This window comes from Methylophilus sp. VKM B-3414, assembly GCF_032248435.1.
GTDB lineage: Bacteria > Pseudomonadota > Gammaproteobacteria > Burkholderiales > Methylophilaceae > Methylophilus > Methylophilus glucosoxydans.
The window spans coordinates 49,451-510,823 of sequence record NZ_JAVTLI010000001.1; the positions used below are offsets into that span (position 1 = coordinate 49,451).

The window sequence follows — 461,373 nt, forward strand, 5'->3', positions numbered from 1 at the left end:
GACTGCAACAACACATCAAACTCATTCTTGAGAGATTAGGAGATCGTATGAAAAACAATTCAACACGTGCCATTGTTGGCGCTTTGGTTGGAGGCTTGTTTGCCAGCGTTTCTGGTCTGGCATTTGCGGATGCTGACCTGGACAAGGCATTGAACACCCCAGGGGCTTGGCCTGTTGCAACCGGTGGCTATTATAGCCAGCACAACAGCCCGCTGGCACAAATTAACAAATCCAACGTTAAAAATGTGAAAGCAGCCTGGTCATTCTCTACCGGTGTGCTCAATGGTCACGAAGGTGCGCCATTGGTCATCGGTGACATGATGTATATTCACTCCGCTTTCCCAAACAACACTTATGCTTTGAATCTGAACGATCCAGGCAAAATTGTTTGGCAACACAAACCTAAGCAAGATGCTTCTACCAAAGCCGTGATGTGCTGTGACGTGGTAGACCGTGGTCTGGCTTACGGCGCGGGTCAAATCGTGAAGAAACAAGCCAATGGCCATGTACTGGCATTGGATGCCAAAACCGGTAAGGTGAACTGGGAAGTGGAAATGTGTGATCCGAAAGTCGGTCAGACATTGACACAGGCACCGTTTGTCGCCAAAGACACGGTCTTGATCGGTTGTTCTGGCGCTGAGCTGGGTGTGCGTGGTGCGGTTAACGCACTGGACCTGAAAACAGGTGAACTGAAATGGCGTGCGTTCGCAACCGGTTCTGACGAGTCCATCCGTTTGGCAAAAGACTTCAACAAAGAAAACCCACACTACGGTCAATTTGGCCTGGGCCTCAAAACCTGGGAAGGCGATGCCTGGAAAATCGGTGGCGGTACTAACTGGGGTTGGTATGCTTACGATCCTAAGTTGAACCTGTTCTACTACGGTTCCGGCAACCCGGCACCATGGAACGAAACCATGCGTCCTGGCGACAACAAGTGGACCATGACTATCTGGGGTCGTGACCTCGACACCGGGATGGCGAAATGGGGTTACCAAAAGACACCTCATGACGAGTGGGACTTTGCTGGTGTGAACCAGATGGTACTGACTGACCAACCTGTTGACGGCAAGATGACACCGCTGCTCAGCCACATTGACCGTAACGGTATCTTGTACACGCTGAACCGTGAAAACGGCAAGCTGATCGTGGCTGAAAAAGTCGACCCAGCCGTGAACGTGTTCAAGAAAGTGGACCTGAAATCAGGCACACCAGTGCGTGATCCAGAGTTTGCAACCCGTATGGACCACAAAGGCACCAACATTTGTCCATCTGCGATGGGCTTCCACAACCAGGGTGTTGACTCTTACGACCCAGAAAGCCGTACCTTGTACGCAGGTCTGAACCACATTTGTATGGACTGGGAGCCGTTCATGCTGCCATACCGTGCCGGTCAGTTCTTCGTCGGTGCAACTCTGGCGATGTACCCTGGCCCGAATGGCCCAACCAAGAAAGAAATGGGTCAGATCCGTGCATTTGACTTGACCACTGGTAAAGCCAAATGGACCAAGTGGGAGAAATTTGCAGCTTGGGGCGGTACTTTGTACACCAAAGGCGGCCTGGTTTGGTACGCAACACTGGATGGTTACCTGAAAGCGTTGGATAACAAAGACGGTAAAGAGCTGTGGAACTTCAAGATGCCATCTGGTGGTATCGGGTCTCCAATGACTTACTCCTTCAAGGGTAAACAATACGTCGGCAGCATGTACGGTGTCGGTGGCTGGCCAGGCGTTGGTCTGGTGTTTGACCTGACAGACCCAAGTGCTGGTTTGGGTGCGGTTGGTGCGTTCAAAGAACTGCAAAACCACACACAAATGGGCGGTGGCCTGATGGTGTTCAGCCTGTAATTCAAGTCCTGAACCTGTTGATGTAGTGTGCAGGGTGGCCGTCGGTCACAAGACGGGCCGGTCACCCTGTTCTCAGCCCTAGAGTGAAGAGAGCAAATATGTTTCCTGATGTAAAAAGAGTCCGTGCTGGCTGGGTTAGCGCCTGCCTCACGTTGGCATTCAGTCTGTTGGCGTTGCCTGCCGTGGCTGCAAATGCGCTCAATGTCTGTGCTGGTAAGTCTGAGCTGCCTTTTTCAAATGACAAGCAAGAGGGCTTTGAAAACAAGATTGCAAATGTGATTGGCAAGGCCATGAATCTGCCAATCAACTATTTCTGGTGGACCAATCCACTCACCCTGCAAAAAGACATGGAAGCAGGTAAATGTGATGTGTTGATTGGCACCGATCCGAATGATCCGCGTGTGCTGACGACCAAACCTTACTACCGTTCAGCTTATGTATTTATCACACGCAAAGACCGTGAAATTGATGTGACCTCCTGGGATCATCCCTACCTCAAAGAGAAAAATTTCCGTATCGGTGTCATGCCGGATAGCCCCGGTAAGAATATGTTGCTGCAAATCAACCGTTTTGACGACATGTTTGACTACTTTACTGAAATCCAGAATTTTCAGTCCACCCGCAACCGTTACATCCACGTCGAGCCGTCACGGCTGGTGAATGATGTGGCCAATATGCACTTGCATATGGCGATGTTGTGGGCGCCAGAAGCTGCGCGTTATGTGCGTGCTTCCGAAGTGCCGTTGAATATGGTGATCGTCGAAGATACCGCCAAAAAAACCAACGGTGAAAAAATCCCCATGCACTACAACGTGGTCATGGGCGTCAACAAGCAGCACCCCGAGCTGGTGGATGCTTTGAATCGTGTCATTGATGCGCATGGCGCAGAGATTACTGCCATCCTCAAGGATGAAGGCATTCCTCTGTTGAGTCTGCATTAAGTCACTGTATTTTGTTAATCAAGTTTTGGAGTTTGAATTGAAAGAATCTCAACAACCGCATTTACGCCGCCTGCGTCAACCGCTGACCATGGCTTTGGGTCTGACGGGTTTGGTCATGGCTGCTTTTCTGACGGTGGCCTGCGCCAAAGATGAATCTGCTGCGAGCTCATCTGCCGCAAGTGAGGCTCAGCCTGCTGTGAAGGTTGCATTGAAAGAGGGGCCTGCCCTGGAGTTCCGTGGCACGATTTCAGGCGATGTGCTGGATGTCGCGCCCATGGAAGGTGAGACCTTTACGCCGGAAGCCAAACACTTCCTGGCCACAGGTGAAAATCCATATCGTAATAATGAGGAAGCCATCAAGAAGGGCTATACGCTCTTTTCCACTGCCTGCTCAGGCTGCCATGGTCACCTGGCCGAGGGCAAGTTAGGTCCAGCATTGGCAGATGAATATTGGACCTATCCAAAAAATGAAACCGACAAAGGGATTTTTGAAACCATTTATGGGGGAGCGGCCGGCATGATGGGTCCGCAACAGGGTCGCCTGCAAGTGGATGAGATTATTCACATCATTGCCTGGATTCGTCACCAGGCGGAAGAAAACCTTAAAAACGGTGGTGCAGCAACGCCTCACGGTTAAACGACTTACCAGAGGGTTAGGCTGGTGGGCCCTCTGATAATTGAAAAAAATACACCAGCTAATTTGTGATTAAGGAGAAATGTGATGAAACACGTAATGACATTACTGGCCGTGGCTGGTGTGTTGGCAGTGTCCAATCAGGCTCTGGCTTACGATGGTCAAAATTGTAAAGAGCCAGGTAACTGCTGGGAAGCCAAACCCGGCTATCCGGAAAAAATTGCGGGTTCCAAATACGACCCAAAACATGATCCGGTGGAACTCAACAAACAAGAGGAAGCCATCAAAGCCATGGATGCACGTAATGCAAAACGCATTGCAAACGCCAAATCCAGCGGCAACTTCGTATTTGACGTGAAGTAATCTTAAATTCCCCCCAGGAGACTGACATCGTTTCCGGTGTCAGTTTCGTCCCCCGTTTGCATGTGACATACCGGTGTCGATTGTGCGCAGTCGATAGTGGCCTGTTTCATTCTGAATCATGGATGGTGTATGGAAAAACAAATGGATTTGGCCGCATGGCGTGAAGGTGCGCTGGCGTTCGAGCAAGCATTAAACAGTGTGGTCGTTGGCATGCCTGAGCAAGTCAGGGCACTCACGATTGCAATTTTTTCACGCGGCCATGTGCTGCTGGAAGGCGACGTTGGCGTGGGTAAAACCACGCTGTTGCGCGCGGCAGCGCAATTGCTGGGCGGCGGCTATCAGCGCATTGAGGGCGCGATTGACCTCATGCCGAGTGACTTTTTGTACCATGCCTATATCAATGAGCAGGGGCAGGCTGCGGTCAAGCCGGGGCCACTGTTGCAACATGAAGACGCGCTCTCGGTGTTCTTCTTCAACGAAATCAACCGTGCCCGACCACAGGCCCACGCCTTGTTTCTGCGCCTGATGGCTGAGCGCTCGGTCAATGCCTTTAACCGCGAATATCATTTTCCGCACCTGACCGTGTTCGCCGATCGAAATCGTCTGGAGCGTGAAGAGACGTTTGAGATCCCTGCGGCGGCACGTGACCGTTTCCTGATGGAAATTTCGGTGAAGGCGCCGGATGCACGTGAGCTGCAACGGGCACTGATGTTTGATACCCGCTTTTATGATGTCGATGCACTGGTCGGCCAATTGCCATCAGGCCTCACACCCTACGATCAACTGAATGCGCTGGCTGCGCAGGTGCAAAGCACCGTGCGTGCAGAGTTGGCCTTGCAGGAGTATGCGGTAGAGCTTTGGCGCGTGCTCAAGGATCCGCTGGCCGCAGGCATCAGCCTGCCCGAGGTGGATATGAGCCGCTTGCTGGCCGGTGGTGCCAGCCCACGCGGCATGGCCATGTTGATGCGCAGTGCGCGTACGCGTGCCTGGCTCGAAGGCCGCGATTATCTGACCCCGGATGATATCCGTACCGTCTGGCCGTATGTGGTGACGCACCGCGTGTTTTTGAGCGGCGCCTATGCCTTGCAGCATGAGCGGATTGCCCCGCAATTGCTGCAAGCCGTGCTGGATAAAGTCTCTGCGCCCTAAGTGGTGCTGCAGGTTCAAGTCATGATGCAGACCGATGTGTGTGTATGGATGTGAGTGAAGCATGGTAGCTGCAAGCAACGCAATGGCGCAAGAGACCGGGCGGCCTATGCAGCCGCTCTCGGCGGCGTCCGTACAAGCCGCCTTCGAGCCGCACCAGTTTTTTTATCCGGTGCCATGGCGGGCACACAGCTATCACGCGGGCGCGACGCTCACCAAGCATCATGGCAACGGCACTGACTTCGCTGGCTATGCTTCTTTACTGGCTTGTCCGGATCCCAAACGGATTGATATTCGGGCCAGTGTACGCACGCAGCCACAGCAATGGCTGGTCAGGACCTATCTTGAACGTGCTGCCATTCATGTCTACGCCATTGTGGATGTTTCCAGCTCCTTATTTTTTCAGGGTCCTTCTGCCCAAGACTTGCAGCAGCGCCTAACCCGTTTTGTCGCGTCGCTCGCGTGGTCGGTGACGCGCCAGGGCGATGGCTTCGGCATGCACGCTGCCAGCGACCATTTACCAGGCAGTTTGCAACGCCTGCCCAGTTTTCAGCCTGGCACAGCGCAGCAAGTACATGGGCTGCTCAATGACTATTGGCAGCAGGCGCGTAGTTCGGGTGCTGATCACGGCCACACGGCCAGCGCCCTTCCTGCTGCGATAGAGGCCATCGGTCCACGGCGTGCGCTGGTATTTCTCATCTCTGATTTTTTCTGGCCCGAGGCATTATTGCAAGCCACCATGCGTGCCGCACAGCCGCATGATGTAGTGCCTGTGGTATTGCGCGATGCCTCGGCGTTTGAGGCATTGCCGGCGTTCGGCTGGGCGCGATTACGCGATATGGAAACCGGGCAGGAGCGCAGCTGGCTATTGCGGCGCAAGTTGCGCACACAGATCGCCGCGGATGCCGCGCAGCAAAAGCAATCGCTCAATCTTGCCTTGGTCAAGGCGGGTGCCAGATCCCCTTTGTGGCTAGCCCCGGATTGGCGTGCGGAAGACGTGAGCCGGCACTTGATGGAGACGATGGCATGAGTATCACAAGCAACCGGTTTGCGGGCACGATGCAGTTTACGCGCTGGCTGGCGACATTTTTTGCAGGGTATCTGCTGTCGGCCAATACGCTGGCGTATGCCGCCAGCACCACAGCAAGCACGCACCCCACAACGCACGCCAGCATACGCGTAGAAAGCGCCACGCGTGAGGCAGATTACACGTTGGGCAGCATTGCAACACAGCATCTCAAGATTCATGTCCCGCCCGGTTTTGTGCTGGATCCGGCCAGTTTGCCTGCCCCGGCACAAAATGAGGCCATTGAGCTGCGCGATGCCCATTGGCAACATGAGGACCTGGCGAATGAGCGCGTGATTAACCTGCAGATAGACTGGCAAATTTTTGTTGCCGGCGACACGGTTAAAATCCTGCCCTTAAAAAAACTGCATCTTGAATTCACCTGCGATCAATCCAGCTGCGCTCAACAACGGTTGACCGTTGATGTGCCACCAGACAAGGTCATTGTGTCGAGTTTGCTGCCTGCGCGGATTGATGCCGAGCACGTCAAGCTTTACCCGGATGCGCCCATGCCTAGCTGGCCGCTCGCACCACAACTGTGGTCACTGGCAGGTTGGGGCAGTGCGCTTGTACTGGCATTGCTTTACCTGGCCTGGGTGGCCGGCTGGATTACCTTGCCACAAGAAAAACACATGCCCTTCCGTCAGGCCTGGCGCCAGATACGCAAACTCAGGGGCGAGGCGGCCTCGGATAGTTTGCAGGCCATGCGCTTGCTGGTGCGGGCCATGGATCAATTTGCCGGGCAGGCAGTGACCGCTGAAAATCTGCCACAGTTAATGCAGCGGCAACCCAGGCTACAGGCCTATGCGCCTGCACTGGAGGCCTTTTATGCGGATGTGCAGCAGGCGTTTTTTGCTGGCCGATCTGTGACGTCTTCGATCGCTTTGCTGACACAATTAGCCAAAGATTTGAGTCAACTGGAGGTCGCTTAAGCATGTGGCAGGCCTGGGGGCAATCCGTCATCACATGGAGCGGCTTGGGGGAGTCATGGGGGCTGACACAGGTGTGGCCCTTGCTGTTATTGCCATTGGCCGTATTGCCCTGGTGCATGCGAGGTCAACGGCAGTTCAAGCATCCGGCCTTGCAAGGGTTGCCCGAAGACCCGCTCTCTGTCTGGCTGGAGCGTGCCTGGAAAATCAGTTTAAGTACTTTGCTGCTGGCGCTGGCCATTGCGCTGAGTGGCCCGTTTCTTAAATCGCAATCCATCGAAAAAATTGGGCGCGGTGCGCATGTGATGATTGTGCTGGACCGCAGTGCCAGCATGAATGAGCCGTTTGTGAACAAGGGCGATGCTCAGGCGCGGCAACCGAAAATGCAGGCCGCGCGTGAGGTGTTGAAGTCATTGGTCAAGCAAGGCCATGAAGACCTGATGGGCATGGTGACCTTTAGTACCTCACCGATTCTGGCGGCGCCTTTGGGGAATGACCGTGCGTTTGTGCAAGCCGCGCTGGAAGCGACCGAAGCCGGTGGCATGGGCTTCACGGCGGTCGCGCGCGGACTCGGCATGGCGCTCGATTATTTTGCTGACCAGCCGGTGACCGGGGCGCGTGCGATTGTGCTGGTGTCTGATGGCGGTGCACACCTGGATGGCAAAACCCAGGACATGTTGCGTGCCATGTTTATGCGGCAACAGGCCTCTTTGTACTGGATTTATCTGCGCTCTGAAAACGGCGTCACCATCAAGCAAAGCCTGGCCGAAGGCGAGAATATTGACGCCTATCCAGAGGTGGCCTTGCATGACTATTTCCAGACGCTCAATGTGCCTTATCACGTGTATGAGGCAGAAAATCCGCAGGCGGTCATGGCGGCCGTGCGCGATATCGCCAAGCTTAAAAACAAACCAACCCGTTACCTGGAACCGATTGCACGACAAGACTTGAGTCAATACGCCTATGGTCTGGCCTGGCTGGCAGCCTTGCTATTAATCGCGATGGTACAACTGGAGTTAACACGGTGGCAAACATGAGTCATCCCAACATAAGAAGGCAATGGATCAATCATTTACGCCGCGGTGGGCTGTGGGCTGCGCTGCTGGTGGTGCTATCACTGGTGATGCTGGCGCGTCAGGGCGTGGAGCTCTATCAGTCTGCAGTGTACAGACACAGCCTGGCGCCGCATGTGCTGATCCGTTCTACCTTGCTGGGGGCTGACCAGACACCGCAGGCCTTGTTTGCCAATGCAGTGTTTTATGACGATCAACTCAAATCTGATCAGGCGCTGGCGCACTATGCCGCCGTGATTGCCCGCACCACCGATAGCCAACCCTTGCGCAAGCAGGCCTATTTCAACTCGGGCAATGTCTATTTGCGCACGGCAATCCGCTTGCTCGAACAGCGTGGCCTGCCTGCCTGGGACGAGGCGGGGCCACTGGTCGCCCTGGCCAAAGAGAGTTACCAGAAAGCCTTGCGTATCGAGCCTGACTGGTCAGAGGTGAAGTACAACTACCATCTCGCCCTGAGGCTGGCGCCGACCACGCATGGCATGAATGGCCCGCAACAGTACGAAGATGAGCAGATTAAAGCAGAAGAGCAACCCAGTGGCTGGCCTGCCATGCCTGGCAATCCGAGAGGCATGCCCTGATGATGGCTTGGTTTAAACAACTCAGGGCTTTGCTCGTTGGAAGCCCTGAAAACGCGCTGGTGACGCCCGGACTTGTCTGGCGCAAGCGATGCTTGTGGCTGATTGCGCTGTTGCTCACGCTCACGCTCTTTCATCCGCAATTGAGCTTACCCAACCGTGTGTATGACTGGTACTTTGTGGTGGATATCACACAAAGCATGAATGTGCCCGACTATCAGCTTAATGGGAAAAGCATCAGCCGTCTGGAGATGGCCAAGCAAAGTATCCGCAAAACCCTGTCTGTGTTGCCCTGTGGCTCACGCGTGGCGCTGGGCATGTTTACCGAGCGCAATACGGTCAATGTGGTGAAGCCGGTGGAGGTTTGCAGCCATTTTGCCGCGCTGGATCATACCGTGGCCAGCATGGATTGGCGCATGGCCTGGGCCGCAGATTCGTTTATCGCCCATGGCCTCTATCACGCGCTGGAACAAGCGCCGTTGTTGGGCAAACAGGTGCGCGTGCTGTTTTTTACCGATGGCCAGCAAGCGCCGCCGGCCAATCCGCAATACATGCCCAAATTTGCAGGCAAACCTGGTGAGGTGCAAGGCTACCTGGTGGGCATGGGTAAACCCACACCGAGCAAGATCCCCAAACTGGACGAGAAAAATGCCGTAGCCGGCTATTGGGAGCAGGAAGAGGTTCAACGGTTTGGCAACTTTGGCATGGCCGAAACGCTGTCAGTGCTGGCCATGGAGCAGGGGCAGCATGACCGCAATTCCGGACATGGGCCAGGGAACGAACTGTTAAGTAATGCCCATTTATCTGCGCTGGATGAAAAAAACTTGCAGCGTCTGTCGGTAGAGACCGGTTTGCATTACGCCAGGCTGGAGCATGTGGCACAAAGTGGTGACTGGGCGACCGGCTTGGGCATGACGGCCTGGCGCTGGGCCAAGACGGATTTGCGGCCCTGGCTGGCAGTGCCTGCCTGCCTATTGTGGCTCATGTTTATGGGGCTGACGTTTGCCGATAGCCCCTGGCTGCTTGGCATGCGGCAAATGTTTAAACGATTTTTCAAGAAGGAGTAGTGTTTTATGAAGTGGTCTTTATGCGGAATGATGATGTTGTTAAGTGTGCAAGCTTGGGCACACGGGCCTACGCCGCAAAAAACGGATGAATCCATTCAGGTCAACGCATCGGCTGACGCGGTATGGAAACGTGTCAGCAGCCCATGCAGTCTGGCGCAATGGCATCCGCAAGTCACGGCTTGCGAGCCAGTGAACGATACCCAGCAAAAACTGACGCTGAAAAATGGCAAGCAGTTGTTGCAGGAAATCGATGAAGTGTCTGCGGCGGATATGACCGTGTCTTATCGCTTATCTGGTGACATTGACCTGGAAGCACTGCCTGTGAGCTCTTTGAATGGCAAAATCAAAGTCGCTGCCGATGGCAGCAATGCCAAAGTGAGCTGGACAGCGCGTTACTATCGCGCCTTTACCGGCAATGAGCCCCCTGCAGGCCAGGATGATGAATCCGCCAAAAATGCGGTAGACGCCTTTGTCAAAGCCGGTTTGCAAGGCTTGAAAGAAGGCCGCCAGAATGCTGCGGCAAACAGCCAGGGTTGGCGCCAAAAACTCTGCGCCAGTTTGCGCCCTTTGTTTAAACGCATGGGTTCCAGCCTGTGTGCATAAATTGAGCCACGGCGTGTTGATTGTGTGGATTCAGCGAGGCATGTCATGGTGAGTAAACACTTAGGGTTATCCCGGCAGTCTGGATGGCTGTGTATCTCTTCAGTGGTCAGTCTCCTGGCCCAGTGGGCAACGATGATGTTGCCAGCCGTAGCTTGTGTTTTGGTCACAGCCAGTCTGCCCGCCAGGGCGGAAGAGGGCGTCGCCAGCAATGAGGCTACATGGGTGATACTCGAAGAGACGGATGACTCGTTATGCCTGGCGCATGGCGGCAAACTGATCACGCTGGCCCTGACTGACAGCGGCCAGCGCGCTGCCCCGGCCGGACTGGAGGTGTGGGTGGACCGCTGGTTTATGCAGGTGCAGACCGCAGACCATACCCGCCATCAACTCACTACCGAACACCCCAGCCAAGAGTTGGGGTGCTCACAAAGCATCGCTGGCCCGCAACACTGGACACTCAGTACCATTAAACGCCTGCCCGAGCAGGCGCATCCTTAGGAATCACCTATGCAAACAACCAACCCTTCAGATCCGCAATCCAATCTGGCATCTACTCAAGCCGCTGCCGTGGTGCAGACACTGGCAAGCCAGGCGCAATTCAATGCGTGGGTGCAGGCGCATCCGCTCGCCGTGGTATTGTTCACGGCCGAATGGTGTGAGCCTTGCCAGACCTTTGCCCCCGTCCTGGCAGCGGTTGCCGCCCAGCATCCACAAGTCGCGTTTGCGGTAGCCGATGTTGATGTCGCCACCGATCTGGTCGCCAATTTCCAAGTGACACAAGTGCCTGCACTCATGGCGGTGCGTGATCGCGTCATCATTGATATGGTCAGGGGCGCCATGCAGGCGCATGAGCTGCAGCACCACCTGCAAATGTGGCAAGCGCTGGATATGCGCGCCATCAACGCACATTTCTCCCAACAGAGCGCCTCTGCTATTGCATGAAAAATTCCTGACCCTTTGCGGGAACAGGTCTCAATCCTTACGGCTCACATCGCGCTATCGTAACGCTTGTATGAGGACGATTGATGTGAGCGCGTGCTGGCGCCTGCGCTTGAATGCGTTGTCGGTTACGCTCAGTCTTTGTTTTACGCTGGGCGCATCCGCGGCAGAGTTCGCCTATATCACCAATCAGGGAGAGCACACGGTTTCGGTCGTAGACCTGCGTCAACTGCAGGTGATCAAAACCATCCCGGTCGGCCAGTCGCCGGTCGGCGTCGCTATTCATCCTCAACAGAAAAAAGTGTACGTGAGCAATGTCGATGGCCGCTCAATCTCGGTGATAGACATCACGCGGCAGCAAGTGGTGCAGACCCTCGCGCTGCCGATTGCCCCGGTCGGACTGGCCGTGAATCAGGCCGGTAACCGTTTATATGTGGCTGACTGGTATCACCATACTTTGCTGGTGGTTGAGCCCGTGCACGGGCAAGTGCTGGCGACCATAGAAGTGGGGCAGGCACCAGGCGGCTTGCAGTTAAGTCGCGATGGTCAGACGCTCTACGTGGCGAATCGCGACAGTAATGATGTGAGCGTGGTGGACACGCGCGCGAACAAAGAACTGCGCAGAATTAAAGTGGGCGAGCACCCGTTCGGTTTGGGGCTGAGCCCCGATGGCAAGCAGCTGTATGTGGTGAATGTCTACTCAAACTCAGTGAGTGTGATAGACACGCATGACCAGCGCGTAGTGGCCACGCTTAGCGTGGGGCGGCACCCTTACTGTGTGACCACAGACCCGCAAGGGCAGCGCTTGTTCGTCACCAACACCGGCGAAGATAGCGTCAGCGTGATTGACCTGGCCAGCCAGCGGCCGCTGGCTAAAATTCGCGTCCCCGGCACGCCCGAAGGCATTGCTTTTGACCGCCAGCAACAGCAGCTCGTGGTCACCAGTTGGATGGACAACGTCGTGGCCATTATTGATGGGCAGCGCCTGGACTCGCCGCGACAGGTCAAGGTTGGGGCACAGCCGCGCGCCTTCGGTGGATTTGTGTTTGAGGCTGGCGAATGAGTATAGCGTCGGGAGTTTATCCCGGTTAAATCGGGAAGCATGACGCTATTGCCAAGGATTTTAAGTGCTTAATATGCAATGGTCATTTAAATTTCAAATTTAATTGATTTGCATAAAGTATATCTCCATGTTCTGGCCAGTTGTTGCAGCAACTGGCCGACTTTTTTTAAGGATGCTCTATGCAATACGCTCGATTGTTGACCCTCACTGCAGGCCTGCTAGCCAGCCTCACTCTCAGCGCCCAGCCGCTCGCTTATGTCCCCAACGAAAAAGACGGCACGGTCTCGGTGATTGACACCAGCACCGACGAAGTCATCAACACCCTGCCGAACAAAGGCAAGCTCGGCAAAAAAGTGCAGGCTGCCGCCATCCACCCCAGCAACCAAAAACTCTACGTCGTTGTGCGCGATAAAAATGCCGTCTCGGTGGTAGACACCCAGCTCGGCAAACAAACTGCCCTGATCAAAGTCGGCGACGAACCAGAAGGCATTGATATTTCACCCGACGGCAAATTGCTGGCCGCCTGCCTGGAAGAAGAAAACGCGGTCTCGCTGGTAGACCTGCAAACCAACAAGCTCAAACACACCATCAAAACCCAGGGCAAAAACCCCGAGCATTGCGTGTTTTCACCCGACCAGCAATGGCTGCTTGCCAGCAATGAAGAAAGCAACAATGTCGATGTGATTAACCTCAACATGCTCAAGTCAGAACACCTGATCGCATCCACCAAACACCCGCGCGGCGTCGGTTTTAGCCCCGATGGCAAATGGGCTTATGTCGCAAATGAAGCCGCCAGCCTGCTAGAGATTGTCTCCACCGCCGACTGGAAAGTGCAAGCCAATATCAAGGTCGGCCTGCGCTCCAACGGCGTTAAGGTCAATGCCGATGGCAGCCGTATTTATGTCAGCAATGGCGGCGACCACAACCTCAGCGTGATCGATACCGCCACCCGCGAAGTCATCGCCACCATCCCTGTCGGCCAACGCCCTTGGAATATGGCTCTCACGCCGGACGGCAAAAAACTCTATGTCGCCAACGGTCGCAGTAATAATGTCTCTGTGATTGATACCCAGACCAATGCCAAGCTTAAGGATATTGCAGTGGGGAATTTGCCTTGGGGGGTGGTGATTCATTAGGGTTGATAGATTAATGTTGCTTCTCAGTGCCCATTAACATTCTGTAGGGTGGGCAACTCGTTGCCCACGCGTAAAATCGTTATCCGTCACCAAACGCTCCTTCTACAAAATCTGGCCCAACACCTCTATGCTCATCATAAACGCCCGCTTTAACATGTCGGTGATATATCAAATCGAGTCTGACCCCATTGATGGCTTTAAAAAGTAAGTAGCTCCAGCAGTATTAGCGCGACGATAACGTGACATGGTGGAATTTTGCGTGAGTTTTACCGCGTGGGCAACGAGTTGCCCACCCTACCAGGCTTTGATTTGATTGCTGTCAGCGTTGCGGGCGTGGTTGGAAAATAAGCAGCCGCCACCCAAGAGAGTCCATCCTTGCGACACAAAACATCCTTCAATCCATCTGGGCCGCCCAAAGGGTGCTGCGGGTCTACTGCTTCAAACCCTTCAAGGTGTAGTAGCGCTGCCACGAGCCGTTCAGCTTGCGTTTGTCCGTAGCGCCAATCGCGGAGTGCAGATTCTGTTGTCATGATGTGATTCGTGTAATCAGCATTTATGACGCCCAACGCCCAACGCCCAAGTTCACCGGCGGCCATGCGAAGCATGGACGTCCGTGTGCAACGCCAAGTTAGACCCTTGCGGCGCAAGAACAACAAGCTTGCCATCGCCACCAACAGAAACTGCAACCTGCTCAACCTCGCTTGGCCTCTCAGGCAGGAACAACAGAACGGCGTCCTTTACTCCACCTATCAGCATGTATGTCTGAACTTGAGCCATGGCAGCGACGACCATTTGTTTTACTAAACGCCTCTTGAGTTCAACGACGACCACTTCCCCATTGCGAGAAACGAGTAGGTCTGCGCGGAAGCTCTTTTCTGGATCTAGTCGCGCCTCAGTCTTCACCTCAAGGTCTGGCGCTGCTGACGCCAAAAAGCCATGCAATGCACCAATAACTTGAGACTCGGTTTGTTTGGAAGATGACGTTGGTGGTTGCATGTGGATCGCGCAGAACTGTGACAGCAGTTGAGCAAGATAGACCAGCAAGGTCGAATTTGCGGTTGGTGCCAAGTTCTGGGCTAGGGCATCCTTTTGCGCGTCGGCCTCCGCCTGTGACCGAGCAAAGGCTAAGCGCTCTGCAATTTGATCAAGCAGTAGGCATGCAAAGGCTGACACCGACACGATTGCGAGGAACGCCTCGCTCTCGTCGAAGTCAAGCTTGTAGTCGTGTGCCGAGGGGTTGCGCCATTCAGTTCGGTACGTTGTAAGTTGACTAAGCACGCGGCTACGGAAGATGTTGTTTTGTTCCAGGTAGCTTTCTATGTCGTACGGGCGCTTTTTCGCGGGATCTTGCCCGGCAAGAACGCGGTACGCCTCTTTAATACTTCCTTCGAATGCTTGATTGGTTCGATAGATTGCATCGGTGAAAGCAGTCTCTTCGTCTGCTTCTTGACCCCGTGAGAGATGTCTAAATGCAGTTTCAATGTGCAGTAAAACTGCTTTCAATCCTGGGACGTACTCACCGTCGTCAAGGACATCAATTTTCTTCCTGAGTGTGTCGACTAAGTCCATGATTTGTGTGGGTCTAACGTAAAGTAAGCATCCTAAATTACGCAAAACTTTCCGGCATTGATGCTTTTTTGATTGAAGGTTTAAGGGTTTTATTTAACATTTTCAAGCTGTTGTTAATTTTTAGACCATCCTAAAATACAACCTTAACTGCGTCAACTTCTATCAGCTCTACGCAACAAACCATACCTTTTAATGGCATTTTCATCAAAAGCCGAGTCTGCCGAGAACAGTTCCAGGCCTTCTAGTTTGGCTTGAGCAAAAAGCAATCCGTCCAATAGGTCTTTGTTGTGAGCTGGCAAGTTTTTTGTTAGGCGCTACAATCGACCATGTGGCCGCACGCCTTGATAATTTCTTGCTGTATGAATGAATAGGGAAAAATTCCCGAATGTTTTTGGTGAATACTCTTTAAAATCCCCCTAGCATGATGAAATCTCTCAGCCTTCAATTCAAACTCAATCTGATTATTACCCTGTTGTTGCTTGGGTTGCTGCTGACGTGGGCGGTGTCGGTGGTTAAAAACGCGCGCGAGGATGTGCTGGCGGAGGTGCAGTCGACGAGTAATCTGGTGATGCATTTGCTGGATGCAGAGATTGCCCATTACATGACGGACTTTGGCTGGTTGCAGCATAACCAGCAAGAAGGGGTGCAGATTTTCCGGCTGGATGAGTTGAAGAATATCCGCCATTTGAAGGTGGATTTTTACGATAACAATGGCCGGTTGCGCGAATCTAACCGAAGTACGCGCATGGCGCATAGCGGGGAAGATCCCCCAAAATGGTTTGTGAAGTTGCTGGATATTTCGAGTGTGCTGAATGAGCCCAAGCGCAAAAATATCATTTTGAATGGACGCTTTATTGGCGAGTTGGTGATTACGCCGGACCCTAGTTTTGAGTTGCGCGAGATTTGGGATGATACGTCTGGCTTGCTCGCGATTGTGAGTTTGTTTGGCTTGAGTGTGCTGCTGTTTGTGTATTGGACGGTGCGGGCGACGTTTAAGCCGGTTAAGCAGATTATTCATGGCTTGAATCAGATTGAGCGCGGTGAATACCAGAGCCGCTTGCCGGGTTTTGAGCAGGTGGAGTTGAGCGAGATTAGCGACAAGTTCAACAGTATGGCGAGCACGCTTGAACAAAGCATCCGCAATAACCACCGCTTGACCCAGCAGATTATTCATTTGCAGGAAGAAGAGCGAAAAAAACTTGCGCGCGATTTGCATGATGAGATTGGTCAGTATTTGACTGCGGTGCATGTGGATGCGAGTGCGCTGGTGGCGGCTAAAAAGCTCAGCTCGGCGCGGGAGAGTGCGCAGGCGATTGCGCAGATTACGCGGCAAATGATGGTGACGATACAGGATATTTTGTCGCGCTTGCGTCCGCGTGTGTTGGATGAATTGGGGTTGAGCCTGGCGCTGGCGGAGTTGATTCATCACTGGCGCGACCGCAATCGCGGCATTATGGTGGTGAATCAGATATCTAACCATTTGTCGCAGCCGGATGAAGCGCTGTCGGTGACGGTGTACCGCATTTTGCAGGAGTGTTTGACCAATATCAGCAAGCACGCCGCCGCGACACGGGTGACGATTGAGGTGAAGGAGACGGACAACGGCCTTTACCTGATGGTGGAGGATGACGGACGGGGCTTTGATCCGCAGTTGCAAACGCGCGGGTACGGCTTGGCCGGGATGCAAGAGCGGGTAGAGGGCTTGATGGGGCGCATGCATATTCATACGGCGCCTGGTCAGGGGACGCGCATAGAAATCCATTTTCAGATGACAGAAGCATTTCAGGAAGCAGCGGTATGACAGTCAAGGTGGTGTTGGTAGATGATCACACAGTGGTGCGATCAGGGTTAAGGCGCCTGCTTGAAAGCCACAAGTCGATAGAAATTATCGCTGAGGCGGATACGGGCGAACAGGCTTATCAGGTGTATGGTGAGGTCATGCCTGATGTGATGCTCATGGATATCTCCATGCCAGGCATGGGCGGGCTAGAAGCCGCCAAGCGTATTTTGCAGCGCTACCCGCAAGCCAGGATCGTCATTTTCTCTATGCATGAGGCCGTTTCGTTTGCCGCGCAGGCGCTCAAAACCGGCGTCAAAGGCTATGTGACTAAAACTGGCGTGGCTGAAGACCTGGTACAAGCCGTGCTGGATGTGTCCAAAGGGCGCACGTTTTTAAGTCAGGATGTGGCGCAGAAAGTCGCGTTACAAACCCTGGTGGGCGACAGTAATCCGCTCCAACAGCTGACGTCACGAGAGTTTGAGGTGTTTCGGCTGCTGGCCGAGGGCAAACGGGCGGATGAGGTGGCAGACATGCTGAAAATCAGCCAAAAAACCGTGGCCAATTACTACACCCTGATCAAGCAGAAGCTCTCTGTGAACAGCCCGGTAGAAATGGTCAGGCTGGCCATGAAACATGGGCTGATTGATGCGAGCTAACAAGCTGATAAGCTCAGCTTTTATTTGTTAAGCCTTTACTCTCAATCCACACACAGCAGGTCTTTCCAATTGGTCGTATAACTCGGGCTCTTGCGCGTTTGCTTCATTTGCCAGGGCTGTTGCCTGCCTTCACTTGCGAGTCGCAGCGTGGCTCTGCCCATTTTGCGGTTAATGGCATCCATCGCCAACATCAGCCGCGAAGATTTGTCTGCTTGCGTGCTTTGGTGAAACAAGTCTTGCTGTATCGCCTTCGCTGGCACCAGTTCGCCCAGTGACACCCCTGCTTTGGCATACTCATGTCCCGGCTGGTAAATCCGCCTCAGTGCCCACAAGGCCGCTTTCACCAGTTGCCGCGTATCGTGTGTGGCCACCGGCAACGGCACGGTCAGGGCATTGCTGTAAAAGGCACGGTCTTCGCGGAAGGGACTGGTACGGATATACACATAGACACTGCCAGCAAACAATTGCTTTCTGCGTAACTTTTCGGCAGCGCGGGTTGTGTACAACGTCAGCGCTTCAGACAGGCCTTCGATTTCTCTGACCGGCTGGCCAAAGCTGCGTGTGCTCAAAATTTGTTGCTGCGGCCCGCGCATTTCTTCGAGTTCCAGGCACACGGTGCCATTCAGTTCACGGATGGTTTTTTCCATCACCACGCTAAAGCGCCTGCGCATGGTTTCGGCATCACTGTATTTGAGGTCATAGGCGGTGTGAATCGCTAGTGGACGTGCATGCAGCGTGGCGGCCAGGCGGCGGCCGATTCCCCAGACTTCATCCACCTGTATTTCGGCGAGACGGGCATCTACCGCGGTTGGCGTCAGGGCGTTGAAATTGCACACGCCTTGCATGGCAGGGGTATGCTTGGCGCAGTGATTGGCGAGTTTAGCCAGCGTTTTGCTGGCGCCTATGCCGACACACACCGGTAAACCGGTACCGCGCAAGATGGTTTGTCGCAAGGTTTGTGCATACTCGGTCAAATCGCGCTGCGTAAACCCGGTCAGCTCCAGAAAGCATTCGTCAATGGAGTAAATCTCCTGTGCCGGACTGAACTGACGCAAGATGGACATGACGCGGTTGCTCATGTCTGCATACAAGGCATAGTTAGAGGAGAAGGCAATGACGCCAGCGCGTTCTGCCTGCTTGCGAATCTGGAACCAGGGCGCACCCATGGCGATGCCCAGCGCTTTGGCTTCGGCGCTGCGCGAGACCACGCAGCCATCATTATTGCTCAATACCACCACGGGCCGTTGACGCAATGTCGGTTTAAACACGCGCTCACAGCTCACGTAAAAGTTATTCACATCAATCAGTGCAATGGTGCGTGCATGCATGCTTGGGCAGTCTGTCGCGGTCATTGGCATGAGGTGTGTTTCATGAAATTCCCTAATCCTTGTTCATGATCGGCAATAGCAGGATTTTCGCTCACCGGGTCGATAATACTTTCACACGGGCAAGACATGGGGTCGGCCCGGGACAACAACAAGGAGATCAATCATGTGGACTAAACCAGCTGCAACTGAAATGCGTTTCGGTTTTGAAGTAACCATGTACGTCATGAACAAATAATTGTTCTGAGTGACGGACAAGAGACCCGGTCGCCTAGTACCGGGTTTTTTGTGCGCGACGCATTGCTCTCTTGCCGGTTTGCAACGCGCTGTTTTTGATGTTGCCTCAATGTCTCACCCATCAGCATGGCGGCCGTCAGCATAGAAGACGTCTGCCTGATACGACATTCAGCTGGATGCGCTGGCATGCGCATGCAGACCAGACACCTAGCCGAGACTCCCCTTGTTAGCAAGCCTGACCGCGGCTTTGCACGTCGCGCTTGATTAATAGGCGTAGGCTGCGCGCATGGAGAACATGCCCGGTGTCGCCTGCAGGCGCGGTTTGGCGGCGGTTTTTGGTTTGAGGAAGGCATGAATCGCTGCCGCCAAACGGGCGGGTTCATCGTATGGCAGCCCGTGCCCTGCATCCTGAATGACCTTGTATTGCAGATCAGGATTGATGCGGTGCAAGGCGCGTGCCGTTTCCGCCGAGACCACGCCCTCGCTGCCAAGCAGCATTAAGGTGGGCACATAAATATTGCGGATCAGCTCATCAAACTCTGGATTCGGTGGAATCAGCACATCAAACGCTTGCAGGCTGGTTTGCAGTTTGGCTTCTATCAGGTGCTCGATAATGGCCGAGGCGCGAAAACGGTGTTTCGCCTTGTCTGCTTTAAATAACGCTTCCTTGCTGGAAGTCAGCATCTGTTGATGTTGCTCAACCAGCTGGCGGTGATAGACCTCATGCGGCCACTCTGCACTCAGAAAGGTCGGGTCTGCCAAAATCACGCCATTGATCGCCAGGCCGAGTCTGCTGGCGACCATGGCCGCAGTCATGCCCCCCATGGAGTGGCCGAGCAGGTAAGGCGATTTGATGCCCAGCGTGCGGATCAGCTCAATCACATCATTGGCGTGGTCTTGATAGGTGTAGCCATGCAGGGGCGCGCTGGATTGGCCGTGGCCGCGCGCATCCGGCATGATGATGTCATAGTGTTGCTCCAGCGCACGGGCAATGGGTGACCAGCATACGCTGTTGCCGGCCAGGCCGTGCAAGGCAATGATGGTCGGTTTGTTGCCGCCAGTGCGCAGGTAGTGAATATTGATACCGTTTGCTCTGCAAACGCCATCTGTCCAGTGAGAAGCAGGGGTATTTTGACGTGCCATGATTAAAACTTTCTAAAAGAACCAGTCACCACGCCCCAGATTTCAAACTGCATGTGTTGCGAGATCAGGATAGGGGCGTATCTTCCTGATGAATTAGCGGGTAATAACTTGGGCATACCATCTTTTTGTTTGGCCAGGGTTTTGACCGTAAATTCGCCATCAATCATTGCTAGCACAATATCGCCCACAGCGGGCACCTTGTCTTTTTCAATCACGGCTTTATCGCCAGGCATGAGGCCCACCTCAATCATGGATTCGCCTTGTATCGTGACAAAGAAGGTTTTGTCGGCCTTGTTGATCAGATAGGCATTCGGGTCCATGCGTGCATCGACATGGTCGTCAGCAGGGGACGGTAATCCGGCGGGCACTTTGGACTCAAACAGCGGCAAACTGACCTGGTCAAGCTCAGCCGATAACTGTGTAAATTCTTCAATGCGATCAAGATGGTCTTTCAGCTGCGCCAACCGCTGTTTTTTCGCGTAGGCCTCCAGAAAGTCGCTGATGACCGGCTTTTGGCTGTTAGGCACGCGCATGACCGAGGTTTCTTCCCGGTAGGTGCCTGTGCCTGACTTGCGCCCGGCGCCCGCTCTTTTGCCGCCGTGTGTATTGTCTTCATCGTTCATGGAAATTATTGTAACAGCAATCAAGTGTTGTTGTAACAATAATCAAGATTTTTTTAAGTGTGATGAAAAAACGAGTGCACCCTGGCTAGGGGGTCACAGCAAACAGTTGTCGGTGGGCACAGTGTGCCCGGATGTGTGACTAATCAGGAATGGGTTTTTTGACGGATCTGCAGGTACTTATCTGAAGCGCCTGAATGAGCCAATGACGACGCCCCAGATTTCAAACTGCATGTCGTCTTCGATCAGAATCGGGCGGTACTTGCCTGAGGCATTGGCAGGTAACAGTTGTGGTTTGCCATTTTTTTGCCTGGACAGGGTTTTGATGGTGAATTCGCCATCAATCATCGCCAGCACAATATCGCCCATCACCGCCTGTTTGTTTTTATCCACCACGGCTTTATCGCCAGGCATGAGGCCCACCTCAATCATGGATTCGCCTTGTATGGTGACAAAAAATGTAGTGTCTGCCTGATCGATCAGGTATTCGTTGGGGTCCAGCCGTTGTTCGATATGATCATCCGCAGGCGAAGGAAAGCCTGCCGCCACTTTGGACTGAAATAAAGGTAAGGCAATGCCTGACGTATCGCGCGCCGGTTGCGCAAAAGATTGCGGGCTATCCAGGCTGTCCGGTGATGGTTGCCGCTGTTTGCGGCCATAGCTGGCCAGCAGTTGGCGAATGGCGGCCTGTTGGCTGGCAGGCATCCGCATGCCCGTTGTCGCTTCCTGATATAAGCCAGAGCCCGGTTTGCGACCGGCACCGGGGCGCTTGCCTCCTGTTTTTTGATCAACCATCTCGTTCATTTGATTATTGTAACAAAAATTAGTGCGTGGACAGTTAAACAAAACAGGAGGGATGCAAAAGAAAAAATAATCTCAGAAGGTATACTGTGCGGCCTGATCATTCAAAAAACTGCTATGGACTGGTTAACCGTTTTTTTTGAACAATATGCTGTGTTTTGCCTGATGGGCGTGATTGTCGGTGTCTTGTCTGGCTTGCTCGGGATTGGTGGCGGCATTGTGCTGGTACCCATGCTGCATGCCATTTTGGTCGCCAAAGGCTTTGCAGCCGACACGGCGTTTCATATGGCGCTGGCGACCTCGATGGCTTGCATCGTGTTTACCTCGCTTTCCAGCATTTTGGCGCATCATAAAAACCAGAATATTGTCTGGCCCTATGTGTGGGCCATGGTGCCAATGGCGTTTGTGGGGTCGTTGCTGGCGACGTTGGTGGTGATTCATCTGGATGCCAGGTATTTGACGCTGTTTTTTGCCACCTTTACTTTTTTTGCGGCGGTGCAATTATTTCTGGATCGCAAACCGACCCAGCATAAAGTGCCAGGCAAGGTTGAGATTGGCCTGGTGTCATTGCTGATAGGCGGTGTGTCTGCGCTGGTGTCGATTGGCGGCGGAACCTTGACGGTGCCTTATTTAGCCATGCGCAATGTGTCGGTGAAGCAGGCGATTGGGACCTCGGCGGTATTGGGGTTTCCGATTGCACTGGCCAGCACTGCCAGTTATTTGCAAGATGCCTGGCGGCAAACCGCACATGCGCCAGAAACGTTTGGCCTGCTGTATTTACCCGCGGTGATACTGTTGACGCCTTTTAGCATGCTCTTTGCACCAATGGGTGTCGCCCTAACGAGACGACTTCCGGTCAAGGTCTTGAAGCGCATTTTCGCCGTTTTTCTGATCGGTGTGAGTCTGAATCTGGTGTGGTCACAACTGTCCTGAAACATCTTTTGCCTCGCGAGATCCACCATTCAGTTTGCAGCCGTCCGTGGTTATCCGTACCGTTTTGGCCGCTATAATGTTGGTCAGCAGGCTAGCCAGCGCTCAACATTCAATCATCATTATCAGGGAGAATACATGCAGGTCGATGAACTGGAGTATGTTGGTTTTTGGGCGCGTGTCGGGGCTTCGCTCATTGATACGGTCTTGTTGGGTGTGATTATCTGGCCAATCCTGACCGCCTTATATGGCGAGTCCTATTGGTCCAGTCAAAAGATGCTGCAAGGCCCGATGGATTTCATCATGTCGTGGTTGTTTCCTGCCGTGGCGGTGATCATTTTCTGGCTCACAAAGCAGGCGACACCGGGAAAAATGGCTATTTCAGCAAAAGTAGTCGATGCAAGAACTGGACAGAGTTTAACCACAGGGCAATCCATCGGCCGTTATCTGTCCTATTTTCTTGCGGGTCTTCCGCTGGGACTGGGGATTCTGTGGGTGGCTTTCGACCGTCGAAAGCAAGGATGGCATGACAAACTTGCGGGAACCGTTGTGGTGCGTCAGAAAAACAGGCATCCGGAACCGGTCACCTTTGAGCGCTAGCATATTGTTTTTCGGGTGAAAGACCGTGGATATCTGCGAACTTACCCGTCATAAAAAAACCGCCGGACTCCGGCGGTTTTTTGTTCAGCTCACTTGTGATTAAGACAAGCGCTGATTATTTGTTCATGACGTACATTGTTACTTCAAAGCCAAAACGCATTTCAGTTGCAGCTGGTTTAGTCCACATAATCGTCTCCTTAAGTGTTTGTTTAAATGCATCATGATTGATGTATTTGTATGACTCTCACTATACGCGGGTGTTTCAATCCAGGCCTGAAGCGAATCCGTAAAAACGGCTCATGATTTTACGTAGTTTTTATAATCAGGTCGCTCGCTCGGCGTAGAATAAGGCTGTCTGGTCTATGCAGGATTCGAGGTCTATATGATGCAGCGATTGCCACGCTGGGTAGAGTGGGGCGGGTTTTTAATGGCATTGAATGCCGGCTTTATTAACGCGGTGGGGGTGTTGGGCTTCAGACATCAGGCGGTGTCGCATCTCACCGGCATTTCGACTTTTTTCTCCATTGAAATCATGCAGGGCGACGGGTTGCAGGCCTTGCACCTGCTCTGCGTGATGCTGTTTTTTTTGCTGGGCGCCATGCTCAGTGGTGTCATCATCGGGCATGAGGCACTCAAGCTCGGGCACCAGTATCATTGGGCGTTATGGCTGGAGGCCGGCTTGTTGGCCGCTGCTATCCTGCTATTGAATACGGGCTGGCACAGCGGACAGTGGCTGGCCTCGGCGGCTTGCGGCTTGCAAAATGCCATGACCAGCACCTATAGTGGCGCCGTGGTGCGCACCACGCATGTCTCGGGCCTGTTTACCGATATCGGCATTGCACTGGGCTTGCGCTTGCGCGGCCAGGCCGTGGATAAGCGCCGGCTCACACTGTATTTGTTGCTGATAGGCGGGTTTGTTTGTGGCGGGGTATTGGGCGCCTGCAGCTTTATGCGCTGGCATTTTAATGCCTTGTGGTTGCCGGTGGGCCATGTGGCCGCGTTGTCGCTGCTGTATTTTAGTCTGCGTCATCGTGCAGCCTGAATCATGCGTAGAAATCCCGCCGCACACAAAACTGCCATCAATTTGTAATACAATCAAGCTTAGATTTTTTTACATTTCACGAAGCCCATATCATGTCGATTCAAACTGTCGCTACACAAGCTTTTTCTGATCAAAAACCCGGGACCTCTGGCTTGCGCAAAAAGGTGCGCGTGTTTCAACAGCCACACTACCTGCAAAACTTTGTGCAAAGTATTTTTGATACGCTGGAGATTCCTGCCAATGCGACCTTGACGCTGGGCGGGGATGGCCGCTACTTTAATAAAGAAGCCATTCAGGTCATTATCAAAATGGCGGCTGCCAACGGCTTTGGTAAAGTGCTGGTCGGCCAACACGGTATTCTGTCTACACCGGCGGCTTCTCACCTGATCCGCAAATACCAAACTTTTGGTGGCATTATTCTTTCTGCCAGTCATAATCCAGGCGGACCGGATGACGATTTTGGCATCAAATACAACACCAGCAACGGCGGTCCGGCACCGGAAAAAATCACCGATGCCATTTTTGCCAACAGCAAACAAATCAGCCAATACAAACTGGCCGACTTGCCAGAGGTGGATCTCTCCAGCATTGGTGTCACCACCCTGGATGGCTTCGTGGTTGAAGTGATAGATGCGGTCAGTGACTATGCCGACCTGATGGAAAGCATGTTTGATTTTGCTGCCATCAAGCGCTGGCTGGCCGCGGGGCATCGGCTGACGTTTGATGCCATGCATGCCGTGACCGGGCCATATGCCAAGGAGATTTTAGGTAACCGCCTGGGCGCGTCTGCAGACAGCCTCATGAATTGCGAAGTCTCCGAAAACTTTGGGGGCGGCCATCCGGACCCTAACCTGACCTATGCCGAAGACCTGGTCAAAGTGGCGTATGGCGCACAGGCCCCGGATTTTGCAGCGGCGTCTGATGGCGATGGTGATCGCAACATGATTCTGGGCAATCACTTTTTTGTCACGCCGTCTGACAGTCTGGCCCTGATTGCCGCCAATGCCAAGTTGATCCCTGCTTATGCCAAAGGCTTGTCTGGCGTCGCCCGTTCGATGCCAACCAGTGGTGCCGTAGACCGCGTGGCCGCCAAATTAGGCATCGCTTGTTACGAAACGCCCACCGGCTGGAAGTTTTTTGGCAACCTGATGGATGCTGGCCGCGTGACCTTGTGTGGTGAAGAAAGCTTTGGTACCGGCAGTGACCATGTCCGCGAAAAGGATGGCTTGTGGGCGGTGTTGTGCTGGTTGAATCTGCTGGCCGCCACGGGTGAGAGCGTTGAGTCACTGGTGCGCAAACATTGGCAAACCTATGGCCGCAATGTGTATTCTCGCCATGACTACGAAGGCGTGCCCACCGAGCAGGCCAATGCTGTGATGGCACATATCAAGGCCCAGTTTGCCAGCTTGCCTGGTCAAGTGTTTGGCAGCTACACCGTGAACACCGTGGATGACTTCAGTTATACCGACCCCGTCGATGGCTCTGTCAGCACTGGCCAGGGCTTGCGCATTTTGTTTGCCTGCGGCTCACGGGTGGTGATCCGTTTATCCGGCACCGGCACTGAAGGCGCCACCATTCGCGTTTATCTGGAGGCCTTTACGCAAGACCCGGCTCAGCAACAGCTCGATGCTCAGGAAGCATTGGCAGAACTGATTACGGTCTCGCATCAGATTTCGCAGTTGCCAAAGCTGACTGGTAGACAGCAACCTACGGTGATTACTTAAGCAAAGGCTGCACAGGGAACCGTGGCGTGATCATGATCAAAAAAAGCATTCTTTGTCCTCTGGTATTGTCTGCAGGCCTGCTGGCTTGCGGGGTGAATCCGGTAACCAAAGAGCGGGAGTTTCAGTTTGTCTCGCAAGACAAGGAAATCCAGATTGGCCAGCAAAATTATAGCCCGGCGCGTCAATCGCAAGGCGGCGACTACACGCTGGACCCTGAGCTGACACGCTATGTGCAGCAAGTCGGCCAGCGGTTAGCCGCGGTGTCTGACCGCCCGGATTTGCCCTATGAGTTTGTGGTGCTCAATGACTCAGTGCCCAATGCCTGGGCCATGCCGGGTGGCAAAATTGCGTTTAACCGGGGCCTGTTATACGAATTGCACAGCGAAGCTGAACTGGCGGCTGTGTTGGGCCATGAAATTGTGCACGCGGCGGCCAGGCATGGTGCCAAAGGCATGGAGCGTGGCATCTTTATGCAAGGGGCCATGCTGGCGGTGGGCCTGGCCACGCGTGACTCCAATTATGCCAATCTGGTGGTCGGTGGCGCGCAATTGGGCGGGCAACTGATCACGAGCAAATATGGCCGTGAGGCTGAGTCCGAGGCAGATCACTATGGCATGAAGTATATGAAGCTTGCCGGTTATGACCCTGCTGCGGCGGTGACGCTGCAAGAGACCTTTGTCCGGCTCAGTCAGGGCAAACGGCAGGATTTTCTGTCCGGCTTGTTTGCCAGCCACCCGCCTTCGCAAGAGCGTGTCGATCTCAACGAAAAAACCTTGGCTGAGCTGGGCACTGGCGGTGAGATGGGGAAAGAGATTTATGCACAAAAAGTCGCCAAACTGATGGCGACGCGCGAAGCTTATAAAGCCTACGATGAAGGCAAAGAGGCCTTGCAAAAAGGCGATACCGAAAAAGCAAAAACTTTGGCGAAAAAAGCCATCAGCATTGAGCCGCGCGAAGCGCGTTTCGAGGAGCTGCTGGGGGATATTGCCCTCACCAAGAAAAATACTACCGAAGCGCTGGCGTTTTACGACAAAGCCATCCAGATGCAACCGGACTACTTCAAGCCCTATGTGCAAAGTGGCATTGCCCTGTTTAATGCCGGTAAAAAAGAGCAGGCGGAATCCTTTTTGAAAAAAGCCAACGCCTTGTTACCAACGGCGCCAGGCTATGCCTTGCTTGGGCAGATTGCTGAAGGGCGTGGCGAAACCGCCCTGGCGTTGCAGCATTATCAACTGGCGGCAAGTTCAGATTCCGAAATCGGCAAAGAGGCTGCGGCAAGAGCCATGCGACTCGATTTGCCACGCAACCCTGGCCGCTATTTGCCTGCTGGTCCGCTGGCTGATGATACCGGCATGGTTTACGCTGCCGTGCAAAATAACAGCAATGTGCCGGTGGGGCGCGTGCAAGTACGCATGCTGCAATACGACAGCCGTGGCCGCATGGTCAACCAGACGCGTTCGATGTTGATTACGGGCGGCATTGCCCCCGGTCGGCGCGGTTCAGTGGCCACCGGTGTCCGCATCATCGACCAGGCCGATTTGCAGTTTTTCCGGGTCGTGGTTGAAGGCGCCGAACTCGCCAATTAATCACGCGATTATTCAATCATTTGGTTTCATCCTATGGCCACTACCGATTCCTGTGTCTCCGTCTCTCCCTACTTTGAAATCCAGCCTGGCCAGGCTTCTGCCTTTCGGGCGATTTGCGAAAAATATGTGAGCTGGTCATCCCGTGAGCCTGGTTGCCTGTATTACGGCTTTAGCTTTCACGGTGACTTGGCCCATTGCCGCGAAGGGTTCACCAATGCAGAAGCGCTGTTGGCGCACATCGAAAACCTGCGGCCGATTTTGCACGAGATGGGGGAAGTGTCTAAGTTGGTGCGGATTGAAGTGCATGGGACAGAAGCCGAATTGGCCAAGCTGAGGGAGCCGTTGGCAGGGATGCATCCGCAGTGGTTTGTGCTCGAATTCGGCTACAGAAAATAGCTTGAAATTTAATAGCAGCCTTATTCTGCGTTCTGAATGGTCATGGTGCCTTGGTATAAGCGCACATCCATTCTGCCTAAAAAGCTCATGCCGAGCAGGGCATCGCCTTCCAGTCCAGGCGAAATCGTCGCGGCGACATCATGGGCGACGACGCCACCCAGTTGCACGGTTTTAAGCCTGACCAAATAAGCGACCGCCGTGCCGTTAGCGGTGTGGGTGCTAATCGCGTCATGGCTGACCAGACCCAAACGGTCTGCCACATTTTGTGAGATGGCGACGCCGGTGGCTCCGGTATCCACCAGAACGCGTACCCGTTCGCCATTAATGAGGGCTTCGGCACTGTAATGGCCGTCGGTGCCGCGCTTGAGCGTCACCACTTTTTGCTGGCCGAGTTGTTCCAGGGTGTTGGGGTGTTGTACGCGGTCTACCAGAAACCAGATCAGTGCAGCTAGCCCCAGCCAGAGCAGGGTGTAAAGCAGGCTGCGCCCGCGGAGATGGTTTTTTTGAGTGGCATGTCGCATGCTCATTCAATGGAGGCTCAAAAAGGGATTTTCAAGTCTGGGTGAGCGCTGAGTAGCAGTTGTTTGAATGTCTGTTGAATGCGGGTTAAGGCCGCATTGTCATCGGCCTCAAAGCGCAAGGTCAACACGGGTGTGGTGTTTGAGGCGCGAATCAAACCAAAGCCATCGGCATACTCAACGCGCAAGCCATCGATGGTGATCACTTCTACTGCGCCCGGAAATTGCGCGGCTTGTTGCAGTTGCGCAATAAAGGCATGTGGCTCGCCTTCTTGCATGGCGATTTGCAGTTCTGGCGTGTTGAGGCTGTCTGGCAGGGCTTCTAGCACGGCGTTGGCATCGGGGCTGCGGCTCACCAGTTCGAGCAGGCGTGCCGCGCTATACAGGCCATCATCAAAGCCAAACCAGCGCGGGGTACCCGCGACACAGTCATTAAAAAACAAATGACCCGAGAGCTCACCACCGATGGCGGCACCCGTTTCCTTGATTTTGGCTTTCATCAGCGAGTGGCCGGTTTTCCAGATCACCGGTTTACCCCCATGTTGGCGTATCCAGGGCGCGAGATGGCGGCTGGATTTGACATCAAACACCACTTGGCTGCCTGGTTGCTGGCTGAGTATATCCTCTACAAACAACATGAGCTGGCGGTCGCTACGGATGATTTGCCCGGATCGGGTGACCACGCCCAGACGGTCGCCATCGCCATCAAACGCGATCCCGATTTCGGCGGTGCCGCCTTGCAAGGCGTCGATGACGTCCTGCAAGTTTTTGGCTTCCACCGGGTCTGGGTGGTGGTTGGGGAAGTGACCATCGACCTCACAAAACAGTGGCTCGACCTCGCAGCCTAATGCCTGGAAGATGGCGGGCGCGTAGGCTCCGGCGACACCGTTGCCGCAGTCGATGACCACTCGCATGGGGCGTGCGAGCTGGATATCCGACACAATGGCTGCCTGATAGGCTGGATAAATATCGTAGCTGGTTTGATTGCCAGCTTGGTCGGGCTGGTAAAACTGCTGCTGCATGATGCTGTGCTTGAGGGCCTGGATGGCTTCGCTACTGAGCGTCTCGCCCGCAATCACCATTTTGAGGCCATTGTATTGCGGTGGGTTATGGCTGCCGGTGATCATGACGCCACTGTGCGTTTGGGCAAGGTAATGCGTTGCAAAATACAGCATGGGCGTAGTGATCATGCCCAGATTCAGCACATTGACGCCCGTTTGCATCAGCCCTGCACTCAAGGCAGTGGCCAGTGCCGGGCTGGATAAGCGGCCATCATAGCCCACGCAGACACTCTGCTCGCCGCGTGCCTGTGCCAAAGAGCCCAGCGCCAGGCCAATCTGCTGCACAATCTCTTCTGTCAATGTGTCGCCGACAATGCCACGGATGTCGTAGGCTTTGAAAATCGACGCTGGCAGCAATGGAATCATTTATTCGGCTTCTTCTATCCAGGCCAGTTGAATCGCCTCCAGGATTTTTTCGCCGCAGCGGGAGGGCTCATCATCAAAGTCTTCCAAATCCATCACCCATTGCATGAGGTCGGTAAAGCGGATGGTTTTGGGGTCAATCTCGGGGAATTGATCATACAGCTCTTCAGCGATACGCTGGCTGTCAGTCCATTTCATGGTGGTGGGCTCCTGTCGATGTGAGTGATATTGGCTCATTATAACTGACAGTAGCTGCCGGATTTGCCAGAATCCACCTACAGCGCTGTCAGACGTGGGGCACTGGTCAGCCTGAGCTGCACGCGGCATGATAACGGGTTATGAGTGATATTGATAAAACACCCCGCGCTCCCCTGTTTGCACGCTGGCTGGGGGGCATGCTACTTGTGCTTGTTTTTGTGGTCATGGTCTGCGAAATGCTGGGCTGGCCTTTTTTGCGCCAACCCCTGCAAACCGCATTGCAAAATCAGTTACAACGGGCCGTGATCATAGACCGTCCTTTCCATTTGCAATTGCTGGGTGGCATCCGGTTGCAAGTAGGCGGATTGAGAATTGCCGCGCCCGCAGGCTTTGACGCGCCTTATTTTGTTGAAGCGCATGGCTTGTCGCTGGCGTTGCGCTACCGCGACCTGTGGTCACTCAAAGCACGCGATCCTTATCGCATTGCGTCGATTCGCGCGGACCGTTTAAATGCTTACATGATCCGCCATGCCAACCAAGAGGCCAGTTGGGATTTTGAGCTGGATGACGGCAGCCCGCCCCGTCCGTTTCCCATCATTGAGCAACTGGCCGTTAATGAGGGGCAAGCCAAGGTTGCCGATGCCGTTACGGATGCGCAACTGAACGTCAAGTTTTATACCGAAGAGGGCGCCCATCTTAAAACGCCGGAATCGCAAATCAAAGTGGATGGTCAGTTCCGTCGTTTGCCCTTGCAAGCCGCATTGGTGACGCAAGGCTTTTTACCAATTGCCACTCAGGGGCAGGACTCACCGCCGGTTAACTCGCAAGGATGGTTAACGTATGGTGCCGTGCATGCCACGTTCCGCGGTGCCGTATATGATGTGTTGGGTGTCCAGCGTGTCAAGGGGCAGGTAGAGGTAAAAGGTTCATCGCTGGCCGATGTCGGGGACTTGCTGAGCCTGACATTCCCTAGGACGCCGCATTTCAAAATCAAGGCGGCGGTTGAAAAAAACGCGACGCAGTGGGCTGTGAATGTCGCGTCTGCACACATTGGCAACAGTCAGCTGGCGGGACAGTTTGTATATGATCTTGCCCCAGAAACGCCGATGTTGACTGGCAAACTGCAAGGGTCTTTATTGATGTTGGCGGATTTGGCGCCCGCCTTTGGCGCTGCAGCGACTTCATCGACAAGCAACCCGCATCCAGGCAAATTGTTTCCAAATACCTCGCTGGATTTTACCACCTATGGCCGCATGAATGCAGATATCGATGTGCATATTGATGCGGTCGATTTAGGATCGGCCTTCAGGCAGCGTATTGCACCGCTTAAATTGCGCTTGCGCTTGCAAAAACACAAGTTAAGTCTGGCAGAGCTGGAGGCCAGTACGGCTCAAGGCTCGCTCTCAGGCGAGCTATCGATTGATGCACATGATGCACAAAACGCCGACTTGTCGCCACCCGCCGCCCCGGATTGGGAGATTGCGCTGGCGGTGCATGATATCCGTTTGGAACAGTGGCTAAAAGTCTCGCCAAAGGCGGATAAAAAATCGACCAGTGACGCAGCCAAGGAAACCAGCCAACAGCCGGCGCCAGCTTATGTGAGCGGTAAATTGAATGGGCGTGCCAAGCTACAGGGGCATGGCCGCTCAACCGCCGAATTATTGCGCTCGCTGGATGGTCAGCTCGCCCTGATGGTGCGTCAGGGGGAAATGTCTCACTTGTTGATTGAGGCGGCTGGATTAGATATTGCCCAAGCGGTTGGTGTCATGATCAAGGGCGATCAGCCCTTGCCCATGCATTGCGCCGCGATGGGCTGGCGGGCCAAAGAGGGTGTTTTGACACCAGAGGCAGCCGTGATTGATACGCCTGTGACGACCGTTACGGTCAATGGTGCCGTCGATTTGGGTCAGGAGCAGCTCAACCTTAAACTCCAGGCCAGTCCTAAAAACTTTTCGCCGTTAACCGTGCGCTCGCCTATTCTGGTGACAGGGCCTTTTGTAGACCCCCAGGTTTCGATCAGCCCGGGGCCGATTGCCGCACGGGTCGCTGGCGGCATATTACTGGCATTGATCAATCCGTTTGCCGCCATCCTGCCATTTCTTGATCCGGGCGATCAAAGTGCAACCACGGATATAGGCTGCCAGCAGACCTTGCAACAATTAAAAATGCGTCAACATTAAAAATATGCTTTTGAATTAAAAAAGTTCACACATCTCTTAAAAAATAAATCGTATACTTTGCTCTTGTTTTAATTTCTTAAAACAAATTCGCAATTTAGTTAACTTAATAAATAACAGAGAAGTGAGAGCTTGTAATGAATAAAAAGAAGGCTAACAAATTCTGTCTCATCGGCAGTCTTTTATTTTGTTTTTCTGTCAGTTCGACAGCATCGGCAGCGTTGATTGAGGTAAGCAGCTTTCATGTGAACAGTAATGTCGTTCAAATGGAATACTCTGATGCATACAACTCAATTGTTTATAAAAATACGGCAAGTGCTGCTGGCGTCATTAATTTGACATCAGGGATACAGTCCCCCAAGCATTTTTCAAATTATCGATTTACAGATCTGTCTTTATCTCCTGATGGCCGATATGCATTTGTCTCCGATTACGGTGGTGAGAATATCGGCTATGGGTCGCCTTTGAATCAAAGTTATGTTCACCGGCTGGATTTAAGTACTGGTACATGGCAGGTAAAGACTTCGGCGATTGCAGGCAATATAGAAGCGATTTCATCCGATCGATTTGCTTTGAAGTCCAATGATCAGTGGGTAAGTTTTTCATTGAATGATTGGGGAAGTGATGCATCCGCTACACAGGTGGTTTCTAATACTTACCCTTCCGCGTACGGAGGCAATTTTGTCTATGACTCTGTCGGTAACCGGCTGGTCCATGGTAATGCGGGCTCATCCTCACAGGAATTGCAGGCCTTCAAACTGACAAATAATAATTCCGGCTTAACACAGCAGGAAGGCTCTGGAACCTATGGGTCTGCTTATGGTTACGGGGGTACACTGGTCCTCGCGACGGATCACTCGACTATTTATTACGGCGCATTACAAGTAGATGCCTTGGATGTTACCGATAATCAAAATGTTTTCCCTGAGTTGATTTATGGCGCAACAGGTGACATAGCATTTGGTGCAGGCAATTATTATGATGCACACACGAAGCAGCTGCTTGGAAGCCTGGGCTTTACGACGACTACTTATACGTTTAGCGATGATGGCAAGCAAGTGTGGGCGTTTGATCCTGCCACCAATAATATTCATCATTTCACTTTTGGCGCGGTGACTACAGTCCCTGAAGCTAGCACTTATAGCATGCTTGTTTTCGGATTTTTATTGATTTCTTTGATCAGACGTAAATCAGCTGATCGGTGAATGGCAGTATTAGATTTCACTGACGTGGTTGTCTAAACATAGGCCCTGAGATTCAGACTTCAGGGCCGAATTTTTTAGTTTTGTCGAATCTTTTAAAGTCGAAAAAAAAGAACCCAACCGAAGTTGGGTTTAGGGAGCGATTTTGGAGATATACGCTTACGGATCTTACTAAGCATAAGCTGTGCCAGATTTAAAAAGATAATTTAAATCAATTGCTTAAGTATTTAATTATGTTTTTTAGTGCATGTTGTTTCAATCAGGCTGGTGATGTTTGCACTGTATTGGTGCACTTTGTGTCTGGATTACACCACGACTTAAAGTGATAGGCGCTCAATGAGCGCATCGCTAAAGATGGATGCTGCGGTCGCCTCATGCTAAAATCGCGCTTTAATTTTGTGATACGGAAACTTGATCGTCATGTTTAGCTTTTCAAGAAACTTAAGCGTTGCAGACCCGGCCTTGGCCCAAATGATTTCTTCCGAAGTGGAGCGTCAGCATCAGCATATCGAGTTGATTGCTTCAGAAAACTACACCAGTCCAGCGGTGATGGAAGCCCAAGGCTCGCAATTGACGAACAAGTATGCTGAAGGGTATCCAGGCAAACGCTTTTACGGTGGCTGTGAGTTTGTTGACCAGGTTGAACAGCTGGCGATTGACCGACTGAAAGCCTTGTATGGTGCAGAATATGCTAACGTGCAGCCACATTCTGGCTCACAGGCGAATCAGGCCGTGTATTTCTCCATCCTGAAACCAGGCGATACCGTGATGGGCATGAATCTGGGTCACGGCGGGCACCTCACACATGGTTCTCCGGCTAACCTGTCCGGCAAGTTGTTTAATATCGTGCCTTACGGTTTAAACGATAAAGAAGAGATAGACTACGATGAGATGGAGCGTATTGCGGTGGAGTGCAAACCAAAGTTGTTGATTGGGGGTGCTTCTGCGTATGCCTTGCGTTTTGACTGGGCGCGTATGGCCGAAATCGCCAAAAAAGTCGGTGCTTATTTCATGGTCGATATGGCGCACTATTCTGGTTTGATTGCAGCGGGTGTGTATCCTAATCCGGTGCCCCATGCTGACTTTGTGACTTCAACCACGCACAAGACCTTACGTGGTCCACGTGGCGGTATCATCATGGCCAAGGCCGAGTTTGAAAAATCACTAAACTCCAACGTGTTCCCAAGCTTGCAAGGCGGTCCGTTGATGCACGTCATTGCCGGTAAGGCGACGGCTTTCCTCGAAGCGGCACAGCCAGACTTCAAAGCGTATCAGGAACAGGTATTGAAGAACGCCAGCATCATGGCCAGCACGTTGGCTGCGCGTGGTTTGCGTATTATCTCCGGCCGTACCGAGTCTCATGTGTTCCTGGTAGACCTGCGTCCTAAAGGCTTGACCGGTAAGGCGGCAGATGCTTATCTGGGCCAAGCGCACATTACGGTCAACAAGAATGCGATTCCTAACGACCCCGAGAGCCCGTTTGTGACTTCCGGTATTCGTATCGGTTCGCCTGCGATCACAACGCGTGGCTTTAAAGAAGCCGAAGCCGAGCAAGTGGCTAATCTGATTGCCGATGTGCTGGATAATCCGGAAAGCGCTGAAGTGATTGCGGCCACCAAGGTTAAGGTGCATGCCTTGACCGATCAATTCCCGGTGTACGGTAAATAATTTTTCCGGCTATCCACAGCCATGAAATGTCCGTTTTGCGGTGCTGATGATACGCAAGTGGTGGATTCCCGCCTCAATGAGGAAGGGAACTCCATCCGCAGGCGCCGTCGCTGTCAGGTGTGTGACAAGCGCTTTACCACCTATGAAACCGCAGAATTGCATTTGCCACAGGTGGTGAAGCAAAACGGGACGCGCGAAGAGTTCAAGCGCGAAAAATTGCGCCTCTCATTTACACGCGCCCTGCACAAACGTCCAGTGCCTACTGAATATGTCGATAAAGCACTGGACCGCATTGTTCAAAAAGTGCTCGGTTTGGGCGCGCGCGAAGTGCCTGCGCGGTTGCTGGGTGAAACCGTCATGCAAGAGTTAAAACAAATGGATCAGGTGGCGTATATCCGCTTTGCTTCGGTGTATCGAAGCTTTTCAGATGTGGATGACTTTCATAACGCCATCCGCGATCTGGATAACTGACAACAACCATTGCCGGATGCACCCTCTGTGCGCTGGTGTATGTGTTCCGTGTGCCTTGCTTCACCCTGTGCACGGTCTATCAATGTTGCATGTGAAGGCGGGGGCGTATGAAACTGATCAAGCTGTCTGCAGTGGTATTAGCGGTATTCACCGTGATTCTCACCATCGTGTTTTTTACCTGGTGGGCATTTAAAGATGAGGCTGTGTTTGGTCGAGACAAATTTGACCAGACCCGCTGGATGCAGTTGTCCAACACCGTGCAAAAGGAGTGCAGACGCGGTGACATGGCATACGATCTCAAAAATCACATCCTGATTCGAGGCGCCAAAAAAGAGGCCGTCATGGCCTTGCTTGGGCGGCCTAGCCTTGAGGACGCCAATGCACTTGAGTATGATCTGGGTAAGTGCATGCATGTCTATCATGCCTTACGCATATACTTTGACCAGGACGGACGTCTCACCCATAGTCAAATCTCCTCTCATTAGCTTTCTTTAATACGCGCTTTATTCAGGCCGTGGTCTTATTATTCACTGGCCGTTCAAAGGTGTCCGCCATACAAAACCACCGCAAGGCGGGCTTTTTTTGTATGATGCTAGTCTATGTTACACAGTACTCAAGATATTCAATGGATGACCCATGCCTTGCGCCTGGCGGTGCATGGACTGTATTCGACCACGCCTAATCCGCGTGTCGGTTGTGTCATCGTCAAACAAGGTCAAGTGGTTGGAGAAGGCGCTCACCTCAAGGCGGGGGAGCCCCATGCTGAAGTACACGCCTTGCGCGCCGCTGGCGAGCAGGCGCGGGGGGCTACTGCATATGTGACTCTGGAACCTTGCAGTCATTTTGGCCGGACACCTCCCTGTGCCGATGCACTGGTGAGTGCCGGTGTGAGCCGGGTCGTGGTTGCCATGCAGGATCCGAATCCTTTGGTTGCGGGCAACGGCATTGCACGTTTGCAGGCACAGGGTATCGCTGTCACGGTTGGGGTTTGCGAAGCGCAGGCCAAGGCGCTGAATCCCGGGTTTATTCTGCGCATGACGCAACAACGCCCTTATGTCCGCCTCAAGGTCGCTGCCAGTCTGGATGGCCGCACAGCGTTGGCGAATGGCGTCAGTCAATGGATCACGTCGCCGGAGGCAAGGCAAGATGTCCATCACTGGCGTGCGCAAAGCTGTGCGGTGATCACGGGTATCTCTACCATTCTGCAGGATAATGCCTCGCTCACCGTGCGTGAGGTGAAGACGCCACGCCAACCCTTACGCGTCATTCTCGATAGTCAGTTACGCATTCCGATAGACGCCAAGGTGTTGCAGGATGGCCATGCGCTGGTGGCATATGCGCAAGGGGAGGCCGCCAAGCTGGAGATATTGCAAGTGATGGGAGTACGTACCCTGCATGCACCGAATGCGCAGGGGCAGGTGGATATTGCTGCGGTCATGCAGGCACTAACGGCCTGGCCTTGTAATGAGGTGCTGGTGGAGGCGGGGGCAACGCTGAATGGGGCCTTTTTGCAAAGCGGGTTTGTGGATGAGTTATTGCTGTATTACGCACCCAAGCTAATGGGAGACGCGGCACGCGGCATGTTTGCCCTGCCAGCATGGACGCAGATGGCAGACATACACACGCTGGACATTATGGATCTGCGACAGGTCGGGCAGGATATCCGTCTTCAGGCCAGGCTTAAGGCCTGATTCTTATGCTGATCGACACCCACTGTCATCTGGATGCCCGTGAGTTTGATACCGACCGTGAACTGGTCTGGCAGGCGGCTTTGGCGCAGGGCGTTCGTGCGGTGGTCATCCCGGCCGTGACGCAGGCGACATTTGAGCCGATTATGGCCTGGTGTGCACGGCATCCACAAGCTGGATTCGCTCTTGGCTGGCATCCCATGTATGTGTCTGAGGCACCTGAGGATGCGCTGGCGCAGCTCGAGCAAACCGTCGCCAGGGTGCTGGAGGGCCCTCAGGCGCATCAATTGCTGGCGATTGGAGAGATCGGTCTCGACTTTTACCTGACGCGCGAACATGAGGCCAGACAGCTAGAGCTATATGAAGGACAGTTGCGCATTGCCAGGCAGTTTCATTTGCCTGTGATTTTGCATGTGCGAGGTGCGATAGACACCATCCTCAAATATTTGCGCAAGCATGCATTAACGGGGGGCATTGCCCATGCCTTTAACGGCAGCAAGCAACAAGCGGAGATGTTTGCCAGTTTGGGATTCAAATTAGGGTTTGGTGGTGCCATGACCTGGCCGCGCGCATTGAAACTGCGTCAGCTTGCTGCAGAATTGCCTGTGGAAACACTGGTTCTGGAGACCGATGCGCCGGATATTCCGCCGGTTTGGCTGGGGCATCAAGGAAGAAATGCGCCGGATCAATTAAAAAAGATCGCAGAAGAGATGGCCCTGATGCGTGGCTTGGAAGCTTCGCAACTCATTGAAATGACTGGTAAAAATTCTGTAGAAGTTTTGCCAAAAATAGCCCATTTATGCACATGACTTAAAGTGACACTTTAAGAATGTGTCGAAAGTGACTATATTATAGTGGTGCTTTGTAAGTGTTTGATTTTATTGAATAAAAAAATAGATTAAAAAATGAACTTTTGGAAAAAGTCCTTATAAATTGGTAAGTTACGGAATTAAGACACAGCAATCCACAAAGTTATCCACAGATTTTGTGGATAGCAAAATACGGTGTTTGTCCTACAAGAAAAGCAAGTGGTTTTACAAACTTTACAATTACTAATCGGTGCTTGGCCAGGCCTCTCATATGCGCATTCAATCCCAACATTTCCGTAGCATTTGGCAACAAGCCAACGCTGTTTATATTATTGACCAGACGCGATTGCCGTTTGATTTTGTAACGGTGGAATTAACGTCTTTGGCGCAAATATGTCATGCCATCCGCCACATGCAGGTCCGTGGTGCACCCCTCATTGGAGCTGCGGCAGCCTATGGTGTGGCGTTAGGCATTCAGCAGGATGCCAGCGATGAACACTTGCAGGCGGTGGTAAAGCAGCTGATCGCCACACGACCGACTGCCGTCAATCTGGCCTGGGCGGCACAGCGCATGCAACAGACGTTGATGCCGCTGGCTGTGGCGCAACGCGCAGCTGCTGCTTGGCTGGCGGCACAAGCGATTGCAGATGAGGATGTAGCGCAGAATCTGGCGATTGGCCAGCACGGTAAAGCCTTGATCGCTGAAAAGGCCACGGTGGATGCCAATCAGGCTGTGAATATTTTGACCCATTGCAATGCCGGCTGGTTGGCCACGGTGGATGGCGGGACGGCCTTGGCGCCGATTTATGCCGCGCATGATGCAGGTCTGAAAGTACATGTCTGGGTAGATGAAACGCGGCCACGCAACCAGGGTGCCAGCCTGACCGCCTGGGAGCTGGCGCAACACGGGGTTCCGCATACGGTGATTGTCGATAATGCTGGCGGCCATCTGATGCAGCATGGTCAGGTAGATCTGGTCATCGTCGGTGCAGATCGTGTCACCAGTCAAGGTGATGTCTGCAACAAGATAGGCACTTATTTAAAAGCGCTGGCAGCATTTGATCAGCAAATCCCGTTTTATGCTGCGGTACCGACGCCGACCATAGACTGGCAGATCGCACGCGGCGCAGAGATCGAGATTGAAATGCGTGATGCGGATGAGGTGGCTTATATGCAAGGGCAGACGGCAACAGGAGACATAAAGACGGTCCGGGTAATTCCGCATGAAAGCCCGGCATTGAATCCGGCGTTTGATGTGACGCCAGCCAGGCTGGTGACGGGAGTGATTACCGAACATGGGGTGTTTGCCCCAGACAAGTTGCATGCGTTGAAAACGCATAGTCTGGGCAATTAACATGAGCAAGCGCTCGCCTGCGCAACAGTTGTTATACACGGCCCAGCAAATGGCAGTGACAGGCCTGAATAAAGGCACCTCTGGCAACGCCAGTATCCGGCTAGAAACGGGTTTTCTGGTGACGCCTTCTGGCGTACCGGCAGACCAGCTGCATGCTGACAGCATGGTGCATATGGATTGGCAAGGCCGGGCTGAAGCCGGGAAAACCCCCTCCAGCGAATGGCGTTTTCATCTGGATATTTTACAGGCGCGGCCTGAAGTCAATGCGGTTGTGCATTGCCACAGCATGTTTGCGACCACGGTAGCCTGCATGGGGCACGACGTGCCGCCGTTTCATTACATGATTGCCAGCGTGGGTGGAGATAATATCCGTTGCGCGCCCTACGCCTTGTTTGGCACCCAGGCGCTGTCTGAGGTTGCGCTTGCTGCATTGCATGAGCGCAAGGCCTGTTTGCTGGCACATCATGGCATGATTGCGCTGGGCAAGGATTTATCCCACGCACTGGCCGTGGCGGTAGAAGTGGAAAACCTGTGTGAGCAGTACTGGCGACTGTTACAAGTTGGGCAGCTCCGCTTGCTGACGCCTGCGCAAATGCTTGAAGTCCATGCCCAATTTAAAGGCTATGGGCAATGGCGTGATCCGGTTTAATTACACCGGATGGATTTAGAGTTTTGGAAATAGCGCCAGGGTGGTCATGCGCAATAGAGCGCCAGGGTCACAAATGTAGGTGTTCTGTTTCATCTCGCTAGCGGATGGAGGTACTGCGAGGATGGCTTCTGCGGGAGCAAAGCATTTGAGCAGAACGCCACCGGATTCTACGGCGTTGAGTCCTTTGGCATAGCTGGTGGCCAGCGCCTCCGAGGGCGTCCAGCAAAAGCCAATCTGGTCTTGATCAAACAAAAACCAGCTTTCGCCACGATACAGGGTCAGGCCCTGCAGCGGTCGATGCTGCGTGTCGGCCAAGCATTTTTTCAGCACGCGCAGCACCAGCGCGTCATTTTTAATCAAGGCGCGCAAATCGCCGCCATATTGTCGCCACAATGCGGCAATGTTTGATTGGTCAAAGCCGGATTCATCCTGAATTCGAGCGATGTATTCGAAGGTTTGCCGCCATAAAGCAGCATCCACGGTATTCACGTACTGACCATGACAAAACTGCCTGGCCAGCGACTGTACGGAGACACTTTGCATACGTATTGAATCAGGCGTCTTCATCGCTGGCTCCGCTGGGTTACCGCACCCATATGCCCTCAATCAGTTTTTCCTGCGGCTGGAACTGCTGCTTGTAAGCCATTTTCTGGCTGTCTGCAATCCAGTAGCCCAGGTACAAATAGTCTAGGCCGAGTTGCTTGGCCCACTCGATTTGCCAGAGGATGCTATAGGTGCCATAACTCGCTTTGTCATGCGTATCATAAAACGTGTACACCGCAGACAGACCATCCATGACAATATCAATCACGCTGACCATCTTGAGCTGCTGCTGTGCATCTCTGAACTCGACCATTACGCTATCTACATTGCTTTGACACAAAAACTGCTGGTATTGCGTCGCTTCGTCTTCTTGCGGCATGGCTGACTCCAGACTGCTGGGATGACGCTGTTGCTGGTAGGTCAGGTACAGGGCGAAGTGTTCTGCATCATAACTGGCTTCACGGATGGTGGCCTGTAAAGGTGCATGCTTCTTAAATGCCCGTTGCTGGCTACGCGTGGCTTCAAACGCATGTACCGGCAAACGGACCGAAATGCAGGCATTGCAATGTTCGCAATGCGGCCGGTATGCAAACTTGCCACTGCGGCGAAAGCCCTGCTGTATCAGTCCGCTATACACGCGGCCATCTACCAGTGTCTGCGGCGTGGCAATCAGGCTTTGCGCCAGCTTTTTAGGCAGATAGCCACAGGTGTAAGCGGTGGTCACATAAAACTGTAATTTTTGCAGAGGTGCGTCGTTAGGTAGGGTCATATTGCACTAAATGCGTTAATTCTTCGATAAACCGGTCTCTGGGAATTTCATAAGCACCAAAACTGGCAAGTAACGGTGTATGCATCTGACAATCAATCATACCGACTTGTTGCGTGATTAACCATTGCACCAGATGCGCAAATGCCACTTTGGACGCATTGCTGACATGGTGAAACATGCTTTCACCATAAAACATGCGGCCAATCTTGACCCCATAACAACCGCCAACCAATTGCCCATCTTGCCAGGCTTCCATACTATGCGCGTAGCCCATGGCATGCAACTCGCTGTATGCCGCAATCATTTCATTGGTGATCCATGAGCCGGATTGACCTGGGCGCGGGGTGGAAGCACACGCTTGCATCACGGCGGTAAACTGCGTATTCATGCGTAACTCAAACGGCTGTTGCTGGATGACCTTGCGCAAGGAGCGGGTGATTTTCAGCGCTGGTGGAAACAGCACCATGCGTGGGTCCGGACTCCACCAGAGGATAGGCTCGCCCGGACTAAACCATGGAAAAATCCCTTGTTTGTAGGCGCTCAACAGGCGTCGTGGCGTCAGGCTACCGCCGATGGCGATCAGGCCGTTGGGCTCTGTCAACGCCTGCTGTAAGTTCGGGAATGGGGTCTCTGCTGCGAGAATGCGCACCGGCCCGCCCGGGAGAGGATAGTAATTGTCATGCATAAACAGTCATTGCGGTGGTGTAGGGACGCAAGTTAATCGCATTACGGTTTAGTCGGCTCTCCGTGATTGCCAGATACTGATGAGTCTGGTGATCACATAGCTATCCTTTAACGCACATGAGTAAAGTCAGCCTGATATTCAATACGTCATTACGCACGCTTTATTCGGGCCTGATACAGGCCCTTACCCGCACGCGTTTGCATTCGGTACTAGAACTTAAACGGATTGTGCTTGCTCGTCCATTCTATAACCTTATGGCCGGGGATGCCACGCGAGATGCCAAACCCTTGGGCATAGTCGCAGCCCAGTTCGGCCAGAATCTGCGCCTGCTCGGCTTTTTCGACGCCTTCAGCCACCACCTTGCGGCCGAAGTCGCGGCAGAGCGTAATCACGCCACGGATCACCGCCATGTCTTCCTGGTCACTTAACATGTTATGGATAAAGGACTGATCAATTTTAATGATGTTGACTGGCAGGCGGCGCAAGTAAATCAGCGAGGAGTAGCCTGAGCCAAAATCATCAATCGAGAATGCAACGCCCAGCGCCTGGCATTGCTGGATGACGCGGTTGACGCGGGCAAAATCGCTGATGGCAGCACTTTCGGTGATCTCGATATGCAGCTGTTGCGGCTTGATCATGGCATACTTTTTAAACAAGTCAGCCAATCGTTCCGGAAACTGTTTATGCATTAAATGCTGGGCGGCGATGTTGACGGAGACTTGTGTGTCCAAGCCCTGGCTTTGCCACTCGCTCAATTGGCGCAAGCTTTCTTCTATCACCCAGTTACCAATATCCACAATCAGATTGGTATGTTCGACCGCGGTCAGGAAGTCGTTAGGGTAGAGCAGTCCGCGCACCGGATGCTGCCAGCGCAGCAAAGCCTCAAAACAGAAAATTTCACCAGACTGCATACAGACTTGCGGTTGGTAAACCAGGCGAATATGGTTGTTTTGGATGCCATGCAGCAAGTCCTTGAGCAACGCTTGCTGTTGCTGGGATTGCTGTGCAGACGCCAGGTCAAACAAATGGCATTGATGCCCACCATGCGTTTTGGCATGGTACATGGCATGGTCAGCATGCCGTAGCAAGGTGTCTGGCGGATTGCGGTCTATCGGGTATAGCGTATAGCCAATGCTGGCTGAAATGGAAAACTTGAATTTATCTACCTTGAACGGTTTTTCAATCGCCGTCAGCAACTTTTTGAGCAGTCGTGCATATTCGTTGGCCGTCCGTAGCCCGCACAATAACATGGCAAATTCATCGCCTCCGAGCCTGGCCAGGGTATCTTGCGGTTTGAGCAGGCCATTCAGTCGGGCTGCCAGTTGCATGAGCAAACGGTCACCGTATTCGTGGCCGTATTGGTCATTGACGATTTTGAAGTCATCCAGGTCAATATAACAAATGGCCACCAGCGTCGACTGGCTTTCTGCTTCGTGTAGCGCTTGTTGCAATCGGCTCGAAAACAACACGCGGTTAGGCAGTTGCGTCAGCACATCATGATAAGCCAGATGCTCAAGCATGTTTTGTTGCTCTTTGGCGCGCGTAATGTCTGAAAAGAGGCCGACATAATGCTGAAATTCGCCCGCCTGGTTGAGCACTGGCGACAATTCGAGTTCTACCAGATACTCATGACCTTGTTGATGACGGTTCCAGACCTCGCCCTGCCACTCCTGAAAGCCATGCTGGCTGTCATATAGGGACTGGAACAGGTCTGGTTGCTGATAGGCGATGCCCAGTTGTTGCGGAGTTTTACCCATGACTTCAGGTTGTGCATAGCCTGTAATCACGCTGAAGGAGGGGTTGCACTGAATGATATGCCCCTGGGTGTCGGTAATGAAAATTGCATCATGGGCATGGTCAAACACGCTGGAAGAGACCTTTAGCCGGCTGGCATTGGCCTGCAGCTGGCTCACCATTTCACGCAGGCGTCTGCGCATTTTAAGCATGTTGGCGATCAGGCTGTCTGGGGCTGCCGTGGTTTGGTCTTCGGCAAAGTCGCCGCTTTCAATCCGCATCAATAAATGCTTGGCTGTCTCGGGATCACCGCCCAAGGGGTTCAACACAAACCGCTGCAAGCCGCTGACAATGGCAATCAGCACGACCAATGTCAGGATAAAGGTAATGATCATCAAAGGCGACAGCGCGCCCAGTGCAGACCAGTAAGCCTCACTGGTCGGGTACACAATATTGATCTGAAAATCCCATTCTGGCACCTGCCGCGTGACCTTGGTCCAGCGGTGCTGGCTATCTTTGAGGGCGGTTTCTGCCTCCAGGCGTGTCAGTCCATTGGTCAGAAAGCGGATATTGCCGTGTCCGTCGGTGATGGCCACAAAGCCTTTTTTCAAAAATCCCCATTGCCGGATCGCCTGGTCAATGGCGTTAAAATCAAGCTTGTAACCGACGTACCAGGCCCCAATCAGGTTACCGTGATTATCCTGCATGGGCTCATAGCGGGAGAGATACGATTCCCCAAGGATATCTACCACGCCAAAATAAGCCTGATTTTTTTGCAGTGCGACAATCGCCTTGCCAAACGGATCCAGCTCTGTGCCAAACGCATTGGTGCCATCCGCTTTTTTGACATTGGTAGAAATACGCAGAAACTGCCCGCCACGTTTGACAAAAATGGTGGCGGTACCGCTACCTATGCGTGTCACTGAATCGACCAGTAGTGTGCTGCCGGTTTGAGGGGTATCCCCAAATTGCAAGTTTGGGACGTCCATTCCCAGTATCTGGGTCGTGCCGTTAATATTGGGCGGGCCTTCAAGCGAGCCATATTGTTTGAGCAAGGCCATACTTGAGAATACATGTTCGCTGACCAGGGTTTTCGCCGTGATCAACAGGTTGGACAGTTTTTGTGTTTCTTCCTGAGCCTGGGTTTCGATATTGTTTAAATGCGCGTTAAAAATAAATGCAAAAGAAACTAGACCGATCAGCAACCCCAAGCTGGTCAGTGGTAAAAGGATTTTTTTAAAAAGAGTGTAGTGCTTCATTGTAAGTTTATGTAATTATTTTATAAGTAATTTCCCCGTCCTGCATTTTGTTTATACATGGCTTTACAACTGACTGCAATCATTTATAAGACCGGGCCCCTGTGCGAGCCCAATTTTAAATAAATGCCGTCTTATTTATTACACAAATATTTGGGAATAGTTTGTTGTGGTGAATGATTGTGATTGATTTGGCCAGGTGAGGTGGCACTCACCTGAATGTTGTGAAAAAAATCTTTCAAATCAATCAATTAATGCGTAAAATGCGCAACTCTCAAGCATTAGCTGGTTACCCGCGTGGAAATCTATACTTCCCTCACTGCCAAACCCATTCAAAGTTACCGTCCTTATTGGGCGAAACGCTTTGGCACCGCCCCCGTGCTGCCCATGAGTCGCGCCGAAATGGATGCATTGGGCTGGGATAGCTGCGATATTATTCTGGTCAGCGGCGATGCCTACATTGACCATCCCAGTTTTGGCGTCGCCCTGATTGGCCGCTTGCTTGAGGCACAAGGTTTTCGCGTGGGCATTATTGCGCAACCAGACTGGCAGTCGGCAGAACCGTTCAAAGTGCTGGGTAAACCCAATCTGTATTTTGGCGTCACGGCCGGAAATATGGATAGCATGGTCAACCGCTATACCGCGGACCGCAAGATACGCTCGGATGATGCCTATACGCCGAATGCCGAGGCCAATAAGCGCCCTGATCGCGCGGTACTGGTTTACTCTCAACGTTGTAAAGAAGCCTATGCGGATGTGCCGCTGGTGATTGGTAGTATTGAAGCCAGCCTGCGCCGGATAGCGCACTATGATTACTGGTCAGATAAAGTCCGCCGTTCTATCTTGATGGATGCCAAGGCGGACTTGCTCGTGTTCGGAAACGCCGAGCGTGCCATTGTAGAACTGTCGCACCGTATTGCCCGTGGAGAAGCGATCCATGAGATTGAGGATATTCGCGGCACCGCGTTTATCCGCAAGCAAGTGCCAGATGAATTTGTGGAGGTGCCCTCTACCCGTCTCGACCGGCCAGGGGTGGTGGATAAGCACGAAGACCCCTATGCGATGAAAATGGGCAAAGCCGATGCCAGTTGCGCAACGGATGATCAGGCGAAAGACGCCAATGCCGCGGCGATCAGCTTGCCTTTGCCGCTGAAAGCTGCCAAAGTGCCGCGCGAACGTCAGGTGATCCGCATGCCTTCTTATGAAGAGGTGGTGAGTGATCCTGTCATGTATGCGCATGCTTCACGCGTGTTGCATCTGGAGTCTAACCCGGGTAATGCACGGGCACTGGTACAAAAGCATGGCAACCGGGAGGTCTGGCTCAATCCGCCGCCGATTCCCCTCACGACCAAAGAGATGGATTATGTGTATGACTTGCCTTATGCCCGCAAGCCCCATCCGGCCTATGGCGATGCCAAAATCCCGGCCTGGGAAATGATCCGCTTCTCGGTCAACATCATGCGTGGCTGCTTTGGCGGCTGTACTTTTTGTTCGATTACCGAGCATGAAGGCCGCATTATCCAAAGCCGTTCAGAAGACTCGATTTTGCGTGAAATTGAAGAAATCCGCGACAAGGTGGATGGCTTCACTGGCGTGATCTCGGATTTGGGTGGGCCGACCGCCAATATGTATCGCCTCTCTTGCAAGTCTGAGGAAATCGAAAAGAATTGCCGCAAGTTGTCCTGTGTCTATCCGGGCGTATGTGAAAACCTCAATACCGATCACTCTGCGCTGATTCAGTTGTATCGCAAGGCGCGCAACCTGCGCGGTGTCAAAAAGATTTTAATCGGCTCTGGCTTACGCTATGACTTGGCCGTGAAGTCGCCCGAGTATGTGAAAGAGCTGGTGCAGCATCATGTGGGCGGCTATCTCAAGATTGCGCCTGAACATTCTGAAGAGAATGTGCTAAGCAAAATGATGAAGCCTGGCATGGGCGCCTATGATGAGTTCAAGCGCATGTTTGAGCGCTTCAGTGCCGAGGCGGGTAAAAAGCAGTATTTGATCCCGTATTTTATTGCCTCGCATCCAGGCACCACCGATGAAGACATGCTTAATCTGGCCTTATGGCTCAAGCGCAATGATTTTAGATTGGATCAGGTGCAGACGTTCACCCCAACGCCTATGGCCATGGCCACTGCCATGTATCACAGCGGTAAAAATCCGCTGCGTAAAGTGACGGCGGATTCTGAAACCGTGCCCGTCCCTAAAGCAGGCAATATCCGCAAATTGCATAAAGCGTTTCTCCGCTACCACGATCCACAAAACTGGCCGATGCTGCGTGAAGCCTTGAAGAAAATGGGCAGAGCGGATTTGATTGGCAATGGTAAAAAGCACCTGGTGCCCGCGTACCAGCCTGCCGTGTTGCCACAAATCGTGCAATCGGACGGCAGCCGCTTCCAGGCCAAGCCATTAGCTAAAGGCTTTAACCAGACCAAAAGCTTTGCCAGCCCGAAAAAGCACGCGCCGCGTAGCAAAAAACATTGATGGATTAGCGTGCCGCTTGCGTCGGCGCTATGCCGGCATTGAGCAGCGTAGGCGGGCGATAATCGGCTTGTGCCAGCCATTTTTCTGCTACCGAACTATCCAGCGTCACGTTAACCGCCGTCACCGGCGGGGCTTGCAGCGCACTGGCTACATCAGGGGAGGGCGTGACCGGGTTGCCACGATAAGGCCGGTAAAATCTACCATCGCCTTTGCTAAACAAGCCCTTGAAAAAAGCATACAGGCCATAAGCAAACGCTTTGTATGCATCTCTGGGGCTGGATAAGCAGGCATTAGGGGCCACTGAAAACGGTTTTAGTTTAAGGCCTGCGGCACGGGCTTTGTCCAGCATCCATCCCAGTGCAATGGTGGCCAGCGGGTCATGGCCATAACCGCCGCCGACATTGGCGTGCGCGCCGATAAACCAGCGCTGCTCCACCGCAATGTTCTCAGGTTTTTGCTGGCCACCCGCATTGGTCCACATCGCTACTTTATAAGCTTCACGGTGTTCGTCTATTGCCATCGCATGGTAGGCATAAGAAACAATTTTTGACAGCTCGGTATCATGCCAGGCATAAAATCCCTGCTCTGAAATCATGGTGCCGGGGATGCCGAGCGCGCCGACGGTATCCCAAACTCCCAGAAAATGGACACGGACTTCCTGGCTGTAGGTCTGCCTGAACGCCAGGCACTGGGGGCTCTCCGGTGCAGCGGATTTGTCGCGGTAGAGCGCTTCAGCGCGTGCGAGCAAATCTGGTGTGCTGGTGTTGAGTAACCCGCATTTTCGGATCAAGCCGACCAGGCTTCTGGCCGTATACGCGCCACGGCTAAAGCCAAACACCCAAATTTCATCGCCTGCCTGATAGCGCCTGACCAGCCAGTCATAGCCTTTAAGCAGGTTTTTGCTCAAGCCATACCCAAATAAACCCCCGCGTAACTTTTCGCCGGTGCCGGTCCCCACGCCAGGTTCATAGAAAAAACGCTGTTCAATGTCGCCATCCTTGGCTTCGATTAAGGTCGAGAGTTGGTAGACGTTGGTCAGGTCTTGCGGGTCGTTCCAGGTGCCATCAAATAAAACAATCAAACGTTTGTTGCTTTTCATCTGGCTGTCTCCGGGGTTGAGGGGGAAGTGTCGCTGTATCCTTGAGTGCTTGATCATGGAGCTACCTGCCTATGGTAGTCCTCGGCGTGGGGGCTGGCAATGACGGCCTGATGCCTTGCAATCATGGCAGCGGATATTTATTTGTGAGACGATGTCACAATGCCGGTTGCTGAGGGTTTGCAACTGTTTAGCTAATCACAAAAAGTGAGGAATTTGATGCGAAGTGTCCGTTTGTTCGCCCTGTGTTTATTGATGGTAACCCCACTGCTGCAAGCGGCTGAGAAAGGCCTGTTCTGGCAGCTGGAGGCGCCCAATGGCCAGGTCAGTTACCTGTTTGGCACTATGCATACCGACGATAACCGGGTCACCAACTTTTCAGCGCCGGTGATTCAGGCGCTTAAAAATGTGAATATGTTTATGCTGGAGGTAGCAGAGGCGCCGCCAGTGAGTCTTTTGCAAATGCCAGACAGCAATTTGAAACAGTTACTCTCTGAAGCAGAATTGCAGCAGGTCGCTGCGCTGGCAGACATGCACGTGATCCCGATGGATGCGGTGGTCAAAATGAAACCCTGGTTGCTGGCAGTCATGTTTGATTTGCCCAAGCCACAAACGCCGTTTGCGCAAGATCTGTTGCTTAAAGCTAAAGCAGAGGAGTTCGACAAACGTATTGTGGGATTAGAAAGTGCGCAAGCGCATTTTGGTGTCATGGATAGTTTGTCCATGGATGAGCAGTTGCTCATGTTGCGTGCGGTGCTCAAACGCAGCCAAAAGCAAAAGGAGCAAGACTTTGAACGGTTGATGAAGGCTTATCTGGCGGGGGATGCCGATCAGGTCGCGAATATGGATGATGCCATGACGCGTGGCATTTTGCCGGCCGCTTTGTGGCAACGCATGCGCGTCAAGTTGCTGGACGAACGCAATGTGATGATGGCCGAGCGTAGTCTGGAGCAGGCGCGACAAGGCCGTGTGTTTATTGCCGTTGGTGCGGCGCATTTGGCCGGTAAAAATGGCTTGTTACAGGCCTTCAGGCAGGCGGGCTTTAAAGTCACCGCCATCAAAAAATAGCGGTTGAGGGGTGGTTGGATAGCGTCATCAGCTGTGGGTCTAGCGCGTCTGCGCAGAGGCGACTTCATGTGCAATCTGGCTAATGTGGGCCACAAAATCAGCATCTTCGCCGACCAGCAGTCGTGGCAGGTGCTGGCGGAAATCTTCACGCTGGCACCATTCACGCATGTAATCCTCCCACGACATCCAGCGGCGCAAGCGTTTGCCACGCATGTCGGGATCGTAAGCCAGCAAATAGGCGCGCTCAAACAGTGAAATGAGGATTTCAAACAACACCAGTTTGCGCTCCTCCTGTTCGGCGCTGAGCGCCAGGGATTCGCGGTTGGAGCGCAATTGCAGGTCGGGGTGAGCCATCACCAGCTTGAGAAAATCCGTGTAGTTATCTGCAAGTAACTGGTAGACCTCTTCATCTTCATTTTCGCGCTCTTTGCGCTGTTCAAGCACAAACGTCACAATGGCCAGCGGCAAGCCGACCACGGTGACCACATAGCTCAGTAATTCCCAGGTTTCTAAAGACATCAAAGCACCGCAGTGTTTCAGGCCGGGTCGGGCCAGGGTTAAGAAAGGTAGTTAGTTGATCTGGCTGGCACGCTGTTGAATGATGTCTATGCACTCATCAAACTGCAAGGACTTGTCAAAAAAATACTCTACGCCCATATTTTGCGCCAGATTACGATAGTAACTGTTGCCATGATTGGTCAACATGACAATGTCAGGCGTTTTGTAAGGGTAGCTCTGCTGGCGGGTATGCCTGACCACATCAAAGCCCGTGCCTTTGGCCAGCTCAATGTCGAGCACGACCATGTCGTACTCATGGGCATTGAGCAGGTTGATCGCTTCATCACTGGTGGTGGCGACATCCTGGATATCAAGCTGCTGACAGTCTTGCAGCATTTCCACAATGACATCACGGATCAACGCAGAATCTTCAACTAACAATAATCTATACATAACAATCTCACCAATGACTCCCTGGGTGATCTAATTTAAGCAAGTTGAATGCTGACATGACAAAAGGGCGCCTTGTTAGTGATTTTTCTTTAGTTAAGTAGCCCATATTTAATGGCATAGTATGTCAGGTCAGCATTTGATTTCATGGCCATTTTTTCCAGAATGCGACTGCGATAAGTGCTCACGGTCTTGATACTGATGAAGAGCTCCTCTGCAATGGCCGTTGGGGTCTGCCCCGCAGCCAGCTTGACGAATACTTGAAACTCGCGGTCGGACAGGGTTTCATGTAACTGCTTTTCCGAAGGATGACTCAGTTCATTGGTCATCAGCTCTGCCAGTTCGGCCGAAATATAGCGTTTGCCGCTGGCAATGGTACGGATGGCCTGAATGATTTCATCTGAATCCGCATTTTTCGATAAATAGCCCTTGCAGCCGTTACGCATCAGGTTCAATGCATACTGGTCTTCAGAATAGCCGCTCAGCACCAGCACCGGCAAGGTCGGGGCGACGTGCTTAAGCTCATGCAGCGTATCGACCCCATTTTTATCCGGCATGGATATATCCAGTACCATGGCATCAAACTCGTTTTTGCGTACCAGCTGGATGGCTTCTGAGCCTGAGCTTGCTTCTCCGGTGACCTGCAGGTCAGACTCAAGCTCAATCAGGTTACGTAAACCATCACGAACAATACTGTGATCATCTACCAAAAGAATTCTTTTCATGTGGTTCTCTTATTGTTTTGGGGTGTCAGAAGCCGGTTTTTCAGTATGAGCTGCTTCGCCACCCTCATCTTCAGGTGTTGCCGGTGGCGGTGGCGCAATCTCGTTGCGGAATACCTGCCAGTCATGACTGATCATTGACAGCGAATCTGCAAACAAGGGTTTTTTATACCACTGTGCACGCACTGCCAAAAACACAATCAGTCCGATGGCGGCAGGAACCAGCATCACCAGCCCCAGAATCAAGGTGCGATGTGGATTCTCCCACAAGATGGAAAACAGCCACATCAACCCGAGCAAGCCGGTAAAAATAAACATGCTGAAGACCACCAGCAGGCCGACAATGCTGGTAGCCATGCGTTGGGTTTCCTCCAGAAAATCCTGCTTCATGTGTTGCGCTCTGTCTTCGGTATAGTCAGCCACATGATGGCGCAAATTGATGAAATTATCCTTCAATGCCGAGACTTTACGGTCTAGAAACAGTACAGCCACAAATTTCAGGAGGTTTAACCACATAGATTTCCTTAATTATTCGCGACGCTTGGCGCCCAACAGGTATCCTATCAGCAAACCGACGCCAGCGGCTACCAGTACCGTACCCAGTGGATGCTCTTGCACCGTGTCAGCGGTTTTGTCCTTGATGGTGTGATAGGTATCGCTGACTTCACGCTGTACCTGATCCTTCACACGGCCTGCTTTCGCTGACAGGTTAGAAGCCAATGCCGCTGCATTTTCTTCGCTGGTCAAACGGTCGATATTTGCTTTCAGGGTGTGAATCAAGGCCTTGGCCTTGTCTTGTGTCGTGTCAGCCGTGTCATTGACTGCGTCCAGCAAATCATTGGCGGTGGATTTGACTTGCGCTGCAATTTCTTCAATGGCTTGGTCAGATTTTTTAGCTAAATCATCCGTTGTATTTTCAACATGGTCTTTGGAAAAATTAAACATTTTGTAACTCCTTTAAAAAGTCATACAGCATGGTTGAAATCGATCTTGATGTTCTATGAGCATTAAGATGCGTTTTCAATATGGTGCCATCTTAACTGCCCGGCCTGCGAGAACCTATCGGCTCACTACCGATTACACGGTCAGAATTCTCTGACAATACTTATTTGGCTTGATCACGCATGTTTACATTGCCCATCCTCATCAAGCCCGTTATGATGATAATGTATTGTTCACAATGCACATTAAAATACGCTGGATTGACCCTTCTTTCAATCTTTATCCTTGTAAACCGCATGCAAAAAATCAGAACCCAATTGATGGCCTTGCTGGACAGGCTGGAAGTCATCAGTGATACCTTTGGCGGTAATACGGTGGCTTTACTGACGGTGAGTTTATTGCTCGCTGCGGCCATGCTGGTGGTGAACGATCGCTTGATCGTCAATACGCGTGAAAAAACAGACCTGCTGACCAAACTGGACCAGCTCCTGATGGAGGAGTGGAAAACACAAGCCAGTCTTTCGGTGGCTGAAAGCGCGCAGCGCGGCTACTTGCTCACCCGTTCGGAAAACTATTTCGCGCCTTATGACGAGGCGACGCAGGAGATCAGCGAACATCTGCAAAACATCAATACGCTGTTGAACCATACCAATCTGGTCAAGCACATCACGATACAAAACATCATGAACCAGCTGGTCAACAGCATTGCCAAAAAGTCTGCCGAAATGAGTGTGACCATTGATTTTGCCAAGAAGCACCAGTTCGACAAGGCGTTGGCCGTGGTCAAGCTGGACTCTGGCATTAAAGAAAGTGCGAACGTGCAAATGCTCTCGCGCCAGTTTGAGAAGGAAATCACCGATTACCGTCACGAACTGGCCGAGGCGAGAAATAATATGCGGCGCATGATGCGCTGGTTTGTCATGGCGTGCCCGTTGATCTTTGTGTCACTGGTGGTACTGGTGATTCGCCGTTTATTGCGTGAGCTGGCAGAAAAAGCCAATTTGCACGAACGCTTGACGGATGAGAACGCTGAATACGAGCGCAATATCCAGACCCTAACCGTCAGCCTGCAACGCCAGGCGCTGCAGGCACAGACTAACATTGAGCGTGAGCGATACCAGCTCTCGCGCGAATTGCATGATGAGCTGGGCTCGTTGTTGACAGCCATTAAAATGGATATTTCCTGGGCGATCAAATACTTAAAAGACAGCTCGCCGCAAATCACCGACAAGCTGAAAAAGACCAACCAATACCTGGACCGCAGTATCAACTTCAAACGCGAGATTGTGCAAAACCTGCATCCCTCCATGATCAAGAGTTTTGGTCTGATCGCCTCGTTGCAAAACCTGGTTGATGAGGCCGCTGCCCGTAACCATTGGCAAATGGATATCATCATGCCCGAGCAAGAGCTCATGATGAACGAGACCTTGAGTTTGATTATTTATCGCCTGGTGCAAGAGAGCCTGAACAACTGCAGCAAGTATGCACAAGCCAGTGGCGTTTCGGTGCATCTGATGCACGACGACCAGCATATCAAGCTTGAAATTGCCGATAATGGTATCGGCTTTGATATGAATAGTCTGACCAGTAGTAACACCGGCATTAGCGGCATGCGCAACCGGGTAGAGTCTATTGGCGGCCATTATGAAGTCACCAGTACGCCTGGCCAGGGCACCAGTACGCGGGTGATGTTACCTTTCCTTGCTGCCGAACCGGCAAACAACTAAGCCTCCTTAATACAGCGTTTTGCACGCTGTAGTCATATTCTGACAAGGGATTCAGTCGGTGGACGACTGACCCCTGTGCTCCCAGCCGGTAACATGGCTACACATCGCATCAACTACTTTGCGATGTGCGTAAATAAGGAGACGCAAATGTCAATGTCAAAATATAAACAAGCAATCATCTTTGGCAGCCTGTTGGCAACAACAATCACTGTGAATGCCTTTGCGTTCGATTTGGACGAAGTGCAAAACGGCGTACAGCCCTATCAGGAAGAGTTTAAGGCCTTGGACAAGAATAGCAACAGTACCTTGACCTGGGCAGAAATACAGCAAGACAAAAACGTAAAGAAAAAAGATTTCAAAGCGTTTGACCACGACAATGATGGCACTTTGAGCTATGAAGAATTTGCAGAGCTTAAGACACAGACCAGCCAGAAAGCCATTAAAGGCGCCATGTCTGACAGCTGGATCACCACCAAAGTCAAAGCCAAACTGCTCGAGGAAGAATCCTTGAAGTCACTCAAGATCAGCGTGGAAACTCATAAAGGCGAAGTATTGCTGAGTGGGTTTGTCGGAGATGCTTCTCTCAAAGCCAAGGCTGAAGAGTTGGTGACTGGCGTAGAGGGCGTTAAATCTGTGAAAAACGCTATTGTGGTGAAAGGTTAACTCACACCCCCTCGCAAGCTACATATCCTCTCCCAATGATGTAGCTTGCTTTTTTTGTTTGGCGGGTTGTCCTACAAGTAGTTGTTAGATTCATCCTCTTTGCAGCTTGGACAACTCGCCCTCTTAATCACGTGTACAAATGAAAGGAAACATCATGAAAATGAACCGTTATCTGACTATGAGTGCTTTAGTAACTTTAATGGGTCTTGCCAGCACCCATGCGCTGGCACAAGGCGAACCGATGTATAAATTTTTGCCTAGCGAAACGGTGGTCGACAATGTGAAAACCCTGTTGCAGAGCCATGGCGTAGATGCTTCAGCAATTGAAGTGAATTCTGACACCCATGGTGTGGTTCAACTGAGCGGTCAGGTTGCTTCCAAAGAGCAGGTTGAAACGGTGACTAATCTGGCCAAACAGGCTGAAGGCGTGTATGCCGTTCTGGGCGAGTTGCGCTATACCACAGGTGAAGTGGTGCCAGCCCCTGCGCCCGCAGGCATGGATACAGTGATGGATACCCCACCTGCACCTGGCAGCGCTGTTGAGCAGATGGATGCCCAATGAACTGATGGACAAGGCCATGCGGTGGTATCAGAGATGTCCCGGCAGGAGTTATTGATGCTGGGGCATCACATGTCTACCGGATTCGTACTCGGCCTGGTTGGCTTGTCGGATGAACAGTAACTGATCGGTGGCAAAACCCAATTCTTTGGCTTTGGCCATCAAATGTTGTTTGATCGGGTAGGGGAGTTGTGGTGTGCGCGAGAGTATCCATAAGTAGTCTCTGCCACTGCTAACCAAGGCATAGTTGTAATAAGGCTTATCGATTTCGAGGATGGTGTAATCACCATAAAAAGGGCCGAAGAATGACACCTTGAGTTTGCCGGTACGGCTGCCGTCAGGATTGGCCGGATCGACAAATTTGGCCTTGCCGGTAGCGACACTCCAGTCGTTTTTCTGGGGATCGAAGCCACGGTTCACTACCTTGAGCGTGCCATCCGCTTCGATGGTGTAATTGGCCGTGACTTGCTCCAAGCCTTTTTCAAATCGGTTGTCCAGTCTGGCAATTTCATACCAGGTTCCGGTGTATTGGTTAGGGTCAAAGCTGCGGACAATGGATTGCTCGGCCTGGCTGGGCATCGGCGCTGAGCAGCTGATGAGACAAGTTGACACGATGCAAATGCAAAAGAGGCTGAGACGGCTATTTAACATAACAATATAGTCAATAAACAATATATGGTTTTTCAAAGACCATTTAAAATAGCATAAATTCAAACAAGGGATACAACATGAAAAAATTGATTTGGGGTGTGTTGTTCATATGCGCAACACCAGTCATGGCAGATAATCTGGAAACAGGTCTTGGCGGCGGCCTGGGCGCTGCAGCCGGGACTGCAGTAGGTAGCGTGTTAGGCGGCTCTACCGGTGAGGTCATCGGTGGCGCTGTCGGCGGTGGTCTGGGAGGCGCGGCGACCACAGGCCGTGCGGGACGGACCGGTGCCATTTTGGGTGGGGCTGCGGGCGGTGCCACCGGGGCAATGGTTGGGCGTAAAGTGAGCGGTACTACCACAGGCGCTGTGGTCGGCGCCGGTGTTGGCGGTGCAGGCGGTGCAGTGGTCGGTAAAGTGATAGACGAGCCGGATCCCTATGCAGGGCGTGGCTATGGCAAACGACACAAAGGTCCGCGCCATCACCACAAGCACAGACACCATGATCACGATTAAGACTGCTGATTAAGCGCGCGTGTCGTACAAGTGTCTATTTGATCCTCTTCCCTTTTTCATTGAATGGAGCATGACATGAAAACATGGATGATTGCTGTCAGTTTGCTGATTTCCAGCAACCCCAGTTGGGCGCAAAGCTGTAATAGCAAAAATGTCGGTGCCAGTGGCGTCGGTGGCTTGGCTGGTTCAGCCATTGGTGCCGTGATGCTGGGGCCCGCGGGTGAAGTGCTCGGGGGCGCCGTAGGTGGTGCCGTGGGGAGTGTGGTCGCCAATGGCGGCAAAGCACAGCCTGCGACGATGTTGGGGGGTGCCGTGGGCGGGGCCGGCGGTGCAATCCTGGGGCGTGGTTTGGGTGGTGGCAGGTTGCTCGCGGTGATTGGTGCCGGTTTAGGCAGTGCAGGCGGCGCTTGCGTGGCTCAGCAAAGTGGAGCCACAAAAACACATCACGTCTCACACACGAAAAAACAGACTGCCAATAACGCCACTGCCAAAGCACAAAAATTGCTCGGTAGTTAAATCCAGGCTTGGGGGCAGCTTGAGTTTCAAGTTGCCCGGCTTTCACACAACAGGATTTAAAATTGCCAGTTTGCTAATGCCAGTGCTTGCTGGCAGTTAATGCGCCGCCAGCTTGAGGCCGATAATGCCGGCCATAATCATGCACAAGCTGAAGATGCGCAATGGAGATACCGGTTCATTAAATAGCCAGATGCCGCCGATCACAGTACCGACAGCCCCAATGCCAACCCAGACGGCATAAGCCGTGCCGACAGGCAGCTGCTTGACACAGACGCCCAAAAGCCAGACGCTGATGACCATGGTCACGATGGTCCAGAACGAGGGCCAAAACTTGGTGAATCCCTCGGTATACTTCAAACCGATAGCCCAGGCGGTCTCAAACAATCCCGCAATTATCAGCACTAACCAGATCATGAAGGTCCTTTGTTGATCGTTCAGGATTGAACGGCAATTAAATCCTCGTCGGTGAGCCAGCGCCATTCCCCCACTGCCAGAGTCTCTGGTAGCGCCAGTTGGCCAATTTTAATGCGTTTCAAGGCTTCTACGCGGTTGCCGATGGCGGCGATCATGCGCTTGACCTGATGGTATTTGCCTTCTGCCAGCGTGAGGTGTATCACGGTCTCTGTGATCTGTGTGGCGGCCAAGGCAGCAATCGTTTCGTCTTCATCAATCAGTTGCACGCCTGCCAACAGGTGCTGCATATCGGCAGTGCTCAAAGCGTGTTTGCAAGTCACCTCGTATACCTTGGGTACATGGTGTTTGGGCGAACTGACTTTGTGTATAAACTGACCATCGTCTGACAGCAAAATCAGGCCGGTGGTATCTTCATCTAGCCGTCCGATACACTGAACGCCGCGTTCAACCAGTGGGCTGGGCAGCAGCGTATAGATGGTCGGGTGAAATTGGGTTTTATGCGTACATTCATAATGCGCCGGTTTGTGCATCATCAGGTAACTATGCTCGCGGTATTGCCAGGGCTCACCTTCCACCGTGAAGTGCAGGCTGTTGTCGAGCGCAAACTTGGCGTCCGGGTCATCACAGGGTTCACCATTGACGGTGACTGCATCGTTAACAATTAAAATGCGGCACATTTTGCGTGTGCCAAAGCCCTGCCGGTGCAAGATACGTTCTAAATCAAGTGTTTTTGCCATGCAGGAATTATACGTGAATGGTGCGCAGCTTTGGGCTGGGCGCGTATTTGTGGATGGATTCCAGGCAAAAATCAGCCAGCCGCGCAATTCACGTATAATTCCTGCATGGCTTTTAAACATATTACCTCCCGCGATAACCCTGTCTTCAAGCAATTGCGCAAGCTGGCCGACCAGTCGCGTGAGCGCAAAAAAACGGCGTCTACCCTGTTGGAGGGCGTGCATTTGATTGAAGCCTACCATCAGGTCTATGGTGAACCCAGGCTGCTGATTATCCCTGAAGGGCATAGTAATGACGAGGCGACGGCCTTGATACAGCAGTTGACGGATGTGGATACGATGCTGTTGCCTACGTTGATGTTTGCCGAGTTGGCGCCAGTGGCATCCAGTAGTGGTGTGATGGCCTTGGTGGATATTCCTGCTGCGACGCTGCCCGCGCACTGTGATTTTGCACTGGTGATAGAAGATATCCAGGATCCGGGTAATTTGGGCAGCATCTTGCGGACGGCCGCGGCCGCAGGCGTGCAGGCCGCCTATCTGACTAAAGGTTGTACCGATGCCTGGTCGCCCAAAGCGCTCAGAGGCGGGCAGGGGGCACAGTTTATTTTACCGCTGATGGAAAGCGTGGATGCGCTCGAGGTGATTGCGGGCTTTTCCGGCAAAACCCTTGCTTTGACCATGCAGGGCGCCAGCTTGTATCAGCAAGGGCTGCAAGAGCCCGTCTTGTTTGTGGTGGGCAACGAAGGGGCTGGGATTTCTGCTGTGCTGCAAGCCGCGGTTGAGACCTGTGTCACCATTCCTATGGCACATCAGGGCACACTGGCCCTGGAGTCTTTGAATGCGGCCGCAGCCACCGCGATTGCGTTATTTGAATGCCAGCGCCAACGCGGACTGGGCACATAGCCGCAGATTAGTGTTTGATGCCAGGCGAGTTGTCTGCCTCAAACAAGGCGAGCGCTTCTTCTTCATCAACCACATAGTGTTTGTGGCAAAAGTCACATTGAATCTCAATGCTGCCTTGCTCCTGCAAAATGCTTTGCACTTCTTCCAGACCCAGCATTTGCAGCATATTGCTGACATTGGCTTGCGAGCAACTACAAAACGCCTGCACTTCGCGCCCGCTAAATAACCGTACATCTTCTTCCACAAACAACCGCTGCAAGAGGGTGACCGCTTCCAGATCCAACAGCTCCGGGGCCGTGACAGTACCCGCCAGATGTTGCACACGGTTCCAGCAGTCCAGATCACTTTCTTGCTGCTGCGGCAATTTTTGCAACAGCAGGCCAGCCGCGCGGTTTCCCTCCGCGGTCAGCCATAGGCGGGTGTCAATCTGTTGAGAGCGCAGCATGTAGTTTTCAAGCATGCTGGCTATGCTGTCACCTTCTAGCGGCACAATGCCCTGATAAGGCTCGCCCGTTTCAGGCATCAGGGTAATCACCAGCTGGCCTTGTGCGAGCCAGTCTATTAAATGTGGGCCATTGAGTTCGCCACTGATCTTGGCTGTCGCGCGGATATTTAAAGCAGAAGTGCATTCAACCACCAATAACTGCAAGGCGCCTTTACTTTGCAATTGCAAAATCAGTTTCCCTTGCATTTTGAGGGTAGAGGTCAGCAACACACTGGCTGCCGCAAACTCACCAATCACGCTTTTGAGCGCATCAGGCAGGCTCTGATGCTCAAGCGCAGTGAACAGGCTTTGATTGAGCTGAACAAAATTACCGCGCACGGCGGACTGTTCAAAAATAAAAGGGTGCAGTTGGTCTGGACGTTGTGCATTTTTCATGTGCGCTATTTTAACATTGAAGCTTGGCGTCGCTGACACCCGCAATAAAAAAGCCCGCACAGTGGCGGGCTAAAATCACATGCATGCTAGATCAGAAATGATAGTTCAAGGTCGCACGGGCGTTTAAAGGCGCACCGGGCGTAATGTTATTGTTGTTGTGCGCAAACAGGGCATAGTCTTTGTTAGTCAGGTTCTCGATATTGATTTGCGCATCCCACTGCGGGCTTAACTTGGCAAAAATCGCTGCATCAAAACGCGTGTAACCAGGCAGCAGCGTGCTTTGGCTAGCCGTTGGGGTGGCCGCATACATTTCTGAGCGGCTGACCATGCCCAACGCGACGGCCCACATGTCATTGATCTGGTATTTATTCCACAATGAGAAGGTGCGGGTGGGTGTCATTGCCAGATTGCTGCCAGCCAGGATCGCACTGTTGCCTGCGCCTTGCTGTTTGGTGATTTCGCCTTCTTGCAACGTGAATGCGCCCATGACCTGCCATTGGTCAGTCACCTTGCCGCTCAGGCCAACTTCCAGACCTTTGGTTTCCTGGCCGTCAAGCAGAATAGAGTTACCTGTATTTGTAGGGTCTGCGGCCAAAACATTTTCTCTTTCAAGTTGAAAAATGGCGGCAGTCAATGCCAGATTGGGGTTGATATCCCATTTTGCGCCGACTTCTTTATTAATGAATTTTTCAGGCTTGAAGCTTTGAGTGCTCACGGTAAGACCAATCAACTGATCCCCAGCGCGCGGCACATATGAGGTGCTGTAGCTTGCATATAGCGAGCTATCCGTCGTAGGTTTGTAAATCAGCCCGGCTCGCGGTGAAAGCAGATTATTTGTGACATTGATATTAGCAAAGTTACCTGTTCGCAAGTCGGTGTAATTTGTTTCCAAATGATCATGTCTTAAGCCCAGGACTGCCTGCCATTTGGGGTTGAAAACGATTTGATCCTGCAAGTATATGGCGGCAACGGTAAAGTCACTTTTCTGATTGCGGCTGGTTGCATTAAAGGCTACATTGGAAACTGTAGGGTTATCGGCCGAGACGCTGCCAGTTAAGTTTTCACTCGTTCCCTGAGTGAGTCGCTTATTTGTCGTATCTTGTGCAGCAAGCTCTGTCCCAGCCAGCAACTTATGTTCTACATTTCCAGTTTTGGCTGTATAGGTAATATCAGTTTGGTTAATCAGGTTCTCACGTTTTGTCTCATCTCGATAAGCGCCTAATTGCAGGGTATTGGCGGTTGTCACACTGCTATTTGCATAAACGTTTTGATAATACTTATCGTAGTAGGCCAAACGGGTACTGTTTTTGACCTGCACGCCGTTATCAAAGGCATGGCTGATGGCAGCATTAAAGGCGACAGTTTCTGTTTCGGTCGGGCTTAATTTTGCGTTACCAAAAAACTTGTCATAATCCTTGATGCGATAAGGACGATTATTCAGGTTGCTGTTGTCCCCACCGATAAAAGACGGTATGCCTCTATCCGCAGTGCGTTCGTCTTTAAAGTATTCGGCACTTAAAACAATCTCGGTTTTATCCCCCGGCTTGATCGTAAAGGTCGGCGTCATGCCATACCGTTTTAATTCCACGCCATCACGGTAAGAGTTGGAGTTTTCATACACCGCATTGAGTCTGAATGCCAACTCTTCTGACAACCCCTGACCATAATCCGCGGTGATCCGGCGGTGATCGAAACTGCCGTAGCTCACGCTGAGGTCTCTGACTGGATCCCAGCCGGCTTTTTTGCTGACGCGGTTCACGACACCGCCTGCGCCGCCGCGGCCAAAAATCATGCCGTTAGGGCCTTTAAGCACCTCGATACGGTCAGTGTTATATAAGTCGCGGTAAGTCTGAATGTCATCACGCAGGCCGTCTACAAACAAGTCACCCGTAGTCTGGTTGCCACGTAATACAAGCTGGTCACGGTTACCTTCACCTTGTGCCGCTTGCACACCAGGCACATAGCGCACGGCATCAGCGATGCTTTGCATGGACTGGTCTTGCATAAAGTCGCGCGTAATCACGGTAATGGCTTGCGGTACGTTGACCAGCTCGGTATCGGTTCTGGTCGCGGAGGTGGAGCGCTTTGCGTTGTAACCCTTGACCGGTTTGGTGTCACTCTGTTTCTCTGCCTTGACCTCGACCTCTTGTAACTCGACGGTTTCGCGCTCACTGGCGCCTAACGCGGTCATGGATAACAGTGCGCTACTAAAAAACAGCCCGATCGAGAGCAGCGTTGGACGAGGTCTGAACGGATTTTTCTGGGTATTTTTAATTGTCATAAAATTAATATCCTCTCAATGATTGCCGCGAATATTAACTTAATTGATAATGGTTATCAATAAATTTTGTAAGTTTTGTCAGCAAATCACGGGATAAGCGTGAGTACTAGTCGCTAGCAAGCTGGCCGAGTTGCCAATGGGCCATTGCCCATTGCCACAGCGCAGGCAAGTTTGAAAAAGTGGGAACCGGTTGCGGTAAATAGGGTAGAAAGTTGAAGGCGGCAACGAGCGTGGCCAGGATATTGTCGAGCGGCAAAGCGGTTGCCAGGGTTTGTTTGCTGAGTTTTTGCCCTTGGTCGTTCAATACCAGCGGCATATGGGCATACGCTGGGGTGGCATAGCCCAAGCACTGTTGCAGATAGATCTGCCGCGTTGTGGACTGCAGCAGGTCTGCACCGCGCACCACGTGGGTCACGCCTTGCAAGGCATCATCAACGACCACGGCTAACTGGTAGCTGAACAGACCATCGGCACGCTTGATCACGAAGTCTCCGATGTCTCTGGCCATGGCATGTTGCTGCCAGCCGACAATTCTGTCCGCAAAGCCGATATTGATAGCAGGCGTTTTCAAGCGCCAGGCAGCTGGTGTGTCTGGTTTAATGGGATGTTGCAGGCAAGTGCCAGGATAAATGGCACCTTCAATGCCCAGTTGTGTTGAGCTGTCGGCAATCTCCTTGCGCGAGCAGGTGCAAGGGTATGCCAGGCCCCAGTTGCGTAACTGCGCCAGGGCGTGCTCATAGTGCTCGGTGCGTTCACTTTGGTAGACGATTTCCTCATCCCAAACAAAGCCATAATGCTGCAGGGTGCGAATGATGTCTGCGCTGGCGCCGGCGACGCGGCGGGTGGTGTCTACATCTTCTATACGCAGCAGCCAGCGGCCGCCCTGGCTTTTAGCATCGCAGTAACTGGCGACGGCGGCGACCAGTGAGCCAAAATGCAAGGGGCCGGTAGGCGAAGGGGCAAAGCGGCCAACCACCATGGCGTTTTACTGGGTGACGTAAGGCGGAATATGCCAGGCCACCAATTGGCCGCCCCGCAATTGCAGATGACAGGCCATGCGCTCAATGCCCTGGCTAGAGACGTCAAAGGTATACGTGCGCTGTAACTGCATGCGTCCATTGCCGTCCCTGGCAAAACCGACGCGGGCGCAAGCCACGGTTTCATCCAGAAACTGCAAATGGCAGCGCTCAGCCAACTGGCGGCCAATCTTGAGCGCGATCTCACGTTTCGAAATCGTATCCATCCAATACCATGCGCCCGCCATCAAAATGGCTAATAAGGCCCATTCAGCCATCGTTGTTCTCCTTTAAGACGATTATCTTTTTCAGTGTATGATGACCAATAATCCGTTTCATATTCATTTCATTCTTATTTAGTGTTGTTAACGATGAATTCAAGCCGCGAAGCAGATGCGATTCAAGCTTATTATAATTTATTGCACAGCAAGGGCGCTGATGCTGCCATCATGGCACAGCGCGACGCGGTGCTGGCTGAGTTAACGCCGCTATTAAAAGACCAAGAGTGCAGCAGCACGGTCTACCGGCAAGCGGTGGACGATTGTCTGGCCGACAAAGAAGCCCAGCGCTGGCCAGAAATCCTGACCATTATCCGCGAGTTTTATCCTTTTTGGCGCGGCGATGTGAAAGCCGTCATGCAATATGCCGATACTGTCGGCTTTGAATTACATCCTATTGGTTGGCAGCCGGCGGTGATTGATTTGCAGTCCGTTTGGCCGGCGTTGCAGTCCGAGAAGTTTGAAACAGCAGAATTATGGCCGCTTAACGGCTACGTCAAAGCGCTCAAATCCATGGAGCACAAGCAGGAGATGGATATTGAACTGCGTACGCGCATGGCAAAGCTCATGTTGTTGCGCTTGCGTGAAGCACCACTCACAGAAAAAAACGCCTACCGCATCACCGCTGACGCAACCCTGCCGCTATTTAATCTCAAAAATACCCGTCACCTATTTTTAAACGCGGTGCGTGAATTTTACTATTTCTGGTCTGCGCATCCTGATGCGGTCGAAATGCTCAAGCAATTGCAACCGGTCGAGATCATATAAGTCTGTCCCTCCTCCGTATTGGCATACGACGATACGGTTATCCACCGCTTTATCCGTGTTTTGTTGACGCAAACTCTCGATGAGTTCGCATGGCATGCCTCATTCATCAGCATTTGAGCATCTTTAAGTACTTTTGTTTAAATATGCCCTAATTTGCACCAATAATGTGCAATGCACTTTTGATTGAGTTATTTTGGGGCGTTTTTGCCGGTGCCCAAACTCCACTCCTTTTAAAATCAATCACTTAAAAATGGCCTGATATTTGCTTGAAACCTGCGCATTTTAAAAAGGCGTGTCTTTCAAACAAAACGCCAATCAATAATTATTGAATTCGGAGAGCGAAATGGAATCATTAGTGACAGCTAATGACGTCCTGTTTGTATTGCTGGGGGCCATCATGGTCTTGGCAATGCATGCCGGTTTTGCCTTTTTGGAGGTCGGCACAGTACGTCAAAAAAATCAGGTGAATGCCCTGGTTAAAATTATGGTGGATTTTTGTGTGTCTACTATTGCCTATTTTTTTATTGGCTATGGTATTGCTTATGGCATCCACTTTTTCAATGGTGCCGAAACACTGACCGTGCAAAACGGTTACGGTCTGGTCAAGTTCTTCTTCTTGCTCACCTTTGCCGCCGCCATTCCTGCCATTATTTCTGGCGGCATTGCTGAGCGCGCCAAATTCAACCCGCAACTGGCCGCAACATTTTTGCTGGTTGGCTTTGTTTATCCGTTTTTTGAAGGCATTGCCTGGAACGCTCATTTTGGGTTTCAGGACTGGCTGAAGGTCAGTTATGGTGCAAACTTTCACGACTTTGCCGGTTCGGTGGTCGTGCATGCCATGGGCGGCTGGATTGCCTTGCCTGCGGTGATACTGCTGGGCGCACGTAATGGTCGCTATACCAAAGATGGCCGTTTGCATGCGTATCCACCTTCCAATATTCCATTCCTCGCTTTGGGTGCATGGATACTCACTGTAGGCTGGTTCGGTTTTAACGTCATGTCCGCCCAATCCATACAAGGCATTTCCGGCCTGGTAGCGGTCAATTCACTGATGGCGCTGGTGGGTGGCACGCTGGCCGCATTGCTGCTGGGTAAAAATGACCCGGGCTTTGTGCATAATGGACCGTTGGCTGGTCTGGTGGCTGTCTGTGCCGGCTCGGATGTCATGCACCCACTGGGCGCACTGGTCACTGGCGCAGTCGCTGGCACCTTGTTTGTCTGGGCATTCACCCTCACGCAAACACGCTTCAAAATCGATGATGTGCTTGGTGTCTGGCCGTTGCACGGCTTGTGTGGTGCCTGGGGCGGTATCGCGGCAGGTATTTTCGGTGCGACCAGTCTTGGTGGCATGGGCGACGTCAGCCTGATGAGCCAGCTGGCAGGTACTGCATTGGGTGTAGTGATCGCGCTAGTGGGCGGAACCATCGTTTACGGCGCATTAAAGAAAATCGTAGGTATCCGCCTGGATGCCGAGTCAGAGTTTGATGGCGCGGATTTGAGCATCCATAAAATCCCGTCGGTGTCTGGGGATTAAGGCCTATCACTTTAGAAATATGTTGATGCTGTTTTAGTGCAGTCATCAACGCTGAGAGGGATGGTGCCGCAGGCAACTCTGCGACGCAGTGTTGACCAAGATGGGCTGTCCCAACCAAACAGATAGGGTACTGGCGTCAAAGCCAGTCATGCGCTGACCGTCAACCTCGATGAGTGGCCGCCGGATCAGCAGTGGTTCGGCGCGCAGCATGGCCAATGCGTGTCGGCATCCAGGGTGGCCGGATCTATCTCGCCATCCCTGATTTTGGGGGCGGCCGGATTAAACCAGGCGTGCACCGGCAATGAGCCAAAAAATTGCAGCAGGCGCTCACGTGTCCAAGGCTCGGTGAGCAGATTTTTGGCAATCACCGTGTGTCCGGCCGCAGCCAGTTGGGCTTTTTGCCGACTGTTGTTGCTGCAACCGGGTTTTTCATAAAACAAGATGGTGCTCATCTAGACCTCCTTGCAAGAGTGCGGGCACTTGTTGTTCGATTTCCTGACGGATGGTGAGTGGCAGGGCATGCAGCCAGCGTTCAGGAATGGCCTGACTGCCATAGCGGGCACCCGCCAGCATGCCAACAATGGCGCCGGTAGTGTCGGCATCTTCACCCTGGTTCACGGTGCCAATCAGGCAGTCTTCAAAATTGTCAGTGTTGAGAAAAAAATGCAGCACGGTTTGCATCGTGTCAACAATATAGCCGCTGGCCCGGCCCGGATAGGGGTCGAATTTGAATGCCGGGTACTGTTTGACCAGTGCTGCCGCCAGCAAGCGGCAGGCCGCACCACCCTGGCCATTGAACAGTGCATGCACCATGCTGCCCAGCGTCAGGCAGGCGGCATCGGACAATGGGTGGTGATGGGTGAGGTGCGCTTGTGCCAGCGTGATTTTTTCAAACTGGTCTGGTAGGTGATAGGTGGCGATGGCAATGGGTGCCATGCGCATGGCCGCACCATTGCCGCCATCAGCTTCGGAAGGCGGGCCTTGTACGCTGCCTTCCAGCAAATAGCGGCGGATGCCGCGTCGGCAGGTATTGCCCACATCAATCGGCTGGTTTTTCAGCCAGTCAACAAACATGCGTGCGGCCGTTTCGGCATGCCAGCCATTGTGGCTTAGCCAGGCGCGGCCCAGACACAGCGACATTTCGGTGTCGTCGGTAATCTGACCGGGTTTGAGCTTGAGCCAGCCACCGCCTGTCATGTCGCGATGCTGGCCTCGGCTGGCGATTTCTCTGGCAGTCATAAACTCTACTGGTGCTCCAAGCGCATCGCCAACGGCCATGCCCAGATAAGCGCCCAGCGCACGTTGCATGAGGTCAGGCATAGCGGGCCATGACCTCGTATTCGCCACCCAGCGCGATGACTTCTTCCTCGCCGCCCAGTGGGCTGTGTTGCAGCAAGCCGGGAAACAGTAACAGTTTGACCAGCGGCACTTCCACTTGCAATATCCAGTCACCAAACTCGTCGGCGCGCTCGCGGTTGCGGGTAAATGACACCAGATTGTTAAGCCGCAGCCTGCACAGCCCGGCACGCAGCCCATGTTGCCCCAGGGTCGGTTCTTCGTTGAGGTTCACGCCGCGCCACAGGGTCAGTGTGGGGTGCGAGGTCGGCAAGCCAAAACGCGCAATCACAAACTGACAATACTCGTATAACAAATCAAGCTGCATATGGATGCTGTAGTTATGAAAGCGGCTGCAAAACTTCTCTTCCAGATAGGTGACCCAGGCCGGGGAGGGGAAATGCCTCAGCGGTGCGCGGTGAAAGCTGGGCGCGAGGCCAAAGCGACTCTCCACCCAGCCCTTGAGCACCGCCCCCTGCGGGCTGTTGGCATCAAAGCCCCAGCCCTCCAGCAATTTGAGGTAGCTGGGTCTGAAACGGCGTGGGCCTTGTGCTGTGGCTGGCCGCTGCAAATCAAAGGCGATGGCCATATAGTGGGCAAACCTGTCGGCGGCTTCTTCGGCGTTGTGGCTGGCGTGCAGCAAACGAAACAGCCCGCCGTGGGTCTCGCGTGCTCCGGCAATATGCAGGGGCTGCGGGTGACGGTTAAACGCGACCGAGCCCAGCAATCCGGCCGGAAGACCGACCAGGTTGGTGCTGTACCAGTCTTGCGGGCTTTCTTCCGCCTGCATGCCAGCGAGATGCAGCCTTAAACCGGACGGTTTTCATTCGGGTTGCGTACTGGCCCCATCAATTGCAGGCCTTCTTCATAGGTGATTTCCGGATAGTTGGCGCTAAAACTCATGGCCTTGGCAATCACCGCATCCAGTTTGCCCGCAGTATCCAGTTTTTTCAGATCATTCTTTTCCAGGTGCAACAGTTCCAGCAACTCGTTATAAACCGTGGCCTCATCAATTGGCAGGATGTAAAAAGTGCTGCCGTTCATCTTGACCGTGTATTTTTTCAAGAGGTCGATATTGTTGCAAAACAGGATGTATTTTCCTTCAGGCAGCAGGGCATCTTTCAATGCTTCAACCAGCATTTCCAGATAGCCGAAAGACAGCAGATAGCCAGTAAAAAATGGCATGCCATTTTCGCCTTCCTGCGCGTAGGCCATGACTTGGTCACAGGTAATTTCAGGTGGACGCGCTTCATCAGCCACTTGCGGAGCAAATTTAATCGCCAGTTCGCCGCGAAACCCAAAGCGCCCTGGCACTTTGGTGGCATCTTTAAACACTGGGTTTTGCAAACGGTGCTCTGAATTGAGTTTGCCGAAAATGGTGCTTTCCATGGTGGTCATTACAATGTTCTCCTAAAGAAATGAAGCCAGGGGTTACGCTGGCTGGTTACGAATAAAGTCTGCGGTTTTTAAAAAAGCCTGATCCAACTGTGCCCTTAACGTGGCATCTGCCACCACCTCCAGCACGGCACGTCGCATGCATAACATCCAGGCATCCCTTTCTGCCTCGCCGATGCCAAACATGGCATGTCGCTGGCGCAAGCGCGGATGTCCGCGTGTGTTGCTATACACCTTGGGGCCACCCAGCCATTCGATCAGAAACTGCACCAGCACCACCTTGGTTTCAGACAGGTCTGCCGCATGCATGGCGCGGATCGCTGCAGCTTCTGGTGCCGTATTCATATGAAAATAAAAGCGCTCGACCAGATGGGTAATGGCAGCTTCTCCACCGATTTGTGCAAAGTGCGGATTGCCTTGAATTTGCGCGATTGGCTTGTGTCGGCTGGTATCCAAAGCCGGATTAATGGGGGGTAATGGCTGGTGCATCATGACCTCGCTGGGAACTGACAGATGGTCCTGATTCAGCAAGTGTTGTACCAACAGCTATGCCATTCAGTCTGCAGAAAGTAAATATCCAGTCTGGATGCGGCCTGGCGGCCAATTGGTTAAGGGAATAGCCCATTTGAAAGCTGCTGACCGCGAGCAGGAAGGTTTGTTTCATACCGCACGCTGTGCACCGCTTTTGTCGTGTTTGCGACAGAAGGTATTTAAGGAAGCTTCGTCTGCGTTTTTGTGAAAATATAAATATAAATCAAATACTTAACTTTTATTTTTTCTGTTGGCACGCTCCTTGCCATACACAGGCTACATGGCCGACACCCTCCATCGCCTGATAAGAAAAGTGATTAGGTTGCGATTCGGAATCGGAAGATGGCTGCGTAAAGCGACGAATTTTTCATTTAAACCTAAGGAGCTTCATTATGGCTGCATTACGTCAAATTGCATTTTATGGCAAAGGTGGCATCGGCAAGTCCACCACTTCTCAAAACACGCTGGCTGCGTTGGCCGAAATGGGTCAGAAAATCCTCATCGTCGGTTGCGACCCTAAAGCCGACTCTACTCGCCTGATTCTGCACGCAAAAGCACAGGACACCGTGTTATCTCTGGCTGCCGAAGCCGGTTCTGTCGAGGATCTGGAAATCGAAGATGTGATGAAAATCGGTTACCGCGACATCCGTTGCGTGGAATCCGGTGGTCCAGAACCTGGCGTGGGTTGCGCAGGTCGCGGTGTGATTACTTCGATCAACTTCCTCGAGGAAAACGGCGCCTATGACGGCGTGGATTATGTCTCCTACGACGTATTGGGTGACGTGGTGTGTGGTGGTTTCGCTATGCCGATTCGTGAAAACAAGGCACAGGAAATCTACATCGTCATGTCCGGCGAAATGATGGCGATGTATGCCGCCAACAACATTTCCAAAGGCATCCTGAAATACGCCAACTCCGGCGGCGTACGTTTGGGTGGACTGGTATGTAACGAGCGCCAGACTGACAAGGAACTGGAACTGGCTGAAGCACTGGCTGGCAAACTGGGTACCAAACTGATCCACTTTGTACCACGTGACAACGTGGTGCAGCACGCCGAGTTGCGTCGTATGACCGTGCTGGAATACGCCCCGGACTCCAAGCAGGCTGAGGAATATCGTCAACTGGCGCAGAAAGTTCACGCCAACGCCGGTAACGGTACCATCCCGACCCCGATCACCATGGATGAGCTGGAAGACCTGTTGATGGACTTCGGCATCATGAAGAAAGAGGATGAAACACTGATTGGTAAAGCGGCGACTGCAGCTTAATGAGTCTTTGGCAGGGGGCTTTGCCCCTTGCCAACCCCTCCAGAGACGGTTTCAAAAGTTGAGGAGGTTACTTCCGGGCAATTTCAACAATTTTTGAAAAGTTTCTTTTTATCACTGGTTTTTAGTCGAACATAGGAGACAACGATGAGTGCGACTGCTGAAACAAAAGTCAACGGCGCCGAGCTGATTCAGGAGGTGTTAAAAGCCTATCCTGAAAAGTCCGCCAAAAAACGTGCAAAACATTTGAATGTGTATGAAGAAGGCAAATCCGAGTGTGATGTGAAATCCAACATCAAATCGCTGCCAGGGGTAATGACCATCCGTGGTTGTGCCTACGCCGGTTCCAAAGGCGTGGTATGGGGCCCGATTAAAGACATGGTGCATATCTCGCACGGCCCGGTCGGTTGCGGCCAGTATTCCTGGGCGTCACGCCGTAACTACTACATCGGTACCACCGGTATCGACACCTTCGGCACCATGCAGTTTACCTCCGACTTCCAGGAAAAAGACATCGTGTTTGGCGGTGACAAAAAACTGGAAAAAATCATCGACGAGATTCAGGTACTGTTCCCGCTCAACAAGGGCATTACCGTGCAGTCCGAGTGTCCAATTGGTCTGATCGGCGACGACATCGAAGCCGTGTCCAAGAAAAAAGCCAAAGAGTACGAAGGCAAGGTGATTGTGCCTGTACGTTGCGAAGGCTTCCGTGGCGTGTCGCAATCGCTGGGTCACCACATTGCCAACGACGCCGTGCGCGACTTTGTGTTTGACAAAACCGACCCTGACAAAAACAAATTCGAGTCCAGCCCGTATGACGTGGCCATTATTGGTGACTACAACATCGGTGGCGATGCCTGGTCCAGCCGCATCCTGCTCGAAGAAATGGGCCTGCGCGTGATCGCCCAATGGTCCGGTGACGGCTCGATTGCCGAGCTGGAAAACACCCCCAAGGCCAAGCTCAATATCCTGCACTGCTACCGCTCGATGAACTACATCAGCCGCCACATGGAAGAGAAGTATGGGATCCCATGGGTAGAGTACAACTTCTTTGGCCCATCCAAAATCGAAGAATCCCTACGCAAGATTGCCAGCTTCTTTGATGACAGTATCAAGGAGAAAACAGAGCAGGTGATTGCCAAATACAAAGCGCTGACCGATGCCGTGATTGCCAAATACAAACCACGCCTGCAAGGCAAAAAAGTCATGCTGTTTGTCGGTGGCCTGCGTCCCCGTCACGTGATTGGTGCCTATGAGGATTTGGGCATGGAAGTGGTGGGTACCGGCTACGAGTTTGGCCACAACGATGACTATCAGCGTACCACTCACTATGTTAAGGACGGCACCCTGATCTATGACGATGTGACCGGCTACGAGTTTGAGAAGTTTGTGGAAGCCGTGCAACCAGATCTGGTCGGTTCCGGCATCAAGGAAAAATACGTGTTCCAGAAAATGGGCGTGCCTTTCCGTCAAATGCACAGCTGGGATTATTCCGGCCCTTACCACGGCTATGACGGCTTTGCGATTTTTGCCCGTGACATGGACATGGCGATTAACAACCCGGTATGGGGCTTGACCAAAGCGCCATGGCAACAAGCGGCTTAAGAGGAGAACTGAACATGAGCCAGAATGCTGATAAGGTTTTAGACCATTTTGAACTGTTTCGCGAACCCGAATATACGGAAATGTTCGCCAACAAGAAAAAGAATTTTGAATTTGCCGTGCCTGCCGATGAAGTGAAAAAGCAGGTCGAATACGCCAAAACGCAAGAGTACAAAGAGAAAAACTTTGCCCGCGAAGCGTTGACCGTGAACCCGGCAAAAGCATGCCAGCCACTCGGGGCCGTATTTGCTGCGAATGGTTTTGAAGGGACATTGCCCTTTGTGCACGGCTCACAAGGCTGCGTGGCATACTACCGCTCGCACTTCAGCCGTCACTTTAAAGAGCCGACTTCCTGCGTGTCCTCTTCCATGACGGAAGATGCAGCCGTGTTTGGTGGCTTGAACAACATGATTGATGGTTTGGCCAACTCGTATAGTTTGTACAAACCAAAAATGATTGCGGTTTCTACCACCTGCATGGCCGAGGTGATTGGCGATGACCTTAACGCCTTTATCAAGACCTCACGCGAAAAAGGCTCCATCCCGGCCGACTATGATGTGCCGTTTGCCCACACGCCAGCGTTTGTCGGCAGCCATATCACTGGCTACGACAACGCGCTCAAAGGCATTCTCAACTACTTCTGGGATGGCAAGGCCGGTACCGTGCCTGCGCTGGAGCGCAAGCCCAACGACAGCATCAACTTTATCGGCGGGTTTGACGGCTACGTGGTCGGCAACAACCGTGAAGTGAAACGCATGTTCAACGAGTTTGGCATCACCCCAACCATGCTGTGCGACCCGTCCGACGCCTGGGATACACCGACTGATGGCGAGTTCCGTATGTATGACGGCGGCACTACCCTGGAAGACACCGCCAACGCGATTCATGCCAAAGGCACCATCGTCATGCAGTCCATCTGCGCCGAAAAAACGGCCGACTATATCCAGAGCAAAGGCCAGGAAGTGGTCAAGCTGCATCACCCGGTAGGCGTGAAAGGCACGGATGAGTTTCTGATGGCTATTTCCAAACTGTCAGGTAAGCCTATTCCTGCCAGCCTGACCAAAGAGCGTGGCCGTCTGGTGGATGCCATTGCCGACTCGAGTGCCCATATCCACGGCAAGAAATTTGCCCTGTATGGTGACCCTGACCTCATGCTTGGCCTGACCGGATTCCTGCTGGAACTCGGTGCAGAACCTACCACCGTGCTTTCCACCAACGGTGACGATGCCTGGGCCGCCAAAGTACAAGCGCTGTTTGATGCCAGCCCGTTTGGCAAAAACTGCAAGGTCTATCCGAAGAAAGACCTGTGGCACATGCGCTCCCTGTTATTTACCGAGCCTGTCGATTTCCTCATCGGCAACACCTACGGTAAATATCTGGACCGCGACACCGGCATCCCGCTGATCCGGTTGGGTTTCCCGATTTTTGATCGCCACCATAAACACCGCTATCCGGTGTGGGGCTATCAAGGTGCCCTCAACGTGCTGGTCACTATCCTGGACAAAATCTTTGACCAGATGGACATCAGCACCAATGGCATCGCTACCACCGATTACAGCTTCGATATTATCCGCTAGCCTGTGATTGAAAGCCTACCGGGTAGGGCGGTTCGATGTCTGGCCCGGTAGCAATGTAGTCCTGTCTCTTCCCCCACTTTACAATGATCGATTGTTGAGTGTTTAAGCCTCCCGGATGGGAGGCTTTTTTTATTCGGAGGCACTGACCATCGGTGTGCATGCCGGTTCCATATCAGTCGATGGACTGGCACCCAGACATTCACGACATAACCCATCCGTTTGTCGCAAACCTTACAATCAAAATAGTCAGTAAATATATTGTTAACTCATTGTTTTTAAATGGATATAAAAGCTATACATAGCTTGGCACAGCCTGTGCTATCTCTAGGGTAATACATGCGGAGATGTCACGATGCGACAAAGCAAGCCAGTCATCAACGATACCACCTTGCGTGATGGGGAGCAGACAGCTGGGGTAGCGTTTAGCCGTGCCGAGAAATTACAGATTGCGATGGCTTTGGCCGAATTGGGTGTACCAGAGCTGGAGGTCGGCATCCCGGCCATGGGCGAGGCGGAAATTGCCGATATACGCGCAATTGCGGCGTTGCAATTGCCTACCCGGCTGATGGTCTGGGGGCGCATGACCGAGGGCGATTTGCTGGCATGTTTGCGCACCGGGGTGCGTCATGTGAATTTGTCCTTGCCGGTGTCGGATTTGCATATTGAGCGCAAATTGCGGCGTGACCGGGCGTGGGTGTTGCAGCAGGTGGCGCAGCTGGTCTCGCAGGCTTGCCAAGAGGGCTTGCAGGTGTCAGTGGGCGGTGAAGATGCTTCCCGCGCCGACCCGCAGTTTTTGCAGCAGGTGGTGGCGGTGGCCGAGACGGCGGGCGCTTGCCGCTTTCGTTATGCCGATACCCTGGGCGTCCTTGATCCGTTTACCACGTATGAGCGCATTGCGGCTTTGCGTGCGGTCACTTCGCTGGACATCGAAATGCATGCGCATGACGACCTCGGCCTGGCCACTGCCAATGCATTGGCGGCAATTCGTGCCGGGGCCAGCCATGTCAACACCACGGTCAATGGCCTGGGTGAGCGTGCGGGCAATACGCCGCTGGAAGAAGTGGTGACCGCTCTGTGGCGCATCCACGGGCTGGATGTGGGGCTGGACATGCATGCCTTTCCAGAGATTTCGCAGCTGGTGGCGCAGGCGTCGGGGCGGGCCGTGGCGCTCAATAAAAGCATCGTCGGTGCGGCGGTGTTTACCCATGAGTCCGGCATGCATGTCGATGGCCTGCTCAAAGACCCGGCTACCTACGAAGGCTTTGACCCGGCTGCAGTCGGGCGAGAACGGCATCTGGTGCTGGGCAAGCATTCCGGTAGCCACAGTGTGCGCCATGTCTATGCGCAGCTGGGTATACGCGTGCAACATCACGAAACCGAATGGCTGCTGCAACGCATACGCCAGTTTGCAGTAAACACCAAGCGCAGCCCGGCCAGTGATGAGCTCAAACTGTTTTATCTCGAAGGCCAGACCACACCGGGGAGACTGTCATGCATGTAAATTCGCCAGTGCAGTCTGGCTTGCTAGCCCTGTTGCGCGAAGACCTCGCCTGCGTGTTTGAGCGTGATCCGGCTGCACGCAACCGGCTGGAAGTGTTGCTGACCTATCCCGGCTTGCACGCTACCTTGCTGCACCGTATCTCGCATGGCTTGTGGCGGCATGGCTGGCGGTTTGCTGCGCGCTGGCTGAGTTATGTCACGCGCATGCTGACACAGATTGATATCCACCCTGGCGCCAGCATCGGCCGCCGCTTTTTTATCGACCATGGCTGTGGTGTTGTTATCGGCGAAACCGCGGTGGTCGGCAACGATGTCACCCTGTATCACGGCGTGACGCTGGGCGGTGTGTCGTGGAATCCGGGCAAGCGGCATCCTACCCTGTGCGATGGTGTCATGGTCGGCGCAGGTGCCAAAATTCTTGGGCCGGTGGTGGTGGGCGCACGGGCCAGGGTAGGCGCCAACTCGGTGGTCATCCATGATATTCCGGCCAGGATGACGGTGGTCGGTATCCCCGGTCGCGTGGTGCTGCCTGACAACGCCAGACGCCAGCCACAGCAGGGCATAGACCTCGACCACCATCTGATGCCGGACCCGGTGGGCAAAGCGGTCACAGCTTTGCTAGACCGTATTGATCAACTGGAGCATACCCTGGCGGCGATGCGTGACAACCAGCAAGCCGCTTCCGAAGCCTTGATACAGCACAGCGTCGCCGAGGCGCGTGCACGCAAACGTTTCGATTCCTGAGCCTGCATTTCCTTTTTATGTTTGGAGAACCCTGATGAGTGCCTTGTTATCACAGATGCAATCTTTTTCTGCTGCCGAAGAGTTTTTCGCGTTTCTCGGTGTCGCCTATGACCCGCAGGTGGTACATGTCAATCGCCTGCATATCCTCAAACGCTTTCAGCAATATCTGGTGCGTGACCCTGTGAGCCAGACCTTGCCCGAGAACGAGCAGCGCAATGCCTATCAGCGCTTGTTGCATGCGGCTTATGACGACTTTGTACGCTCCAATGCCGCTACTGAAAAAGTGTTCAAGGTGTTTCAGGAAGCCGATGGCAGCAAGACTTTTAATCTCAACAGTCTGAAACAAACATTGCCTTCACAACGTGCCTGATTTGTCGGGTTTGCGACAAATAATTTTAATGTGAGTTTTGCTTATAACTAACTGATTTTTATATATAAAAATAATTTTTTTAGCATGGCATGGTTGTTGCAATACTGAAATAAAAGGCCGGGTGTTTCTGGTCTGTCATCCAGGTAAAGTCAGGCAAAAGGAAGGATTCGATATGCATATTGTGGTTTGTATCAAGCAGGTGCCAGACAGTGCACAAATTCGGGTGCACCCGGTGACCAACACCATTATGCGTCAGGGGGTGCCGACCATTGTGAACCCGTATGATTTGTTTGCGCTGGAAGAAGCCTTGCGCCTGAAAGATGAATATGGCGCGCGCGTGACCGTGCTCACCATGGGGCCACCGATGGCCGAGGCGGCCTTGCGCAAGGCGATTTCTTATGGCGCAGATGACGCCGTACTGGTGACCGACCGTATTTTTGCCGGGTCTGACACCTTGGCCACCAGCTATGCGCTGGCTGCGGCCATCCAGCAGATCAGCAAAGATATTCCTGTTGATTTGGTGTTTACCGGCAAGCAGACCATTGATGGCGATACTGCGCAAGTCGGCCCCGGCGTCGCAAAACGGCTGGAGATGCAGTTGCTCACCTATGTTTCAAAAATCCGTTCGCTGGATACTGACAGACAGGAAATCGTGGTCGAGCGCCGTTCTGAGGGCGGCGTGCAGGTGCTCAAAACCAAAATCCCCAGCCTGATTACTGTGCTCGAAGGCAATAACGAAATGCGTTTTGCCACCATGGCCAATATGTTCCGTGCTGCCCGTTATCCGGTCAAAATCTGGAACAAAGATGCCGCCGGGATTGAAGATCCGACCAAAACCGGCCTGAAAGGCTCGCCTACCGTGGTTTCCAAAGTGTTTGCACCGACACCACGCGCGACCAAGGCCGAGATCATTCAATGCGAAAGCAACGAGCCCAAAGACCTGAGCGTGACCTTGCTCGCCAAAATGTTTACCAAGTTTCCCAACATCGAGAAAGAGCTGCTGAAGCGGTCGGCTTGAACAGATCCAGGGAGTATGAAGTAAAGGAATCCATATGAGTGAAGAAACCAAAAAACCGGCACCGGCAGGCAAGAAGAAATTTGAGCTTGATGAGCGTCTGAAAGCGTATAAAGGCGTCTGGGTGTTTATTGAACATGAGCGCGGCGCCATACATCCCGTTTCGCTGGAATTATTGGGCGAAGGCCGCAAACTGGCCGATATGCTGGGTGTGGAATTGGCCGGCGTGGTGATGGGTCCCCCCGGAGAGACCACCCGCAGTTTTTGCCAGGAGGCCTTTTACCATGGCGCAGACCTGTGCTACCTGATTGAAGACCCGCTGCTGCAAGATTATCGTAACGAGCCTTATACCAAAGGGCTGACCGATCTGGTCAACAAATACCAGCCTGAAATCTTGTTCCTTGGTGCAACCACATTGGGCCGCGATTTGGCAGGCAGTGTCGCCACCACGCTCAAAACCGGCCTCACTGCTGACTGTACCGAGCTCAATATCGACCTCGACGTGCGCAGCCTGCTGGCGAGTCGCCCAACCTTTGGCGGCTCCTTGCTGTGTACCATTCAGACCCTGAATTATCGGCCGCAAATGGCCACGGTGCGGCCACGTGTGATGGCAATGCCAGAGCGCGACGCGACGCGCAATGGCCGCATCATTGAAGACACCCTGGGCATGATAGAAAGCAGCATCATTACCAAAGTGCTGGAGTTTATCCCGGACGAGATGCAAGACAAACCGCAACTGCCATTTGCCGACATTATCGTCGCCGGTGGTCGCGGCATGAAAAAGCCGGAAAACTTCAAACTGATCTGGGAACTGGCGCAAGTGCTGGGTGCCGAAGTCGGGGCTACGCGCCCCGTGGTGCAGGCCGGTTGGGTGGAACTGGACCGTCAGGTCGGGCAATCTGGCAAAACCGTGCGCCCCAAACTCTATATCGCGGTGGGCATTTCTGGCGCCATCCAGCACAGGGTCGGCATGGATGCCTCGGATGTGATTATCGCCATCAACAACGACCCCAATGCGCCGATTTTTGACTTTGCTCACTATGGCATTGTCGGCAATGCCATGACCATATTACCGGCGCTGACCGAGGCATTTAAGGCACACCTGGCAACCGCAAGAAAGGCAGGCTAAGCATGAGTGAAAAATTTGATGTGATCATTGTGGGCGCGGGCCCGTCTGGCAACGCCGCCGCCTTGCGTCTGGCACAGGCGGGGCTCAGCGTGCTGCAATTGGAACGTGGTGAAAGCTCAGGCTCGAAAAACGTACAAGGTGCGATTTTGTATTCGGATGCATTGGAAAAACTGATTCCTGACTTCAGGGACGATGCGCCACTGGAGCGGCATATCATCGAACAGCGCATGTGGGTGCTGGATGACGACTCCTACATGGGTTCGCACTACCGCTCGGACAGCTTTAATAAGCCGCCATATAACCGCTACACCATGATACGTTCGCAGTTTGACAAGTGGTTTTCCGAGCGCGTGCAAAAGGCCGGGGCGCTGGTCATATGCGAAACCACGGTGACCGAACTGCTGCTGGATGGCCAGCGTGTCATCGGTGTACGCACGGACCGTCAGGGCGGTGAGATTTATGCCGATGCGGTGATACTGGCCGATGGGGTCAACTCCTATCTGGCGAAAAAAGCCGGCTTTCACCCCGAGCTGCATCCCAAGGATGTGGCGCTGGCGGTCAAGGAAATCCACTTTATGCCAACCGAGCTTATCGAGCAGCGCTTTAACGTCAAGGGCGAAGAGGGCGTGGTCATCGAGATGGCGGGCAAAATCACCAAGGGCATGATGGGGACGGGTTTTCTCTATACCAACCGCGAGTCGGTGACCATCGGCGTCGGTTGTATGCTGTCCGACTTCAAAGCCCAGCAAATCACCCCTTATGCCTTGCTGGAGCAAATGAAAGCGCATCCGGCCATCCAGCCGCTGATTGAAGGCGGCGAGATGAAAGAATATACCGCGCACCTGATTCCAGAAGGCGGCTACAACGCCATGCCGGATTTGTTTGGCGATGGCTGGCTCATCGTTGGCGACGCTGGCATGTTTGTTAACGCCGTGCACCGCGAAGGTTCCAATCTGGCCATGACCACCGGCATGGTGGCGGCGGATACCTTGATTGCCTTGCGTGCCGAGGGCCTGCCCTTCAGCAAGGCCAACCTCAAGCGCTACAAGGCCACGCTCAACGACAGCTTTGTCATGAAAGACCTGAAAAAATACAAGGACATGCCGGCAATCTTCCACAAAAATCCGCAGTTCTTTAATGACTATCCCGAGTTGTTGTCCAAAGCCGCCCACACCATGCTGACTGTGGATGGGGTGGATAAAAAATCTAAAGAAAAGCAGATACGCCACAGCTTCCGTCAACGCCGCTCACTGATGGGCCTGATGGGAGATGCGTTCAAGTTATGGAGGGCTTTTGAATGAGTATTGTCGTCAAGGTTGAAGAGAAACTGTTCCAGAACCGCTACAAGGTGGACAGCGGCAAGCCGCATATCGAGATCAAGGATGCTGACGTCTGCCGCCATTGTGACAGCCATGCCTGTACCGTGTGTTGCCCCGCTGGCTGCTGGACCATGGAAGGTAACGGCAATGTCACCGTGATCAGTGATGGCTGCCTGGAATGTGGCACCTGCCGCATTATCTGTAACGAGCACCGCAATGTGGCCTGGGAATACCCGCGTGGTGGCTACGGCATCCTGTTCAAGTTCGGCTAATCCCCTTTTTTGTATTGCATTGTTGGAGACATCCCCATGAGTAAACCCGCAAGACAAGTCTTTGTATGTAACCAGGCCAGGCCACCGGGCCACCCGCGCGGCTCGTGCCAGGGACGGGGCAGCAATGATATTTTGCAGGCGTTCTGGCAACAGGTGCAGTCGCGCAACCTGTGGGAGCAGTTTTCAGTGACGTTTAGCGGCTGCCAGGGCCCCTGTGACAGTGGCCCGCATGTGCTGGTCTACCCGGAAAGCGTGATGTACGGTGGTGTGAGCAAAGACGACGTGACCGAAATCATAGACAAGCACCTGCTGGCAGGCGAAGTGGTCGAGCGCCTGAAAGTGCCGGACAGCGTCTGGTAAGCGAGGCGATAGATGCACGTTCGGCCTATGTCAGCCCCGCAATCGTCGGGGCATATTCTGAGCGCAACACGACCGAGCGGTATTGTCGCCCACGAGGATTTGCCGTCACCGATAGCCGGATATCTGGCTGCCGCCGCGGCTACCCGTGACTGGCGCGAGTCTGAATCATTGTTGCTACGAGCCCAACAGGCCTCGCCCGACTGCCTGCATGTGTATTACACACTGTACAAGCTGTATGCCGTACACAATCGTCTCAGTGATGCCGAGCGGGCCGTGCATATGGCGCTGGACACGGCAGCCAGGCTGGCGCAGATCGACAGCCACTGGCAATCACTCACCGCGCAAAGCTGCGACTGGACACAGGTCGATTCGCCGCAACATTTTTTCCTGTTTAGTCTCAAGGCGTTTGCCTATATCCGGCTGCGTCAGCAACGCCTGTCAGAGGCACGGCAAATACTTAGCAAGTTGCAGGAGATCGATCCACAAGACACGGTTGGCGCCTCAGTCATACAAGCTTATGCCGATGGAGTCCCGCTATGAGCCTGGCTAGCGCCACCATGCTTAATATTATGCTGCAATCCTGCGAGGCAGTGCTGACCCTCACCGAGGATGTCGCTCCAGAGGGTTTTTTCAGCAGCCAACTCACCCAGGCTGAAACCCTGCGCCACCTGCGTATTATTGCCGAAAATGTAGACCGGCTGCCTATGGAAAACAAAACGGCCATGTCGGAAATCGACTGGGCAGGCTGGAATGTCCTGCTGTCACAAGTCCGTTTGTCGGGCGGCTTCGAGCGCGATGCCATCTGGTTTGCCATCTGCTCCATGGTGCCTGCCACCCTGATGTGGTTGCGCGTGTTCAGGCAGCAACAACCGGCACTATTCAGTATGACTGTATAAGCGAATGATGATGCTACCTGCCACCAACCTACTGCCGCAACGTGTGATTGCCTGTCATTTTGATAATTACAGCACTGCACTGCTGTTCGTGCGCTGGCCCCATGGCGGGTTGTTGGCACCGGCTGCCTTGCCTGCCAGTGCCAGCGTATTAGCAGAGCCTGACCAGCCGTTGCGCCAGCCCCTCACGGCAGCACAAGGGGTAGAAATCGTCAAAACCCTGAATGTGCCTGCTGACACACTGCAATACCAGCATGATTTTACGGCCTGGGTCACCACTGATGAAGGTCCATTACGCATTCATCTTTGTCGTTACATGACACCGGATGCGCCCAAGTCCGAAATCGCCTTATTTGGCGGTGAGTTCAGGCATATGAGTGCCTTGCGTAGCGCTGACAGGCAGGAGTTATTGTTATTGCGACAGGTGTTTGACTGGTTTATGCGAGGTGAGGGGCAGTAACTGGCAGTTTTTCAGGTGTCTATCATGGCAGCTGGCACAAAAACTGCATAGTCTTGCCTATCGCTATATAATCTACCTTATAGCGTAGCAAATGTGACAAACATGACAAAGGCAGACAGAAAGATGACAACGCAGATGACGCAGACCATGCAGGTAAGTGGCTCACTGGTACTGGGCCCCGAAGGCAGTGATGGCCAGGCTGGCTTGCTGACAGACCGTCGCCTGGCACTGCTGGAGCATATCGGTAGCTGCGGCTCTATCTCGCAGGCCGCCAAACTGGCAGGACTCAGTTACAAGGGAGCCTGGGATGCGGTGGATGCCATGAACAGTTTGTTTGGCGACGCACTGGTGCAGACTACCACAGGTGGCAAGGGTGGGGGCGGGGCGCAATTGACTGAAGCCGGCATCCGTGTCGTAGATGCCAGTCGCGTGTTAAGGCGTGAGCACCAGAAATTTTTACAGGCGGCCAGTGATGGCATCGCTGATTTTGACAACATTTATACATGGATGCGGAGGCTGACAGTGAAAACCAGTGCGAGAAACCAGTTTTTTGGCAAGGTGGTGGCAATCAAGCAGGCGCAGGTCAATGTTGAAGTGACCCTGCAATTGACTGGCGGCGACCAGATACACGCTGTCATTACCCATGATGGCTTGAATGAGCTGGGCTTGCAGGTGGGCAGCGAGGCCTGGGCACTGGTCAAGGCCAGTTGGGTGATCCTCGCCAGTCCTGAAGCCGCGACTGGTCTGAGTGCACGCAACAAACTGGGCGGCGAGGTGACTCGAGTCCACCAGGGCGGTGTCAACGCCGAAGTCAGTCTGCGCAGCACCGGAGGCAATGTGATCACCGCGACCGTGACCAATGACAGTGTGGCCGAACTGCAACTGGCCGCTGGTAAAACGATGGTAGCCATCTTTAAAGCCAGCAGTGTGATTTTAGGGGTGAGCGAGTAGTTTTTTCTCTATCGCTATATATCTTACTTTATATCGATTCTTTGAATACATCAGGGAGCGCTTTACATGAAAAAAGTATCCATACTGGTCAGTCTGGCCTGGCTGGGGATGCCAACCAGCCAGGCGTGGGCAGATGCTGAAACCGATGCCCGCATCGCGCAATTGCAGCACATGCTGGAAGTACAACAAACACAAATGCAACAGATGGCAGATGCATTGAAGTTGCTCCAGGCACGGTTAGAAAAACCGGCGGAAACCAGAGGGGTAGCGAGCGATGACAAACAGGTCTTGCGTGATCAGCAGTGGAAGATGGATGCGATGGCCGATGAAATCAAGGCATTGCAATCGGCCCGTGGCAAATCGAGTGGCCAGCCAGTGTACGCCAACTTTAAAAATGGCCTGAGTTTTGAAGATGGTAGTGGTGCCTGGAAACTGGGCCTCAATGGACGCGTGCAAGCCGACTACCGCAGTTTCTCTCCAGATATTGCGGCAGCAGATACCTTCAATATTCGTCGCGCCCGGCTGGGTGCCAATGTGGCGATGAAGGATTTTGCGGCAAGACTGGAAGCCGAATATAGCGGTACGGCCAATAATGGCAGTGTCGGCCTGACCTATGCGCACGTCGACTACCTGCACTTTAACGGATTCAAATTACGCGCAGGTCAGTTCAAGCCATTTTATGGACTTGAGCGTGCCATGAATGCCAACTTTACAGATTTTCAGGAACGGGCAGGCACGGACTATCTGCTGGGCGCCACTTTTGACCGCGGCGTGATGGTGTTTGGCGAACCTGTGCCAGGGTTGTTCTACAACGCTTCATGGACTGATGGCAAAGGCGTTAACACGGCCACTGCGAATGGTGATGAAACCGATGCCAAATATGACAACAAGGATGCGCTGGTACGTGTGGTCGGCAATATTGCCCAGTTTGCCGACTGGAAAGACAGTGTCCTGCATGTCGGCAGCTTTTATGCCAGGGGCCAACAGGAACCTGGCAGCGTGCCCACACTGAATGTACTGACCGAAGGCCGCGGATACACCGTATTTTCTACCAGTGAAGGTTTTACGCGCGCAGTTGACCGTACGCGTGAGGGTTATGAACTTGGGCTGGCACATGGTCCGGTCAAGCTACAGGCAGAACATATACGCGAAAGTTTTGATGGCACCGGGTTTGATCGTGACCTGACCGCATGGTATGCCAGCCTCAACTGGCTGGTGAGCGGTGAAACCTTTGCCAGCACCTATAAAGATGGCATGTTTGGCCGCTTGCGTCCAAAACAGGATTTTGTCTGGGGGGGCGATGGCTGGGGTGCGTTGCAATTGGGTGCCCGTTACAGCGAGTTTGATGGCAGTGATTTTGTTACCACTAATGCTACCGGAACTGGCAAGTTGGCAAGTGGCCGTAGCAACGCGTTTGATGCCTGGACGATAGGCGCCAACTGGGTGCTGACGCCCTATGTGCGTGTGATTGCCAACTATGTGCACACCCATTTTGATACCCCGGTGACCACCTCGGCCACCGTCTCAGGTAGCAGTAAAACGTATACGCTGGATCATGAAGACGCCGTCACCATGCGTGCCCAATTCGATTTCTAACTTTTATTCAGACAAGGAGATCCCATGCGATCACTCAAACAACTGCTGATAGCCAGTGTGCTGGCAGTTTCCATGCAGGTCCAGGCTGCCGAGCCCTTTACTGTGGCCATTGCGGCTAACCTCAAATACGTGTTCGATGACCTGGCCGCCGAGTTTAAACAGGAAACCGGAATCGAGGCACAAAGCGTGCTCAACGCTTCTGGCAAAATTGCCACCCAGGTACGCCAGGGCGCGCCCTTTGATGTATTCATGTCTGCCGATATGGAGTTTCCCGAGGGCTTGTATAAAGAAGGCTTTGCCGTGACCGCGCCCAAACCCTACGCCTACGGGTTGCTGGTGCTATGGTCACAAACCGGGGCCGATTTAAGCAAGGGCGTGGCCGGGCTGACGGATGCGGCTATTGGCAAAGTGGCCATTGCCAATCCAAAGTTGGCACCGTTTGGCAAACAGGCACTCAAGGCCATGGAGTTCTACAAGGTGAAGGTGGCGCTGGAACCCAAACTGGTCTATGGCGAGAGCATTACCCAGGTAAGCCAGTACGTGGATAGCAAAGCGGTAGATGTTGGCTTCAGTGCCAAGTCGATTGTCGTTGCACCGGAGACTACAGGCAAGGGTAAATGGGTGGCTGTGCCAGAAGAGAGTTATGAGCCGATTGCGCAGGGCGTGGTCATCCTCAAGCATGGCATAGATAACAATGCGGATGCCGCCCGCAAGTTTTACGGGTTCGTGCAGTCGGAAAAGGCGCGTGCCATCTTTGCCAAAAACGGTTATAAATTGCCCTGAGGCATCACACAGGAAACATCATGTTAAGCATCGAGGATATACAGACCATTTGGCTGACCATCAAGCTGGCCAGTCTGGTCACCCTGCTATTGCTCATCATAGGCACGCCCGTCGCCTGGTGGCTGGTACGCAGCCGCGTCTGGTGGAAAGGGCTGGTGGCCTCGGTCGTGGCCTTGCCGCTGGTGCTGCCACCTTCAGTGTTAGGGTTCTACCTGTTGCTGGCGATGGGACCACAAGGCCCGCTGGGTAAGCTGACACAGGCCACTGGTCTGGGCAGTTTACCGTTTACTTTCTGGGGGCTGGTACTGGCCTCGGTGTTATATTCCCTGCCGTTTACGGTGCAGCCCTTGCACACCGCGTTTGAGGCTATCGGTGAGCGGCCGCTGGAGGTAGCAGCAACCTTGCGTGCTTCGCCACTGGATACGTTTTTCAGTGTGGTGGTGCCGATGTCCTGGCCGGGATTTCTGACGGCAGCTATGCTCACCTTTGCCCACACGGTAGGCGAGTTTGGGGTGGTACTCATGATAGGGGGCAATGTGCCGGGACAAACCCGCGTCGCTTCGGTACAGATTTATGATCATGTGGAAGCCCTGGAATATAGTCAGGCGCATACACTGGCCGCGGTCATGCTGCTGTTTTCGTTTTTGGTGTTGCTGGCGCTGCATGTGTGGCGCACGCAACCAAACAGGGGTTACTGACATGGGCATGGGCGAGATACAGGCACGTTTTCATCTGGCCAGGCCAAGCTTTACTCTGGATGTAGACCTCACCCTGCCCGGGCGCGGCATCACCGTCCTGTTTGGCCCTTCCGGTTCAGGCAAAACCACGCTGTTGCGCTGTATTGCCGGGCTGGAGCAACCCAGGGAGGGCTATCTGCGCTTTCACGGCGAGCGCTGGCAGGAGGGGTCGTATTGCCTGCCTACACATCACCGTCCCATCGGCTATGTGTTTCAAGAGGCCAGCCTGTTTCCACACCTGACGGTGCTGGAAAACCTGCGTTTTGGCCTCAGGCGCAATACGCAGGCGCGGCCAGCAGATCTGGAGGCGGCCATCGCCTTGCTGGAATTGACGCCGCTACTGGGTAGAAACCCGGCACATTTGTCCGGGGGGGAGCGACAACGGGTGGCCATGGCGCGGGCCTTAGCAGTAAGGCCGCGGCTCCTATTGATGGATGAGCCGCTGGCAGCCCTGGATTATGCGCGCAAACAGGAAATCTTGCCCTATCTGGAGCGCCTGCATGACAATCTGGACATTCCATTGCTGTATGTCAGCCATGCTCATGACGAAGTAGCACGCCTGGCTGACCATATCGTCATGCTGCAAGCCGGCAGAGTGTTGGCTCAAGGACCATTGCTGGAGACGCTGGCGCAACTGGATACTCCGATCCGCCTGGGGGAGGACAGCGGCGTGGTCCTGCCGGCGCAGGTCAGCGAACTTGACCAGGAATGGCATCTGATGCGGCTGGCATTTGACGGTGGCAGCGTCTGGACCAGGCAGCGAGACCTGCCGCTGGGGCGTCAGCTGCGGGTACATATTCAGGCCCGTGATGTCAGTGTGGCCATCCGGCCACAAACCGATAGCAGTATCCAGAACCAGTTGCAGGGTGTGGTCGATGCCATGGCCATAGACACGCATCCCGGTGTCATGCTGATCCGTGTCAAGGTGGGAGCTTCGGTGCTGATTGCCAGACTCACTAAACGCTCGGCGTCGACCCTGGGCATCACTGTCGGTCAGTCAGTCTGGCTACAGGTCAAATCGGTGGCACTGATGGAGTAGGCGCGTTTCGCGCCATGCACGACGCATCCGCATCTTGAATGCGCAAGAAAGGAGTCCACTCATGATAGAACAACTCTATGCCAATTTGTCTGTGGCTGAACAACAGCGAGTGATTCGCGCCGAGCGTTTTGAAAGGCACGATGAACCCTCACTGCAAGCTACCAAGATCCATGGCTACGCCGCCGACGGGGGTAAGTGTTTTTATTACCACAGTTTTGTCTTGTCGGAAGAGGGCTTTGATATCGATGAGTTTCCGCTACGCATCGATGTCTATTACGAACGGGTGATGGCCTGGCGTCTGAAAGACGGTGGCTGGTTAAAAACTACCACCATCTCTGATCAACTGGATGCTTGCCAGCCACGCTTTCATACCCGGCCAGCGGAATGGGTGGCCAGCCTCTGAGGGTAAACGCCTAGCTGGCAACTGCCAGTATCACCGCAGAGGCTTTGAATACCACGCTGGCACTGGCGCCCTGACTGAGTCCAAGTTCACGTGCGGCTTCATGGGTAATGCTCGCAAACACGGTATTGCCGCCCGGCAAATCGAGTTTGACTTCGGCACTGACCGGCCCGCTGATCACCTCTGCCACCACGCCGCGCAGCACATTACGTGCGCTCAGGGCATAGCCCTCGCTCTCTGTCATCACCATCATGGAAGAGGCTTTGACCAGGGCCAGCACCGATTTGCCACTGGTCAGCCCCAGACTGTGTGCACTGCTGTGGGTGACCATGGCCACCAGCGTGTCGCCATTGCCGAGGGCAATTTCGATTTCGGTATGTACGCTGCCAGGGTGTACGGCAGTGATGTTTCCCTGGAACTGGTTACGTGCGCTGATTTTCATGACGATATTTTCCTGATCGGGTTGAGATACCATTAGTGTATGCAAGCGCGCTGTAAAACATCAACCGCAGCGTCGGGCCTGCGGCTGTCAACGCTGCTATATTACGCAGCGTGAGCCAGCTTTTCCGGCAGCGCCTGCACCAGTGGTGCCAATGCTTCATAGCCGCCATCCACGCTGTAGACTTCCTTGTAGCGGAAGTCGTCAAACATCTGCGCAAACACCTTGCTGGCATTGCCGTGATAGCAATAAATCATCACCGGGATATTGCGCGGTAGGCTGCGCAAGACCTGTTCCAGCTTGTACTCGGACAGCTGGTCGGCCCCTGGCAGATGGCCACTCTGGTAACTGTGCATATCTCGGGTATCAAACAGCGCGATTTCCGCAAAGCGTTCCGGGTTACTCAACATTTCGGCGGCTTGTGCCGCAGCAATGGTTTGCCAACTCATAGCTCACTCCTCTGGTCCAAAACATAATTCATAATCCACACAGACACCGCAACTGGGCGATTTGCATATCAATACGTTTTCCTGCTCGCACAGCTGCCGGTAAAAAAACTTTTTCCACTTCATGTCGCTGCTGTTTTTGGCCACCAGCGCCGGGAAATAGTCGCGCATCAGTTGCGACAGTTCGGCGCGGCTGGACAGTTTGAGGTCTTGCCACAAATGGTTGGCGCCGCTGCAGCAGGTGCCTGCAATCAATCTTGCCAGGGCATAGGTGTTCACGTGTTGATCCAGCGCATGTGCCATCAATAATGCAATCAAATCCTCAAACTCGTCCCAGCCATGGCCAGATGAGGCTAGGGAACTTGCTACAACAGCACTGGGCGGGGAGAGGCTCTGTTGCATACGCGTTACCCTCAGGCCGGGGCGTGGGTATAGCACTTTTTCGGACAAATTTTGGCGCAGGCCTCGCAGCCCACGCAGTTTTCCGGATGGGCGATGGTCATGACTTTCTTTTCATACTCATCATCCTCATCGTCGCCCAGCGTCATGGCGATGCGGTCACCGTCTTCAGTAATGCCCACCAGCTCCAGCACATCACGGCCACAGACACGAAAGCAGCGGCCACAGCCTATGCACTTTTCCTCTGCGATCTGCTCGGCAAATTGCGGCGTCCACGCCACGCCGCTGGGTAAGGTTACGCTAAATGCCATGGCAAGCTCCTAGCCACCGGCTGCCACCAATTTCTGGCGGGCAGCAGTGAGTTGTTGATAGGCCTTGAAGGTTTTCTCGGCCACCTCCGGAATTTTTTCCCAGCCAGTCGGCAAGTCTTCGGACAAATCATGCAAGTCCATTTTGAGCTGGGTGGCCTGGGCATTGAGTTTTTTCACCTCGGCCTTGATGGTGTCTACGTCACTTGTTTCTATGTCACTCATGGCGCACTCCTAACCGTAATTCACCACTTCGGGAAACTTTTGTATCATTTCCACTGCGGCCTGTACCAGCTTCTGGCCTTCGGCGGCCAGCTTGTCCATGGTCTCGAAACCAAAGCGGTGCACATCACGAAGATGCTTGTTCACTACCACCAGGCGGCCTGCAGTCAGCAACATCTTGCCAAAGCCCTCGTGATGCATTTTCATCATGGGCGAGACCATGACGCCGGTTTCCCGTTCTACCGCCAGGCCCACCGCGTTATAAAACAACTCCAGACGCCACAAGGTTTCCGGGTCAGGGTCGCCGATAATTGGCATCTCGCGGCGCTGTTCCTTGCTGATGATGTACGGCGCCAGCAAGGTCGAATTATCCTTGCCCTCCCATGCGCCATGGGTGTCTTGCGCCCGCCATTGCTTAATCAGTTCGATCACAAATGGCGAGGTCCAGGGATCACTGGCTACTGGCGCTTCGGCGACTGCTGTCATGTTTTTCTCCTATAAATAAATATTGCTTACCGCATTAACACTCAAACGCCTTCGGTTTTCTCTGAGCACTCCGTGTCCTTGGGGCTCAAAATGAATTTAAAAGCTTTAATTAGCCACAGAGAGCACAGAGGTCACAGAGAAATTCTTAGTTTGCTGAGTGCACTTGCTGCTTTTGTGTTTTATTGGCGAATCATTGCGTTTACGAAATCATTTTTTAATCACAGCACAGGCCAAACATTTATCCGGTACTACCTCTGTGCGCTCTGTGTCCTCTGTGGCTCAAAAAGCCTTTAAAACCTTTATTAGCCATAGAGCGCACAGAAGTCACAGAGAAATTCTTAGTTTGCTGAATGCACTTGCTGCTCTTGTTCTCGGTGTCTCTGTGGTAAATAGCCTTTAAAACCTATACCGTTTCTTCTTCCTCATCAAAGTCCAGCGCGGCTGCCTGGTCTTTGAGCAGGGCTTTGCGTAACCATGGGGGTGGGGTGCCTTTGAGCACGTCCTGCAATTTGCCCAGAATCTCTTCTATCGGTTCATCGGCGGTGACTTTGACCGGGTGTATCTTGTGCGCCACCACACGGGCAGCGGCGGAGCCACCGATGGCCGCCACATACAGCAGCGCACAGTCCTTGATAACTTCCAGCTTGGGTGCCAGCTTGTCTTCGTTGCCATCTTCTTTTAAATCGCCATCAAACGGCACCGAGTGTAAAAACGTCCAGCTTTCTGGCGTCAGCTCATAAATAGCCAGGTGCTTGGCCCAGCCAAAGTGGGCATCAACCCGTTTTAAATCCTGTGTGGCAAACGCGACTTTCATAGTGGGTTCCTTTACGGGGTTAACTGAAATGCACAGTGCTTTCTAAATGCATGTCGCTTGCGCTGTGGCAACTGCCAGCAGGCGTACAACTGTTGCAGCCGGTGGCGGCACCAGCCTCGCTTGCTGGTGCGGGATACCAGTGATCAGGGGCTGGTTCATGGCTCTGTGCCAGAAAGGTGTTGGCCAGTTCAAATGCCAGATCACGCGTGCCCCGGTAGCCCACGCTAACTTTGTGTGCGGCGCCGATACGGTCAAAAGTCGGGATGCCGATACGGATAAAAGGCAGATGCAGGCGCTCGGCCAGTTGCCTGCCGTGCGAGTGGGTGAGCAGCAGGTCACAGTCTTGTGCCAGCACTTCCAGATCTTCCAGATCACCGATTTGAACCTGTTCTATAGGCAGTTGCGCCAATAACGGCGAGTGGGTGGTGGTCACCGCGCGCAAGTCACAGCCCATCTCTAGCAAAAACTGGCCGTAGCTCCACAACATGTCGGGTTCGGCACCAATGGCGACGGTTTTGCCGCCGGTATAAAAATGCGCATCCAGCATGGCGTCCTGACACTGGCTGCGCTGGCGGCGCAGTTTCATCGGCACGGGAGTGCCGGTGAGTTCGGACAGGCATTGCACAAAGTCATCACTGGCGGCCAATCCGGTCAGCCGCTCAAACAGACGGTAGGGGACGCCACATTGGGCTTCCAGCGCCTGCGCTGCCGGGCGCATCTGCTCGCCGATAGCGAGCGTATAGCGTGCCGCGCCCAGGGTCTGTAACTGCTCCAGAGTGGTGCCGCCCAGTGTAGTCGGTGTAAAGTCGTCCGGGATATGGCCATCCAGCGAGCCGGAAATGTCGGGCACTATCACCGCCTCCAGCCCGAACAGTTCGACAATATCGCGAATTTCCTGCAAGTCACCCGGTGTTAAATGGCTGGCAGCCAGCACATTGACGCGGCGTGCATGGCGCACGCTCACAGGCTGTGCAAAGTGCTGCACTATTTTCAGCACCGCCTTGCTCCAGCCATCCTGAAACGCGCCCACGTAGTCAGGTGTCGATACATACAGGATATGCATGTCGGCCAGCTCGGGGTGTTTTTGCGCAATCAGTTTGAGATAGGCATCCACATCATCGCCCTTGGTTTCGGTCAGCCCCGTAGAGGCGATGCCGAGGATGGACGGCTGGTTGCGTTTCCAGATATTGACGATGGTCTGCTCGATATTGTCCATGCCACCAAGGATGGTGGTGACCTCGCTCATGGCCGTGGTTTGCATGGGGATCATTTCGCGGAAATGCCGCACAAACAATACCAGCCCGAATGAAGTACAGCCCTGCGAACCATGCAGGGTAGGCAGGCAGTGCTGCAAGCCCATAAAGGCCAGCGCCGCCCCGATGGGTGCGCTCATCTTGAGCGGGTTGACGCTACAGGCTTTACCGGGGTTGAGTACTTGTGCCATGGTCTTGCTCCCTTCAGGCCGCGATGTCGCCGCTGGTCAGTGGCGGCTCATCGCTGCTGACCGCCGTTTCCCACGGCGCTGGTTGCCGCACCTGTTGCCACACCGGGTGATACAGCGATTGCGTGATGTTTTTGACCAGTTCCACCATGCCCACATAGCCCGCATACGCATGGTGACGTTCCTGGTTAATATCCAGCCACGGCATTTTGGCCTTGAGCGCCACAAACTGGCTGCGCCCACCCGAGAGCATGATGTCGGCCTTTGCTTCCTTGAGCATGGCATACATGTCGCGTGGACGCATGTCGTCTATCATGTGCGCATCCTCGCCCATGATTTCCTTGATCTTTTCCTTATCTTCCTCGGTGGATTTTTTCACACTGGTGCCCACCACCTCCATGCCAGCCTCCTGCAAGGCTGAGACTACCGACCAGGACTTCACCCCGCCAGTAATCAGCAAGACGCGCTTTCCGGCCAGGCGCAGCTTGTAATCGGCAATTGCCTCCCAGGCGCGAGCTTCCTCACGCGCAATCACTGCTTCGGTGCGCGTCATCAACTCGGCATCCGCCCCTTGCTGTATCAGCAGGCGGGCAATCTGGCGCAAGCTGTCGCTCATGTCACCAATGCCATAAAACGAGCCTTCAAAAAACGGAATGCCATAACGCTCTTCCATCTTGCGCGCCACATTAATCATGGCCTTGGAACACACCATCATAGCCGCCTTGGCGCGGTGTGATTGCGCCACCTCAAGATATTTGGCATCGCCGGAAATACAGGCCAGCACGCGGATGCCCAGCTCGTCCAGCAGCGGTTTGACCTGCCACAACTCACCGGCCAGGTTATATTCACCGATGATATTAATGTCGTACGGCGTGGTGTAGTCAGGCTCCTGCGTGCCAATCACATGCGCCAGCAATGCTTCACCCGCCAGCTTGTTGCCCAGATTTTTTGGTCCGGCAAAGCCTGGTGAATTCACTGGGATCACCGGCTTGCCAAATTTCTCACTGGCTTTCTTGCACACCGCCTCGATGTCATCGCCGGTCAGCGCAGGCACACAGGTCTGGTAAACAAATACCGCAGGCGGGTCATATTTGCTGATAATTTCCTTGATGGCCTTGAACAGGCGCTTCTCGCCACCATAAATCACATCCAGTTCGTTCATGTCGGTGGTAAAGCCAGTTCTATAGAGACTGGAATCAGAGGACTTGGCGCCACGGTTATCCCAGGAGTTCCCCTCACAGGCAATCGGCCCATGTACCAGATGCGCGACATCGGTAATCGGCTGCAAGGCAATCTTGGCACCATCAAAGGCGCAGCCACCGGCGGCGGCACCAGGCGTCAATTGCTTGGTACAACCTTTCTTGCGTGCTTTTTCATCCTTGGCCTGATTTTTATCGCAGCCCGGCTCGTTAAACACATCCTGAATTGTTTCGTTCAATGCTGCCATGACAAGACACCTGTGGAGTTCTTGTTATGGATATTGCAAGGAGTGTGCCATGCGATAGATATGTTTTAACTTTATGATTCTAAAAGATATTATTTTAATTCATGGAATGTCGGAAAGAAGACAAATGCGACAATCGGTGTGGGAATGGATGGCATGTTGTAGGGTGGGCATGGATGCCCACGCGGGGGATTGCTTGTTGTTTGTGATGTTCTTTTTCGCCTCTAGGTTAGTGGTCTTTTTATAGGTTTCTTTTCGCCCATCGGCGAGTTACTTTTCTTTGCTTGCACAAAGATAAAGTAACCAAAAGAAAGTGCACCCCAGCTTCCGCTTGTTTCCTGCGTTGCTCGCCAAAATAAGCGCTCGCGAAACTCATCCTAGCGGGCTGCACACACCGCAGCCCACCGCGGGATTCGGACAGCCGCTCGCTTGATCTTATTTTGCCTGCGCTACTCGGCGCGGCAGATGGGGACCCCGAAAACCAGATTGGCGCAACGGTCCGTGGATTGAATAAAGGAATTGCTGTTTTTCAACGGTTCAAACTTCAACGATGCGAGTTTGGTGAGATAAATCCCATTCCATCGCGCTGAGTAGCGGAAACAAAGTAAGGAAGAAGGGAGCGACTGTCTGAGTCCCGCAGCAGCTCACGTTTTATGTGAGCTGCCAGGTCGAGTTTCGTGACCGCTTACTTTGTTGAGCAACGCAAGGGAGCCGAAGGCCGTGATGGCTGGGTGTCGTCCTCTTTGGTTACTTTCTGGGGGACAAGCACCAGAAAGTAACTCGCCTAGAGGCGAAAAATAACATCCCAAACAGCAATCAATCGTCCGCGTGGGCATTTATGCCCACCCTACGATAATCAATTAAACAGTCAGCAGAATAACGTTTTTACACCGTCATCCAGCTTAAACAGCAAAAGTCCTCAATCCATCTCTCTGGCATGGTTCAAACTATATTTCGGCAAAGCAATCGTCAACGCTTCACTGCCTATCTTCACCTGGCACGCCAGTCTGGATTGCGGCGTTAATCCCCAGGCTTTATCCAACTGGTCTTCTTCCTCATCAGTGGCAGCCGTCAGGCTGGCATTGCCTTGCTGGATAATCACATGACAGGTGCTACAGGCACACACGCCGTCGCAGGCGTGTTCCAGTGCAATGCCCGCGTGTAGCAAGGTGTCGCACAGCACTTTGCCGGGCTTGGCTTCAATCTGCATACCTTGGGGGCAGAGTTCGGGGTGGGGCAGGATGGTGAGTTGGGTCATACGGTCAGGCTTTCCAGATGCTGGCCTGTGAGTGCCTGCTGTATGCTTTGGTCCATGCGGCGTGCGGCAAAGCTGGCGGAGGCGGTGTTGAGGGCTTCGGTGGCATGGCGTAGGTCTTCGACTTTGTTGCTGTCACCCATGATCAGGGTTTCCGCCAGCGCGTAAATATGTTGCCAGATATGGTCCCATTCGGCTTTGCTGAGCAGGTTGTGGCCGTCTTCGGCCATGGCGGTTTCGGTGGCGTCCAGCAAGCGTCTGGCTTCCACCTGGGCTTCGCGCAAGGCGCGCATGCGCTTGTCGTGTTCGGCGTGTTCGACACCCGCACGTAGCAGGCGGGTGATCTCGTCTTCGCTCAGGCCGTAGGAGGGCTTGATGCTGATTTGCGCAGCGACGCTACTGGTTTGCTCGATGGCGGAGACTGACAGCAGGCCATCGGCATCGACCTGGAAAGTGACACGGATACGGGCGGCACCGGCCACCATGGGCGGGATGCCACGCAGTTCAAAGCGGGCCAGCGAGCGGCATTCGGCCACCAGTTCGCGCTCGCCTTGTACCACATGAAAGCTCATGGCGGTTTGGCCGTCTTTAAAGGTGGTGAAGTCTTGCGCGCGGGCAGTGGGCAGGGTGGCGTTGCGCGGGATGATTTTTTCGCTGAGGCCGCCCATGGTTTCCATGCCCAGCGACAGCGGGATGACATCCAGCAGCAGCCATTCCTGGTCTGAGCGGTTGCCTGCCAGCGCATTGGCTTGCATGGCGGCACCGAGCGCCACCACCTGGTCGGGGTCGAGGTTGGTGAGCGGTGGCTGTTTGAAAAAATCGGCCACGGCTTGCCGCAGTTGCGGCATGCGGGTGGCGCCACCGACCAGCACCACACCCTGAATGTCGTTTGTTTGCAAGCCTGCATCACGCAGTGCACGGCGCACCGGACTAAAGGTTTTGGCCAGCAGAGGCTGGCTCAGCTCAAAAAACAGTTCGCGGCTGAGGATGGCGTGGATGTCGCCGTGGCTGGACAGGCTGCAACGGAGTTCGGTGCTGCTCTGGCTGGTCAGGCGTTCTTTGGCCTGACGGCACTCGTTGAGCAGGCTGCGCATGTCGGCGGCATCCAGGGTGTGCAATTGCAAGGTGCCGCATAGCCACTGGTAGATGGCGAGGTCAAAATCATCACCGCCCAGGGCTGAATCACCACTGGTGGCCAGCACCTCAAACACGCCACGGTGCAAGCGCAGGATGGAAAAATCAAAGGTGCCGCCCCCCAGATCATAGATGCAATACACGCCTTCCGCGGCGTTATCCAGCCCGTAGGCAATGGCAGCGGCAGTGGGCTCGTTAAGCAGGCGCAAGACATTGATACCGGCCAGTGTGGCGGCGTCCTTGGTGGCCTGACGCTGGGCATCGTCAAAATAGGCAGGGACAGTAATCACGGCGCCGGTGAGTTCACCGCCCAGGCTGTGTTCGGCGCGTGCACGCAACACTTTGAGGATGTCGGCAGAAATTTCGACCGGGCTGCGCACCCCGGCCACGGTCTCCAGTTTGACCATGCCCGGGCTGTCCACCAGGCGATAAGGCAACTGCCCCAGGTGTTGTATGTCTTGCAGGCCGCGTCCCATCAGGCGCTTGACCGAGACGATGGTGTTGCGCGGGTCACTGGCGGCGGCAAACTTGGCCTCCCAGCCCACGGTGGTCTCAGCCACCTGATAGCGCACCACCGAAGGCAGCAGGTGGCGACCATGGTCATCGGCCAGTGCCACACATTCGCCACTGCGCACGGTGGCCACCAGCGAGTTGGTGGTGCCGAGGTCTATGCCGACGGCCAGTCTGTGCTGGTGGGGCGCCGCACTTTGCCCCGGTTCTGCAATTTGCAACAGTGCCATAGTCACTCCTCAGAATACGCTGCGCGGGCATGCCCCGCTGTGAAACTTAAACGCTGAAACTCTCGCCGCAGCCACAGTTGGCCTTGGCATTGGGGTTGCTAAACTTAAAGCCTTCGTTGAGGCCTTCTTTGGTGTAGTCCAGTTCGGTGCCATCGAGATAGACCAGGCTTGTTGGGTCTACCAGCACCTTAATGCCATGGCTTTCAAAAATCTGGTCTTCTTCACGCGCTTCATCCACAAATTCCAGCGTGTAGGCCATGCCGGAGCAGCCCGAAGTTTTAACACCGACGCGCAGGCCCAGGCCCTTGCCGCGGCTTTCCAGGAATTTTTGTACACGCCCGGCGGCGCTGGGGGTAAGGGTAACAGTCATGTTCGACTCCAGTGGTTTATACCGAGAACGAGCTGCCACACCCACAGGTGGAGGTGGCGTTAGGGTTGGTAATGACAAAGCGCGCGCCTTCCAGGCCTTCCTGATAGTCTATGGTGGCGCCCATCATGTATTGAAAACTCATGGCATCTACCAGCAGTGACACCCCGGCTTTTTCTACCACCATGTCGTCTTCGGCGACCTGGTCATCAAAGGCAAAGCTGTACTGAAAACCGGAACAGCCGCCACCGGTCACGTACACGCGCAGCTTGAGGCTGGGGTCACCTTCTTCGGCCAGCATTTCGCTCACCTTGCCGGCGGCATTGTCGGTAAAAATAATCGGGGTCGATAAAATGTCGTCACTCAAAACGGCTTCTGTCATGGCGGGCTCCTAGGCTTGGGGCTGGCAGGCGTCGTACTCGCCCTGTTCCAGCCCGTTTTTGTTGCGATAATCGGAAATGGCGGCGCGGATGGCGTCTTCGGCTAGTACCGAGCAATGGATTTTCACTGGTGGCAAGGCCAGTTCATCGGCAATATGGCTGTTCTTGATGTCCATGGCCTGATCCAGGGTTTTTCCCTTGAGCATCTCGGTCACCAGCGAGGACGAGGCAATCGCCGAGCCACAGCCATAGGTTTTGAATTTGGCATCCTCAATCACGCCCTCGGCATTGACCTTGATTTGCAGCTTCATGACGTCGCCGCAGGCTGGTGCGCCCACCATGCCAGTGCCCACATCCTCGGCATTCTGGTCAAAACTGCCCACATTGCGCGGGTTTTCATAATGGTCGAGGACCTTGTCGCTATAAGCCATATGTGTCTCCTTAAACAGCCGCCGCGCTGGGTTCGCGGTGCGATTCGGTGCCGTGCACCCAGCTCACGGAAGATAAATCAATGCCGGACTTCACCATCTCCCACAACGGCGAGAGTTCTCGCAGTTTGCCGATCTTGGCGCCGATGAGCGCAATGGCAAAGTCCACGTCCTGCTCGGTGGTATACCGGCCAATCGAAAAGCGGATAGAGCTATGGGCCAGTTCGTCTTCACGGCCAATGGCGCGCAACACATACGAAGGCTCCAGGCTGGCCGAGGTACATGCGGAGCCGCTAGACACAGCCAGTTCCTTGATCGCCATCATCAGCGATTCGCCCTCGACATAGTTAAAGCTGACATTGAGGTTATGCGGCACGCGCTGCTGTAAATCACCATTGAGGTAAGATTCTTCAATCTGCGACAGGCCAGCCCACAAGCGGTCGCGCAACTGTAAGATGCGGGCATTTTCTTCCGCCATTTCCGCCTTGGCAATGCGAAAGGCTTCGCCCATGCCAACAATCTGGTGTACCGGCAAGGTGCCGGAACGGAAACCGCGCTCATGACCACCGCCATGCATTTGTGCCTCGAGGCGGATACGCGGTTTGCGGCTGACAAACAGTGCGCCTATGCCTTTGGGGCCATAGGTTTTATGCGCGGAAAAACTCATCAAATCGACAGGCAGCGCTTTCAGGTCGATCTCCACCTTGCCGGTCGCCTGGGCTGCATCTACATGAAAAATAATGTTTTGCGCGCGGCAAATTGCGCCCAGCGTGGCAATATCCTGTATTACGCCGATTTCATTATTGACCAGCATGACCGAGGCCAGCACGGTATCTGGCCGGATCGCTGCCTTGAAGGCTTCCAGATCGACCAGGCCGTTTTCCAGTGGTGATAAGTAGGTGGCGCTAAAGCCCTGGCGTTCCAGTTCGCGCACGGTATCCAGCACCGCCTTGTGTTCGGTGGTCATGGTGATGATGTGCTTGCCCTTGCCGCTGGCATAAAACTGCGCTGCGCCCTTGATGGCGAGGTTGTTGGATTCGGTGGCGCCAGAAGTCCAGACGATCTCTCGTGGATCGGCATTGACCAGTGCGGCCACCTGCTCCCGTGCTTCTTCCACAGCGGCTTCAGCTTCCCAGCCATAAGGATGGCTGCGCGACGCCGGATTACCAAACAGCTCGGTGAGGTAGGGAATCATTTTTTCCGCCACGCGTGGATCGACGGGTGTCGTAGCAGAGTAATCAAGGTATATCGGTTTCATACAATCAACCTGACAAAAGGTGGGTTCAGGCTAGCTTGAGCAAGCTCTGTGCCATGCCGGGCTGGGTTGATTTAACCTTTTGATTTATATGTTAATTTATTGAATTCATGACCAGGCTAACAATGGAGGCTTGTCGTGTTTGTCGTGAATGCGACAAACAAAGCAGAGATATTGTTGTAAGGGTTGTTGCATTGTGCAGGTAGGCAGCTCACCTGCAACAGGTTGTAACAGTGGCTGAGACTATTTGATTGTGTAAAACCTCTTGGTCAAATAGCCGTGAACCCCGTTTTTATCCGGGTTTTGCACCATTCGTATATATCAGCTTCAATGATCATGCACCCCGGCATGAAAATTGCTGAATTCAGCCTAACTCTTCATTTTTCAGGTGGGTATGATGGCGAACTTGTCGGATTCCAGCCACGTGGCACTGGTCACAATTTATGAGATAGGCAAGATACTCAGCTCCTCGCTAGACCTGCAGAAAACGCTAAGACAAGTGGTGAATCTGGTTGCCAATCACTTGGGCATGCAGCGTGGCATGGTCTATGTACGCGACGATGGCGACAGTTTGCAGGTACTCGCCTCAGTAGGCTTTAGTAAAGAGGAGGTGGCGCGGGCGCGTTTCAAGGTAGGAGAGGGCGTGACCGGCAGAATCTGCCAGATGGGGATGCCTGCGGTGATTCCTGACCTGGTGCAAGAGCCATTATTTTTGAATCGAACTGGTGCGCACCGCTCGGTGGAAGGCATGACCGTCGCCTATCTCGGTGTGCCGATTAAAACCGGGCGTGAAACCATAGGTGTGCTCAGTTTTGAGCGCTTTGCAGAAGACAAGCATGGCCTGTTTGAAGAAGACTTGCAGTTGTTGACCATGGTCGCCAATCTGATCGGACAGACGATTCTGTTAAACCAGCAGGTGACCAGTGATCGCGAACAATTGATGCAGGAGCGTCAGCGTTTGCAGAAAGAGTTAGCAGGCAAATACAGCATAGGCAATGTCATCGGCCAATCCAAACGCATGCGCGAGGTGTTTGCCGATGTGCATATGGCCGCGCCCGGTAACAGTACGATCTTGCTGCGCGGCGAGTCAGGGACCGGCAAGGAGGTCATCGCGCGCTCCATCCATTTTTTGTCTTCACGCAAGGACAAACCGTTTATCAAGGTCAACTGCGCGGCCCTCTCCGAGAGCCTGCTCGAATCCGAACTATTCGGCCATGAAAAGGGTGCTTTTACCGGCGCCATGCAAGAGCGTAAAGGCCGCTTTGAACAAGCGCATGGCGGCACGCTGTTTCTGGATGAAATTGGCGACACCTCGGCGGCTTTTCAGGTCAAGTTGTTACGCGTATTACAGGAGCGCGAACTGGAACGCGTTGGCGGCAACAAAACTATCAAGGTTGATGTACGGCTCATTTGCGCCACCAACCGTAACCTGGAAGAAGCAGTCAACAAAGGCGAGTTTCGATCCGACCTCTACTTCCGCATCAATGTCATTTCCATCTCGCTGCCAGCCCTGCGCGAGCGACGCGATGATATCCCCTTGCTGGTAGAAAACTTCCTGGGCAAATTCAACAAAGAAAACAGCGCCCGCGTCAGCATCACCCCAGAAGCCATGAACGTACTCAGCAACTGTCACTGGCCCGGTAATGTGCGCGAACTCGAAAACTGCGTTGAACGCTTTGCCACCATGGCGCGTAGCAATCTGATACGCGAAGTGGATATCCCCTGCCAGACCAATCACTGCCTGTCCTCCACGCTGTGGAAGTACCAGGCCCAGGGCACCGTGATTCCCATTGCGCCAGTCAATGTCAGCCCGGCCAGCCCACCGCCCCCAGTCGAGTTACCGCCGCAAGAGGTAGCTGAAGAAATGCCACTCACTGAGCGTGAACAACTGGTACAAGCCATGGAAAAAAGTGGCTGGGTACAAGCCAAAGCTGCACGGTTGCTTAACCTGACGCCTCGGCAAATGGGTTATGCGCTGAAGAAATACAATATTGAGGTGAAGCGGTTTTGAGTGAGTCCTGCGTAAGCTAGCCATAGGTTTGGCTGCCTGTTACGCATGTGCTGGAAAAACTTTATGATGCGCGGGTCTGCCATCGCATATATCGCTCGTGCAATGCATGAGTCATTTGGCCCATGCACATTAGTTGATAGTCCAGTTCTCCACCTTTAAGCCGGTGACCTGGCTAAAGGCCTGATCATTAGTCACCAGAATTGCATCCAGATGCAAGGCATGCGCGGCAATTAGCAAGTCTAGTGGTGAAAGTACCACGCCTTTGAGTGTTAGCTCGGCTCTAATCCTGCCGTAGGTGGTGGTGACTTCGGTATCCCATGCCCGTGAGACGATGTGACGAAGAAAGTTGTCTACGAGTAACTTTAGCTGTGTCGCCTCAGGTCTCTTAGCCAGACCAAAACGAAGCTCGCCTTCGGTAATGGCTGAAATACACACACTGGACATCGGCGTTGAAGTGATCCGCCTGGTGACAGACGGATGCCGCTTCAAAAAATAACTCACCGTGTTGGTATCCAACAAGTATGTCGTCATGACGAGACACCGTCTAGCGGGTCACGGTCATGCAAGGCTTGCGCACGTTCATTGCTATCGAGAAAGTCGGCTGGCACATTGCTTGCGGCAAGCAACTCAAGAAAGTCGCTCCAGTCCGCGGGTTTGCTGGAAAGGATGACATCGCCAGTCGCTTCATCCTTACGGATAAACACTTCTTTGGTATCAAACCGATATTCCGCTGGCAAGCGTACCGCCTGGCTACGGCCATTGATAAATATTTTTGCAGTCTGACTCATCATCACACTCCAAGTTTTGACATGGTAGATACCAAAGTATATACCATCGGTTGGCAGCCAAGCAATTGGCGGATATGCTAGGTCAGAATAGTTGTAGGTAGAGCTTAACCGTTATGTTGGGCTACAGATGGTTATTTTGAGTTAACAAAAAACTCCAGCGTCTCGCAATCGACTTTTGAGTTCATCTATACATTCTGGCAAACCAATTGCAAATTGAGCTCCAGTAATCGTTTCGAGTTCGGTGCTCTCAACCCAAGTGCCATCGGTTTGCTTTGCGATTAGCTGTTTCATTGCCTCTCGGTGTTGACCAGGAAAAAGACCAAATACAAGCATGACACGTTCAGCTGTGTGATGAACGGTATACGTTGTTGCCAAACCTCCCATGTGTGGGGCTTGGAGTACATTTTCAATTTTTTCTTTTATGTTGTCATTCATGGGGTAACTCTTTAAAGTTAAACAAATACTTTAGGTATGGGTAGCCGGTGAAAATACCTATCGTTTGACATAAGGAGTGTGCTTTAGCGCCTCCTAATCTTGTCGTTTAAAAGAGGCATGGATTTTGTCTTTCTGGGCCTTGAGCATTCGTTTTGCTTCTTTTCTAGCAGACTCAAGACTTTTTTGTAACCCATCAATAGCGTAGTCAATTTCAGAGTCAGTAGCGAGAGTAGCTGAAATGATGATACCCTCTTCATATGTAACGTACTCATTGAGAACGATACTTACTGTCGGGTCGCCTGGTAGATCACCTTTTTTCCACTTGTGGAATGGATTTAAGACTCCGAATTTTCCAGACATATAAACTCCAATGACTAATGTTTGAACTCACCGGTCTGCGGGTTTTTTCGCGCCGGGCCGTTAGAATAATGAGTTGGGTATCATCGTTTTACCTTGAATGATTCAATAGCGCTGATACTTCCATTACGTTCTCTTTCTCGCAATATATTACGTAGAGCGACTAGCGAACGTGAATCTCCACCAACAATCATGCGCATTAATTGCCCGTCATCCGACGCCCAAGCGACGATATTCTTTAAAGTATCTCTTTCATTCAACGGTAGGCTGAGATCTGAAAAACCAGCTCTCCCCTGATCATTTCGAACTTGGAAAGAAATAAATAAAAGATGTTCTGGCTCATTGGGAAATAAAAAATCGCCAGACACGTAATGACGAGTTGGTGGGGCCGGATATATGGTTTCAAGAGACTTCTTAATGTGAAGCCCCGAGGATTCTAGTGTCTGTAGGACACTTACCAGATAAGCCTCAGGGACAGGAAGCAACTTGTCTTCAACAGCCCAGCTGGAGCCATGTTTTGCCACATATTCGCCATCAGCGTAACCGGATCTGTGAACGAACAAATGTCTGCGGTCGTGAATTTCTTCAATTGTCCCAAAAGTTACTGGTTCACTTGTGAGGTCTATTCCTAGGTTCTTCTGATAAAACTTCCGAAGTTCCTTCAGACCACCACTAGTCAAACGTCGGAGTGTCTTCTTGACAATGTGGTGGTATACACCTTCCTGAGCATCTATGGATAGCAACTGCTCCTGCGAAAAGTCGACTCGACCGTCGGTGAGAAATGGCTCTCGCGACCTAGTGGAAACTTCTTCGATACAATCTACTAAAAATGCCTCGTATGCAGCGACAATACGCACTAGAAGAGTTGAACGCAAGAGTTCAGGATAAACGTCACGAGCGTGGTACGTGACTACTTTTAGCTGGCGTTTCACAACATCTGACCCGAGGTGGAACTCAACCTTCTCGTCCTTCCGGCTTGAGTCTCGCATAGTTTCCCGCCCGCTTTCATAAAGCACTCCGTACGAGTGCATGGTTGCCTCATACAAGAGCCGAATGCGTTGTAGTGTCTTGTGAAAGTCCCGGTATGCGGAAATTCTCATCGTGATGCCCAAGGTTTGACATAATGGGTTTGCTTTAGCGCATCCCACTTTATAAATGGGGTGAGCAGGTTCATGAGATTCGGACCATTTCAGTAACGCGCCATACAATAAAAAAGACGGCACCAGCAACAAGTAAGCGGAACTGCCAAATGCCATAAAACTGTGCTTTATTGACGTTTTTTTCTAATGCACTTTCTACGCCTTGAATAGCTGCCAAGACAAATTGTGGATGTGGTGGTTGATCTGGATGTGAGCCTTGGTGCAATTGAAGCAGGTTAAAATTTGCCATTAGTGACGTTTGTACCCAAATTACATTTTTACAACCGAAGTGAAAACTAATACCCCAACAGATGATAGCTAAGGCAACAGGAAGTAACCACCACGACAGTGTTAGCCCTTCGGTTTTTTGTACGGCGAAACCGATTGCAGCTCCAGCAGCGGCTAGCAAAAAGTAAGTGTATTTCTCTTGACCAGCTTGATGAGCCTTGTAGAGATTTGAAATTGTGTCGTCGAGTGACATGGCTCATTCCCAACGCTTGAAATAAAGGGCTGATGAGGATGGTGGTAAAGAAGAAGTTAAGAATGTTGTATGCATCGAAGAATGTTTTCGCCAGTCCCGGTTGATGGATGGGTTAGCGCAATTAGTCATCTTTAGCCATATTGCGCTCATAATGATACCAAGACTCTATATCCATTTCTGGATCGCAATAGCGAGAATGAATTAATGACAAAAATGCTTCACGAGCTTTTTCCGAGGCTAGCATTAATGTGTCATCGGTATGGTTGCCCTTGATAAACCACTTTGTGTTATCAGGGGATACTTTGCAGTCATACATTCCAAACTCTTCGACATTTAGAACTGCCATATAGAGTGCGTAAACCTCTTCATAGTCATCTGGATCAGCCGCATCTAACCAGCCCTCAAAATCTGTAATTGTTGCCATATTTTTCCTTTGCTCTAACGCTAAACATAAGTTGAGATAATGCCATATGTGTTAAAAAGTCGGCAATAGTTGCCTGCGAGAGCTACTATCTTATGGTTTGATCCTTGCTGCTGTTAGCAATCCGACAATCAACTTCCCCCTTTTGTCATATAGCTGACAATCCGAAATCCATAGAATTAACTATTTAATCCATTGATTTTTAATGGATTATTTTCAATCTTTCAGATGGCATGCGAATTGCAATACTCCTTGTAAATTCATATTGAGGAGCATGCAATGGCAATTTCTGCAGAAAGCCCAGCGAGCACAAGTCGCTTGCGTCCCTTACCCGGCATTAAGGTGGAAGTGGCTGGTCAGGTGGCTTCCGGTTGTAGTACAACTGGTGGCGAAGGTAAAGCCAGTTGCGGTTCCTCCGATGGTCAGGGAGATATGCCTGCGGAAATCTGGGACAAGGTTAAAAATCACCCGTGCTATTCCGAGGAAGCCCATCACCATTATGCGCGCATGCATGTGGCGGTGGCGCCGGCTTGCAATATCCAGTGCAATTATTGCAACCGCAAGTATGACTGTTCTAACGAATCCCGCCCCGGTGTGGTTTCGCAAAAGCTGACGCCGGACCAGGCAGTGAAAAAAGTGCTGGCAGTGGCGAGCGAGATTCCGCAGATGACGGTGCTGGGCATTGCCGGGCCAGGGGATGCTTTGGCGAACCCGGCCAAGACCTTTGAGACCTTCCGCCAGTTGCAGGAACAGGCGCCTGATATCAAGTTATGTCTCTCAACCAATGGGTTGGCGTTGCCGGATTATGTGGATGAGATTGCCAAATACAACGTGGACCACGTCACCATCACCATCAATATGGTAGACCCGGACGTGGGTGCCCAGATTTATCCCTGGATTTTTTACAACCACAAACGCATTTATGGCCGCGAGGCTGCCGAGATTTTGACCGAGCGGCAAATGCTGGGCCTGGAGATGCTGACTGCGCGTGGCATTCTCACCAAAATCAACTCGGTGCTGATTCCCGGCATCAACGACGAGCACTTGTATGAAGTGAACCGTGCGGTGAAAGCGCGTGGTGCTTTCTTGCATAACATCATGCCGCTGATCTCAGAGGCTGAGCATGGCACTTACTTTGGCCTCAATGGTCAGCGCGGGCCAACTGCGCAGGAGCTCAAGGATGTGCAGGATGCCTGCATGGGCGGTGCCAACCTGATGCGGCATTGCCGTCAGTGCCGTGCCGATGCGGTGGGCCTGCTGGGTGAAGACCGTAGCGATGAGTTTACCTTGGACCAGATCGAGCAGATGGATGTGGTGTACGACATCGAGAAACGCCGCGCTTACCAGGAACAAGTCGAAGCCGAGCGACAGGCCCAGCATGCGGCTAAGCAATCGGCACTGGCCGAGCAGGGTGCCGACGATGGTATGAAAGTGCTGGTGGCGGTGGCGACCACCGGTGGCGGCAAGGTCAATCAGCATTTTGGCCATGCTGACGAGTTCCAGATTTACGAACTCACTGCCAGCTCGACCACGTTTGTCGGTCACCGCCGGGTGGATTTGTATTGCCAGGGCGGCTATGGCGAGGATGAGCAATTGCCTTCTATCGTCAATGCGATTAATGACTGCCATGCCGTGCTGGTGTCGAAAATCGGTGCTTGCCCCCGCGATGAATTGTTGGCGGCAGGCATAGAGCCGGTGGAGGAATACGCCCATGAGTTTATTGAAAAAGCCGCTTTGGGCTGGTTTGCCGGTTACCGTGCCCGCGTTGCCAGCGGCGAAATTACCCATATTCCACGCGGCGATGCTGCGATTCGACAAGGCGCATTTAAAGCAGCCTGAGCCATACAGTAAAGGAGACCTCACATGGCATACAAAATTGTAACTTCCCAATGCACAGGCTGTTCAGCCTGCGAGCCGGAGTGCCCTAACCAGGCCATTTATGAAAAAAATGGCGTGTTCATGATCAAGCCGGAAAAATGTACCGAGTGTATCGGCCATTTTGACGAAGCGCAGTGTGTGGCGGCGTGCCCGGTAGATAACACCTGCATTATCGATAATGCCTATCCGCGTTATCAGGCATAAACGGAGAACCGACATGGAACTGACGATCACCCCCAAGGCAGAAAAGTTTATCAGCCGCATGATTCGTTTTAATGGCGGCACCGACCAGCACGGTTTTCGGCTGGTGGTTAGCCCTGGTGGCTGTTCTGGCCTGAGCTCGGAGTTTAGCGTCGAGGCCGCACCTTTTGCCGGGGATGCCATTATTGAGGCCAGCGGCGTACGCCTGTTTTTACCGGCTGAATCGCGCATGTTACTGGATGGTGCCGTGGTGGACTTTATGGATAGCCCGATGGAGTCCGGCCTGACCTTTTTGACGCCTAACAGCGGTAGCTGCGGTTGTGGCAGCAGTGGCGGTGGTCATGGCGACCATGCCAGCCATGGTGGCCCGGCGACAGTCAGTATCTCCAGTATCCAGCGGAAATCCTGAGGATTGTCAGCGGGTAGGGTGCGGCCATGGATGCTGACTTTAAACCGGAAGTGCTGGAAAACAGCTGGTTTGCCGAGCGCTACCGCGCCTTGCCTGCTGTGGCTAGCGAGCAACTCCGATTGGCCAGTATTCACTACGCCGACAGCAGCCGGGCCGAAACGCATCTGGTCATGGCGCGCATGATGGCGCCCCACAATCCTGCCGTCAAGGTAGCCGAATACCGTTTTTATTTCTATCAGGCCCGGTTGCAGGAGGCGCTGCGGGTGGCCGAGCAATGTATGGGAATGACGGCGTTGGAGCTCGGTTTTCCGCTCAGTTGGCGGCTTGTCAGTCCGCAACATGGTCAGTTTGAAAGTGATGAACCCGCCCACCGCTTTTATCTATTTTGTCTCAAGGCTTATGCCTATTTGCTGATGCGGCTACAGCGGTTGCAGGCTGGACGGGAGGCGGCAGAAAAACTGATGCAGCTGGATCCGGCCAACAAAGTGGGCGGTCAGTTGCTGCTGGATGTGCTGGATCGTGCAGACCGGGAGGCTGAGGATGATTGAGCCCGGATCTATGGATCGCTTGCAGGCAGAAAGACACTGGATGGACAGTGATTTGCCTGCGGTTGACTGGCAGGGTAACGCCTTGTCATGTTCCTCCTGTGAGCATGCGGAATTAAATGCGCAGGGGCTATGCCAGTTGATGCGCAATTGTGTGCATGACCGTTATGCCAAGCGCATAGACCGTTTTTTTAGCCAGCATCCGGCATTGGCCGTGCGCTATATTGACCACCCCTATTTTGAAGTGCGGGCAGTGGCGGCCAAGTTTCTGGATGTTTTTCACCTGAACCGCCTGGTCAGTGATGTGGATGAGACCGTACGTGCCAGCGTTGCTTTGCGCTTGCCGTCACATTTGTTGCACAAACTCATCTATGACCCTGACCGTGAAGTTCGCATCCGGGTGGCTTTGCGCTTACCCGAATCTGAATTGGGCAGTCTGTTGTATGACAGCGATTATTACGTGCGTGTGATCGTGGCGCGCCGCATTGCCCCCACACAGCTGTTTTATCTGATGCACGATGCCGATGCCTCGGTACGCCGCGAAGTGGCGGAACGTATCGGCATGGACTGGCTGCCTTTACTGGCAAATGATAGTGCGCAGGAAGTCTGTTTGACGGTCATTCGCCGCTTGCCGGTCGCGATGTTGCCTGCATTCCGGCTAGATGCCGACTGGCGTATTCGTTTTGAAGTGGTGTTGCGCATTGCGCCCGAGTTTTTAGCAGATATGAGCCGCGATAGCGACGAGGCGGTGGCGATGGCGGCTGTCGCCAGGTTACATCCGAATCTGCAATCCTCTGTCCTGACCCACCCGAATGAACATAAGGAGAGCGTCCATGGCGACCAATATCGTACGTGACAGTGATGTCGTCGAACTGGTGAATCCGCCCCGGTTTGACTATGGGCAAAAGGTGCGCTCAAAAAAATATGTGCGCAACGATGGCACTTTCCCCGGCAAGGAAGTGGGCGAGATTCTGGTGAAAAAAGGGGATGTCGGCTATGTCACCAGCATAGGCACGTTTTTGCAGCAGTTTTATATCTATGGTGTGGATTTTTACGAGCTGGGTTACCGCGTCGGCATGCGTGGCAAGGAGCTGGAAGCGGATGCGCCAGAAGATGACGATGAAGACCTGCTGGCCGATGAGGCCGCGCAACAGACAGAGGAGGCATCAACATGACTGAAGTCGTAAACGCAGGCGCCAGTCTGGCCGGGTTTAATCTCAGGGAGCCGCGTACGCCGCGCTTTCAGTGGGGGCAGCCGGTGGTGACCCTGGTGGACTTGCTCAATGATGGCAGTTATCCCGACCTCGCCGAAGCCGCCTTGCTGGCCGAGGCCGGGGCGCGCGGCGAGGTGGTCAATGTTGGCATGGTCGAAGACAGTGGCATCCCGGTCTATTTGGTGGAGTTTGCCGATGGTAAGGTCATTGGCGTGCTCGAAGAGGAGCTGGCCCCGGTGTAAGGGGCCTGCACACAGTGATGGCAATGCCGGTCACCTCTCTGTGTCCACACCCCAACGCGGTGGACCGTCTGCGTATCGAAAAACTGCTCGCTGGGCGCAGCCGCTACAAATACGTGGCGGCCACGGTCACGCCCTGTACCGACGGTTATCTGGTGCGCAGTCCGTGCTGTTCGCGCACAGTAGACCCGCAGGGCGGCGAGATTGATATTGCCCGCATTGAATACCAGTCCGGTGATTTCTGGCGCCTGTATCGCAAGGATGATGTCAGGCAATGCTGGCGCGCGCATGCGGAGTTTCATAGTTTGTCCAGCTTGCTGGATGTGCTGATTGCAGATGTGAATCGGGAGTTCTGGCGATGAAATGGCTATATCTGGACCATAACGCAACCACGCAGCCGCTACCGCAAGTGGTGGAGGCCATGCTGCCCTGGCTGAGTACGCACTATGGCAACCCGTCCAGCAGTCATCCGCTGGGGCGCCAGGCGCGCGAGGCACTGGTCAATGCGCGCGCCAGCGTGGCGGCTTTCTTGCAGGTCACCCCGGCTGAGGTGGTGTTTACCAGTGGCGCCACCGAGTCTAACCATCTGGCCATCCTGGCGGCTTTGGCCGCCCGGCCTGAGCGGCGGCAGATTGTCACCAGTGCGGTAGAGCACACCTCGACCCGTTTGCTGCTGGCACAGTTGGCAAAACAAGGCTTCGAGGTGATTGAAATCGGTGTGGATAGCCAAGGGCAATTGTCCATGGCTGACTTGCTGGCAGCGGTGGGGCCACAGACTGCACTGGTCAGCCTCATGCATGCCAATCATGAAACCGGGGTGATTTTCTCGGTGGCTGAAGCGGCCGAGATCGCCCACCGCCATGGCGCGCTCATGCATGTCGATGCGGCGCAAAGTGCGGGCAAACTGCCACTCAATATGGCGGCGCTGGGCTGTGATTTGCTCGGGTTTTCTGCGCACAAACTGTATGCCGCCAAAGGCACTGGCGTGCTCTATGTGAAAAAAGGCCTGAGCCTGCAACCCATGCTATGGGGCAACCAGGAACGTCACCGCCGCGGTGGCACCGAAAACCTGCCCGGCATTGTCGGGCTGGCCACCGCCTGCGATGTGCTGGGCGGAGACCTTGCCACCCATGCCAGCCGCATGGCGGCCTTGCGTGACCAGTTTGAACAGGCCGTGCTGCAGGCACTGCCCGCCGTCGAGGTCAATGGCGGCGGCCCCAGGGTGGCCAATACCAGCCATCTGTGTTTTGCCGGTTTAAGTGCGGACTCGGGTACAGACCTCAATGGCGAGGCCTTGCTGCTGCGCCTGGAGAAACAGGGGGTGCTTGCCTCGCGTGGCAGTGCCTGTAGCGCAGGCGGCAATCAGCCTTCGCATGTGCTGCTGGCCATGGGCCGCAGCGAGCAGCAAGCCTTGTGCTCATTGCGTTTTTCGCTGGGCATACACCATACCGCCGCAGACATGCAGCAGTTACTGGCGGCTGTGGTCACCAGCGTCAGACAGTTGCAACTGCAACAGGCCGCCTAACCCCATTTGAAAGGAAACACGATGAAAGTGATGATACGCCGTACCGAACAGGGCTTGTCGCTCTATGTCCCGAAAAAGGACCTGGAAGAGCCGATTGTCGAACAGGAAAAGCCTGAGTTGTGGGGCGGTAGCGTCAAGCTGGCCAATGGCTGGCTGCTGAGTTTGCCGGAAATGGCCGCCGATACCCGCCTGCCGGTAACGGTAGAAGCGAAACGCATCGGTGAGTAAAGGAGAACAGGATGTGTATTGCTGAAAAAACCCTGAACGAGATTGTGACGGCGCTGGGCGATTTTCGTACTGTGACCAGCAACCCGTTGACCATGTTGCGCGAGTGCTATCCGGACATCAGCTTTCTGCGCATGGCCGAGCGCGATATGGATGAAGCGCCATACTGTCGCCTGAGTGATTTCAACCTGTATTTGCTGGATACCCGCGAGCACTGTGTCAAACTGACCCGTCAGCTCGAGCATGCCACCGGCATCGTACTCACCCAGCGGGATGCCTGACATGGCCGACCAGGATTATGCGGGCAGTGCCATCACCTTGAGCAGCGCCGATTATGGCGAAGCCGAGGCTGCTGCGTTGGCCATGGTCTTGCAGCGCAATGCACAAAGTACAGGTCCGCTTGTCCCGGCGTTTGAACAGGCTTTTGCCAGCTGGCTGGGGCGCAAGCATGCCATTGCCGTTAGCAGCAGCACCATTGCCTGCCTGCTGGTGCTACGGGCGGCCGGCATAGGCAGTGGCGACAGCGTGATTGCGCCCTCGTATAGCTGGCGTCATCTGGCGCATGCCATCCACTGGAGCGGGGCGCAACCGGTGTTGAGCGAGATCGATTACTGGTCGCAAACCCTGGCAGCAGACAAGATTGAAGCTGCCTTGCAGCGGGCACCACAGGCCAGGGTCAAGGCACTGCTGGTGAATAATACCAATGGTCATCCGGCAGACTGGCAGGCTTTGCGCACCCTGGCACGTGCCCAGCAATGGTTGCTGATAGAAGATGCCAGCGAATCTATCGGTTCACGCTATCAGGGACAGCTCACCGGCAGCTTTGGCGATGCGGCGGTGTTTGATTTCAGCCAGCCGTCTGCCCTGTGTTGCGGCAAGGCCGCCATGATCGTCACCGATGATGACACGCTGGCGCTCAAGCTCAGGCATTATCGTCAGCATGGCCATGATGACCAGGCCTCGCTCAGCGCCAGCCTGCGGCCACCGCTGGATGCTGGCATCAGCGAGCTCACGGCTGCATTGGGGCTGATTCAGCTGCAACGCCTGCCGGAGATACTGGCCAAACGCAAACTGGTCGAAGCCTGGTATCAGGCACAGATCTCCAGTTTTGAAGGCATCAAGCCGCCTTATATCGCCCCCGGCGTCGATGAGGTGCACTGGATGCTTTACTGCGTGCATCTGGGCACCCGTTTTTCAGCCAGTAGCCGTGATGCCATGGTCGAAGACATGTCCACCGAACTGGTGGAGGCCGCAGCCTACTGCAGACCCCTGCATTTACAACGTGCCTATGTCGAGCACTACGGCATGCGCAAGGGGCATTTGCTGGTCACCGAAAAAGTGGCAGACCGCGCCATTGCACTGCCTTTTCATGGCGGGCTCAGCGAAGACCAGATTGCCTTTATCGTCAAAACCGCCAAGGACGCCTCCATCAATGTCGGCGCCGGTGCGGCCATTTATCTCTAATCCCGCAACACTTTGTCATCACAAGGAATACAACATGTCCACGCAAGCATTGCCAGAAAGTGAACTGCAAGCCATCCGTCAAAGCCTGAGCGCAGGCAGTGTGATTCCCTATCTTGGGCCTGCCGTGCTGGAACTTGCGCCGACCACCTGCCAGGTGCCCGCCACGCCGGAAGCGCTGGTGGCCATGCTCACCACCAAGGTCAGCGTGCCACACAAAATCCGCAACAATCTGACCGCCGCTGCTCAGTTTATCGAGAACTTCAAGCACCGAAAAACACTGGTCAACCTGATGACGGAGGCCTATGCCGCCGGGGCCAGCCCCAATGCCTTGCACCGGTTTCTGGCCGCTTTGCCCAAGAAGCCGCTGCTGGTGGTGGATAGCTGGTATAGCAATGCCATGGCACAGGCGCTGGCCGGGCAGCACAACTGGGGCATGATACAGGGCGTGTCACAATCTGAGCACCTCGGGCAATGGGTGCACTATGTCGAGCCCGATGGCAACAGCATAGAAGCCAGCGAAGCCGATGCCTGGACCACCGTGCTTTATCAGCCGCTGGGCAGCAACCAGCCCGCACAAAACTATATTATTTCCGATTCTGACTATGTCGAGGTCCTGACCGAAATCGACATCCAGACCCCGATTCCGCCTCGCGTACAGGAGTTGCGCCATGGCGCGCACTTTCTGTTTATGGGATGCCGCTTTAACCACCAACTCACCCGCACCTATGCCAGACAGATTATGAAACGCTCTTCGGCGCAGCACTGGGCGGTGATTGCCGGGCCGCTGACTCGCATGGAAGAAAAATTTCTGGCCGAACAGCAGATACGCCGTATCGACCTGCCGCTGGCTGATTTTGTGCACTGGCTGCAAACCGCCGAGCTGGCGCAACCGCTGGTCGCTGCCTGAGGAGCCCGCCATGCCCTTGTACGATTTTCAGTGTAGCCAATGTGGCAAAACTCAAGAGCTGTTGCTCAAACTCAATGCCAGTGCGCCCGCCTGCCCGCATTGCGGTGGTACGCTGCAAAAACAAGTGTCCAGACTGGCTGAACCCGGCAAAACCGCTGGCATCATCGCCAGCGCCAGGGCGCAAGCCAAGCGCGAAGGGCACTTCAGCAACTACGCTGCTGCCGAAAGAAAAAAGCTGTGATGCGCCATGCCTAGGGTAAACCTGACCGACGCTCTATATTAAGCTTCGCAAAGGGCGCGCGCGTTAACAGTTTTTCTACCTTCACAGAATGACGTCAGTCCTCCATGAGCGGGATCCTGACGCATGCTTGTCGCTTTATCCCCCCTTTTTTTCCATCTGATCAATGATTAAGCGTGTAGAACTCGGTCGGTAATTTTGTGCAAGCGCAAGGTGTGACATTTATTGAGATAACGACTCAAGCGTTTGCAATAGGCAGGAGAGGGAGGTGTAGTCTTGATTTAATAATACTATCGTTTAAATGAGGCTTAGGATTCATATTTAAACTCTACATTTCATTTCTGACAACCAAGCCACTGTTACATTTAATTTGGAGAGTAGAAATGAAAGTCTGTCATCGTATAGGCCTGATGTTAGCGGGTGTTTTCATGCAAAACCTCGCTTTTGCCCAAGGCGTGTCAAGTTTCGGGATTGCTGTTTTGCCCGATACGCAATTTTATTCACGCTATGCCACACCTGCAGAAGGTAATCAATTTATGGAAAGATATGGCTCTGAGCCATATACATCGCAAACAAGCTGGTTAGTGCAAAACTCAAAAAAATACAATATTCCTTTTGTGGTTCACGTAGGGGACGTCGTGGATCAGCAGAGTAAGATTCCCCAGTGGGAAGTTGCAAGTAAGGCAATGAAAATACTTGAGGATGGTGGTGTGAATTACTCCATTCTGGCAGGTAATCATGACGTCACTTACGGATGTAGCTACTGGGGGTCGCAAACAGATTGTACAGATGAGCAAAGAACGAGTAATGACAACTATTTAAAGTACTTTCCTACTTCCAGAGCCCAAAAACAAGGCACTTTTGGTGGGCGTAGTCCCAATGGCTGGCATGAATATCACATTTTTACGGCTGAAGGTCAGCAGTATTTGGTCCTTGCTCTTTCGTGGCGTGCATCGAATTCTGCCATTGCATGGGCTCGTCAGGTGATCAAGGATCATCCTACGCTCCCTGTGATTTTAACGAGTCATGAGTTTTTGGCGATACAAAGTGACGGTGTCAATGTTGTAGAAACAGACTACAGTAACTTTTTATGGGATCAGCTGATCAAGGATAATGATCAAATATTCATGGTGGTTTGTGGTCATAATCACGGCGCTGGGCACAAGGCAAGAATCAACAGTTATGGCCACCCGGTTTGGGAGATGGTGGTTGACTATCAAATGGCTTACCAAGGTGGTAATGCACAAATGCAGGTATATGAATTTGACCTGACCAACAACAAAATTAATGGCTTGTCATTCTCGCCTTGGGTACCAGAAAAGCCTGAGTCTACTGTGACACAGTTTGACCGTGCACTCTTAAGCGGGAATGGCAATGATTTTTCTGTGGATATGGATTTTGCAGAAAGGTTTAAGGGATTTAATTCCACATTCATTGCGGGCTCAACAAACTACCACACATCTATTGTCGAAGAGTTGCGTAATGATATTGCTGAAAGCTTCACCGAGCCGTCAGAGCCTGTCATTCTCACACCGCTAGATCGGGATGATTACGCACATAGCGGTAACACCCTGGCACATTGGAAATTTGATACCGGCACAGTGGGCACTCCTGTCGTCAATGGGTCTGATAAGTATGCCGTGCCTGATCAAACCGGAAAGAATCCATTGCACTTTGAGGGTAAGTCTGGCGATATTATGTGGTCAGCCGATCATCATGCCTATTCCGCCTCTAATGGTAGCGTTTGTTTTATGACAAACGACAAAACCAAACCCAATCCTGCTTTCTTTTTTACCGATGGTAACGGGGCTTTAAGTAATGAGCAATTTAAAAACTCAGGATACACCGTTGAAGCTTTCGTGAAAATTGCCAAAGACTGGACACCGGCGAATGGTGCCTGGATGAATATTCTGACGCGTGATATGCCCAGAGGTTGGATTGGCGGTTATCAGGGGGGTGACGGGGGGGAGAGCTCACTGTTATTTGCGGTTTCTAGCCTTCGAGAGTTTCAATGGGAGCCCACTACCTTTTTAAGTTCAGGTGTTGCCGAAAAAACAAACTGGTCAGGGGAGGTGATGGCCGATACATGGGAGCATGTTGCGATTGTGAATGATCCTGTGACACATGATACAACGATGTATGTTGCAGGTGCCCCGGTTTTGCGTAATGTCAAATCAGCCGTTGGGATCGCAGGTTTAAATTGGGCTGCCTGGGTTGTTGGCGCCGGTCAATATGGTGGCTGGCAAGGCGGGCATGTCAACGGGTTCCGTGGTTGTATCAACGAAATTCGTATCACCAACGCGGCACTGACTCCCGATCAGTGGCTAACCGCTCGTAAAAACAGGGTTACCCCAGCCGGTAGTCGTCAAGTGGTTAACGCTACAAACAATGATGATGAAATCATTGTCACGGGCGGATCTATGTTCACTGGAGGTAATGGTCACAATACTTACGTGTTGCGTTCGATCCGGGATGCCGGTGCTACGGTTACCGATTTCATTGTTGGGCGTGATAAGTTGAACCTCATCCAGTTGCTGAAGGCGGTTGGATATAAAGGAAGTGATCCAATCGCAGATGGCTATGTGCGTGCAGTCAACCAGGGGGGCGATACCATTATTCAGGTGGATACTGATGGCGCTTCCAGACCGACTGCTTTCCGTACACTGATTACTTTGAAAGCAACAACCGCTAATAAAATCGACAAAAATAGCTTTTATTTCTAACGATTTTTCTTAAACAACTCAGGGTGGTGCAGATGATGAGCACTACCCATTCATGACATTCATGAGTCATATCACAGGAGTATTAAAATGAAACCGCAATTGATTTTATGTAATGTGTTGATCGCTTCTTTAATGGTCTTTTCAGTCTCGGGCCACGCAATGGCAAACAACCTCCAAGTACAAAGTTACAGAGGCGATGTTGGCAATTTGAATAATGTATGGACGCTCACCACAGCCTCTAAATTCAACCAGGATGATTATCCCCTTGATGCTGGTGCGCTGAATGTTTCAGGCAATGAGCCTGAGCAAACAAATATTGGCACAGGGTTGGAAAACTATCTAGGTTTGGCTGATGGCAGTTTGGATATTGACTCCTTCAGTGCGCAAGCTTACGAAGGCTCTGCAATGAAGCTGAGTTTCAACTTAAAAGCGGGCGATACGCTTTCTTTTGACTATAGCTTTGCTACGCGCGATGTAGGCGCAAGTAACATTGGTAAAGACTACAGTTTTATTGTGATCAACGGCAAATTGTCTACCTTAAGCGATGTGGGTAAAACAACTGCAAGCCATGCCTCCAGTAATGATTTAGCGAGTACTGGTCTCACCAGTTTCTCATTCAAAGCAGACCACACGGGTAATTTCGATATCTATTTCGGCGTGGTTGATATTGGCGATTTCAATGCGAGTTCTACACTGCGATTGTATGGTTCACAGCTGGTTGCTGCAGTCCCTGAGCCAGATACCGCGATTCTGTCACTGATGGGCTTGGGTTTGGTTTGCTTGGTACGCAGGCAAAAAAGAGACGTTTAGTCGCAGGTTTTTAAAGGGTTAACACATGGCTGCTACCAACTGTTAGCAAGTGTAGCAGCCATATTTTGACAATCTCAGAGTAGCCAACACCAATGAATATTGTCAGTTTTTTTTCAATATCAACTCAGTTAACTCGACTCATTTTTTTATCAGTGATTGCATCTAGCGCACTCTCTGCTGAAGCGATGCAAAATGGACTATCTCCATTGGAGGGACCACAAAATAAAAATCCATATCGAGGCAATCGCACGGCAGAAAATATTGGTTATCGGTTATATAAAGCGCACTGTGCTCTCTGTCATGGGGAAAATGCTGTCGCCCATGGCAAAGCCCCGGATTTACGTTTTTTACCTACAGCAGAAGAGGGGGATGCTTTTTATTTCAAATCCGTGCATGAAGGAAAAAACAGTAGCAATAGCAAAATATCCATGCCGGCTTTCGCAGATAAATTGACCCAAGAGGAAATATGGGCAATTCGTACCTGGTTGGAAACTATCCCCAATGGCGATGAGTAATTCTAATCAGTAACATGACATACCGCTTGACTCAAGCCCGATTGTGAGTGCATGAAAGGCTATTGTCTTTTTGTGTTGAGACTAAATCAACGCTTATTCTCAACTTGTTAATCGCTTACAGACTGCTCCTGGCAGTCCTGATTAACCAATGACAAGCCAGCCACCAGCCGGTTTTCTGTATTCATTGATGCTGGTAACCAAGGCAAGGCGGTATCACAATTCCGTTTCCAGTGTGAATATGGTGACCAGGCCAACCAGTCAGAAGACGCCAACGCATTGCCCCGGCTATCGTTGCTTGGATGGCACGCTAGGCGTCAGCCTCACATAGACCTCACGCAAGCCTGATACCACCAAGACATGGTTGACGTTGTTGTATCAGTTTTAATTCTTTCTTGCTGGCGAGTCCCCATCGAAGTGCGAGGTTTACTTGAGTGATACTGACTCAGTGGGGCTGCTGGGGACAGTCACCAGTGCCTTGAAGTTACTGTAAGGCATGGGTTTATAAAAGTAATAGCCTTGCACGAACTTGCACGAAGTGGTGTTCAAAAAGTTTAACTGCTCCAGAGACTCTATGCCTTCTGCCACTACTTCAAAGTGCAGAATTTCGGCCAGTTTGACGATGGCCTTCACCAGCTCGGTATTGTCCAGATGTAAGGGAATGTCGTTCATAAAGGCACGATCTATCTTGATCTGGCTGATTGGGTATTTGGTTAGATAGCTCAGTGAGGAGTAGCCTGTCCCAAAGTCATCCAGCGAAACTGTAATGCCCAGTGATGCGATCTGTAACAGGGTTTTTAGTACCTCTTCACTCTTCTCCAACAGCACAGACTCTGTGATCTCCAGTTTGATCCAGGCCGGATCGCACTGCCAATGGCTTAATTTTTGTTGCAAGCTGTCAAAAAACTGCGGCGCCTGAATCTGGTGCGAAGACAAATTGATTGCAATCGGGATCATGTCAAGTCGGTTCTGATTGATTTCGACGGCATAAGCGATGCCTTGATTCAGAATCCAGTCACCTATCTCCAGAATCTGCCCGTTGCGTTCAGCCACAGGAATAAATTTATCTGGCGGGATAAAGCCTTTGAGCGGATGTTTCCAGCGGATCAAGGCCTCGGCACCGGCAATCCGGTTGTCGCGAATATCCACTTGCGGTTGCAGGTAGATTTCAAATTCCTTGTTTTCAAGCGCATGTGACAGTGCAGCTTCCATTTCAATATAATCAAGAGACTCTTGTAAAAACCCCGGGGCAAAAAACAGGTACTGCTGGAGTGTTTTTTCCGCCTTGGTTGCTGTCAGCGTCGTGTAGGGAATCAAGAGCTTGAAGTTCTCAGTATCTTGCGGCAGCTTCATGATCCCGGCAAAGGTCTTGATCTTGATGGCGCGTATGCCAAGCGAATAAGGGGCTTGCAGACGTGCAATCAGTGTTTCAATTTCGGTCACCAGCTTTTTATCATCCCCGCATTCTTCTCTGACCCATAGAAAACTTGAATAGGCGACGCGTGCAATCATGCTGTTTGACACGACTCTTTCTTGTAGCCGTGCCAAAAACTGGTTCAATAGTTCAGTGGTGCTGGCCGGTCCAATAAACTCTGACAGCTCTTCGAGTGACTGTACCCTGATCAGGGTCGCAACGACGGATTGGTCTGCTGAGAATCGCTGCGGGTAATGGTGCAAAAAGCCCAGTTTATTCAGCACTCCGGTTTCCCTGTCAAACAGCAAGGACTGCTGCAGTCTGAACATCAGACTGTTTTCTTGCACTTGTTGTGGCGGCGTTTGCTTGCCTTCCAGCAAACCATTAATCACGCCTATAAACTCATTTGGCTCTGACCCCAACACCGCCAGAATCCTTGCATAGGTTTTTTTGCCCGCAAAATACAACACGGCCAGCAGAAGCAGCATGCTGGCCAGATAAATACCGATATTGGTAAATTCAATATATTCCAGTGACTTGAACTCTTGCCAGGTTTGCGAAAGATTCCCGGCCAGTGCGGTGTCCACGCTGTCTATGGTCGCTTTCCCGGCATGAAACAGAGGTGTAAATCGTGTTGTCACTGAGGCTTCTGACTTATCAGCCGGTTGCTGGATGAGTAACTGGTTGAGTTCGTCTTTAAACAGATGGAAGTTGCTCTCTATTTCGTCAATCAAACTAGCATTTTGCGAGTTGATTGCAGGGAGTTGTTTCAACTGCTCCACCTTGTTAGTCAGTACATGGAGTTTGTTCAATATTTCTGGCAGGACGTGATTGCGCTCATATAAATCCTGCGTTCTGAGCGACTCTCGTACATCGGCAATCAGCATCAGGGTTTCTGTTCTGACCTCGTTCAGCGCCTCCATATTCGGGATCAAGGTATTCATGATCACGCCGCGTGAGAAGTAGGTTTTATGCGTCATCCAGATCAGACAGCCAACGGTCAAGGTAATGCTGATAATCATCATGAAGACGAATTTCAACAATGTCCGTTTGATGTTGAGTTCCTGCATTTTCATAGCTAATTCCTTGTTTTAACGTGAAAAATTCACGTTGGCGGTTATGCGCCGCTCGTCTCTCTATAACGCCATAAATACCGTAGGCTTTAGGGTTAGTCTCAAGCATTCGATTAGGATAAATAAACCCACGCTTATTAGAGGATTAACGCATCCGTCAGTCTCTTAAAATTGAGCTAAACAAATGTAATTTCATTGGCACTACTGTAAGGATCCCATGAATGCAAAATTATTACGATCACACCTCGAGCAGCAATGATATGCCTGAATTTCACAATGAGGAATTACAGCAGTTGTGCCAATCGGTGCTGCCACTATGGGCAGATCAGATCCATGCTGCAAAAACACTGACCAGTAGCTCGATTGATGAGTTAAGTGCCAAGTTTGCAGGATTGTCGCAAAGCGTACGTGCGGTCACCAGCCATGGACAATCGCAGAGTAATGCGCAATTGCTTGAATTGCTCAATTTAAGCCAGGATCAGTTAGCCATGGTGATTGCCTTGCTCAAAAACAGCATCGAAGAAAAGCAGACGCTGCTAGAGGCCGTTTCAACTTTATCCAGTTATACCAAAGAACTGTTGGATATGGCAGATATTGTCACTCGCATCGCCAAGGAAACCGGGATGGTCGCTGTCAACGCTGCGATTGAAGCAGCGCGTGTCGGTGAGCGCGGCCGCGGGTTTGCTGTGGTGGCCGATGCAGTGAAAAGACTGTCCTCAGATGCCGGCCGTACCGGCTCGCATATTTCTGAAACCGTGAATCGTGTGTCGCAAGCGATTAAAAATGTATCGCAAGTTTCAAAAGAGTTTGAAAAGAAAGATGCGCAAACCCTGGTGGAGGCCGAACAGATTGTGAATACCGTGCTGGATAAATTTGGCCATACCGCGAATGAGGTGGTCGAAGAGAGTCAGCAGATGGTTAAAGAAAGCCAGCATGTGGCACAAGAGATTGATCAAGTGTTGTTTTCATTGCAGTTTCAGGACCGCGTCAGTCAAATGCTAAGCCACGTTCAGCAGGATATCGAAAAACTGAATCAGCGCGTGGACGATGTGAACGGACTGGGCAGTGTTGATGAATGGTTAAAACAATTGAAGTCCACTTACACCATGCGTGAGCAAACTCAGATCCACGACAAGCGCTCCAGACCAACTGTTGCTGCCAGCAAAAAATCTTTCACTGCGAGTGCCGCGCCACCGGCCAGCACCAGCAACGATGCAGATGACATCACTTTCTTTTAAACGCTTTAGATAATAAGGAATTAGCCATGGCAAAAACCATACTTATTGTAGATGACTCTTCTTCTTTGCGATCCGTAGTTGGCACCGCTCTCAAAGGCGCCGGTTACGATGTGATTGAAGCCGAAGACGGCAAGGACGCACTGACCAAGTTAAACGGGCAAAAAATCCACCTCATCATTAGTGATGTGAACATGCCCAATATGAACGGCCTTGAGTTCCTCAAAGCCAGCAAGCAAATCCCCGCCTACAAATTCACACCAGTGATCATGCTCACCACCGAGAGCGCCGAAGAGAAAAAAATGCAGGGTCAGGCTGGGGGCGCCAAGGCATGGATGGTGAAACCTTTCCAACCGCCACAATTGTTGAACGCCGTGTCCAAGCTGGTGTTGCCATAGCGCATCACCCTTAGCCATCCGTCGATTTTCTATCTCAGGGAGTTCCAGTATGCCAGTCATGATTGATACCAATGAAGCGCGTTGTGCGCTGACCTTTAGTGGTGAACTAAATATTTATAACGCAGCAGAGACTATGGCCCAGGTGAAGACGGAGCTCAGCAAGACCTTGCCTTTGCATCTTGAGTTGGCCGAGGTGGACGAAGTCGATGCGGCTGGTCTACAAATTTTGATGGCAATCCGCTTGCATGCACTCTCACATAGTGTGGATTTCCAACTTGCAAACCCCAGTGATGCGGTCATGGATTTGATTGAGCTCTCTGACACCGCTGGCTTTTTTGGCATCACCCAGGTGCTGACAGAAGTTGCCGCTTGAGACCACTATTTAAGGAGGAAACAAGATGCAACTAGATGAATCCCTGCAGATTTACATCATTGAAAGCCGTGATTTGCTACAGCAGATGGAAGAAGCGCTGCTGACGCTGGAACAGAATCCCGGAGACGAAGAAAAGATTAATGCCATCTTCCGTGCGGCCCACACCATTAAAGGCTCGGCCGGCTTGTTTGGCTTGGACTTTATCATCAGCTTCACCCATGTGGCTGAAAGCGTGCTGGATAAAGTGCGGAATGGTGAAATTGAAGTCACTGAAGAGATCGTGGCCCTGTTTCTTGAAGTGGGCGACTTTATCAGCAAGCTGATTGATCATGTGGCCGAAGGCACTACCCCAGATGCCGACACCCTGGTGGTCAACGACAGTTTGATTCACCGGCTCAATGTTTACCTGGAAGCCAAGCAGACGGCCAAAGCCGTGGCTGAGTTGCCAGTTGCGGCTGTCACCGCCGCCGAGCCAGGCGCGGTAGAAAGTATGGACACCGCAGAAACCGGTTGCTGGCATCTCTCCTTGCGATTTGGTCCGGATACCTTCCGCAGTGGCATGGATCCGTTCAGCTTCTTGCGTTACATGAATACCATGGGCCGCATTGTGCACATGGTCACCCTCACGCAAGCCCTGCCCGCACTCGAAGAGATGGATGCCGAGAGCTGCTTTCTGGGTTTTGAAATCAGTTACGAAAGCCAGGCCAGCAAAGTCGAGATCGAAGGTATTTTTGATTTTGTGCGTGATGATTGCGAGATTCATATCCTGCCGCCGCATGGGCAGATTCAGCACTATATCGACTTGATCGACCGCCTCTCCAATGAAGACATGAAACTGGGTGAGATTTTACTCAAGTGCGGCACACTGACGCCCAATGAGCTAGAGGCGGCGCTTGCCAAACAGGCCAACCCTGCAACTGGCTACAAGCAGCCCATCGGCCAGACACTGGTCAATGAGCAACTGGTGCAACCCGCGGTGGTCAATGCGGCGCTGGAAAAACAGCGTCAGGTCAAAGAAACCAAAAATGCCGAATCCAACTATATCCGCATTGATGCCAACAAGCTGGATGAGCTGATCAATCTGGTGGGCGAACTCATCATTGCAGGGGCTGGCGCCACACTGATTTCCAATAAGATCGGTGATAGTGCCATGAATGAAGCCACTTCCAATATCTCTACGCTGGTGGAGCAAGTACGTGACTCAGCACTGGCCTTGCGCATGGTGCAAATCGGCGCCACTTTTAGCCGCTTTAACCGTGTGGTACGTGATGTCAGCAAAGAGCTGGGTAAAGATATCCGCCTGGAGATCAGTGGCGAAGAAACCGAGCTGGATAAAACCGTGGTGGAGAAAATCAGTGATCCACTCACGCATCTGGTACGCAACTCCATGGACCACGGCATTGAATCGGCCGAGGTGCGTGTTGCCAAAGGCAAACCCGCTTATGGCACGCTCAAACTCAATGCTTTCCACGACTCAGGCAGCATCGTGATTGAAGTCAGTGATGATGGCGCGGGCCTTAACCGCGACAAGATTCTGGCCAAAGCCATAGACAAAGGCTTGGTCAGCCCTGAGCAGTCACTCAGTGACAAAGACATTTATAACCTGATTTTTGAAGCAGGCTTTTCTACCGCAGACGCCGTCAGCAACCTGTCTGGCCGCGGGGTGGGCATGGATGTGGTCAAACGTAATATTCAGGCCCTGCGCGGCACCATTGATATCCAGTCGCGGCCTGGCTTGGGTTGCACCATGAGCATCCGCCTGCCACTGACGCTCGCCATTATTGATGGCTTTCTCGTGGGCGTGGCCGACTCTTCTTATGTGGTCCCACTGGATATGGTGGTGGAGTGTATCGAATTGTCGACGGCTGATTACGAGTCTTCAATCAGCGATAAACGGAACTTTATTAACCTGCGGGGCGAGGTATTGCCTTACCTCAAACTCAGGAATGAGTTCGAATGTAAAGGTGAGCCTCCAGCACGACAAAACATCGTTGTGATGCAGTATGCAAATCAAAAAATAGGATTAGTGGTGGATAAGTTGATTGGTGAATTCCAGACCGTGATTAAACCCCTGGGCAAGGTGTTTGAGAACGTCAAAGGTATTGGTGGCTTCACCATTCTTGGCTCAGGCAGCGTGGCACTGGTATTGGATGTGCCGCGCATGATGCAACTGGCCAATATGGAAAGCATAAAAGAGCAGGCGCTTGTGGACAGTTAAGTGATCACTCTCCCAGTGGCGTAACCAAACAATTTATTGATTAAAGAAAGCGGGTTTGTAATGAAAGTTTCTCACAAGATCTCCCTCATGATTGCCATCGCAATCCTTGGATTATTCAGTTTGATCGGTCTCAGCTACAACAGTATCGACAAAGTATTTGATGCCACCAATATGTCAAATGTGAACTCTATTCCGAGTATTAATAGCTTAAATGAAGTGATGAAACGGTTTAGTCAATTACGTGTGCGCGTCTATCGGCATGTTTTGAATACCGATGCAAATGCGATGACCGGGATTGAGCAAGCGATCAATGATGCCAAGCAAGGTGTAGAAAGCGGACTAACCAAGTATGGCAATGAATATGTGGCTGATGCAAAAGATAAAGAGTTATTGGATAGGGTTCGTAAAGGTTACGAAGCTTATTTACCGGGTGTGAGTGAGGTCATTAAGTTTTCAAGAGATGGCAAGCAGAAAGAAGCCTTGGCTGTGTTGACTTCAAATGCAAAAGTGGCTGAAGACTTAAACAATGCAATCGACGAACATATGGCTTATAACCAGGCACTAGCTAAATCTTCTGCCGAAAATGCGTTGGAAATCAAGGCGACTGCGATTAAAACGGGCTTAATTATAGGTGGCTTGATTTCACTGTCTGTCTTGGCACTGGCATTTTTCATCATTCGGTCCATCACACGCCCCCTTAACAATGCAGTGATTTCTGCCAATGCCATTGCCAATGGTGATTTAACGCAAACCGTTGAAGTGACCTCCAATGATGAAATCGGCCAGATGATGGCCTCCATGAAAACCATGTCTCAAAAAATCAGCACGGTGATTAACGAGATCAAGGCCTCTGCTGACAACATTGCCAGTGCCTCCGAGCAAGTGAGTGCGACCGCACAAAGCATTAGCCAGGCGACCAATGAACAAGCCGCTTCAGTAGAAGAGACCTCTGCTTCTGTAGAGCAGATGAGTGCTTCCATCAACCAAAACGCTGAAAACTCTAAAGTGACCGATGGCATTGCCGGTCAAGCGGCTAAAGACGCCAACGAAGGTGGGGCTGCGGTAAAAGACACTGTGATTGCGATGAAGAGCATCGCTGACAAGATCAGCATTATTGATGACATTGCCTATCAGACCAACCTGCTGGCCCTGAATGCTGCGATTGAAGCCGCGCGAGCAGGTGAGCATGGCAAAGGCTTTGCGGTGGTGGCAGCCGAAGTGCGCAAGCTGGCTGAGCGTAGCCAGGTGGCCGCGCAAGAGATTGGTGAAGTGGCTAAGAATTCCGTGGGTCTGGCTGAGCGTGCCGGTGACTTGCTGGATGAGATCGTGCCTAGCATCAACAAAACCAGTGATCTGGTACAAGAGATTTATGCCGCGAGTGAAGAGCAAAGCAGTGGAGCCTTGCAGATTACGGCTGCGATGAATCAACTGAGCCAGGTGACCCAGCAAAATGCCAGCTCCAGTGAAGAACTGGCGGCGACCGCTGAAGAGATGAGCGGCCAGGCCGAGCAACTGCAACAACTGATTGGATTCTTCAAGGTGGGGGTAGATGATCATCTGGTCTCGGCAGCCACTAAAAAGGTGATCAAAAAAGTCTCTAAACCAACGATTGGTCATGTGACTGGTGCCAAGTCAACTAACGACTATGCAACTCAAGTCGATGAAGCACAGTTCGTAAAATTCTAAGGAATATTGATTGTCGACATTCGCAGCAGCCTACAGGCGAGATTGCGAGAACTGCCGACAACTGTGAAAGGAAAAGTCATGAGTGAACTGAGTGTGGCAGAGCCACCAAAAACTCGGCAAGTATTACTAGAGAATACGATTCAGCAATACCTGACCTTCGTTCTCGGGCGCGAGACGTTTGCCCTCAATATTCTCAATATTAAAGAGATTATTGAATATGGTCAGCTCACTGAAGTGCCCAAAATGCCAGCGTTTATCCGTGGAGTGATTAATTTACGCGGGGCGGTAGTACCGGTGATTGATATGGCTGCGCGTTTTGATAAGCCCAGCGCAGAAATTACCCGTAAAACCTGCATTGTGATTATTGAAGTTGCACATGCAGAAGGCACGCAGGTGGTGGGGGTGATGGTGGATGCCGTGAATGAGGTGGTGGATATCGAGTCTGCCAACATTGAGCCAGCGCCAAGTTTTGGTGCCAATATCCGTGCGGATTTTATTGAGGGCATGGGCAAAATTGATGGCAAGTTTGTGATTATTTTGAATGTGAACAGTGTGTTGTCGGTAGATGAAATTGCCACCTTGGCCAGTGATATGCAAAAGCATCACTAAATGTTGAAAAGGAATATGAAATGAAGATGACCGTTGCGAAAAAGATGATACTGCTGATCGGCACAGCCGTATTCGGCCTGATTTTAATTGCATCTATGGCGCAGTATTACCTGGATCAGGTTTACAACAAAACCAACTACCTTAATATCAATACAGTGCCAAGCATTATCGTGCTGGATGAGATGTCCAAAGCTTATTCCGATATGCAAGAAACGGTTTACCAGCATATCGTCAATACGGATGACGCCACCATGACGCAGCTTGATCGAGTGATCTTGGAGTATCGAGCCAAGTTGGATGAAGGCGTTAAAAAGTATGAAGCTGAAAATATCACGGACGATAAAGATCGTGGCCTGATTGAAGGGATTAAGTCTGAGCTGAGAAGTTACGATACAGTGCGTGAGCGTGTATTGTCGCTCTCACGTGCCAACAAAATTGACGAGGCACGTAAGGCTGTCTTCGCTGCGAAAGATGACTTCCTGAAAGTTTCACAAGCGATTGAAGCGGATAGAAAGTACAACGTGGAAATTGGTCAAAAGGCATCAAAAGACGCCTCTGACACACAGGCAACGGCTTTACTGCTTTCCCGCACAATCGCCTTGGCAGTCATCGTGCTAGCAGCCACTATAGGCTTCTTTATTACCCGTAACCTTCTCAAGCAATTAGGCGGTGAACCTGATTATGCAGCCTCTGTGGTTAAAACAGTGGCAGCAGGCGATTACACCATTCAAGTAGAAACCAAGCCAGGTGACACTAACAGTCTGTTGTACTCCATGAAGCAAATGGTCGAACAATTGCTGGCTCAAATTGGTGGTGAGCCCGCCTATGCCGCAGGCATTGTGAAACGTGTGGCTGAAGGCGATTTAACCGTTAAGACAGATTTACGTCCAGGCGATACAACCAGTATTTTGTTTGCCATCGATGGTATGGTGAACCGCCTGACAGGCATTATTTCTGAAGTCCGAGGTTCTGCTGACAACATTGCCAGTGCTTCGGAGCAAGTGAGTGCCACCGCACAAAGCATCAGCCAGGCGACCAATGAACAAGCCGCTTCAGTAGAAGAGACCTCTGCCTCCGTTGAGCAGATGAGCGCTTCGATTAACCAGAATACCGAAAACTCCAAAGTGACCGATGGCATTGCTGGCAAGGCATCTAAAGATGCCAATGAAGGTGGGGCTGCGGTAAAAGACACTGTGATTGCGATGAAGAGCATTGCTGACAAGATCAGCATTATTGATGACATTGCCTACCAGACTAACTTGCTGGCCCTGAACGCTGCGATTGAAGCCGCGCGAGCAGGTGAGCATGGCAAAGGCTTTGCGGTGGTAGCGGCCGAAGTGCGCAAGCTGGCAGAACGTAGCCAGGTGGCCGCGCAAGAGATTGGTGAAGTGGCGAAAAACTCCGTGGGTCTGGCTGAGCGTGCCGGTGACTTGCTGGATGAGATCGTGCCCAGCATCAACAAAACCAGTGATCTGGTACAAGAGATTTATGCCGCCAGTGAAGAGCAAAGCAGTGGAGCCTTGCAGATTACGGCTGCGATGAATCAACTGAGCCAGGTGACCCAGCAAAATGCCAGCTCCAGTGAAGAACTGGCGGCGACCGCTGAAGAGATGAGCGGCCAGGCCGAGCAACTGCAACAACTGATCTCCTACTTTAAAGTGGGTTCAGAAGAGACTGCTTTTGCCTCTTCAGTGAAAAAGAGCGTTAAAAAAGTGACCACGCCAGCCAGTAGCAAGTCAGCACTTCATGTAGCGACAGCGGCCGATATTGATGAGTCACAGTTTGTGAAGTTTTAACTTGAGTGGGATCTGTGTGGCTTGTGCCGGGAAGCATAGGTCACACGGCCAGTCGGCCAGAGGTTTGTCAAATCACATGTGATCAATTTTGGGGGAAAGCATTATGTCTATCTTGAACTACAGGGCAGTCAATAAAAGTCGTATTCAAATTGCGCAGCAATATTTAATGCAATTGGCGAAGGGGCAATTGAATCAAGCCATTGATTTAAGCGTTCAAGATGAATTAACCCCCTTATTCCTGCAGATTTCTGAGTTGCAACAGCAGTTGGCGCAGAAGCAGCAATCGCTGGATGCTTTTACGCATGAGCTAAATCATATGTCCAAAGAGCATGACGCAGGTGACATTGATGTCGTCATGAATGCAGACAAGTTTCAGGGCGAGTTCAAGACCATGGCTGTGGGGGTGAATACCATGGTCGGTGGCCATATTGCCGTGAAGAAAAAGGCCATGGCGGTGATCAAGGCCTTTGGTGAAGGCAACTTTGATGCGCCTATGGAGCAACTGCCTGGCAAAAAAGCGTTTATTAACGACACCATCGAAAACATGCGTAGCAACCTCAAGGGCTTTATTGCGGACATGAACCATATGTCCAAAGAGCACGACGCCGGTGACATTGATGTGGCGATGAACACAGACAAGTTCCAAGGCGACTTCAAGACCATGGCGCTTGGGGTTAACAATATGGTGGGCGGCCATATTGCCGTGAAGAAAAAGGCTATGACGGTGATCAAGGCCTTTGGTGAAGGTAACTTTGATGCGCCGATGGAACAGTTGCCAGGCAAGAAGGCCTTTATCAATGACACCATCGAAAACATGCGTAGCAACCTCAAGGGCTTTATTGCGGACATGAGTCACATGTCCAAAGAGCACGACGCGGGCGATATTGATGTGGTGATGAATGCAGACAAATTCCAGGGCGACTTCAAGACCATGGCGGTCGGCGTGAACACTATGGTTGGTGGCCACATTGCCGTGAAGAAAAAGGCCATGGCAGTGATCAAGGCCTTTGGTGAAGGTAACTTTGATGCGCCTATGGAGCAATTGCCTGGTAAAAAGGCGTTCATCAATGACACCATCGAAAGCATGCGTAGCAACCTCAAGGGCTTTATTGCGGACATGAACCATATGTCCAAAGAGCATGATGCGGGTGATATTGATGTGGTCATCGATGCAGACAAATTCCAGGGTGACTTCAAGAGCATGGCAGTCGGTGTGAACACCATGGTGGGCGGCCACATTGCGGTGAAGAAAAAAGCCATGGCGGTGATCAAGGAGTTTGGTGAAGGTAACTTTGACGCGCCTATGGAGCAGTTGCCAGGCAAGAAAGCCTTTATCAATGACACCATAGAGATGGTCCGCAGCAATATGAAAGCCATGTCGCGTGAAATTAACCTGCTGATTGAGGCGGCTTCACAAGGAAATTTGACCATACGTGCAGATTCCAGTTTGTATAAAGGCGATTACCGCAAGATGGTGCAAGGCCTCAATGACATGCTGGATAACATAGTCAATCCGCTGGTAGAAGTGATGGCATTGATGAAAGAGGTCGAGCAGGGTGATTTGACCCAACGCATTGACAATGAATACCAAGGCCAGCTTGAAGAGTTGAAGCTGTCCGTGGTCAATACGGTAGAGCGCTTGATGCAAGTGATTGTAGAGGTCAGGGGTTCTGCAGACAACATAGCCAGTGCTTCTGAGCAAGTGAGCGCCACCGCACAAAGCATCAGCCAGGCGACCAATGAACAAGCCGCTTCTGTCGAAGAAACCTCTGCTTCAGTGGAGCAAATGAGTGCTTCGATTAACCAGAATACCGAGAACTCCAAAGTGACCGATGGCATTGCCGGTAAAGCGGCCAAAGACGCCAACGAAGGCGGGGCGGCGGTGAAAGATACCGTGATTGCCATGAAGAGCATCGCTGACAAGATCAGCATTATTGATGACATTGCCTACCAGACCAACCTGCTGGCTTTGAACGCTGCGATTGAGGCGGCACGTGCAGGCGAGCATGGTAAAGGCTTTGCCGTGGTGGCAGCAGAGGTGCGCAAACTGGCGGAACGTAGCCAGGTGGCGGCGCAAGAGATTGGTGAAGTGGCCAAGAACTCTGTGAGCCTGGCAGAGCGTGCCGGTGACTTGCTGGATGAGATCGTGCCTAGCATCAACAAAACCAGTGATCTGGTACAAGAGATTTCTGCCGCAAGTGAAGAGCAAAGCAGTGGTGCAGAGCAAATCACTGCAGCCATGAACCAATTAAGCCAGGCAACCCAGCAAAACGCCAGCTCCAGTGAAGAACTGGCGGCGACGGCCGAAGAGATGAGCGGCCAGGCCGAGCAACTGCAACAGTTGATCGCTTTCTTTAAAGTGAGTGGTGAGCATCACGTGCTCAAGGGGGCAGACAAGCCAAAAGCAAAATCACAGGGCAGTAAGCCTACGGTGAGCAAATCTTTCAATAGCCCAGTGATACAAACGCCTAAAACCGGCACCTTTGGTGGCGGCATTGATGAGGAGCAGTTCGTGAGGTTTTAAGTCGTCACGGCGACGTACAGTGTCGCGTGATTGTGATGCGCTTGAAACCAACAACGAGAGGATAGAAAAATGAGTGAATTGGTAATTGCAAGAGGTGAACAGCATCAGTTAAACGGTTTTTCTGATGCCATGCAGCAGTATTTGACGTTTGTCCTCGGACGAGAGGTGTTTGCGATCAATATCCTGAATGTGAAGGAAATTATCGAGTATGGGCAGTTGACTGAAGTGCCCAAAATGCCTGCGTTTATACGAGGTGTGATTAACTTGCGCGGGGCCGTAGTGCCTGTGATTGACATGGCGGCACGTTTCGACAAGCCGACGGCGGAGATCACACGTAAAACCTGTATTGTGATCATTGAGGTTGCACATGCGACGGGAACGCAAGTGGTGGGCATGATGGTGGATGCCGTCAATGAAGTGGTGGATATCGAGGCGGGCAATATTGAGCCAGCGCCAAGTTTTGGTGCCAATATCCGCGCAGATTTTATTGAAGGCATGGGCAAGATAGAGGGTAAGTTCATTATTTTACTCAACGTTAACAAGGTACTTTCTGTCGATGAAGTGTCTAGCCTGGCGACTGGCTCGACCTTGGCCAGTGAGTCCGCAGCGAGTTAAGTAGTGAAGGGGTAGCACATGGATCAGATTGAATCATTGACAGTAAAAGAATTTGGCTTGTTTAAAAGCTTTATTTACGCACAAGCCGGTATTGCCCTGTCAGACGTTAAAAAACCGCTGGTCAGTGGCAGGCTTAGCAAACGCTTGCATTTTTATCAACTCAATTCGTTTACGCAGTATTACAAATTGATCAATGATCCCGCCAATGCAAAAGAAAAGCAGATTGCGATTGATTTGCTCACCACCAACGAAACGCATTTTTTCAGAGAGCCCAAACACTTTGACTTCTTTAAAGAAGTGATTCTGCCCAAGCGTAGCAAAGGCAAGCCTTTCCGGGTCTGGAGTGCGGCTTGCTCGTCAGGCGAAGAGCCCTATACGATTGCCATGTTGCTCGATGAACATTTGGGCAAAGAGCCCTGGGAAATCGTCGCCTCAGACTTAAGCACCAAGGTCTTGCAGCAGGCGCAAAGCGGTTGTTACAACATGCAGCGTGCCTCCGAGATCCCCAGACCTTATCTGACTAAATATTGCCTGAAAGGCACCGGCGATCACGATGGTGAGCTGCTGATTGTGAAAGAGCTCCGCCAACGCATCAAATTCTTGCAGGTCAATCTCACCAAGCCTTTTCCTGATCTGGGCCAGTTTGATGTGATTTTTTTGCGTAACGTGATGATTTACTTTGATGTCGAGACTAAGCGACAGATTACTGATCAAATGTTGCCTTTGCTCAAGAATGACGGGTACTTCATGATCAGTCATTCCGAGAGCTTGAATGGCGTCACTGAGAAATTTGTCTCTGAAGCGCCTTCTATTTATAAAAAAACTGCTAATTAGTTGTTATGTTGATGCGTACCCAGCCTGCCTTGAGTTTTGGATTGTTGGATAAGAAGCCTGAAGAGGTTTTTGAGGTTTTTTTGCAGCCTGGCGAGTGGTATTGGGGCGATGCAGACACCAGAATTCGTACTATTCTGGGCTCCTGTGTGGCAGTCACGATCTGGCATCCGGCAAAACAGATGGGGGGCATGTGCCATATCCTGTTGCCGCAACGCCATGTTTCACATAAAGAAAAAAATGAAACTGCTGCTGGCAAGTCAGGCAAGTATGCAGATGAAGCGATTGCCTTGATGATGGAAGAAATGGCCAAGTGCAAGATTCGACCACAAGACTGCCAGGTGAAAGTATTCGGCGGCAGCAATATGTTCCCGAAATTGCAGATCAATCAAAAAAACCATATTGGTGACCGTAACCTGCATGCCGTTCTGATGCTTCTGGCAGAGTATGGTTTTCATGTGCATGCCAATCATTACGGTGGCGAGGACTCACGCTATATTATTTTTGATATCTGGAGTGGGTTTGCCTGGGTGAAAAGCAAGGTTTAACGAGAATATTAATTATGAAAAAAATCAGGGTCATGATTGTGGATGATTCAGCAGTGGTCAGAAAAGTCCTTGCTGAGAAAATTTCAAAATCTTCAGAGATTGAGGTCATCTCTGCAGCGGCAGATCCCATTTTTGCCATGGATAAAATGATGAAAGATTGGCCGGATGTGGTGATTCTGGATGTGGAGATGCCCAGAATGGACGGCATCACCTTTCTCAAGAAAATCATGTCGCAGCGCCCCACGCCGGTCATTATCTGTTCGACACTGACCGAGAAGGGCGCCGAAACCACCATTCAGGCGCTGGCGGCCGGGGCGGTGAGTATCGTGACCAAGCCCAAGGCGGGCTTGAAAGATTTTTTAGAAGATGATGCCAATGACATTATCAATGTGATCAAAGTCGCGGCAAAAGCCAATCTGAAAAGAATCTCGCATGCTGAGCCTGTGGCCAAGGTCGCCCCTAAACTGACGGCGGATGCGGTACTCGCTGCGACGAATCGTGCCATGGCGCAAACCACGGAGGGGATAGTGGCAATTGGGACCTCAACAGGCGGTACGCAAGCACTGGAGGCCGTGTTGACTTCATTACCACGTGTTTGTCCTGGCATGGTGATCGTGCAGCATATGCCCGAAAACTTTACTGCAGCATTTGCCAAAAGACTGAATGAACTGTGCGAGATTGAGGTCAAGGAAGCCGCCCATGGCGACCGCGTGATTGCCGGTCGCGCTTTGATTGCGCCTGGTGGTAAGCACATGCTGCTTAAACGCAGTGGTGCTCAATACCATGTTGACGTGATTGATGGCCCGCTCGTCAGTCGCCATCGCCCTTCGGTCAATGTGCTCTTCCGTTCGGTTGCCCAGCAGGCGGGTAAAAATGCTCTGGGCATCATTATGACGGGCATGGGGGATGATGGCGCCCAAGGTCTCAAAGAAATGCGAGAGGTGGGCGCAAAAACGCTTGGTCAAGATGAAAGAAGTTGCGTTGTATACGGAATGCCTAAAGAAGCAAACAAGCTGGGAGCCGTTGAACGGGAGGTTTCTCTGGCAAAAATTCCACAAGAGATCGTAATGTATGGTAGTGGGCGATAAGGTGAAAGCGCTGATTGTAGATTCTTCCAAGTCAACAAGAAAAATATTGTCATCTTTGTTGAAGAAATACGAGATTGAGGTTGAAGAGGCTGCAAGTCCTTTACAGGCAATCGAGTTATTAGACGGGCAGCATGTTGATTTGCTTTTGTTTTCTTACCATCATAAATCCATGAATGGGATAGAATTTTTTAAAGCATTGCCTCCCAAAACACGTAGCAGCTGCGTGAGTTTGTTGGTCGCATCAAATGCCATTCACCAAATTGCGCATGAATCTATTGAGGTGGGAATTACAGCCTGCTTTAGTAAATTAAATATCTCCTCTTTAGATACATTCATTCAGAACTTTGCACAGTCTAAACGCAATAAACTCCAAGGTCGGGTGTTGCTCATTGAAGATAGTCCGTCTCTTTCTCAAGTCTATGGCGAGCGATTAGCGAGCATCGGGCTTGATTGCGAATTTTGTGTCGATGCTGAAGGCGCGATTCAGCGCATCAGCGACAACACTTACGATTTGGTGATTACAGACTTTAGCTTAGCCGGGATAGGCGATGGATTCTCCGTGATTAGCGCAATAAGAAATTCTCATGATGCGGCTAAGTCACGTATTCCGATATTGGCTATTTCAGGCTTAAATAGTCCTGCACGGCGAACACAATTGCTCCTCAATGGTGCAAATGACTTTTACTCAAAAGACTCGTCTCTGGAAGAGTTTGAAATCAGGGTCAAGCATTTGCTGGAGAGCTATCAACTATTGCTCACATATGAGATGCAATATCAAACCATGCAATCACTGGCAACGCATGATGCATTGACCAAGTTATATAACAGACATTATTTGCGTGATGTACAGCAGCAAGTCATTTCTGAAGCCTATATGTCTTCCAAACCATTGGCGCTAATCGTAGCAGATGTTGATTTTTTTAAACAGATCAACGATACCTATGGCCATAAGATTGGCGATGAGGTATTAGCTGCGGCCGGTGCTTTATTTGCAAATTTCTTTGCGAATGAACTGTGTTTTCGTATTGGTGGGGAAGAGTTTTTAGTGATTTTGAAAAATACAACAACGTTAGCGGCCAGTCAGTATGCACAAGGCTTTTGCGACTACTTTGCGAATCAACATTTATCTGGTTTGAATGTCACGATCAGTGCTGGTGTTGCCTCGTATGAGTATGGAGACGATTTCGAACATCTCTTTGCGCGTGCGGATGATGCGTTAAGCAAAGCTAAACTTTCAGGTCGAAATCAGGTGGTACTTGATCAGTCCTTGAATATGTTGTCGCTGATGGCCTGATGAGTGAGATCTGATCATCGCTTAATTTATAACTTATGATGGGGCGTTACCGTGCGTGTATTTAGTTATGTCATCGTTTTGATTTCTCTCATTTTTTCAAGTCTTGCTCGGGCAGAAGTTGAAGAAGACGGCCGTTATTGGCTCAATATTTATGCGCAAGGTAAATTGCCGGTAGAGAATTTATACTGGAGCATGGACACGCATCCGCGCTGGCGTGATGAGGGTAAGCATTTTGATACGCTGATTCTGCGCCCGTCCATTTTTTACAAGGTGACACCCAAGGCCAGTGTCTGGTTGGGTTATGACACGATTATCAATCATCCGGCAGGCGCCTCGGCCTATCAGGAAAACCGCTTGTGGCAGCAGTTTTCTTACCAGTTTGACCCGATTGGCGGCGTGAGCTTGAGCAGCCGTTCCAGGCTGGAAAACCGTGAGCGCGAGGACTTTAGCCAGCATGCCTATCGCTGGCGGCAAATGGTGCGCGCCAGTCTGCCTTCGAGCTTGAATCCGCAATTATCCTGGGTGGTGTATGACGAGTTGTTTATCAACTTTAACGATACACACTGGGGTCCGCGCAAAGGGTTTGACCAGAACCGCCTGTTTCTGGGCGTGAACTGGAAATTCAGCGACTTTAGCAATGCAGATATCGGCTATCTGAACCAATTTATAAATACCAAAACCGTAGACCGTGAGAATCATGTCCTCATGACGGCGATCCGTTTTAATTTTTAGCGGAATCTGTCGTTAAATGCATATGAACTTAAGTAAGATTGTTTCGACTCTGTTGGTGTTGACCAGTAGTTTGCCACTGTCTGTCAAGGCGGAGGAGACGCCGGTAGCGGTGTCCTCACCCTTGAGCTTGAGTGGCTACCTCGAGACCTACTATGTGCGTGATTTTAATGATCCGCCCAACCATAAACGGCCCGACTTTATCTATAGCCATAACCGGGCCAATGATTTGAGCATCAATCTGGCCATGGTCAAGGCCAGTTTGAATACGCAACGTGTGCGCGGCAATCTGGCGCTGGCTTCAGGCAGTTATATGCGCGCCAATTACGCTGCCGAGCCCAAAGAGTTGCAACATATTTTTGAAGCCAATGTGGGTGTCAAGCTTTCTGACAAACACGATCTCTGGCTGGATGCCGGGGTGATGCCCTCGCACCTGGGTTTTGAAAGTGCGATCGGCACCGAGAACTGGACGCTGACGCGGAGCTTGATGGCAGAGAGTTCGCCTTATTTTGAAACAGGGGCCAAACTCAGTTATACCTCAGCCGATGGCAAGTGGATGGCGAGTGGCCTGGTGTTGAGTGGTTGGCAGCGCATCCGTGCACCGCAAGGCAACACAACACCGTCCATCGGCCATCAGCTCACCTATAAACCGAATGATCGGGTGACGCTCAATAGCAGCTCGTTTATTGGCAATGACAAATCTGACCGTGCGCGCCAGATGCGTTATTTTCATGACTTTTATGGCATCTTTAAGCTGGATGAGCAGTGGAGCCTGATTACCGCGTTTGATATTGGCGCCGAAGAAAAACCGCCAGGAGAGGGCGACGGCTACAATGTGTGGCTGGCGCCGGCCGTACTGGCCAAGTATCAGTATTCCAGCCAGTTCAGTGTTACCGGGCGCGTGGAATACTATCAGGACAGACAGGGTGTGATTATCAACACCGGCACCCCCAACGGTTTTAAAACCATGGGCTACTCGGTGAATGCCGATTATAAAGTGTGCCCGCGTGTCACTGTGCGTGCTGAGCTGCGTCAGTTGCAAAGCAGGGATGATATTTTTAATGAGTCGGGCCGTCGCCAGACTGATCAGAGCTTGATCGCAGCGACGGCGATTGCTATTCAGTTTTAATCAAGCCCATACTGAGGGCCAGGCAAGAGCGATGCGATGCAAACAAGGGTTTGCTTGTATGGCTCTACCCCAAAAATGTCAGTGTGTATGAGTTCATCTAAGGAAGCAGTTATGAATGCAGCGACACAAAATAACAGTGCAGACAGTGCAAGCGCAAAACAGACAGCGGGCGAATACCTGACTTTTATTCTCGGCAACGAGCAATACGGGATTGATATCCTCAAAGTACAGGAGATCCGCGGCTATGATCCGGTGACCCATATTGCCAATATGCCTGCCTTTATCAAAGGCGTGGTCAACCTGCGCGGCAAAATTGTGCCTATCGTGGATTTGCGTATTAAGTTTGATCTGGGCGAGGTGGTCTATAACGAATTCACGGTCGTCATTATTCTGAACCTCAGTGGTCGCGTCGTCGGCATCGTTGTCGATGGCGTATCGGATGTGCGGGAGTTGTACGAAGAGAATCTGCGTGAAATGCCGACACTGGTGACACGGATTAACACCAACTATGTGATTGGTCTGGCAACAGTTGAGAGTGAAATGATTATTCTGGTGGACATCGAGCGGTTGATGGCCAGTGATGAAATGGAGTTGATGGATAAGCCCGCCGAATAAATCCGCCGCTGCCAAACAAAAAAATAAACCTGCGCAAGCAGGTTTATTTTTTTGTGGCTACCCAGGCTTACTTTTTAACCGTCTCGCTAGGGTTGTGATACCTGGCCAGCCAATGTGCATACGGGGCTGGCAACACCCAGGCGGCCTGATCTTGACCCAGTGCCTTGGCCGCAAAATAAGGCCAATGCGGATTTTCAAGGTGCGCGCGGCCGATCATGGCCAGATCCAGTTGCTCGTTGCGGATGGCGCCATCCGCCAGGGTAGGGGCACCAAAGCCCCAGGCGGAAGACACCGGAATCCCGGCTTCTTGACGCACGCGCTGTGCAATCGGTGCCAGAAAAGCGGGTCCCCAGGGAATATTGGTTTCAGGGATGGTAAAGCCGACACTCACACTCAGCATATCCAGGCCACGGTCGCGCCAGGCTTTCACCAGCTGGATAGACTCATTCAAGGTTTCTTCATCTTTGCCATCATACTCAATCACGCCAAAGCGGGCTGTCAGTGGCAGATGCTCCGGCCAGACGGCGCGAATGGCTTCCAGGGTCTCAATGGTAAACCGTGAGCGGTTTTCAAAACTACCGCCATATTGGTCGGTACGCTGGTTAGAGTGCGCCGAGGTAAAGCTTTGGCCCAGGTAACCATGCGCAAAGTGGATTTCCAGCCATTCAAAACCAGCGGCCAGTGCACGTTTGGCCGCAGCCACAAAGTCATTTTGTACGCGGGCAATATCTGCAAGCGTCATGGCTTGGGGGACACGCGGCAAGCCACCGCCAAAGGCCAGGGCAGAAGGTGCAATCGGTTGCCAGGCACGCGGATCACTTTCGGCCATATGGTCATCGCCCTCCCAGGGTTTGTTGGCACTGGCTTTGCGGCCGGCATGCGCAATCTGGATGCCGGGGACTGCGCCTGCAGCTTTGATGGCCGCCGCAATCTTACGCAATTGCTCTGCTTGCGCATTATTCCAGATGCCCAGACACCCAGGTGTAATGCGGCCTTCAGGTGCTACGCCGGTCGCCTCCACAATCACCAGGCCACTGCCACCGCGGGCCAGTGTCGCGTAATGCGCCTGGTGCCAGTCGTTGGCGACGCCATCTTCGGCCATGTACTGGCACATGGGCGGCACCGCAATGCGGTTTCTTAAGGTCACTGCTTTTAACTGGAAACGAGAAAACAAATCAGCCATAAAACGTCCTTTAACAAATGTGTGTTGCAGAATGGGTTTAAATTCCATTGTTCGAATATAATCGAACAATGGAATAATATCAAGAGGTATGATAAATTCAGACCATGCGACAAATTAAACATCCCAGCATAGAACAGGTCGAACTCACCGACCTCATGTATGCCTTGTCTGACCCAACCCGGCTAGAAATTGTCGGGCGACTGGCGGTGGCTGGCCGAAAGATGACCTGCGGCGAGTTTGACTTGAATCGGCCTAAATCCAGCCTGTCTCACCACTTTAAAATTCTGCGTGCGGCCGGCCTGGTAGAAACTCTCATTGAGGGGACAGAGCATATGAATGCGTTGCGTCTGGAAGAAATTGAGCAGAAGTTTCCCGGTGTCCTCAAGTCTGTGTTGCAATCCTTGCGTCCAGCAGGGGTGCCGGCATCCGAATAAACATGTGCCTGAAAACGGGCACACTAACGCAAGCGCTTGTGATGTCCTAGCGTTGTTGCCCCAGTCTGAAACTGAAAGCGTGAAGTGAACCTGATCAAAACGTATTTGATGGCCACCCTGGCTGCCATCCTCTGGGGCGCCAATTTCAATCTGGCAAAACCGGTGCTGGCTGAAATGAGCCCTTATCTGGCCGGTGCCAGCCGCTATACGATTGCGGCGATTGTCATGATCCTGATTGCCCGGTTTTCACAGGCGGTAATTCCCTTACGTGAGTGGAAGGCCTACTTGACGCTGGGGATTGTGGGTGTCTTTGGTTTTAACTTGTTTTTCTTTTTGGGCATGGCACATTCCTCGGCGATTAATGGCGCTTTGATCATGGCTTTAAACCCGCTTCTGACCGCGATCTTAAGCTATTTCATCCTCGGTGAGCGGCCCAAGCTGGCGCAGCTGCTGGCTTTCCCGGTGGGCATTGCTGGCGTCGCCATTGTGGTGCTGGGGGCAGGGGCCGAGTGGACGATTGCGACGGGTGACCTGTATATCATGATTGCATCGCTCAACTGGGCGGTTTATAACGTGTTGGTGAAGAAAATGATGCCTAAGCAGGTGAGCGGGATTGCCAGCACTGCCGGCATCATGACCGTGGGGGCGCTGGCATTGAGCCTGGCTGCGGCATGCAACGGTAGCCCGTTGGTGATGCCAACGGCACATGCCGGGTTGGCCTTGTTGATTATGGCACTCGGCGGCGGCGTCCTGGCTTACCTGTTCTGGAATGCCAGCATTAAACATTTAGGCCCTGCCAAAGCAGCGATTTTCATGAACCTGATTCCAGTCACCACCATGGTGATTGCCGCTTTTGAGCACGTTCTACCTACGCAGGGGCAATTGTTTGGTGCCGTGCTGGTGATCAGCGCCGTCAGTTTTAGCGCGCTCTCAGGGGCAAAAGCCCGTTAAGATTCACAGCAAACTTAAGGTTGATCTTATCACCACGGCCAATGTGAGCCCGCTCATGTTCCCGTCATGCGCATGAGAGTATCTTCCTCTTCTTCAGGCTCGGTCGACTTCCAGCTATGGGGTGTATGGTCGGGTTGATCCAGTTTGAAGCGTTGGACGGACTGGCTCAGCTGGTTAGCCTGATCCAGTAATGATTCTGCTGCCGCGGCGGCTTCTTCGACCAGTGCCGCATTTTGCTGCGTGGCTTCGTCTATGTGGGTGATTGCCTGATTCACTTGTTCTATGCCTTTGCTTTGCTCAAACGAGGCTTCACTGATGTCTCGCATGATTTCAGAGACTTTTTTCACTGAACTGACCACCTCTTCCATGGTTTTACCAGCAAGGTCTACCTGTTTGACTGCATCGTAGGTGTTATTGACCGAGGTGCTAATCAAGCCATTGATTTCTTTTGCAGCGACGGATGAGCGCTGTGCCAGTGCGCCGACCTCATTCGCCACCACGGCAAAGCCTCGGCCCTGTTCGCCGGCGCGCGCCGCTTCTACGGCTGCGTTCAAGGCCAGGATATTTGTTTGGAAGGCGATGCCATCAATCACGGCAATGATGTCTTCAATCTGGCGTGCACTTTCATTCATTGCATTCATGCTGGCAATGGCCTCGCGTACAACCTGGCCGCCGTTTTCAGCCACGTTTGATGCTGTCAGCGCCAGTTGGTTGGCTTCTTGAGCATTCTCTGCATTATGTTTGACGATAGAAGCGAATTGCTCCATGCTGGCGGCGGTTTCTTCAAGGCTCGCTGCCTGGTCTTCCGTCCGGCGCGAAAGTTGGTTATTGCCACTGGCGATCTCACTGGCTGCAGTATCAATCGCTTCAACTGCCTGTCGTACGGCTTTAATCGGTTCAACAATCAGGTCCAGCGTCTGGTTGACGCCTGCAATGACTTTACGGAAATCACCAGCATGTTTCATTTCGTCAGCCCGCACCTGGATACGTCCTTCCTTGGCCGCTTGTGCCAATAGCGCAGAGTCCTCGAGCAGTTGATTAATCGCCTGGATGCAAGTATTCAGGTTGTTTTTTATTTCGTTGAAATCGCCGTAATACGGGGCGGTAATCTCGGCAGGAATGTCGCCATGCGCGATCCGCGCGACATAGCTGGCCGCCATATTCAGCGGCACAATCACCGCATCCAGCGTGTGATTCACGCCCTCAATAATTTTTCTAAAATCACCATTATGTTTATTCGCATCCGCCCGTGTAGACAGCTCGCCTTTGACGGCGGCCTGTGACAGGTGATTGGCATCCATAATCAGCGCATTGACGGCATCAATGCACTGGTTAAGGTTATTTTTAATGGTGTTGAAATCGCCATGGTAAGTGTCCGTGATTTTAGGTGGAATGTGGCCTTTGGCAATATGATCCACATATTCTGCAGCGACATTGAGTGGAGAAATGACCGCATCCAGCGTATGGTTCACGCCCTCAACAATTTTGCGGAAATCGCCTTCATGTTTGCTGGCATCTGCACGCGTAGACAAGCGTCCGGCAACCGCCGCCTCTGACAACATATTGGCGTCCGTAATCAGCGCATTCACGGCATCAATGCAATGATTAAGATTATCTTTAATGGCATTGAAATCGCCATGATACGTTGCAGTAATCTTGTCAGGGATATTGCCTTTGGAGATATCTGCCACATAGCTCGCCGCCACATTTAACGGCACAATCACACCATCCAGCGTCTGGTTAAAGCCCTCGACCAAGCGCTTGAACTCGCCATTAAAGGCTGCCGTCTCTGCACGCGTAGACAATTGCCCTTCAATCGCTGCTTTCGCCAGGCGGTTGGTTTCCGTTGAGAGTTTGCTCAGCGTGCGTTGGAGTACCTGCATGGAGTGCGCGACACTGGTTTCATCGCCAACAGGCAATGCAATGTGCGCTGAAAAGTCACCATCAGAAAAACGGCCAGCCAACTCTGACAACTCAACAGGATCCATACCCAAACGTTTTTTAACCGTGCTGACGATGAAATAGCCTAAGCCGCTGGCAAACGCGATCAGCAGCAACACCATCACATAATTGGCGATCTCACCCTTGGAAATGACTTGCGCTGTTTCAGCTTCCAGCGTTTGCGCTGTCTTGTTTGTGTAGATGACCACTTGATCAACAATTGTTCGATGGGCCTCGTAGGCAGCGTTTAACTCGTGCAATGCAGACTCAATCTGCTTTTTATCCTGCGCATTCAGCGCAGGGATAAATTTGTGATCGTATATTGCAAAAAAAGCCTGGCCTGAGGCATACAGCTGTTCAGCCATCAAATGCTTGATCTCGGGGTTATTAAGTTTCTTCTCCCAGTAAGCATGGCGTTTTTCAAACTCGGCCCTAAGGACGCTGACTTTTTGCTGCAGGGGGCCCGCGGATGATGCATTCATGGCGACGCTTTGCAGAATCAGTTGCCAGGTTTCAATCAGGTATTCCGGTGGGGGTAATACGTCAGCGACCAGATCCTTCTGGTCTATGATCTTGTTGTATTGCTTCCCATTAATCGCCACTGTTTTATTGGACTGCATATTCAAAAATACGAACAGGCAAACAGCCAGCAGGATAGTCGTCAAAACGCTGACTATCAAGGTAGACAGCTTGAGACGTGCAATTTGCATGAAAAAAGTCCTCTTTAGTAATATTTACACGCTATGAGTCTGCTATTAAACCTTTAAGTCGTTGGTGAGTATGTGCCAATAAAAACCGATTCATACGCTTAAATGATTGATTTTTATGAATATAATTATCGTGGATATTTATTTATGTTAATTTATTCTGGATGCTGACCTCTGCATGCGATGGCATATGTCGATAGCGGCCTTAAGGCCGGATGAGGCGGTTGCATGCCAATATCCGTCAATGGCAATGGCTGGATGACGGGTTAAAACAGCGTGTTCTCGGCGGACATCGTGGTTTGCAAATAGGTACAGATCGCTTGCAATAGGGTCGGATTCGCATGATGTTTATGCCAGTAAACGCCAATCGAGCGACCAATCGCCGGTAAGGCAAAGGGGATATAGTGCACATCATGATCCTCATGGTTGATGGCTGTGCCAGGAATCACGGCCAGCCCCAAACCATGTTTGACCATCATCCTGAGCGCTTCAAAGCTCACCGCCTTGAAATCATCATCTTTGTCCAAATGCTGCCGGGCAAAATTGGCATCAAAATGCTCCAGAATTTGCCGGTAATGCGACTGATCCTCCACCAGAAACAGCAGGGCTTGCTGGTTTAAATCACTGAGTTGCAGGCTTTTGCATGAGGCATAGGCATGATGGCTGGGTACCACTACGTACAACGGGTCATCCAGCAGTTTGATGCCCGTCAGACTGGCATGCGTGACCGGCAATGGCAGCAAGGCAAAATCAATTTCCTGATTCACCAATAAATCGATGAGCACATCCACATCTTCTTCCACATGTTGCACTTTAAATGGCTTGAACTGCTGTTTTAGATGGAAGATGTATTGCAGTGGCAGGGCATGGCCAAGAGACGGAAAACTGCCAAAGGTGAGCTTGGCAGAGGCATGCTGCCTGGCTTCACGAGCAATGTGAACAATCTGGTTTGCATGCTCGATCACCTGCGTGGCCGCCTCAATAATCTTTTCTCCCACAGGCGTGACGCGTACAAAATGCGTGCCTCTTTCAAAGATCTCCACCTCCAGATAGTTTTCCAGCTTTCTGATCTGATTGCTCAAAGTGGGCTGCGTGGTTGCACAATGTTCAGCCGCCTTGCTAAAGTTTTTATATTCAGAGACGGCTAATAAATACTTCAAATCACGTAAGTTCATGGCTTATCGGTCCTTGGCTGAGTGTGGGGTCAGAGGCGCTGGCAGGCAATCTTTTCCACCTTGGTCAAAACAAATCGTGGGGGCATGCATCTCATCATTCCGGTGGCGGCGCAGGGTCAGGCCCTGGCTTGGGCAAGACAGGCGGATAGGGTTGCGGCGGACAGGAAATCCGAACCGAATGTTGACGCAACAAGGTCTGTGGTGTGTGAACTGGTGTCAATTTCAAGAGACTTGTCCCAAGCTTGGTTTCAATATCAGGACAAAGCGTATGGTCGTGTCTACACCCCCCGTCCCGGGTTCGTGTAGACATCATCAGCACTGGGCGGTTGAGGAAGTATTTACTCGCGACTCCCAAGGAGGAATGTCATCTCCTATGGGGTTTGATATTAGATGGGCATCAATCTATCGTCAAGGGAATCTCCTCCCTATTTAAGGCTTTGTAAGCTCGCCGTAAGACGCCAAAGGTTCCATTGTTTGTTTGAATAAATCCATTCAAACAAACAATTTCATTTCCTCCCAGACTCCGCGTAAATTTCACCTCACAACGTATTGTTGTTTATCACTAGGAGTCAAAAATGAAACTGTTATCTACCCTTGTTCTTTTGTCTTTTTCAGTCGCTGGTTTTGCGGCCGATAACTCAAACGCCACAGATTTGAACGCGGTTGAAACGATGCTGCATACCAAGTTTGAATCGAGCCAGGCCAGCGCACAAAGTGCATCTGACTATAGCCTCAGCCAGAATCCCTTTATCGAGCAAGTGATGGAAAATAATGTGCAGTCACAGCATCAAGTGGCTGCTGCCCATGAACACCACGGCTAACCCATGGGGAATGATTGCCTCATCCCCGCATAATGCGCGACGACAGTGACTGGCACTGCCGTTCGTGCGCAAACAAATCACCATCATCCATCAGGGCTGATGGTGATGGTGTTTTAGGGTGTTAATCACTCACCAGCGCTTTAGCCACCAGTTGTTCAATTTCATTGGTGATGTCGGTCATGACGCTGGCGACCACGGCAAACTCCTTGCCGGCGTCGCCAGACCGTGCGGCGATGACCTGCGCGTTAAAGGAAACAATCTTGGCTTCTTTGGCGATCTTCTGGATGCTGCTCATCAGGTTTTCCTGCTTTTTGCGTCTGAGCAGTTCGCAGTGTTTGGATTCATTTTCGTACGTGACCGTAATCTGGTTGAGGACGGCCACGATCAAGCTGGCCTCTTCGCCCAGCAAGGGGATCATGGCTGCAGGCAGACCCTGATTACTTTCGCAGGCGCTAATCGCCTGTTGGCAATGTTGAATAAATTGCCGGATGTTGGCCTCGTTATCTTCCGGGCCAAACAATACTTTTTCCAGCGCGGCAAAATAAACACCGGGATACTCATGGTTGCCTTTGACCAGAAGTGTATGTGTCTGGCTAAACAAGGCCAACGCCTCTTTGGCTTGCGCCAGTGCTTCAGGCTGGTGTGCACTCAACAGGATATTGAGCGCAATGCGTTGCGATAGCATGCGCTGGCGGCCAGAGAGGTTGATCAGCGCCACCATGCGGTCACTATTCAGGATGGTGTGCTGGCCGGGTTTATCGGTCTTTTTCATGGCGTGCATGGTTCTGTCCTCTGAGTCACCCTGGTTATCGTTGTACCCACACCTTGCCATCCCTGACTTCGACCGGGTAAACATTCAGACACACGGTTGCGTCCTCAACACAGAGGCCAGTGCGTAGCTGGTAGTGATGCTTGTAAATCGGTGAGGCGACCACAGGCTCGCCGCTAAGGTCACCGACCAGGCCGCGGGACAGCACATTGGCCTCGCTATGCGGGTCGTGATTATCCAGCGCGTAGAGCTGGTCGTCTTTAAGGCGGAAAATGGCAATTTGTTGGCCTTCAATCAGGGCACAGACCCCCATATTCGGCCAGATATCTTCGAGTGCGCACACTGGGTGCCATGCGGCTGCCTCGGCAGGCTGGGCGTTTGTTGCTTGTAACTGATTCATAGACGGTTTCCTTGATTACTCTGTTGCTGCCAGGATGGGGATGACCTTGGCGGCAGGTGCGGTCTGCTGTTTTTCTGCGGGCGTGGCCGGGCGGATCTGGTTGCGCTCATTGACGAAGACAATATTGTCGTCACCTGCCACACTATTGACGAAGCTGCGGAAGCGCTTGCGCACTTCGGGGTCAGTAACGGCGGTTTTCCACTCGTCCTGATAGTTGTCTACCACGTGTTGCATTTGGGATTCCAGTTCAGCGCCCAGCCCTAACGAATCCTCAATCACGACTTGCTTGAGGTAATCCAGGCCGCCTTCGAGGTTATCACGCCAGGTGCTGGTGCGTTGCAGGCGGTCAGCCGTGCGGATATAGAACATCAGGAAGCGGTCTATCATGCGGATGGCGTCTTCTTTGCTGAGGTCGCTTGCAAGCAGCTCGGCATGGCGTGGCTTCATGCCACCATTGCCGCACACATAGAGGTTCCAGCCATTTTCAGTCGCAATCAACCCCACATCCTTGCCTTGCGCTTCGGCGCATTCACGCGTGCAGCCCGAGACACCAAACTTGATTTTGTGCGGGGCACGCAGGCCTTTGTAACGGTTTTCCAACTGCACGGCCAGGCCGACGCTGTCATCCACGCCATACCGGCACCAGGTGGAGCCGACACAACTTTTGACGGTACGCAGGGATTTGCCATAAGCATGGCCAGACTCAAAGCCAGCCGCGATCAACTCTTCCCAGATATTGGGCAATTGCTCCACGCGGGCACCAAACATGTCCACGCGTGCGCCACCGGTGACCTTGGTATACAAGCCGTATTTTTTCGCAATCTGGCCGATGGCGATCAGGCCATCCGGCGTCACCTCGCCGCCCGGCATGCGTGGCACCACCGAGTAGCTGCCGTCTTTCTGGATGTTGCCCAGGAAATAGTCATTGGAGTCTTGTAAGGACGCCAGGTCTTTCTTCAGGATAAATTCGTTCCAGCATGAGGCCAGAATGCTAGCGGCGGTGGGTTTGCAGATATCGCAGCCCAAGCCCTGGCCGTGTTTATGCAGTAACTCGTCAAAGGTTTTGATCTGGCCCACACGCACCAGGTGGTAAAGCTCCTGGCGCGAATACGGGAAGTGTTCGCACAGGTGATTGTTGACGGTCATGCCCAGTTTCACCATCTGCGCTTTCATCACCTGCGTCACCAACGGCACGCAGCCACCACAGGCGGTACCGGCTTTGGTGCAAGACTTGATGGCGCCTATACTGCAATTGCCAGCCGCCACCGCTTCGCCAATCGCGCCCTTACTGACGTTATTGCAAGAACACAGTACCGCAGTATCCGGCAGGGCATCCACGCCCAGGCCAGGTTTTTCCTTGCCATCGCTGGCTGGAAGAATCAGGAATTCAGGATTTTCTGGCAGCGGCATGTCGTTGACGGTCATCTGTTGCAGCGTGCCGTATTCATCGGCATTGCCAATCAGCACGGCGCCCAGCAGTTTTTTGCCATCTTCGCTGACGACGATTTTTTTGTAGATATTGCGCACTTCATCGGTGTACTGGTAGCTGCGGCAGCCATGGGTTTTGCCATGCGCATCGCCCACGCTGGCAACGTCCACACCCATCAGTTTGAGCTTGGTGCTCATGTCTGCGCCCTGGAAAGTGGTCGATGTTTCACCCAGCAGGTGCGCGCAGGCGGTGCGGGCCATGTCATAGCCAGGCGCGACCAGGCCGAACATCTCGTCGTTCCAGCTGGCGCATTCGCCGATGGCGTAAATATTGTGGTCACTGGAGCGGGAGAAGTTATCTATGGCAATACCGCCACGGGCACCGATGGCCAGGCCGGATTCACGTGCCAGTTCGTCTCGTGGACGGATACCGGCAGAGAACACGATCATGTCGGTTTCCAGCCAGGTGTCATCAAAGAACACCATACGGTGACGTGCTGTCGCACCATCGACAATCGCCGTGGTATTGCGGCTGGTGTGCACGTGTACACCCAGCTCCTCAATTTTGCTGCGCAGCACTTTGCCGCCTGCTTCGTCTACTTGCACCGCCATCAAACGGGGCGCAAATTCAACCACATGGGTTTCCAGGCCCATGTCTTTCAATGCCTTGGCACATTCCAGACCTAGTAAACCACCGCCTACAACGACACCACTCTTGGCGGTTTTGCCTGCTGCCGTCATGGCTTCGAGATCTTCAATGGTGCGGTAGACAAAACAGTTTTCACGGTCACGCCCGGTGACAGAAGGGACAAATGGATAAGAGCCGGTCGCCAGCACCAGCTTGTCGTAGGGCAAGATCGTGTTGTCTATCAGTGTCACGGTATGCTGGTGGCGGTCAATCTGGCTGACGCGGGCATTGAGGCGCAACGTCAGGCCCGGCCGGTCATAAAACCCAGGCTCGACCAGCGACAGGTCTTCCGCCGTGCTGCCCGAGAAAAAGCTGGAGAGGTGCACGCGGTCATAAGCCGGGCGTGGTTCTTCGCCCAGCACGGTGACTTGCAGGTTAGCCGCGGCCAGGTCAGGGTGGCGTTTCACCAGCTCTTGCACAAAGTAATGACCCACCATGCCGTTGCCGACGACGAGGATGCGTGTGTGTTGATTCATCTTGTATTCCTAATCAGATGCAAGCAGGCAGTGTCACGATGTTTTTCATGTCAGTTGCGAGCATTGCGTTATCAAACTCAAAGCCTAAAAACAAAAGCGGCGTCCATAGCCTATGTCGCGATTGCACATTGCAATCCTGCGAAACAAGCTATGGACGCCGTTGTCCAGTATGAGATTTGCCGACGATGGAAAATCTCTGATTTAAAAATGGCATGATAAAACGCCACTTTGTGATAAAAAAAAGCAATTGGCATGCCAACCGCCAGGATGGGGGCGCAGATGAATCAGGATTTATGCTAAGTCATTGTTCCTGATGTGTTTTATCTGCGATATTGCGTGTATGTTTGAGCTTGCGGGCACCGTGCGATCCATCTGCCATTGGTTTGGTGCACGCTAATGAGGCATGTGCACAGGATTGCACCATCCTTGGCGCAATCCTGTGCAGACAGGCGATCAACTGCATTCAGGTGCGCGCGTGATGTCCTTATCCCGCATGGGTTTTGCCATGCAGTTTGACCAGCCGCTTGAGTTCCGGCACGCAGGAGCCGCAACTGGTGCCACATTTCAGCTTGGCTTGCAGCGTCGGTAAATCCGCTCCCATTTGACAGGTCTCGATAATCTCGTTTTCTGAGACATCCAGGCAGTTACAGACGATCTTGCCGCGTGATTTTTGTCCAGTGGGGGGCGCCGCCAGCGGCGCCAGTGCCCATTTGCGCAATTCATCGGTGAACTGGCCTTCGAGCATGACTTGCTTGAGCCAGTCTGCGGCCAGCATTTCACCAATCAGGCGCACCGCGCTGACTTGGCCTTGCTCGACCAGAATGCGTTTACTGATGCCGCGTTTGACATCATCCAGCCGTAGCATGGGCGCATCTTCGACCATGCCAAGCAACTGATCCAGCCGGGCGATCAGTTGGCTATCTGGGGCAGCGTGGTGCGCCGCGCGCAGAATCAGCATGCCGTTGCCACGGCCATACAGTCCCACGGTGGCGTAATCAAAGGCCACCAACAGCGCGCGGATGTCGGCGAGCAAGTGCAGGTCGTTGCAGCTGCGCATCACCGTCATTTGCCAGGGCAAGCTCAACTTTTCGATCTTGACCGCCGTATGCTTGAGTTCCGGTTGCTTGGAGGTTTTATCAAAAGCCGGTGGCATCAACACATTCACGCCCAGGCCATGCATAAACTGGCTGCCCCAGTGCATGGGGATAAACAGCTCGGCCGGTTTGACTTCGTCGGATTGCTGTACCTTGATGATTAACTCACCGCGCTTGTTACTCAGTTTAACAATGTCGCCCTCGCTGATCTGGCGACGTTGCATGTCATCGGCATGCATGGAAACCACGGGCTCTTCGACATGGTTGTAGAGCTGCGCCAGCGTGCCGGTGCGGCTCATGCCATGCCATTGGTCGCGCAGGCGGCCGGTGAGCAGGCGGAACGGATGGCGCGCGTCCGGCTTGTCGGCGGTCGGCTTGTACACCGCGCTGACAAAATGCGCCTTGCCGCCGGGTTTCTGAAACACGCCATCGGTATACAAGCGGGCTTCGCCTTGTGTCACACCAGATTTAAATGGCCATTGTTGCGGGCCCTGACTTTCCAGAATCTTATAGGTAAGGCCGGTGATATCGAGATCGCGGCCACGTGTGCTTTCGCGGTGCTCATTAAAAATGGTTTCGGTATTCGGGTAGTTAAACAGGGTGTCTGGTTTACCCAGTTTTTGTGCCAAACGGTGGGCAAAGTCGACCACTGCCTCCCAGTCATGACGGGCTTCACCCGGCTTGGGGGCGGCTGGCTGTACGCGCGTGATACGGCGCTCCGAATTGGTGACCGTGCCTTCTTTTTCGCCCCAGGTGGAGGCAGGCAGAAACACATCGGCGTAGATGTTGCTGTCGGTGTTGTTAAACGCATCTTGCAACACGACCAGCTCAGCCTGTTGCAGGCTGGCCAACACATTGTTGAGGTCTGGCATGGAGTGTGCGGGATTGGTACAGGCAATCCAAATGGCCTTGATCTCACCGCTTTTAACCGCTTCAAACATCTCTACTGCGGTTTTGCCCGGGGTGGCCGGGACGTCGGGCACGCCCCACAAGCGCGCGACTTCTGCACGGTGTTCGGCATTGGCGAGGTCGCGGTGGCCAGACAGCAGGTTGGCCATGCCGCCGACTTCGCGGCCGCCCATGGCGTTGGGTTGGCCGGTCAGCGAGAACGGGCCTGCGCCGGGCTTGCCGATCTGGCCGGTGGCCAGGTGCAGGTTGATCAGCGCGGCATTTTTTTCAGTGCCATGGATGGACTGGTTCAGTCCCATGCAATACATGGACAAGGTCGGGCCCGCACCAAACCACTTGGCGGCCTGAATGATATCGGCCTCAGGCACGCCACAAATATCGGCCACCATCTTGGGCGTGTATTCGCGCACGGTTTCCTTGAGCGCTTCAAAGCCTTCGGTGTGGTTGCGGATATAAGCCATATCGAGCAGGCCTTCCCACAGCATCACATGCAACAGGCCGTTAAACAGCGCGACGTCGGTGCCGGGCAAGATCGCCAGGTGCAAGTCTGCCAGCTGTGCGGTATCGGTGCGGCGCGGGTCTACCACCACCATTTTCATGTCCGGGTTGTTGGCCTTGGCATCTTCAATGCGGCGGAACACAATCGGGTGGGCAAAGGCGGTATTGGAGCCAGCGATGAACAGGCATTGCGTATGGTCGATATCCTCATAACAGGCCGGTGGCGCATCGGCACCCAGTGTGGCCTTGTAACCGGCGACGGCAGAGCTCATGCACAAGCGGGAATTGGTATCGACGTTGTTGGTGCCAATCAAGCCTTTGGCCAGCTTGTTAAACACATAATAATCTTCGGTCAGCAACTGGCCAGAGATGTAAAAAGCCACTGCATCCGGGCCATGGGTGTTGATGATCTCAGCAAAGCGGTCGACCACATGATCGAGCGCGGTATCCCAACTGACGCGTGCACGCGGCAGGTCACGCGACAGGCGCAGTTCCGGGTAGAGGGCGCGTGCATCCAGTTTAGCAGTCAGGTGAAGGGTCGAACCCTTGGTGCACAGGCGGCCAAAGTTGGCCGGATGCTCGGGGTCACCTTTGACATCGACAATCTGCTGGCCCTCGGTGGTAATGATGACGCCACAGCCGACACCGCAATAGCAGCAGGTGCTGCGGGTTTCACGTCGTTGCGGATGGAAGGAGACCGGTACTGCGGTGAGCAGATCGTTTGCAGTCTGTAGTTGTTGCTGTTGCGACATAAGGGAGCTGTCCGTGTTGCCTGAAAATTACGGGTTTAATTGCAGATAGACCATGCCATCTTCGACCTTGACTGCATAGCAGGCAGTCTGGCCGACATCGGGCGCTTCGGCCTGGCCATCGACCAGGCTGATTTTCCAGCTATGCAATGGGCAGGCGACTTTGTCGCCATAGACCAGGCCTTGCGACAGCGGGCCACCTTTGTGCGGGCAACGGTTGTTAAGCGCAAACACGCGGTCATCTTCAGTGCGGAACACACCAATGTCGGTTTCGCCATGACGCACCACACGTGCGCCCAGGGCAGGGATGTCGTTTAGCGGGCAGATTTTCGTCCAACGCATTTTTTTCCTCTTTTCCAATTTGTTACTGGCTTATGAGACCAGTAACAAATAAATCAATAACACATTCACGCACAATGAAATGATGGCCAGCCACTGCCATTTGACCAGCCGCGCGCGGGCAATCAACGGCGTGCGCGGGATGAAGATGGGTCTGAGTTCGCCATGCTCCAGCGCCAGCAGCATTTCTTCGGCGGTTTCAAAGCGGTGTTCCGGTTTGCGGGCAATCGCTTTCAGAATCAGGTTTTCCAGCCAGGCTGGAATCTCCGGCCGGTAACGGCTGGGGCGCACCGGTTCACCAAAGCGAGGTGACTGGAACGGCTCGATTTCGCCATAGGGATAGTTGCGTGTCAGCAGGTGATACAGCGTGACGCCTGCGGCATAAATATCCGCCTGGCGGTCGGCCAGTTTGCCGTCAAACAATTCCGGCGCCATATAGCTGGGCGTGCCGGGATTTTCCATCTGCTCGGGCATGGGCAGCGTGGTGTTAAGCGCGACGCCAAGGTCGAGGATGCGCAACCGTGTATCGCTACCCAGGTGAATATTGGCCGGTTTGATATCGCGGTGCACAATATTGAGCCGGTGCAGCATGCTCAAGCCACGCAACAGATCCTGGCCGATATTGGCCACGCCATTGATGGTGAAGTGATGGCCGGCATCCAGCCGTTGCTGCAAGGTGGCCCCTTCATGCCAGGTCATCACATAATACAAATGCGTGCGCTGTTCGCGCGTGAGCGGCAAAATTTGCGGCACACATTGCGACACCACGCGCTTGCCCAGCCACTCTTCATTGAGCAGGGCTTCGCAACTGGCCTTATCCTCAGCGCGGGCGGGTTGCAGGGTTTTCAGCACAAATAATTGCCCGGCGGCATTTTTTACCTGATATAACAAGCTGATGCGTGCATCATGTAACACGCGGGTAACGGTAAAGCCATCCAGGGTGTCGCCCACCGCCAGCTTGGGCGGCACCGGCAGGCTCAAGGCATCGGCCAGCATGTCGGTCAGGTGGTCTTCCCCTAGCTGGTCGATACGCACCACCACGGCAGAGACGTTATCCTGACCGCCTTGTTCCAGCGCTTGCCGGGTCAGGTGTTCGGCCATCAACTGCGGTGTATGGTAAAGCATCAATATTTTGTGCAGCTCGGCCTCGCCCAGTGCGGCCCACACACCATCACTGATAATGGCATACACATCGCCGGTTTGCAGCAGGCCTTCGGCATAATCCACGCTCAACTGGTCATCGAGGCCGACTGCACGCTTGAGTACATGCCGCATATCGGGGCGGTCCCAGACATGGTCGGTGGTCAGACATTGCAGCGACTGCTCGCGCAGGCGATAGATGCGGGTGTCGCCGACATGCGCCAGCACATAGCGCTGACCGCGTAGCACCAGCATGGACAGCGTGGTCGCCATGCCGGCCATCTGGCTGTGTTTGCGTGCCTGCGACAGCACCCAGCGGTTAGCCGCCTGAACCACCTTGTCCAGCGCATGCTGGATCGTCCAGGTATCGGGCGTGGCGTAATAATCTGCCGACACCGTGCGTATCGTCATCTCGGCAGCTTCGGCCCCGCCAGCCCCCCCGCTGATGCCATCAGCCACCGCCAGCAGTGCGCCCTTGATCTCCAGCTGCGCATCGGCAGGCGTCACCAGGCCCACGTAGTCCTCGTTACGAGGCCGCGGTCCGGTGAGGCTGCTTTCGCCGACGCTGATCCGTAATTTCATGCAGGGGTCCGTGATGACGCTAACATTTCAATCCTGGGCGGTTGTCCGATGCCATTAAATTTTGGCGCTGGTGACTGTGGCTGCGCCCCAGGTGGTACGCCAGCGGTTTTTTACGCGGGAAAGGCCGATCAGCGCCAGAATTGCCAAGCCGGCAAAAATGGTCAGGCCGACCTGATAACTGCCCGTCACTTGTTTAGAGTAGCCTAAACTGGACGCCAGGTAAAAGCCACCAACGCCCCCGGCCATGCCGACCAAGCCGGTCATGACGCCGATTTCCTTGCGGAAACGCTGTGGCACCAGCTGGAAGACCGCGCCGTTGCCCATACCAAGTGCTGCCATGGCGAGCACTACTACCAGCAAGCCTAGTGACTGGCTAGCCATGCCAAAACTTAGGATAAACAGGAATACCGCTGCCAGCACATACATGGTGCTCAGTGAACGGATGCCGCCGATGCGGTCAGCCAACCAACCGCCAATGGGGCGCACCAGCGAGCCGGCAAAGACACAGGCTGCAGTGAAGTAACCCGCGTGCACCGCATCCAGGCTATACTGGTCGTGGAAGTAAATGGTCAATGAAGACGCCATGCCCACAAAACCGCCAAAGGTGACGCTGTAGAAAAACATAAACCACCAGGCATCTTTATCCTTGAGCACGGCCAGGTATTGCGACAGCGATTTTGGCGCAGGCGTATCCGGGGCGTCTTTGGCCATCGTCACATAGACCAGCAACGCCAGTGCCAGTGGAATCAATGCCAGGCCAAATACATTGTTCCAGCCAAAGGCCACTGCCAGGCCAGGGGCGAATAAGGCAGCCAGGGCCGTGCCCGAGTTGCCTGCCCCGGCAATGCCCAGCGCGGTGCCCTGGTGCTCTGGCGGATACCAGCGCGAAGCCAGTGGCAAGGCCACTGCAAATGCAGCACCGGCAAAGCCCAAAAACATGCCCAGCAACAGCGCTTGTTGATAAGTATGGATACCATGCAGCCAGGCTGTCAGCAGCGCGGCAATCACAATCACCTGACCAATCAGGCCGGCTTTTTTCGGCTTGAGCTGATCCACCAATACGCCCATGACAATCCGCAGCAGCGCGCCTGTGAGTACCGGGGTGGCGACCATCAGGCCTTTTTGCGCCGGATTCAATTGCAGGTCGGCGGCGATTTGCACCGCCAGCGGCCCCAGCATGACCCAGACCATAAAGCTCAGGTCAAAATAAAAGAAGGCCGAAAACAGGGTGGGTTTATGGCCCACTTCCCAAAAACTTTTTTGCATCATCTATCTCCCGGGCGTGCAATCAGGAGAATGGCACGCCACTTTTCATTTAAACAGTATTTTTCGTTACACGGTAATTGTGTCGAACTCTTTGTGGGCATCACGCTGGTGGACACGTTCAGCCCAAGGGTCTACGGCGCCTTGCAACGCATACAGCAGACGCTCATATGCCGCTTTGCGGCCTTCAGCATCTTCGAGAATGCGTTTTTTCACGTAATCCAGACCGACGCGGGCGATCCAGTGCACAGTACGGTCCAGATAACGTGCTTCTTCACGGTAGAGCTGGATAAATGCGCCCGAGTATTCAATCACTTCCTCAGCGGTCTTCACCTTACACAGAAACTGCGCCACTTCGGTCTTGATGCCGCCGTTGCCGCCGACATAAATCTCCCAGCCGGAATCCACGCCGATCACGCCGACGTCCTTGATCCCGGATTCGGCACAGTTGCGCGGGCAGCCTGAGACCGCAAACTTCACCTTGTGCGGGGCCCACATATGGTCAAAGGCTTTTTCGATATCAATGCCCAGTTGGGTGGAGTTTTGGGTACCAAAACGGCAGAACTCCGAGCCAACACAGGTTTTGACCGTTCGGATCGATTTACCGTAAGCATAACCGGACGGCATATCGAGGTCAGCCCACATGCCGGTCAGGTCTTCTTTTTTCACGCCCAGCAAGTCGATGCGCTGACCGCCGGTGACTTTCACCATGGGTACCTTGTACTTGTCGGCGACATCGGCGATTTTGCGCAATTGCTCGGGCGAGGTGACACCGCCGTACATACGCGGCACCACAGAGTAAGTGCCGTCTTTCTGGATATTGGCATGCACGCGCTCATTGATAAAGCGTGACTGTGGATCATCCTTGGCTTCATGCGGCCAGGTGGAAATCAGGTAATAATTCAACGCCGGCCTGCAGGTGGCGCAGCCATTCGGCGTTTTCCAGCCCATGCCCTTCATGGCGGCCGGAATGCTCAGGTATTTGTGTTTGCGGATTTCGTCACGCACTTCTTCGTGGTTAAAGTCGGTGCAGCCACACACTGCTTTGCTGCTCGAAGGCGGCGCATAGCCACCGCCCAGCGTCGAGGCCAGAATCTGCTCAACCAGGCCAGTGCAACTGCCACAACTGGAGCCAGCTTTGGTGTGTTTTTTGACGTCGTCCAGCGTGAACAGGCCTTGTGCCTGAATCGCCTTGACGATGGTGCCTTTACAGACGCCATTACAGCCACAGACTTCCATTTCGTCGGTCATGGCAGACACCTTGTCCTGACCCTGGTGGCCGGTATTGCCCAGACTATCCTGCCCGAACATTAAGTGATCCCGGATTTCGTGGATCGGCTTTTTGTCGCGCAGCAGCTGGAAATACCAGGCCCCATCCGTCGTATCGCCATACAGCACGGCACCGATGATGGTGTCATCTTTGATCACGAGTTTTTTGTATACCCCGCCGACCGCGTCGTGCAGCAAAATTTCTTCGGCATCGTCACTGCCCATAAAATCACCGGCAGAAAACAAATCAATGCCGGTCACCTTCAATTTTGTCGAGGTGACCGAGCCTTTGTATACACCAATGCCGAAGTTGGCCAAATGTGTGGCGCACACTTTGGCCATTTCAAATAAGGGGGCCACCAGGCCATAAGCAATGCCACGGTGGTTGACGCATTCGCCCACGGCATAAATGCGCGGGTCATAGGTCTGCATTGTGTCGCTCACCACAATGCCGCGGTTGCAATAAATGCCTGCCGATTCGGCCAGCGCATAGTTGGGGCGGATGCCTACCGCCATCACCACCAGGTCTGCAGGCACTTCCTGGCCATCTTTAAAGCGCACGGCGACCACGCGGCCGTCTTTGCCAATGAGTTGCTCCGTGTCTTTTTGCAGCAAGAACTGCAGCCCGCGCGTTTCTAGGGATTTTTGCAGCATCTTGCCTGCGGTCTTGTCGAGCTGGCGTTCCAGCAGCCATTCGTTTTTGTGCACCACTGTGACGTCCATGCCTTGCACCTTGAGGCCATTGGCGGCCTCAAGGCCCAGCAAGCCGCCGCCAATGACCACTGCATGCTTGTAGATTTTGGCCGCAGCGATCATGTCGTTGGTGTCTTTGATATCGCGGTAGCCCAGCACACCCTGCAAGTCTGCACCTGCAATCGGCAAGATGAACGGCTTGGAGCCGGTTGCCAGCAACAGGCGGTCATATTCGACCGTGAGGCCGTTGTCGGCGGTCACGGTGCGGGCCTTGCGGTCTATCTTGTTGACACGGGCGCTGGTATGCAAGGTAATGTTGTGTTCGGCATACCATTCGCGGCTATTGAGGATAATGTCATCGATGGTCTGCTCGTTGGCCAGTACGGGCGACAACATGATGCGGTTATAGTTGGGATAAGGCTCATCGCCAAACACGGTAATGTCGTACATGTCCGGCGCAATCTTGAGCAGCTCTTCCACCGTCCGCATGCCAGCCATGCCGTTACCAACCACTACCAGTTTCTGTTTTATCATTGAATCACTCCTTTCAGCGCTTATGCTGCATCGCCGATGCTGAGCCAGTGTTGCAGGTTTTGTTGCCAATCTTGTTCCTGTTGGCTGTTTCTGGCTAATTTAACCACTTCGCCGACCACGATAATGGACGGGCTTTTAAGACTTTGCTGATGGGCCAGGTAAGGCATGGCTTGCAGCGTTGAGGTCAGGCCACGCTGTTCGGCGCGTGTGCCGTTTTCAACCACCATACAGGGCATGTCTGTGGGCATGCCTGCAGCGATCAGTTCACGGCAGATTTCGGCCAGATGCTGCATGCCCATGTAAATGACCAGCGTGGTATGGCTGGCCACCAGCGCCTGCCAGGGCAGGGGGCCACCATCTTTGGTATGGCCGGTGACCAGCGTCACGCCATGGTTGTACGCACGGTGGGTCACCGGTACCTCCATGCTGGCGCAACTGGCAAGGCCACTGGTCATGCCCGGAATAATTTCATAATCAATATTGGCGGCACGCAGTGCCAGCATTTCTTCGCCACCACGGCCAAACACAAACGGGTCACCGCCTTTCAGGCGGGCCACGGTTTGACCTTGTTCGGCCAGGGCGATCATCATGCGGTGAATAAAATGCTGTGGCGTAGACTTGCAACCGCCGCGCTTGCCCACCGGCACAATACGTGCCTGCGGGCAATGCTTGAGCAGTTCAGGGTTGACCAGGTCATCGACCAGCACCACCTCTGCCAGCTGCAAGGCCTTGACCGCCTTGAGCGTGATGAGCTCAGGGTCGCCAGGACCGGCACCGATTAAATACACTTTGCTTGCTGACATGAGGTGCTCCTTTGCTTACAGACGAGACGTCCGCTTAGAACGTATACATGGCGGTCAGCCACAGTTTTTCGGTATCACGGAAACGGCCACGTGTGCCAGCAGCATTGCTGGTGGTATTCGGCCCAAGTCCAAACTGGTCACCTTCACTGAATTTTCCGTATTCAAACTTGGTCATCCAGTTTTTATCGATATTCCAGGTGACGGCGGCATTCCATTCCGTGCCGTAACGGCTGCCATTACGGTTGGTGCCGCTGCCCACGGTATAAAAGTCATTGTCAGAGTCAATCACGTGGTAATCGGCAAAGAACAGAAAATCGCCGTAACGGTAAGTGGCCGTGACAAAGGTATCTTTAATACCCTCGCGTGGGGTGACCAGAAACTTGTCTACCCAACCTTGAAACAGGTGGTTGGTACCAAAGGGAGTCTGGAACGCGAAAGTATTGTTGTTGCTGGAGAGCAATTCCTGATCGACACGCATATTGAAGTTATCAATCCCGAAGCCACCGCCCAGCTTGTAGTAATGCGCATCAATGCGGCTATCACCACCCCGGTAATCATCCTGTTTGGCATATTCGGCAGTGTAGTGCGCGCGGTAGTTTGGGGTGAATGGATGTGTGCCATCGAGGCGTACGCCAAACGTTTTGTTGGACTGGCTGGCGGCATAATTGGCTGTTCCGGTGCCAAACCAGGCATTGCCAAAGCCCAGATTGTCAAAATCGCTCAGGTAAGCGTAGCCAACCAGAAATTCGGTCGGGGAAATACGGTATCTGGTGTTCAAAATGTCGAGGTCGCCGCTTCTGTGCGTCGTGAAAATCTGGCGGACACGGTCAAAGTGAGCATAGAAAATTTCAGTATCTGGAATTGACTTGTTCAAGATGGACAGACCATCAAAGACCTGTGTATTTTGGCGGAAAGCAATATCCCCAATAAAACGCACATTGTCCAGGTTGACAATTTGTCGTCCTAAACGCACCTTGGTATTTTTAATGCCGGTCCAGTCTACAAACAGCTGGTTCACATCGGTATAGTCAGGATCCACTACTTTGGCGTAATTAATCTTGTCGCTCTCATTAGAGGCGCCATTGACACGCACTGGGTTAGTGCCATCGTTGAAATCATCTTGCAGTTTGCTGACGTTGGTAAGTTGCGCGGCAAAACTCCAGTTGTGGTACGGGGCCGTTTGCCAGCCAACCAGGCTGCGCATCGTCATGGCGTTGGCGTTGTCCAGGGCTTGATTGGCAGTCGGGTTAGGGCTGCCGTTGGCAAAAGTGGCCGGCTGTAAGCCATCCTGATCGACATACTCATAACGTAGTCTGAAACTGGTCAGATTTTTACCGGTTTTAATCGCGTCCATAAAAGTGTATTCAGGCAGAACTTCTTCTTCTGCCATTGCAGGGGAGCCAAGTGCCGCCAGCAAGATGGCTGCGGAAACTTGACGCAAGCGTGGGTGTAGGTTAGCGTTCATGTGTTGCTCCTTTTCTCTATTGGGGTAACCTTGCTTGGATGAGGATTGCTTTTGATAAGCAAGTGGTGCTGACAGGTGGCCGCCTGCCAGCACCTTTCACTTAGGCCGCCTTTTTGGCGTGCCGCTCATACAGAAACTTCAAAACTTCGCTGCGCAAATGCGTATACGCCGGGTCTTCCACCAGCTCCAGGCGTTTGCGCGGACGGGGTAAATCGACCGCCAGGATTTCACCGATGGTGGCTGCCGGGCCGTTGGTCATCATGACAATGCGGTCAGACAGCAGCACCGCTTCGTCCACATCGTGCGTTACCATGACGGCAGTACAGCCAGAACGTGCCATGATGGCCATCAGTTCGTCTTGCAGGCCGGCACGGGTCAGCGCATCCAGCGCACCAAACGGCTCATCCAGTAGTAGCACTTTGGGCTCCATGGCCAGGGCACGGGCAATGCCCACGCGTTGTTTCATGCCGCCGGAAATTTCATTCGGGCGTTTTTCCATCGCGTGGCTCAAGCCCACCAGCTCCAGTGCCGCGCGGGTACGTTCTGCCAGTTGCGGCTTACTCTCGGTGGCAGCAAACACACGTTCCACGGCCAGATAGACATTTTCAAAACAGGTCAGCCATGGCAGCAGGGAGTGGTTCTGGAACACCACGGCGCGTTCAGGGCCAGGCTTGGCAATTTCGCGTCCGGCACAAAACAGGTAGCCGTCTGTCGGTTGCAGCAAGCCGGCAATCAGGTTGAGCACGGTCGATTTGCCGCAGCCTGAGTGGCCGATGATGGAAATGAATTCACCTTCCTGGATAGACAGGTTGATGTCTTTCAAGGCCTGGAAACTGCCTTTTTTAGTGTTGAAAATCATGTTGACGTTTTCAATCAACACATAGCGGTCTTGTTTTACAGCGGTGGTCATGATCAGAGTCCTTTACCAGTCAATGAGGTGTCGCGGTTATTCGTAGCTATAGCGTTTGGCCAGCATGACCAGGCACTGCTCCAGCAACAGGCCGACGATGCCCACAATGAAAATCGCGATGATGATGTGCTCAACGTTCAGGTTGTTCCATTCATCCCACACCCAGAAGCCAATGCCCACGCCGCCGGTCAGCATTTCTGCCGCCACAATCACCAGCCAGGCGGCACCGATAGAGAGACGCACACCGGTCATCATGTAAGGCATGACATAGGGCAGCAGGATTTTGGTGATGACTTTCCACTCGGACAGGTTCAGTACCTTGGCCACGTTCATATAGTCTTGCGGCACTTTGCTGACACCAACGGCGGTGTTGATGATCATGGGCCAGACGGCGGTGATGAAAATCACCCAGATTGCGGCCGGGTTGGCCGCTTTGAATACCAGCAGGCCGATCGGCAACCAGGCCAGTGGGGATACCGGCTTGAGCAGGCTGATAATCGGCGCCGCCATTTTTGACATAAAGGCATAGCGGCCGATGATAAACCCCATGGGGATGCCGACAATCGCTGCCAGCGCAAAGCCAGTGGCGACGCGTTTTAGCGAGTTCAGGATGTTCCAGCCGATGCCCATATCATTCGGGTTGTTGATATAAAACGGGTCGCTAAACAGCTCCACCGCCGAATGCCAGGTCTGCACCGGTCCTGGCAAGCCCTGAGTCAGGGCAGCCACGGTAGACCAGATGGCGCCAAAGATCAGCAAGCCAATCACAGGCGGCAACAGTCCTTCAAACACGCGTTTGGCCATTGCCGCCCATGCCCCGGCTTTTTTACTTGCCGGGGTGGCTGCTGTTGCGGTGGCCGAGAGAGGGCTCACCACCGCGACAACCGGTTTTGCTTGCTTGGCTGGCATTCCTTTGGCAGCCTGCTCACTGTTTTGCATGATTTTTTCCTTGTTAAAGCTGACGACACTCATGGTGACTCTCCTTGAAAGAATTACGCTTTAACCTTGAAGCTGTTGGCATAGGCTTTGGGGTCTTTACCATCCCAGACCACACCGTCAATCAGCTTGCTGCTACGCATCACGTCTGTCGGCACGCTAATGCCCAGAGATTTGGCGGCTTCGGTATAAATATCAATGCGGTTCACCTTTTTCGCCACGCCGAGGTAATCCGGGTCAGACTTGAGCAAGCCCCAGCGTTTGTGTTGGGTCAGGAACCACATGCCGTCTGACAGGTAAGGGAAGCTGACCTTGCCGTCATTGAAGAACTTCATGTAGTTGGGGTCTTCCCATTTTTTGCCGATACCATTGTCGTAGTGGCCGAGGAAGCGACCTTCAATCACTTCTTCTGGCGCATTGACATAGGCTTTGCCTGCGATCAACTTGGCCACTTCGGCACGGTTTTTGGTCGCATCAATGTAGCGTGAGGCTTCGAGGATGGCTTTGGTCAAGGCCAGCGCGGTATTCGGGTTCTTGGCGATAAAGTCAGCTGTGGTGCCCAACACTTTTTCCGGGTGGTCTACCCAGATATCTTGTGAGGTGGCGACGGTGTAGCCGATCTTGTCGTAAATGGCACGGGCGTTCCAGGGTTCGCCCACGCAGTAGCCATCCATATTGCCAATCCGCATGTTGGCGACCATTTGTGGCGGTGGTACGACGATTGTTTTCACGTCCTGCATCGGGTTGATGCCATAAGTCGCCAGCCAGTAGTACAACCACATGGCGTGCGTGCCGGTGGGGAAGGTCTGGGCGAAAGTAAAGTCGCGGTTTTCGTTATCCAGCAAACGTTTCAGCGTCGCGCCACTGGTGACGCCTTTTTCCTTAAGTTGGTTAGCCAGCGTGATGCCCTGGCCGTTGTTGTTCAGCGTCATCAGCACGTTCATGTCTTTTTGCTGGCCGCCGATGCCCATTTGTACGCCGTAGATCAGGCCATACAACACATGTGCAGCATGCAATTCACCATTGACCAGCTTGTCACGTACGCCTGCCCACGAAGCTTCTTTAGACGGCACAATCTTGATGCCATATTTTTTATCAAAGCCCATTTGCGCGGCGACAATAATCGGCGCACAGTCCGTCAGCGGGATAAAGCCGACTTTCACTTCGGTGATTTCTGGCGCATCTGAGCCGGCCGCCCAAGCCTGGCTACGGATGGCGGAAGGCACCATATTCATCATGGCGGCAGCACCAAACGCGCCTGCCAGCGTATTCATAAAGAAATGGCGGCGTTGCTGGTTCACCTGGTCCACTGGTGTTGCCTCGGCGGGGGATACATTTTTTTTGTCAGAACTGCTCATGTCGGCTCCTTGAGATTTGATTCGAAAAAGGGGTTCGGAAAATACAAAACAAAAAAGGCGTCCTGAATGCAGACCGTGGTCTACACTCAGGACGCCTTTGTCCTTATCTTTGCCAGCCGTGGATGATGAAACAGCAACGGCTAGTCAGAAATTCAAACTGGGGTTTCCAGTTATCTTACTACAAGCAACGCACCGCCTTTGGTAAGTTGCTTGATTTCATATAAGCAAAGCCTGTGCCAAGTGGGTTGTTGTTTTTAAATGGTTGATTTTTATTGGGTTTTAACGGAACTTTTTTCAAGTAGGGCTTAAGAAGGGGGCATGCCTCTCGCACCACGTGGGTGCGGATGCACCAATTTGAAGGTCTTGGAGCGTTGTGAAAACCGTTATCGCGTCACGGTGTGATGGGCCAGAATATTTTCGGCCACATCAATAATTTTACGGTTCTGCTCCATGGCCAGGCTACGCATGGTTTTGTAGGCTTCCATTTCATTGAGGCCGCGCGTACTCATGAGCAAGCCCTTGGCGCGTTCAATCAATTTGCGCTCGGTCAGCGCCTTTTTGGTGTCTGACAGCTCTGTTTCCATGTCGGCAATTTGCCGGGACTGGTGTTGCAGCAAGGCGATCATAGACGCCATGGGATAGGTTTGCGAGGTGTCATGGGCCTGAAAGTTCAGCGCATTTTCGATGGGAATCGCCAGGTTGAAAAACGTGCTGTTCAAGTTGGCCTGCGGACTGGCCTGGATAGTTTGCAGGTACTGCCGGGTTTGCTCGTAATCTTGTTTGGCCTGGCGGGTGAGCCCAGCCAGCAGTTCATGCATGGTGTCGACCAGCTGGCACTGAATCTGCCACATCTCGCTCAGGCGGCGGCTGCATAAGTCAAACCAGAGGTCGGCATGGCTGGGGGTGAGGGTTTGTTGGTCGCGCGCGCTGGTCAGCTTGGCGCGGTACTTGGCATGTTGCTGCTGCCAGTCACTGGCTTGCCACTGTTGCCAGGCCTCACACAGCTCTTTGCTGCCAAACTGGCACACCAGTTCAAAGTGCCGTTCCTGCTGCGCAATCAGTTCAAACAGCTTTTGCTGGTGCGGCAGTTGCAGGCTGCCAGAGCCAAATAAATAAGCGCCTACCGCACGCTCCTGCCCGGCAAACTCTTTGCCCTGAATCAGGTTATACAAGGTGAGCAAACAGGTGGAGATCTTGCTATTGACCGAGCTGTCGGTGATCTCGAATATCAGCGCAATCAAGCTGCCGATCAAGCGGTTAAAAGATTCGATGCTATCGGCAAACGAGATATTGAGCAGGGTGATTTGATGCCGCAGTGTGGTGAGCTGGTCCAGGCCCAGCAATATCCAGGAGATCAGCGTCAATTGCTTGGCATCGGCGCGGCTATTTTTATCCAGATGCTGCTGCAACGCTGCCCGGAAGCCGGTTTCTATGGCTTGATTCTGTGCGACAGCTTCTGCGCGCTCAGTGGCAAACCGCTGGCCACCGGAGGCAATATACAGACAACTGGCGCCGCGCTCAATTTGCAACTGGTGAATCAATTGACCAATTTTCTCAACAAACGCAATACAGCTATCCAGGCGCTCAAGCTCCTCGATATGCCTGATCTTGGCCAGCGTAATCGTTTGTGCGGGGGAAATGTCGGTATTCATCAGGCTTGATAAAGCAAAAACTGTGCGCAGGCTGCAACATGCAGCCATTTAAAGGGCCTGCATTCTAACGGGATTTGGCTGGATTGGACAGTAGACCGTCGGTTTGCAGCAGCGACCGTGCAATTTCTTCCACCGTCACGCGCTTGAGCATGGCTTGTTCGCGCAGAATTTTATAGGCCTCGACTGCACTAATGCCGCGCGCATGCGCCAACATGGCCTGGGCAGCACTGATTTCGCCTGCGGCTTGCAGTTTTTCTTCGAGCCGCAGGGTCCGTTTGCGCAAGGTTTTCAGTTGCTGGCAGTGATGCATGGTCATGATCAACGTCGACAGCAGCCCCTTGGCCTGCAACGGCCGTACCAGCATGCCATGGCAGCCCAGCGCGGTGGCTGTTTCCAGGGTGGTCGGGTTTTCATAATCCAGCACCCCAATCAGCGGGATCGCCGACTCTGGCGTTAACCAGGGCAGTTTCTTTTTGGCGCTGGCTTGGGCATCAAGCAGAAAAATCACCAGCTCGGTTTGCGCGGGTAGCTCAGCCACCGGCGGCCATAGCGCGACCGTCTGGCAGCCAATCCGGTGCAGTTGCTGTGTTAATACCTCGCGGTTTTCGTCCTCAGGATGAAAAATCGTGATGCAGGCATGCCGCAAATGGCGGAACAGCTCCAGCGTAGAGCGCGGCGCCTGCGCCTGCTTGGCCTGGCGCTGACCAGGGTGAGGGGCGGCGGGTGACTCAGCCAACGCGATACTCCGCCGCATAAGGCAGGTTGTTCCAGCTGGCGCCTGGGTGCGTCACCAGATAAGGGTCGGGGATCACTGCTGCGGCACCGCCACCGGCGATGATCTCGAACTGGCCAGCCGCATTGACGCGCGCAATGCGCGGGTGTAGCCGGGTATGGTGGTTGCCGGCATCAATGGCAATACGGCCTTGCGGCGCGTCAAATGCGCGGCCCAGTAGCTGTGGCAACAGGGCATCATATTGGTCGCTCCCGGCCGCGCGCATCGCTTCGGCAAACAGGTGGGTTTGAAAATATGCTGCTTCCCAGGCCATATTAGGCGCAATCTCGTTGCCATACTGCTGGCTGAAGCGTGTGATGCAGGCCTGGTTCTCGGTACTGGCAATGCTTTGAAAATAGGGCGCAGACGTGATGTGGCCCTGGGCCGTGCCACCACCCATTTCTGCCACCTCTGCTTCAGAGGTGGTCAGGCTGGCAATCGGCGTGTGCTGGGCATCCATGCCGATCTCGGCATAAGCCTGGTATAACAGGCGGGTGGCTTGCCCCACCACGGTAGAAAACACAAAGTCTGGCGATTTGGCCTTGATGTCACGCACCACCGCTAAAAAATCTTTTTCTGTCGCCGTCAGCGGTACATAACGCTCGGCCAGTTTTTTGCCGCCTGGGACTTCAAGGATAAAGTCACTCATGATGCGGTTGGACTCATACGGGTAAATGTAGTCGCAGCCGATCATGTAGACGCGCGCGCCAAAATGTCGCGTCATATAGTCAGCCAGTTGTGCACTGTTCTGGTTGGGTGCCGCACCTGTATAAATCACATGCGGCGAGAATTCAAAGCCCTCGTAAGGCGTGGGGTAAAACAGCAGCTTGCGCCATTTTTCCACCACCGGAATCACGGCTTTGCGCGTGCTGGACATATAGCAGCCAAAGATCACATTGACGCCATCTTCGCGGATCATGCGCTCGGCCAGTAACTGGTATTGTTGCGGCATGCCCTGCGGATCATAGTGGACGGGTACCAGTTCACGGCCAGCGATGCCGCCCGCGGCATTGATTTCTGCGATGGCAAAGAAAGTGGCAAATGCCTGTGAGCGTTCTATGGTCGCCGTGGCGCCGCTGGTGGAAAACAGCACGCCGACCGGGATCGGGTCAGTGTTTGCCATGAGATTCTTTCATCAGGGGCTCCGGCCGGGCCGGAGCCATTGTGTTGCATTGAGGCGATCAACTCTAGTGTGATCTCGCCTAGTTTCATCTAGCCTAGTGTGATCGCCAGTCAGAACATCCGACTATTCGTTAGGTAAGCCTGCGATGGGCGCCTCTTTGGTGCCCAACGTCGAGCGCGTAAACGATTCTACCATGTCGCGCGCAGCCGCCGGGTCCTGTACCCATTTGCTGTAGAAGCTATATGGACACTGCGCCACGCCTTTATCGCCATCGCCTGAATTGAGCACGCCGGTGTAGCCACGGTGCAGCAACTTGAACAGGTGATTTTCGGACTGGCCATGTTTGCGGAAGTCGCGGATCAGGTGTTTGCTTAAGGCTGCATACTGCACGCCATTTTCTTCCTCGCCACATTCGCCCAGCGTACGGCCATCAAAACCGATAATCGCCGAGTGGCCGAAGTAGGAGTAAACGCCATCAAAGCCGGCCGCATTGGACACGGCCACATAGGTGTTGTTGGCAAACGCCATCGCCTTGCTGATCAGAATCTGCTGCTCTTTGGCCGGATACATATAGCCCTGGCAACGCACAATCAGTTCGGCGCCTTTCATGGCACAATCGCGCCAGATTTCAGGGTAGTTGCCATCGTCACAGATAATCAGGCTGACCTTGAGGCCTTTGGGGCCTTCGCTGATAAAGGTTTCCTTGCCTGGGTACCAGCCCTCGATGGGCACCCATGGCATGATCTTGCGGTACTTCTGCACGATTTCACCTTGGTCATTCATGAGGATCAGGGTGTTATACGGGGCTTTTTTCGGATGCTCTTCGTGCTGCTCGCCGGTGATCGAAAATACGCCCCAGACTTTGGCCTTGCGGCAAGCCTCGGCAAAAATATCGGTTTCCGGGCCGGGCACGGTGGTGGCATTGTCATACATTTCCTGCCCGTCATACATGATGCCGTGCGTGCTGTATTCCGGGAAAATCACCAGATCCATGCCGGGCAGACCGGCTTTCATATTCACCACCATGTCGGCGATGTTGCGACAGTTGGCCAGAATCTCGGCTTTGGTATGCAAGCGGGGCATTTTGTAATTGACGACGGCCACACCGACGGTGTCCTGGCTGCTGGAAATATCACCATGTATCATGAAGCTTCTCCTGAAGAAATTTAAAAAGGCTAGTAACTCGATACATACCGATTACGCATAAAAAAAGCCCACCGGCCATCAAATGGCGGGTGAGCTTTTTTGCTCGAATCATCACCGGCGCTGTTGACGGTGTGATTAAAATGTGGGGCGTAGCAGGTATTAACCTTGGTGCTAATTTAACGCCAGGCAGGCCCGCACGCCATACGTTAATTTGCGTACAAGGTCATTGATGATACCGCTTAATGCGGGCGTTCAAAGCGCCGCAACACATGGGCAGACATGCCCTTGGCCAGTTCTTCCTCGCCAAAAAACACCGCTTCGGTCTCGCCCAGTTCTTTTTGCAGGCGCAGGTATTCGTCCTCATGATGGGTGCGGATCACGACTTCGATATCCGGCTTGAGCTGCTTGGCGATCTCGACCATCTTACGGATATTCATGGCATCCGGCGTGGCAATAATCAGCAGGGAGGCATTGGCAATGTGGGCCTGGATCAACACCATCGGGTCCGCCGCGTTTCCCGAGACAGCAGGTTGCCCCTGTTTGCGCAGTTTTTCCACCACTTCACGGTTTTGTTCAGCGACCACATAGGGGATGGCGGCGGCGGTCAGTGACTGCGCAATGCGTTTGCCCACCCGGCCATAACCGACCAGCACCACCTGACCTTCGAGGAATTTTCGCTCTGTAGTCATGGGCAACTCACCATAGGGGTCCATGCGTAGCGAGAACTGCCGGGCCAGATCAGACTTGCTGACCACCCAATTGGCCAGAGGCTTGATCGAGGCAAACACCAGCGGGTTCAAGGCAATGGAAATGAGCGCGCCTGCCAGCACCAGGCTCATGCCATCGGGGGACATCAGGTTGAGTGAGACCCCCAGCCCGGCCAGAATAAACGAGAACTCACCGATTTGCCCGAGGCTGGCGGCCACGGTTAACGCGGTATTTAAGGGATAACGCAAGGCCAGCACAATGGCCACCGCTGCCAGCGACTTACCCAGGATAATAATCGCCACTACAGACAACACCTGTACGGGTTGTTTGATCAGAATGCTGGGGTCAAACAACATGCCGACCGAGACGAAAAACAACACGGCAAAGGCATCGCGGAACGGCAGCGAATCTTCAGCGGCACGGTGGCTGTATTCTGATTCACGCATGATCATGCCGGCAAAAAACGCACCCAACGCGAACGAGACATTAAATAGGGTAGATGCAAAAAACGCCACCCCGATCGCGACCGCGATCACGGTCAGCGTGAACAGCTCGCGCGAGCCAGTGCCCGCCACATACCAGAGCAACCACGGCAACACACGCTTGCCGACCACGAGCATGATGGCAATAAAGCCTGCCACTTCGAGCAGGGTCATGCCTATGGTTTGCCAAATGGCGGCAACACTGGTTGCTTCACTCTGGCTACCGCCCAGCACGCCCGCCAGGGCTGGCATTAACACCAGCACCAATACGGTCACCATGTCTTCCACCACCAGCCAGCCGACTGCAATCTTGCCGTTCATGCTTTCCAGAATGCGGCGTGACTCTAGCGCCTTAAGCAATACCACCGTACTGGCGCAAGACAGGGACAAACCAAACACCAGGCCTTCGCCCCAGCTCCAGTGCCAACTCCAGGCGACCAGCATGCCTAGCAGCGTTGCCAGCGTCATCTGCGCCAGTGCGCCGGGCAGGGCGATGCGTTTGACCGACAGCAGGTCTTGTACCGAAAAATGCAGGCCGACGCCAAACATCAATAACATGACGCCGATTTCCGACAGCTGCGAGGCAATTTCAAGATCGGCGACAAAGCCAGGGGTAGCGGGGCCGATCATGATGCCGGCCAGCAAATAGCCAATCAGCGCAGGCAATTTGAGTTTTTCGGCAATTAGTCCAAACACCAGTGCCAGCGCAAACGCGACGGCAATGGTGGTAATCAGGCTCAGGTTATGGTCCATCGTCAGGGTTTCTTTTAAGTTGTTTTTATTTACGCAGGCATGCGCAATATGGGTTTCGCAAGCGTTGATGCTATTTCAAGCACAGGCATACCGCCTGTTCAGACTGACCGTGTGCTGGCCAAAAAGTTGAAATTAATTGCGATCAATGTATTTATTTTTTATCTTGCAGCAAGAAGCCATGCCGCGTCAATCACCAATCGCAGGCGGCACGGGGTTAAGGCTGCGAAAAAGGCATGGACAAGCGTTGCAGGCTGTAGGTACACAATTGTTCTGCGCGCTGCCAGCGTTCACTTTCGCTCATGCTGCCAAAGTAAACAATACTGAATACGCCTTCGATCACCGATTGGCAGTAGAGACTGACCAAGTCAAAATCGACGTCAGCAGGCAGCTCTTTTTGGGCAATGGCCTGTGTCAGCAGGCTGTTGATTTGCGCAATGCGTTTTTTCTCCCAGTTGTAGCGCAGTTGCAGCAGCTCGGGCGAATCATCAATGCCCACATACAGAAAAAACAGCACGCGCTGGATAGAGCTGGGTTCGATATAACTGCGGACTTCCTGCAAGCAGTAGTGTTTCAGGTTTTCTAGTGCGCTATGCGCCGGTTGCCCCTGAAACGGCGAGGCTTGCTGGATGACACGCTCGGCCATGGCCGTGGCGACTTCAAGCTTGCCTTTATAATGCCCGTATACGGCGCCGCGCGACAGTTGCGCGGCATCGGCAATATCAGCCATGGTCGCCTGCGTAAAGCTTTTGCCGTAAAACACATGCTCAGCTGCATCCAGAATCTGGTCACGGGTTTTTTGCGCGTCTTCTTTGGTTTTTCTAGCCATGTCGGGTGGTTCTAGCCTGGCGGCTCGCTGACAGTCCAGTCGTTGATGATGGCCGCTATCATACCAAAAAACAATTAATCAGTCATGATTGATTAATTATAAAAGTGCCGCTAGAATATTGTCATCCATACAATTAAGGGTAGTGCATGTCCCGTATTTCTCACTCGACGCTGGCGCTTTCGGCGCTGTTGATCTTGCAATTGGCTGCGTGCAGCAAGCCGAAAGAAGCCGCTCAGCCCGCAGGCGCGGCGCCTGTGGTGGAGGTGGTCAAGGTGCAGGTGGCGGATATTCCCGATGAGGTCGAACTCCCTGGCCGGGTCGAGGCCTACCGCATTGCCGAGGTGCGCGCCCGTGTCTCCGGCATTGTCGCCAAGCGCCTGTACCAGGAAGGGCAGGTGGTGAAAGCCGGCACGCCGTTATTCCAGATCAATCCCGAGCAGTTGCAAGCCAGCAAGCTCGAAGCCGAGGCCGAATTGGCGCGGACCGAGGCCAATCTTGTCAATGCCAACGACAAGTTGCAGCGTTATCAGGCTTTGATTGGCGACCAGTCTGTGAGCCAGCGTGATTACCGCGCGGCACAAGCTGAGGCGCAACTGGCAAAAGCCGAGGTGGCCTCTGCCCAGGCCAAACTTAATCGTGCCCGTCTGGATTTAGGGTATGCCAATGTGACCGCGCCAATTGATGGCGTGGCCCGCCGCGCACTGGTCACCGAGGGGGCGCTGGTCGGCAAAGATGAAGCTACGCAACTGACCACCGTCGAGCAGGTCAATCCGGTCTATGTTAATTTTTCCCAGTCGTCCTCAGAAGTGTTTACCTTGCGCAAAGCGCTGCGCGATGGCCAGCTCAAAGGCAACGATGGTGACTTTAAAATTAAACTGGTCTTGCCGGATGGCTCCATGTACGCCCAAGCAGGAAAACTTTCATTCTCGGACGTCTCCGTCAACCAAACGACCGACTCTGTGGTCATGCGCGCCATTTTTGAAAACCCGCAGCAGGTGTTGATGCCAGGCGCATACGTCAGAATCAAAATCCGTCAGGCCACCAATCCGAATGCGATTCTGATTCCCAGAGATGCGTTGATGCGTGACCAGTTTTCGACGCGTGTGTGGGTGGTGAATGCCAAAAACGAGCTGGAGTCACGCGAGGTGCAAGCCGGCCGTGTCATAGACAAACAGTGGGTCATTGAGCAAGGGCTGCAAGCCGGTGAGCAAGTGGTGGTCACCAATGTGGCGGCACAAACGGCGGGCAGCAAAGTGACGCCTAAACTGATCAGTGCCCAAGACAATATCACCAAAGCCGTGGCCCCTTAACCGGGCAGTGCGCAGAAAGACAGGAACCAGGCCATGAGCCGTTTTTTTATTGATCGCCCCATTTTTGCCTGGGTGATTGCCATTCTAATTGTGTTGGCTGGCCTCATCGCCATCAAACAATTACCGATTGCCCAGTATCCTGATATTGCCCCGCCTGTGGTCAATATCGCCGCAACTTACCCTGGCGCCTCGGCCAAGGTGGTGGAAGAAACCGTGACCTCGATTATCGAGCGCGAGATGAATGGCATGCCGGGCCTCATGTATGTTTCTGCCACCAGCAATGTGGGCATGGCCTCCATCAGTGTCACTTTCCGTCAGGGCACCAATCCTGATCTGGCTGCCGTGGATGTGCAAAACCGCCTCAAAAGTGTCGAAGTGCGTTTGCCGGAAATCGTGCGGCGCAGCGGCATCACGGTGGAAAAGTCTGCTGACAGTTTTCAGCTGATTGTGTCGCTGACCTCGGAAGATAACCGCTACAGCGAGATTGACCTTGGCGAGCTGTCATCGGCCACGGTGATGCCTACGCTCAAGCGTGTGCAAGGCGTGGGTAAAGTACAATCGTTCAGCCCTGAATACGCCATGCGCATCTGGCCGGATCCGCAAAAAATGGCTGGTCTCAATGTGAGCGTGACCGAGATCGTGAATGCCTTGCGCAGCTACAACACCCGCCTCACCTTGGGGCAGGTGGGTGCCAGTGGTGTGCCGGACGGTGCGCCGCTGAGTGTCTCACTCGAAGCCGAGGCTACGTTAAAAACGGTAGACGACTTTGCCAATGTGCCTATCCGCATGCAGGCAGATGGCTCAGCCCTGTTGATTAAAGATGTGGCGAAGGTTGAGCTGGGCAGCAGTGACTACACCTACAGTTCTAGGGTCAATGGCAAGAATGCCGCCGGGATGGCAATTAAACTGGCGCCTGGTTCCAATGCGGTTGAAACCATCAAGCGGGTCAAGGTCGCGATGGAACAGATGCAGCCATATTTCCCGCCCAATGTCGCGTTTCAACTTTCGTATGACTCTTCTGCATTCGTTTCCATTTCGATCAAAAAAGTGATCCAGACCTTGGTGGAAGCCATTGTGCTGGTATTCCTGGTCATGTACCTGTTCATGCAAAACCTGCGTGCGACGCTGATCCCGACCATTGTCGTGCCGATTGCCCTGATGGGGACGTTTGCCGTCATGTACTGGCTGGGCTACTCGATTAATGTGCTGACCATGTTTGGCGTGGTGCTGGCGATTGGCATTCTGGTGGATGACGCCATTGTGGTGGTCGAAAACGTCGAGCGCCTGATTGTGGAAGAGGGCTTATCCGCCTACGATGCCACGGTCAAAGCCATGTCGCAAATCAGTGGTGCCGTGGTCGGCATTACGGCGGTGTTGGTGTCGGTGTTTATCCCCATGGCCTTTTTCAGTGGCGCGGTGGGCAATATTTACCGCCAGTTTTCGCTGGCTTTGTCGGTGTCTATCAGCTTCTCGGCCTTTTTGGCGCTCTCACTCACGCCGGCCTTGTGCGTGACGTTGCTACGCCATGAGACAGGCAACAAAGCGCGTTTTTTTGTCTGGTTTAACCGCAGCTTTCAGCGCATGACCGAGCGCTATACCCACTTGACTGGCGGCCTGCTCAAAAAGCCTATGCGCTGGCTGGCCGTGTTTGCCTTGATTGTCGCGCTGGCAGGCTGGCTGCTGGTGCGTTTGCCAAATGCGTTTTTGCCCGAAGAAGACCAGGGTAACTTTATGGTCATGGTGTCGTTGCCACAAGGCGCGACGCTGGCAGAAACCGCCAAAGTGCTGGGCGATATGAGTGAGTATATACAGGCACATGAGCCCGTTGATATTATCTTTGAGGTGAGCGGCTTTAGCTTTTATGGCACCAGCACCAATAGTGGCATGCTGTTTATCACGCTCAAAGATTGGGCAGAACGGCCAAACCCAGATCAACAGGTGCAGGCGATTGTAAACCGCGTCAACCAGAAGTTTTTTGGTCGCCCCAATTTAACTATTTTTGCCATGAATGCGCCGCCCTTGCCCGAGTTGGGCAGTTTTGGCGGCTTTGACCTGCGGCTGGTAGACCGTGCCAGCGTGGGAGTTGAGGCGCTGATGAAAGCGCGCGACCAGTTGCTGGCTGAGTCTGCCCAGCGGCCAGAGTTGGCCAATGTCTTGTTTGCCGGCTTGTATGACACGCCAGTGGTCAACATGCAGCTAGACCGTAGCAAGGCCAAGGCGCTGGGCGTGTCACTGGATGAAATCAACGACTCGCTGGCGACGCTGCTCGGCTCGAATTACCTGGGCGATTTTGTCTATGGCAATCAGGTGCGCCGCGTAATCGTGCAGGCCGATGGCAAGCAGCGGCAAACGCTGGAAGATATTAAGAAAATCCGCCTCAAAGCGGCAGATGGGGGCCTGGTGCCACTGGCTTCCATCATGACGCTGGACTGGGCCATGGGCACGCCGCAACGCACGCGCTTTAATGGTTTTCCGTCATTTAACATCAATGGCGGTCCCGCGCCTGGCTTTAGCAGTGGCGAAGCCATGCGCACCATGGAAACCCTGGTGAATGGCCTGGGAAAAGGCATCGGCTATGAGTGGGCCGGGCAATCGCTGGAAGAAAAACAGTCGGGCAGCCAGGCCAGCCTGCTGTTTGGCTTGTCCATCCTGGTGGTGTTTCTGGTATTGGCCGCCTTGTATGAAAGCTGGGCGATTCCGTTTGCCGTCATGCTCGTGGTGCCATTGGGCGTGCTGGGTGCCTTGCTGGGGGTGACCTTGCGTGAATTACCCAATGATATTTATTTCAAGGTCGGTCTGATTGCGACCATCGGTCTGTCAGCCAAAAACGCCATTCTGATTGTGGAGTTTGCGCGCGAACACGTGTTGCAAGGCATGCCGCTGATGGAAGCGAGCTTGATGGCAGCCAAAGAGCGTCTGCGCCCGATTGTAATGACCTCGCTCGCCTTTGGTGTCGGCGTGATCCCGTTGGCATTCTCAACCGGTGCCGCCTCCGGTGCACAAGTAGCCATCGGCACCAGCGTGCTCGGTGGGATTATCACAGCTACCTTGCTCGCCATCTTTTTTGTGCCGTTGTTTTTTATTGTCGTGGGCCGCTGGATGAAACAGCCAGCCTCACAGCAAAGGGTGTCTCATGAAGTTTAGCCGTATTTCCATCATCCTTGCCGTGGCTTTCGCAATGGGCGGTTGCTCGCTCGTGCCTGAGTATTTCAGGCCCGCCGCCCCTGTCCCTGAGGTTTATCCAGGCCAGCCAGCAAGTGACAACGTGACCAATACACATGTCACTGAGGCGCCGCCACTCAGCTGGCAAACCTACTTTGCAGATGCTGACTTGCAGCGCCTGATTCAGGTTGGGCTGGAGCATAACCGTGACCTCAAAACCGCCGTGTTGCGCATGGATGAGGCCAAAGCCACCTATGGCGTACAAAAGGCCGACCGCCTGCCAACCATACAGGGCAACCTCAATTACGACCGTAGCCGCACCGTGTTCAGCTCCAGCCAGGCATTTGAGGCAGAGCTTTACCGCGTTGGTGTGGGTATTTCTGACTACGAAATCGATGTGTTTGGACGCGTAAAAAGTCTGACGCAATCCGCGCTGGAGCAATACCTTGCCGTGGCCGAAAACCGGCAAGCGGTACAAACCACGCTGATCACCGAGATTGCCACCCAATACGTCAATTTTTTAGCGATCAACGACCAGCTCAAGCTCGCCCAGCAAACGCTGGATGACCGCAAGCAAACCCTGCAACGCACCCAGCGCCGCTTTGAAGCCGGATTGGATCAAGTGCTGGATGTGAAAGCCGCGCAAATTCAGGTTGAGCAAGTGCAAGCGCAACTTGCGCAATGGCAGCGCCAGCTCGCCACTACGCAAAATGCCTTGTATCTGCTGCTGGGCGAAACCTCACACCGCACGCCACTGCCGGTCAAGCCGCTCGCCGCCTTGAAACTGGCCGACGTCACGCCAGGTTTGCCTTCCACATTGCTCACCAGACGGGCCGATATTCGTGCCGCCGAGCATCAGCTCAAATCCGCCAACGCCAGTATAGGTGCTGCCAGAGCCGCGTTTTATCCACGCCTGCAACTCACCACCAATGTCGGTTTGGTCAATTCAGACTTCTCCAAATTGTTCTCGGATACAGGCAGCAACTACTGGGCCTTCAGCCCGCAACTGGTGCTCCCGATCTTTAACTACGGCCGCAACAAAGCCAACCTCAACCTGGCCCAAGCCCGCCAGCATATCGAGGTCGTCAATTACGAAAAAACCATCCAGACCGCGTTTAAAGAAGTGATGGATATCTTAAGTACACGCAGCGTGATCGCCGAAGAGTTTGCCGCCAGAGAACGTTTGCGAGAGCTGGAGAGCAGTCGCTTGCAACTGGTGAAACGCAAGCTTGATCAGGGACTGGTGACTTATTTAGAGTTGCTTGATGCACAACGCAGCGTGTTGGACGCGCAGTCGCAAGCCGTGCAGATTCAACAGCAGGCGTTGCAGAATCAGGTAGGGTTGTATAAGGCGCTGGGGGGGAGTTAAATCCATATATCTAAAATAGATTTGCAGTAGTATGATGTATTAAAAGCAAACAAATTTTTTAATTTAAGTTGCAAACAAGGGAGAAGCCATGAAGCCATCAATGAGCAATGCATTGGCGACGGTTGTTGCCACCGTTTTACTTCCTGCATGTAGCTCTAATCCTATGAAAGTTGCTCTTACCGAGATGGGAACCTCATCTCAAGTAGAAACTGGAGATGGAATGGTACGGTACATGCGTACAATTAATCTTACGGGGATAGCTCCTGAAGAGGCGCCAGGGTCAATAACTTTGGATGTTGATCACATGTCATTTTTCGACCCTATAAGATACGTATTCAATAAATATTTTAGCCCAGACCTTCCTGACATGATGAATACCCGGATGGGCTTAAACAAGTCCATTCTTCATGTAAGAAGTGCTTGCGATATTGATACTACGTGTCTTTCTCAAATTGAGGCAGCAAATATAAAAATTCAGATTGAAAAGAGGGAGCAGATCATTTCTCAGATCGCTTCAGAAGAAATAGACATTAAGGCCCTACAACTGGTCAAGCTTGCCATTGACAGCAAAAAAGATGATGCAGAAAAAGAAGCGATATTAGTTGCTGTTAAGCAAAAGTTTATTGATAACTCAGAAATTCAGAGTGCAACAAAAGATAATTATGGAACAGTGCTTCCAAAGGCAGAAAATGCATTCAAAACATCTGTTAATAAACTCAAAGTTGAACTCAGTTCAACATTAGATGCTGTAAACAAGCCTGGAATAATTGTTTCAAATTGGAAACTTGAAAAGGAGGCTAACGCAAGTGGTTATATCCCAGGATCGAGTGCTTTGTTTGGTGGGAGCAAGGATCGCTATGGATATGTGATTTTTATCAATCCGGTTCAAATCACATTAGAAATCGGGAATGATATTGGTGCAATTCTTGATGACATTTCCAAAGAGGGAAATATCAAGGCTTTTGCAGGAGATGATAGGCTATACATAACGCTCTACCAAATGCGAGTGAGTGATTTGATTTACTCCGAATCCCTTGAATCACTTATGGCTGCGAAAATGGATGTAAAAGTTGACGAACTTGCCAAAACACTCAAACCACTCGTTGGGGCAGGAATAGATCTAACAGCCTTAACTAATTTAAAAGCTCAAGTTGCAGCAGAGTATAAGAAATATTCTTTCAGCAGTAATCAAGGCATTTTGTCATTTAGAAGCGGCTCATACAAAACATTTGAGTTCAGAGACGCATTGAGGCTTTCTTATGATTACGATGTCAACGAAATAAGTGTAGATTCGAAATCAAATTTACTTACTCCTAATAATCCACACAGATATAAAATTGATGTATACACACAGATGCTTTCACAAACGAGAGCTGTGATTAATTCTCGAGTTAACTTTAATACCTATGTCAGTAAGCTTCGTCCGGAATTAAAAGATAAGCTGAAAACTGGATATGTAACCCCGATCCTAGATAAATCAAGTCCCCCAACAGCAAAGTAGATACCGTACTCTACGCAAACAAGCATTTCAATAAAGAAATGTATCAGAAAGTTTGTCTTTTATAACGGTAACTACAGACTATCTTTAAACTTTGACCAAGGAAATGAATGAATAGATCATCTTTGGCTTTCAGGCTAACGAAGGGGCATATTTATGAAAAAGGATGACCTAGATCATTTCTTAGATGTACAAAATCAGTCAGTAGATTATGTTACTTCTGCGGCAAAGGCAGTCCTTGGCATGGTACCTTTCGCAGGTTCGCTTTTGGCGGAGTTGGCTGGCAGCATTATTCCTAATCAAAGGATTGATCGTCTCTCAAAATTTTCCATCGAGCTTGAAGCGCGTTTAGCGAAGCTTGACAAAGACTTGTTGCGTGCAAGGCTATCAGACGAGAATTTCACTGACCTTATGGAGGAGGGTATTCGCCAGGCAGCTCGATCAGTTTCGGATGAGCGACGGCAATATCTTGCATCTCTGCTTGCTAACGGAGTTGACGATGTAACTGTGTCTTTCATCGAGTCAAAGCATCTTTTGAGGATACTTGGGGAGCTTAATGATATTGAGGTTCTTTGGCTGCGCTACTATCTCACCCCTAGTATTGGTGGCGACATTAGCTTTCTTGAAAAACATCAAGAAGTTTTGAAGCCTATTTTTGCTGGCATAGGTTGCGATGAGGCAACTCTTGATAAGCAAGCTCTGCAAAACAGCTATATGACGCACATGATAGAACTTGGAGTTTTATCCCCCCGTTACGAGACGGACATGAAAACTAATCAACCAGTGTTTGACCTGTTTTCTGGCCGCATGAAAATTAGAGGATATGAAATCACGCTTTTAGGTAAATTGCTATTACGACAGATTTCTTTTAAAAGTGATTAGTCGAGCGCAAATCAATGGGGTCAGTCTCGATAGCAAGGGTATGCAGTGATGCCAACTCATTAATCGCGACTATATCCATTTAGTCCCCGGACATACCCAAAACAATCCCCATTAACACTTTATCTCTCCACCCATAGTGGTGATTCCCGCATTTGCAGGTACTATCTGCCCTCTACCATTCAAGAAGCGTCGTTTCCTCATGCAAAGTGAAGTCAAAGAGCCCGTCAGCCATGCCGTTGTGGCGGCCGTGCAACTGCCCAATGTCAGTGATATGGAGTTTGAAGCTTCGCTGAATGAGCTGCGTGAACTGGCAAAAACACTGGGCTACAAGATTGTCCACACCTTTGTGCAGAAGCGCGCAGGCTTTGATATCACGGGCTATCTGGGCGTGGGTAAGCGCGAAGAGATTCGTGATTATGTGCGCAGTATGGCTGGAGACCCTGAGGCGCTGGAATTTAATCCAGAGGCGCTAAATATTGAGGCGGTGCTGGTTGACCATGAAATTTCGCCGTCGCAGGCGCGTAATCTCGAAATTGAAGTCGGTTGCGAGGTGATGGACCGTACCATGGTCATCCTGGAGATTTTTCACCGTAATGCCCGCTCACGTGCGGCACGTGCGCAGGTGGAGATTGCGCGGTTGGGCTATATGGCGCCGCGTTTGCGCGAGGCGGCCAAGCTGGCGGGCCCGCAGGGGCGGCAGCGTAGCGGGGCGGGTGGGCGCGGTGCCGGTGAATCGCACACCGAGCTGGATAGACGCAAGATTCGTGACCGCATTGCCGAGCTGCAACAAGAGATTGTGATCATGGATGGCGAGCGCCGCACGCAACGTGCGCGGCGTCAGGAGCGGCAGACGATGGCGAGTGTGGCGCTGGTTGGCTATACCAATGCCGGTAAATCTACCCTGATGCGCGCGCTCACGGGCAGCGAGGTGCTGGTGGCGAACAAGCTGTTTGCCACGCTGGATACCACGGTGCGCGCCTTGTACCCCGAGAGCGTGCCGCGCGTGCTGGTCAGCGATACGGTCGGCTTTATTAAAAACCTGCCGCATGGCCTGGTGGCTTCTTTTAAATCCACGCTGGATGAGGCACTGGATGCGGCGTTGTTGCTGCATGTAATTGATGCCAGTGACCCCGGGTTTGAGCGTCAGTTGGAAGTCACGGACACCGTGCTGGAGGAAATTGAAGCTGACACCGTGCCGCGGATTCGCGTGTTTAACAAGATAGATTATGTGGGGGATGCCGCCGCGCAAGCCGAGTGTGAAGCTGCACTGCGCCTGAAATATCCAGATTGCATCGTGATGAGTGCACGCCGCCCGGAAGAAGTGGCTAGTCTGCGGCAGAAGATGGTGGACTTTTTTCAGCAAGACCTGGAAGAAACCGAGCTTTTCCTGCCATGGTCGGCACAACAAGTGCGCGGCAAAATTTATAGCAGTTGCCAGGTGTTGAGCGAGCGCTCTGAGGAGGAGGGCACCTTCTTCACCTTGCGCGGTGAGCCCAATACCTTCGCGCAATTGCGCGAGCAAGTTTTGCAGCTACAATAAATCGCCAGCCTCGAATGCCCACCTGTTGACCTCCATACACGGCACTGGCAACATGCAGGAATCATTCTTTTAAAGAGCCTTGTTAGCGCTTTGCCTATCATGAAAGAACGCCTGGTCTGCCCCGTTTGCAAAACCGCCGGATCACTGCTGGATGTGGTGGATTTAAACAAATCTTGCGAGGAGCAGCGTGGAAAGTATCTGCCTCTCGCAGGCGTTGCCGTCTATTACGGCCTGTGCAATCACTGTGGTTTTTGCTGGGCGCCTGAGCTGCACCAATGGCCTTTAAGCAAGTTTGAGGAAGATATCTACAACGCGGACTATGGGGCGGTCGATCCTGACTATCTTCAGATCAGGCCAACCTCAAATGCAGAGGTTTTGCGTTCGATCTTCCCTGTTTTCCCGCCTACGTTACGGCATCTGGATTATGGCGGCGGCAACGGGTTGCTCTCACGGCAATTGTCAGAGGCCGGTTGGCATTCTAGGTCGTATGATCCCTTTGTAGACAAGCAGACAGACATTGCATCGCTCGGACAATTTGAGCTCATCACCGCCTTTGAGGTGTTCGAGCATGTGCCTGATGTATGGGCGCTGATGTCAGACTTGTCATCGTTGTTGGCTAAAGACGGATTGGTGTTGTTTTCTACCTTGCTCTCTGACGGTAATATCCATCCAAACCAGCGGCTGAGCTGGTGGTATGCATCCCCGCGCAATGGCCATATCAGCCTGTTTTCAAGAAACGCGCTCACTCTGCTAGCCCAGAGCAAGCAATTTAACTTTGGAAGCTTTAATAGCGGCTTCCATGCTTTGTACACCACCGTACCACCTTGGGCGAGCCATCTGATTCGTGTGGGTTAGCCACCAATCAAAACGGCTAACCGCACGGGTGTATTAAGCCTGTGCCAAGCTAATAAAGGCCTGTACATAATCAATCTTTATATCTGCTTCTCGAATCCCTAAGTAAATCTGCTTGGCAATACCTTGCTTACCAAGCTTAACCGGCACCACATCAAACCGGGTTTGATATTCTTCGACCAACCAGCGTGGCAGGGCGGCGACACCGCGGCCACTGGCGACCATTTGCAGCATGATATCTGTGGTTTCTATCGGCTTATGCAGGTGCGGACGGATGCCGGCGGGTTGTAGAAACTGGTTGTAAATATCGAGGCGGTCTATGTCTACCGGGTAGGTGATCAGCGTTTCACTGCTGAGTTGCTCGGGTCGCACGTAGTCTGCTTGCGCGAGTGCATGTTGACGATGCACGACGAGCACTTGTTCGTAATCAAACACTGGCTGAAACAGCAGGCCGGGTTTATACAAGGGGTCTGGCGTGACCAGCATGTCGATCTCGTAGCCAAACAGCGCGCCTATGCCGCCAAACTGGAACTTCTGTTTGACGTCTACATCCACATCCGGCCAGTCGGCCAGGTAGGGCGAGACCACTTTGAGCAGCCATTGGTAACACGGGTGGCATTCCATGCCGATGCGCAGGGTGCCGCGTTCGCCTTGCGCAAACTGGCGCAGCCGCTCTTCAGCCAGTGATAACTGCGGCAGCAGGCGGTTAGCGACGGCGAGCAGGTATTGCCCGGCCTGGGTCAGGCGCAGGCTGCGGCCTTCGCGTAGCCAGATATCCGTCCCCAGTTGCTGTTCGAGCTTTTTAATCGAATGACTGAGCGCCGACTGCGTGAGAAACAGTTTTTCAGCGGCGGCGGTGAGTGAGCCTTTTTGCTCGACCTCACGGATAATCGCCAGATGGATACGTTCTATCATGTGTTATATATGAATTAAATTAATAGATAGTTGAAATAATACCATTTTACTTCATGGGTTGCGCTTTCTAGAATGCCGGCTCTGATTTGTTAAGGAACCCATCATGATCACGACCCACAATCTCGGTTTTCCACGCATAGGCGCACAGCGTGAGCTCAAGTTTGCGCTGGAGGCTTACTGGAAAGGCCAGTCTTCGTTAGACACCCTCAAGCAGGTAGGCAAAGACCTGCGGCAACAGCACTGGCAATTGCAATCGGTGCTGGATTTGGCGCCTGTGGGCGACTTTGCGTTTTATGACCAGGTGCTGGACATGAGTTTTACGCTCGGCAATTTGCCTGTGCGGGTGCAGGATTTTCATGGTGACCCACTGGATAACTATTTTCGTGTGGCGCGTGGACGCTCGGCTGAGTCTGCGGAAGCGCATGCGCAATGTTGTGGTGGTGTGGCGGCAGGCGAGATGACCAAATGGTTTGATACCAATTATCACTATATCGTGCCCGAGTTTACGGCCAACACGCATTTCAAGCTGGATGCGTCGCGCCTGCTTGCGCAATTAGCCGAAGCCAGGGCACTGGGCGTACAAGCCAAGCCGGTGATCATTGGACCAGTGACTTATCTGGCGATTGGCAAAGCCAAGGATGATTCAGACCGGCTGGCGCTGTTGCCGCAATTGCTCAATGTCTATGCCGAATTGCTGGAAACGCTGGCGCAGCAGGGCGTGGCGTGGGTGCAGGTGGACGAACCTGTGCTGGTGACCGAGCTGACACCGGAATGGCAGCATGCGTTTAACCTGGCCTATCACCAACTCAAGAGTAGCCGCGTCAAGCTGCTGCTGGCGACCTATTTTGGCCCGCTGGCGGATAACCAATACCTGGCAGCCAACCTGCCGGTCGCCGGTTTGCATATAGACGCCATCAATGCCCGCCATGAAATTGTGCCGTTGCTGGCAATGTTGCCTGCACACAAGGTGCTGTCTCTGGGCGTGATCAATGGCCGCAATATCTGGAAAACTAATTTGAATGCAACACTGGACTGGCTGGCGCCGATTGCCGAGCGTCTGGGGGACCGTTTGTGGCTGGCGCCTTCTTGTTCGCTGTTGCATGTGCCGGTGGACCTCGACAGCGAGCTTAAACTGGATAGCGAAATCAAGTCATGGCTGGCATTTGCCAAGCAAAAGCTCGAAGAGCTGCAGGTGCTGGCCACGGCCTTAAATCATGGCCGCGAGGCGGTGAAAGTGGCTTTGGCCGTCAATCAGGTGGCGATAGAGGCACGTCGGTTGTCCAAGCGTGTGCATAATCCGGCTGTGAAGGCCGTGCTGCAAACATTGACGCCGCAACTGGGGCAGCGCCAGAACGTTTATACGCAGCGCGCTGCCAAACAGGCCGCTTTGTTCAACCTGCCCAAATTCCCCACCACGACCATCGGTTCGTTCCCGCAGACGGCAGAAATCCGTCAGGCGCGTCGCCAGTTCAAGGCAGGTGAGTTGGATCAGGCGGGTTATCAGTCCGTGATGAAAGCCGAAATTGCGCGTAGTGTGCGTGAGCAGGAAGCGCTGGGGCTGGATGTGCTGGTGCATGGCGAGGCGGAGCGCAACGACATGGTGGAGTATTTTGGCGAGCAACTGGAGGGCTATGCCTTCAGCCAGTTTGGCTGGGTGCAGTCCTACGGCTCACGTTGCGTCAAGCCGCCTATCCTGTTCGGTGATATCAGCCGCCCGCAAGCCATGACAGTGCAATGGATTGAATACGCGCAATCACTGACCAGCAAACCGATGAAAGGCATGCTGACCGGCCCGGTGACCATGTTGAACTGGTCGTTTGTGCGCGATGACCAGTCACGTGAAGTGTCTTGCTACCAGTTAGCGCTGGCCATACGCCAGGAAGTGCTAGACCTGGAAAAAGCCGGTATCCGCATCATCCAGATTGACGAGGCGGCCTTGCGTGAGGGCTTGCCCCTGCGTAAATCAGACTGGAAAAAGTATCTGCAATGGGCGGTGGCGTCGTTCCGTATCACCGCAAATGGGGTGGCCGATGAAACGCAGATCCATACCCATATGTGTTACTCGGAATTCAATGACATTATTGCCGAGATTGCCGACATGGATGCCGACGTCATCACCATAGAAACCTCGCGCTCGGACATGGAGCTGCTGGATGCGTTTGATGACTTTAACTACCCGAATGAAATTGGGCCCGGTGTTTACGATATTCACTCGCCGAATATTCCAGAACCTGACCGTATGGTCGCCTTGATGCAAAAAGCGGCGGCGCGCATCCCGGCCGAACGTTTATGGGTGAACCCGGATTGTGGCTTGAAAACCCGCCAATGGGCAGAAGTGATCCCGGCCTTGCGCAATATGGTGTCTGCGGCCCAGCAGTTGCGTGCACAGGCCGCACTTTAAGCCAGCGTACTAAAATCACTTACACATTCACTTACAGGGCCCGCATACCGGGCCCTTTTTTATCACGCGAGGAGGCGGTAAACAATTATTTTTTATTGATAATGATTTTCATTTGTATTTTTTCTTGCCTGCCGCTAAGATATGGTTTTTATTGATTGTCTTTCACGCAGTGCATCTTCATCCAGAACATTCCAAACTCGTGGTTGCCTTGGTCTATCACTACGACGAATTGGTGAGCTATGTCAGACGCCGTTTTGGCGACCAGCATTTCGCCAGGGATGTGGTGCATGATGTCTGCCTGGAGATCATGGAGCGGCCGCCGCAACTGGCGGTGCAAACGCCGGTGGCGTTTTTGCGCAAGCTGTCGCGTCATCGCGCGATTGACCGCTACCGGCAGTACCAGACGCAACAATCCCACCTCAATCACTTGCAGCAGACAGCAGAGCACGCGCACCAGATCGATGGCGAACGCGTCATGCATTTTGTACAACGTCTTGAGGCTTTGAAGCGCATCATAGAAGCGCTGCCAGCCCGGCAACGGCAAGTGTTTTTGCTGCATCGTCTGCACGACATGCCGCAGCAGGAGATTGCCGATGCGCTGGGTATTTCACGCAATATGGTGACGCAACATTTTAACAAGGCCATGGGCAGCATCCAGCGGCAGTGGGCGGGGCTATGAAAGCATCTGACCACACATTGCGTGCGCCCAACCAGCCTGCTGACCATCAAGATCCGCTGGCGCCATACGCTGATGCCTTGCGCGCGCACTTTCCCTCCAGGGAGGCCTTGCTGCAGGAAGCCATGCAGCAAACCCGGCAACGGCGTCGAATAAAACAGGCGTTGGCAACCACCGCTTGCGGCCTGTTGGCGGCCGTGGTCTGCTATGACCCGGTGTTGTCCAGCCAGCACCTGCATACGGCAATTGGTCAGTCTGCCCACTTCCAGTTACCGGATGGCTCTGCTGTCAGTCTCAATACCAACACCGTTCTGTTGGCCGAGCAACATCTGCGTTCGCGGCAATTAACGCTGGTACAAGGCGAAGCACTGTTTAAGGTGAAACACGCCTGGCAACCGTTTACCGTGGATGCCAACCAGGTGAAGATTCGCGATATCGGTACCGTGTTTAACGTCCGCAATACCGCGGAGGGGGCCATGGTCACGGTGGTGGAGGGCAGTGTAGACGTGATCACTGCGCAGGCACAGCGTCGGCTGACTAAAAATCTCTCGGTGACCACCCGCGGCGCAGCCATTTCTGAAAACCGGTGCACCAGTGCCGAGGCGGCTACCGCCTGGCAGCACGGGCGATTGATTTTTGATGGGCTGCCACTGCGTGACGTGGTGGCCGAATTGCAGCGCTATCACGCTGGTCAGATCACACTGGCGGATGCCAGTGTGGGGCAATACCGCCTATCCGGCGAATACGATATCAATGGCATCGCATCCTTGCTGGCCGTGTTGCCCGAGATTTTGCCCGTGCGTGTGGAAAAACAGGCAGAGGCTGACGTGGTGATCCGGCAGCGTTAATTGGTGCGGTTAAGCCGGATTCGCCGGTTCGATCACGCTGAGTCAGGATCATCCTTAAAAAAATTTCTAAAGGACATCAACATTGGCGAAGGCTGGCACGACATACCCATGTCATTCATTATTTATTCAATGGGAAGAAGATGTCATTTACTCGCAACTCTGCCTTGTTCGCCGCTTTGCTCTCCAGCCTGTCTGTGCATGCCGTCGAGCTTGATATGCCCGCACAACCGCTAGACAAGGCGTTGAAGGCCCTGGCCCACCAGACCGGGGAAAGCATTATTTTTTCAACGGAACTCACCGAGCACAAGCAGGCACCTGCGCTCAAAGGTGATTTGAGCGTGCGGCAGGCGCTGGAAAAACTGCTGGCAGGCAGCGGACTGGTGTTAAAGACCACCGCCTCTGGCTATACGCTGACTAAAGCCGCGCCTGTGACGCCACATACGCATAGTGAGCCACAAGACCTGCCGGAGGTCAGCGTGTCTGGGCAAACTGTACAAGAACCCGCCAATGGGCCAGTCAAAGGCTATGTTGCCAAGCGTAGCGTGACGGCGACCAAAACAGATACTGCCCTGATCGAAACGCCGCAATCGTTGTCGGTGGTGACGCGTGACCAGATGAACGCACAGGGCGTGCAGTCGGTAGGCGATGCCTTGCGCTATACCGCTGGTGTGCAGTCCGAAGCAAACGGGCCAGACCCGCGCGCTGACAATATTGGTATCCGTGGCTTTAGCCTGGGCCGGGACCAGTTCCGCGATGGTTTGCGTAACTATGCATTTAATAATCAGGGCGGTACGGTGGTTGAGGCTTATGGCCTTGAGCGCATTGATTTATTGCGCGGCCCTTCCTCCATTGTGTATGGCCAGGGCGCGCCGGGGGGGCTGGTTAACCTGGTCAGCAAACGGCCCACGGATAAACCGCTGCATGAGCTGGGTTTGACCTTGGGACAGTATGACCGGCAACAGGTGCGTGGCGATGTCAGCCAATGGCTAGATGATGAGGGCGTGTGGTCTTACCGCCTGGTGGGCTTGGTGCAAAAAAGCGATACGCAGATCGACCGTGTCACTGACGACCGCGTCTATCTGGCGCCTTCATTGACCTGGCGGCCTTCGGACGCGACCCAGCTGACCTTGCTGACCGACTACCAGAAAAATGACCGTGGCCAGGGCTACCAGGCATTGCCGCGGGTCGGCACGCTGGTGAGCAGTCCCTTTGGCAAAATTTCCACCAGCCGGTATGTGGGTGAGCCAGGCCTGGATAAATACGTGCAGGAACGGTATTCGGTGGGCTACCAGTTTGAACATGCGTTTAATGAGCATTTGACCCTGCGCCAAAACCTGCGCTACCAGCAACTGCGCACCGATGCCATTTCAACCTATTTGGTGAGCTTGCGCGCAGACCAGCGCAGCATTAACCGGGCAGCGATGGGTACCGATGAAAATGTCGACAATGTGGTGGTGGATACGCATCTGCAAGGCCGCTGGACGCACGGCATGTTTGAGCATACGGTGCTGGCGGGGATAGACAGCCAGCGCCTGGATAACCATGTGCTGCGTACATCAGGGACGGCGAGTCCGCTGGATCTGTATACGCCGGTATATGGGGTAACACCGGTGAATCTGGTGCTGTCAGCCAATTTGAAGCAACAGCAACGCCAAACCGGGATTTACTTGCAGGACCAAGTAAAAATTGACCGCCAGTGGGTGGCAACACTGGGGGTTCGTCAGGACCACACCCGCATGCAAACAGATAATGTGCTGAGCCCTGCCGCCTCGTCGTCGCAACGCGATCAGGCCGAAACCTGGCGCAGCGGCCTGGTTTACCTGGCGGAGAACGGCCTGGCGCCGTATGCCAGTTACACGGAATCATTTTTACCGGTGATCGGCACCATGTTTGATGGCAAGGCCTTTGCCCCTGAAACAGGCAAGCAATATGAGCTTGGCATCCGCTACCAGCCTAAAGACAGTCAGACACTGTTAAGTGCCGCCGTCTTTGATTTGCGCCGCCAGAACGTGACCACGACTGACCTGCAACATCCTACGTTTAATCTGCAGAATGGGGAGGTGCGTACTCGCGGGCTGGAGCTCGAGGCCAAAACCCAGTGGGACGCCTGGTCGCTGATTGGCAGTTATACTTATATGCTGCCTGAAATCACGCGCAGTAATAATAGCTTGCAGGGGGTGCCGTTCCAGGGCAAAGACCCTAACCACGTGCCGCACCATACCGCCGCATTATGGACCGACTACCGCTTGCCTGGCGGCTGGGTGCCGGGCATGGTCGTTGGTGGCGGGGTGCGCTATGTGGGCAGCCGTTTTGGTAATGATGCTAACACCTTCAAGCTGCCGTCTTATACGCTGGTAGACTTGGCGGTCCGTTATGATCTGTCTCAGCTGGGCACAAGCTGGAAAGGCTGGCAGTTTACACTCAATGCCAGTAATTTGTTTGATAAGGAGTATGTGGCCAATTGTGCATACAGTGGCGACGGTTGCAAATGGGGCTACCGCCGTAATGTGATGGCCAATTTAAATTTTCAATGGTAACGAGACACGCACTTGTAGTTTGGCATCGCTGGGTAGGCCTGGCGATGGCCGCTTTTTTGGTCATTGCCGGCTTCACCGGCGCCATCATCGCTTTTCAGGATGAGCTGGATGCATGGCTCAATCCACACCTGTATCAAGCGTTATCGCAACCAGGCCAGCCCATGCTGGACGTGTACCAGCTGCAAGCGCAGGCGCAACAGCAGGCGCCCGCCAATACCCGTGTCGATGAATTGCAATTCAAATTGCCACAAAGCACGCTGGAAGATCACCACGCAGAAGCCGTGATCTTCCGCCTCACGCCTGTGGATCCGCAGGCCAGCATCCCGGCAGATCAACTGTTTATCAACCCGCAATCAGGTAAGGTGCTGGGGTCACGCTTATCCACGGCAGGGCCATTCCAGCGCGAGACGCTATTACCGTTTTTGTATAAGTTGCATTATTCGCTGGCTTTGCCCGGTGTCAGCGGCCGCCTCATCATGGGCATTGTCGCCGTGCTGTGGACGCTGGATACCTTTGTGGCGTTTTTCCTCACCTTGCCCCGGCGGCAGCCACAATCCAAAAGCAGTTACTGGCAACGCTGGAAACCGGCCTGGCTGGTCAAATGGCAAGCCTCGGGCACCCGCATCAACTTTGACCTGCATCGTGCGGTTGGGCTCTGGCTGTGTAGCATCTTGCTGGTCTTTGCCTGGTCCAGCGTCATGTTCAACCTGCGCGAGCAGGTCTATCTGCCCATCATGACCAAGCTGATGCCGTTTGATTTGTCCTGGCGCAGCATCCCCAAATTGCCGCAACCGCTGACCAGCCTGCCCATGCCCTGGCCGCAGGCTCACCAGTTGGCGCAGCAAGCCATGCAAGGCTTTGCAAAAAACCATCAGCTGCAGATTGATTATGAAGACCGTTTGCGTCTGGACCGCGAGCGCGGCGTGTACCAGTATTTTGTGCATAGCTCGGCCGATTTGCGGCAAGACCGGGGCAATACGGCCATTGCGATAGATGCCTATACCGGTGAAATCAAAGGCCACTGGCTGCCGACGCAAGACCAGTCCGGGAACACCTTTAGCAACTGGCTGGGTGCTTTGCATATGGGGCAGGTGTTTGGCATGCCCTACCGTATTTTTGTCTGTGTTACTGGACTCTCGCTGGTGATGATTTCAGTCACGGGCGTGCTGATCTGGAGCCGAAAGCGCGCAGGTAAATCGCGTGTCACCTTACGCGCGCCGCAGCCTGCCAATACATTGCAACGGTATTGATTCAGCGCCGTAGTTTCTGGCGTAACCATACTGCGGCTCAAACATGCCACCCGCGCGGATAGATGATATAATGAGAATTATTATCATTTATTGCATCTTATCCATTTGTTATGCTGGCAAACGAATATACGCTGCAACAAACAGTAGGCGCCTTGTATATCGATCATCACCAATGGTTGCGCGCATGGTTGCGCGGCAAGCTCGGTTGCAATGAGCAAGCTGCCGATCTGGCGCAGGATACGTTCTTGCGCATGATGCATGGCAAGCGCAATGTGCATGCGCTCGAACAACCCCGCGCCTACCTCACGCAGATTGCCAAGCATTTGCTGATTGATCACTGGCGGCGGCAAGCGGTGGAGCGTGCCTGGCAGGAGACGCTGGCTGTGGCGCCTGAGACTTTCGTTGCCTCACCCGAAGAGCGTGCCCTGATACTTGAGGCGCTGGTCCGCATTGACCAGTTGCTGGACTGTCTAAAGCCCAAAGTACGCGAAGCCTTTCTGTTGTCACAGCTGGATGGCCTCGGCTATCGCGACATTGCTGAGCGGCTGGGGGTTGGCGAGCGCATGGTGAAAAAATACATGGCACAAGCCATGCTGGCTTGCCTGATGATGGATGAGGGGCCATAACCATGCATCACAACCAGGCGGATGAGCAGCGTATTTTAAATCAGGCGGCAGAGTGGTTTGCGCGTTTGCAGGATCAGTCCCTGCATGCACAAGAGCTTGCGCAGTGGCAAGCCTGGTTGGCGGCCGATCCTGCGCATGCACGGGTTTGGCAGCGCGTTGAAGCCATCAGTCACCCATTCAAACAGCTGGCGACCACCGTGCCTGCCGCCACGGCAAGAGCGACTTTAAAGCAGGTGCAGTCGGTTGAGCGTCGCCGTACCTTGCGCCGTTTGGGTTTGGGCGTGACGGTGCTTGCCAGTGGCTTGCTTATGCGCCAGGCCTTGCCGTGGCGTGGTTGGCTCAATGCCTATGCAATTGCGCATGCCGGTTATCGCACGCAGATTGGTGAGCGCAAAACCTGGCGCCTCCCAGAAGGCACTTTGCTGGCATTGAATACGGCCACTGCTGTGGATGTGCACTATGACCCGCATGTGCGTCGCATCGTTTTGCATCAAGGCGAAATTCTTGTCACCACCGCGCGTGATCTGCAGCGCCCGTCCAGGCCATTGGTGGTCGATACCCTGCATGCCCGGTTGACCGCACTCGGCACGCGCTTTACGGTACGTGGTGATTTGCAGGGCGGGCATGTGGCCGTATTTGAAGGCGCCGTACGCATTCGCCCGCATGATGCTGCCAGTGTGGATATCCTGGCAGGGCAGCAGGCGAGGTTCACCGCAACCGGAGTAATCGCCGATGGGCGGGCAGACCTGGCCCGTGAAGCTTGGTCGCGCGGGCAAATGGTGGCGGACAATTTACCGCTCGCCCAGTTTGTTGCCGAGTTAAATCGCTATACCCGTGTGCCTATCCGCGTGCAGCCGGCGGTGGCAAATTTGCGGCTGGTTGGCGTCTATCCGCTCAATTACCCGGCTCAGGATATTCCCTTGATCCTGGCCGCCATCGAAACGGTCCTGCCCGTGCGCACGCGTGAGGACGCGGCGGGTGGCTTGGCGCTGGTCGCACGATAAACCATTTTCTAATCAGAGTTCCCTTTTTTGATGCTCATCCGGCATACCAGTTGAACCCATTCAATATTCAACTTTGGAGCCTGATATCATGTCATCCCCAGTTTTATTCCGTCCACAGATGCGCAAGCTGCTTGTGCGAGCAGCACTGCTATTTCCCGCCATGGGCTTGCATCCGCTTGCGCCAGCCGCTTGGGCACAGACCACAGAGGCCACTTATGTTTTTGATGTTGCCGCAGGGCCGCTTTCAACCGCATTGACGCAAGTCGCAGCACAAACGGGCATGAGTTTGAGTGCAAATGCCGCGCTGTTGGCTGACAAGAAAGCAGCCGCGCTTAAAGGCCGCTACACTGCGCAAGCCGCATTGCATCAATTACTGGAAAATACCGGCCTGGCATTACAACAGACGGATGAAACGCATTTCAGTGTGATTCCTGTCATCACCGAAAAAGACGCGCCACAAACCTTAAGCGAGGTACAGGTGCAGGCCAGTAAAGAGGGTAACGGTCTGTTAAGCCGTTATGAAGCGAGTACTGCCAGTCAGGGGGCGCTGGGCGACAAGTCCTTACTCGATACCCCGTTTTCAGTCAGTGTGGTCAAGGCTGAGGACATTTTAGATCGCCAAGCTAGCAATGTTGCCGAGGCCTTCAAGCTGGATGCAGCCGTCACCGCGTCCAGTAATGGCGTGGCCCGGGAGAGTACCATGATTACGGTGAGAGGCTTGGCACTGGATTTATTGAATGGCTACAAGATCGATGGCCTGAATATTTCACCATGGAACACCGATTTACCGATTGAGCATTTTGAGCAGGTTGAGCTGCTGAAAGGCTTGTCCGGTTTTATGTACGGCTTTGCGCAACCGGGCGGCATCCTCAATTACAGACTCAAACGCGCCGGGGATACGCCAGTCACCCGCGTGACGGCGGGCTTAATGACGGATAGCCAGTACAACCTGAATCTGGATGTTGGTCGCCGCTTTGCAGAGGGGCGTGCGGGCATGCGTATTAACTACATCCATGAGGCAGGGGATACCTATCTTGATGCCCCGATCAAGCGCGACTCTGCCTCTGTGGCGCTGGATTTCAAACCCTCTGATCAACTCACGGTTGAGCTGGATAGTCTCTACCAGAAGCGCAAGGTCAATGGATCCATGTTTGCCCTGGTGGTGGATCAAAATGCCGCCAGCCCTAAACCGATTGACGGCGCACGCCGCTTGACGCAGGACTTCACCTATCATGAAACCGAGATGATGACGGCAGGCACGGCGTTGCGCTGGCAGTTTAATGACCAGTGGTATTTAAGCACTGCGGCGCGGGTTTCCAAGCTCAGGCGTACCAATTACGATAGTTATATGACCATCAATGACGATGCGGGAAACTTTAGCGATGCGCAAGTGCAGTGGTATAGCCAACATCACAATCAGTCAGCTAATCTGATGCTGCATGGCCAGTTTGAAACCGGCCAGATCAAGCATGCTCTGGTCACTGGCGCAGACTTGCAGACGGTGCATCGCAGTGGCGCACCGGACAGTTTTGCCTTATTGGGGACGGGTAATCTTTACACTGGCCGCAGTGATGAGACTGATCCTGACGCAAGTATCAACCGGAATCTCAGTACCATTTTCAAAACCCGTAATGTCGGTGTGTTTATGAGTGATACCCTGCAGTGGACGCCGGAATGGAGCACGATTATTGGTCTGAGACATAGCAACTATGAAAAAAATCAGCCCAATGGCCCCACCTACAAAAAAAGCAAAATGACGCCGACTTACGCCTTGCTCTGGAAGCCACAAGCGTCCATCACGGCTTACGCCAGCTATGTTGAAGCGCTCGAAGAAGGCAATACGGCACCCATAGGCACCAATAACGAAAACCAGTCGTTTGGCCCGCTTGAAAGCAAGCAGTATGAAATTGGCCTCAAGCAACAGGGTAGTTTCTGGTCGGCCGAGGCCGCGCTGTTCCGCATGCAGCGTGGTTTGGCGTATACCAATGCAGACAATGTCTATGTGCAACAAAGCAAAGGGTTGGTGTTGAGCGGGCTAGACCTGGCTGGCCGTGTCGAGTTAGGCAGCCAATGGGCGTTGCGTAGCAGCCTGGTGTGGATGCAAAGCGAAAACAAAAGTGATGATGCCAGCGTGAATGGCAAGGATGCCGCCAATGCTCCCAGCTGGAGTGCAGCGCTGTATGCGGACTACCAGGTGATGGATTTGCCTGGCCTGACACTGTCGGCAGGCGCGCGTTACGTCGGTCGGCGTTATCTTGAGGCCTCCAATACCCATGCACTGGACAGATATACCTTGTTCGACCTCGGTGCGCGCTATCACACCAAGCTGAACGCGCATCAACTCACCTTGCGTGCCGGGGTGCAGAACCTGACCAACGAAAAATACTGGCAAGCACATGGCGACTGGAATTTCCTGACGCAAGGCGAGCCGCGTATCTTTAAAGCCAGTGCACAACTCGATTTTTAAGCGAGATAACTTTGCGGGTGGCTGCGATGGCGGCTGCCATCTCGCCAGCGTCAGTAGGCGGGTCTGACGCTGGCTTGTCGCCTCCGGTCGCCTGGCGGTGAGGCAAAAAAGCATTTTTTGAGGCTGGGCAAACATCAGGTCACAGCACAAAATGCTTGCTCTGGGCCTTGCAAAAAAATATATTCAGGCAAAACAATCACTTAGTGTCTCATAACAATATATTGTGTTTTTGTGTGTTGAAAATGCGTATATATTGATTTATAGTCACGTCCATACGGTATACGGGCACTGATCGGTGCCTGTCTTTAAAAGGGAATCTGGTGCGCGATGGCGATGGCCATTGTCAAGCCAGAGCTGCCCCCGCAACTGTAATCAGCGAGTTGTTTGCTGCTTTGCTCGCCACTGAAGCGATTCGGGAAGGCCAAGGCAAACAATCATGACCTGAGAGCCAGGAGACCTGCCGTGATTTTTTCTTGTTAACGTTTGAGGCGGGGTGTCCTCGGCAGATGCAGTGAGTCCTGTACTGATTGCAAGTCTGGTCTTTAAACGGGTGCAGGTTTTTTCTTTGATTGCTCGACAACGGGCAGGCTATTGCCAGAAAAAATGCGCCCCGCAGCCAGTGCCGTGTCCCTTCCGCCGCCAGCACTGGGAGCCACCATGACACAATACGAATCCATGCAAGCCACGAAACGTGATGGCCGCAAGGAACCGATTAACCTCGACAAGATTCATCGCGTCATTGATTGGGCCGCACAAGGCCTCAATAATGTGTCGGTGTCACAAGTTGAATTGCGCTCCCATATCCAGTTTTATGATGGTATCCGCACCGACGATATCCATGAAACCATCATCAAATCTGCTGCCGACCTGATTTCGGAAGAAACGCCGGATTACCAGTACCTGGCCGCGCGCCTGAATATTTTTCACCTGCGCAAAATTGCTTATGGCCAGTTTGAGCCACCGCATTTGTTTGACCATGTGACCAACCTGACCGCGCTGGGCAAATACGATCCGCACCTGCTCAAGGATTACAGCCGCGAAGAGTTTGATACGCTAAATGGCTATCTGGACCACTGGCGCGACATGAATTTCTCTTATGCTGCGGTCAAGCAGCTTGAGGGCAAATACCTGGTACAAAACCGCGTCACCAAAAAGATCTACGAGAGTCCGCAGTTTCTTTACATTCTGGTGGCGATGAGCCTGTTTGCTAACTACAAAGGCCAGGCGCGTCTCGATTACATCAAGCGTTTTTATGATGCGGTGTCTACCTTCAAGATCTCACTGCCGACACCAATTATGTCTGGCGTGCGGACGCCGACACGCCAGTTCAGCTCTTGCGTGCTGATTGAGTGTGACGACAGCCTGGACAGCATCAACGCCACTTCCAGCGCGATTGTGAAATACGTGTCGCAGCGCGCCGGTATCGGCGTCAACGCCGGCCGTATCCGTGCGCTGGGCAGTGAAATTCGTGGCGGTGAAGCACAGCACACCGGCTGCCTGCCGTTCTATAAGCTGTTCCAGTCTGCGGTCAAATCCTGCTCACAGGGTGGGGTACGCGGTGGGGCGGCGACGTTGTTCTACCCCTTGTGGCACCTCGAAGTTGAGTCATTGCTGGTGCTTAAAAACAACCGTGGCGTCGAAGAAAACCGCGTGCGCCACCTCGACTATGGCGTGCAGATCAACCGCCTCATGTATCAGCGCCTGATCAAAGGTGAACAGATCACCTTGTTCTCGCCGCATGATGTGCCCGGCCTGTATGACGCGTTTTTTGCCGACCAGGATACCTTTGAGCGCCTGTACACCCAATACGAAGCCGATGACAGCATCCGCAAGCGCAGCTTGCCTGCCGTAGACTTGTTCTCGCTCATGATGCAAGAGCGCGCCGGTACCGGCCGTATCTACATCCAGAACGTAGACCATTGCAACACGCATAGCCCGTTTGATCCGGCTGTTGCGCCGGTGCGCCAGTCCAACCTGTGTATGGAAATCGCACTGCCGACCAAGCCACTCAATGACATCAACGACACCGAAGGCGAAATTGCGCTGTGTACCCTGTCAGCATTTAACCTGGGCGCGCTGGAATCGCTGGACGAGCTCGAAGGCCTGGCCGAGCTCGTGGTTCGTGCATTAGATGCCTTGCTCGAATACCAGGATTACCCAGTCAAAGCCGCGCTCAACGCCACCAATAAGCGCCGTTCACTGGGCGTGGGTGTGATCAACTATGCCTATTACCTGGCCAAAAACGGCACCAGCTATACCGACGAGGCTGCACTGGGCTTGACCCACCGTACCTTTGAGGCCATTCAGTACTATCTGCTAAAAGCGTCCGTACAACTGTCTCGCGAGTTTGGCGCGTGTGGTGCGTTTAACGAGACCACCTATGCCAAAGGCATTTTACCGATTGATACCTACAAAAAAGACCTCGACGCCGTGTGCAGCGAGCCGCTGCATCTGGATTGGGAAAGCCTGCGTCAAGAGATTCAAAAAGATGGCCTGCGTAACTCTACATTGACCGCGCTGATGCCATCCGAGACTTCCAGCCAGATTGCCAATGCCACCAACGGCATTGAGCCACCGCGTGGCCTGGTCTCAGTCAAGCAATCCAAAGACGGCATCTTGCGCCAGGTGGTGCCTGAGATTGACCGCCTGCGTAACCAGTACCAGTTGTTGTGGCGCATCCCCAGCAATGACGGCTACCTCAAGCTGGTGGGCGTGATGCAGAAGTTTGTCGATCAATCGATTTCAGCCAACACCAACTACGACCCAACCCGTTTTGAAGGCGGCCGCGTGCCGATGAAACAACTGCTGAAAGACCTGCTGCAAGCCTACAAACTTGGCGTTAAAACGCTGTACTACCACAATACCCGCGATGGTGCGAGCGAGGGCGGTACGGAAGCCGAGGACGATGGGTGTGCCAGCGGAGCCTGCAAAATTTAAATAAGCATTGACTCAGTGGCTACGCGGGCAAATTGCTGCGTTGTGCGGTGCGCGAAATCCTCATGTACTCTCGTGTACATTCCGGTTTCTGTGCTCCGTACGCCTTGCACTTTATCCCGCTCGCTCACTGATTCAACGCTTATTGCAGTGGGGTAATAAGTACAATTTAAAAACAGTTTGAGCATTAAACTTAAACATTAGGAACACAGATGGCCTACAGCATCTTCACCAAAACCGATAACGATCAACTCAAAGAGCCCATGTTCTTTGGGCAGCCCGTCAATGTGGCGCGCTACGACCAGCAGAAATATCCGGTATTCGAGAAGCTGATCGAGAAGCAACTCTCCTTCTTCTGGCGCCCGGAAGAGGTTGACGTGTCGCAAGACCGTTCCGATTACCAGAATCTGCCCGAGCACGAAAAGCATATTTTTATCAGCAACCTCAAGTATCAGACCTTGCTGGATTCGATTCAGGGCCGTAGCCCCAACGTGGCCTTGCTGCCACTGGTGTCCCTGCCTGAGCTGGAAACCTGGATTGAAACCTGGGCGTTTTCCGAGACCATACACTCGCGCTCGTACACCCACATTATCCGCAATATCGTCAATGATCCGTCGGTGATGTTTGATGACATCGTGCGCAATGAAAACATCACGGCACGCGCTTCGGATATCGCACATTATTACGATGAGCTGATCCAGCAAACCATGCTGTACTCGCAGCTGGGCGAGGGTAATCATGTCATCAATGGCGAGACCAAAGTGGTCAACAAGCGCGCGCTCAAAAAACTGCTGTACCGTTGCCTGATGAACGTGAATATTCTCGAAGCGATCCGCTTTTACGTCAGCTTTGCCTGCTCGTTTGCCTTTGCCGAGCGCAAGGTGATGGAAGGCAACGCCAAGATCATCCGCCTGATTGCGCGTGATGAGGCCTTGCACCTCACCGGCACACAGCACATGCTCAACATCATGCGGTCTGGTCAGGATGACGCTGAGTTTGCCGAGATTGCCGCAGAACTGCATACCGAGTGCTTCGAGATGTTTAAATCCGCCGCCGAGCAGGAAAAACTGTGGGCCGAGTACCTGTTTAAAGATGGCTCAATGATCGGCCTCAATAAAGACATTCTTTGCCAGTACGTGGAATACATTACCAATACCCGCATGGCTTCAGTCGGCTTGCCTCCGGCATTCCCCAATGCCAAAAACAACCCGATTCCATGGATCAACACCTGGCTGTCTTCCGACACCGTACAAGTGGCCCCTCAAGAGGTAGAATTAAGTTCTTACTTGATCGGGCAGATTGATTCAGAAGTCTCGGCTGACGATCTCAACGACTTTGAGTTGTAATTGGCTGCGCGGGCAAATTGCGGCGTTGTGCGGTGCGCGAAATCCTCATGTACTCTCGCGTACATTGCGGTTTCTGTGCTACGTACGCCTTGCACTTTATCCCGCGCGCTCATTAATTGATTGTTTCGCTATTGATTTTAACAAGTCATTTTTAAAATGATCAGCATACGCAGCCAGCATACCCGCTTCAGCCTGATCCCGCATGAAACCTTGCTGGAAGGCCTGGAGCGCACCGGGCATGAGGTCGAGTACCAATGCCGTGGCGGCTATTGTGGCGCCTGCCGCGTGCGCCTGCTCGATGGTGAAGTCGAATACCTGGAGCAACCGCTGGCATTTATTGCCAGTGACGAAATCCTGCCATGCTGCTGCGTCCCCAAGTCGGATATCCGGCTCGATTGCGAACTGCGCCCCGAGTTGCAGGTGTTTCAGGCGCAAGAAGAGTTGTTCCCGGCACAAGGGTCACTGTTTGATGACCCGTTGCCCAGCACCGCTGACAGCCGCGTCAAAAAACTGGTCAGACGGCGCATCCCCAGAGTACGGAGCACGGCCAGTAATTTATCCTTGTTTTAATCCGGCGTTTTAAGCGCGGGCTTTAGCCATTAGCACACAACAAAAAAGGCGCGAAACCATTCGCGCCTTTTTTATGTGCTTGTTGAGTATGCTGCTGTGACTAGCCCGCGGCACGCGGTGCCGGTCGCACCCATTGCATTTTGAGGTTGGGCGCACGTGTATCCAAATCCGCGACCAGTTTGCAACTCAAAATCTCGCAGCGCCAATACATCTGGCGAATTTTCTCATCCGCTTCGGCACGGGATTTGCCGTACACCTGCAGATTCTCTACCAACACCCCATTGGCGCTACGTATGGAGTACAAATATTTTCCAGATCTTTTAGCCATAATCGAATTTACCCACCCCGGGAACAATGCGTTGTAAAACATCGTAATTCTTTTAGTTATAAACACCATATCAGAGTTTTTTACTGATGTATACACCGCTAAGCGGTAGATAAGTGATTCAATTCAATACTTTAAGGGGGTATTTGCATAAAACACCTAAAATTTAGTGCCTAAGTTGAACTTTATCGCTCGAAGATTGCGCGCCTATCCCAATAGATAATGATATATTTACATTAATTAACAATCGTGCATCGCACGTTTGGCGATTGCTTGCATTTGTACTATTAAAGGGTATAGTTTATGCTCACCATTGTTGAGACCAGCATCTTTATCAAGTACGCCAAGATGGTATGGAGTGATGAAGAGCGCGTTGAATTTATCAACTGGATTGCCGCAAACCCACTTGCTGGCGATGTGATTCCAAACAGTGGTGGTTGTCGCAAAGTGCGTTGGTCGCGCGATGGCATGGGTAAGCGCAGTGGCGTACGGGTGATTTACGTTAATCAGCTCGAGAAGGGAGAAATTGGCTTGCTGATCGTGTATGCAAAAGCCAAATTTGACAATCTCCCCAGTGACTTCTTGAGTGTTTTAAAACAGGAGTTCATCAATGACTAAAGTCGATCAAGAGATGGCGCAATTCAAGGCAGACTTGCTGACATCTGTCAAAGAGCTTAAAGCTGGCAAGGTCGCGCGTAGCACGCAGGTAGATGTTTCATTTGTGGTTTCAGCTCGCAACCAGGTGGGGTTGTCGCAAAGCGAGTTTGCCCAATTGTTAGGGGTATCCGTGCGCACTTTGCAAGCCTGGGAGCAGGGGCGGATTAAACCTTCAGGTGCAGCGCAAACCTTGATGCGCATTGCGCATAAACATCCAGAAGTGCTGTTGGAGGTGCGTTGAATTCGCCTCAACTATTTGCGCAAACTCAAGTTGCTCACTATAAAGAAGTTCAGTGAGTATCTGTTCACGTATTGTATGCTTAGCCACATGACGCTCCATAACAGCTCATAAAAAGCTGTGCTTGAGTCCGAAAGTCTTTACTCCAATCTCCCTTCTGTTTAAACTAAACTAACTAAACTTAGTTTAAGTTGGACATCATGCAAATTATCAATATTCACGAGGCAAAAACACAACTCTCTAAACTGGTGGATCAGGCTGTCAATGGGGAGTCTTTCATTATTGCCAAAGCGGGTAAGCCGCTGGTAAAAGTCACCCGGTTAGAGGTTACTGAGCCGCCCGCAATCAAGCGTATTGGCTTTATGCAAGGTCAAATTCAGGTGCCTGCAGACTTTGACGAGATGGGCAAAGCCGAAATTTCAACCCTGTTTGGCCTCGAGTAAGATGAAGCTGTTACTCGATACCCATATTTTGCTTTGGGCAGCGGCGGGGGCAGAGCAGCTGCCAAGCAAAGCAAAAGCCCTCATTGAAGATACAGGCAATCAACTCTACTTCAGCAGCGCCAGTCTGTGGGAAATCGCCATCAAAAACACCCTGGGCCGGGCGGACTTTAAAGTGGACTTGGCCGTATTGCGGCGTAACTTGCTGGAGAACGGTTTTGAGGAGATCGAGATCAATAGCAGCCATGCCATGAGCGTCGCCACCTTGCCAGAGGTGCATAAAGACCCCTTTGATCGCATGTTGCTTGCGCAGACGCAGGTCGAAGGGGTGACGTTAATGACGGCAGATCGCCAGCTCGGCGGCTACCCGGTCGCCTTAATCATGGTCTAGCGACATATTGTTAGGCTGCACTCAGCAGCGTGATATCCATCTGCTGAGTGCAAGGCTGATGCTGTTATGGCCTGCATTAAAAAATCCTTTTAAAAAATAGCTCATCATTTACAATCATTAAAAAAAGCGCGCCAGACTGTTTGATCCCGCGTGATTAAACGCATACAACAAAACTAGGCGTGCAACGATTTCCTCATCTTGATTCGACCATGACTGGAATGGTTTTGGCTTTGGTGTAAAGGGGTAGGTAGCGCATGCGTGAAACATCTTTAGAGAACCTGATTACGCGCTCCGAAAGGCTGGCCGAGCAAAATTACAGTACCTATTTTGTCCGCGTCATCCTCGTGAGCCTGCTAGGCTTTTTGATTCTGGGATTTGCCATCTTGATGGCCTTGATCCCGTTGGCCTTACTCATCGGCTTGGTCGCGCTGACCTTTGTTGCTGGTGGTGCAGTGCTACTCATCTTGCTTAAGCTGGGCAAATTGCTGATTTTAATGATCTTGCCCGCTTTCTTGATGCTTAAAGCTTCCTTCAAAGTCTTGTTCAGCCGCTTTGATAAGCCAGTGGGCACCGAGCTCATGCCCGCCCAAGCGCCTGCGCTGTGGCAAAAAATCAAGTCACTCGAAACCGCGCTCGTAGGCCCCAAAATCAGCCATGTGTTGCTCACTCATGATATCAATGCGGCGATTATTCAATATCCGCGCTTTGGCCTGTTTGGCTGGGAAACCAATTACCTAATGCTGGGCCTGCCGCTGTTGCAAGGCCTCACCGAAGGCGAGGCAATGGCGGTCATCGCGCATGAGTATGGGCACCTGTCTGGCGATCATAGCCGTTGGTCCGGCTTTATTTACCGCTTGCGCTCCACCTGGGCGCGCCTGCACGACATGGCCAGTGGCTGGCGTGACTGGGGTTCGCGCTATGTGGCCAAAATGTTTGGCTGGTATGCGCCTTATTTCAACGCCTACAGCTTTGTGTTGGCGCGCAAAAATGAGTATCAGGCCGACCATGTCTCGGTCAAAATTGCCGGGGTAGAAAACACCGCCAGCGCCTTGTTGCGCGTGCACGTGCTCTACCAGCTCGAAAAAGAATGCCTGCATGCGCAAATCCAGCAACGCGTCGCTACTGAGCCCACGCCCATGCAAGACAAAAGCGCCGTTTGGCAATCCATCGTTAACAAAACGCTAGAACCAGACACCCTGCATCGTTACATAGACCTCGCCTACACCTACGAGACCAACCATCTCGACACGCATCCCGCCATCAAAGATCGCCTGAAAGCGATTGGTGTGGAGCTTGAGACCCTGAAAACCCTGCCACGCGCAGACCATAGCACTTCTGCTGCCAATGCCTGGCTAGGGGCCGAGCTGCCACACTTCACCCACAAGCTCGATCAAGAATGGCAGTCGAGCATCGAGCAAAACTGGAGCGCACGCCATCAGGATATTCAGGCACAAACCGCCACCTTGAATGAACTGCTCGCCAAAGAAACGCTGAGTGCCGACGAGCAATGGCAAGTCATCGCCATTAAAGAAGACCTGACGCCAGACCAACCGCAACGCGCCGCCATTGAGGCCTTTGTGCAGCAACACCCTGAGCATTTGCAAGGCCGCTATAGAGCAGGGGTGTACAAACTCCTCGACGACGATGAAAGCGGCATTGAAGATTTAGAGTACGTGATGGCGCAAGACGAATCCGCCATCCTCGCCGCCTGCGAGCAAGCCTATCACTACTACGCCGCCAAAAACCCGGCCCGTGCCGATGAGTACCTGCAACGCTACCAAGCCCGCGCCAACAAGTTGCAAGCCATCCACCAGGAGCTCTCCACCTTAACCCCCGCCGCCACGCTGGCACAACACGACCTCGATGACGCCACCGTGCAACAAATCCGGGCCGTCATCGCCAGTGACGCTAAGGACATTAAAAGAGTCTATTTACTCAAGCGCGTGTTAGATGCCGACAACACCAAGGGCGACTATTTGCTCGCTTTTGAAATGCCCACCTTTTCACTCACCGACCCCTCGAAAAAAGTCATCGAGCGCTTGGTGAGCAAAGAGTTTCCCATCCATTTGTTTATTGTGTCGCTCAAGTCTGGCGCGTTTAAGTCATTTAAGAAAAGGATCAAAAAGCTGGGAGTGGAGCCGGTTTATGAGAAGCGGTAGGTTGCTTCGCATAGCATCTGTAAAATTAACCCTCTCTTAAAGAGCAATCAAATACAATAACGTCAACAGTGCCATCGATGCCGAATTTCAGACTTTCTTTGAGTGCAGTTTCAAGCTCTTGTGCTGAGCTAATTGAGTAATGTGGATTGATTGGCATTCCCTCTCCTCCAAACCAGAGCACTACATAGACTCCAAACCCACCAGTCTGAGCTTCACGCATGTATTTTTTTACTAGCTGACTTTCACCTGCGGACCATAACTCTTTATGCTTATCCTTTTTGATTTCAATAGGTATATTAAATCTGGCCATATATGAAACACGAATGTCCGCACGCTTTTCATCTGCGTAGTAACCTTCTTTGATAGCCTCTATGTGCAGTCTATCCAATCTAACATTCAAATCGGACAGTAAGGCGTCTCTGCAATCATTTTCAGGTTTAGATGCAGTCAGTCTTTTGTTTCTCTCGTCAAAGCTCCAAAATTGTTTGTAATCATTGGTCGCACTAGACCTGATTTTTTCTCTTAAATCCTTTAGATGGCTAACCGTAATTGCAAATAAGTCATGAACGTTAGCTGGCTCTAAGTTGTTTAACGTTTTAATAACATCTTGAGGTTTTGGCACTTTGTGCTCGAAATCATTCCGTAGGACCTTTTGAGCTTCTGCAGCAACCTGTAACGTGTGCAGCCATTTTCTCAATCCAGGATTGTTGATTAGATCAATAAAGTGTTGCTCTGCTACCAATGTGGTCATAGATCCCAATTTGTTGATCCAACCTCTTATAACATCAGACCGCATCACTCTGCGAGTTGAACTCGCAGTCGTACTTTCAAAACGATCAAAGGGAGGATTATGTTTGGCATTTTTTTCGACTAGCCAAGCAAGCACTGACTCAGTAATAAGTTTAGAGATTGTTAAATCTCTATCACGCTCACTGAAAAAATCATAAGCAGAGTGGATGCGCGATTTCTCATCTGCCACAAAATCAATTAATTGAGATAAGTATCTATTGGGATTGATTAGAGCACCCGCACATAACCAATAAACTCTTTGCATGATATTTAATTTCATTGTCAGCCTTTCAAATACCAAAGGCTCAATCGAGTCATGATTCAAATACTTCAATGCTGAAATTAAAAGATATTTTAGGTCTTCTATGCGAGAGGGTTTGATCGATTTTGGAAATGACTTTAGAAGTAAAGGAGTCGCTACTTTCGCAATTGCTTCATCCTCCTCGTTATATGCGAGATTACCTAGGAAATACTTATTAAAACCATCTTTCTTCAGGTATGGCTCAATGACCTCAGCTAAAACATTTCCATAGAGTTCAGGTTTTTCCTGCTTGATTCGGTCAAACACTTCATCTTTTTCGGATGAGGAGGATACTTTTATTGCTATCAACTTACTCAACACTTCATCCGGCAATTGCAAAATGACTTCAATTGGATTCATCTTGAGGCCTACGATGCAAGGCACATAGAAAAGGTTTGCTTTTCCATCCGCGCTTATTGCTGCAGACTCTTTAATTGTTGGCAAATCTGATCTATACGGAAGTTGAGAAATCATTTCTAAAAGTGTTTGAATTCTTTCATCATCCTCATCAAATAAGTATCTTAATTGATCACTCTCAGCATCTCTGTCAAATAACACTTGCCGAGTATGCACACGAGCTAGGTTATAAAGTAAGTGAATTGGAGCCTGTGGATTATCGGCACCTGGCCAATGCGTGTTTATGTATTCTAGCCATTCATTTTTAGTTTTTAATTTCTCTATTTTTCTCTCTAAAGAGCGTTTGGCAGAATCCAACCTCCATTCCTCAACTTCAGAAGATAAATGACGGTTAAATAAAATTGAAAACCCAGGATTTTGGTCTACCCATTCTGCAAGAGAAGTAAATTTATCCAAATCAAATGGTCTCTGTTTGCTTTGGCTTGCAAAGCTGAGAATCGCTGATTCAAAATATGCCTCAGCGTGAGATGCGTTTGTTGTAATAGCAGCATTGGATAAGCACCACTCTCCAAATCCATCTGGTTCAGGCATATCTGCTAAATTTCTTTTAACATTCATCAGTTGGGGCCAAACACTCTTCCCATGATCGATGATACTTTCAATGGAATAAGTTGTTAGCTCAAAGCATTTGTGTGGATTATCCGTAAACCATTTCCTAATTTTTGCATGATTTTCTTTTTCCAATGTATAGCTGATGGCACCCTCATCTTTACTGAACCCTAGCCAATAATATAACTTGTCGATTGTTATTTCACTTCCGTGTTTTTCGACCGCTAAAGCTACCAGTTTGGTTATGACGGAACCAAAGTTTAGGGAATCTTCTAATGCAGTGAAGTCTAATTTTCTTTTTTGTAACTCTTCTAAAAGAATCGGGAGCCTTATTCCGGGGGCGGTTAACAAGCCATATGCCCAAAACATATGAAAGGAACCTATGAAGTGACTCTTTTTTGGTGTATGCAGATAATCAAAAATCTTGTGTTCATCTACCGCGCCTGGAAAAAGTGCTGTTAACAATTCACCAGATAGTTCGTCGTCTTCATCAACCATTTTTCCAGTTTGGATTTCCTGAAGAAGATCTTTGAGTTTATGCAAAACTTGCTCTGTCTTTAGTTTGGTGATGGTGTACAAAGCATATCGCCTAAGGACAGAAATATACTTCTCATCTCGTATAATCCTAATCAGGTCTTCTAAGTGCGATCCTGCGCCATTTGAATGACGCAACCCATCCACTATAGATACCATTACGTGTTGCCACGAGTTGTCGGGATTCTTTTTAGAAAATATATTATTGATTACTTCCGTCATTCCCCCGGTGACTAAGGCAGCAAACTTGTGGTTATCTGAATAGTGGTAATCCAACCACTTTTTTTTATCTACTGAGTTCTTTAAAGCTAGGAGTAGTAACTCTTTGTCTACTACGGGATAATATTGAACATCTCCGTATAAGATTAAGCCCAACGGATCTCGTTGGATTAGTTGTTGCCTAGACGAGCCCACGAATACTGCAAGCCATGCGTATAAGCCTCTGAGGCCAGTAACTACACTACCTTTTACTCCTACTATTAGAGATAAGACTCTGTCTAAAGGGAGCCCTGAATCATTCATTTGCCCGGCTATGAATCTACCGGCAAGATATTCCGAAACACTTCTATGTACTGGAGAAAATACTTCTTCTCTAACTTGAACAAATAATCTACTTCGAATGACAGCAAGGAACATTTCCAAGCTTAATTCAGAATTGCATAGGTCATTGATGCAAACCTCACTTTCTCCAACAGCACCTTCATCAATTGCTACATAAGCTATATCCGATAGCAATAGCGTCGCGCAGATCAACCCTGCGCATTTTGTTAATGAATCAGTTGAAAAGTTTTTTGATTGCTGGGATTTTCGATGCTGTTTATTCTCTTCAGCAACCATCTTCCTAATTGCTAAATCGAACGTTTCTTGTCTCGTTGCTGGCCAGCTACTCCCATCTTTACCAACAGCATCCAATAGCAAATTTAATGTTTGAGGGTTAGTAAGCCATTCACTCAACCCCAAATTCTTAGACTTTTCCAAAAACGACTGAGCGTGTTCTTCACCGATTTTGTTTGAAACATACTTTAGTTGGTCATCTTCGGTTAAAGGGTTTATTAGTAATACCTTTACACTCTTACTGCCAGAAACCATTTTTAGAGCTTCTCGGTCGATGTCCCCATACCAATCTGCGGCTCTACAAGATAATCTGAATTTTGGAGAGCCTAGTTCATCTAATTTGGTTCTAATAGCATCTAATGCATTATTCCCATCTTCGTTTGATGCTCTTTTTTCATCTAGCCCATCTATGAAAATTGTATATTCAGACCATTCTGGTTTTGTTTTTAGAGTGATGAAGTCTCTGGCACTAATTAAAAATCCATTTTTTATTTTCTTGTATTCTTGATTAAAACACTCTGATTTACCTGCGCCAGGCTCACCTAAAACTACAATAGCATGTTCATCATCAAGCGCACTTAAGCTTGTGACCAATTCATCCTGATTCGTACCTCTCTCATTTTTCAGTACAGTGAATGTTCGTTCTAAGTATACGTTTTCTGTGTTGTCCATCTCGATGCCAGCTAATTGAGGTATTGTTTATGTGCCCTAATCTTACTATCACTGGTTATTCTATTGATTGTTTTGGATATTTGAGGTCAGAGTAAAAGTGTGTCATACGTCATTTTTACTCTGACACTACAATATATCTCTCAGCGTAACGCATTTTAAAAAGCTCAGTTAATCAGCAGCCTACCATTTGCGGAAAAGTTGTGCCCCTTAGCTTGGTCAAAACTGAGCTATAAGATTCTGGATTAGGCCGTCATGCCTATTCGAGCAAGTATCTCTGGTATGTTTTCTGCGGCGACCGGGCGGCTAAAGAGATATCCCTGTATTTCGTCGCAATGACTGTCGGTGAGAAAAGCCAGTTGCTGCTCAGTCTCTACCCCTTCTGCAATCACAGTCAGTTGCAAAATGTGCCCAAGTTGGATGATCGCACGGACAATTTCTGCACTGTCCTGGTCTTTGTGAAGGTCACGGATGAAGGATTTATCAATCTTGAGTTTGTCGACGGACAGGCGTTTAAGATAAGACAGGCTGGAATAGCCGGTGCCAAAGTCATCAATGGCTAGTTTGACCCCGATGTGTTTTAGCGTGTGCAGGGTGCTGATGACGGATTCTGTGTCTTGGATCAGGATAGATTCAGTCAGTTCGAGCTCCAGGCATTGCGGGGGCAGCCCGAAGTCATGCAGTGCAGAGCTGATGGTTTCTACAATATTGCCATGCCGGAACTGGTGCGAGGATAAGTTGACCGCCACCACCAGCTGGGTTTGCCCTTGCTGGTGCCATGCGGCCAGTTGCCGGCAGGCTTCCCGCAGCACCCACTGACCCATCTGGATAATCAGCCCGCTTTGTTCTGCGATGGGAATGAACTCGCTTGGCGGGAGCATCTGCCCATCTGCGTTTTGCCAGCGGATTAAGGCTTCAATCCCACTGATGCGACCATCAGATAGGCGTATTTGTGGCTGGTAGTGCAGTAAAAACTCATTATTTTTAAGTGCTGTGTGCAGGTCTGTTTGAATACGCATGCGCTTTTGCGCGTCGGCATTCATCTGCGTGACAAAAAAGCGGTAGGTATTGCGGCCGCAATCTTTTGCCAGGTATAAGGCGGCATCTGCGTTTTTGCGCAGGGTTTCAAAGTCTTTGCCATCGTTTGGATAGAGGCTGATGCCGATACTGAAAGACGCATGCAGTGTGTTGCCGCTGACCTCAAACGGTTCTTGCATGGCGTTGAGAATCTGTTGTGCGGTTTGGGTCACGATATCGGACGCGTGGGCGTTGTTGATCAGCAGCACAAATTCGTCACCACCCTCGCGGCTAAGCATGCAAGCCTCTGACAGCATACGTTCGAGGCGCCTGACCACCTCTTTTAGCAGCGCATCGCCTACGGCATGACCAAAGCTGTCGTTGATCTCTTTGAAGTTGTCCATATCAAGAAACAGCATGGCGAGGCCGTATTCGCGCTTGTTGGCTTGATGGATAAACTGTTCAAAACGCTTGCGCAGTAACAGGCGGTTAGGGAGGCCGGTCAGTGGGTCATGGTGCGCCAGATATTCCAGTTTTGTTTCTGCGTCCCGATGTTCGGCACGGATACGCAGGGATTGAATGCCAAACGCCAGGTCATTGGCGAGTTCATCGAGCAGGGTGACCTCTTCATCAGAAAACGCATAGGTGCGGGAGGCGTAGATCGTGATCACGCCTATGGTCTGTTTTGCCACTTTGAGTGGCAAGGCGATGCATGAAAGCAGGCCTTCCTGGCTGGCGAGGTCGCCCAAATTACTCAATCGGGCTGCATTGGGGTAGTCCTGAATAATCTCTACACGCTCGGATTGAAAGGCTTTCACGGCCAGGCTGATTTCCGGGGTTTGCTGCTCAAGCGCAATCGTCTTCGTCAGCTTTTGACCGGCCATTGCGGCAATGCGCAGGGGTTGGTAGGTGCCATAGTTGGGATAACCCACCCAGGCCAGTGGATAGCCCCCAGAGTCAATCACCAACTGGCAAATATCGTTGAGCAGGTGTTGTTCGTTTTCTGCATGAATGAGCATCTGGTTACAGCTACTCAACAAACGCAGTGAACGATTGAGTGTCAGCATTGCTTTTTCGGACTGCTTTTGCTGGGTGATATCACGCAAGATGCAAAGCACCCCCGAGACCTCGCCGATGGCATCTTTTTCCTGAACAAGACGAAGCTCTATGACGCGGTCATGCGGCCAGTGGCTCTCAATGGTACAAGCTGTTTCTTGCTCTAGGGTTTGCAAAATCGCGTGGTGAATTTTTTTGCGTTCTGCTGGCGTGGCAATCTGGTCAGATTCAAGCAGGGTCTTACCCAGCAGCGTGGATTCCTCTATGCCAAACAATGCTGTGAGAGAGGGGCTGACGTAGCTGTATCTGGCATGCTGGTCAAAGCGGGTAATATGGTCGGGATGGTTTTCAATGAGTGCGCGTAAACGTTTTTCACTTAACTTGAGTGCCGTGATGTCATGCGCAATCGCAAGGGCGCCCACCACGTTGTTATCACTATCCAACTCGGGGACGGCATGAATTCTGAGCACCTTGGTGTGGACATTCGGACCATCAGGCAGCCGGTCTAGAAAAAAATCAAACTCCGTATCTGTGCCGGTTTCTATGACGCCACGGATTTTTTCTTGGTAGTGTTGTAAAGCGACGGAGGAGGGTCTGAGCGAGCTGGGAGTTTTGCCTTGAAGGTCTTTAGCCGGTTCGCCAATCAGTTTGATTGCGGCTGGATTGATATAGGTACGTTTGCAATCACGATCATAATGGATGACAGGTTCATGCAGATAATCTGTCAGCATGATGAATTTTCTGTCATCAGCAGCCATGGTGGTAACCCCTGAAGAATGTCGTTTTATTCTTTGAAGAATATCACACAAACTTAATTGTTTTTGACTTCATTTTACGAGACGCGAGTGCTGACCGTTTTACGGGTCTGCACACTTGCTTCAAGCATCTGGACTCAGTGTTTAAATGAAAAAACGATGTGCTCAGTATCAATTCATTGTCAATAAAAGCCGAACACCACTGATATATTAGCCAAATTGCCATTTCTGAAATAATTACAGGTCAGAGTGTGATGGCGCTTATTTAACGATATCCGCTCGTTTGATGTTTTTGGGATGGATGAAACGCCATATGAAAAAGGGGCGCGAATTGCGCCCCTTAATAACTATCTTGCTTAAACTATGCTTTACGACGGCGTACAAATGCCCCGATCAATGGCAAACCTGCGGCAAACATCCAGGCAGCGGCAGGCGCTGGGACTGGCGATACAGCGGCATTGCGCACTAACCAGCTACCTACATCACTCTGCGCAGTCTGAATAGGCCATGCGCCACGAATAACGCTTGTTGCAGCTGTATACATTGTAAATGATGGCCCAAAGCTTTGCACTTCAGTGTAGATTCTTGCCTCTGTCGTTTGATAGTTGCCAGTCCCTGGGTTGTAGTCAAAAGGTGTTTGAATCGCAATGCCCCTTGTCCATAAACTGCTTCTAAAGAATTCGTTGGTATTACTGGTTGCACCTACGAGCGAAATCAAACTATTAACCTTGGTTGCATCTGAAGATGAGCTTGAGTAAGTAAAATTAAGACCGGCGTTTGTAAATAATGTGGCCACTTCATCGCCGGTTGCATAACGAAACCCACTATAAAGCCCGCCTGCACCAAATTGTGTAGAAACATAATTAAATGACTGATTAATACTCACTGAGACATCCAGCCACTCCAGATTGCTTGATGTGTCACGCGTGATCGCGCCATCGCCTGCAACTTTCCAGTCTGCTTGAGTGATTGCTGCATTGGCTTGGCTGGAGGCTGCGAACATCGCGGCGGCGATCATTACAGCACCTGAAAGGCGTCTGCTAATTTTTTTTAAGTTTGCCAATTTCATTTCTTTTCCCTGTTAATTAATGTTCAATAACTTTAACCCTTCAGGAATGCCCCCGCTATAGCCCCTTTGGGCGTCTCACAGTCGCACTTTGCGCACTGGCAAGTATTACGGTTTTATCGATATTGGTTGCTCTGGAGCCATTATCTGACTAGGGCATCAGCAGTGGTCAGGCTTGCGCTTGAGGGGGATCAGTCTTTAGAGCAATAGCTACATTGCTCATGTGTCATCCATTTTAAAAAGCTCAATTAATCAGCAGCTTGCCATTTATCCTTAGGTGGTAAAGTCGTTGTGAGGGATAATAACGCCCTTAGCATTTTGCCGCATTTGGAAGCCCCCCATGGAAGTTAAAGTCAATTTTCTCGATAAGCTGCGCCTTGAAGCCAAGTTTGATGACTTCACGGTGATTGCCGACCAGCCTATCCGCTACAAGGGCGATGGCTCGGCGCCGGGGCCGTTTGATTACTTTTTGGCTTCATCGGCGCTGTGTGCGGCGTATTTTGTGAAGCTGTATTGCAGCACCCGCAATATTCCAACCGAAAACATCCGCTTGTCGCACAACAATATTGTCGACCCGGAAGACCGCTACAAGCAGATTTTCAAGATACAGATTGAGTTGCCTGCGGATATCTCTGAAAAAGACCGCATTGGCATTTTGCGCTCGATTGACCGCTGCACGGTGAAAAAAGTGGTGCAAACCGGCCCTGAGTTTGTTATTGAAGAAGTGGCCAGCCTGGATGCCGATGCGCAGGCCTTGCTGACGGTGAGCCCGGCGGCGGAGACGCAGACGTATATCGCTGGCAAGGATTTACCGCTGGAGCAAACCATTGCCAATATGACGGGCTTGCTGGCGAGCCTGGGGATCAAGATCGAGATCGCTTCCTGGCGCAATATTGTGCCTAACGTGTGGTCGCTGCATATCCGTGATGCGCATTCGCCCATGTGCTTTACCAACGGCAAAGGCGCGACCAAAGAAAGTGCGCTGGCCTCGGCGCTGGGTGAGTATATCGAGCGGCTGAGTAACAACCATTTTTATGCCGGGTCTTACTGGGGCGAAGACATTGACAATGCAGACTTTGTGCATTACCCGAACGAGCGCTGGTTTAAGCCTGGGCGTAAAGATGCGTTGCCAAAAGAGATTCTGGATGATTACACGCGGGACATTTACAACCCGGATGGCGAGTTGCGTGGCTCACATTTGATTGATACCAACTCTGGCAATCGTGAGCGTGGCATTTGCGCGCTGCCGTTTGTGCGGCAGTCAGATGGCGAGGTGGTGTATTTTCCGTCTAACCTGATAGAAAACCTGTACGCCAGCAATGGCATGAGTGCAGGCAATACGCTGGCCGAGGCGCAGGTGCAATGCTTGTCCGAGATTTTTGAGCGGGCCGTGAAGCGCGAGATTATTGAAAGTGAAATGGCGTTGCCGGATGTGCCGCCAGCGGTGCTGGCCAAGTATCCCGGCATTGTGGCGGGCATTGAGGGACTGGAGGCGCAGGGTTTTCCGGTGCTGGTGAAAGATGCGTCGTTAGGCGGACAATATCCGGTGATGTGCGTGACGCTGATGAACCCGCGCACCGGCGGCGTGTTTGCCTCGTTTGGCGCGCACCCGAAGCTGGAAGTCGCGCTCGAGCGCAGCCTGACCGAGTTGCTGCAAGGCCGCAGTTTTGAAGGCCTCAACGACTTGCCGCAGCCGACCTTTGTCAGCGAAGCGGTGACTGAGCCGAATAACTTTGTTGAGCATTTTATTGACTCTAGCGGTGTGGTGTCGTGGCGCTTTTTTAGTGCCAAATCGGACTACGAGTTTGTCGAATGGGACTTTTCAGGTAATGGCGACCATGCCAACGCTGAAGAAGCCGCGACCTTATTCGGCATTTTGGCCGAGATGGGTAAAGAAGCGTATGTGGCGGTGTATGACCAGCTGGGCGCGACGGCATGCCGCATCTTGGTGCCTGATTATTCCGAGGTGTATCCGGTGGAAGACCTGGTGTGGGATAACACCAATAAAGCGTTGTTGTTCCGCGAAGATATCCTGAACCTGCATCAACTGGACGATGACCGCCTGCAGGCCTTGCTGGAGCGGCTGGAGAATAACGAGCTGGATGACTACAGCGATATTGCGACCTTGATCGGCATCCAGTTTGACGAGAACACGGTATGGGGCCAGCTCACGGTGCTGGAGCTTAAGCTACTCATCAACCTGGCTTTGCAGCAGTTTGAGGAGGCGCAGGATCTGGTGGGGGCGTTTTTGCAGTACAACGACAACACCCTGGAACGCGGTTTGTTTTACCAGGCCCTGAATGCCGTGCTCGAAGTGACGCTTGATGACGAGCTGCAGCTGGCTGATTATGAGGTGAATTTCCGCCGCATGTTTGGCGATGCGCGTATGGACGCGGTGCTGGGTGCTGTGGATGGCAGTGTACGTTTTTATGGCCTGACCCCGACCAATCTGCAGCTGGAAGGGCTGGACAGACACCATAGACTGCTGGATAGCTACCGTAAATTGCATGCCGCGCGCGCCAAGGCTGCGGCCGCTTAGGCGCGCTGACCAAGTGCCATTGGCGATGACTTAGGCATGAAGCCCGTCAGTTCTTCATCTGCATTGCATCCACGCAATCTGCACCGCGAGGGCTATGACTTTGCGCTGCTGGTGCAGGCGCACCCGGCCCTGGCACCCTATGTGCGCCCGAATGCGTATGGCGATGACTCGATAGACTTTGCTCATCCGCAGGCGGTAAAAACCTTAAACCAGGCTTTGCTCAAGCAGTATTATGGCGTGGCGGTGTGGGATATTCCCAAGCATTACTTATGTCCGCCTATTCCTGGCCGGGCCGATTATGTGCATTACCTGGCGGATTTGTTGATCGGGCAGGGTATTGATCAGGCTGTGCGTTTGCTGGATATTGGCACCGGTGCGAATCTGGTCTATCCCCTGATTGCGGCGCAGAGTTATGGCTGGCAATGCCTGGGCGTGGATATTGACGCCAAGGCATTGCGCAATGCGCAGCAATTGATTGAGGCCAATGGCTTGCAGCCAAAGATCAGTGTGCGTCAGCAGCCAAATGTGGCGGCGATTTTTAAAGGTGTGATCTTGCCGGGCGAGCAATGGACGCTGACCATGTGTAACCCGCCTTTTCATGCCTCGGCGGCTGAGGCACAGGCGGGCACACAGCGTAAATGGCGCGGGCTGGGCAAGCGGCCGCCGCAGGCACTGAATTTTGGCGGGCAAGCCAATGAATTGGTATACGAAGGCGGCGAGGCGGCCTTTTTGACCACCATGATTCATGAGAGCAGGTATTTTGCCCAACAGTGCGTATGGTTTACCACGCTGGTCTCCAAAGCCAGCAACCTGCCGCTGGTGATGCGTGAACTCAAAAAAGCGCGGGCACTGACGGTAAAAACGGTGGAGATGGCGCAAGGCCAGAAGCAAAGCCGCTTTGTGGCGTGGACGTTTCAGACGATCACCACGCAAAAAAGTCCGTCATCCGTGGCTTGATTGGATGCAGACATTTTTAAATACAGTGTTTGCGTAAATAGCGGGTATAATGTAGCTACCCTGTGAACTACCAATCCTCACAGCGGCCTTGTCATAAATCATCGATATAATCCTCGTTTGTCCAGATTGGTGTTGCTGCGGCAACAGACCAACGCCCAATAATTTGTTGCATGTCTGTCGTTTGTGATGGGCGATGCACACTATTAAAGTTGAATAACCTTGTCACAAGAAAATACCCCTGCAAACACGACGTTTGCTGATTTGAATTTGTGCGCGCCTGTGTTGCGCGCGATTGCCGATGCCGGCTATACCTCACCGACGCCGATTCAGGCGCAGGCGATTCCTTATGTATTGCGCGGTGGCGATTTACTGGCCGGTGCGCAAACCGGGACAGGCAAAACCGCTGGCTTTACCTTGCCGATTTTGCATCGCTTGTCTGAAACCCCGTTAAAACAAACTGCCGCAGGCAAGCCGCGTTGCCTGATTCTGTCGCCAACGCGCGAGCTGGCGGCGCAGATCGGCGAGTCAGTGACCACTTACGGTAAATATCTGCCGCTGAAAAGCATGGTGGTGTTTGGCGGGGTGGGCATTAACCCGCAAATCAGCCGCCTGAAAAAACCACTCGATATCATGGTGGCGACGCCGGGCCGCTTGCTCGACCTCACCAACCAGAAGGCGCTGGATTTGTCTGGCATTGAAATTCTGGTGCTGGATGAAGCCGATCGCATGCTGGATATGGGCTTTATTCACGACATTAAAAAAGTGCTGGCCTTGCTGCCCAAGCAGCGGCAAAACCTGCTGTTCTCGGCGACGTTTTCCGATGAAATCAAACAGCTGGCAGATAATCTGCTGAATAACCCGGACCTGGTGGAAGTGGCGCGGCGGAACACCTCAAACGCGCTGATTGAGCAAAGCGTGCATATGGTGCCGCAGTCGCACAAGCGTGAGATGGTGAGCTTTTTGATCAAGCAACATCAGTGGGAGCAAGTGCTGGTGTTTACGCGTACCAAACATGGCGCGAACCGGCTGGCGGAGAAGCTGGTAAAAGACGGTATCCCGGCCATGGCGATTCATGGCAACAAGAGTCAGAATGCCCGCACGGCGGCGCTGGCCGAGTTTAAAGCGGGGGGAATCACCGCGCTGGTGGCGACCGATATTGCCGCACGTGGCCTGGATATTGACCAGCTGCCGCAAGTGGTGAATTTTGAGCTGCCTAACGTGCCCGAAGACTATGTGCATCGCATCGGCCGGACTGGCCGTGCTGGTGCCACTGGGGCGGCGGTGTCGCTGGTGGATAGGGAAGAACTCAAATTGTTGAAAGACATTGAGAAGCTGATTAAGCGTGAGATCCCCAAGCTGCCTGTAGAGGGCTTTGTCGCCCCCGAAAAAAGCAGTGAAGAGCCGGATCGGCCATCACGGACTCAGCCTCGCGGTCAACGGCCAGCGCCTAAATCAGCGCAGGCGCCCCGTGACGCATCGCGTAGTCAGAAACCAGGCCAACCCAGACAACATCAGCCTAAACCAGGCCAAGCCAACGCTGCCCCAAGCAACCCGCGCAACGCTGGACAACACGCTGGCCAGAAAAAACCGGCGAATGCGTCTGGACATCCAGCTGGCCAGCAAAAATCCGCGCGTCAGCCTGGAGGTCACAAACCACAAGGCGGCGCGTTATTTAGCGCCAGACCGGTGCCGAAAGCAGGTTAATGCGGATTTGGGTGGATGCCGATGCCTGCCCGGGCGTGATCAAGGACATCCTGTTTCGGGCGGCGGAGCGTAGTCAGGTCATGACTACCTTTGTCGCCAACAAAGTGCTCTATGTGCCACCCTCAGCCTATTTGCGCGCCTTGCAAGTTTCCAAGGGCTTTGATGTGGCAGATAACGAGATCGTGGCGATGCTGGAAGCGGGCGATTTGGTGATTACGGCAGATATCCCGCTTGCCGCGCAGGTGATTGAAAAGCAAGCGCATGCGTTGAATCCACGCGGGGAGTTTTATTCGGCAGAGAATATCCGCGAGCGACTGGCTATGCGCGACTTTATGGAATCACTACGCGCCAGCGGGGTGGAAACGCAGGGCCCCAATGCCATGCAGGCGTCTGACCGTCATGCGTTCGCGCGGCAACTGGATCAGTTTTTGGCGCGCAAACGCATGGCTTAACTAGCCTTGCTAAGCGTATGCGTTGATTACCGTTTGACGTCTGCTGCCAAGGTTGCGTCTGTATAGCAGGCCAAGCAACAGGCCGCCCGCCAACAGATTCAGGCTAATGCTGGATTCAGGCACCGGTGTTACGACCGACCAACCGATAGCTGCCATGCCTGCATAATCCAGATCGGTAAAATATTTGCGTGTGCCCGGGGTAATGTCTGGGTCCATCACCGTCTCCTGCAGTGTTCCGCCAACCGTGCTCATGGTGCCGGGCGCCCAGTGAGCCAGGTCATTGCTGAGGGCGACGGTCCCGGTTTCGCTACTGTTAAAATTGCTGCCGTTGACCTGTGCTTCAAAGGAGGGGGCCAGGCCAAAGCCAAGCACGTGGGCAATTTCGTGTACGGCCACCGTGTAAAAATCAAATTGGGTATTGGTCAAACCTGCCTGATCCTGGCCAAAATACCATGAGGTTGAACTGTTGAAGCTGATCATGCCACCCCAGGTGGCAAAGTCGGTGGCACTGTTACCCGTGGTGTTAGTCTGGCCACGGTCGACGGCGTTGGCGCAAAAACTGCCTAGCCCACTACATGAATAGCCGCCGGACCCGCCTGCGCCAATGGTGAAGCCACCAAGGTTATCGCTACCCACATATATTTTGATCACATTTGCCGCCACACTCAGATTGGAGAGCGTTTGCGTCTGATTAATATCCGAGGGGTCAAGAATCAGACCCTGGAAGTTGTTGAGGCCGCCTGAATTAATGGCGCTTAGTGAGTCGGTAATACGGGTTTCAAACACCGAGGCAGCCGCATTGAGGGTTTGAATGTTGGTGCTGTTAAAGAAGCCGCTGGTATCGTAACTAAAGTCAAATTGGATATCAATATTGGCAAATGCGGACGGGGACGCCACGAGCAGGGCAGTGAGAGACCAGGTTAACAATTTCATCGCAGACGTATCCTCTTGATAAGTAATTTAGAGTTGTTTTAATCGCAGTATAGCGATTTTATGTCTGCTGTTGAGCATACTGCCGTGTCTGGGCTAAAAATAGCCATGATGCATCCTGCGTTTAGGGCAAAATGCGACAGCATGCCACCCGATGGGGACTGCAAGAGGCTTAAGCCGACTGATATAGATGGTGCTGCTGGATATACTGGAGCACAGACGCAGGCAACTGGTCTGTCAAATTCTGGCCTGGATGCGCCAGTGCTGCACGGATGCCGGTCGAGGAAATCGCCGGCGGGCTCTCGGGCAAATAGCCGATGAAGCCATGCGTAGCGGCTGCACACTGGCTGGCAAAGGCCTCGATAGCCACGAACTTTTCCGTGTGTTCTGCATGTAACACAAGCCTGGATGCCAAGTCTGCACGGTGCACAACCAACAGATGGCAATACTCCAGCAGCTCCTGCCAGCGGTGCCAGGTCGGCAATTGCTGGTAGCTATCCTGGCCAATGAGCAGGCAGAGGGATTGCTCGGGGAAACGCTGGCGGAGCAGGTGTAACGTCTCTATGGTGTAAGAGGGGCCCTGGCGATCCAGTTCACAGCTGTCGAGCACGTATTGCGGATGCGCCTGAATGGCAAGCTTGACCATGGCAGCACGGTGTTGCGCCGTAACCGCCGGGGCAGTCTTGTGCGGAGGCAAGGCGGCAGGCACAAAGCGGATTTGCGTACAGTGCAGCGTGTCAAGCACGGTCTGCGCGAGCGCCAGATGCCCGTTGTGAATGGGGTTAAAGGTGCCGCCGAAAATGCCTATGCATTCCATCTTCATGACTCTTTGGGTAGATTATGGCGTTGCGCATCTAGCATTGCACAAGCCAAACGCCTGCCAGCGTGATTAAGCGCGGACGTGGCCGTCACCCAGAACGACATACTTGAGGGAGGTTAAGCCTTCCAGACCGACCGGGCCACGCGCATGCAGTTTGTCGGTAGAAATACCGATTTCTGCACCAAAGCCATATTCAAAGCCATCGGCAAAGCGGGTAGAGGCATTGACCATGACACTGCTGGAGTCCACTTCACGCAAAAACTGGCGTGCCTTGGTGTAGTTTTCGGTCACAATCGCCTCGGTGTGCTGGCTGGAATACTGGTTGATATGCGCAATCGCTTCATCCACGCCACTGACTACTTTGCACGAGATAATCGAGGCCAGATATTCGGTGTAATAGTCTTCTTCAGTCGCCGCCTTTGCCTGTGGAACGATGGCACGCGTTTCGTCGCAACCACGGATTTCCACGCCTTTGCCTAGCAGCATCTCGGCCAGTTGAGGCAGGGCCGTGTTGGCGATGCTGCGTGCGACCAGTAGTGACTCTGCCGTGTTGCAGGTGCCCAGTCGCTGGGTTTTGGCGTTTTCGAGAATACGCACGGCTTTGGCCAGGTCAGCTTCGTCATCGACATAGACATGGCAGTTACCATCCAAGTGTTTGATCACCGGGATGCGGGCATCGTTGCTGATACGCTCGATCAGGCCTTTGCCGCCGCGTGGCACGATCACATCGACATATTGCTTCATGGTGATGAGTTCACCGACGGCAGCGCGGTCAGTGGTCTCGACCACGAGCACGGCCGCTTGTGGCAAGCCCGCTTGTTGCAGACCCTGATGCACGAGCTTGGCCAGCGCCTGGTTGCAATGGATGGCCTCGGAGCCGCCGCGCAGAATGCAGGCGTTGCCGGATTTGATACACAAACCCGCCGCATCGACCGTCACATTAGGACGGGCCTCGTAAATAATGCCGATCACGCCCAGCGGTACGCGCATCTGGCCGATCTGGATGCCGGAAGGACGGTATTTGAAATTGCTCATTTCGCCAATTGGGTCTGGCAGGCTGGCAATTTGTTCCAGGCCTTCTGCCATGGTTGCCACCGATTTCTCGCTTAATGTCAGGCGGTCCAGCATGGCGGCTTCCATGCCATTGGCTTGGGCGGCTTGCAGATCTTGCTGGTTGGCGGCGAGCAGGGCTTTTTCATGCTGACGGATCAGGGCGGCAATATTGCGCAGCGCCTGGTTCTTGGTGTTGGTGTCAGCTTTTGCCATCAAGCGGGAGGCAGCGCGTGCCTGCTCCCCCAGTTGTTTCATATAGTGTTGAATGTCCATAATCGCTATTCTAACTGAAAACCTTAACGAGACCTGCCTGCCGCAGCTCTGGCCGTCTTGTTGGCTGCCATGCGGGCAATGCCTGTACATAGCCTTGACAGCTCCAGCCAGGCATCGCCATCGCCTACGCCTTTTGCCATGCGGTCTATGTCAGACAGTTTTTGCAAAGCAGCTTCGATATGTTTTTGCGGTAAAAATTCCAGCGCGCGCCTGACTAATTGCTGGCGGTCACCAAATAGCCTGGCCTGACTCAGCGCTGCTTGCATGGCGACGCCTTGTTGCATGGCCAGCCTGACTTGCAACAATGGGCGGAACAGCCAAATCAGCGGATTCATGACCGCCACCGCGGTTTCGCCTTCTTCGCGCAGGCCTTCCAGCATGCGCATGACGCGTTGCGGGTCGCCTTGCAACATGGCTTCCCCCAGTTGCGAGACGTCAAAGCGGGCCACATTAAGCACGCATTGGCGAATGGCGTCTTCACTGAGCGGGCCGGGTGGGTAGAGCAAGCCAAGTTTTTGGATTTCCTGATGGGCAGCCAGCAGATTGCCTTCGACCTGCTCGGCAATAAAGCGACGCGAGGCTTCATCTGCAGTTTGCTGTTGCATGGCCAGTCGCTGCGCAATCCACTCCGGTAGTTGTGCCAGCGGCACCTGGTTCAGTACCAGCAGCACCCCATGTTGCGACAGGGCTTCGTACCAGGCGCTGCTGGTCATGTCACGGTCTGGGGCGGGCAGCGTAAGGATGATGGTGGTATCAGCCGCAGGCTGTTCTGCCAGTTGCTGCAAGGCTTTGGCGCCTTCCACGCCGGGCTTGCCGGTGGGGAGGTTGATTTCAAGAATGCGTTGCTCGGCAAACAGCGAAAAGCTCTGCAGAAACTGGCTGACTTGTCCCCAGTTGAAGTAGCGCTCCACTGTAAAACTGGCACGCTCTTGCGCGCCATGTTGTCGTGCGGCGAGGCGGATCTGGTCTATGGCCTCGGTGATGGAGAGGGGCTCATCGCCCGCCAGCACGAACAAATGCTGTTTGGGAGGCAAATATTGCGTAAGTTGCGCCGCCTGAATGCGCATGGCTATTCGGCTTTTTTAAGGGCAGACAGTCGTCGCATGATGCCGTTGAGCACGTCTAACTGCATGCTGTCACTGAGCATTTTTTGCTCGGCCTGCTTGGCCAGCAAGTTGGCGTCGTTATAGGTATAGTCACGACGGCCTTCCATGATCAACGGCAGTGCCCAAGTTGGCTCACCGGTGACTTTGGTACGGTATTGCACGCGGTAGTACAGCTCGTATTCTCGCACCACCCCGGTCCCGCTCAGAGACAGAATACGTTGTTCGTTTTCTTCTTTGAGCAGTTCCAGCTGTAGTTCAGCTTCTTCTGCGTCGGTCACAACCTTGACACCCTGTTCTACCAAGGCCTTTTTGAGCGCAATGTTGATTTGCGTAGAGCCCTTGATGAAAATGGTTTTAAAGGCAATCGGTGACGGTTGGCGCAGGTGAAACCCGCAAGCAGACAAGAGCGCCGTCAGCACGGCGATGCTGCACCACAGGGTGATCGCGTGAATCCAGCGGGTAGGGGTTGTCTGCTGCACAATGCGCTCCTCGAAAGAAAGGGCTAAGCCACCACAATATTAATCAGTTTGTTGGGCACGACGATGATTTTTTTCACGCTGCCTTCATTCAGGAATTTTTGGACGAAGTCCTGATTAACGGCAGTCGCTTCAATCTGCTCTTTGGCCATGCTCTTGGGGATGCTGATGCTGCCACGCAGCTTGCCATTGACCTGCACCACGTATTCCACCTCGTCCTGTACCAGGGCTGAGTTGGCTGGTTCTGGCCATTTGGCAGACAGAATGTCTTCGCCAAGTTTGAGCGATTGCCACATGACTTGCGTGATGTGCGGTGCAATCGGTGATAACAGGCGCAACAGGATGCTGTAGCCTTCAAACGCCACGGCGATCCAGTCTTTTTCTGCCTCTTTTTGCACTTTCTCCAGCGTGTTGAGGATTTTCATGCAGGCAGAGGCCACCGTGTTGAACTGTAGCTTGCCCAGATCGACATTGGCCTGTTTGAGCACGCTGTGCACTTCACGTCTGTGGTTGGCCAGCTCGCCGGTCAGTTTGTTTGGCAGGTCAGCAGGTGTTTGTTGGGACAAGACATGGCCAAAATTCCATACCCGTTTCAAGAAACGGTGTGAGCCTTCCACGCCACTGTCTGACCACTCCAGCGTTTGTTCTGGCGGCGCCGCAAACATCATGAAGAAGCGGGCAGTATCCGCACCATATTGTTCAATCAGCGATTGCGGGTCGACGCCGTTACGCTTGGACTTGGACATGGTGCCTATGCCCTGGTAGTCAATCGCCGAGCCATCTTTGAGCAGCTTGGCACCGGTCACCTTGCCGTTGTTATCGTGTACCAGCTCGACTTCTTCCGGCGCAAAATATTCAATACCGCCTTTAGCCGTACGGCGCGAGAAAATATGATTCAGCACCATGCCTTGTGTCAGCAGGTTGGCAAATGGCTCATCATAATTGACCAGGCCGAGGTCGCGCATGACCTTGCTCCAGAAGCGGGAGTAGAGCAGGTGCAGAATTGCGTGTTCAATGCCGCCAATATACTGGTCTACCGGCATCCAGTGGTTGGTCTGTGCATCCACCATGGCTTCATTGCTAAAGCCTGAGGCATAGCGTGCGTAGTACCAACTGGAATCGACAAAGGTATCCATGGTGTCAGTTTCGCGCTTGGCGGGCTGGCCACATTTTGGGCAGGTGCAGTTTAAAAAGTCTTCGCGCTTGTTGAGCGGATTGCCTGAACCATCCGGGACACAATCTTCCGGTAATTTCACCGGCAGCTGGTCGTCGGGCACAGGCACATCGCCACAGCTGTCGCAATGAATGATCGGAATCGGGCAACCCCAGTAGCGCTGACGGGAAACGCCCCAGTCGCGCAGGCGCCAGTTGGTCTGCTTGCCGCCCAGATTTTTTTCTGCCAGATCTGCTGCCACAGCCTCAACTGCTTCTGCATAGCCCAGATCGTTATATTTGCCAGAGTGGATGCAGACGCTTTTGGTTTTATCGCCATACCACTCTTGCCAGGCTGCCAGGTCAAATTCCTGACCGAGCACGCTGATCACTTGTTTGATCGGCAAATTGTATTTTTTAGCAAAGCCGAAATCACGTTCATCGTGCGCAGGCACGGCCATCACGGCGCCTTCGCCATAGGTCATGAGGACATAGTTGCCTATCCACACCGGCACTTGCTCGCCGGTCATCGGGTGGGTGACGGTCAGGCCGGTGTCCATGCCTTCTTTTTCCATGGTGGCCATGTCAGCTTCCATGACGGAGCCTTGCTTGCATTTGTCGATAAATGCTTGCAGCGCCGGGTTTTGTTGCGCAGCTTGTGTCGCCAGCGGATGCTCGGCTGCCACGGCACAGAAGGTCACGCCCATGATGGTGTCGGCACGGGTGGTGAATACCCACAGTTTGCCGTCATCAATCAATTGGCCATCATTGTTTTTGATGTCGTGCGTAAATGCAAAACGCACGCCCACGCTCTTGCCTATCCAGTTGGCCTGCATGGTTTTGACACGCTCTGGCCAGCCTGGCAGTTTGTCCAGATCATCCAGCAATTGCTGTGCGTAACTGGTGATGTTGAGGTAGTAGCCAGGGATTTCGCGTTTTTCTACGATCGCCCCCGTGCGCCAGCCGCGGCCATCAATCACCTGCTCATTGGCGAGCACGGTCTGGTCGACTGGGTCCCAGTTCACCACCTGGGTTTTTTTGTAGGCGATGCCTTTTTCCAGCATGCGCAAAAACAGCCACTGGTTCCATTTGTAATAGTCAGGCTGGCAGGTGGCCAGCTCGCGGCTCCAGTCGATGGCAAAGCCCAGTGACTTCAACTGCTTGCGCATGTAGGCAATGTTGTCATATGTCCATTGCGCTGGTGGCACGCTATTCTGAATCGCCGCGTTCTCGGCAGGCAAGCCAAACGCATCCCAACCCATGGGCTGCAACACGTTAAAGCCTTTCATATGGTGATAGCGGCTTAATACGTCGCCGATGGTGTAGTTACGCACATGCCCCATATGCAACTTGCCACTTGGGTAGGGGAACATCGACAAGCAATAGTATTTGGGCTTGTGACTGTCTGCCTTGGCCTGAAAACTCAGCTTGCTGTCCCAGTGCTGTTGGGCCTGTTGCTCGACTTCTTTAAATGGATACTGCTGTTGCATGCTGAAATGGGTTTGAAATAAAAAACAAGATTATACCTGACTAAGGTTCTGCTGGATGGTGGGTATGATTTTCCTGAAGCGGAATTTTTAACGCCTGCATATCCACGTAAGTGGTGGTTGATATTAACCAATTCTGAATCGGATTGGTTTTTTTGGACCAGTGATTAAATTGATTTATCATTAATATATAGTCATAAAATAGATTATTTTTATAATAATCATATGGTTAATAATTATCGCGATATGTTGGCATGCTGTTTGCAGCCTTGACACACTCTGTTGTCATTTTTGGGGTTACACACATGCAAAAACCAAGAAAAAAACTGATTGTCGTTGCGACGGCATTTTCATTACACGCCTATGCGCTACAGGGGCTGGCAGAAGACCAGTCTCAAGCGAGCAAGTCGGTGGCGCTGGATAAACTCGAAGTCCGTGGCATTTTGCCCGACCGCCTGGACTCCGTGCCGGGGTCATACGATTTAATTGATGAAAAAGCACTGATGGAGCGCCGCCCATTCTCAATTCAGGAAGCGTTGAACAATGTGCCTGGTGTGAATGTCGTTGGGGAGAATACATTTGGTTTGGGCGTGAATATCGGGATTCGAGGATTAAACCCTCGCCGGACTTCACGTACCTTGTTAATGGAAGATGGGATGCCTATCTTTCTGGCGCCTTATGGAGATCCGGCAGCACATTACACCACACCGCTTGAGCGTGTACAGCGTATTGAAGTTGTGAAGGGGTCCGGCCAGATTCTTTATGGACCACAGACCGTGGGCGGCATGATCAACTTCGTGACTCGACCTGTGCCAACGGATGGTCAAGTGCATGGAAATGTACAGGCGACGTTGGGTAACCATGACTTTAGCAGTCTTTACGGCACGATAGGCGCTGGTGATGAGCGTGGAGGACTGATGATAGATGCCCTACATAAAAAAGGCGATGGCATCCGCAAGCATCATGACTTTGAGATTCAGGAGTATACGGCGAAAGGACAGTTAAACTTGTCGGACCGACATACGTTGATTGCTAAAGCCAGTTATTTCCGCGAGGACTCGCATGTATCAGAAACCGGTTTGGGCCTTGTGGAGTATAACGAAGATAAGTATCAGGCACCTACTGGCAAGAATGATGTGTTTCAGCATGAGCGGACTACCTTTCAATTGCAGCACCTGTTTCAGGTCAATGAGCAGGTGAAATTGAGTACGCAAGCGTATTATGCAAAATCTCAACGGGCATCATTCAGGCAAATCAACAACCCAGGTGAAAATGCGGGTCGATCCCAACTGGAAAGATGTCCAGCAGGCATTGGCGGTAATGGTAACCCTAATCTGGCGTTAGCTGATCAATGCGGCGGGCGTTGGCGGCCACGTGAGTTTGAATATTGGGGGATTGAGCCACGTCTGGATATTCAACACAGCCTATTCGGGATCGAAAGTAATGCAGTATTGGGCTTCAGATATCATAAGGAAGACATCGATCGTAAACAATATCGTGGTGATGACGCCCGTTTCCAACATCTGGGTTTTGCCCAAACGACCTTGCCACGAGAAGATATTAAAATTGAAGTAGAAGCAAAGTCCTATTACGCACAGAATACCTTCTATGTTGGAGACTGGACATTTACGCCCGGTTTGAGACTAGAGGATATCCGGATTAAAACGGATGTGATGCGTGCAGATGGTAACCCCCAAAATAACCCTGAGTCCAAGTTAACGAATAATCAAACTAAGTTATTGCCAGGATTGGGTTTGACCTGGAATGGCTTTGAGAAAACAACTTTATTTGCGGGTGTGCACAAAGGTTTTGCACCACCACGTCCTGACCGTGACCTTTTTGCTGAAAATGGTGCGAATACAGCCGTTGTGAGTAAAACCAAGCCAGAGGAGAGTATTAATTGGGAGTTAGGTTTAAGATCGAGTTTCTTTAAAGGCGTTACATTTGAGAGTACCTTATTCCACACGGTCTTTGATGATATTGTCGTCGCTGGGCCTGTACAGGGCACATTCATTAATGGTGGTCAGTCTGAACAGAATGGTATCGAGTTTGGTGGTCGAATTAATTTTGGGCAGATTTACAACACTTCGCACAACTTCTACATCGCAGGCTCTTACACTAACTTGTTCACTGCTAAATTTAAAAAAACCAATGCAGCAGCTAATATTGTAGACGGTGATCGCTTGCCATATGCCCCTCGGCATCTTGCTTCTTTAAGCTTTGGTTACGAGCATCCGGTTGGTCTTGATGCACGTATCGGGGTGGATTATGTGAGCCGTCAGGAAGAGGATGTGTCCTTCAGAGCCGGCCGTAATAGTGCGAATGTATTGCGAGGGGTGACAGGTGATATTCCATCTTACGCGCTCATTAACGCGACTGTGAATTACAGACCGGTTGGGAGTCGCATGACTTATTTTGCCAGCGCTTATAATCTGGGTGATCGCGAATATCTTGCTAGCCGTGTCGATGGTATGGTGGCAGGACGCCAGCGCCAGGTGTTTGGTGGCATACGTTACGATTTCTAATCGTAACGTCCATAAAAAAAAGCCCGCAACTTGCGGGCTTTTTGATTTGAAGAAATTATTTCAATGCTACAAAGATTTCTTCTTTAATGGTATTCAATTCACCCAGGCCATTGACCTTGACGTATTGCGGCGCACCGCTGACGCCGGATTTAGCCCAATCAGAATAGTAGCCGATCAGTTGCTCGGTCTGGTTGTGGTAAACCTCCAGACGCTTCAATACCACTTCTTCCTTGTCATCATCGCGTTGTACCAGGTCTTCGCCGGTGACATCATCTTTGCCTTCCACTTTTGGCGGGTTGAATTTGACATGGTAGGTACGACCTGAAGCCGGGTGGCTGCGGCGGCCACTCATGCGCTCAACGATGGCAGCGTCCGGCACATCAATCTCAACCACGTAGTCAATGCCTACGCCGGCCTGTTTCATGGCTTCGGCTTGCGGAATGGTGCGCGGAAAGCCGTCAAACAGGAAACCATTGGCGCAGTCGGCATCTTTAATGCGTTCTTTGACCAGGCCGATAATGACTTCGTCTGGTACCAGGCCGCCGGCATCCATGAATTTTTTGGCTTCCAGACCTAATTGGGTGCCTGCCTTGACTGCTGCGCGCAACATATCGCCGGTGGAAATTTGCGGAATATTGAATTTTTCTTTGATAAAGGTGGCTTGTGTCCCTTTACCGGCACCAGGGGCGCCCAGCAGAATCAAACGCATAACATGCTCCAAAAATGGGTAAGAATAAAAAAACAGAATTATATCAGGCTCTGTTTTAAAGCAGATTTAAAATCAGCTTAAGGCTGCACACAATCGCAAATTGGCTAGCCTCTGCTAAGTGACTATTTTGTTATTAACTTGTTGATATGAATGGTTTTATGATTGATTTTGGCTTGCCAGATAATTGCTGATCGCCACAAACTCGGCCACGCTGAGATTTTCGGCGCGTAACTGCGAATCGATATTCAACGCGCTGAAGCCTGCATCATCCAGCAGTCCTTTCAGCGTGTTGCGCAAGGTTTTGCGGCGCTGGCCAAACGCGGCGGTGACCACTTTGGCAAACAGGGCTTCGTCAGTCGCCGGGAAAGGCAGGCTGGCGTAAGGCAAGCAGCGGACAAAGGCAGACTCGACTTTCGGTGCCGGATCAAAGGCTTCGGGCGGCACGGTGACCAGATATTCCATCTGCAAACGGTATTGCAGCATGACCGACAGGCGGCCATATTCAGCGTTGGAGGGGGCGGCGACCATACGCTCGACCACCTCTTTTTGCAGCATAAAGTGCATGTCTATGATTTGCGCCGTGTTTTCGAGCAGCTTGAACAGGATGGGGCTGGAGATGTTATAGGGCAGGTTGCCGACGACGCGGATGCGTTCACCCAGGGTGCCGAAGTCAAACTTGAGCACATCCGAATTGTGGATGGTAATTTTTTGCGCCGGATAAAAGCCTTGCATCCATTGAATGATGTCACGGTCGATTTCGACGACGTGCAAGTGGTTCAGCTGTTTGAGCAAAGGCTGTGTCATGGCGCCCAGCCCCGGGCCGATTTCCACCATCAGATCCTCCGCTTGCGGATGAATGGCATTGATCAGGTTCTGGATAATGCTCTGGTCAATCAGGAAGTTCTGACCAAACTTTTTCTTGGCGATATGTTTCATTTGTGGTGAGTCTTGCGGGTATGCGAAAGTGCAATGGCGAGCTGGATGGCGCTCAGCATGCTGCCGATATCGGCTTGACCGCTGCCCGCAATATCCAGCGCCGTGCCGTGATCGACCGAGGTGCGGATAATGGGCAAGCCCAGCGTCACATTGACACCTTGGCCAAAACTGGCATGTTTGAGCACGGCCAGGCCCTGATCATGGTACATGGCCAGAAACGCATCGGCATGGGCCAGGTTTTTCTGCGAAAACATGGTATCTGCGGGCAGGGCGCCTACCAGTTGCATGCCCTCTGCGCGCAACTGTGTCAGCACCGGGTTAATCGTGTCGATTTCTTCCATGCCCAGATAGCCATCTTCCCCTGCATGCGGGTTCAGTCCGGCGACATAGATGCGTGGTTGCGGGATGCCGAAGGTGTGTACCAGATCATGGTGCAAAATACGCAGCGTGGTGGTGAGCGAGGCTTGCGTAATGGCGGCGCTGACTTGGGTCAGTGGTAAATGGGTGGTCGCCAGAGCCACGCGCATGCCTCCCCCCACCAGCATCATCACTACTTGTGCAGTGCCTGTTTTTTCTGCCAGATATTCGGTGTGGCCAGTAAATGCAATGCCGGCTTGGTTGATGATGCCTTTGTGCACGGGGGCGGTCACCATGGCATCAAATCCCCCGGTCTGGCAACCTGCCAGCGCGCGGTCCAGCATCTCTAGTACGGTGCGGCCATTCCGGGGATCCAGTTTGCCTGCTACGACGGGGGCGGCCGTTGGGATGGGCAGCACGGTCAGCGTGCCATCGCCTGCGTGGGAGTGAAGTGGCCGGACGTCCGTGTGTATGGTGAGTGGCATGCCCAGTTGCGCAGCGCGTGCCTGTAAAGCTTGCGGATCAGCCAGTACCACAATCTCTGCTGGCAGGGCGGTATGCGCCAGCTTGACGCAAACATCCAGGCCGATGCCTGCAGGCTCGCCAGACGTAATGGCAATTTTGGGCAAAGCGTTCATGGATGGTGCAGATGCGCCGGTTTCAGTGCGCTGCACTTAAAACTTGTCTTCCAGCCGCATTTCGACAAACGCCTTGTCGCGCAACTCATGAACCCAGTCGTTGTAAGCTTCTTCAGCCTTGCGTGCACGGATTTCCTGACGCGCTTTCAAGCGTTTGGATTCTTTGGACATGTCCTGTTTACGGCGCTCCAGCACCTGGATCAAATGCCAGCCAAACTGGCTACGGACAGGGGCGCTGACTTCGTTGATGGCCAATTCTGCCATGGTTTTTTCAAATACCGGCACGGTGTCACCCGGGCTGATCCAACCTAAATCGCCACCGTTGGAGGCGCTGCCATCGTCCGAATACTGGCGTGCCATGTCCTGGAATGGTGTACCGTGGTCTATACGCTCTTTAATGCCTTCTATTTTCTGTCTTGCTTCCTTGTCCGACAACACCTCGTTCGGTTTGAGCAGAATATGGCGGACATGGGTCTGGTCAACAATCAGCGTACTGGCGCCCGCACGTCTTTCATTGAGCTTTAGGATATGCACACCGCTTGCACTGCGGATTGGGCGAGAGATACCGCCGGGCTGCATGGTTTTAACCAGTTCAAGAAACTGGGCAGGCATCTGCTGACCACTGCGCCAGCCCAGGCCGCCGCCGTCCAGCGCATTTGGTGCATCCGAAAAGTTGGCCGAGGCTTTTTCAAAACTCATGCCGTCCGCCAGCGCTTTCATGATTTGTTCGGTACGTGCTTTGGCTTTTTGAATGTCGTCTGGGCCGCTGTCTTCGGGCAGGCGAATCAAAATCTGCGAGATGTTAAATTCATCCAGTTCGCCTTCTTTTTCCTGTGTCGTCAAGTAGTTATCAATTTCCGCTTCAGAAATATTTACTTTGTTATCAACATCGCGCTCGCGCAGACGGGCGATGATGATGTCATTGCGGATATCTTCACGGAATTTGTAAAAGTTGGTGCCATCTTCTTCGAGCGCTTTTTTAAACGCAGGCAAGGTGAGGTTGTTTTGTTCGGCAATCCGGTCTATGGTTTTGTCCAACTGCGCATCATCCACCTTGATGCCAGTTTGTGCTGCGAGTTGCAATTGCAGGCTATCGACAATCAGCCGCTCCAAAATCTGTTTCTGCAACGCTTCATCGGGCGGCAGGTCAGCGCCTTTTTTGAGCATTTGTGCTTTCACATATTCCATACGGTTCAGCATTTCACGCTCGGTAATTACGGATTGATCGACCACGGCAATAATGCGGTCCATTTTTTCAATCGGTTTTTTTTCTGCCGCGAATAAGGTTGCAGACTGTGCTGTGATGAGCAAAGCGGTACTCAACGTGAGGATTAAATTCAGTATATGTTTCATCATTGCGCGTTCTGGTCTCTGTAAATTGCCGGGATATCATAAGTGCGCATATAAGTTGGGATATTGCGCTTGATCACATTCAGCGGGTTGGCACCAATAGAGGTCAGCCCACCGAGTTCGAGTTGAAAAAACATGCCGTAGTTCGCATTGGCCGTCGCTGTTTGCACACGTTGCATGACAGCACGTGCCTGCCAGCAGCCCGCATCATACTCAAGTCCGCCCAAAAACTGTACTGCATTGGCGTCACGGATAGAGTAGTTCAATCGGCTGATGCCGTACCAACCGGAGCCTAGTGGCCATTGCGCTGAAGTATCGATTTGCTCCAGCGTGTTAGCCGTGTAACGGTAGCCGAAGGTAAACGATTTGCCTGGTTCAGGGTTATAGCGCAGCAAGTAATTGTTGCGCTGCATATTGCTTCTTTCTGTATCGTATTGCCAGAAAGTATCCAGATTCAAGCGACTGGAGAGCCTTGCCGTGAAGCCAGCCAGAATGTCCGAGGATTTACTGATACTGGTGGTGGTATTGGGTAGTGTGACTTTCTGGTCTTCAAAATAATAGCGCTGCGCCAGCGTGCCACTCAGGCGCTCAATGCCGGTTTCACTGTCAATCAGACGGCTGGTGAGGGCCAGTGTCATCTGGTTGGCATTATTGACACGGTCATCGCCACTGAACTGATTTTCATAAAAAATCGAGTTCTGGTTCAAGGTGTTGAGCGAGGTGTCAAAAATCGGAAGCTTGCTCTGGTCTTTATAAGGGATATACACATAGTATGCCCGTGGTTCCAGCGTATGCGTATACGTGGTATCAAACAAGCTGGTCTGACGGTCAAAATACAGACCAGAATCCACGCTCATGATAGGCAGCGTACGATTCAACTGATTGTATTCCTGAGAATATCCTACTGGTATATTGTTGCTCAAACTGTATTGCGTACTTTGCACACCAATTTTTGGCGTCACATAAGCGTAAGAGTTTTTCATCGGGTATGAAATCGAAGGGTAGACACTCATGCGACTGCCGCTAGGCTTGTCTACCATGCCATCCATGGTTTGAAAGTTAACGTATTGCGCCCCTGTCTGAACATGGAAACCTTTGAAATCATCGTTGTAGGTTAACGTAAGCTGAGGTAATCGCTGATAAACAAAGGACACGTTATCCAGGTTTTGGTAGCGCTGAAGGATGCCGTTAAAGGTGACGTGCTCACTGTTGTAATTGGCAAACACGGCTTGTTGCAAGTTCACGCGAGAAGTGACCTGAATCCGGGTCGCCAGGTCTGAAAAGTAAGTATCATCAGAAACCTTTTCAAAGCTGTAGCCGCCAGACCAGTTACTGCCAAAGCTTTGTAAATGCGTGAGCTTGGCGTAGTAACGGGTTTGCCCCGTCATGTTGTCTTTATCCAGATACTCCAGATTGTTGATGCCGGAATAGGTTTCGCCCAGATAGCGGAACTCTCCTTGCAGTTGTAGGCCGCGCTTGCTGAAGTAGTTGGTGGATACCGTGGCATCCATATCCGGGCTGATATTGATATAGTAAGGCGTTAAAAGCTGAAAACCGCTCCGCGAGGTCGTGCCCCACAAGGGCGCAAGAAAGCCGCTTTTACGTTGGTTGTTATACGAAAAGCTCATCCAGGGCGTGTAGAGGATAGGCACCCCTTTGAATTCGACATAGGCATTGGTTGCCACGCCGGTTCTAGAGTAATCGTTCAGTTCCAGGCTATTAGTTTTGATATACCAGTCATCCACATCCGCTGCACAAGAGGTATAGCTGGCGCCTTTCAGGCGTTTGATGTTCTGGCCTTCAAAGAGCACCTGTTTGGCGGTGGCGCGAATGTTGTCAAATGCATTGCTTTTGGTACTGGCCTGGGTGCTGTAAGACTGATTGTCTTCCAGATATCTTTTCGGGTCACTGAGTAAAATTGCCTGATCATTCAGCAAGGGACTACCGTCCTCATCGTTGGGCGGTGGCGGGCTACTTTTGAATTCAATGGATACATCACGCATTTCACCGATGTTTTCGCTCAGGCGCATGCGCAACATGGGGCCGGTGATTTTGGTTTGACCGGCGGTAATCACCGCATTGCCTTCGACTTGCAATTCATCGTTCTGGATATCGTAGCGAATATCATCGCCCGTGACCTGTTGCCCGTCTTTGCGCATCACAGCGTTGCCCGTCGCACGCATTTGACGGTCCATGCGCAGTTGCAGGGTGTCGCCTTCAATCTCAATCGCACCTGGCAAGGTGACCGCCTCTGCCAGCTGAATTTTTTCAGGGGCAGCCTCTTCCTCAGCGCGCAAGTGCTCAGGCGAGAGTGTGCCTATGGCCAGCAATGCCAGAATCAGGCGGATTCCGCGCTCCTGAAAAGTAGATGAGTGAACGTGCAAGTTATTCAAAGAGTGATCGTTTCGGTCAGGCCTGCCGTTGGCAGCGTAATTATTACGGCGAATTTTGGGATGTTAGCCCGATGCCTTGTTTCAATTGCGCTATATTATTCATGAAAACGCTTAAAAAGTCATTTTTCCCTTAAAATGGCTGCCGCATTTTCATCGCAGCGGCCACCAGACAGGCCTATTCAAGATTCGGGATATTTTGTGGATAGAACACAGCACCTTCAGCAATGGCTGACAGACGTACTTCAGCAACCCTTTACGCTCAGCACGGCTTCCGCAGATGCCAGTTTCCGTCGCTATTTCCGCGTACATCTGGCCGCAGAAACCCTGATTGCCATGGATGCGCCACCGCCCCAAGAGGATTGCCGTCCTTTTGTCCGCGTGGCCGAGCAGTTGCTGGCCGCGGGGCTGAATGTGCCAAAGATTCTCGCGCAAGATCTGGAACAAGGGTTTTTGCTGCTCAGTGATCTGGGCAATGACACCTATTTGTCGCAGCTCAATGCCGGCAATGCCAAAGCCTTGTATGGTGATGCATGCCAGGCCTTGATCAAGATGCAACTGGCGACCCAGCCCGCCGCCTTGCCGCCTTATGACAGTGCGTTGCTCATGCGTGAGTTACAGTTGTTCCCCGAATGGTATGTGGGCAAGCATTTGGGCAAAACGCTGACCCCGGCGCAGCAAGCGGTGATGGACAAGACATTTGCCTTGCTGGTCGACAATATTTTGCAGCAGCCACAAGTGACCGTGCATAGAGACTATCACGCGCGCAACTTGATGGTTACCGCCGAGCATAATCCCGGCGTACTTGATTTTCAGGATGCCGTGATCGGGGCGATTACTTATGACCTGGTTTCGCTGTTCAAGGATGCCTATATCCACTGGGATGAGGAAATCATGATGGATTGGGTGGTCCGCTATTGGCAGTCTGCCAAACAGGCCGGGTTGCCCGTGAATACTGATTTTGGCGAGTTTTATCGTGATTTTGAATGGATGGGCGTTCAGCGGCATATCAAGGTGCTGGGGATTTTTGCGCGGCTGTATCACCGGGATGGCAAGTCGGGCTATCTTAAGGATATGCCGCTGGTGATGCAATATCTGCAAGCCGCTTGCGAGCGCTATGTAGAGTTGCGCCCTTTCCTTAAGTTGCTGAAGACGCTAGAGGCGGCATGAAGATGCGCGCCATGATTCTGGCCGCTGGTCGCGGTGAGCGCATGCGGCCGCTGACCGACCACACGCCCAAACCCTTGCTGGCAGTGGGCGGCAAGCCCTTGATCGTCTGGCATATTGAGCGCATGGCACAAGCAGGAATCACTGAGATTGTCATTAATCATGCCCATCTGGGGGCGCAGATTGAAGCCGCGCTGGGCGATGGTGACCGCTGGCAGGTGAATATCCGTTACAGTGCAGAAAGTACGGCGCTGGAAACTGCGGGGGGGATTGCCTATGCCTTGCCGCTATTAGGGACGCAACCATTTCTGGTGGTGAATGGCGATGTCTATACCGATATTGACTATGCACGCCTGGCGCTCCCCGCCGGTAAACTGGCGCATCTGGTCATGGTGGATAATCCGCCACAACATCCGGCCGGAGATTTTGGCCTGGTCAATGGCCTGCTGCAAGAAGACGCCAGCCATAAGCTGACGTTCTCAGGTGTGGGGGTTTATCATCCAGACTTGTTTGTAACGGTGACCCGCGGGCAGCCAGCCAAACTGGCGCCGTTATTAAAAGCCGCCATGCGGCAGCAACAAGTCAGCGGGCAGCACCATGCCGGGGTCTGGCATGACATTGGGACGCCGGAACGATTAAAACAACTGGATGAATGGTTAAGCAGATCATAACAAGCAGTAAAAAGGGAGCATCATGAAACCACCGTACGAGCATAAAACAGACAAGCTGGCGCATCAGGCCTTGATGTGGATAGAACGTTTAGGATTGGGGCTAGTGACACTGGCCACCTTCTTTTCACTGGCGCATGAACTGTCGCGTATGTGGAACGCCGGCATGGTCGGCCTGGGCGATTTGTTGCAGCTGTTCCTGTATCTGGAAGTCTTTTCCATGATCAACAGTTATTTTGGCTCTGGCAAACTGCCGATGCGCTACCCGATTTATATCGCCATGGTGGCCCTGGCGCGATATTTGTTGCTGGATATGAAAGAAATGACAGAGACGCATATGCTGGCGGTGTCTGCCGCGATTCTGATTCTGGCCGTTTCGGTCTTGGTGATGCGTTTTGGCCATGCCCGCTATCCCTATGAGGATATTCCCCAGCAAAAACGGGATTTGTTGTAATTGGCCGCTGAGGTCCTCAGCGGCACGGCTTAGGCAGCAACAAGGGCTTCGCTGGACTGGGTGACCCGGTTGCGGCCATTGGCTTTTGCCGTATACAGGGCCTGATCGGCACGGCTGAACAGGTCCTCTGGCTGTTCGCCAGGCTGGTAGGCGGCCACGCCCAATGAGATGGTAATGTTGGAAATCATATGCTGCGTGATGGTGTTTTTGATATTGATCGCAGCAACTTTATGCCGGATTTGCTCGGCGATTTCACGCGCGGTTTCCAGCTGCGTATTCGGTAGCAGCAACACAAACTCTTCACCGCCATAGCGCGCCGCCGTGTAGCTGTTGCCGGCAACGGTTTTAAAAATGCTGGCAACTGCCTGGATCACCTTGTCGCCAAACAAGTGGCCATAGCTGTCATTCACCTTTTTGAAGTAATCAATATCCGCAATAATCAGGCTGGTATCGACGATGTGCTGTTGCAGGCAATCGTGCAGCGCCACGTCAAAGCCCTTACGGTTCATGAGGCCAGTCAGCCCGTCTTGCAAGGCTTCTTGTCTGGCCTTGATCATTTCGTTTTTGAGCGCGTCCACCTCTTCCAGGCTTGAGCTCAATTTGCCTTGCAAATGGTTGAGGCTATTGGTCATCATCAGCGTTTCTGACAGCAATGAGTCAAGTTGCAAAGCCAGTTGCGGCTCCTGTTGCTGGATCTCGTTAGACCAGGCATCCAGGGTTTTACTGTATTCGCTTGTTTGCAGCCCGGTTTTTTCGGTCGAGCTGCGCATTTCGGTGACGACTTGGCTGAAACGTTCTACCAGTTTTTTCGCATGATCGGTATCAATGCCGGCAATATGCTTGTTAAAGACATGGGCCGTGCTTTTTTCATTGAGTTTTTTTTCTTTTTCAATCAGTGCGTTGACCTCATCAATCAGGCGCGCATGTTCGCCGGACGAGTATTCATACCAGACTGCATAGCTGACTGGATGAAAGGCGGCATCCTGCATCGACATATGGTGGATGGCTTGCCGCAGGTGCTCTGCACTTTTTTCTTTGGTGACTTCGTATTGCATCATGGTTTTCCGCGATGTTCAGTTCAACACTAGGTAATCTTTATTTGTGATTAGGGCATACTGGATAACATATCGGCAGCTGCACGGAATTCTTGAGGCCAGGCCCTTTGCCTGCGAGGGCCGACAGTTTTTTTAGTAGAATAGCCACGATGATTCCAAGTTGATCCCGCATTAAGTAGCCCCATGAAAAACGAAGATTTATTACAACTGGTCAGCGTCAAAATGCCTTATGGCAAGTATCAGGGACGCTTGATTGCCGATTTGCCCGGCCACTATTTAAACTGGTTTGCCCGAGAAGGCTTTCCACGCGGTGAGTTGGGGCGGTTGCTGCAATTGATGCAGGAGATCGACCACAATGGTTTGTCGCCATTACTCAACCCCTTACGCGAAACGCACAGGCATGACGATATTTAAAGGGATTGTTTTGCTGATTGCGCTATTGTCTGTGCAGGCCAGCAAAGCCGAAGAGGCTTGGCAGTCGCCGGCGTACCTGCAGCTTGCCTTTGCTGAAGTCGCATTACACAACGAATACCGGCCAGGGGAGTTTGGGGTTCGCAAGTGGTTAAAGCCGGTCAAGGTATGGTTGGTTCACCATGCCGACGAACAGGAAAAGCATGCAACACTGACGCGCTACCACCTTCAGCATCTGGCGCAAATTACCGGGCATGCTGTGGGTTTTGCCAGCAGTACGGCTGACGCCAATATGATTGTGATTTTTAGCGAGGCGGCACAATGGCAGCAGGATTTGAGAGCGGTGAGTGGCAATCCAAACATGCAGCCGCCTGACGATGCGGTCTGTATGTTTGGGTCTACCACCGATGCCGGGCAGGCGCTCAAGCGAGCCTGGGTGGTGATTCCCGTGGATCATGCGCAAGCGCACCGGTCACTGGTCTCCTGCATCGTCGAAGAAATCACCCAGGCCATGGGCTTGCCCAATGATTCCGAGCGCGTGTTTCCTTCGGTTTTTAACGATAAAACGCCCGAGGCCTTGCTGACGGGTCTAGATGCCTTGTTGCTCAAAATGCTGTATTTACCCGCTATCAAGCCCGGCATGCATGCCGCCCAGGTGCGACCCATCCTGGCACGTCAACTGCAACAATGGCAACAAGATGGCACCATAGAACAAGCTGAGCAATCGGTCAGGCGATCACCACTGTATGAGATGATGGGATTTTGATTGTGGGTGCCTGGCAGGCAGGGGGGAACCAATCCAGCAATCGCCGACCAAATACGCTACAATGCCCAACCATCCAGGATTTGCTTTGAGTGTTTCCATGCAAGAGTTTTCTCGCCGCCGCCAGCAGTTGATCAACCACATGCAGGCCGGTATTGCGATCATTCCTACCGCGCCCGAAGTGACACGCAACCGCGACAGTCACTATCCCTATCGCTTTGACAGCTATTTTTATTACCTGACCGGCTTTAAAGAGCCGGAAGCGGTGTTGGTGCTGATGGCTGGACCTCAGCCCAAAAGTATTTTGTTTTGCCGTGACAAAGACCTGGATCGCGAAATCTGGGATGGTTTTCGCTATGGCCCTGAAGCTGCCAAAACAGTGTTTGGCTTTGATGAGGCTTACTCGATCACGCAGCTGGACACCGAACTACCCAAACTGATGGCGAATCAGCCTGCCTTACATTTCAGCCTGGGCGCAGACAGCGCCTGGGACAGCAAAGTCACTGCTTGGTTGAATGCGGTCAAAGCACAAACCCGCTCTGGCATGCAAGCACCCGCCCAACTGCTTGATGTGCGTCAAGCGCTGGATGCCATGCGTCTGCTTAAATCGCCCGAGGAGATGGACCTAATGCGCCAGTCAGCACAGATTGCGGCCACCGCGCATAACCGTGCCATGCAGCACACCCGTCCCGGGCAATGGGAGTATGAGGTCGAAGCGGAGTTTTTACACACGTTTTATCGCCATGGTGCGCAAGCGCCTGCTTATACCAGCATTGTGGCTGGTGGCGCCAATGCCTGCACCCTGCATTACAACTTTAACAATGCCCAGCTCAAAGACGGGGATTTGCTGTTGATTGATGCTGGCTGTGAACTGGATGGTTACGCCTCGGACATCACGCGTACCTTCCCGGTCAATGGCCGCTTCAGTGGCCCACAAAAGGACTTGTATGAATTAGTGCTGGCAGCCCAGGCAGCCGCCTTGGGTAAAGTGAATACGCAGCAGCACTGGAATGCGCCGCATGAAGCTGCGCTCGAAGTGTTGGTGGATGGCTTCATTCACTATGGCTTGTGTCAGGGCAGCCGCGACGCGGTGCTCGAAACTGGTAGCTACCGCCAGTTTTACATGCACCGCACCGGGCACTGGCTGGGCCTGGATGTGCACGATGCCGGCGAGTACAAAACAGCCGACGGTGCATGGGTTATGTTACAGCCTGGTCATGTGTTGACCGTAGAGCCAGGGTGCTATGTGCGTCCTGCAGACAATGTGCCGCCGCATTTCTGGAATATCGGTATCCGTATCGAGGATGATGTGCTGGTCACCGAGCACGGCCACGAAGTGTTGACCGCCGCTGCGGTCAAAACCGTCGCTGATATCGAAGCGCTGATGGCGCAACGCTGATATTTTGCAGTGGATGTTGGCTAGGTCTAAAAGGCTGTTCTAAAAAATGTATTTTTTGAGTGTATTTTTGTCATACAAATGGATGCAGCATGCAATTGATTGAACATCCTGTCGTGATTGGCGGTGGCCCGGTCGGGTTGGTGCTGGCCTTGTCTTTGCAGCAGGCTGGTGTGCCGGTCACCGTGCTTGAAGCGCAGGCGCCAGGCGCCATGTATGGCGATGGCCGTGCCCTGGCCTTGTCTTTTGGCACGCGCCAGGTGTTGGAGCAATTGCAAGTATGGTCCATGTTGGCCGATGCGGTCACTGCCATTGAAACCATTCATGTGTCACAGCAAAAAGGTTTGGGCCGCACCTTGCTCAAAGCACAAGAGCATCAGCTACCGGCGCTGGGCTATGTGGTGTCTTATGGCGTGTTGATGCGGGCGCTGGATGCGCGCCTGGCGCAATTGACCACTGGCATTAAGCTGTATTACGAAGCTCCGGTCACGGACTTACTGGTGCATGCCAGTGCCGCCGATATTGTATATACGGCAGCCGATGGGCAACGGTACTCACTGTCTACGCCGTTAGCGGTGGTGGCCGATGGCGGCCGGAGTCTGGAGGCTATTCCGGGCTTGCAGCGCGACACCAAGCATTATGGGCATGATGCACTGGTAGGCCTGGTGCAAACTGAACTGCCACACCGGCAGATTGCCTACGAGCGCTTTACGCCACGTGGCCCGATGGCGCTGCTACCGAATGGCGACCAGTTTTCACTGGTGTGGACGGGCGAGCAGGCGTATATCGACGAGATTGCTGCGCTTGATGATGCCGCCTTTTTGCACGCCCTGCATGCCGCCTTTGGTGACCGCGTCGGCCGCTTTCTGCATGCCGGAAAACGCTTCAGGTTCCCGCTTAAATTAAGCAAACTGGAACAGACGTTTGCGGCGCATTGCGTGGTCATCGGCAATGCGGCGCAAACCATGCATCCGGTCGCCGGTCAGGGCTTTAATGTCGGCATCCGTGATGCGGTGGCGCTGGCCGAGAATGTGGCGTCTACGACATCGCATGAGTGGGGCGCTGACCACCGCTTGCTCGCCTACCAGGCGTCCAGACAGCGTGATACCGGGCGTGGCTTGCAGTTTACCGATTTTCTGGTCAATGTATTTTCAAATGATTTGATCGGGGTGGGCGTGTTGCGTGGTGCGGGGCTGGGGATGCTCAGCATGTTACCGATGGCCCGGCGTTTTCTGGTGGAAAAAATGAGTTATGGACGCTGAAAAGCACTTGATGCAGACAGACGTAGTGATTGTCGGTGCTGGGTTGGTGGGGCTGACCGCTGCCATCGCCTTGTCCCGTCTGGGCAAGCAGGTGGTCCTGACGGATGCCAAGCCACCGTTTGAGCTGCCAGCAGGCTGGGCTGACGATCAGTTAGACTGGGACAGCCGGATCTATGCGCTGACCAATCAAACCATGGACTGGTTAGCTGAGATTGGCGTCTGGCAGCATGTGCCTGCGCAGCGCGTGAACCCGGTCAACGCCATGCATTTATGGTCACCGACGCAGCATCATGTCCAGCCCAGCCTGAGCCTGACAGCCAAGGAAGCGCATCTGGCCCAAATGGGCTGCATTGTCGAGAGTCAGGCCTTGATGCAGGCGTGCTGGACTGTGTTGGCAGACGCCGACGTAACGGTGATCACCGACGCACCGGCGCAATCCTTGCAACAATTTGGTCATCAAATCCGTGTAGCATTGCCGCAGCAAACGATAGAAGCACAATTATTGATAGGCGCAGACGGCGCGAGTTCATGGGTGCGCTCGCAGTGTGGCATCGGCGTGGAGCAAGTGGACTTTGCGCAGACGGCGCTGGTCACCAATTATGTTGCCACACATGCGCATCAACACGTGGCCAGGCAGTGGTTTGGTGCCCATGAAACGCTGGCCTTGCTGCCGATGCCTGAGCAGCAGGTGTCATTGGTCTGGGCCTTACCTCACGCGGAGGCCGCCCGCATGCAGGCGCTGTCTGCCGGTGAGCTGGCAGTCGCAGTTGAACACCGCTGTGGTCAGGTCTTGGGCCCACTGACGCCCAATGGTGCTGTGATGGCGTTTCCCCTCAGGCAGAATACAGCTGAAACCATGGCGTTACCCAATATCCTGTTGCTCGGTGATGCCGCACACCAGGTGCATCCCATGGCCGGGCAGGGGGTCAATTTGGGCTTTGAAGATGTGCAAGCCTTGTGTGCAGAAGTCGCACGCTTGCCGGGCATTAAGCCCTTGGGGGATGTTAACGTGCTGCGGCATGTCATGCGTGGCCGTCAACGCGATATCCGTAGCATGCATGCACTGACGCGGGGACTGGATTTTCTGTTTGCGCGCCCACAGGCGCTATGGACGCATGCCGCCTTGCTTGGCTTACGCGGCGTTGAAAACAGTGCTATGCTGAAACGTTTTTTAATTCGCACCGCGACGCAAGCGTAGCGCCCGGTGCACGTTCGAGAAAGAGTTGGTATGAAAAAATACAACGCAACGGCTGTCATCAAGGCCTTAGGGGCCCTCTGTCTGCTGTGGTCTATGGGCAGCGTGGCAGATGAAGCCAGCCTGAAGAAACAGATCGAGAGTGCCTATCCAAAATTCAAGGTGGATAGCGTGACCAAAACGCCTTATGCCGGATTGTACGAAGTGTACATGGGAGGCCAGATCATCTATACCGATGATAAATTCAGTTTTTTGATAGCTGAAGGCCGCCTGGTAGATCCGAAAACCAAAAAAGACCTGACCGGTGAGCGTATGGACGAGCTCACTAAAATTGATTTCAATACGCTGCCTCTGGATCAGGCCATCAAGGTGGTCAAAGGCAATGGCAGCCGCAAGCTGGTGGTGTTTTCGGATGTGGATTGCCCATTCTGCAAGCGCCTTGAGCAAAAAGAGCTCACCAACATTAATGATGTCACCATCTATACATTCCTGTATCCGATTGAACAGCTGCACCCGGATGCGGCCAACAAATCGCGCAGTATCTGGTGTGCCAGCAACCGTGTAAAAGCTTGGCAAGACTGGATTATGAACAACAAGCTGCCGACCACGACGGCCAAGTGCGATGTGCCGTTGGAAAAAGTCGGCGAACTGGCGCATAAAGTCGGGGTCAACAGCACGCCGACCATGTTCTTTGAAAACGGTAAACGCATGCTGGGTGCGCAACCTTACGATGAGATTGAAAAGTCCTTGCAGGCCGCCAGCAAGAAAACCATGTAAGCATATTGAATAATCAGCTGAGTTAAAAACAAACAAGGGGCGTACAGCCCCTTTTTTTTACCCGGTTGTTTTATCACGCAGGCGCGTGTATTTGCCTAGCCGCCACCACTGACCACTTTACCCATTTTGAAGATGGGCATGTACATGGCGACCACCAGCCCGCCAATCAGCACGCCGAGCACCACCATGATCACCGGTTCCATCAGGCTGGAAATCGCTGCGACTGCATCATCGACTTCGCCCTCATAAAAATCGGCCACTTTGGTCAGCATGCTGTCCAATGAGCCAGACTCTTCACCAATCGCGGTCATCTGGATCACCATATTCGGGAAGACATTGGTGTTTTGCATGGCCACGGTGAGACTGGTCCCGGTACTGACCTCGCTTTGAATCTTTTTGGTAGCATCAAAATACACTTGATTGCCCGAAGCCCCTGCCACAGAGTCCAGCGCTTCTACCAGCGGCACGCCCGCGGCGAACATGGTGGAGAGCGTACGCGCAAAGCGGGCAATGGTGGCTTTGCGGATGAGTTCACCAAAAATCGGCAGGCGTAGCATTAGCCGATCCATGGTCGCCTGTAGTTTTGCCGAGCGTTTCCAGGTATAGAAAAAGAACCACAGGCCGCCACCCAGACTACCAAAAATAGCCCACCACCATTTTACAAAAAAGTCTGACAGGTTAATCACTACCACTGTCGGGCCAGGCAAGTCTGCGCCAAAGCTGCTGAACAGCTCTTTGAACGAGGGCACCACAAAAATCATGATGACGGCGGTAATGACAAACGCCACCACGATAATCGAGGTCGGGTATACCAGCGCTGATTTGATCTTGCTCTTGATGGCGAGGATTTTTTCCTTGTAGGTTGCCAGGCGTTCCAGTAAGGCATCCAGAATCCCGGCCTGCTCGCCAGCGCCCACCAGATTGCAAAATAACTGGTCAAAATGTAGCGGGTATTTTCGGAAGGCCGCGCTCAGGCTGCTGCCTGTTTCAACATCGGCCTTGATGTCGCCCAACAGTTTGGAGACCGCAGGGTTGTGGTGGCCCTTACCGACAATGTCAAATGCCTGCAGCAAAGGCACGCCAGCTTTCATCATGGTCGCCAGCTGGCGGGTGAACAGCGTGACATCTTTTTCTGACACCTTGCCTTTGGTCGCCAGCGAACTTTGCTTTTTCACTTTGCTGACACTGATGCCCTGGCGGCGTAAGGTCGCATTGACGACGGCCTCGCCGTTGGCGCGCATCTCGCCCTTGACCAGCTTGCCTTTGCGGTCTTTACCTTCCCACAAATATACAGATTGTTTGATATTGCCAGTCGCCATAATGTCTTCTTAAAAAGTGAATGCCTACCCGTGTTACTCGTTGGTGACTGCTTCGACTTCCTCAATCGAGGTGAGTCCCTGTTTAACCTTGAGCAAGCCAGACTCGCGCAGATCTTTCACGCCTTCGCGTTTGGCCTGCGCGGCAATGTCCATGGCGTTGCCGTGAGACATGATGATGCGCGCGATTTCCTCGGTGATCGGCATCACCTGATAAATCCCCACCCGTCCTTTGTAGCCATTGTTGCAATGTTCGCAGCCCCCTGGTTTGGCACCGTATAACTGCCAGCTGCCATCCAGATCAGCTTCGGTAAAGCCCACTTTCAATAGTGCTTCCTTGGGGACATTCAGCGGCACTTTGCAATGCTTGCATAACCGTCTTGCCAGACGCTGTGCAGTAATTAACGTCACGGCAGAGGCAATATTGAAGGGGGCGACTCCCATATTTAACAAACGGGAGAGGGTAGTGGGCGCATCGTTGGTATGCAGGGTGGACAGCACCATATGCCCGGTCGATGCGGCCTTGATGGCCATATCTGCAGTTTCCAGGTCGCGGATCTCACCAATCATGATGATGTCCGGGTCCTGACGCAAAAAGGATTTAAGGGCTGCGGCGAAGGTCAGCCCCTGTTTGTCATTGACGTTGACCTGATTAATGCCCGCCAGCGGAATTTCGGCCGGATCTTCTGCGGTAGAGATATTGACGCCGGGATCATTGAGTAAATTCAGACAGGTATACAGCGAGACGGTTTTACCCGAACCGGTGGGCCCGGTGACCAGTACCAGACCGTATGGGCGGTGAATGGCCTTGAGTAGCGCCTCCTGTTGTGGTGCCTCGTAGCCGAGCGCTTCAATGCCCAGCGTGGCACTGGAAGGATCCAGAATCCGCATGACAATTTTTTCGCCATGGATCAGTGGCAAGGTGCTGACACGGAAATCAATTGCGCGTGTTTTCGACAGGATCAGCTTCATGCGGCCATCCTGCGGAATTCTTTTTTCCGAGATGTCCAGATTAGAAATCACCTTGATGCGTGAAGCCAGCTTTTCCTTGATGGCCAGCGGGGGCTGCGACATATCCCTTAACACGCCATCGACGCGAAAGCGGATACGGTAAAATTTTTCATAAGGCTCAAAGTGCAAGTCAGACGCGCCCATATTAATGGCGTCCATCAAGATTTTTTGCAGGAACTTGACCACAGGGGCATCATCGACTTCCTGCATGATATCCGCTTCTGGCTCTTCGCTGCTTTCCTCCAGGCCAAGATCAAAATCATCCCCGCTGGCATTGAGTGCAGACATGCTGGTGTCTTTGGATTCGACAATTTTATCTATCCATTTGCCCAATTTGTCATCTTCCACCACAATCGGGAACAAGGTTGCACCCATTTGAAACTGGATGGTGTCCAGCGCATGCAGGTTGGTCGGGTCAGACAGGGCAATATAGGCTACATTGCCCTTTTGTTGCAGCAGCAGCACACGATGCGACTGCATCAGTTTGATATCAATGCCTTTGTCAGGCAGCAGATTCTGTTCAAGCGCATCCAGGTCAAAAAAAGGAAAACCAAACGCTTGTGAGGCAGAGAGCGCGATTTCTTTGGGCGAGATTTTCTTTTGTGCCAGCGTCGCGGCGAGGAAGCTGGCTTTTTGGCTCTGACATTTTTCTTGCAGGGTGGCCGCTTCTTCTTCACTCATCAGCGAAGATTGCACCAGCATGCGGGCCATGCCGCCCAGTTTTTTTGTGCTTTCCAGTGTGGCCATAGCGTTCTGTGTCTGTTTCCAAAATCCTTAAATACGCCGTTTAATCGACTGATATAACAATACTTTCTACCTCAGTATATGGGGTCTAGGCGGGATTCAAATCGTAGAAAAGACGCGTTCTGATGCAGCTTTTGTGCAAATTTTAGGGAGTTTTCTTGACTTAACTCAAAAGATACAAAAATAGTCTTGACTTTTAAATTATGCTCACTTATAAATCCTTAAGGCGTTTGGGTTCAGGTTTTTTGTGGCCGTCTTTAAGTAAAGCAAAGCTTGTTTATTGCGACTGGAGTACTTGAGACAAACTTTTGGGGGCGCCTCCCTGTTAAGTAAAAAAGTAAGGAAGTAAAATGGCAACAGGTACCGTAAAGTGGTTTAACGACTCTAAGGGCTTTGGATTCATTACTCCGGATGATGGTGGTGACGATTTGTTCGCGCACTTCTCCGCAATCGTTGAATCTGGTTACAAAAGCTTGAAAGAAGGTCAGCGCGTATCCTTTGATGTGACTGAAGGTCCAAAAGGGAAGCAGGCCTCCAATATACAAAAAGCATAATTTTTGTTCTAGGGGTAAAAAATACAAAACGGCTCGCCATAGCGAGCCGTTTTTTTATGCTGGGCCTTGCGTGTCTGCTTACGCCATCTGTTTGATAATCTCGTCACCAAACTCAGCGGTGCCCACTTGCGTCGCGCCTTCCATCTGGCTGCTGAAGTCGCCGGTCACACGTTTGCTGGCAATGGCCTTGGCCACACCGTTCAACACCAGGTCTGCGGCTTCCACCCAGCCCATGTGGCGTAGCATCATTTCGGCTGACAAGATCAGGGAGCTCGGGTTGGCCAGGTTTTTACCGGCGATTTTAGGCGCGGTACCATGTGTAGCTTCAAACATGGCAACGGTGTCGCTCAAGTTCGCGCCTGGGGCAATGCCAATGCCGCCGACTTGGGCTGCCAGCGCATCACTCATGTAGTCACCATTCAGGTTCAGTGCAGCGACAACATCGTAATCTTCAGGATGCAACAGAATCTCTTGCAGGAAGGCGTCGGCGATACAGTCCTTGATGACGATGCCGTTCGGCAATTTGCACCATGGGCCGCCGTCAATCAGTTCCGCGCCAAACTCTTCTTTAGCCAGTTGGTAGCCCCAGTCACGGAAGCCACCTTCGGTGAACTTCATGATGTTGCCCTTGTGGGTGATCGTGACTGATTTGCGGTTGTTATCAATCGCGTATTGAATGGCTTTGCGGATCAGGCGTTTGCTGCCGTCGATAGAGACTGGCTTGATGCCGATGGAAGACGCCTCCGGGAAACGGATTTTCTTGCGTACGCCCATATCGCTCAAAAAGTTGATGACTTTTTTCACTTCTTCGGTACCAGCCGCCCATTCGATGCCGGCATAAATGTCTTCGGTGTTTTCACGGAAAATCACCATGTCGGTTTTTTCAGGGTGTTTGACCGGGCTGGGCACGCCTGTGAAATACTGGATAGGGCGCAGACACACGTACAAGTCCAGCTCCTGGCGCAAGGTCACGTTGAGTGAACGAATGCCGCCGCCAACCGGAGTCGTCAATGGACCTTTGATTGAAATCACATAGTCTTTGAGTGCGGCCATGGTTTCGTCAGACAACCAGGTGTCTTTGTCATACAGCGTGGTGGATTTTTCACCGGCATAGACTTCCATCCATGAAATCCTGCGTTTGCCGCCATAGGCTTTTTCAACCGCAGTATCCACAACTTTGATCATGGGGGGCGTGATGTCAACGCCGATGCCATCGCCCTCGATAAACGGGATAATAGGTTGGTCAGGAACATTTAGGGTATTATCAGCATTGACGGTGATTTTGCTGCCAGTGGCGGGCACCTTGATTTTAGACATAGCACTTTCCATGTTATTACTGTTTAACAAACCCTTTAACGTCGTATGCCAGTTTACTGCGCATGAAAAACACCCGACGCTCAAGGACTATATTCCGATTCCCAACGTTTATGCCGCCGGGCGGTTAGATACCGATTCTGAGGGATTGCTTATTCTAACCGATGATGGCGCATTACAACATCGTTTGAGCCATCCCAAGCACAAACAGGTCAAAACCTATTGGGCGCAAGTGGAAGGCGCTCCTACACAAGCAGATTTGATGCCATTGCTGCGCGGCGTCGATTTGGGCGATTTTGTCACGCAGCCGGCGCAGGTCAGAATCATCGATGAACCTGACCATTTATGGCAGCGTGACCCGCCTATTCGGGCGCGCAAACAGATCCCGACCACCTGGCTGGAGATTAAAATCAGTGAGGGCAAAAACCGCCAGGTACGGCGGATGACCGCGCACGTCGGCTTTCCGACCCTGCGCCTGATCCGTTATGCGATTGGGCCTTACACATTGGACGGAATCTTGCTTGGGCAATATCAGGAAGTCAGTTATAAGAAGGTAATGTCATGAAACAGGTGGTGGTATTCAGGCACGCTTGCTGCGAGGGTGCTGGTTATTTGGGCACTTTTTTAGCGCAGCATGCCATTCCTTGGTGCGAGGTGCGCATTGATAAAGGCGAGCCCGTGCCTAACTCAGTCGAGGCATATAGTGGCATTGTGTTGATGGGCGGCCCCATGAGTGTCAACGATGACCTGCCCTGGATTCCGCCTTTACTCCAATTGATTCGCCAGGCAGTAGAAAAAGATGTCCCTTTGCTTGGGCACTGCCTGGGAGGGCAGTTAATCAGCAAGGCGTTGGGCGGTGTGGTGAGTAAAAACCCGGTCAAAGAAATAGGCTGGGGGCAAGTGCAGGTGGCAGACGATCCTGCCGCACGAGACTGGTTTGGTGACTTGCAAGTGTTTAACAGCTTTCACTGGCATGGCGAAACGTTTTCGGTGCCGAAAGGGGCAACACACGTGCTATCCAGCCCGTATTGCATCAACCAGGCATATGTCATGGGCAAACACATCGGTTTGCAATGCCATATTGAAATGACTCCGGAAATGATCAAGGTCTGGACCGAGCAATGGAAAAATGATATTGCCACGTCGGCCGCCAGCCCAGCGGTTCAGTCTGCAGAGACCATGCTGGCAAAAGTGAGCGAGGATTGCGACGTCTTGCACGCGGTCGCCGACAAGGTGTATAGCCGCTGGATTCAGGGCCTGGTCTAGCGCCATCTTCGCATGGGCGAGTTAGTGCTCGTCCTCCATGCCGCTCTGTTTAGGCTGCAGTTTTTGCATGGCATAACGCCTTTGTTTGTAACGGTTGTATAGCCACAGGTATTGCACCGGGCATTGGGATACCTGCCGCTCAATCGCCTGGTTCAGCAGTGCGGGCGTCTGTATGTCTTCAACCTTGGACAGATGGATATGAAAGCCTTCGCCAGCGGGCAGGCGTTCACCAAACGCCATAATGACCGTTGCGCCTGATTTCACGGCCAGTTTGCTGGCCAGTCCCATGGTATAAGCCGGTTTGCCAAAAAAATCGGCCCATTCGCCTTCACCATTTCGCGGAATCTGGTCAGGTAAAATGCCAATGGCTTCCCCGCGTTTGAGCGCTTGCAGCAATTTTTTGACCCCGGCGGCGTTGGCGGGCGCCAGCGCAACCTGGCCTTTTTGCCTGCCTTCTTGTAGCAGGCCTTCCAGCCAAGTCAGTTTTGGGGGGCGGTAGAGCACGGTGATCGGGTGCTGGCTGCCATAATAAATAGAGGTGATCTCAAAGCAACCCAGATGTGGTGTGAGAAAAATCAGGCCTTTACCCGCACGTTGTGCTGCTTCAACCAAGTGCCAGCCAGTCGTCGCTTTTACCAGTGGCAGCAAGCCGGATTGCGGGGCACCCCAGATAAACAGCGATTCCATCAGGGATTTACCGGCTTCTATCCGGCTATCTTTGGCCAGTTGCTGAACAGCTGCCTTGTCTTTGCACAGGCCACTTTGGTGAATATTCTCGATAGCGATGCCGGTACTTTTTTGATCAAGATGCCAGCTTAATCGACCAATCACCGCGCCCAGACGGTGGACGTAGCTTAAGGGTAACTTTGAAAGCCATTTGCAAAAAAACACCAACATCAAAAAATCTGCCTCGTGGAAAATCGCACTCAGGGTGCATTCTGTTAAAATCCACCCCCTAATCCTGCCATATTAACAAATCGTCGTTTGCTAACCCGTCTATTCGCTGATTAATTTTGAAAATAAGTGAGATTCAAACTGAAGAGGCCCGTGTCCGAGATGCCCTGATTGCGCAGCGCATGGACCACTTTGATGCCTGGTGGCAACTGGCGATTGCCTGGCTGGAGCCACCCAATCTGGAAAGAGGCGGTTGGAGTGGGGTCGGGCGCTGGCAATTGCCATGTGCTGACCATCAACTGGTTGAACTGTATGTGAAACGCCAGCAGAACCATACCCGCTTTAGCTGGCGCTATCCCTGGCGTGGCTTGCCGACCTTTATGGTTGAATATGACATGCTCAAGTATTTACGGGCGCAGGGGGTGAGGGTGCCCGAGGTGGTTTACGCGGGCGTGCGCGATGTGCCAGCGGGCCGTCAGGCCATCCTGGCCACGCAGGCACTACAAGGCTATGAAGAGCTCACTCCGTATTGCACGGCGGCCAATATGACTGCCAATCCGACGTTGCTGATCGCTGTCGCACAGGCCTTAAAAACATTGCACGCTGCGGGCATACAGCATCGGGCGCTATACCCCAAGCACCTGTTTGCCCGCGCGCTGCCTGAGCATGAAACGTCTGCCGCTTATGAGATTGCATTCATTGATCTCGAAAAAGCCAAGCATATGTGGCTGCCAGCCTGGCAACGCTTGCGGGATTTGCGGCAATTCATGAGCCGTTTGCAGGATTGGCCGGACAGCCTGTTGTATCAGCTGTATCAAGCCTATGCAAGCGAGCATGGCCAGTGTTACCAACGCTGCGGCTGGTGGTGGCTGCGCTGGGGATTGAAGCGTTTAAACAAGAGATAATGAAACATGGTTAATTCACTGTTAATACTGACATCGAGTAGCACGGGCAACAATATCTTCTGTACGCCGGCTATCCGGTTTTTGCGCAAGCATCTGCCACAGGCACGCATTGATGTAGTCGCGCTGAATGCCCTGAGCGCACAGGTGTTTGAACACAACCCGGCCATCAACAATCTGTGGGTGACCAGTAGTCTCCGCCGCGTCAATAAGCTCGCGCAAGACTATGACGCGGTACTGGCGTTTAATAAAAATGCGCTCAAAAAGCTGCCTTTTAATGATCCGCGCCTGCAACTGGCGACCATCGATAAAGCTGATGTGCATTATGCCGAACAACTGCTAGCCTTTTGCCAGCAATGGTTGAGCCAGCAGTTACAGCGCCAGATTGAAATCACCGATGAAGACCGTTGCTATGCAATCTACAGCGCGCCAGGTCAGGTGAGCTTGTTATCACGCTTTGAGGTGCAGTCTGCAGACACCGTGATCAATATTCACCTGGGCTGTGGCACCACGCTATTGCATGGCTGGAAGTTTTTTTACGCCAGGCGTGCCGATGATAAAAAACTGTGGTCGATTGATGCCTATATTGAATTGGGACAATTGCTGGTAAAAGCCATCCCGGGCGTACGACTGGTGATTACCGGCACCAGCAATGAAGCCTTTCTGGCAAAGAAATTTGTCAAGGCGGTGCCTAACAGTATTAACCTCGCAGGTAAAACCACGGTGGCAGACTTGCGCCAACTGATGGAGCGCTCCAATCTGTTTATCTCACATGATTGTGGTGTATTTCACGTCGCGGCTGCCGCCCAAGTGCCGATGCTGGGGCTATTTGGCCCGACCAATCATTTGTTGACCGGGCCTTATCCACAACGCGCCAACCGGCATTTGATCAAAAAAGACAGCATGGCGGACATTCGTCCGCAAGAAGTATTGCAGCAGGCGCTCTTGCTGTTAGGACGACCTGCGCAAGCATGAGCCTGTGCCAGTTTACTTCGCCGGGGCCATTGCGCCTTGCATTCGCCATAGATGCCCAAGCGCCTTTGCAACTGGACGCACTGGTTCGCGTGCTCAAGCAGCGGCGCTGGGTGTTGCGGGGGACTTGGGACGGTCAGGCGATCTATGCCAAGCTGTTTGCGGGCAAAGAAGCGTCACGTTACGCCACGCGGGATGCGGACGGCGTGCGCCGCATGCTGGCTGCGGGCATCCGTACGCCAGCCTTGTTATGGCAAGGCACGCTGCATGACGGCACCCAGCTGCTAGCCGCATTGATTTATGCTGCTGTTCCCAATGCGGTCAATGCCGCAGAGGCTTATTCGGTAGAGCCTGCAGAGGGCAGATATGCTTTGTTGGCGCTGCTGGTAGAGGCTTTGGCAGCACAGCATGTCGCAGGATTGTGCCAAACCGATTTGCATTTAAAGAATTTTTTATTGGCAGAAGGCGTGGTCTGGGCCATTGATGGTGATGGGATCCGTCAGCGAACACTGAGCCGCAAACAGGCGCACCTGCAACTCGCTGAGTTGATTTCGAAGTTGCAGGTACTGGATCAGATGCAGTGGACGCAACGGCTACTGGATGTCTATTTGCATGCACGCGGCTGGCCGCGCAGCCTCACCGCTGCACAAGTATTGGCCTGGGGGCAACAGATGAAGACGCGTGAGGTGGAACACTATGTCACGCGTAAAATTTTCCGAACCTGTAGCGATGTGACCTGGCAACAGACGGCTCAAAGTGTGCAGGCGGTCAGTACCGCTGGCGGATTGCATCCCACGGACTTGCCTGCGCTGGAAGTGGCCATGCATGTGGGGCAGACCCTGAAGGCGGGCAACACCTGCACCGTAGGACATACCCAGTTGCAAGATCAGCCTGTCGTGATCAAGCGCTATAACATTAAAAATGCTTGGCATGCCTTGAGCCGGGCCTGGCGGCCCAGCCGGGCGGCCGCCTCGTGGCAAAATGCACACCGCCTGCAATACTACGGCATGCTGACCCCGCAACCCATGTTGATGTACGAACGCCGTTACTGCGGGCTGCGTGGCCGCGCGTATTTTGTCTCTGCATTTAGCCCTTGGCCCGATGTGCTGACCTTTTTTCAGCAGTCTCGCGATCCTGCGCTTGAGGCGCAGGTGGTGGAGCAATTGGTCATGCTTTGTTATCAGTGGTATCTGCTCAAAATATCGCATGGCGACCTCAAAGGCAGCAATTTGCAGGTCACCGATCAAGGCCAGATCGTGGTGATTGATCTCGACAGCATGCGCCAGCATCACTGTGCGCAAATGGCCTTGCGCGCACATGCACGCGACCTGCGGCGGCTGCTGCAAAATTGGAAACCGGATAGTTCACTGTATAATGCGCTGGTGGATAGATTTAAAACGGTTTATCCAGACCATACGCCACTCACCCTGGCGGGCATTTCCATTTAATCCATTCGATTGATTTGATCGTTACGCGAGTTTCTGCATGATTGTGTTAGGTTTATCCGGTGCCTTGGGGCATGATGCTTCGGCTGCCATTCTGGTAGATGGCAAAATTGTCGCTGCGGCAGAAGAAGAGCGCTTTATCCGCGACAAGCACGCCAAAAATCACTGGCCTTACGAAGCGGCCAAGTTTTGCCTGAAACAGGCGGGCATTTCCCCTGAACAAGTCGATATCGTGGCTTTCCCTTATGGTGAAATTCCGCTGATGTCGGCTGCGCGCTGGCATTACGCCAAGCGCTACTGGTACGCGCCAGACCGTGCACTGGATGCCATTTTTAATGGCAACCGCCGTTTCCGTCGCAACCGCGACAAATCGCTCAAATTGATGGAAGAACTCGGGTTGAGCAAAGCCAAATATGTGCCGGTTGAACACCATCTGGCACATGCTTCCAGTGCTTACCATCTGAGTGGCTTCAAGGAAAAAACCGCCATTGTCGGCATTGACGGCAAAGGGGAATATGCCACCACGTTTTTTGGCTATGGCGAACATGGCAAGATTCACAAAATCAAGGAATTCTATGACCCGGATTCACTGGGTGGCCTGTATGGCGCGATCACCGAGTTTCTTGGGTTTGAGATGCTGGATGGTGAATTTAAGGTCATGGGCATGGCGCCCTATGGTGACCCGAACAAATATGATTTGAGCCGCCTGGCCAAGTTTGAAAACGGTGAGCTCATCATCAACACCGAATACGTCAATGTGGTCGGTTTGCGCCGTTACAAAGAAAATGGCAAAGGCTACTACTTCACGCCCAAACTGATTGAATGGCTAGGCCCCAAGCGTGAGGGCGACGAGATTGACGACCCGTATATTCATTACGCTGCCAGTGTACAGAAGCTGCTGGAAGACTTGGCTTTGCAGATGATTGAATATTATCTGGGCGATATTCTGCGCGAAACCGGCAAGATTGTGATGGCAGGCGGCGTTGCGCTCAATGTCAAACTGAATCAGCGCATTATCGCCTTGCCACACGTGAAAGAATTATTTGTACAGCCTGCTTCTGGCGATAACGGTACCAGCCTGGGCGCAGCCACTTACGCTGCACACCTGGCGGGCGAAAAAATCCATAAAATGGAACACGCTTACCTCGGGCCTTCTTACACCAATGAAGAGTGTATTGCCGCCTGTGAAGCGCATCCGTCCAAGCCTGTTTTTACCCGTGTAGAAGATGGCCCACTTAAAGCGGCAGAATTGCTGGCCGCTGGGAATCCACTCGCCTGGTTCCAGGGGCGCATGGAGTTTGGCCCGCGTGCCCTGGGTTGCCGCAGTATCCTGGGCGATCCCAGTTTTCCTGGCGTGGCGGACCGCATCAATGCCCAGATCAAATACCGTGAGCGCTGGCGGCCATTCTGCCCCAGCATGCTGGACCGCGTGGCGGAGGATATTCTGCAAACCGACCATCCGGCGCCCTACATGACCTTCACCTTTGATGTGAACCCGGCCTGGAAAAACCGCATTCCGGAAGTGGTCCATGAGGACGGCACGGCACGTGCGCAGGTTGTGACCAAAGCCACCAATCCACGCTACTACGCGCTGATTGAGCATCTGGAGCAACTGCGTGGTAATGGCGTGGTGCTCAATACCTCGCTTAACCGACGCGGCGAACCGATGATTTGTAGCCCGACCGATGCCTTGAATATGTTTTATGGCTGTGATCTGGAATATCTGATGCTGGAAGATATTCTGGTGACCAAATCTGCTTGATGTCTGACTACATTCCATGAGTGTCAATGCACTACGCGAAAAAGAGGTATATTGTTTTAAGTCATTGAATCCTCTGAAAAAATGTTGGATTCGGGTAATTCAATTTGACGTAGTGCAGCAGTTTGGAGATAATCGGGGGTAGGGAGCCTGTTTGGATTCATATATCTTCACCCTATACTGTGACGCAATAGTAAGTTCAAAGCAGTTCACCAGGATAGTTCATCAGGTAGTTAAAACACAGTTGAGCGATAGTCAATGAAACAATCTCACATTGAAGTAACAGAACGCATCATCGAGCGTAGCCGTCCGACCCGCAAGGCGTATTTGCAGCGCATTGATGATTACCTGAACCGTGAAAAAGGCCCGGACCGCTTGGGCTGTGCCAACGTGGCACACGCGTTTGCGGCCATGCCACAAAACGACAAATTCAAGATTTACGCCGAGAAACCGACACACGTCGGCATCGTCACTGCTTACAACGAAATGTTATCCGCGCATCAGCCGTATGTGAACTATCCGGATATTATTCGTGATGAAGCACGCCAGCATGGCGCAACCGTGCAGGTGGCCGGTGGCGTGCCTGCCATGTGTGATGGGATTACCCAGGGCGAGCCTGGCATGGAGCTGAGCCTGTTTAGCCGCGATACCATCGCCATGAGTACGGCCATTGCCTTGTCTCATGACGTGTTTGATGCGGCATTGCTGTTGGGCGTCTGTGACAAGATCGTGCCCGGCCTGTTGATCGGTGCCTTGCATTTTGGGCATTTGCCCTGTGTATTTGTGCCAGCGGGCCCGATGAGCACCGGGATTGATAACACCTCGAAATCCAAAGTGCGTGAAAAATATGCACAAGGCCTGTGTGACCGTGATGAGCTGCTGGCCAGCGAATCTGCGGCCTACCACGGTGCCGGCACCTGTACCTTCTACGGTACGGCCAACAGTAACCAGATGTTGCTGGAAGCCATGGGCTTGCACGTGCCAGGGGCGGCTTTTATCCACCCGCATGATGGCATGCGTGAAGACTTGACGCGTGAAGCGGTGCGTTTGGTAGTGCAAAACGCTAAAAAAGATAAATTCGTGCCGATTGGCCGTCTGGTAGATGAGCATGTGATCGTGAACGCGATGGTGGCTTTGCTGGCTACTGGCGGTTCCACCAACCATTTGATTCACTGGGTAGCGGTTGCGCGTGCTGCGGGCATTATCATTGACTGGACAGATTTCCATTATCTGGCTAAAGGTACGCCACTGCTGGCCAGTGTTTATCCAAACGGTAAGGCCGACGTCAACGAATTCCAAGCAGCTGGTGGGCCAGGTTTTGTGATCCGCGAACTGATCGAAGGCGGTTATATGTATCCGGATGTCTACACCGTGAGTGGTGGCGGCATGCGCGATTACGGTAAAAAGCCGGAAAAAGAAGCGGACAAGCTGGTGTGGAAAGACTACCCGGCCGAAAGTGGTGATGAAACCATCGTGCGCACAGCTTCTCATCCGTTTAACGAGTCCGGTGGCCTGCGTCTGCTCAAGGGTAACCTTGGCCGCAGCGTCATCAAGATTTCTGCCGTCCCTGAAGACCGTCACATCATCGAGGCGCCAGCCATTGTGTTTGATGCGCAAGAAGAATTGCTGGCCGCGTTTGACCGCGGTGAGCTGGAGCGTGACTTCATTGCTGTCGTGCGCTTCCAGGGCCCTAAAGCCAACGGCATGCCAGAGTTGCATAAATTGACACCACCACTTGCTGTGTTGCAAAACAAGGGCTTCCGGGTGGCGATTGTAACGGACGGCCGCATGAGTGGTGCTTCAGGCAAGATTCCTGCTGCAATTCACTTGAGTCCCGAAGCCAGCGCGGGTGGTCCGATTGCCAAAATCCGCAATGGTGACATCATCCGCCTCAATGGTACCGTCGGTCAGTTGAATGTGCTGGTTGATGAAGACACCTGGGCTGAGCGCGAGGCTGAAGAGCTGAGCGATGCCAAACGGCATTACAACGCCCATGGCTTGGGCCGTGAGTTGTTTGGTGGCATGCGCAGGAATGTGCTGTCTGCAGAAGAAGGCGCCGTTACCTGGTTGTAAATGCACATTGCGTCGCAATACGTCGTTGCAGTTTGCTTGCCGTACTATTCGTACTGTCTACGCGCCTGCGCCTAGTCTTGCTTAGCAATCTTCATTTACATAAAGCAAACGATTAAAAAAACAATTTTTTTATTTATTAGGTCAATATTCAAAACATGAGCACATTAGAGTTAGCAAATCATGGCCCGGTGATTCCGGTGATTGTCATTAACAAAGTGGAAGATGCGGTGCCGATGGCCGAAGCGTTGCTGGAAGGCGGCATTAAGGTGCTGGAAGTCACATTGCGTTCCCCGGTTGCACTGCAAGCCATGGAAGAAATTGCCAAGCATGTGCCTGACGCGATCTTGGGTTCCGGGACCGTACGTAATCTGAAAGATGCGAAAAACTCCAAGGATGTAGGTTGCCAGTTTGCGGTCAGCCCAGGCTACACCAGCGAGTTAGGCAAATATGCCCGTGAAATCGGCTTGCCACTGTTGCCAGGTGTGTCTACTGGCTCAGAAATCATGATGGCGAATGCCGATGATTACTACTTCCTGAAATTGTTCCCGGCAGTGGCGGTGGGTGGTATTAACCTGCTCAAAGGCTTTGCCGGCCCATTTGCAGACGTGAAATTCTGCCCAACGGGTGGTGTCAGCGTTGAAAGCGCCCCACAATTCCTGGCGTTGCCTAACGTGGTTGTGTGCGGTGGCACCTGGTTGACGCCTGCCGATGCCGTAGCCAATAAGGACTGGGCACAGATCACCAAGCTGGCGAAAGAGGCTTCTGCGATCGTGGCGGCCAAATAAGTATAGCGTTAGACAAATCGTCTATAATGAAGGCTTGTAGTGATACAAGCCTTTTTTATTTGCCAAGCCCACTCCGTTATGTCCCAAAGACCAGACCTCTCCCTTTATAAAACCATTGTGCTCGATTGCGATGGCGTTGTCCTCAATAGCAACCAGACCAAGGTGGATGCCTATTACAACACCGCCAAGCGGATGGGGGGGACGGAGGCGCAGGCGCAGGCCTTTGTGGACTATCATATCCAGTTGGGCAGCATCCCGCGCAATGACAAAATCCGTTATTACATCACCGAGATTATCAAACAGCCTTTAACGCCCGAGCGGTTTCAGGCCTTTATGGATACGTTTACCGAGATTCTGGATGAAACCCTGATGCAGTGTGAGGTTGCGCCTGCACTGATGAATTTAAAAAAAGAAACCGCAAACGCCAAGTGGATGCTGCTGTCTGGCGGAGATCAAGCAGAATTGCGGCAAATTTTTCCTCGTCGTGGCCTGGATACGCTGTTTGAACTGGGCATTTATGGTGGGCCGACTAAAAAGAATGAGCACCTGGCCAGCATGATTGCCGATGGGACCATCCAGTTCCCGGCCTTGTTTATTGGCGATAGCCGCTTTGATCATCAGGCTTCGACTGGCGCCGGGCTGGATTTCATTTTTGTGGCTGACTGGACCGATATGCCGGATTGGCAAGCCTACTGCCAGACGCATGGGGTGACCGTTTGTCATCAGCTTGAATTGTCGCCTGTAACGGCTTTCTGTGCGCCCTAATCGTCGCCTGACTGCTTAAAGATGAATGCCGCCATGAAGAAAATTTCACCACTCAAACTGTTTTTAGGCCTGACTACACTGCACATGCTGGCCACTTGCTGGGGATTCTTCAGCATTGGTGCGCAAGCCACTACGGGCGCAGCCTTCTGGTTTCATGTCTGTGCCTGGTTGTTTTACAGTTTTGCCTACGCCGTCGTGACCTTGATCCCGGCCTGGCTGCAATCACTGCTGGCACGCACCATCAACCGCTACACCGCACTATTGGCGCTCACGTTTTCCGTGATAGGCATTTTACTGGTCAGATCGGATTTAATGATTTATGACCTGTATAACTTTCATTTCAACGGCTTTATCTGGAATCTTGTTACCACCAAGGGCGGCCTGGCCTCGCTGGGGACCAGCGACGAAACCTATGTGGCGATCGGCATATCGGTCGCAATTGTCATCCTGATTCAGCTGTTCGCCTGGTGGTTGAGTAAGCGCATGCAGTCATTTAAGCCCGCAGTATTGCTGACGCGGCCTTTGTACCTGATTGTGCTACTGGCCTTTGTCGCGCAAGCTGTCTTATATGGCATCAGTGATGTCAAAAATAACGGGGCGATTCTTGATTCGGCGACGGTGTATCCCTTCTATAAACGGATTACCTTCCGCAGCTGGGCAGAAAAAATGGGCGTGCAAACGGTGCGCCATAGCAGTAACCATCTCAATGTGGATACTTCCAGAATTCAGTATCCTTTATCGCCGGTGACGTTTAGCGCCGTCCAACAGCCGCCCAATATTGTCATTCTGGTGGCAGAGTCTCTGCGCTGGGATCGTTTAACGCCTGAGATCATGCCTCATGTCTGGCAATTTGCGCAGCAAGGCTTGTATTTTAAAAACCACTATTCCAGTGGCAACGGTACGCGTGAAGGCCTGTTCGGCATGTTTTATGGGCTATATGGCTCTTATTGGTCCAGCTTTTTACATGCACAACAACCGCCTTTGCTCATGCAGCGGGTGCAGGCCTTGAATTACCAACTTGACCTGCGTACCAGCGCACTGTTTTCTTATCCCGAATTTAATAAAACCTTATTCGCCAGCGTACCGCTTGCACAGCTGCACGAGGCGGAGGAGAAGTTAACCCCCTGGCAGCGTGACCAACAAAATGCCTCTGAGCAAATCGCCTTTTTGCGTGCGCGGGACAAACAGCGGCCATTTATGAGCTTTTTCTTCTTTGAGTCTACGCATGCGCGTTATGACTTCCCGGAGCAAGCCGTGATTGCCTCCCCGTATTTGAAGGATGTGAATTACTGGGGCATGAGCCGCGAGTCGCTCAAGCCCAAGATTGGCGAGTTCAAAAACCGCTATACCAATGCTGCCCATTGGGTCGATCAACAAATGGGGCGGGTGCTTGATGAACTGCGTGCGCAGGGCGCATTAGACAATACCATTGTCATCATCACTGGCGATCATGGAGAAGAGTTTCTGGAAAAGGGCTTCTGGGGACATAACTCGAGTTTTGTTGAGGAGCAGACACATACGCCCATGGTGGTGTGGATGCCGCAGCACGCGCATGCCGAGATTGAGCGCATGACCAGCCATCTGGATATTTCACCAACGTTATTACAGGCCCTGGGTGCGCCTGAAGATAGTAGCAGCTATTCGCTGGGCCTGTCGTTGCTGACCACGCAGTCACGCCCATTTGTTGTGGTCAGTGACTGGCACTCTATTGGCGTGCAAACAACGGATATGAAGTACCGTATTCCATATTTGCATCATGGCGTGGATCATTTTGTGCCGACCGGGCCGCACGATGAATCATTATCTGCCAGCGCGCAAGACAGCCTCATGGCCAAATATCAACCATTGTTATTGCAGGCGATCCAGAATTGCAGCCGCTTTTTGGCCTTGCACAAAGACAAGGCCTCATGAGTACGACGGTACAATTTAAAGCAGAAAATCCGCTGCCTGCCGAGATTCGGCAACGACCGGATGTGTTTGATTTTTTTATGCAGTTGCCGGGCAAAAGTTTCCGCAAGGTTGCCGAACGCGAGACCTTGCGGATTGCGCTGGCGGGCCAGCATTTTTTTATTAAACGGCATTTTGGTGTGGGATGGGGCGAGTTGTTCAAAAACTGGCTCAGCTTCAAACGCCCGGTAGTGAATGCGCAAAATGAGGTGGCGGCCATTGCCGCCTTGCAGCGCTTGCATATTCCCACCACGCCTTATGTGGGGCATGGCATCCAGGGCTGGCTGCCCGCCACTCAGCGCTCATTTGTGATTACCGAGGATTTGGGTGAGATTGTCACGCTGGAGGATTTGGCGCTACAGTGGAAAATCACACCGCCCACACTGCGGTTCAAGCGTGCGCTGATCCGCCGGGTGGCGGAGATTGCACGTCAGATGCATGCGTATCCGTTCTACCATCGTGACTTTTATATCTGCCATTTCTGCTTTAAAGCGGCTGAATTGACGCTGCTGCCGCCACGATTGCATGTGCTGGATTTGCATAGAGCAGAAATCCGCGCACAGCCTTCGCAACGTATGCAAATGAAAGATCTGGCTGCGCTGTATTTTTCAGCCATGGATGTTCAATTATCCCGCGGAGATCTGCTCAGATTTCTACGGCATTATGTTGGTGACGACCGTCAGTTACTGCGTGGGGAGTCGGCATTTTACCGTGCCATTGCGCAGCGTGCCCACAAGCTTTACGCCAAGTACCAGCGTAAACGCCGCGCTGGCGTAGCCATGTAAGCGCGGCGTGAGTGATGATTTGGCGATAAATTAAATCGTACCGTGTAGCTTGGTGTAAATCATGCCTGCCAGCTCAAAGTCCTCATGGTAGTCAATATCGACCACCATATGGTTGGTTTCAAACAAGTAGGGATTGACGCCGATATGGTAGTGAAAGCGGTTGACCGTCTCGCGTTTGAGAATAAACAGGCTCCACAACACCGAATATAACTTGGGCAAGTCTTGCGAGACCTTGTGCCAGTAACCAAACCCATAGTTGACCGGATTGCCCTTGCCATCCAGCAAATGCCCTTTGAACGGTTTGACGGCAACCAGCGAATCATAATCGTTGCGGACGTCTTTCCAGACCGCCAAAGCTTCCTTGAACTGATTAAATAAGGGCGAGGTGACCTGAATCCACATAATGTCATCGTCACCAGGCAGCGGGTCGGTTAGCGCTTTGACCAAGTCAGGCTGATAAATCTTGTTGCCGGTCAGAGAGGCATCGCGCTGCATAAAGTGAAAGCCATACTTGTCACACAACGGCTTGACCAGTTCCACGCTTTCTGACGACACATAGACATTTTCTGGCGCTTCAAAGGTCAGGATTTGCTTGGCCTTGATGTCGAACAGCGAATCGTCCTGATAAAAAGGGCGAATGTTTTTATGCGGAATACGCGTGGAGCAGGTTTGCAGCGGGATAATAATTTTCATAACTTAAATCATTTCTTGACGGATGCCGTCTCGGTAATTTGTTGCAAAGCCTCGGCAAACGACATTTTTGGAATAATCTCGGCAGGCAAGGCGCTTTGTAGCGACAGATTATATAGCTTAACCCCTGTTTTTTCACTGGCCAGACGCGCCAGCTCAAAGCAGCCGCGAATATGTGGTTCGTAATAGCGCAGAAAATCTGGTGAAGGATTGTGCTGGTCGGCATAAAAATGGGCTTTACCGGTGCCACCCAAATCCATGCCCAGAATATAAATCGCCTCATAGCCCAGGGCAAACGCCAGTTGTACTGCCCAGGTGGCCACCGTTTTTCCGGCAAACACGCCTTGTTGTAAATTGTGGCTAAAGCCTATCGAGCGGCAGTAGGGCAATAAATCCGGGGCCAGCAGAATCTCAGGCGATTGCGTAAAAACCTGCAAGTATTGCTCGGCACTGCCTCTGGCCACCCCATATTTGCGACTCACCGATTCAATCAGGTAAAGGTTGCCTTGCTTCAGCAGTTCCGGCGCCCGCTCAGCAATAATACTCAGCCCTTCAAAGTTGAAGAAACAGCGCGCGCCCGAACGGACAGATTCGACGACACAATCCCACTGGCGCTCAAATACGCGGTGATCCACAATCACACAGTCGGTCGGATGGAGCTTGGCCGCACTAAATTTTTTAATCGCGCAATTGAGGCTGATGGTCGGATACGCGGCGATTTGCTGCAGATCAATCTCGGCCAGCGAAGGGCCGGAAGCGACGATCCAGCATGGTCCCCGTTGTTGTTGGCTCAGCGTATGTGCAAAAGGGATGGTGGCTATTGGCTGCTTTTTCCAGAGGACGGTGCAGCTGTGTTCCCCGCGCTGCAGGTCAAAGTCCGGGTGGCAGTTGTATTGATGCTTGAAGGCGTCACCCAATTGCCAGCGCCGGTAACCCATGCGCAATTTATCTACGAATCTCATGCGTGCGTAATCACTTCTGGTCCAGCCACTGCCTGAAGTTTGAAAACCCATGAATCAGGATGATGTACAAGGCGATCATGCTCAGCGAGAAGTTTCTGAACTCATCCTTGGTGGTGAAGTTCAGGAACAGCAGCAGGTTAGGAATAAAAATCCCCAATGTATACCGTTTGAGCATGTCATCCATTTGTTGCCAGCCAGCGCGTATCCAGTAGGCCAGCCATGGAAACAGCAAGACGTGCTGCAACGTGGGCGAGAATAATCCCAGTGTATAAAAATCACTCAATTTGAAGTAATTGACCGGATTGAGCCAGAATTTTGCGTTATCAAGCAAGTGAAAATGCAGCGCAGAATCCGTGTTCCCGGTATACGGTGCGATGATCCATTGCCGGATCAGGAAGCAGGCAATGAATTGCAGCGCAAAGTAAGCCACGCGCTTTTGCATGGGGTAGTCTTTGGCATGTAAAAAGAAAAATCCGAATGCGGCAACGAAGGCGGTTTCTTTGTTAAATGCCGTGAGCATGAGCAAGATGGACGCCAGAAATTTGCGGTCAGTCAGAAAGTAATAGGTGCTGACTGTGATACCAAGCAGTTCAAAGAAATCATAAAAATAGCCGCCACGCTTGAAGGTCAGCGGATAGATCAGGCTAAACAGCACCACGGCAAGGATAGAGGCCGAGTAGTTGTCAGAAAAGTGCAGAAAAATCTTGCGCAGGTAAATCAGCGTCAGCAGAAAACTGAGCAAAGTCAGGCCATACATCAGGTGGTAGTCCAACGCCACGCGAGGCGTCCATTCCTCGGCAGGTACATCGTGAAAGAAATGGTTTTTCAGTTTGTCGGACGAGATTATGCGTTCAAACAGCTTTTCCTGTTTCTTTTCCGGAATCTGCTGCACGGCCAGGTCAGCCAGACGCGGGACCGTTGAGCGGTAAACATAGGGCTGGTAAGCCGTGCCATCAATCACCCCTACTAGCGACGCATAGCGGGAGTCGTCGCGGAAACCCCATTTAATGAAAAAGCTGTTGCAGACGTTTGCGGTACACGCCACCAGAATCACCCAAAGAATGCTTAAGCGCAACAAATGTTTGAACGGTGGTTGCCAGAGGTTAAGAATGGGAAATTTTTGGGTCAGCGAATGAATCATTAGGAGGCCTGAACGAATAGTGAATTATTTTTATGAATTTTAACGTATTGCATCAGGGTATCACGGCCTGTTTGCTAAAAATCATGACTTTAGATTTACCGCGCCAACCGTAAAAGGTTTTGACCAGCTTGAAATTGGCTTTTTGCAAGGTTTGCACAGCGAGCTGTTCATAAGCCACATCCACCGCATCCTTGCTGATGGTGATCATATAGTAGTCATACTTCGAGATCGCCTGCTGCTTGACCAGCTCGGGAAACAGTGTATGACCCAGTACTCTATCCTGATATGGTTGGTGGGCATAAAACCGCGCATTTTCGGTGTCATAAAATACCGGTTGCTGTTGTGGGTTGATGGTCTGGATGTAGTCCACCGCCTGCCGATCAAGATCAATCGGATTTCTATCCCATAAGGAGTAGGCGAGCATGGCAACCAGCAAGCAGGCAACCCCTCGGCTACTGAGCTTAGGCCAGCGGCTTTGCAATTCAGTCATGGCAAACGCGGCGAGGAAAATAAACACGATGCCACTGGCAATGACATAGCGGCTGGAGAGGACAAACACATTCAACAAGATCACCAGGCTGACGACAAAGCTGACGCTGAGTGTTGCCATCGCCAGATGCCGGGCGGGTGCCGGTAAGCGCGACCACCAGCTCTGTTTGGGCCAGCAGATGGCAATTAATGCTGGCAGGCCGGCCGTTTTTAATGTTTTGTTGATGGCAATCAGGATCAAGGTTACCCAGAGGCTGAACAGGCCGTATTCATCCAGATCTTCACCTAATACCTGCTGGTTGATAATGGCGGCTTTTTGTTGAATAAAATCGATGCGTTCCCCAAACAGGCGCGTGACCTGAGTGACGATTTCTTGCAACCTGCCTAATTGATCCAGTCGCAATACGCCAGCGAATAAGGCGATACCTAACATCAATGCTGTGAGCAGGCTGAGGCTATTGGCGCGCAGCCAAAGCTTTATTCGCGCTGAGGCGCTTAAGCCGGTATAGGCAAGCGCGCATAAGGGCAGGGCGAGCAAATAAACTGCCGCTTCGATCCGGAATAAGGTGGCGATGACCATGGCGGCCTGAAACGCCAGCAGGTCCTGCCAGCGTTGCGTTTTAAGGCTGCGTAGCCAATATACCAGGCCCCAGGTATAGGCTGCCCAAAAGCCCTCGTCGCGCAGCAACATGCCTAATACACTGCCGACCATATATTGCGTGGAGAACAGCAGGCCATGCCCCCAGTGCAGCGTGCGCAACTTGGCGCCCGCTTCTAGCAGCAATTGTTGAAAGCCTGCGACAAACAGCACAAAGCACACTATATTCAGGCCGATGGCCGCGCTGTGTATCTCCAGACCGGTACTGCGGTGTATCAGTGCGAGCAGGCTTGGGTAGAACGGCCACGAGAACAGGCGATACGCCTGCTGCCATTGCCCGGCAGCCAGGAGTCTGGCCTGCTCAAAATACAACAGTGAGTCGTTGTTTACCCAGCCATGCTGGTTATACATAATTTTGCTGACGATCAGAAAGGCGGCCAGCAAATACAGGATTAACCACTGGGCTTGCGTGATTTTTTGCAGGTAAGAAAAGCGTTTCATGACGCAAACTCCACGCGCGTGAGTGCGAGTGTGGATAAGACTTGTTCAGGGGACAATTGTCGCAAACAATTCAAATGACCGAGCGGACATACACGCTTGAAACACGGGCTACATGACAGCCCCAGATATTGGATCACTGCATCCGGGTGCATCGGTGGCGTATGATTCGGGTCAGAAGAGCCATAAATCGCTACCAATGGCTTATCCAGTGCGGCAGCCACATGCATCAGCCCCGAGTCGTTACTGACCACGCGTTGGCACAACGACATCAGGTCAATCGCATCCCCCAGGCTGGTTTTGCCCGCCAGGTCCAGGCATCGCTGTAGCGTGAGCTGTTGGATGGAGGCAGTCACCGGGGCATCTTTCTCGGAACCAAACAGCATCACTTGCCAGCCTGCATCTAGCGCATGATTGGCGACTTGCGCGTAATACTCGGCTGGCCAGCGTTTCGCTTCGCCATATTCTGCCCCTGGGCAGAGGCCCAGCATCGGTTTGGAGGCATCGAGCTTGAAAGCGTGCAGTAATCGGTCGGCATTGGCTGCATCCGCGACCAATGCAGGTTGTGGCAAGGCGCTAGGGAGCACAGCTTGCGGGCTTAAACCCAGCGTCACAAAGCGCTCGACGGTTTTTTTGAGACGGGTTTTATCCAGCGGGCGCATGTCATTGACCAAGCCGTAACGCATCTCTCCTTTAAAACCGGTCCGTAATGGAATGCCGGCAGCCCAGGGCAAAATAGCTGATTTCATACTGTTTGTGAGTAAGATGGCTTGTGTGTAGCCTTGAACCCTCAGGCCACGGCCAAAGCACCAGCGCGCGCCTAAAGATAATTGCCCGTGTTTGAAGGGTAGGGCGATGGCTTGGGTGATTTCGGGCATGCGCGCCAGCAATGGCAGTGTCCACGACGGTGCGGCTACATCAATCTGGCAAGCGGGACGGTCCGACTTGAGTTGCTTGAACAAGCTTTGCGCGAGAACCATGTCGCCTACCCACGACGGGCCGATGACCAGAATCTTGTCAGCACTACTCATGCATGCATTTTTTTAATCAGATTGGTGGTGCTTCGGCCTTCCACCAAGTCAATCAATGCAATTTCACCGCCCCAAGAGAGCACCTCTTTACCGCCGACCACTTGGGCTGCGGTGTAGTCGCTGCCCTTGGCAATAACATCAGGTTGAACTGCCATGATCAGGTTCAAAGGCGTGTCTTCATCAAACAAAATGACCGCGTCCACAGACTCCAGGGCGGCCAGCACGCGCGCACGATCATTTTCATTCACCACGGGTCGGGTCGGGCCTTTGAGCGCAGATACTGAACGATCGGTGTTGAGTCCCAGCACCAGTTTGTCGCCCCGCTTTTTGGCCGCTTCAAGGTAAGTGACATGGCCTGCATGCAATAAATCAAAGCAGCCATTGGTAAAAACGATTTTTTGGCCTTGCTGTTTCCATCGGCTGACCTTTTGCTTGAGCTCTTCCAGTGCGCAGATTTTGTGCGCCTGTTCATTGCCTTGTGCCGTCATCAGCGCATCAAGTAATTCTGCCTTGGTAATTGGCACGGTGCCGACTTTGCCGACCACCACGCCAGCGGCAATATTGGCCAATGACAAGCTATCCAGTGCCGACAGCCCGTGCATCAGCCCAGCAGCCAGGGTGGCAATCACGGTATCCCCTGCGCCTGAGACATCAAATACTTGCTTGGCGGTGGCGTTCAGATGGTGGGTGCTGTCATCAATCAGCGTAATGCCTTCTTCGCCTCTGGTGACGGCTAGAAAATCCAGTTGCAAGCTTTGCTTGAGCGCCGTTGCTTTGGCGATTAGCGCCGGATCTTGCTGGCTGCTGTCGCAGGCTTCGGCGGTTTCTTTTTTATTCGGCGTGAGTGCAGTTGCCCCACGATATTTGCTGTAATCGCGGCCTTTAGGATCTACCAATACCGGTATCTGCCGTGCGCGGCAACGCTGGATCACCTGCTGACAGACGGTTTCGGTGAGCAAGCCTTTGGCGTAGTCTGACAAAATCACCAGGGCAGGCTGCGCTGCCAGTGCAGTGTCAATATTGGCGAGGATTTCAGCTTGTTCTCGCTCGTTCAAACTCTGGGTATCTTCCTGATCCAGACGGAGCATTTGCTGGTGTCCGCCCAGAATACGGGTTTTGGCAATGGTTGGACGATGCTGGCTGGTGAGCATGGCCTCGGTCGTAATCCCATGTGACTGCATGGCTTTGAGTAAGGTCTGGCCTTCACTATCATTGCCCATCAAGCCAATCATCTTGGTTGAGATACCCAATAATGCCAGGTTGGCTGCTACATTGGCGGCACCGCCTACGCGCTGTTGTTCGGATTTGATCAGCACAACCGGGACCGGTGCTTCAGGTGAAATGCGGTTGACCTCGCCGAGCAGGTAGCGGTCTAGCATCACGTCCCCAATCACCAGGGCATGGGCACCGTGTTCACCAAACTGCTGCACAACTTTACTGAATGCAGGATTCATCAGACTTAAGACTCCAGAATCTCGCACAAGCTGTGGCCGATAAAGATGTGCGCTTCCTGGATGCGTGCAGTCACGCTGGATGGCACCACAATGTTGTGCTTGCACAGGGCATTTAACTTGCCACCTTTGCCGCCAGTCATGCCTATGGTGGTGGCCCCAATTTCATTGGCGGTTTCAATGGCACGGACCACATTGGCGCTATTGCCGCTGGTTGTGAGGCCGATCAGCACATCCTCCGGACGACAGAGGGCTTCTACCTGACGGGCAAAAATATAGTCATAGCCATAATCGTTGCCTACTGAGGTCAGGATGGAGGTGTCTGTTGTCAGTGCAATTGAGGGCAGACCCTTGCGCTCTTTTTTAAAGCGGCCGACAATCTCTGCTGCAATATGCTGGCTATCTGCCGCACTGCCGCCATTGCCACACAGCAGAATCTTGCCCCCGCGCGCAATACAGTCACGCAGCAAGTTGCCCACGTCACTGATGAGTGGAAACAAGGGCTCCAGCGCTTGAAACATCGCCATATGGGCGGCGTGTTCGCCTTTGAGGTATTCAATATGGTTCATATCGCTCACAATCTATCGCTCAATTGTTGGATGACTTATGCGTAAGGGTCGTCTTGCATCAAATAGTTTTGCACATAGTCTTTGACGCCTTCCTCCAGCGAGGTAAACGGCTTTTTATATCCCGCATCGCGCAGCTTCTTCATCTCTGCTTGGGTAAAGTACTGATATTTGCCCTGCAGGTCTTGCGGCATATCAATATAAGTGATGTTGGGCTCTCGGCGCATACTGGTCATCACGTTGGTCGCCAGGTCTTTAAAGCTGCGTGCCTGACCGGTGCCTATGTTGTAAATCGCGCTAGCAACCGGTTTGTTTTTGAGGGCTGATTCCAGGAAAAAGCCCATCACATCCGCCACGTCTTTGACATAGACAAAGTCACGCAACTGCATGCCGTCCTCTATGCCTTCTTTGGTGCCTTTAAACAGGCGCATGGTCCCGGTCTCGCTAAACTGGTTAAACGTGTGATACGCCACGCTGGCCATGCGCTCTTTGTGATATTCATTCGGCCCGTAGACGTTAAAAAACTTGAATCCAGCCCAGGCGGGCGGGGTAGGTTGCTTTTGTGCGACTTGCTGCAACACCCACTGGTCAAAAAAGTGCTTGGAGTAGCCATAGCCGTTTAATGGCCGCAAGTTCTCAATGCTGGTATCGTCATAGCCTTGTTCACCACCGCCATACGTGGCCGCAGAGCTGGCGTAGAAAAACGGCACCTCATACTCGGCACACCAGGACCACAAGTCTTGCGAATAATGCATGTTATCCGCCACCAGCTTGTTAAAGTCACGCTCGGTGGTTGCGCTGATCGCCCCCATATGAATCACTGCCGTGATCTCATCATTCTCTTCGAGAAACTCAAACAGCTGGTCTTTATCCAGGTATTCGGCATAGTGTCTGTGTACCAGGTTTTGCCACTGATTTTCATGCGTGATACGGTCAACAATCACCAGGTCTTGCCGACCCAGTTTGTTGTTTAAATGCCAGGCCATGATAGAACCAATCATGCCTGCACCACCGGTGATAATGATCATAGGGGAACGATAAAAACGTTAAAACGCGATTATAACGCGTAATTGGGGAGGGCTGGCAGTGGAATAGGCGAGCGCTGCAAGCAAGACCAATGCGAATGAACGCTGAAATGAGTTTTTATGCTTGGTGCAAAATGCAGGAGATAGATTTGCTATCTTTGTGCACGGTTCTCAGGCAGATAAATGCTGATACTAATTTTTTGACTCAACATCACGGCGCTCTCTCCACCAACACTGGCTATCTAGATAGCGAAGCTTTGGCCAGTGTTTTCATCCTTTTGACGTGCAGCCAAGTTAGATGCTGGAAAATGACATGTCAGTCATGAGGGCTTTTAAATGTTTAAAAAATGTGATGTTCGAGCCGCAGCGTTATTTTTCAGCGCCCATTGCCAAAGCGTGTTGTTTACTCGCTTGTGCTTCAGCTGCTGCTTTTGCTGAGTCAAACTCATTACTCACCCAACCCTGCAAATGCTCCAGCGCAATATCGCGCATCGCTTCAATCCAGACGGCTTCGCTATTGAGTGCAGGGATATAGTGATAATCCCCACCGCCCACTGACTGGAACAAGTGTTTACCTTCCATAGCAATTTCTTCCAGGGTTTCCAGGCAGTCGCTGCTAAAGCCGGGACAAACGACATCTATGCGTTTGATTTGTTGTTTACCCAAGGCGTCTAGCGTGTTGGCGAGGTAAGGTTGCAACCATTCCTGACGACCGAAACGGGACTGGAAGGCGATTTGATATTGGTCTTTGCTTAAGCCTAAGGCCTCTGCCAGCAAGCGTCCGGTTTTGTGGCACTCGCAATGGTAGGGGTCGCCTTTTATCAGGTGGAATTTGGGCACGCCATGAAAGCTCATCACGAGTTTTTCTGGCTGGCCGTGTTGTTGCCAGTAGGCTTTGATATGGCTGGCCAAGGCTTGAATGTACAGCGGATGATCGTGGTAGTGCTTGATGGTACGGATGGCAGGCACATTGCGCATTTTAAGTAGTACGCGCCACACGGCATCCAGCGCCGCCGCAGTGCTGCTGGCGGCGTATTGGGGGTAGAGCGGGAATACTAAAATGCGGTCGCAGCCTTGGGCTTTGAGCGAGTCAATGGCGCTTTTCATGCTGGGGTTGCCATAGGTCATGCCGAGTTCGACGGCAAACGGGCTGTTAATGTGTTTAGCCAGACTCTGTTGCAATAAGGTTTTCTGTTGCTGGGCATAAACCATGAGCGGTGAACCTTGGTCTGTCCACACGCTGGCATATTTTTCTGCCGATTTTTTCGGGCGAATCACCAGGATGATGCAATGCAGAATCCAGCACCAGATAAAGCGCGGGATTTCGACCACACGCCTGTCCATCAAAAACTGCTGCAGGTAAGGCCGCAAGGCTTTCGCCGTGGGGGCGTCAGGCGTGCCCAGGTTAGCTAACAGGATACCCACTTTTGGTTGACTGCCGTGGGTGTAAGCAGGTTCTGGCTGGTAGTAAGTCATGAACGCATTTTAAGTGAAAAGTGCCCTTATGACTTACCTACTTTTGAAAAGTGCCGATGTTTGTTGTTGCGATAGTTAATCTGGTCGCAAATCATGCGGCTGATTTGCGACCATAATCTTTGTTTAGATCCAGGTTATTTCTTATGAATCTGGTTACCAATCACGCCACCAACCGCCGCACCACCGACCGTTCCGATGGAGCTGCCACCAGTTAAGACTGCGCCCGCGACTGCGCCTACACCCGCGCCAATGGCAGTGTTTTTACCACGCGTGCTCATAGAGCCACAGGCAGAAGTGCTCAGAGTCAGGACCAGCAGGGCAGTCCAAACCAGGGATTTCTGAAGTGAGACAGGTGATAGTTTTTTCATGATTTCCTCTCCAAAGGGATTAAACATGTGGGTATTTTAAGTAAGTGAGCAGAGCGCAGGCAGTCAATCTAAGCTGATTAGTGTGTCAGAGGAATCTGACGGGAGAATATTTCCTATCAAAGTGAAAGGAAACAAAATAGCCCTTGCCAGAGCATAACGTTGCTCTAACAAGGGAGGCTGAGTCATGTTTAACCTTGTCTTCTGCGTTTCAATCCTAAGAGGCCTAATCCCGCCAATATCAGCGCTGCGGACTCAGGTTCTGGGACTGCGTTCGCTAAGGTAATGGTCCCTGCATAGCTGGCATTTGTACCTGTACTCTCTCCAACGACTTGCAGATAGTAGCTACCTTGTTGAATGCTATTTGTAAATCCAAAAGAAAGATTGGGGCCGGAATTGAATACCGTACCATTCATGACCAGATTTTTGTTTTCATCCAGTAAGTTAAATTCCTTGAACTGAAAGGTGGTTCCTGTACCAGAAATACTGGTGAGGACTTGTTGTAAGCCATCAGTGCTAAACGAAATGTAGTCATTGAAACTTGTATTACCACTAAAAACATTGCTGAAAACATAACCGCCACCAGCTCGGGTCGCATCGTAGGCTGCAGCATACGTGGGATTAATGATTAAAGTACATAGGCACAGTGCAACGGATAAAGCGGATTTTTTCATAACAAACTCCTGAGTGATAAAAACGAGCTTGTGTCGAGCGCTTTGCGCAACATAGACAAGCATGTAGATCAGGATTGTGAAAAAACAGCAGTAGAAGGTTTATCCGACCGTGGCTGATCTCGGTGTCGGAATTATTAGCCTGATATGGTCAGGCAATATTTAGTTTGAGAGTGCGCTAGATAACAGCTTGGCCGTGATATCGACAATCGGGATAATCCGCTCATAGGCCATTCGGGTCGGGCCGATCACGCCCAGCGTCCCCACGACCTGACCATCGACTTCATAGGGCGCAGTGACCAGGCTGCATTCATCCAGTGCCAGATAGCCACTTTCGCCACCGATAAAGATTTGCACGCCATCGGCGCGTTGACTTTGATCAAGCAGTTGCATGAGCGCCGTGCGGCGTTCAAAAATCTCAAACAGTTTGCGTAAGCTGCCGACGTTGGTTGAGAGCTCATTCACTTCTAGCAGTTTGCGTTCGCCCGCAATCACCACCGCCTCTTTTTCTGAAGGCTCGGGTTGGCTGGCAGCATCCAGCGCAGCAGACATGAGGTGATTGATGTCTGCCTGCATTTGTTGCAGCTCCTGCTTGAGCTTGATCTGTACTTCTTCCAGCGTGAGCCCCTGACAGTGGCTGTTGACATAATTGCTGGCCGTGGTGAGCTCACTGGCACTAAATGCGCGGTCGGTCAGGACAATCCGGTTTTGTACCTGGCCGTCATCGGTCACCAGAATCACGAGTATTTTTTTGTCATTGATATGTAAAAACTCAAGGTGTTTAAGCACGTTGCGGCTTCGCTTGGGCGTCATGACCAAGCCTGCAAACTGGGTCAGTTGCGAGAGCATATCGGCCGCATTGTTAATGAGTGCTTGCGGGTCGGGCGAGGATAGTCCGGTTTTAAGTTGGGCGAGGGCGCGTTGATCAAGCGGCTGTATCGTCATCAGCGAGTCCACAAACAGGCGGTAGCCTTTTTTGGTGGGCACTCTGCCCGCAGAGGTATGTGGACTGGCAATAAACCCCAATTGTTCGAGGTCACTCATGACGTTACGTATTGTCGCAGGGCTGACATCCAGGCCGGAATGCTGGAGCAGAGTGCGGGAGCCTATGGGTTGCCCTTCACTGATGTAATGCTCTACCAAGGTTTTAAGCAAAATTTGCGCGCGTTTATCCACTTTAGACGATCTCATTAGAATGAGTTAGATTTTGCATCATTTGCGCCTGGGATAACAGCCCCTTTAGCTTTTCAGTTCAGGGCTTCTATGCTTTAATGCGGCATGCAATCTACATTCCGCTCAGTTGCCATTGTCGGCAAGTATATGGACACTGCTGCCTTGCAGCAAATGCAAAGTGATTTGACCCGCTTGGCACATCACTTGTTAGCCAAGGGGCTGCATGTCTGTGTGGAAGCCAACACCGCCGCCTACGTGGAACACGAAGGTTTTGAGCAGGCCTCGCTGGAACAGATAGGTAGCAAAGCCGATCTGGTGATTGTCATGGGCGGCGATGGAACCATGCTGAGCGTCGGCCGTGCTTTGCGTGAAACCGGTGTGCCCTTGATTGGCATTAATCGCGGGCGACTCGGCTTTTTAACTGACTTGCAAACGGACCAGATGCTGGACGAGATTGACGAGATTTTACAGGGTCATTTTCAGCTTGAGTCACGCATGTTACTGCATTCAGTGGTGACCAGAGCGGGCAGCCAGGTTTTGCCTGTGGTTGCCTTAAACGATGTGGTAATTAAAAGCGCCTTTCGCCTGATTGAGCTTGAGGTGCATGTGGATGGTCAGTTTGTGTCAAGACAGCGTTCGGATGGCCTGATTTTGACCACGCCGACCGGGACAACCGCATATGGTTTATCTGCCGGCGGGCCGATTATGCATCCCGATCTGGAGGCGATTTCGATCGTGCCTATCAGTCCGCACACGCTCAGTTATCGGCCGATCACCGTGCCTGCGGACAGTGTGATTGAAGTGATTGTGGTCAGCGCGGCAGACGCTCAGATGAGTTATGATGGCCAAGGCCAATTCCCTTTGGCCGCCGGAGACCATGTGCGTATTGCGCGCGCTGAGCAGTCGATTCGGCTCGTGCACCCTCAAGACTACTGCTATTTTGATATGTTACGCAACAAACTCAACTGGGGCTAATGCGCCCGTTTAACCATCTATGTTACAAGCCCTATCTATTCGAGATTTTGTCATTGTTGATGCGCTGGAACTGGAGTTCTCGGCAGGCTACACGGCACTCACCGGCGAGACAGGTGCAGGCAAATCGATTTTGATTGATGCGCTGTCGCTGAGTCTGGGCGCCAGGAACGAAGGCGATGTGACGCGCAAGGACTGTGACAAAGCCGAGATTTCCACCACGTTTGATATTTCGGGTAACCAGGCGGCTGCAGACTGGCTGCGTGCACAAGAAATGGCCGTTGATGACAGCTTGATTCTGCGGCGCGTGATTTATGCCGATGGCCGCAGCCGTGCCTTTATTAACGGTGTTTCTGCAACCGTCGGGCAGTTGCGTGAAATCGGGGAGACGCTGATTGATATCTACAGCCAGAATGCACATCACTCCTTGTTGAAAATGGCCACCCAGCGAGAAATTCTGGATGCCTATGCGCAGGCAGTGCCTTTGGCTAAAGACGTGGCTAAAAGTTATAAAGCTTGGTTTCAGTTGCATCAGCAACAGTCGGCATTCGAGAAAAATGCCAGTGAGTATGCAGACGAGTTGGCGCTGTTGCGTGACAGTACGCGGGAGTTATCACAGCTAGGCTTTGCGGCAGAAGAGTGGCTGGCCTTGCAGCAAGAGCACGTCAGGCTCAGTCATGGTGCCAGTCTGCTGACTGGCATGGAGGCGAGCTTGCAGATGATGAGTGAAGGCGAGGAGGTCAATGCGCTGGATTTGTTGTCGCAAGTGCAAAGCAAGCTCGCTGAATTGCAAGTCATCGATGCCGGATTGCAACCAATTGCAGAAACGGTCGATTCGGCGGTGATTCAGCTCGAAGAAGCGAGTCGTGCACTCAATCGGCATTTGCAAAAAAGTGAACTTGATCCCGAGCGTTTGGCTGAGGTGGAGTCACGTATTCAGATGATCCACACCGCGGCCCGCAAGTATCGGGTCAAGCCGGATGAGTTGCCAGCACTGTTGCAACAGCAGCAAAGCCGGATGGCTGAGCTGGAAACGTTTGCCGATGACGGAGCCTTGGCAAAACAGGCGCAGGCAGCGTGGCAGACTTATCAGCAACAAGCCGCAGCACTGTCTGCTATCAGACACCAGGCCGCACAAGCCTTATCCGAGACCATCACCGGACAAATGCAGGCACTGTCACTCAAAGGGGGGCGTTTTGCGGTGAGTCTGACGCCGGGCGAACCGGCTGCCTATGGCCTGGAACAAGTGGAATTTATGGTGGCCGGTCATGCCGGGGTCGAACCGCGGCCGCTCAATAAAGTCGCGTCAGGCGGCGAGTTGTCGCGTATCAGTCTGGCCTTGCAAGTGACCACCGCGTCATTAGGCACCGTACCCTGCATGATTTTTGATGAAGTGGATGTGGGCATTGGTGGCGGAGTGGCCGAAGTGGTGGGCCGTTTGTTGCGTGAACTGGGTCGACACAGGCAGGTGCTGGTCATCACCCACTTGGCGCAAGTGGCCTCGCAGGCGCAACAACATTTGCAAGTCAGCAAGTCTGAACAGCAAGGCGTGACCTTGAGCCGGATTCATGCGCTCAATGCGCATGAACGGATTGAAGAAATCGCGCGTATGCTGGGCGGTTTGCAGATTACCGAGGCGACTCGCCAGCATGCGAAAGAAATGCTGGGTGTGACAGCCTGACTTGTAGCGTTTGCCATTGTGCAAGCTTTTGCGCAACACTCAGGCTGGCGTGTGCCGGGCTTGTTGAAGGCAGGGTGATCTGCGGGATCGTGGTCTCTAAAACAACATGCTTTTTAAAGAGCTTTGCCGCCGCTTGACCATTAAAGGCAATACATTCTATGGTTGGAATGTGTTTGAGTAAGCCTGGAATATCATTTGCAATCACAGACTTCGCGACAATCGCACTATCCAGGCTGCCAGGTCGGCTGGCCGAGTGACACACATCCCATACCGCCAACTTGAGTGATTGCAACTGTTCACAGCGTTGCGCATAAGCCGTTTGTTTTGGAATCCCGAATAATGTTTCCATGATGTGCCAGAACGCGTTTTGCGGGTGCGCATAATATTGATGTTGCCGCAGGGAGGTCACTCCAGGCAGAGAACCCAGAATCAGGATTCGGGCGCCGGCACTGGCGATAGGTGGAAAACCAGCAGCACTATGCATGTGAATCTGTGGACTTAACATGCTTCTGATCGAGGCTGACAATCAAGCGTATCCAGGTCGGTGTTAAGACCTGAATAGTTGATGGTTGAATATCAGGATTCGTTACAAGACGTTTTTGTACATGTCCCATAAATAGTTAAAGAGTGATCTTGCATGCTAAAGCCATATTTTTCGGCGGCAGCTTTCTGTCTCTTTTCGATCTCTTCATCATAAAACTCTTCTACCCGGCCACATTTGATGCAGACAATATGATCATGGTGAGTGCCTTCATTCATTTCAAACACGGCTTTGCCACTCTCAAAGTGATGCCGTACCAGCAAGCCTGCCTGCTCAAATTGCGTTAAGACGCGGTAGACCGTTGCCAAGCCCACGTCTTCGCCGTTGGTGATCATGATCTTGTAGATATCCTCCGCGGACAGGTGGCGCTGCTCGCTGTTTTCAAATAGCTCCAGAATTTTTAAACGGGGCAGTGTTGCTTTCAGGCCTGCATTTTTGAGGTCTTTAGGATCATGCATAATTTTTGTCCGAGGGTTAAGTAGTATGGCGTACTTGATTCGCGAAACTACGTGGTATATTAATGTATGTAATGAATATACCGATTATAAAGTGAATCCAATGCGTAATTCTATCTTATTTGTGTTGGTTGTCGCATCTCTGGAGAGTGGGTGCGGCGCCAAGCTTCCATCAATGAAACCATTCAAGATGGACATCCAGCAGGGCAATGTGGTGACTTCAAAAATGTTAATGCAACTGCGGCCGGGTATGAACCGTTCGCAAGTCCGCTACATTATGGGGACACCGCTCATCGTAGATAGTTTCAGTGATAATCGCTGGGACTATTTTTACGAGTTACGCCAGCAAGGCCAAATTGTTGAAAAACGTCGCGTCATTCTGGATTTTGATAAGGACAGCCTGGTGGCTGTGCGTGGCGATGTGATTCCTTCGGCAGAGAACCCGGACATCAAAACCATTGTAGAAGCTCCGGTTAAAAAAGCTGAAGCAACGAAAGAGGAGTCCTGGGCGGACAAGCTGAAATTCTGGGAGGGTGATGCTCAAGCGAAGGAAGCTAAGCCAGCCAAAGCGGACTCAGCCAATAAAGTGGTCACTGCCGAGTCTCCTACGCAGGTTCAAGCAGCCGTCACTCCGCAGCAGATGGCCGATGAGGAAATTGTGCCGCATATCCCTGAGGGGGAATATAAGGCAGCCCCTACTCCGCAAGAAATGGTGAAAGCGAATCCGGCAGAGGCGAGTACTCCAGCTTTGGCGGCCAGTACACAGGCCATGAATGAAAAAACCATGGCGGCCCAAATTGCAGACACCGTTGAGCCGCCACCTGTCTTTGAACAGGATGCTGCGCCGCCTGCTGTGGCAGTACCTGCGGCTGAATCGAATACTGCAGCAAGCGCGGCTTCCACCACGAGTCCTGCCTCTGCTGCAAATGCACCTGGCGTAAGTCCATCGGCCGCGGTCGCCGCGACGGCCGCTACCGTTGCTGTTGCTGAGGCTGCCCCTAAGTCAAAAAACAGCAAAAAATCAATCGCACCTAAACCGCAGACCAAGCCCTTGTCTGTTGCGCCGGTGGCTAAGCCAGCTTCACCACCGACTACAGTCAACATGACTGAAGATGACGAGGTTATTCCTTATATTCCTGAGGGGGAATATGTCGCGCCTGTCATCCCTACCGAACAGGAAATGATCAAGGGCAATATGGCTGAAGCCAATCAGCCTGCGACGGATGCACAAGCGCATCAAGTGACTGAAAAAGGCGTTGCCCCAAAAGCAGAAGCAGCCAGCGAGCCAGCACCTACATTTATTGCGGAGCAGTTGCCAGAACCTGAACCCGAACCGGAGCTGCCGCCTCCACCTCCACCGTCAGTTTCAAAACCAGCTGTCAAAGAAGCGGTTGCGCAAGTGCCTACAGCTAAAGAGTCTGTGACGCCAAGCAGCCCTGCCGCCGCGCTTGCAGTGGCGCCTGTTGTTGCTGAACCCGCTGCATCTCCTCAGTCTGAAAGTCTGGCGGCTGCACCTGTCACGCCTGTATTACCACCAGAAGCTGCGCTTGCCAAGCCAGCCGAGCCTACTGTGGCGACCGTGGCAGAAAATGCTGCTGAGCCTTCTGCCGCTGTCGGTGATGCCGAGATTAATCAGGCAGTCGCCAATTGGGCGCAGGCCTGGCGCAGTAAGAATATTAAAACCTATCTGGCCGCCTACGCGCCTGACTTTGTGCCAGAAAACTTGCCCAGCAAAGCGGCATGGGAGGCACAACGCAAGCAGCGTCTTTCTCCCAGCCAGGGCCCAATCACACTGGTCTTGAATAATATTGTGGTGCAGCGCGATGGTGTCTCTGCGGTGGTGCAATTTGAACAAAAATATTCGGCCAAGACTTACAAAGATGTGCTGAATAAGACGCTTGAAATGCGTTATGAGCCTAGCCAAAGACGCTGGTTAATTGCGCGTGAGCGTACGGCAACGATTCCAGCCGTGGCTGCAGTAGCAGCAACGCCCAAGGTGATGTTGGCCGAGACGCCGATGGTTGCCCCTGCCATGGATCAGGCTGAAGTGGCAACACAACCTCCAGCCGCTACCCCTGAAGTCAGTGTAGAGGCGGCCGTGGATGCCTGGGCGCAGGCTTGGCGAAACAAAAATGTGAATGCTTATTTTGCTGCTTACTCGCCTGAGTTTGTGCCAGAAGGCTTGCCTAGCCGCGGAGCCTGGGAGGCGCAACGTAAAAAACGCCTGTCTCCACAGCAAGGTAAAATCACGCTCGAAATCACTGATGTGAGTGTGGCGCGGGAAGGGGATAGTGCAGTGGTCACCTTCAATCAGAAGTATGCTTCTAAAGCCTATCGCGACGAAATGGTCAAACGTCTGCAGCTCAAGCTGGATAACGCTAGCAAGCGCTGGTTGATCGTGCGTGAAAGTGCTGGCAATGGTGCAGAACTGCCAGCCACCAAGCAACAGGTGACGGCGCCAGAAGGCAGCGCAGAGCATCTGGATGGCGTGTTGGAGCAAATCGGTTTTTAATCCGTTTTTCTAAAATAGTATATAAAACAATAAGTTGAGCGAGTTATGTTGAAAGTAGTGATTGCAGGCGTGTCTGGCCGTATGGGGCATGCCCTGCTTGAAGGCGTTTTTTCTGATCCTGGCTTGCAACTGCATGCGGCCTTGGATCGTGCTGAAAGTGCCATGATTGGTCGAGATGCTGGTGAGCAGTTTGGCAAGTTGAGTGGCGTCAAAATTACTTCTGATGTTGAATCTGCATTGAAGGGGGCTGATGTGCTGGTGGACTTCACCCGTCCTGAAGCCAGTATGCAATATTTGCAAGCGTGTCAGCAGGCGCAGGTGAAGCTGGTGATTGGCACCACAGGGTTTAGCGAGGCTGAGAAAGTCAGTATTGAGGCAGCTGCCAAAAATATCGGGATTGTGTTTGCGCCCAATATGAGCGTGGGTGTCACCTTGCTGATTAACTTGGTTGAACAAGCCGCGCGCGTATTAAACCAAGGCTACGATATCGAAGTCGTCGAAATGCACCATCGCCATAAAGTCGATGCGCCGTCTGGCACGGCACTGCGCTTGGGCGAAGCCGCAGCCAAAGGCATAGACAAGGCACTGAAGGATTGTGCCGTGTATGCGCGTGAAGGTGTCACTGGTGAGCGTGAAGCGGGCACCATCGGCTTCGCAACCCTGCGCGGTGGCGATGTGGTGGGCGATCATACGGTGGTCCTGGCTGGTGTGGGTGAGCGTGTAGAGTTAACGCACAAGGCCTCCAGCCGGGCGACCTTTGCTCAGGGCGCGTTGCGCGCTGCCAAGTTTCTGGCAACCCAACAGGCCGGTTTGTTTGATATGCGAGATGTGCTTGGCTTTGACAAGAATTGATGGTTAAGCCGCTGATTTCACGCGGGCAATCATCATGCTTTAACATCCTCTGACAATACCTCGCCCTTGAGTGAGGCTTTAATCTAGGCTATAATGCCGCAATTCTGAACGGGAAGAGTCCAAAAAACTTTTCCCGTTTTGCACATCTACTCACCGCTGCATAGGGCCCTCGCAGGCATGTTGCGACCTTCAAAAGATGTGTTTCGATTCAAACTTAAGGAGCTAAAGGTGTCAAAAACAATTCCAGCGATTTTAGTGTTAGCAGATGGAACTGTTTTTAAGGGCATGAGCATTGGCGCTTCCGGTCATACTGTCGGTGAGGTGGTGTTCAATACTTCCATCACCGGTTATCAGGAAATTCTTACCGATCCTTCCTATACCGAACAAATTGTCACATTGACTTATCCGCATATTGGTAACTATGGTACCAATAGCGAAGATGTGGAATCTGGCAAAGTCTATGCTGCGGGTCTGATTATTCGTGACCTGCCCTTATTGGAAAGCAATTTCCGCAGTGAACAAAATCTTTCCGATTATCTCAAGACCAACAATGTAGTGGCGATTGCTGATATCGATACGCGCAAGTTGACCCGTATTTTGCGTGAGAAGGGTGCGCAAGCCGGCTGTATTATGGCGGGTGAGCATGTGGATGAGGCACAGGCATTGGCCCATGCACAGGGCTTCCCTGGGCTTGCCGGGATGGATTTGGCTAAAGTGGTGAGCTGTACACAAGCCTATGAGTTTACCGAGCAGGAATGGCAATTAGGCGCGGGCTTTAGCAAATCGGCTGAGCAACAGTTTCATGTAGTGGCATTTGACTATGGTGTGAAACGCAACATTCTGCGCATGCTGGTTTCACGTGGCTGTAAAGTCACCGTTTTGCCGGCCCAGGCAACTGCCGAACAAGCCTTGGCCTATCAGCCCGATGGCATTTTCCTGTCTAACGGCCCTGGTGATCCTGAGCCATGTGATTACGCAATTAAAGCGATCAAAACCTTGGTGGATTCAGGCATTCCCACCTTTGGGATCTGTCTGGGCCACCAGTTGCTGGCATTGGCCAGTGGTGCAAAAACCCTGAAAATGAAATTTGGTCATCACGGTGCCAACCATCCGGTACAGGATGTGGAAAGCAAGCGTGTGTATATCACCAGCCAGAACCATGGTTTTGCGGCTGACCCGGCGACGCTGCCTGCCAATGTCAAAGTGACGCATGTGTCATTGTTTGATGGCAGCCTGCAAGGGATCGCGCGTACAGACAAGCCCGCCTTCAGCTTCCAGGGACACCCGGAAGCCAGCCCAGGCCCGCAAGAAATGAGCGTGTTGTTTGACCGCTTTATCCAGTTAATGCAAGAAAGAAAGTCCATCTAATGGCAAAAAGAACCGACATTAAAAGTATTCTGATTATCGGTGCAGGTCCGATTGTCATTGGTCAAGCCTGTGAGTTTGATTACTCTGGCGCCCAAGCCTGTAAAGCCTTGCGGGAAGAGGGTTACCGGGTCATTTTGGTCAACTCCAATCCAGCCACCATCATGACTGACCCGGAAATGGCAGATGCGACTTACATCGAGCCCATTACCTGGCAAATCGTCGAAAAAATTATTGAAAAAGAGCGTCCTGATGCCTTGCTGCCAACCATGGGTGGGCAAACGGCATTGAACTGTGCCCTCGATCTGGACAAGCATGGCGTCTTGCAGAAATACAATGTGGAACTGATCGGCGCGACTAAAGAGGCGATTGATAAAGCCGAAGACCGCCAAAAGTTTAAAGAAGCCATGACCAAAATTGGCCTGGGTTCTGCACGTTCAGCGATTGCACACAGCCTCGAAGAAGCCTTGCAAGTGCAGGCCACGATTGGTTATCCGGCGATTATTCGCCCTTCGTTCACCATGGGCGGCAGTGGTGGTGGCATCGCCTACAATCGCGAAGAATTTATCGCCATTTGCGAGCGCGGCCTGGATGCCTCCCCAACCAACGAGTTGCTGATCGAAGAGTCGCTGCTGGGCTGGAAAGAATACGAGATGGAAGTGGTACGCGACAAAGCGGACAACTGCATCATTATCTGTTCGATTGAAAACCTGGATCCTATGGGCGTGCATACCGGTGACAGTATTACTGTTGCGCCAGCACAAACCCTGACCGACAAAGAATACCAGATCATGCGGAATGCCTCATTGGCCGTATTGCGTGAGATCGGGGTCGATACCGGTGGTTCTAACGTGCAGTTTGCCATCAACCCGAACGATGGCCGCATGATTGTGATTGAGATGAACCCGCGGGTGTCGCGCTCATCTGCGCTGGCCTCCAAAGCAACAGGCTTTCCGATTGCCAAAGTCGCGGCCAAACTGGCGGTGGGTTTTACGCTCGACGAGTTGCGTAATGAAATCACCGGCGGTCAGACCCCGGCTTCATTTGAGCCATCGATTGACTATGTGGTCACTAAAGTGCCACGGTTTGCGTTTGAGAAATTTCCGCAGGCGGATAGCCGCTTGACGACACAGATGAAATCTGTGGGTGAAGTCATGGCCATGGGTCGTAGCTTCCAGGAGTCTTTCCAGAAAGCGTTACGCGGTCTGGAAGTCGGTGTGGATGGTCTGGATTCGGTCACCGATGACAAAGACCGTATCGTCAAGGAAATGGGTGAGCCCGGTCCTGAGCGTATCTGGTACGTGGCGGACGCCTTCCGTTTGGGCATGAGTGTGGATGAAGTGTTTGATATCACCAAAATCGACCGCTGGTTCCTGGTGCAGATTGAAGAAATCATCAAACTCGAATTGTCATTGTCAGGCAAGTCGCTGGGGGATTTGACCAAAGAGACCCTGTTCCGCCTCAAACGTAAAGGCTTCTCTGACCGTCGACTGGCCAAGCTGTTGAGTACAGACCAGCATGCAGTGCGTGCTTTCCGTCAGGCGCTTAATGTGCGTCCGGTCTATAAGCGCGTAGATACCTGTGCGGCTGAGTTTGCCACCAACACGGCTTATATGTACTCGACCTATGAGGAAGAGTGCGAGTCCAATCCGTCGGACAAGAAAAAAATCATGGTGTTGGGCGGTGGTCCTAACCGCATTGGTCAGGGCATCGAGTTTGACTATTGCTGTGTGCACGCGGCGTTTGCCATGCGTGAAGATGGTTACGAAACCATTATGGTCAACTGTAACCCTGAAACCGTCTCTACCGATTACGACACCTCTGACCGTCTCTACTTTGAGCCGGTGACACTGGAAGACGTACTCGAAATCGTCAACATCGAAAAACCGGTGGGCGTGATTGTGCAGTATGGCGGCCAAACCCCGCTCAAGCTGGCGCGTGACCTCGAAAAAGCTGGCGTGCCTATCATTGGGACCACGCCAGATGCGATTGACCGTGCAGAAGACCGTGAACGCTTCCAGCAAATGCTGCATAGCCTGAACCTGAAGCAGCCGCCGAACCGCACAGCGCGTGCGCCAGAAGAGGCAATTCGCCTTGCGACTGAAATCGGTTACCCGTTGGTGGTGCGCCCTTCTTATGTTCTGGGTGGCCGCGCGATGGAAATCGTGCATGAGCAAAGCCAGTTGGAGCGCTACATGCGTGAAGCGGTTAAGGTGTCTAATGAGTCCCCAGTTCTGCTGGACCGCTTCCTGAACGATGCGATTGAAGTAGACGTGGATGCTTTGAGCGACGGTGAAGATGTGTTGATCGGCGGCATCATGCAGCACGTGGAACAAGCCGGTGTGCACTCTGGTGACTCTGCCTGTTCACTGCCGCCTTACAGCCTGAGCGACGACCTGCAAGATGAGTTGCGCAGACAAACCGTACAAATGGCCAAAGCGCTGGGCGTGAAGGGCCTGATGAACGTACAGTTTGCCGTGCAGAACAGTGGGCAGGGCGATGTGGTATATGTGCTCGAAGTTAACCCGCGCGCATCCCGTACGGTACCGTTTGTGTCCAAAGCCTGTGGCTTGCAGCTGGCCAAAATTGCGGCACGTTGCATGGCAGGTCAGACGCTGAAATCTCAAGGCGTGACCAAAGAAGTGATTCCGCCTTATTACTCGGTGAAAGAAGCTGTGTTCCCCTTCATCAAGTTTCCGGGCGTGGATACCATCCTGGGGCCTGAAATGAAGTCCACTGGTGAAGTGATGGGTGTAGGCAATACTTTTGCCGAGGCTTTTGTGAAGTCACAATTGGGGGCCTCTGTGAAGATGCCTACCGGGGGCAGAGCCTTTATCAGCGTACGTAACGAAGATCACAAAAAAGTGATCGACATTGCGCAGGACCTGGTTAAACTCGGTTTCACGCTAGTGGCGACCAAAGGTACAGCGCGTGCACTGGCCGAGCAAGGTCTGGAGGTGACACCGGTGAACAAAGTCGCTGAAGGCCGTCCGCATATTGTCGACATGATCAAGAACGATGAGATCAGTTTGATTGTCAATGTCACAGAAGACAAAAAGGCGATTACTGACTCGTATGAGATCCGCCGCAGCGCGCTTCAGAACAAGGTGACTTATTACACGACTCTGGCGGGTGCGCGTGCCGCTTGTATCGGCATGGCACAAAGCAAGGATATGGATGTCTACTCGGTGCAAGACTTGCACAAACGCCTTGGTTAACATACACTAGGCTTAGTTGATATTTAAATAAGCCACGCTCATTCGGGTGTGGTTTATTTTTTTTATACTCATTTTTTGAAGGTATTTTCATCATGGCAGTCAATCAGATTCCTGTCACCGTGAAAGGTGCAGAATTGCTCAAAGAAGAATTACAACGTTTGCGCGCGGTGGATAGACCCAATATTATCCAGGCGATCGCTGAAGCGCGGGCACAAGGCGACTTGTCTGAGAACGCAGAGTATGAGTCAGCCAAAGAGCGCCAGAGCTTTATCGAAGGCCGGATTGCCGAGCTTGAGGCGAAATTGTCCAATCTGCAAATCATTGATCCAACCATGCTCAATGCTGAGGGCCGTGTGGTGTTTGGCGCAACCGTCAGGTTTGAAGACCTTGATTCTGGCGATGCCAAAACTTACCAGATCGTGGGTGAGGACGAAGCGGATATCAAAAATGGCAAAATCTCGGTCAGTTCGCCAATTGCACGTGGCCTGATTGGCAAGTCTGAGGGTGAAGTCGTTGAAATCCAATCACCGGGCGGCGTGAAAGAGTACGAAATCATTGAGGTACTCTACGTTTAGTCCTTGCGATTGAATCATCTGGGATGCGTGAATAGCAGAAAATAGGAGCGTAGCAGCGATGGCCAAACAATCAGGACTCACCGGATGGTTAAACCCGGTCTTACTTACGTTGTGGGTGGGGGCTTTGTGGATGACCGCCATCACCGCCAGTGTGCTGTTCAAAACCATTCCTGACCATATGCTGGCCGGAAACGTAGCAGGAAAGTTGTTTACCAATGTCAGCTACATTGGGCTTGTCAGCGGCTTGTGGTTGTTGATCCAGCGGCTGGCGAGTGACGGTTTTTCCGCATTCAAGCAAGGCCTGTTCTGGGTGATCCTCATCATGTGGATACTGGTCCTGATTGGCGAGTTTGGCATCCAGCCATTATTGGCTCAGCTCAAAGCCAGTGCTCTGCCAAACGATGTGATGCAAAGTGTGTTCGCCAGCCGCTTTAAAACCTGGCATGGTGTGGCGAGTATTGCTTACATGATTGAGTGTTTGTTAGGCGTCTGGTTGGTGGTCAAGTCGAACTGAGGCCAATAAAAAAACGCGCAAAGGAATGCGCGTTTTTTGTATCAGGCGTGTTTGTGAGCTTGATTACAGCTTGGGGATCACGATCTTCGCTGAGGCTTTCACGGTTTCGCTGGCGCGATAAAACACCAGTTGTTTGCCGATATGGTGCACAGCGATGGCGCCCGCTTTATCGGCGATCTCTTCGAATAATGATTTACGCAAATCGCGGTCATCGCCCGCCACTTGCACTTTGATAAGCTCGTGGGCATTGAGGCTGACCTCAATTTCCTTGAGTACCGCGTCTGTCAGGCCATTGTTGCCTATCATGACTACCGGATTTAAATTGTGTGCCAGACCACGTAAATAAGCGATTTGTTTGCTGTTTAATTGCATGCAAAATATTCCTTGTAAACAGACCGCATTTTAGCATGAAGCAGGAATTCCCCCTATGAAACCCTCCAAAACCAGTAAAGCCTGGATGCAAGAGCATCTCAGTGACGAATTCGTCAAGCGTGCGCAAAAAGACGGCTACCGTGCCCGCGCTGCTTATAAGCTGCTCGAAATTGACGATAAAGATAAATTGATCAAGCCTGGCATGACCGTAGTGGATCTGGGATCTACACCTGGCAGCTGGTCACAGGTCGCGGTCCAGCGCATCAAAGGCCAGGGCCGCGTGATTGCACTGGATATTCTGGAGATGCATCCGATTCCCGGTGTGGAATTTATTTGCGGTGATTTTCGCGAAGAAACGGTGCTGCAGCAATTGGAGGCCTCGCTGAATGGCAAGCTGGTCGATCTGGTGATTGCCGACATGGCGCCTAACATGAGCGGACTCAAAGATGTTGATCAGGCAGGGGCGACTTATTTGACGGAACTCGCCCTGGATTTTTGTCAGCATTGGTTGAAACCGGGCGGCAACTTTCTGGTCAAAGTCTTTATCGGCAGTGGCTTTGAGGAAATTGTGAAACAAATGCGAGGCCAGTTTGCCAAAGTCGTTACACGTAAACCTAAAGCCTCGCGTGATCGTAGCAGTGAAGTGTATCTGCTGGGCTTGCAGCGAAAAGCTTGAATTGCAATGCTTTTTTGCGTTTAGTTTGATCGCACAAGCAAAAAAATGGGTATACAATGCCATTGAAGGCTTGAAATTATGGGCTTTGCCTCCATTGTTTTCTTAGGGATTCTCCCTGCCTTTCGTTTTTAAAGTTAAGGAACCACTTTGAATAATCTACTGAAGAATATCGCGATTTGGGTAGCAATTGCCTTGTTGCTGATGACGGTATTTAATCAATTTAGCGGCACGGGCAGAAGCAGTGGCCAGGTGGTTTACTCTCAGTTCATGCAAGAGGTCAAGGATGGCCGCGTAGCCAAGGTGCAGATTGATGGTCGCTCTTTGCATGTGACTACCAACGAGGGCAAAAACTATGAGACATTCTCGCCTTCCGATCCATGGTTGGTATCAGACCTGCTTAAAAATAACGTTATCGTAGAAGCTAAGCCAGAAGAGCATGAGTCCATGCTTATGAGCATTTTTGTCTCCTGGTTCCCCATGATCTTATTAATCGGTGTATGGATTTTCTTCATGCGCCAGATGCAAGGTGGAGGCAAGGGTGGTGGCCCATTCTCGTTCGGCAAGAGCAAGGCACGTCAACTGGATGAATCCAACAACAGCACCACATTTGCTGATGTGGCCGGTTGCGATGAAGCCAAAGAAGAAGTGGCTGAGTTGGTTGAGTTCTTGAAGGACCCAAGCAAGTTTCAGAAACTGGGTGGCCGCATCCCGCGTGGCGTATTGATGGTAGGCCCGCCTGGGACCGGTAAGACCTTGCTGGCCCGTGCGATTGCCGGTGAAGCCAAAGTCCCGTTCTTCAGTATCTCTGGCTCTGACTTTGTGGAAATGTTTGTTGGTGTGGGTGCTGCGCGTGTGCGTGACATGTTTGAAACCGCCAAAAAGAACTCCCCTTGTATCGTATTTATCGATGAGATTGATGCGGTCGGTCGTCACCGCGGTGCCGGTACGGGTGGCGGTAACGATGAGCGCGAGCAAACGTTGAACCAGATGTTGGTTGAGATGGATGGTTTTGAGGCCAATTCCGGTGTGATCGTGATTGCGGCAACTAACCGTGCCGATGTTCTGGATAAAGCATTATTGCGTCCTGGCCGTTTTGACCGTCAGGTCATGGTCGGCTTGCCAGACATCAAAGGTCGTGAGCAAATCCTCAATGTGCATATGCGTAAAGTGCCCATTGATCCAGATGTGAGAGCGGATATTCTTGCCCGTGGTACACCAGGCTTTAGTGGTGCTGATCTTGCTAACCTGGTCAACGAAGCGGCATTGTTCGCTGCACGTCGTAATAAACGCACGGTAGATATGCAAGATTTTGAGGATGCCAAAGACAAAATCTTCATGGGCCCAGAGCGCAAGTCTATGGTGATGCGTGAAGAGGAGCGTTTGAATACGGCCTATCATGAGTCTGGGCATGCGGTGGTCGCCAAGTTGCTGCCGAAAGCGGATCCTGTGCACAAGGTCACCATTATGCCGCGTGGCTGGGCGCTGGGCTTGACCTGGCAGTTGCCTGAGCATGACCGTATCAGCAATTACAAGGACAAAATGCTGGAAGATATCTCGATTCTGTTTGGTGGCCGGATTGCTGAAGAAATCTTCATGCACCAGATGTCTACCGGCGCTTCGAATGACTTTGAGCGTGCGACTAAAATGGCGCGTGACATGGTGACCAAGTTCGGGATGTCCGATTCGCTGGGGACCATGGTCTATGCAGGTAGCGAGCAGGATTCCTGGATGGGCAGTATGTCTTCACGGACCGTCTCAGAAGCCACGCAGCAAAAAGTCGATGCTGAAATTCGCCGTATCCTGGATGAGCAATATGCGATTGCGCGCAAATTGCTTGAAGATAACCGCGACAAAGTGGAGGCGATGACTAAAGCCTTGATGGAGTTCGAAACCATTGATGCTGATCAGGTCAATGACATTATGGCTGGTTTGCCAGTGCGTCCACCCAAGCAGAAAAATGGACCTACCATTAGTTCTGGTGGCAGTGGTTCAGGCACCATGGTAAACCCGGCACCACAACCAACGGCAAAAGGCGATGATACTGAGACCTAAAGCCTAACTAAAGATTGAGGTTCAGGTTGGCCACATGTTTGTGACAACCTGGCTTTCAGTTAAAATAACAAGGCTGGCTTTTGCCAGCCTTTGTTTTTTTGGAAATCAATGACCTATGCTCTTTCATTGTGGACGTTTTCGTCTCAATTTTGACCAGCCCCAAGTCATGGGTATCGTCAATGTTACGCCGGACTCCTTTTCCGATGGCGGTCAATTCCAGCAGGTGGATGCCGCGGTGCATCATGCGTTGACATTGATCGAACAAGGCGCCGCGGTGCTCGATATCGGTGGTGAGTCTACGCGGCCTAATGCGACACCTGTCTCCCTGACCGAAGAATTACAACGCGTGGTGCCGGTGATAGAGGCACTGGTCGCACGCGATATTCCCGTTCCGATCTCCATTGATACTTATAAGCCTGCCGTGATGCAGGCCGCGATTGCGGCTGGCGCCAGCATCGTCAATGATGTGAGAGGCTTGCAGGAACCTGGCGCGCTTGAGGTGGTTGCCAAGAGCGATGCCGGTGTTTGCATCATGCATATGCAAGGCATGCCGCAAACCATGCAGCTGGGTCCTCATTATGAGGATGTGGTGGCTGAGGTGAAACTGTTTTTGCAGACCCAGCGTGATATATGTCTGGCGGCAGGCATCGCCCAAGACCGCATTATGCTGGACCCAGGCTTTGGCTTTGGTAAAACGCGCGCGCACAATATTGCCCTGGCCAAGGCTTTGCCTGAATTTAGCGAACTGGGCTGCCCATTGCTGGTTGGCCTGTCGCGTAAATCGGTATTGGGACAAATGACGGGCAACGATGTCGACGCCAGATTGCACGCCAGTGTAGCTGCTGCCGTAATTAGTGCCATGCAAGGCGCACATCTGTTACGCGTGCACGATGTCAAGGCGACGGTTGAAGCCCTCAAGGTGGTTGCTGCACTTAAATAGCCAGCTCAGCATGACCATACATAAGCATAACGATTAAAGGATACACACATGGGTAAGCAATATTTCGGTACAGATGGCATTCGCGGACGCGTCGGAGAGTCGGTGATTACGCCAGAGTTTGTCATGCGCTTGGGCTATGCAGCCGGACGTGTATTGGCCAGCCATGAACACTTGCCTGCGGGTAAACGCCCCACAGTATTGATAGGCAAAGATACGCGGATTTCTGGCTATATGCTGGAAGCGTCCCTGGAGGCCGGATTGTCTGCTGCTGGGGTGGATGTGCTGCTGACTGGCCCCATGCCGACGCCTGCCGTGGCTTATCTAACGCGTGCCTTGCGTGCGCAGGCCGGCATTGTGATTTCTGCTTCACACAACCCTTATTATGATAACGGGATCAAGTTTTTCTCTGCGCAGGGCACCAAGTTACCGGACGAGATCGAGTATGCGATTGAGGCCGCGCTGGCTCAGCCCATGCAGGTCATGGATTCCGCGCAACTGGGCAAAGCGAAGCGTGTCGATGACGCAGCGGGCCGCTATGTCGAATTCTGTAAAAGCACGTTTCCCAATCACCTTGATCTGCGTGGCCTCAAAATTGTGCTCGATTGTGCGCATGGCGCCACCTACCATGTCGCGCCGCCGGTGTTCCATGAGTTGGGGGCAGACGTCATCGCTATAGGCAATCATCCTGATGGCCTCAATATTAACGAGCAGGTGGGTTCCACTCACCCGCAAGCCCTGCAAAAAGCCGTGGTGGAACATCAGGCAGATTTAGGCATTGCCTTTGATGGCGATGGCGACCGTGTCATGATGGTCGATGGTGCAGGTAAGCTGCTGGATGGTGACCAGTTACTTTATATTATTGCCATGGGCCTGTATGCCAAAGGCAAACTCAAGGGCGGCGTGGCCGGTACCCTCATGACAAATTTGGCCCTGGAACACGCCTTGCAAAAGCATCAGATTCCGTTTGGCCGTGCCAATGTCGGCGACCGCTATGTGTTGGAGCTGTTGCAGGAAAAAAACTGGAAACTGGGCGGGGAGAATTCTGGCCATATCCTCACGCTGGATAAACACTCGAGTGGTGATGCGATTATTGCTGCCCTGCAGGTGTTGCAGTCCTTGCGTGAAAGCGGCAAGTCCTTGCAACAGCTGGGTGCTGACCTGACGCTATATCCGCAGGTGTTGATTAATGTAACCACCAAACAAAAGCTGGACTTGAACCAGGCGGCCGTGCAAACCGCCGTGCAGCAAGCCGAGACGGCGCTCAAAGGTGAGGGCAGGGTCTTGTTACGTGCTTCTGGCACTGAGCCCAAAATCCGCGTGATGGTGGAGGGCCTAAACCACGCGTTGGTACAAGCGCAGGCAGAGCAACTGGCAGCAGTGATTCGTCAACTGGCTGCCTGAGTGGCTTGGCTCCTTTGCAAGCAGCCGTCTTAGGCCGCCAGCTGATTTTGATAGACCGTGAGTTGTGGGAACGGAATTTCAATCTGTTGCGCATCAAAGGCATTCTTAATCCGCTGTAAATAAGCGCGCTTGACTGTCCATTGTTCCAGCGGCCGTACCTTGATGCGGCAGCGGATGATGACGGCAGACTCGGCCAGATTGTCCACCCCGGCAATTTCCAGCTTATCCAATACTTTATTAGCCAGCTCGGCATCCTGCACAATACTGGCACCCACTTCATGCATGATTTGCATCACTTTACTGAGGTTTTCCTCATACGCCACCCGGATATCCATCACGGCATAGGCAAAGTCGCGTGAGCGATTGGTTACCGTGGTGATCTGGCCATTGGGCACATAATGCACATTGCCTTCGTAATCGCGCATCTTCACATAACGCAGCGTAATTTCTTCCACCAAGCCAGCTTTGTCGGCAATTTCCACGACATCATCTTTGCGAATCTGGTTTTCGAGTAGCAGAAAAAAACCATTAAAATAATCCTTGACCAAGCTCTGTGCGCCAAAACCCACTGCCAAACCAACGACCCCGGCTGCCGCCAGTACCGGCGCAATAGAAATCCCAAGCTCATGCAGGATTTCAACCACGGTAATCGCCAGAATCACGGTGGTGACGATATACCGCAGCACCATGCTGAGCGTGTTGAGGCGTTTGATCTCTTCCAGGTTGTCTACTTGCCTGGAGTTGAGCTTATCTCTGAGTTTCACAATCAGGCTTTTGCTCAGCCGGTTGAGAAAATAAGCCACGCCAATAATGAAAAAAATACGCAGCAGGGTTTTTACCAGCGCCAGTATTTCCGCTGGTTGCTCTATTCCTAAGTATGTAAACCAAGACATGGTGTCAAACACTCCTTTCGATCAATAAAGTAAATGCACTAACTGGAGAGCCAGTAAGCGGTCAGGGTCGGGATTTCTAGAGTCTCCTGCTCGGTGGAGATCGTTGAGCCACTGCATAAATCCGTCATCATCCTGGCTTTAAACAGGCTGCGTTGCTTAAACGGCTGCAGGTTGACCTGTTGCGCTTGTGTGGCAAAGTTGGCAATTACCACCACGTTGGCATGCATGCCCGATGGCACATAGCGGTGGAAGGCGAACAGGTGCGGATTGTCTTGTGTAATCAGCGCGCGGTTGTTTAAATCGGCAAAGGCTGAAGTCTCCTTGCGGATCGCAATCAGTTGCTTGATCTGGCTGAAAATCCGTTGTTCGACGGTGCCTGGCTGGTGACGACGCGCCATCACCTCCCAGTCCAGTGTCGGTCTGTGTACCCAGCGGTTGTCGTGCATTTTGTTTTCATCTTGCAGATAACTGTCGTTATTGAGCGTACCAACCGCATCGCCATAGTAAATCAGCGGGATCCCGCCAAACGACAAAATCAGGTTATGCAACAAGACGATGGTTTTGATCGCATTTTCAATCGCCAGCGGATCCTGTGTTTGCAGGGCCATTTCCAGCCCGGCCAGTGACGCCAGCGCACCAGATATGCGGGCATCGCCGGTTTTTTTGTTGACGCCAAAGGCAAAGCCGCGTGCATTCGATTCAGGGTAATGTCCGGTGTAATAATCGACCAAAAAGCGGCGATGTGACACCGGTTCAAATCCGGCTTCGATAATGGCTTTATCACTAAAGCCAAGACCAATATCATCATGGCAGCGCACATAATTGAGCCAGGTTGCGCGGTCCAGTTTTTCCGGCAAGTCCTCCACGCCCTTGGTCAGTAATACGGTACGTTTGGTGGCGACTGCATCCCAAAGTAGTGCCATAAACGTGGCGTTATAGGCAATTTCACATTCCTTGGCGTTAATGGCATCTTCACCAAAGTATTTGATAATTTCTGTCGGCGAGACAATCGCTTCGGCAATAAAGATCACGCCGGGGGCTGCAATCTGGCAACAATCCTTGAGCAATTGCAAAATCAGGTGGGCTTCGCGCTCGTTCTGGCAGCTGCTACCGATTTTTTTCCACAAAAACGCTACGGCATCCAGCCGTAGAATATCTACGCCCTTGTTTGCCCAAAACAGAATGATGTCCACCATCTCAATAAATACGGCAGGGTTGGTGTAGTTGAGGTCCCACTGGTAATGATTAAAGACCGTCATCACCCATTTGCCGGTGTCGGCGTTAAAGGTAAAACTGCCTGGGGCCTGTTCAGGAAACACTTCCGGCATGGCGCTTTCAAACAGATCAGGCAGCGTGCGGTCAGGATACATGAAGTAATAATCCTGATAGGTCTGGTTGCCTTGTTTGGCTTGTTGCGCCCAGGCATGCTCATCTGAGGTATGGTTGACCACCACATCCAGCGTTAGCAGGATTCCGCACTGCTGCATGGCGGCAATCAACTGTTCCAAATCCTCCATCGTGCCATGGCGCGCATCCACTTTCCTGAAGTCGCGCACCGCATAGCCGCCATCATTCTCATGCGCCGGGCAGTCACAAATCGGCATGATATGGACGAGGTTGATGCCGAGATCTTGCATATAGGGCAGCTTGTCACGCATATTTGCCAGGCTGCCCGCAAAGCCCTGGCTGTAGAGCGCCATGCCTACCCACTTTTGCTGCATAAACCAGTCATGGTTTTTTTCGCGCTCCAGGTCTTTTGCGCGCAAATGTGGCGCGCGCTGTGCATATTGTGTCGCCAGCACCTCCACCAGCCGCCCCAGTTGTGGCTTAAAGTCTTCGCGCTGACCATAAAGATGCTGAAACAGCGAATAAATGGCGTAAAAGTTAGCACCCAGCCGAGTATAAAAATAGTGCCAGTCTTTGCCAGCCGGTTGTTTGAACGAAGACAGAATCTCGTTCAACACCGCGTGGGAAATTTGTTCGTACATGTATCGAGGTCCTTGTTGATCTGATTATTTCAGGCTGTTGCGCTGCCGAATTTATAATGGCGCATGCCCTCCAGAATGCCGTGGGCATGCGTGGCCTCGGCAAAAAAGATCCGTGGCATGCCTTTTAAATGTGCCAGTTCTTCGCTATGGTTACCCACTACGACGGCCATGGTGTCGCCCATCAGCATCTCAATATCATTGCCAGAGTCGCCTGCCACTAAGAAGTTGGCCAGTGGCAAATCCCATTTGTAAGACAAATAGCGGATGGCATGGCCTTTGGAAGCGCGAACCGGCAAGATATCCAGAAACTCACCGTGTGAATAAATGATTTGCGCGTGCAGCCCCTGTTTGCGCAGATGCTGTCGGATTTTTTTCACAGGCGGCATCTTGCTGGCATCCACCACATAAGAAATTTTGAATTCACGCTGGTTTTCAGCAGATTGCAGACGTAGCCCAGGCAACTCCGCTAACGCTTTCAGCAAGTCATCACGTCGCCATAAATGGCGGATATGGTTAGCCCAGCCGATATCTGGCGTGCGGTTGAGCCCATAGTGAATTTCCGAGCCGACGGAGGTAATGAGCACATCCGGGATAGGAATATTGTTTTTACGCAATATCTCAATCGCACTCTCCAGTGGGCGGCCGGTGGCGATGCCAAAAATGTTATAGCCGACATTGGCCACCAGCCATTCCACCAGGTCAAGCTGCCCCTGTTGGTTGCCAAGCAAGGTGTTGTCTATGTCTGTGATAAATGCATATTTTGCCAGCGGGATCGGTGACTTGCCTTGATGCAGCGCGACTTGCTGCTTGCGCAGGTTTTTGCGTTGTTTTCTTAGCAGTTGGTGTACCTCTCTGACATATTTGTTCACATGGCCCGCCCAGGTGTAATGGCGTTTGACGTTCAAGACGCCGCTCTTGGCCCATTTGTGCCAGCGTGCTTTATCCGTGAGGGCTGAGAGCAGTGCGTCTGCAATCGCATCGCTATCGAGCGTGTCTACCAGCAGGCCATGATGACAATTGGCCAGAATATCGCGCGGACCGCCATCATCTGGTGCAATCACCGGCAGGCCGCAAGCCGCGGCTTCGAGCAAGGTCAGCCCAAAAGGCTCAGTAAAGGCGGCGTTGATAAATACGCCACGGCTTTTGGCCGCCATGCGGTACAGCTCTGGGATATCTTCTTGCGCATGACTTTTGGGAATCGCTACTTTGCCCCATAAGTCATAGGCATCAATATCCAGCAGCAATTCATTCAACACCTGTGCCTGCGATTTTTCCAGGTCTCGAATGCGCTCTCGGCTACCGGCGACCAGCACCAGGTTAGCCTTCTTTTGCAGCGCCGGGTGGCTGCCATAGGCTGCTAGCAAACCCTTGATGTTTTTGCGCACCTCGGGCCGGCAAATACACAAAATCATCGGCTTTTTCGGGTCATGCAAAAAGCGATGGATACTTTGCTCCAGCGTTGCCGGTATTGCCCGGCGGCCTGGCGGCGAAAAGCGCGATGTATCTGTACCGGGCGGGATGACGCGGAATCGCTGATGATCGGCTTGCGCATACATGCCATATTGCAGCTCAACTTCCTGGCGTGTGCTGGTCACGATCATCGAAGCATGCTGAATCAGCGCATCCTCCTCGGCAATGCGGCGCTCAAAATTAAACTGCTTTTCAATCTTGTCTGCCTTGCGTCCACTGGAAAGCAGCCGCGCCTGCTTGGGTTTGCCCAGTGAATGGCCGGTATGAATGAGCGGAATGCCCAGCAGCATAGACAACTGGCGGCCCACATAGCCGGCGTCGGCATAGTGGGAATGGATCACATCTGGCAAGCGGCCTTGTTGACGTAAATAGTGTAGGCAACGGTCCACCATCTGATCCAGATGTGGCCATAACAACTCTTTGCGGATGTAGCGCTTGGGCCCGCATGGAAAGCGGATAATGCGGGCCTTATCGCTAAGTTTCTCTTCAGGCTGCGCATAATCGCTCGCCACCTGCGGGTCGTCGATCAACCGCGTCATCAGATCGACCTTGCCGACCTGCGGATGCTCCGCCAATGCATTTGCCAAATCCAGTACATAAGTGCATTGTCCACCGGTATCGGCATCCACGCCCAGCTCAAGTTGCTGGCCACGAATCAAACCATGTACGCTGATTAGCAGCACGTACAAGGATTCTGAGGGTTCTTTTTTATTCACACGCATGGCTACCTCCACTGGCTCACCACAAAGCAAGGCAATTGCACCTCAGGCCTGGCAACTGCAATTGATCATGATGAAAAATGCTGCAGGACTTCACGTCCATTAGATTGAAAGATGCTGCTTGCATCCATGTTTTCCGCGAGGGAAATAAGCGGGATATCAGGCCTGTAATACCCCTATTTCAACTACAGGCTAATAAATTGACATCAATTTAAAATAAAAAGTTTCAACTTTTAACAAGATCGCAGGCAATAAAAAAGCCCTGACCAACAGGGCAGGGCTGATTTTTTACATGAGTTAGAGGCTAGTAGGCTTGACCAGTAGCATAGAATACGCCACCCGCAATATGGTGGATGGTGCGTAACTCGTCATGCCCCTCAAAATGCCAGCGGCCATCACTAAATATACGCGCATCGGCATGTGCCGCCACCACTTCCGCAATAAATAAATCGTAAGTGTTCTGGTTATGCGGCTCGGGGATAATCTTGCACTCCAGCCACGCCACGCAATCCTTCACCAGTGGCGCGCTAATCTCTTGTGCGGCAAAGGTCTCAATGCCGTATTCCGCAAACTTGTCTGTGCCTGCCAAATCGCGGCCGCTGATACTGCCTACCTTTTTCACCATCTCGATTTGCTTCACGCACGGCAGGTTGATAGCAAATGTTCCTTCGGCCTCCATCAACTCGCGGCTGTAGGTTTTGCTGTCAATGACGACGGTGACTTTGGGTGGATTAAAGTCTAAAGCGCACACCCAGGCGGCGGCCATGATGTTTCTCTTGTCCGCATGGGCAGAGGTGATAATGGTTGTCGGCCCGTGGTTGAGTAAGCGATGTGATGAAATTAAGTCTACTTGTTTAGCCATTTTGTTGAACTAATTAGTTGGTAAGAGTCATTCCCAATTGATCTTTAGAAGCAAATCAATTTCTTTGGAGACTGACCTCCTAAATTCGGCGCAAATGTCTGCCAGACCTTGCTCGATTTTTATTGATTGAATTTCCAAGTCATGATCTTTTCTTAAATCAAGGTTAGGAATATTTAGTAATTTATATCTGAAAGACTTCTCAATATTAATGTTATCCAAAAGTGCAGGGTCATTTTTTGCTTCTTTCTCAAAAGAATTAAATTTATTGATATAGCTAAGTTTTAGTTGATTCAGCTTTTCGGATGTTGAATTAACATGCGCCAATAAAGTCTGGTAATCGCTTTCCCTTAAAGAGTCTTTTAGTGCTTGATATTTGTAGAATGGAGTGAAAATGCACTTATTCATATCAATATTGAAAGACTCCGCTAGGAGTTCTTTGATTGTCAGCCTTTTCTTGAAGTTATCAACAGCGTTTTCCGGTAATTTATTAATGCCGGTACAGTTGTAAATCGAGACTTGGACAAAGTTTTTAAGTACTTCATTTCTGTTAAGTTTGTAGGATTTGTCTAGTTGAAGCTGTACTTCTTTAAGCTCTAATTCTTTTTTTGCTATTTGTTCATCTAATAATGATTTTTGATAAACAGGCAATACTGTGTAGACATAGCCATAAGCGGCGATAATTAAGAGCCCAAGTTGAGATAAATGACTAAGCCTTGCTAGCCATATATCAATAAATTTTCTGTGAGAAACTTTCTTAATGTACTTTCGCATCAGCAACTCTTGAAATAGGCTTATTTACAAACCGTCATAAATTAGCGTTTATATGTAACAGCTTTTTGTTTTAAGGTATCCCCGCTAATATTTTCTGTAACTACATAAGGCGTACCATGCAGTTCAGCTATTTTTTTTGCTGCTTGAGCAGCGCGACGTAGTGCTTGATCTATATCCTCAAACTCTTTTTCTATCAACTTTTCTTTTTCAGTCATAGATTTACGCCTCGTGAGATTGATTTTGGTTCGTTGCCAGAATTGTCATACAAAGACCATGAATTTACTGTAAAGCTCATGAAAGTTATTTAAGCCAGCTTTGAATCTACGCCTAATGTCGCTTCTGGGATATTGTGCCCACCAGCGGAAACTCTTGCGGCAACCCTGGCGATTGCAATTTCTGGGTCAGGCAGGCTGAGGAAAGTTATTGTGATGTGATAGCCAAGTTTTTTCCATGCAAGAATATCTTTTGCATAGGTTTTGCCTGAAAGCGTTGTTTCAATCGCAAAACTGTTGCCAGCTTTCACATTAGACTCAATTTCTTTCAGCATGAGTCTTGCCGCTTTTACCGCAGCCGTTTCAGGAGAGAAGGGTGCCAACCCGGCCGCAATAAGGTCGGCATTGATAAAGATTGGACAATTGGCCTCATTAGGCAAGTATTCACGGGCAAAGGTAGTTTTTCCTGCGCCGTTTGGACCTGCAATAATGATGACTTTTTTCATCGGCCTAGAAGTTGGTCAATTCTTTCAAAAACGACTTCGGCTGGGATGGTTTTTACTTTGTTAGAAAGGATGTCATCCAGACGTTGCTTGGAAATAGTTAGCCACGCTTGCTCATCCAAGCTGAGTTCCCGCCTTTGAGGGAAAGATGAATGATTGGCGTGGCTCTTATCCATTATTTCTGCCAAGTATCCTTCAATGTCACCGTCCTGTTAAACACTGGCTTACCTGCCACACTGTCTTTGCGGTCGGCGACAAAATAGCCGTGACGCTCAAACTGGTAACTGTCGCCTGGGTTGGCTTCCTGGGCGCTTTGTTCCAGCTGGGCAGTGATGACTTTGACAGAATCAGGGTTAATGTCATCCAAAAAGTCTTTATCGCCACTGCCTGGATGCGGGTCTTTAAACAGTCGGTCATACAGGCGGATTTCTGCGGTGTAGGCGTGATTGGCGCTGACCCAGTGGATATTGCCTTTGACTTTAACGCTATCAGCCCCCGGCGTGCCGGACTTGGTGTCTGGCAGGTATTCGCAATGCACGGTGGTGACGTTGCCAGCCGCATCTTTTTCACAGCTCAGGCATTTGACCACGTAGCCGTAACGCAGGCGCACCATGTTGCCTGGGAACAGGCGGAAGTAGCCTTTTGAGGGCTCTTCCATAAAGTCTTCGCGCTCTATCCACAGCTCTTTGGAGAGTTTGACCACGCGTTTGCCCAGCTCAGGGTTTTGCGGGTGGTTAGGGGCGTAGCAATCTTCGTCTTGGCCCTCTGGGTAATTATCAATCACCAGTTTGATCGGGTCGAGCACGCCGATTTTGCGCGGTGCGGATTCGTTGAGGACTTCGCGCATACAGTCTTCGAGGATGCTGTACTCTATCCATGAGTCCGCTTTAGACACGCCGATGCGGTCAGTGAATAGTTTGAAACCTTCAGGAGCATAGCCACGGCGACGCGCGCCCGCCAGTGTCGGCAAGCGAGGGTCGTCCCAGCCAGTGACGTGTTTTTCTTCGACCAGTTGAATCAGCTTGCGTTTGGAGAGTACAACATAGGTCAGGTTGAGGCGTGCAAACTCATATTGGTAAGGCACCGGTTTGTTAATCATTCCGGCATCAGCCAGATTGTCCATCAGCCAATCGTAGAAAGGGCGCTGGTCTTCAAATTCTAGCGTGCAGATGGAGTGGGTTATGGTTTCCAGGGCATCCTCAATCGGATGCGCGAAGGTGTACATAGGGTAGATGCACCATTTGTCACCGGTGTTGTGGTGGTGGGCGCGGCGGATACGGTAAATCGCGGGGTCACGCATATTGATGTTGGGCGAGGCCATATCAATTTTCGCGCGTAACACCATGCTGCCATCGGCGTGCTTACCATCGCGCATTTCTCTGAAGATGCGCAGATTTTCTTCTGCACTGCGGTCGCGGAATGGCGAGTTTTTACCTGGCTCGGTCAGCGTGCCGCGGTTGATACGCATTTCATCGGCGCTTTGCGCATCGACATAGGCTTGTCCGCGTTGAATCAAGGCCTCGGCAGCGGCATACATAAAGTCAAAATAATCGCTGGCAAAGTAGAGATTGTCTTCTTTGCTGCCATCCGGGCGGGTATTGTCCCAGTCAAAGCCCAGCCACCGCACCATCTCAGTGATGCTATCTACATATTCCTGGCTTTCTTTTTCTGGGTTGGTGTCGTCAAAACGCATATGACAGATGCCGCCATAATCACGCGCTAACCCAAAGTTGAGAAACACCGATTTGGCATGGCCGATGTGCAAATAACCATTCGGCTCGGGCGGAAAACGGGTGCGAATTTTAGCAAAATCGGTTTGTCCGGTGGCGTGATGCGCGGCATCGCCTGGCGTACCAGCCCATTTCTTTTCGGCATATTTTTCTTCGGTAAGGTCTCTATCAACAATAGCGCGGATAAAATTGGAGGCGGCGGGGATCGGTTCTTTTTGTGTAGACATGGCGGTTCTTGAAGTTGCTAAAGTGTGCTTATTTTACACGGTTAGCGACCTGACCCAAAACGCTTAATACAGGGCGTTTCGGGCTTTTATCGCCCGGCCTGACAGGGCGGGTATGCTACACTGCGGGCTATGAATATACGCATGATTATCGCCACTCACCGGTTGTTATGAACAAGCTGGCATTTCCTATTCTGGCCGTGCTGGCGGATGGCAAATTTCACTCTGGTGAAGACTTGGCCCAGCGTTTTGGCGTCACGCGCGCCACGGTATATAACGCGATTCAATCTGCTGAGCAGCTAGGCATCAAGGTGTTTTCAGTCCGTGGACGCGGATATCGCTTGCCCAAGCCGCTGACCTTGCTCGATGCGGATCAAATTACCCAGGCCTGTGGTGACTATGCGCCCTGGTTTCATGTGCAAGTGCTGGCGCAGGTGGATTCAACTAACCGCTATTTAATGCAGGAGAGTGCGCGCGGTATTGCCCATGCGACCTGTGTGGCGGCGCATATGCAGACAGCCGGGCGCGGTCGACGCGGCCGTTCCTGGCATTCTCAATTGGGGGGTAGCCTGACTTTTTCATTGCTCTGGCGCTTTCAATGTGGCGCGGCGGGCTTGTCTGGCTTGAGCCTAGTGGTCGGTTTGGCTTTAGTACGGGCGTTGCACACGATGGGCTTAACCAGCGTGCGCTTAAAATGGCCGAATGACTTGCTGGTGTTGCAAGCGGGCAGTTGGCACAAGCTGGGCGGGATTCTGATTGAGCTGCAAGGGGATATGGAAGGCCCAAGTGCAGCCGTGATCGGCATAGGCCTCAATTTGGAATTGGAGGCCGATTTACAACAGCAGATTGACCAGGCGGCGATGGGCCTAAATCAGTTGGCGGGTGCGCCTGTAGACCCTAACCACTTGCTCGGCCACTGCTTGAACCAGTTGGCGCAACACTTAAGCCTGTTTGCCGAGCATGGTTTTGCCTATTTTCAGCCCGAGTGGACGGCGTATCATGCTTTTGAGCAGCAAGCTGTGAATCTGCTGTTAGCCAATGGCCAGTCGGTTCCCGGTCGCGTGGTTGGCGTAGCTGAAGAGGGCAGTTTGCTGGTGGAAACCGCTGCCGGTATTCAGCGCTTTAACGCAGGCGAAATCAGTGTGCGGAGTGCGGCATGAAACTGCTGATTGACGCTGGCAATAGCCGCACCAAATGGGCCTGGTGCCCAGAGCAATCGAGCCAGTCGAAAGCGCTGCAGATCAATACCCTGGATAATCAAGACTGGTTTGAGGGCACCGCACAGGCGCAAGCCTTGCACGCCGCGATTGCTAAGGCGAGCCAAATCTATTTAAGCAATGTGGCGGGCGAGCGCTGGCTGCAAGCCTTGCCCGAGCGGGATCAACGTTTGCGAGCTATTGTCGCCACCTCTTTAGCCTTGGGTTTGCAAAACGGCTACAGTCAACCTTCGCAACTGGGTAGCGACCGCTGGTGCAGCCTGTTAGCGGTATGGCGTAGCGAGGGCCAATCAGCATTGGTCGTCAGTGCGGGTACCGCAATGACGATGGATGCGCTGCTAGTCAAGCAAGAAGTTAAGCAAGCACAGGCGATGTTTGCTGGCGGCAGTATCCAGCCTGGGTTACGACTGATGTGGCAAAGTTTGCAACAGGGGGCGGCGCAACTCGATTATGCCTATCCCGACCTTGACGCTGGCACGGAGGGCTTTGCGCAAAATAGCCAGCATGCCATGTGGGTGGGCTGCGTGCAGGCGCTGGCTGCTTCGGTGGCTGCCCAATATGCGCGCTTGTGCCAGCAGCTGGGTCATGTGCCTTTATTGTTCATGAGTGGCGGCGATGCAGATTTAATCGCCAGATATTTGCCGCATGCATTGTCAGCACAGGCGATTATTGTGGATAATCTGGTATTAAAGGGATTGGCCTGCCTGGCTGAGTGTTCAGACGAATGAAAAGTATAAGAGAATGAAAAAAATATTCTGGATATTGGTATTGCTGAATGTGGTGGTGTTTGCTTATTTTGAGCGCGATGCCCTGTCACCTGCCGTCAGTAGCCTTAAACCAGAGCTCCAGCCACAGCAAATTAAAATCCTCACCGAGCAGTCATTGCTGTCTTACCCCACACGCCATCCAGAGGCAGCGGTAAACGAGCCTTCCGATTCGGTAGTGCAGCCTGCTGATAACCATGGGCCTGCCAGTGAGCCAGTGTCAAAACCAGATGTCCAGGGTGCTGAAACTAAATGGCCTGAAACCAAGCCATCTGAGCAAAAATCTCCTGAGCCTAACAAGCCAGAGAGCTCCAACGTGGTGGAAGCGAGACCCGCTGAAGCAAAGCAGGCAGAAAAAGCCCCGTCGGCTAAGCCCGCAGAACAACATGCCGCGACGGCTGGCGCATGCTATGAGTGGAGCAGCTTCAACACCGCGCGCTTGAATGAAGCCTTGAGCCTGGCACAGCAACTCAATATCAAGACTCATACCAATCTGATCGGCAGTCCGCAGGATAATGTGCGTTACTGGATTTATAAACCGCCGCTACCTTCTGCCGAGGCTGCGCAAATCAAAGCCGATGAATTACGTAAACTCGGTGTGGAGGATTTCTTTGTTGTGCAAGACGACCCCAAATGGCGCAACGCAATCTCGTTCGGAGTTTTTCGTGATGAAAAACTGGCCGATAAGCTCATGCTAGACCTCAAAAATAAGGGGGTAAAATTGTTGATTAAAGCGACCCGTAATGGCGGTCAGGCGGTCATCAAAATGCAACAGGTCTCGCCACAACAACTTGTTGGTTTGCAAAAGGCGCGTTCGCAGTTTCCTGATGCCGTGCTTAAAGAAATACCTTGTAATTAAAATTCACAAGGCGTTAAAACGATAGACATCAAAAAACCCGCATTCGCGGGTTTTTTGATAATCAATCTTATTGTTGTGCTGCTTTTTGAGCTTCTGCTGCTTTTTTGGCCGCTTCTTCTTCCTTGGCTTTATCTTCCTGAATTTTCTTCAGCAAATCCCCATTGGCTTTCAGGCCTGTCATGATTTGATTATCTACATTGTTTTTACGATCAAACACAAGACTATCGCCTAAAATCACTTTTACCCAGTCTGGATAGCTGTAAGCCGTCCCCTTGTTGTGATCAACAATCGCGCCTATGCCCCCGCCAAACAGAATGTTACCCCACATCCCGCCATTGGCTCTGGAGACCAGAACAGCAAAACCAGACTCTGCATTATCCTTTTGACATTTAATTTCGAGGTTTTGACCAGAGCGATGCACAACCAGGCTACCCGGTGTTTTGGTGGACCACTCACCGCGCTCATTTTTTGCCGTACATTTGGCATCTTCAACGAGTTGATCTTGTTTGTTGTATGTTTCAACGCGAATTGGTTGATTTGAATCTTTGGTAATCGACGCACAACCCGAAAACAGAAGGCTGCTTGCCATCACAAAAGCGACGTGATGATATTTCATATACTCCCTTATGTTGTTATTAGTTAACTCCCGTGAGCAGGAGTTAACTAATATTATAGAGGGCAGGTATATTTTTAGTAAGAGATGTTAATAAATTTATGTTTACCGCTTTTTCGGTGGCAGCATATCGGTGATGGTGCCTTCCTTGAGTTCAGCGGCAAAGCATACTGTTTCAGACAAGGTGGGGTGAGCATGAATGGTCAGACCCAGGTCATGCGCATCGGCGCCCATTTCAATCGCCAGCACAGCTTCTGCCAGCAATTCGCCAGCATTGACGCCAACGATTCCGGCACCAATAACACGGTGAGTGTCTTTGTCGAAAATCAGTTTGGTTGCGCCTTCGGTACGCGCGATAGACAAGGCGCGGCCACTGGCAGCCCAAGGGAAGCTGGCTTTTTCGATCTCAATGCCTTTGGCTTTGGCTTCGGTTTCGGTGAGGCCCACCCAGGCCACTTCAGGATCCGTATAGGCGACGGAAGGGATAACACTGGCGACAAATTCGACCTTGTGACCGGCAATCACTTCTGCGGCTACTTTCGCTTCATGCGTGGCTTTATGGGCCAGCATGGGTTGGCCAACAATATCACCAATCGCAAAAATGTGTGGGACATTGGTACGCATTTGTTTGTCCACGCTAATAAAGCCGCGGTCATCGACGGCCACGCCAGCATTTTCGGCACCAATATTTTTACCATTCGGGCGGCGACCAATAGAAACGAGCACGCGGTCATATTTTTGCGTCTCTTGCGGCGCATTTGCACCTTCAAAGTCTACATAAATCCCATCCGCCTTGGCTTCGATCTTGGTGACTTTGGTCGACAACATAATGCTTTCAAAACGTTTTTCCATGCGTTTTTGCAGTGGACGCACCAGGTCGCGGTCACAACCGGTAATCAGGCCGTCCATAAATTCCACCACGCTCACTTTAGAGCCCAGCGCGTCGTAGACCGTCCCCATTTCGAGGCCGATAATGCCGCCGCCAATCACCAGCATACGGCCTGGGATATCGGCCAAAGCGAGTGCGCCAGTGGAGTCCATGATGCGTTCATCTTCAGGCGCCCCCGGGAATTTAGTGGCTTGTGAGCCTGCGGCAATAATCGCATTCTCAAAACCGACCAGGGTGACTTTGCCATCGGCGCCGGTGACGGCAATCTGGTTTGGGCTAGTAAATTTACCGACGCCATTGACCACAGTGACGCCGCGCGCCTTAGCCATCTGGGCCAAGCCACCAGTCAGCTTGCCGACGACATCGTTAGCTTTCCAGTTGCGCAGTTTGTCGAGATCAATGTCCGGTTTGCCAAAGCGCAAGCCATGGTGTTCGGTTTCTTGCGCTTCAGTAATGACTTTAGCCGTGTGTAACAAGGCTTTGGAAGGGATGCAGCCAACATTGAGGCAGACGCCACCAAGTGTTGGATAGCGTTCTACCAGAACCACTTTCAGGCCAAGGTCGGCTGCACGGAAGGCGGCAGTATAGCCGCCAGGCCCGGAGCCCAATACCATGACCTGGCAGGTGACATCATGATTACCTGTCGGTACCGCTGGGGCAGGGGCTGCCGAAACTGGGGCAGCGGGCGCCGCTGTGGCGGTGGTTTGTGTGGCGGGTGTAGCAGCAGGTGCTACGGCAGGTTGTGCTGCTGTCGTGGTTGATTCAGCACTTTCCAGCAGCAAGATCAGGCTGCCTTTGGCGACTTTGTCACCCACCTTGATTTTTAACTCCTTGACCACGCCAGCATGTGAGGAAGGAATGTCCATGGAAGCTTTGTCAGACTCCACAGTAATGAGGGAATCTTCTTTGGCCACGGTATCGCCGACGGCGACCAGCACTTCAATCACATCGACACTGTCAAAATTGCCGATATCCGGCACCACTATTTCAACCATTTGACTCATGAAAACCTTATATATGCGTTAGTTTTGCTATTTTATCACCAAAAGAACAACCGCACTTTTGGCTTGTCACTGCTTGATTGTCTCGATAGATGTTTCAATCGCATCGAGCATCAGCGTTTACCGGGGGCGGTTGTGACTGGCTTAACCGCTGTGGCTGGCTTCATGGTGCAGGTTTCATGGCCGTAATTGCCGCCCGTATCATCTGGTTCGTAATAATCGTTTTTAAAGGTCCAGCCGGCCTTGCCCACTTTGCTGAATTGACCCATGCCGGTGGAGAATTCTGCATATTTGGCATCAGACAGTTTAAAGGTCATTGCCAACTGTTTGCCACGGGTAATGGCCTGGCCAGTGTAGCTTTGCTTGTTTTCCGTGTGTGTTGCCAGCTCGTAGACGGAAACTTGTGCTGTGCTGTTGCGGCGGTTCTTTTTGAGATAAATGGTCACTTCATAATCGCCGACAGCAATATTGTTGCCTTTGCACAAATATTCACCACTGTAATCCGGTGACGCGGCAGGGGCTGAAAACGCAGTGGATGAAAAGATTGCGAACAGACTAAAGGTGATTAAACAGGATTTAACGTTCATATGACTTCTGAAATAAATTTTTGGCGTGAGAAAGTTTAAAAGCCTGAGTTTTTTGCGAGACTTTTGAATACATTTCATCATAATTGCAATTACATAATTTACCAAGTCTCTTTTAGTGTTTTTGTCGCTTGCAGCTTGTAAAAGCAGGGCGCAAGCCTAGGTGATTTATGAGAGAATAGCCGCTATTTTTAGCAACCTCGTGACAAGGTGACCATATTGCAGCGTTTGTTATCAAGAATTTCACCCATCGTCTGGCTGACCTTGTTTTTACTTGGCTCTGTTTACTACGTCTGGCGATTGCAGCAACCACAAGTGTTGCTTGAGGTGGATGCGGATGCGTTGCCCCTGCAATGCATCTCTTATTCGCCTTATTACAAGCCTGGCATGAGTCCGCTGGTCAAGGATATGCATGTCGATCCGCTGCAGATTGAGCAGGATTTACAAGCCTTGTCCAAAGTCACGCGCTGTGTGCGCACTTATTCGGTCGGCCAGGGGATGGATTATGTGCCCAAGGCTGCGCAAAAACTGGGCATGAAAGTCATTCTTGGCGTCTGGATCGGCTGGCTGGAAGATCTCAACCAGGCAGAGCTCAAGCTAGCGGTGCAGCAAGCGAACCAGTATCCGGAGACCGTGCGTGGCATTGTGGTAGGGAACGAGGTCTTGTTGCGCGGCGAGCAGTCCGAGCCCAAGATGCATGGCTACCTGCAATGGGTGAAAGCCAATACCAAGGCGCCAGTCACCTATGCCGATGTGTGGGAGTTTTGGCTCAAGCATCCTACTTTAGAGCAGGACGTGGACTTCGTCACCGTGCATATTCTGCCCTATTGGGAAGATAAGCCGGTTGCCATTGATCAGGCGGTTGCCCATACCGCCTCGGTGATGGGACATTTGGGTACAGTCTTTAAAAAACCTATTTTGATTGGTGAAACCGGCTGGCCATCGCAAGGTCGTCAACGTTTCTGGGCCAAGCCGAGTGCGATTAATCAAGCCAAATATATGCGTGGTTTTTTGCAGGCCGCCAAGCAGAGTCAATGGCAATATAACGTGATTGAAGCCGTGGATCAGCCTTGGAAGCGTGAGCTGGAGGGCACGGTCGGGGGGTATTGGGGCGTGCTTGATACGGACCTAAAACCCAAATTCAGCTTGCAGGGAGCGATGGCTGAGCGTGCAGATGGCTTGCAACCCTATCTGGCCGCGCTCGGGCTGGGGCTGCTATTCGTTGCCTATGGATTTTATCGCCATCGCCCAGCGAATCAATTGGCGGTACTCGCATTAAGCGGCATGCTGCTGGGCTTGCATGCCTATCTGCAACTGGAATATGTACACTTGGCGGCCCGTAACTCTCTAGAGCTGAGCATGCTGGCTGGGCTTGCCGTGCTGGGTTGGGGACTGCTTGGCTTACAGCTCAGGCAGTGGCTGGGGTTGAACGCAAAAGCTTGCCTGGAACAAGCCGCGCTCCGACTGCTGGCGGTCGGATTCTTGCTGACCAGTGGCGCGCTTGCAGTCAATGGGCGCTATCTGGATTTCCCCATCATCTTGGTCTGCCTGCCATTGGTCGCGATCACGATTTCTTTATTAATGCCACGCGCTCAGACTGGTCAAACAGGGGCCGTCAATGCTGGATTCTGGCTGGTGGCTGCACTGCTGGTCATGGCTGCCAATTGCGCCGTGGCCGTGGCGATCATGGAGCCAGGGAATACCATGGCCTGGTGGTGGACTGCTCTCTGCGGTGTTGCCTTGCTGATATTACCTCTCAGAAGCCTACAAGTAGGTATTCCGCTGACAGCCAACGCTGCTGATTCAGCGTATCATTCAGTTTAAAACAATAACTCATCAATAACGGGAAGTGTGAGAAGTGATCGTTTCATGGTTTAAAAAATTGCTGCCAAGTCTGGCGTTTGCGATAGTCTTTTCAGCGTTGCATTTTGGCCTCTGGACGCTGGCCAACCGGGCGCTGCCACTGATCAGTGTCAAGCCGGAAGTCAATGGATTTGCCTATACCGGTTACCGGGCCAACCAAAGCCCGCTCGAAGGGCAGCATCCGAACACCGCCGAACTGGCGCAAGATCTCGACCTCATGCATAAACATACGCGCCACATTCGTATGTATTCATCACTGGATTTGAACGAGGTGATCCCGCTGGCCGCCAAGCGCAATATGAATGTGATTGCGGGGGCCTGGATAGATGCAGACAAGCAGAAAAATACGCGGGAAGTGTCTGCCTTGCTCGAAAAGCTGGAAAACTACAGCAATATTGACCGTGTGATTGTTGGCAACGAATCGCTGTTGCGTAACGATTTGCCGGTTCCGTCCTTGATTGAATACCTGGATTTTGTCCGCGAACATAGCAATGTGCCGGTGTCTACCGCCGAGCCTTGGCATGTCTGGCTCAAACACCCGGAGTTGGTGAAGCATGTGGATTATATTGCGGTACACCTGCTGCCTTACCATGAAGGCGTGCCGGTTGAAAAAGCCGTGCAATACACCATTGAACGCTATAACCAGCTCATGGAAGCTTATCCCCGTAAAAAAATCGTGATCACCGAGGTAGGCTGGCCCAGTCGTGGTCCAGCGATTGGTGCTTCTGTCGCCAGCGAAGTCAACCAGGCGCGTTTTATCCGCGAGTTCCTGGCTCGTAACTCCATTGAGGATCTGGATTTTTACCTGATGGAAGCGTTTGACCAGCCCTGGAAAGTTGCGCTGGAAGGCTGGGCGGGTGCCTATTGGGGCATGTATAACGCTGATCGCCACCAGAAATACTCCCTGCAAGACGCGGTGCCACCGAATACGCGCTGGATTGCCAAAGCCACTTGGTCTACGGTGCTGGCATTTATCCCGATGATGTTTATTGCCTGGCGCTTTAAACACTGGGGCATAGGGGGCGTATTGTCGATGGCGGTGTTGTTTCAGGCCTGTATCACGACCTTGACCATTGCCTGGAATCTGCCAGGGGACTACTACTACACCTTACGCGATTTTGTGGTTCTGATCGGGCTGATATTGGGTATTGCGCTGACCTCGATGGTGTTGATGATCTACGCCGCCGAGTTTAGTGAGGTCATGTTTAAACCGTACTGGCGGCGGTTCTTTAAACGCGCCCAGCCATTACCTGCCGATCAGGAGTTATTTGTCTCTATCCACCTGGCCTGTTACAACGAGCCGCCAGAAATGGTCATTGCCACGATTGATAGCCTGCGTAATCTGAACTACACGCATTATGAGGTGATCGTGGTGGATAACAACACCAAGGATGAGGCGAAATGGAAGCCGCTTGAGGCTTATATGGCGAATATGCCGGATAACTTCCATTTTTATCACTTGCCTTCCTGGCCAGGCTTTAAAGCGGGCGCGCTGAATTTTGCACTGGATAAAACCCACCCGGATGCGCAAGTGGTGGGGGTAGTCGATGCTGACTATGTGGTGACACCAGACTGGTTGTCCGACCTCGTCCCTCATTTTCAGGAATCGCAAGTGGCGGTCGTACAAGCACCACAAGCCCACCGTGAATGGGAAAATCATTTCTTCCACCGCATGTGTAACTGGGAGTTTGAAGGTTTCTTCCGCATTGGCATGCATCACCGCCATGAGCGTAATGCGCTGATCCAGCATGGCACCATGACACTGATCCGCCGTGAGTCGTTGCAAACGCTGGGCGGCTGGTCTGAGTGGTGTATTTGTGAGGATACCGAACTTGGGTTGCGATTGCTCGAGAGAAACATGGAGTTGCGTTATATTGATGAAACCTTTGGGCGTGGCTTAACACCGGCCAACTTCAAAGCCTTGAAATCACAACGTAATCGCTGGGCATTTGGGGCGATGCAAATACTTAAACATCACATGCCAAAGTTGTTGGGTAAATCATCACTCAACTTTAGTCAGCGCTACCACTTTTTGACTGGCTGGTTTGGCTGGTTTGGGGAGGCCTTGCAACTGATATTCACCATCGGTTCTATCGGCTGGACGATTGCCATGTTGGCATTCCCTAAATACTTCAGTTTGCCAGTGGTGGTCATGATTGTTCCCATACTGTGTTTCCTGGCGATCAAGGCCATTCTGGGACCAGTCTTGTACCGCAAAACCATGCATTGCAGCTGGATGGATATCTTTGGCGCTTCACTGGCCAGCTTGGGTTTATCACATGCCATTGCTCGGGGTATCATCAGTGGCCTGACACACAAGGCAGGCGTTTTTGTCGTGACGAATAAAACCAAAGCCAAACTTAGTAATTGGCAGCTGATCGCGCCAATCAAGGAGGAGTTGACGATTCTGATCTCTCTGTTGCTCAGCGCAGCAGCCATGCTGTATTCGCGCGGTTTTAGCAACCTGGATGCGCAATTGTGGGTTTCCATGCTCGCGCTGCAATCCCTGCCGTACTGGAGTGCATTGGCATGCCAGTGGATATCGGAACGCAAGTAGACCAATTAGCGCAAGACCATCTTGATGCTTTTCCACCCGAGCGGGTGGAAAAGCCACTTATATACAAAGGGCGTGCGGCCAGCAGCAATCAGATCAGCCGCTTTGATCCACATCGCCGCGAAATCATAGATGACGGCTGGGGCAGTCTGGATGAAGAGGCGCCTGCCCTACGCACAGAAGTCATGCTGGATGCGGCTAAAAGCATCATCAATTACATTCAATCTCCAGACCTGCCGTTTGATCGTACCCTGAATCATTACCGTGGCTGTGAGCATGGCTGTATTTATTGCTATGCCAGACCCACGCATGCCTATCTGGGGCTTTCTCCCGGCCTCGATTTTGAGTCACGCTTGCTCATTAAGGCGAAGGCTGCCGAGCTGCTGAAAAAGGAATTGGCACACCCCGAATACCGATGTGCGCCGATTGCCATCGGTATGAATACGGACAGCTACCAACCCATAGAGCGTGAATATCAACTGACGCGCCAGGTGATTCAGGTGCTGAGTGACGCCAATCATCCCTTTAGCCTTGTCACCAAGTCCTCACTGGTTGAGCGTGATATTGACCTGATTGCGCCTATGGCTGCCAAGGGGTTGGCCAGTATTTATCTGAGTATTACCACGTTAGATCGTCAGATTGCCAGACGACTGGAACCGCGGGCAGCCGCGCCTGAGCGTCGTTTTGAAACACTGCGTAAACTTAGTACAGCAGGTATTCCAACCGGCGTGATGGTGGCGCCGGTGATTCCGGCCTTAACAGACTGTGATATGGAAAAGATTCTTGAACAGGCGTATCAGGCAGGCGCGCGCAAGGCGGGCTATGTGTTTTTGCGCTTGCCGCATGAATTAAGTGATTTATTCCAGGCGTGGTTGCAACAATATTTTCCACTCAAGGCCGACCATGTCATGAGCTTAATCAAGCAAAGCCGCGGCGGTAAAACCTATCAAAGTGGTTTTGGTCAGCGCATGCGTGGTGAGGGCATATTTGCCGACCTGCTGGCGCATCGTTTTAAACTTAGTTGCCAGAAATTGGGCATGTCAGGCGAGCGGCTTGATTTGCGCACGGATTTGTTCTCTGCTGATCCTAGCTGGGGGCGTGCTATTAAGCCTCAACAACAATTCTCATTGTTCTAAAAAATATTGATCACTATCGTCGGTATGCATTGATTGAGATATAATTGCGTCTTATTCTCAATTAATAGCAACCCGAAATGTTTTATCGAAAGACACGATTGTCGCTGGTTGAGATTTTCACATCATTCTCAGAAAGCGCTTAGTGCAACATCCACGCCAACTCTCAGCCAATGCCCAACGTGCAAAAACCATCCGCTGGTTACGACAGGTGCATGGATGGTTAGGTTTATGGGGAGCATTACTGGGGTTGCTGTTTGGCGTCACCGGGATTCTGCTGGATCACCGCAATACCCTTAAAATCCCTGCAGTTCAAATCGAGCAAAAAGAAATTCAGCTGACAGTCCCTGCTGCTTATACCTCGACAAAGCAGGACTTTGTTCGATACCTGCAACAGACATTTGAGATTGACCATGCGCCTTTTCAAAAGAAGGCCAAGCCTGCATTTAAGACCCAATCTTCCGCACGGTTTATGGGTAAAACCTTAGCGCAGCCAGAAAAATGGGAAGTCGAATTCCGTATGCCGCAACTAAAACTCACTGCAGAGTACGTGGTGGGTAATGAATATGCGCTGGTACGCAAGGAAGAGGTAAATGCCTGGGGATTTTTGACCAACCTGCACAAAGGGACGGGCGCAAGTGTGGGTTGGGTACTTATGGCTGATACGTTGGCGGGTGGGCTGATTGTGTTGTCTATCACGGGTGTATTGCTCTGGACCAAAATGCGTCAGTCAAGATTGATATTGGCGGGATTGATGGGGAGTTCTTTGATAGTGGGCGTGTGGTTGACACTGGCGATGTTGTAACCATTGCTTGGAAAGTATTTAAGTAGCGCTTACGCTGTGGTTAGTTGGATTTATGTTAATATATTTAATGATAATGATTATTATTTAATATAGAGAGTGATCCATGAAGTTCCAGACCGCGGCCCTGGTCGCAGCCACCTTGTCTACATCCATGGCAAGTGCAGAAGCGTTGCAGCCCGACCATCAAACCTTGCCAGAAGTGGCCGTCAAAACAAACAAAATCGCAGAGTCAACCACTGCCCCGATTAAAAAATATCGGGCCAGTCAGGCACGTACCGCAACAAAAACTGATCTGCCAATTAACGAAACCAGCCAATCCATCTCGGTGGTCAGCAGTGAGCAAATGCGCGATCAAGCGGTGCAAACGCTGGCGGAATCGCTACGTTTTGTAGCGGGGGTGGATGCCGGGCAACGAGGCCGGCGCGGGCTGGATGACTTTTCGATTCGTGGCTTTGTGCAAAGTGATTATGTGCTCAGAGATGGGATGCGGATGGCGTATGACCTCTCCTGGATACAAGCTGAGCCTTTCGGTCTGGAGCGGGTAGAAGTGCTTAAAGGGCCTTCTTCTGTGCTTTATGGCCAGACCGGTCCGGGCGGCTTTGTCAATTTAGTCAGCAAGCGTCCAACCGATACCCCTATGGCCCGTTTTGGCATAGCTTTTGGCAATTATCAGCAACAGCAATACACGGCAGATATTTCTGATGCGCTGAATCAGGATAAAACCCTGCGTTACCGCTTGGTGGCCTTGACCGCCAGCAGTGATGACCAGGTCGATTTTGTCGATAGAAAGCGCCAGTATGTGGCCCCTTCACTGACTTGGGATATCAGTGACAATACCAGTTTGACGGTATTGACCAGCTATCAAAAGAGCAGTTATGTGCCGATACGCGGATTACCTGCCGATGGCACCATCTTGCCTAACATAAATGGCGATATTTCCTTCAAACGTTTTGTCGGTGTGCCCGGCCTGGACCATTACGATACAGAACAAACTTTGCTCGGTTATGAGTTCTCGCATGCTTTTAATGCGCATTTGAGTTTTAGGCAAAACGTACGCTATAACACCCTCAATTTGAACGGCACCTTTACCGAACCACGGACGCTTTCGGCCAATCAGCTCAACTATAATCGCAGTGCGTCTATTCGTGATTTGTCTGCCCAAATGTGGACCTTGGATCATCAATTGTCTGCCAACTTCACGACTGCAGCTTTTAGTCATCAAATGCTTTTTGGGTTAGACCACATCCGTTATTATTTAAACCGCTTTTATGCGACTCGAAGCGTCTCGGCTTTAAATCTGTTCAATCCCAATTACAGTAATGTCAGTTTGGGCAATGTGACTGTGACCGGGAATAGCACAGGCAGTGACGAGTTATTGCAACAAGGAGTTTATTGGCAAGATCTGGTTAAATTTGGGGAAGGCTGGAATTTGCAACTGGGTTTGCGTCATGACCGCTCCGAGATTAATCAGAACCGGATTACAGGCAACAATAGCCAAAGCAATGCACACAAAACCACTGGCAAGCTGGGCCTGCTATATGCGTTTGAAAATGGCTGGTCGCCTTATCTAAGTTACAGTGAATCGTTTGTGCCTTTGGTTGGGAGTACCTTTGCGGGAACACCTTTTGTGCCAGAAACCGGGCAGCAAAAAGAAGCCGGTCTTAAGTACGCCTCTCCTGATCAGCGCTTTTCCACAACCTTCTCTGTGTATGAGTTAAAGCGGCAGAATGTGACCACCAATGATCCGGTTAATGGCGCCAGCTTTAGTGTGCAAACAGGCGAACAGCGCCACCGCGGTTTTGAGTGGGAGGCGACGGGACAAGTGACTGATGATCTCAACCTGGTCGCCAGCTATACCTACATTGATGCGGAAGTGACCAAAAGCAACTCGACTAATCTGGGCAAGCGGCCCATTCTGGTCGCAAATCATATGGCGAATGCCTGGCTTAATTACAATCTGAGTGCAATTCTGCCTGGCTTAAGCGTCGGAGCAGGGGTGCGTCATATCGGTAAACAAGCGGGCAATGAGACCAACACATTTGATGTTCCCGACTACACCTTGTTTGATGCGGGCATTTATTACACACGAGACGCATGGCGTTTTGCACTCAACGGCAAAAATCTGGCCAATAAACGCTACATTGCTGGCTGCTCCAGCCAATCCGTTTGTTTTACCGGTGACCCGCAAATGTTGTTACTGACTGCAAATTACGCATTTAAATAATTTAGGCAAGACCTGATGCAGGCTGACCATGGATCAGCGCATTAAACGCAGTTAATATCGCAGCATGAATGATTTATTGTTTGTCTATGGCACCCTGCGTCAGGGCAATACTAATGCGATGGCGCTGTATCTGGCTCAGCAGGCTGATTTTGTCGCCTATGGCTGGTTTCAGGGGCTGATGTATCAGATTAGCTTCTATCCAGGCGTTGTGGCTTCTAACGACCACTGTCATCGTGTATATGGAGAGGTATATCGCCTCCGAGATACGCAAAGTGTGTTGACCATGCTGGATGAGTATGAAGAATGCAGTGCCCGGCATGCACAACCCGCGGAATATCAACGGGTTCAAACACAGATTCTCACGATAGATGATCAGCTGCTTGAGCCAGTATGGATTTATCTCTACCAATGGCCTGTAGCAGATGAGGCGAGGATAGTGACCGGGGACTTTATGCAGCCGATACAGATGGCTTAAAACACAAAGGGCGCTTTCAGCGCCCTTTGCGTATTTACTCGTCTAAAAATTAGAGTAACAAGCGTCTTACATCACTCAGCATCACACGCAGATGGCTGGTGAAACGTGCGCCGTCCGCGCCGTCGATGACGCGGTGATCGTATGACAATGACAACGGCATGATCAGGCGTGGGTCAAAGCCGCCCGTGTCTTTGTTGTACACCGGCTGCATGGCCGCGCGGGAAACTCCCAGAATCGCGACTTCAGGGCAGTTGATAATCGGCGTAAACATGGTGCCGCCAATGCCACCGAGGCTAGAGATGGTAAAGCAGCCGCCTTGCATTTCCTCAACTTTCAGCTTGCGCTCACGGGCCTTGGCAGACAGGTCCGCCAGGTCACGTGCAATGTCCATCACGTCTTTCTGGTTCACGTCACGTACCACAGGCACGACCAGGCCGTCCGGTGTATCGCAGGCGAAGCCAATATTGTAATACTGCTTGAGGATCAAGCTATCGCCTTCAGGGGACAAGGAGGCGTTAAAGTTAGGGTAAGTACGCAGGGCGTTGACCACTGCTTTCATCAGAAAAGCCAGCAAAGTCAATTTCACGCCACGCTTCTCGGCTTCGGCCAGCATGGACTTACGGAAGTCTTCGAGGTCGGTAATATCAGCCTCATCAAACTGTGTTACATGCGGAGCAGTGACCCAGTTGCGGTGCAAGTTGGCGCCAGACAGCTTCTTGATGCGGGAAAGCGGTTTGGTCTCTATATTGCCGAACTGGCTGAAATCAATGACCGGCATGGGCAAGGTGCTTAAACCACCGCTAGTACTCATGCTTTCAGAGCGTGGTTTAGACAGTTCACCTTTGACGTAGGCTTGTACATCACTTTGCAAAATACGGTTTTTAGGGCCGCTGGCTTTCACCAGTGACAGGCTCACCCCCAGTTCACGCGCAAACTTGCGGACAGACGGGCTGGCATGTGCCAGTTTGCCGCTGCTGGCTACGGTGCTGGCAGCCACCGGGTTAGGCGTGGCTTGCGGCTGGATGACTTGGGGAACTTCAGCCACCGGGCGGGTAGGCTCAGGAATCGCAACCTTGGCTTCATCCACCGTTACAGTAGCCACCACGGGTGTGGCGGTCGGCTGCGGGGCCACTTTTTCTGCCGGTGCCGCTTCGCCAGCGGTGTCCAGTGTCAGAATCAGGGCGCCTTGCTTGGTTTTGTCGCCCACTTTGATGTGAATTTCCTTGACCACGCCAGACAGCGAGGAGGGGATATCCATAGAGGCTTTGTCAGACTCTACGGTGATTAATGAATCTTCCTTGGCGACGGTGTCACCGACGCTGACCAGGACTTCAATGACGTCGACGCTGTCAAAGTTGCCGATATCCGGCACCAGTACTTCTTTGATAGACATATTGTGTATGTTCCTTATGTCGTGACCTTAGATCGTAGCCGGGTTGGCACGACTAATGTCGATATTGTATTTTTTAATGGCTTCGGCGGCCTTGCTGGCTGGCAGTTTGCCGTCGTCCGCCAGGGCTTTCAGTGCGGCCAGCGTCACATAGTAACGGTCAACTTCAAAGAAGCTGCGCAGGGCTTCACGGGAGTCAGAGCGGCCGTAACCGTCTGTACCCAGGGTCACGAATCTGTTGGGTACAAATGGACGAATCTGGTCGGCAAAGCTGCGCATGTAATCCGTAGAGGCAATCACAGGGCCCTCTGCTTTTTGCAGCGAGGCTTCAACATAGCTCAGTTTAGGTTTCGCTTCTGGATGCAGCAGGTTGTGACGCTCGGCGTCAATACCGTCGCGGCGCAGCTCGGTAAAGCTGGTCACACTCCAAACATCCGCAGACACGCCCCAGTCTTGTTCCAGCAACTCGGCGGCAGCAATCACTTCACGCAGAATCACACCGGAACCCATCAATTGTACTTTCGGGCCTTTGGCTTTCGACTTGCTGAAGCTGTACATGCCTTTGAGGATGCCCTCGGCACTGCCTTCCGGCATAGCCGGATGGCTATAGTTTTCGTTCATCAGGGTGATGTAGTAATACACATCTTCCTGATTTTGTACCATGCGGCGCATGCCTTCCTGGATGATCACAGCCAGCTCGTAAGCAAAGGTAGGATCGTAGGAGATACAGTTAGGAATGGTCGCGGACATCAAGTGGCTATGGCCGTCTTCATGTTGCAAGCCTTCACCGTTGAGGGTGGTACGGCCAGCAGTCGCGCCCAGCAAGAAACCACGGGCACGGCTGTCGCCCGCGGCCCAGGCAAAGTCGCCAATACGCTGGAAGCCAAACATGGAGTAATAGATGTAGAACGGAATCATCTGGGTGCCGGTAACGCTGTAAGACGTCGCCGCTGCCAGCCAGCTGGCAAAAGAGCCGGCTTCGTTAATGCCTTCTTCTAAAATCTGGCCGCTTTGTGATTCCTTGTAGAACATCACCTGATCAGAATCTTGTGGCTCATACAACTGGCCCACCGAAGAGTAAATGCCCAGTTGGCGGAACATGCCTTCCATGCCAAATGTACGCGCTTCATCCGGCACGATAGGCACCACATATTTGCCGACTTGTTTGTCACGCACCAGCGTAGACAGGATACGCACAAAGGCCATAGTGGTGGAGATTTCACGGTCACCGGTGGCGCCCAGCATGTTTTCAAAGGCTGACAGTTCAGGCACGGTCAGCTCGTTGCCTTTACGGCGGCGGCTAGGTACAAAGCCACCTAAAGCTGCGCGGCGCTCCATCATGTACTTGATTTCCGGGCTGTCTTCCGCCGGACGGTAGTAAGACAGGTTTTCTACCTGCTCGTCAGTCAATGGCAGGTCAAAACGGTCACGGAACGCCTTCAGGGAGGCAATATCCATGCTCTTTTGCTGGTGGGTGGTATTCTGGCCTTCGCCGGCTTCGCCCATGCCATAACCCTTAACAGTTTTGGCGAGGATGACAGTAGGTTGACCTTTATGAGTCACTGCGGCCTGGTAAGCCGCAAATACTTTGTGCGGATCGTGACCACCACGGTTCAGACGCCAGATATCGGCATCAGACATGGCAGCCACCATTTCACGCAGTTCTGGATATTTGCCAAAGAAATGCTCGCGGGTATAGGCGCCGCCTTTTTGTTTAAAGTTCTGGTATTCACCGTCCACGCACTCTTCCATGCGTTTGCGCAGAAGGCCGTCTTTATCCATTGCCAGCAGCGGATCCCAGTAAGAACCCCAAATGACCTTGATCGCGTTCCAGCCCGCGCCACGGAAGTTGGATTCCAATTCCTGAATAATCTTGCCGTTGCCGCGTACCGGGCCATCCAAGCGCTGCAAGTTACAGTTGATGACAAAAATCAGGTTATCCAGACCTTCACGCGCCGCCAGCGAGATCGCGCCTTGTGATTCTGGCTCATCCATCTCGCCATCGCCACAGAATACCCAGACTTTGCGGTCTGAGGTATCGGCAATGCCACGGTTATGCAGGTACTTGAGGAAACGTGCCTGGTAAATCCCGGCCAATGGCCCTAAACCCATGGACACGGTAGGGAACTGCCAGAAATCCGGCATCAGCCACGGGTGCGGGTAGCTGGACAGGCCATTGCCACCGGTTTCCTGACGGAAGTTATCCATCTGCTCTTCAGTGATGCGGCCTTCAAGGAAGGCACGTGCGTACACGCCTGGTGAGGAGTGCCCCTGGAAATACACACAGTCGCCACCAAAACTCTCGTTGGCTGCACGGAAAAAGTGGTTAAAGCCCACGTCATATAAAGTGGCTGCAGACTGGAAGCTGGCGATGTGACCGCCAATGCCGGGCGATTTTTCATTGGCACGCAACACGGTCATGATCGCATTCCAGCGGATCAGGGCACGGATACGGCGCTCCATCTCGGGATCGCCTTGCAGTTTAGCCTGCAAGTGGGTGGGGATGGTATTCACATAAGCGGTGGTCGCTTTGTAAGGCAAATGGCCACCAGAACGGCGGGCCTGATCAATCATTGCTTCCAACAGAAAGTGGGCACGTTCTGGCCCTTCATTCTCAATGACTGCGCTGAGGGCTTCTAACCACTCCTGGGTTTCTTGTGCGTCTGTTTCATTGAGGTGTGCTTGCGAATGCGTTGCCATGCGTGAGGATTCTCCGAGTTTTAAGTCGCTATGCGTATAATCTAGCTTCGAGCAATGCCTAGAGCTGAGAAAGTGTTGATTACCAAGAAGGGATTCCGAAATTGGACACTACTTTTATGGTATCACGTTGCTGCACTCAAGTGATGAGTCTCAGCAAGCTATCAATTAGCTGTAAGTGTCTCTTTTTTGACGCTTTTGGTCAAGTTTTGCATCAGCTAGACACGCTTGTCTACTGGCTTTTGCTACGTTTATTTAATATTTTATATAAGAGTGTTTTCTGACTGTATGCGCATCGAGTGGTCCCAAAATTCTGAAGTCAATTCAACCGTGTTGTCCGCATTTGCGCAGCATATTTTGCTGGTATTTGAAGAAAAATACTTTTCTACCCTGCCATTTGGCGAAGCATTAGCCGCAAAACTGGCGCGGGCTGGCCTCACTGCCGCTGATTTGGCACAAAAGCCGGTCACGCTTGAATGGCCAGATGGCCGCCTGGTGAGTCTGGTACAAGTCGAGGCCAGTAGTCCTCGTTTTGCGTTGAATAGCCTGTTACGCAGCGCGGTGAAGCCGTTGCTGGAGGAGCATCCTGCGCGCATCGCCATTGGTGTGTATGCAAAAAAACAGGCCACCGTGCTGGCCCGGCAGGCGGCGTATGTCACGCTGGTGAATGCGCAAGCTTTGCCGGTGCTCAAGAAAAAGCACAAGGGTCAGTCCTTACGAGAAATCGGCCTGTTTGGTGTCGATGCCCTCGACTGGACGGAAGAGGTCACCGCTGTGGTCGCTGGCAATACCGTCTGCCGCGCGTTGACTATGACGCCGCCCAATATGTTGACGCCATCGCTGTATCAACAGTGCTTGCAATCTATGGCCAGCGAAAAAGGGTGGCAATATGAGGCGTTTGATATTGATAGGCTAAGGGCGTTGGGCGCAGGTGCTTTTGTGGCCGTCGCGCAAGGCTCGGAGCCGCAGGATGCCGCGATTGTGAGGTTGAGCTATCGCCATCCGCAGGCGAAAAAAACGCTGGCGCTGGTGGGCAAGGGCATTTGCTTTGATACCGGCGGCCATAATTTGAAATCGGCCAAATATATGCAAGGCATGCATCAGGACATGAACGGCAGCGCGGTGGCGGTTGGTGTGTTGCAGGCGATTAGCGCACAACAGTTGGCTGTGAATGTGGACTGCTGGCTTGCCCTGGCGCAAAACCATATTGGCCCCAATGCTTACAAGCAAAATGATGTGGTCACGGCGCTCAATGGCATGACCATCGAAATCGTGCATACCGATGCCGAAGGCCGTATGGTGCTGGCTGATACCCTGACTCTGGCCAGCCGCAGCAAACCGGATATCATCCTTGATTACGCCACACTCACCGGCAGCATGCAAACTGCGCTGGGGTCGCGTATGAGCGGCATTATTGCCAACCAACCCAGCCTGGCGCAGCAGATGGTCGAGGCCGGTACTGAGAGTGGCGAGCGAGTGGTGGCGTTTCCATATGCAGAAGATTACGACAGCGAATTGGACAGCGAGATTGCCGACATCAGGCAGTGCACAATCGACAGTGATGCGGACCATATGCTTGCCGCGCGGTTTTTAGGCAAGTTTATCGAGCATGAGGTCGATTGGTGCCACATAGACTTGTCGTCTTATACACACAAAGACGGTTTGGGTGCGGTCGCCAGTGAGGTGAATGGCTTTGGTGTGGCCCTCACCTTGCAATGGCTCAAGCAGTTTCTCGCCAGCAAAGCTAAACGTTAATTTGGGGGTGCGTGCTAGCCACACGCCCCGCATCTGGCCAGCCATTCGCGACCTTTCAGCATCAGGTGCCAATAGACCTTTGGTAACAGGTATTTCTTGAGCCACCAGGCAGAACGGCGGGCTTTGGTTGAATCCCAAGGGAAGGTGGGGACGATTTTGCCACCATAGCCAAATTCGGCAAGGATGATTTTGCCTTTTTCAACCGTCAGCGGGCAGGAACCATAACCGTCATAACGCGAGGGCAGTGCCAGGCCCGCCCGCGCCGCCAACAGGTTTTCTGCGGCAATGACCACTTGTTTGCGGGCAGCCGCTGCGGTTTTGGCATTGGGGGTGTTGGTGCAGTCGCCCACGCCGAAAATATCTGGATAGCGCACATGTTGCAAACTGTGCTGATCGACTTCCACCCAGCCATCCGCATTCGCTAACGGGCTTTGCTTGATGAAGTCGGGCGCCGTTTGTGGCGGCACCACATGCAGCATGTCAAACGTTTCGCTGATGCGCTGCACGTTGCCGTCGGCATCCTTGATATTAAACCAGGCGGTTTTGTTGGGGCCGTCCACTTCTACCAGCGTGCTATTCAAATGCAAATCCACCTGATAGCGACGGATATACTGCATCAGCGGCTCCACATACTCTTTCACGCCAAACAAAGCGGGTGCGGCACTGTAAAACGAGGCCTTGATCTGGCCTAGCCAACCCTGCGCCAACCATTCTGCACAAGAAAGATAGAGCGCTTTTTGCGGTGCGCCTGCACATTTGATTGGCATGGGGGGCTGAGTGAACAGGGCTTTGCCCGACTGTAATTGCTGCACCAGTTGCCAGGTGTAAGGAGCCAGGTCAAAGCGGTAGTTTGAGGTCACCCCATGTTTGCCCAGCGTTGCTGGCAAACCTTTAATGCCCTCCCAATGCAGTTTAAGGCCTGCGGCAACCACCAGTTGTTGATATTGAATCTTGCCCAGGCGGTCAGTGACAACGTGTTTCTCTTCAGGCATAAAGCCGGTCGCTGCCGCGTGTAGCCAGGTGACACCGTGCGGGATGCATTCAGCCATGGGGCGTACCGTATTCGCTGCGTCAAACTCGCCCGCGCCGACTAAGGTCCAGGCTGGCTGGTAATAATGCTGCGCTGCCGGCTCAATAATGGCAATCGCAAGTGTGTTATCGCGTTTTTTCAGGCTGGCAGCCATAGCACAACCCGCCGCGCCACCACCGACAATCACAATATCAAAGTTATTTTTTTGCATGGTGTGAAACCGTCTTCTCTTATTGATTTTATTCTTTGAACCAGCCTTTAACTTTATCCAGTAAGCCCTCTTTGGTCTCCGCTGATCCACCGCAACAAGCAGGTTTGCTTTGGGCAGCCACAGCGGGCGACTGTAAGGCCAGTTGGTAGACTTGATTTGCCCGGTTGCCAGTACGGCAAAAGCCGACGACGGGTCCCGGGTGGCTGATCAGCAAGGTTTGCAGTTGAGCCACATGCTCGGTTGAGATCTGGTTGGGGACTACCGGGATGTACGCATAGGCTATGCCTAGCGCTGTCGCTTGCGAGGCCAAGGCCTCGCTGACAGGCTGCGATTCGCCGCCCTCGCCATCAGGCCTGAAGTTGACCACCAAGGTCGTGCCTTGCGCAGCCAGCGCATTTAAATCTTCAGGCGTGAGTTGGTCGCTGATACTGTAATGTTGGTCGATTTGTTTGAGATTCATCGTGACGTCCTCGGCAATGATGCATGGTCCCCGCCGGATTATTTGCAAAACTCGTGGTGTAACACCTGGATCACCGCAAGCGCGGCGGGGCTGCCTATACGGTAAAACACGTTTTTACCTTCGCGGCGGGTGGTCACCAGCTGCGCTTCGCGCAACACGGTTAACTGTTGTGACAAGCTGGGTTGCCTGAGATTCAGGCAGGCCTCTAATTCACTGACGGATTTTTCGCCCTGTGACAGTTGGCACAACAGCATCAAGCGGTCTGTATTGGCCATGGCCTTCATTAACTGACTGGCTTGATCGGCCGAGGCCCTTAGCTGATCAAACAGATCCACCGCAATTTCTGAAGTTTGCATATTACCCCTTGCATAATCATTTATATTTTTATTTTCTTTGTACGTTGAAATTCAATCATAAACCTGTTGTCACAGATTGTGTACGCTTTAACACTTATCTGGGCATGACTTTTTGTGTGTTGCGGATGATGGAATGACGGGGTGCGTTATCAACTTATTCCAATTTGTATATTTTTTGGGCAAGCTTGCGGTCAATCATATGACGATGACCCTCGACCTCTACCAAGTTGCCATCGCACGTTCACATGCCAAATCCATCTGAAACAGGGATGCAAATCAAACTGTGATAAAGTGCAGTACATAAAAAAAGTGGCTGTCATGCAGGTATGACAAGCAAAAAAATGAACGAATGGGGATATTGGGATGATGCAATCATTAGGATGGATCAGTCTGTTTCCAGAACTGGAAGCATTGGAAGACTCTGCAAAAAAACTGGTTTCGCAGTATGCGCGCATTGTAGAGGCGCCGGTTGGTGCGATTGGCTATCGCGAAGGTGACCATTGCGGCGGCTATGTGCTGCGTTTAAAAGGGCGCTCGCGCGTTTATAAAATGTCAGCCAGCGGGCGTGAAATCGTGCTTTATCGCGTGGGTGCCGGTGAAACCTGTGTGATCACGACAACTTGCCTGTTAGGCAACAGCCAATATCCGGCCTCTACCGTGGTTGAAGATGACATTCAGGATGTGATTATCCCGGAAGCCATTTTTCATAAACTCATGATTGATTCGCCGGTGTTCAGGCAGTACGTCATGCAGAACTATGGCGCACTGATCAGCGACCTCATTGTGTTGCTGGATGAAGTCGCTTTTCAGACGCTGGATGCACGCCTGGCCAAGTGGCTGTTGGACATGGGCAATAACACCATACAGCGCACCCATCAGCAGATCGCTGACGAATTGGGCACCGCGCGTGAAGTCATCAGCCGCCAGCTTAAGCGCCTGGAACAAAAAGGCTGGTTGACCATGGGACGCGGCGTGATTGAAATCCAGCAACGCGGCGAGTTGCTCAAGCTGGCCAATAGCAATCAATAACCTGCTTGTATCCACGCTGATACAAAATTTCGCTCACGGCGTCCTGTCTGTGCGTCATCGCACTGCACAGCCTGCACGTTATCAATCTCAACTGCCACATGCAGTGTGAATGTTGAGAGGAGAAACAACGTGCGTAAAACTATCGCAATCAGTGCCTGGATGTTGCTGGCCAGCCAGGCTGCATTTGCCGATGCCGAATATATAGACCGGGCGCGGGTGCTGTCTGTGGCGCCCCAGGTGCAACAAGTCAATCAGCCACGTCAGGAGTGCCGGACTGAGTACATTAATGAAAGTGTTTATCAGGCGCCGGCGCGATCTAACACCGGCGCCATTATTGGTGGCGTAGCAGGTGGTTTGCTGGGCAGCACCATAGGCCGGGGTGGTGGCCGTGTGGCTGCTGCCGCTGTTGGTGCCGGGGTAGGCGCCATTGTCGGTGACCGCGTGGACAACCATAATCCCTATGGCAATGAGCGTGTTGTCACCCGCCCCGTGCAGCAATGTGTGATGGTGGACCAGTGGCAAACCGTGACCACGGGCTATCTGGTGAATTATGAATATCAGGGCCGCCAATACGCTACCATGATGGACCGCGATCCCGGCCCTTCGCTGGAAGTGGCTGTGATGGTGAGGCCAAATGTCGCACAGGTACAGCCGATGCCAGCACCAGTCTACCGTCCAGCCGCCATGAGAGGACATGGTCCGCGCCACCATCCATCTCCACAATATTGGTAAGTTTCTGATTGAGGCTCATGACGCGTTGCCAGAGATGGCAGCACGTTTATGCTTTGAGCAAGACGATCACGGCCCCGCTGCCGCCATCATTGGCCCGTGCCTGGGCATAGGCAATCACTTCATCCTTTTGCATGAGCCAGTTGCGTAATTTGTGTTTAAGCACAGGCTCTTTATTGCGCGAGCCCAGGCCTTTGCCATGCACGATGCGTACACAACGCAGCCCACGTTTTTTACAGCCGGCAATAAATTCGGAGACTGTGACCCTGGCCTCATCACTGATCAGGCCATGCAAGTCGATATGCGCTTGCACCACCCAATGACCACGGCGCAGTTTGCTTAACACCATCGGTGACTGGCCTTCGCGCAAATACAGTAATTCTTCGCCGCTTTCGAGTTCGTAGGCAGGGATGTAGTGGTCGCTGAGCGAATCGATCAGTGCCTGTTTTTCATCGCGGATCAGTTGGCGCGGAATCGGTTTGGGTTTTTTGGGCGCATGGGAAACGCGGTTGGTTTTGACCGGACGTGCGCCTTTGACTGCTTCGTAAAACAGTGACACATCATTTTCATCGTTGTCCGGATGTTCTTGTGACATAACCCGATTTTAAAATAAAAAAGCGCACCGGGGTGCGCTTCTTCACGATTGCTGCTGGATTTATTCCAGACTGGTCAGATAGCGCTCGGCATCTAGCGCGGCCATACAACCGGTGCCGGCGCTGGTGACTGCCTGGCGGTAAATATGGTCTTGCACATCGCCCGCAGCAAATACACCGGGGATGCTGGTGGCTGTGAAATTGCCCTGGCGGCCTGCCTGGGTGACGATATAACCACCCTCCATCTCCAGCTGGCCTTCAAAGATTTGCGTATTCGGCTGGTGACCAATGGCAATAAACACGCCTTTGAGGGGAATGTCTTTGGTGGTGCCAGAATTGACGTCTTTCAGCCGCATACCCGTCACGCCCGTGTTGTCACCGAGCACTTCATCCAGCGTCTGGAAGGTTTCCAGCACCACTTTGCCTTCTTTCACGCGCTCCATCAGCTTGTCTACCAGAATGGCTTCGGCCTTGAATTTGTCACGGCGGTGAACTAGGGTGACCTTGCTGGCAATGTTTGCCAGATAAAGCGTTTCTTCCACTGCAGTGTTGCCGCCACCCACTACGGCGACCTCCTGGTTGCGGTAGAAGAAGCCGTCACAGGTGGCACAGGCGGACACGCCTTTGCCCGCAAACGCTTCTTCGCTGGGCAGGCCCAGGTATTTGGCAGAAGCGCCTGTTGCAATAATTAGCGCATCGCAGGTGTACTCGCCACTGTCGCCCACCAAACGAATCGGTTTTTCTGTGAGATGGGTGGTATGAATGTGGTCAAAAATCATCTCGGTGTTAAAGCGCTCGGCATGTTGCTGAAAGCGCGCCATCAGTTCCGGACCCATGACGCCGTTGGCATCTGCAGGCCAGTTATCGACTTCAGTTGTGGTCATGAGCTGGCCACCTTGCGCGAGACCAGTGATTAAAACCGGGTTAAGGTTGGCGCGAGCCGCATAGACGGCTGCCGTATACCCGGCAGGGCCGGAGCCAAGAATCATTAAACGGGCGTGTTTAGTTGCCATGGTGAAAATTCCATTCAGGAAGGTTATTTTTATTCAGATGGGGATGACCATCGATTTTTAAATGGTCATATTCCAGTCAAGTGATCAATATATAAAGATTTTTTCAGCAAGCTTGTTAGCATCCAAGCAGTTTTTTGGCTTAGGCCGCTTTGCTTAACATCGGCTACGCCGAGTGAGCCTACAACGAAAGACTGCATCCGTAGCTTATTTTTCTAATAAGCTACGTAACATCCATTCAGTTTTTTAGTTCCGACATCACCAGCAGGTTAGCCTGCACTGAAAGACTGCTCGAAATTACTTTTCCAACAAGCTTCTTAGCATCCAAGCAGTCTTTTCATGAACCTGCAGGCGTTGAGTCAGCAAGTCAGCCGTGGCTTCATCAGAGGCTTTCTCTGCTGCCGGGAACACGCTACGTGCTGTGCGGCAAACCGCTTCATGACCAGCCACCAGTTCGCTGATCATGTCGTTGGCTTTAGGCACGTCCACGGTTTCTTCAATCGAAGTCAGCTTGGAAAATTGTGCGTAAGTGCCTGGCGCATACACGCCCAGTGAACGGATACGCTCAGCCACCAGGTCTACGGCCAATGCGAGCTCGGTGTATTGTGTTTCAAACATCAAATGCAAGGTATTGAACATCGGGCCAGTGACGTTCCAATGAAAATAGTGCGTTTTGAGATATAACGTGTAAGTGTCTGCCAGCAGCTTGGACAAGCCTTGCGCGATTTCCTGGCGGTTTTCATTGTTAATTCCGATATCCATGAGCTCTCCTTGTGAGTGATTAGGGTATTTTAGAACCTCGTTCCCCTGTCTGCAATTTGATTTTGCTATAATCATTTAAGTTCACTCTTGCAGAGAAAGAGACAACATATTGTTTTTTAATAAGAAAAAAGCCGCTAATGTCCGTCTGGAAAAAGTCTCGACGGAAAAACAGCTGCGCGACGCCAAGCTTATCCGTGAAGTTGCCTGGATTGCGCTGGCGGCACTCGGTGTTTTTTTGGCGGTGATTTTACTGACTTACTCGCATGAAGATCCAGGCTGGACGCACGCGGTGGGGGAGAGTGACCGCATTCACAATGCAGGCGGCACGGTTGGTGCCTGGATGGCCGATATTTTTCTGTCTCTGTTTGGATTTTCTTCCTGGTGGTTTGTGGTGTTGGCTTTTTTTGTGGTGTGGCTCATGTATCAGCGGCTGCACCAGAATGCGGCTGAAAAGCAGGATTGGTGGTTGAATGCCGTCGGTTTTGCCTTGATGCTGCTTGCCTCTGCAGCCCTGGAGTCTGGGCATCTGGTGAGTTTGCCTGCTGATTTTCCACTCAAGCAGGGTGGGGTGATCGGTAGCGGCATCGACCATCTCCTGCGCAATATGTTTGGTTTTGCCGGATCGACCATGTTGTTGCTGGTGTTATTTGCAACGGCCTTTAGCCTGTTTACTGGCTGGTCGCTGATCACCATGAGCGAACGGCTCGGTGAGTGGGTCATTCAGTTTTACCAATGGAGCGTATTGAAATACCAGGACTGGCAAGACCGTCAAGTCGGCCGTCAGGTGTTGCAGGCGCGTGAAGAGTTTGTCGAGGCGGAACGCAAGCGCATTGAAGACCGCAAGCCGGTGGAGATTACTGTGCCTGAGGTTGCCATCGCGCCAAGCGAGCGCGTGGTCAAAGAGAAACAGGCGGTGTTGTTTGAGGCCATAGAGCAGGAAGGCCTGCCACCGTTGCATTTGCTGGATGCGCCTAACCAGTCGGTGGAGTTGCAATCGGCAGAAACTCTGGACTTCACCTCGCGCCTGATTGAGCGCAAGCTCATGGATTTTGGCATCGAGGTTAAGGTGGTGACCGCGCAACCCGGGCCGGTGATTACGCGCTATGAGCTGGATCCGGCACCCGGCGTCAAAGGTAGCCAGATCACTAACCTGTCTAAAGATTTGGCGCGGGCCTTGTCCGTGATTAGCGTGCGGGTGGTCGAGACGATTCCTGGCAAAAGCTATATGGGGCTTGAAATCCCTAACCCCAAACGCCAGATCGTCTCACTCACCGAGATTATGGGTAGCCAGGCTTATGCCGATTTAAATTCGCCGCTCGCGATTGCCATGGGTAAAGACATTGCCGGCAAGCCGATTGTGGCCGACCTGGCGAAAATGCCGCATGTGCTGGTGGCGGGGACCACCGGTTCTGGTAAGTCGGTGGCGATTAATGCGCTGATTTTGAGTTTGTTGTACAAAGCGGAAGCCAGCCGCGTGCGCATGATCCTGATTGACCCGAAAATGCTGGAATTGTCTGTATATGAAGGCATTCCGCATTTGTTGGCGCCGGTGGTGACCGATATGCGCCAGGCCGCCAATGCTCTCAACTGGTGTGTGGCCGAGATGGAGCGTCGCTATAAACTGATGTCTACGCTGGGTGTGCGTAACCTGGCTGGCTATAACCAGAAAATTGTCGATGCGAAAAAACAGGGTACTTCGATCCCGCATCCATTTAGTTTGACACCGGACGAGCCGGAGCCACTCGATGAAATGCCGTTGATCGTCGTTGTGATTGATGAGCTGGCTGACTTGATGATGGTGGTAGGCAAAAAGGTAGAAGAACTGATTGCACGCTTGGCGCAAAAAGCCCGTGCCTCAGGCATTCATCTGGTGTTGGCCACGCAACGCCCTTCGGTAGATGTGATTACCGGCCTGATTAAAGCCAACGTGCCCACACGCGTGGCATTCCAGGTATCGAGCAAGATAGACTCGCGTACCATTCTCGACCAAATGGGCGCCGAAACTTTGCTCGGCCAGGGGGATATGCTGTATCTGCCGCCCGGTAGCGGCTATCCGCAACGGATTCACGGTGCATTCGTCAGTGATGGCGAAGTGCATAACGTGGTTAACTTCCTCAAGGCGCAAGGCGAACCAAACTACATTGAAGGCATTCTCACCAATGAGACCGAAGGCGGCGACCTGGATAGCCTGGGTGGTGGCGAGGCCAGTGCGGGCGGCGAAAAAGACCCGCTGTATGATGAAGCGGTGGCGATTGTGCTCAAAACACGCCGCGCCTCTATCTCATCGGTGCAGCGTCAATTGCGCATAGGCTACAACCGCGCTGCCCGCCTGATAGAAGATATGGAACGTGCCGGACTTGTCTCTGCCATGCAAAGCAATGGCAACCGTGAGGTATTAGTAAAAGCCGGAGGAGACCATGAATAAAGTATTTACCCGAGTGCTGCTGGCGTTATGTAGCGTATGTCTCATTTCAACGGCATTTGCCGATGGCATCGATGATTTAAAGCAGTTCTACCAGAGCACGCATGCCATGCGCGCCAACTTCAAGCAGACCGTGTTTGACCAAAAAGGCCGCAAGCTGCAAGAGGTCAACGGCACCATGCTATTGCAGCGGCCCAACAAATTCCGCTGGGATTATCAAAAGCCTTACGAGCAGCAAATCATCAGCGATGGCCGTCAGGTATTTTTGTTTGATGTCGACTTGCAGCAAGTCACCCTGCGTACGGTAGATAAAGTATTAGGCACCAGTCCCGCGGCTTTGCTGGCAGGTGGTCCTAATGTCGAAGAGAGCTTCCGTCTCACGCGTTTGCTCGATTTTGAGGGCTTGCAACGCGTACAGGCCAAGCCAATTCAAAAAGACAGTGGTTTTCAGGTGGTGATTATTTCCTTCAGCCAGGGCAAGCTGGCAGAAATGCGGCTGGTGGATGCGTTTGGTCAAAGCACGCATATCGTGTTTTCAAATGTGGAAGTGAACCCCAACCTCAACGCCAACCAGTTTCTGTTTACTGTGCCCAAAGGGGTGGATGTCGTTGGCGAGTAGCCAGTAGACCGCGCCAGAATCATCATGTCATCCCTGTTTGAACCGCAAACTCCCTCCAGTATTCCACTTGCTGAGCAGCTACGACCAAAAACATTGTCTGAAGTGGTCGGGCAAACCCACCTGCTCGGTGAGGGCAAGCCGTTGCGACGCGCATTTGAATCCGGCAAGTTGCCCTCGATGATTTTATGGGGCCCACCAGGGGTGGGTAAAACCACATTGGCGCGCCTGATTGCGCAAACTGCGGATACCGAATTTGTGCCGCTCTCTGCCGTGCTATCCGGCATTAAAGATATCCGCGAAGCCGTTGAGCGTGCAGAACTCACCTTGCAACAAACGGGTCGCAATACTATCCTGTTTGTCGATGAGGTTCACCGCTTTAACAAAGGGCAGCAGGATGCGTTTTTGCCTTATGTCGAAAGTGGGCTGATCACCTTTATTGGCGCCACCACCGAAAACCCCTCATTTGAAGTCAATAGCGCGTTGCTGAGCCGGGCGCAGGTGTTTGTACTCAATGCACTTAATGAAGACGAGCTGGCGCAATTGCTTGAGCGTGCGCGCTTAAAAGTCGCACCTGCTGTTGCCCTAGATGAGGCGGTGCAAGAACAGGTGCTCGCCTATGCCGATGGTGACGCCAGACGCCTGCTTAATTTTGCTGAAGGCCTGTTTAACGGCGCCATTGCAGCCAAAGTCGATCGCATAGATGAATCCTTTTTGCAGTCCACCATGGCTAGCAAGCTGCGCCGCTTTGATAAAGGCGGTGAAGCCTTCTATGACCAGATTTCTGCCCTGCACAAATCCGTGCGCGGCTCAAACCCGGATGCCGCCTTGTACTGGCTCATGCGCATGCTCGATGGTGGCGCCGAACCCCTTTACCTCGCGCGCCGCATTATCCGTATGGCCTGGGAAGACATCGGCCTGGCTGACCCTCGCGCCATGCAGATTGCCAATGATGCTGCTTTGACCTTTGAGCGTCTGGGGAGCCCCGAAGGCGAACTGGCCCTGGCCCAGGCAGTGATTTATCTGGCCGTGGCGGCCAAAAGTAATGCGGGCTATATGGCTTATAACCAGGCCAAAGCCTTTGTTGCACAGGATAAATCCCGCACCGTGCCGCTGCATTTGCGTAACGCTCCCACCAAGCTAATGAAAGCATTGGATTACGGCAAAGAATACCGCTATGCCCATAACGAGCCTGAGGCCTATGCGGCAGGTGAAAGTTATTTCCCTGACGATTTAGCACCGCAATCCTTTTACCAACCCACACCACGCGGTTTGGAAGGTAAAATAGGTGAAAAATTAAAGCACCTGAAGGAACTGGATAAAAAAGCTAAAAAATAATTTAGCCACAGAGGACGCAGAGTGCACAGAGAAAACCAAATGGACGATTTGACTGGTCAGATTATTGGGGCAGCCATTGAGGTACATCGTGAACTTGGTGTGGGTTTAATAGAGTCTGTTTACGAAAGCGCACTTTGCCATGAGCTTTCGTTGCGTAGCATTGCATATCAACGCCAGGTTGAAGTAAATGTGCGCTATAAAAACGTTGTGATTCAAGGTCAGCGGCTGGATTTACTGGTGCAAGGTGAGGTTGTTGTGGAGCTGAAAGCACAAACAAAATTGCCTGATTTTGCCTATGCACAACTGATTTCATATTTAAAATCGACAGGCTTGAAGCGTGGCCTGTTAATTAATTTTGCAGAGCCTAAACTGGTCAATGGAGTCAAACGGGTTTCTCTGTGAACTCTGTGTGCTCTGTGGCTAAAATAAAAGAAAGAACTTATGTTAGACATACAACAACTTAGAAACGATTTGGACAATGTTGTGGCACGTTTGGCGGCACGCAAATTTGCTTTCCCGGCAGAAGAGTTCAAAGCGCTTGAAGCGCAGCGCAAAACCATTCAAACCAATACGGAAAATCTTCAAGCCAAGCGCAATGCAGCCTCCAAGCAAATCGGCATCGCCAAATCCAAAGGCGAAGATGCCAGTGCGATTCTGGCTGAGGTAGCTGGTTTGGGCGATGCGCTGAAATCGGCGGAGGCAGAGCTCAATGATGTACAGGCCAAAATGCTGGTCTTGATGCAAAATGTGCCTAACCTGCCGCATGAGAGCGTGCCGGTCGGGCAGGATGAAAGCCAAAACGTCGAAGTGCGTCGTTGGGGCACGCCACGCCAGTTTGACTTTGCCGTCAAAGACCACGCTGATGTCGGTGCGGCATTAGGGCTGGATTTTGATACCGGGGCAAAACTCTCAGGCGCGCGTTTCACCTTTATGAAGGGCCAGATAGCCAAACTGCACCGCGCGATTGCCCAGTTTATGCTGGATACCCAGACCGAGAAACATGGCTATACCGAGTGCTATACGCCGTATATGGTTAACCGCGAAACCCTGATCGGTACCGGCCAATTACCCAAGTTTGAAGAGGATTTGTTCTCTACCGCCCACAATGACAGCAAGCTCTACCTGATCCCGACTTCAGAAGTCACGCTGACCAACACGGTGCGGGATGAAATTGTCGCCATGGACAGCCTGCCGATCAAGCTGACCGCGCATACCCCATGCTTCCGATCAGAGGCCGGGTCTTATGGTAAAGATACCAAAGGCATGATCCGCCAGCACCAGTTTGATAAAGTCGAGATGGTACAGATTGTGCACCCTGACACCAGCTATCAGGCGCTGGAAGAAATGGTTGGCCACGCCGAGGCGATTTTGCAGGCACTCGAACTGCCATACCGTGTTGTCTCGCTTTGCACCGGCGATATGGGCTTTGGCGCCGCTAAAACCTACGACCTCGAAGTCTGGTTGCCCGCACAGAATACCTACCGTGAAATTTCATCTGTTTCCAACTGCGAAGCCTTCCAGGCGCGCCGTTTGCAGGCCCGTTTCCGTAATGCCAATGGCAAGCCTGAGTTGTTGCATACCTTGAATGGTTCTGGCCTAGCCGTCGGCCGCACGCTTGTAGCCGTGCTGGAGAATAACCAAAACGCTGATGGCACGGTGAATATTCCTAAAGCATTACAACCCTATATGGGCGGAAAGACCCTGCTTAGTTAATAGATTCAACCATTGTTTTTTAAAATGCCTTGGTTGATAGCCAAGGCATTTTTATTTCTAACTAGTATGTGTTACATGGCATCAATTGTTGCGATCAATGACTCAGAAAATTGTACTTATTATCAGAAACAGCATGTCACAAAAATTTCATGCAACTTTACTTAACTCCTAAGCACATACGTATATGTCATTCACAGAAAAATGACATTGGTATGACAAATCTATGAAATTTGTTAAACAGGAGCTGAGATCATGAAAACATCACTACGTTTTATCCCTTTAGCATTGTTCATTTTTTGCGCCAGCGTGCAATCTACCCCGTTTGACGCAGGCAATGGTAAACAAGGTTTTAAATTGACTTGCAGTGAATTCAATAGCAGTTTAGAGGAGTGCAAAACCAAGGCCAAAGACCTATGCGCCAGTGATTTCAAGTTGGTGGAACATCATGTGCTCGATCACCCAGATGCTGGGGATGGTTTTTATATGCCAACAGAACACCATTTGGTGGTTGAATGCAACAAAACTTAATGGTTTGAATTTTTTATGATGCCCTGGCTAACAACCAGGGCATTTTTATGTCTGCGATTTTGTATGGGTCTACGCCAGGGTCATAGGGCGGAAAGTATTTTTGCATGATCTGGTAATAGCTTCTGACCAGCTCGGTATAGATCACGGGCGCGCCGCAGCTGCAGTAGCCATGTTTGGCGTTAACGTAGTGGGTGGGGTCATTGAGCAGTTGGTAGCCGCGTTTGACGTCTGCCCAGCTATCGGGATTGAGGCCCAGGCGCTGGGCAATGATGCGTGCATCTTCCAGGTGGCCGACGCCGTTGTTATAGGCGGCCAGGGTCATAAAGGTACGGTCAGGTTCAGGGATGCGTGCGGGAATGCGGTCTTTCATCCATAGAAAAAACTTGGCGCCAGCCATCACGCTTTGCTTGGGGTCTAGCCGGTCGGTGACGTTCATCATGTTAGAGGTTTGTTCGGTGAGCATCATGAGCCCGCGCACATTGGTGGGCGAGGTGCTGTAATTATCCCAGTGAGATTCCTGGTAGCTGAGCGCGGCCAGCAATCGCCAGTCGATGTCGGTGATTTCTTGTGCATTTTTAAACAGGCGGATATACCTGGGCAGCAAGGTCTGCGATTTGGTGAGGAAGGTAACCACATCAACCGGTTTTAAACGTTTGGTATGGCCGTGATAGCGGTCAACCAGGTTGCGCAGTACGCCATTTTTTTCGATCTGCTTGAAAAAAGCCTGTACTTGTTTGAGCCGCGGTTCGCCATGCAGTTTGTTTAGCGCCCAGGCGATTTTGTCAGCCTGGCCCAGCATCATGCCAGCATCCAGCTGCGGATAGTTATATTGCAAGATCGCCAGCAGGTGATTGTCTGCCACGGTAAAGTCGATCTCATTGCGTGCCACCGCTTCAATCAGTTGTTCTGAGCTCATTTTGTCGGACTCTTTCCAGGTCAGGCCCGGATACTTGGCCTGCAGCTCGCGCATGCGTTCAACAAAACTGGTGCTTTTGGGCAGCACAATGCGTTTATTCAAAAGCGCATTGGCATGAGTCGGCTCACTGTTTTTGTCGCGGTTAAACACCACCATGGACTGCACCTGGTTAAACGCCGGTCCAAACAGCACTTGGCGTTTACGCGCAGGGGTGATGCTGATGTCGGCGGCGGCAATGTCGGCGTCGCCTTTGAGCAGAGTAGGGAACACTTTGGAAAAACTGTCTACCACCACGAATTCGAGTTTATACGGCGGCCCCAAAAACTCGACAAAGCGTTTGGCCAGGTCATATTCCAGACCGGCGTAATTGTTCTGGCTGTCGATAAAGTAGGTGCTGGGGCTATTGATCGTGACAAAGCGAATGGTGTAAGGATCCGGCTTGGGTTTGGCACGTGTGGCTGGCTTGGTATCACTATTATCGCTACACGCACTGAGCCCCAGGCAGAGCAGGGCCGTTAACCATACGGCGCGAACCAAATGGGCAGAGAGAAAACGCATGAGCCAGCAAAGCGGCAGTGAAATGCCGCCAGTTAAACCCGTGTTGCGATCTGGCCCTGATCTGCAATCAGGATGGTTGTGGCTAGTTTGGCAAAAATACCATGCTCAACCACGCCGGGGATATTGTTCAGTGTTGCGTTGAGGCTATGCGCATCCAGGCCAGCCTCAAAGCGCATATCCAGCACCAGACTGCCGTGGCTGGTCATGCACAAGCCGTCTTTGGCCACATTAGGCCGTAGCTCTCCCGTGCCGCCGATGGCTTCAATGCTGCGCTTGGCCGCTTGCCAGGCAAAAGGCATCACTTCAATCGGGATAGGATAGTTCTGGCCAATATGAGGCACCAGCTTGCTCTTATCTGCCACAACAATAAACTGTTTGGCCGCCTTGGCCAGCAGTTTTTCCATGACCAGATCATAGCCGCGGCCTTTGAGCAGGGTGTTGTCGGGCGTGATTTCATCCGCGCCGTCCACATAAAGATCTATCTGGCTGAGCTGTTGCAGGCCCAGCACGGTCAAGCCAACGCTTTGCGCCTTGATCATGCTGATGGTGGAGCTGGCAACCGTGGTCACCCGCAGGCCTTGCTGCTGGCGTTGCGCCAGCGCTTCAATAAAGTAATTGGCGGTAGATCCTGTGCCCAGGCCTACGATCATCTCGTCTTTGACGTAGCTGGCAGCTTCCAGCGCGACGGCTTGTTTGTCATTCATCTTTATCATCTCCGTGCTGGGGTCATACATTTTATTCGCTCGGGCGTCTTAGGTGTCATTCCATGACAGCCGATCGACGCTTGCAGTTATAATAGCAAACTCGGCAGATTCGCCAACAAATACTCATCTAACCTGAGCAATAAGAGTCTAATTTTTTATGGCAGTTTCACTCCCCGTGATCGGGCATCCGCAGCGCTTTTCTTTTCAAAGTCAGGGCCTGGATAGCCATGCATTAGCCGAGCTGGCTTGTGGTTTAAAAGCAACAAACACGCCCCTGGTCGTTTTAACGGCGAGTGCGTTTGAAGCGCAACGGCTGATGGACGAAATCCCGTTTTTTGGCAAAGAGATTGCCGTACATTTGCTGCCAGACTGGGAAACGCTGCCGTATGACGTGTTTTCCCCGCATCCAGACTTGATCTCTGAGCGCCTGGCAACCTTGTATCAACTGAGCCAGAACCAGAGCAATGTGGTGATTGTGCCGATGGCGACCGCATTATTGCGTCTGCCGCCGGTCGCTTACCTGGCCGCGCACTCGTTTATGCTCAAAAAAGGTCAGCGCCTGGATGTGGAGGCCTTGCGCAACCAGTGTGCGCAGGCGGGTTACCACCACGTGAGCCAGGTGATGGCACCGGGCGAGTTCAGCGTGCGCGGCGGGCTGGTGGATTTGTTCCCCATGGGCAGCGCCTTCCCCTACCGCATAGACCTGTTCGATGACGAAATCGAAACCATACGCACGTTTGATATCGACACCCAGCGTAGCGTCTATCCTGTGCCCGAAATTCGCATGCTGCCTGCGCGGGAGTTTCCTATGGATGAAGCGGCGATCACGCGCTTCCGCAGCCAGTTTCGCGAGTACTTTGAGGGCGACCCGCAACGCGCCAAAATATATAAAGATGTGAGTAAAGGCACGCCCAGCGGCGGGGTCGAATGGTATTTGCCGCTGTTTTTTGAGCAGACGGCCACACTATTTGATTATTTGCCCGCGCAAACCGTCCTTTGCCTGCATGGGGACCTGGACAAGGCCGCACAAACATTCTGGGCCGATGCCAGTACGCGTTACCGCCTGATGGCACATGATGCGGAAAAACCCATCTTGCGCCCGGAAACATTGCTGCAAAAAGCCGATGAATTTTTTAAGCGCTCGCATGACTTCGCGCTGGTCACTCAGCAAATTGCCCAACAAACCGTTTTACCGCCTGTCGATGTAGACCGACGTGCCGAGCAGCCCTTGCACAAACTGCAAGCCTTTATCCAGCAATTTGACGGGCGGGTGCTGATTGCCGCAGAAAGCCTGGGCCGGCGCGAGACCATTGCGCAACTGTTCAGCGATCATGGCCTGAGTTTTTCACTGGCTGAAGACTGGGCCGGGTTTGCACAATCCAACTTCCCGCTCATGCTCGGCGTGGCGCCCTTGCATCAGGGTATGGTGGATAAGGATGCGCGCGAGGGCGCGTTGGCGGTGGTCACCGAGGCTGAGCTGTATGCCAGCACCGTGCGTCAGCAGCGCCGCCGCAATCAGGAGAAAGCGCGTAATGCCGAAGGCATGCTCAAAGACTTGTCCGAACTGCGGCTGGATGACCCGGTGGTGCATGAGCAGCACGGGGTGGGGCGCTACAAGGGTCTGGTTAATATCGACTTTGGCGAGGGCGAGACTGAGCTGTTGCTGATTGAGTATTTTGGCGAAGACAAACTGTATGTGCCGGTATCGCAACTGTTTCTGATTTCACGGTATTCCGGTGGGCCGCCCGAGAGTGCACCATTGCACAGACTAGGTAGCGGCCAATGGGAAAAAGCCAAGAAAAAAGCCCTCAAACAGATTCGCGATACCGCAGCAGAGTTGCTTAACCTATATGCGCAACGCGCTGCGCGCAAAGGCCATGCCTTTACCTTGGGCCTGCATGATTACGAGGCCTTTTGTGAAGGCTTTCCGTTTGAAGAGACGCCAGACCAGCTGGATGCTATCGAAGCCGTCATCAAAGACATGCAATCTGGCCGCCCCATGGACCGCCTGGTGTGCGGTGATGTTGGCTTTGGCAAAACAGAGGTCGCGCTGCGTGCCGCTTTTGTCGCAGTGATGGGTGGCCGCCAGGTGGCGGTGCTGGTGCCGACCACCTTGCTGGCCGAGCAGCATTACCAGAACTTTGTCGACCGCTTTGCCGAGTGGCCAATCAAGGTTGCCGAAATTTCCCGTTTCCGCACCGCCAAAGAGCAGGCCGAAGCCATCAAAGGACTGGCCGATGGCAGCATAGACATCATCATTGGCACGCACCGGCTGATTCAGAAAGACGTCAAATTCAAGAACCTGGGTTTAGCGATTCTGGATGAAGAGCACCGTTTTGGCGTGCGACAAAAAGAACAGATGAAAGCCCTGCGTGCCGAGGTGGATGTGCTGACGCTGACCGCCACGCCGATTCCGCGTACCTTGAGCATGGCCATGGAAGGCCTGCGTGAGTTCTCAGTGATTTCCACGCCGCCGCAAAAACGGTTGGCAATCAAAACCTTTCATACGCCTTATTCGGACGGCATTATTCGCGAGGCAGTCATGCGTGAGTTCAAGCGCGGCGGCCAGGTGTATTTCCTGCATAACGAGGTGGATACCATCTATGTCATGAAGGAAAAGCTGGAGAAAATCGTGCCCGAGGCCCGTATCGTCATTGGCCACGGCCAGTTACGCGAGCGCGAGCTGGAACACGTCATGCGCGACTTTTACCAGCAACGCGCCAATCTGTTGCTGTGTACGACCATCGTCGAAACCGGCATCGACGTGCCCACTGCCAACACCATGATCATCAACAAGGCCGATATGTTTGGCCTGGCGCAATTGCACCAGTTACGTGGCCGCGTGGGGCGCAGTCACCACCAGGCTTACACCTATCTGCTGACCGATCCGCACCGTAATATCACGCCGCAGGCGCAAAAACGCCTAGACGCGATTCAGCTGCTGGAAGACCTGGGGGCAGGCTTCCACCTCGCCATGCACGACCTTGAAATCCGCGGCGCCGGTGAGTTGCTGGGCGACAGCCAGAGCGGTGAAATGCAGGAAATCGGCTTTAACTTGTATTCCGATATGCTGAGTCATGCTGTTAAACAGCTCAAGGCCGGCAAAGAGCCTGACCTTGATGCGCCACTGGGGGTGACCACCGAAATCAATCTGCATACCCCGGCCTTGTTGCCCAACAATTATTGCCCGGACGTGCACGAGCGGTTGGTGATTTATAAACGCCTGGCCAACTGCGAAGACGATGACGCGCTCGATGCCATGCAGGAAGAGCTGATCGACCGTTTTGGCCTGTTGCCTGAGCCCGGCGAGGCGCTGATTGCCTGCCACCGTTTGCGCATCGCCGCCAAAGCCTTGGGCATTATTAAAATCGATGCCTCTGACGCAGCCATTCAGTTGCAGTTTAATGTCAAAGCCGATCTCGATCCGCTCAAGCTGATCAATCTGTTGCAACGCGACAAGCGCTGCCGCATGAACGGGCCGGATAAATTACGTGTCACCGTGCAGCTTGGTAACCTCAATCACCGTGTAGAATTAGTGAAAACCCTTTTGAAGGAATTTATGTAATGTTAGAAAAATTAGTGGCTGCCGTGGCGGGCTGGATTATTGCCGTGATTGCCAGCATGGGCTATGGCGGCATTGTGTTGCTGATGGCGATTGAATCCGCCTGTATTCCTTTGCCCTCCGAAATCATCATGCCATTTGCAGGGTTTCTGGTCAGTAAGGGCGATTTAACGCTATGGGGCATTGCGCTGGCAGGGGCGGTAGGCTGTGTGGTCGGCTCGATCCCCGCTTATTACCTGGGCATGTACGGCGGTCGTCCTCTGGTGGAGAAATTCGGTAAATATGTGCTGATCAGCAAAAAAGACCTTGATATGGCGGACCGCTGGTTTGCCAATCACGGCGAAATCATTATTTTTATTGCCCGCCTGTTGCCCGCCGTGCGCACATTTATCGCTTTCCCGGCCGGGGTGGCGCGCATGAACATGACGCGGTTTGTGGCTTACACCTTTGTCGGCTCACTGATCTGGTGCTGGGTGCTAGGGTATGTGGGCATGAAAGCCGGTGAGCATTGGGAAGATTTGAAAGTGTACTTCCACGAGTCACATTATGTGATTGCCGCGCTGGGATTGATCTTTGTTGCCTGGTACGTGCGCAGACACTTCAAAAACGAGGCTGCGTAATCAGTTAGCTTGAGTGAGTGTCTAAAACTGGCTGCGGTTCATCAGAATCTGATGCCCAAAAATAAAAAAGGCCATTCATTGGCCTTTTTTATTTGCGCTAGATCGGTCAACCACATTAGATATCAGCTAGTGCCTACCAAGCGTTTGCGGCACTTGTGCAGGTTTATGCAAGCATAGTTTCCGCATCTGAACTGTCAGCCTGATCCTCATCCTTAGCAGCCATTCTGTCTACGAGGCTATTGGAAGATACCTTTGTCGAAGCATCCAACGCAAACGAGTATCTAGCAAGGTCATGCTTGAAGGCAATCCCATGCGATAACGCCCAGTGCTCTGTAGATGCATTGGCCGCAACACTTGCCAACATGAGCACACTGCAAGCGAACATATTTTTAAATACTGATTTCATCCGTCACCCCTTTGATTTATTTTGAAACCAGACTGTAGCAAAGGGTGGCAAGTCATTTAAATAGCCCTTTGAGGCCAATGCTTGAAGCGTCGCCGTGCGTGAACAATCAAGGTGTCACTGCGTAGTGTTCAGCAGGGGTATCCGAACGCTCCAAGTAAGCTCACTTCCAGGTGACTACCTGCGCCATGGCCCGGCGTGTTTTTGCTTTGGGTGCATGTTTGCGGTAACCAAAGGCGACCATATAGGCCAGTCCATATTCTTGCAGGTTTACGCCAAACTGCTCTGCCAGCAAAGTCTCGGTTTCTTGTTGTTTAAAGCCTTCAATCGGGCAACTGTCTATGCCTCGCATGGCGGCGACGGTCATCATGTTGGCCAGCGCGATGTAGCATTGTTTGCTGGCCCAGTCGAACAGTTTGCGCTCGTCGGTGAGGCCAAAGTCGGATTGTTGAAACTGTTTGTAAAAGCCCAGTCGCATGTTGGCGATGTCGTCTGGATGGTGCTGCACTTCACGCATGAATTGCGGCAGGTAAGGGCTGTCTGCGTCCAGAAAGGGAGATTTCATGGCCAGACACAAGACAAAGTGGCTGGCGGTATCCAGCTTGAGCGGCGCGCCCCAGGCATGCTGCTTCAGGCTTTCGCGCAGGGTTTTATCTTGCACCACAATAAAATGCCAGGGCTCAAAGCCGAATGAGCTGGGTGAGAGGCGGGCGGCTTCGAGAATCAATTCAAATTCTTCTGCAGGAATCTGTTTGCTGGCATCAAATTCTTTACAGGCATGGCGGAATTGAAATGCATCGAGAATCGCTTGTGTATCTATCATCTATCTGTCCTTCAAAGAATCTCCACAGGCACGAGTTTGCCTGCGCTTAAAAATAAAATAGCCGTTTTCACCGGTAAGCCTTCGGTCGCAAACAACTGAGCATAGGCGGCTAATTGCGGCTTGAACGTGGCTGCCAGGCTGGGTAAATCGTCACTTGCTGTGACTGGGGCCGATTTGTAATCGACAATCCAGCGTACACCCTCAGCAACAAAAGTACGGTCTATGACTTTTTTATTGGCGGCAAGTTGCTCAATCGCTAGCTCAGAGGCTGCTTGCGGATGTTCAGCGAGCACCCAGCGGCCATCCGCTGATTGCAGCGTGGTGGTGAGTAGCGTCGCCACTTGCTGGCTGGCTGGCACGGCCTCCGCTTCAGCATAACCTTGTTGCGCAAACCAGCGTTGCATGGCTGCCAGCAATGACTGGCAACTCGTGCTGGCGTGGGCTTGCCAGGCGGCCAGGCCTTGTTCGGCGATCAGTTGCAGGTAAAGGTGGGCGAGGGTGCCGATATCGGCCTCCAGGCTGCTGACGGTGCTGTCTGCGGGGGGCGTGGCATCATAAGCGCGCGCGAGATCGGTGCTGGGTTGCAAGAGGGCGGGACTGGTGGCTTGCGGCAAGCGAATCAGCTTGGGCACAAACTGGCGGATATCGGCCTGCTGGCTTTGTTGCGGGTAGCGGACCACGATATCTTGTTCGCGATTGAAATCCGAACTGACGGCTGGCCACAGCAGCTGTAAAAACGTATTTTTACGGGGTTGCGGGTCACCGTTTTTATCCGGCCTGGCAATGCCGAGTAGATGCAACTGGCGCTCGGCGCGCGTGGCGGCGACATACAGCACGCGGGCGTCTTCATAGGCCGCACGGGTTTTGTCGAGGTCATTCAGGTAATCGTAGGGCGTGACACCGGAGTGCTGCCGCTTGAGGGCTGTGGGTACAAAGGGTGCCGCGACCAGTGCGACGTCACCATCGGCCGTCGTGACTTCTTCCCAAATCACCAGCTTGGCGTCATCGGGCGGGTTGCTGCCATCCAGGCCCGGCAGAATGACCGTGTCAAACTCCAGACCCTTCGATTTGTGGATGGTCATGAATTGCAAGCGGTCATCGGCTTTGGCATCGGGAGCCGCATACAGTTTTTTCACATCTTCGGCCAGGCTTTGCGGGCTGAACTGGCCGTGTTGCTCGAGCGCGGCAATGCGGGCAAAAAACGCCTGCACATCTTGCACATCGTTTTCGTTCCATAAGCAGTGTGCGCCGCCCAGCCGCAACCAGGTGTTGTGCACCCAGCGGCTGGTGGCGTTGCGGGACCGCCATTGCAAGGCCGTTTGCATGACCTCACGCACATGGCGGGCGCGGGTCTGGCCATCTGCACTCAGGCGTGCCATCACTTGTTCGTCTTCGAGCAGACTCATGACGCTGCGTTGCCCGTCCTGGCCGATCAAGGCATGCAGGTCGGCCAGCGTCAGCCCGCACCAGGGTGCGCGCAGCAAGGCCAGCCAATGCACACGGTCAGCCCGCTGGTACAGGGCGTAGGTCAGCGTCAGCAGGTCTTGGACAATCTGGCGGTTTGCCAGCTCTTCAATCTCCACCGCCTGAAAGCTCAACTCGGTATGGTTGCGCCGCATCTCGGTGACCAGCGCATGCAAGTGCTTGCGTGCACGCACCAGCACGGCAATGGTGGCATCTGGCTGTTCGGCGCGTGTCTGCTGGATAATGCGGATAATCTGTTCGGCTTCGAGTCGGCGCAGGTCTGCCGGTTCCTCTTCTTCATGTTCGCTCACTGGTTGGATCAGCGGATGCACAAACACCCCCTCACCAGGCAGAGACGGGCGCGTGGCGACAAAAGGCCGGTAAGCAATCGCGCCTTGCTGCGGGGCATCCTCAGACGGCAGCATGCCTTTAAAGGTCTGGTTGATCCATTCGACCACGGCCGGGCACGAGCGGTTATTGCGCCACAGTTTGAGCGGGGTCAGCGCGATGTCACCGATGCCGAATTCGGCCGCATTCAAAAACAGGCCGACATTGGCTTTGCGGAAGCGGTAAATCGACTGCATGGGGTCGCCCACGGTAAACAGGGTACGGCCATCGCCCGCTTGCCAGCCGCGCGTCAGCGCCTTGAGCAGGTCGATCTGCATCGGGCTGGTATCCTGAAACTCATCGACCAGCAGATGCTGTATGCGGTAGTCCAGCCGCATGGCCAGCTCGCTTGCTTCGCCGCCTTCTACCAGCGCTTGCAAGGCGCGCTGGGCGATCTCGACAAAGTCGACTTCGTTTTGCGCCTGAAAGTGCAACCAGAGCTGGGCCGCCGCAATATTCAACAGCTGGCTCAAGTCTGCAATCAGCGCTTCGTCACGGGCGTTGGGGTCTGGCAGCATGCGGATGCGCGCCAGGCTGGGTTCTGCGCGGCGATCTTGTGCCAGGCCATCCAGAATCTCGGTCAAGGCCTCCTTGTAAGGCTTGGCTTCGTCGGTGGCGGGCAGGCCCATGTTTTTGTCCAGCCGTTTGCGCAGCCCCCCCGTGCCTGTCAATAACAACTCGGCCAGCGCGCGCCAGTTTGGCAAATCGGCCAGGCGAGGTTGCAACGCCACTTGCCAATCGCGTAGCTGAGCGATGGGGTGCGTGTCTGGGAGTTGACTGCCGGCATAGCGCGCAATGGGCATCAGCGCCTGTTGCAAGCGGGCGGGCAGATGCTGGTGAATCTGCGCCAGCTCACCTTCAATTAAATGCACCAGTGCCATTTGCCCAGACAGTGTGTGCCCAGTCTGGCTGTGATGCAGCCATTGTTCGCGTTTGGCCAGCATGGACATGAGTAGGGCTTCCAGCCGGGTTTGATCATTATCCATATAGCGCAACACTCGCCGCACCGGTTCGCCCAGCACAGGCTCATCCATGCTTTGCAAGGCCAGCCCCGCGGCTTCGCGGTAATAAGGCCAGGCGTCTTCTGTCACCGCCGGTTGCGTGCCAAAGCGGCTCAGCAACGGCATTTGCCGCGCCAGGTTGGCACATAAGGAGTCTATGGTGTAAATCCGCAAGCGGGCCGGACTTTGCAGCAATTGCCAGTTGAGCGCGGCCGAGCGCTGCAAGGCTTGCTGGCCCAGTGCAAACGTGATTTTCTTGTGCGCGGCTTCGGGCGCCACGCCACTGGCCGCCAGCAACAGGCTATCCAGAATCCGCACGCGCATCTCCGAGGCAGCCTTGTTGGTAAAGGTGATGGCGATAATTTCTTCGGGCGCTTGTACGGTTTGCAGCAACTTGAGAAAACGCTGGGTCAGTAACTCGGTTTTGCCCGCGCCCGCCGGGGCCTCGACAATAAAGGACTCCAGCGCCAGCGCGCGTTCACGGTTGGCGGCATCCAGTGCCAGCGCCTCTGTCAAAACGGTCTCTGCTGTCAACGTTGATGGTGTTTCTGAGTGCATCATGCGGCACCTTTTGATTTCAAGTGCGCCGATTGCAAGAGGCCAGATTGCAAGTGCTCAAACTGCAATTGCCGCTCTGGCAATCTGAGCAAAGGCAGCACATCGCAATAGTCCAGATCTTGCTCCGCCTCAAACAGCACCGCCGCCTCGCCTGCCTTGAGGGCTTGCGCAGTTAACGTGATTTGCGTCCGCCAGTGCTGCAGAATCGACGGCCAGTCTGGGAATTCTGTCGGGTCAAACAATTTGTTTTTTTCGTGATTAAACGCTTTGACGCCGGGCACAATATCTTCTTCGGCGGCGATGCCGGCAAAGCCACCATCCGTCAGCCGCAGCTTGCCAAAGCAGACCGCCGCAATCTCGGCGTCTTGCAAAATAAAGGCGGCATAAATGGGCAGTTGTGGTTCAGTGATTTTATCGCTGGCCCAATTTTTAGTGTCTGGCATGCTGCCGGTTTTGTAATCAATCACCACCAGGCGGCCATCTGCCAGCGTATCCACGCGGTCTATCACCAGTTTGACCTGGATGCTTTCAATCAGCGGCTTAAAGGTTTTTTCAACCAGTGACACGGTAAACGGTTGCATGCGCTCGCGTTCGACTTGCAGCAGCCAGGTCAGGGCGAGTTTGCTCAGGCGCTCGGCTTCGAGCTGGCAAAACACCTCTGTAAACGGCTGCGAAAACTCGGTATTGAATTCGGCCATGACTTGCGCGGCAAGGGCGTCCAGCTGACTTTTCAATTCCTCCTCAGCACAGCTTTGCCAGTCCTCGCGCGGTTGTTGCCAAAATGCCGCCATCACGCGGTGGATGAGGTCGCCGCGCTGCATGACATCCAGCCCGTTATGCGGCGTCTCCAGTTTGCGGGCTTTGAGCCGGTATTGGTAAAACGCCCACGCTGGGCAAATCGCCTGCGCACGCAGCAGGCCGGTGCCGCCGCTCACATGTTCGCCATCTTGCACGGGCGGGGCCTGGTGGTCGTCCAGCCATTGCCAGTGCTCGGGCTGGCTGGTGGCCAGGGTTTCCGCCAGCGTGGCGACCCTGGCACTGGCAGCGACTTCGGCAATGTCTTGAATCAGCGGGCTCATGCGCAACAGGCGGTCACCTTCTTTTTGCGCATAAGAAAAAATGACCTGGTGCGCCGTGCCCAGCAGGCGTTGGTGAATCTGGCTGGCAAAGGCGATTTGCACCTCACTGCTGGCATTGGGCGTGCCTGCCTGCCGTTGCAGCTCGGCCGGGATCAGGGCATTGGTGCGCGACAGCGGGGGCCACACATGGTCGTTCATGCCCATCACCCACACCCCGTCCAGCGGCTGGGCACTGGCTTCCAGCATGCCCATGACGGTGAGGTTGGGCTGGCGCACGGTTTGCGGTTGAAAAATCTGTGCCTGACATAATTGTGTCAGCCGCTGGATGGCGGTAGTAGCCGGGATGGGGCCCAGCCAGGCATCCAGCGCACCGAGTTGCGCAATGACCTTGTAAAACGATTGTTGGCACTGGTACTCATGGCTGGACAGGCTGCGCTCGCCTGGCCAATGGCTGGCGGTAAGCAGTGCCGTCAGGCTCTTGGCCCAGGCCGAAGGCAGTTGTTTGGCCGGTAGCTGTCTGGCCGTGGTCAGCAAGGCGTTGAGGTCTTGTAATAGCGCCGGACTATGAATCGCATGCTCATCTTGCTGCTTGCGGGTAATAAACCACGCAAAGGTCGTGGCCTTGACTTGCAAGGGCAACTGGCGGCGCATTTCGGCGTCCAGCGCGGCGCGCGCATCGGCTTCAAACAGGGCTTGTGACCAATACACATCCGCCAGCAGCGCTGACAGCTCGGTTTGTGCCAGCGGCGTGTGTTGAAACGCCAGCCGCAACAGGGTTAAGGCGGTATTCACCAGCGGCCAGCGCGTTAACGGCGTGCCCAGCGAAAACTCATAACAGCGGGGGATTTCGGCATGCGCAGGATGCAAGGCCTCAGGATGAAAGGTGTCATCCAGCAGATTGGCCAGTGTGTCGCGCACGGCTTCCAGGTCTGGCACCACGATAGCCAGCCTGGCCTGTTTGTGGGTGCTGAGTGTCTGCTTGGCCCAATATACGGCAGCGCGCATTTCGTCCATATTTTCAGCAAAGGCCATGCGTTGCACCTGCTGCGCGGTGATGCGATGTTCAAAGGTCTCTACGGTCACACCTGCGGCTTGCAAACGGTCGATCAGACGTTGCAAATGCGGGTTGATACGGTCAAACCCGGCCAAGGCAATGCGCTCGGGCAACGGTAGCAAGCCCTGTTGCAGTTGCGCCAATTGCCAGGCTTGGTAACGCACGCCCTCAAGATAGCCACTTTGCTTGCACAGCGTCTGAAATTGCTGGCGCCACTGCATGAACTGGCGGGTCTCCTCACTGGCTGCATCCATATCCAGGCTGATATTCCACTCAATCAGGTAGCGGTTCGCCTCCATCGCCGCGCTGGCGAGGCCGTTAGTGTTCAATAAATCGAGGTGGTCATGCTGGCGCAGACAATGCTGAATCGCTTGCTCCCACAGCAACGCCTCTTGCGTCGAGGACAGCATGCCCGCTGGGGCATCCGCCACGGCAATGCGGCCACATAAAATGGCTTGCTCAGTGAGTTGGTGCAGCCAGTCTTGCAGCGGAAACACCTGCGGTGCCTGCCATTGCAACAGCCCTTGCTGCTGGTAGCTGGACGATAACCATTGCCGGATGCCTTGCGCCAGACGGGCAGAGGCGCAGAGGATGGTCGCCGCTGGCGTGGGTGAAGGAGGGAGAGAAGCGCTAGGCATGTTCAGCAAAGTGTCATTAACCAACAGGTCATTTTATAAGATAATGTCCTTTTCGGGCACCTCTAATCAATCAACTTGCGTCGCGCATAAAAAGTTTTTCCTCCCATATCAACGATATGCGGCGACTGAATTTTTTAATCGCGCCATTTTTTAATCGCGCCTTGTCAGGCTTAGCAATTTGAATGATGAGAGCTGCCCTTTCGTCCGCGTTTTTGCCATATTAAGGATCACGCTATGCTGGCCTGTTTTTTGACACACGCTGTGCGCGCACGACCGGCGCGGTTTTCTGAGCGCCTTGCCAGCGGCTGGATGACTGCAAGTTGGCTGGCTGCCTGTTGTGTGCTGTGGCTAGGGTTGCTGGCCGAACATGTATGGGCGGCCGAGGCTGACACCGAAGCGCGCGTGACCTTTGCACCGCAAGGCGAGGTGAAGGCGGTCAGACAAGTCAGCGCCCGGTTTTCGCTGCCCATGGTGGCTTTTGGCGATCCGCGTCTGCCTGCACCGTTTGACATTCAATGCGATGCCAAAGGGCAGGGGCATTGGCTGGATGACAGGCAGTGGGTGTATGACTTTGAGGCCGATTTACCAGCCGGTTTGCAATGCCGCTTCTCTGTTAAAAAAGGCTTGCAAAGCGTCGCGGGCACACCGGTTTCGTCGCAATCCTTCAGTTTTTCAACCGGGGGGCCGGCCATCGTCACCTCGCTGCCAGAAGAGGGCATTGAATATATCGATGAGTCACAGGTGTTTTTGCTGGGGCTTGATGCGCCTGTCAATGAAGACAGCGTCAAGCAGCATGCTGCTTGCAGCATACAAGGTGTAGGTGAGCTGTTTCCACTCAAGTTGATCACTGGCCAGGCACGCGAGCAGATCCTGCGCGAGCAAAAAGACCGTGCCAGCCAGTTGTTTTTGGTGTTGTTTAAAAATGCGCAGCAGGGTCTGCTCTCAGTCAAAGACCGCCGTATACAGCAGGCGAATATTGTGGTGGCACAGTGCAGCCGCCCGTTGCCTGCGGGCAGTGAGGTGAGTTTGCATTGGGACGCAGGCATCACCTCCGTCAGTGGTGTGGTTGCCAACAAGCCGCAAGTGCTGAGGTTTAAAGTCCGCGACGCGTTTAAAGTGAATGCCAGCTGCACGCGCACCAATGCCAAGGCTGGCTGTATTCCAGTATTGCCGATACAGGTGCAGTTTAATGCACCTGTCAGCCGCCGCCTGGCTGAGGCCATCCGAATCAAACTGCCGGATGGCAGCATGCAAAAACCGGTGATTGCCGACTATGCACAAGGGGAGACCTTGGAGTCGGTGCAGTTCAAAGGACCGTTTACCGCGAATAGCCGGGTGGTGCTGCAATTGCCAGGTGAATTTAAAGATGATGCCGGGCGTGTGCCGGTCAATGCGCGCGCTTTCCCGTTGGCGATGACAATGGATGTCGATCCGCCCCTGATCAAGTTCCCGGCAAAATTTGGCATTTTGGAGCGGTATGCGCAACCTGCCTTGCCGGTGACGGTGCGTAATGTCGAGGTCACCTTGCAAGGCGCGCGCATCACCCCCAGCGCCAATGCCGAGCAATCTGGCCGTGTGGGCCGCTTGCAACCTGAGAATGATGCTGAACTGGCGGCCTGGTATTTTAAAGTCACCCAGCATCCTTATGGCAGTGGCGAGTCTGACGCCTTTTTGAAAACGCATGACCGTTACCCGCGCGAGGGGGAAATCCCCCTGCTAATAGGCAACCAGGACGTAGCTTCCAGTGAGATCCGCCTGCCGCGCAGGCAAGGGCAGAAAACGTTTGAGGTGTTGGGCATCCCGCTGCAAAAGCCTGGATTTTATGTGGTCGAATTTGCCAGTGACCGCCTGGGGGCGGCGTTGCATGGCGAGCAAAAACCTTATTTTGTCTCATCTAGCGCGCTGGTCACCAACCTGGCCGTGCATTACAAAAAAGGCCATGAGTCATCCCTGGTGTGGGTGACGCGGCTGGATAATGCCAAACCGGTCTCGGGGGCCGAAGTCAGGGTATCCACCTGCGATGGTGTCTTGCTCTGGCAAGGCAAAACCGACCGCCAGGGCCGCGCGAATATTGCACAGGCGCTTGAAGACAGCTACCGCAAAAGTTGTTATGGTCATCTGGTCACGGCACGCAAAGACGATGATTTGTCGTTTATGTTTTCACAGTGGGACGATGGCCTCAGCCCCTGGCAATTTAACCTGGGCGGCGGCGAGAGCGCGGGCCCGGTACTGGCGCATACGGTGTTTGACCGCCCCTTGTTCCGTGCTGGTGAAACCGTCTCCATGAAGCACTTTGTGCGCTTGCATACCGTTAAAGGACTGCGCCTGCCCGAGCGGTTGCCGGATGAGATCACCTTGACGCATCAGGGCAGCGGTGAAAGCGAGACGCGCGCGGTGCGCTGGGCCAATGCGGCCGGTACGTCTAGCTGGGTGATTCCCAAAGAAGCCAAGCTGGGCAACTATGTGGTGACCATGATGGTGGAGGGCATGGAGGTAACGATGGGGCATTTCCGGGTTGAGCAATATCGCGTGCCCTTGATGCATGCCAGCCTCAAACCGCCCGCCGCACCGGTGGTCAACCAGCGTCAATTACAGGTGGATGTGCAACTCAACTATCTGGCGGGCGGGCCTGCGGCTGGCTTGCCGGTCAAGTTCCGTAGCCGGCTAGAGCCTTATACCATGCAGTTTGCGCAGTATGAGGCGTTTCGTTTTGGCGGTGAGCGGCCACAGGAAGGGCTGCACGCCATACAACCTTTTTCTTATGACCCGGAAGAAGGCTGGAGTGATGGGCAATCCTCGGATCAAGCGTCTGCTGACAGTGACAAGCGCTACCCGCCCCGCACGCAGGCAGTGACGCTGGATGGCAGTGGCGGAGCGCGCGTTACTTTTGACCGTTTGCCTAATGTGCGTACCCCGCATGCCCTGCAGGTAGAGATGGAATATGCCGACCCCAATGGCCAGATATTGACAGCAGCCACGCAAGCGCTGCTGCTACCCTCGGCCGTGCATCTCGGTATTAAAATGGATAGTTACTTTGCGACACCGCAGAATCTGGCGTTTAAGGTGCTGGCGCTGGATAGCACAGGTAAACCGCTGGTCGGGCAGGCAGTAGCCGTTGAGGCCTATCAGCGGCATACCTATGCTTACCGCAAACGGTTGCTGGGCGGGTTTTATGCCTATGAACAAACTGCTGAGGTGAAGCATGTGGGCGCGGTTTGCGACGGGCAAACCGATGGCCAGGGTTTGCTCAGTTGCAAGGGGGCGGCTCCGGCCAGTGGCGAATTGATTCTGGTGGCAACCACCAAAGACAGCAAAAAACAGCCTGCCATCGCCAGCCAGGAAGTGTATGTCGCCGATGAAGACGGCTGGTATAGCGCAGGCGCCAGCGACCGCATTGATATTTTGGCTGACAAGCGCGAGTATGCCCCGGGCGAAACGGCGCAATTTGAAGTACGCATGCCTTTCCGCGAAGCGACGGCGCTGGTGACGGTGGAGCGCGAAGGCGTACTAGCCTCGTATGTCAGCAAAATCAGCATGCAGTCGCCCATCGTCAAGGTGCCGATCGCTGCCGAGTATGGGCCTAATGCCTATGTGTCGGTGATGGTGGTGCGTGGCCGTGTCGATCCGCAAGCGCCCGGACGCTTTGCCTGGCTCAAGCGCATGGTCTATCAGGTGGGCCAGTTTTTAGGCCTGGTTGAGCATTTGCCGGTCGAGGTGGATACGCGGCCAACGGCCCTGGTGGATTTAAGCAAGCCTGCCTTCAAGCTGGGCATGACGCAAATCAAGGTGGGCTGGCAAGGCTATGCCCTCAAGGTCAAGGTGGAGCCTGAACGTACGGTTTACCGGGTGCGCGAGCAGGCCCAGGTCAAGCTGACGGTGACAGACCCGGCGGGCAAGCCGCTCTCGAATGCCGAGGTGGCGCTGACTGCGGTGGATGAAGGCTTGCTGCAACTGGCCAAGCCTGATTCCTGGCAGTTGCTGGAGGCCATGATGCAGCGCCGGCCGATAGAGGTATATACCTCAACGGCACAGTCGCAAGTGATTGGTAAACGCCATTTTGGTAAAAAAGCCGTCGCACCCGGCGGTGGCGGCGGGCAGGGCGCCAACGCGCGTGAGCTGTTTGATACCTTGCTGCTGTGGAAGCCCGTGATCAAGTTGGATAAACACGGCCAGGCCAGTGTCAGCATTCCGCTCAATGATGCGCTGACCAGTTTCCGCATTGCCGCCATTGCCCATGCCGGTGCAGCGCGCTTTGGTTCTGGCAGTGCGCTGATCCGCACCACGCAAGACCTGATGCTGTTTTCTGGGCTGCCGCCGTTTGTGCGCGAGGGGGATCAGCTGCAGGCCATGGTGACCGTGCGCAATGCCAGCCAGCGACCCCTCACCACGCAAGTGACCGCCACCCCGCTGGGCGTGGAGACCGCGCTTAAACCACAGCGCGTCAAGCTGGCCGCTGGCCAAGCCGCAACCCTGGCGTTCCCGCTACGCGTGCCTTACAACGTGACCGGCCTGGATTGGCAAATAGATGCGGCGGTGGTCGGGGAGTCTACCGCGCAACCCCCAACTCGTTTGCAAATTAAAGACCGTTTAAAAGTGCACCAGCAGGTCGGTGCGGCTTATCCGGTCCGTGTCTACCAGCAGACCATACAGCAGTTGCAAGCCGGTCAGCCCTGGCAGATGACGGTACAAGCGCCAGCGCAGGCGGTACCGGGCCGGGGTGGTATAGACGTGCGGCTTAACCGCTCGCTGGTTGGTAGCCTGTCTAGCGTGCGCGAATGGATGCAGCGCTATCCCTATATCTGTTTGGAACAGCGCGCCTCGGTGGCGGTGACGCTGGAGGATCAGGCCCGCTGGAATAGCGTGATGCTCAGTCTGGGGCAGCACCTCGATGGCGATGGCCTGGCGCGTTATTTCCCTATGGATTGGTTGCAAGGCGATGACAGCCTCACCAGTTATTTATTGCAAATTGCCGATGCTGCAGGCTATGACATCCCGGACACCGCGCGTGAGCGCATGCTCAAAGGGCTGGAAGATTTTGTCGCTGGCCGCATTCACCGCTATGGCAGCATTCAAACGGCAGATGTCGTGTTGCGCAAGCTGGCGGCGATTGATGCCCTGGCACGCTATGACCATGCCAGACCAGAAATGCTGGATGCGCTGGAGATTCGTCCCGAGCTGTGGCCGACCTCAGGCGTGATTGACTGGTTATCCATACTCAAACGCATGCCAGCGCTGCCAGAGGCTGAGCAAAAGCGCGCCCAGGCCATGCAGGTACTGCAATCGCGCTGGATGGTTTCAGGCACGCAGTTCACGTTTTCGACCGAGAAACAGGATGACCTGTGGTGGTTGATGGTGTCGCCCGACGTGAATGCGGCGCGTACGCTGGACTTGCTGGCGGCAGACCCGCAATTGCCTGCCGAGGATGCGGGCCGTCTCGCACGTGGCTTGTTGTCGCGACAACAGGCCGGCCATTGGCGGACCACCTTGGCCAATGCCTGGGGCGTGCTGGCGTTGCGGCATTTCCAGAAAGCCCATGAACAGGCTGCGGTGACTGGCCAGGTCGAGCTTAGCCTGGCCGGGCAAAGCCAGCATTTGCCTTGGTCACGTGCCGCCATTGCCAAGCCTGCTAAAGCAATGACTAGCGCCACCCAGCCCGCGCCTTGGACCGAAGCGGGGGGATTGCTGACGCAGTATGCCTGGCCGCAGGCGGCAGCTCCGCTGCAAATCCAGCAACAGGGTGAAGGCAAGCCTTGGGCATTTGTCACCGCCAAAGCGTCCTTACCGTTGCAAGCCCCGCTGTTTGCCGGCTATCGCTTGCAACGTGAGGTCACACCGGTGTCGCAAAAAACGGCTGGCCGCTGGCAACGGGGCGATGTCTACCGCGTCCGCCTCACTGTGGAGGCGCAAGCTGACATGACCTGGGTGGTCATCAATGACCCGGTGCCCAGTGGCGCGACAATCCTCGGCAGTGGCCTGGGCGGAGACAGCCAGCAACTGACGCAAAACGAGCAACGCCTGGGCTGGCAACGGCCGGCCTATGAAGAGCGCGCACTGGATGGCTTCAGGGCATATTATGCCTACGTGCCCAAGGGTAAATTCACGGTCGAATATACGGTCAGACTCAATCAGCCCGGCCAGTTCAGTCTGCCTGGCAGCCGGGTGGAGGCCATGTATGCGCCAGAAGTGTTTGCCGAGTTGCCGGTGCCTGCCATGCAGGTACAGTGAGATTGATGCGACGTTTCTTCCTGCCATTGTGGTTCAGCCTGCGCAGTCGTCCGTGGCTTTGCGCAGTGCTGGCCCTGCTGGCCGGAATCTGCCTGCTGATCCTGTGGGTGGCGACAGTGAAGGTGCCAGACTTCGGCCAGTTTAAGCAACACAGCCAGAGTTCAGAGGCCTGGCTGCTGGATCGACATGGCGCACCGCTGCAACGCTTGCGCCTGAATCATGATTACCGCAGGCTGGACTGGGTGCCGCTGGCACAGATTTCCCCACGCTTGCAGCAGGCCATGCTGGTGGCCGAGGACAAGCGCTTTTATCAGCATGCGGGGGTGGATCCGTGGGCCCTGTTGTCTGCCATCTGGGATAACCTGCATCGCCCGCATCGACGCGGCGGGAGTACATTGACCATGCAGTTAGCCAAGTTATGGCTGCAAGACACCCAGCCCGGCTTTTCAAACACCTCACCATGGCGCTTCAAGCTGGCACAAATTCGCCTGGCTCTGGCCATTGATCATGATTGGCAGAAAAACCAGATTCTGGAGGCGTATTTAAATCGGGTGACGTTTCGTGGCGAACTGGTGGGCATTGATGCGGCCGCGCGTGGCTTGCTGGCCAAAGGCCCGGCGGCACTGGATCGTCTGGATGCGGCCTTGCTGGCAGCGCTGGTGCGGGCGCCAGCCGCCAGTGCTTCGCGTCTGGCCGGGCGCGCTTGCGATGTGCTGACACATACGCACACGCAGGATGCACGCCAAGACTGCGAGCGCTTGTGGATACGCGCCGCCTTGTTACCGAAACGGCCTTTCCCCATGGCCGGGCAGGATGATGCGCCTCATGTGGCCAGGCGGTTGCTCACACAGGCCGGACAGCGTGACCGCAGCAGCTTGGATGCCAGTCTGCAACGTTTTGCCCGGCAAACATTGCAAACCCATCTGGCTCAACTGGCCAGCCAGCATGTGACCGACGGCGCCGTGCTGGTGCTTGACAATACCAGTGGCGAGGTACTGGCCTATGTTGGCTCCAGCGGCGATTTATCCGGGGCTGCAGCGGTGGATGGCGTGGCCGCGTTGCGGCAGCCAGGGTCTACGCTCAAGCCTTTTTTGTATGCACTGGCGATAGATCAGGGGTGGCTGCAAGCCGCCTCGGTGCTGGATGACTCGCCGCTGGCACTGACCACGCCCAGCGGCTTGTATATTCCACAAGACTATGACCGCCATTTTCATGGCGCGGTCAGTGTGCGCACGGCGCTCGCCTCATCGTTAAATGTACCTGCCGTGCGCGCGTTAACGCTGGTGGGTGTGGACTGCTTTTTACACACCCTGCAACAGCTGGGCTTGCAGGATTTGAAACAGGACGCCGATTTTTATGGTTTTGGCCTCGCCCTGGGCGGTGCCGAAACCAGTTTGTTCCAGCTCACCAATGCTTACCGGGCACTGGCCAATGGGGGCCAGTGGCAGCCAATCCGTTTTCACACAGGCACCAAGCCTTTGTCCCCATCACGCCAGGTGTTCACTCCGCAAACCAGCTTTATCATCGGTGATATTTTGTCTGACCCGGTGGCGCGCAGTATGACTTTTGGTTTATCTAGCCCATTATCGACGCGGGGATGGGCGGCGGTGAAAACCGGCACCAGCAAAGGCATGCGTGACAACTGGGCGATCGGCTACAGCCAGCGCTATACGGTAGGGGTTTGGGTCGGTAACTTTTCTGGCGAGCCAATGTGGGATGTGTCAGGCGTGACAGGCGCAGCGCCGGTGTGGCGTGACATCATGGAATATCTGCACCGGGACAGCGCGTCCATGTCGCCTGTGCCGCCAGCTGGTGTCGTGGCGCAAACCGTGCATTATGTGCCAGCCATCGAGGCCCCCAGGCAAGAATGGGTGCTAGGCAATGCGCCACTGCCAGCCACAACCACCCTTCGTCTGGCACCGCTACAAGCACAGCTGATTGCGCCACCGGCGGGGGCGGTGATTGCGCCAGATCCGGATATTCCCGACCGCAAACAAGCCTTGCTGGTGCAAGCCGCCTGGAGCGGGCAGGCCTGTCTGTATCTGGATCAGCACTTGATCAACCAATGCCGTTTGCCACAACTGACGATTCCTTTGCCGCCCCCAGGCAAACATGTCTTAAGCCTGCGGGACAAGCACGGCCAGCTATTGGATCAGCACCCGTTTGAAGTGCGGGCGATAGCCCTTAAAGCCCCAGCTTAAGTTTAGGGCCAGGCGGCCACAAGGCAAACTGTTCGCCATGACAATAAATATGGCTGTAAAAGTGATTTATCCCTTATGATTCAGCCATACAATTCATCATTTACGGAAGAGCAGGATTTTAAACATGCGTGTATTAAAGTGGCTGTTATGGTTATTGTTGCCGGTGGCCTTGTTTGCACTCTATACCTGGGCCAGCTTGAGTTGGGTGTATTCATCGGGGGACAGGGTCGGCTATGTGCAAAAACTCTCGAATAAAGGCTGGTTGTGCAAAACCTGGGAGGGTGAGTTGGTGCTGGTCACCGTGCCCGGCACCCAGGCCGAGAAGTTTTACTTTACCGTGCGCGATCCGGCCGTGATTCCCAAAATCAATGCCTTGTCTGGTGAGCGCGTCCGGTTGCAATATGAAGAGCACAAGGGCGTGCCGTCAAGCTGCTTTGGTGAGACTAGTTACTATGTTTATAACGTGTTAAAGGTGAATGACGATTACAATTAACCGTGAAGCATAAAAAATGCGCCCAAGACGGGCGCATTTTTTATGCCTGGGGCTAGGCAAGCTTCAGGCACTTAAGCGCCACGTCTGTTGTGGCAGGGCGAGTGTTTCTTCTGGTGTTGCCTCCAGTTTGAACTGATTGACGGAGGCCACCAGGGTGTGCACCTGTTCCAGCATGCTTTCTGCGGCCGCGGCAGCTTCTTCTACCAAGGCGGCATTTTGCTGCGTGGTCTCGTCGATGGCGGTCATGGAGGCATAAATCTGCTGCATGCCGTCACTTTGCTGACCGGCTGCCTCGGAGATAGCGCCTATGCTACTGGAGACCTGTTGCACGGCCAGCACAATGTCCTGCATGGTGCGACCGGCTTGCCCCACTTGTTTGGCACTGACATTGGTTTGGCTGACCGAGGTGGCAATCAATTCCTTGATCTCTTTGGCTGAAGCGGCCGAGCGGGTGGCCAGGTTGCGCACTTCGCCTGCCACCACGGCAAAGCCACGGCCAGCTTCACCGGCACGCGCAGCTTCTACCGCTGCATTCAGCGCCAGGATGTTGGTCTGGAAGGCAATGCTGTCAATCACGCTGGTGATTTGGGCAATCTGGTCCGAGGTCTCATTGATACCTTGCATGGTGGTCGACAGTGCTTTAAAGGCATCGCCGCCTTGCAAGGCCATCTGGTTGGCTTGACTGGCCTGCTGGCGGGCCTGACGCGCATGGTCGGCCGTTTGCTTGATATGGCTGGTCAGGGTTTCCAGACTGGCTGATGTTTCTTGCAGGGCATTGGCTTGCGTCTCGGTGCGACGTGACAGGTCGTTATTACCTTTTTCAATTTCTGCGGCAGCCACCTGTATGGTTTCTGCCGCTTGCTTGACGGTTTCTATCGGCGCCACCATGCGTTGCAGAATCTCTTGTGAGCCTTGCAAGGCCAGCCTGAAATCGCCAGCATGCGCCGTCACATCCACCAGGCTATACAGTTGGCCTTGCTGGGCTTCATCGGCAATCTGGCGCGTATCGGCTACCAGTCGCTTCACGGACAGGATGCAGGTGTTCAGGTTGTTGATCAGCACCTTGAAGTCGCCATGGTACTGGTTATTGATAGGGGCGGGCAGATCTCCCGCCGCAATCCGGTTGACGCAGTCTGCCGCCACATGCAGTGGCGAGACCACCGCGTCCAGGGTCTGGTTGATGCCCTGGATAATCTGACGGAAATCCCCGGCGTGTGCTTCTACGTCTACCCGTGTATCCAGTTTGCCCTGTTGTGCGTCCGAGGCCAGGTGATGAACATCGCTGATCAGCTGGTGAATCGCCTGTGCGCAGTGCTGCAGGCTGGTTTGCATCAGGTTAAAGTCACCGGCAAACTGGGTGTCAATCCGGGTCGGAATATTGCCTGCCGCCATTTGATCCAGATAATGCGCCGTGGTCTGCAAGGGCGTGACCACGGCATCCAGCGTCTGGTTAAAGCCGGCCACAATCTGCCTGAATTCACCCTGATGACGTGATTCATCCACGCGTGTGGAGAGCTGGCCCTGTTCCGCGGCGGCTGACAGTGTATGTACATCTTCCATTAAGCGTTTGAAGTTTTGGCGTACCTGCTCAATGCTCTGGTTGATATAGCTGCGTTGACCAGGGAAAGCCGCCAGTGGCTGGTTGAAATCCCCTTCGCCAAAGGCTGTGACCACCTGCAAAGACTGGCTCTGCGCCTCAATATGCTCCTCGACCATCTGGTTAATGCCTGAAGTCAGTTGCTGATAGGCGCCCGAAAATTGGCTGCTGTCTATGCGGTAATCAATCATGCCGGCCCGGTGCTGGCTGGACATTTCATTCAGGGATTGCACGATGTTCTGAATATTGGCTTGCATGCGCTGCATTTCGTTCAACAGCCGGGTAGTTTCGTCGCTCCCTTGTGCCGCTGCCTGCACAATAAACTGACCATTGGCGATATGCTGCGACATGGTCAGTGCCTGATCAAGCGGTCTGGTGATGGAGTGGGTCATTTTCCAGGCGATGAGCATGGCCATGACTATCGCCACCAGTAATGCGATTTCGATCTGTTTGTTCGCGCTGGCAATGGTAGATGCAAACTGCGCAGAAGCATCCGACACGCCTGCAGTATTCATATCCATCAGCAGCCTGAGGGAATGATTTAATGGCTTGTCTGCGCCTTTGACTGTCGCATCAATCTCAGTCACGCCCATGCCTTCGTTTTTGAGCGCTTCGCAGCGTTTCATGGCGTCACGATAAGTGGTCAGGGCAAGGGTGATATTGCCTAAAATCTCTTTTTCTTGTGTGTTCAGTACGCCGGTTGCTGCATAGGCTTGCATGGCTTGTTCAATATCGGTGAGGCCTTGTTCAAATTTGCGGGCTTCGCGGCCGCCTCTGAGGATGTAATTTTTAAAATGGTGCACCGCATCTCCCAGGCCTTTGCTGGCGTTTTCGATCTGGGTTCGTTTGGTCAGTTGCACGGTTTCAAACTGCTGCCAGGTCTGGTGGATATGATTAAACCCGCGCCAGGCAATCACAAAAATAAAGGTGGTAAATAAAATCAGCAATCCATAACTTAAAAACAAACGGGTGCCGACATTGAGATGGGCGAGAGACTTTTTCATGCAATTCCTCAGGGACAAACTTGAACAACGGCCAGTCATCAGGCTGGCGTGGGCGTGCAGATTGCAACGCTCAACCTATTTACGTAAAACAAGGCCTGAACTAAAGCGTTTTCATCAAACTTTCACAAATGTTTCATAAAGGGAGGATGCAACAGGCGAGTGACTGCTTGGCGGGTACTAGACGCATGATGTTGTATGATATGCTCGGCGAGCATGGGCTTGCCGCTGAAGTCAGCGTGCGGGGCACAAAAAATGGATTTGGAATTGAATGGCTGAACAAAAAAACTATATTACGCCCGAGGGCTATGCCGCCCTGGAGAAAGAGTTTCAATACCTGATTAAAGTCGACCGGCCAGAGGTGGTCCGTGTGGTGAGCTGGGCGGCAGGCAACGGTGACCGCAGCGAAAATGGGGATTACATCTACGGCAAACGACGCTTGCGGCAGATTGATTCGCGTATCCGCTTTTTAACCAAACGCATGGAAGCGGCCGAGATTGTTTACAGCCATACGCAAACCAATACTGAAAAAGTGTTTTTTGGCGCCTGGGTGACCTTGTTTAACCTTGGTGATGACAGCGAAAAAACCATACGCATCGTCGGCCAGGATGAGCTGGATCCTTCACAAGGCTATATTTCGTGGGTATCGCCGATGGCGAGAGCGCTGCTGGGCAAAAATCTGGGCGATACCGTACATGTGGTGACGCCAGGGGCCGACACCGAGTATGAAATTATTGATATCCGTTATGCCTGATGGAAGCATCGCGCCGCTCCCACTGCTGGCAGCATCATGTAAAAGTATCGACAAAGACTTGAACTAATCATGGCCAGGCCTTATCCTAAAGACATGCGTAAACGTCTCTGCTTGTTCCTGATTTTCTGGTTGCCATGCTTTGTCATGGCTGCCAACGTCATGTCATTGCAGATGACCTTGGCTGACCAGGCCTTCAATCTGGCCGCACATGCTGTGTCTTCGCATGACCTCTCAGCTCAAGTGCAATCGCAGGCCGAAGCCATGCCTTGCCACCATATGGCAGACGCGCATGAACATGCCATGCCTGAAGGGGATACTGAAGTCGCGCCCGGTCATCAGTGCAGTGTCTGCGGTTTTTGCATGGTCAGCACCGGTGTGGCCGATCTGCAAGCTTTTCCAGCTGTTGTCTTCTTCGCACAGTCTCATGCTGCCCCCTTGTTTGAGGCAGATCCTGTGCACTCCCAAACTTACCCTCCCGCGATCAAGCCACCCATATTCGCTTAACGCCCAGGACAAATCCGTCCGTACCTAGCGTTTTTGCACAATGCGTTTTTGCATTTTGAATATGGAGGCTATATGTTTAAGCAACGTTATGTTGCCTGTGGCGCCTTCTTGCTCAGCCAGATTAGTTTGACCGCCCACGCGGCGGCGCTGATGGGGTTTGAGGACAGCGCCATGCTCATGACCGAGATCGGTCGCTACAACCAGGAATGGATGTTGAATTACTCGCCCACCTTTGGGCATGCCATTGGCGTCGAGCAAATGCGCATGTCGGGGAAAGGCGAGCAAGCCACCACCATTTCCGGGATCAATTACACCGGCATCATCAAACGCTGGAACCTGCCGTCTGCCCAGGCCAATGTCTGGTTTAACGGCAGCGTCGGCGAGGCAAGCGGGCACTATGATGGCTTTGCCTATACGCCCAGTCTGCAATTTGATGTGGAGTCTACCCGGCTGTATTTTCTCGCCAAGGCGCGCATGATCCGCGCCCCTCACATGAACTATGACACCGCCGCCGTGCAAGCTGGGTTTTCATTTTATGAAACCGGCTTTAACGAGACGCAGCCATGGTTTGTGATGGAGGTTAAAACCATGCGCAACAACGATCCGTCCGTGCAGGTGACGCCTGCACTAAGGCTCATCAACAAAAACTACTTTCTTGAGTTTGGGGTGACCAACCCCTGGCAAGGCGAGGGCTTTGCGCCGCGCCTGAATGCCATGTTTGTGTTTTAACCCTGATTGAATATTGAATAAAAGGAATCTGAATCATGAAAAAATTACTGATCACATTAATGCTGTCTGCAATGACCCCTGCGGCTTTTGCCGTGACCACGATCAAGGCCGAAGTCAACGGCATGGTCTGCGCGTTTTGTGCCAAAGGCATCGAGAAAAAACTCAATGCCTTGCCACAGAAACAGGCCGCATTTGTTGACCTGAAAAGCCGGGTGGTTGCCTTGCAACTCAAAGATGGCCAGGAGGTCTCCGATGCGGCCTTTAGCAAAGTGATTGAAGATGCTGGCTATACGGTGGCCAAGCTGGCCCGGGTGAACCAGACTGTTGAAGCGATTCAGGCAGAAGTGGTCAAGGCGGATCACCAGGCAGGTAGCAAATGATGGCCGCTGAAATCAATCATTTGCAGGCGAGCAAGCGGTTGAATCTGTTGTCGCTATTCACCAGTGGCTCGACGCTGATTTGCTGTGCCTTGCCAGCCACGCTGGTGGCGATCGGCTCGGTGGCAACCTTGACCAGCCTGATTAGCCATTTTCCGCAACTGATCTGGATCAGCGAGCATAAGCCGCTGGTGTTTGGCCTGGCCGGTAGCATGTTGCTGCTGGCCGGCATCATGCAGTGGCGTGCGCGCAATTTGCCTTGCCCGGTGGATCCACAGTTGGCCAAGCTATGCCAGCAAACCCGGCGGCAAAGCCTGTGGATTTACAGGTTTTCTGTGGTCATCTTTTTGGTCGGCAGCTTCTTTGCTTTTATTGCCCCCTTATTGATCGCTTGAGTTGCATCCCCTGGTGTTGGATGAATCAGGGGGAGGACATTCAGCCGCGTTTATGCGGCTGAATGTCAATAAGCGGTTGAAAACAAATGCTTTTAATTCATTTGCACGTCATATTCCTGCGTATAATTCTGTTTCATTAAAGAAGTCCGTCTTTTTGACGATGACTTAATTAGAAAAACAATGCAGAGAGTTGCCATGAATCCACCTATCATCATCGACATTGAAGCCTCTGGCTTTGGCGCTGGCAGTTATCCGGTCGAAATTGGCTATGTGGATAAAAGCGGGCAGACCTGGAGTGCGCAAGTACAGCCGCATGCGGACTGGCTGCATTGGGATGATGAAGCGGAAAAACTACACCATCAATCCCGCCAGTCGCTGGAAACTTATGGCGCGACGGCACGCGAGATTGCCTTGCATTTGAATCATATGCTCAATGGCAAAACGGTGTATACCGATGGCTGGTATCAAGACTTTGTCTGGTTACACGGCTTGTATGAGGCCGCTGGCTTGAGCCCCAACTTCAAGCTTGAGGATTTGAGCCTGACGCTCACGCTTGACCAGAAAGCCGTCTGGCATGAGACCAAGCAGCGCCTGCGTGAGCAAATGGCTTTGGAGCCCCATCGCGCGTCGACCGATGCCAAGCTGTTGCAATTGACCTGGCTGGAAACCGCTGAAATGACCACCGCCTCAGCGGCATAAACGCGCCAGGCTGCCGACCACTGGCAAGATCGGGTAGACTAGCGCTTCCTGGGTTTCAGCGGCATTCCCCCGTTCTATTCCTCCTATGTGTGCGACTCATATACGCCCTGTTGCGTCACTTCCCCAAGCTGTGTCTGGCGCCCGCTGGGATATTCTTTGCAAAGTGGTGGATAACTTTGGCGATATTGGCGTGTGCTGGCGCCTGGCCAGGCAATTGGCCTATGAGTACGATATTGCACTGCGCCTGTGGGTGGATGATCTTGCGTTGGCCGAACGTTTTGCGGGTGCTGGGCATGCCCGCATTGAGATACGGCACTGGAATGCAGACGCAGATTTTTCACCAGCGGCCGATATCGTCATTGAAACCTTTGGCTGTGGTTTGCCTGAGCCTTATCAGCAAGCCATGCTGCAAGGCGCTGCCACTTGGGTCAATGTCGATTACTTATCTGCAGAACCCTGGGTAGAGGGGTTTCATGCACAACCCTCACCACAAGCCAATGGTTTGATCCGTTATTTCTTTTACCCCGGGTTTACGCCGCAGACCGGTGGCCTGCTACGTGAGGCCAGCTTGCCCGCATGGCAGGCAACGGCGCAGTGGTCTAGCTTTGAATTTGCGCCGCCGATAGCCGCATCCCCTCGCACACTGACGCTCTCCTTATTTTGCTACGCGCATGCCCCGCTGGCTGCATTGGTGACGTCGCTTGCGCAGTCTCTCCAGCCTGTGTTTGTGCTGGTGCCAGAAACAGTCGCGCCTATGCTGGCCGAGGTGCTAGGGAGCAGCCCATTGCGGGTGGGTGAGCAGATCCAGCGCCAGCAGTGTACGTTTCTCGTTATTCCGTTTTTATCGCAAGCGGATTACGACCGTCTGCTTTACCTGTGCGATGTGAATTTTGTCCGTGGGGAGGATAGCTGGATACGGGCATTGTGGGCGGGCAAACCCATGATCTGGTTGCCGTATCAGCAAAGCGAAGAAACGCATCTGGTTAAACTCAATGCCTTTCTCGATCACTATCTGGCACAAGCCGAAGCCTCGGTTGCCGAAACCGTGCGTGAAACCATGCTGGCCTGGGCACGCGGGCACTGGCGTCCTGACTTGTGGCAATCGCTGGTCACTGCATTACCCGCGCTTGCCAGTCATGCGCAAGCGTTTAAAGCGCAACAATCGCAGCAGCCAGATCTCGCCACCAACTTGGTGCGTTTTATTGACAAAATCCGGCGTTAAGTGAGCGATGAGCATAAAGCGCAAGGCGCTAACAACGCAGCAAGCAAGGCAGTCGATGAGATACGGCTTGCGCACGGGTCCCGCGCAACACAGCAATTTGCAAGCGTGGTCACTTAATCCCTTGTTTTCTTGAGAAATGTCACGCATATCGGGTATAATCCGGCGTTTTAAAATCCCGCATACAAATTAAGGCTTATTATGAAAATCGCTCAAGAACTCCGCGTTGGCAACGTAGTGATGATTGGCAACGACCCGATGGTGGTTGTAAAGACTGAATACAACAAATCCGGCCGTAACGCGGCTGTGGTGAAAATGAAAATGAAAAACTTGTTGACTGAAGCGCCTAGCGAAAACGTCTACAACGCACAGGACAAGTTTGATGTGATCGTGCTCGAAAAGAAAGAAGTGACTTACTCTTACTTTGCTGATCCTACCTACGTATTTATGGATGCTGAATACAATCAATACGATGTGGATGCCGAATTTATGGAAGACGCGCTGCCATACCTCGAAGACGGCATGCCATGTGAAGTGCGTTTCTACGAAGGCAAAGCGATTTCTATCGAACTGCCAACCACTGTGGTGCGTGAGATCACTTATACCGAGCCTGCAGTCAAAGGCGATACTTCAGGTAAAGTCATGAAACCAGCGAAAATCGCTTCCGGTTTTGAGATTCCAGTGCCTTTGTTTGTGAACCAAGGCGACAAAATCGAGATCGATACCCGTACAGGTGAATACCGCAACCGCGTGATGAAATAATTCCTCTGCTTGCGATGATCAACCCCGGATTTTCCGGGGTTTTTTATTGTCTGCCGCTGGAGATGACCCTGCGATGATGCCGGATAGTGCGTCATTCTAGGAAATAATGCAACCGTTCAAGTGAATCATTCACTATCTGCGCTTAAAATTTTTCCATGACAATCGCTGACAGCTTTACATCATTTCAATCTTGGGGGTGTGCAATGCGTGATCAGCGAGTCAAAAAAACAAGCTTCTTCCTGTTGTCCGTGGTGTTGGGGGCGGCGCTGTTCAGCAGTTTGTCTGTCCATGCAGAAGGAGAGGGCAAAGCAGACCCCAGATCACTCAAACATCCCCTGATCGGTTATTGGGAATCCAGATTGCCCGAGAGTGGTTGCCTCGAAACCTACTGGTTTAAAGAAGACGGCACAGCGGTTTTTACTAGCGGCGACGAGCAACTTGAAGCGCGTTATGACGTCACCCCGCAACCGGATGAACATGGTTTTTTCAAGTTGAATCATCGCGTGACCTTAAGTAACAAGGCCCTGGATTGCACCAAACAACATTCTGAAATTAATACCGAGCAAACCAGTTTTGTGCTGTTTAAACCTGATGGCAGCAGTTTTATTTCCTGTGATGACGATGATCCTTCGCTTGAAAGCTGTTTTGGCCCCATAGAGTTAAAAAATAACGCTGCCAGAAGCTTGCACTAAGCGGTTTAATCCTGATGTGGTACATCAAGCAAGGCTTGCTCAGGCGGATTGCGCCTGTGCTCGTGGTGTGTCTGGGATTGACCATGGGCTATCCCACGCAAGCCATTATTCATGGACTCACGTTTCCGGGCATGACGATTTCCACGGTCAAGCTCAGCATACAGCATGCACACTTTTTACAGTCTGTTGAAAAGTGGGAGTATTACGACTCGATTTGCAGTGCAGCGATTGTGGGCCTCAAACCATTGACGCTGATTACCGCTGCGCATTGCATGAAAGAGGTGCGGCTGACCGGCCCCAAAGATTTGCCTGTGGTAGGCATTGCACAACCTGAACTGCTGGGGCTGGAGGACGTGCGCTTAACACAAGCCTTCTACCGGCCCTTTGACCGTGTGGCTGAAGATTTGACTCAAGATGTCGCGGTGCTGGTATTTGATGCCAAAGTACAAAGCCTGATCCAACCCCTGCGCATTCGCATCGACGACCATGTGCCAGATGTGATTATGATTTGCGGCTATGGGCGCGGCTATGGCGAGGCGGATACGCGGCATCCGCGCTGCGGCGAACGCAAGCCTGTGCATGACCTGTCGGATTTTTATCAGATATTGCCCAAGCCCTATCGCGACATGGACGAGATGTTGCACCTGCAAGCACAGACCCAGTTTGCCTATACGCAAGAATTGGTGCATGCCGAAAAGGCGCTGCTGGCGGTAAACCGATTAAACGACCTCGACCAGTACGACCATACGATTCCCATGCCTACGGTGGGCGATTCTGGCGGGCCGTGGTTGGTGCTGAACGCACAAGGACAATACGAGTTACTGGCGATTACCAGCCTGGTTGAACGCTTTTACAATCCCAGCGCTAACTGGCCGTTCTTCCAGAAACAGGTGCCGCTCTCAGAGTACCCCTATGTGGCTTATGGACTCAAGTTGAGCCACCCTGAAGTCTTGGGATTTTTACAATATGCACAACATAGCGGTGCCGATATTCAGTTCACGTCGGCACCGTTAAATCATTACGGTAAGCGGCCAGCAAACCCAGGCCGCTAAGATTCAGGCATTCAGCTTGTGATCAATTTCTTTTTCAGCCTGTAGCCAGTAATCCATGTGGCTATCGCCAAAGCCATTTTTCTCTGCAATATAGTAGGCCGCAACTTCAATCATCTTGTAACGCTCTTCGCTGGTGATAATAGAAGGTTTTACAGACTTTTTACGGGGGCTGGCAGATTTGGTTTTTGGGGTGTCAGTTTTAGGGGCCGCTTTTTTTGCGCTGGTTTTTTTTGCGGATACATCAGTGGTCTTGCTGGTTGCCATACATAACTCCTTGGTCTAGAGATGAATGAAAATAAAGCTTGTGGCCTTGTCATACTCATATTACAAACGGTAACCCGTCATCGTCAAGCGGCTAACTTCCTGAATATGCAGGGAATTTGATATGTGTCAGCTATTTTTGCTGTTTGAAGCATTTTTCACGGTCAAGTTCACTCGCTTTGCAAATGCAGGGTGGCCCTTCCAAAGTCGCTGCAGATATGGTGTAGTGACAGCAATTCATCATTTTTAAAAATAAATATGTATAAAAAAGCGCTCACTTCACTGACCATCCTGTTCTTTATGATGGGCTTTATCACCTGCCTGAACGACATTCTGGTGCCCTATCTGAAAGCCATTTTTGCCTTGAGCTATGCCCAGGCGGCCTTGATCCAGTTCTGTTTTTTTGCGGCTTATGGCCTGACTTCTATCCCGTTTAGCAAACTGATTGAGCAAGTCGGCTACCAAAAAGGCATGGTGATCGGCTTTGCCTTGGCCGCCCTGGGCTGCCTGCTGTTTTATCCGGCCGTGCTATTGCACACCTATGGCTTGTTTTTGGCGGCCCTGTTCGTGCTCGCGTCTGGCATCGTGCTACTGCAAGTGGCCGCAAACCCTTGCGTGTCCATCATCGGGCCGAAAGAAACTGCGTCTTCCAGACTGACCATGGCTCAAGCCTTTAACTCTCTCGGCACCTTTGTCGCCCCGTTTTTTGGCGCCTATTTCATCCTCTCTGGTTTGACCAACTCCAGCTATGCCGAAGGCGTGGTCTATCCTTATTTCCTGATTGCTAGCGTATTGATCGTGATCGCAGTCGTGCTATCACGCATCAACCTGTCAGGGATCGAAAGCGCAGAAGCAGACGAGAGCAGCTGGTCTGAAGTATTACAAGAAAAAGGCCTGTTACTGGGCGTGATCGGTATTTTTGCCTACGTTGGCGCTGAAGTCTCGATAGGCAGTTTTCTGGTCAATTATGTAATGGACATCAGCCATGTTGCAGAAACCCAGGCCGCACCGCTGGTGGCTTTGTACTGGGGTGGCGCCATGATCGGCCGCTTTATCGGCATCTTCACCCTTAAGGCATTCGCCCCCGCCAAAGTGCTTATCACCCACGCATTGCTCTCTGTCGTGTTTATTCTGGTCTCCATGCAAAGTAAAGGCAATCTGGCGATTGCCACCATGGTGCTGGTCGGCTTGTGTAACTCCATCATGTTCCCCACCATTTTTACATTGGGCATCAAAAGCCTGAAAGCGGGGCAGGAGAAAAAAGGGTCAGGTCTGCTCGCAACGGCGATTGTGGGGGGCGCAGTGATCCCACTTTTGACCGGGTTGCTGGCAGACCGCTTGGGAATACATCATGCCTTTGTGTTGCCGGTGATTTGTTATGCGTATATCGCTTGGTTTGGCATGCGTAATTTGAAGTTATAACCGTAAGTCTGTAGGGTGGGCAACTTGTTGCCCACGCGAGGTAACTTCAAATGCGATGGATATGGTTGGATGCAGATCTATTAAGGTATTTCTGGCCGCGTTGGCAATCAATTGCCCACACTATAAAGTTGTAACCATCACAGGCATTTAGCCAAAGCATCTTTAATCACTTGAGATACGGTTTTTTCTGTGATTCCATGTGTTTTACAGTAGTCAGACTTCATCCATTCAGAAAGTTTTTTCTGACCTTTACTGGCATTACAGCCCCTGCAACACAGTGCAATATTCTCAAGTGAAATGATGGTTTCATCGTTGATAATGTGTTCCCAGCTGGCAGCAGATCTGGTGGAGACTGAAGTGGGTGTAAACTCTTTTGCGCAATAGACACACGCTTTGTCTCTATTTCTTATGGCTGCCTCAAGCCAATCGGGAATATGCCATTGATTCGCCATAAAATAGACTTCACTTTGTGTATCAACGTATAAGGGTTCTGCCCAATATCGGCTACTGATACAATTAATCGAGACTCACGTGACGCGCGAAATCCAAAAGCTGACCTAACACGCTACGCCGATGTCCCACCCACCGTCAACCCGTCAATCCTCAACGTAGGCTGCCCAACCCCTACAGGCACGCTCTGCCCCTCCTTACCACAAGTCCCTACGCCGCTATCCAGCGCCATATCATTCCCTATCATGCTCACACGTTTCAGTACGTCGGGGCCGTTACCAATCAGTGTTGCACCTTTCACCGGGTAGGTGATTTGGCCATCTTCAATCATGTAGGCTTCAGCGGCGCTGAAAACGAATTTACCACTGGTGATATCTACCTGACCTCCGCCAAAGTTGGCTGCGTAGAGGCCTTTTTTGACTGACTTGATAATCTCTTGCGGGTCTTTGTCGCCGTTGAGCATATAGGTGTTGGTCATGCGTGGCATGGGGATGTGTGCATAGCTTTCGCGGCGGGCGTTGCCAGTGAGGCTCATGCCCATCAGGCGGGCGTTGAGCGTATCCTGGATATAGCCGCGCAGGATGCCATCTTCAATCAATACGGTTTTTTCCGGGGCGTTGCCTTCGTCGTCCATGGTCAGGGAGCCGCGGCGGTCGGCGATGGTGCCGTCATCAACGATGGTGATGCCTTTTGCGGCGACTTGCTGGCCGATCATATTGCTAAAGGCGCTGCTGCCTTTGCGGTTAAAGTCGCCTTCGAGGCCGTGGCCGATAGCTTCGTGGAGCAAAATGCCTGGCCAGCCGCTGCCGAGCACGACGGTCATGCTGCCTGCCGGGGCAGGGCGCGCATCCAGATTAACCAGGGCTTGATGCACGGCTTTTTGTGCGTAGTCTTGCAGCACTTCATCGGTGAAGTAGCTGTAATCAAAGCGGCCACCGCCACCGCTGGAGCCTTGTTCGCGACGGCCATTGTGCTCGGCGATGACTTGTAGGGAGACGCGCACCAGCGGGCGCACATCGCCTGCCATGACGCCGTCACTGCGGGCGACCATGACGACTTCGTATTCGGCGGCCATGGAGGCCATCACTTGCGTGACGCGCGGGTCTTGGGCCTTGGCGTAACGTTCGAGTTTTTCGAGCAGCTTGACCTTAGCGTCTGCACTCAGGCTGGCAATCGGGTCTTGCGGCAGATAGAGCGGCAGGTGGCTGCGGGTGACGATGCTATGGCCGGTTTTTTCTTGCCCCAGGCTGGCGATAGCGCGGGTGGCACTGGCTGCTTGTTGCAAGGCGTCGAGGTGGATGTCATCCGAATAGGCAAAAGCCGTTTTTTCGCCGCTCACGGCGCGCACGCCAACACCTTGGTCGATATTGAAACTGCCGGATTTGACCTGACCTTCTTCCAGGCCCCAGGATTCGCTGCGGCTGTATTGAAAATACAGGTCGGCATAGTCGATATTGTGCGTCATCATGCCGGAGAGCACATTGGTCAGCGCTTCTTGATCCAGTCCAGCAGGGCGCAGCAGTAAATCGTTGGCAGTGGTCAGGTGTGTTTGCATAGTGGGTCTACTTTACTTTCAGCGTCTGGTGAGCGGGTTGTTTTGGTTTGAGTGATTTTTCACCAAGGAGTGCCGCTTGCGTGCTCAGGGTTTTCATTAAATGGCTTTAATGGTTTTGTGTTTGAGCGCAGGTAAGCTTTCGCGCAGGTTTTTAATATAGTTGCGGTTAACATTGGCGATGACAATCCCTGAGCCACGTGGCAAGCGGTCAAGCACGACGCCCCACGGATCGACAATCATGCTGTTACCATGGGTTTCGCGGCCAGACAAATGGTAGCCGCCTTGCGCAGACGCAACCACATAGCACAGGTTTTCTACCGCACGGGCGCGCACCAGGGTTTCCCAATGGGCTTTGCCTGTGGTTTCGGTAAAGGCTGAGGGCACCACGATCATATCCACATCACCCATGGCGCGGAACAGCTCGGGGAAGCGTAAGTCGTAGCAAATCGAGAGGCCAATGCGGCCAAACGGGGTGTCTACGGTGACCACGGTATCGCCAGGTTCAATGGTTTTTTCTTCGTGGTAATGCTCGGTGCCCATATCCATGCCAAACAGGTGAATCTTGTCATAACGGGCGACTTGTTCGCCTTTGTCGTTATACACCAGGCAGCTGTTACGCACTTTATTGGCGTAATTGCTTTCCAGCGGCACTGTGCCAGCGACAATCCAGATTTTGTAGGCTTTGGCGGTTTTGCTCAAAAACTGCTGGATAGGCCCGGTATTGGGCTTTTCGCGGATGGTGACCTTATCAAAATCTTTAAGCCCCATGATGCAAAAGTACTCGGGCAGCACCACCAGCTTGGCGCCAGCCTTGGCTGCCATTTCGATGAGCCGCTTGGACTCGACCAGGTTGGCCGAAACACTGGGGCTTGACGCCATCTGGATCGCCGCAACTTTGACGATGTCATCATTGGCTGAGGATTTGAGTTTTTTGGTTTTATTGTCGGCCATGGCAAGTTTCCGGTTTAAATGCTTGATATTGACGTTAATGCAGATTTTTTAAAGGTTGAACAGCAGGGGTGGCCGGGGCTTTTTTATCGGCGTCGGCTTCCTGCGGGTTATCCCAGGTGCCTGTAATCATATACTCACTGGCACTGATTTTGTTAAGTGGATCTTTGAGCAGCTTTTGCGCGACAAAGGCAGCCACCCCGACAATTGGCCCGCCAGCCAGCGCTGCAAGCGATACCGAGTCGGAAATATGTGGGACGACCCGCACTTTGAGGCGCTGCGTTTCGGCCTTGAGGTTGGTCTCCCCCTTGATTCTGGCCTCAGCGGCAGGGCCGGTCATAAACAGATCATCGCTGCGTAAAATCCCGTCGCGAATATTGGCGGTAGAGGTGATTTTGTCAAAGGCAAAGCCTTCGCTAAACAAGTCGTGGAAATCCAGCGTCAAGCGCCGTGGCAAGCTCTGCAAGCTCAACAGGCCGAGCAAGCGTCCCACGCCGGGTTGCACTTTCAGGATCTGGCCTTTTTCAAGCTGCATGGTGAAGCTGCCATCCAGGCGTTCAACCGCAAACTCGTGCGGGCTGCCTGGCCAGCTTAGTTGGCCATTCATGTTGCCTGTGCCGCCCTTGACCATTTCCCCTCCGGGTTGAAAACGCTGCAAGGTTTTGCCCAGGTTGCTGGAGTTCAGGTTGAATTTTAGCTGGGTTTGCGGGCTGCGCACCGAGTTGCGCCAGGTGCCGTCTGCGGTGAGTTGGCTGTCCGGATTGGTAATGCTCATGCGCTGGATCACCCAGCTCTCGCCGCTGTTAAAAGCTTTCAAGTCCAGGCTGCCTAATTGCTTGTCGCCAAACTGGAAGTCCTGCGCAGTGATATCCAGCTCCGGGTAGGTCATGTCCAATCTGCGCGCCTCGGCGGGGGCTGGCGTAGTGTCGTTATCCGGGGTGCGTGGCACACGCAGATAATTTAAACGGGCCACCAGTTTATTGGGTTTGCCAGCCAGCCAGTCTGCCTCGCCCGCCAGCTCCTGGCCTTGTATCAGCAGCTTGAGGCGTTCACTTTCGGGCGTGATATTCAGTTTGATCTGATGCAGATTGCGGTCAAACACATGCAAGGTGCCCGCGGTCAGTTCTACCTGATTGAGCGCCAGTGAAGAAGTGGCCGAGTTTTGGGGCGTGCCTGACTGATTAAGGTAGGGCAGCCATTCATCAATGTTGAGCTTTTGAAAGTCTGCCCTTAAATTGATGCCATTGCCTGTGGGCAAGCGGGCTGGGGTGTTGATGGCAATTTCCCCTGCGGTAATGGTTGCCGTTTCGCCATTGACCTGGCGGAACAGGTTGGCGTGTAGCCACTCATTGTAGTCAATCGCAATTTTATCCGGCTGGTTGTTTTCCTGACGCACACGGATGATCAGGTTGGCAGGTGTGTCTGCCGTTTTCTTGGCGGGCTCGGGTAAATCAATCGTCATGCCTATCAGTTGCGAGCGAATATCCAGCCTGAGATTCGGTGCCTGAATCAGCACATTGCTTTTCCAGTCGGTGGTGCCATGCAAGGCACGCGTTAACAGGTTGTTATCCAGTTTTCTAAGGGCGGCATCCGTGATGCGGCCACTGCCCTGAATCATCACAGATTTGTCCGGGCGGGTACTCAAGCTCAGGGTGGCCGGATTGTCGAACAGGCTGAGTTGTATGCCTTGCGCCTGCAAGCCCTTCTCGTTAAATTTGAGATGCCCGTTGATATTGCCCATTTCGGGCATGGCCATTTGCGTATTGGCGGCGATATGGCCATTTTTGATCGCATAGTCGCCCTGAAACTGGCTGGCATCCACGTTATTGAGCGGAATTTGTAACGCCAGCTTGAGGTCTGCCGCGCCGGTGGCTTTGAGCGTATCAGTAAAGCCCATGGTGACTTGCTTGACCGGGCTGGTGTTGATGAATTTAATGCCTTGCTCCAGGTTGCCAGTTGCGACGGCCTTGACACTCAGAATGGGGTCATCTGCATCCAGTCTCGGAATCTCTACTTGTGCTTGCGTAATGTGCTGGCCGACCGTGGTGGCATTTTTAACGGCAATATCCATGCGCTTGCCTTCAAACTTGAGGAAGGCGTCGATGTCTTGCAGTTGCGGCCAATCGGTCCCGTATTCCAGGCTGGCACGGTCAAGCTGGGCTGTGACCCTGAATAAACCCAGTGACGGATCTGAATGAAACGCTGCATTCACATAGGGGAAGTCTTTGACCCGGCCTTTGACAATCACTTCGCCGTGTCGGATCTGGCCACTCAGAATCGAGGTATCCAGCCAGTGCAGGGTGGCCTGATCAAGCACCAGGGGATAATAGAACGACGCAAATTTGGCATCGCCACGTTCAATCTGGCTTTGAAGCTGTATGGTATCGCCACCGGTGGCACCCAATTGGTATTCCATGTTGGTGCGTAACGCCAGATGCGGGTTGGCAAAATGCAGATTGTGTGTGCTGATCAACATTTTTTGGCCGTTATTGCGCCACTCGATTTCGCCTTGTAGCTGATCAATCGGTAGCGGCCAGCGCAATAGACCTGCCAATTCAAGTGTGGCCTCTTTTGTGTCCAGCTCCAGGTTGCCTGCATTGGGTTTGACAGACAGCTGACCAGCCCAGTTTTGCAAGCCAGGGAGTTTTTCATACGCCTTGGTTTGTATATGATCAAAGCTGGCTGTGATGGCGTAATCCTGCCACTGCTTGTCGTGGTATAGCCAGCGAGCCTTGACTTTGCTGGCATTGCCCGTGGGGACCATGTTTTCGAGATAGCGGGTGAGGGCGGCGTCGGCAGGCAGCCATTGCGCCAGCAGGTTGCTATGCGTCAGACCCAGTTGTTTGAGGCTCAGTGTGCCTTCATGACCGTGCTGGTCCCATTGCACCTCACCATTGGCATCGCTGAGCATGAGGCCGGGCTCAATGTCGGCAGAAAAGTGCTTGAGTGTCAGCATTTGCCGTTGTTCTACGCGTTGCCAGCGCACTTCACCACTGACCGTTTTGGCGATAAAGGTTTGCGATGTCCGGGCGGGCGAGACTGCAACATGATTGAGCGCAACCTGTGCCGCCAGTCGCTGTAGCTGCAGCTTGTCAAAGGCCAGCGTCGCGGTCAGGTTGCCTTTGCCCGCTGTCAGCGCGACAGGCAGGTCAATCCAGGGGCTCCAGGCCGCCAAGTCTGTTTCAGGCAAACGGAGCGAGAGTTCGCCATGCCATGCTTCTGGCTTGGATACATCATCGCCAACCGCGACGGCTTCAAGATGAATACGTTGCTTGGTCCCTGTTGAAACCAGGCTATCAACATGAATGCTGTGACGGTGCAACAGGCGTTGCCAGACCGGTGTCAATATCTGGATGTTCAAATCCTTAAGCAGCAAAGGCGGAGCATGGCGTTGTTCATCAAGCCAGGTCACCGTGGCATTGGATATTTTGATGCGTCGTTGCGACAGCAGCCAGTTGGCAAACGCTGGATTCCCCTGTCCGGACATGGAAATGCCTGCCAAAAAGACTTGACCCTCTGCAGTTCTTCTCACTACCAGATTGGGTGCATCAATATTGAGGCTGACCAGAGAGGGTGAGAGTAGCGCCAGACTGCTCCATGACAGGCGGGTGGTGACCTGGGCCAGTTCAAGCGCCGGGCGTTGTTGCGTATCGTATAGCGTCACCTTGCCCAATGTGACTTGCGGTGCCAGGCCACGCCAACGGATGGCTATGCTGGCAATGGTGACATTTTGCTTGAGCGCGTCGCTCAAGGTGTGTTCGATCCGGCTGCGATAGTCGTCGATATGGGGAAACACGTAAAACTGGATAACCCCGACGATGCCTGCCAGCAGGATGAGGAGGCCGATCAACAAAGAGAGCAGCCAGCGTTTGATTTTTTGCAGGGGCATATTGAGGGATTTTGCAGGACAAAAAAGATATTATTTATTTATGTGACTATTTTACTCGAAAACAGTTGCGTCACTGTCAGCGTCACAACTACATTACGCGCTTTTATCTGGCGTCACCGCTATTTCAGCGGCGCTTCAAGGATTTATCCGCCGAGCGGGCATGATTCGTTTAAAATGCGATTCTTTTGCTGTTCGATGACGTTCAAAGGTATTCAAGAGTGATTCAGTTTAAGCAGCTGACTTTTTCGCGGGCAGGCAAGCCCTTGGTCGAAGGCGCCAGCTTTCAGTTGCATCCCGGCCATCGGGTTGGTTTAACCGGGGCGAACGGCGCAGGCAAATCCAGCCTGTTCGCCTTGTTGCGTGGCGAGCTGGTGGCCGAGGCCGGTGAGTTACTGATTCCGCAGCAATGGGTGATTGCCCATGTGGCGCAGGAAACGCCTGCGCTTGCGCAGTCTGCACTCTCCTACACGCTCGAAGGCGATGAAGAGTTGCATGCCCTGCAAGTAAATCTGGCGCAGGCTGAGGCCAATGGCACACAGGATCCCATACAGGTGGCGGAGTGGCATCAACGATTGGCCGATATTGATGGTTACAGTGCCGAGGCCAGAGCCAGTGCCTTGCTGGCGGGGCTGGGCTTTACCCAGTCACAACTGAGTCAAGCGGTCAGTGATTTTTCGGGCGGCTGGCGGATGCGCCTGAATCTGGCACGCGCGCTGATGTGCCGCTCTGATCTGCTGTTGCTGGATGAACCGACCAACCACCTGGATATTGAAGCGGTGATTTGGTTGGAAGGCTGGCTGAGCGCTTATCGCGGCACCTTATTGTTGATCTCGCATGACCGCGAGTTTCTGGATAACACCGTTAACCATATCCTGCATATTGAGCAGCGGCAACTGAGCCTGTACCGCGGCGGCTATAGCGATTTTGAACGCCAACGCGCTGAAAAACTGGTGTTGCAACAAGCCAGCTACCAAAAACAGCAGCAGCAAATCGCGCACTTGCAACAATATATTGACCGTTTTCGTGCCAAGGCCACCAAGGCGCGTCAGGCCCAAAGCCGTATCAAGGCGCTTGAGCGCATGGAGCGCATCAGTGCTGCACATGTGGATTCGCCCTTTAGTTTCGGTTTTCGTGATCTGGGCGCCGCGCCAGATCCTTTGCTGGTGATTAATCAAGCGGCCTTGGGCTATGGTCAGCAAACACTGGTCAAGTTGGCGCATCTGGCGATTCGCCCTGGTGAGCGTATCGGATTGCTTGGTAAAAATGGCGCAGGTAAATCCACGCTGATCAAGGCGCTGGCGCAATCTGAAACCTTGTTGGCGGGCGAGCGGGTGGAGGGCAAAGACCTGCGCATCGGCTATTTCGCGCAACACCAGCTGGAGCAACTGATCGCCGAGGATTCGCCACTCATGCATTTGCAACGCCTGGACCCTAAAGCCAGGGAGCAGGAGCTGCTGGACTTTTTGGGCGGCTTTGATTTTAGGGGCGAGATGGCAAAAAGTCCGTGTGGCCCGTTTTCCGGCGGCGAAAAATCACGGCTGGCGCTGGCGATGCTCATCTGGCAACGTCCCAACCTGATTTTGCTGGATGAACCCACCAACCATCTGGATATCGAAATGCGCCATGCCCTGTCTATGGCCTTGCAGGCCTATGAAGGGGGGATGGTCATGGTTTCGCACGACCGCACACTGCTGGCGACGTGCTGCGAAAAATTTGTACTGGTTGCTGAAGGACAGGTCAGCGTGTTTGATGGTGACTTGGAAGATTACAAGCAGTCTTTACTGCAATCTGCGCCGTCTGCCATGTCCGAGCCAACAAGCACCGCCACTAAACAGAATGCCTATCATCAGCAAAAAGCAGATCGACAGGCGCGGTTGCAAGCGCGCAGACCGCTGCTCAAAAGTCTGGCAGCACTGGAGAAGCAGCTGGCCGAGCTGGAGCAAACCAAGCAATCACTAGACAGCCAACTGGCTGAGAGCGGTATCTATGAAGCCTCGCAACGGGAGGCTTTGCAAGCACTGTTGATTGCACAGGCACAAAACCAGAAACAGCTGGATACGGTTGAGAGTGAATGGTTGTCGCTACAGGAAGCACTAGAGGCATTGCCGGAAGTAGATTAACTGTTGTAGCAAACATATATATAGGAATCATTGATAAAGGAATAGTTATGGAAATGACATATGAAGAGCGGCTGAAGTGGTTACATCAGCTCTGTCAGGCCCAAGCCAATGCAGTGCCGCTGTCTGCTGAAGCGGCCAAGTCTGCCTATGCGAATGCCGATGTGGAAGAGGCCGCGCATTACCTGGCAAGTTTTTTAACTTTTCAGGCCATACGTTCTGCAGAGCGCCATCCGGCCGATGAGTTGCAAAGCGACTTTGATATGCTGGGGGTGTATCAGTGTTTTGGCTTGATGTTGTACGCCTTTTTGCTCATGCCATTAACGCAGGATGGGCACCAGCCAGATTATGCCCGGGCACAAGTGACGATAGGCAAAACCTTGTTTGCAGGGCTGGCGCCAGAAATGCTGGCAGAGATTATCGAGTCTGGGTTTCATAAGTTTCAATTGATCGCAGAAACCGATTCCGAGCACTGGCTGACCTACCGCGAAAATCTGGATAAAGTGACCATCAGCTACCTGATTGCAAGCACAGACGATGACAGTCCGCATGGCCCGGAGGATGTATTGCCTCTGTTTGGTCAGTTGCTCAGCCAGTTGTGTGAGGCTTTTACTGCGGATTAAATTTTGCATCGAACATATTTGCGGTATACTTTAAATTGATTTAACATTTTCGATTCAGTTTGAAAACTTGGGTAAAATGTCTCGCTTACGCTTGTTATTGAATTTGTTTGTTCGTTAAGATTCCGTGGCTAAAGTACATTGAGCCTAATGCAAATCTCAAAAAGGACATAAATGAGCAAGCTGCTGTTGATTGACGATGATGTTGAACTAGCCAACATGCTAAAGGAATTTCTGACGCAGGAAGGCTACACCGTGACAACTGCACATGATGGCCTGACGGGTGAGCAATATGTTCTGGCTGGCAAGTTTGATCTTGCTATTCTGGATGTGATGATGCCTGGCCAGGATGGATTGCAAACATTACGCAACATCCGTCAGCATTCCGATATTCCTTTGTTGATGTTGACCGCCAAGGACGACAACGAAGGCCGTATTGAAGGCCTGGAAGCTGGCGCGGATGACTATGTTCAAAAACCCTGTTTGCCACGCGAGTTGGTTGCCCGCGTGCGTGCGATCTTGCGCCGCCATACCAGCGACAGTCCCAAAGGGAATGATATTGTGGTTGGTCAACTGGTGGTTTCCAGCGAGCGCAGAAAAGTGTTCTGGGCGGATAAACCTATCATTTTCACCAGTACCGAATTCAGTTTGATTGAAATTCTTGCCAAACATGCAGGCACCATCGTCAGCAAAGAGGATCTGTCAGTCAAGGCCTTAGGTCGTCCGCTGGTCAAGTATGACCGTAGCATTGATGTTCATTTAAGCAGTATCCGTCAAAAAATCTCTGAAGTTTCCGGCGGGGTCAATGTGATTCAAACAATTTACCGCGTTGGCTATCAACTGGTAAGAGAGTAATTCGTTATTGCGAGGCCTATGGGGCGCCTGTTCTGGAAGTTATTTGCAGCACTTTTTCTGGCGCTCATTTCAACCGATATTATTGTTGGAAACATTGCAGAGTGGGAGCTGAATCGCAAGCTGATCGGCTACCATGAAGCGTTACATGCCGCGAGTGACCAGGTTAAAACACAAGCCCCGACGCAACCCTCTAAAGAGCTGATCGCAAAAACACTGTCACATGAACACCTGCCTATGGTGTTTAACCTTCCGGTTTGGGTGTTTGTTTTCGGCATTCTCGCCAATCTCGTCTTTGCCAGTTTGCTTGCCTGGGCCATCGCGCATCCAATCAAGCTGTTACTGATTCATCTTAAAAGTGCAGCAGAGGGCGATCTGCTCGTGCGTGTCAGCCCCAAGATCAAGGCCTCTTATGATGAGTTTTCCGGCTTGGGGCAGGCCTTTGATCTGATGGCGCTGCGCTTGAATAATATGATCAAAAGCCAGTCAAACATGATGCATCATGTTTCCCACGAACTGCGTTCCCCATTGGCAAGAATACAGATGGCTGTTGGTCTGGCCATGCAAAATCCACAAAAAATTCAGAGCTCTTTGCAGCGCGTTGAGCTTGAAGCTGTGCGCATGGAGCGCATGATCTCTGAATTACTCGAAATTTTTCGCTTTGAGTCGGATATTCACAAGCTGCAAAAAGTAGAGGTGGATTTGCAAGCTCTGCTGACAGGCATTGTTGGGGATGTCCTGTTTGAAAAGCATGACGCTAAGCTACGGTTGTTGATGCCTGATGAGCCCGTCATCCTGGATGGGCAACTGGAGTTGTTGCAACGTGCGATTGATAACGTGATCCGCAATGCGCTCAAATATGGTCCTGTGGATGGTGAGGTGACGATTGAGTTGCAACATAGTCAGCGTACTGGCGAAATTATTCTCGAAGTACAGGATCAGGGGCAGGGCGTAGAGCCACAAGAGCTTGAGCAGATATTCAAGCCTTTTGTGCGAGGTCGCCGCGCTTCGCAAGTCGAAGGGCATGGCATCGGCCTCGCCATGACCAAGCATATCGTTGAAGCCCATGGCGGCTTTGTCAACGCCACCAATCTAAGCCCGGACGGATTCATGATCCGTATTCATTTGCCCATCCAGCAAGAAACGACGTAGACGATCCTCTAAAAATCAGCGCTAACAATGCTAAAATAGCGCGTTTAAGATTACGCAGGCGAATGCCGGATACAATATGACAGCACAACACTCCCACCCAGATAACGCAACTGAGAGCGTGGTTGATGAAAATCATGTGATTGCAGAACGTCGCGAGAAACTACGCTTGTTGCGTGAACAAGCGCAGGCCAGCGAGAAGGCCGTTTTTCCTAACGATTTCAAGCCAGAGCATAAAGCCGCTGCGTTGCAGGCAGCATATGCCGAGACTGACAAGGAAACCCTGGATCCTCAAGAAATCCCTGTAGTGGTTGCCGGCCGCATGATGCTCAAGCGCGTGATGGGTAAAGCCAGTTTTGCTACGATTCAGGATAGCTCAGCACGTATCCAGCTTTACATTGCCAGGGATGAAATCGGTGAAGCCTTGTATGACCAGTTCAAGCACTGGGACATGGGCGATATCCTTGGCGCGAAAGGTCGATTGTTCAAAACCCGTACAGGCGAGTTGTCTGTGCATGTCACTGAATTGCGCTTGCTGACCAAGTCATTGCGTCCCTTGCCGGAGAAATTTCATGGCTTACAAGACCAAGAAATCAAATACCGCCAGCGTTATGTCGATTTGATCACCTCGGAAGAAACCCGTGAAACATTCAAGGCCCGTTCCAAAGTGGTGGCAGCGATTCGCCAGTTCATGAATGAAAACGAGTTTCTGGAAGTGGAAACACCGATGCTGCATCCTATTCCAGGGGGCGCCTCAGCCAAACCCTTTATTACGCATCACAACGCACTTGATATGCAGATGTTTATGCGAATTGCGCCTGAGTTGTATTTGAAGCGTCTGATTGTCGGCGGCTTTGAGCGCGTGTTTGAAATCAACCGTAACTTCCGCAATGAAGGCTTAAGCGTACGTCACAATCCTGAGTTCACCATGATGGAATTCTACGCCGCATACACTGACTACCAGTGGCTGATGGATTTTACCGAACAATGTATACGCGCAGCTGCCATTGCTGCTCGTGGCACGGCAGTGTTGAGCTATGCGGGTAAAGAGGTCGATTTAAGCAAGCCGTTTGAGCGTTTAACCATTTTGGGCGCCATTCAGAAATATGCGCCGCACTACACCGCTGAGCAACTGAATGACGCCGAGTTCTTGCGCAAAGAATTACTCAAGTTTGGCGTCAAGGCGTTTGACCATGCAGGACTGGGCGCATTGCAGCTATCATTGTTTGAAGAGACCGCAGAAAGCCAATTGTGGCAACCTACTTATATTATTGATTACCCGGTTGAGGTGTCACCACTGGCGCGTGCCTCCGACAAACATCCTGAAATTACCGAGCGTTTTGAGCTCTTTATTACCGGGCGTGAAATGGCCAATGGCTTCAGCGAATTAAACGACGCTGAAGATCAGGCCGCGCGCTTCCAGGCTCAGGTAAAAGCGAAAGAAGCCGGTGATCAGGAAGCCATGTATTACGACGCTGACTTTATCCGCGCTTTGGAATATGGCATGCCGCCGACAGGTGGATGCGGAATTGGCATAGACCGTTTGGTGATGCTGATGACTGATAGCCCCAGCATTCGTGATGTGATTCTCTTCCCACACATGCGTGCTGAGAGTTAACTCAGAGATGATGTGAAAAAGCCACCTTTAAAGGTGGCTTTTTTTATACTAGTCCGCTGTAAGAAATATGTAAGGTTTGTCATTAAAGTGTCATATTTGTTCTTCAAAATACGCCCCGTTGTTTATAGAAATATTCAATCAGGGAAAATTTATGAATTCAAAATTACACCGCATTTTATCTGCGGCGTTGGCTGGTGGCTTGCTTGCAGGTTTATCACTGACCGCAATGGCAGATTCCAACATTGATCTCGTGCAGGCATTGGTCGCCAAAGGCGTACTTACTGAAGAAGAAGGTGCCTTGCTCATGAAGGGCCGTACCAATGAAGTAGAAGTCCAAAAGAAAAAAGAGAGCAAAAGTTGGACAAGTCGCGTCAATATTCGTGGTTATGTACAGAACCGTGTGACCAAAATGATTGGTGATGACGGTGATAATCCAAGAAATCCTGTTGATTTATGGTCTGATCGTTCAGTAGGTACCGATGATTCTATTAACGCGGACAAGAATTTTCTGATTCGCCGAGCACGTATCATTGTTTTTGGTGATTATGGTGATCATTTAAGCTACTACATTCAACCAGACTTTGCTTCATCAGCCAGTGGCACTAACAACATTGCACAATTGCGTGATGCGTACGGTGACATTAATATTGATAAAGCCAAAGTACACCGAGTGCGTGTCGGTCAATCTAAAGTTCCTTATGGTTTTGAGAACTTGCAGTCCTCTTCAAACCGTTTGGCGATGGATCGTGTAGACGCATTGAACAGTGCGGTTCGCGACGAACGCGATACGGGTGCGTTCTATTACTACACACCAGAGAACGTTCAAGCTCTGTTTAAAGAGATTAACGACAAAGGGCTTAAGCACTCAGGTAATTACGGTATGTTGGCTTTAGGCCTATATAACGGTCAAGGTGCTAACCGTAGCGATGCGAATGATAATTATCATGTAGTGGCTCGGGCTACGTATCCATGGAAAACTGAAACTGGCCAGATTTATGAGGCGGGTATTCAAGGCTATCATGGACAATATGTACCGACGATTGGCCGTTACAACTCAGCTTTTGGTACAGGGTCTTCTTCCAGTGCACTGAGTAGTTCAACAGGTAGATCAACTGTAGCTGGTACAACTTCTGCTCAGCCCATTATTGGCGCTCAAAATGCCAAAGGTTATGAAGACCAGCGCGTAGGTGTATCATTTATTATGTATCCACAACCGTTTGGTCTACAAGCAGAGTGGAACTGGGGTAATACACCAGGTTTGGATATTGCTCAGAACAGAATTGAAGATAAACACTTGCAAGGCGGTTATGTTCAGGCCATGTATAAAATTGACAATTTCCAGTTCCTTGAGACGAATGGTACTTTGATCCCATTTATCAAATGGCAATATTTTGATGGTTACAACAAGGCAGAAACTAACGCTCCAGAAAACCATGTTAACGATTGGGAGTTGGGTCTTGAGTGGCAATTGGCACCAGAAGTGGAAATTATGGCCGAATACCACCGTATGAAGCGTAACAATCTGGTAACTGGTAACCGTACAGGGACCCAGGATTACCAAAGCTTCACCGCCGATGCTTTGCGTGTACAGGTGCAGTACAACTTCTAACTTTTTCCGTACGAATCTCAAACTCAAATCCCGCAGTGATGCGGGATTTTTTTTACTCCTTATATAGTTAAATGTAATATAAAAATAACGAATAATTATTTTTTAAAATATAAATAGTCTGAAATAATGCTGTTCATTCAATGTGGTGAGAGGCAGCATGTCTACAGAACAACACAAAACTGATAGCGCAGCAGATTCCGCAGTGTTGGCGGTGGTTGCTTCCGCGATCGCTGCGGTACAGCAGGATACTGGCTATGGTTCCATCGAAATCACGATACACGATGGCCGGGTGACGCAAATTGAGCGACGCGAAAAAGTCCGCTTTGATCATCAAACCAAATCCAAAAAGTAATTAATAGTTTAGTAAACACTGACCAGGCCGCTGGAAGTCATTCAATTTCGGGAGAATTACATGCAGTTTAAAAAAATTAGTCTCGCACTGGCGACCGCAAGCTTGTGGTGGTTGGGAGGGGGCGTGGCCTTGGCAGAAGAGGCACAGCTCGCGGAGGCACAAATAGAGGATACTGAGCAACAAAAGAAAATCAAGGCGCGTCTTGAGGAAATCAAGGCTGAGGAAAAGGCTGCAGCCAAAGCCGCGAATGGCTATTTTGTAGACCGTCGCAGCTACGGTACTCAGAAGGAAACCGAGCCACCTCGTTACGTCAAGCAGCTAAACAAAACTTGGCTGAAAGATTATGACGCATTTGCAGATATCGATTGGTTAGATATTGGGTTCGAATACCGTGCGCGTTTTGAACATCGTGACAACGATTTTCGTCGTGCTCAGCAAAATTTAGATGAACCAATTTTACTGCGTTCAAGAGCTTATCTGGGTTTGAAAAATATCTTGGATCCATTCAGATTTGCAGTTGAGTTGCAAGATTCACGCCGTAATCATAGTGATTACTCCCGTAGTAATGATACCCGTGATATTGATAAAGCGGATGTTTTGCAGGCGTATCTTGAGTTGTATTACAAAGACAGTGTTTTCGGTAAAGATGATCTTGGCAACAGTCGCCCTTTCTGGATCCGTGGTGGACGTTTGGCGTGGGAAGCTGTTGACAGACGATTGATTGCACGTAACGAATGGCGTAACACTACAAATACGTTTCAGGGTGTTCGCGCCAATATTGGCGATAAAAAGAATGACTGGCAATTGGAAGTGTTTGGCGTGCAGCCTGTACAACGATTCACCGATCAGTTGGATCAGGTTGACCATTCACAGAATTTTTATGGTGCCATTTTCGACTGGCGTGGTTGGTCTCAATATGTCAACGTCCAGCCATATTATTTCTTGTTAAAACAAGACGGTAGTGAGGTGAAGTACGATACCAACGGCGTTTCATACAGTGATCGTTCTGTCTACACTGCTACTCAACAAAGCCAAGCCAAAATTGATCGTGAAATCCATACGGCAGGTTTACGCGTATTTGGCGTAATCCCTGGAACCCAATGGGATTACGATGCAAGTTATATCAAGCAATGGGGGCATCAACAACGCTTCATTAGTGCTGCTATAGGCTATCGGGATGTCGATCATGATGCGCATGCATACAATGGTGAAATTGGCTATACCTTTAACCATTTATGGAAACCACGGTTAAGTGCTTTTTACGGCGTAGCAACAGGTGACAAAACCCCTGCAACCGGCAATGATTTTACTGCAAACCAACGTTTTGACCGCTTATTCGGTTTTGCCCGCCCTTGGTCTAACGATGACTACATTCAAATGGAAAACATCCGTACGCCTAAGATACGTTTGGAGTTTGATCCAAAATTTACCTGGCTTGAGAACCTCAAGGTAGACACTGGCTTTAGCTGGTATCGTTTGGACAGTGCCAGTGACCGTTGGAACGCTGGCGCCAATTTGAGAGATAGAACAGGTAATTCAGGCCGCGACCTTGGTAAAGAATTCGATTTACGTGTTCGCTTTCCGATTAATCAGTATGCATCTCTCAACCTTGGCTATGCACATTTTTGGGCGGGTGACTTTGTCAAGAATGCAGTGAAATTAGCCGCCAATAACAATGATCCTACTCGCTCCAGTGAGTCTGATTTCTTCTACACTGAACTGACACTTTTAGGTTTTTAATGGGGAATTGAATGAATTTTAAAATTAGTCTTCTCAAAGGCGTATTAACTCTTGCGCTCGCCTTGCCTGCAGTCGTTTGGGCGGCTGATGTCAACTTGCTCAATGTGTCCTACGATCCAACACGCGAGCTGTATCAGGATTACAACGCTGCATTTGCTAAATACTGGAAAGATAAAACCGGCGACAACGTCATCGTCAAGCAGTCACATGGGGGCTCTGGCAAGCAGGCTCGTTCGGTCATTGATGGCCTGCAGGCCGATGTGGTGACGCTGGCCTTGTCTTACGACATCGACGAGGTTGGCAGCAAAGGCCGCTTGTTTGGCCCGGACTGGCAGAAACGTCTGCCGCACAACAGTTCGCCTTATACCTCGACCATTGTGTTTCTGGTGCGTAAAGGCAACCCGAAAAACATCAAGGACTGGAGTGACTTGGTGAAACCAGGCACCTCGGTGATTACCCCTAACCCCAAAACTTCTGGTGGGGCGCGTTGGAACTACCTGGCAGCCTACGGTTATGCGCTCAAGCAAAACAATAACGACGAGGCGAAAGCCAAAGAGTTTTTGAAAAAACTGTTTAAAAACGTGCCGGTGTTAGATAGCGGTGCGCGTGGCGCAACCACGACCTTTGTGGAGCGTGGTATTGGCGATGTGTTGCTGGCTTGGGAAAACGAGGCTTTCCTCGCGCTCAAGGAGCTGGGGCCGGACAAGTTTGATCTGGTCGTGCCTTCACTGTCTATTTTGGCAGAGCCACCGGTGACTGTTGTCGACAAGAATGCCAAGCGTCATGGCACTGAAGCGGTATCCAAAGCCTATCTGGAATACTTGTACAGTGAAGAGGGCCAGGAAATTGCAGCCAAAAACTACTATCGTCCGACGTTGGAATCTGTGGCCAAAAAATACGAAAAACAGTTCCCTAAAGTCAATTTGATCAAGATTGATGAAGCGTTTGGCGGTTGGCAAAAGGCCCAGAAAACACACTTTGCCGATGGTGGTGTGTTCGACGAGATTTACCAGAAGTAAGCATTGAAATTCAGCAGTTCATTTTAGAAAAGGCATTTACCCAATGCCTTTTTCTTTCTCTACAACAGGAGAATGTTTCATGTCAAAAGCATTAGTCATTGGTGGTGACCGTATAGAGGGCATCAAACAGGTGTTGCACGCACAGGGGATTGATAAAATTGATCACTGGACGGGCAGAAAACCCGGCGACGTCAAGCGCGAGTTACCTGTTAACGTCAATGTGATTGTGCTGGTCACCGGCTGGCTCAATCATTCCATGATGTACCGCATCAAGCATGTCGCACATAAGCGCGGACTCAAAGTCGTTTATACCCGTAACAGTGCCGATGGCATGCAGCGTGTATTAGAAGCGGCTTGATTCGTGCGTGGTGATTGCGACCGGCGAGACCAGCTTATTTTAAATCTGCTCTAAATATATCCCCTTTATTGACCGTTAAAACAGGTAAGTTTTAAGGTTTAATGACATTGCTCACACATGTTTTTTAACATGTGCGCAACATTGAGTCGTCAAGGTTTTTAAGGGTTGATAATGAGTCAGAACGGGATTGGCGAGCTGGCAGCGCCACTCAACGAAAACACCACACAGCGGCAGTTTATGCGGCATCGTCTTGTCCGAAAGGTACAAGACAATACGCATTTTCTGGCGATGACCAGCATGGTGTGCGGCTTGTTAGGCTTTCCTCATTATTTGCTGGATGTAGATAACAATATCTGGCTCGCGCAATTGTTGACTTACCTGACCTTTATTCTGGTCAGCTACAATCTGCTGCTCGAAAATGGCCGCAACAACCTGGCCATGTTGACCATGTCGCTGGTGACCATCAGTTTGTTCGTGGTGCAACTGTCACCTTACGCCGCCGATTTTAACGATACCGCCAGCATCTTGCGTGCCTCAGGCCAAACCGGCCTGCATGCGCCTTCCAACAGTTGGGAGTTTATTGCCGGTGGTGTGTTGGCCTGTCTGATTGCAGTCTCCTATCTTTTCCAGCGGCATCATTATGTTGCTGCCAGTCAGGGCATGCTGTGTATTGCGGTCATGATTCCTTTGATTCCGTTGCTAGGGTTGCTATGCGGCATTGCCAATCCTTATGGCGTCATGTCCCCGCTGACCACCTTGAGTGGCATGCTCTGTGCGTTTGGCTTGCTCGCCAAGCAGGCGTCGCACCCGCCCATGAGTTACTTGTTGCTGATGGATGATACCGGTAAACAGATTCGCTCCAGTATCTTGTTGTTAAGTATCTGCGCCATTTTGCTGGCCAGGGCCGGCGTGATGTTTGGTGACAATATGCGCGGCTTGCCCCTCGTGGTGCTGGTTTCCTTGATCGCCATCATTTATACCCTGTCGGTGACTTATTATCACCAGGGGCAGGTCAGCGAAAAGGTACTGCCCGCAACCGATATGGATTTCGCCAGCCAGGTCGAGACCGCGCTGGATAATCAGCAGTTTTTTATGATGTATCAGCCGCAGGTCGATTTTAAGACGGGCAAACTGAAAGGGGTGGAAGCCTTGGTTCGCTGGCGCCATCCTGAAAAAGGCATTATTTCCCCGGAGAAATTCATTCGGGTGGCTGAGTTGACCGGGTTGATTGTGCCTTTGGGCAAATGGATCATGCAAACGGCCTGTGCACAGGCCGCTCAGTGGAAGGATCATCCGGTGCTGGGCAAGATAGAGGTGTCTGTCAATGTCTCTGCATTGCAACTTAAGTCTGGCACTTTGGTAGAAGAAATTATGCAGATTCTGCAAGACACCGGGCTCGCGCCAGAACGGCTGGTGATTGAGTTAACCGAAAGCTCTTTTGTACAGGATGACGGCGAGAATGCGCGTCTGATGCATCAGCTCAAAGAAGCAGGCATCAAACTGGCGATTGATGATTTTGGGACTGGCTATTCCTGCCTCTCTTATTTGCGTGATATTCCGGGCGATTATCTCAAGGTAGACCGTTCATTCGTGATGGAGCTGCCTGGTCACAATAAAGCAGAAGCCGTAATTCAGGCGATCGTTAGCCTGGGCAAAAGCCTGGATTACCGCATTATTGCCGAAGGGGTAGAAACCCAGGCTCAGGCTGATTTCCTCAAGTCAATCGGCTGCGATATTGTGCAAGGCTTTTTGTATGCCAAGCCCCTTGAAGCCGATGCGCTGCCACAATGGGTCTCTGTGGCACAACCTGAAACGCTCACCTGATTTGCATTGACTGATCATGACTTGACCTGCCATGGTCAGGACTTTTTCCCTCGTTTAGCTTGCTTCCACTCTGCTATAAAACCTATCTGTTTTATAGCGAATCACTCATGAGTATCAATTAATTTGATATAAAGAGTAGAAATGTGCCATTTTATTTTACTTTGGTATCCATTCGTTTCGCCTATAGTGAATGACATGGCCTGTGCCCGCACAGGATCAGAATAGATCAAGATTAGGGGGAGCACTATGTCAGTTTCCAGTATTGACTGGTCTACTGAGCGTCATCACGCAACTTCAACACAGCAGTTATACATGCGGCACCGGTTTTTAAGAACGGTGCAAAAGTTTGCTCCTTGGCTGGCAATTGTCAGTATTGTCACTGTGTTGTGGGGACTACCGTTTTTGCCAACACACCCTGCGCTAAGCCTGTTTTTACTGCAAAGCAGTGCATACCTGATCTTCATGCTCGCAAGCCTAGGGGTGGTGTACCAGACTTGGCATCAAAAGCGCGTGATTGGTGGCCTGATCCTGATTGTCGCTGCCGGTTTTCTGTGCCAACTTTATGTCAGAAGCAGCGTCGTCACATTCAACAACGGCTGGGCGACGCTCTCTACATTGTTCACTGACCAGCACGATAAGATGGTTTTTGATCTGGGCATGGCCTTGTTGGTGTTGCTGGCAGCGGTGCTGCATCATCGCCATTGCAATCGCGCCAGCCAGGTCTTGCTGAGTATTGCCGTTTTGATGCCGGTCACCGGCTTGCTGGCCTGGGCTTATCGTATCCCGGACGCTTACGGTCAGCTGTCACTGTTGACCACCATTGGTGGCTCGCTGTGTGCGGCGGCCTTGCTGGCAAGGCAGATCACCGCTACCCCAATGAGTTACCTGTTGCTGCTGGATGACACTGGCAAGCATCTGAGATGGATCGTTTGCATCTTGATTACATGTGCGATTGTTTTGGGAGGGGTGGGCGTTTTTTTTGATAACGATCTTCGCCTGACGCCTATCATTATCACTGCTGCGCTGATTTTAATCATCATTGTGATGACTTTGACCTATTATCACAAAGGGGTGATGCATGAGCAGGTGTTGCCCCCAGAAGACCTGGCTTTTGCCAGTGAACTGGAGGCTGCGATTGCGCAAGAAGCGTTTTATCTGGTGTATCAACCGCAGCTGGATTTTGAGACCGGCAAGCTGGTGGGCGTTGAAGCCCTGATTCGCTGGCAACATCCCGAGCGTGGGGTCGTGTCGCCGAATCAGTTTATCGGTGTGGCCGAGTTGACCGGGCTGATTGTGCCCATGGGTGCCTGGGTACTCAAAGCCGCGTGTGCACAAGCGGCCTCCTGGACTACCGGTGAATTGAGTCGGGCCAAAGTCTCGGTTAACGTCTCCCCCTTGCAGTTAAATACTCCCTGTTTTTCCGAGTATGTGTTGCTGGTACTGCAAGAGACTGGTCTGGCGCCTGAGCGCCTGGTAATCGAGCTGACCGAGAGTGCGTTTATTCATGCCGACTGCACGGGCAACGAGCGCCTGCAAAAACTCAAACAGCACGGCATTAAACTGGCGATTGATGACTTTGGCACCGGTTATTCCTGCTTGGCTTATTTGCGTGATATTCCCGGGGATTACCTGAAAGTGGATAGGTCTTTTGTGAATGACATTCCGGGCAAAGAGCGCTCAGAGGCGGTGATTAGTGCCATTGTGGTCTTAGGCAAAAACCTGCATTACCAGATTGTGGCCGAGGGGGTGGAAACCGAAGCCCAGGCAGATTATCTGAAGGCGCTGGGCTGTGATTTTGTGCAGGGCTTTTTATATGCCAAGCCGATGACCGCACAGGCCTTGCAAGACTGGATGCGCAATCGGGCAGACCTTGCCTGAGCTTTGCACGTTTAAGGCTTGTGCCTAAAACGTGCGCTGATTAAGTTTGGAGCGAACCAGCTCAATATGCGCACGCAACTCGTAGGCATATTGTGAAAAAGGCACCGGTAGCTTGACGTTGACCACCTTGGTTTCAATTTCATTGAGTTTATCCAGGCACTGACGGACATCTTCAGCCGATTTGATCTCTTGCAGCTGAGTATCCAGAAAGCGTAGCTCGCCGTAATAACGGAACAGTTTGCGCTTGACCAGCCACACATACACCATCGGGATAATTTTGGTGAGCGGGATCAGCAACGCCAACAAAGGCAAAATCACAATCAGCGTGCGATTAACAAAGGTGGCTGCCCAAAATGGCAGGTATTTATCAATAATCGGCAGGCCGGATTTGTAGAAATTCAGCGCCTGCGTGCTGATCGGAAAATCCGTATCCTTGGCAGAAGGGAATTCTCCCTTGCCGTTAAACATGCTTGGGCCACCATGCACTTCGGCAATCACTTTCATCATCAGGTAAATCAGCGCTGGATGCATGCTGTCCTTGATCACCAGCGTCGCGGTTGGCGCCACCAGATGCACATCGTGGCTGGGAATATTGCGCGCCAGGTCCATGGCACCTTCTGGCAGCACCAGGTGATGCATAAACGCAAACTTGCGTGAAAAGGCTTCAGCGGTGTCCATACTTACCATGGTCAGATGCTTGTCTGCAATGAGCTCGCGGACCAGGCTGGAGTTGGCAACATCCACAAAAAAAGCAGCATCGAGCTTGCCTGACTGCAGGGCCGCCACTGCTTCTTCGGCACCTATGGTGACCAAGGTGCTGTTGCTGGCATTGATGCCACTTTCAGTCAACAGCGTATTTGCCAGAAAATGACTGCCGCTGCCTGGATAGCCGACGCCGATGCGTTTGCCTTTGAGGGCCGATAAATGGGTGGTTTCAGTTTTGCCGCGGCAAAAAATCCATACCGGCTGGTAGTACAGGCTGCCTAATGACAACAGTGAGCCTGCGCCTTCACTATGCGCCATGCCATCTTGAATGAATGCAATATCTACGTTGGAGTCAGGGTCCTTGAGCAAACGCAGGTTTTCATCATCCCCTGCCGTTTTGCGTATCTGCAGATGAATGCCTTCTTTTTTAAGATAGACGCCATAAATCGCGGCAAACGCATTGTAATTGAGGTCCGCTTCACCGGTGGCAATCACAATATTGCGTGGGGGCGCAGGGTCTATGAATTTGTAAGCAAAAAACAGTGCCAGGCAAATGAGCAGGAAGGAGGGGAGCGTGGCTTCCAGCATTTCGCGGGTGAAGATGGCGGTAAATTTGTTGTTGCGCGGATCAAATTTCATCGGTTATCTGGCGTCTGGTTATGGAAATCACACTCACAGCGAGCTATGCATTGCGATTCTACAGAGGCTTGCCGCGAATGTCACAATCTTGGCGGGCAACATAAAAACAATCCCCTGCCTTTGCAACGCGCACGCTGCACGGGCAGGGGATGAGCTATGTTACGCGGCTAGACTAGGCGTGATAGGACGCCAAGCGCTGTAACACCGCAATCATGCGGTCGATTTCATCATAAGTGTTGTAAAACGCCAATGACGGCCGTACGGTGGTTTCAACACCAAAGCGACGCAAAATCGGCTGTGCACAATGATGGCCAGAACGCACGGCGATGCCTTCTTCATTGAGCGCTGCGCCCACCTCTTCGCTTTGATAGCCCTTGAGTGCAAAAGACAGCACACTGGCCTTATGTTTGGCTGTCCCGATCAGGCGCAGATTAGGGATCTGGCACATGGCTGCTGTGGCATACTCCAGCAGGGCATGCTCATAGGCGGCGATATTTTCGATGCCTAGACGTTCCACATACTGCAAGGCGGCACCTAACCCTACCGCATCGGCGATATTACCCGTGCCTGCTTCAAACTTGGCCGGGGCCGCGTGATACACCGTTTTTTCAAAGGTGACATCTTGTATCATGTTGCCGCCGCCTTGCCAGGCAGGCATGTCTTGCAGCACATCGGCTTTGCCATACAAGGCACCAATGCCGGTGGGGCCAAAGATTTTGTGCCCGGAGAACACAAAAAAGTCAGCATCCAGCGTTTGTACATCGGTCCGCATATGTGACACCGATTGCGCGCCATCCAGTAGCACTTTTGCGCCCGCCCTGTGAGCCATTGCAATCATTTCCTGAGCAGGCGTGACCGTCCCCAACGCATTTGATACCTGGGTAAATGACACCAGCTTGGTTTTTGCCGTCAGCAGTTTCTGGTACTCCTCCAGCAAAATCTGGCCACTGTCATCCACCGGAATCACTTTCAGCACTGCCCCGGTTTCCTGACAAAGTTGCTGCCAAGGCACGATATTGGCGTGATGTTCCAGATGTGAGACCACAATTTCATCGCCTTGCCCCAGATGTTTTTTGCCCCAGGTTTTTGCGACCAGGTTAATCGCTTCCGTGGTCCCGCGTACAAAAATGACCTGATTCACCGAGGGCGCATTGATAAAACGACGCACGGTTTCCCGCGCTTCTTCATACGCATCCGTCGCGCGCGCGGCCAGCGCATGGGCGGCCCGGTGAATATTGGAGTTTTCGTGCTGGTAAAAATAACTCACGCGGTCGATGACGACTTGTGGTTTTTGCGTAGTCGCCGCATTGTCAAACCAGACCAACTGGCGGCCATTCACCCGCTCATTGAGGATGGGAAAGTCACGCCGTACCGCATGCACATCAAATGCCGGATGCGCAGAAGCCGGCAGGCTGCCCATCAACCCGGGTTCGGCCTGCAAAAAGTAAAACGATTGCGCGCCGGCTACCGGCGGTTTAGCCGCAGTTTGGGAGGAGGCCGCAGACGGTGGGGACTTTATTGCACCTGCCCCCAGCCAGCGATCCAGCTCCTGCTGGTAAGGAATCTCAATGCCCGTCCCGGCAAATGAGCCAGGGGTCAGAAAAGTAGCCTCGGGCTGCAATACATTCAGGTGGGCCGGATGGTTATGTAACGGGTCGCTACCCAAGGCTTCAATGCCAGGCACATACGTGAGCTGCTGCGCTTGCGCCTGCTGGGTGACGGGTTGCGCCTGCGTTTGCGCATAACTCGGTGAGGCCACACCACCTGTGCCACCCACATTGACCAGCTTGGTAGTCAATGAGTCTGTAGGCGGGACAGATGGCTGTGGGGCATGCGAAGCCGCCAACGATTGCGCCAGGTCTGCTGCCGCAAACGGTGCCGTCGCCGGAAACCCTTCAGCGTAGAGGTCGTTGACCAGTTGCGTCAGCGTGGCGGTATCCAGCACACCTGTGTTTTCCAGTTCGCGTCCTACACCCAGCGCAGCAGTCATCTTGGGATGCTCACCCGGCAATGAGGCCAAGATGGCCTCAGGCTCAAAACTGGCGCCATCAGTTAAAGTCAGGCCGAATGAATTACTTGTAGTCATAGTAATGATCAACTCCGACATCTTCCAGGACGGCAATCGCGTCTTCGGTCAGCACGGCCAGTGAGCAATACAGCGAGACCAGGTAAGACGCAATTGCTTTATGGTTAATGCCCATAAAACGTACTGACAGGCCCATGGTTTGCTGGCCTGGCAAGTTCGGTTGATACAAGCCGATCACGCCTTGCTTGCTCTCGCCTACACGCAGCAGCAAGATTTTGGATTTGCCGTTGACGATAGGTAGTTTGTCGCTAGGAATCAGTGGAACGCCACGCCAGGTCAAGAATTGTGAGCCGAATAAGGAAACGGTTGGGGGTGGCACGCCACGGCGGGTGCACTCACGGCCAAAGGCGGCAATTGCTTTCGGGTGCGCCAGGAAAAACGCAGGTTCTTTCCAGACTTTGGTCAGCAGCTCATCCAGGTCATCCGGTGTTGGGTAACCATTACGGGTTTTGATGGTTTGTGATTTGGCCACATTGTTGAGCAGGCCGTACTCTTTGTTGTTGATCAGTTCGCTTTCCTGGCGCTCTTTGACTACTTCAATAGTCAGGCGCAGTTGCTCTTTGATCTGGTTGTGCGGGCTGCTATACAGGTCAGACACGCGGGTATGCACATCGACCACGGTATTCACCGCGTTTAGCACATATTCACGGCCCCATTCTTCATAATCGACAAAGGTTGCTGGCAGTTCTTTTTCATCTTTGTTGGAGCAGTCGACAGTAATGGCGTTGGGGTCTTTGGCCTTGTTGACGCGGTAAATACCGGCTTCTACCGGTACCCAGTTGAGCAAATGCACCAGCCAGCGCGGGCTGATGGTGCTGAGCATGGGCACCGATTTGGTAGCATTGGCAAGCGTGCGGGCAGCGACATCGCCCAAAGCGCTTTGAAAAGGTTGTTCTGACATAAGGTCTCCTTAAAGTGCAACTATGAATAGGTTGCAATAGTTAAAAATCAAGCGGCAGCCGGAATCGGTTTGGCATCCGAATGCGCTTGTGTGAGGTGACTGTTGGCAGGCACGCTGCGCGTAACCCAGACATTGCCGCCAATAATCGAATGTTTTCCTATGGTGATGCGGCCCAGAATGGTGGCCCCGGCATACACCACCACGTAATCCTCCAGAATGGGGTGGCGTTCAAATTTCTTCACCAGATGGCCATTGGCATCTTTGGGAAAGTTTTTTGCACCCAGGGTGACTGCCTGGTAAAGGCGGACGTGGTTACCAATAATCGCTGTCTCACCTATGACCACGCCGGTGCCATGATCAATAAAAAAGTAATCACCGATACGTGCGCCAGGGTGGATATCAATGCCGGTTTGCGAATGGGCGATTTCGGTGATCAGGCGTGCAGAAATGGTCAAACCCAAGCCGTGTAAAACATGCGCCAGCCGGTAATGAATCAGCGCCAGAATGCCGGGATAGCTGACCAGAATTTCATCCACGCTGTCCGCGGCCGGATCGCCTTGATAAGCGGCTTCAAGGTCGGTATCCAGCTGCTGGCGAATCGCAGGCAATTGCTCGGCAAAGGTTTGCGTGAGGGCATGTGATTGTGCATTGAACTGGCTGGCGGCGGTCCCCGGCGCTTTAAACGCAAGCTCAAGACGGATTTGTTGCTGCAATTCACGCAGGGCTTTATCCAGCGTGGTCCCCACATAAAAGTTAATGGCATTTGGCTGAATGTCTGAATCACCCAGCCGGTTGGGGAACAGCGCGGCAGCCAGGCCTTCCACGCACTTGGCCAGCACTTTACGTGAAGGCAGCTTGGGTGGTTGCGTCAAGCGCTGGCGTTGTTGCAATGCATGTTCGCGGATGCCCGCCAGTTGTTGCACGATGTGCTCGATGGCAATTTCTTGCATCGTGGATTCCTTGTCATGGTAAGTACGCGATTGCTGACAACAGGCGAAAAAAAAGCCAGTGGCCCTGGCGGGTCACTGGCTTCCAGTTGTCTGGTCAGCATGAATCTTTGCTCACTATAAAACACTCTTTCGTGATTGAACAGGGTAAAGCCTAGAATCATTTATTATTTTATTATCAGTATTTGTTATTTAAAGCAGTTTTAAAATAACCGAAAAGGTAGGGTTATAACTATTAAATATATTTATCCAACAAAATGTTATTTTTAATTTATTTCAGCGCTTTTTAAACTACAGTCACTGTTTTTATTTGAAGAGCGCTTTATGTCACACTGGTTTAATGACAATGCACAGTCCATCGGCAATACGCCCTTAGTGCGCCTGAACCGCCTGACCGCCCCTGGTCAGGCCACCATTTTTGCCAAAATAGAAGGCCGTAACCCGGCCTATTCTGTCAAGTGCCGCATCGGTGCGGCCATGATCTGGGATGCCGAACAAAAAGGCTTGCTGGGCCCCGGTAAAGAAATTGTGGAGCCAACCAGCGGCAATACCGGCATCGCGCTGGCCTTTGTGGCTGCGGCACGGGGTATCCCCATTACTTTAACCATGCCGGAAACCATGAGCCTGGAGCGGCGCAAATTGCTGATTGCTTATGGTGCCAAGCTGGTACTGACCGAGGGCGCCAAAGGCATGAAAGGCGCCGTGGCCAAGGCAGAAGAAATTGCCGCCGCGGATCCAGCACGTTATGTGTTGTTGCAACAGTTCAAAAATCCGGCCAATCCGGCCATTCATGAACAAACCACAGGCCCCGAAATCTGGCGCGATACCAATGGCGAGGTGGATATTCTGGTTTCAGGGGTGGGCACCGGCGGCACCATTACCGGCGTTTCCCGCTATTTCAAACAGACGCAGCATAAGAACATTCTCTCTGTTGCGGTAGAGCCGGCCGCCAGTCCGGTGTTGACGCAGTTTAGGGCAGGGCAAGCACTCGCGCCGGCACCGCACAAAATTCAAGGCATAGGCGCAGGCTTTGTGCCGGATATCCTGGATTTAAGTCTGGTGGATGACATTGCACAAGTGACCAATGAAGAAGCGATTGCATTCGCCAGAAGACTGGCACGCGAGGAGGGCATTCTGGCCGGCATTTCCTGCGGGGCGGCGGTCGCGGTAGCGGTCAGGTATGCGGCTCTGCCTGAGCATGCGGGTAAAAATATCGTGGTGATTTTGCCGGATTCCGGCGAGCGCTATTTGAGCTCCGTGCTGTTTGACGGCATATTTGACGAGCACGGGCTCAGTGTGTCAGCCGCTTAAATTGCTCGCTGTTTCCCGCTTTGGGCTTTGCTGCGGACCAGCGATCAAAACGCTAGTGCTTGAACTGGCGTTTTTTATCATCTTCATTTTTATATTCTTTAAAATTATAAATATATTATATTTTATTCTTTTTAAAAATATAAAACTCCCGCTATAGTGCCTACCTATCAAGTTCAGGGAGTTGTTTATGTCGTCTTTTATCCGTCACTTGCTGGTCTGGGCTGCGCTGCTACAAGCACCTGTGCAGGCTGCTGAATTGCTGAATGTTTCTTACGATGTGACCCGCGAGTTTTATAAAGAATTCAACCCGGCCTTTGTCCAGTACTGGAAAGAAAAGACCGGTGAATCGGTGACCATTAACCAGTCACACGGCGGCTCGACCAAGCAGGCGCGTGCGGTTGTGGATGGCTTGCCTGCGGATGTGATTACCATGAACCGTAGCGCCGATATTGATATTCTGGCGCAAAAAGCCAAATTGATCCCGGCAAACTGGCAGAGCAGATTACCCAATAACAGCGTGCCCAGCGCTTCCCCCACGGTGTTTCTGGTCCGCAAAGGCAATCCCAAACAGATTAAAGACTGGGACGACCTGATCAGACCCGGTGTGGCGGCGGTGATTCCTAACCCTAAAACCTCGGGTAACGGCAAGTATAGCTATCTGGGCGCCTGGGGCTATATCACGCAAAAAGGCGGCGATGCCAGCAAGGCGCGCCAATTTGTGACCCAGGTGTTTAAACATGTGCCGGTGCTGGATACCGGTGGCCGCGGAGCCACTACCACGTTTGCCCAGCGCGAGATTGGCGATGTGCTGGTGACGTTTGAAAACGAGGCCTATCTGCTGCAAAAAGAGCTGGGGGAAGACAAGTTTGAGCTGGTGTACCCGTCCGTGACCGTGCTGGCAGAGAACCCGGTGGCGCTTGTAGACAAGGTGGTGGATAGAAAAGGCACGCGCAAGCTGGCACAAGCCTATCTTGAGTATCACTTTTCACCTGCGGGTCAGGCTTTGGCTGCCAAACATTACTTGCGCCCGCAAGTGGCTGAGGTGGCGCAACCCAGCTTTAAAAAGCTCAATACATTTACGGTCAAACAGGTGTTTGGCAGCTGGAACGAAGCCGAAAACACGCATTTTAGTGATGGCGGCATCTTCGACCAGATTTATCAAAAATAGCGTTTAAAAATCATTGCCTAGCGCATGCTTAAACGCAGAAAGGAGTCATGATGACACAAAAACAGTTATCCCCAGAGCCGGAGCACATTGTGCAATTGCGTGCCGAACTCAAACAGGTGCTTGCGCTGGACCTAGAAGAGCTTGGTCTGCTGGAGGCCAGCTCGGGCGAGTATGAAAGCACCTTTATCGGTGTTCATCTTAAAACCGCTTTTCAGCCGATCTACGATGCCAAACAAGGGGATATTTATGGCTATGAAGCCATGATTCGCCCCTCATTGTTTGGCACCCTGGGCAGCACACCCGAGTTTGCGTTTACCTATGCCGAGCAGTCCGGCAAGCTGGTGCAGTTTGACCGCGTATGCCGCTCGCAGCACGTGCTCAATTACCGGGCCATCCACCAGGAAAACGGCTTGCTGTTTTTAAACGTGCATCCGAAATTACTCCTCGAGGTCAGCGCGCACGGCAAGGTGTTTGAGCAGATCCTGCATAAGTATTCGGTGCCTACGCATCGCGTCGTGCTCGAAATCAACGAGTCGCTGATCGAGCAGGACAAGCACCTGATCGCTGCCGTGGAGAACTACCGCGCCTTGGGCTACCAGATTGCGTTTGATCATGTCGGCGGCCACCAAAGCAAGTTATACCGCTTGTGGAGTGTGCAGCATGACTTTATCAAGTTTGATGTCTCTGTGATTCACCAGGCCGCGCAACAACCGGGCTTGGCCAAGGCACTCAAGGGGCTGGTATCCAGCGTGCAGGATCTGGGCAGCACGCCGGTGATTGTGGGCATTGAAACCCAGCAGCAACTGGATATTGCGATCTCGGCCGGGGCGACCGTGTTGCAGGGCAACTTGCTGGCTGCACCGGTGGTGGCCAAGGTCATTAATGACCAATACCAGCACCGCACGCCAAAAGTTGCCTAATCCATCACGCTTTATATAACAGGCGCTTATAAATTAATGATTATTCATTCTTTAATGATTTAAAAGAATGCAGCTATATTAGCGCCTGTTTAACGGATCACCATACACCATGGCATCACAAAAAAAGAAACATTTACTCCCCGGCTTTGGCTTGTCACTCGGCTACACGCTGGTCTACCTAAGCCTAATCGTTCTCATCCCTTTAGCCGCTGTTTTTCTGCGCACCACCGAGCTTAGCTGGCATGAGTTTTGGGCGGTGGTCACCACGCCGCGCGTGGTTGCTACCTATAAACTAACCTTTGGCGCCTCATTGATTGCAGCGCTGATCAATCTGGTATTTGGCCTGCTCACTGCCTGGGTCTTTGTCAGGTATCAGTTTTTTGGCAAAAAAGTGTTCGATGCACTGGTCGACTTGCCGTTTGCCTTGCCGACGGCGGTGGCCGGGATTTCACTCACCGCGATTTATGCGCCGAATGGCTGGTTAGGCCATTGGCTGGAGCCACATGGCATTAAAGTCGCGTTTACCCCACTCGGCGTGGTGGTGGCGCTCACCTTTATTGGCTTGCCGTTTGTGGTGCGTACCGTACAACCGGTGCTCGAAGACTTTAGTGCCGAGGCCGAAGAAGCAGCGGCCAGCTTGGGCGCCAACCGCTGGCAAACCTTTTACAAAATTATTCTGCCCGCCATCTGGCCGGCGCTACTCACCGGTTTCTCGCTGGCATTTGCCCGCGCGGTGGGGGAGTATGGTTCTGTTATTTTTATCGCCGGCAATATGCCGATGATTTCCGAGATTACGCCGCTCATGATCATCACCAAACTTGAACAATATGATTATGCGGGCGCCACGGCCATTGCCGTTGTGATGCTGGTGATTTCGTTTGTGTTGCTGTTATTGATCAACTTGCTGCAATGGTGGAGTAGTCACCGCCATGGCGCTAAATAATGGGCGGCCGCTGAAAGCATAGCGTTGCGTATATTTTGATAAACCATAGGTAGGATGATGCAAACCACACAATTTCAACAATATCAGGGCAAAGTGGCTTACAAACGCGCCACCTCTGAACCCACTTGGGTCCGCTGGGGCTTGATTGGCCTGGCGCTGGCGTTTTTAGGGCTGTTTTTGCTGGTGCCGCTGGCCGCCGTTTTTACCGAGGCCTTGCGCAAAGGCTGGGACGTCTACCTGGCTGCGATCACCGAAGCTGATGCCTTGTCCGCGATGAAGCTGACTCTGATCGCCTCGCTGATCTCGGTGCCACTGAATCTGGTATTTGGCGTGGCCGCCGCCTGGGCAATTACCAAGTTTGACTTTAGAGGCAAAAGCTTTTTGATTACCCTGATTGACCTGCCGTTTGCCGTCTCGCCTGTAATCGCCGGGTTGATCTTTGTGCTGATTTTTGGCCTGCAAGGCTGGTTTGGTGAATGGTTGATCGATCACGACCTGAAAGTGGTATTTGCCGTGCCTGGCATTGTGCTGGCGACGATTTTTGTGACCTTTCCGTTTGTGGCGCGCGAGTTGATTCCGCTCATGCAGGCGCAAGGCAAAGAAGAGGAAGAGGCTGCACTGGTGCTGGGCGCCTCTGGCTGGAAAATGCTGTGGCATGTGACCCTGCCTAATGTGAAGTGGGGCCTGATTTACGGCGTGATCCTGACCAACGCACGGGCCATGGGCGAGTTTGGCGCGGTGTCTGTGGTCTCCGGCCATATCCGCGGCCTCACCAACACCATGCCTTTGCATGTTGAGATTTTGTATAACGAATATAACTACGCGGCGGCCTTTGCTGTGGCTTCATTGCTCACGCTGCTGGCCCTGGTAACCCTGATTTTGAAAACCTATGTTGAATGGCAGGCATCCCGCGATGCCGCCGCGATTGAAAAGGAAGTGACGGCTTAAGATGAGCATTACCATACAACAGATCAATAAAGGGTTTGGCCAATTTAGTGCCCTGCGCGATATCAATCTGCAAGTCCCCTCAGGCGAGCTGGTGGCCTTGCTTGGGCCTTCAGGCTGCGGCAAAACCACGCTGTTACGCATTATCGCTGGCCTGGAGACCCCGGACAGCGGTCAGGTGCTGTTTGATGGCGTAGACACCACCCACCGTGATGTGCGCGAGCGCCAGGTTGGTTTTGTGTTCCAGCATTATGCGCTGTTCCGCCATATGACCGTGTTTGAAAACGTCGCCTTTGGCCTGCGCGTGCGCCCCAAAGAAACGCGGCCGTCAGAAGCCGAGATCAAAAAACGCGTGCATGACTTGCTCAAACTGGTGCAACTCGACTGGCTGGCTGACCGCTATCCACCGCAATTGTCTGGCGGCCAGCGCCAACGGATTGCCTTGGCACGTGCCTTGGCCGTCGAGCCAAAAGTACTGTTGCTGGACGAGCCATTTGGCGCGCTAGACGCCAAAGTGCGTAAAGACCTGCGCCGCTGGCTGCGCCGCCTGCATGACGAACTGCATGTGACCAGTGTATTCGTCACGCACGACCAGGAAGAAGCCCTCGAAGTCGCCGACACCATCGTCGTCATGAATCACGGTCAGGTTGAGCAGGTCGGATCACCGCAAGCGGTGTATGATCAACCCGCCACGCCGTTTGTGTATGAGTTTTTAGGCAATGTGAACGCCTTTGAAACCCCGCAAGGCAAAGGCTTTGTACGCCCCTATGAAATTGCAGTCAGCCGTGAGGCCGACGCACAAACCATCGCTGGATCGCTCACCTACGTGCATTCTGTCGGCTCACTGGTGCGGTTGGAAATCAAGCGTGCCGACAACGAGCAATATGTGGATGTGGAGCTGGGCCGGGAGCAGTTTAATCAGTTGAGTTTTAAGCAGGGCGAGACGGTGTATTTGAAACCGACGCAATTGCGAGTGTTTTAATTTGACTTAGTAAATACAAAGGCGCAGCGATTATGGCTGCGCTTTTTTGCATTTGCGGTAATCAACGATTATTAAATGGCTGAAAGCAACTCATCGTTTGTCGAGAATGATTTCAACGCGTGGGCAACAAGTTGCCCACCCTACAAACTGCATGGCGAATGGACATCATCGTTCGCCATGCAGGTAAATCTCACTTCTCGCGTACGATAGCCCCTGAAATCACGTAGCGTTCCTTGCCATCAATAATGGTCGAATACACCTTCATGGTGTTCAGGTTGACTACCTGAGTGACGGTGATTCCAGTTTTCTCAATCCAGCTAGCAAAGTAAATCTTATCGGCTATTTTAAAGCGATCAGGGTGCTCCTTGCCGCTGGCACCTTTCTCTGACCCTTCTACGCAGGTCCATGTCATGAGTTGCGGGTCTTTGACCTCCACCCGGTAAATGCTTCCGCCATCATATTTGTAAAGAAACTGCCCAATAAATGCCTCAGCGGCATGCACTGCAGGTATCCAAGTTGCAAAGAGTAAAGAGCTGAACAAGAGAGATAGCGATTTCATGCGTACTTTCCTAAAGTGTGTTTTCTGTCAGTGTCATCGGTTAAAAATGTAAGTATAGTAGGGTGCGCAACTAGTTGCCCACGCGTCACAATACCAAAACGCTCTAACTATCCCCAACCCACTCTCTTCAAACGCTAAGCAACTTTCCCAATTTTCAGCAAAAAAACCACCTTTGAGCCGCGATGAAAAGTGGAGTAAGGCCACCCTCAATGCCCTTGCCAAATCGTGAGTATTACCCAGCCTCTTGATTGTTCTAGCGTGCGTAGGAATAAAAAAACCGCCCAAAAAACAGGCGGGTAACACAGAGAGATTTAAATCGTTTGGTATATCAGGCGTTAGTCAGGGTTATGCGGTGCAACATATGGTCGTTTACCAATAAAATTCATTTGATGTTGATTATGTTTCATCAATTTCTTTTCAGTTTGTTCCGGGTCTTCAGCCACTAAACCAGTGCCTTCCCAGGCTTGATCAGCCCCCTTGGCTGGTTTATCAAGAATTTTGTTGTAGGGACGTTTCCCGATAAAGTGATTGTGATGTGACTGGCCTACACTTTGCTCGTTATCCGGTAAGTCAGCTGCATTTACTTGCGCCACAAAGCCTAAAGCCAATATGGTTAAAAATAATTTTTTCATTTGTAATCTCCTAAATTTGTCCTAAAGCAATTGGGGCGCTTCGCTTTTCGCGTGGACCCTATGCCCTGGATTAAAAAGCGCGTTTACCAAGCATGTGCAGTTTTTGCACTTCATGAACGTTCGCACGTCCGCTGTTACCATCCACCACCAGTGTAGCGCCTACCCAGGGTTGCTCACCGTCAGCTTTGGCAACCACTGGTTGAGCATATGGACGCTTGCTCAAAAAGTGTTGCGCAGTTTGTGTTTTTTCAATCCCACCATTTTGTTCAACCGCCACTACTGGGGCAGCAACAATAAAACCACTTACTAAAGCCATTGCAGAAATAACGTTACGCATGTTTGTTCTCCTATCTGTTAGTCAATGTGATGGCAATCTGTTAAAACTTTGCTCAATCACGATGATTTGCATTATGCGCGGACTTTTTCCATAAATCGTCTATAGATATAGGTAGGTTGGTATATACCAAATAGCATACTTTGGTTGTTTTTAAGGATAGGGTAAATCAGAGCTGAGATGAGCTATTGTTTAGTCTCAACGAGGATTCGATGATCATAATAACGCTGTAGAAATAGCGTAGCTACCCGCAGCGCAAAGTGCACATCGATATCACATAAAAATCGATGCTTTAGGTAAGTGACTACTGTAAAAGGTAACTTGCTTGAGAGTTGGCGCGTTAGTGATCCGACATTGAATCAATTTTGGAGGGATTGAACGCGTGGAAAATAAGTTGCCCACGCTACTTGGCTATAAATCCCTTAAATTACTTCTCCATACACTTTTCGGCTATTAATTTCTCCAGTCTTTCCTTTTCGCGGGTGTACCCATCGAAATTGATCATCATATTTGTCATAAAAAATGGTTTTGTCTTACCCAGTAAAGCTCCACTTTCGGAATCCCAAACTTCAAATGATCCATTACATAATGTTAGAAAATACATTTCGTGTAACTGTAGAGCACACTTGATATCGTCAATAGATTCAGTTTTGAGAGCATTACCCATATCTCTTAATGGGTTGAAATGCATTAGTTTTGCTTCTAATTCCAAATGAATTATGAATTGTATGGGGAATAATTTGTTTTTTATAGAGAAATGAAACCAGCCTTTAGTAATCTCAAAGCCTTCAATATAGCAATCATCCAGCGATAAAAACCTGTTCTCTTTTCTGACTAGAACACATACAGAATCAGGTACATCCACAGAAATGGTCTTGTCTGGTAAGTTTCCAGAAATTACCATTTGAAGTAAATCGCCACCTATAAATTTCTCAAAACCCTCTATTAAATTACGGGCTGGTCGACGCATTGAGCGATTCGGATAGTAAGAAAAACTCTCTTCAATTGCTAACTCCGCTAAGGCATGCATTATCGGGATGTCGGCATATATACGCTGTATATCGTTTAGACTATCAGGGTTTACAAAAACCTCTTTCTCTGCGTGCGCGATAGCATGTCGTCCTTGATTTAGCAAATAGGTACCAATATCCGAATTATCAGATTCGAGCTCTTGAATTCTCTCTAACGCTTGGTGGTCCGTTATCCGTGATATTGCTGATGAAAACCATTTTCCTCTATCTAAACCTTTAGTATGTATCGAGGATATAACTTTGTAGAAGCTTAAGAAACTATAGAATTTATTGTTACTTGAAATGGCCTCACGGAATAATGCTAAGGCCACCATTAAACCATTTGATAGATCAGGTAAATTATCAGTCGCTAGATGATTGCCTACACTATCCATCCGCCCGCGGCATATGTTAATCGGGAAGCTTCCTCCCGCCCAAGTGCTAATCTCTAACCTTTCCCCTTCACGCCAACTTAGGATGCTTGCAAACTTCATTATTTCATTGCGAGCTTGATTACTATCTAATCTGTACTGACCGTAGTTCAGACATATCGTAGGGAGATGCTTCTCATCAGTAGGACGTAGAATAAAATCAAATCCATTACAGGGAAAAATCTGTGGCGTCTTGGGCCAGAAAATACCCGTTTCAATCCCAGCAACCATCCATTTGCCACTATGCTTAAGATTAGTTTCGGCCTCTTGATGCAAATCTCTCAAAAATTCTTTTGTCATAAACTTACTTAACTATTTGAAATGAGTCGCCTTGTCTTCAAAATCTGCAGAAGAGAGCTGATTAGCGTAGCCATGTGATACGAGTAGGGTGCGCAACTCTTTTCCCACGGGATACATTATCAAAATTATCAGTGAAACTACATTTCTACAATAAGAACGACTTTAAAGTGATGGCAAGATATTGCCTAATCCTATTAGATAGGCAGATATTTAAAATTTTTGCCGATGTGAAATCGTTTATAGACGAAAAAAGCGCAGCATCTCTGCTACGCTTTCATTATTTTTCGCAATATTAAAACCTGACATGGCCAGTTTTTGATCACCTTTAAACCTTCGCCAATGCCTGCTCCAAATCCGCAATCAAATCATCGATATGCTCAATGCCTACCGATAACCTGACCATATCTTCACTCACGCCTGCACGGGCCAGCTCTTCGGCATTGAGTTGCCTATGCGTGGTAGTGGCAGGGTGGCAAGCCAGGCTTTTGGCATCGCCGATGTTCACCAGGCGCGTGAACAGTTGCAGCGCGTCAATAAAGCGGGTGCCGCCTTCGCGACCGTCTTGTACGCCAAATGACAAAATGCCTGAGGCGTGGCCGTTGAGGTATTTTTTCACCAGTGAATGATCGGGATGGTCTGCAAGCCCGGCGTATCTGACCCATTTTACTTTGGGGTGTTGTTTCAGGTAATTTGCGACGGCCAGCGCGTTGGTGCTGTGGCGCTCGATTCTGAGGGCCAGTGTTTCCAGGCCTTGCAGAATCAAAAAGCTATTAAATGGGCTGATGGCGGCGCCGGTGTTGCGCAAGGGAACGACGCGGGCGCGGGCGATGTAGGCGGCGGGGCCTAAGGCTTCGACGTAGTTGACGCCATGGTAGCTGGGGTCGGGGGTGTTGAGGCTGGGGAAGCGCGCGGCATGTTCTGCCCATGGAAACTTGCCGCTATCGACAATGACGCCACCAATCGAGTTGCCGTGGCCACTTATGTATTTGGTCAGCGAGTGCACCACAATATCCACGCCGTGCTCAAATGGCCGCGACAGAATCGGTGTGGCGACGGTGTTATCGACAATCACTGGTACGCCATGTTTGTGTGCAGCCGCGCTAATGGCGGCGAGATCGACCACATTGCCGAGCGGGTTGCCTATGGTTTCGGCAAACACCAGCTTGGTGCGGCTATCGATGAGTTTTTCTAAAGAGGCCGGATCGCGGTAATCAAAAAACCGGACTTCTATGCCTTGCTTGGGCAAGGTGTGCGCAAAGAAGTTATAGGTGCCGCCATACAGCGTTGAGACGGACACAATATTATCGCCTGCCTCGGCAATGGTTTGAATCGCGTAGGTAATTGCGGCCATGCCAGACGCCAGTGCCAGCGCGCCTATGCCGCCTTCCAGTTGTGCCAGGCGCTCTTCTAGCACGGCGGTAGTCGGGTTCATGATACGCGTATAAATATTGCCTTGTACCTTGAGGTCAAACAGGTCCGCACCATGTTGGGTATTGTCAAAGGCGTAAGAGGTGGTTTGGTAAATGGGCACCGCAACCGCCTTGGTAGTGGGGTCCGGTTGATAGCCGCCGTGAATGGAAAGGGTTTCTTGTTTCATCGCTCAACTCCTTTATTAATTATTTGAATTTATTATATTGGTATTAAAGTATAACCCCGGTGCGCGGCCGGGGTTATATCATTTGCTTACATGCTTATAACCACGGGTGACGCGGCGGATTCACTTTGTTGAGGTAGTAGTTGCCAATGGCGTGAAACTTCCAGCGGACCGGATCATGCAGGGTATGCGTGCGTGCATTGCGCCAGTGACGGTCGAGATTGAGTTCTTCGAGCGTAGAACGCGTACCGCTGAGCTCAAACAGTTTGTTGCCGGCTAATAGCGCGATTTCGGTGGTCAATACTTTGGCTTCTGCCACTGCAATGGAGGCCGCTGCCACCGTGGTTTCGTTGGCTTCTTTCGCTGCCTGGGTCAAGGCATCGGCGGCGCGGTCTAGCAAGGCTTCTGCTGCGTGCAAGCGCAATTCCAGGTCGCCAATTTGCTGGATGGTGTAGGGGTCATCGCTGGCATGCTGGATATCCTTGGCATCTATCCATGGCCGCGCGGACTGTTTTACGTAGTCCAGCGTCGCGGCTATGGTGCCTGCGGCAATGCCTGCATCGACGGCTGCCTGAATAAACTGCGAGCTGGGTCCGGCGATGGTCGGGCGGGCAAAGGCTTGGTAAATCGGCACCACATGTTCTGCAGGCACTTGTACGGCTTCAATCACCACGGTTCCGCTGGCGGTGGTGCGTTGACCAAAGCTGGACCAGTCATTGATCACTGTCAGCCCAGGGGTACCTTGTTTGGCTAGCGCCAAGTACGGCAGACCTTCTTCTGTGGCCGCCACAATCGGAATCCAGTGGGCAAGCAAGGCGCCAGTGGCAAAAAACTTGGTGCCATTGACGACAAAACCTTCGCCATGCGGGGTGATGCGGGTGGCAAACTCGACCACCGTGCGGCTGCCTTTTTCTGAGAAGGCATTGCCAAAGCGAGCGCCTTTGAGCACCAGCTCAAAAAAGAACTGCTTCTGGCTCTCGCTGGCATCCAGGATCAGATGCTCGATAATGACAAAATGGTTTTGCGGTAATTGGCCCAGTGAAGGATCCGCCACAGAAATAATTTTTATCACTTCGCCCAAGGTGCGATAAGAGACGCCCGCGCCGCCGTAGGCTTTGGGGATGGTGATAGCCCACAGGCCGCTTTGCGAATATGCGTCCAGTTCGGCCACTGGTAAACGGCGCTCTCGGTCGCGCGCAGAGGCTTCCTTGGCAAAGGTCTCTGCTAACTGTTTTGCAACGGCAATCGCCTCTTCGTCACTGCGAATGCGGTGTGCCGCCGGGAGAGTGTCTAATGCTGGTATGGCAAATGTATTGGATTGACTCATGAGGTTTCCTTTCACGGGAGATTAAAAGCGATAGCCGACAGTAAGGCTGTAAACCGTGGGGTTGATCTCAACTTTGCCAACATTGGCGCCATTGATTTCTGTGCGCGTATCAATGCGTGCATAGCGGATATCCCCGCCCACAGACCAATGCTGGTCAATGGCAACATCTACCCCCGCTTGCACTGCAGGCCCCCAGGAGCTGCCGAGTGACAGTTTGGCGCCGTTATCTAGTTTTTCATCAAGAAAACGTGTGTAGTTGATGCCGAGCCCAACAAATGGCCGTATGGTCGCTTCTGGCCGGAAGTGGTATTGCAGGCTGAGGATGGGCGGCAAATGTTTGGTAGAGCCAGCACGCTCGCCATTGACGTTGATCTGGTGCTTGAAGGCGAGTCCGCCCAACAGATCGATTGCCCAGTGCGGCGTCAAGTAATAGCCAATATTGAAGGTCGGGCCGGTTTGACTATCCACCGTCACAGCAGCGGTGTTTTGGATAATACGGCCATTGTGGGATTGAGGATCAATCAATGAAATCCCCGCACGTAATTGCCATGGCGACAGGTCTGTGTCCGCGTGCACGGTGGCAGTAATCATCGACAGAGAGAGGCCGATGGCGATCAAAGGGGAATGGGTAAAGAATGGAAATGCATGTTTCAAGATAAAACTCCTTCTGGTTTTCAAGTCGGCTGTCATGCAGGTACTGCACCACTCGTACGTCAAGAAGGTGACCTAGCTTAACGATCCTTTGCAGAAATTGTGCCAGGGTAATATTTTATTAAAAACAAAGACTTATAATTTTTTTGCGTATGGATGACGTGCTTTTTGAAAAGCAGCTTGCTGTCAGCGTGCCCTGGCAAAGGCAGGCCGCATGCGGATTGAATAAGCGTTTAAGACTGAAACCGGCGTTGCCGGGATCGGCAAATGCTGGGAAGAAGGGCGGTAGATAGGGGGGCGATGAAGGGGGTTGCCTTTAAGCAGGTAAATCTGGCAGTAAATGCCCCAACTTGTTGACCTTGGTTTGCAGGTACTTCAGATTGTCAGGCGTAGGCGGCGTGAGCAATGGCACTTGCTGCGCAACGCTGATGCCTAGCGATTGCAAGGCCGTGCGTTTTTCCTGATTATTGGAAAGTAGCTGGATCGTGTTGATCTCAAAGTATTGCAACATCTCAGCGGCCACTTCGTAGGTGCGGGCATCCACCGGCAGCCCGAGGGCGATATTGGCCTCTACGGTATCCAGGCCTTGGTCTTGCAGCGCATAGGCGCGCATTTTGTTATTGAGACCAATGCCGCGGCCTTCATGGTTTTTTAAATACAGGATCAGGCCCAGGCCGGTTTGCTGGATCAGGCGTTGCGCGTGGTGCAACTGTTCACCACAATCACAACGTGTTGAGCCAAACACATCGCCGGTTAAACATTCGGAATGCACCCTGACCAGCGGCGACTGCGCGCCTTGCAGGTTGCCGCAGGCCAGCGCAACATGTTCGAGGCCATTGCGGCTATCGGTAAAGACATGGATATCAAACTCGCCAAACTGGGTAGGTAAGCGGGCGGTGGAGCTGTGAGATAAAAATTGCATGATGCGTTGGGCGTTGGAGATGTGTGCCAAATCAATATTGTAGCTGCAACCGGCTTTTTAAAGGGCCGGTTTTGAAATAATCCATCGTCTACGGCCATGCAGCCAGGTCATGGCCCAATTTAAGCTTGGTTTAAGATGAATGCTGTTAAACTTTTGGGCATAGTCTCTGTTGCAGGAGTTGGATAAGCATGGTTGGGATGTCCCGTCGCGCCAGGAGAGTACTTCTTGCGCTTTTGATCATGAGCACTACATTAGCCTGCTTGCCGCAGGCAGATTCAGGGGAAAGCCCTGACAATGCCGGCCGATTGTCTGCCAAAGGTGAAATTCTGAGCCTGGAAAAAATCTCTCAAAAAGCCAGAGCTTACAAACCCGGTGAAATTCTCGAGGTTGAGCTGGAGAAGAAACATGGCCGCTACGTGTATGAGATCGACATACTGGATGCGGGTAGCCAGGTGTGGGAGCTGAAACTGGACGCCAAGACCGGGCAGCTGCTAAAAATGGAGCAGGACGACTGATGCGGTTGCTATTAGTAGAAGATGATGCTTTGTTGGGCGCACAGCTGCAGCTGTCACTTGCACAGGCGGGCTACGCTTGCGATTGGTTGCAAGCGGGTGTTGAAGCCGCGATACAGGGCAGCCTGGAACCTTATGATCTGGCGATTCTGGATTTGGGCTTGCCGGACCGTCCGGGCATGGACATTCTGGCCGAGTGGCGGCGCAAGGGGCTGGCGTTGCCGGTGATTGTCCTGACCGCGCGTAGCAGCTGGCAGGAGAAAGTCGAAGCCTTTCATGTGGGCGCCGATGACTATGTGACCAAGCCCTTTCACTTGCAGGAGCTACTGGCCAGATTGGCGGCCGTGCATAAACGCACGGTGGGGGTGGTCAGTGGTGAGTTGGTGGTGGACGATCTGCGTTTGGATGAGCAAACGCAAACGGTGTGGCAAGCGCAGCGCGCGCACGTGTTGACGGGCACCGAGTTCAGGCTGTTACGGTATTTAATGCTGCATCCCGGGCGTATTTTTTCTAAAACCGAGCTCACCGAACACGTGTACGCCTATGATGCAGACAAGGACAGTAATGTGATCGAAGTCTATGTGAACCGCTTGCGGCACAAGATCGGCGCTGACCGTATCCAGACCCGGCGTGGACAGGGCTATGTGTTGATCGTGCAGGCAGCATGAAGTCTTTACGCACGCAATTGTCGCTAGGGTTGACGCTCAGTCTGGTGGGGCTGCTGACGCTGCAATGGGCGGTGGTGACGTTTACCATAGACCACCTGATCCAGTCGCAGATGACGGCGCGCATGCAGCAGGAAGCAGAAGGGGTGCTCGCGGGTGTTACAGTCAATGCGCACGGGCAATTGGTCTTGGCACCGCATGTGATGACGGCGGCATACCAGCGTCCTTTTTCCGGGCGTTATTTTATTGTGATGCTGGACCAGTCTAAAACCCAATCCCGCTCGTGGTGGGATGTGAACTTGCCGGTGAGCGCGCTCAAGGTGGGTGAAGAGCGGGTCATGCACGTCACTGGCCCTGAGTCGCAGCCACTGTTGTTATTGGGGCATGGCTACCGCAAGCAGCAGCGAACCATCACGATTTATATCGCCGAGAGTCTTGTCGAGTTGCAGCAAAGTTTGCGCATGTTTCATTGGCTGTATGGCGTGTTTTCCTTGCTGGGGTTACTGGCACTGCTCGCCTTGCAGCGCTGGATTGTGGTGAATACGCTTCATCCCTTACAGCAGATCAAGGAAAGCCTGGCAAAAGTGGCCAGTGGCGAGCTGCAGCAGATGAATGCCAGCGGTCCGGCCGAAGTCATGCCGCTCATCCATGAGTTTAACCGTATCCTCAAAAGTGCCAGCCAGAAAACCCGGCGCTCGCGGCTGGCTATCGGCAATCTGGCCCATGGGCTTAAAACCCGACTCGCGCAGTTACAGTTGTTGTCAGGGGACGCCTCACTAGAGAGTGATGCCCAGTGGCGGCACATGGTACAAAGCTGCGCCGACGAAATTTATCAGGATGTGGAGCGCGAATTAAAACGGGCGCGCTTGATGGGCGATGCCTATACCAGCCAAACCACGGACCTCGAACTGGTGCTACCCACGCTGGTGGCGACCCTGCAAAAAATCTATAGCGAAAAGACCGTAGGATTTGCCTGGCAGCACGACGGTCAGCCGCGCGTGATGATAGATCGCGAAGACATGCTGGAACTACTTGGGAATGTGCTGGATAACGCGTTTAAATGGTGCCGCAGCCAGGTTCAGTTAAATATCTCGGTGCAGGCGGAGATACACATCATTGTTGAAGACGATGGGCCCGGTAGCCAGGCTTCAGAACTGGCGGCCTTGCTGCAACGTGGCATGCGTATGGACGAATCCAAGCCGGGCAGCGGATTGGGTCTGGCCATCGTGCAGGATATTGTGCAGCATTATCAGGGCAGCATCGTACTCGACCATTCGCCTCGGCTGGGCGGACTGCGGGTGACATTCACGCTCAGGCCCGGCGTGCAGGCCTAAGCGCTTGAGTCGGTCCGTTAAAACCAGTCGCGGTTGAGGCTATTCACTTTGCCAGTCTTGGCATCCAGCGTGACTTCCCACTCTTTGCCCTTGGCATCGACGATTTCCACTTCGTAGTCCCAGCCATCTCTAAATTTGCGGCGTTCCAGCTCTATCTCCTTTACCACGCCAGGTTTGGCTGCCAGGGCTTTGGTCTGTGCCTCCTGTTGAGAAATCAGGCCGAACGCTTTTACCATTTGTTCCATTTTCTGCATATCGTCTTCATCGTCGTCGTCAGCCCAAGCTGGCTGCAACAAGCTGCTGGCAATTAGCAGGCTACTCAATACATAAGGCAGTATTTTGTTCATTTGGGGCTCCTTGTTTCACAATGAACCGTCAAGATACCTGCGCAGCCTTAACTCAAGCTGAAAAGCCCTTTATTCAAGAAGTCTTTTTTAATTCATATTTTTTTAATATTTGCAAGGCTGTTGTAAGGGATTGTGTGCAGAATGACACTTACAGAATCCGTTGAGCCTCATTTGTTAAGCAAGACGGCCCTCGTAACCACTTAAAGACAGGAGTTTCAAATGAATATTTCTAAATCATTGGTTGTTGTGGGTATGGCATTATTCACTGTTGCAGGAACTGCATTAGCGGATCAGAGCATCCCTGTTCAGCAACAAAACTTTGGTAAACGCCCATTAACAGTAAATGCGACTGCTGAAAAATCAGAACAGGCTTGGGAAGGCACCGGCTTGAAGGTAACTGATCCGGCACAAAGCGTTGCACAGCATCAGCGTCAATTATTAAATCTGCGCTTTGCCAGCAAACGCGCTTATCAATAAGGGTGCTTACTGATAGCCCGGCAATTGCAAATCAGGTTGATGTTGCTTGAGCTGGGTGAATAACCAGCGCGTCTCCAGCAGAATCCAGACGCGTAACATGGCCTCCATGGGGTCAAAAGGTTTGGTTAAAAAATCTTTTGCCCCCAGGGCCAGCGCCCGTCTACGGGTGGCGATGGTCGCATCCGCAGTCAGTACCAGCACCGGCAAGTATTCATTGTGGCCGACATGGTGCGAGAGCTGGTCGAGCACGGCAAACCCGTCCAGTACCGGCATCATCAAATCCAGCAAGATTAAATCAGGTTGAAAGGCGTTGACCAGATCCATGGTCTTGGTCGGGTCTGTGGTGCTGATCACCTGCTCAAACCCTTCTTTGGTCAGCAGCTCTTCGAGTAAGCGTAAGTTGGCTTCAGCATCATCAATAATCAGAATTTTGGACGCACGCAGTTGTTCTATGTTCATGAGGCATACTCTGGTAATAATTTAAGCAATAGCTGGTTGAAACTGGCTACGTTTAATGGCTTGGTAAAATAATGCGTAATGCCCAGCTGACTCAGGCGCTCCCTGGTTTCCGGCAAGGCATCCGCACTTAACACGACGATGGGCATGGACTGCAAGGACTGCCGCTCGGCCTGTATGTGCTGAATCAGTCTCTCCCCCGAACCGTCTGGCAAATTGAGATCCAGCAATAGCAAATCTGGCTGCATATCCCTTAACCAAACCATGCTTTCCTGCAGGTTGGCAGCCAGATGCAGCTTGAGGTGACGATGCTTGCTTACAATCGCTTCAATCAGGGCCTGGTTACTCGGGTTGTCTTCCACGTACAAAATAGGCCGTTTGCCGGTGGAAGGGGTGGTGACCGGCTGCACAGGCGCGCCTGGCTCCACCGGCGCAGACACATGCATGGGCTTGGGGTGTGCATTAGGCTGTGCCGGCAGGCTGATCCAGAATAGGCTTTTATCTTCAGCGACCCCGATTTGCCCACCCATGGCGTCCATCAGTTGTTTACTGAGCACCAGCCCCAAGCCGGTGCCTTCCGTCACGGTACGTTCGGCGCCAAGGCGGTCAAATGGCGTAAACAGCCGGGAGCGCATCGCGAGCGGAATGCCTTTGCCCGCATCCTCGACCTCTACGCGTACCTGACCATGCTTGGGGTAGGCCCTGAGCTTGACCACACTGTTTTCGGGGCCATATTTCAAGGCATTCGACAGCAGGTTAAGTACCACTTGCAGCAGCCGCTGACGGTCTGCCTGTACGGCCAGGTCTGCTGCAAACTCGGTTTGGATCGTCATATCACGCACCTTTTCCAAGGGCTTGAGGTAGTGGTAAGCCTCTTCTAGCAGTCCATTCACCGAGACGTGTTCCAGCGCCATGTCGATATCGCCACTTTCAATCCGTGAGATGTCCAGCACCTCGTTAATCAGCTTTAACAGATGCTGGCCCGCATTATGAATCAAGGTTGCGCTGTCTTTTTGTCGCCCCTCGGGCAAGTCATTTTCCAGTATCTGGGCAAAGCCTAAAATGGCATTGAGTGGCGTACGCAACTCATGACTGGTGCGCGACAAGAAATTACTTTTTGCGGCACTGGCTTCTTCGGCTTCTACCCGTGCCAAATGTGCCTCCTGTGCACTTTTGGTCAGCAATTGTGAGGCATGCTCCAACTCACTGGTCAGCTCACCGAGCTCGTCGCGGCTAATGCTGGGCAATGCCAGCGGTTCGCCTTTGACCAGATGGGTGGCACTGTCACGGATGGTCCGCACCCTGGCGACGATGGTCTGGCTGAAAAGCCAGACACCAATCAGGGAGCCTGCTACCCCGGCGATGACCGCCATCAGCGTAATGCGCAAATTGCGTTTGCGTTCAAAAATCACTTCTTTCTTGTCTTGCTCGACGATGGCTGATTCGCGCGCGCTCATCTGATTCAAATGGTTGCGCAATTGATTCAAGGCTTTGCCTTGTGAGGAAAACTTTGTAATCAGCGCCTGGTCGGCTTCCTGTGCTCGGTGACTGGCCATCACGGCCAGGTCTTCGAGGTTTTGGGCGACCAGCGGGTGAATGACATCGAGCAGGTGTTGTTGCGAGGCATCGTCCAGATTGGTTTCGAGTGAGTGCAGCAAATGCGGCATACTTTGCTTGGCACTTTCGTAGCCAGTCAGAAATTGCCGGTTACCCGTCAGTAAAAAGTCTCTTACGCCCGTGGAGGCTTCCAGCAACAAGGTTTGCAGGGTCTGGATATCCTGCTGGATTTGCAAGGCATTCTGCACCCGTCTTTCGAGCAGGGCTGCTTGCTGTTCACTCTCGAAAATCAGCGCCAGTGACGCCAGTAAGACTGTGAGCGGCAAGGCATTGAGCACGATCCCCTTGGTGGTGAGCGATAAATCCTGCCACAGCCGGTTCATGCGGTTGCTGAATTGGTGTAGGCCTGCCACGATCCACTGCATGTTTATAGCCCGTCGCTGCTAAAACCGGCTTCAACCGCCTTGACTGCCGCTTGTGTGCGGTCCCGCAAGTCCAGTTTGCTTAAAATACGTTCTACATGAATCTTGATCGTGCCCGGTGAAATGCCCAGCTTTTGCGCCAGGATGGCATTGCTGGCGCCGGAGGGCAACAAGGCAAAGACCTCGCGTTCGCGCGGGGTCAGTTTTTGCAGCACGCTGTCATCAATGCTAGTGGCAGTGCGGGTGGATTGTTGCAGGGCAAATCCAATCAATCCGCACAGGCTATGCAATAGCTGCAGATTGGCGGGGCTAAGTGGATTGCTGGTCATGAGTGCCAGCAGGCCAACCGCCCGCTGCTGGACGGCAATCGGCAGATGATAGCAATGCAAGGTGGGTGCTGTGCCTGCGGCTGGCTGCAGCGTCCACAAGCTGGCGACATATTGAGTATGCACTTCAAACGTGATTGGTTCTTTGAGCCATAGCGCCAGCGCACCCAGCATGGGGATACGCGCGCCCACCGGATAGGTATTGCCTCTTTGTGCCAGAATTTTGAGCGCCCCGGCATGCTGCTGGCTGATCAGAGCATGCGGCGCACCAAATTGTCCGCTTAATTCATCCAGTACCCATTGCAGCAGGCTCTCTGACCAGCCATGACTGAATAATTGCTGCCCGAGCTTTTCAAACAGGCGCTCATGCGCGATTTGCACCTGATTTTGTTTGAGGGCGTTGCGCAGGGCAAATGCACTTTCCGTGGCAGGCGCATTTGCAGTATTGGGTATGGGTGAGTGAGCACTGTCGTTAGGCATATGCCATTTAGTATATACCGAACTCCGTATATTGGTTGATTTTTTATTGTCAGGACCCGTGCACAATGCTCAATCGGTTTATCAGACAACGCATCGTGGTGCAGGGGATACCCGGCGTCATTGAGATGAATCAGTGACACGAAAAGGATAAACAATGAAAAAATTATGGTTGGCAGTCATCGCTGCATTTGGTTTAATGGGTTCAGTCCATGCGGATGATGTTGATCAGGCGCAAGCGGTCAAGCAACAGCATCATCACAACTTTTTGAGCAAACGGCCTTATGCAAAAGTGCCAGTTGCCAAACAGGATGCTGATGGAAAATGGATTGGCGCAGGCATCGTGACTGACAAGCCTGAGAAGGGCTTTGACAAGCACCAGCAAATGCAACTGCATTTTATCGGCAGGCGTCCTTACACTGCGCCCATGGCTGACTAAGGCGGCACTGAACAAGATCGGGTGGGAACAGGTCAGCGATGGCCGTATTCCCTCCGTTGCACACTGGTGATCGCACATCCCGCATACAGGCGGGGCTAGTATTTGAAAAAATGATGATAAAAACGAATAAATTAAAAGAGGACTGATACACCATGTCAACCGATACTCAACGGTCAGGGCCGTTGTCATTGTTAGCGCATTTGAACCGCGACCTGCCGGCTTCGATTGTCGTCTTTTTTGTCGCCTTGCCCCTGTGCCTGGGCATTGCACTGGCTTCTGGCGCCCCCTTGTTTTCCGGTGTGATTGCCGGGATTATCGGTGGCATTGTGGTTGGCCTCGCCAGTGGTTCGCAACTGGGGGTGAGTGGACCCGCGGCCGGCCTGGCGGTGATTGTGCTGGCCGCCATCAGCAACCTGGGTTCTTATGAGGCATTTCTCGCTGCGGTCGTACTGGCCGGGGTGTTCCAGTTTTTGCTGGGGCAGTTTAAAGCCGGCTTCATTGCTTATTTTGTGCCATCTTCAGTGATTAAAGGCATGCTAACCGGCATCGGCTTGCTGATTATCCTCAAGCAGATTCCACATGCCTTTGGCTATGATGCGGACTTTGAAGGAGACGAAGCCTTTGAGGAGGCAGGGGGTCACAACACATTTAGTGATATTTTGCAGGCCTGGGATTTATTGACGCCAGGCGCCATTCTAATTGCCGCTGTTTCCTTTGCCATCCTGATTTTTTGGGATGTCTATTTGAGTAAAAAACATCGTGTGTTTCAAGTGCTGCAAGGGCCGATTGTGGTGGTGTTAACCGGTATCGCGCTCAACTGGGCGTTTATGCATGAATGGCTGGACTTTAAACTGGCGGCTGACCAGATTGTGAGCTTGCCCGTTGCCAGCAGTCTCGGCGACTTCGCCAGTTTTTTCACCCACCCGGATTTTAGTCAGATGGCTCAGCCTTTGGTGATCAAAACCGCATTGGTGATGGCGATTGTGGCCAGCCTGGAAACCCTGCTGTGTGTGGAGGCGACTGACAAACTAGACCCGCACAAGCGTGTGACACCGACCAACCGTGAGCTCAAGGCGCAGGGGTTAGGCAATGTTCTGTCTGGCCTGATTGGCGGTTTACCCATCACACAGGTGATCGTGCGTAGCAGTGCAAACATTACCTTTGGTGCACACACAAAAATGTCAGCGATACTGCATGGTTTTTGGTTACTGTTGAGTGCCATCACCATCGCCAGCCTGTTGAATATGATTCCGCTGGCCAGCCTGGCAACCATTCTGATTATGGTCGGCTATAAGCTGGCCAAACCCAGCCTGTTTAAGCAGATGTATGCCTTGGGCTGGGAACAGTTTGTGCCTTTTGTGGTAACGATTGCCGCGATTGTGTTGACTGACTTGCTGACCGGCATCGGCTTGGGCCTGGTGGTGGCTATTTTCTTCACCTTGCACCATAGCTATCGTAATTCGCATTACATCAAGCAAACGCGCTCGAACGAAGAGGGCCGCGAAGTGTATCATCTCGTTTTGGCCGAAGAGGTATCGTTTTTTAATAAAGCGAGCATCCTCGAAGTCCTGGCATCCATCCCGCGCAATAGCAAGGTGGTGATTGATTGCACCAATAGCAAATCTATCGCCTATGATGTGGTGGAGTTTATTCAAGACTACCAGCAACAGGCCAAACTGAAAAATATTGAGGTTGAAACCATCCAGTTTAACCCGCCCAAATTTATGCTTGGCCATTAAGATTTTGGCTGATCAATAATAAAAAACTGATTATTAAGGATAGATTGATATGTACAAACATCCCTTGCTCGACCGTGACAAAATGACCCCGCGCGAAGCGCTGGAGATTCTGGTCGAAGGCAACCACCGATTTACCAGTGATCTCGAGCAGGACAAGGACTTCAAAAGCCTGATTCAAATCACCAAAGATAAGCAACACCCGTTTGCTTCATTCCTCAGTTGCAGTGACTCCCGAGCACCGGTGGAGTTGTTGTTTGATCAGGCGCTGGGCGATGTGTTCAGTGTGCGTCTGGCAGGCAATATTGCCTCGGATAAAGCGATTGGCAGTCTTGAATTCGCCAGTAAATACCTCGGCAGCAAACTGATTGTGGTCATGGGCCATAGCTCTTGCGGCGCAGTCAAAGCGGCTTGTGACGATTTTAAAGACGGGCATATTGGTGAGATTATCAATCTGATCAAACCCTCTATCCGTCACGAAAAAACAGTCTCAGACCCGGCGCAGCGTAATTCCAAGAATGGCGACTTCGTGGAAAAGATTTGTGCACTCAATGTGAAATATCAAATCGATACCATCATCCGCTGCAGTGATATTGTCGATGATATGCTGCAAAGCAAGCAAATCGGTATTGTTGGCGCGGTTTATGATATCTCGAATGGCAAAGTTGACTTTCTCGAAGAGACGTATATTGGCTAGTGGCTGGTCTGGTACAAACAAAAAGCCGATGCATGCATCGGCTTTTTTTGTGGGAGCACAGGACTCAGGCGCCTAGTGGTTACCCTCTTTGGCCAGATTGATGCTGTATTTCGGAATCTCAACCGTGACATCCTGATCCTGCAACACGGCCTGGCAGGACAAGCGTGAATGCGGTTGCAGGCCCCAGGCACGGTCCAGCATGTCTTCTTCATCTTCTTCGATCTCGTTCAAGCTGTTAAAGCCTGCACGCACAATGACATGGCAGGTGGTACAGGCACACACGCCGCCACAGGCATTATCAATGTCTATGTCGTGCTTCAACAAGGCGTCGCAAATCGAAGTCCCTGAGGCTGCTTCAATCACGGTGCCTTCCGGGCACAGTTCAGCGTGGGGAAGTATGGTAATTTTAGGCATATCAGAGTTCCAGTGAATCCAGGTTTTTACCGGCCAGCGCTTTTTTGACAGACGCATCCATGCGTCTGGCGGCAAAGGTTTCGGTGGCATGGTTGAGGGTTTCGGTCGCTTGCTTGATGGCTTGGCTATCGTGTTCATTACACAGGGCACGTAACGCCTGCATAGACGCTTCTATCTGCGCACGCTCCGCCGTATCGAGCAAGGTATCGCCACTCTCTGCGAGGGCGGCTTCAATCGCTTCAATCAGGCGCTGGGCATCGACTATCGCTTCACGCAGCATGCGCGCCTGTTTGTCTGCTTCGGCGGCGCCAAACGAGTCTTTGAGCATACTGGTGATTTGTTCTTCGTTGAGGCCATAAGACGGCTTGACGGTGACATTGGACTCGACGCCACTGGTCTGTTCGCGCGCGGAGACCGAGAGCAGGCCATCGGCATCAATCTGAAAGGTGACGCGGATACGGGCAGCCCCGGCCGCCATGGGCGGAATGCCACGCAGTTCAAAGCGTGCCAGTGAACGGCAGTCGCTGACCAGCTCGCGCTCGCCTTGTACAACGTGAATCGCCATCGCCGTTTGGCCGTCTTTATAGGTGGTGAAATCCTGGGCACGTGCAATCGGCAAGGTCGAGTTGCGCGGAATGACTTTTTCAACCAGCCCACCCATGGTTTCCAGTCCCAAGGAGAGCGGCGTCACATCCAGCAGCAATAAATCATCGCCACTACGGTTGCCAGCGAGAATGTTGGCCTGAATGGCAGCCCCCAGGGCCACCACTTTGTCCGGGTCCAGATTGGTTAACGGTTCTTGCTGAAAAAAAGCTTGTACGGCATGACGGATATGCGGCATGCGCGTCGCGCCGCCGACCAGTACCACGCCCTTGATTTCATCGATGGCCAGCCCGGCATCGCGCATGGCTTTGCGGGTAGGGCTCAGGGTTTTATTGACCAGATGTTCGGTCAGAGCAACAAACTGGCTCACGCTCAGGGTTTCATCCACCAATGCACCATTACTGAGTTTGCAGACAATATTGGCTTCATGGTTATCGGTCAGCCATTCTTTGGCCTGGCGCGCTTTGGTCAGCAACAGGCGCGTGTCTTCTTCGGTTAACGGTTTGAAGTCTGCCGTTTTGCTACGCACCTGATCAAGCACCCAGCAGTAAATCCGGTGGTCAAAATCATCGCCGCCCAGGGCAGAGTCGCCATTGGTTGACAGGACTTCAAACACCCCTTTGCTCAAGCGCAGGATGGAAATATCAAATGTACCGCCCCCCAGGTCATAAATCACATAGACGCCTTCTGCCGCGTTATCCAGGCCGTAGGCAACGGCGGCGGCCGTCGGTTCATTGAGCAGGCGCAAGACATGCAAGCCTGCCAGTCGGGCCGCGTCTTTGGTCGCCTGGCGTTGCGCATCATCAAAATAGGCGGGCACGGTAATGACTGCACCCGTGAGTTCACCGCCCAGCGCCTTTTCAGCGCGCACTTTCAGTGTCTTTAAAATCTCGGCAGAAATCTCGATCGGGCTTTTGAGACCGGCACGGGTTTTCAGCTCCAGTATGCCGTGTGAGCTGTCGTTCTCGACAAAATGGTAGGGGATATGTGCGCGGTCGGTGATGTCGTGCAAGGCCCGGCCCATAAACCGTTTGACCGAAACAATGGTATTCACCGGGTCCTGGCTTTGTGCCGCTTGCGCCTCATGGCCGACGACGACAGCCTCTTCGAGGTAACGTACCACAGAAGGTAACAAGGCATGCCCGTGTTCATCGTGCAACACGGTGCTCATGCCGCTACGCACGGTCGCCACCAGCGAGTTGGTGGTGCCCAGGTCTATACCCACCGCCAGTTTGTGCTGGTGTGGGGCTGGGGAAAAACCTGGTTCTGAAATCTGTAATAGGGCCATGAAATTCTAATCTTCCAACTGGGCGATGATCTGGTGGATATCCTCAGTCACTTTGTCAATAAAACGCATTTTACGCACGGTCATCGCCGCCGCTTGCGGGGCATCAGCCAGCTCGGTGTTCACCTGTTGCTGCAAGTCTTTGGCCGCCAGATGCATTTCTGACAGCAAGCGTTCCAGTGCTGGAATGTCTTTGCCAAACTTGGCGTCTTCCATCGCCTCGCGCCACTCCATTTGTGACATCAGAAAATCCGCGGGCATGGCGGTATTCTGTTCCTCATCGGTAGCAATGCCCTGCAGTTGCAGCAGATAACGGGCACGGGCGGTCGGCTGCTTCAAGGTTTGATAGGCCTCGTTGGCCAAGGTGGCCATCTGCATGGATTGCATGCGTTCAGCAGGGGAGGCGTTCACAAACTTGTCAGGATGCACTTCAGCTTGCAGTTTGCGGTAGTGCGCATCGAGTGTGGCCAGATCAATTTCAAATTGGGCTGGCAGCTGAAACAGCGAGAAATGGTTTTGCATAAAGTCATCAGCCGCAGAAAACGAAGGTTATCTGCGGCAACAATTAAACCGTAAAAGACTCACCACAACCACACTCGTCCTTGACGTTGGGGTTGTTGAACTTAAAGCCTTCATTGAGGCCTTCTTTGGCAAAGTCGAGCTCTGTGCCATCGATGTAGACCAGACTCTTTGGGTCTACAATCACTTTAATGCCATGGCTTTCAAACGTCGTATCCTCTGGCTGCAGATCATCCACAAACTCCAGCGTGTAAGCCATGCCCGAGCACCCTGTGGTTTTGACGCCGAGGCGCAAGCCTATGCCTTTGCCACGGTTCGCCAGAAACTTTTCAACACGTTGGGCCGCGGCTTCTGTCAGGGTAATCGCCATATTACGCGCCTTGCTTGGATTTCAAATCGGCAATCGCGGATTTTATCGCATCTTCGGCCAGCACTGAGCAGTGAATTTTCACTGGCGGTAACGCCAACTCTTCCGCAATGGCAGAGTTCTTGATCTCTTGCGCCTGATCCAGAGTTTTGCCCTTGAGCCATTCTGTCACCAGTGAGCTCGAGGCAATGGCAGAGCCACAGCCATAGGTCTTGAATTTGGCGTCTTCAATCACGCCCGCATCATTGACCTTGATCTGCAATTTCATCACGTCGCCGCAAGCGGGCGCACCGACCATACCGGTGCCGACATTCGGGTCGTTTTTGTCCATAGAACCCACATTACGTGGATTTTCGTAGTGGTCTAATACTTTATCTGAGTAAGCCATATGATTGCTCCTATCAATTAAAACGTCACATAAAGATTATGTTCATGTTTTAATTTAAAAAATAATTCTTTAATGAATAAAAATTGCAGATTTCATTGTCTGGCAAGGCGGAGGCATGCGCCGTTTAGTCTAATCTAAACAAGCATGTCGACAACGCCGCCAGGCGATGAAAGATCAATTTTTTAATGCTCTGCCCATTCAACTTTGGACAAATCAATCCCATCCTTGAACATCTCCCATAATGGGGACAGTTCACGCAGTTTTCCAATTTTGCTCTTCAACAAATCTATTGTGTAATCCACATCGGCTTCGGTGGTAAAGCGGCCAATGCTGAAACGGATGGAGCTGTGAGCCAACTCGTCAGAGCGGCCCAAGGCGCGCAAGACATAGCTTGGTTCCAGGCTGGCCGAGGTACAGGCAGAGCCGGAGGAGACGGCGATATCCTTGATTGCCATAATCAGCGATTCACCTTCTACAAAGTTGAAGCTCACATTCAGATTGTGGGGGACGCGGTGATCCAGATCCCCATTGACGTAAGTCTCTTCAATTTGCAGCAAGCCGTTGAGTAGACGGTCACGCAACATACGGATACGCTCGTTTTCGCTCGCCATTTCTTCACGCGCAATGCGGAAAGCCTCGCCCATGCCCACGATTTGGTGGGTGGCCAGCGTCCCGGAACGCATGCCACGCTCGTGACCGCCGCCATGCATCTGCGCTTCAATGCGGATGCGTGGTTTACGGCGGACATACAAGGCACCAATCCCTTTAGGGCCATAGGTTTTGTGCGCAGAAAAGCTCATCAAATCTACAGGCAGTTTTTCCAGGTCTATCGTTACTTTGCCGGTGGCTTGTGCGGCATCCACATGAAAGATCACGTTATTGGCACGGCAGAGATTGCCCAGCGCTTCGATATCCTGAATCACGCCGATTTCGTTGTTCACCAGCATGATGGACGCCAACACGGTGTCAGGGCGAATGGCTGCCTTGAATTTTTCCAGTGAAATCAGGCCGTCGGCTTCTGGTTGCAAATACGTGGCTTCATAGCCCTCGCGCTCCAGTTCACGCACGGTGTCCAGCACCGCTTTGTGCTCGGTGGCCGAGGTAATGATGTGTTTGCCTTTGCTGGCAGCATAAAAATGCGCAGCGCCTTTAATCGCCAGGTTGTTGGACTCGGTCGCGCCTGAAGTCCAGACGATTTCGCGTGGATCAGCATTCACCAGTTTGGCAACTTCTTCACGTGCATGCTCAACCGCCTGCTCGGCTGTCCAGCCGTAAGGATGGCTACGCGAGGCCGGGTTACCAAAATCCTCGGTCAGGTAAGGGATCATCTTTTGTGCAACACGAGGATCCACAGGGGTGGTCGCAGAATAATCCAGATAGATCGGCTTTCTTTCAGACATATTTCAATGCTCTTTCCATAAAATACTTATGCCGCGATGGCACTTAACCCTTTGAGACGCTGCACTTCTTTCTGCAACGCGGCTAAAAATTCGCTGATTTCTTTGGCGGTATTACTGTCGCTCAAACTCACGCGTACCGCACCGCGCGCAAGGTCAGGTTCTATCCCCATGGCCAGCAGGACATGACTGGGCTCAGTACTGTCACTGGAGCAGGCGGAGCCGCTGGCGACAGCAAATCCGGCTTTATCCAGCGCGGTGACCAAGGTCTCACCCTCAATATTGGGGATGGCAAAAAAACTCGTATTGGGCAGACGTGTTGCATTCGCTGCAAAGATCACCGCGCCCAGACGCTGTAACCCGGCCTCAAGCTGAGACCGCAAGGCTTGGGTCGCCTGGCTGCGGCTTTGCAGCGTTTGCATGGCAAGCTGGCAGGCGCGGGCAAAGCCTACAATGCAGGCGACATTCTCGGTGCCGCTACGCAAGCCTTTTTCTTGTCCCCCGCCGTGTAGCAAAGGGGCAATGTCCACCCGTTTGTCCAGAATCAGTGCACCGACGCCAACCGGACCACCCATTTTATGGCTGGAAATCGTCATCGCATGCACGCTCAAAGACGTGAAATCGACAGGCACCTTGCCAAACGCTTGTACGGCATCGGTATGGATCAGCGCGCCACGCGCTTTTGCCAGCGTTGCCAATTCAGCGACCGGCTGTAAGGCGCCTGTTTCGTTATTCGCCAACATGCAAGATACCAAGCCTGTGCGTGTGTTCAGCGTTTGTTCGGCTTGCTGCAGGTCCAGCGTGCCTTCGGCTGTGACCGGCAGCGTTGCCACTTTCCAGTCATGCCACGCCAGCGAATGCGCCGGTTTGGTGACACAGGGATGTTCAATGGCACTGATCAATAATTGCGTGGCACTCAAGTTGGCCGCCATGCCTTTAATGGCAAAATTATTGGCTTCGGTACCACCGGAGGTAAAGACCACTTGCGACGGTTGCACACCGACACATTCGGCAATCTGTGCTCTGGCCAGTTCCATGGCATCACGCGCATTGCGCCCAAACACATGGCGACTGGTCGGATTGCCACTCGCTTGCCCCAGCCACGGCAACATGGCGTCCAGCACTTGCGGTTTCAGTGCGGTGGTGCTGTTGTGGTCAAAGAATACGGTGGTCATGGACTTGGTGTGCCTTGATGCCCGGCCTTAAGCGGCAATGCTGGCTTCAGAGCCACATTTTCGCGGGGCAAAGATCACCTGGCCTGTAGATTTGTTGCGTTGCATGTCTACCATGTCGGCCAGTGTGACGCCTGACAGGTAGTCCAGAATTTTGCTGTTTAAAGAAGCCCATAGCTCATGGGTCATGCAGCGGCCTTCTTCATGGCAATTCTCGTTGCCACCACATTGGGTCGCGTCAATTTGCTCATCTACGGCAGTGATAATGTCAGAGACGGAAATCTCATGATGCGCTTTGGCAATACGGTAACCGCCGCCGGGACCGCGCACGCTGGAAACCAGGCCTTGTTTGCGCAGGCGACTGAATAGCTGTTCAAGGTAAGATAATGAAATGCTTTGGCGCTCACTGATGCCGGCCAATGTCACTGGTTTATCCGCTTCATAGAGCGCGATATCCAACATGGCGGTAACGGCAAAACGACCTTTGGTAGTTAATCGCATCTTGAGATGACCTTTAAAAACAGTATTGAATTATAGAATAACCTACTGTTTTAGTCAATTATTATGCTGTAAAAGTTCAGTCTGTTTTTATCCATCTAATCAAGGCCTCAATGCGGGCCCGAGGTCAGGCTGGAAAGGCCTGTTCGCTGCCTTTATTCCGGCTTTTTGGCAAACGCCTCACCGACATTGCTGTCGTTTTCCACATCATTGAGCCTGGCGACTTGCGCCTTCAGCTCGGCAATTTCTGCTTCTTGCTTGTGAGCATGGTCCAGCAAGCTGTTGATCGCCTTGATCATCGGGTCATTTTCATCATTGCCCACCGCATAGGCGTTGAACCCCATTTTTTGTGCGACATCATGGCGTTGCTTGGCTTTTTCCTCCTCGAGGATACGTGCCGGAATCCCTACCGCAGTGGCGTTTTCAGGGACGTCTTTGACCACCACGGCATTGGAGCCGATTTTGGCGTTCTTGCCGACGGTGATGGGCCCCAACACTTTGGCTCCAGCGCCAATGACCACACCAGATTCCAGTGTTGGATGACGTTTGCCCTTGTTCCAGCTGGTGCCGCCCAAGGTGACGCCATGGTAGAGCGTGCAGTCATCGCCAATAATGGCTGTTTCGCCGATCACCACGCCCATACCATGGTCAATAAACACGCGCCGACCAATGGTGGCACCGGGATGAATCTCGATGCCGGTCAGCCAGCGGCCAAGATGCGACAACGCGCGTCCCAGCCAATAGAGCCGGTGGCTCCATAACCAGTGACTGAAACGATGCAAAATCAGCGCGTGGACGCCAGGGTAGGTGGTCAGAATCTCAAAATGTGTCCGTGCGGCCGGGTCACGGTCAAACACAATCGAAATATCTTCTTTAAGATGTTTGAACATGCGCGCATTATGCCACAAGTCGTGGCTTGCGCTTGCCGGGTTGTTGCTTGGGAGGGATGGTTAGCCACAGCGGGCGAAGAGATCGCGGAGGAAACCCATGAAACACACGTTTTTGTCTCTCTTTGCCTGGTGTGGGCGTTGTGGCTAAAAAAGGGAAAGCCGTTAAAATAGCGAGCATGTTTATTAGAAATTCGTGTTGAATGTCAGATCATTGCCAATCCTGCGGCGCCTGTTGTGCCAGTTTCCGCGTCTCGTTTTACTGGGCTGAGACTGACGCGCATCCACTGGGGACGGTGCCGGCCGCCAAGACGAAAAAAGTCAATGAGACCTATGTTTGCATGCAGGGCACCGAGATCAAGCCGGTTCGTTGTGTCGCGTTACAAGGGCAGGTCGGGCAGTCAGTCGGGTGCAGTATTTATGCCTTGCGCTCGAGCACCTGCCGCGAGTTTGAAGCAGGCTCGGTCGTTTGCAATGAGGCGCGGGCCAAGATCGGGTTGGCGGCGATTTGACGACGCATGGGTGACCACAATATTCACCGCCAATAAAAAAGCAATCTGTTTGTGCCTGATTATCTGCGGCTCTGCTTGATACTTTGTGGTGAACGCAGCCACTAATACTTGCTGTGTTTCTTGGGATTGACCGTGAGCGTCAAAATCCCGCGCAACAGGTTCACTTCTTCTTTCTCGAGCCGGGTACGGCCATACAGGCGGCGCAAGCGCTCAAACAGTTTTTTCGGCGCACGTGGATTGATGTAGCCGATATGCTCCAAGACTTCGCGCATGTGCTCATAAAAACGCTCCAGGTCCTCCTGCGTCGCCAGTTCCACCGGTTTTTCCTGGTAATGCAGTTCACCGGTCGTCACCGCCATACGGGTTTCATAACACATCACTTGCACGGCTTGCGCCAGATTGAGCGAAGTGTATTCCGGATTGGCCGGAATCGTAGCCAGCACATGGCAGCGGTCCGCTTCGGCGTTGCTGAGTCCGCTCATTTCGGTGCCAAACACCAGCGCGACCTCGCTATGGCTGGCGACAGCTTTGACTTCCTGTGCTGCTTCACGCACGGTCATCACTTGTTGCGACAACGAGCGCTCTTTGCCGCTCACGCCAATCACAAACTGGCAATCAGCCAGCGCTTCTTCCAGGGTTTGTGTCACCACGGCGTGGTCCAGCACATCACCTGCATTCACGGCCAGTGACTTGGCTTCGCCATCGGGAAAGTGCTTGGGGCGCACCAAATAGAGCCGGTTCAGGCCCATGGTTTTCATGGCGCGCGCGGTCGAACCGATATTGCCAGGATGGCTGGTTTGGCATAACACGACGCGGATATTGTTAAAAATGGGGGATTCAGAGGTAGAAGACATGCGTATATTTGGTCGTTGTGTTTGTGACACAGCGCTTAAAAAGCTAAAATAGCATTTTATCAGTGTAATCAAGAATCCCACAGCATGCATCCAACCCTGAATGTCGCCATCCGCGCCGCGCGTGAAGCTGGCAAAATCATTAACCGTGCCGCCATGGATATTGGCGCCCTCAAGATCGAGCAGAAAGACACTAACGATTTCGTCAGTGAAGTGGACCGGGGTGCCGAGCAAGCCATTATTGCCGTGCTCAAGGACGCGTATCCCACCCATGGCTTTTATGGGGAAGAGAGCGGTAAATCCAATAGCGAGTCCGATAGCATCTGGATCATTGACCCGCTGGATGGCACCACTAACTTTTTGCATAACTTTCCGGCATATTGCATCTCGATTGCCTTGCAAGAAAAAGGCGTGCTGACGCAAGCCGTCATTTACGACCCGGTACGTAATGACTTGTTTACCGCCACCAAAGGCAGTGGCGCCTTCCTGAATAATCGTCGTATCCGCGTCACCCAGCGCGCAAAACTGCAAGAAGCCTTGCTCTCTACCGGCTTCCCATTCAAAGATTTTAGCTATCTGGAAACCTACATCAACATTTTCCGCGACATGGCCAAGAAAACCTCTGGCTTGCGCCGCCCTGGTTCGGCTGCACTCGACCTGGCTTACGTTGCCGCGGGTTACAGCGATGGTTTCTTTGAGATCAATCTTTCCCCCTGGGATATTGCTGCAGGCGCTTTGTTAGTGCAGGAAGCTGGCGGGATCGTCGGCGACTTTGAGGGCAACGAGAGCTGGTTGCGTACCGGTAATATTGTTGCGGCTAATCCTAAGGTATTTAGCCAAATGTTGCAGGTGATTGCACCGCATTTAACCGAGCGGATTAAAACGCCGACTTTGTAATTTTGTATTGTGTTCAGGCATGTCACAAACCCGGAGTTGAATCCGGGTTTGTTTTTTTCTGGCATGACAACCTGCATCAAGGTTGTTCTCCTCACTTGAAAGAATGACTTTTTTATAGATCTATTGGTCACGGTTGTATTCGTCATGTTCGCTGGCCGGACACATGATCATCCTGCATCCTTTTGTTGTAAGATGCCAAGGCTAAACACACTTATTCATTCAACCCATACTCGCACTGATTTATCCGCATGTCCTTCGAAAACCACACCCCCATGATGCGTCAATACCTGACGCTTAAAGCACAGTATCCCGATATGCTGCTGTTTTACCGCATGGGTGATTTTTACGAACTGTTTTTTGAGGATGCAGAAAAGGCAGCCCGTTTGTTGGGGATTACCTTAACTCGCCGCGGTGCCAGCAATGGCGAGCCGATCAAAATGGCAGGCTTGCCTTACCATGCGGCCGAGCAGTATCTGGCCAAGCTGGCAAAAATGGGCGAGGCAGTGGCCATTTGCGAGCAGGTGGGCGATCCGGCGACCTCAAAAGGGCCGGTGGCGCGCGAAGTGACGCGCATCCTGACGCCGGGCACACTCACCGATGCGGCCTTGCTGGATGAAACCCGCGATAACACTTTGCTCTGCGTGGCCCGGGGCGAGGGCGTATTGGGGTTAGCACGGCTCAATCTGGCCTCAGGCGAGTTTGTCTTGAGCGAAATTGCACCAGGACACTTGCCGCAGGAGCTGGAGCGCATCCACCCGGCGGAGCTGGTTATAGCTGAAGATCATAATAATGAGGCCTTGCAGCATGCACGTTGCGCAAAAAAGCGCCTGGCCCCCTGGCAATTTGACCTGGAAACGGCCAACCGCAGTTTGACCCAGCAATTCAATACGCATGATCTGGACGGGTTTGGTTGTGGCGAGATGCCCGCGGCCGTGACGGCGGCGGGGGCCTTGCTGGAGTATGTGAAACACACCCAGCGCACGGCCTTGCCGCATATTGTCGGCTTGCGTGTCGAGCAGAGCCATCATTACCTGCAACTGGATGCGGCCACCCGGCGCAATCTGGAAATCGATACCACCATACGCGGTGAGACTTCTCCCACTTTGTATTCGTTGCTGAACTCGACGCAAACCGCCATGGGTGCGCGTTTGTTGCGGCATTGGTTGCATCATCCTTTGCGCAACCAGCAGACCATCCAGCAGCGGCATCTGGCAGTCGCCGAGTTATTTGAACAGTTTTTGGATAGCGCGTTGCAACAAGCCTTGCATCCGGTGGGCGACATTGAGCGCATGACTGCACGCGTGGCGCTCAAGTCGGCCAGACCGCGCGATTTGTCCGGCCTGCGTGATAGCTTGTTGCAGTTGCCAGCGCTGGTCAGCGTCTTGCCGCGGACACAATCCGGCTTGTTGCAGAGCCTGATCGCCGAATTTCAGGTACCTGCCGAGGCCTTGCAGATATTGGTACAGGCGATTCAAGCCGAGCCGTCTGCCGTGCTGCGTGAGGGCGGTGTGATTGCGACGGGGTACGATGCCGAGCTCGATGAGTTGCGCGCGATCCAGACCGACCACGGCGATTTTCTGTTGCAATTTGAGGCCGCTGAAAAAGCCCGTACTGGCATTACCAACCTCAAGGTGGAATACAACAGCGTGCATGGGTTTTACATTGAGATCAGTCGCTTACAGGCAGAAAGTGCGCCAGCGGAATATCGTCGCCGCCAAACCTTGAAAAACGTAGAGCGCTTTATCACGCCCGAGTTAAAAGCGTTTGAGGATAAAGTGTTGAGCGCCAATGAGCGTGCGCTGGCACGTGAAAAAATGCTGTATGAACAGGTGTTAGAGGCTTTACTGCCGCACATCGCCCAGTTGCAGCGCATCGCCACTGCCGTGGCGACCTTAGATGTGCTGGCCTGTTTTGCCGAGCGCGCACGGTCGCTCAATTATGTGCAGCCGCAATTCCGCGCAGAGAATGGCCTGGATATCCAGGGTGGGCGGCATCCGGTGGTCGAGAGTATCGCGCAGCCCTATGTAGCCAATGATGTCGTGCTCAATCCCTATCGGCAGTTATTGCTGATCACCGGCCCCAACATGGGCGGTAAATCTACCTTTATGCGGCAAACGGCCTTGATTGTGTTGCTGGCCTACTGCGGCAGCTTTGTGCCTGCCCAAAGCGCAATGATTGGTGAGATAGACCGTATTTTTACCCGTATCGGCGCCTCAGACGATCTGGCAGGCGGGCGCTCCACGTTTATGGTGGAAATGACGGAGACGGCAAATATCCTGAATAATGCCACCGCAAACAGCCTGGTATTACTGGATGAAATCGGCCGTGGGACCAGTACCTTTGATGGCTTGAGCCTGGCTTGGGCGGTGGCCAAACAACTGCTCGAAAAAAACAAGTCACTGACTCTGTTTGCCACCCATTATTTTGAGCTGACGCGCATTGTCGATGAAGCCAAGCATGCCGCCAACGTCCATCTGGATGCGGTTGAGCATGGTCAGGGCATCGTCTTTTTGCATAAAGTTGAAGAGGGCGCTGCGACCATGAGCTATGGTATACAGGTGGCGCAACTGGCAGGTATTCCCAAATCGGTAGTGAATTTGGCCAAACGCAAATTGCAACAACTCGAAAACCAGACCATTGCAGCGACACCGCAAAACGATTTGTTTGCCAGTGCCGTGCCCCCCGAGGAACCGCCTGCCCATCCGGTGGTCGCAGAATTGGAACGCATACAGCCTGACGACCTGACACCGAAGCAGGCGCTAGAGTTACTTTATCAATTGAAAAAACAACTGTGAGGATTTCACCATGCAAAAGCCAGCCATTACCCAGCAGCCTATACACGATTTGATTGCCAACCGTTGGAGTGGCCGCGCCTATGATGCCAGCCAAGGCGTGAGTCAAGAGCAAGTCATCAGCCTGCTAGAAGCAGCGCGCTGGGCGCCTTCCTGCTTTGGCGATCAGCCCTGGCGCTACGTTGTTTGCAACAAGGCGGATAACCTGCAAGCCTGGCAAGCAGCATTTGACTGCCTGGTGCCTGGCAACCAGAGCTGGGCTGTGAATGCACCGGTGTTGTTACTGATTTGTGCCGATACCCTGTTTAGCCATAACGACAAACCTAACAAATGGGCACCATACGATACCGGCGCCGCCACTGAAAATCTGTGCCTGCAAGCCACCGCGCTGGGTTTAATGGCGCACCAGATGGGTGGTTTTGATGCAGATAAAGCCAGAGTGACCTTCAACGTGCCTGAGCGCTACCAGATTTTAGCTATGGTCACCGTCGGTTACCAGGCGGATGTTGAAAGCCTCACGGGTGAAACCAAAGAGCGTGAAACTGCGGCGCGTAGCCGTAAACCGCTCAATGAGCTGTTTTTCAATGGTCAATGGGACCAAAGCATTGTTTAAACTTTGCGCGTTTGCAGCAAAAGCGGTTAGCGAGCCTGCCATCCTCTGCTAAAATGCTGGCGATAAAAATATAATTGAACGGATTGGAGATCATATGGCAGTCGTTACGCTGACCAAAGCAAATTTTAAAGAAACCATCGAGAATAACGCGTTTGTGATTGTCGATTTCTGGGCGCCTTGGTGTGATCCTTGTGTTGCCTTTACACCCACCTTTGAGGCCGCGGCAGCAAAAAATCCAGACATCGTGTTTGGCATGGTCAATACCGAAACAGATCCGGAAATCTCTGATTACTTTGAGGTCAAACAGATTCCAGGCTTACTCGTGATACGTGAGCGCGCAGGCATACACGCACAAGTCGGCGAGATTGGCGCGCCAGCACTGGACGAGATTATCAAATGGGCACGTGATTTTGATATGACGCCGGTGCGCGAGTACTACAAAGCGGAAGACGCCAAGCAATAATTGGTGTGTTTGCTTAAGCTTAAAAAGCCATGCTTAGCATGGCTTTTTGCTTTTCTGAGACCATAAATTTGTATGTGGCAGAACAAGTTGAAAATTCGTCACTATCGTCTACAATCACTAAAGCAGTAACGCTCTGTCTCTAATATTAGTAATGTAATTAAGTGGACTCATAAACAACCAAACGAAGAAGGAGCAAGGGGCTCAGCCATGTTTATCAAATATCAGAGACCCAAGCGACTCTATAATTACAGTTAGGCTAAATATCTTTGTTCCCATGCGCCACTATCTGAAAGAAGAGCAATTCTTAGACGAGTTTTACGATTGGGCTGTAGCCGCAGCCGCCGCGGTCGGCAATGAATGGCGACCGAATTCCGATTGTGATGATGCGGCACGCAAACAAGCGGCTTACTTTTTAAAATCTGGCCAGATGACTTGGCTAACCTTCTCATCTGCGTCAGTACATCACCCTCCAAACGAAGATGCCTATGCGCAAATTGTCTTGGAGTCATCAAATCGGATTGTTACGATTTGGGTCTCTTCGACAGACAGAAATGCCATCGCAAAGATTCAGGTAGATCAATCAAAATAATAATGCGTAACCAATGAGTAAAGCGGGACTTGCAAAAAAGAGCTTTCATGAAATGTTTATTAATAACGAGGGTTGAGCCACCACTGTCGCCAGCCCCTTACTTCAAACGTTGGGCATCAACACAATAGGAAAACAATGCAAAAAATTATCTCTTATGCTTTAGTGGTTCTAAGCCTAGTTTCAACAATTGCAGTAGCGGCTACTTCCGAAGATATTGCGCTAACGCTGGTCCAAAAATATCGTTTTGGTCAAAACTTGCCAGCTATTAGCTATCAAGTTGCATCGCAAACTCAAACCTACCGAATGATTGTTAATAAAGTTGGTGAGCAAAAAGCACAATCAATGGTTAGAAGTGAGATTGATAAAGTCATTCCTGACTATCAAAACCAATGGGATAAAAACTTGGCCTCTTCATATGCTCAAGTTATCAGCGCTGATAAATTACAGTCGTTAGTAGATGAAGGCCCTTCATCTAAATACTCAAGCGAACTTAAAACAAAACAAGGTGAAATAGGGCCTCTTATGCAGGCTAAATCTACAGGTTTGCTAAATGAGATGCTTATCAAAGCTATGACTTCTGCATTTAATCAAATTGTCCCTAAATAAATGCCCAACCCATCATTCAAGCGGTACTGGCTAAAGCCAGCCCCTTAATTTCAAACGTTAGCCATCTTTGTCATGCGCCATTTTTATCTGATCATTCTTGTAATATGTTCTCTTCTTGCTGGTTGCGATGAGGGCTTTCCTCCGTTGGTTTCGGTGGAGGTAACCGAAATACTTAAAGGGCCACCATATACAAAAACATGGAAGCTTAACGAAGCGCAGCAAAAGCAATTTGAACTCTGGCTTCACGAACGCAAGTCTGAGGGAGGCCCACTGTTTGTAACACCACTCCCACCATCGTTCGTGATTTTGTTAATTCACGCCAATGGTAGCCGCAGTTCTCTTGATTTGTTTTCTGCCGAAAACTGGAAGCACAAAGTCATAGTTAACTCATCGGGAAAAACGCGTGTTGAAAATATCTCCCCTGCAGAAAGGGAATGGTTACTTCAATTAGTTAAGGAAATGCCAGATAGCTAACCTATCCATCAAGCGGGACTGGCGAAAACAAGCATCTATGAAAATAATTTTAATAACCTCGGCTGTGCCACTTTTGTCGCCAGCCCCTTATGTCAAACGTTAGTCATCATGAGTGTCATGCGCATCTCTCTTTTTGTCGACAGCAACGCTTGGGATGTATTCTTCGATAGGGGAGTGGACTTACGCGCAGAGCTTCCTGGTGATCAGTTTTCCATTCAGATCACAAGGGAAGCGGAGTTTGAAATCCATCACATGCCCGCAGATAAACGAAAGTATGTTGAGGCCGCCCTGAACGACAAAACGGTTTCTACCGATACGTATTTCGGGTTTTACGACGAATCGCTACCGCCGGATCAACAACGAGTCTCTGGATTCGATTGCGGGCGTTTTGCAAGCGAGGAAGAGTTGGCGGTTCTTAGCGCGGAAAGCTACTCGGTTGGCCCAACTATTAGACCAACTGGACTGTACAAAAATGAGGCCGACGTCTCGCTTGCAGCGAGATCGGTGGTATCAGTTGTCCTGACCTGCGATGGAAGAGGAGCGCTTAAGCGCTCCAAGACAAAACACGGTGGCACAGTCGTCGATCTAAAGAAGTGGAGCGTTGGAGAGTCACTTGCAACCTTTATTCGGGCGGAGCTTTCCAAATGATGGCTAACCCCTCATTCAATGGGACGCCTGGCGGCGCCCGCTATGGCAAACGTTATGAATAAGCTGCTCACTTCTGTCATAGTTGCCTTATTGTTGGCTTCATGCTCAAGTCCTCCCTCGACCGAGGCGTTGGCAGCAAAATACTCAGTTGCACCTGAGGCATTTGAAGTGCTCAAAAAGATGATCACTGATGATACTGGTGAGAAAGAGTGCTTTGTTGTAGGTCTCGATAATATCGGTGAGTATTGGGAGTACAACGGTGAATGGACTCGCAACAGTGATTACAAAACTAGGTTATCACTTTCAGAAGTTCTCAAAGAGGTAGGTTTAACTGAAAAGCGATATGGGGAATACAAAAAAATATTTGCAAAAACAGGCTCGGAGAGAGTTAAGTTTTGCCATGCTCTAGAATATGCGCCAGAAGAGGTAAATGTCTTGGTTTATCGTGCCGGCTTATCGGTTTCTGGCTGCAGTGGTGAAATTAATTGGCGACACGAACCCTTGCCTTCGTCAACTGGAAAAAAAGAAGAGGGTGATTTTTCAGAAATCACACCGTTAGGCAATGGTTGGTATTTGGGTTACCAATGCAATTAAGTAGACACATCGACCTAGTTTTTAGGGGATGTTAAATGGCTAGAACAGTCAAACAATCATATTTGATTCATTGATTTAGATGAACGAACAAATGTAATTCATATATAGCTCTCCTTCTTCGAGAGTCATTCCACAGGCACTTTCGCCCGAGCCACCACATTTCTCAACACAAAACTCGTATGCACCCCGGTGACACCTGCAATCTTGGTGATTTTATGCAGTAGTAGGTGTTGGTAGTCGTCCATGTCTTTTACCACCACTTTCAGCAAATAGTCAGACTGTTGGCCGGTAATGAGCAGGCATTCCAACACTTCGGGGATTTGCGTAATGCTGCTTTCAAAATTGGCAAAGCGTTCGGGTGTGTGTTGATCCATGGAGATACCGATGAGCGCCATGAGGCTCAGGCCTAGCTTTTTAGCGTCTACCAGCGCTTGATAGCCGAGGATTAGCCCGGCTTGTTCGAGCGCTTTTACCCGGCGCAGGCAGGGGGCAGGGGAGAGGCCAATACGGTCGGCGAGGTCCTGGTTGCTGATATGGCCTTCGGTTTGCAGGATGTTTAAAATGGCTTTGTCAAAACGGTCTAATTTCATGGTTATTTCTATTTAATTTTAAATATTGAAATAATATTACAAAAAAATATTTTATATTGAAATAATATTTTTAATAAATGCGTTTATTGATTGAATTAGCAATTTAATTTTTTGCAAAGTGTTTATCATGTGTCTTGTCAAAAACATCTCTTCTGGAGCACAACATGCAGACACAATCCGCACATAAATATCAGGCTTTTCCTCCCGTTCATCTGCCGGACCGTCAATGGCCGAATGCGGTGATCACGCAACCGCCGATTTGGATGAGTACCGATCTGCGCGATGGTAATCAGTCGCTGTTTGAGCCGATGGATGCGGAGAAAAAGCGCCGCATGTTCAAGATGCTGTGTCAGATGGGCTTTAAGGAAATTGAGGTGGCTTTTCCTTCGGCTTCGCAAACCGATTTCAACTTTGTGCGCAGCCTGATTGAAGAAAAGCAGATTCCCGAGGATGTGACGATTGAGGTGCTGACACAGGCACGCGAGCCTCTGATCCGCCGTACGATGGAGTCCGTCCGTGGCGCGCGTCGTGTGATTGTGCATATTTATAACGCGATTTCGCCGACGTTTAGGGATGTGGTGTTTAATATGACGAAGGCAGAGGTTAAGGCGATGGCCGTGGACGCGGTGCGTCTGGTAAAAGCATTGGCCGCTGAGATGCCTGAGACCGAAGTCGTGATGCAATATAGCCCGGAGACGTTCACTGCGACCGAGCTTGAATTTTCCAAAGAGGTGTGCGACGCAGTCACCGAGGCCTGGGAGGCAACGCCTGACCGCAAGATCATTATCAACCTGCCTGCGACGGTGGAAGTGGCCACGCCGAATGTGTACGCCGACCAGATTGAGTGGATGCATAGACATCTGGCGCATCGCGACAGCTTGATTCTGAGCCTGCATCCACACAATGACCGCGGCACGGCGGTGGCGGCCACCGAACTTGGCATCATGGCCGGAGCGGATCGCGTGGAAGGCTGCCTGTTTGGGCATGGGGAACGCACGGGCAACGTGGATCTGGTGACTGTGGCGCTGAATATGTATTCGCAGGGTGTGCATCCTGGCCTGGATTTTTCCGACATTGATGCGATTGGCCGGACGGTGGAAGAGTGTACGCAGATTGAGATTCACCCGCGCCACCCTTATGCGGGCGATCTGGTGTTTACTGCGTTTTCTGGATCGCATCAGGATGCGATTAAAAAGGGATTCGCGGCAAGGCAGTCGCAGCCCGCCGATGCGCCCTGGAATATGCCTTACCTGCCGATAGACCCCAAGGATGTGGGTCGCAATTATGATTCGATTATCCGGGTGAATAGCCAGTCAGGCAAAGGTGGCGTGGCGTATCTGCTTGAGAGTCATTATGGGGTGGTGATGCCCAGACGCATGCAGGTCGAATTTTCTGCCGTGGTGCAGCAATATACCGACCAACACGGCAGCGAGGTGGGGCCTGAGACCCTGTGGCAGCTGTTTAATGCCCACTATGTGTCTACGGTGATGCCTATGCATATGCAGGACTATCAGCTGGAGAGTCATGCCCAGGGCCAGGCGATCCGCATGCATATGGCAGTCAATGGCGTGCCCGCCATCGCCAGTGGGCAAGGCAACGGGCCGGTGGATGCGGCGATTCATGCCCTGCAACATATGGGCATTGAGGTACAGGTGCGCAGTTTTGAAGAGCGTTCGCTAGGGGCCAGCCCGTCTGCTGGCGAGGCCATGGCCTGCGCGTTTGTCGAGGTCGCGTGTCAGGGCAAGGTATGTTACGGCGTGGGGATGGATACCAATATCGTCACCGCTTCGATCAAGGCCATTTTTAGTGGTATGAACCGTTGCCATGTGCAGGCGGGCAGCCTGCGCAAAACGGCTTGATCTGGCTGGGCTTTGATCTGGTTGGACTGGGGCGCTAGCAGGCGTCTACCAATGCCCTGTGGTCAGCAGTTGGTAGATAAAATAAGCGCCTAACAGCATCATGACATAAACAGGAAAGTCACTGGCTGAGCGGCGCTGCTGGTTGCTCAGGTGGCTGATATAGCGGTGAAACACAAACAGGGCCAGCAGGGTGATGATCGCTAGCACCATATTCATCGGACTGGCCATCAGCCATTGCAACCAGTCAGTCGGGCGTGACTCACTGCTGAATAGATGGACAGCGATCCCGACCAGGCCGCAAAGCACCAGTCCTAGCGTTAGCACCGCCTGCAGGATTTTCCATCCGCTGTCTGGCCGGATATCGCGATTTTTGCTGTAGCGGTTGGGGTCCATACCAGCTCCTTTGCTGAGTGCACCTGCATGGTTTAACCTGCCAGCGGTCGAGGCATGCCGACCGTGCTTGGCTTAATGGCTGCTGGCAGTGGCCGGCGTACTCGGTAAATATGTCGCCGGGTCTACCGGTTTGCCTTTTTGCCGGATTTCAAAATGCAGCACAGGCAGCTTGTTATTGGCCGGGGCGGGCAGGGTGGCGAGTTTTTCACCTTGGGTCACAAACACGCCCTCTTTGACCAGCGAGTTGCCCTGGTGCGCATAGACAGAGAGCAGGTTGCTGTTGTGTTTGACGATAATCAGCTTGCCATAGCCACGCACATCCATGCCGCTATAAATTACTTTACCCGCGCCCGCGGCATTGACTGCCTGACCGGCGCTCCCCGTGATATTCAAGCCTTTATTGGTTTGTACATCAAACCCGGCACTCACTTTGCCTGCCAGCGGCCACTGCCATTGAATGTCGCTGTCGTTGATGGCTTCGAGGTCTAAGGGGGCTGCAGACTTTTCGCCCTCGGTGGTGGTCTGTAGCGCCGGTGCGGCATTGGCCGTGCTTGCAGCTTCTGGGGCCGCACTCATGTCTGGTCTGCTGATGGCCGAGGTGACGACTTCAGCATCATCCGCGCCTGCGGGATCGGTGGCTTTATTGTTTGTTGCGCTGGTGCTGCTTTTTGCGGTCAGGTTGAGGACCTGGCCGACATGAATCTCATACGGCGCTTGCAGCTGGTTAAACTCGGCCAGCTTCATGAACGGGATGCCAAATTTGCGGCCGATACTGTAGAGCGTATCGCCTTTTTGTACCAGGTACTGATTTGCCCCCACGCTGACCGGCGCAGCCGGTTTGCTCTCTGGCGCAGGTGACACGCTGGTGACCACCGGTGCGCGCGGCATGGGAGAGTTGAGGGCACAGGCAGCAAGTGTACAGGCGGTTCCGCACGCGGTCAGCAAGGTGCGTAGATTCATGATAAAGCAGTGCCTCCTAGCAATGGGACAAACTTCACGGATTCCAGCGCGGTTTGCTGAATTCCCTGGGCGGTGCGTTCAATTAAATGCAGTACCTGGTCGGTAGTGCCGACCGGGATGACCATGCGGCCACCGACGGCTAATTGTTCGACCAGCTCAGGCGGCACATGGCTGGCCGCCGCGGTGACCATAATGGCATCAAACGGGCCATAATCCTTGAGTCCCAGGCTGCCATCGGCGTGGTCCAGTTTGACATTGGTACATTTCAAGGTGCGCAGATGGTTTCTTGCTTTCATCACCAGCGGCCGGATGCGTTCCAGTGAGTAGACTTCGGTGCTCACGCGCGACAATACTGCGGTCTGGTAGCCGCAGCCCGTGCCAATCTCAAGCACTTTGTTCAATGGTTTGCCATTGCGCAGAATTTGCGTCATTTTGGCCACGATATATGGCTGCGAAATGGTCTGACCGTAACCAATCGGCAATGAAACGTCTTCATAGGCGCGGATAGACAGTGCTTCATCGACGAAGATATGGCGAGGAATCTCTGCCATGGCCGCTATGACCACTTCATCCTGAATGCCTTGCTCACGCAGGCGCGTCAACATGCGCTCGCGTGTCCGCGAAGAGGTCATTCCGATACCGGTTTTGTGTGATGTTCTTGGAATCGCCATGTCACTGAATTCTTGATGACTTATTGCTTGCTTTGCAGCCATTGCTGCAGGGTGGCAATTTGAGAGTGTTTGGTTAAATCTACCTGTATGGGTGAAATGGAGACATAGCCTTCGGCCACGGCGTGAAAGTCAGTCCCTTCACCGCCGTCATTCGGCTGGCCAGCGGCACCTACCCAGTAAACGGTTTCGCCTCTGGGGGTTTGCAGTTGAATGACGGGTTCTGCCTTGTGACGTTTGCCCAGTCGCGTGATTTTTTTGCCTTTGATTGCTTCAAACGGTACATCTGGCACATTGATGTTTAACAAGGTTGGCTCGGTAAACTCGCTGTGGTTGTATTGCTGGACCAGGTCCACCACGATCTTGGCCGCCGTTTCAAAGTGCAGTGCCTGATGTTGTGACATCGAAATGGCAAAAGAAGGAATGCCCAGCAAATACCCCTCAGTCGCTGCGGCTACGGTGCCAGAGTAAATGGTATCGTCGCCCATATTGGCGCCATCATTGATACCACTGATCACCATGTCCGGCATTTCCTGCATGAGGCCGGTCAGGGCAATGTGTACGCAGTCGGTGGGGGTGCCATTGACATAAAAAAAGCCATTGGCGGCTTGTTTGACACTTAAAGGTCTGTCCAGTGTAAGTGAGTTGCTGGCACCACTGCGGTTACGCTCGGGCGCGACCACGGTGATCTCGGCTATTTTGCTTAAATGCGCGGCCAGGACATTGAGGCCGGGCGCAAGATAGCCATCGTCATTAGATAACAGGATTTTCATGCCCGATATTATATAAGGTTTAGCGGGCTTGTCAGCGTGGATTCAACAAAGAATTTACAGCAAAAATGGCCAACCCGCGCGGTAGGACAATGTTAGTCAAGCGGCCTGATAGCGGCTACCGCTAAATTTGGCATAGGTGACGACGCTCGCAAAAAACAATGCGCTGAAGATGACCTCTGCCAGCGCCAGCCAATGGCTGAGTCCTGTCTCTGACCATGTCCGCACCACGCCCTCGGTAAAGTAAAACAGAATCAGCATGCCTGACCACTGGTAGGTATAGCGCTTGCCACGCAAAATGCCGAATAACGGGCCCAACAGCGGCAAGACTTTTAAAAACAGCAAGCTGCCACCAGCCCGCAAGGGCGCCCATAAAATCTCCCACCCCAGACACAATACAATCAGCGCAATCAAGCTGACGCTGGCGACCCAGCGACTGACCATCAACCAGCGCGCAATCATGCTTTGCACGCTTGAGACAAGGCTACCAAGGCTTTGCGCGCATCCATGGCGTTCAGTACCGGTTGCTCAAAGGCAAACCGCAATAGGCCTTGTGTTTCTTCACCCTGATGATATTGCACATCAAACCCTTCAGCATCCAGGCCTATCATTTCTGCATGGTCGGCGGTGATGTCATGAACATGTTTGCAATACTGTAGCAGGCTATCCTTGTGGTCCTCGTTCATATGGGCGACGATGCCCGCTTCTTGCGCGGCGAGCATGCTCTCGCCCAGCCCTTCGCTGAGCGCCGAGCCTTCAAACCAGCCCATGCGGCCAAAGCCGGCAATGTAGCGCACATGCTCCACCTGAATGCGGTAAAAATGGAAGTCATGCATATCAAAGTAGCTGGCTGCCTGTGGCAAATAGCGCAGGTAGCGGGCGCGCAAATCGGCATCCTGCTTGTCGCAAGGCATGGCTTCACCCATCAATGTCAGGCGCGCATTGGCTTGCAAGTCTTCAGCCCCGGAAAACACCAGTAAAGAGACTTTGGCGTTTTCGAGAATATTTTTGGTATGTTCGGCAATCGTGCTGATCAGAACCACGGGTTCTGCCTGCTGGTTGCAGACAAACGGGGCCACCGAGCCAAACGGAAAGCCGGGATACTTCATCGAATGCGTCGACAAAATGGCATGACGGGTTGAAAACAAGAATTGACGGGCTTCACGAGCCAATGATTTCGGGATGGGTGCATCAGACATACTTAAAATTCCCTAAAAAACGATTATTGCAATTTGAGCGCGGTGTGGGCCAGACGTTTGCCCAAGGCCAGACATAATTTCTTCTCATCGTCAGACAAGGGCTGATCATCCATCGCGCCGCCGATATGACTGGCACCATACGGGGTGCCACCGGTTTTAGTTGTCCCCAATTGCGGCTCGGAATATGGCAAGCCCATCAATAGCATGCCATGGTGCAGCAGCGGGATCATCATGGTCATCAAAGTCATTTCATTGCCGCCGTGCATGGAGCCACTGGAGGTGAACACGGCCGCCGGTTTGCCAATCAGCGCGCCTTTGAGCCAGAGCCCGGAGGTGCCATCGAGAAAATATTTCATTGGGGCGGCCATATTGCCAAACCGTGTTGGGCTGCCTAGTGCCAGTCCGGCACATTCTTCGAGATCTTGCAGTGTGGCATAGGGCGCCCCACTGCTTGGGATCTCGGGCTCGATGGCCTCACAGTTGGCCGAGATTTTGGGTACTGTGCGCAGCCGTGCCCGAGCACCGGGCACACTCTCTACGCCGCGTGCAATCTGTTGTGCCAGCTCGCGCACGGCACCGCCTTGAGAGTAATAAAGAATCAGAATTTCTGTCATTTTTTTCGTTTGTCTTTAACGTGCTGCTTTTTGTGATCCAGCTCAAACAGCCCGATGGATTGAATCAACTCGCTAAATTTAGCATATCCATAGTTTCTGGAGTCAAACGCAGAATAGTTTTTAATCATATGTTTTTTGACCTCACTGAGGTTGGCAAAGCCGTCATCTTCCGAAAGCGCCTCTATGGCGGATCGCGTCAGGGAGACCAGCTTGGCATCCATGGCCAGTTGTTGTGAGGTTTTCTTGACGGTGGGGCTTAGCAACAACGGTTCAGCGGTTGCCGTTGCTTGCTTGCTCAGCGCATCTGGTTTCTCCACAGTGCTCTTGTCCATGACCTCGGCTGATTCATCAGTATCGGCTTTTTTGTCTTGGGAAAGAATCTCGATAAACACAAAGCGGTTACAGGCGGCACGCAATGATTCGGGCGTTTTGGCCTCACCAAAGCCATATACCGATTTGCCTGACTCACGGAAGCGGATCGCCAGCCTGGTAAAGTCACTGTCACTCGACACGATGCAGACGCCATCCAGCGGTGCGGTATACAGTAAATCCATCGCATCAATAATGAGGGCGCTGTCTGTGGCGTTTTTACCCTTGGTGTTGGCATATTGCTGCATGGGCTGGATGGCATGCTTGGGCAGCACTTCTTTCCAGCGGCTCAGTTGGTGTTGCGTCCAGTCACCATAAATGCGGCGGATGCTGGCATCGCCAAATTTGGAAATTTCTTCAAACAGCGCATCAATGATGGGGATGACGTTAAACGTGTTGTCCGCATCAATCAGCACCGCTAATCTCGGGTTGGGTTTATCTGTATGCATGCGTCAGTCAGTCGTCTAGTCAAAACTAAAACCATAAAACACATCCAGTGCATTCTCTGAACCTGTCCTGGTTTCAATGGAAATGCGCTTGGTGAATTGGTAGGTCAGTTTACCAACATTTAACAGGCCGACAATGCTTTTTTCATAGCCGACCACCAGATTGCGGTTAATGCGTTTGCCGACGCTGACGGCATAATTGGTCGGGCCACTGCCGCGGACATCGATGCTGTCCAGCCCCACGGCTTGCGCCAAACGGGTTTGTAAAGAGACCGAGTCGCCTTGCGACAGCAGGGCGCCCGCCGCGACAGACAGCAGGGCCAGGTCGCTGCTGCCGACTTGTGACATGGGTTGGCCCAGCACCAGTAGCGCGACTTTGTTTTCATTGCTGGTTTCCGGTGTGGAGACCAGTTTCAGGCGCGGCGTTTGCAGGCTGCCATTGATCTGAATGCCAACCTTGGTAGTGTCCACTTGCCGGGTCGCCAGCACATCGAGACCGATATTGGGCAGTTTGCCACTAAAAATCAGCCGTCCTGTTTCTATGTTTAGCGATTGGCCGTAGGCGAGATAGGTGCCGGTGAGGTCCAGTGTGCCGGTGGCGCTGAGTGCATCCAGCAGGCCGTTGAGTTGCAGCTTGCCACTCAAGGCGGCATTCAGGCCCTGACCCCTGAGCATGAACTGTTCTGATTCCTTAAACGGAAGCACGGTAGGTTTATCGCCAAAATCCAGCGCAAATGATTGAAGCAATAGTTTGGAGGCCGTCTCAGCACCAGGTTGTGGGGATTCAATGACGACATCCTCATCCAGCGTGGGTTTGTCCGCCTTGGGCAGTTCAAACAAGCCTTTATGAATTTTGAGATTACCGCTGATCGTTGTTTGCTGGCTATTCATACTGAGCTTGGTCTGGCCGCTTAATTGCACCCAGCGATCTACCCGTGACAGCGCCTGTAGCTTGTCTAGCTGCAAGGCGGCATTGAGTTGCCAGTCTTCCTGATTAAACTGAAACACGCCAGTGCCATTCAGTTCACCGCTTTTACCGGCAAAGTGCAATTGCTGGAGGTGTATCTGGTCTGTTGCAAGCGTGGCATTGAGCGAGCCTTGCTCCAGCCACAGGCCTTGAGACGGCACTTGTAACGATAATGCGCTGCCTTGCATGCTGCCTTGCAGGCTAGGTTGTGCGATGGTGCCATGGGCTGCCGCTTGAATATTGAGTTGCCCGCCCACTTGTGTGTCTGGCAGCAGTTTATTGAGCCAGTTTAATTGCGGCAGATGTGCTTTGAGCTCGGCCTGCAACGGCGCGGTTTTCTTGATCACCAGCCCGTCGGCGGTGGGGGTGACTTCTGTCGCCGCAGAAAATTGCAGGTCGATCGCCCGTTGCGCGTCACCGTTGGATTGCAGCGTAGCTTGTAGCTGCATGCGGTCATTGCTGGCTTGCCAGTCTGCCTGCAATGTTTGTATGCCTAGCGCTTGCCAGGCATTGGCGGTGGTATCGAATATCTGCCAGTCACCGTCAGACCGCTCCAGATGCAAGGATCCGTTCAGGTGCTGGTCCAGGGCCAGTGACCATTGACCTGATAACCGCAGTGCGTCGGCGGGCAGTGCCTCCGCAGAGCCCTGGCCAAGCCAGCCAAGCAGCGCTTGCACTGGAAAGTGGTCTAGCGCGCCTTGTGTATGCAATGCAACGGCTTGTGCTGGCGCCTTCGTGCGCGAATTGGACGCCTGGGGCGGGCGATAGTGCAGTGCTGTTACCTGCAATTGCCCGCCGGATTTGGCCTTTAGGATAAAGTCTCTGAGCTGAAAGCCCTGCTCAGGCTGCCAGGCCAGGGCTGCCGGTTTTTCAAGCTGAAACACTTTACCCGCCTGATCCTGCAATTGGGTGAGGGAGGCTTGCCAGCCCGGGTCTTGCAAACCGCTGTCCTGCCAATGGCCATTGAGCGCCAGCAGCAAGTTTCTTTGTCGTTGCGCATCGCTGTCAGTGACAGTGAGGGTGAGTTGGTGTTGGTCCAGATTGCCCTTCAGTCTGAGTTCGGCATCAATAGGTGGGCTGTCCATGCCACGCGCATCTTGCTGCGACAGGCCTTGTAACTGAATCTGGTTGTCCAGCGTGGCCTGTGATTGATTGGAAAAGTGCCCGTCGACTTGCAGACCCGCCAGGGATAAACCTTTTGGCAGCTGCAATTTCGCGCCAGACAGATGATACGAGGTCGAAAAACTGCCCTCGCTTTGGGTAATTTCGCCTTGGCCTTGCAGCTTGCCGCTAAAGCCCGGCATCAACTGTGCCAGCGAGGCCAGATTGGCTTGCCAGATCAAGTGAGTTTGTTGCGTTGCCCATGGATTGGCCTGGCTGAGTGGCTGGGTTTGGATGCTGAATGTATTCTGGTCCAGCTGCGCTTTTAGATCCAGTAGGCTTAATACACTGCCACGCAATTGCGCTTGCCCTTTGAGGATGAGCGGCTGTTGTTGCAAACGGCTATTGCCTGCATCCACGGTGATGTTGACCAGCCCTTGTTCGGTTAGGCTGCCATCGGCAACGATATTCAAATCCATGGCTCCGCCTAGCTGGGGATGCAGGTGTTTGGCTTGAAACTGTTGCAAGTGAAACGCGAGATGGCTTTGGCGCTGGTCGTCCAGGCCGATGGAGGCCTGCAACTGCACTGTATCCAGTATTTTCTGGTCCTTATTGATAGGATTTTTATTAATAGCATCTTTGGTCGATGGCTCTGGGCCGGACATTTCAACCGGAATCAGCGCGAATGGCCGTGCCTCCGGTTGGTAATGATGATTAGCCGTCATTTCCAGTCGCGTCAAATTACCAGCCAGCGTCATGCGTAAATGATAAGGCAGGTCACCTTGCGGTTGCTGCAGGTCCAGCCAGCCGCTTAAATTGAATGGCGCTGCATTCTGCATCTTAAAGTGGCTGCTGAGGTTGCCCCAGGGGCTGTGTGCCTGGCTGATATTAAATTGCAGGGCGGTATTGTCTGCATCCAGATCAAACTGGAGATGCGAAACCTGCGTGATGCTCTGGCCTTGAATAATGGTCAATTGTTCAATCTGTCCCAGATGCAGATAGAACGGCAAGGGGATGTGGATATGGGCAGGCAGGGGCGGCTGGGGCTGCGAGGTTGTCGGTGCTTGTTCGTTTGCCGGTTTGTAACGCAATGTGACCTGCTTGGCAGAAAACTGAGAGACGGTGAGTTTGCCCTGGGGCGTGACCGTCAGTTGCATATGCGAGTCTATGCCGGTCACGCTCAGTGTCGCATTCCCCAAATCGGTTTCAAACGAGGTCAGACTGGTGAGCACCAGAATATTGGCCGCCCACACGATTTGCGGCGTGATGATGATCGACAGGCAAAGCAGCAGCGCTATAAATTGTTTGAATAGTGAAGGCAGGTAGCGCAGGCGTGACATTAGAAATTCACTCCCAGGTTAAAATGCAGGCGGTATTCACCGGTCTCCTGACCACGGGCAATATCCACCCCGACCGGGCCAATCGGGCTACGCCAGCGGGCCCCCAGGCCATAGCCCAGTACAGGTTCGTAGTCTTTCCAGCTGTTGGCCGCATTGCCGAAATCGACAAACACGGCCGCGCCCCAAGAGGTGGTGAGCCATTGCACGATTTCACTGCTGCCCGTGAGCAGCACGCGGCCGCCTACAATGGCGTCTGCCTCTTTCACGCCTAAAGACTGAAAGGCATAGCCGCGCACCGACTGGTCGCCACCGGCGCGGAATAAATAAGTCGCTGGCACCCTGCCAGAGCCAGTAATACTGCCCACTTCAATGCGGCCCAGCCACTGGGTAGACTCCGTCAACGGGTAAAACGCCTGTAACCTGGCCTGCGATTGCAAAAAACGACCATCTGACAGTTTGTCTAATGGGGCCAGCTGGAATTGTGTATTGAAAATCCAGCCTTTAGTGGGTGCCAGCGCATTGTTGAGTCTGCGCATATTAAAGCCATAGGCGACGGTTGCGGCTTTATTAAACTGGGAATTTTCGCCATCTACGGTTAAAAATTCATAGAGCAGGTTGGCGCCGACAAATTGTTCTATGCTTGTCGGCTGGCCCCAATAGCGACGCACCCCATTTTGAATGGCGGTGGTGACCTGGCCTTCTACAGCGGTACGGATCAGGTTGTTTTGAATGCTGTCGCGATAGCCCTGCTCATCCGTCAGAAAGGTAATGTTGGAAGTCACGGCCTGTAAGCGTTGTTCAAGCCGTACGCTACTGTCCCACAATAGTCCGCGGTCAAACAGGTTGCGGTTGGTGTAATTGAATACTACTCTGGCCCCGGTATTGGTACTGGCGCCGGTGCCGATACGCATGGAATATTGCTCGAGTTCGGAGACCGTCACCGTGATGTCGGCAGACCGGTCCGGGTTGAGTTGATCGGTTTTGGCAATGACATCGACCGCTCTAAATTTGCCCGTGCTCATAAAACTGTTCTGTAAAGTGAGCAGATCCTCCTGGCGGTAGGGCGCCCCGGTTTTGAGTGTAATCAGCGGTCTGAGCAGGGATTCCGGGTAATGTTGCAAGCCCTGGATGAGCACGTGCCCCACCTTAACTGCCGGGCCAGAATCTACCGCGATTTCAATCACGACAGCCTGGGTTGCCGGATCGACCAGGGCTTGTGAGCGCGTCAGTTTTGCGTTGGGAAATTGATCCCTTAGCAAAGCGGCAAGGATATCGCGCTTGGCGCTGGTCCAGGCCGCTTGCGTAAAGATGCTGTTCACCGGTAAGGGCCAGCTTTTTTGCGCGGCCTCGAGTGTAGCCTGGTAGGCAGGCCGTTGCACTTCCCCAGAGATGCTGACGTTGACCTGCTTGACGGTGGCTGGTGGCGGCAACATGAGGTGGAATTCGGCTTGTGTCGCGTCTGGCCGGCGTAGGGTGGTTTGGGTCTTAAAGTAGCCTTCAGTGGCGAGCAAGTCGCTTATTTCCTGCGGGGTTTTCTGGATCAGCCGCTGCCACTCGCTCGCATTCATGCGCGGGTTGGACATCGCCTCATGAATGCTCAAGTGTTTTTGCAGCAACTCACGCAGCTTGGACTGCTGCGCCGGTAATGGATTGCCGCTGATAAAAAAACGCGTGCGGTAGCGATTGTCGGTTTGCACCTCAAACCATAAGGGTTCTTCGGCAATCGCTGGCAAAGCCGATAACAGTGGGAGAAGAAGAAAAACGTATTTGATCAAGCCGCGCAAGCGGTTTTTCAGCAGGCACAGAGGGGTAATTAAGCAGGGCTGTATGAAACGGTGAAGCAAGGACATCTGCCCAGGCCGCCAGAGCGGCTGCGGGGCAGATGTCCTGAATGAAAATGGTTGAATGAAGTACGCTAAGAGTTCCCTGGTCAAATCAACGGCGATTTAAATATGTTTAACCAGTTGACTGGCCTTGCCGGTATAAGTTGCAGGGGTCATTGCCAGCAACGCCTGCTTGGCTTCGGCAGGAATCGGCAAGGTCTCAATAAAAGCATGCAGCGATTGTTTGTTAATGCCGCCTTTACCGCGTGTCAGCTCTTTGAGTTGCTCATAAGGATTTTCAATGCCATAACGGCGCATTACGGTTTGAATCGGCTCGGCCAGTACTTCCCAGCTATTGTCCAGGTCTTCCAGCAGGCGCTGCGGATTGATTTCCAGCTTATTCAGGCCGCGCAGGCAAGAGTCATACCCCAGTAGCGTATAACCAAAGGCCACGCCCATATTACGCAGCACGGTAGAGTCGGTCAGGTCACGCTGCCAGCGTGAGATGGGAAGCTTCTCGGCCAAGTGACGCAAGATCGCGTTCGCAAGGCCCAGGTTGCCTTCAGAGTTTTCAAAGTCAATCGGGTTGACCTTGTGTGGCATGGTCGAGGAGCCAATTTCGCCGGCTTTGACTTTTTGCTTGAAATAGCCGACCGAGATATAGCCCCAGATGTCGCGGTTCAAGTCAATCAGGATGGTATTGATCCGTGCCAGCGTGTCGTAAATCTCAGCCATATAATCATGCGGCTCGATCTGGATGGTCAGCGGGTTGTACGTCAGGCCCAGAGACTCGACAAAGCGTTTGGCAAAGCTTTCCCAGTCAAAATCAGGGTAGGCAGACAAATGTGCATTGAAGTTACCCACGGCACCGTTGATCTTGCCCAAAATTTCGTTCGCTTGCAGTTGTTTCAACTGGCGTTGCAGGCGATAAACCACGTTCGCCAGCTCTTTGCCCATGGTGGTAGGGCTGGCCGTTTGACCATGCGTACGGGACAACATCGGTTGCTCAGCCAGCGCTTGCGCCAACTCAGTCAGGCGGGCAATGACTGCCTGCAGGTTAGGCTGCATGACGGCTTCACGCGCAGATTTCAGCATCAGGGCGTGAGACAGGTTGTTGATGTCTTCTGAGGTACAGGCAAAATGGATAAATTCACTGGCTTTCTTGATTTCAGGATTGCCGTCAAACTTCTCTTTGAGCCAGTATTCCAGCGCTTTCACATCGTGATTGGTACGTACTTCGATGGCTTTGACCTGCATGGCATCCGCTTCGCTGAATGCGGCAATCGCAGCATCCAGTTCGTCTATGGTCGTCGGGCTGAATGGCGCGATTTCAGCCAGCTCAGGGGCGGCACTTAGCGCTTTTAACCAGGCGACCTCTACCATCGCGCGATATTTGATCAGGGCATACTCGCTGAAATAAGGACGCAAGGGGTCAAGTTTTGATTGATAGCGGCCATCTAGCGGCGAGAGTGCGTTGAGCGTGGTGAGTGACGTCATGGTTAAACAATTTAATAGATGCGAAAAACCAGCATTTTACCCAATCCGTCCATACTTGTCTTTGTTGTCTCTGTCATGTTTGAGTGATTGGGTGTATGAGACCGCGCGGAAGTTGTCGATGAAAACCATTTTGTTTGTTAAATTGTGTCTCTTTTCATCGTGACATAATCGTTGCCTGTAAAACCTTAACTGACATGAAATTGACGCCATCCACCTTTGCCAGAGTATTGACAGGCCTATGCCTGGCAATCAGCCTGCTATGGTCGCAGATCCAGGCGGATGATTATGTGCTGGCGATGCTGGAGAAAGTCCGCCAGCGTTACGGCGAAGAGGCTTATCAGAATGTCATGCGCCTGAATGAGCTGTTTGCGCAGATTGCCGGCTCCGGCGAAATGACCAAGGTCGGTATGGTCAATGATTTTACCAATCAGCACGTGCTGTTTGTGGATGACTATACGTTGTGGGGCATGGAGGATTACTGGGCCAGCCCGCTCGAAACCTTGGGCAAGGGGGCGGGGGACTGCGAGGACTTCAGTATTGTCAAATATATTCTGCTCAAGAAACTGGGTGTTTCACAGGATAAATTACGTCTGACGTATGTTCGGGCGCGCATGCCTAGCGGCTCCATCCGCCCGCACATGGTGCTGGCTTACTATGCCACGCCCAACAGCGATCCACTGATTCTGGATAACCTCAATTTTGAATTGCTACCGGCTTCGCGCCGGGGCGACCTGGCGCCCGTCTTCAGTTTTAACGACAAGGGCTTGTTTGTGGCGAATAACCCGACGGTACGTGCGGGCTCGCCAACCAACATCTCAAAATGGCGAGATGTGTTGACGCGGATGCGACAGGACGGATTGGAATGATGGAAAAATGGTTAGAGCTATGGTTATTATGGGGTGAGGATGCTAGGCTTGCACATAGAGTCTGCACAAGGACCGGGCAGCTGCCAATCTCCCCCCAGGAAAGTAAGAGGGCTTTCTGATGTCATTAATCAAACAAATACGTATTGCAATTTCGGCCATCATTTTGATGGTGGCCGCCGGATGTCTGTTTTTGGGCGTCTATAATGATCACCGCTATATGGCGGAGCAGCTACAGAAAAAAAATAATGATAATGCCAACGGGCTGGCCATTACACTTTCCAATATTCAAAAAGACAATGTCACGGTTGAGCTGATCGTCAGCGCCCAGTTTGACATGGGGCACTATCGCCGCATTGCGATTGTGTCGCCTGACAACAAGACCATGATAGAACGCGTGAATCGTGCGCCCCATTCAGAGGCCCCAAGCTGGTTCCAGTCTTTATTGTCAATTGAGATCCAACCCGGCGTTGCCAATATTCAGTCCGGGTGGCAGCAATATGGCACCCTGATCATGGAAAGCGAGCCCTCGCTGGCGTACGACCAGCTGTGGGAAACGTCTCGTCATGCCTTGCTGTGGACACTGCTGGTTGCCTTGTTGAGTTATGCAATTTCTGGCGTATGGCTCAAGAAAATCTTGCGGCCACTGGATGAAGTCATTGGGCAGGCAGAAGCCTTGGGGGAGCGTAAATACATTACGATTGCCGAGCCGGAGACGGAAGAGTTCAAGAAGCTGGTGCGCACCATGAACACCTTGTCCGAGCGCGTCAAGTCTATGGTGACGGCAGAGTCCGAGCGCTTGAATACTTTTAACCAGCAAATCAACTATGACGAAGTGACCGGTCTCATGAACCAGTCACACTTTACCAACACGGCATCGGTGGCACTCAAGAATGACAGTTTTGTCGAGGGCATGCTGATTCTGGTACAAATGCGTAACCTGTCCGATATCGACCGGCAAATGGGCTACAGTGTGACCAACCAGCTGATCAAAAAAATCGGCGATGCGCTGTTGCAGCAGATGGCACATTATCCTGATGTGGTTTGTGGCCGACTGGCCGGGGGCGTTTTCGGGATTTTCAGTCGCCAGCCTGTCGATGATTTCGCCGTGGCGACCGAGCTCAAACTGGTGCTGGAAAAACTCAATGCCGCGCAACAGATGTTGCAATTCCAGTTTGTCGTGACGCATACCAAAACCAAAAAAGGCGACGACTTTGCCGATATCTACCGCGTCATGCAATTTATTCTTGACCTGGCTGAGGATCAAGCCGCCTTGCCGATGCGCGTCATGAATGCCAATAGCATCGTCACCTCAAGAAAAAATTATCTGAACCAGTGGAAGCAGCAGTTCCTGCAGGCGATCGAACAGAAGCAAATCAAGCTAGCCTGCTACCCGGTGATGCAGCGGCATCAACAATTGTTCCACTACGAATGCCCCTTGCGCTTGCATATTGATGAAGGCGATCAATGGCTGGCAGCGGGGGCCTTTATTGATTGGGCCAGCCAGCTCGATATGATCAAAACGCTGGATGGTCTTGCGTTGGAGTATGCCGTCGATATGCTGGCCAAGAGCAACGCCAACTTAAGTGTGAATGTCTCGGCCGCTGCCATGCGTAGTGATGATTACCGTGACAAGCTGCAGGCCTTGATCCTGTCCGTGAATCAACCTGCCAGATTGAGTTTTGAGGTGGCAGAAGAGGCGGCGTTTAGTGACTTTATTAAGTTCAGGGAGTTTGTGCACCTGGTCAAATCGCTGGGTTGCATGGTCGGGATGGAGCATGTTGCCACCCGCTTGGCGCAGTTGGGTGACTTGCACGAGCTGGGACTGGACTATATCAAGTTTGACGCATCTCTAATCCGCGATATTCATTTGCGGCCACAACAGCAATCACTGATGCGCGGCCTCTGCATGATGGTGCGCACCATGGGCATCGTGCCGATTGCCGAGGGGGTGCAGGATCAGCAGGAGCTGGATAGTTTGAATGCGGTGGGGATAGAGGCGGTGACCGGCCCTTACGTACAGGAAAGCCTCTCGTTTGGCGAGCTCTGATACGGTCAATTTTTGTAATTCAACGGGGTTATGCCATATACTTCCCGTTTTGATATCAATTAAAACACCATACAATCAATCTTGCTAATCAGTCGCTGATATCACTCGGACAAGGATAATAATAAGTCATCTGCCATGGAAACGACGCAATACTTCAATAAAACCGAGAAAGACGCTCTGCTGGAGTGCCTCCTTTATATTTGCCGCCATAACCGGTTGGCCACTACACGCGACGCCCTGATTTCAGGCTTGCCGTTGCAAAATGGCAAATTAAACCCCGAATTATTCAAACGTTCTGCGGAGCGTTTGCAACTGGATGTGACGGTCAAGCAAGCGGCCATTCCAACTTTGCTGCAACCGCAGGTGGATGTCACTTTGCTGTTGAACAATGACCGGGCCTGCCAGTTGATTCAGGTAGACCAGTCGCAGCATTTTGCCCAGGTTATTTTCCCTGAGCTGTCTTCTGAACCAGTCACCATCAGTCTGGCGGATTTGGCTGCGCAATATACCGGCTATGCCTTGATTACCCGGCAAAACTTCATTTTTGATGCACGTACGCCTGAGGTGGGCCGTATCAAAGTCCGGCACTGGTTCTGGGGCACGCTGGCCGAAAACCGCGCGATTTACCGCGATGTGATGATTGCCGCATTGCTGATTAATCTATTTGCGCTGGCCATGCCGTTGTTCACCATGAACGTCTATGACCGCGTGGTACCTAACAAGGCAGTTGAGACCTTGTGGGTGCTCGGCTTAGGTGTGGCGCTGATAGTGCTGGGGGATTTGCTGTTACGTTCAATGCGTACCTATTTTCTGGATTGGGCCAGTGCGCGTATTGATGTGAAACTCAGTGCACAGATCATGGAAAAGGTCCTGGGCACGCGCTATGAAGCCAGACCGAATTCCGTTGGCTCGTTTGCTTCCAATCTGCGTTCGTTTGAAAGTGTGCGCGACTTTATTACTTCAGCCACTGTGGTGACGTTGATCGACCTGCCGTTCGGGATTATTTTTCTGGTGGTTATTGCCTGGATCAGTCCGTTGATGGTGCTGCCTGCTGTGATTGGCGGTGCCATTGTGCTGATTTACTCGTTGAGCGTGCAAACCAAACTGCATGACCTGTCTGAAACCATGTACCGTGCCAGCGCACAGCGCAATGCCACACTGATTGAAAGCCTGGTGGGGCTGGAGACGGTAAAATCCATGGGCGTGGAAGGGCAGATGCAGGGCAAGTGGGAGAAGAGTGCGCTGTTTCTGTCAGAAGTCGGCAGCAAGATTAAACTGCTCTCGTCATCGATTACCAACGGCACTTACGCTTTACAGCAGATCATTAGTGTCGCCATCATTATTCTGGGCGTTTACCTGATCTCAAATGGTGATTTGACCATGGGCGGCTTGATTGCTTGCTCGCAGTTGACCAGCCGTGCCCTGGCGCCGATTTCACAAATTGCCAATTTGTTTACCCAGTACCACACTGCGGCGACTTCGCTGAAATCGCTGGATGACATTATGGGCAAACCGGTTGAGCGTAGTAAAGGCATGAATTTCCTCTCGCGCCCCGCGTTCAAAGGCGAAATCGAGTTTAAGAATGTCTCCTTTAAATATCCTGGTTCGGATGAGTTTGCCTTGCAGCGGGTGTCTTTCAGGATTCAAGCGGGTGAGCATGTTGGGCTGATCGGACGGATGGGCTCTGGCAAGACGACAATCAACAAGCTGATTCTGGGCTTGTACCAGCCAACCGAGGGCGCGATTCTGATTGATGGCATTGACGCGCGTCAAATCGATCCGGCCGAATTACGTCGCAGCATTGGCTATGTGCAGCAGGATAATCACCTGTTTTTTGGATCGTTGCGTGACAACATCACGTTGCGTGACCCGCATGCCGATGATCAATCAGTCTTGCAAGCGGCTCAGGTGGGGGGGATTGCCGAGTTTGTCAATGCGCACCCCAAAGGCTTTGATCTTGAAATCGGTGAGCGTGGCGATACGCTGTCTGGAGGTCAGCGCCAGGGGGTGGGGATTGCACGTGCGTTTGTGACTCATCCGCAAATTGTGTTGCTCGATGAGCCGACCAGTGCCATGGATCACTCAGGCGAAGAAAGCGTTAAGCGCAGAATTGGCGAAGCCATTGCCGGAAAAACGCTGGTCGTGATTAGTCACCGCAACGCGATGCTGGAGCTGGCGGATCGGTTGATCGTCATTGACTCTGGCCAAGTGGTTGCAGATGGCAGTAAAGAAGACGTGACTGCAGCATTGCGTGCGGGCAAAGTGGGTAAGGCAAGATAATCATGGCAAAAAAAATATACGATCAAATTGGTCAGATTACCAAACCAGACAGTATTTGGGTGCGCCTGGGTAAGCCTGTACACGCGCTGGTGGATAGAATTGTCAAAACCGAGACAGCGGAATCGCGCACCTGGGTGGAGCAGGCGCATGATGTGATGGTTGAAGACACCATGTTGCATGCCAAGCTGATCATGTATTCTATCCTCGGGATCTTGGTAGTTTTGCTGGTTTGGGCCGGCATTGCCAAGGTTGATGAGGTGACCCGTGGTGAGGGGCGTGTGATTCCGTCACGTCAGGTGCAGGTTGTGCAATCGCTGGATGGTGGGATTGTGACTGACATCATGGTACAGCTGGGGGATACGGTTAAACGCGGTCAACCCTTGATCAAGATTGATGAAACGCGGGCGATCTCCTCCCTCAAGGAAAACGAGAGTCAGTACCTTTCCTTGACGGCAAAAGAGGCGCGACTGAAGGCATTGGCGAATGGCGGTAGCTTTAACCCGCCCAGTGAGGTGCAAGAAAAAGCGCCTGATACCTATTTGCAAGAGCTGCAGTTATTTAACGCTGCCAGAGATGAGTTGAATTCGCAAATCAATATTGCACGCGACCAACTATCGCAACGTGAACGTGAACTATCGGAAGTGCAGTTTAAGAAAGAAGTGGCGATCAAGACTTATGAGTCTACCAGTAAAGAGCTCGCTGCCAATCGCCCTTTACTCAGTAGTGGAGCGGTTTCAGAGATTGAGATTTTGCGCTTGGAGCGTGATGCAAACCGTGCCAAAGGGGATATTGATCAGGCATCGGCACAGATGTCACGATTGACCGCCGCGATTTCAGAAGCGCGCCGCAAGGTTTCTGAAGCACAACAATCCTTCATGAGCAAAGTCCGCACAGATTTGAATGAGACGACTGCCAAAATCAACAGTCTGACACAATCCAGTGTAGCGCTTTCAGATAAAGTGAAACAGTCGACATTGACTTCGCCGGTGAACGGCAAAATCAGCAAGCTTTACTATAATACGGTAGGCGGCGTCATTCAGCCTGGTAAAGAGGTGATGGAGATTGTGCCAGGCGATGATGCACTGGTGATTGAAACCAAAGTACAAACCAAGGATATCGCCTTTATCCGGCCGCAACAGCCGGCAGTGGTCAAACTCACGGCCTACGATTACACTATATATGGTAGTTTGGATGGTGTTGTAGAAGATATTGCTGCAGATTCCACGATAGACGATAAAGGTAATGCATATTATGTCGTTAAAGTGAGGACAACCAAGAATAATCTTGGCGACCATCTGCCGATTATTCCGGGGATGGTGGCACAGGTAGATATCCTCACAGGTAAAAAAACGGTGCTGTCTTATTTATTAAAACCAGTGTTAAAAGCTAAATCGTACGCATTGACCGAGCGCTAAAAACTATGAAGCATATATTTATCACGACCCTCAAAAACGCAATCGAGTCCTGGCAAAAGGCCTTTCCTCAATCAACCCTCATTTCTGATGTGATTTCTGCAGATATTGCAGGGGCACCCATCATTTGGGTGCATGCGCAACTTGAGCAGGGCAGCCTTTGGCGTCAATCTGTGCAACACATTCTTCGCGTGTTGCCTGCCGCCAAAGTCATCGTCCTCTCCAATAACCCCGAGCAAGTTGAAGCCATGCAGGCACTGGAGTCAGGGGCGGTTGGCTATTTGCATGCGTATGCACATCCAAATGTGCTCAAAGAGGTTTCTAGTGTGGTTTCGCAAGGCGGGGTATGGCTGGGACGTGATGTACTCAAGCATCTGATCAGCCTCACAACCGGTGGCAAAGCCACGTCAGCTGTGCCAGAGGATATTCTGGAGAATTTGACCAAGCGTGAGCGAGAGGTGGCGTTAGAGGCCGCTAAAGGAAGTAGTAATAAAGAGATTGCCCGCTTACTGGCCATCTCCGAGCGTACGGTTAAGGCACATCTTACTTCTGTCTTTGATACGCTTAAGGTGCGCGACCGGTTGCATTTGGCTTTGGTTCTGCAGGGGCAGTCCACGCCGGGACATTTTGCCGGTAATGTGGGCATTAAAAATCCCAGCTTAAATAAATCTCAACTAAATTAACGTGTAATAAATAAGTTAACGCATATATTTACCGTGTAAATATATGAATATATGAAGGTTTTTTTGAGTTTTTATATTGCATCAATTCCATTTTTTTGACTAATTACACTAAATTTATCAAAAAGTTTGTGGTTTATTGCGGCGACCACTCTTGTGCAGGCTTAGTTCCGTGGTTATACTGATTTTGGATGAATCTTTATAACTTGTTAAGAGTCTGCAAATGAAACTAAAAAAAATTGCCTCAGCGCTCCTCGTGGGCGTGTTCTCTTATTCTTCGTTGGCCTGGGCGGCGAGTCCTGAAAGTCTCGAAAAAATTATCGAGAAAGCAGTATCAGAGAACCCAGAAGTTCAAGCGAGCTTTCATGCATTTAAGTCAGCGGAACTGGATGAGTCTGCGGCCAAAGGCAAATATCTGCCGAACGTGACTGTAGATCAGGTGTTCAGAAATCAGGAGCGCCTGACCCCTAATGTAAGCAATACCTATTCTCCTAACCAGCAATCCACCCTGACTCTGCGCCAAATGATTTTTGATGGCCTGGCGACGCCATCAGAAGTCGGTCGTCTGGACCATGTGGCTAAGTCACGCTTCTACGAGTTGCAAGGGCAGATGCAGGCAGTAGCGTTAGATACCGCCACGGCTTACTACGATTTGATCCGTTACCGCCGCTTGGTCTCTTATGCTCAGGATAACTTTGTCGTACACAAGCAAGTCTTCGATAAGATCAAGTCTCGTGTAGATGCTGGCGTAGGTAAGAAGGTTGACCTTGAGCAAGCAACAGGGCGTCTTGCTTTGGCCGAGGCTAATCTGGTGACGGAAACAAATAATTTGTATGATGTTTCTGCGCGCTTTCAGCGTCTGGTAGGTGAGTTGCCGCCGGAGAATCTGAATGAAGTGATGATGACGGGCGATGGTCTTGCTCCTTCAGCTGATCAGGTGTTAGATGCTGCTTACAAGCAAAACCCGAACGTTCTGGCTGCGATCGAAAATATTATTGCGGTTGAAAAATCTGTTTCCGGTCGTAAAGCTGCCTTTATGCCGCGTGTTGATTTGCAAGGCCGTAAAATTATTGACGTCAACGATAAAAGTAGACTCAGTACTTTAGCTGCCGATACGCTGGAAGTAACTGCGAGCTGGAATATTTTCAACGGCTTTACGGATAAATCCAATCTGGACTCCGCGGTTGAAACCCTGAACCGCTCACACGACTTGCGAGACAAAGCGTGTATTGATACCCGCCAACTGGTTGCAATTTCTTACAACAGCATTAAGCAACTGACTGAGCAAGTGGCTTACCGCAAACAGCATCAGGATTCGATTGAAAATGCGCGCTTGGCTTATCGCAAGCAATACGAAATCGGCCAGCGTACCTTGCTTGACTTGCTGGATACTGAAAACGAATACTTCCAGTCACGTCGTAACTTCACTATTGCGGAAATGGATTTGAATACGGCCTATGCAAAAACGTATGCAGGTCAAGGCTTGTTGCTGAGCAAACTCGGCGTTACACGCACAGATGTGGGTGATTATCCTCGTGAAGAATACATGGATCGCGAGAATGTGTGTAAAGCAGTAGTGCCTGAGCAAATCGTGCCCGATAAAGCAGCATTGCTGGCAAATGCCAAACCATGGGAAGGTAGTGGTGAAGCCTTTAAGCCTAAAGCGCAAGAAAAGGCGACCATGAAATTTACGCCACGCATTCTGTTCCAGGCTAATAGTGCGATTATCTTGCCAGAGTCCTATGCCGACCTGGATATTGTGAATGATATTGTCAAAGAGTGGGGCAACGACAAGGTTGAGATTGCTGGCCACACGGACAAGCGTAGTACTTCCAAAGAAAAGTACAATCTGCTGTTGTCTGAAAAACGTGCAAAAGCTGTTGCCGACTATCTGATCAAAAAAGGCACTGATGCTAAGCGTCTGGTTGTTAAGGGCTATGGTTTCTCACAGCCGATTGCTGAAAACGATCCAGTTGAAGGTAACGATGCCAACCGTCGTGTAGAAATTATTCGTTTCCAGGCTGTTGAGTAATTATTCCAAGACGATTAAGTTGTTTAAATGAAAGCGGAGTCATTTGACTCCGCTTTTTTTTATATCTCTACGCGTTATGACTTTTAAATTACTTAAGCGTTTTATATCCCAAGTTTCATACTGTACTTTAGTACAATAGATTTTCATTGTTTACTCGCGTTTAATACGAGACTATCAAAATTGTCTCAACTTAAAGTGAGGAAAAAATGGCTACTGTGATCGGTACAGTTACAAACGTTCAAGGTATGGCAATTGTTGTGGATGCAAATGGCAGTCGCCATATGTTGAAACAGGGCGAAACGCTGCATGCAGGAGATAAAGTAATTACTGCCTCTGGCGCAGCCGTTACTGTGAAACTTGCAAATGGTGAAATCGTTAATTTTGCCGAAGCGCAAACCGTCAAAATTACAGATAACCTTGCGCAAGTTGATGTATCCGATGTCACAGAAAATGCTGTTAACCAAGCTGTATTTGATGCCGTTTTAACTGCCTTGAATGAAGGCCGCGATGTTACTGAGGTGCTTGATAACCCGGCAGCCGGTGAAGCTGGTAGTGATGGTAATGCCTCCTTCGTTAACTTGGATCGTATTCAAACGCCTGATGCAGCAGGGGCTAACTATAACGGCGGTAATGGTGCCGGCGCAGATGCAGGCGCAGTAAATATTCCTCCAAACTACGTTTACCTCTTACCCGCAACCAGTTCACCCACTGTTACATTACTTAATGATCAAGCACCAGAAGGCCTGTTGAGTGCAAGTGAAGTCACGAATGGTCAAACGACAGCGCGTATCGGGCTGCCAATAGGCGTCGAGCCAGGTGATGTTGTGAATGTGGTGCATAACACTGGTTCAATTACGGTTACTTTGACAGCTGAAATTATTGCAGCAGGATTTGTAGATGTTAGCATTCCTGTACCCTCAAGCCTGGAAGGTCAAACACTTTTAGTCTCTGCATCTGTGACAAATCAGTCGGGTCAGACTTCACCTACAGCCTCAGACTCTGCGCTGGTTGACACCACTCCGCCTGATTTAAGCAAGATCAGTGGCCAATTACCTGAAACAGTGATTGATGATACAGGTGCAAGCCAAACAGACAATATAACAAACAATCGTAATCCGACTTTAATTGGTACTACTGAGTTGGTGACTGATCGTGTTGTTGTGACGATTGATGGTAAAGACTACACAGCTACTGTGTCAGCTGGGCCTAATGGTACAGCCGTATGGACAGTGCCTTTAACGGGTGCTGCTTTAGGCAATGGAACATTTACACCAATCATTACAGTCACTGATCTGGCAGGGAATGTAAGCACCAAAAATAGTGAGACATTTACCGTAGATATTAATGCACCGGAAGTCACAATCACACTAGATTCCAACATTGCAGGTGATGGTGTTGTGAACCTGACAGAGTCTCAGTCTGCGGGTATTCCTGTGACAGGGACAGTAACAGGCGAGTTTAAAACAGGTGATGTTGTAACCATTACTGTCAATGGTAAAGACTTTACCGGCGCGGTAGATGCAAATGGTAAGTTTACAATCAATGTTCCAGGTGCTGACCTGGCGGCAGACCCAGACAAAACGGTTGACGCAAAAATCACTACAACTGATACAGCAGGTAACTCAACCACTGCCACCACCAAGCAAGCTTACGATGTGGACACCACCCCGCCTGATTTGAGTAAGATTAGTGGTGAGCTTCCAGAAACAGTTGTGGATGATACAGGTGTCAGCCAAACCGATAATATTACAAAAAATACGCAACCAACCTTAACTGGTACGACTGAGAAGGTTACCGATAAAGTCGAAGTGACGATTGATGGTAATAAGTATACCGCGACAGTGACAGCGGGTCCGAATGGCACCGCGGTATGGAGCCTCAGTCTTAAAGATATAAACGCTGCTCCATTAACCAGCAAAACTTATACTCCTGTCCTGACCGTGACAGATTTGGCTGGTAATGTAAGCACCAAAAATAGTGAGACATTTACCGTAGATGCTGATGCACCGAAAATCACAATCACACTAGATTCCAACATTGCAGGTGATGGTGTTGTGAACGTGACAGAGTCTCAGTCTGCGGGTATTCCTGTGACAGGGACAGTAACAGGTGAGTTTAAAACAGGTGATGTTGTAACCATTACTGTCAATGGTAAAGACTTTACCGGCGCGGTAGACGCAAATGGTAAGTTTACAATCAATGTTCCAGGTGCTGACCTGGCGACAGACCCAGACAAAACAGTTGATGCGAAAATCACCACAACTGATATCGCAGGTAACTCAACCACTGCCACCACCAAACAAGCTTATGATGTTGACACTACTCCGCCTGATTTGAGCAAGATCAGTGGCCAATTGCCTGAAACTGTGATTGACGATACCGGTGCAAGTCAAACGGACAATATCACCAAAAACCAAGCCCCTACTTTGATCGGGACGACAGAAAACGTCACTGATAAAGTGGTGGTTACAATTGATGGTAAAGACTACACAGCCACAGTATCAGCTGGACCTAATGGTACCGCTGTATGGACCGTGCCTTTAACAGGGGCTGCTTTAAACAGTGGAACATATACACCAATCATTACAGTCACTGATCTGGCAGGGAATGTAAGCACCAAAAATAGTGAGACGTTTACCGTAGATGTTGATGCACCAAAAGTCACAATCACGCTAGATTCCAACATTGCTGGTGATGGTGTTGTG

General features: G+C 52.4%; 419 protein-coding genes and 2 riboswitches (1 of these 421 running past the window's edge). Of the genes, 238 read left to right on the plus strand and 181 right to left on the minus strand.

Going from position 1 to position 461,373, the window contains the following annotated elements; genetic code table 11:
- Positions 1-47: 47 nt before the first annotated feature.
- The 15 genes from Q9292_RS00190 to Q9292_RS00260 all read left to right on the plus strand — a co-directional run bounded on the left by Q9292_RS00190 (position 48) and on the right by Q9292_RS00260 (position 13,379).
- On the plus strand, positions 48-1,844 hold the full coding sequence (locus Q9292_RS00190) for a methanol/ethanol family PQQ-dependent dehydrogenase (RefSeq protein WP_194747397.1): 1,797 nt from the start codon (positions 48-50) through the stop codon (positions 1,842-1,844).
- 98 nt (positions 1,845-1,942) lie between these two features.
- Positions 1,943-2,785 (plus strand): methanol oxidation system protein MoxJ, encoded by an 843-nt coding sequence (gene moxJ, locus Q9292_RS00195; protein WP_275357162.1) that lies wholly within the window; start codon positions 1,943-1,945, stop codon positions 2,783-2,785.
- 37 nt (positions 2,786-2,822) lie between these two features.
- Positions 2,823-3,422, plus strand: coding sequence for a cytochrome c(L), periplasmic (moxG, locus tag Q9292_RS00200; protein ID WP_313983294.1), 600 nt, complete (start codon positions 2,823-2,825; stop codon positions 3,420-3,422).
- Between the two features lie 84 nt (positions 3,423-3,506).
- Complete coding sequence (locus Q9292_RS00205) at positions 3,507-3,782, plus strand: methanol dehydrogenase [cytochrome c] subunit (RefSeq protein WP_194747393.1); 276 nt, start codon at positions 3,507-3,509, stop codon at positions 3,780-3,782.
- A 129-nt stretch (positions 3,783-3,911) separates the two neighbouring features.
- Positions 3,912-4,931 carry a MoxR family ATPase gene (locus tag Q9292_RS00210; protein WP_313983298.1) on the plus strand — a complete coding sequence of 340 codons (1,020 nt, stop codon included), beginning with the start codon at positions 3,912-3,914 and terminating at the stop codon, positions 4,929-4,931.
- A 61-nt stretch (positions 4,932-4,992) separates the two neighbouring features.
- A complete protein-coding gene (locus Q9292_RS00215; protein ID WP_313983301.1) occupies positions 4,993-5,958 on the plus strand; it encodes a hypothetical protein in 966 nt (321 codons plus the stop codon).
- Positions 5,955-6,926, plus strand: a complete 972-nt coding sequence (locus Q9292_RS00220) for a hypothetical protein (RefSeq protein WP_313983304.1) — start codon at positions 5,955-5,957, stop codon at positions 6,924-6,926. Before Q9292_RS00215 ends, Q9292_RS00220 begins: the two co-directional genes overlap by 4 nt.
- 2 nt (positions 6,927-6,928) lie before the next feature.
- Entirely contained in the window at positions 6,929-7,960 is a 1,032-nt protein-coding gene (locus Q9292_RS00225) for a vWA domain-containing protein (RefSeq protein ID WP_313983307.1), read from the plus strand.
- Positions 7,957-8,574: a hypothetical protein gene (locus Q9292_RS00230; protein WP_313983310.1), complete on the plus strand. Its 618-nt coding sequence runs from the start codon at positions 7,957-7,959 to the stop codon at positions 8,572-8,574. Before Q9292_RS00225 ends, Q9292_RS00230 begins: the two co-directional genes overlap by 4 nt.
- Positions 8,574-9,638 (plus strand): VWA domain-containing protein, encoded by a 1,065-nt coding sequence (locus tag Q9292_RS00235; protein WP_313983313.1) that lies wholly within the window; start codon positions 8,574-8,576, stop codon positions 9,636-9,638. The genes Q9292_RS00230 and Q9292_RS00235 overlap by 1 nt, the downstream gene beginning before the upstream one ends.
- A 6-nt stretch (positions 9,639-9,644) precedes the next feature.
- Positions 9,645-10,241, plus strand: coding sequence for an SRPBCC family protein (locus tag Q9292_RS00240; RefSeq protein ID WP_313983315.1), 597 nt, complete (start codon positions 9,645-9,647; stop codon positions 10,239-10,241).
- A gap of 45 nt (positions 10,242-10,286) precedes the next feature.
- Complete coding sequence (locus tag Q9292_RS00245) at positions 10,287-10,739, plus strand: hypothetical protein (RefSeq protein WP_313983318.1); 453 nt, start codon at positions 10,287-10,289, stop codon at positions 10,737-10,739.
- 9 nt (positions 10,740-10,748) lie between these two features.
- On the plus strand, positions 10,749-11,183 hold the full coding sequence (locus Q9292_RS00250) for a thioredoxin family protein (protein WP_313983321.1): 435 nt from the start codon (positions 10,749-10,751) through the stop codon (positions 11,181-11,183).
- Between the two features lie 85 nt (positions 11,184-11,268).
- Complete coding sequence (locus Q9292_RS00255; protein ID WP_313983324.1) at positions 11,269-12,243, plus strand: YncE family protein; 975 nt, start codon at positions 11,269-11,271, stop codon at positions 12,241-12,243.
- Between the two features lie 179 nt (positions 12,244-12,422).
- The gene (locus Q9292_RS00260; protein WP_313983326.1) at positions 12,423-13,379 is read left to right on the plus strand and encodes a beta-propeller fold lactonase family protein; all 957 of its coding nucleotides are present in this window, start codon (positions 12,423-12,425) and stop codon (positions 13,377-13,379) included.
- A gap of 582 nt (positions 13,380-13,961) precedes the next feature.
- On the opposite strand, the gene Q9292_RS00265 is transcribed toward Q9292_RS00260, so the two are convergent.
- A complete protein-coding gene (locus tag Q9292_RS00265; RefSeq protein WP_313983329.1) occupies positions 13,962-14,948 on the minus strand; it encodes a GxxExxY protein in 987 nt (328 codons plus the stop codon).
- A gap of 421 nt (positions 14,949-15,369) precedes the next feature.
- On the opposite strand from Q9292_RS00265, the gene Q9292_RS00270 reads away from it, so the two are divergent.
- Positions 15,370-16,749, plus strand: a complete 1,380-nt coding sequence (locus tag Q9292_RS00270; RefSeq protein WP_313983332.1) for an ATP-binding protein — start codon at positions 15,370-15,372, stop codon at positions 16,747-16,749.
- Entirely contained in the window at positions 16,746-17,384 is a 639-nt protein-coding gene (locus Q9292_RS00275; RefSeq protein WP_194747364.1) for a response regulator transcription factor, read from the plus strand. Before Q9292_RS00270 ends, Q9292_RS00275 begins: the two co-directional genes overlap by 4 nt.
- Before the next feature lie 41 nt (positions 17,385-17,425).
- On the opposite strand, the gene Q9292_RS00280 is transcribed toward Q9292_RS00275, so the two are convergent.
- A complete protein-coding gene (locus Q9292_RS00280; protein WP_313983337.1) occupies positions 17,426-18,742 on the minus strand; it encodes a Y-family DNA polymerase in 1,317 nt (438 codons plus the stop codon).
- A 133-nt stretch (positions 18,743-18,875) separates the two neighbouring features.
- On the opposite strand from Q9292_RS00280, the gene pqqA (Q9292_RS00285) reads away from it, so the two are divergent.
- On the plus strand, positions 18,876-18,947 hold the full coding sequence (pqqA, locus tag Q9292_RS00285; RefSeq protein WP_081624291.1) for a pyrroloquinoline quinone precursor peptide PqqA: 72 nt from the start codon (positions 18,876-18,878) through the stop codon (positions 18,945-18,947).
- A 263-nt stretch (positions 18,948-19,210) separates the two neighbouring features.
- Here the strand turns inward: pqqA (Q9292_RS00285) and Q9292_RS00290 are convergent, their stop codons facing one another.
- The 3 genes from Q9292_RS00290 to Q9292_RS00300 form a co-directional block, all read right to left on the minus strand.
- Positions 19,211-20,089, minus strand: coding sequence for an alpha/beta hydrolase (locus Q9292_RS00290; RefSeq protein WP_313983340.1), 879 nt, complete (start codon positions 20,087-20,089; stop codon positions 19,211-19,213).
- Positions 20,090-20,091: 2 nt separating this feature from the next.
- A complete protein-coding gene (locus tag Q9292_RS00295; RefSeq protein ID WP_194747360.1) occupies positions 20,092-20,712 on the minus strand; it encodes a LexA family protein in 621 nt (206 codons plus the stop codon).
- A gap of 177 nt (positions 20,713-20,889) precedes the next feature.
- Complete coding sequence (locus Q9292_RS00300) at positions 20,890-21,513, minus strand: LexA family protein (RefSeq protein ID WP_275357129.1); 624 nt, start codon at positions 21,511-21,513, stop codon at positions 20,890-20,892.
- Positions 21,514-21,627: 114 nt separating this feature from the next.
- Between Q9292_RS00300 and Q9292_RS00305 the strand changes: the two genes are divergently transcribed.
- Together Q9292_RS00305 and Q9292_RS00310 are read left to right on the plus strand one after the other, a co-directional pair.
- Positions 21,628-22,443, plus strand: coding sequence for a sulfite exporter TauE/SafE family protein (locus Q9292_RS00305; protein ID WP_313983345.1), 816 nt, complete (start codon positions 21,628-21,630; stop codon positions 22,441-22,443).
- A 135-nt stretch (positions 22,444-22,578) separates the two neighbouring features.
- Positions 22,579-23,040, plus strand: coding sequence for an RDD family protein (locus tag Q9292_RS00310; RefSeq protein WP_275357126.1), 462 nt, complete (start codon positions 22,579-22,581; stop codon positions 23,038-23,040).
- Positions 23,041-23,155: 115 nt separating this feature from the next.
- On the opposite strand, the gene pqqA (Q9292_RS00315) is transcribed toward Q9292_RS00310, so the two are convergent.
- Positions 23,156-23,227, minus strand: coding sequence for a pyrroloquinoline quinone precursor peptide PqqA (gene pqqA, locus Q9292_RS00315; protein ID WP_081624291.1), 72 nt, complete (start codon positions 23,225-23,227; stop codon positions 23,156-23,158).
- A gap of 195 nt (positions 23,228-23,422) precedes the next feature.
- Between pqqA (Q9292_RS00315) and Q9292_RS00320 the strand changes: the two genes are divergently transcribed.
- The 4 genes from Q9292_RS00320 to Q9292_RS00335 all read left to right on the plus strand — a co-directional run bounded on the left by Q9292_RS00320 (position 23,423) and on the right by Q9292_RS00335 (position 27,788).
- On the plus strand, positions 23,423-24,082 hold the full coding sequence (locus Q9292_RS00320) for a YoaK family protein (protein ID WP_313983349.1): 660 nt from the start codon (positions 23,423-23,425) through the stop codon (positions 24,080-24,082).
- Positions 24,083-24,174: 92 nt separating this feature from the next.
- Positions 24,175-25,806, plus strand: a complete 1,632-nt coding sequence (locus Q9292_RS00325; protein ID WP_313983352.1) for an alpha-D-glucose phosphate-specific phosphoglucomutase — start codon at positions 24,175-24,177, stop codon at positions 25,804-25,806.
- A gap of 32 nt (positions 25,807-25,838) precedes the next feature.
- Positions 25,839-27,392: a M48 family metalloprotease gene (locus Q9292_RS00330; RefSeq protein ID WP_313983355.1), complete on the plus strand. Its 1,554-nt coding sequence runs from the start codon at positions 25,839-25,841 to the stop codon at positions 27,390-27,392.
- A 33-nt stretch (positions 27,393-27,425) separates the two neighbouring features.
- Positions 27,426-27,788, plus strand: a complete 363-nt coding sequence (locus Q9292_RS00335; RefSeq protein ID WP_194747355.1) for a putative quinol monooxygenase — start codon at positions 27,426-27,428, stop codon at positions 27,786-27,788.
- A gap of 20 nt (positions 27,789-27,808) precedes the next feature.
- Here the strand turns inward: Q9292_RS00335 and Q9292_RS00340 are convergent, their stop codons facing one another.
- Genes Q9292_RS00340 through iscX form a run of 3 tightly spaced genes read right to left on the minus strand, consistent with a single transcriptional unit; the run spans position 27,809 to position 29,928 of the window.
- A complete protein-coding gene (locus Q9292_RS00340) occupies positions 27,809-28,315 on the minus strand; it encodes a TIGR02281 family clan AA aspartic protease (protein WP_194747354.1) in 507 nt (168 codons plus the stop codon).
- A gap of 11 nt (positions 28,316-28,326) precedes the next feature.
- Positions 28,327-29,733 (minus strand): phosphomannomutase/phosphoglucomutase, encoded by a 1,407-nt coding sequence (locus tag Q9292_RS00345; protein ID WP_313983360.1) that lies wholly within the window; start codon positions 29,731-29,733, stop codon positions 28,327-28,329.
- The gene (iscX, locus tag Q9292_RS00350) at positions 29,734-29,928 is read right to left on the minus strand and encodes a Fe-S cluster assembly protein IscX (RefSeq protein ID WP_194747352.1); all 195 of its coding nucleotides are present in this window, start codon (positions 29,926-29,928) and stop codon (positions 29,734-29,736) included.
- A 140-nt stretch (positions 29,929-30,068) separates the two neighbouring features.
- Between iscX and Q9292_RS00355 the strand changes: the two genes are divergently transcribed.
- From Q9292_RS00355 to Q9292_RS00395, 9 genes are all read left to right on the plus strand, one after another.
- Positions 30,069-32,108: an AsmA family protein gene (locus tag Q9292_RS00355; RefSeq protein WP_313983363.1), complete on the plus strand. Its 2,040-nt coding sequence runs from the start codon at positions 30,069-30,071 to the stop codon at positions 32,106-32,108.
- Between the two features lie 134 nt (positions 32,109-32,242).
- Positions 32,243-33,310, plus strand: coding sequence for a hypothetical protein (locus tag Q9292_RS00360; RefSeq protein WP_313983366.1), 1,068 nt, complete (start codon positions 32,243-32,245; stop codon positions 33,308-33,310).
- Between the two features lie 417 nt (positions 33,311-33,727).
- Complete coding sequence (glyA, locus tag Q9292_RS00365; RefSeq protein ID WP_275357115.1) at positions 33,728-34,975, plus strand: serine hydroxymethyltransferase; 1,248 nt, start codon at positions 33,728-33,730, stop codon at positions 34,973-34,975.
- A 21-nt stretch (positions 34,976-34,996) separates the two neighbouring features.
- A complete protein-coding gene (nrdR, locus tag Q9292_RS00370) occupies positions 34,997-35,446 on the plus strand; it encodes a transcriptional regulator NrdR (RefSeq protein WP_194747349.1) in 450 nt (149 codons plus the stop codon).
- A gap of 107 nt (positions 35,447-35,553) precedes the next feature.
- Positions 35,554-35,931, plus strand: a complete 378-nt coding sequence (locus Q9292_RS00375) for a hypothetical protein (RefSeq protein WP_194747348.1) — start codon at positions 35,554-35,556, stop codon at positions 35,929-35,931.
- A 114-nt stretch (positions 35,932-36,045) separates the two neighbouring features.
- On the plus strand, positions 36,046-37,137 hold the full coding sequence (gene ribD, locus Q9292_RS00380) for a bifunctional diaminohydroxyphosphoribosylaminopyrimidine deaminase/5-amino-6-(5-phosphoribosylamino)uracil reductase RibD (RefSeq protein ID WP_313983372.1): 1,092 nt from the start codon (positions 36,046-36,048) through the stop codon (positions 37,135-37,137).
- A gap of 5 nt (positions 37,138-37,142) precedes the next feature.
- Positions 37,143-37,943: a TatD family hydrolase gene (locus Q9292_RS00385; RefSeq protein ID WP_313983374.1), complete on the plus strand. Its 801-nt coding sequence runs from the start codon at positions 37,143-37,145 to the stop codon at positions 37,941-37,943.
- A gap of 271 nt (positions 37,944-38,214) precedes the next feature.
- Positions 38,215-39,297 carry an S-methyl-5-thioribose-1-phosphate isomerase gene (gene mtnA, locus Q9292_RS00390; protein WP_313983377.1) on the plus strand — a complete coding sequence of 361 codons (1,083 nt, stop codon included), beginning with the start codon at positions 38,215-38,217 and terminating at the stop codon, positions 39,295-39,297.
- Position 39,298: 1 nt separating this feature from the next.
- Positions 39,299-39,946, plus strand: coding sequence for a class II aldolase/adducin family protein (locus tag Q9292_RS00395; protein ID WP_313983379.1), 648 nt, complete (start codon positions 39,299-39,301; stop codon positions 39,944-39,946).
- Positions 39,947-39,961: 15 nt separating this feature from the next.
- Here the strand turns inward: Q9292_RS00395 and Q9292_RS00400 are convergent, their stop codons facing one another.
- The 4 genes from Q9292_RS00400 to Q9292_RS00415 form a co-directional block, all read right to left on the minus strand.
- Entirely contained in the window at positions 39,962-40,513 is a 552-nt protein-coding gene (locus Q9292_RS00400; RefSeq protein ID WP_313983381.1) for a hypothetical protein, read from the minus strand.
- Positions 40,514-40,529: 16 nt separating this feature from the next.
- Positions 40,530-41,258: an arginyltransferase gene (locus Q9292_RS00405; protein ID WP_313983384.1), complete on the minus strand. Its 729-nt coding sequence runs from the start codon at positions 41,256-41,258 to the stop codon at positions 40,530-40,532.
- Complete coding sequence (aat, locus tag Q9292_RS00410; RefSeq protein ID WP_313983387.1) at positions 41,245-41,943, minus strand: leucyl/phenylalanyl-tRNA--protein transferase; 699 nt, start codon at positions 41,941-41,943, stop codon at positions 41,245-41,247. The genes Q9292_RS00405 and aat overlap by 14 nt, the downstream gene beginning before the upstream one ends.
- Positions 41,944-42,152: 209 nt before the next feature.
- Entirely contained in the window at positions 42,153-44,936 is a 2,784-nt protein-coding gene (locus Q9292_RS00415) for an EAL domain-containing protein (protein ID WP_194747340.1), read from the minus strand.
- Between the two features lie 294 nt (positions 44,937-45,230).
- Between Q9292_RS00415 and Q9292_RS00420 the strand changes: the two genes are divergently transcribed.
- Positions 45,231-47,417 carry a YgiQ family radical SAM protein gene (locus tag Q9292_RS00420; protein WP_313983391.1) on the plus strand — a complete coding sequence of 729 codons (2,187 nt, stop codon included), beginning with the start codon at positions 45,231-45,233 and terminating at the stop codon, positions 47,415-47,417.
- Positions 47,418-47,421: 4 nt separating this feature from the next.
- On the opposite strand, the gene Q9292_RS00425 is transcribed toward Q9292_RS00420, so the two are convergent.
- Positions 47,422-48,516, minus strand: coding sequence for a DUF2235 domain-containing protein (locus tag Q9292_RS00425; protein WP_313983394.1), 1,095 nt, complete (start codon positions 48,514-48,516; stop codon positions 47,422-47,424).
- Between the two features lie 216 nt (positions 48,517-48,732).
- Between Q9292_RS00425 and Q9292_RS00430 the strand changes: the two genes are divergently transcribed.
- Complete coding sequence (locus Q9292_RS00430; protein ID WP_313983397.1) at positions 48,733-49,581, plus strand: TraB/GumN family protein; 849 nt, start codon at positions 48,733-48,735, stop codon at positions 49,579-49,581.
- A 39-nt stretch (positions 49,582-49,620) separates the two neighbouring features.
- Here the strand turns inward: Q9292_RS00430 and Q9292_RS00435 are convergent, their stop codons facing one another.
- The 5 genes from Q9292_RS00435 to Q9292_RS00455 all read right to left on the minus strand — a co-directional run bounded on the left by Q9292_RS00435 (position 49,621) and on the right by Q9292_RS00455 (position 52,196).
- Positions 49,621-50,100, minus strand: a complete 480-nt coding sequence (locus Q9292_RS00435) for a hypothetical protein (RefSeq protein ID WP_275357105.1) — start codon at positions 50,098-50,100, stop codon at positions 49,621-49,623.
- A 51-nt stretch (positions 50,101-50,151) separates the two neighbouring features.
- Positions 50,152-50,532, minus strand: a complete 381-nt coding sequence (locus Q9292_RS00440; RefSeq protein ID WP_194747336.1) for a response regulator — start codon at positions 50,530-50,532, stop codon at positions 50,152-50,154.
- A gap of 89 nt (positions 50,533-50,621) precedes the next feature.
- Positions 50,622-51,254, minus strand: a complete 633-nt coding sequence (locus tag Q9292_RS00445; RefSeq protein WP_194747335.1) for a response regulator transcription factor — start codon at positions 51,252-51,254, stop codon at positions 50,622-50,624.
- Positions 51,255-51,263: 9 nt separating this feature from the next.
- A complete protein-coding gene (locus Q9292_RS00450; protein ID WP_313983403.1) occupies positions 51,264-51,767 on the minus strand; it encodes a phage holin family protein in 504 nt (167 codons plus the stop codon).
- Positions 51,768-51,779: 12 nt separating this feature from the next.
- On the minus strand, positions 51,780-52,196 hold the full coding sequence (locus tag Q9292_RS00455) for a YqjD family protein (RefSeq protein ID WP_194747333.1): 417 nt from the start codon (positions 52,194-52,196) through the stop codon (positions 51,780-51,782).
- 293 nt (positions 52,197-52,489) lie between these two features.
- On the opposite strand from Q9292_RS00455, the gene Q9292_RS00460 reads away from it, so the two are divergent.
- From Q9292_RS00460 to Q9292_RS00470, 3 genes are all read left to right on the plus strand, one after another.
- Positions 52,490-53,920, plus strand: coding sequence for a CHASE3 domain-containing protein (locus Q9292_RS00460; RefSeq protein WP_313983406.1), 1,431 nt, complete (start codon positions 52,490-52,492; stop codon positions 53,918-53,920).
- Between the two features lie 147 nt (positions 53,921-54,067).
- Positions 54,068-54,583 carry a BON domain-containing protein gene (locus Q9292_RS00465; RefSeq protein WP_313983409.1) on the plus strand — a complete coding sequence of 172 codons (516 nt, stop codon included), beginning with the start codon at positions 54,068-54,070 and terminating at the stop codon, positions 54,581-54,583.
- A gap of 154 nt (positions 54,584-54,737) precedes the next feature.
- Complete coding sequence (locus Q9292_RS00470) at positions 54,738-55,145, plus strand: BON domain-containing protein (RefSeq protein WP_313983412.1); 408 nt, start codon at positions 54,738-54,740, stop codon at positions 55,143-55,145.
- Between the two features lie 48 nt (positions 55,146-55,193).
- Here Q9292_RS00470 and Q9292_RS00475 read toward each other — a convergent pair whose 3' ends face one another.
- On the minus strand, positions 55,194-55,721 hold the full coding sequence (locus Q9292_RS00475; protein WP_194747559.1) for a lipocalin family protein: 528 nt from the start codon (positions 55,719-55,721) through the stop codon (positions 55,194-55,196).
- A 149-nt stretch (positions 55,722-55,870) separates the two neighbouring features.
- Here Q9292_RS00475 and Q9292_RS00480 point away from each other — a divergent pair, with 149 nt between their 5' ends.
- Positions 55,871-56,305: a glycine zipper domain-containing protein gene (locus Q9292_RS00480; RefSeq protein WP_275357100.1), complete on the plus strand. Its 435-nt coding sequence runs from the start codon at positions 55,871-55,873 to the stop codon at positions 56,303-56,305.
- A gap of 75 nt (positions 56,306-56,380) precedes the next feature.
- Positions 56,381-56,821 (plus strand): bacteriocin, encoded by a 441-nt coding sequence (locus Q9292_RS00485; protein ID WP_313983416.1) that lies wholly within the window; start codon positions 56,381-56,383, stop codon positions 56,819-56,821.
- Positions 56,822-56,917: 96 nt separating this feature from the next.
- Here Q9292_RS00485 and sugE read toward each other — a convergent pair whose 3' ends face one another.
- Positions 56,918-57,235 carry a quaternary ammonium compound efflux SMR transporter SugE gene (gene sugE, locus Q9292_RS00490; protein ID WP_194747328.1) on the minus strand — a complete coding sequence of 106 codons (318 nt, stop codon included), beginning with the start codon at positions 57,233-57,235 and terminating at the stop codon, positions 56,918-56,920.
- Positions 57,236-57,255: 20 nt separating this feature from the next.
- Positions 57,256-57,972: a 16S rRNA pseudouridine(516) synthase gene (locus Q9292_RS00495; protein ID WP_313983424.1), complete on the minus strand. Its 717-nt coding sequence runs from the start codon at positions 57,970-57,972 to the stop codon at positions 57,256-57,258.
- Positions 57,973-58,077: 105 nt separating this feature from the next.
- Here Q9292_RS00495 and Q9292_RS00500 point away from each other — a divergent pair, with 105 nt between their 5' ends.
- Complete coding sequence (locus Q9292_RS00500; protein ID WP_313983427.1) at positions 58,078-58,872, plus strand: RNA methyltransferase; 795 nt, start codon at positions 58,078-58,080, stop codon at positions 58,870-58,872.
- Between the two features lie 7 nt (positions 58,873-58,879).
- Here Q9292_RS00500 and Q9292_RS00505 read toward each other — a convergent pair whose 3' ends face one another.
- The 4 genes from Q9292_RS00505 to Q9292_RS00520 all read right to left on the minus strand — a co-directional run bounded on the left by Q9292_RS00505 (position 58,880) and on the right by Q9292_RS00520 (position 63,327).
- On the minus strand, positions 58,880-59,752 hold the full coding sequence (locus tag Q9292_RS00505; RefSeq protein ID WP_313983430.1) for an Hsp33 family molecular chaperone HslO: 873 nt from the start codon (positions 59,750-59,752) through the stop codon (positions 58,880-58,882).
- A gap of 91 nt (positions 59,753-59,843) precedes the next feature.
- On the minus strand, positions 59,844-62,033 hold the full coding sequence (locus tag Q9292_RS00510) for a TonB-dependent siderophore receptor (protein WP_313983433.1): 2,190 nt from the start codon (positions 62,031-62,033) through the stop codon (positions 59,844-59,846).
- Positions 62,034-62,139: 106 nt separating this feature from the next.
- Entirely contained in the window at positions 62,140-63,012 is an 873-nt protein-coding gene (gluQRS, locus tag Q9292_RS00515; RefSeq protein WP_313983436.1) for a tRNA glutamyl-Q(34) synthetase GluQRS, read from the minus strand.
- A 6-nt stretch (positions 63,013-63,018) separates the two neighbouring features.
- Positions 63,019-63,327, minus strand: coding sequence for a DUF3301 domain-containing protein (locus Q9292_RS00520; RefSeq protein ID WP_194747322.1), 309 nt, complete (start codon positions 63,325-63,327; stop codon positions 63,019-63,021).
- A 171-nt stretch (positions 63,328-63,498) separates the two neighbouring features.
- On the opposite strand from Q9292_RS00520, the gene Q9292_RS00525 reads away from it, so the two are divergent.
- Together Q9292_RS00525 and Q9292_RS00530 are read left to right on the plus strand one after the other, a co-directional pair.
- Positions 63,499-64,095, plus strand: coding sequence for a hypothetical protein (locus Q9292_RS00525; RefSeq protein WP_275357093.1), 597 nt, complete (start codon positions 63,499-63,501; stop codon positions 64,093-64,095).
- A 343-nt stretch (positions 64,096-64,438) separates the two neighbouring features.
- Positions 64,439-65,629, plus strand: a complete 1,191-nt coding sequence (locus Q9292_RS00530) for an ammonium transporter (RefSeq protein ID WP_313983441.1) — start codon at positions 64,439-64,441, stop codon at positions 65,627-65,629.
- 185 nt (positions 65,630-65,814) lie between these two features.
- Here Q9292_RS00530 and Q9292_RS00535 read toward each other — a convergent pair whose 3' ends face one another.
- Genes Q9292_RS00535 through Q9292_RS00555 form a run of 5 tightly spaced genes read right to left on the minus strand, consistent with a single transcriptional unit; the run spans position 65,815 to position 68,902 of the window.
- On the minus strand, positions 65,815-66,081 hold the full coding sequence (locus tag Q9292_RS00535) for a hypothetical protein (RefSeq protein WP_313983444.1): 267 nt from the start codon (positions 66,079-66,081) through the stop codon (positions 65,815-65,817).
- Positions 66,059-66,937: an ADP-ribosyl-[dinitrogen reductase] hydrolase gene (draG, locus tag Q9292_RS00540; protein ID WP_313983447.1), complete on the minus strand. Its 879-nt coding sequence runs from the start codon at positions 66,935-66,937 to the stop codon at positions 66,059-66,061. Before draG ends, Q9292_RS00535 begins: the two co-directional genes overlap by 23 nt.
- Before the next feature lie 4 nt (positions 66,938-66,941).
- Entirely contained in the window at positions 66,942-67,754 is an 813-nt protein-coding gene (locus Q9292_RS00545) for an NAD(+)--dinitrogen-reductase ADP-D-ribosyltransferase (protein ID WP_313983450.1), read from the minus strand.
- 17 nt (positions 67,755-67,771) lie between these two features.
- On the minus strand, positions 67,772-68,362 hold the full coding sequence (locus tag Q9292_RS00550) for a hypothetical protein (protein WP_313983453.1): 591 nt from the start codon (positions 68,360-68,362) through the stop codon (positions 67,772-67,774).
- 33 nt (positions 68,363-68,395) lie between these two features.
- A complete protein-coding gene (locus Q9292_RS00555) occupies positions 68,396-68,902 on the minus strand; it encodes a group II truncated hemoglobin (protein ID WP_313983456.1) in 507 nt (168 codons plus the stop codon).
- Between the two features lie 380 nt (positions 68,903-69,282).
- On the opposite strand from Q9292_RS00555, the gene nifH reads away from it, so the two are divergent.
- From nifH to Q9292_RS00655, 20 genes are all read left to right on the plus strand, one after another.
- On the plus strand, positions 69,283-70,158 hold the full coding sequence (gene nifH, locus Q9292_RS00560; protein ID WP_228518672.1) for a nitrogenase iron protein: 876 nt from the start codon (positions 69,283-69,285) through the stop codon (positions 70,156-70,158).
- Positions 70,159-70,302: 144 nt separating this feature from the next.
- Entirely contained in the window at positions 70,303-71,760 is a 1,458-nt protein-coding gene (nifD, locus tag Q9292_RS00565) for a nitrogenase molybdenum-iron protein alpha chain (protein WP_275357086.1), read from the plus strand.
- A gap of 14 nt (positions 71,761-71,774) precedes the next feature.
- Positions 71,775-73,334 carry a nitrogenase molybdenum-iron protein subunit beta gene (gene nifK, locus Q9292_RS00570; protein WP_313983461.1) on the plus strand — a complete coding sequence of 520 codons (1,560 nt, stop codon included), beginning with the start codon at positions 71,775-71,777 and terminating at the stop codon, positions 73,332-73,334.
- 352 nt (positions 73,335-73,686) lie between these two features.
- Positions 73,687-74,835, plus strand: coding sequence for a homocitrate synthase (gene nifV, locus Q9292_RS00575; protein ID WP_313983463.1), 1,149 nt, complete (start codon positions 73,687-73,689; stop codon positions 74,833-74,835).
- Complete coding sequence (gene cysE / locus Q9292_RS00580) at positions 74,826-75,578, plus strand: serine O-acetyltransferase (protein ID WP_313983466.1); 753 nt, start codon at positions 74,826-74,828, stop codon at positions 75,576-75,578. Before nifV ends, cysE (Q9292_RS00580) begins: the two co-directional genes overlap by 10 nt.
- A gap of 34 nt (positions 75,579-75,612) precedes the next feature.
- A complete protein-coding gene (gene nifW, locus Q9292_RS00585; protein WP_194747306.1) occupies positions 75,613-75,948 on the plus strand; it encodes a nitrogenase-stabilizing/protective protein NifW in 336 nt (111 codons plus the stop codon).
- A 172-nt stretch (positions 75,949-76,120) separates the two neighbouring features.
- Entirely contained in the window at positions 76,121-76,966 is an 846-nt protein-coding gene (locus Q9292_RS00590) for an electron transfer flavoprotein subunit beta/FixA family protein (protein WP_313983471.1), read from the plus strand.
- Positions 76,967-77,000: 34 nt separating this feature from the next.
- Complete coding sequence (locus Q9292_RS00595) at positions 77,001-78,092, plus strand: electron transfer flavoprotein subunit alpha/FixB family protein (protein WP_275357080.1); 1,092 nt, start codon at positions 77,001-77,003, stop codon at positions 78,090-78,092.
- Positions 78,093-78,094: 2 nt separating this feature from the next.
- Positions 78,095-79,393 carry an FAD-dependent oxidoreductase gene (locus Q9292_RS00600; RefSeq protein WP_313983477.1) on the plus strand — a complete coding sequence of 433 codons (1,299 nt, stop codon included), beginning with the start codon at positions 78,095-78,097 and terminating at the stop codon, positions 79,391-79,393.
- Positions 79,390-79,683 (plus strand): ferredoxin family protein, encoded by a 294-nt coding sequence (locus tag Q9292_RS00605; RefSeq protein ID WP_194747302.1) that lies wholly within the window; start codon positions 79,390-79,392, stop codon positions 79,681-79,683. The genes Q9292_RS00600 and Q9292_RS00605 overlap by 4 nt, the downstream gene beginning before the upstream one ends.
- Positions 79,684-79,719: 36 nt before the next feature.
- Positions 79,720-80,043 (plus strand): (2Fe-2S) ferredoxin domain-containing protein, encoded by a 324-nt coding sequence (locus Q9292_RS00610; protein ID WP_313983481.1) that lies wholly within the window; start codon positions 79,720-79,722, stop codon positions 80,041-80,043.
- Between the two features lie 12 nt (positions 80,044-80,055).
- A complete protein-coding gene (locus Q9292_RS00615; protein ID WP_313983484.1) occupies positions 80,056-80,583 on the plus strand; it encodes a hypothetical protein in 528 nt (175 codons plus the stop codon).
- Complete coding sequence (locus tag Q9292_RS00620) at positions 80,580-80,939, plus strand: hypothetical protein (protein WP_313983486.1); 360 nt, start codon at positions 80,580-80,582, stop codon at positions 80,937-80,939. The genes Q9292_RS00615 and Q9292_RS00620 overlap by 4 nt, the downstream gene beginning before the upstream one ends.
- 4 nt (positions 80,940-80,943) lie before the next feature.
- Complete coding sequence (locus Q9292_RS00625; protein ID WP_313983490.1) at positions 80,944-81,396, plus strand: hypothetical protein; 453 nt, start codon at positions 80,944-80,946, stop codon at positions 81,394-81,396.
- 123 nt (positions 81,397-81,519) lie between these two features.
- Positions 81,520-82,347, plus strand: a complete 828-nt coding sequence (locus Q9292_RS00630; RefSeq protein ID WP_194747297.1) for a TOBE domain-containing protein — start codon at positions 81,520-81,522, stop codon at positions 82,345-82,347.
- Between the two features lie 66 nt (positions 82,348-82,413).
- Positions 82,414-83,943: a porin gene (locus tag Q9292_RS00635; protein WP_313983494.1), complete on the plus strand. Its 1,530-nt coding sequence runs from the start codon at positions 82,414-82,416 to the stop codon at positions 83,941-83,943.
- A 24-nt stretch (positions 83,944-83,967) separates the two neighbouring features.
- Positions 83,968-84,726 carry a molybdate ABC transporter substrate-binding protein gene (gene modA / locus Q9292_RS00640; RefSeq protein WP_275357073.1) on the plus strand — a complete coding sequence of 253 codons (759 nt, stop codon included), beginning with the start codon at positions 83,968-83,970 and terminating at the stop codon, positions 84,724-84,726.
- Positions 84,727-84,746: 20 nt separating this feature from the next.
- Positions 84,747-85,424 carry a molybdate ABC transporter permease subunit gene (gene modB / locus Q9292_RS00645; protein WP_313983499.1) on the plus strand — a complete coding sequence of 226 codons (678 nt, stop codon included), beginning with the start codon at positions 84,747-84,749 and terminating at the stop codon, positions 85,422-85,424.
- Positions 85,390-86,502 (plus strand): molybdenum ABC transporter ATP-binding protein, encoded by a 1,113-nt coding sequence (gene modC / locus Q9292_RS00650; protein WP_313983502.1) that lies wholly within the window; start codon positions 85,390-85,392, stop codon positions 86,500-86,502. Before modB ends, modC begins: the two co-directional genes overlap by 35 nt.
- 61 nt (positions 86,503-86,563) lie before the next feature.
- Positions 86,564-86,905 (plus strand): hypothetical protein, encoded by a 342-nt coding sequence (locus tag Q9292_RS00655; protein ID WP_275357071.1) that lies wholly within the window; start codon positions 86,564-86,566, stop codon positions 86,903-86,905.
- A 10-nt stretch (positions 86,906-86,915) separates the two neighbouring features.
- Here the strand turns inward: Q9292_RS00655 and Q9292_RS00660 are convergent, their stop codons facing one another.
- The 15 genes from Q9292_RS00660 to Q9292_RS00730 form a co-directional block, all read right to left on the minus strand.
- Entirely contained in the window at positions 86,916-87,377 is a 462-nt protein-coding gene (locus Q9292_RS00660; RefSeq protein WP_313983505.1) for a molybdopterin-binding protein, read from the minus strand.
- A gap of 68 nt (positions 87,378-87,445) precedes the next feature.
- A complete protein-coding gene (locus Q9292_RS00665) occupies positions 87,446-87,790 on the minus strand; it encodes a rhodanese-like domain-containing protein (RefSeq protein ID WP_313983508.1) in 345 nt (114 codons plus the stop codon).
- Between the two features lie 3 nt (positions 87,791-87,793).
- Complete coding sequence (locus tag Q9292_RS00670; protein WP_194747293.1) at positions 87,794-88,189, minus strand: nitrogen fixation protein NifQ; 396 nt, start codon at positions 88,187-88,189, stop codon at positions 87,794-87,796.
- Positions 88,190-88,200: 11 nt separating this feature from the next.
- Complete coding sequence (gene fdxB / locus Q9292_RS00675; RefSeq protein ID WP_313983513.1) at positions 88,201-88,497, minus strand: ferredoxin III, nif-specific; 297 nt, start codon at positions 88,495-88,497, stop codon at positions 88,201-88,203.
- Between the two features lie 9 nt (positions 88,498-88,506).
- Positions 88,507-88,719, minus strand: coding sequence for a CCE_0567 family metalloprotein (locus Q9292_RS00680; protein WP_313983516.1), 213 nt, complete (start codon positions 88,717-88,719; stop codon positions 88,507-88,509).
- Between the two features lie 9 nt (positions 88,720-88,728).
- Complete coding sequence (locus Q9292_RS00685; protein ID WP_313983518.1) at positions 88,729-89,202, minus strand: NifX-associated nitrogen fixation protein; 474 nt, start codon at positions 89,200-89,202, stop codon at positions 88,729-88,731.
- Between the two features lie 403 nt (positions 89,203-89,605).
- Positions 89,606-90,016 (minus strand): nitrogen fixation protein NifX, encoded by a 411-nt coding sequence (gene nifX / locus Q9292_RS00690; protein ID WP_313983521.1) that lies wholly within the window; start codon positions 90,014-90,016, stop codon positions 89,606-89,608.
- 19 nt (positions 90,017-90,035) lie between these two features.
- A complete protein-coding gene (gene nifN / locus Q9292_RS00695; RefSeq protein ID WP_313983523.1) occupies positions 90,036-91,460 on the minus strand; it encodes a nitrogenase iron-molybdenum cofactor biosynthesis protein NifN in 1,425 nt (474 codons plus the stop codon).
- A gap of 13 nt (positions 91,461-91,473) precedes the next feature.
- Positions 91,474-92,904, minus strand: coding sequence for a nitrogenase iron-molybdenum cofactor biosynthesis protein NifE (gene nifE / locus Q9292_RS00700; protein WP_313983526.1), 1,431 nt, complete (start codon positions 92,902-92,904; stop codon positions 91,474-91,476).
- Positions 92,905-93,820: 916 nt separating this feature from the next.
- On the minus strand, positions 93,821-94,159 hold the full coding sequence (fdx, locus tag Q9292_RS00705) for an ISC system 2Fe-2S type ferredoxin (RefSeq protein WP_194747286.1): 339 nt from the start codon (positions 94,157-94,159) through the stop codon (positions 93,821-93,823).
- On the minus strand, positions 94,156-96,030 hold the full coding sequence (gene hscA / locus Q9292_RS00710) for a Fe-S protein assembly chaperone HscA (RefSeq protein ID WP_313983529.1): 1,875 nt from the start codon (positions 96,028-96,030) through the stop codon (positions 94,156-94,158). Before hscA (Q9292_RS00710) ends, fdx (Q9292_RS00705) begins: the two co-directional genes overlap by 4 nt.
- Before the next feature lie 46 nt (positions 96,031-96,076).
- The gene (gene iscA, locus Q9292_RS00715; protein ID WP_275357062.1) at positions 96,077-96,400 is read right to left on the minus strand and encodes an iron-sulfur cluster assembly protein IscA; all 324 of its coding nucleotides are present in this window, start codon (positions 96,398-96,400) and stop codon (positions 96,077-96,079) included.
- Between the two features lie 16 nt (positions 96,401-96,416).
- Positions 96,417-96,779: an iron-sulfur cluster insertion protein ErpA gene (gene erpA, locus Q9292_RS00720; protein WP_194747283.1), complete on the minus strand. Its 363-nt coding sequence runs from the start codon at positions 96,777-96,779 to the stop codon at positions 96,417-96,419.
- A 9-nt stretch (positions 96,780-96,788) separates the two neighbouring features.
- Positions 96,789-97,208 carry a Fe-S cluster assembly scaffold IscU gene (iscU, locus tag Q9292_RS00725; protein ID WP_313983536.1) on the minus strand — a complete coding sequence of 140 codons (420 nt, stop codon included), beginning with the start codon at positions 97,206-97,208 and terminating at the stop codon, positions 96,789-96,791.
- 10 nt (positions 97,209-97,218) lie between these two features.
- Positions 97,219-98,463, minus strand: coding sequence for an IscS subfamily cysteine desulfurase (locus tag Q9292_RS00730; protein WP_313983539.1), 1,245 nt, complete (start codon positions 98,461-98,463; stop codon positions 97,219-97,221).
- A gap of 391 nt (positions 98,464-98,854) precedes the next feature.
- On the opposite strand from Q9292_RS00730, the gene nifA reads away from it, so the two are divergent.
- On the plus strand, positions 98,855-100,471 hold the full coding sequence (gene nifA, locus Q9292_RS00735; RefSeq protein WP_313983542.1) for a nif-specific transcriptional activator NifA: 1,617 nt from the start codon (positions 98,855-98,857) through the stop codon (positions 100,469-100,471).
- A gap of 129 nt (positions 100,472-100,600) precedes the next feature.
- Here nifA and Q9292_RS00740 read toward each other — a convergent pair whose 3' ends face one another.
- The 7 genes from Q9292_RS00740 to Q9292_RS00770 all read right to left on the minus strand — a co-directional run bounded on the left by Q9292_RS00740 (position 100,601) and on the right by Q9292_RS00770 (position 104,095).
- Positions 100,601-101,002 carry a type II toxin-antitoxin system VapC family toxin gene (locus tag Q9292_RS00740; protein WP_313983545.1) on the minus strand — a complete coding sequence of 134 codons (402 nt, stop codon included), beginning with the start codon at positions 101,000-101,002 and terminating at the stop codon, positions 100,601-100,603.
- Complete coding sequence (locus Q9292_RS00745) at positions 100,999-101,262, minus strand: AbrB/MazE/SpoVT family DNA-binding domain-containing protein (RefSeq protein WP_313983547.1); 264 nt, start codon at positions 101,260-101,262, stop codon at positions 100,999-101,001. Before Q9292_RS00745 ends, Q9292_RS00740 begins: the two co-directional genes overlap by 4 nt.
- Before the next feature lie 138 nt (positions 101,263-101,400).
- Entirely contained in the window at positions 101,401-101,694 is a 294-nt protein-coding gene (locus tag Q9292_RS00750; RefSeq protein WP_313983549.1) for a hypothetical protein, read from the minus strand.
- 93 nt (positions 101,695-101,787) lie between these two features.
- On the minus strand, positions 101,788-102,054 hold the full coding sequence (locus Q9292_RS00755; protein WP_313983552.1) for a hypothetical protein: 267 nt from the start codon (positions 102,052-102,054) through the stop codon (positions 101,788-101,790).
- Between the two features lie 80 nt (positions 102,055-102,134).
- Positions 102,135-103,040, minus strand: coding sequence for a hypothetical protein (locus Q9292_RS00760; RefSeq protein WP_313983555.1), 906 nt, complete (start codon positions 103,038-103,040; stop codon positions 102,135-102,137).
- Positions 103,041-103,221: 181 nt separating this feature from the next.
- Positions 103,222-103,671, minus strand: a complete 450-nt coding sequence (locus tag Q9292_RS00765) for a hypothetical protein (RefSeq protein ID WP_313983557.1) — start codon at positions 103,669-103,671, stop codon at positions 103,222-103,224.
- A gap of 121 nt (positions 103,672-103,792) precedes the next feature.
- Complete coding sequence (locus Q9292_RS00770) at positions 103,793-104,095, minus strand: hypothetical protein (protein ID WP_313983560.1); 303 nt, start codon at positions 104,093-104,095, stop codon at positions 103,793-103,795.
- A gap of 276 nt (positions 104,096-104,371) precedes the next feature.
- Here Q9292_RS00770 and nifB point away from each other — a divergent pair, with 276 nt between their 5' ends.
- The 17 genes from nifB (at position 104,372) to Q9292_RS00855 (ending at position 116,985) form a co-directional block, all read left to right on the plus strand.
- A complete protein-coding gene (nifB, locus tag Q9292_RS00775) occupies positions 104,372-105,931 on the plus strand; it encodes a nitrogenase cofactor biosynthesis protein NifB (protein WP_313983563.1) in 1,560 nt (519 codons plus the stop codon).
- Between the two features lie 24 nt (positions 105,932-105,955).
- The gene (locus tag Q9292_RS00780) at positions 105,956-106,174 is read left to right on the plus strand and encodes a 4Fe-4S binding protein (protein ID WP_194747276.1); all 219 of its coding nucleotides are present in this window, start codon (positions 105,956-105,958) and stop codon (positions 106,172-106,174) included.
- Between the two features lie 13 nt (positions 106,175-106,187).
- Positions 106,188-106,580, plus strand: coding sequence for a HesB/IscA family protein (locus tag Q9292_RS00785; RefSeq protein WP_313983567.1), 393 nt, complete (start codon positions 106,188-106,190; stop codon positions 106,578-106,580).
- Between the two features lie 26 nt (positions 106,581-106,606).
- Positions 106,607-107,128 carry a hypothetical protein gene (locus Q9292_RS00790; RefSeq protein WP_275357056.1) on the plus strand — a complete coding sequence of 174 codons (522 nt, stop codon included), beginning with the start codon at positions 106,607-106,609 and terminating at the stop codon, positions 107,126-107,128.
- The gene (locus Q9292_RS00795; protein WP_313983571.1) at positions 107,121-107,981 is read left to right on the plus strand and encodes a 4Fe4S-binding leucine-rich repeat protein; all 861 of its coding nucleotides are present in this window, start codon (positions 107,121-107,123) and stop codon (positions 107,979-107,981) included. Before Q9292_RS00790 ends, Q9292_RS00795 begins: the two co-directional genes overlap by 8 nt.
- Positions 107,959-108,300 carry a nitrogen fixation protein NifZ gene (locus tag Q9292_RS00800; RefSeq protein WP_194747273.1) on the plus strand — a complete coding sequence of 114 codons (342 nt, stop codon included), beginning with the start codon at positions 107,959-107,961 and terminating at the stop codon, positions 108,298-108,300. The genes Q9292_RS00795 and Q9292_RS00800 overlap by 23 nt, the downstream gene beginning before the upstream one ends.
- Positions 108,297-108,581: a nitrogen fixation protein NifZ gene (locus Q9292_RS00805; protein WP_194747272.1), complete on the plus strand. Its 285-nt coding sequence runs from the start codon at positions 108,297-108,299 to the stop codon at positions 108,579-108,581. Before Q9292_RS00800 ends, Q9292_RS00805 begins: the two co-directional genes overlap by 4 nt.
- A 17-nt stretch (positions 108,582-108,598) precedes the next feature.
- Positions 108,599-108,940 (plus strand): DUF3024 domain-containing protein, encoded by a 342-nt coding sequence (locus Q9292_RS00810; RefSeq protein WP_194747271.1) that lies wholly within the window; start codon positions 108,599-108,601, stop codon positions 108,938-108,940.
- Positions 108,937-110,103, plus strand: coding sequence for a cysteine desulfurase family protein (locus tag Q9292_RS00815; protein WP_313983579.1), 1,167 nt, complete (start codon positions 108,937-108,939; stop codon positions 110,101-110,103). Before Q9292_RS00810 ends, Q9292_RS00815 begins: the two co-directional genes overlap by 4 nt.
- Positions 110,104-110,124: 21 nt before the next feature.
- On the plus strand, positions 110,125-110,331 hold the full coding sequence (gene nifT / locus Q9292_RS00820) for a putative nitrogen fixation protein NifT (RefSeq protein ID WP_194747269.1): 207 nt from the start codon (positions 110,125-110,127) through the stop codon (positions 110,329-110,331).
- 11 nt (positions 110,332-110,342) lie between these two features.
- Entirely contained in the window at positions 110,343-110,609 is a 267-nt protein-coding gene (locus tag Q9292_RS00825) for a hypothetical protein (RefSeq protein WP_313983582.1), read from the plus strand.
- A 1-nt stretch (position 110,610) separates the two neighbouring features.
- Positions 110,611-111,792, plus strand: a complete 1,182-nt coding sequence (locus Q9292_RS00830) for a DegT/DnrJ/EryC1/StrS family aminotransferase (protein WP_313983585.1) — start codon at positions 110,611-110,613, stop codon at positions 111,790-111,792.
- Between the two features lie 34 nt (positions 111,793-111,826).
- Entirely contained in the window at positions 111,827-112,699 is an 873-nt protein-coding gene (locus tag Q9292_RS00835; protein WP_313983588.1) for an SIR2 family protein, read from the plus strand.
- Between the two features lie 10 nt (positions 112,700-112,709).
- Positions 112,710-112,940 carry a zinc ribbon domain-containing protein gene (locus Q9292_RS00840; protein ID WP_194747265.1) on the plus strand — a complete coding sequence of 77 codons (231 nt, stop codon included), beginning with the start codon at positions 112,710-112,712 and terminating at the stop codon, positions 112,938-112,940.
- A 380-nt stretch (positions 112,941-113,320) separates the two neighbouring features.
- On the plus strand, positions 113,321-115,660 hold the full coding sequence (locus Q9292_RS00845; RefSeq protein ID WP_313983592.1) for a LamG-like jellyroll fold domain-containing protein: 2,340 nt from the start codon (positions 113,321-113,323) through the stop codon (positions 115,658-115,660).
- 87 nt (positions 115,661-115,747) lie between these two features.
- Positions 115,748-116,470, plus strand: a complete 723-nt coding sequence (locus tag Q9292_RS00850; RefSeq protein WP_313983595.1) for a PEP-CTERM sorting domain-containing protein — start codon at positions 115,748-115,750, stop codon at positions 116,468-116,470.
- A gap of 92 nt (positions 116,471-116,562) precedes the next feature.
- Positions 116,563-116,985 (plus strand): c-type cytochrome, encoded by a 423-nt coding sequence (locus Q9292_RS00855; protein WP_313983597.1) that lies wholly within the window; start codon positions 116,563-116,565, stop codon positions 116,983-116,985.
- Between the two features lie 423 nt (positions 116,986-117,408).
- On the opposite strand, the gene Q9292_RS00860 is transcribed toward Q9292_RS00855, so the two are convergent.
- Positions 117,409-119,472, minus strand: coding sequence for an EAL domain-containing protein (locus tag Q9292_RS00860; RefSeq protein ID WP_313983599.1), 2,064 nt, complete (start codon positions 119,470-119,472; stop codon positions 117,409-117,411).
- Positions 119,473-119,690: 218 nt separating this feature from the next.
- On the opposite strand from Q9292_RS00860, the gene Q9292_RS00865 reads away from it, so the two are divergent.
- The 16 genes from Q9292_RS00865 to Q9292_RS00940 all read left to right on the plus strand — a co-directional run bounded on the left by Q9292_RS00865 (position 119,691) and on the right by Q9292_RS00940 (position 137,157).
- Complete coding sequence (locus Q9292_RS00865; protein WP_313983602.1) at positions 119,691-120,707, plus strand: methyl-accepting chemotaxis protein; 1,017 nt, start codon at positions 119,691-119,693, stop codon at positions 120,705-120,707.
- 26 nt (positions 120,708-120,733) lie between these two features.
- Complete coding sequence (locus tag Q9292_RS00870) at positions 120,734-121,102, plus strand: response regulator (RefSeq protein WP_194747259.1); 369 nt, start codon at positions 120,734-120,736, stop codon at positions 121,100-121,102.
- A 49-nt stretch (positions 121,103-121,151) separates the two neighbouring features.
- Positions 121,152-121,475, plus strand: a complete 324-nt coding sequence (locus Q9292_RS00875; RefSeq protein ID WP_313983605.1) for an STAS domain-containing protein — start codon at positions 121,152-121,154, stop codon at positions 121,473-121,475.
- 25 nt (positions 121,476-121,500) lie between these two features.
- Positions 121,501-123,693 (plus strand): chemotaxis protein CheA, encoded by a 2,193-nt coding sequence (locus Q9292_RS00880; protein ID WP_313983608.1) that lies wholly within the window; start codon positions 121,501-121,503, stop codon positions 123,691-123,693.
- 60 nt (positions 123,694-123,753) lie between these two features.
- On the plus strand, positions 123,754-125,379 hold the full coding sequence (locus Q9292_RS00885; RefSeq protein WP_313983611.1) for a methyl-accepting chemotaxis protein: 1,626 nt from the start codon (positions 123,754-123,756) through the stop codon (positions 125,377-125,379).
- A 78-nt stretch (positions 125,380-125,457) separates the two neighbouring features.
- The gene (locus tag Q9292_RS00890) at positions 125,458-125,988 is read left to right on the plus strand and encodes a chemotaxis protein CheW (RefSeq protein ID WP_194747255.1); all 531 of its coding nucleotides are present in this window, start codon (positions 125,458-125,460) and stop codon (positions 125,986-125,988) included.
- Positions 125,989-126,008: 20 nt separating this feature from the next.
- A complete protein-coding gene (locus tag Q9292_RS00895; protein ID WP_313983615.1) occupies positions 126,009-127,784 on the plus strand; it encodes a methyl-accepting chemotaxis protein in 1,776 nt (591 codons plus the stop codon).
- Positions 127,785-127,887: 103 nt separating this feature from the next.
- On the plus strand, positions 127,888-130,308 hold the full coding sequence (locus tag Q9292_RS00900) for a methyl-accepting chemotaxis protein (protein ID WP_409934459.1): 2,421 nt from the start codon (positions 127,888-127,890) through the stop codon (positions 130,306-130,308).
- Positions 130,309-130,377: 69 nt separating this feature from the next.
- Entirely contained in the window at positions 130,378-130,923 is a 546-nt protein-coding gene (locus Q9292_RS00905; RefSeq protein WP_194747252.1) for a chemotaxis protein CheW, read from the plus strand.
- Between the two features lie 18 nt (positions 130,924-130,941).
- Entirely contained in the window at positions 130,942-131,757 is an 816-nt protein-coding gene (locus tag Q9292_RS00910) for a protein-glutamate O-methyltransferase CheR (protein ID WP_313983621.1), read from the plus strand.
- 5 nt (positions 131,758-131,762) lie between these two features.
- The gene (locus tag Q9292_RS00915) at positions 131,763-132,302 is read left to right on the plus strand and encodes a chemotaxis protein CheD (RefSeq protein ID WP_313983623.1); all 540 of its coding nucleotides are present in this window, start codon (positions 131,763-131,765) and stop codon (positions 132,300-132,302) included.
- A 14-nt stretch (positions 132,303-132,316) separates the two neighbouring features.
- Entirely contained in the window at positions 132,317-133,390 is a 1,074-nt protein-coding gene (locus Q9292_RS00920) for a chemotaxis response regulator protein-glutamate methylesterase (RefSeq protein ID WP_194747249.1), read from the plus strand.
- Entirely contained in the window at positions 133,374-134,684 is a 1,311-nt protein-coding gene (locus Q9292_RS00925; protein WP_313983626.1) for a diguanylate cyclase, read from the plus strand. The genes Q9292_RS00920 and Q9292_RS00925 overlap by 17 nt, the downstream gene beginning before the upstream one ends.
- 51 nt (positions 134,685-134,735) lie before the next feature.
- Positions 134,736-135,416 (plus strand): DUF2490 domain-containing protein, encoded by a 681-nt coding sequence (locus tag Q9292_RS00930; protein WP_313983628.1) that lies wholly within the window; start codon positions 134,736-134,738, stop codon positions 135,414-135,416.
- A 16-nt stretch (positions 135,417-135,432) separates the two neighbouring features.
- Positions 135,433-136,542 carry a porin gene (locus tag Q9292_RS00935; protein ID WP_313983631.1) on the plus strand — a complete coding sequence of 370 codons (1,110 nt, stop codon included), beginning with the start codon at positions 135,433-135,435 and terminating at the stop codon, positions 136,540-136,542.
- 111 nt (positions 136,543-136,653) lie between these two features.
- On the plus strand, positions 136,654-137,157 hold the full coding sequence (locus Q9292_RS00940) for a chemotaxis protein CheW (RefSeq protein WP_194747246.1): 504 nt from the start codon (positions 136,654-136,656) through the stop codon (positions 137,155-137,157).
- A gap of 67 nt (positions 137,158-137,224) precedes the next feature.
- Here the strand turns inward: Q9292_RS00940 and Q9292_RS00945 are convergent, their stop codons facing one another.
- Entirely contained in the window at positions 137,225-138,340 is a 1,116-nt protein-coding gene (locus Q9292_RS00945; protein ID WP_313983634.1) for an NADH:flavin oxidoreductase/NADH oxidase, read from the minus strand.
- 104 nt (positions 138,341-138,444) lie between these two features.
- On the opposite strand from Q9292_RS00945, the gene Q9292_RS00950 reads away from it, so the two are divergent.
- The gene (locus Q9292_RS00950) at positions 138,445-138,774 is read left to right on the plus strand and encodes an ArsR/SmtB family transcription factor (RefSeq protein WP_275357032.1); all 330 of its coding nucleotides are present in this window, start codon (positions 138,445-138,447) and stop codon (positions 138,772-138,774) included.
- An 84-nt stretch (positions 138,775-138,858) separates the two neighbouring features.
- Complete coding sequence (locus Q9292_RS00955) at positions 138,859-139,725, plus strand: DMT family transporter (protein WP_313983639.1); 867 nt, start codon at positions 138,859-138,861, stop codon at positions 139,723-139,725.
- 53 nt (positions 139,726-139,778) lie between these two features.
- Here the strand turns inward: Q9292_RS00955 and Q9292_RS00960 are convergent, their stop codons facing one another.
- Positions 139,779-142,376 carry a methyl-accepting chemotaxis protein gene (locus Q9292_RS00960; protein ID WP_313983641.1) on the minus strand — a complete coding sequence of 866 codons (2,598 nt, stop codon included), beginning with the start codon at positions 142,374-142,376 and terminating at the stop codon, positions 139,779-139,781.
- Positions 142,377-142,639: 263 nt separating this feature from the next.
- A complete protein-coding gene (locus Q9292_RS00965; RefSeq protein WP_313983644.1) occupies positions 142,640-143,548 on the minus strand; it encodes a LysR family transcriptional regulator in 909 nt (302 codons plus the stop codon).
- A 296-nt stretch (positions 143,549-143,844) separates the two neighbouring features.
- Positions 143,845-143,929: riboswitch (Fluoride riboswitch) on the minus strand.
- A gap of 194 nt (positions 143,930-144,123) precedes the next feature.
- Here Q9292_RS00965 and Q9292_RS00970 point away from each other — a divergent pair.
- Complete coding sequence (locus Q9292_RS00970; protein WP_313983647.1) at positions 144,124-144,369, plus strand: hypothetical protein; 246 nt, start codon at positions 144,124-144,126, stop codon at positions 144,367-144,369.
- Between the two features lie 121 nt (positions 144,370-144,490).
- Here the strand turns inward: Q9292_RS00970 and Q9292_RS00975 are convergent, their stop codons facing one another.
- The 19 genes from Q9292_RS00975 to Q9292_RS01065 form a co-directional block, all read right to left on the minus strand.
- Positions 144,491-145,150 carry a type IV pili methyl-accepting chemotaxis transducer N-terminal domain-containing protein gene (locus Q9292_RS00975; RefSeq protein ID WP_313983649.1) on the minus strand — a complete coding sequence of 220 codons (660 nt, stop codon included), beginning with the start codon at positions 145,148-145,150 and terminating at the stop codon, positions 144,491-144,493.
- A 25-nt stretch (positions 145,151-145,175) separates the two neighbouring features.
- Positions 145,176-145,538 (minus strand): nitrite reductase small subunit NirD, encoded by a 363-nt coding sequence (nirD, locus tag Q9292_RS00980; RefSeq protein WP_313983651.1) that lies wholly within the window; start codon positions 145,536-145,538, stop codon positions 145,176-145,178.
- Between the two features lie 15 nt (positions 145,539-145,553).
- Complete coding sequence (gene nirB, locus Q9292_RS00985) at positions 145,554-148,130, minus strand: nitrite reductase large subunit NirB (protein WP_313983654.1); 2,577 nt, start codon at positions 148,128-148,130, stop codon at positions 145,554-145,556.
- 484 nt (positions 148,131-148,614) lie between these two features.
- Positions 148,615-151,383 carry a molybdopterin-dependent oxidoreductase gene (locus tag Q9292_RS00990; protein WP_313983657.1) on the minus strand — a complete coding sequence of 923 codons (2,769 nt, stop codon included), beginning with the start codon at positions 151,381-151,383 and terminating at the stop codon, positions 148,615-148,617.
- 27 nt (positions 151,384-151,410) lie between these two features.
- Positions 151,411-151,722 (minus strand): nitrite reductase small subunit NirD, encoded by a 312-nt coding sequence (gene nirD, locus Q9292_RS00995; RefSeq protein ID WP_194747233.1) that lies wholly within the window; start codon positions 151,720-151,722, stop codon positions 151,411-151,413.
- Positions 151,723-151,752: 30 nt separating this feature from the next.
- Complete coding sequence (locus Q9292_RS01000; RefSeq protein WP_313983661.1) at positions 151,753-153,441, minus strand: bifunctional protein-serine/threonine kinase/phosphatase; 1,689 nt, start codon at positions 153,439-153,441, stop codon at positions 151,753-151,755.
- Between the two features lie 54 nt (positions 153,442-153,495).
- Positions 153,496-154,707 (minus strand): nitrate/nitrite transporter, encoded by a 1,212-nt coding sequence (locus tag Q9292_RS01005; protein WP_313984257.1) that lies wholly within the window; start codon positions 154,705-154,707, stop codon positions 153,496-153,498.
- Between the two features lie 66 nt (positions 154,708-154,773).
- Positions 154,774-157,200 (minus strand): nitrite reductase large subunit NirB, encoded by a 2,427-nt coding sequence (gene nirB, locus Q9292_RS01010; RefSeq protein ID WP_313983664.1) that lies wholly within the window; start codon positions 157,198-157,200, stop codon positions 154,774-154,776.
- A 20-nt stretch (positions 157,201-157,220) separates the two neighbouring features.
- Entirely contained in the window at positions 157,221-158,003 is a 783-nt protein-coding gene (cobA, locus tag Q9292_RS01015; RefSeq protein ID WP_194747229.1) for a uroporphyrinogen-III C-methyltransferase, read from the minus strand.
- Between the two features lie 34 nt (positions 158,004-158,037).
- Positions 158,038-159,468: an alginate export family protein gene (locus tag Q9292_RS01020; protein WP_313983667.1), complete on the minus strand. Its 1,431-nt coding sequence runs from the start codon at positions 159,466-159,468 to the stop codon at positions 158,038-158,040.
- A 100-nt stretch (positions 159,469-159,568) separates the two neighbouring features.
- Complete coding sequence (locus Q9292_RS01025) at positions 159,569-160,378, minus strand: ABC transporter ATP-binding protein (protein ID WP_194747227.1); 810 nt, start codon at positions 160,376-160,378, stop codon at positions 159,569-159,571.
- A gap of 36 nt (positions 160,379-160,414) precedes the next feature.
- Positions 160,415-161,350 carry a nitrate ABC transporter permease gene (gene ntrB, locus Q9292_RS01030; RefSeq protein ID WP_313983672.1) on the minus strand — a complete coding sequence of 312 codons (936 nt, stop codon included), beginning with the start codon at positions 161,348-161,350 and terminating at the stop codon, positions 160,415-160,417.
- A 20-nt stretch (positions 161,351-161,370) separates the two neighbouring features.
- Positions 161,371-162,672 (minus strand): CmpA/NrtA family ABC transporter substrate-binding protein, encoded by a 1,302-nt coding sequence (locus Q9292_RS01035; protein WP_313983675.1) that lies wholly within the window; start codon positions 162,670-162,672, stop codon positions 161,371-161,373.
- Positions 162,673-163,055: 383 nt separating this feature from the next.
- Complete coding sequence (locus Q9292_RS01040; RefSeq protein WP_313983678.1) at positions 163,056-164,324, minus strand: nitrate- and nitrite sensing domain-containing protein; 1,269 nt, start codon at positions 164,322-164,324, stop codon at positions 163,056-163,058.
- Between the two features lie 64 nt (positions 164,325-164,388).
- Positions 164,389-165,078: an ANTAR domain-containing response regulator gene (locus tag Q9292_RS01045; RefSeq protein ID WP_313983681.1), complete on the minus strand. Its 690-nt coding sequence runs from the start codon at positions 165,076-165,078 to the stop codon at positions 164,389-164,391.
- Positions 165,053-166,219 carry a transporter substrate-binding domain-containing protein gene (locus Q9292_RS01050; protein ID WP_313983684.1) on the minus strand — a complete coding sequence of 389 codons (1,167 nt, stop codon included), beginning with the start codon at positions 166,217-166,219 and terminating at the stop codon, positions 165,053-165,055. Before Q9292_RS01050 ends, Q9292_RS01045 begins: the two co-directional genes overlap by 26 nt.
- A 123-nt stretch (positions 166,220-166,342) precedes the next feature.
- On the minus strand, positions 166,343-167,365 hold the full coding sequence (locus tag Q9292_RS01055; RefSeq protein ID WP_194747218.1) for an aliphatic amidase: 1,023 nt from the start codon (positions 167,363-167,365) through the stop codon (positions 166,343-166,345).
- 239 nt (positions 167,366-167,604) lie between these two features.
- Positions 167,605-169,308 carry a YbaL family putative K(+) efflux transporter gene (gene ybaL, locus Q9292_RS01060; protein WP_194747217.1) on the minus strand — a complete coding sequence of 568 codons (1,704 nt, stop codon included), beginning with the start codon at positions 169,306-169,308 and terminating at the stop codon, positions 167,605-167,607.
- 214 nt (positions 169,309-169,522) lie between these two features.
- Positions 169,523-170,134 (minus strand): TetR family transcriptional regulator, encoded by a 612-nt coding sequence (locus Q9292_RS01065; RefSeq protein ID WP_313983689.1) that lies wholly within the window; start codon positions 170,132-170,134, stop codon positions 169,523-169,525.
- 146 nt (positions 170,135-170,280) lie between these two features.
- On the opposite strand from Q9292_RS01065, the gene Q9292_RS01070 reads away from it, so the two are divergent.
- The 7 genes from Q9292_RS01070 to Q9292_RS01100 all read left to right on the plus strand — a co-directional run bounded on the left by Q9292_RS01070 (position 170,281) and on the right by Q9292_RS01100 (position 180,750).
- Positions 170,281-171,444: an efflux RND transporter periplasmic adaptor subunit gene (locus Q9292_RS01070; RefSeq protein ID WP_194747215.1), complete on the plus strand. Its 1,164-nt coding sequence runs from the start codon at positions 170,281-170,283 to the stop codon at positions 171,442-171,444.
- 33 nt (positions 171,445-171,477) lie between these two features.
- Entirely contained in the window at positions 171,478-174,588 is a 3,111-nt protein-coding gene (locus Q9292_RS01075) for a multidrug efflux RND transporter permease subunit (RefSeq protein WP_313983691.1), read from the plus strand.
- Complete coding sequence (locus Q9292_RS01080) at positions 174,578-175,975, plus strand: efflux transporter outer membrane subunit (protein ID WP_313983693.1); 1,398 nt, start codon at positions 174,578-174,580, stop codon at positions 175,973-175,975. Before Q9292_RS01075 ends, Q9292_RS01080 begins: the two co-directional genes overlap by 11 nt.
- A gap of 88 nt (positions 175,976-176,063) precedes the next feature.
- The gene (locus Q9292_RS01085; RefSeq protein WP_313983696.1) at positions 176,064-177,476 is read left to right on the plus strand and encodes a hypothetical protein; all 1,413 of its coding nucleotides are present in this window, start codon (positions 176,064-176,066) and stop codon (positions 177,474-177,476) included.
- 153 nt (positions 177,477-177,629) lie between these two features.
- Positions 177,630-178,355, plus strand: coding sequence for a hypothetical protein (locus Q9292_RS01090; protein WP_313983699.1), 726 nt, complete (start codon positions 177,630-177,632; stop codon positions 178,353-178,355).
- Positions 178,356-178,554: 199 nt separating this feature from the next.
- A complete protein-coding gene (gene hflX / locus Q9292_RS01095; RefSeq protein WP_313983701.1) occupies positions 178,555-179,895 on the plus strand; it encodes a GTPase HflX in 1,341 nt (446 codons plus the stop codon).
- Between the two features lie 99 nt (positions 179,896-179,994).
- Positions 179,995-180,750 carry a class I SAM-dependent methyltransferase gene (locus tag Q9292_RS01100; protein ID WP_313983705.1) on the plus strand — a complete coding sequence of 252 codons (756 nt, stop codon included), beginning with the start codon at positions 179,995-179,997 and terminating at the stop codon, positions 180,748-180,750.
- 33 nt (positions 180,751-180,783) lie between these two features.
- Here Q9292_RS01100 and Q9292_RS01105 read toward each other — a convergent pair whose 3' ends face one another.
- A complete protein-coding gene (locus Q9292_RS01105) occupies positions 180,784-181,662 on the minus strand; it encodes a LysR family transcriptional regulator (protein ID WP_313983707.1) in 879 nt (292 codons plus the stop codon).
- Positions 181,663-181,765: 103 nt separating this feature from the next.
- Between Q9292_RS01105 and metE the strand changes: the two genes are divergently transcribed.
- The 11 genes from metE to yfaE all read left to right on the plus strand — a co-directional run bounded on the left by metE (position 181,766) and on the right by yfaE (position 198,321).
- Complete coding sequence (metE, locus tag Q9292_RS01110; protein WP_313983709.1) at positions 181,766-184,063, plus strand: 5-methyltetrahydropteroyltriglutamate--homocysteine S-methyltransferase; 2,298 nt, start codon at positions 181,766-181,768, stop codon at positions 184,061-184,063.
- Between the two features lie 151 nt (positions 184,064-184,214).
- Entirely contained in the window at positions 184,215-184,742 is a 528-nt protein-coding gene (locus Q9292_RS01115) for an RNA polymerase sigma factor (RefSeq protein WP_313983712.1), read from the plus strand.
- Positions 184,739-185,587 (plus strand): FecR family protein, encoded by an 849-nt coding sequence (locus Q9292_RS01120; protein WP_313983715.1) that lies wholly within the window; start codon positions 184,739-184,741, stop codon positions 185,585-185,587. Before Q9292_RS01115 ends, Q9292_RS01120 begins: the two co-directional genes overlap by 4 nt.
- A 140-nt stretch (positions 185,588-185,727) precedes the next feature.
- Positions 185,728-188,124: a TonB-dependent siderophore receptor gene (locus Q9292_RS01125; protein WP_313983717.1), complete on the plus strand. Its 2,397-nt coding sequence runs from the start codon at positions 185,728-185,730 to the stop codon at positions 188,122-188,124.
- Positions 188,118-189,374 (plus strand): PepSY-associated TM helix domain-containing protein, encoded by a 1,257-nt coding sequence (locus Q9292_RS01130; RefSeq protein WP_313983720.1) that lies wholly within the window; start codon positions 188,118-188,120, stop codon positions 189,372-189,374. Before Q9292_RS01125 ends, Q9292_RS01130 begins: the two co-directional genes overlap by 7 nt.
- Before the next feature lie 110 nt (positions 189,375-189,484).
- Positions 189,485-190,000, plus strand: coding sequence for a sigma-70 family RNA polymerase sigma factor (locus Q9292_RS01135; protein ID WP_313983722.1), 516 nt, complete (start codon positions 189,485-189,487; stop codon positions 189,998-190,000).
- Positions 190,001-190,002: 2 nt separating this feature from the next.
- Entirely contained in the window at positions 190,003-191,004 is a 1,002-nt protein-coding gene (locus Q9292_RS01140; RefSeq protein WP_313983725.1) for a FecR domain-containing protein, read from the plus strand.
- A gap of 88 nt (positions 191,005-191,092) precedes the next feature.
- Positions 191,093-193,471 (plus strand): TonB-dependent siderophore receptor, encoded by a 2,379-nt coding sequence (locus Q9292_RS01145; protein ID WP_194747200.1) that lies wholly within the window; start codon positions 191,093-191,095, stop codon positions 193,469-193,471.
- Between the two features lie 258 nt (positions 193,472-193,729).
- A riboswitch (cobalamin riboswitch) is annotated at positions 193,730-193,951 on the plus strand.
- 177 nt (positions 193,952-194,128) lie between these two features.
- Positions 194,129-196,408 (plus strand): class 1a ribonucleoside-diphosphate reductase subunit alpha, encoded by a 2,280-nt coding sequence (gene nrdA / locus Q9292_RS01150; protein ID WP_313983730.1) that lies wholly within the window; start codon positions 194,129-194,131, stop codon positions 196,406-196,408.
- A 209-nt stretch (positions 196,409-196,617) separates the two neighbouring features.
- Positions 196,618-197,751, plus strand: coding sequence for a class Ia ribonucleoside-diphosphate reductase subunit beta (gene nrdB / locus Q9292_RS01155; RefSeq protein ID WP_275356988.1), 1,134 nt, complete (start codon positions 196,618-196,620; stop codon positions 197,749-197,751).
- Between the two features lie 156 nt (positions 197,752-197,907).
- Positions 197,908-198,321, plus strand: a complete 414-nt coding sequence (gene yfaE / locus Q9292_RS01160; protein WP_313983734.1) for a class I ribonucleotide reductase maintenance protein YfaE — start codon at positions 197,908-197,910, stop codon at positions 198,319-198,321.
- 100 nt (positions 198,322-198,421) lie between these two features.
- Here the strand turns inward: yfaE and Q9292_RS01165 are convergent, their stop codons facing one another.
- Positions 198,422-198,649, minus strand: a complete 228-nt coding sequence (locus Q9292_RS01165; RefSeq protein WP_228518658.1) for a hypothetical protein — start codon at positions 198,647-198,649, stop codon at positions 198,422-198,424.
- 300 nt (positions 198,650-198,949) lie between these two features.
- On the opposite strand from Q9292_RS01165, the gene Q9292_RS01170 reads away from it, so the two are divergent.
- From Q9292_RS01170 to Q9292_RS01190, 5 genes are all read left to right on the plus strand, one after another.
- Entirely contained in the window at positions 198,950-199,264 is a 315-nt protein-coding gene (locus Q9292_RS01170; protein ID WP_313983738.1) for a transcriptional regulator, read from the plus strand.
- Complete coding sequence (locus Q9292_RS01175; RefSeq protein ID WP_313983741.1) at positions 199,257-199,544, plus strand: helix-turn-helix domain-containing protein; 288 nt, start codon at positions 199,257-199,259, stop codon at positions 199,542-199,544. The genes Q9292_RS01170 and Q9292_RS01175 overlap by 8 nt, the downstream gene beginning before the upstream one ends.
- A gap of 197 nt (positions 199,545-199,741) precedes the next feature.
- Positions 199,742-199,984: a type II toxin-antitoxin system prevent-host-death family antitoxin gene (locus Q9292_RS01180; RefSeq protein ID WP_313983744.1), complete on the plus strand. Its 243-nt coding sequence runs from the start codon at positions 199,742-199,744 to the stop codon at positions 199,982-199,984.
- A 1-nt stretch (position 199,985) separates the two neighbouring features.
- Complete coding sequence (locus Q9292_RS01185) at positions 199,986-200,372, plus strand: type II toxin-antitoxin system VapC family toxin (protein ID WP_313983747.1); 387 nt, start codon at positions 199,986-199,988, stop codon at positions 200,370-200,372.
- Positions 200,373-200,626: 254 nt separating this feature from the next.
- Entirely contained in the window at positions 200,627-202,531 is a 1,905-nt protein-coding gene (locus Q9292_RS01190; protein ID WP_313983750.1) for a M48 family metallopeptidase, read from the plus strand.
- A 25-nt stretch (positions 202,532-202,556) separates the two neighbouring features.
- On the opposite strand, the gene Q9292_RS01195 is transcribed toward Q9292_RS01190, so the two are convergent.
- From Q9292_RS01195 to Q9292_RS01205, 3 genes are all read right to left on the minus strand, one after another.
- Positions 202,557-206,627: a hypothetical protein gene (locus tag Q9292_RS01195; protein WP_313983753.1), complete on the minus strand. Its 4,071-nt coding sequence runs from the start codon at positions 206,625-206,627 to the stop codon at positions 202,557-202,559.
- Positions 206,628-206,869: 242 nt separating this feature from the next.
- A complete protein-coding gene (locus Q9292_RS01200) occupies positions 206,870-209,455 on the minus strand; it encodes an EAL domain-containing protein (protein ID WP_313983755.1) in 2,586 nt (861 codons plus the stop codon).
- Between the two features lie 358 nt (positions 209,456-209,813).
- Entirely contained in the window at positions 209,814-210,521 is a 708-nt protein-coding gene (locus tag Q9292_RS01205; protein ID WP_313983758.1) for a hypothetical protein, read from the minus strand.
- 337 nt (positions 210,522-210,858) lie between these two features.
- Here Q9292_RS01205 and Q9292_RS01210 point away from each other — a divergent pair, with 337 nt between their 5' ends.
- The 4 genes from Q9292_RS01210 (at position 210,859) to Q9292_RS01225 (ending at position 216,170) form a co-directional block, all read left to right on the plus strand.
- Positions 210,859-213,057, plus strand: coding sequence for an OsmC domain/YcaO domain-containing protein (locus Q9292_RS01210; protein WP_313983761.1), 2,199 nt, complete (start codon positions 210,859-210,861; stop codon positions 213,055-213,057).
- A 36-nt stretch (positions 213,058-213,093) separates the two neighbouring features.
- Positions 213,094-214,014 (plus strand): 23S rRNA (adenine(1618)-N(6))-methyltransferase RlmF, encoded by a 921-nt coding sequence (rlmF, locus tag Q9292_RS01215; protein ID WP_313983764.1) that lies wholly within the window; start codon positions 213,094-213,096, stop codon positions 214,012-214,014.
- 219 nt (positions 214,015-214,233) lie between these two features.
- Positions 214,234-215,718 (plus strand): DEAD/DEAH box helicase, encoded by a 1,485-nt coding sequence (locus Q9292_RS01220; RefSeq protein WP_313983767.1) that lies wholly within the window; start codon positions 214,234-214,236, stop codon positions 215,716-215,718.
- Complete coding sequence (locus Q9292_RS01225) at positions 215,718-216,170, plus strand: YaiI/YqxD family protein (RefSeq protein WP_313983770.1); 453 nt, start codon at positions 215,718-215,720, stop codon at positions 216,168-216,170. The genes Q9292_RS01220 and Q9292_RS01225 overlap by 1 nt, the downstream gene beginning before the upstream one ends.
- A 9-nt stretch (positions 216,171-216,179) precedes the next feature.
- Here the strand turns inward: Q9292_RS01225 and Q9292_RS01230 are convergent, their stop codons facing one another.
- The 6 genes from Q9292_RS01230 to leuS form a co-directional block, all read right to left on the minus strand.
- Positions 216,180-217,103, minus strand: coding sequence for a matrixin family metalloprotease (locus tag Q9292_RS01230; RefSeq protein WP_313983773.1), 924 nt, complete (start codon positions 217,101-217,103; stop codon positions 216,180-216,182).
- A 169-nt stretch (positions 217,104-217,272) separates the two neighbouring features.
- Positions 217,273-217,923, minus strand: a complete 651-nt coding sequence (gene nadD / locus Q9292_RS01235; RefSeq protein ID WP_275356971.1) for a nicotinate-nucleotide adenylyltransferase — start codon at positions 217,921-217,923, stop codon at positions 217,273-217,275.
- Positions 217,924-217,989: 66 nt separating this feature from the next.
- Positions 217,990-219,246, minus strand: a complete 1,257-nt coding sequence (locus Q9292_RS01240) for a glutamate-5-semialdehyde dehydrogenase (protein ID WP_313983777.1) — start codon at positions 219,244-219,246, stop codon at positions 217,990-217,992.
- A 23-nt stretch (positions 219,247-219,269) separates the two neighbouring features.
- On the minus strand, positions 219,270-220,313 hold the full coding sequence (gene holA, locus Q9292_RS01245; RefSeq protein WP_313983780.1) for a DNA polymerase III subunit delta: 1,044 nt from the start codon (positions 220,311-220,313) through the stop codon (positions 219,270-219,272).
- A gap of 2 nt (positions 220,314-220,315) precedes the next feature.
- Positions 220,316-220,831, minus strand: coding sequence for an LPS assembly lipoprotein LptE (gene lptE, locus Q9292_RS01250; protein ID WP_275356968.1), 516 nt, complete (start codon positions 220,829-220,831; stop codon positions 220,316-220,318).
- A 23-nt stretch (positions 220,832-220,854) separates the two neighbouring features.
- Positions 220,855-223,470: a leucine--tRNA ligase gene (leuS, locus tag Q9292_RS01255; protein WP_313983782.1), complete on the minus strand. Its 2,616-nt coding sequence runs from the start codon at positions 223,468-223,470 to the stop codon at positions 220,855-220,857.
- A gap of 251 nt (positions 223,471-223,721) precedes the next feature.
- Here leuS and Q9292_RS01260 point away from each other — a divergent pair, with 251 nt between their 5' ends.
- Entirely contained in the window at positions 223,722-225,992 is a 2,271-nt protein-coding gene (locus Q9292_RS01260; RefSeq protein ID WP_313983785.1) for a TonB-dependent receptor family protein, read from the plus strand.
- A 55-nt stretch (positions 225,993-226,047) separates the two neighbouring features.
- Here Q9292_RS01260 and adk read toward each other — a convergent pair whose 3' ends face one another.
- The 5 genes from adk to Q9292_RS01285 all read right to left on the minus strand — a co-directional run bounded on the left by adk (position 226,048) and on the right by Q9292_RS01285 (position 232,375).
- Complete coding sequence (adk, locus tag Q9292_RS01265; protein ID WP_194747172.1) at positions 226,048-226,701, minus strand: adenylate kinase; 654 nt, start codon at positions 226,699-226,701, stop codon at positions 226,048-226,050.
- 156 nt (positions 226,702-226,857) lie between these two features.
- The gene (gene rsmA / locus Q9292_RS01270; RefSeq protein ID WP_313983790.1) at positions 226,858-227,637 is read right to left on the minus strand and encodes a 16S rRNA (adenine(1518)-N(6)/adenine(1519)-N(6))-dimethyltransferase RsmA; all 780 of its coding nucleotides are present in this window, start codon (positions 227,635-227,637) and stop codon (positions 226,858-226,860) included.
- Positions 227,634-228,632: a 4-hydroxythreonine-4-phosphate dehydrogenase PdxA gene (gene pdxA / locus Q9292_RS01275; protein ID WP_313983793.1), complete on the minus strand. Its 999-nt coding sequence runs from the start codon at positions 228,630-228,632 to the stop codon at positions 227,634-227,636. The genes rsmA and pdxA overlap by 4 nt, the downstream gene beginning before the upstream one ends.
- A gap of 36 nt (positions 228,633-228,668) precedes the next feature.
- Complete coding sequence (locus Q9292_RS01280) at positions 228,669-229,985, minus strand: peptidylprolyl isomerase (RefSeq protein WP_409934462.1); 1,317 nt, start codon at positions 229,983-229,985, stop codon at positions 228,669-228,671.
- Entirely contained in the window at positions 229,985-232,375 is a 2,391-nt protein-coding gene (locus Q9292_RS01285; protein WP_313983799.1) for an LPS-assembly protein LptD, read from the minus strand. Before Q9292_RS01285 ends, Q9292_RS01280 begins: the two co-directional genes overlap by 1 nt.
- 198 nt (positions 232,376-232,573) lie before the next feature.
- Here Q9292_RS01285 and Q9292_RS01290 point away from each other — a divergent pair, with 198 nt between their 5' ends.
- From Q9292_RS01290 to Q9292_RS01300, 3 genes are read left to right on the plus strand one after another with little or no spacing between them, the layout of a single operon-like run.
- The gene (locus tag Q9292_RS01290; protein ID WP_313983802.1) at positions 232,574-233,542 is read left to right on the plus strand and encodes an aminoglycoside phosphotransferase family protein; all 969 of its coding nucleotides are present in this window, start codon (positions 232,574-232,576) and stop codon (positions 233,540-233,542) included.
- Positions 233,543-233,544: 2 nt separating this feature from the next.
- A complete protein-coding gene (murU, locus tag Q9292_RS01295; RefSeq protein WP_313984260.1) occupies positions 233,545-234,210 on the plus strand; it encodes an N-acetylmuramate alpha-1-phosphate uridylyltransferase MurU in 666 nt (221 codons plus the stop codon).
- Between the two features lie 22 nt (positions 234,211-234,232).
- The gene (locus Q9292_RS01300) at positions 234,233-234,661 is read left to right on the plus strand and encodes a phosphate-starvation-inducible protein PsiE (RefSeq protein WP_194747166.1); all 429 of its coding nucleotides are present in this window, start codon (positions 234,233-234,235) and stop codon (positions 234,659-234,661) included.
- Positions 234,662-234,690: 29 nt separating this feature from the next.
- On the opposite strand, the gene Q9292_RS01305 is transcribed toward Q9292_RS01300, so the two are convergent.
- Positions 234,691-235,719 carry a diguanylate cyclase domain-containing protein gene (locus tag Q9292_RS01305; RefSeq protein WP_313983807.1) on the minus strand — a complete coding sequence of 343 codons (1,029 nt, stop codon included), beginning with the start codon at positions 235,717-235,719 and terminating at the stop codon, positions 234,691-234,693.
- 180 nt (positions 235,720-235,899) lie between these two features.
- Between Q9292_RS01305 and Q9292_RS01310 the strand changes: the two genes are divergently transcribed.
- The 6 genes from Q9292_RS01310 (at position 235,900) to Q9292_RS01335 (ending at position 241,520) form a co-directional block, all read left to right on the plus strand.
- Positions 235,900-236,130 carry a DUF3820 family protein gene (locus Q9292_RS01310; protein WP_194747164.1) on the plus strand — a complete coding sequence of 77 codons (231 nt, stop codon included), beginning with the start codon at positions 235,900-235,902 and terminating at the stop codon, positions 236,128-236,130.
- Positions 236,117-236,893, plus strand: coding sequence for a DUF2927 domain-containing protein (locus tag Q9292_RS01315; protein WP_313983811.1), 777 nt, complete (start codon positions 236,117-236,119; stop codon positions 236,891-236,893). The genes Q9292_RS01310 and Q9292_RS01315 overlap by 14 nt, the downstream gene beginning before the upstream one ends.
- Positions 236,894-236,990: 97 nt before the next feature.
- The gene (gene pepP, locus Q9292_RS01320) at positions 236,991-238,289 is read left to right on the plus strand and encodes a Xaa-Pro aminopeptidase (protein ID WP_313983814.1); all 1,299 of its coding nucleotides are present in this window, start codon (positions 236,991-236,993) and stop codon (positions 238,287-238,289) included.
- 89 nt (positions 238,290-238,378) lie between these two features.
- Positions 238,379-239,548: an FAD-dependent monooxygenase gene (locus Q9292_RS01325; protein WP_313983816.1), complete on the plus strand. Its 1,170-nt coding sequence runs from the start codon at positions 238,379-238,381 to the stop codon at positions 239,546-239,548.
- On the plus strand, positions 239,538-240,746 hold the full coding sequence (locus Q9292_RS01330) for an FAD-dependent monooxygenase (protein ID WP_313983818.1): 1,209 nt from the start codon (positions 239,538-239,540) through the stop codon (positions 240,744-240,746). The genes Q9292_RS01325 and Q9292_RS01330 overlap by 11 nt, the downstream gene beginning before the upstream one ends.
- Before the next feature lie 93 nt (positions 240,747-240,839).
- Complete coding sequence (locus Q9292_RS01335) at positions 240,840-241,520, plus strand: DsbC family protein (protein ID WP_409934463.1); 681 nt, start codon at positions 240,840-240,842, stop codon at positions 241,518-241,520.
- A 95-nt stretch (positions 241,521-241,615) separates the two neighbouring features.
- Here Q9292_RS01335 and Q9292_RS01340 read toward each other — a convergent pair whose 3' ends face one another.
- Together Q9292_RS01340 and pilB are read right to left on the minus strand one after the other, a co-directional pair.
- A complete protein-coding gene (locus tag Q9292_RS01340; protein ID WP_194747158.1) occupies positions 241,616-242,839 on the minus strand; it encodes a type II secretion system F family protein in 1,224 nt (407 codons plus the stop codon).
- Between the two features lie 33 nt (positions 242,840-242,872).
- Positions 242,873-244,594: a type IV-A pilus assembly ATPase PilB gene (pilB, locus tag Q9292_RS01345; RefSeq protein WP_313983824.1), complete on the minus strand. Its 1,722-nt coding sequence runs from the start codon at positions 244,592-244,594 to the stop codon at positions 242,873-242,875.
- Positions 244,595-244,941: 347 nt separating this feature from the next.
- Here pilB and Q9292_RS01350 point away from each other — a divergent pair, with 347 nt between their 5' ends.
- Complete coding sequence (locus Q9292_RS01350; protein ID WP_013441419.1) at positions 244,942-245,145, plus strand: cold-shock protein; 204 nt, start codon at positions 244,942-244,944, stop codon at positions 245,143-245,145.
- A 78-nt stretch (positions 245,146-245,223) separates the two neighbouring features.
- On the opposite strand, the gene icd is transcribed toward Q9292_RS01350, so the two are convergent.
- Entirely contained in the window at positions 245,224-246,462 is a 1,239-nt protein-coding gene (gene icd, locus Q9292_RS01355) for an NADP-dependent isocitrate dehydrogenase (RefSeq protein WP_409934460.1), read from the minus strand.
- Between the two features lie 10 nt (positions 246,463-246,472).
- On the opposite strand from icd, the gene Q9292_RS01360 reads away from it, so the two are divergent.
- Both Q9292_RS01360 and Q9292_RS01365 read left to right on the plus strand, forming a co-directional pair.
- Positions 246,473-247,024 (plus strand): pseudouridine synthase, encoded by a 552-nt coding sequence (locus Q9292_RS01360; protein WP_194747155.1) that lies wholly within the window; start codon positions 246,473-246,475, stop codon positions 247,022-247,024.
- Positions 247,021-247,725: a type 1 glutamine amidotransferase gene (locus Q9292_RS01365; RefSeq protein WP_313983839.1), complete on the plus strand. Its 705-nt coding sequence runs from the start codon at positions 247,021-247,023 to the stop codon at positions 247,723-247,725. Before Q9292_RS01360 ends, Q9292_RS01365 begins: the two co-directional genes overlap by 4 nt.
- Before the next feature lie 21 nt (positions 247,726-247,746).
- Here Q9292_RS01365 and Q9292_RS01370 read toward each other — a convergent pair whose 3' ends face one another.
- Positions 247,747-248,622 (minus strand): lysophospholipid acyltransferase family protein, encoded by an 876-nt coding sequence (locus tag Q9292_RS01370; protein ID WP_313983842.1) that lies wholly within the window; start codon positions 248,620-248,622, stop codon positions 247,747-247,749.
- 116 nt (positions 248,623-248,738) lie between these two features.
- Between Q9292_RS01370 and Q9292_RS01375 the strand changes: the two genes are divergently transcribed.
- From Q9292_RS01375 to rfaP, 9 genes are all read left to right on the plus strand, one after another.
- A complete protein-coding gene (locus tag Q9292_RS01375) occupies positions 248,739-249,524 on the plus strand; it encodes a lipopolysaccharide kinase InaA family protein (protein WP_313983845.1) in 786 nt (261 codons plus the stop codon).
- A gap of 6 nt (positions 249,525-249,530) precedes the next feature.
- On the plus strand, positions 249,531-250,496 hold the full coding sequence (locus tag Q9292_RS01380) for a glycosyltransferase family 9 protein (RefSeq protein ID WP_313983848.1): 966 nt from the start codon (positions 249,531-249,533) through the stop codon (positions 250,494-250,496).
- Positions 250,493-251,941, plus strand: coding sequence for a lipopolysaccharide kinase InaA family protein (locus Q9292_RS01385; protein ID WP_313983851.1), 1,449 nt, complete (start codon positions 250,493-250,495; stop codon positions 251,939-251,941). The genes Q9292_RS01380 and Q9292_RS01385 overlap by 4 nt, the downstream gene beginning before the upstream one ends.
- A 37-nt stretch (positions 251,942-251,978) precedes the next feature.
- On the plus strand, positions 251,979-253,700 hold the full coding sequence (locus Q9292_RS01390) for a carbamoyltransferase (protein ID WP_313983854.1): 1,722 nt from the start codon (positions 251,979-251,981) through the stop codon (positions 253,698-253,700).
- Between the two features lie 255 nt (positions 253,701-253,955).
- A complete protein-coding gene (edd, locus tag Q9292_RS01395) occupies positions 253,956-255,770 on the plus strand; it encodes a phosphogluconate dehydratase (RefSeq protein ID WP_313983857.1) in 1,815 nt (604 codons plus the stop codon).
- A gap of 155 nt (positions 255,771-255,925) precedes the next feature.
- Positions 255,926-256,555, plus strand: coding sequence for a bifunctional 4-hydroxy-2-oxoglutarate aldolase/2-dehydro-3-deoxy-phosphogluconate aldolase (gene eda, locus Q9292_RS01400; RefSeq protein WP_194747147.1), 630 nt, complete (start codon positions 255,926-255,928; stop codon positions 256,553-256,555).
- A gap of 78 nt (positions 256,556-256,633) precedes the next feature.
- Positions 256,634-257,320 (plus strand): HAD family hydrolase, encoded by a 687-nt coding sequence (locus tag Q9292_RS01405; RefSeq protein ID WP_313983860.1) that lies wholly within the window; start codon positions 256,634-256,636, stop codon positions 257,318-257,320.
- 33 nt (positions 257,321-257,353) lie between these two features.
- Entirely contained in the window at positions 257,354-259,231 is a 1,878-nt protein-coding gene (locus Q9292_RS01410; RefSeq protein WP_313983863.1) for a sulfatase-like hydrolase/transferase, read from the plus strand.
- Positions 259,228-260,052, plus strand: a complete 825-nt coding sequence (gene rfaP / locus Q9292_RS01415) for a lipopolysaccharide core heptose(I) kinase RfaP (protein ID WP_313983866.1) — start codon at positions 259,228-259,230, stop codon at positions 260,050-260,052. Before Q9292_RS01410 ends, rfaP begins: the two co-directional genes overlap by 4 nt.
- A gap of 30 nt (positions 260,053-260,082) precedes the next feature.
- On the opposite strand, the gene Q9292_RS01420 is transcribed toward rfaP, so the two are convergent.
- From Q9292_RS01420 to hrcA, 12 genes are all read right to left on the minus strand, one after another.
- On the minus strand, positions 260,083-260,745 hold the full coding sequence (locus Q9292_RS01420) for a CMP-N-acetylneuraminic acid synthetase (RefSeq protein ID WP_194747143.1): 663 nt from the start codon (positions 260,743-260,745) through the stop codon (positions 260,083-260,085).
- Between the two features lie 8 nt (positions 260,746-260,753).
- Positions 260,754-261,704 (minus strand): hypothetical protein, encoded by a 951-nt coding sequence (locus Q9292_RS01425; RefSeq protein ID WP_313983869.1) that lies wholly within the window; start codon positions 261,702-261,704, stop codon positions 260,754-260,756.
- Between the two features lie 10 nt (positions 261,705-261,714).
- The gene (locus Q9292_RS01430) at positions 261,715-262,845 is read right to left on the minus strand and encodes a hypothetical protein (protein WP_275356938.1); all 1,131 of its coding nucleotides are present in this window, start codon (positions 262,843-262,845) and stop codon (positions 261,715-261,717) included.
- A 52-nt stretch (positions 262,846-262,897) separates the two neighbouring features.
- Positions 262,898-264,433, minus strand: a complete 1,536-nt coding sequence (locus Q9292_RS01435) for a hypothetical protein (protein ID WP_313983873.1) — start codon at positions 264,431-264,433, stop codon at positions 262,898-262,900.
- A complete protein-coding gene (gene waaF, locus Q9292_RS01440; protein WP_313983876.1) occupies positions 264,430-265,461 on the minus strand; it encodes a lipopolysaccharide heptosyltransferase II in 1,032 nt (343 codons plus the stop codon). Before waaF ends, Q9292_RS01435 begins: the two co-directional genes overlap by 4 nt.
- Positions 265,458-266,915, minus strand: coding sequence for a bifunctional D-glycero-beta-D-manno-heptose-7-phosphate kinase/D-glycero-beta-D-manno-heptose 1-phosphate adenylyltransferase HldE (hldE, locus tag Q9292_RS01445; protein ID WP_313983879.1), 1,458 nt, complete (start codon positions 266,913-266,915; stop codon positions 265,458-265,460). Before hldE ends, waaF begins: the two co-directional genes overlap by 4 nt.
- Before the next feature lie 5 nt (positions 266,916-266,920).
- Positions 266,921-267,481, minus strand: coding sequence for a D-sedoheptulose 7-phosphate isomerase (locus Q9292_RS01450; RefSeq protein ID WP_313983882.1), 561 nt, complete (start codon positions 267,479-267,481; stop codon positions 266,921-266,923).
- A 35-nt stretch (positions 267,482-267,516) separates the two neighbouring features.
- Entirely contained in the window at positions 267,517-268,506 is a 990-nt protein-coding gene (gene rfaD / locus Q9292_RS01455; RefSeq protein WP_313983884.1) for an ADP-glyceromanno-heptose 6-epimerase, read from the minus strand.
- 366 nt (positions 268,507-268,872) lie between these two features.
- The gene (hemH, locus tag Q9292_RS01460; RefSeq protein WP_313983886.1) at positions 268,873-269,979 is read right to left on the minus strand and encodes a ferrochelatase; all 1,107 of its coding nucleotides are present in this window, start codon (positions 269,977-269,979) and stop codon (positions 268,873-268,875) included.
- A gap of 134 nt (positions 269,980-270,113) precedes the next feature.
- Positions 270,114-270,347, minus strand: coding sequence for a glycine zipper 2TM domain-containing protein (locus Q9292_RS01465; protein ID WP_313983889.1), 234 nt, complete (start codon positions 270,345-270,347; stop codon positions 270,114-270,116).
- A 188-nt stretch (positions 270,348-270,535) separates the two neighbouring features.
- Positions 270,536-271,018, minus strand: a complete 483-nt coding sequence (locus tag Q9292_RS01470; protein WP_313983892.1) for an FxDxF family PEP-CTERM protein — start codon at positions 271,016-271,018, stop codon at positions 270,536-270,538.
- 159 nt (positions 271,019-271,177) lie between these two features.
- Positions 271,178-272,206, minus strand: coding sequence for a heat-inducible transcriptional repressor HrcA (gene hrcA, locus Q9292_RS01475; protein ID WP_275356930.1), 1,029 nt, complete (start codon positions 272,204-272,206; stop codon positions 271,178-271,180).
- Between the two features lie 87 nt (positions 272,207-272,293).
- Between hrcA and Q9292_RS01480 the strand changes: the two genes are divergently transcribed.
- Positions 272,294-273,163 (plus strand): NAD(+) kinase, encoded by an 870-nt coding sequence (locus Q9292_RS01480; protein ID WP_313983894.1) that lies wholly within the window; start codon positions 272,294-272,296, stop codon positions 273,161-273,163.
- A gap of 19 nt (positions 273,164-273,182) precedes the next feature.
- Entirely contained in the window at positions 273,183-274,841 is a 1,659-nt protein-coding gene (recN, locus tag Q9292_RS01485; RefSeq protein ID WP_313983898.1) for a DNA repair protein RecN, read from the plus strand.
- Here recN and Q9292_RS01490 read toward each other — a convergent pair.
- Positions 274,789-275,325 carry a DNA-deoxyinosine glycosylase gene (locus tag Q9292_RS01490; RefSeq protein ID WP_313983901.1) on the minus strand — a complete coding sequence of 179 codons (537 nt, stop codon included), beginning with the start codon at positions 275,323-275,325 and terminating at the stop codon, positions 274,789-274,791. The genes recN and Q9292_RS01490 overlap by 53 nt on opposite strands.
- Before the next feature lie 92 nt (positions 275,326-275,417).
- Positions 275,418-275,840 carry a ferric iron uptake transcriptional regulator gene (gene fur, locus Q9292_RS01495; protein ID WP_194747128.1) on the minus strand — a complete coding sequence of 141 codons (423 nt, stop codon included), beginning with the start codon at positions 275,838-275,840 and terminating at the stop codon, positions 275,418-275,420.
- 172 nt (positions 275,841-276,012) lie between these two features.
- Here fur and bamE point away from each other — a divergent pair, with 172 nt between their 5' ends.
- From bamE to Q9292_RS01525, 6 genes are all read left to right on the plus strand, one after another.
- Positions 276,013-278,349 (plus strand): outer membrane protein assembly factor BamE, encoded by a 2,337-nt coding sequence (gene bamE, locus Q9292_RS01500; protein WP_313983904.1) that lies wholly within the window; start codon positions 276,013-276,015, stop codon positions 278,347-278,349.
- Between the two features lie 45 nt (positions 278,350-278,394).
- On the plus strand, positions 278,395-279,201 hold the full coding sequence (dapB, locus tag Q9292_RS01505) for a 4-hydroxy-tetrahydrodipicolinate reductase (protein ID WP_194747126.1): 807 nt from the start codon (positions 278,395-278,397) through the stop codon (positions 279,199-279,201).
- Positions 279,202-279,429: 228 nt separating this feature from the next.
- A complete protein-coding gene (gene carA, locus Q9292_RS01510; RefSeq protein ID WP_194747125.1) occupies positions 279,430-280,569 on the plus strand; it encodes a glutamine-hydrolyzing carbamoyl-phosphate synthase small subunit in 1,140 nt (379 codons plus the stop codon).
- Positions 280,569-283,784 (plus strand): carbamoyl-phosphate synthase large subunit, encoded by a 3,216-nt coding sequence (gene carB / locus Q9292_RS01515; RefSeq protein WP_194747124.1) that lies wholly within the window; start codon positions 280,569-280,571, stop codon positions 283,782-283,784. Before carA ends, carB begins: the two co-directional genes overlap by 1 nt.
- A gap of 92 nt (positions 283,785-283,876) precedes the next feature.
- Positions 283,877-284,359, plus strand: coding sequence for a transcription elongation factor GreA (gene greA, locus Q9292_RS01520; RefSeq protein ID WP_194747123.1), 483 nt, complete (start codon positions 283,877-283,879; stop codon positions 284,357-284,359).
- A 58-nt stretch (positions 284,360-284,417) separates the two neighbouring features.
- Entirely contained in the window at positions 284,418-284,873 is a 456-nt protein-coding gene (locus tag Q9292_RS01525) for a DUF4149 domain-containing protein (RefSeq protein ID WP_313983910.1), read from the plus strand.
- 63 nt (positions 284,874-284,936) lie between these two features.
- On the opposite strand, the gene yhbY is transcribed toward Q9292_RS01525, so the two are convergent.
- Entirely contained in the window at positions 284,937-285,245 is a 309-nt protein-coding gene (gene yhbY, locus Q9292_RS01530) for a ribosome assembly RNA-binding protein YhbY (protein ID WP_194747121.1), read from the minus strand.
- 55 nt (positions 285,246-285,300) lie between these two features.
- Here yhbY and rlmE point away from each other — a divergent pair, with 55 nt between their 5' ends.
- The 4 genes from rlmE (at position 285,301) to glmM (ending at position 290,314) form a co-directional block, all read left to right on the plus strand.
- Positions 285,301-285,921: a 23S rRNA (uridine(2552)-2'-O)-methyltransferase RlmE gene (gene rlmE / locus Q9292_RS01535; protein WP_313983914.1), complete on the plus strand. Its 621-nt coding sequence runs from the start codon at positions 285,301-285,303 to the stop codon at positions 285,919-285,921.
- Positions 285,922-286,068: 147 nt separating this feature from the next.
- A complete protein-coding gene (ftsH, locus tag Q9292_RS01540; RefSeq protein WP_194747119.1) occupies positions 286,069-287,973 on the plus strand; it encodes an ATP-dependent zinc metalloprotease FtsH in 1,905 nt (634 codons plus the stop codon).
- Between the two features lie 115 nt (positions 287,974-288,088).
- Positions 288,089-288,913, plus strand: a complete 825-nt coding sequence (gene folP, locus Q9292_RS01545; protein ID WP_313983917.1) for a dihydropteroate synthase — start codon at positions 288,089-288,091, stop codon at positions 288,911-288,913.
- Positions 288,914-288,961: 48 nt separating this feature from the next.
- Positions 288,962-290,314 (plus strand): phosphoglucosamine mutase, encoded by a 1,353-nt coding sequence (gene glmM, locus Q9292_RS01550; RefSeq protein WP_313983920.1) that lies wholly within the window; start codon positions 288,962-288,964, stop codon positions 290,312-290,314.
- A gap of 29 nt (positions 290,315-290,343) precedes the next feature.
- Here the strand turns inward: glmM and Q9292_RS01555 are convergent, their stop codons facing one another.
- The 8 genes from Q9292_RS01555 to Q9292_RS01590 form a co-directional block, all read right to left on the minus strand.
- A complete protein-coding gene (locus Q9292_RS01555) occupies positions 290,344-291,207 on the minus strand; it encodes a mechanosensitive ion channel family protein (protein WP_313983923.1) in 864 nt (287 codons plus the stop codon).
- Positions 291,208-291,245: 38 nt separating this feature from the next.
- A complete protein-coding gene (locus Q9292_RS01560; protein WP_313983925.1) occupies positions 291,246-293,195 on the minus strand; it encodes an alpha-amylase family protein in 1,950 nt (649 codons plus the stop codon).
- 29 nt (positions 293,196-293,224) lie between these two features.
- Positions 293,225-295,387 (minus strand): HAD-IIB family hydrolase, encoded by a 2,163-nt coding sequence (locus tag Q9292_RS01565; RefSeq protein WP_313983928.1) that lies wholly within the window; start codon positions 295,385-295,387, stop codon positions 293,225-293,227.
- Positions 295,388-295,688: 301 nt separating this feature from the next.
- On the minus strand, positions 295,689-296,246 hold the full coding sequence (locus Q9292_RS01570; protein WP_313983931.1) for a flavin reductase family protein: 558 nt from the start codon (positions 296,244-296,246) through the stop codon (positions 295,689-295,691).
- Between the two features lie 27 nt (positions 296,247-296,273).
- On the minus strand, positions 296,274-297,017 hold the full coding sequence (locus Q9292_RS01575; protein WP_313983934.1) for a hypothetical protein: 744 nt from the start codon (positions 297,015-297,017) through the stop codon (positions 296,274-296,276).
- A 41-nt stretch (positions 297,018-297,058) separates the two neighbouring features.
- Positions 297,059-297,232, minus strand: coding sequence for a hypothetical protein (locus Q9292_RS01580; protein WP_313983936.1), 174 nt, complete (start codon positions 297,230-297,232; stop codon positions 297,059-297,061).
- Positions 297,233-297,321: 89 nt separating this feature from the next.
- The gene (locus tag Q9292_RS01585) at positions 297,322-297,735 is read right to left on the minus strand and encodes an AAA family ATPase (RefSeq protein WP_313983938.1); all 414 of its coding nucleotides are present in this window, start codon (positions 297,733-297,735) and stop codon (positions 297,322-297,324) included.
- Positions 297,736-297,907: 172 nt separating this feature from the next.
- Positions 297,908-299,689, minus strand: coding sequence for a glutamine--tRNA ligase/YqeY domain fusion protein (locus Q9292_RS01590; protein ID WP_313983941.1), 1,782 nt, complete (start codon positions 299,687-299,689; stop codon positions 297,908-297,910).
- Positions 299,690-299,856: 167 nt separating this feature from the next.
- Here Q9292_RS01590 and Q9292_RS01595 point away from each other — a divergent pair, with 167 nt between their 5' ends.
- Genes Q9292_RS01595 through Q9292_RS01605 form a run of 3 tightly spaced genes read left to right on the plus strand, consistent with a single transcriptional unit; the run spans position 299,857 to position 302,526 of the window.
- On the plus strand, positions 299,857-300,846 hold the full coding sequence (locus tag Q9292_RS01595) for a biotin--[acetyl-CoA-carboxylase] ligase (protein ID WP_313983944.1): 990 nt from the start codon (positions 299,857-299,859) through the stop codon (positions 300,844-300,846).
- Positions 300,843-301,631, plus strand: coding sequence for a type III pantothenate kinase (locus Q9292_RS01600; RefSeq protein ID WP_313983947.1), 789 nt, complete (start codon positions 300,843-300,845; stop codon positions 301,629-301,631). Before Q9292_RS01595 ends, Q9292_RS01600 begins: the two co-directional genes overlap by 4 nt.
- A gap of 13 nt (positions 301,632-301,644) precedes the next feature.
- Positions 301,645-302,526 carry an SPOR domain-containing protein gene (locus Q9292_RS01605; RefSeq protein ID WP_313983950.1) on the plus strand — a complete coding sequence of 294 codons (882 nt, stop codon included), beginning with the start codon at positions 301,645-301,647 and terminating at the stop codon, positions 302,524-302,526.
- Positions 302,527-302,593: 67 nt separating this feature from the next.
- Here the strand turns inward: Q9292_RS01605 and Q9292_RS01610 are convergent, their stop codons facing one another.
- The 3 genes from Q9292_RS01610 to Q9292_RS01620 all read right to left on the minus strand — a co-directional run bounded on the left by Q9292_RS01610 (position 302,594) and on the right by Q9292_RS01620 (position 305,616).
- Positions 302,594-303,142 carry a hypothetical protein gene (locus Q9292_RS01610; protein WP_194747106.1) on the minus strand — a complete coding sequence of 183 codons (549 nt, stop codon included), beginning with the start codon at positions 303,140-303,142 and terminating at the stop codon, positions 302,594-302,596.
- A 102-nt stretch (positions 303,143-303,244) separates the two neighbouring features.
- Positions 303,245-305,032 (minus strand): dihydrolipoyl dehydrogenase, encoded by a 1,788-nt coding sequence (lpdA, locus tag Q9292_RS01615; protein WP_313983953.1) that lies wholly within the window; start codon positions 305,030-305,032, stop codon positions 303,245-303,247.
- A gap of 110 nt (positions 305,033-305,142) precedes the next feature.
- Positions 305,143-305,616 (minus strand): hypothetical protein, encoded by a 474-nt coding sequence (locus Q9292_RS01620; RefSeq protein ID WP_313983955.1) that lies wholly within the window; start codon positions 305,614-305,616, stop codon positions 305,143-305,145.
- 207 nt (positions 305,617-305,823) lie between these two features.
- Between Q9292_RS01620 and Q9292_RS01625 the strand changes: the two genes are divergently transcribed.
- From Q9292_RS01625 to Q9292_RS01650, 6 genes are all read left to right on the plus strand, one after another.
- Positions 305,824-307,437: a hypothetical protein gene (locus tag Q9292_RS01625; RefSeq protein WP_313983958.1), complete on the plus strand. Its 1,614-nt coding sequence runs from the start codon at positions 305,824-305,826 to the stop codon at positions 307,435-307,437.
- Positions 307,438-307,471: 34 nt separating this feature from the next.
- Entirely contained in the window at positions 307,472-310,033 is a 2,562-nt protein-coding gene (locus tag Q9292_RS01630) for a glycosyltransferase (RefSeq protein WP_313983962.1), read from the plus strand.
- Entirely contained in the window at positions 310,012-311,166 is a 1,155-nt protein-coding gene (locus Q9292_RS01635; protein ID WP_409934464.1) for a PA0069 family radical SAM protein, read from the plus strand. The genes Q9292_RS01630 and Q9292_RS01635 overlap by 22 nt, the downstream gene beginning before the upstream one ends.
- Positions 311,167-311,308: 142 nt before the next feature.
- Positions 311,309-311,968 (plus strand): PepSY-associated TM helix domain-containing protein, encoded by a 660-nt coding sequence (locus tag Q9292_RS01640; protein ID WP_313983967.1) that lies wholly within the window; start codon positions 311,309-311,311, stop codon positions 311,966-311,968.
- 103 nt (positions 311,969-312,071) lie between these two features.
- Complete coding sequence (locus Q9292_RS01645) at positions 312,072-314,192, plus strand: TonB-dependent siderophore receptor (protein WP_313983970.1); 2,121 nt, start codon at positions 312,072-312,074, stop codon at positions 314,190-314,192.
- A 64-nt stretch (positions 314,193-314,256) separates the two neighbouring features.
- Positions 314,257-314,667, plus strand: coding sequence for a gamma-glutamylcyclotransferase (locus tag Q9292_RS01650; protein ID WP_275356903.1), 411 nt, complete (start codon positions 314,257-314,259; stop codon positions 314,665-314,667).
- 49 nt (positions 314,668-314,716) lie between these two features.
- Here Q9292_RS01650 and aceF read toward each other — a convergent pair whose 3' ends face one another.
- Positions 314,717-316,060, minus strand: coding sequence for a dihydrolipoyllysine-residue acetyltransferase (aceF, locus tag Q9292_RS01655; RefSeq protein WP_313983974.1), 1,344 nt, complete (start codon positions 316,058-316,060; stop codon positions 314,717-314,719).
- A 27-nt stretch (positions 316,061-316,087) separates the two neighbouring features.
- Positions 316,088-318,757, minus strand: coding sequence for a pyruvate dehydrogenase (acetyl-transferring), homodimeric type (gene aceE, locus Q9292_RS01660; RefSeq protein WP_275356901.1), 2,670 nt, complete (start codon positions 318,755-318,757; stop codon positions 316,088-316,090).
- A gap of 285 nt (positions 318,758-319,042) precedes the next feature.
- On the opposite strand from aceE, the gene Q9292_RS01665 reads away from it, so the two are divergent.
- Positions 319,043-320,509 (plus strand): leucyl aminopeptidase family protein, encoded by a 1,467-nt coding sequence (locus Q9292_RS01665; RefSeq protein WP_313983979.1) that lies wholly within the window; start codon positions 319,043-319,045, stop codon positions 320,507-320,509.
- Between the two features lie 14 nt (positions 320,510-320,523).
- Here the strand turns inward: Q9292_RS01665 and Q9292_RS01670 are convergent, their stop codons facing one another.
- The 3 genes from Q9292_RS01670 to Q9292_RS01680 are packed head-to-tail and all read right to left on the minus strand — an operon-like array spanning position 320,524 to position 322,566.
- A complete protein-coding gene (locus Q9292_RS01670; RefSeq protein WP_313983982.1) occupies positions 320,524-321,750 on the minus strand; it encodes an FAD/NAD(P)-binding oxidoreductase in 1,227 nt (408 codons plus the stop codon).
- 28 nt (positions 321,751-321,778) lie between these two features.
- Positions 321,779-322,210 (minus strand): beta-lactamase hydrolase domain-containing protein, encoded by a 432-nt coding sequence (locus Q9292_RS01675; RefSeq protein WP_313983985.1) that lies wholly within the window; start codon positions 322,208-322,210, stop codon positions 321,779-321,781.
- A 38-nt stretch (positions 322,211-322,248) separates the two neighbouring features.
- Positions 322,249-322,566, minus strand: coding sequence for an ArsR/SmtB family transcription factor (locus Q9292_RS01680; RefSeq protein ID WP_194747095.1), 318 nt, complete (start codon positions 322,564-322,566; stop codon positions 322,249-322,251).
- Positions 322,567-322,929: 363 nt separating this feature from the next.
- Between Q9292_RS01680 and Q9292_RS01685 the strand changes: the two genes are divergently transcribed.
- Both Q9292_RS01685 and Q9292_RS01690 read left to right on the plus strand, forming a co-directional pair.
- Positions 322,930-323,595, plus strand: coding sequence for a Crp/Fnr family transcriptional regulator (locus tag Q9292_RS01685; protein WP_194747094.1), 666 nt, complete (start codon positions 322,930-322,932; stop codon positions 323,593-323,595).
- Positions 323,596-323,724: 129 nt separating this feature from the next.
- A complete protein-coding gene (locus tag Q9292_RS01690) occupies positions 323,725-324,327 on the plus strand; it encodes a glycine zipper 2TM domain-containing protein (protein ID WP_313983991.1) in 603 nt (200 codons plus the stop codon).
- Between the two features lie 46 nt (positions 324,328-324,373).
- Here Q9292_RS01690 and Q9292_RS01695 read toward each other — a convergent pair whose 3' ends face one another.
- The 3 genes from Q9292_RS01695 to Q9292_RS01705 form a co-directional block, all read right to left on the minus strand.
- The gene (locus Q9292_RS01695; RefSeq protein ID WP_194747092.1) at positions 324,374-324,919 is read right to left on the minus strand and encodes a Smr/MutS family protein; all 546 of its coding nucleotides are present in this window, start codon (positions 324,917-324,919) and stop codon (positions 324,374-324,376) included.
- A 60-nt stretch (positions 324,920-324,979) separates the two neighbouring features.
- The gene (gene trxB, locus Q9292_RS01700) at positions 324,980-325,930 is read right to left on the minus strand and encodes a thioredoxin-disulfide reductase (RefSeq protein ID WP_194747091.1); all 951 of its coding nucleotides are present in this window, start codon (positions 325,928-325,930) and stop codon (positions 324,980-324,982) included.
- A gap of 294 nt (positions 325,931-326,224) precedes the next feature.
- A complete protein-coding gene (locus Q9292_RS01705) occupies positions 326,225-326,689 on the minus strand; it encodes a Dps family protein (RefSeq protein ID WP_194747090.1) in 465 nt (154 codons plus the stop codon).
- Positions 326,690-326,798: 109 nt separating this feature from the next.
- Here Q9292_RS01705 and Q9292_RS01710 point away from each other — a divergent pair, with 109 nt between their 5' ends.
- The 6 genes from Q9292_RS01710 (at position 326,799) to Q9292_RS01735 (ending at position 333,306) form a co-directional block, all read left to right on the plus strand.
- Positions 326,799-329,114, plus strand: coding sequence for a DNA translocase FtsK (locus Q9292_RS01710; RefSeq protein ID WP_313983998.1), 2,316 nt, complete (start codon positions 326,799-326,801; stop codon positions 329,112-329,114).
- On the plus strand, positions 329,107-329,730 hold the full coding sequence (gene lolA, locus Q9292_RS01715) for an outer membrane lipoprotein chaperone LolA (RefSeq protein WP_275356893.1): 624 nt from the start codon (positions 329,107-329,109) through the stop codon (positions 329,728-329,730). The genes Q9292_RS01710 and lolA overlap by 8 nt, the downstream gene beginning before the upstream one ends.
- A gap of 24 nt (positions 329,731-329,754) precedes the next feature.
- Complete coding sequence (locus tag Q9292_RS01720; protein ID WP_194747087.1) at positions 329,755-331,065, plus strand: replication-associated recombination protein A; 1,311 nt, start codon at positions 329,755-329,757, stop codon at positions 331,063-331,065.
- Positions 331,066-331,104: 39 nt separating this feature from the next.
- Positions 331,105-331,467 carry a GxxExxY protein gene (locus tag Q9292_RS01725; RefSeq protein WP_313984005.1) on the plus strand — a complete coding sequence of 121 codons (363 nt, stop codon included), beginning with the start codon at positions 331,105-331,107 and terminating at the stop codon, positions 331,465-331,467.
- Between the two features lie 39 nt (positions 331,468-331,506).
- Positions 331,507-332,778 (plus strand): serine--tRNA ligase, encoded by a 1,272-nt coding sequence (gene serS / locus Q9292_RS01730; protein ID WP_313984008.1) that lies wholly within the window; start codon positions 331,507-331,509, stop codon positions 332,776-332,778.
- Positions 332,779-333,030: 252 nt separating this feature from the next.
- Positions 333,031-333,306, plus strand: coding sequence for a hypothetical protein (locus Q9292_RS01735; RefSeq protein ID WP_313984010.1), 276 nt, complete (start codon positions 333,031-333,033; stop codon positions 333,304-333,306).
- A 13-nt stretch (positions 333,307-333,319) separates the two neighbouring features.
- Here the strand turns inward: Q9292_RS01735 and mltF are convergent, their stop codons facing one another.
- The gene (gene mltF, locus Q9292_RS01740) at positions 333,320-334,780 is read right to left on the minus strand and encodes a membrane-bound lytic murein transglycosylase MltF (protein ID WP_313984013.1); all 1,461 of its coding nucleotides are present in this window, start codon (positions 334,778-334,780) and stop codon (positions 333,320-333,322) included.
- 32 nt (positions 334,781-334,812) lie between these two features.
- Entirely contained in the window at positions 334,813-335,484 is a 672-nt protein-coding gene (gene rpiA / locus Q9292_RS01745; RefSeq protein ID WP_313984016.1) for a ribose-5-phosphate isomerase RpiA, read from the minus strand.
- A 157-nt stretch (positions 335,485-335,641) separates the two neighbouring features.
- On the opposite strand from rpiA, the gene mfd reads away from it, so the two are divergent.
- Entirely contained in the window at positions 335,642-339,049 is a 3,408-nt protein-coding gene (gene mfd, locus Q9292_RS01750) for a transcription-repair coupling factor (RefSeq protein WP_313984018.1), read from the plus strand.
- Positions 339,049-339,666: a DedA family protein gene (locus tag Q9292_RS01755; RefSeq protein WP_313984021.1), complete on the plus strand. Its 618-nt coding sequence runs from the start codon at positions 339,049-339,051 to the stop codon at positions 339,664-339,666. The genes mfd and Q9292_RS01755 overlap by 1 nt, the downstream gene beginning before the upstream one ends.
- 163 nt (positions 339,667-339,829) lie before the next feature.
- Here Q9292_RS01755 and Q9292_RS01760 read toward each other — a convergent pair whose 3' ends face one another.
- From Q9292_RS01760 to Q9292_RS01775, 4 genes are all read right to left on the minus strand, one after another.
- A complete protein-coding gene (locus Q9292_RS01760) occupies positions 339,830-340,072 on the minus strand; it encodes a hypothetical protein (RefSeq protein ID WP_313984024.1) in 243 nt (80 codons plus the stop codon).
- 160 nt (positions 340,073-340,232) lie between these two features.
- Complete coding sequence (locus Q9292_RS01765) at positions 340,233-340,892, minus strand: NAD(P)H-dependent oxidoreductase (protein ID WP_194747080.1); 660 nt, start codon at positions 340,890-340,892, stop codon at positions 340,233-340,235.
- An 11-nt stretch (positions 340,893-340,903) separates the two neighbouring features.
- The gene (locus Q9292_RS01770) at positions 340,904-344,302 is read right to left on the minus strand and encodes a UvrD-helicase domain-containing protein (protein WP_313984263.1); all 3,399 of its coding nucleotides are present in this window, start codon (positions 344,300-344,302) and stop codon (positions 340,904-340,906) included.
- Positions 344,302-347,073 (minus strand): PD-(D/E)XK nuclease family protein, encoded by a 2,772-nt coding sequence (locus tag Q9292_RS01775; protein WP_313984027.1) that lies wholly within the window; start codon positions 347,071-347,073, stop codon positions 344,302-344,304. Before Q9292_RS01775 ends, Q9292_RS01770 begins: the two co-directional genes overlap by 1 nt.
- 234 nt (positions 347,074-347,307) lie before the next feature.
- Between Q9292_RS01775 and Q9292_RS01780 the strand changes: the two genes are divergently transcribed.
- From Q9292_RS01780 to Q9292_RS01790, 3 genes are all read left to right on the plus strand, one after another.
- The gene (locus Q9292_RS01780; RefSeq protein ID WP_313984029.1) at positions 347,308-353,298 is read left to right on the plus strand and encodes an alpha-2-macroglobulin family protein; all 5,991 of its coding nucleotides are present in this window, start codon (positions 347,308-347,310) and stop codon (positions 353,296-353,298) included.
- A 5-nt stretch (positions 353,299-353,303) separates the two neighbouring features.
- Positions 353,304-355,499: a penicillin-binding protein 1C gene (gene pbpC, locus Q9292_RS01785; RefSeq protein WP_313984032.1), complete on the plus strand. Its 2,196-nt coding sequence runs from the start codon at positions 353,304-353,306 to the stop codon at positions 355,497-355,499.
- A 124-nt stretch (positions 355,500-355,623) separates the two neighbouring features.
- Positions 355,624-355,992, plus strand: a complete 369-nt coding sequence (locus Q9292_RS01790; RefSeq protein WP_275356879.1) for a hypothetical protein — start codon at positions 355,624-355,626, stop codon at positions 355,990-355,992.
- Between the two features lie 63 nt (positions 355,993-356,055).
- Here Q9292_RS01790 and Q9292_RS01795 read toward each other — a convergent pair whose 3' ends face one another.
- Positions 356,056-358,593 carry a methyl-accepting chemotaxis protein gene (locus tag Q9292_RS01795; protein WP_313984036.1) on the minus strand — a complete coding sequence of 846 codons (2,538 nt, stop codon included), beginning with the start codon at positions 358,591-358,593 and terminating at the stop codon, positions 356,056-356,058.
- Positions 358,594-358,861: 268 nt separating this feature from the next.
- Between Q9292_RS01795 and greB the strand changes: the two genes are divergently transcribed.
- The 10 genes from greB (at position 358,862) to Q9292_RS01845 (ending at position 365,773) form a co-directional block, all read left to right on the plus strand.
- Positions 358,862-359,344 carry a transcription elongation factor GreB gene (gene greB, locus Q9292_RS01800; protein ID WP_194747074.1) on the plus strand — a complete coding sequence of 161 codons (483 nt, stop codon included), beginning with the start codon at positions 358,862-358,864 and terminating at the stop codon, positions 359,342-359,344.
- Positions 359,345-359,413: 69 nt separating this feature from the next.
- The gene (locus tag Q9292_RS01805; protein WP_313984041.1) at positions 359,414-359,848 is read left to right on the plus strand and encodes a hypothetical protein; all 435 of its coding nucleotides are present in this window, start codon (positions 359,414-359,416) and stop codon (positions 359,846-359,848) included.
- Positions 359,849-359,920: 72 nt separating this feature from the next.
- On the plus strand, positions 359,921-360,577 hold the full coding sequence (locus Q9292_RS01810; RefSeq protein ID WP_313984044.1) for a hypothetical protein: 657 nt from the start codon (positions 359,921-359,923) through the stop codon (positions 360,575-360,577).
- A gap of 35 nt (positions 360,578-360,612) precedes the next feature.
- Entirely contained in the window at positions 360,613-360,957 is a 345-nt protein-coding gene (locus tag Q9292_RS01815; protein ID WP_313984047.1) for a heavy-metal-associated domain-containing protein, read from the plus strand.
- Positions 360,957-361,349, plus strand: coding sequence for a hypothetical protein (locus Q9292_RS01820; protein WP_313984265.1), 393 nt, complete (start codon positions 360,957-360,959; stop codon positions 361,347-361,349). Before Q9292_RS01815 ends, Q9292_RS01820 begins: the two co-directional genes overlap by 1 nt.
- A gap of 195 nt (positions 361,350-361,544) precedes the next feature.
- A complete protein-coding gene (locus Q9292_RS01825) occupies positions 361,545-362,048 on the plus strand; it encodes a 3'-5' exoribonuclease (RefSeq protein ID WP_313984050.1) in 504 nt (167 codons plus the stop codon).
- A gap of 130 nt (positions 362,049-362,178) precedes the next feature.
- Positions 362,179-363,270, plus strand: a complete 1,092-nt coding sequence (earP, locus tag Q9292_RS01830) for an elongation factor P maturation arginine rhamnosyltransferase EarP (RefSeq protein ID WP_313984053.1) — start codon at positions 362,179-362,181, stop codon at positions 363,268-363,270.
- A 198-nt stretch (positions 363,271-363,468) separates the two neighbouring features.
- A complete protein-coding gene (gene efp / locus Q9292_RS01835; protein ID WP_018986563.1) occupies positions 363,469-364,029 on the plus strand; it encodes an elongation factor P in 561 nt (186 codons plus the stop codon).
- Between the two features lie 203 nt (positions 364,030-364,232).
- Positions 364,233-364,721, plus strand: a complete 489-nt coding sequence (locus Q9292_RS01840) for a hypothetical protein (protein ID WP_313984058.1) — start codon at positions 364,233-364,235, stop codon at positions 364,719-364,721.
- A 14-nt stretch (positions 364,722-364,735) separates the two neighbouring features.
- Positions 364,736-365,773, plus strand: coding sequence for a hypothetical protein (locus Q9292_RS01845; protein WP_313984061.1), 1,038 nt, complete (start codon positions 364,736-364,738; stop codon positions 365,771-365,773).
- Between the two features lie 3 nt (positions 365,774-365,776).
- On the opposite strand, the gene Q9292_RS01850 is transcribed toward Q9292_RS01845, so the two are convergent.
- Positions 365,777-366,037, minus strand: coding sequence for a DUF2934 domain-containing protein (locus Q9292_RS01850; RefSeq protein WP_275356870.1), 261 nt, complete (start codon positions 366,035-366,037; stop codon positions 365,777-365,779).
- Between the two features lie 255 nt (positions 366,038-366,292).
- On the opposite strand from Q9292_RS01850, the gene Q9292_RS01855 reads away from it, so the two are divergent.
- Positions 366,293-367,456, plus strand: coding sequence for a sugar MFS transporter (locus Q9292_RS01855; RefSeq protein WP_313984064.1), 1,164 nt, complete (start codon positions 366,293-366,295; stop codon positions 367,454-367,456).
- A 137-nt stretch (positions 367,457-367,593) separates the two neighbouring features.
- Here the strand turns inward: Q9292_RS01855 and Q9292_RS01860 are convergent, their stop codons facing one another.
- From Q9292_RS01860 to Q9292_RS01875, 4 genes are all read right to left on the minus strand, one after another.
- Positions 367,594-367,908: a hypothetical protein gene (locus tag Q9292_RS01860; RefSeq protein ID WP_313984067.1), complete on the minus strand. Its 315-nt coding sequence runs from the start codon at positions 367,906-367,908 to the stop codon at positions 367,594-367,596.
- A gap of 113 nt (positions 367,909-368,021) precedes the next feature.
- Entirely contained in the window at positions 368,022-369,461 is a 1,440-nt protein-coding gene (gene tldD, locus Q9292_RS01865; protein ID WP_313984070.1) for a metalloprotease TldD, read from the minus strand.
- A 96-nt stretch (positions 369,462-369,557) separates the two neighbouring features.
- The gene (locus Q9292_RS01870) at positions 369,558-370,412 is read right to left on the minus strand and encodes a carbon-nitrogen hydrolase family protein (protein ID WP_313984073.1); all 855 of its coding nucleotides are present in this window, start codon (positions 370,410-370,412) and stop codon (positions 369,558-369,560) included.
- 34 nt (positions 370,413-370,446) lie between these two features.
- On the minus strand, positions 370,447-374,298 hold the full coding sequence (locus Q9292_RS01875) for a YhdP family protein (protein ID WP_313984075.1): 3,852 nt from the start codon (positions 374,296-374,298) through the stop codon (positions 370,447-370,449).
- Between the two features lie 218 nt (positions 374,299-374,516).
- Between Q9292_RS01875 and Q9292_RS01880 the strand changes: the two genes are divergently transcribed.
- The 12 genes from Q9292_RS01880 to Q9292_RS01935 all read left to right on the plus strand — a co-directional run bounded on the left by Q9292_RS01880 (position 374,517) and on the right by Q9292_RS01935 (position 389,434).
- Positions 374,517-376,418, plus strand: a complete 1,902-nt coding sequence (locus Q9292_RS01880; RefSeq protein WP_275356864.1) for an ATP-binding cassette domain-containing protein — start codon at positions 374,517-374,519, stop codon at positions 376,416-376,418.
- 47 nt (positions 376,419-376,465) lie between these two features.
- On the plus strand, positions 376,466-377,038 hold the full coding sequence (locus tag Q9292_RS01885; RefSeq protein ID WP_194747060.1) for a hypothetical protein: 573 nt from the start codon (positions 376,466-376,468) through the stop codon (positions 377,036-377,038).
- 171 nt (positions 377,039-377,209) lie between these two features.
- Complete coding sequence (locus tag Q9292_RS01890) at positions 377,210-377,890, plus strand: response regulator transcription factor (RefSeq protein WP_313984082.1); 681 nt, start codon at positions 377,210-377,212, stop codon at positions 377,888-377,890.
- An 18-nt stretch (positions 377,891-377,908) separates the two neighbouring features.
- A complete protein-coding gene (locus Q9292_RS01895) occupies positions 377,909-379,039 on the plus strand; it encodes an ATP-binding protein (RefSeq protein WP_275356862.1) in 1,131 nt (376 codons plus the stop codon).
- Between the two features lie 76 nt (positions 379,040-379,115).
- A complete protein-coding gene (gene lysS / locus Q9292_RS01900) occupies positions 379,116-380,654 on the plus strand; it encodes a lysine--tRNA ligase (protein WP_275356861.1) in 1,539 nt (512 codons plus the stop codon).
- A gap of 151 nt (positions 380,655-380,805) precedes the next feature.
- On the plus strand, positions 380,806-382,263 hold the full coding sequence (locus Q9292_RS01905) for a porin (RefSeq protein WP_275356860.1): 1,458 nt from the start codon (positions 380,806-380,808) through the stop codon (positions 382,261-382,263).
- A 157-nt stretch (positions 382,264-382,420) separates the two neighbouring features.
- Positions 382,421-382,615 carry a YezD family protein gene (locus Q9292_RS01910; RefSeq protein WP_275356859.1) on the plus strand — a complete coding sequence of 65 codons (195 nt, stop codon included), beginning with the start codon at positions 382,421-382,423 and terminating at the stop codon, positions 382,613-382,615.
- Positions 382,616-382,675: 60 nt separating this feature from the next.
- Positions 382,676-384,355 (plus strand): alginate export family protein, encoded by a 1,680-nt coding sequence (locus tag Q9292_RS01915; RefSeq protein ID WP_275356858.1) that lies wholly within the window; start codon positions 382,676-382,678, stop codon positions 384,353-384,355.
- Positions 384,356-384,366: 11 nt separating this feature from the next.
- Complete coding sequence (locus tag Q9292_RS01920) at positions 384,367-385,374, plus strand: sulfate ABC transporter substrate-binding protein (protein ID WP_275356857.1); 1,008 nt, start codon at positions 384,367-384,369, stop codon at positions 385,372-385,374.
- Between the two features lie 79 nt (positions 385,375-385,453).
- On the plus strand, positions 385,454-385,732 hold the full coding sequence (locus tag Q9292_RS01925; RefSeq protein WP_194747052.1) for a DUF2325 domain-containing protein: 279 nt from the start codon (positions 385,454-385,456) through the stop codon (positions 385,730-385,732).
- A gap of 171 nt (positions 385,733-385,903) precedes the next feature.
- Positions 385,904-387,556, plus strand: coding sequence for an EAL domain-containing protein (locus Q9292_RS01930; RefSeq protein WP_313984093.1), 1,653 nt, complete (start codon positions 385,904-385,906; stop codon positions 387,554-387,556).
- 246 nt (positions 387,557-387,802) lie between these two features.
- Positions 387,803-389,434 carry an EAL domain-containing protein gene (locus Q9292_RS01935; protein ID WP_313984095.1) on the plus strand — a complete coding sequence of 544 codons (1,632 nt, stop codon included), beginning with the start codon at positions 387,803-387,805 and terminating at the stop codon, positions 389,432-389,434.
- Between the two features lie 24 nt (positions 389,435-389,458).
- Here the strand turns inward: Q9292_RS01935 and Q9292_RS01940 are convergent, their stop codons facing one another.
- From Q9292_RS01940 to epsC, 4 genes are all read right to left on the minus strand, one after another.
- The gene (locus tag Q9292_RS01940) at positions 389,459-390,778 is read right to left on the minus strand and encodes a TAXI family TRAP transporter solute-binding subunit (protein WP_313984098.1); all 1,320 of its coding nucleotides are present in this window, start codon (positions 390,776-390,778) and stop codon (positions 389,459-389,461) included.
- 172 nt (positions 390,779-390,950) lie between these two features.
- Positions 390,951-392,864, minus strand: coding sequence for a family 2A encapsulin nanocompartment cargo protein cysteine desulfurase (locus Q9292_RS01945; RefSeq protein WP_313984101.1), 1,914 nt, complete (start codon positions 392,862-392,864; stop codon positions 390,951-390,953).
- Positions 392,851-393,765, minus strand: coding sequence for a family 2A encapsulin nanocompartment shell protein (locus Q9292_RS01950; RefSeq protein WP_194747048.1), 915 nt, complete (start codon positions 393,763-393,765; stop codon positions 392,851-392,853). The genes Q9292_RS01945 and Q9292_RS01950 overlap by 14 nt, the downstream gene beginning before the upstream one ends.
- A 47-nt stretch (positions 393,766-393,812) precedes the next feature.
- Positions 393,813-394,715, minus strand: a complete 903-nt coding sequence (epsC, locus tag Q9292_RS01955) for a serine O-acetyltransferase EpsC (RefSeq protein WP_313984103.1) — start codon at positions 394,713-394,715, stop codon at positions 393,813-393,815.
- Between the two features lie 321 nt (positions 394,716-395,036).
- On the opposite strand from epsC, the gene cysK reads away from it, so the two are divergent.
- The 6 genes from cysK (at position 395,037) to Q9292_RS01985 (ending at position 400,981) form a co-directional block, all read left to right on the plus strand.
- Complete coding sequence (gene cysK / locus Q9292_RS01960) at positions 395,037-396,023, plus strand: cysteine synthase A (protein ID WP_313984105.1); 987 nt, start codon at positions 395,037-395,039, stop codon at positions 396,021-396,023.
- A gap of 187 nt (positions 396,024-396,210) precedes the next feature.
- Positions 396,211-397,191, plus strand: a complete 981-nt coding sequence (locus tag Q9292_RS01965; RefSeq protein WP_313984108.1) for a sulfate ABC transporter substrate-binding protein — start codon at positions 396,211-396,213, stop codon at positions 397,189-397,191.
- A 50-nt stretch (positions 397,192-397,241) separates the two neighbouring features.
- On the plus strand, positions 397,242-398,111 hold the full coding sequence (locus tag Q9292_RS01970) for an EAL domain-containing protein (RefSeq protein WP_313984268.1): 870 nt from the start codon (positions 397,242-397,244) through the stop codon (positions 398,109-398,111).
- A 109-nt stretch (positions 398,112-398,220) separates the two neighbouring features.
- Positions 398,221-399,054 carry a sulfate ABC transporter permease subunit CysT gene (cysT, locus tag Q9292_RS01975; RefSeq protein WP_194747044.1) on the plus strand — a complete coding sequence of 278 codons (834 nt, stop codon included), beginning with the start codon at positions 398,221-398,223 and terminating at the stop codon, positions 399,052-399,054.
- Positions 399,055-399,111: 57 nt separating this feature from the next.
- Positions 399,112-400,002: a sulfate ABC transporter permease subunit CysW gene (cysW, locus tag Q9292_RS01980; protein WP_313984110.1), complete on the plus strand. Its 891-nt coding sequence runs from the start codon at positions 399,112-399,114 to the stop codon at positions 400,000-400,002.
- A gap of 1 nt (position 400,003) precedes the next feature.
- Entirely contained in the window at positions 400,004-400,981 is a 978-nt protein-coding gene (locus tag Q9292_RS01985; protein WP_313984113.1) for a sulfate ABC transporter ATP-binding protein, read from the plus strand.
- A 190-nt stretch (positions 400,982-401,171) separates the two neighbouring features.
- Here Q9292_RS01985 and Q9292_RS01990 read toward each other — a convergent pair whose 3' ends face one another.
- The 8 genes from Q9292_RS01990 to ribA all read right to left on the minus strand — a co-directional run bounded on the left by Q9292_RS01990 (position 401,172) and on the right by ribA (position 408,741).
- Positions 401,172-401,540 carry a phenolic acid decarboxylase gene (locus Q9292_RS01990; protein ID WP_313984116.1) on the minus strand — a complete coding sequence of 123 codons (369 nt, stop codon included), beginning with the start codon at positions 401,538-401,540 and terminating at the stop codon, positions 401,172-401,174.
- A 335-nt stretch (positions 401,541-401,875) separates the two neighbouring features.
- Positions 401,876-402,172 (minus strand): hypothetical protein, encoded by a 297-nt coding sequence (locus tag Q9292_RS01995; protein WP_313984118.1) that lies wholly within the window; start codon positions 402,170-402,172, stop codon positions 401,876-401,878.
- Positions 402,173-402,242: 70 nt separating this feature from the next.
- A complete protein-coding gene (locus tag Q9292_RS02000) occupies positions 402,243-402,509 on the minus strand; it encodes a hypothetical protein (RefSeq protein WP_313984120.1) in 267 nt (88 codons plus the stop codon).
- A 424-nt stretch (positions 402,510-402,933) separates the two neighbouring features.
- Positions 402,934-404,247, minus strand: a complete 1,314-nt coding sequence (mauJ, locus tag Q9292_RS02005) for a methylamine utilization protein MauJ (RefSeq protein ID WP_313984122.1) — start codon at positions 404,245-404,247, stop codon at positions 402,934-402,936.
- Between the two features lie 325 nt (positions 404,248-404,572).
- Complete coding sequence (locus Q9292_RS02010; RefSeq protein WP_313984125.1) at positions 404,573-405,844, minus strand: O-acetylhomoserine aminocarboxypropyltransferase/cysteine synthase family protein; 1,272 nt, start codon at positions 405,842-405,844, stop codon at positions 404,573-404,575.
- Between the two features lie 94 nt (positions 405,845-405,938).
- Complete coding sequence (locus tag Q9292_RS02015; protein WP_313984127.1) at positions 405,939-407,168, minus strand: SfnB family sulfur acquisition oxidoreductase; 1,230 nt, start codon at positions 407,166-407,168, stop codon at positions 405,939-405,941.
- A 21-nt stretch (positions 407,169-407,189) separates the two neighbouring features.
- A complete protein-coding gene (locus Q9292_RS02020) occupies positions 407,190-407,822 on the minus strand; it encodes an OmpW/AlkL family protein (protein WP_313984130.1) in 633 nt (210 codons plus the stop codon).
- 313 nt (positions 407,823-408,135) lie between these two features.
- Positions 408,136-408,741: a GTP cyclohydrolase II gene (gene ribA, locus Q9292_RS02025; protein ID WP_313984132.1), complete on the minus strand. Its 606-nt coding sequence runs from the start codon at positions 408,739-408,741 to the stop codon at positions 408,136-408,138.
- A gap of 188 nt (positions 408,742-408,929) precedes the next feature.
- Between ribA and Q9292_RS02030 the strand changes: the two genes are divergently transcribed.
- From Q9292_RS02030 to Q9292_RS02040, 3 genes are read left to right on the plus strand one after another with little or no spacing between them, the layout of a single operon-like run.
- Positions 408,930-409,256 (plus strand): PepSY domain-containing protein, encoded by a 327-nt coding sequence (locus Q9292_RS02030; protein WP_409934461.1) that lies wholly within the window; start codon positions 408,930-408,932, stop codon positions 409,254-409,256.
- Entirely contained in the window at positions 409,256-409,921 is a 666-nt protein-coding gene (locus tag Q9292_RS02035; protein WP_313984136.1) for a response regulator transcription factor, read from the plus strand. The genes Q9292_RS02030 and Q9292_RS02035 overlap by 1 nt, the downstream gene beginning before the upstream one ends.
- Entirely contained in the window at positions 409,918-411,252 is a 1,335-nt protein-coding gene (locus Q9292_RS02040) for an ATP-binding protein (protein WP_313984138.1), read from the plus strand. The genes Q9292_RS02035 and Q9292_RS02040 overlap by 4 nt, the downstream gene beginning before the upstream one ends.
- Before the next feature lie 17 nt (positions 411,253-411,269).
- Here the strand turns inward: Q9292_RS02040 and Q9292_RS02045 are convergent, their stop codons facing one another.
- A complete protein-coding gene (locus Q9292_RS02045) occupies positions 411,270-411,599 on the minus strand; it encodes a PepSY domain-containing protein (RefSeq protein WP_275356836.1) in 330 nt (109 codons plus the stop codon).
- Positions 411,600-411,818: 219 nt separating this feature from the next.
- On the opposite strand from Q9292_RS02045, the gene Q9292_RS02050 reads away from it, so the two are divergent.
- Positions 411,819-412,076 (plus strand): hypothetical protein, encoded by a 258-nt coding sequence (locus tag Q9292_RS02050; protein WP_194747027.1) that lies wholly within the window; start codon positions 411,819-411,821, stop codon positions 412,074-412,076.
- A gap of 6 nt (positions 412,077-412,082) precedes the next feature.
- Here Q9292_RS02050 and Q9292_RS02055 read toward each other — a convergent pair whose 3' ends face one another.
- From Q9292_RS02055 to Q9292_RS02065, 3 genes are read right to left on the minus strand one after another with little or no spacing between them, the layout of a single operon-like run.
- Entirely contained in the window at positions 412,083-412,535 is a 453-nt protein-coding gene (locus Q9292_RS02055; RefSeq protein ID WP_194747026.1) for a response regulator, read from the minus strand.
- Positions 412,532-414,514 (minus strand): ATP-binding protein, encoded by a 1,983-nt coding sequence (locus Q9292_RS02060; protein ID WP_313984144.1) that lies wholly within the window; start codon positions 414,512-414,514, stop codon positions 412,532-412,534. The genes Q9292_RS02055 and Q9292_RS02060 overlap by 4 nt, the downstream gene beginning before the upstream one ends.
- Before the next feature lie 2 nt (positions 414,515-414,516).
- Complete coding sequence (locus Q9292_RS02065) at positions 414,517-415,317, minus strand: helix-turn-helix transcriptional regulator (RefSeq protein WP_313984147.1); 801 nt, start codon at positions 415,315-415,317, stop codon at positions 414,517-414,519.
- Positions 415,318-415,471: 154 nt separating this feature from the next.
- Here Q9292_RS02065 and Q9292_RS02070 point away from each other — a divergent pair, with 154 nt between their 5' ends.
- The 3 genes from Q9292_RS02070 (at position 415,472) to Q9292_RS02080 (ending at position 418,186) form a co-directional block, all read left to right on the plus strand.
- The gene (locus tag Q9292_RS02070; protein ID WP_313984150.1) at positions 415,472-415,753 is read left to right on the plus strand and encodes a hypothetical protein; all 282 of its coding nucleotides are present in this window, start codon (positions 415,472-415,474) and stop codon (positions 415,751-415,753) included.
- 152 nt (positions 415,754-415,905) lie between these two features.
- Positions 415,906-417,492: a SulP family inorganic anion transporter gene (locus Q9292_RS02075; RefSeq protein ID WP_275356833.1), complete on the plus strand. Its 1,587-nt coding sequence runs from the start codon at positions 415,906-415,908 to the stop codon at positions 417,490-417,492.
- Positions 417,493-417,541: 49 nt separating this feature from the next.
- Complete coding sequence (locus tag Q9292_RS02080) at positions 417,542-418,186, plus strand: carbonic anhydrase (protein ID WP_313984155.1); 645 nt, start codon at positions 417,542-417,544, stop codon at positions 418,184-418,186.
- A gap of 72 nt (positions 418,187-418,258) precedes the next feature.
- Here Q9292_RS02080 and fdx (Q9292_RS02085) read toward each other — a convergent pair whose 3' ends face one another.
- The 9 genes from fdx (Q9292_RS02085) to cysE (Q9292_RS02125) all read right to left on the minus strand — a co-directional run bounded on the left by fdx (Q9292_RS02085) (position 418,259) and on the right by cysE (Q9292_RS02125) (position 425,719).
- Positions 418,259-418,600: an ISC system 2Fe-2S type ferredoxin gene (gene fdx, locus Q9292_RS02085; RefSeq protein ID WP_194747020.1), complete on the minus strand. Its 342-nt coding sequence runs from the start codon at positions 418,598-418,600 to the stop codon at positions 418,259-418,261.
- A gap of 1 nt (position 418,601) precedes the next feature.
- On the minus strand, positions 418,602-420,491 hold the full coding sequence (gene hscA / locus Q9292_RS02090) for a Fe-S protein assembly chaperone HscA (protein WP_313984158.1): 1,890 nt from the start codon (positions 420,489-420,491) through the stop codon (positions 418,602-418,604).
- Positions 420,492-420,497: 6 nt separating this feature from the next.
- Positions 420,498-421,010, minus strand: a complete 513-nt coding sequence (hscB, locus tag Q9292_RS02095) for a Fe-S protein assembly co-chaperone HscB (protein ID WP_313984161.1) — start codon at positions 421,008-421,010, stop codon at positions 420,498-420,500.
- 43 nt (positions 421,011-421,053) lie between these two features.
- Positions 421,054-421,377 carry an iron-sulfur cluster assembly protein IscA gene (iscA, locus tag Q9292_RS02100; protein ID WP_194747017.1) on the minus strand — a complete coding sequence of 108 codons (324 nt, stop codon included), beginning with the start codon at positions 421,375-421,377 and terminating at the stop codon, positions 421,054-421,056.
- 1 nt (position 421,378) lies between these two features.
- Positions 421,379-421,762, minus strand: a complete 384-nt coding sequence (gene iscU / locus Q9292_RS02105) for a Fe-S cluster assembly scaffold IscU (protein ID WP_194747016.1) — start codon at positions 421,760-421,762, stop codon at positions 421,379-421,381.
- A gap of 182 nt (positions 421,763-421,944) precedes the next feature.
- Positions 421,945-423,162 carry an IscS subfamily cysteine desulfurase gene (locus tag Q9292_RS02110; RefSeq protein ID WP_194747015.1) on the minus strand — a complete coding sequence of 406 codons (1,218 nt, stop codon included), beginning with the start codon at positions 423,160-423,162 and terminating at the stop codon, positions 421,945-421,947.
- Between the two features lie 26 nt (positions 423,163-423,188).
- Positions 423,189-424,334, minus strand: a complete 1,146-nt coding sequence (locus Q9292_RS02115) for a cysteine desulfurase family protein (RefSeq protein ID WP_313984166.1) — start codon at positions 424,332-424,334, stop codon at positions 423,189-423,191.
- A 27-nt stretch (positions 424,335-424,361) separates the two neighbouring features.
- Entirely contained in the window at positions 424,362-424,832 is a 471-nt protein-coding gene (gene iscR, locus Q9292_RS02120) for a Fe-S cluster assembly transcriptional regulator IscR (RefSeq protein ID WP_194747013.1), read from the minus strand.
- Positions 424,833-424,984: 152 nt separating this feature from the next.
- The gene (gene cysE / locus Q9292_RS02125; protein WP_194747012.1) at positions 424,985-425,719 is read right to left on the minus strand and encodes a serine O-acetyltransferase; all 735 of its coding nucleotides are present in this window, start codon (positions 425,717-425,719) and stop codon (positions 424,985-424,987) included.
- A gap of 200 nt (positions 425,720-425,919) precedes the next feature.
- On the opposite strand from cysE (Q9292_RS02125), the gene Q9292_RS02130 reads away from it, so the two are divergent.
- Entirely contained in the window at positions 425,920-426,228 is a 309-nt protein-coding gene (locus tag Q9292_RS02130) for a YkgJ family cysteine cluster protein (protein WP_313984171.1), read from the plus strand.
- Positions 426,229-426,329: 101 nt separating this feature from the next.
- Here Q9292_RS02130 and Q9292_RS02135 read toward each other — a convergent pair whose 3' ends face one another.
- Positions 426,330-427,082 carry an RNA methyltransferase gene (locus Q9292_RS02135; RefSeq protein ID WP_313984174.1) on the minus strand — a complete coding sequence of 251 codons (753 nt, stop codon included), beginning with the start codon at positions 427,080-427,082 and terminating at the stop codon, positions 426,330-426,332.
- An 84-nt stretch (positions 427,083-427,166) separates the two neighbouring features.
- Between Q9292_RS02135 and Q9292_RS02140 the strand changes: the two genes are divergently transcribed.
- From Q9292_RS02140 to Q9292_RS02180, 9 genes are all read left to right on the plus strand, one after another.
- Complete coding sequence (locus tag Q9292_RS02140; protein ID WP_194747009.1) at positions 427,167-427,976, plus strand: inositol monophosphatase family protein; 810 nt, start codon at positions 427,167-427,169, stop codon at positions 427,974-427,976.
- Between the two features lie 248 nt (positions 427,977-428,224).
- Complete coding sequence (gene mutS, locus Q9292_RS02145) at positions 428,225-430,771, plus strand: DNA mismatch repair protein MutS (RefSeq protein WP_313984179.1); 2,547 nt, start codon at positions 428,225-428,227, stop codon at positions 430,769-430,771.
- Between the two features lie 10 nt (positions 430,772-430,781).
- Positions 430,782-431,381 (plus strand): nitroreductase family protein, encoded by a 600-nt coding sequence (locus Q9292_RS02150; RefSeq protein ID WP_313984182.1) that lies wholly within the window; start codon positions 430,782-430,784, stop codon positions 431,379-431,381.
- Between the two features lie 94 nt (positions 431,382-431,475).
- Positions 431,476-431,844 (plus strand): thioredoxin family protein, encoded by a 369-nt coding sequence (locus Q9292_RS02155; protein WP_313984185.1) that lies wholly within the window; start codon positions 431,476-431,478, stop codon positions 431,842-431,844.
- 274 nt (positions 431,845-432,118) lie between these two features.
- Complete coding sequence (locus Q9292_RS02160) at positions 432,119-432,433, plus strand: hypothetical protein (protein ID WP_313984188.1); 315 nt, start codon at positions 432,119-432,121, stop codon at positions 432,431-432,433.
- A 135-nt stretch (positions 432,434-432,568) separates the two neighbouring features.
- Entirely contained in the window at positions 432,569-433,039 is a 471-nt protein-coding gene (locus Q9292_RS02165; RefSeq protein ID WP_313984191.1) for a hypothetical protein, read from the plus strand.
- A 72-nt stretch (positions 433,040-433,111) separates the two neighbouring features.
- Entirely contained in the window at positions 433,112-433,513 is a 402-nt protein-coding gene (locus tag Q9292_RS02170) for a hypothetical protein (RefSeq protein WP_313984193.1), read from the plus strand.
- Positions 433,514-433,630: 117 nt separating this feature from the next.
- The gene (locus Q9292_RS02175) at positions 433,631-434,161 is read left to right on the plus strand and encodes a hypothetical protein (RefSeq protein ID WP_313984196.1); all 531 of its coding nucleotides are present in this window, start codon (positions 433,631-433,633) and stop codon (positions 434,159-434,161) included.
- 54 nt (positions 434,162-434,215) lie between these two features.
- Complete coding sequence (locus Q9292_RS02180) at positions 434,216-434,755, plus strand: hypothetical protein (RefSeq protein WP_313984199.1); 540 nt, start codon at positions 434,216-434,218, stop codon at positions 434,753-434,755.
- A gap of 125 nt (positions 434,756-434,880) precedes the next feature.
- On the opposite strand, the gene Q9292_RS02185 is transcribed toward Q9292_RS02180, so the two are convergent.
- Complete coding sequence (locus Q9292_RS02185) at positions 434,881-435,345, minus strand: Lrp/AsnC family transcriptional regulator (RefSeq protein WP_194747001.1); 465 nt, start codon at positions 435,343-435,345, stop codon at positions 434,881-434,883.
- Between the two features lie 164 nt (positions 435,346-435,509).
- On the opposite strand from Q9292_RS02185, the gene leuA reads away from it, so the two are divergent.
- Positions 435,510-437,204: a 2-isopropylmalate synthase gene (gene leuA / locus Q9292_RS02190; protein WP_313984205.1), complete on the plus strand. Its 1,695-nt coding sequence runs from the start codon at positions 435,510-435,512 to the stop codon at positions 437,202-437,204.
- Between the two features lie 45 nt (positions 437,205-437,249).
- On the opposite strand, the gene Q9292_RS02195 is transcribed toward leuA, so the two are convergent.
- From Q9292_RS02195 to purB, 11 genes are all read right to left on the minus strand, one after another.
- Positions 437,250-437,597, minus strand: a complete 348-nt coding sequence (locus Q9292_RS02195; protein WP_313984208.1) for a hypothetical protein — start codon at positions 437,595-437,597, stop codon at positions 437,250-437,252.
- Between the two features lie 72 nt (positions 437,598-437,669).
- Complete coding sequence (locus Q9292_RS02200) at positions 437,670-438,557, minus strand: peptidoglycan DD-metalloendopeptidase family protein (RefSeq protein WP_313984211.1); 888 nt, start codon at positions 438,555-438,557, stop codon at positions 437,670-437,672.
- Positions 438,554-439,228 (minus strand): protein-L-isoaspartate(D-aspartate) O-methyltransferase, encoded by a 675-nt coding sequence (locus Q9292_RS02205; protein ID WP_313984214.1) that lies wholly within the window; start codon positions 439,226-439,228, stop codon positions 438,554-438,556. Before Q9292_RS02205 ends, Q9292_RS02200 begins: the two co-directional genes overlap by 4 nt.
- A 20-nt stretch (positions 439,229-439,248) precedes the next feature.
- Complete coding sequence (gene surE / locus Q9292_RS02210; protein ID WP_275356815.1) at positions 439,249-439,998, minus strand: 5'/3'-nucleotidase SurE; 750 nt, start codon at positions 439,996-439,998, stop codon at positions 439,249-439,251.
- A 96-nt stretch (positions 439,999-440,094) separates the two neighbouring features.
- Positions 440,095-440,457 carry a DUF2069 domain-containing protein gene (locus tag Q9292_RS02215; RefSeq protein WP_194746995.1) on the minus strand — a complete coding sequence of 121 codons (363 nt, stop codon included), beginning with the start codon at positions 440,455-440,457 and terminating at the stop codon, positions 440,095-440,097.
- Positions 440,454-441,194: a HugZ family protein gene (locus Q9292_RS02220; protein ID WP_313984221.1), complete on the minus strand. Its 741-nt coding sequence runs from the start codon at positions 441,192-441,194 to the stop codon at positions 440,454-440,456. Before Q9292_RS02220 ends, Q9292_RS02215 begins: the two co-directional genes overlap by 4 nt.
- Positions 441,195-441,217: 23 nt before the next feature.
- Positions 441,218-441,808 (minus strand): NAD(P)H:quinone oxidoreductase, encoded by a 591-nt coding sequence (gene wrbA / locus Q9292_RS02225; protein ID WP_313984223.1) that lies wholly within the window; start codon positions 441,806-441,808, stop codon positions 441,218-441,220.
- Entirely contained in the window at positions 441,805-442,626 is an 822-nt protein-coding gene (locus Q9292_RS02230) for an NYN domain-containing protein (protein WP_313984226.1), read from the minus strand. The genes wrbA and Q9292_RS02230 overlap by 4 nt, the downstream gene beginning before the upstream one ends.
- 15 nt (positions 442,627-442,641) lie before the next feature.
- Positions 442,642-446,031 (minus strand): translocation/assembly module TamB domain-containing protein, encoded by a 3,390-nt coding sequence (locus tag Q9292_RS02235; RefSeq protein ID WP_313984229.1) that lies wholly within the window; start codon positions 446,029-446,031, stop codon positions 442,642-442,644.
- Entirely contained in the window at positions 446,031-447,764 is a 1,734-nt protein-coding gene (locus Q9292_RS02240; protein ID WP_313984232.1) for an autotransporter assembly complex family protein, read from the minus strand. Before Q9292_RS02240 ends, Q9292_RS02235 begins: the two co-directional genes overlap by 1 nt.
- A 213-nt stretch (positions 447,765-447,977) precedes the next feature.
- Entirely contained in the window at positions 447,978-449,351 is a 1,374-nt protein-coding gene (gene purB / locus Q9292_RS02245) for an adenylosuccinate lyase (protein ID WP_275356807.1), read from the minus strand.
- Positions 449,352-449,545: 194 nt separating this feature from the next.
- Here purB and Q9292_RS02250 point away from each other — a divergent pair, with 194 nt between their 5' ends.
- The 7 genes from Q9292_RS02250 to Q9292_RS02280 form a co-directional block, all read left to right on the plus strand.
- Positions 449,546-450,217 carry a transglutaminase-like cysteine peptidase gene (locus tag Q9292_RS02250; protein ID WP_313984236.1) on the plus strand — a complete coding sequence of 224 codons (672 nt, stop codon included), beginning with the start codon at positions 449,546-449,548 and terminating at the stop codon, positions 450,215-450,217.
- Positions 450,218-450,335: 118 nt separating this feature from the next.
- Positions 450,336-452,264, plus strand: a complete 1,929-nt coding sequence (locus Q9292_RS02255) for an EAL domain-containing protein (RefSeq protein WP_194746989.1) — start codon at positions 450,336-450,338, stop codon at positions 452,262-452,264.
- Between the two features lie 135 nt (positions 452,265-452,399).
- Positions 452,400-454,544, plus strand: coding sequence for a type I secretion system permease/ATPase (locus Q9292_RS02260; RefSeq protein ID WP_313984238.1), 2,145 nt, complete (start codon positions 452,400-452,402; stop codon positions 454,542-454,544).
- A gap of 2 nt (positions 454,545-454,546) precedes the next feature.
- Positions 454,547-455,959: an HlyD family type I secretion periplasmic adaptor subunit gene (locus Q9292_RS02265; protein ID WP_194746987.1), complete on the plus strand. Its 1,413-nt coding sequence runs from the start codon at positions 454,547-454,549 to the stop codon at positions 455,957-455,959.
- A 5-nt stretch (positions 455,960-455,964) separates the two neighbouring features.
- Positions 455,965-456,639 carry a response regulator transcription factor gene (locus Q9292_RS02270; RefSeq protein WP_313984242.1) on the plus strand — a complete coding sequence of 225 codons (675 nt, stop codon included), beginning with the start codon at positions 455,965-455,967 and terminating at the stop codon, positions 456,637-456,639.
- A 220-nt stretch (positions 456,640-456,859) separates the two neighbouring features.
- Positions 456,860-458,668, plus strand: a complete 1,809-nt coding sequence (locus Q9292_RS02275) for a TolC family outer membrane protein (RefSeq protein ID WP_194746985.1) — start codon at positions 456,860-456,862, stop codon at positions 458,666-458,668.
- Between the two features lie 206 nt (positions 458,669-458,874).
- Positions 458,875-461,373: part of a retention module-containing protein coding region (locus tag Q9292_RS02280; protein ID WP_313984245.1), annotated on the plus strand (this coding region is incomplete at its 3' end). 746 nt of the annotated region lie beyond the right edge of the window; the window shows 2,499 of its 3,245 annotated nt.

Coding starts and splice junctions, on each gene's coding strand:
- Q9292_RS00190 (WP_194747397.1), top strand. CDS start 48: ATGAAAAACAATTCAACACGTGCCATTGTTGGCGCTTTGGTTGGAGGC.
- moxJ (WP_275357162.1), top strand. CDS start 1,943: ATGTTTCCTGATGTAAAAAGAGTCCGTGCTGGCTGGGTTAGCGCCTGC.
- Q9292_RS00205 (WP_194747393.1), top strand. CDS start 3,507: ATGAAACACGTAATGACATTACTGGCCGTGGCTGGTGTGTTGGCAGTG.
- Q9292_RS00210 (WP_313983298.1), top strand. CDS start 3,912: ATGGAAAAACAAATGGATTTGGCCGCATGGCGTGAAGGTGCGCTGGCG.
- Q9292_RS00215 (WP_313983301.1), top strand. CDS start 4,993: ATGGTAGCTGCAAGCAACGCAATGGCGCAAGAGACCGGGCGGCCTATG.
- Q9292_RS00220 (WP_313983304.1), top strand. CDS start 5,955: ATGAGTATCACAAGCAACCGGTTTGCGGGCACGATGCAGTTTACGCGC.
- Q9292_RS00225 (WP_313983307.1), top strand. CDS start 6,929: ATGTGGCAGGCCTGGGGGCAATCCGTCATCACATGGAGCGGCTTGGGG.
- Q9292_RS00230 (WP_313983310.1), top strand. CDS start 7,957: ATGAGTCATCCCAACATAAGAAGGCAATGGATCAATCATTTACGCCGC.
- Q9292_RS00235 (WP_313983313.1), top strand. CDS start 8,574: ATGATGGCTTGGTTTAAACAACTCAGGGCTTTGCTCGTTGGAAGCCCT.
- Q9292_RS00240 (WP_313983315.1), top strand. CDS start 9,645: ATGAAGTGGTCTTTATGCGGAATGATGATGTTGTTAAGTGTGCAAGCT.
- Q9292_RS00245 (WP_313983318.1), top strand. CDS start 10,287: ATGGTGAGTAAACACTTAGGGTTATCCCGGCAGTCTGGATGGCTGTGT.
- Q9292_RS00250 (WP_313983321.1), top strand. CDS start 10,749: ATGCAAACAACCAACCCTTCAGATCCGCAATCCAATCTGGCATCTACT.
- Q9292_RS00260 (WP_313983326.1), top strand. CDS start 12,423: ATGCAATACGCTCGATTGTTGACCCTCACTGCAGGCCTGCTAGCCAGC.
- Q9292_RS00265 (WP_313983329.1), bottom strand. CDS start 14,948: ATGGACTTAGTCGACACACTCAGGAAGAAAATTGATGTCCTTGACGAC.
- Q9292_RS00270 (WP_313983332.1), top strand. CDS start 15,370: ATGATGAAATCTCTCAGCCTTCAATTCAAACTCAATCTGATTATTACC.
- Q9292_RS00275 (WP_194747364.1), top strand. CDS start 16,746: ATGACAGTCAAGGTGGTGTTGGTAGATGATCACACAGTGGTGCGATCA.
- Q9292_RS00280 (WP_313983337.1), bottom strand. CDS start 18,742: ATGCCAATGACCGCGACAGACTGCCCAAGCATGCATGCACGCACCATT.
- Q9292_RS00290 (WP_313983340.1), bottom strand. CDS start 20,089: ATGGCACGTCAAAATACCCCTGCTTCTCACTGGACAGATGGCGTTTGC.
- Q9292_RS00295 (WP_194747360.1), bottom strand. CDS start 20,712: ATGAACGATGAAGACAATACACACGGCGGCAAAAGAGCGGGCGCCGGG.
- Q9292_RS00300 (WP_275357129.1), bottom strand. CDS start 21,513: ATGAACGAGATGGTTGATCAAAAAACAGGAGGCAAGCGCCCCGGTGCC.
- Q9292_RS00305 (WP_313983345.1), top strand. CDS start 21,628: ATGGACTGGTTAACCGTTTTTTTTGAACAATATGCTGTGTTTTGCCTG.
- Q9292_RS00310 (WP_275357126.1), top strand. CDS start 22,579: ATGCAGGTCGATGAACTGGAGTATGTTGGTTTTTGGGCGCGTGTCGGG.
- Q9292_RS00320 (WP_313983349.1), top strand. CDS start 23,423: ATGATGCAGCGATTGCCACGCTGGGTAGAGTGGGGCGGGTTTTTAATG.
- Q9292_RS00325 (WP_313983352.1), top strand. CDS start 24,175: ATGTCGATTCAAACTGTCGCTACACAAGCTTTTTCTGATCAAAAACCC.
- Q9292_RS00330 (WP_313983355.1), top strand. CDS start 25,839: ATGATCAAAAAAAGCATTCTTTGTCCTCTGGTATTGTCTGCAGGCCTG.
- Q9292_RS00335 (WP_194747355.1), top strand. CDS start 27,426: ATGGCCACTACCGATTCCTGTGTCTCCGTCTCTCCCTACTTTGAAATC.
- Q9292_RS00340 (WP_194747354.1), bottom strand. CDS start 28,315: ATGAGCATGCGACATGCCACTCAAAAAAACCATCTCCGCGGGCGCAGC.
- Q9292_RS00345 (WP_313983360.1), bottom strand. CDS start 29,733: ATGATTCCATTGCTGCCAGCGTCGATTTTCAAAGCCTACGACATCCGT.
- iscX (WP_194747352.1), bottom strand. CDS start 29,928: ATGAAATGGACTGACAGCCAGCGTATCGCTGAAGAGCTGTATGATCAA.
- Q9292_RS00355 (WP_313983363.1), top strand. CDS start 30,069: ATGAGTGATATTGATAAAACACCCCGCGCTCCCCTGTTTGCACGCTGG.
- Q9292_RS00360 (WP_313983366.1), top strand. CDS start 32,243: ATGAATAAAAAGAAGGCTAACAAATTCTGTCTCATCGGCAGTCTTTTA.
- glyA (WP_275357115.1), top strand. CDS start 33,728: ATGTTTAGCTTTTCAAGAAACTTAAGCGTTGCAGACCCGGCCTTGGCC.
- nrdR (WP_194747349.1), top strand. CDS start 34,997: ATGAAATGTCCGTTTTGCGGTGCTGATGATACGCAAGTGGTGGATTCC.
- Q9292_RS00375 (WP_194747348.1), top strand. CDS start 35,554: ATGAAACTGATCAAGCTGTCTGCAGTGGTATTAGCGGTATTCACCGTG.
- ribD (WP_313983372.1), top strand. CDS start 36,046: ATGTTACACAGTACTCAAGATATTCAATGGATGACCCATGCCTTGCGC.
- Q9292_RS00385 (WP_313983374.1), top strand. CDS start 37,143: ATGCTGATCGACACCCACTGTCATCTGGATGCCCGTGAGTTTGATACC.
- mtnA (WP_313983377.1), top strand. CDS start 38,215: ATGCGCATTCAATCCCAACATTTCCGTAGCATTTGGCAACAAGCCAAC.
- Q9292_RS00395 (WP_313983379.1), top strand. CDS start 39,299: ATGAGCAAGCGCTCGCCTGCGCAACAGTTGTTATACACGGCCCAGCAA.
- Q9292_RS00400 (WP_313983381.1), bottom strand. CDS start 40,513: ATGAAGACGCCTGATTCAATACGTATGCAAAGTGTCTCCGTACAGTCG.
- Q9292_RS00405 (WP_313983384.1), bottom strand. CDS start 41,258: ATGACCCTACCTAACGACGCACCTCTGCAAAAATTACAGTTTTATGTG.
- aat (WP_313983387.1), bottom strand. CDS start 41,943: ATGCATGACAATTACTATCCTCTCCCGGGCGGGCCGGTGCGCATTCTC.
- Q9292_RS00415 (WP_194747340.1), bottom strand. CDS start 44,936: ATGAAGCACTACACTCTTTTTAAAAAAATCCTTTTACCACTGACCAGC.
- Q9292_RS00425 (WP_313983394.1), bottom strand. CDS start 48,516: ATGAAAAGCAACAAACGTTTGATTGTTTTATTTGATGGCACCTGGAAC.
- Q9292_RS00430 (WP_313983397.1), top strand. CDS start 48,733: ATGCGAAGTGTCCGTTTGTTCGCCCTGTGTTTATTGATGGTAACCCCA.
- Q9292_RS00435 (WP_275357105.1), bottom strand. CDS start 50,100: ATGTCTTTAGAAACCTGGGAATTACTGAGCTATGTGGTCACCGTGGTC.
- Q9292_RS00440 (WP_194747336.1), bottom strand. CDS start 50,532: ATGTATAGATTATTGTTAGTTGAAGATTCTGCGTTGATCCGTGATGTC.
- Q9292_RS00445 (WP_194747335.1), bottom strand. CDS start 51,254: ATGAAAAGAATTCTTTTGGTAGATGATCACAGTATTGTTCGTGATGGT.
- Q9292_RS00450 (WP_313983403.1), bottom strand. CDS start 51,767: ATGTGGTTAAACCTCCTGAAATTTGTGGCTGTACTGTTTCTAGACCGT.
- Q9292_RS00455 (WP_194747333.1), bottom strand. CDS start 52,196: ATGTTTAATTTTTCCAAAGACCATGTTGAAAATACAACGGATGATTTA.
- Q9292_RS00460 (WP_313983406.1), top strand. CDS start 52,490: ATGCAAAAAATCAGAACCCAATTGATGGCCTTGCTGGACAGGCTGGAA.
- Q9292_RS00465 (WP_313983409.1), top strand. CDS start 54,068: ATGTCAATGTCAAAATATAAACAAGCAATCATCTTTGGCAGCCTGTTG.
- Q9292_RS00470 (WP_313983412.1), top strand. CDS start 54,738: ATGAAAATGAACCGTTATCTGACTATGAGTGCTTTAGTAACTTTAATG.
- Q9292_RS00475 (WP_194747559.1), bottom strand. CDS start 55,721: ATGCCCAGCCAGGCCGAGCAATCCATTGTCCGCAGCTTTGACCCTAAC.
- Q9292_RS00480 (WP_275357100.1), top strand. CDS start 55,871: ATGAAAAAATTGATTTGGGGTGTGTTGTTCATATGCGCAACACCAGTC.
- Q9292_RS00485 (WP_313983416.1), top strand. CDS start 56,381: ATGAAAACATGGATGATTGCTGTCAGTTTGCTGATTTCCAGCAACCCC.
- sugE (WP_194747328.1), bottom strand. CDS start 57,235: ATGATCTGGTTAGTGCTGATAATTGCGGGATTGTTTGAGACCGCCTGG.
- Q9292_RS00495 (WP_313983424.1), bottom strand. CDS start 57,972: ATGGCAAAAACACTTGATTTAGAACGTATCTTGCACCGGCAGGGCTTT.
- Q9292_RS00500 (WP_313983427.1), top strand. CDS start 58,078: ATGGCTTTTAAACATATTACCTCCCGCGATAACCCTGTCTTCAAGCAA.
- Q9292_RS00505 (WP_313983430.1), bottom strand. CDS start 59,752: ATGAAAAATGCACAACGTCCAGACCAACTGCACCCTTTTATTTTTGAA.
- Q9292_RS00510 (WP_313983433.1), bottom strand. CDS start 62,033: ATGACAATTAAAAATACCCAGAAAAATCCGTTCAGACCTCGTCCAACG.
- gluQRS (WP_313983436.1), bottom strand. CDS start 63,012: ATGGTGGTTGGCCGCTTTGCCCCTTCGCCTACCGGCCCCTTGCATTTT.
- Q9292_RS00520 (WP_194747322.1), bottom strand. CDS start 63,327: ATGGCTGAATGGGCCTTATTAGCCATTTTGATGGCGGGCGCATGGTAT.
- Q9292_RS00525 (WP_275357093.1), top strand. CDS start 63,499: ATGGCACAGCGCGACGCGGTGCTGGCTGAGTTAACGCCGCTATTAAAA.
- Q9292_RS00530 (WP_313983441.1), top strand. CDS start 64,439: ATGGAATCATTAGTGACAGCTAATGACGTCCTGTTTGTATTGCTGGGG.
- Q9292_RS00535 (WP_313983444.1), bottom strand. CDS start 66,081: ATGAGCACCATCTTGTTTTATGAAAAACCCGGTTGCAGCAACAACAGT.
- draG (WP_313983447.1), bottom strand. CDS start 66,937: ATGCAACGTGCGCTGGGCGCTTATCTGGGCATGGCCGTTGGCGATGCG.
- Q9292_RS00545 (WP_313983450.1), bottom strand. CDS start 67,754: ATGCAGGCGGAAGAAAGCCCGCAAGACTGGTACAGCACCAACCTGGTC.
- Q9292_RS00550 (WP_313983453.1), bottom strand. CDS start 68,362: ATGACCACCATGGAAAGCACCATTTTCGGCAAACTCAATTCAGAGCAC.
- nifH (WP_228518672.1), top strand. CDS start 69,283: ATGGCTGCATTACGTCAAATTGCATTTTATGGCAAAGGTGGCATCGGC.
- nifD (WP_275357086.1), top strand. CDS start 70,303: ATGAGTGCGACTGCTGAAACAAAAGTCAACGGCGCCGAGCTGATTCAG.
- nifK (WP_313983461.1), top strand. CDS start 71,775: ATGAGCCAGAATGCTGATAAGGTTTTAGACCATTTTGAACTGTTTCGC.
- nifV (WP_313983463.1), top strand. CDS start 73,687: ATGCGACAAAGCAAGCCAGTCATCAACGATACCACCTTGCGTGATGGG.
- cysE (WP_313983466.1), top strand. CDS start 74,826: ATGCATGTAAATTCGCCAGTGCAGTCTGGCTTGCTAGCCCTGTTGCGC.
- nifW (WP_194747306.1), top strand. CDS start 75,613: ATGAGTGCCTTGTTATCACAGATGCAATCTTTTTCTGCTGCCGAAGAG.
- Q9292_RS00590 (WP_313983471.1), top strand. CDS start 76,121: ATGCATATTGTGGTTTGTATCAAGCAGGTGCCAGACAGTGCACAAATT.
- Q9292_RS00595 (WP_275357080.1), top strand. CDS start 77,001: ATGAGTGAAGAAACCAAAAAACCGGCACCGGCAGGCAAGAAGAAATTT.
- Q9292_RS00600 (WP_313983477.1), top strand. CDS start 78,095: ATGAGTGAAAAATTTGATGTGATCATTGTGGGCGCGGGCCCGTCTGGC.
- Q9292_RS00605 (WP_194747302.1), top strand. CDS start 79,390: ATGAGTATTGTCGTCAAGGTTGAAGAGAAACTGTTCCAGAACCGCTAC.
- Q9292_RS00610 (WP_313983481.1), top strand. CDS start 79,720: ATGAGTAAACCCGCAAGACAAGTCTTTGTATGTAACCAGGCCAGGCCA.
- Q9292_RS00615 (WP_313983484.1), top strand. CDS start 80,056: ATGCACGTTCGGCCTATGTCAGCCCCGCAATCGTCGGGGCATATTCTG.
- Q9292_RS00620 (WP_313983486.1), top strand. CDS start 80,580: ATGAGCCTGGCTAGCGCCACCATGCTTAATATTATGCTGCAATCCTGC.
- Q9292_RS00625 (WP_313983490.1), top strand. CDS start 80,944: ATGATGATGCTACCTGCCACCAACCTACTGCCGCAACGTGTGATTGCC.
- Q9292_RS00630 (WP_194747297.1), top strand. CDS start 81,520: ATGACAACGCAGATGACGCAGACCATGCAGGTAAGTGGCTCACTGGTA.
- Q9292_RS00635 (WP_313983494.1), top strand. CDS start 82,414: ATGAAAAAAGTATCCATACTGGTCAGTCTGGCCTGGCTGGGGATGCCA.
- modA (WP_275357073.1), top strand. CDS start 83,968: ATGCGATCACTCAAACAACTGCTGATAGCCAGTGTGCTGGCAGTTTCC.
- modB (WP_313983499.1), top strand. CDS start 84,747: ATGTTAAGCATCGAGGATATACAGACCATTTGGCTGACCATCAAGCTG.
- modC (WP_313983502.1), top strand. CDS start 85,390: ATGTGTGGCGCACGCAACCAAACAGGGGTTACTGACATGGGCATGGGC.
- Q9292_RS00655 (WP_275357071.1), top strand. CDS start 86,564: ATGATAGAACAACTCTATGCCAATTTGTCTGTGGCTGAACAACAGCGA.
- Q9292_RS00660 (WP_313983505.1), bottom strand. CDS start 87,377: ATGGTATCTCAACCCGATCAGGAAAATATCGTCATGAAAATCAGCGCA.
- Q9292_RS00665 (WP_313983508.1), bottom strand. CDS start 87,790: ATGAGTTGGCAAACCATTGCTGCGGCACAAGCCGCCGAAATGTTGAGT.
- Q9292_RS00670 (WP_194747293.1), bottom strand. CDS start 88,189: ATGCAACAGAGCCTCTCCCCGCCCAGTGCTGTTGTAGCAAGTTCCCTA.
- fdxB (WP_313983513.1), bottom strand. CDS start 88,497: ATGGCATTTAGCGTAACCTTACCCAGCGGCGTGGCGTGGACGCCGCAA.
- Q9292_RS00680 (WP_313983516.1), bottom strand. CDS start 88,719: ATGAGTGACATAGAAACAAGTGACGTAGACACCATCAAGGCCGAGGTG.
- Q9292_RS00685 (WP_313983518.1), bottom strand. CDS start 89,202: ATGACAGCAGTCGCCGAAGCGCCAGTAGCCAGTGATCCCTGGACCTCG.
- nifX (WP_313983521.1), bottom strand. CDS start 90,016: ATGAAAGTCGCGTTTGCCACACAGGATTTAAAACGGGTTGATGCCCAC.
- nifN (WP_313983523.1), bottom strand. CDS start 91,460: ATGGCACAAGTACTCAACCCCGGTAAAGCCTGTAGCGTCAACCCGCTC.
- nifE (WP_313983526.1), bottom strand. CDS start 92,904: ATGGCAGCATTGAACGAAACAATTCAGGATGTGTTTAACGAGCCGGGC.
- fdx (WP_194747286.1), bottom strand. CDS start 94,159: ATGACCCAACTCACCATCCTGCCCCACCCCGAACTCTGCCCCCAAGGT.
- hscA (WP_313983529.1), bottom strand. CDS start 96,030: ATGGCACTGTTGCAAATTGCAGAACCGGGGCAAAGTGCGGCGCCCCAC.
- iscA (WP_275357062.1), bottom strand. CDS start 96,400: ATGACTGTTACCCTTACCCCCAGCGCCGCCGGGCGTGTACAAAAATTC.
- erpA (WP_194747283.1), bottom strand. CDS start 96,779: ATGACAGAAGCCGTTTTGAGTGACGACATTTTATCGACCCCGATTATT.
- iscU (WP_313983536.1), bottom strand. CDS start 97,208: ATGGCTTATAGCGACAAGGTCCTCGACCATTATGAAAACCCGCGCAAT.
- Q9292_RS00730 (WP_313983539.1), bottom strand. CDS start 98,463: ATGAAACCGATATACCTTGATTACTCTGCTACGACACCCGTCGATCCA.
- nifA (WP_313983542.1), top strand. CDS start 98,855: ATGATGGCGAACTTGTCGGATTCCAGCCACGTGGCACTGGTCACAATT.
- Q9292_RS00740 (WP_313983545.1), bottom strand. CDS start 101,002: ATGACGACATACTTGTTGGATACCAACACGGTGAGTTATTTTTTGAAG.
- Q9292_RS00745 (WP_313983547.1), bottom strand. CDS start 101,262: ATGATGAGTCAGACTGCAAAAATATTTATCAATGGCCGTAGCCAGGCG.
- Q9292_RS00750 (WP_313983549.1), bottom strand. CDS start 101,694: ATGAATGACAACATAAAAGAAAAAATTGAAAATGTACTCCAAGCCCCA.
- Q9292_RS00755 (WP_313983552.1), bottom strand. CDS start 102,054: ATGTCTGGAAAATTCGGAGTCTTAAATCCATTCCACAAGTGGAAAAAA.
- Q9292_RS00760 (WP_313983555.1), bottom strand. CDS start 103,040: ATGCGAGACTCAAGCCGGAAGGACGAGAAGGTTGAGTTCCACCTCGGG.
- Q9292_RS00765 (WP_313983557.1), bottom strand. CDS start 103,671: ATGTCACTCGACGACACAATTTCAAATCTCTACAAGGCTCATCAAGCT.
- Q9292_RS00770 (WP_313983560.1), bottom strand. CDS start 104,095: ATGGCAACAATTACAGATTTTGAGGGCTGGTTAGATGCGGCTGATCCA.
- nifB (WP_313983563.1), top strand. CDS start 104,372: ATGGCAATTTCTGCAGAAAGCCCAGCGAGCACAAGTCGCTTGCGTCCC.
- Q9292_RS00780 (WP_194747276.1), top strand. CDS start 105,956: ATGGCATACAAAATTGTAACTTCCCAATGCACAGGCTGTTCAGCCTGC.
- Q9292_RS00785 (WP_313983567.1), top strand. CDS start 106,188: ATGGAACTGACGATCACCCCCAAGGCAGAAAAGTTTATCAGCCGCATG.
- Q9292_RS00790 (WP_275357056.1), top strand. CDS start 106,607: ATGGATGCTGACTTTAAACCGGAAGTGCTGGAAAACAGCTGGTTTGCC.
- Q9292_RS00795 (WP_313983571.1), top strand. CDS start 107,121: ATGATTGAGCCCGGATCTATGGATCGCTTGCAGGCAGAAAGACACTGG.
- Q9292_RS00800 (WP_194747273.1), top strand. CDS start 107,959: ATGGCGACCAATATCGTACGTGACAGTGATGTCGTCGAACTGGTGAAT.
- Q9292_RS00805 (WP_194747272.1), top strand. CDS start 108,297: ATGACTGAAGTCGTAAACGCAGGCGCCAGTCTGGCCGGGTTTAATCTC.
- Q9292_RS00810 (WP_194747271.1), top strand. CDS start 108,599: ATGGCAATGCCGGTCACCTCTCTGTGTCCACACCCCAACGCGGTGGAC.
- Q9292_RS00815 (WP_313983579.1), top strand. CDS start 108,937: ATGAAATGGCTATATCTGGACCATAACGCAACCACGCAGCCGCTACCG.
- nifT (WP_194747269.1), top strand. CDS start 110,125: ATGAAAGTGATGATACGCCGTACCGAACAGGGCTTGTCGCTCTATGTC.
- Q9292_RS00825 (WP_313983582.1), top strand. CDS start 110,343: ATGTGTATTGCTGAAAAAACCCTGAACGAGATTGTGACGGCGCTGGGC.
- Q9292_RS00830 (WP_313983585.1), top strand. CDS start 110,611: ATGGCCGACCAGGATTATGCGGGCAGTGCCATCACCTTGAGCAGCGCC.
- Q9292_RS00835 (WP_313983588.1), top strand. CDS start 111,827: ATGTCCACGCAAGCATTGCCAGAAAGTGAACTGCAAGCCATCCGTCAA.
- Q9292_RS00840 (WP_194747265.1), top strand. CDS start 112,710: ATGCCCTTGTACGATTTTCAGTGTAGCCAATGTGGCAAAACTCAAGAG.
- Q9292_RS00845 (WP_313983592.1), top strand. CDS start 113,321: ATGAAAGTCTGTCATCGTATAGGCCTGATGTTAGCGGGTGTTTTCATG.
- Q9292_RS00850 (WP_313983595.1), top strand. CDS start 115,748: ATGAAACCGCAATTGATTTTATGTAATGTGTTGATCGCTTCTTTAATG.
- Q9292_RS00855 (WP_313983597.1), top strand. CDS start 116,563: ATGAATATTGTCAGTTTTTTTTCAATATCAACTCAGTTAACTCGACTC.
- Q9292_RS00860 (WP_313983599.1), bottom strand. CDS start 119,472: ATGAAAATGCAGGAACTCAACATCAAACGGACATTGTTGAAATTCGTC.
- Q9292_RS00865 (WP_313983602.1), top strand. CDS start 119,691: ATGCAAAATTATTACGATCACACCTCGAGCAGCAATGATATGCCTGAA.
- Q9292_RS00870 (WP_194747259.1), top strand. CDS start 120,734: ATGGCAAAAACCATACTTATTGTAGATGACTCTTCTTCTTTGCGATCC.
- Q9292_RS00875 (WP_313983605.1), top strand. CDS start 121,152: ATGCCAGTCATGATTGATACCAATGAAGCGCGTTGTGCGCTGACCTTT.
- Q9292_RS00880 (WP_313983608.1), top strand. CDS start 121,501: ATGCAACTAGATGAATCCCTGCAGATTTACATCATTGAAAGCCGTGAT.
- Q9292_RS00885 (WP_313983611.1), top strand. CDS start 123,754: ATGAAAGTTTCTCACAAGATCTCCCTCATGATTGCCATCGCAATCCTT.
- Q9292_RS00890 (WP_194747255.1), top strand. CDS start 125,458: ATGAGTGAACTGAGTGTGGCAGAGCCACCAAAAACTCGGCAAGTATTA.
- Q9292_RS00895 (WP_313983615.1), top strand. CDS start 126,009: ATGAAGATGACCGTTGCGAAAAAGATGATACTGCTGATCGGCACAGCC.
- Q9292_RS00900 (WP_409934459.1), top strand. CDS start 127,888: ATGTCTATCTTGAACTACAGGGCAGTCAATAAAAGTCGTATTCAAATT.
- Q9292_RS00905 (WP_194747252.1), top strand. CDS start 130,378: ATGAGTGAATTGGTAATTGCAAGAGGTGAACAGCATCAGTTAAACGGT.
- Q9292_RS00910 (WP_313983621.1), top strand. CDS start 130,942: ATGGATCAGATTGAATCATTGACAGTAAAAGAATTTGGCTTGTTTAAA.
- Q9292_RS00915 (WP_313983623.1), top strand. CDS start 131,763: ATGTTGATGCGTACCCAGCCTGCCTTGAGTTTTGGATTGTTGGATAAG.
- Q9292_RS00920 (WP_194747249.1), top strand. CDS start 132,317: ATGAAAAAAATCAGGGTCATGATTGTGGATGATTCAGCAGTGGTCAGA.
- Q9292_RS00925 (WP_313983626.1), top strand. CDS start 133,374: ATGGTAGTGGGCGATAAGGTGAAAGCGCTGATTGTAGATTCTTCCAAG.
- Q9292_RS00935 (WP_313983631.1), top strand. CDS start 135,433: ATGCATATGAACTTAAGTAAGATTGTTTCGACTCTGTTGGTGTTGACC.
- Q9292_RS00940 (WP_194747246.1), top strand. CDS start 136,654: ATGAATGCAGCGACACAAAATAACAGTGCAGACAGTGCAAGCGCAAAA.
- Q9292_RS00945 (WP_313983634.1), bottom strand. CDS start 138,340: ATGGCTGATTTGTTTTCTCGTTTCCAGTTAAAAGCAGTGACCTTAAGA.
- Q9292_RS00950 (WP_275357032.1), top strand. CDS start 138,445: ATGCGACAAATTAAACATCCCAGCATAGAACAGGTCGAACTCACCGAC.
- Q9292_RS00960 (WP_313983641.1), bottom strand. CDS start 142,376: ATGCAAATTGCACGTCTCAAGCTGTCTACCTTGATAGTCAGCGTTTTG.
- Q9292_RS00965 (WP_313983644.1), bottom strand. CDS start 143,548: ATGAACTTACGTGATTTGAAGTATTTATTAGCCGTCTCTGAATATAAA.
- Q9292_RS00970 (WP_313983647.1), top strand. CDS start 144,124: ATGAAACTGTTATCTACCCTTGTTCTTTTGTCTTTTTCAGTCGCTGGT.
- Q9292_RS00975 (WP_313983649.1), bottom strand. CDS start 145,150: ATGCACGCCATGAAAAAGACCGATAAACCCGGCCAGCACACCATCCTG.
- nirD (WP_313983651.1), bottom strand. CDS start 145,538: ATGAATCAGTTACAAGCAACAAACGCCCAGCCTGCCGAGGCAGCCGCA.
- nirB (WP_313983654.1), bottom strand. CDS start 148,130: ATGAATCAACACACACGCATCCTCGTCGTCGGCAACGGCATGGTGGGT.
- Q9292_RS00990 (WP_313983657.1), bottom strand. CDS start 151,383: ATGTCGCAACAGCAACAACTACAGACTGCAAACGATCTGCTCACCGCA.
- nirD (WP_194747233.1), bottom strand. CDS start 151,722: ATGCGTTGGACGAAAATCTGCCCGCTAAACGACATCCCTGCCCTGGGC.
- Q9292_RS01000 (WP_313983661.1), bottom strand. CDS start 153,441: ATGAAATTACGGATCAGCGTCGGCGAAAGCAGCCTCACCGGACCGCGG.
- Q9292_RS01005 (WP_313984257.1), bottom strand. CDS start 154,707: ATGCAAAAAAGTTTTTGGGAAGTGGGCCATAAACCCACCCTGTTTTCG.
- nirB (WP_313983664.1), bottom strand. CDS start 157,200: ATGATAAAACAGAAACTGGTAGTGGTTGGTAACGGCATGGCTGGCATG.
- cobA (WP_194747229.1), bottom strand. CDS start 158,003: ATGTCAGCAAGCAAAGTGTATTTAATCGGTGCCGGTCCTGGCGACCCT.
- Q9292_RS01020 (WP_313983667.1), bottom strand. CDS start 159,468: ATGAACGCTAACCTACACCCACGCTTGCGTCAAGTTTCCGCAGCCATC.
- Q9292_RS01025 (WP_194747227.1), bottom strand. CDS start 160,378: ATGACCACCGCTGTAAAACAAGACCGCTATGTGTTGATTGAAAACGTC.
- ntrB (WP_313983672.1), bottom strand. CDS start 161,350: ATGAGTGTCGTCAGCTTTAACAAGGAAAAAATCATGCAAAACAGTGAG.
- Q9292_RS01035 (WP_313983675.1), bottom strand. CDS start 162,672: ATGAGCAGTTCTGACAAAAAAAATGTATCCCCCGCCGAGGCAACACCA.
- Q9292_RS01040 (WP_313983678.1), bottom strand. CDS start 164,324: ATGAATACCGACATTTCCCCCGCACAAACGATTACGCTGGCCAAGATC.
- Q9292_RS01045 (WP_313983681.1), bottom strand. CDS start 165,078: ATGCGGCGGAGTATCGCGTTGGCTGAGTCACCCGCCGCCCCTCACCCT.
- Q9292_RS01050 (WP_313983684.1), bottom strand. CDS start 166,219: ATGGCAAACACTGACCCGATCCCGGTCGGCGTGCTGTTTTCCACCAGC.
- Q9292_RS01055 (WP_194747218.1), bottom strand. CDS start 167,365: ATGATACATGGTGATATTTCCAGCAGCCAGGACACCGTCGGTGTGGCC.
- ybaL (WP_194747217.1), bottom strand. CDS start 169,308: ATGGACCATAACCTGAGCCTGATTACCACCATTGCCGTCGCGTTTGCG.
- Q9292_RS01065 (WP_313983689.1), bottom strand. CDS start 170,134: ATGGCTAGAAAAACCAAAGAAGACGCGCAAAAAACCCGTGACCAGATT.
- Q9292_RS01070 (WP_194747215.1), top strand. CDS start 170,281: ATGTCCCGTATTTCTCACTCGACGCTGGCGCTTTCGGCGCTGTTGATC.
- Q9292_RS01075 (WP_313983691.1), top strand. CDS start 171,478: ATGAGCCGTTTTTTTATTGATCGCCCCATTTTTGCCTGGGTGATTGCC.
- Q9292_RS01080 (WP_313983693.1), top strand. CDS start 174,578: ATGAAGTTTAGCCGTATTTCCATCATCCTTGCCGTGGCTTTCGCAATG.
- Q9292_RS01085 (WP_313983696.1), top strand. CDS start 176,064: ATGAAGCCATCAATGAGCAATGCATTGGCGACGGTTGTTGCCACCGTT.
- Q9292_RS01090 (WP_313983699.1), top strand. CDS start 177,630: ATGAAAAAGGATGACCTAGATCATTTCTTAGATGTACAAAATCAGTCA.
- hflX (WP_313983701.1), top strand. CDS start 178,555: ATGCAAAGTGAAGTCAAAGAGCCCGTCAGCCATGCCGTTGTGGCGGCC.
- Q9292_RS01100 (WP_313983705.1), top strand. CDS start 179,995: ATGAAAGAACGCCTGGTCTGCCCCGTTTGCAAAACCGCCGGATCACTG.
- Q9292_RS01105 (WP_313983707.1), bottom strand. CDS start 181,662: ATGATAGAACGTATCCATCTGGCGATTATCCGTGAGGTCGAGCAAAAA.
- metE (WP_313983709.1), top strand. CDS start 181,766: ATGATCACGACCCACAATCTCGGTTTTCCACGCATAGGCGCACAGCGT.
- Q9292_RS01120 (WP_313983715.1), top strand. CDS start 184,739: ATGAAAGCATCTGACCACACATTGCGTGCGCCCAACCAGCCTGCTGAC.
- Q9292_RS01125 (WP_313983717.1), top strand. CDS start 185,728: ATGTCATTTACTCGCAACTCTGCCTTGTTCGCCGCTTTGCTCTCCAGC.
- Q9292_RS01130 (WP_313983720.1), top strand. CDS start 188,118: ATGGTAACGAGACACGCACTTGTAGTTTGGCATCGCTGGGTAGGCCTG.
- Q9292_RS01135 (WP_313983722.1), top strand. CDS start 189,485: ATGCTGGCAAACGAATATACGCTGCAACAAACAGTAGGCGCCTTGTAT.
- Q9292_RS01140 (WP_313983725.1), top strand. CDS start 190,003: ATGCATCACAACCAGGCGGATGAGCAGCGTATTTTAAATCAGGCGGCA.
- Q9292_RS01145 (WP_194747200.1), top strand. CDS start 191,093: ATGTCATCCCCAGTTTTATTCCGTCCACAGATGCGCAAGCTGCTTGTG.
- nrdA (WP_313983730.1), top strand. CDS start 194,129: ATGACACAATACGAATCCATGCAAGCCACGAAACGTGATGGCCGCAAG.
- nrdB (WP_275356988.1), top strand. CDS start 196,618: ATGGCCTACAGCATCTTCACCAAAACCGATAACGATCAACTCAAAGAG.
- yfaE (WP_313983734.1), top strand. CDS start 197,908: ATGATCAGCATACGCAGCCAGCATACCCGCTTCAGCCTGATCCCGCAT.
- Q9292_RS01165 (WP_228518658.1), bottom strand. CDS start 198,649: ATGGCTAAAAGATCTGGAAAATATTTGTACTCCATACGTAGCGCCAAT.
- Q9292_RS01170 (WP_313983738.1), top strand. CDS start 198,950: ATGCTCACCATTGTTGAGACCAGCATCTTTATCAAGTACGCCAAGATG.
- Q9292_RS01175 (WP_313983741.1), top strand. CDS start 199,257: ATGACTAAAGTCGATCAAGAGATGGCGCAATTCAAGGCAGACTTGCTG.
- Q9292_RS01180 (WP_313983744.1), top strand. CDS start 199,742: ATGCAAATTATCAATATTCACGAGGCAAAAACACAACTCTCTAAACTG.
- Q9292_RS01185 (WP_313983747.1), top strand. CDS start 199,986: ATGAAGCTGTTACTCGATACCCATATTTTGCTTTGGGCAGCGGCGGGG.
- Q9292_RS01190 (WP_313983750.1), top strand. CDS start 200,627: ATGCGTGAAACATCTTTAGAGAACCTGATTACGCGCTCCGAAAGGCTG.
- Q9292_RS01195 (WP_313983753.1), bottom strand. CDS start 206,627: ATGGACAACACAGAAAACGTATACTTAGAACGAACATTCACTGTACTG.
- Q9292_RS01200 (WP_313983755.1), bottom strand. CDS start 209,455: ATGGCTGCTGATGACAGAAAATTCATCATGCTGACAGATTATCTGCAT.
- Q9292_RS01205 (WP_313983758.1), bottom strand. CDS start 210,521: ATGAAATTGGCAAACTTAAAAAAAATTAGCAGACGCCTTTCAGGTGCT.
- Q9292_RS01210 (WP_313983761.1), top strand. CDS start 210,859: ATGGAAGTTAAAGTCAATTTTCTCGATAAGCTGCGCCTTGAAGCCAAG.
- rlmF (WP_313983764.1), top strand. CDS start 213,094: ATGAAGCCCGTCAGTTCTTCATCTGCATTGCATCCACGCAATCTGCAC.
- Q9292_RS01225 (WP_313983770.1), top strand. CDS start 215,718: ATGCGGATTTGGGTGGATGCCGATGCCTGCCCGGGCGTGATCAAGGAC.
- Q9292_RS01230 (WP_313983773.1), bottom strand. CDS start 217,103: ATGAAATTGTTAACCTGGTCTCTCACTGCCCTGCTCGTGGCGTCCCCG.
- nadD (WP_275356971.1), bottom strand. CDS start 217,923: ATGAAGATGGAATGCATAGGCATTTTCGGCGGCACCTTTAACCCCATT.
- Q9292_RS01240 (WP_313983777.1), bottom strand. CDS start 219,246: ATGGACATTCAACACTATATGAAACAACTGGGGGAGCAGGCACGCGCT.
- holA (WP_313983780.1), bottom strand. CDS start 220,313: ATGCGCATTCAGGCGGCGCAACTTACGCAATATTTGCCTCCCAAACAG.
- leuS (WP_313983782.1), bottom strand. CDS start 223,470: ATGCAACAGCAGTATCCATTTAAAGAAGTCGAGCAACAGGCCCAACAG.
- Q9292_RS01260 (WP_313983785.1), top strand. CDS start 223,722: ATGCTGTTTGCAGCCTTGACACACTCTGTTGTCATTTTTGGGGTTACA.
- adk (WP_194747172.1), bottom strand. CDS start 226,701: ATGCGTTTGATTCTGCTGGGCGCCCCTGGTGCCGGTAAAGGGACACAA.
- rsmA (WP_313983790.1), bottom strand. CDS start 227,637: ATGAAACATATCGCCAAGAAAAAGTTTGGTCAGAACTTCCTGATTGAC.
- pdxA (WP_313983793.1), bottom strand. CDS start 228,632: ATGAACGCTTTGCCCAAAATTGCCATTACGTCTGGCGAGCCTGCAGGC.
- Q9292_RS01280 (WP_409934462.1), bottom strand. CDS start 229,985: ATGAAACATATACTGAATTTAATCCTCACGTTGAGTACCGCTTTGCTC.
- murU (WP_313984260.1), top strand. CDS start 233,545: ATGCGCGCCATGATTCTGGCCGCTGGTCGCGGTGAGCGCATGCGGCCG.
- Q9292_RS01300 (WP_194747166.1), top strand. CDS start 234,233: ATGAAACCACCGTACGAGCATAAAACAGACAAGCTGGCGCATCAGGCC.
- Q9292_RS01305 (WP_313983807.1), bottom strand. CDS start 235,719: ATGATGCAATACGAAGTCACCAAAGAAAAAAGTGCAGAGCACCTGCGG.
- Q9292_RS01310 (WP_194747164.1), top strand. CDS start 235,900: ATGAAAAACGAAGATTTATTACAACTGGTCAGCGTCAAAATGCCTTAT.
- Q9292_RS01315 (WP_313983811.1), top strand. CDS start 236,117: ATGACGATATTTAAAGGGATTGTTTTGCTGATTGCGCTATTGTCTGTG.
- pepP (WP_313983814.1), top strand. CDS start 236,991: ATGCAAGAGTTTTCTCGCCGCCGCCAGCAGTTGATCAACCACATGCAG.
- Q9292_RS01325 (WP_313983816.1), top strand. CDS start 238,379: ATGCAATTGATTGAACATCCTGTCGTGATTGGCGGTGGCCCGGTCGGG.
- Q9292_RS01330 (WP_313983818.1), top strand. CDS start 239,538: ATGGACGCTGAAAAGCACTTGATGCAGACAGACGTAGTGATTGTCGGT.
- Q9292_RS01335 (WP_409934463.1), top strand. CDS start 240,840: ATGGGCAGCGTGGCAGATGAAGCCAGCCTGAAGAAACAGATCGAGAGT.
- Q9292_RS01340 (WP_194747158.1), bottom strand. CDS start 242,839: ATGGCGACTGGCAATATCAAACAATCTGTATATTTGTGGGAAGGTAAA.
- pilB (WP_313983824.1), bottom strand. CDS start 244,594: ATGGCCACACTGGAAAGCACAAAAAAACTGGGCGGCATGGCCCGCATG.
- Q9292_RS01350 (WP_013441419.1), top strand. CDS start 244,942: ATGGCAACAGGTACCGTAAAGTGGTTTAACGACTCTAAGGGCTTTGGA.
- icd (WP_409934460.1), bottom strand. CDS start 246,462: ATGTCTAAAATCAAGGTGCCCGCCACTGGCAGCAAAATCACCGTCAAT.
- Q9292_RS01360 (WP_194747155.1), top strand. CDS start 246,473: ATGTTATTACTGTTTAACAAACCCTTTAACGTCGTATGCCAGTTTACT.
- Q9292_RS01365 (WP_313983839.1), top strand. CDS start 247,021: ATGAAACAGGTGGTGGTATTCAGGCACGCTTGCTGCGAGGGTGCTGGT.
- Q9292_RS01370 (WP_313983842.1), bottom strand. CDS start 248,622: ATGTTGGTGTTTTTTTGCAAATGGCTTTCAAAGTTACCCTTAAGCTAC.
- Q9292_RS01380 (WP_313983848.1), top strand. CDS start 249,531: ATGGTTAATTCACTGTTAATACTGACATCGAGTAGCACGGGCAACAAT.
- Q9292_RS01385 (WP_313983851.1), top strand. CDS start 250,493: ATGAGCCTGTGCCAGTTTACTTCGCCGGGGCCATTGCGCCTTGCATTC.
- Q9292_RS01390 (WP_313983854.1), top strand. CDS start 251,979: ATGATTGTGTTAGGTTTATCCGGTGCCTTGGGGCATGATGCTTCGGCT.
- edd (WP_313983857.1), top strand. CDS start 253,956: ATGAAACAATCTCACATTGAAGTAACAGAACGCATCATCGAGCGTAGC.
- eda (WP_194747147.1), top strand. CDS start 255,926: ATGAGCACATTAGAGTTAGCAAATCATGGCCCGGTGATTCCGGTGATT.
- Q9292_RS01405 (WP_313983860.1), top strand. CDS start 256,634: ATGTCCCAAAGACCAGACCTCTCCCTTTATAAAACCATTGTGCTCGAT.
- Q9292_RS01410 (WP_313983863.1), top strand. CDS start 257,354: ATGAAGAAAATTTCACCACTCAAACTGTTTTTAGGCCTGACTACACTG.
- rfaP (WP_313983866.1), top strand. CDS start 259,228: ATGAGTACGACGGTACAATTTAAAGCAGAAAATCCGCTGCCTGCCGAG.
- Q9292_RS01420 (WP_194747143.1), bottom strand. CDS start 260,745: ATGAAAATTATTATCCCGCTGCAAACCTGCTCCACGCGTATTCCGCAT.
- Q9292_RS01425 (WP_313983869.1), bottom strand. CDS start 261,704: ATGAGATTCGTAGATAAATTGCGCATGGGTTACCGGCGCTGGCAATTG.
- Q9292_RS01430 (WP_275356938.1), bottom strand. CDS start 262,845: ATGATTCATTCGCTGACCCAAAAATTTCCCATTCTTAACCTCTGGCAA.
- Q9292_RS01435 (WP_313983873.1), bottom strand. CDS start 264,433: ATGAAACGCTTTTCTTACCTGCAAAAAATCACGCAAGCCCAGTGGTTA.
- waaF (WP_313983876.1), bottom strand. CDS start 265,461: ATGAGTAGTGCTGACAAGATTCTGGTCATCGGCCCGTCGTGGGTAGGC.
- hldE (WP_313983879.1), bottom strand. CDS start 266,915: ATGAATCCTGCATTCAGTAAAGTTGTGCAGCAGTTTGGTGAACACGGT.
- Q9292_RS01450 (WP_313983882.1), bottom strand. CDS start 267,481: ATGAACCATATTGAATACCTCAAAGGCGAACACGCCGCCCATATGGCG.
- rfaD (WP_313983884.1), bottom strand. CDS start 268,506: ATGATCATTATCACCGGTGGTGCAGGCATGATTGGTTCTATCATGGCC.
- hemH (WP_313983886.1), bottom strand. CDS start 269,979: ATGACTTACTACCAGCCAGAACCTGCTTACACCCACGGCAGTCAACCA.
- Q9292_RS01465 (WP_313983889.1), bottom strand. CDS start 270,347: ATGAAAAAACTATCACCTGTCTCACTTCAGAAATCCCTGGTTTGGACT.
- Q9292_RS01470 (WP_313983892.1), bottom strand. CDS start 271,018: ATGAAAAAATCCGCTTTATCCGTTGCACTGTGCCTATGTACTTTAATC.
- hrcA (WP_275356930.1), bottom strand. CDS start 272,206: ATGAGATCGTCTAAAGTGGATAAACGCGCGCAAATTTTGCTTAAAACC.
- Q9292_RS01480 (WP_313983894.1), top strand. CDS start 272,294: ATGCAATCTACATTCCGCTCAGTTGCCATTGTCGGCAAGTATATGGAC.
- recN (WP_313983898.1), top strand. CDS start 273,183: ATGTTACAAGCCCTATCTATTCGAGATTTTGTCATTGTTGATGCGCTG.
- Q9292_RS01490 (WP_313983901.1), bottom strand. CDS start 275,325: ATGCATAGTGCTGCTGGTTTTCCACCTATCGCCAGTGCCGGCGCCCGA.
- fur (WP_194747128.1), bottom strand. CDS start 275,840: ATGCATGATCCTAAAGACCTCAAAAATGCAGGCCTGAAAGCAACACTG.
- bamE (WP_313983904.1), top strand. CDS start 276,013: ATGAAACCATTCAAGATGGACATCCAGCAGGGCAATGTGGTGACTTCA.
- dapB (WP_194747126.1), top strand. CDS start 278,395: ATGTTGAAAGTAGTGATTGCAGGCGTGTCTGGCCGTATGGGGCATGCC.
- carB (WP_194747124.1), top strand. CDS start 280,569: ATGGCAAAAAGAACCGACATTAAAAGTATTCTGATTATCGGTGCAGGT.
- greA (WP_194747123.1), top strand. CDS start 283,877: ATGGCAGTCAATCAGATTCCTGTCACCGTGAAAGGTGCAGAATTGCTC.
- Q9292_RS01525 (WP_313983910.1), top strand. CDS start 284,418: ATGGCCAAACAATCAGGACTCACCGGATGGTTAAACCCGGTCTTACTT.
- yhbY (WP_194747121.1), bottom strand. CDS start 285,245: ATGCAATTAAACAGCAAACAAATCGCTTATTTACGTGGTCTGGCACAC.
- rlmE (WP_313983914.1), top strand. CDS start 285,301: ATGAAACCCTCCAAAACCAGTAAAGCCTGGATGCAAGAGCATCTCAGT.
- folP (WP_313983917.1), top strand. CDS start 288,089: ATGCTCTTTCATTGTGGACGTTTTCGTCTCAATTTTGACCAGCCCCAA.
- glmM (WP_313983920.1), top strand. CDS start 288,962: ATGGGTAAGCAATATTTCGGTACAGATGGCATTCGCGGACGCGTCGGA.
- Q9292_RS01555 (WP_313983923.1), bottom strand. CDS start 291,207: ATGTCTTGGTTTACATACTTAGGAATAGAGCAACCAGCGGAAATACTG.
- Q9292_RS01560 (WP_313983925.1), bottom strand. CDS start 293,195: ATGTACGAACAAATTTCCCACGCGGTGTTGAACGAGATTCTGTCTTCG.
- Q9292_RS01565 (WP_313983928.1), bottom strand. CDS start 295,387: ATGCGTGTGAATAAAAAAGAACCCTCAGAATCCTTGTACGTGCTGCTA.
- Q9292_RS01570 (WP_313983931.1), bottom strand. CDS start 296,246: ATGGCTAAACAAGTAGACTTAATTTCATCACATCGCTTACTCAACCAC.
- Q9292_RS01575 (WP_313983934.1), bottom strand. CDS start 297,017: ATGCGAAAGTACATTAAGAAAGTTTCTCACAGAAAATTTATTGATATA.
- Q9292_RS01580 (WP_313983936.1), bottom strand. CDS start 297,232: ATGACTGAAAAAGAAAAGTTGATAGAAAAAGAGTTTGAGGATATAGAT.
- Q9292_RS01585 (WP_313983938.1), bottom strand. CDS start 297,735: ATGAAAAAAGTCATCATTATTGCAGGTCCAAACGGCGCAGGAAAAACT.
- Q9292_RS01590 (WP_313983941.1), bottom strand. CDS start 299,689: ATGTCTACACAAAAAGAACCGATCCCCGCCGCCTCCAATTTTATCCGC.
- Q9292_RS01595 (WP_313983944.1), top strand. CDS start 299,857: ATGAACAAGCTGGCATTTCCTATTCTGGCCGTGCTGGCGGATGGCAAA.
- Q9292_RS01600 (WP_313983947.1), top strand. CDS start 300,843: ATGAAACTGCTGATTGACGCTGGCAATAGCCGCACCAAATGGGCCTGG.
- Q9292_RS01605 (WP_313983950.1), top strand. CDS start 301,645: ATGAAAAAAATATTCTGGATATTGGTATTGCTGAATGTGGTGGTGTTT.
- Q9292_RS01610 (WP_194747106.1), bottom strand. CDS start 303,142: ATGAAATATCATCACGTCGCTTTTGTGATGGCAAGCAGCCTTCTGTTT.
- lpdA (WP_313983953.1), bottom strand. CDS start 305,032: ATGAGTCAAATGGTTGAAATAGTGGTGCCGGATATCGGCAATTTTGAC.
- Q9292_RS01620 (WP_313983955.1), bottom strand. CDS start 305,616: ATGAACGTTAAATCCTGTTTAATCACCTTTAGTCTGTTCGCAATCTTT.
- Q9292_RS01645 (WP_313983970.1), top strand. CDS start 312,072: ATGAAGTTCCAGACCGCGGCCCTGGTCGCAGCCACCTTGTCTACATCC.
- Q9292_RS01650 (WP_275356903.1), top strand. CDS start 314,257: ATGAATGATTTATTGTTTGTCTATGGCACCCTGCGTCAGGGCAATACT.
- aceF (WP_313983974.1), bottom strand. CDS start 316,060: ATGTCTATCAAAGAAGTACTGGTGCCGGATATCGGCAACTTTGACAGC.
- aceE (WP_275356901.1), bottom strand. CDS start 318,757: ATGGCAACGCATTCGCAAGCACACCTCAATGAAACAGACGCACAAGAA.
- Q9292_RS01665 (WP_313983979.1), top strand. CDS start 319,043: ATGCGCATCGAGTGGTCCCAAAATTCTGAAGTCAATTCAACCGTGTTG.
- Q9292_RS01670 (WP_313983982.1), bottom strand. CDS start 321,750: ATGCAAAAAAATAACTTTGATATTGTGATTGTCGGTGGTGGCGCGGCG.
- Q9292_RS01675 (WP_313983985.1), bottom strand. CDS start 322,210: ATGAATCTCAAACAAATCGACCAACATTACAGTATCAGCGACCAACTC.
- Q9292_RS01680 (WP_194747095.1), bottom strand. CDS start 322,566: ATGCAAACTTCAGAAATTGCGGTGGATCTGTTTGATCAGCTAAGGGCC.
- Q9292_RS01685 (WP_194747094.1), top strand. CDS start 322,930: ATGATGCAATCATTAGGATGGATCAGTCTGTTTCCAGAACTGGAAGCA.
- Q9292_RS01695 (WP_194747092.1), bottom strand. CDS start 324,919: ATGTCACAAGAACATCCGGACAACGATGAAAATGATGTGTCACTGTTT.
- trxB (WP_194747091.1), bottom strand. CDS start 325,930: ATGGCAACTAAACACGCCCGTTTAATGATTCTTGGCTCCGGCCCTGCC.
- Q9292_RS01705 (WP_194747090.1), bottom strand. CDS start 326,689: ATGGATATCGGAATTAACAATGAAAACCGCCAGGAAATCGCGCAAGGC.
- lolA (WP_275356893.1), top strand. CDS start 329,107: ATGAATAAAGTATTTACCCGAGTGCTGCTGGCGTTATGTAGCGTATGT.
- Q9292_RS01720 (WP_194747087.1), top strand. CDS start 329,755: ATGTCATCCCTGTTTGAACCGCAAACTCCCTCCAGTATTCCACTTGCT.
- Q9292_RS01725 (WP_313984005.1), top strand. CDS start 331,105: ATGGACGATTTGACTGGTCAGATTATTGGGGCAGCCATTGAGGTACAT.
- serS (WP_313984008.1), top strand. CDS start 331,507: ATGTTAGACATACAACAACTTAGAAACGATTTGGACAATGTTGTGGCA.
- Q9292_RS01735 (WP_313984010.1), top strand. CDS start 333,031: ATGAAAACATCACTACGTTTTATCCCTTTAGCATTGTTCATTTTTTGC.
- mltF (WP_313984013.1), bottom strand. CDS start 334,780: ATGCGTTTTCTCTCTGCCCATTTGGTTCGCGCCGTATGGTTAACGGCC.
- rpiA (WP_313984016.1), bottom strand. CDS start 335,484: ATGAATGACAAACAAGCCGTCGCGCTGGAAGCTGCCAGCTACGTCAAA.
- mfd (WP_313984018.1), top strand. CDS start 335,642: ATGGCAGTTTCACTCCCCGTGATCGGGCATCCGCAGCGCTTTTCTTTT.
- Q9292_RS01755 (WP_313984021.1), top strand. CDS start 339,049: ATGTTAGAAAAATTAGTGGCTGCCGTGGCGGGCTGGATTATTGCCGTG.
- Q9292_RS01760 (WP_313984024.1), bottom strand. CDS start 340,072: ATGAAATCAGTATTTAAAAATATGTTCGCTTGCAGTGTGCTCATGTTG.
- Q9292_RS01765 (WP_194747080.1), bottom strand. CDS start 340,892: ATGATAGATACACAAGCGATTCTCGATGCATTTCAATTCCGCCATGCC.
- Q9292_RS01770 (WP_313984263.1), bottom strand. CDS start 344,302: ATGCACTCAGAAACACCATCAACGTTGACAGCAGAGACCGTTTTGACA.
- Q9292_RS01775 (WP_313984027.1), bottom strand. CDS start 347,073: ATGCCTAGCGCTTCTCTCCCTCCTTCACCCACGCCAGCGGCGACCATC.
- Q9292_RS01780 (WP_313984029.1), top strand. CDS start 347,308: ATGCTGGCCTGTTTTTTGACACACGCTGTGCGCGCACGACCGGCGCGG.
- pbpC (WP_313984032.1), top strand. CDS start 353,304: ATGCGACGTTTCTTCCTGCCATTGTGGTTCAGCCTGCGCAGTCGTCCG.
- Q9292_RS01790 (WP_275356879.1), top strand. CDS start 355,624: ATGCGTGTATTAAAGTGGCTGTTATGGTTATTGTTGCCGGTGGCCTTG.
- Q9292_RS01795 (WP_313984036.1), bottom strand. CDS start 358,593: ATGAAAAAGTCTCTCGCCCATCTCAATGTCGGCACCCGTTTGTTTTTA.
- greB (WP_194747074.1), top strand. CDS start 358,862: ATGGCTGAACAAAAAAACTATATTACGCCCGAGGGCTATGCCGCCCTG.
- Q9292_RS01805 (WP_313984041.1), top strand. CDS start 359,414: ATGGCCAGGCCTTATCCTAAAGACATGCGTAAACGTCTCTGCTTGTTC.
- Q9292_RS01810 (WP_313984044.1), top strand. CDS start 359,921: ATGTTTAAGCAACGTTATGTTGCCTGTGGCGCCTTCTTGCTCAGCCAG.
- Q9292_RS01815 (WP_313984047.1), top strand. CDS start 360,613: ATGAAAAAATTACTGATCACATTAATGCTGTCTGCAATGACCCCTGCG.
- Q9292_RS01820 (WP_313984265.1), top strand. CDS start 360,957: ATGGCCGCTGAAATCAATCATTTGCAGGCGAGCAAGCGGTTGAATCTG.
- Q9292_RS01825 (WP_313984050.1), top strand. CDS start 361,545: ATGAATCCACCTATCATCATCGACATTGAAGCCTCTGGCTTTGGCGCT.
- efp (WP_018986563.1), top strand. CDS start 363,469: ATGAAAATCGCTCAAGAACTCCGCGTTGGCAACGTAGTGATGATTGGC.
- Q9292_RS01840 (WP_313984058.1), top strand. CDS start 364,233: ATGCGTGATCAGCGAGTCAAAAAAACAAGCTTCTTCCTGTTGTCCGTG.
- Q9292_RS01845 (WP_313984061.1), top strand. CDS start 364,736: ATGTGGTACATCAAGCAAGGCTTGCTCAGGCGGATTGCGCCTGTGCTC.
- Q9292_RS01850 (WP_275356870.1), bottom strand. CDS start 366,037: ATGGCAACCAGCAAGACCACTGATGTATCCGCAAAAAAAACCAGCGCA.
- Q9292_RS01855 (WP_313984064.1), top strand. CDS start 366,293: ATGTATAAAAAAGCGCTCACTTCACTGACCATCCTGTTCTTTATGATG.
- Q9292_RS01860 (WP_313984067.1), bottom strand. CDS start 367,908: ATGGCGAATCAATGGCATATTCCCGATTGGCTTGAGGCAGCCATAAGA.
- tldD (WP_313984070.1), bottom strand. CDS start 369,461: ATGCAAACACACCTGACCACTGCCAACGATTTACTGCTGCGCCCTGCT.
- Q9292_RS01870 (WP_313984073.1), bottom strand. CDS start 370,412: ATGGCCGACAATAAAACCAAAAAACTCAAATCCTCAGCCAATGATGAC.
- Q9292_RS01875 (WP_313984075.1), bottom strand. CDS start 374,298: ATGCCCCTGCAAAAAATCAAACGCTGGCTGCTCTCTTTGTTGATCGGC.
- Q9292_RS01885 (WP_194747060.1), top strand. CDS start 376,466: ATGGAAATGACATATGAAGAGCGGCTGAAGTGGTTACATCAGCTCTGT.
- Q9292_RS01890 (WP_313984082.1), top strand. CDS start 377,210: ATGAGCAAGCTGCTGTTGATTGACGATGATGTTGAACTAGCCAACATG.
- Q9292_RS01895 (WP_275356862.1), top strand. CDS start 377,909: ATGGGGCGCCTGTTCTGGAAGTTATTTGCAGCACTTTTTCTGGCGCTC.
- lysS (WP_275356861.1), top strand. CDS start 379,116: ATGACAGCACAACACTCCCACCCAGATAACGCAACTGAGAGCGTGGTT.
- Q9292_RS01905 (WP_275356860.1), top strand. CDS start 380,806: ATGAATTCAAAATTACACCGCATTTTATCTGCGGCGTTGGCTGGTGGC.
- Q9292_RS01910 (WP_275356859.1), top strand. CDS start 382,421: ATGTCTACAGAACAACACAAAACTGATAGCGCAGCAGATTCCGCAGTG.
- Q9292_RS01915 (WP_275356858.1), top strand. CDS start 382,676: ATGCAGTTTAAAAAAATTAGTCTCGCACTGGCGACCGCAAGCTTGTGG.
- Q9292_RS01920 (WP_275356857.1), top strand. CDS start 384,367: ATGAATTTTAAAATTAGTCTTCTCAAAGGCGTATTAACTCTTGCGCTC.
- Q9292_RS01925 (WP_194747052.1), top strand. CDS start 385,454: ATGTCAAAAGCATTAGTCATTGGTGGTGACCGTATAGAGGGCATCAAA.
- Q9292_RS01930 (WP_313984093.1), top strand. CDS start 385,904: ATGAGTCAGAACGGGATTGGCGAGCTGGCAGCGCCACTCAACGAAAAC.
- Q9292_RS01935 (WP_313984095.1), top strand. CDS start 387,803: ATGTCAGTTTCCAGTATTGACTGGTCTACTGAGCGTCATCACGCAACT.
- Q9292_RS01940 (WP_313984098.1), bottom strand. CDS start 390,778: ATGAAATTTGATCCGCGCAACAACAAATTTACCGCCATCTTCACCCGC.
- Q9292_RS01945 (WP_313984101.1), bottom strand. CDS start 392,864: ATGACTACAAGTAATTCATTCGGCCTGACTTTAACTGATGGCGCCAGT.
- Q9292_RS01950 (WP_194747048.1), bottom strand. CDS start 393,765: ATGTCAGAACAACCTTTTCAAAGCGCTTTGGGCGATGTCGCTGCCCGC.
- epsC (WP_313984103.1), bottom strand. CDS start 394,715: ATGCAAGAAATTGCCATCGAGCACATCGTGCAACAACTGGCGGGCATC.
- cysK (WP_313984105.1), top strand. CDS start 395,037: ATGTCACACTGGTTTAATGACAATGCACAGTCCATCGGCAATACGCCC.
- Q9292_RS01965 (WP_313984108.1), top strand. CDS start 396,211: ATGTCGTCTTTTATCCGTCACTTGCTGGTCTGGGCTGCGCTGCTACAA.
- Q9292_RS01970 (WP_313984268.1), top strand. CDS start 397,242: ATGACACAAAAACAGTTATCCCCAGAGCCGGAGCACATTGTGCAATTG.
- cysT (WP_194747044.1), top strand. CDS start 398,221: ATGGCATCACAAAAAAAGAAACATTTACTCCCCGGCTTTGGCTTGTCA.
- cysW (WP_313984110.1), top strand. CDS start 399,112: ATGCAAACCACACAATTTCAACAATATCAGGGCAAAGTGGCTTACAAA.
- Q9292_RS01985 (WP_313984113.1), top strand. CDS start 400,004: ATGAGCATTACCATACAACAGATCAATAAAGGGTTTGGCCAATTTAGT.
- Q9292_RS01990 (WP_313984116.1), bottom strand. CDS start 401,540: ATGAAATCGCTATCTCTCTTGTTCAGCTCTTTACTCTTTGCAACTTGG.
- Q9292_RS01995 (WP_313984118.1), bottom strand. CDS start 402,172: ATGAAAAAATTATTTTTAACCATATTGGCTTTAGGCTTTGTGGCGCAA.
- Q9292_RS02000 (WP_313984120.1), bottom strand. CDS start 402,509: ATGCGTAACGTTATTTCTGCAATGGCTTTAGTAAGTGGTTTTATTGTT.
- mauJ (WP_313984122.1), bottom strand. CDS start 404,247: ATGACAAAAGAATTTTTGAGAGATTTGCATCAAGAGGCCGAAACTAAT.
- Q9292_RS02010 (WP_313984125.1), bottom strand. CDS start 405,844: ATGAAACAAGAAACCCTTTCCATTCACGGCGGCTATCAACCGGACCCC.
- Q9292_RS02015 (WP_313984127.1), bottom strand. CDS start 407,168: ATGAGTCAATCCAATACATTTGCCATACCAGCATTAGACACTCTCCCG.
- ribA (WP_313984132.1), bottom strand. CDS start 408,741: ATGCAATTTTTATCTCACAGCTCCACCGCCCGCTTACCTACCCAGTTT.
- Q9292_RS02030 (WP_409934461.1), top strand. CDS start 408,930: ATGGTTGGGATGTCCCGTCGCGCCAGGAGAGTACTTCTTGCGCTTTTG.
- Q9292_RS02035 (WP_313984136.1), top strand. CDS start 409,256: ATGCGGTTGCTATTAGTAGAAGATGATGCTTTGTTGGGCGCACAGCTG.
- Q9292_RS02040 (WP_313984138.1), top strand. CDS start 409,918: ATGAAGTCTTTACGCACGCAATTGTCGCTAGGGTTGACGCTCAGTCTG.
- Q9292_RS02045 (WP_275356836.1), bottom strand. CDS start 411,599: ATGAACAAAATACTGCCTTATGTATTGAGTAGCCTGCTAATTGCCAGC.
- Q9292_RS02050 (WP_194747027.1), top strand. CDS start 411,819: ATGAATATTTCTAAATCATTGGTTGTTGTGGGTATGGCATTATTCACT.
- Q9292_RS02055 (WP_194747026.1), bottom strand. CDS start 412,535: ATGAACATAGAACAACTGCGTGCGTCCAAAATTCTGATTATTGATGAT.
- Q9292_RS02060 (WP_313984144.1), bottom strand. CDS start 414,514: ATGCAGTGGATCGTGGCAGGCCTACACCAATTCAGCAACCGCATGAAC.
- Q9292_RS02065 (WP_313984147.1), bottom strand. CDS start 415,317: ATGCCTAACGACAGTGCTCACTCACCCATACCCAATACTGCAAATGCG.
- Q9292_RS02070 (WP_313984150.1), top strand. CDS start 415,472: ATGAAAAAATTATGGTTGGCAGTCATCGCTGCATTTGGTTTAATGGGT.
- Q9292_RS02075 (WP_275356833.1), top strand. CDS start 415,906: ATGTCAACCGATACTCAACGGTCAGGGCCGTTGTCATTGTTAGCGCAT.
- Q9292_RS02080 (WP_313984155.1), top strand. CDS start 417,542: ATGTACAAACATCCCTTGCTCGACCGTGACAAAATGACCCCGCGCGAA.
- fdx (WP_194747020.1), bottom strand. CDS start 418,600: ATGCCTAAAATTACCATACTTCCCCACGCTGAACTGTGCCCGGAAGGC.
- hscA (WP_313984158.1), bottom strand. CDS start 420,491: ATGGCCCTATTACAGATTTCAGAACCAGGTTTTTCCCCAGCCCCACAC.
- hscB (WP_313984161.1), bottom strand. CDS start 421,010: ATGCAAAACCATTTCTCGCTGTTTCAGCTGCCAGCCCAATTTGAAATT.
- iscA (WP_194747017.1), bottom strand. CDS start 421,377: ATGGCGATTACCCTGACAGAAGCCGCGGCCCAACGTGTTGAAAAGTTT.
- iscU (WP_194747016.1), bottom strand. CDS start 421,762: ATGGCTTACTCAGATAAAGTATTAGACCACTACGAAAATCCACGTAAT.
- Q9292_RS02110 (WP_194747015.1), bottom strand. CDS start 423,162: ATGTCTGAAAGAAAGCCGATCTATCTGGATTATTCTGCGACCACCCCT.
- Q9292_RS02115 (WP_313984166.1), bottom strand. CDS start 424,334: ATGACCACCGTATTCTTTGACCACAACAGCACCACCGCACTGAAACCG.
- iscR (WP_194747013.1), bottom strand. CDS start 424,832: ATGCGATTAACTACCAAAGGTCGTTTTGCCGTTACCGCCATGTTGGAT.
- cysE (WP_194747012.1), bottom strand. CDS start 425,719: ATGTTCAAACATCTTAAAGAAGATATTTCGATTGTGTTTGACCGTGAC.
- Q9292_RS02130 (WP_313984171.1), top strand. CDS start 425,920: ATGTCAGATCATTGCCAATCCTGCGGCGCCTGTTGTGCCAGTTTCCGC.
- Q9292_RS02135 (WP_313984174.1), bottom strand. CDS start 427,082: ATGTCTTCTACCTCTGAATCCCCCATTTTTAACAATATCCGCGTCGTG.
- Q9292_RS02140 (WP_194747009.1), top strand. CDS start 427,167: ATGCATCCAACCCTGAATGTCGCCATCCGCGCCGCGCGTGAAGCTGGC.
- mutS (WP_313984179.1), top strand. CDS start 428,225: ATGTCCTTCGAAAACCACACCCCCATGATGCGTCAATACCTGACGCTT.
- Q9292_RS02150 (WP_313984182.1), top strand. CDS start 430,782: ATGCAAAAGCCAGCCATTACCCAGCAGCCTATACACGATTTGATTGCC.
- Q9292_RS02155 (WP_313984185.1), top strand. CDS start 431,476: ATGGCAGTCGTTACGCTGACCAAAGCAAATTTTAAAGAAACCATCGAG.
- Q9292_RS02160 (WP_313984188.1), top strand. CDS start 432,119: ATGCGCCACTATCTGAAAGAAGAGCAATTCTTAGACGAGTTTTACGAT.
- Q9292_RS02165 (WP_313984191.1), top strand. CDS start 432,569: ATGCAAAAAATTATCTCTTATGCTTTAGTGGTTCTAAGCCTAGTTTCA.
- Q9292_RS02170 (WP_313984193.1), top strand. CDS start 433,112: ATGCGCCATTTTTATCTGATCATTCTTGTAATATGTTCTCTTCTTGCT.
- Q9292_RS02175 (WP_313984196.1), top strand. CDS start 433,631: ATGCGCATCTCTCTTTTTGTCGACAGCAACGCTTGGGATGTATTCTTC.
- Q9292_RS02180 (WP_313984199.1), top strand. CDS start 434,216: ATGAATAAGCTGCTCACTTCTGTCATAGTTGCCTTATTGTTGGCTTCA.
- Q9292_RS02185 (WP_194747001.1), bottom strand. CDS start 435,345: ATGAAATTAGACCGTTTTGACAAAGCCATTTTAAACATCCTGCAAACC.
- leuA (WP_313984205.1), top strand. CDS start 435,510: ATGCAGACACAATCCGCACATAAATATCAGGCTTTTCCTCCCGTTCAT.
- Q9292_RS02195 (WP_313984208.1), bottom strand. CDS start 437,597: ATGGACCCCAACCGCTACAGCAAAAATCGCGATATCCGGCCAGACAGC.
- Q9292_RS02200 (WP_313984211.1), bottom strand. CDS start 438,557: ATGAATCTACGCACCTTGCTGACCGCGTGCGGAACCGCCTGTACACTT.
- Q9292_RS02205 (WP_313984214.1), bottom strand. CDS start 439,228: ATGGCGATTCCAAGAACATCACACAAAACCGGTATCGGAATGACCTCT.
- surE (WP_275356815.1), bottom strand. CDS start 439,998: ATGAAAATCCTGTTATCTAATGACGATGGCTATCTTGCGCCCGGCCTC.
- Q9292_RS02215 (WP_194746995.1), bottom strand. CDS start 440,457: ATGATTGCGCGCTGGTTGATGGTCAGTCGCTGGGTCGCCAGCGTCAGC.
- Q9292_RS02220 (WP_313984221.1), bottom strand. CDS start 441,194: ATGTCTGATGCACCCATCCCGAAATCATTGGCTCGTGAAGCCCGTCAA.
- wrbA (WP_313984223.1), bottom strand. CDS start 441,808: ATGACAGAAATTCTGATTCTTTATTACTCTCAAGGCGGTGCCGTGCGC.
- Q9292_RS02230 (WP_313984226.1), bottom strand. CDS start 442,626: ATGCATACAGATAAACCCAACCCGAGATTAGCGGTGCTGATTGATGCG.
- Q9292_RS02235 (WP_313984229.1), bottom strand. CDS start 446,031: ATGTCACGCCTGCGCTACCTGCCTTCACTATTCAAACAATTTATAGCG.
- purB (WP_275356807.1), bottom strand. CDS start 449,351: ATGACGTCACTCACCACGCTCAACGCACTCTCGCCGCTAGATGGCCGC.
- Q9292_RS02250 (WP_313984236.1), top strand. CDS start 449,546: ATGAAATTGACGCCATCCACCTTTGCCAGAGTATTGACAGGCCTATGC.
- Q9292_RS02255 (WP_194746989.1), top strand. CDS start 450,336: ATGTCATTAATCAAACAAATACGTATTGCAATTTCGGCCATCATTTTG.
- Q9292_RS02260 (WP_313984238.1), top strand. CDS start 452,400: ATGGAAACGACGCAATACTTCAATAAAACCGAGAAAGACGCTCTGCTG.
- Q9292_RS02265 (WP_194746987.1), top strand. CDS start 454,547: ATGGCAAAAAAAATATACGATCAAATTGGTCAGATTACCAAACCAGAC.
- Q9292_RS02270 (WP_313984242.1), top strand. CDS start 455,965: ATGAAGCATATATTTATCACGACCCTCAAAAACGCAATCGAGTCCTGG.
- Q9292_RS02275 (WP_194746985.1), top strand. CDS start 456,860: ATGAAACTAAAAAAAATTGCCTCAGCGCTCCTCGTGGGCGTGTTCTCT.